Annotated in this window: 359 protein-coding genes, 12 tRNA genes, 1 other RNA gene, 6 pseudogenes and 1 riboswitch; of the genes and pseudogenes, 134 read left to right on the top strand and 244 right to left on the bottom strand. The window is 45.3% G+C overall.

The genetic code is table 11. From position 1 onward, the window contains the following. From ICE93_RS07370 to ICE93_RS07350, 5 genes are all read right to left on the bottom strand, one after another. On the bottom strand, nt 1-468 hold a 468-nt coding region (locus tag ICE93_RS07370), incomplete at its 3' end, for a cation transporter (RefSeq protein ID WP_216186968.1). 288 nt (nt 469-756) lie between these two features. After that, nucleotides 757-1,266, bottom strand: coding sequence for a hypothetical protein (locus tag ICE93_RS07365; RefSeq protein ID WP_216186966.1), 510 nt, complete (start codon nt 1,264-1,266; stop codon nt 757-759). Nucleotides 1,267-1,268: 2 nt separating this feature from the next. Continuing rightward, nucleotides 1,269-2,633 (bottom strand): site-specific integrase, encoded by a 1,365-nt coding sequence (locus ICE93_RS07360; RefSeq protein ID WP_216186964.1) that lies wholly within the window; start codon nt 2,631-2,633, stop codon nt 1,269-1,271. Nucleotides 2,634-2,755: 122 nt separating this feature from the next. Continuing rightward, nucleotides 2,756-2,832, bottom strand: a tRNA-Arg gene (locus tag ICE93_RS07355). A 47-nt stretch (nt 2,833-2,879) separates the two neighbouring features. Continuing rightward, nucleotides 2,880-2,956, bottom strand: a tRNA-Pro gene (locus ICE93_RS07350). Nucleotides 2,957-3,016: 60 nt separating this feature from the next. Between ICE93_RS07350 and ICE93_RS07345 the strand changes: the two genes are divergently transcribed. Further along, nucleotides 3,017-3,385, top strand: coding sequence for a hypothetical protein (locus ICE93_RS07345; protein ID WP_216186962.1), 369 nt, complete (start codon nt 3,017-3,019; stop codon nt 3,383-3,385). 82 nt (nt 3,386-3,467) lie between these two features. After that, nucleotides 3,468-5,564 carry a TonB-dependent receptor gene (locus tag ICE93_RS07340; protein ID WP_216186960.1) on the top strand — a complete coding sequence of 699 codons (2,097 nt, stop codon included), beginning with the start codon at nt 3,468-3,470 and terminating at the stop codon, nt 5,562-5,564. 14 nt (nt 5,565-5,578) lie between these two features. On the opposite strand, the gene glmM is transcribed toward ICE93_RS07340, so the two are convergent. From glmM to ICE93_RS07320, 4 genes are all read right to left on the bottom strand, one after another. Further along, entirely contained in the window at nt 5,579-6,922 is a 1,344-nt protein-coding gene (gene glmM, locus ICE93_RS07335) for a phosphoglucosamine mutase (RefSeq protein ID WP_216186958.1), read from the bottom strand. Between the two features lie 17 nt (nt 6,923-6,939). Continuing rightward, a complete protein-coding gene (gene folP / locus ICE93_RS07330; RefSeq protein ID WP_370624604.1) occupies nt 6,940-7,818 on the bottom strand; it encodes a dihydropteroate synthase in 879 nt (292 codons plus the stop codon). A gap of 19 nt (nt 7,819-7,837) precedes the next feature. Further along, nucleotides 7,838-9,715 (bottom strand): ATP-dependent zinc metalloprotease FtsH, encoded by a 1,878-nt coding sequence (gene ftsH / locus ICE93_RS07325; RefSeq protein ID WP_216186956.1) that lies wholly within the window; start codon nt 9,713-9,715, stop codon nt 7,838-7,840. Nucleotides 9,716-9,851: 136 nt separating this feature from the next. Further along, nucleotides 9,852-10,526: an RlmE family RNA methyltransferase gene (locus ICE93_RS07320; protein ID WP_216186954.1), complete on the bottom strand. Its 675-nt coding sequence runs from the start codon at nt 10,524-10,526 to the stop codon at nt 9,852-9,854. 126 nt (nt 10,527-10,652) lie between these two features. On the opposite strand from ICE93_RS07320, the gene ICE93_RS07315 reads away from it, so the two are divergent. Further along, on the top strand, nt 10,653-11,279 hold the full coding sequence (locus tag ICE93_RS07315) for a YhbY family RNA-binding protein (RefSeq protein ID WP_216186952.1): 627 nt from the start codon (nt 10,653-10,655) through the stop codon (nt 11,277-11,279). 28 nt (nt 11,280-11,307) lie between these two features. Here ICE93_RS07315 and ICE93_RS07310 read toward each other — a convergent pair whose 3' ends face one another. The 7 genes from ICE93_RS07310 to gloB form a co-directional block, all read right to left on the bottom strand. Beyond that, nucleotides 11,308-11,781, bottom strand: a complete 474-nt coding sequence (locus ICE93_RS07310) for a DUF4149 domain-containing protein (protein WP_216186950.1) — start codon at nt 11,779-11,781, stop codon at nt 11,308-11,310. Next, on the bottom strand, nt 11,781-12,257 hold the full coding sequence (gene greA / locus ICE93_RS07305; protein WP_215349963.1) for a transcription elongation factor GreA: 477 nt from the start codon (nt 12,255-12,257) through the stop codon (nt 11,781-11,783). The genes ICE93_RS07310 and greA overlap by 1 nt, the downstream gene beginning before the upstream one ends. A gap of 56 nt (nt 12,258-12,313) precedes the next feature. Continuing rightward, nucleotides 12,314-15,577, bottom strand: a complete 3,264-nt coding sequence (carB, locus tag ICE93_RS07300; RefSeq protein ID WP_216186948.1) for a carbamoyl-phosphate synthase large subunit — start codon at nt 15,575-15,577, stop codon at nt 12,314-12,316. After that, on the bottom strand, nt 15,577-16,764 hold the full coding sequence (carA, locus tag ICE93_RS07295; RefSeq protein ID WP_216188308.1) for a glutamine-hydrolyzing carbamoyl-phosphate synthase small subunit: 1,188 nt from the start codon (nt 16,762-16,764) through the stop codon (nt 15,577-15,579). Before carA ends, carB begins: the two co-directional genes overlap by 1 nt. Nucleotides 16,765-17,009: 245 nt before the next feature. Continuing rightward, nucleotides 17,010-18,893: a propionate--CoA ligase gene (locus ICE93_RS07290; protein WP_216186946.1), complete on the bottom strand. Its 1,884-nt coding sequence runs from the start codon at nt 18,891-18,893 to the stop codon at nt 17,010-17,012. Nucleotides 18,894-18,926: 33 nt separating this feature from the next. Continuing rightward, nucleotides 18,927-20,372: a transglycosylase SLT domain-containing protein gene (locus ICE93_RS07285; protein WP_370624603.1), complete on the bottom strand. Its 1,446-nt coding sequence runs from the start codon at nt 20,370-20,372 to the stop codon at nt 18,927-18,929. After that, nucleotides 20,354-21,163, bottom strand: coding sequence for a hydroxyacylglutathione hydrolase (gene gloB / locus ICE93_RS07280; protein WP_216186944.1), 810 nt, complete (start codon nt 21,161-21,163; stop codon nt 20,354-20,356). The genes ICE93_RS07285 and gloB overlap by 19 nt, the downstream gene beginning before the upstream one ends. A gap of 36 nt (nt 21,164-21,199) precedes the next feature. On the opposite strand from gloB, the gene ICE93_RS07275 reads away from it, so the two are divergent. The 5 genes from ICE93_RS07275 (at nt 21,200) to dnaQ (ending at nt 27,680) form a co-directional block, all read left to right on the top strand. Beyond that, nucleotides 21,200-21,988: a class I SAM-dependent methyltransferase gene (locus ICE93_RS07275; RefSeq protein ID WP_255554535.1), complete on the top strand. Its 789-nt coding sequence runs from the start codon at nt 21,200-21,202 to the stop codon at nt 21,986-21,988. A gap of 9 nt (nt 21,989-21,997) precedes the next feature. Beyond that, the gene (rnhA, locus tag ICE93_RS07270; protein ID WP_216186940.1) at nt 21,998-22,450 is read left to right on the top strand and encodes a ribonuclease HI; all 453 of its coding nucleotides are present in this window, start codon (nt 21,998-22,000) and stop codon (nt 22,448-22,450) included. Between the two features lie 111 nt (nt 22,451-22,561). Further along, on the top strand, nt 22,562-23,875 hold the full coding sequence (locus ICE93_RS07265; RefSeq protein ID WP_216186938.1) for an efflux RND transporter periplasmic adaptor subunit: 1,314 nt from the start codon (nt 22,562-22,564) through the stop codon (nt 23,873-23,875). Continuing rightward, complete coding sequence (locus ICE93_RS07260; RefSeq protein WP_216186936.1) at nt 23,872-26,970, top strand: efflux RND transporter permease subunit; 3,099 nt, start codon at nt 23,872-23,874, stop codon at nt 26,968-26,970. Before ICE93_RS07265 ends, ICE93_RS07260 begins: the two co-directional genes overlap by 4 nt. After that, complete coding sequence (dnaQ, locus tag ICE93_RS07255) at nt 26,970-27,680, top strand: DNA polymerase III subunit epsilon (RefSeq protein ID WP_216186934.1); 711 nt, start codon at nt 26,970-26,972, stop codon at nt 27,678-27,680. The genes ICE93_RS07260 and dnaQ overlap by 1 nt, the downstream gene beginning before the upstream one ends. 8 nt (nt 27,681-27,688) lie before the next feature. Here the strand turns inward: dnaQ and ICE93_RS07250 are convergent, their stop codons facing one another. Beyond that, on the bottom strand, nt 27,689-28,780 hold the full coding sequence (locus ICE93_RS07250) for a tartrate dehydrogenase (protein WP_216861310.1): 1,092 nt from the start codon (nt 28,778-28,780) through the stop codon (nt 27,689-27,691). A gap of 51 nt (nt 28,781-28,831) precedes the next feature. Continuing rightward, nucleotides 28,832-29,494 (bottom strand): SprT family zinc-dependent metalloprotease, encoded by a 663-nt coding sequence (locus ICE93_RS07245; protein WP_216186933.1) that lies wholly within the window; start codon nt 29,492-29,494, stop codon nt 28,832-28,834. A gap of 78 nt (nt 29,495-29,572) precedes the next feature. Between ICE93_RS07245 and ICE93_RS07240 the strand changes: the two genes are divergently transcribed. Further along, on the top strand, nt 29,573-30,883 hold the full coding sequence (locus tag ICE93_RS07240) for an amidase (protein WP_216186931.1): 1,311 nt from the start codon (nt 29,573-29,575) through the stop codon (nt 30,881-30,883). An 8-nt stretch (nt 30,884-30,891) separates the two neighbouring features. Here the strand turns inward: ICE93_RS07240 and ICE93_RS07235 are convergent, their stop codons facing one another. Beyond that, entirely contained in the window at nt 30,892-31,866 is a 975-nt protein-coding gene (locus tag ICE93_RS07235) for a tripartite tricarboxylate transporter substrate binding protein (RefSeq protein ID WP_216186929.1), read from the bottom strand. A gap of 29 nt (nt 31,867-31,895) precedes the next feature. Further along, on the bottom strand, nt 31,896-33,017 hold the full coding sequence (locus ICE93_RS07230; protein ID WP_216186927.1) for an NADH:flavin oxidoreductase/NADH oxidase: 1,122 nt from the start codon (nt 33,015-33,017) through the stop codon (nt 31,896-31,898). 164 nt (nt 33,018-33,181) lie between these two features. On the opposite strand from ICE93_RS07230, the gene ICE93_RS07225 reads away from it, so the two are divergent. Beyond that, nucleotides 33,182-34,702 carry a CoA-acylating methylmalonate-semialdehyde dehydrogenase gene (locus tag ICE93_RS07225; RefSeq protein ID WP_216186925.1) on the top strand — a complete coding sequence of 507 codons (1,521 nt, stop codon included), beginning with the start codon at nt 33,182-33,184 and terminating at the stop codon, nt 34,700-34,702. Nucleotides 34,703-34,771: 69 nt separating this feature from the next. On the opposite strand, the gene ICE93_RS07220 is transcribed toward ICE93_RS07225, so the two are convergent. From ICE93_RS07220 to ICE93_RS07085, 28 genes are all read right to left on the bottom strand, one after another. Continuing rightward, nucleotides 34,772-35,257, bottom strand: a complete 486-nt coding sequence (locus tag ICE93_RS07220) for a DUF1178 family protein (RefSeq protein WP_216186923.1) — start codon at nt 35,255-35,257, stop codon at nt 34,772-34,774. Nucleotides 35,258-35,322: 65 nt separating this feature from the next. Then, complete coding sequence (locus ICE93_RS07215; protein ID WP_216186921.1) at nt 35,323-35,922, bottom strand: NUDIX domain-containing protein; 600 nt, start codon at nt 35,920-35,922, stop codon at nt 35,323-35,325. Between the two features lie 112 nt (nt 35,923-36,034). Then, the gene (gene nuoN / locus ICE93_RS07210) at nt 36,035-37,534 is read right to left on the bottom strand and encodes an NADH-quinone oxidoreductase subunit NuoN (RefSeq protein ID WP_216186919.1); all 1,500 of its coding nucleotides are present in this window, start codon (nt 37,532-37,534) and stop codon (nt 36,035-36,037) included. 10 nt (nt 37,535-37,544) lie between these two features. Beyond that, nucleotides 37,545-39,011 (bottom strand): NADH-quinone oxidoreductase subunit M, encoded by a 1,467-nt coding sequence (locus ICE93_RS07205; RefSeq protein WP_216186917.1) that lies wholly within the window; start codon nt 39,009-39,011, stop codon nt 37,545-37,547. A gap of 24 nt (nt 39,012-39,035) precedes the next feature. Continuing rightward, nucleotides 39,036-41,087 carry an NADH-quinone oxidoreductase subunit L gene (gene nuoL, locus ICE93_RS07200; RefSeq protein ID WP_216186915.1) on the bottom strand — a complete coding sequence of 684 codons (2,052 nt, stop codon included), beginning with the start codon at nt 41,085-41,087 and terminating at the stop codon, nt 39,036-39,038. Nucleotides 41,088-41,089: 2 nt separating this feature from the next. Continuing rightward, nucleotides 41,090-41,398 (bottom strand): NADH-quinone oxidoreductase subunit NuoK, encoded by a 309-nt coding sequence (nuoK, locus tag ICE93_RS07195; RefSeq protein WP_068323029.1) that lies wholly within the window; start codon nt 41,396-41,398, stop codon nt 41,090-41,092. Further along, a complete protein-coding gene (locus ICE93_RS07190; protein ID WP_216186913.1) occupies nt 41,395-42,042 on the bottom strand; it encodes an NADH-quinone oxidoreductase subunit J in 648 nt (215 codons plus the stop codon). Before ICE93_RS07190 ends, nuoK begins: the two co-directional genes overlap by 4 nt. Nucleotides 42,043-42,063: 21 nt before the next feature. Further along, nucleotides 42,064-42,555, bottom strand: coding sequence for an NADH-quinone oxidoreductase subunit NuoI (nuoI, locus tag ICE93_RS07185; RefSeq protein ID WP_215350009.1), 492 nt, complete (start codon nt 42,553-42,555; stop codon nt 42,064-42,066). 11 nt (nt 42,556-42,566) lie between these two features. Next, complete coding sequence (nuoH, locus tag ICE93_RS07180) at nt 42,567-43,640, bottom strand: NADH-quinone oxidoreductase subunit NuoH (RefSeq protein ID WP_216186911.1); 1,074 nt, start codon at nt 43,638-43,640, stop codon at nt 42,567-42,569. Between the two features lie 8 nt (nt 43,641-43,648). Further along, nucleotides 43,649-45,964, bottom strand: coding sequence for an NADH-quinone oxidoreductase subunit NuoG (gene nuoG, locus ICE93_RS07175; protein ID WP_216186909.1), 2,316 nt, complete (start codon nt 45,962-45,964; stop codon nt 43,649-43,651). A 32-nt stretch (nt 45,965-45,996) separates the two neighbouring features. Next, on the bottom strand, nt 45,997-47,295 hold the full coding sequence (gene nuoF, locus ICE93_RS07170) for an NADH-quinone oxidoreductase subunit NuoF (protein ID WP_216186907.1): 1,299 nt from the start codon (nt 47,293-47,295) through the stop codon (nt 45,997-45,999). After that, nucleotides 47,292-47,798, bottom strand: a complete 507-nt coding sequence (gene nuoE / locus ICE93_RS07165) for an NADH-quinone oxidoreductase subunit NuoE (RefSeq protein WP_216186905.1) — start codon at nt 47,796-47,798, stop codon at nt 47,292-47,294. The genes nuoF and nuoE overlap by 4 nt, the downstream gene beginning before the upstream one ends. 22 nt (nt 47,799-47,820) lie before the next feature. Next, nucleotides 47,821-49,074: an NADH-quinone oxidoreductase subunit D gene (locus ICE93_RS07160; protein WP_216186903.1), complete on the bottom strand. Its 1,254-nt coding sequence runs from the start codon at nt 49,072-49,074 to the stop codon at nt 47,821-47,823. 3 nt (nt 49,075-49,077) lie between these two features. Further along, nucleotides 49,078-49,677, bottom strand: coding sequence for an NADH-quinone oxidoreductase subunit C (locus ICE93_RS07155; RefSeq protein WP_216186901.1), 600 nt, complete (start codon nt 49,675-49,677; stop codon nt 49,078-49,080). A gap of 3 nt (nt 49,678-49,680) precedes the next feature. Continuing rightward, a complete protein-coding gene (locus ICE93_RS07150; RefSeq protein ID WP_011902891.1) occupies nt 49,681-50,163 on the bottom strand; it encodes an NADH-quinone oxidoreductase subunit B family protein in 483 nt (160 codons plus the stop codon). A 5-nt stretch (nt 50,164-50,168) separates the two neighbouring features. Beyond that, nucleotides 50,169-50,528, bottom strand: a complete 360-nt coding sequence (locus ICE93_RS07145) for an NADH-quinone oxidoreductase subunit A (protein WP_012357790.1) — start codon at nt 50,526-50,528, stop codon at nt 50,169-50,171. Between the two features lie 108 nt (nt 50,529-50,636). Further along, nucleotides 50,637-50,721 (bottom strand) — tRNA-Leu (locus ICE93_RS07140). 86 nt (nt 50,722-50,807) lie between these two features. Next, nucleotides 50,808-51,152, bottom strand: a complete 345-nt coding sequence (gene secG / locus ICE93_RS07135; RefSeq protein WP_216186899.1) for a preprotein translocase subunit SecG — start codon at nt 51,150-51,152, stop codon at nt 50,808-50,810. Between the two features lie 22 nt (nt 51,153-51,174). Further along, nucleotides 51,175-51,933, bottom strand: a complete 759-nt coding sequence (gene tpiA, locus ICE93_RS07130; RefSeq protein ID WP_216186897.1) for a triose-phosphate isomerase — start codon at nt 51,931-51,933, stop codon at nt 51,175-51,177. A gap of 16 nt (nt 51,934-51,949) precedes the next feature. Further along, nucleotides 51,950-52,948 (bottom strand): NAD(P)H-quinone oxidoreductase, encoded by a 999-nt coding sequence (locus tag ICE93_RS07125; RefSeq protein ID WP_216186895.1) that lies wholly within the window; start codon nt 52,946-52,948, stop codon nt 51,950-51,952. 24 nt (nt 52,949-52,972) lie between these two features. Next, a complete protein-coding gene (gene pnp / locus ICE93_RS07120) occupies nt 52,973-55,141 on the bottom strand; it encodes a polyribonucleotide nucleotidyltransferase (protein WP_216186893.1) in 2,169 nt (722 codons plus the stop codon). 267 nt (nt 55,142-55,408) lie between these two features. Continuing rightward, nucleotides 55,409-55,678: a 30S ribosomal protein S15 gene (rpsO, locus tag ICE93_RS07115; RefSeq protein WP_216186891.1), complete on the bottom strand. Its 270-nt coding sequence runs from the start codon at nt 55,676-55,678 to the stop codon at nt 55,409-55,411. A gap of 200 nt (nt 55,679-55,878) precedes the next feature. Continuing rightward, a complete protein-coding gene (locus ICE93_RS07110; RefSeq protein WP_216186889.1) occupies nt 55,879-57,426 on the bottom strand; it encodes a 2-isopropylmalate synthase in 1,548 nt (515 codons plus the stop codon). Between the two features lie 230 nt (nt 57,427-57,656). Next, nucleotides 57,657-58,520 (bottom strand): CDP-diacylglycerol--serine O-phosphatidyltransferase, encoded by an 864-nt coding sequence (pssA, locus tag ICE93_RS07105; protein WP_216186887.1) that lies wholly within the window; start codon nt 58,518-58,520, stop codon nt 57,657-57,659. A 28-nt stretch (nt 58,521-58,548) separates the two neighbouring features. Then, nucleotides 58,549-59,196: a phosphatidylserine decarboxylase gene (locus ICE93_RS07100; protein WP_216186885.1), complete on the bottom strand. Its 648-nt coding sequence runs from the start codon at nt 59,194-59,196 to the stop codon at nt 58,549-58,551. Nucleotides 59,197-59,230: 34 nt separating this feature from the next. After that, nucleotides 59,231-60,247 (bottom strand): ketol-acid reductoisomerase, encoded by a 1,017-nt coding sequence (gene ilvC / locus ICE93_RS07095; protein ID WP_068323077.1) that lies wholly within the window; start codon nt 60,245-60,247, stop codon nt 59,231-59,233. 50 nt (nt 60,248-60,297) lie between these two features. After that, complete coding sequence (ilvN, locus tag ICE93_RS07090; RefSeq protein ID WP_011902903.1) at nt 60,298-60,789, bottom strand: acetolactate synthase small subunit; 492 nt, start codon at nt 60,787-60,789, stop codon at nt 60,298-60,300. Continuing rightward, nucleotides 60,789-62,576 carry an acetolactate synthase 3 catalytic subunit gene (locus tag ICE93_RS07085; RefSeq protein ID WP_216186883.1) on the bottom strand — a complete coding sequence of 596 codons (1,788 nt, stop codon included), beginning with the start codon at nt 62,574-62,576 and terminating at the stop codon, nt 60,789-60,791. The genes ilvN and ICE93_RS07085 overlap by 1 nt, the downstream gene beginning before the upstream one ends. A gap of 193 nt (nt 62,577-62,769) precedes the next feature. Here ICE93_RS07085 and ICE93_RS07080 point away from each other — a divergent pair, with 193 nt between their 5' ends. Genes ICE93_RS07080 through ICE93_RS07065 form a run of 4 tightly spaced genes read left to right on the top strand, consistent with a single transcriptional unit; the run spans nt 62,770 to nt 64,978 of the window. Further along, nucleotides 62,770-63,339: an RNA polymerase sigma factor gene (locus tag ICE93_RS07080; protein WP_216186881.1), complete on the top strand. Its 570-nt coding sequence runs from the start codon at nt 62,770-62,772 to the stop codon at nt 63,337-63,339. Next, nucleotides 63,336-63,794, top strand: a complete 459-nt coding sequence (locus ICE93_RS07075) for a DUF3619 family protein (protein ID WP_216186879.1) — start codon at nt 63,336-63,338, stop codon at nt 63,792-63,794. The genes ICE93_RS07080 and ICE93_RS07075 overlap by 4 nt, the downstream gene beginning before the upstream one ends. 14 nt (nt 63,795-63,808) lie before the next feature. Then, a complete protein-coding gene (locus ICE93_RS07070) occupies nt 63,809-64,432 on the top strand; it encodes a DUF3106 domain-containing protein (RefSeq protein WP_216186877.1) in 624 nt (207 codons plus the stop codon). Nucleotides 64,433-64,441: 9 nt separating this feature from the next. Beyond that, entirely contained in the window at nt 64,442-64,978 is a 537-nt protein-coding gene (locus ICE93_RS07065) for an RDD family protein (RefSeq protein WP_216186875.1), read from the top strand. Between the two features lie 10 nt (nt 64,979-64,988). Here the strand turns inward: ICE93_RS07065 and ICE93_RS07060 are convergent, their stop codons facing one another. The 8 genes from ICE93_RS07060 to ICE93_RS07025 form a co-directional block, all read right to left on the bottom strand. Continuing rightward, complete coding sequence (locus ICE93_RS07060; RefSeq protein ID WP_216186873.1) at nt 64,989-67,475, bottom strand: ABC transporter permease; 2,487 nt, start codon at nt 67,473-67,475, stop codon at nt 64,989-64,991. Then, entirely contained in the window at nt 67,472-68,257 is a 786-nt protein-coding gene (locus ICE93_RS07055) for an SDR family oxidoreductase (protein WP_216186871.1), read from the bottom strand. The genes ICE93_RS07060 and ICE93_RS07055 overlap by 4 nt, the downstream gene beginning before the upstream one ends. A gap of 27 nt (nt 68,258-68,284) precedes the next feature. Beyond that, the gene (locus ICE93_RS07050) at nt 68,285-69,271 is read right to left on the bottom strand and encodes a tripartite tricarboxylate transporter substrate binding protein BugE (RefSeq protein ID WP_255554531.1); all 987 of its coding nucleotides are present in this window, start codon (nt 69,269-69,271) and stop codon (nt 68,285-68,287) included. 4 nt (nt 69,272-69,275) lie between these two features. Next, nucleotides 69,276-69,902, bottom strand: a complete 627-nt coding sequence (locus tag ICE93_RS07045) for a membrane integrity-associated transporter subunit PqiC (protein ID WP_216186868.1) — start codon at nt 69,900-69,902, stop codon at nt 69,276-69,278. Then, a complete protein-coding gene (locus ICE93_RS07040; RefSeq protein WP_216186866.1) occupies nt 69,899-70,819 on the bottom strand; it encodes an MlaD family protein in 921 nt (306 codons plus the stop codon). The genes ICE93_RS07045 and ICE93_RS07040 overlap by 4 nt, the downstream gene beginning before the upstream one ends. Further along, nucleotides 70,816-71,601: an ABC transporter ATP-binding protein gene (locus tag ICE93_RS07035; protein WP_216186865.1), complete on the bottom strand. Its 786-nt coding sequence runs from the start codon at nt 71,599-71,601 to the stop codon at nt 70,816-70,818. Before ICE93_RS07035 ends, ICE93_RS07040 begins: the two co-directional genes overlap by 4 nt. Further along, on the bottom strand, nt 71,601-72,773 hold the full coding sequence (locus tag ICE93_RS07030) for an ABC transporter permease (protein WP_216186863.1): 1,173 nt from the start codon (nt 72,771-72,773) through the stop codon (nt 71,601-71,603). Before ICE93_RS07030 ends, ICE93_RS07035 begins: the two co-directional genes overlap by 1 nt. Before the next feature lie 89 nt (nt 72,774-72,862). Beyond that, nucleotides 72,863-72,939: transfer RNA gene (locus ICE93_RS07025), tRNA-Arg, on the bottom strand. 18 nt (nt 72,940-72,957) lie between these two features. Here ICE93_RS07025 and greB point away from each other — a divergent pair. Next, entirely contained in the window at nt 72,958-73,458 is a 501-nt protein-coding gene (gene greB, locus ICE93_RS07020) for a transcription elongation factor GreB (protein ID WP_216186861.1), read from the top strand. A 2-nt stretch (nt 73,459-73,460) separates the two neighbouring features. On the opposite strand, the gene ICE93_RS07015 is transcribed toward greB, so the two are convergent. From ICE93_RS07015 to ICE93_RS07000, 4 genes are read right to left on the bottom strand one after another with little or no spacing between them, the layout of a single operon-like run. Beyond that, nucleotides 73,461-75,848 carry a RelA/SpoT family protein gene (locus ICE93_RS07015; RefSeq protein WP_216186858.1) on the bottom strand — a complete coding sequence of 796 codons (2,388 nt, stop codon included), beginning with the start codon at nt 75,846-75,848 and terminating at the stop codon, nt 73,461-73,463. 15 nt (nt 75,849-75,863) lie between these two features. Next, a complete protein-coding gene (gene rpoZ, locus ICE93_RS07010; RefSeq protein ID WP_011902918.1) occupies nt 75,864-76,067 on the bottom strand; it encodes a DNA-directed RNA polymerase subunit omega in 204 nt (67 codons plus the stop codon). Nucleotides 76,068-76,111: 44 nt separating this feature from the next. Further along, nucleotides 76,112-76,750: a guanylate kinase gene (gene gmk, locus ICE93_RS07005; protein WP_216186856.1), complete on the bottom strand. Its 639-nt coding sequence runs from the start codon at nt 76,748-76,750 to the stop codon at nt 76,112-76,114. 19 nt (nt 76,751-76,769) lie between these two features. Beyond that, nucleotides 76,770-77,699, bottom strand: coding sequence for a YicC/YloC family endoribonuclease (locus tag ICE93_RS07000; RefSeq protein WP_216186854.1), 930 nt, complete (start codon nt 77,697-77,699; stop codon nt 76,770-76,772). A 55-nt stretch (nt 77,700-77,754) separates the two neighbouring features. Here ICE93_RS07000 and rph point away from each other — a divergent pair, with 55 nt between their 5' ends. From rph to hemW, 3 genes are read left to right on the top strand one after another with little or no spacing between them, the layout of a single operon-like run. Beyond that, the gene (gene rph / locus ICE93_RS06995) at nt 77,755-78,495 is read left to right on the top strand and encodes a ribonuclease PH (RefSeq protein WP_216186852.1); all 741 of its coding nucleotides are present in this window, start codon (nt 77,755-77,757) and stop codon (nt 78,493-78,495) included. Between the two features lie 8 nt (nt 78,496-78,503). Further along, nucleotides 78,504-79,094 (top strand): RdgB/HAM1 family non-canonical purine NTP pyrophosphatase, encoded by a 591-nt coding sequence (gene rdgB, locus ICE93_RS06990; RefSeq protein WP_216186850.1) that lies wholly within the window; start codon nt 78,504-78,506, stop codon nt 79,092-79,094. Then, a complete protein-coding gene (gene hemW, locus ICE93_RS06985; protein WP_216186848.1) occupies nt 79,087-80,268 on the top strand; it encodes a radical SAM family heme chaperone HemW in 1,182 nt (393 codons plus the stop codon). Before rdgB ends, hemW begins: the two co-directional genes overlap by 8 nt. A gap of 17 nt (nt 80,269-80,285) precedes the next feature. On the opposite strand, the gene ICE93_RS06980 is transcribed toward hemW, so the two are convergent. Together ICE93_RS06980 and ICE93_RS06975 are read right to left on the bottom strand one after the other, a co-directional pair. Then, nucleotides 80,286-81,083: an enoyl-CoA hydratase/isomerase family protein gene (locus ICE93_RS06980; RefSeq protein WP_216186846.1), complete on the bottom strand. Its 798-nt coding sequence runs from the start codon at nt 81,081-81,083 to the stop codon at nt 80,286-80,288. 5 nt (nt 81,084-81,088) lie between these two features. Next, the gene (locus ICE93_RS06975) at nt 81,089-82,078 is read right to left on the bottom strand and encodes a tripartite tricarboxylate transporter substrate binding protein (RefSeq protein WP_216186844.1); all 990 of its coding nucleotides are present in this window, start codon (nt 82,076-82,078) and stop codon (nt 81,089-81,091) included. A gap of 76 nt (nt 82,079-82,154) precedes the next feature. On the opposite strand from ICE93_RS06975, the gene ICE93_RS06970 reads away from it, so the two are divergent. Next, on the top strand, nt 82,155-83,405 hold the full coding sequence (locus tag ICE93_RS06970; RefSeq protein WP_216186842.1) for a CaiB/BaiF CoA-transferase family protein: 1,251 nt from the start codon (nt 82,155-82,157) through the stop codon (nt 83,403-83,405). Between the two features lie 82 nt (nt 83,406-83,487). Here the strand turns inward: ICE93_RS06970 and ICE93_RS06965 are convergent, their stop codons facing one another. Beyond that, on the bottom strand, nt 83,488-85,587 hold the full coding sequence (locus tag ICE93_RS06965) for an alkyl/aryl-sulfatase (RefSeq protein ID WP_216186840.1): 2,100 nt from the start codon (nt 85,585-85,587) through the stop codon (nt 83,488-83,490). Nucleotides 85,588-85,691: 104 nt separating this feature from the next. Then, complete coding sequence (locus tag ICE93_RS06960) at nt 85,692-87,137, bottom strand: sensor histidine kinase (RefSeq protein WP_216186838.1); 1,446 nt, start codon at nt 87,135-87,137, stop codon at nt 85,692-85,694. A gap of 148 nt (nt 87,138-87,285) precedes the next feature. On the opposite strand from ICE93_RS06960, the gene ICE93_RS06955 reads away from it, so the two are divergent. Then, entirely contained in the window at nt 87,286-88,194 is a 909-nt protein-coding gene (locus tag ICE93_RS06955) for an autotransporter domain-containing protein (RefSeq protein ID WP_216186836.1), read from the top strand. Nucleotides 88,195-88,295: 101 nt separating this feature from the next. Next, the gene (locus ICE93_RS06950) at nt 88,296-88,874 is read left to right on the top strand and encodes a hypothetical protein (RefSeq protein ID WP_216186834.1); all 579 of its coding nucleotides are present in this window, start codon (nt 88,296-88,298) and stop codon (nt 88,872-88,874) included. Between the two features lie 82 nt (nt 88,875-88,956). Here ICE93_RS06950 and ICE93_RS06945 read toward each other — a convergent pair. Then, nucleotides 88,957-89,046, bottom strand: a tRNA-Ser gene (locus ICE93_RS06945). A 44-nt stretch (nt 89,047-89,090) separates the two neighbouring features. Next, nucleotides 89,091-90,227 (bottom strand): NAD(P)/FAD-dependent oxidoreductase, encoded by a 1,137-nt coding sequence (locus ICE93_RS06940; RefSeq protein WP_216186832.1) that lies wholly within the window; start codon nt 90,225-90,227, stop codon nt 89,091-89,093. A gap of 113 nt (nt 90,228-90,340) precedes the next feature. On the opposite strand from ICE93_RS06940, the gene pgi reads away from it, so the two are divergent. The 4 genes from pgi to nadC are packed head-to-tail and all read left to right on the top strand — an operon-like array spanning nt 90,341 to nt 95,342. Then, nucleotides 90,341-91,831, top strand: coding sequence for a glucose-6-phosphate isomerase (pgi, locus tag ICE93_RS06935; RefSeq protein WP_216186830.1), 1,491 nt, complete (start codon nt 90,341-90,343; stop codon nt 91,829-91,831). 43 nt (nt 91,832-91,874) lie between these two features. Continuing rightward, nucleotides 91,875-93,260, top strand: coding sequence for a phosphomannomutase/phosphoglucomutase (locus ICE93_RS06930; protein ID WP_216186828.1), 1,386 nt, complete (start codon nt 91,875-91,877; stop codon nt 93,258-93,260). A gap of 39 nt (nt 93,261-93,299) precedes the next feature. Continuing rightward, entirely contained in the window at nt 93,300-94,427 is a 1,128-nt protein-coding gene (gene nadA / locus ICE93_RS06925) for a quinolinate synthase NadA (RefSeq protein WP_216186826.1), read from the top strand. A 57-nt stretch (nt 94,428-94,484) separates the two neighbouring features. Next, the gene (nadC, locus tag ICE93_RS06920) at nt 94,485-95,342 is read left to right on the top strand and encodes a carboxylating nicotinate-nucleotide diphosphorylase (protein ID WP_216186824.1); all 858 of its coding nucleotides are present in this window, start codon (nt 94,485-94,487) and stop codon (nt 95,340-95,342) included. On the opposite strand, the gene ICE93_RS06915 is transcribed toward nadC, so the two are convergent. The 11 genes from ICE93_RS06915 to acs all read right to left on the bottom strand — a co-directional run bounded on the left by ICE93_RS06915 (nt 95,339) and on the right by acs (nt 109,249). After that, nucleotides 95,339-96,718: a TAXI family TRAP transporter solute-binding subunit gene (locus ICE93_RS06915; protein WP_216186822.1), complete on the bottom strand. Its 1,380-nt coding sequence runs from the start codon at nt 96,716-96,718 to the stop codon at nt 95,339-95,341. The two genes, nadC and ICE93_RS06915, sit on opposite strands and share 4 nt — an antisense overlap. A 62-nt stretch (nt 96,719-96,780) precedes the next feature. Beyond that, nucleotides 96,781-98,439: an L-aspartate oxidase gene (gene nadB / locus ICE93_RS06910; protein ID WP_216186820.1), complete on the bottom strand. Its 1,659-nt coding sequence runs from the start codon at nt 98,437-98,439 to the stop codon at nt 96,781-96,783. Between the two features lie 40 nt (nt 98,440-98,479). Beyond that, nucleotides 98,480-98,758, bottom strand: a complete 279-nt coding sequence (locus ICE93_RS06905) for a type II toxin-antitoxin system RelE/ParE family toxin (RefSeq protein ID WP_216186818.1) — start codon at nt 98,756-98,758, stop codon at nt 98,480-98,482. After that, nucleotides 98,758-98,979 (bottom strand): ParD-like family protein, encoded by a 222-nt coding sequence (locus ICE93_RS06900; RefSeq protein WP_255554526.1) that lies wholly within the window; start codon nt 98,977-98,979, stop codon nt 98,758-98,760. Before ICE93_RS06900 ends, ICE93_RS06905 begins: the two co-directional genes overlap by 1 nt. 116 nt (nt 98,980-99,095) lie before the next feature. Next, nucleotides 99,096-101,990 carry a formate dehydrogenase subunit alpha gene (gene fdhF, locus ICE93_RS06895; RefSeq protein WP_216186814.1) on the bottom strand — a complete coding sequence of 965 codons (2,895 nt, stop codon included), beginning with the start codon at nt 101,988-101,990 and terminating at the stop codon, nt 99,096-99,098. A gap of 39 nt (nt 101,991-102,029) precedes the next feature. After that, nucleotides 102,030-103,832 carry an NADH-ubiquinone oxidoreductase-F iron-sulfur binding region domain-containing protein gene (locus ICE93_RS06890; protein WP_216186812.1) on the bottom strand — a complete coding sequence of 601 codons (1,803 nt, stop codon included), beginning with the start codon at nt 103,830-103,832 and terminating at the stop codon, nt 102,030-102,032. Between the two features lie 194 nt (nt 103,833-104,026). Further along, on the bottom strand, nt 104,027-104,251 hold the full coding sequence (locus ICE93_RS06885; protein WP_216186810.1) for a hypothetical protein: 225 nt from the start codon (nt 104,249-104,251) through the stop codon (nt 104,027-104,029). Between the two features lie 10 nt (nt 104,252-104,261). Continuing rightward, a complete protein-coding gene (locus tag ICE93_RS06880) occupies nt 104,262-106,682 on the bottom strand; it encodes a DUF748 domain-containing protein (protein ID WP_216186808.1) in 2,421 nt (806 codons plus the stop codon). A gap of 38 nt (nt 106,683-106,720) precedes the next feature. Beyond that, the gene (locus ICE93_RS06875) at nt 106,721-107,026 is read right to left on the bottom strand and encodes a YciI family protein (protein ID WP_216186806.1); all 306 of its coding nucleotides are present in this window, start codon (nt 107,024-107,026) and stop codon (nt 106,721-106,723) included. 99 nt (nt 107,027-107,125) lie between these two features. Beyond that, a tRNA-Ser gene (locus ICE93_RS06870) sits at nt 107,126-107,216 on the bottom strand. Between the two features lie 59 nt (nt 107,217-107,275). Further along, complete coding sequence (gene acs, locus ICE93_RS06865; RefSeq protein ID WP_216186804.1) at nt 107,276-109,249, bottom strand: acetate--CoA ligase; 1,974 nt, start codon at nt 109,247-109,249, stop codon at nt 107,276-107,278. Nucleotides 109,250-109,435: 186 nt separating this feature from the next. On the opposite strand from acs, the gene ICE93_RS06860 reads away from it, so the two are divergent. The 5 genes from ICE93_RS06860 to ICE93_RS06840 are packed head-to-tail and all read left to right on the top strand — an operon-like array spanning nt 109,436 to nt 113,606. Continuing rightward, complete coding sequence (locus ICE93_RS06860) at nt 109,436-110,959, top strand: fumarate hydratase (protein ID WP_216186801.1); 1,524 nt, start codon at nt 109,436-109,438, stop codon at nt 110,957-110,959. 40 nt (nt 110,960-110,999) lie between these two features. Then, nucleotides 111,000-111,806 (top strand): glutamate racemase, encoded by an 807-nt coding sequence (murI, locus tag ICE93_RS06855; RefSeq protein WP_216186799.1) that lies wholly within the window; start codon nt 111,000-111,002, stop codon nt 111,804-111,806. Beyond that, nucleotides 111,803-112,492, top strand: coding sequence for an energy transducer TonB (locus ICE93_RS06850; protein WP_216186797.1), 690 nt, complete (start codon nt 111,803-111,805; stop codon nt 112,490-112,492). Before murI ends, ICE93_RS06850 begins: the two co-directional genes overlap by 4 nt. Nucleotides 112,493-112,497: 5 nt before the next feature. Beyond that, nucleotides 112,498-113,190 (top strand): MotA/TolQ/ExbB proton channel family protein, encoded by a 693-nt coding sequence (locus tag ICE93_RS06845; RefSeq protein WP_216186795.1) that lies wholly within the window; start codon nt 112,498-112,500, stop codon nt 113,188-113,190. A 2-nt stretch (nt 113,191-113,192) separates the two neighbouring features. Further along, nucleotides 113,193-113,606, top strand: coding sequence for a biopolymer transporter ExbD (locus tag ICE93_RS06840; protein ID WP_216186794.1), 414 nt, complete (start codon nt 113,193-113,195; stop codon nt 113,604-113,606). A gap of 15 nt (nt 113,607-113,621) precedes the next feature. Here the strand turns inward: ICE93_RS06840 and ICE93_RS06835 are convergent, their stop codons facing one another. Then, nucleotides 113,622-114,056: a hypothetical protein gene (locus ICE93_RS06835; protein WP_255554524.1), complete on the bottom strand. Its 435-nt coding sequence runs from the start codon at nt 114,054-114,056 to the stop codon at nt 113,622-113,624. A gap of 53 nt (nt 114,057-114,109) precedes the next feature. Continuing rightward, nucleotides 114,110-114,198, bottom strand: a tRNA-Leu gene (locus ICE93_RS06830). Nucleotides 114,199-114,335: 137 nt separating this feature from the next. On the opposite strand from ICE93_RS06830, the gene ICE93_RS06825 reads away from it, so the two are divergent. From ICE93_RS06825 to purU, 4 genes are all read left to right on the top strand, one after another. Further along, entirely contained in the window at nt 114,336-116,795 is a 2,460-nt protein-coding gene (locus ICE93_RS06825) for a penicillin acylase family protein (RefSeq protein WP_216186792.1), read from the top strand. An 87-nt stretch (nt 116,796-116,882) separates the two neighbouring features. Beyond that, complete coding sequence (locus tag ICE93_RS06820; protein WP_216186790.1) at nt 116,883-117,287, top strand: surface-adhesin E family protein; 405 nt, start codon at nt 116,883-116,885, stop codon at nt 117,285-117,287. Next, nucleotides 117,232-117,648 carry a hypothetical protein gene (locus tag ICE93_RS06815; protein ID WP_216186788.1) on the top strand — a complete coding sequence of 139 codons (417 nt, stop codon included), beginning with the start codon at nt 117,232-117,234 and terminating at the stop codon, nt 117,646-117,648. The genes ICE93_RS06820 and ICE93_RS06815 overlap by 56 nt, the downstream gene beginning before the upstream one ends. Nucleotides 117,649-117,720: 72 nt before the next feature. Continuing rightward, nucleotides 117,721-118,575 carry a formyltetrahydrofolate deformylase gene (gene purU / locus ICE93_RS06810; protein ID WP_216186786.1) on the top strand — a complete coding sequence of 285 codons (855 nt, stop codon included), beginning with the start codon at nt 117,721-117,723 and terminating at the stop codon, nt 118,573-118,575. A 16-nt stretch (nt 118,576-118,591) separates the two neighbouring features. Here purU and soxA read toward each other — a convergent pair whose 3' ends face one another. Genes soxA through ICE93_RS06780 form a run of 6 tightly spaced genes read right to left on the bottom strand, consistent with a single transcriptional unit; the run spans nt 118,592 to nt 123,317 of the window. Next, nucleotides 118,592-119,362 (bottom strand): sulfur oxidation c-type cytochrome SoxA, encoded by a 771-nt coding sequence (gene soxA / locus ICE93_RS06805; RefSeq protein WP_370624596.1) that lies wholly within the window; start codon nt 119,360-119,362, stop codon nt 118,592-118,594. Then, a complete protein-coding gene (locus ICE93_RS06800; protein WP_216186774.1) occupies nt 119,359-119,688 on the bottom strand; it encodes a thiosulfate oxidation carrier complex protein SoxZ in 330 nt (109 codons plus the stop codon). The genes soxA and ICE93_RS06800 overlap by 4 nt, the downstream gene beginning before the upstream one ends. Further along, nucleotides 119,685-120,161 (bottom strand): SoxY-related AACIE arm protein, encoded by a 477-nt coding sequence (locus ICE93_RS06795; RefSeq protein WP_216186772.1) that lies wholly within the window; start codon nt 120,159-120,161, stop codon nt 119,685-119,687. Before ICE93_RS06795 ends, ICE93_RS06800 begins: the two co-directional genes overlap by 4 nt. Nucleotides 120,162-120,179: 18 nt before the next feature. Next, entirely contained in the window at nt 120,180-120,614 is a 435-nt protein-coding gene (gene soxX / locus ICE93_RS06790) for a sulfur oxidation c-type cytochrome SoxX (RefSeq protein ID WP_216186771.1), read from the bottom strand. Nucleotides 120,615-120,639: 25 nt separating this feature from the next. Continuing rightward, on the bottom strand, nt 120,640-122,856 hold the full coding sequence (locus ICE93_RS06785; protein ID WP_216186769.1) for a molybdopterin cofactor-binding domain-containing protein: 2,217 nt from the start codon (nt 122,854-122,856) through the stop codon (nt 120,640-120,642). A gap of 11 nt (nt 122,857-122,867) precedes the next feature. After that, a complete protein-coding gene (locus ICE93_RS06780; protein ID WP_216186767.1) occupies nt 122,868-123,317 on the bottom strand; it encodes a (2Fe-2S)-binding protein in 450 nt (149 codons plus the stop codon). A gap of 130 nt (nt 123,318-123,447) precedes the next feature. Here ICE93_RS06780 and ICE93_RS06775 point away from each other — a divergent pair, with 130 nt between their 5' ends. Both ICE93_RS06775 and ICE93_RS06770 read left to right on the top strand, forming a co-directional pair. After that, nucleotides 123,448-123,795 carry a CidA/LrgA family protein gene (locus tag ICE93_RS06775; protein ID WP_216186765.1) on the top strand — a complete coding sequence of 116 codons (348 nt, stop codon included), beginning with the start codon at nt 123,448-123,450 and terminating at the stop codon, nt 123,793-123,795. Then, on the top strand, nt 123,788-124,516 hold the full coding sequence (locus ICE93_RS06770; RefSeq protein WP_216186763.1) for an LrgB family protein: 729 nt from the start codon (nt 123,788-123,790) through the stop codon (nt 124,514-124,516). The genes ICE93_RS06775 and ICE93_RS06770 overlap by 8 nt, the downstream gene beginning before the upstream one ends. A gap of 34 nt (nt 124,517-124,550) precedes the next feature. Here the strand turns inward: ICE93_RS06770 and ICE93_RS06765 are convergent, their stop codons facing one another. Then, the gene (locus ICE93_RS06765; RefSeq protein ID WP_216186761.1) at nt 124,551-125,891 is read right to left on the bottom strand and encodes an aspartate aminotransferase family protein; all 1,341 of its coding nucleotides are present in this window, start codon (nt 125,889-125,891) and stop codon (nt 124,551-124,553) included. A 96-nt stretch (nt 125,892-125,987) separates the two neighbouring features. Between ICE93_RS06765 and ICE93_RS06760 the strand changes: the two genes are divergently transcribed. Genes ICE93_RS06760 through ICE93_RS06745 form a run of 4 tightly spaced genes read left to right on the top strand, consistent with a single transcriptional unit; the run spans nt 125,988 to nt 130,449 of the window. After that, entirely contained in the window at nt 125,988-126,389 is a 402-nt protein-coding gene (locus tag ICE93_RS06760) for a nuclear transport factor 2 family protein (RefSeq protein WP_216186760.1), read from the top strand. 26 nt (nt 126,390-126,415) lie between these two features. Continuing rightward, nucleotides 126,416-127,801, top strand: coding sequence for an FAD-binding oxidoreductase (locus tag ICE93_RS06755; RefSeq protein WP_216186758.1), 1,386 nt, complete (start codon nt 126,416-126,418; stop codon nt 127,799-127,801). A gap of 43 nt (nt 127,802-127,844) precedes the next feature. After that, nucleotides 127,845-128,825: a tripartite tricarboxylate transporter substrate binding protein gene (locus ICE93_RS06750; RefSeq protein ID WP_216186755.1), complete on the top strand. Its 981-nt coding sequence runs from the start codon at nt 127,845-127,847 to the stop codon at nt 128,823-128,825. A 34-nt stretch (nt 128,826-128,859) separates the two neighbouring features. Further along, nucleotides 128,860-130,449 (top strand): gamma-glutamyltransferase family protein, encoded by a 1,590-nt coding sequence (locus ICE93_RS06745; RefSeq protein WP_216186753.1) that lies wholly within the window; start codon nt 128,860-128,862, stop codon nt 130,447-130,449. Between the two features lie 4 nt (nt 130,450-130,453). Here the strand turns inward: ICE93_RS06745 and ICE93_RS11465 are convergent, their stop codons facing one another. From ICE93_RS11465 to ICE93_RS06715, 6 genes are all read right to left on the bottom strand, one after another. Next, nucleotides 130,454-131,785: an ATP-dependent RecD-like DNA helicase gene (locus ICE93_RS11465; RefSeq protein WP_216186751.1), complete on the bottom strand. Its 1,332-nt coding sequence runs from the start codon at nt 131,783-131,785 to the stop codon at nt 130,454-130,456. Nucleotides 131,786-131,788: 3 nt separating this feature from the next. Next, nucleotides 131,789-132,574, bottom strand: coding sequence for an SUMF1/EgtB/PvdO family nonheme iron enzyme (locus tag ICE93_RS06735; RefSeq protein WP_216186749.1), 786 nt, complete (start codon nt 132,572-132,574; stop codon nt 131,789-131,791). Between the two features lie 52 nt (nt 132,575-132,626). Continuing rightward, nucleotides 132,627-132,702: transfer RNA gene (locus ICE93_RS06730), tRNA-His, on the bottom strand. Between the two features lie 66 nt (nt 132,703-132,768). After that, entirely contained in the window at nt 132,769-133,851 is a 1,083-nt protein-coding gene (gene dusA, locus ICE93_RS06725) for a tRNA dihydrouridine(20/20a) synthase DusA (RefSeq protein ID WP_216186748.1), read from the bottom strand. Nucleotides 133,852-133,946: 95 nt separating this feature from the next. Beyond that, nucleotides 133,947-134,201, bottom strand: coding sequence for a hypothetical protein (locus ICE93_RS06720; protein ID WP_216186746.1), 255 nt, complete (start codon nt 134,199-134,201; stop codon nt 133,947-133,949). A gap of 24 nt (nt 134,202-134,225) precedes the next feature. Continuing rightward, nucleotides 134,226-134,609, bottom strand: coding sequence for a translational machinery protein (locus ICE93_RS06715; protein WP_216186744.1), 384 nt, complete (start codon nt 134,607-134,609; stop codon nt 134,226-134,228). A 141-nt stretch (nt 134,610-134,750) separates the two neighbouring features. On the opposite strand from ICE93_RS06715, the gene ICE93_RS06710 reads away from it, so the two are divergent. After that, nucleotides 134,751-136,391 (top strand): FMN-binding glutamate synthase family protein, encoded by a 1,641-nt coding sequence (locus ICE93_RS06710; protein ID WP_216186742.1) that lies wholly within the window; start codon nt 134,751-134,753, stop codon nt 136,389-136,391. Here ICE93_RS06710 and ICE93_RS06705 read toward each other — a convergent pair. The 14 genes from ICE93_RS06705 to scpB (ICE93_RS06640) form a co-directional block, all read right to left on the bottom strand. Next, nucleotides 136,380-137,276, bottom strand: a complete 897-nt coding sequence (locus ICE93_RS06705) for a pseudouridine synthase (protein WP_216186740.1) — start codon at nt 137,274-137,276, stop codon at nt 136,380-136,382. The genes ICE93_RS06710 and ICE93_RS06705 overlap by 12 nt on opposite strands. Before the next feature lie 123 nt (nt 137,277-137,399). Then, the gene (locus ICE93_RS06700; RefSeq protein WP_216186738.1) at nt 137,400-138,386 is read right to left on the bottom strand and encodes a tripartite tricarboxylate transporter substrate-binding protein; all 987 of its coding nucleotides are present in this window, start codon (nt 138,384-138,386) and stop codon (nt 137,400-137,402) included. A gap of 96 nt (nt 138,387-138,482) precedes the next feature. Further along, nucleotides 138,483-139,535: an ACR3 family arsenite efflux transporter gene (gene arsB / locus ICE93_RS06695; RefSeq protein ID WP_216186736.1), complete on the bottom strand. Its 1,053-nt coding sequence runs from the start codon at nt 139,533-139,535 to the stop codon at nt 138,483-138,485. A gap of 12 nt (nt 139,536-139,547) precedes the next feature. Then, a complete protein-coding gene (locus ICE93_RS06690; RefSeq protein WP_370624624.1) occupies nt 139,548-140,033 on the bottom strand; it encodes an arsenate reductase ArsC in 486 nt (161 codons plus the stop codon). After that, complete coding sequence (locus ICE93_RS06685) at nt 140,024-140,353, bottom strand: helix-turn-helix transcriptional regulator (protein WP_216186733.1); 330 nt, start codon at nt 140,351-140,353, stop codon at nt 140,024-140,026. Before ICE93_RS06685 ends, ICE93_RS06690 begins: the two co-directional genes overlap by 10 nt. Nucleotides 140,354-140,445: 92 nt before the next feature. Beyond that, nucleotides 140,446-142,797: a Tex family protein gene (locus ICE93_RS06680; protein WP_216186731.1), complete on the bottom strand. Its 2,352-nt coding sequence runs from the start codon at nt 142,795-142,797 to the stop codon at nt 140,446-140,448. A 113-nt stretch (nt 142,798-142,910) separates the two neighbouring features. Next, nucleotides 142,911-144,728, bottom strand: a complete 1,818-nt coding sequence (typA, locus tag ICE93_RS06675) for a translational GTPase TypA (protein WP_216186728.1) — start codon at nt 144,726-144,728, stop codon at nt 142,911-142,913. 52 nt (nt 144,729-144,780) lie between these two features. Continuing rightward, entirely contained in the window at nt 144,781-145,692 is a 912-nt protein-coding gene (truB, locus tag ICE93_RS06670) for a tRNA pseudouridine(55) synthase TruB (protein WP_216186726.1), read from the bottom strand. A gap of 3 nt (nt 145,693-145,695) precedes the next feature. Further along, nucleotides 145,696-146,064 (bottom strand): 30S ribosome-binding factor RbfA, encoded by a 369-nt coding sequence (gene rbfA, locus ICE93_RS06665; RefSeq protein WP_215346622.1) that lies wholly within the window; start codon nt 146,062-146,064, stop codon nt 145,696-145,698. Nucleotides 146,065-146,069: 5 nt separating this feature from the next. Then, nucleotides 146,070-148,814 carry a translation initiation factor IF-2 gene (gene infB, locus ICE93_RS06660; protein ID WP_216186724.1) on the bottom strand — a complete coding sequence of 915 codons (2,745 nt, stop codon included), beginning with the start codon at nt 148,812-148,814 and terminating at the stop codon, nt 146,070-146,072. Nucleotides 148,815-148,827: 13 nt separating this feature from the next. Next, nucleotides 148,828-150,309, bottom strand: a complete 1,482-nt coding sequence (nusA, locus tag ICE93_RS06655; RefSeq protein WP_216186722.1) for a transcription termination factor NusA — start codon at nt 150,307-150,309, stop codon at nt 148,828-148,830. Next, nucleotides 150,306-150,797, bottom strand: a complete 492-nt coding sequence (gene rimP, locus ICE93_RS06650) for a ribosome maturation factor RimP (protein WP_216186720.1) — start codon at nt 150,795-150,797, stop codon at nt 150,306-150,308. Before rimP ends, nusA begins: the two co-directional genes overlap by 4 nt. A gap of 173 nt (nt 150,798-150,970) precedes the next feature. Then, nucleotides 150,971-152,731 (bottom strand): pseudouridine synthase, encoded by a 1,761-nt coding sequence (locus tag ICE93_RS06645; RefSeq protein ID WP_216186718.1) that lies wholly within the window; start codon nt 152,729-152,731, stop codon nt 150,971-150,973. Between the two features lie 6 nt (nt 152,732-152,737). After that, nucleotides 152,738-153,478, bottom strand: a complete 741-nt coding sequence (gene scpB, locus ICE93_RS06640; RefSeq protein ID WP_216186716.1) for an SMC-Scp complex subunit ScpB — start codon at nt 153,476-153,478, stop codon at nt 152,738-152,740. 163 nt (nt 153,479-153,641) lie between these two features. Between scpB (ICE93_RS06640) and ICE93_RS06635 the strand changes: the two genes are divergently transcribed. Further along, nucleotides 153,642-154,565: a patatin-like phospholipase family protein gene (locus ICE93_RS06635; RefSeq protein WP_216186714.1), complete on the top strand. Its 924-nt coding sequence runs from the start codon at nt 153,642-153,644 to the stop codon at nt 154,563-154,565. A 29-nt stretch (nt 154,566-154,594) separates the two neighbouring features. Here the strand turns inward: ICE93_RS06635 and ICE93_RS06630 are convergent, their stop codons facing one another. From ICE93_RS06630 to ICE93_RS06610, 5 genes are all read right to left on the bottom strand, one after another. After that, a complete protein-coding gene (locus ICE93_RS06630; protein ID WP_216186712.1) occupies nt 154,595-155,242 on the bottom strand; it encodes a C40 family peptidase in 648 nt (215 codons plus the stop codon). Nucleotides 155,243-155,389: 147 nt separating this feature from the next. After that, complete coding sequence (locus tag ICE93_RS06625; RefSeq protein WP_216186710.1) at nt 155,390-157,027, bottom strand: ABC transporter ATP-binding protein; 1,638 nt, start codon at nt 157,025-157,027, stop codon at nt 155,390-155,392. Further along, nucleotides 157,024-158,049: an ABC transporter permease gene (locus ICE93_RS06620; RefSeq protein ID WP_216186708.1), complete on the bottom strand. Its 1,026-nt coding sequence runs from the start codon at nt 158,047-158,049 to the stop codon at nt 157,024-157,026. Before ICE93_RS06620 ends, ICE93_RS06625 begins: the two co-directional genes overlap by 4 nt. After that, a complete protein-coding gene (locus ICE93_RS06615; RefSeq protein WP_216188301.1) occupies nt 158,046-159,110 on the bottom strand; it encodes a microcin C ABC transporter permease YejB in 1,065 nt (354 codons plus the stop codon). The genes ICE93_RS06620 and ICE93_RS06615 overlap by 4 nt, the downstream gene beginning before the upstream one ends. Before the next feature lie 11 nt (nt 159,111-159,121). Continuing rightward, nucleotides 159,122-160,990: an extracellular solute-binding protein gene (locus ICE93_RS06610; RefSeq protein WP_216186706.1), complete on the bottom strand. Its 1,869-nt coding sequence runs from the start codon at nt 160,988-160,990 to the stop codon at nt 159,122-159,124. Nucleotides 160,991-161,040: 50 nt separating this feature from the next. Here ICE93_RS06610 and fabI point away from each other — a divergent pair, with 50 nt between their 5' ends. From fabI to ICE93_RS06580, 6 genes are read left to right on the top strand one after another with little or no spacing between them, the layout of a single operon-like run. Continuing rightward, a complete protein-coding gene (fabI, locus tag ICE93_RS06605) occupies nt 161,041-161,826 on the top strand; it encodes an enoyl-ACP reductase FabI (RefSeq protein WP_216186704.1) in 786 nt (261 codons plus the stop codon). Continuing rightward, nucleotides 161,823-163,151, top strand: coding sequence for a chromate efflux transporter (chrA, locus tag ICE93_RS06600; protein ID WP_216186702.1), 1,329 nt, complete (start codon nt 161,823-161,825; stop codon nt 163,149-163,151). Before fabI ends, chrA begins: the two co-directional genes overlap by 4 nt. Nucleotides 163,152-163,173: 22 nt before the next feature. Continuing rightward, nucleotides 163,174-164,058: a MaoC family dehydratase N-terminal domain-containing protein gene (locus ICE93_RS06595; RefSeq protein ID WP_216186700.1), complete on the top strand. Its 885-nt coding sequence runs from the start codon at nt 163,174-163,176 to the stop codon at nt 164,056-164,058. A gap of 17 nt (nt 164,059-164,075) precedes the next feature. Then, nucleotides 164,076-165,452 (top strand): MmgE/PrpD family protein, encoded by a 1,377-nt coding sequence (locus ICE93_RS06590; protein WP_216186698.1) that lies wholly within the window; start codon nt 164,076-164,078, stop codon nt 165,450-165,452. 14 nt (nt 165,453-165,466) lie between these two features. After that, the gene (locus ICE93_RS06585) at nt 165,467-166,312 is read left to right on the top strand and encodes a CoA ester lyase (RefSeq protein ID WP_216186696.1); all 846 of its coding nucleotides are present in this window, start codon (nt 165,467-165,469) and stop codon (nt 166,310-166,312) included. A gap of 57 nt (nt 166,313-166,369) precedes the next feature. Further along, nucleotides 166,370-167,371 carry a tripartite tricarboxylate transporter substrate-binding protein gene (locus ICE93_RS06580; protein ID WP_216186694.1) on the top strand — a complete coding sequence of 334 codons (1,002 nt, stop codon included), beginning with the start codon at nt 166,370-166,372 and terminating at the stop codon, nt 167,369-167,371. 93 nt (nt 167,372-167,464) lie between these two features. Here ICE93_RS06580 and ICE93_RS06575 read toward each other — a convergent pair whose 3' ends face one another. Genes ICE93_RS06575 through ICE93_RS06565 form a run of 3 tightly spaced genes read right to left on the bottom strand, consistent with a single transcriptional unit; the run spans nt 167,465 to nt 171,047 of the window. Then, nucleotides 167,465-168,085 carry a hypothetical protein gene (locus ICE93_RS06575; protein ID WP_216186693.1) on the bottom strand — a complete coding sequence of 207 codons (621 nt, stop codon included), beginning with the start codon at nt 168,083-168,085 and terminating at the stop codon, nt 167,465-167,467. Then, nucleotides 168,085-169,329: an exo-alpha-sialidase gene (locus ICE93_RS06570; protein WP_216186691.1), complete on the bottom strand. Its 1,245-nt coding sequence runs from the start codon at nt 169,327-169,329 to the stop codon at nt 168,085-168,087. The genes ICE93_RS06575 and ICE93_RS06570 overlap by 1 nt, the downstream gene beginning before the upstream one ends. Continuing rightward, a complete protein-coding gene (locus ICE93_RS06565) occupies nt 169,326-171,047 on the bottom strand; it encodes a glycosyltransferase family 39 protein (protein ID WP_216186688.1) in 1,722 nt (573 codons plus the stop codon). Before ICE93_RS06565 ends, ICE93_RS06570 begins: the two co-directional genes overlap by 4 nt. Nucleotides 171,048-171,228: 181 nt before the next feature. On the opposite strand from ICE93_RS06565, the gene ICE93_RS06560 reads away from it, so the two are divergent. Both ICE93_RS06560 and ICE93_RS06555 read left to right on the top strand, forming a co-directional pair. Continuing rightward, complete coding sequence (locus ICE93_RS06560) at nt 171,229-171,561, top strand: c-type cytochrome (protein WP_216186686.1); 333 nt, start codon at nt 171,229-171,231, stop codon at nt 171,559-171,561. Between the two features lie 14 nt (nt 171,562-171,575). Further along, nucleotides 171,576-172,850, top strand: a complete 1,275-nt coding sequence (locus ICE93_RS06555; protein ID WP_216186684.1) for an NAD(P)/FAD-dependent oxidoreductase — start codon at nt 171,576-171,578, stop codon at nt 172,848-172,850. 67 nt (nt 172,851-172,917) lie between these two features. Here the strand turns inward: ICE93_RS06555 and ICE93_RS06550 are convergent, their stop codons facing one another. Together ICE93_RS06550 and ICE93_RS06545 are read right to left on the bottom strand one after the other, a co-directional pair. Then, entirely contained in the window at nt 172,918-174,255 is a 1,338-nt protein-coding gene (locus tag ICE93_RS06550) for a DUF3422 domain-containing protein (RefSeq protein ID WP_216186682.1), read from the bottom strand. Nucleotides 174,256-174,319: 64 nt separating this feature from the next. Beyond that, a complete protein-coding gene (locus tag ICE93_RS06545) occupies nt 174,320-175,735 on the bottom strand; it encodes a TAXI family TRAP transporter solute-binding subunit (RefSeq protein WP_216186680.1) in 1,416 nt (471 codons plus the stop codon). Nucleotides 175,736-175,821: 86 nt separating this feature from the next. Here ICE93_RS06545 and ICE93_RS06540 point away from each other — a divergent pair, with 86 nt between their 5' ends. The 4 genes from ICE93_RS06540 (at nt 175,822) to ICE93_RS06525 (ending at nt 179,472) form a co-directional block, all read left to right on the top strand. After that, a complete protein-coding gene (locus ICE93_RS06540; RefSeq protein ID WP_216188300.1) occupies nt 175,822-176,523 on the top strand; it encodes a pirin family protein in 702 nt (233 codons plus the stop codon). Nucleotides 176,524-176,577: 54 nt separating this feature from the next. Further along, nucleotides 176,578-178,125, top strand: coding sequence for a UxaA family hydrolase (locus ICE93_RS06535; protein ID WP_216186678.1), 1,548 nt, complete (start codon nt 176,578-176,580; stop codon nt 178,123-178,125). A gap of 61 nt (nt 178,126-178,186) precedes the next feature. Next, on the top strand, nt 178,187-179,164 hold the full coding sequence (locus tag ICE93_RS06530) for a DnaJ C-terminal domain-containing protein (protein ID WP_216186676.1): 978 nt from the start codon (nt 178,187-178,189) through the stop codon (nt 179,162-179,164). Nucleotides 179,165-179,169: 5 nt separating this feature from the next. Further along, nucleotides 179,170-179,472 (top strand): chaperone modulator CbpM, encoded by a 303-nt coding sequence (locus ICE93_RS06525; RefSeq protein ID WP_216186674.1) that lies wholly within the window; start codon nt 179,170-179,172, stop codon nt 179,470-179,472. A gap of 21 nt (nt 179,473-179,493) precedes the next feature. Here ICE93_RS06525 and ICE93_RS06520 read toward each other — a convergent pair whose 3' ends face one another. Further along, nucleotides 179,494-181,410, bottom strand: a complete 1,917-nt coding sequence (locus ICE93_RS06520) for an ATP-binding cassette domain-containing protein (protein WP_216186672.1) — start codon at nt 181,408-181,410, stop codon at nt 179,494-179,496. 67 nt (nt 181,411-181,477) lie between these two features. Here ICE93_RS06520 and ICE93_RS06515 point away from each other — a divergent pair, with 67 nt between their 5' ends. Then, a complete protein-coding gene (locus tag ICE93_RS06515; RefSeq protein WP_216186670.1) occupies nt 181,478-182,074 on the top strand; it encodes an AAA family ATPase in 597 nt (198 codons plus the stop codon). A 63-nt stretch (nt 182,075-182,137) separates the two neighbouring features. On the opposite strand, the gene ICE93_RS06510 is transcribed toward ICE93_RS06515, so the two are convergent. From ICE93_RS06510 to ICE93_RS06500, 3 genes are all read right to left on the bottom strand, one after another. Further along, complete coding sequence (locus ICE93_RS06510; RefSeq protein ID WP_216186668.1) at nt 182,138-182,776, bottom strand: OmpW family protein; 639 nt, start codon at nt 182,774-182,776, stop codon at nt 182,138-182,140. Nucleotides 182,777-182,944: 168 nt separating this feature from the next. Next, nucleotides 182,945-184,360 (bottom strand): oxygen-independent coproporphyrinogen III oxidase, encoded by a 1,416-nt coding sequence (gene hemN / locus ICE93_RS06505; RefSeq protein WP_216186666.1) that lies wholly within the window; start codon nt 184,358-184,360, stop codon nt 182,945-182,947. Nucleotides 184,361-184,377: 17 nt separating this feature from the next. Then, nucleotides 184,378-185,991: an NAD(P)/FAD-dependent oxidoreductase gene (locus ICE93_RS06500; RefSeq protein WP_216186664.1), complete on the bottom strand. Its 1,614-nt coding sequence runs from the start codon at nt 185,989-185,991 to the stop codon at nt 184,378-184,380. 121 nt (nt 185,992-186,112) lie between these two features. On the opposite strand from ICE93_RS06500, the gene ICE93_RS06495 reads away from it, so the two are divergent. After that, nucleotides 186,113-186,658, top strand: coding sequence for a YaeQ family protein (locus tag ICE93_RS06495; protein WP_216186662.1), 546 nt, complete (start codon nt 186,113-186,115; stop codon nt 186,656-186,658). A 9-nt stretch (nt 186,659-186,667) separates the two neighbouring features. Then, entirely contained in the window at nt 186,668-187,084 is a 417-nt protein-coding gene (locus tag ICE93_RS06490; protein WP_216186660.1) for a putative toxin-antitoxin system toxin component, PIN family, read from the top strand. Here the strand turns inward: ICE93_RS06490 and ICE93_RS06485 are convergent. Then, complete coding sequence (locus ICE93_RS06485) at nt 187,079-188,077, bottom strand: LLM class flavin-dependent oxidoreductase (RefSeq protein WP_216186657.1); 999 nt, start codon at nt 188,075-188,077, stop codon at nt 187,079-187,081. The genes ICE93_RS06490 and ICE93_RS06485 overlap by 6 nt on opposite strands. 33 nt (nt 188,078-188,110) lie before the next feature. Here ICE93_RS06485 and ICE93_RS06480 point away from each other — a divergent pair, with 33 nt between their 5' ends. The 3 genes from ICE93_RS06480 to ICE93_RS06470 are packed head-to-tail and all read left to right on the top strand — an operon-like array spanning nt 188,111 to nt 188,955. Continuing rightward, entirely contained in the window at nt 188,111-188,332 is a 222-nt protein-coding gene (locus ICE93_RS06480) for a hypothetical protein (protein WP_216186655.1), read from the top strand. A 15-nt stretch (nt 188,333-188,347) separates the two neighbouring features. After that, nucleotides 188,348-188,548 carry a SlyX family protein gene (locus tag ICE93_RS06475; RefSeq protein WP_068323479.1) on the top strand — a complete coding sequence of 67 codons (201 nt, stop codon included), beginning with the start codon at nt 188,348-188,350 and terminating at the stop codon, nt 188,546-188,548. Between the two features lie 59 nt (nt 188,549-188,607). Continuing rightward, complete coding sequence (locus ICE93_RS06470; protein ID WP_216186653.1) at nt 188,608-188,955, top strand: phage holin family protein; 348 nt, start codon at nt 188,608-188,610, stop codon at nt 188,953-188,955. A gap of 27 nt (nt 188,956-188,982) precedes the next feature. On the opposite strand, the gene ICE93_RS06465 is transcribed toward ICE93_RS06470, so the two are convergent. Beyond that, a complete protein-coding gene (locus tag ICE93_RS06465; protein WP_216186651.1) occupies nt 188,983-190,794 on the bottom strand; it encodes an AsmA family protein in 1,812 nt (603 codons plus the stop codon). A gap of 66 nt (nt 190,795-190,860) precedes the next feature. Between ICE93_RS06465 and ICE93_RS06460 the strand changes: the two genes are divergently transcribed. Beyond that, the gene (locus tag ICE93_RS06460; RefSeq protein ID WP_216186649.1) at nt 190,861-191,205 is read left to right on the top strand and encodes a zinc ribbon domain-containing protein YjdM; all 345 of its coding nucleotides are present in this window, start codon (nt 190,861-190,863) and stop codon (nt 191,203-191,205) included. Between the two features lie 37 nt (nt 191,206-191,242). Here the strand turns inward: ICE93_RS06460 and ICE93_RS06455 are convergent, their stop codons facing one another. Then, nucleotides 191,243-191,458 (bottom strand): YdcH family protein, encoded by a 216-nt coding sequence (locus ICE93_RS06455; RefSeq protein WP_216186647.1) that lies wholly within the window; start codon nt 191,456-191,458, stop codon nt 191,243-191,245. 217 nt (nt 191,459-191,675) lie between these two features. On the opposite strand from ICE93_RS06455, the gene ICE93_RS06450 reads away from it, so the two are divergent. Beyond that, nucleotides 191,676-192,509 carry a hypothetical protein gene (locus tag ICE93_RS06450; RefSeq protein WP_216186645.1) on the top strand — a complete coding sequence of 278 codons (834 nt, stop codon included), beginning with the start codon at nt 191,676-191,678 and terminating at the stop codon, nt 192,507-192,509. A 306-nt stretch (nt 192,510-192,815) separates the two neighbouring features. Here ICE93_RS06450 and phoR read toward each other — a convergent pair whose 3' ends face one another. From phoR to ICE93_RS06405, 9 genes and pseudogenes are all read right to left on the bottom strand, one after another. Continuing rightward, nucleotides 192,816-194,120: a phosphate regulon sensor histidine kinase PhoR gene (phoR, locus tag ICE93_RS06445; protein WP_216186643.1), complete on the bottom strand. Its 1,305-nt coding sequence runs from the start codon at nt 194,118-194,120 to the stop codon at nt 192,816-192,818. 20 nt (nt 194,121-194,140) lie between these two features. Then, the gene (gene phoB / locus ICE93_RS06440) at nt 194,141-194,860 is read right to left on the bottom strand and encodes a phosphate regulon transcriptional regulator PhoB (RefSeq protein WP_216186641.1); all 720 of its coding nucleotides are present in this window, start codon (nt 194,858-194,860) and stop codon (nt 194,141-194,143) included. A 15-nt stretch (nt 194,861-194,875) separates the two neighbouring features. After that, complete coding sequence (gene phoU / locus ICE93_RS06435) at nt 194,876-195,580, bottom strand: phosphate signaling complex protein PhoU (protein WP_216186639.1); 705 nt, start codon at nt 195,578-195,580, stop codon at nt 194,876-194,878. Nucleotides 195,581-195,591: 11 nt separating this feature from the next. Continuing rightward, on the bottom strand, nt 195,592-196,344 hold the full coding sequence (gene pstB / locus ICE93_RS06430; protein ID WP_216186637.1) for a phosphate ABC transporter ATP-binding protein PstB: 753 nt from the start codon (nt 196,342-196,344) through the stop codon (nt 195,592-195,594). A gap of 2 nt (nt 196,345-196,346) precedes the next feature. Next, nucleotides 196,347-197,195, bottom strand: coding sequence for a phosphate ABC transporter permease PstA (pstA, locus tag ICE93_RS06425; RefSeq protein WP_216186635.1), 849 nt, complete (start codon nt 197,193-197,195; stop codon nt 196,347-196,349). Beyond that, complete coding sequence (gene pstC, locus ICE93_RS06420; protein WP_216186634.1) at nt 197,192-198,184, bottom strand: phosphate ABC transporter permease subunit PstC; 993 nt, start codon at nt 198,182-198,184, stop codon at nt 197,192-197,194. Before pstC ends, pstA begins: the two co-directional genes overlap by 4 nt. Before the next feature lie 6 nt (nt 198,185-198,190). Beyond that, nucleotides 198,191-199,228, bottom strand: coding sequence for a phosphate ABC transporter substrate-binding protein PstS (gene pstS / locus ICE93_RS06415; protein WP_216186632.1), 1,038 nt, complete (start codon nt 199,226-199,228; stop codon nt 198,191-198,193). A 385-nt stretch (nt 199,229-199,613) separates the two neighbouring features. After that, on the bottom strand, nt 199,614-199,832 hold the full coding sequence (locus ICE93_RS06410) for a DUF2892 domain-containing protein (RefSeq protein ID WP_216186630.1): 219 nt from the start codon (nt 199,830-199,832) through the stop codon (nt 199,614-199,616). Between the two features lie 34 nt (nt 199,833-199,866). Further along, nucleotides 199,867-200,145, bottom strand: a pseudogene (locus ICE93_RS06405) (metalloregulator ArsR/SmtB family transcription factor). 102 nt (nt 200,146-200,247) lie between these two features. On the opposite strand from ICE93_RS06405, the gene ICE93_RS06400 reads away from it, so the two are divergent. The 4 genes from ICE93_RS06400 to ICE93_RS06385 are packed head-to-tail and all read left to right on the top strand — an operon-like array spanning nt 200,248 to nt 205,807. Then, nucleotides 200,248-203,466: an efflux RND transporter permease subunit gene (locus ICE93_RS06400; RefSeq protein ID WP_216186628.1), complete on the top strand. Its 3,219-nt coding sequence runs from the start codon at nt 200,248-200,250 to the stop codon at nt 203,464-203,466. Between the two features lie 19 nt (nt 203,467-203,485). After that, nucleotides 203,486-203,695, top strand: a complete 210-nt coding sequence (locus tag ICE93_RS06395) for a DUF2892 domain-containing protein (protein WP_216186602.1) — start codon at nt 203,486-203,488, stop codon at nt 203,693-203,695. Between the two features lie 15 nt (nt 203,696-203,710). Next, nucleotides 203,711-205,093 carry a TolC family protein gene (locus ICE93_RS06390; RefSeq protein ID WP_216186600.1) on the top strand — a complete coding sequence of 461 codons (1,383 nt, stop codon included), beginning with the start codon at nt 203,711-203,713 and terminating at the stop codon, nt 205,091-205,093. A gap of 39 nt (nt 205,094-205,132) precedes the next feature. After that, on the top strand, nt 205,133-205,807 hold the full coding sequence (locus tag ICE93_RS06385) for a bifunctional 2-polyprenyl-6-hydroxyphenol methylase/3-demethylubiquinol 3-O-methyltransferase UbiG (RefSeq protein ID WP_216186626.1): 675 nt from the start codon (nt 205,133-205,135) through the stop codon (nt 205,805-205,807). A 43-nt stretch (nt 205,808-205,850) separates the two neighbouring features. On the opposite strand, the gene ICE93_RS06380 is transcribed toward ICE93_RS06385, so the two are convergent. The 4 genes from ICE93_RS06380 to ICE93_RS06365 form a co-directional block, all read right to left on the bottom strand. Then, nucleotides 205,851-206,570 (bottom strand): Crp/Fnr family transcriptional regulator, encoded by a 720-nt coding sequence (locus tag ICE93_RS06380; RefSeq protein WP_245640573.1) that lies wholly within the window; start codon nt 206,568-206,570, stop codon nt 205,851-205,853. A gap of 103 nt (nt 206,571-206,673) precedes the next feature. Beyond that, nucleotides 206,674-207,690 carry a cytochrome d ubiquinol oxidase subunit II gene (locus tag ICE93_RS06375; RefSeq protein WP_062306434.1) on the bottom strand — a complete coding sequence of 339 codons (1,017 nt, stop codon included), beginning with the start codon at nt 207,688-207,690 and terminating at the stop codon, nt 206,674-206,676. Between the two features lie 3 nt (nt 207,691-207,693). Next, a complete protein-coding gene (locus tag ICE93_RS06370; protein WP_062306437.1) occupies nt 207,694-209,058 on the bottom strand; it encodes a cytochrome ubiquinol oxidase subunit I in 1,365 nt (454 codons plus the stop codon). Between the two features lie 114 nt (nt 209,059-209,172). Then, the gene (locus tag ICE93_RS06365; protein WP_216186624.1) at nt 209,173-209,817 is read right to left on the bottom strand and encodes a peroxiredoxin; all 645 of its coding nucleotides are present in this window, start codon (nt 209,815-209,817) and stop codon (nt 209,173-209,175) included. Nucleotides 209,818-209,933: 116 nt separating this feature from the next. Between ICE93_RS06365 and ICE93_RS06360 the strand changes: the two genes are divergently transcribed. Together ICE93_RS06360 and ICE93_RS06355 are read left to right on the top strand one after the other, a co-directional pair. After that, nucleotides 209,934-210,425 carry a hypothetical protein gene (locus ICE93_RS06360; RefSeq protein ID WP_216186622.1) on the top strand — a complete coding sequence of 164 codons (492 nt, stop codon included), beginning with the start codon at nt 209,934-209,936 and terminating at the stop codon, nt 210,423-210,425. A 483-nt stretch (nt 210,426-210,908) separates the two neighbouring features. Beyond that, a complete protein-coding gene (locus ICE93_RS06355) occupies nt 210,909-211,385 on the top strand; it encodes a Dps family protein (protein ID WP_216186620.1) in 477 nt (158 codons plus the stop codon). Between the two features lie 891 nt (nt 211,386-212,276). On the opposite strand, the gene ICE93_RS06350 is transcribed toward ICE93_RS06355, so the two are convergent. The 6 genes from ICE93_RS06350 to ICE93_RS06325 all read right to left on the bottom strand — a co-directional run bounded on the left by ICE93_RS06350 (nt 212,277) and on the right by ICE93_RS06325 (nt 217,075). Beyond that, nucleotides 212,277-212,969, bottom strand: coding sequence for an ABC transporter ATP-binding protein (locus ICE93_RS06350; RefSeq protein ID WP_216186617.1), 693 nt, complete (start codon nt 212,967-212,969; stop codon nt 212,277-212,279). Between the two features lies 1 nt (nt 212,970). Then, nucleotides 212,971-214,161: an ABC transporter permease gene (locus tag ICE93_RS06345; protein ID WP_216186614.1), complete on the bottom strand. Its 1,191-nt coding sequence runs from the start codon at nt 214,159-214,161 to the stop codon at nt 212,971-212,973. After that, complete coding sequence (locus ICE93_RS06340) at nt 214,158-215,315, bottom strand: efflux RND transporter periplasmic adaptor subunit (RefSeq protein ID WP_255533227.1); 1,158 nt, start codon at nt 215,313-215,315, stop codon at nt 214,158-214,160. Before ICE93_RS06340 ends, ICE93_RS06345 begins: the two co-directional genes overlap by 4 nt. A gap of 260 nt (nt 215,316-215,575) precedes the next feature. After that, nucleotides 215,576-216,190 carry a class I SAM-dependent methyltransferase gene (locus tag ICE93_RS06335; RefSeq protein WP_216186612.1) on the bottom strand — a complete coding sequence of 205 codons (615 nt, stop codon included), beginning with the start codon at nt 216,188-216,190 and terminating at the stop codon, nt 215,576-215,578. Nucleotides 216,191-216,193: 3 nt separating this feature from the next. Beyond that, the gene (locus ICE93_RS06330; protein ID WP_062309688.1) at nt 216,194-216,649 is read right to left on the bottom strand and encodes a rhodanese-like domain-containing protein; all 456 of its coding nucleotides are present in this window, start codon (nt 216,647-216,649) and stop codon (nt 216,194-216,196) included. Next, complete coding sequence (locus ICE93_RS06325; RefSeq protein WP_062309686.1) at nt 216,650-217,075, bottom strand: hypothetical protein; 426 nt, start codon at nt 217,073-217,075, stop codon at nt 216,650-216,652. It abuts the gene before it with no gap. Nucleotides 217,076-217,109: 34 nt separating this feature from the next. Between ICE93_RS06325 and ICE93_RS06320 the strand changes: the two genes are divergently transcribed. The 3 genes from ICE93_RS06320 to ICE93_RS06310 all read left to right on the top strand — a co-directional run bounded on the left by ICE93_RS06320 (nt 217,110) and on the right by ICE93_RS06310 (nt 219,044). After that, nucleotides 217,110-217,790 (top strand): metalloregulator ArsR/SmtB family transcription factor, encoded by a 681-nt coding sequence (locus ICE93_RS06320; RefSeq protein ID WP_082784110.1) that lies wholly within the window; start codon nt 217,110-217,112, stop codon nt 217,788-217,790. Between the two features lie 3 nt (nt 217,791-217,793). After that, on the top strand, nt 217,794-218,603 hold the full coding sequence (locus ICE93_RS06315) for an energy transducer TonB (protein ID WP_216186610.1): 810 nt from the start codon (nt 217,794-217,796) through the stop codon (nt 218,601-218,603). Nucleotides 218,604-218,693: 90 nt separating this feature from the next. After that, a complete protein-coding gene (locus tag ICE93_RS06310; RefSeq protein WP_062309684.1) occupies nt 218,694-219,044 on the top strand; it encodes a DUF3147 family protein in 351 nt (116 codons plus the stop codon). 418 nt (nt 219,045-219,462) lie between these two features. Here the strand turns inward: ICE93_RS06310 and ICE93_RS06305 are convergent, their stop codons facing one another. The 3 genes from ICE93_RS06305 to ICE93_RS06295 all read right to left on the bottom strand — a co-directional run bounded on the left by ICE93_RS06305 (nt 219,463) and on the right by ICE93_RS06295 (nt 220,484). Then, a complete protein-coding gene (locus ICE93_RS06305; protein WP_255533228.1) occupies nt 219,463-219,585 on the bottom strand; it encodes a DUF3149 domain-containing protein in 123 nt (40 codons plus the stop codon). A gap of 119 nt (nt 219,586-219,704) precedes the next feature. Then, the gene (locus tag ICE93_RS06300; RefSeq protein WP_062306413.1) at nt 219,705-220,085 is read right to left on the bottom strand and encodes a rhodanese-like domain-containing protein; all 381 of its coding nucleotides are present in this window, start codon (nt 220,083-220,085) and stop codon (nt 219,705-219,707) included. 63 nt (nt 220,086-220,148) lie between these two features. After that, nucleotides 220,149-220,484 carry a hypothetical protein gene (locus ICE93_RS06295; RefSeq protein ID WP_062306415.1) on the bottom strand — a complete coding sequence of 112 codons (336 nt, stop codon included), beginning with the start codon at nt 220,482-220,484 and terminating at the stop codon, nt 220,149-220,151. 151 nt (nt 220,485-220,635) lie between these two features. On the opposite strand from ICE93_RS06295, the gene ICE93_RS06290 reads away from it, so the two are divergent. Next, entirely contained in the window at nt 220,636-220,947 is a 312-nt protein-coding gene (locus ICE93_RS06290; RefSeq protein WP_062306418.1) for a hypothetical protein, read from the top strand. Nucleotides 220,948-220,970: 23 nt separating this feature from the next. Beyond that, on the top strand, nt 220,971-221,390 hold the full coding sequence (trxC, locus tag ICE93_RS06285; RefSeq protein ID WP_216186608.1) for a thioredoxin TrxC: 420 nt from the start codon (nt 220,971-220,973) through the stop codon (nt 221,388-221,390). A gap of 25 nt (nt 221,391-221,415) precedes the next feature. Here the strand turns inward: trxC and ICE93_RS06280 are convergent, their stop codons facing one another. Beyond that, nucleotides 221,416-221,724: a metalloregulator ArsR/SmtB family transcription factor gene (locus tag ICE93_RS06280; RefSeq protein ID WP_216186606.1), complete on the bottom strand. Its 309-nt coding sequence runs from the start codon at nt 221,722-221,724 to the stop codon at nt 221,416-221,418. Nucleotides 221,725-221,824: 100 nt separating this feature from the next. On the opposite strand from ICE93_RS06280, the gene ICE93_RS06275 reads away from it, so the two are divergent. The 4 genes from ICE93_RS06275 to ICE93_RS06260 are packed head-to-tail and all read left to right on the top strand — an operon-like array spanning nt 221,825 to nt 227,384. Next, complete coding sequence (locus ICE93_RS06275; RefSeq protein WP_216186604.1) at nt 221,825-225,043, top strand: efflux RND transporter permease subunit; 3,219 nt, start codon at nt 221,825-221,827, stop codon at nt 225,041-225,043. A 19-nt stretch (nt 225,044-225,062) separates the two neighbouring features. Continuing rightward, entirely contained in the window at nt 225,063-225,272 is a 210-nt protein-coding gene (locus ICE93_RS06270; protein ID WP_216186602.1) for a DUF2892 domain-containing protein, read from the top strand. A 15-nt stretch (nt 225,273-225,287) separates the two neighbouring features. Then, nucleotides 225,288-226,670 carry a TolC family protein gene (locus tag ICE93_RS06265; protein ID WP_216186600.1) on the top strand — a complete coding sequence of 461 codons (1,383 nt, stop codon included), beginning with the start codon at nt 225,288-225,290 and terminating at the stop codon, nt 226,668-226,670. A gap of 39 nt (nt 226,671-226,709) precedes the next feature. Next, nucleotides 226,710-227,384, top strand: coding sequence for a bifunctional 2-polyprenyl-6-hydroxyphenol methylase/3-demethylubiquinol 3-O-methyltransferase UbiG (locus tag ICE93_RS06260; RefSeq protein ID WP_216186597.1), 675 nt, complete (start codon nt 226,710-226,712; stop codon nt 227,382-227,384). A 101-nt stretch (nt 227,385-227,485) separates the two neighbouring features. Here ICE93_RS06260 and ICE93_RS06255 read toward each other — a convergent pair. Then, a tRNA-Ser gene (locus tag ICE93_RS06255) sits at nt 227,486-227,575 on the bottom strand. A 133-nt stretch (nt 227,576-227,708) separates the two neighbouring features. On the opposite strand from ICE93_RS06255, the gene ICE93_RS06250 reads away from it, so the two are divergent. Further along, nucleotides 227,709-227,954 (top strand): AbrB/MazE/SpoVT family DNA-binding domain-containing protein, encoded by a 246-nt coding sequence (locus ICE93_RS06250; protein ID WP_216186595.1) that lies wholly within the window; start codon nt 227,709-227,711, stop codon nt 227,952-227,954. Beyond that, nucleotides 227,954-228,376, top strand: a complete 423-nt coding sequence (locus tag ICE93_RS06245) for a type II toxin-antitoxin system VapC family toxin (RefSeq protein WP_216186593.1) — start codon at nt 227,954-227,956, stop codon at nt 228,374-228,376. Before ICE93_RS06250 ends, ICE93_RS06245 begins: the two co-directional genes overlap by 1 nt. Nucleotides 228,377-228,451: 75 nt before the next feature. On the opposite strand, the gene ICE93_RS06240 is transcribed toward ICE93_RS06245, so the two are convergent. The 4 genes from ICE93_RS06240 to ICE93_RS06225 are packed head-to-tail and all read right to left on the bottom strand — an operon-like array spanning nt 228,452 to nt 233,234. Continuing rightward, nucleotides 228,452-228,856: a hypothetical protein gene (locus ICE93_RS06240; RefSeq protein WP_216186591.1), complete on the bottom strand. Its 405-nt coding sequence runs from the start codon at nt 228,854-228,856 to the stop codon at nt 228,452-228,454. Nucleotides 228,857-228,867: 11 nt separating this feature from the next. After that, a complete protein-coding gene (gene serS / locus ICE93_RS06235; RefSeq protein ID WP_216186589.1) occupies nt 228,868-230,178 on the bottom strand; it encodes a serine--tRNA ligase in 1,311 nt (436 codons plus the stop codon). A gap of 52 nt (nt 230,179-230,230) precedes the next feature. Then, nucleotides 230,231-230,911: an outer membrane lipoprotein carrier protein LolA gene (locus ICE93_RS06230; protein ID WP_216186587.1), complete on the bottom strand. Its 681-nt coding sequence runs from the start codon at nt 230,909-230,911 to the stop codon at nt 230,231-230,233. Between the two features lie 10 nt (nt 230,912-230,921). After that, the gene (locus ICE93_RS06225; protein ID WP_216186585.1) at nt 230,922-233,234 is read right to left on the bottom strand and encodes a DNA translocase FtsK; all 2,313 of its coding nucleotides are present in this window, start codon (nt 233,232-233,234) and stop codon (nt 230,922-230,924) included. Nucleotides 233,235-233,273: 39 nt separating this feature from the next. On the opposite strand from ICE93_RS06225, the gene trxB reads away from it, so the two are divergent. Further along, nucleotides 233,274-234,230 carry a thioredoxin-disulfide reductase gene (gene trxB / locus ICE93_RS06220; RefSeq protein WP_216186583.1) on the top strand — a complete coding sequence of 319 codons (957 nt, stop codon included), beginning with the start codon at nt 233,274-233,276 and terminating at the stop codon, nt 234,228-234,230. A gap of 76 nt (nt 234,231-234,306) precedes the next feature. Here trxB and ICE93_RS06215 read toward each other — a convergent pair whose 3' ends face one another. After that, nucleotides 234,307-236,367 (bottom strand): sodium-translocating pyrophosphatase, encoded by a 2,061-nt coding sequence (locus ICE93_RS06215; protein ID WP_216186581.1) that lies wholly within the window; start codon nt 236,365-236,367, stop codon nt 234,307-234,309. Between the two features lie 183 nt (nt 236,368-236,550). Between ICE93_RS06215 and ppa the strand changes: the two genes are divergently transcribed. From ppa to glnK, 3 genes are all read left to right on the top strand, one after another. Further along, entirely contained in the window at nt 236,551-237,087 is a 537-nt protein-coding gene (ppa, locus tag ICE93_RS06210) for an inorganic diphosphatase (protein ID WP_216186578.1), read from the top strand. A 34-nt stretch (nt 237,088-237,121) separates the two neighbouring features. Further along, nucleotides 237,122-238,741 (top strand): NAD+ synthase, encoded by a 1,620-nt coding sequence (locus tag ICE93_RS06205; RefSeq protein WP_216186576.1) that lies wholly within the window; start codon nt 237,122-237,124, stop codon nt 238,739-238,741. Nucleotides 238,742-238,813: 72 nt separating this feature from the next. Continuing rightward, nucleotides 238,814-239,152: a P-II family nitrogen regulator gene (gene glnK / locus ICE93_RS06200; RefSeq protein WP_215359446.1), complete on the top strand. Its 339-nt coding sequence runs from the start codon at nt 238,814-238,816 to the stop codon at nt 239,150-239,152. Between the two features lie 59 nt (nt 239,153-239,211). On the opposite strand, the gene ICE93_RS06195 is transcribed toward glnK, so the two are convergent. Beyond that, complete coding sequence (locus ICE93_RS06195) at nt 239,212-240,261, bottom strand: RodZ family helix-turn-helix domain-containing protein (RefSeq protein WP_216186574.1); 1,050 nt, start codon at nt 240,259-240,261, stop codon at nt 239,212-239,214. 78 nt (nt 240,262-240,339) lie between these two features. Then, a complete protein-coding gene (locus ICE93_RS06190; protein WP_216186573.1) occupies nt 240,340-240,969 on the bottom strand; it encodes a response regulator transcription factor in 630 nt (209 codons plus the stop codon). Between the two features lie 221 nt (nt 240,970-241,190). Here ICE93_RS06190 and ilvD point away from each other — a divergent pair, with 221 nt between their 5' ends. After that, nucleotides 241,191-242,882 (top strand): dihydroxy-acid dehydratase, encoded by a 1,692-nt coding sequence (gene ilvD / locus ICE93_RS06185; protein ID WP_216186571.1) that lies wholly within the window; start codon nt 241,191-241,193, stop codon nt 242,880-242,882. Nucleotides 242,883-242,961: 79 nt separating this feature from the next. Here the strand turns inward: ilvD and ICE93_RS06180 are convergent, their stop codons facing one another. The 15 genes from ICE93_RS06180 to ICE93_RS06110 form a co-directional block, all read right to left on the bottom strand. Beyond that, a complete protein-coding gene (locus ICE93_RS06180) occupies nt 242,962-243,447 on the bottom strand; it encodes a copper chaperone PCu(A)C (RefSeq protein WP_216186569.1) in 486 nt (161 codons plus the stop codon). Between the two features lie 97 nt (nt 243,448-243,544). Continuing rightward, nucleotides 243,545-243,859 carry a hypothetical protein gene (locus tag ICE93_RS06175; protein ID WP_216186567.1) on the bottom strand — a complete coding sequence of 105 codons (315 nt, stop codon included), beginning with the start codon at nt 243,857-243,859 and terminating at the stop codon, nt 243,545-243,547. Continuing rightward, a complete protein-coding gene (locus ICE93_RS06170; RefSeq protein WP_216186565.1) occupies nt 243,856-244,443 on the bottom strand; it encodes a hypothetical protein in 588 nt (195 codons plus the stop codon). Before ICE93_RS06170 ends, ICE93_RS06175 begins: the two co-directional genes overlap by 4 nt. 80 nt (nt 244,444-244,523) lie before the next feature. Next, complete coding sequence (locus ICE93_RS06165) at nt 244,524-244,901, bottom strand: DUF2946 family protein (RefSeq protein ID WP_216186563.1); 378 nt, start codon at nt 244,899-244,901, stop codon at nt 244,524-244,526. A gap of 23 nt (nt 244,902-244,924) precedes the next feature. Beyond that, entirely contained in the window at nt 244,925-245,341 is a 417-nt protein-coding gene (locus ICE93_RS06160; RefSeq protein WP_216186561.1) for a DsrE family protein, read from the bottom strand. 139 nt (nt 245,342-245,480) lie between these two features. Beyond that, nucleotides 245,481-245,759 (bottom strand): hypothetical protein, encoded by a 279-nt coding sequence (locus ICE93_RS06155; protein ID WP_216186559.1) that lies wholly within the window; start codon nt 245,757-245,759, stop codon nt 245,481-245,483. A 150-nt stretch (nt 245,760-245,909) separates the two neighbouring features. Further along, entirely contained in the window at nt 245,910-246,170 is a 261-nt protein-coding gene (locus ICE93_RS06150; protein ID WP_216186557.1) for a 2Fe-2S iron-sulfur cluster-binding protein, read from the bottom strand. 117 nt (nt 246,171-246,287) lie between these two features. Beyond that, nucleotides 246,288-247,019: a PepSY domain-containing protein gene (locus ICE93_RS06145; protein ID WP_216186556.1), complete on the bottom strand. Its 732-nt coding sequence runs from the start codon at nt 247,017-247,019 to the stop codon at nt 246,288-246,290. Then, nucleotides 247,019-249,076 carry a TonB-dependent receptor plug domain-containing protein gene (locus ICE93_RS06140; protein ID WP_216186554.1) on the bottom strand — a complete coding sequence of 686 codons (2,058 nt, stop codon included), beginning with the start codon at nt 249,074-249,076 and terminating at the stop codon, nt 247,019-247,021. Before ICE93_RS06140 ends, ICE93_RS06145 begins: the two co-directional genes overlap by 1 nt. An 80-nt stretch (nt 249,077-249,156) precedes the next feature. Next, nucleotides 249,157-249,528, bottom strand: a complete 372-nt coding sequence (locus ICE93_RS06135) for a DUF2946 family protein (protein ID WP_216186552.1) — start codon at nt 249,526-249,528, stop codon at nt 249,157-249,159. A gap of 115 nt (nt 249,529-249,643) precedes the next feature. Continuing rightward, complete coding sequence (locus tag ICE93_RS06130) at nt 249,644-251,140, bottom strand: tripartite tricarboxylate transporter permease (protein ID WP_216186549.1); 1,497 nt, start codon at nt 251,138-251,140, stop codon at nt 249,644-249,646. Nucleotides 251,141-251,181: 41 nt separating this feature from the next. Next, entirely contained in the window at nt 251,182-251,709 is a 528-nt protein-coding gene (locus ICE93_RS06125) for a tripartite tricarboxylate transporter TctB family protein (protein ID WP_216186547.1), read from the bottom strand. Between the two features lie 84 nt (nt 251,710-251,793). Continuing rightward, nucleotides 251,794-252,792 (bottom strand): tripartite tricarboxylate transporter substrate binding protein, encoded by a 999-nt coding sequence (locus ICE93_RS06120; protein WP_216188298.1) that lies wholly within the window; start codon nt 252,790-252,792, stop codon nt 251,794-251,796. Between the two features lie 305 nt (nt 252,793-253,097). After that, on the bottom strand, nt 253,098-253,577 hold the full coding sequence (locus tag ICE93_RS06115; RefSeq protein ID WP_216186546.1) for a DUF1854 domain-containing protein: 480 nt from the start codon (nt 253,575-253,577) through the stop codon (nt 253,098-253,100). Continuing rightward, complete coding sequence (locus ICE93_RS06110) at nt 253,574-255,919, bottom strand: ABC transporter ATP-binding protein (protein WP_216186544.1); 2,346 nt, start codon at nt 255,917-255,919, stop codon at nt 253,574-253,576. Before ICE93_RS06110 ends, ICE93_RS06115 begins: the two co-directional genes overlap by 4 nt. A 204-nt stretch (nt 255,920-256,123) precedes the next feature. Here ICE93_RS06110 and cphA (ICE93_RS06105) point away from each other — a divergent pair. Further along, nucleotides 256,124-258,304 (top strand): annotated as a pseudogene (gene cphA / locus ICE93_RS06105) (cyanophycin synthetase); the annotation flags it as partial. Between the two features lie 12 nt (nt 258,305-258,316). Further along, on the top strand, nt 258,317-260,887 hold the full coding sequence (gene cphA / locus ICE93_RS06100) for a cyanophycin synthetase (RefSeq protein WP_216186539.1): 2,571 nt from the start codon (nt 258,317-258,319) through the stop codon (nt 260,885-260,887). 88 nt (nt 260,888-260,975) lie between these two features. On the opposite strand, the gene ICE93_RS06095 is transcribed toward cphA (ICE93_RS06100), so the two are convergent. Further along, entirely contained in the window at nt 260,976-261,974 is a 999-nt protein-coding gene (locus ICE93_RS06095; RefSeq protein ID WP_216861309.1) for a class 1 fructose-bisphosphatase, read from the bottom strand. A 117-nt stretch (nt 261,975-262,091) separates the two neighbouring features. Here ICE93_RS06095 and ICE93_RS06090 point away from each other — a divergent pair, with 117 nt between their 5' ends. Then, a complete protein-coding gene (locus tag ICE93_RS06090; RefSeq protein WP_216186537.1) occupies nt 262,092-262,268 on the top strand; it encodes a type II toxin-antitoxin system VapB family antitoxin in 177 nt (58 codons plus the stop codon). Here ICE93_RS06090 and pepN read toward each other — a convergent pair. The 5 genes from pepN to ICE93_RS06065 all read right to left on the bottom strand — a co-directional run bounded on the left by pepN (nt 262,265) and on the right by ICE93_RS06065 (nt 269,098). After that, nucleotides 262,265-264,880 (bottom strand): aminopeptidase N, encoded by a 2,616-nt coding sequence (pepN, locus tag ICE93_RS06085; protein WP_216186536.1) that lies wholly within the window; start codon nt 264,878-264,880, stop codon nt 262,265-262,267. The two genes, ICE93_RS06090 and pepN, sit on opposite strands and share 4 nt — an antisense overlap. A 45-nt stretch (nt 264,881-264,925) precedes the next feature. Beyond that, nucleotides 264,926-265,501 (bottom strand): TMEM165/GDT1 family protein, encoded by a 576-nt coding sequence (locus tag ICE93_RS06080; protein WP_216186534.1) that lies wholly within the window; start codon nt 265,499-265,501, stop codon nt 264,926-264,928. An 89-nt stretch (nt 265,502-265,590) separates the two neighbouring features. Next, nucleotides 265,591-266,709 (bottom strand): alanine dehydrogenase, encoded by a 1,119-nt coding sequence (gene ald / locus ICE93_RS06075; protein WP_216186532.1) that lies wholly within the window; start codon nt 266,707-266,709, stop codon nt 265,591-265,593. A gap of 12 nt (nt 266,710-266,721) precedes the next feature. After that, the gene (locus tag ICE93_RS06070; RefSeq protein WP_216186530.1) at nt 266,722-268,104 is read right to left on the bottom strand and encodes an amino acid permease; all 1,383 of its coding nucleotides are present in this window, start codon (nt 268,102-268,104) and stop codon (nt 266,722-266,724) included. Between the two features lie 244 nt (nt 268,105-268,348). Then, nucleotides 268,349-269,098: a ThiF family adenylyltransferase gene (locus ICE93_RS06065; protein WP_216186528.1), complete on the bottom strand. Its 750-nt coding sequence runs from the start codon at nt 269,096-269,098 to the stop codon at nt 268,349-268,351. 22 nt (nt 269,099-269,120) lie between these two features. On the opposite strand from ICE93_RS06065, the gene pdxH reads away from it, so the two are divergent. Beyond that, nucleotides 269,121-269,756 (top strand): pyridoxamine 5'-phosphate oxidase, encoded by a 636-nt coding sequence (pdxH, locus tag ICE93_RS06060; protein ID WP_216186526.1) that lies wholly within the window; start codon nt 269,121-269,123, stop codon nt 269,754-269,756. A 12-nt stretch (nt 269,757-269,768) separates the two neighbouring features. Here the strand turns inward: pdxH and msrA are convergent, their stop codons facing one another. After that, nucleotides 269,769-270,341 (bottom strand): peptide-methionine (S)-S-oxide reductase MsrA, encoded by a 573-nt coding sequence (gene msrA / locus ICE93_RS06055; RefSeq protein ID WP_216186524.1) that lies wholly within the window; start codon nt 270,339-270,341, stop codon nt 269,769-269,771. A gap of 49 nt (nt 270,342-270,390) precedes the next feature. On the opposite strand from msrA, the gene ICE93_RS06050 reads away from it, so the two are divergent. Then, nucleotides 270,391-271,788, top strand: a complete 1,398-nt coding sequence (locus ICE93_RS06050) for a coniferyl aldehyde dehydrogenase (protein WP_216186522.1) — start codon at nt 270,391-270,393, stop codon at nt 271,786-271,788. A 4-nt stretch (nt 271,789-271,792) separates the two neighbouring features. Here the strand turns inward: ICE93_RS06050 and leuE are convergent, their stop codons facing one another. Then, nucleotides 271,793-272,470 carry a leucine efflux protein LeuE gene (gene leuE / locus ICE93_RS06045; protein ID WP_216186520.1) on the bottom strand — a complete coding sequence of 226 codons (678 nt, stop codon included), beginning with the start codon at nt 272,468-272,470 and terminating at the stop codon, nt 271,793-271,795. 254 nt (nt 272,471-272,724) lie between these two features. Between leuE and ICE93_RS06040 the strand changes: the two genes are divergently transcribed. Further along, nucleotides 272,725-274,197 carry a DEAD/DEAH box helicase gene (locus ICE93_RS06040; RefSeq protein ID WP_216186518.1) on the top strand — a complete coding sequence of 491 codons (1,473 nt, stop codon included), beginning with the start codon at nt 272,725-272,727 and terminating at the stop codon, nt 274,195-274,197. A 2-nt stretch (nt 274,198-274,199) separates the two neighbouring features. After that, on the top strand, nt 274,200-274,772 hold the full coding sequence (locus ICE93_RS06035; RefSeq protein ID WP_216186516.1) for a chorismate lyase: 573 nt from the start codon (nt 274,200-274,202) through the stop codon (nt 274,770-274,772). Nucleotides 274,773-274,788: 16 nt separating this feature from the next. Here ICE93_RS06035 and ICE93_RS06030 read toward each other — a convergent pair whose 3' ends face one another. Together ICE93_RS06030 and hemC are read right to left on the bottom strand one after the other, a co-directional pair. Next, nucleotides 274,789-275,613: a uroporphyrinogen-III synthase gene (locus ICE93_RS06030; RefSeq protein ID WP_216186514.1), complete on the bottom strand. Its 825-nt coding sequence runs from the start codon at nt 275,611-275,613 to the stop codon at nt 274,789-274,791. Between the two features lie 14 nt (nt 275,614-275,627). Next, the gene (gene hemC / locus ICE93_RS06025) at nt 275,628-276,593 is read right to left on the bottom strand and encodes a hydroxymethylbilane synthase (RefSeq protein WP_216186513.1); all 966 of its coding nucleotides are present in this window, start codon (nt 276,591-276,593) and stop codon (nt 275,628-275,630) included. Between the two features lie 43 nt (nt 276,594-276,636). Here hemC and argH point away from each other — a divergent pair, with 43 nt between their 5' ends. The 3 genes from argH to ICE93_RS06010 are packed head-to-tail and all read left to right on the top strand — an operon-like array spanning nt 276,637 to nt 280,138. After that, nucleotides 276,637-278,055, top strand: coding sequence for an argininosuccinate lyase (gene argH, locus ICE93_RS06020; protein WP_216186510.1), 1,419 nt, complete (start codon nt 276,637-276,639; stop codon nt 278,053-278,055). 5 nt (nt 278,056-278,060) lie between these two features. Continuing rightward, nucleotides 278,061-278,612, top strand: coding sequence for a TRAP transporter small permease subunit (locus ICE93_RS06015; protein WP_216186508.1), 552 nt, complete (start codon nt 278,061-278,063; stop codon nt 278,610-278,612). After that, nucleotides 278,609-280,138, top strand: coding sequence for a TRAP transporter large permease subunit (locus ICE93_RS06010; protein ID WP_216186506.1), 1,530 nt, complete (start codon nt 278,609-278,611; stop codon nt 280,136-280,138). The genes ICE93_RS06015 and ICE93_RS06010 overlap by 4 nt, the downstream gene beginning before the upstream one ends. Before the next feature lie 12 nt (nt 280,139-280,150). On the opposite strand, the pseudogene ICE93_RS06005 reads toward ICE93_RS06010, so the two are convergent. From ICE93_RS06005 to ICE93_RS05980, 6 genes and pseudogenes are all read right to left on the bottom strand, one after another. Continuing rightward, a pseudogene (locus tag ICE93_RS06005) lies at nt 280,151-280,412 on the bottom strand (Txe/YoeB family addiction module toxin). Next, complete coding sequence (locus tag ICE93_RS06000; protein WP_216186504.1) at nt 280,402-280,659, bottom strand: type II toxin-antitoxin system Phd/YefM family antitoxin; 258 nt, start codon at nt 280,657-280,659, stop codon at nt 280,402-280,404. Before ICE93_RS06000 ends, ICE93_RS06005 begins: the two are co-directional and overlap by 11 nt. A gap of 108 nt (nt 280,660-280,767) precedes the next feature. Continuing rightward, complete coding sequence (locus tag ICE93_RS05995; protein WP_216186502.1) at nt 280,768-283,035, bottom strand: arginine/lysine/ornithine decarboxylase; 2,268 nt, start codon at nt 283,033-283,035, stop codon at nt 280,768-280,770. Then, complete coding sequence (locus ICE93_RS11495) at nt 283,032-283,949, bottom strand: ion channel (protein WP_216186500.1); 918 nt, start codon at nt 283,947-283,949, stop codon at nt 283,032-283,034. Before ICE93_RS11495 ends, ICE93_RS05995 begins: the two co-directional genes overlap by 4 nt. Nucleotides 283,950-283,961: 12 nt before the next feature. After that, nucleotides 283,962-284,528, bottom strand: a complete 567-nt coding sequence (dcd, locus tag ICE93_RS05985) for a dCTP deaminase (protein WP_216186498.1) — start codon at nt 284,526-284,528, stop codon at nt 283,962-283,964. Nucleotides 284,529-284,568: 40 nt separating this feature from the next. After that, complete coding sequence (locus tag ICE93_RS05980) at nt 284,569-285,411, bottom strand: formate dehydrogenase accessory sulfurtransferase FdhD (RefSeq protein ID WP_216186496.1); 843 nt, start codon at nt 285,409-285,411, stop codon at nt 284,569-284,571. A gap of 161 nt (nt 285,412-285,572) precedes the next feature. On the opposite strand from ICE93_RS05980, the gene metG reads away from it, so the two are divergent. The 4 genes from metG to panC all read left to right on the top strand — a co-directional run bounded on the left by metG (nt 285,573) and on the right by panC (nt 289,251). After that, nucleotides 285,573-287,243 carry a methionine--tRNA ligase gene (metG, locus tag ICE93_RS05975; RefSeq protein ID WP_216186493.1) on the top strand — a complete coding sequence of 557 codons (1,671 nt, stop codon included), beginning with the start codon at nt 285,573-285,575 and terminating at the stop codon, nt 287,241-287,243. A gap of 103 nt (nt 287,244-287,346) precedes the next feature. Next, complete coding sequence (locus ICE93_RS05970) at nt 287,347-287,535, top strand: DUF3460 family protein (RefSeq protein WP_216186491.1); 189 nt, start codon at nt 287,347-287,349, stop codon at nt 287,533-287,535. Further along, a complete protein-coding gene (locus ICE93_RS05965) occupies nt 287,528-288,403 on the top strand; it encodes a ScpA family protein (protein ID WP_216186489.1) in 876 nt (291 codons plus the stop codon). Before ICE93_RS05970 ends, ICE93_RS05965 begins: the two co-directional genes overlap by 8 nt. Beyond that, nucleotides 288,400-289,251, top strand: a complete 852-nt coding sequence (panC, locus tag ICE93_RS05960; protein WP_216186487.1) for a pantoate--beta-alanine ligase — start codon at nt 288,400-288,402, stop codon at nt 289,249-289,251. The genes ICE93_RS05965 and panC overlap by 4 nt, the downstream gene beginning before the upstream one ends. Nucleotides 289,252-289,263: 12 nt before the next feature. Here panC and ICE93_RS05955 read toward each other — a convergent pair whose 3' ends face one another. From ICE93_RS05955 to ICE93_RS05930, 6 genes are all read right to left on the bottom strand, one after another. Continuing rightward, nucleotides 289,264-290,196 carry a methionyl-tRNA formyltransferase gene (locus tag ICE93_RS05955; RefSeq protein WP_216186485.1) on the bottom strand — a complete coding sequence of 311 codons (933 nt, stop codon included), beginning with the start codon at nt 290,194-290,196 and terminating at the stop codon, nt 289,264-289,266. Nucleotide 290,197: 1 nt separating this feature from the next. Next, nucleotides 290,198-291,445 (bottom strand): formyl-CoA transferase, encoded by a 1,248-nt coding sequence (gene frc / locus ICE93_RS05950; protein ID WP_068323848.1) that lies wholly within the window; start codon nt 291,443-291,445, stop codon nt 290,198-290,200. Nucleotides 291,446-291,585: 140 nt separating this feature from the next. Beyond that, entirely contained in the window at nt 291,586-292,014 is a 429-nt protein-coding gene (locus tag ICE93_RS05945) for a PAS domain S-box protein (RefSeq protein WP_216186483.1), read from the bottom strand. Between the two features lie 71 nt (nt 292,015-292,085). Then, nucleotides 292,086-293,336, bottom strand: coding sequence for a formyl-CoA transferase (gene frc, locus ICE93_RS05940; protein ID WP_216186481.1), 1,251 nt, complete (start codon nt 293,334-293,336; stop codon nt 292,086-292,088). Between the two features lie 49 nt (nt 293,337-293,385). Further along, entirely contained in the window at nt 293,386-295,095 is a 1,710-nt protein-coding gene (oxc, locus tag ICE93_RS05935; protein ID WP_216186479.1) for an oxalyl-CoA decarboxylase, read from the bottom strand. Between the two features lie 202 nt (nt 295,096-295,297). Continuing rightward, nucleotides 295,298-295,915 carry a Crp/Fnr family transcriptional regulator gene (locus tag ICE93_RS05930; protein ID WP_216186477.1) on the bottom strand — a complete coding sequence of 206 codons (618 nt, stop codon included), beginning with the start codon at nt 295,913-295,915 and terminating at the stop codon, nt 295,298-295,300. Nucleotides 295,916-295,997: 82 nt separating this feature from the next. After that, nucleotides 295,998-296,213, top strand: a riboswitch (cobalamin riboswitch). 131 nt (nt 296,214-296,344) lie between these two features. Between ICE93_RS05930 and ICE93_RS05925 the strand changes: the two genes are divergently transcribed. From ICE93_RS05925 to ICE93_RS05905, 5 genes and pseudogenes are all read left to right on the top strand, one after another. Further along, a complete protein-coding gene (locus tag ICE93_RS05925) occupies nt 296,345-298,477 on the top strand; it encodes a TonB-dependent receptor (RefSeq protein WP_216186475.1) in 2,133 nt (710 codons plus the stop codon). Between the two features lie 102 nt (nt 298,478-298,579). After that, a complete protein-coding gene (locus tag ICE93_RS05920) occupies nt 298,580-298,867 on the top strand; it encodes a hypothetical protein (protein ID WP_216186473.1) in 288 nt (95 codons plus the stop codon). Continuing rightward, nucleotides 298,842-299,063: pseudogene (locus ICE93_RS11490) on the top strand (cell division protein ZapA); the annotation flags it as partial. The gene ICE93_RS05920 and the pseudogene ICE93_RS11490, both read left to right, overlap by 26 nt. Nucleotides 299,064-299,162: 99 nt before the next feature. Continuing rightward, nucleotides 299,163-299,381, top strand: a non-coding RNA gene (gene ssrS, locus ICE93_RS05910) — 6S RNA. Next, nucleotides 299,382-300,200: a sulfite exporter TauE/SafE family protein gene (locus ICE93_RS05905; RefSeq protein ID WP_216186471.1), complete on the top strand. Its 819-nt coding sequence runs from the start codon at nt 299,382-299,384 to the stop codon at nt 300,198-300,200. Here ICE93_RS05905 and ICE93_RS05900 read toward each other — a convergent pair whose 3' ends face one another. The 7 genes from ICE93_RS05900 to ICE93_RS05870 form a co-directional block, all read right to left on the bottom strand. Next, entirely contained in the window at nt 300,201-301,724 is a 1,524-nt protein-coding gene (locus ICE93_RS05900; RefSeq protein ID WP_216186469.1) for a malonyl-CoA synthase, read from the bottom strand. 40 nt (nt 301,725-301,764) lie between these two features. Continuing rightward, entirely contained in the window at nt 301,765-302,688 is a 924-nt protein-coding gene (locus ICE93_RS05895) for a tripartite tricarboxylate transporter substrate binding protein (RefSeq protein ID WP_255554698.1), read from the bottom strand. 221 nt (nt 302,689-302,909) lie between these two features. Then, nucleotides 302,910-304,214, bottom strand: a complete 1,305-nt coding sequence (locus ICE93_RS05890; protein ID WP_216186465.1) for a malonyl-CoA decarboxylase — start codon at nt 304,212-304,214, stop codon at nt 302,910-302,912. Between the two features lie 134 nt (nt 304,215-304,348). Beyond that, the gene (locus ICE93_RS05885) at nt 304,349-305,257 is read right to left on the bottom strand and encodes a LysR substrate-binding domain-containing protein (protein ID WP_216186463.1); all 909 of its coding nucleotides are present in this window, start codon (nt 305,255-305,257) and stop codon (nt 304,349-304,351) included. A 15-nt stretch (nt 305,258-305,272) separates the two neighbouring features. Then, nucleotides 305,273-306,061, bottom strand: a complete 789-nt coding sequence (gene lgt, locus ICE93_RS05880) for a prolipoprotein diacylglyceryl transferase (protein ID WP_216186461.1) — start codon at nt 306,059-306,061, stop codon at nt 305,273-305,275. Nucleotides 306,062-306,066: 5 nt separating this feature from the next. Continuing rightward, a complete protein-coding gene (locus ICE93_RS05875; protein WP_216186459.1) occupies nt 306,067-306,531 on the bottom strand; it encodes a DNA polymerase III subunit chi in 465 nt (154 codons plus the stop codon). A 30-nt stretch (nt 306,532-306,561) separates the two neighbouring features. After that, a complete protein-coding gene (locus ICE93_RS05870) occupies nt 306,562-308,166 on the bottom strand; it encodes a leucyl aminopeptidase (RefSeq protein ID WP_370624623.1) in 1,605 nt (534 codons plus the stop codon). 163 nt (nt 308,167-308,329) lie between these two features. Between ICE93_RS05870 and lptF the strand changes: the two genes are divergently transcribed. The 3 genes from lptF to ICE93_RS05855 all read left to right on the top strand — a co-directional run bounded on the left by lptF (nt 308,330) and on the right by ICE93_RS05855 (nt 311,600). Beyond that, nucleotides 308,330-309,445: an LPS export ABC transporter permease LptF gene (gene lptF, locus ICE93_RS05865; protein WP_216186455.1), complete on the top strand. Its 1,116-nt coding sequence runs from the start codon at nt 308,330-308,332 to the stop codon at nt 309,443-309,445. Further along, nucleotides 309,442-310,596 carry an LPS export ABC transporter permease LptG gene (lptG, locus tag ICE93_RS05860; RefSeq protein ID WP_216186453.1) on the top strand — a complete coding sequence of 385 codons (1,155 nt, stop codon included), beginning with the start codon at nt 309,442-309,444 and terminating at the stop codon, nt 310,594-310,596. The genes lptF and lptG overlap by 4 nt, the downstream gene beginning before the upstream one ends. 62 nt (nt 310,597-310,658) lie before the next feature. After that, complete coding sequence (locus tag ICE93_RS05855) at nt 310,659-311,600, top strand: CysB family HTH-type transcriptional regulator (RefSeq protein ID WP_216186451.1); 942 nt, start codon at nt 310,659-310,661, stop codon at nt 311,598-311,600. Between the two features lie 63 nt (nt 311,601-311,663). Here the strand turns inward: ICE93_RS05855 and ICE93_RS05850 are convergent. Further along, nucleotides 311,664-311,748 (bottom strand) — tRNA-Leu (locus ICE93_RS05850). Nucleotides 311,749-311,900: 152 nt separating this feature from the next. Here ICE93_RS05850 and ICE93_RS05845 point away from each other — a divergent pair. From ICE93_RS05845 to rng, 8 genes and pseudogenes are all read left to right on the top strand, one after another. After that, nucleotides 311,901-312,620, top strand: coding sequence for a YebC/PmpR family DNA-binding transcriptional regulator (locus ICE93_RS05845; RefSeq protein ID WP_215346852.1), 720 nt, complete (start codon nt 311,901-311,903; stop codon nt 312,618-312,620). Nucleotides 312,621-312,673: 53 nt separating this feature from the next. Next, nucleotides 312,674-313,951 carry a phosphoribosylamine--glycine ligase gene (purD, locus tag ICE93_RS05840; protein ID WP_216186450.1) on the top strand — a complete coding sequence of 426 codons (1,278 nt, stop codon included), beginning with the start codon at nt 312,674-312,676 and terminating at the stop codon, nt 313,949-313,951. A gap of 44 nt (nt 313,952-313,995) precedes the next feature. Next, nucleotides 313,996-314,907, top strand: a complete 912-nt coding sequence (gene hemF, locus ICE93_RS05835; protein WP_216188294.1) for an oxygen-dependent coproporphyrinogen oxidase — start codon at nt 313,996-313,998, stop codon at nt 314,905-314,907. A 10-nt stretch (nt 314,908-314,917) separates the two neighbouring features. Continuing rightward, nucleotides 314,918-315,607, top strand: a complete 690-nt coding sequence (locus tag ICE93_RS05830; RefSeq protein WP_216186448.1) for a nicotinate-nucleotide adenylyltransferase — start codon at nt 314,918-314,920, stop codon at nt 315,605-315,607. A gap of 45 nt (nt 315,608-315,652) precedes the next feature. Continuing rightward, nucleotides 315,653-316,039 (top strand): annotated as a pseudogene (gene rsfS, locus ICE93_RS05825) (ribosome silencing factor); the annotation flags it as partial. 23 nt (nt 316,040-316,062) lie between these two features. Beyond that, nucleotides 316,063-316,506: a 23S rRNA (pseudouridine(1915)-N(3))-methyltransferase RlmH gene (gene rlmH / locus ICE93_RS05820; protein WP_068323912.1), complete on the top strand. Its 444-nt coding sequence runs from the start codon at nt 316,063-316,065 to the stop codon at nt 316,504-316,506. Next, entirely contained in the window at nt 316,499-317,134 is a 636-nt protein-coding gene (locus tag ICE93_RS05815; RefSeq protein ID WP_370624595.1) for a nucleoside triphosphate pyrophosphatase, read from the top strand. The genes rlmH and ICE93_RS05815 overlap by 8 nt, the downstream gene beginning before the upstream one ends. Further along, nucleotides 317,131-318,594 carry a ribonuclease G gene (gene rng / locus ICE93_RS05810; protein WP_216186444.1) on the top strand — a complete coding sequence of 488 codons (1,464 nt, stop codon included), beginning with the start codon at nt 317,131-317,133 and terminating at the stop codon, nt 318,592-318,594. Before ICE93_RS05815 ends, rng begins: the two co-directional genes overlap by 4 nt. Before the next feature lie 13 nt (nt 318,595-318,607). Here rng and msbA read toward each other — a convergent pair whose 3' ends face one another. After that, the gene (gene msbA / locus ICE93_RS05805; protein WP_216186442.1) at nt 318,608-320,371 is read right to left on the bottom strand and encodes a lipid A export permease/ATP-binding protein MsbA; all 1,764 of its coding nucleotides are present in this window, start codon (nt 320,369-320,371) and stop codon (nt 318,608-318,610) included. A 10-nt stretch (nt 320,372-320,381) separates the two neighbouring features. On the opposite strand from msbA, the gene ICE93_RS05800 reads away from it, so the two are divergent. Genes ICE93_RS05800 through ICE93_RS05790 form a run of 3 tightly spaced genes read left to right on the top strand, consistent with a single transcriptional unit; the run spans nt 320,382 to nt 323,091 of the window. Continuing rightward, nucleotides 320,382-321,143 carry a glycosyltransferase family 2 protein gene (locus ICE93_RS05800; RefSeq protein ID WP_216186440.1) on the top strand — a complete coding sequence of 254 codons (762 nt, stop codon included), beginning with the start codon at nt 320,382-320,384 and terminating at the stop codon, nt 321,141-321,143. After that, nucleotides 321,140-321,919 carry a glycosyltransferase family 2 protein gene (locus ICE93_RS05795; protein ID WP_216186438.1) on the top strand — a complete coding sequence of 260 codons (780 nt, stop codon included), beginning with the start codon at nt 321,140-321,142 and terminating at the stop codon, nt 321,917-321,919. The genes ICE93_RS05800 and ICE93_RS05795 overlap by 4 nt, the downstream gene beginning before the upstream one ends. Before the next feature lie 14 nt (nt 321,920-321,933). Further along, nucleotides 321,934-323,091, top strand: coding sequence for a glycosyltransferase family 9 protein (locus ICE93_RS05790; RefSeq protein WP_216186436.1), 1,158 nt, complete (start codon nt 321,934-321,936; stop codon nt 323,089-323,091). Nucleotides 323,092-323,124: 33 nt separating this feature from the next. On the opposite strand, the gene dnaE is transcribed toward ICE93_RS05790, so the two are convergent. After that, the gene (gene dnaE / locus ICE93_RS05785) at nt 323,125-326,742 is read right to left on the bottom strand and encodes a DNA polymerase III subunit alpha (RefSeq protein ID WP_216186434.1); all 3,618 of its coding nucleotides are present in this window, start codon (nt 326,740-326,742) and stop codon (nt 323,125-323,127) included. 3 nt (nt 326,743-326,745) lie between these two features. On the opposite strand from dnaE, the gene gluQRS reads away from it, so the two are divergent. Continuing rightward, entirely contained in the window at nt 326,746-327,705 is a 960-nt protein-coding gene (gluQRS, locus tag ICE93_RS05780; protein WP_216186432.1) for a tRNA glutamyl-Q(34) synthetase GluQRS, read from the top strand. Nucleotides 327,706-327,752: 47 nt separating this feature from the next. Here gluQRS and ICE93_RS05775 read toward each other — a convergent pair whose 3' ends face one another. The 3 genes from ICE93_RS05775 to ICE93_RS05765 all read right to left on the bottom strand — a co-directional run bounded on the left by ICE93_RS05775 (nt 327,753) and on the right by ICE93_RS05765 (nt 330,932). Further along, nucleotides 327,753-329,177: a DEAD/DEAH box helicase gene (locus tag ICE93_RS05775; protein WP_216186430.1), complete on the bottom strand. Its 1,425-nt coding sequence runs from the start codon at nt 329,175-329,177 to the stop codon at nt 327,753-327,755. Nucleotides 329,178-329,183: 6 nt separating this feature from the next. Continuing rightward, a complete protein-coding gene (locus tag ICE93_RS05770) occupies nt 329,184-329,588 on the bottom strand; it encodes a heme-binding protein (protein ID WP_215382829.1) in 405 nt (134 codons plus the stop codon). Nucleotides 329,589-329,747: 159 nt separating this feature from the next. Further along, nucleotides 329,748-330,932, bottom strand: a complete 1,185-nt coding sequence (locus tag ICE93_RS05765; RefSeq protein WP_216186428.1) for an alanine--glyoxylate aminotransferase family protein — start codon at nt 330,930-330,932, stop codon at nt 329,748-329,750. A gap of 205 nt (nt 330,933-331,137) precedes the next feature. On the opposite strand from ICE93_RS05765, the gene ICE93_RS05760 reads away from it, so the two are divergent. Then, nucleotides 331,138-331,833, top strand: a complete 696-nt coding sequence (locus tag ICE93_RS05760; RefSeq protein ID WP_216186426.1) for a GntR family transcriptional regulator — start codon at nt 331,138-331,140, stop codon at nt 331,831-331,833. A 44-nt stretch (nt 331,834-331,877) separates the two neighbouring features. After that, entirely contained in the window at nt 331,878-334,925 is a 3,048-nt protein-coding gene (locus tag ICE93_RS05755; RefSeq protein WP_255554695.1) for an FAD-binding and (Fe-S)-binding domain-containing protein, read from the top strand. A 35-nt stretch (nt 334,926-334,960) separates the two neighbouring features. On the opposite strand, the gene ICE93_RS05750 is transcribed toward ICE93_RS05755, so the two are convergent. From ICE93_RS05750 to queG, 3 genes are read right to left on the bottom strand one after another with little or no spacing between them, the layout of a single operon-like run. Beyond that, complete coding sequence (locus ICE93_RS05750; RefSeq protein WP_216861307.1) at nt 334,961-335,332, bottom strand: AzlD domain-containing protein; 372 nt, start codon at nt 335,330-335,332, stop codon at nt 334,961-334,963. Beyond that, on the bottom strand, nt 335,329-336,114 hold the full coding sequence (locus ICE93_RS05745) for an AzlC family ABC transporter permease (protein WP_216186422.1): 786 nt from the start codon (nt 336,112-336,114) through the stop codon (nt 335,329-335,331). The genes ICE93_RS05750 and ICE93_RS05745 overlap by 4 nt, the downstream gene beginning before the upstream one ends. 26 nt (nt 336,115-336,140) lie before the next feature. Next, complete coding sequence (gene queG / locus ICE93_RS05740) at nt 336,141-337,238, bottom strand: tRNA epoxyqueuosine(34) reductase QueG (RefSeq protein WP_216186420.1); 1,098 nt, start codon at nt 337,236-337,238, stop codon at nt 336,141-336,143. Between the two features lie 44 nt (nt 337,239-337,282). On the opposite strand from queG, the gene tsaE reads away from it, so the two are divergent. The 3 genes from tsaE to ICE93_RS05725 all read left to right on the top strand — a co-directional run bounded on the left by tsaE (nt 337,283) and on the right by ICE93_RS05725 (nt 339,365). After that, complete coding sequence (gene tsaE / locus ICE93_RS05735; RefSeq protein ID WP_216186418.1) at nt 337,283-337,819, top strand: tRNA (adenosine(37)-N6)-threonylcarbamoyltransferase complex ATPase subunit type 1 TsaE; 537 nt, start codon at nt 337,283-337,285, stop codon at nt 337,817-337,819. Nucleotides 337,820-337,855: 36 nt separating this feature from the next. Next, the gene (locus ICE93_RS05730) at nt 337,856-339,202 is read left to right on the top strand and encodes an N-acetylmuramoyl-L-alanine amidase (protein ID WP_216186416.1); all 1,347 of its coding nucleotides are present in this window, start codon (nt 337,856-337,858) and stop codon (nt 339,200-339,202) included. Between the two features lie 87 nt (nt 339,203-339,289). Continuing rightward, nucleotides 339,290-339,365: transfer RNA gene (locus tag ICE93_RS05725), tRNA-Lys, on the top strand. Between the two features lie 255 nt (nt 339,366-339,620). Here ICE93_RS05725 and ICE93_RS05720 read toward each other — a convergent pair. Genes ICE93_RS05720 through ICE93_RS05690 form a run of 7 tightly spaced genes read right to left on the bottom strand, consistent with a single transcriptional unit; the run spans nt 339,621 to nt 343,727 of the window. After that, nucleotides 339,621-340,037, bottom strand: coding sequence for a BLUF domain-containing protein (locus ICE93_RS05720; RefSeq protein ID WP_216186414.1), 417 nt, complete (start codon nt 340,035-340,037; stop codon nt 339,621-339,623). Between the two features lie 13 nt (nt 340,038-340,050). Further along, nucleotides 340,051-340,842 (bottom strand): methylmalonyl-CoA decarboxylase, encoded by a 792-nt coding sequence (gene scpB, locus ICE93_RS05715; protein ID WP_216186412.1) that lies wholly within the window; start codon nt 340,840-340,842, stop codon nt 340,051-340,053. Between the two features lie 12 nt (nt 340,843-340,854). Further along, nucleotides 340,855-341,070, bottom strand: a complete 216-nt coding sequence (locus ICE93_RS05710; RefSeq protein WP_216186410.1) for a hypothetical protein — start codon at nt 341,068-341,070, stop codon at nt 340,855-340,857. A 14-nt stretch (nt 341,071-341,084) separates the two neighbouring features. After that, nucleotides 341,085-342,302: a polyhydroxyalkanoate depolymerase gene (locus tag ICE93_RS05705; RefSeq protein ID WP_216186408.1), complete on the bottom strand. Its 1,218-nt coding sequence runs from the start codon at nt 342,300-342,302 to the stop codon at nt 341,085-341,087. Then, entirely contained in the window at nt 342,302-342,637 is a 336-nt protein-coding gene (locus ICE93_RS05700; protein WP_216186407.1) for a hypothetical protein, read from the bottom strand. Before ICE93_RS05700 ends, ICE93_RS05705 begins: the two co-directional genes overlap by 1 nt. Further along, nucleotides 342,628-343,065 carry a cupin domain-containing protein gene (locus ICE93_RS05695; protein WP_216186405.1) on the bottom strand — a complete coding sequence of 146 codons (438 nt, stop codon included), beginning with the start codon at nt 343,063-343,065 and terminating at the stop codon, nt 342,628-342,630. Before ICE93_RS05695 ends, ICE93_RS05700 begins: the two co-directional genes overlap by 10 nt. A gap of 2 nt (nt 343,066-343,067) precedes the next feature. After that, nucleotides 343,068-343,727 carry a glutathione S-transferase family protein gene (locus ICE93_RS05690; RefSeq protein WP_216186403.1) on the bottom strand — a complete coding sequence of 220 codons (660 nt, stop codon included), beginning with the start codon at nt 343,725-343,727 and terminating at the stop codon, nt 343,068-343,070. A 175-nt stretch (nt 343,728-343,902) separates the two neighbouring features. On the opposite strand from ICE93_RS05690, the gene ICE93_RS05685 reads away from it, so the two are divergent. Genes ICE93_RS05685 through ICE93_RS05675 form a run of 3 tightly spaced genes read left to right on the top strand, consistent with a single transcriptional unit; the run spans nt 343,903 to nt 350,864 of the window. Next, nucleotides 343,903-347,310 carry a DUF2126 domain-containing protein gene (locus ICE93_RS05685; RefSeq protein WP_216186401.1) on the top strand — a complete coding sequence of 1,136 codons (3,408 nt, stop codon included), beginning with the start codon at nt 343,903-343,905 and terminating at the stop codon, nt 347,308-347,310. Nucleotides 347,311-347,345: 35 nt separating this feature from the next. Continuing rightward, nucleotides 347,346-349,931 (top strand): circularly permuted type 2 ATP-grasp protein, encoded by a 2,586-nt coding sequence (locus ICE93_RS05680; protein WP_216861306.1) that lies wholly within the window; start codon nt 347,346-347,348, stop codon nt 349,929-349,931. A 12-nt stretch (nt 349,932-349,943) separates the two neighbouring features. After that, nucleotides 349,944-350,864, top strand: a complete 921-nt coding sequence (locus tag ICE93_RS05675; RefSeq protein ID WP_216186397.1) for a transglutaminase family protein — start codon at nt 349,944-349,946, stop codon at nt 350,862-350,864. Here the strand turns inward: ICE93_RS05675 and ICE93_RS05670 are convergent. The 4 genes from ICE93_RS05670 to ICE93_RS05655 all read right to left on the bottom strand — a co-directional run bounded on the left by ICE93_RS05670 (nt 350,851) and on the right by ICE93_RS05655 (nt 355,994). Further along, nucleotides 350,851-351,189 carry a P-II family nitrogen regulator gene (locus tag ICE93_RS05670; RefSeq protein ID WP_216186395.1) on the bottom strand — a complete coding sequence of 113 codons (339 nt, stop codon included), beginning with the start codon at nt 351,187-351,189 and terminating at the stop codon, nt 350,851-350,853. The two genes, ICE93_RS05675 and ICE93_RS05670, sit on opposite strands and share 14 nt — an antisense overlap. 759 nt (nt 351,190-351,948) lie before the next feature. Then, a complete protein-coding gene (locus tag ICE93_RS05665) occupies nt 351,949-352,665 on the bottom strand; it encodes an alpha/beta hydrolase (protein WP_216186393.1) in 717 nt (238 codons plus the stop codon). A 1-nt stretch (nt 352,666) separates the two neighbouring features. Further along, a complete protein-coding gene (locus tag ICE93_RS05660) occupies nt 352,667-354,307 on the bottom strand; it encodes an ATP-binding protein (RefSeq protein WP_216188288.1) in 1,641 nt (546 codons plus the stop codon). Between the two features lie 508 nt (nt 354,308-354,815). Further along, nucleotides 354,816-355,994 (bottom strand): ion transporter, encoded by a 1,179-nt coding sequence (locus ICE93_RS05655; protein ID WP_216186391.1) that lies wholly within the window; start codon nt 355,992-355,994, stop codon nt 354,816-354,818. A 542-nt stretch (nt 355,995-356,536) separates the two neighbouring features. Between ICE93_RS05655 and ICE93_RS05650 the strand changes: the two genes are divergently transcribed. Further along, nucleotides 356,537-357,493, top strand: coding sequence for an alpha/beta hydrolase (locus ICE93_RS05650; RefSeq protein WP_216186389.1), 957 nt, complete (start codon nt 356,537-356,539; stop codon nt 357,491-357,493). Between the two features lie 69 nt (nt 357,494-357,562). Here ICE93_RS05650 and ICE93_RS05645 read toward each other — a convergent pair whose 3' ends face one another. Then, complete coding sequence (locus ICE93_RS05645; RefSeq protein ID WP_216186387.1) at nt 357,563-359,449, bottom strand: carbon-nitrogen hydrolase family protein; 1,887 nt, start codon at nt 359,447-359,449, stop codon at nt 357,563-357,565. Nucleotides 359,450-359,612: 163 nt separating this feature from the next. Beyond that, complete coding sequence (locus ICE93_RS05640; protein ID WP_216186385.1) at nt 359,613-361,265, bottom strand: carboxylesterase/lipase family protein; 1,653 nt, start codon at nt 361,263-361,265, stop codon at nt 359,613-359,615. A gap of 113 nt (nt 361,266-361,378) precedes the next feature. Here ICE93_RS05640 and ICE93_RS05635 point away from each other — a divergent pair, with 113 nt between their 5' ends. Beyond that, nucleotides 361,379-362,338 carry an alpha/beta hydrolase gene (locus ICE93_RS05635; RefSeq protein ID WP_216186383.1) on the top strand — a complete coding sequence of 320 codons (960 nt, stop codon included), beginning with the start codon at nt 361,379-361,381 and terminating at the stop codon, nt 362,336-362,338. A 103-nt stretch (nt 362,339-362,441) separates the two neighbouring features. On the opposite strand, the gene ICE93_RS05630 is transcribed toward ICE93_RS05635, so the two are convergent. From ICE93_RS05630 to htpG, 4 genes are all read right to left on the bottom strand, one after another. Beyond that, the gene (locus ICE93_RS05630; RefSeq protein WP_216186381.1) at nt 362,442-363,245 is read right to left on the bottom strand and encodes a hypothetical protein; all 804 of its coding nucleotides are present in this window, start codon (nt 363,243-363,245) and stop codon (nt 362,442-362,444) included. A gap of 84 nt (nt 363,246-363,329) precedes the next feature. Then, nucleotides 363,330-364,970, bottom strand: a complete 1,641-nt coding sequence (locus tag ICE93_RS05625) for a carboxylesterase/lipase family protein (protein ID WP_216186379.1) — start codon at nt 364,968-364,970, stop codon at nt 363,330-363,332. A gap of 162 nt (nt 364,971-365,132) precedes the next feature. Then, nucleotides 365,133-365,207: transfer RNA gene (locus ICE93_RS05620), tRNA-Gly, on the bottom strand. 22 nt (nt 365,208-365,229) lie between these two features. Then, entirely contained in the window at nt 365,230-367,131 is a 1,902-nt protein-coding gene (gene htpG / locus ICE93_RS05615; RefSeq protein WP_216186377.1) for a molecular chaperone HtpG, read from the bottom strand. Nucleotides 367,132-367,581: 450 nt separating this feature from the next. On the opposite strand from htpG, the gene ICE93_RS05610 reads away from it, so the two are divergent. After that, the gene (locus ICE93_RS05610) at nt 367,582-368,046 is read left to right on the top strand and encodes an Hsp20 family protein (protein ID WP_216186375.1); all 465 of its coding nucleotides are present in this window, start codon (nt 367,582-367,584) and stop codon (nt 368,044-368,046) included. 130 nt (nt 368,047-368,176) lie between these two features. Here ICE93_RS05610 and ICE93_RS05605 read toward each other — a convergent pair whose 3' ends face one another. The 12 genes from ICE93_RS05605 to ICE93_RS05550 form a co-directional block, all read right to left on the bottom strand. Beyond that, the gene (locus ICE93_RS05605; protein WP_216186373.1) at nt 368,177-368,581 is read right to left on the bottom strand and encodes a hypothetical protein; all 405 of its coding nucleotides are present in this window, start codon (nt 368,579-368,581) and stop codon (nt 368,177-368,179) included. Between the two features lie 97 nt (nt 368,582-368,678). Then, on the bottom strand, nt 368,679-369,056 hold the full coding sequence (locus ICE93_RS05600; protein ID WP_216186371.1) for a carboxymuconolactone decarboxylase family protein: 378 nt from the start codon (nt 369,054-369,056) through the stop codon (nt 368,679-368,681). A 170-nt stretch (nt 369,057-369,226) separates the two neighbouring features. Then, complete coding sequence (locus tag ICE93_RS05595) at nt 369,227-369,847, bottom strand: DUF6803 family protein (RefSeq protein ID WP_216186369.1); 621 nt, start codon at nt 369,845-369,847, stop codon at nt 369,227-369,229. Nucleotides 369,848-369,915: 68 nt separating this feature from the next. Next, complete coding sequence (locus tag ICE93_RS05590) at nt 369,916-370,269, bottom strand: hypothetical protein (RefSeq protein WP_216186367.1); 354 nt, start codon at nt 370,267-370,269, stop codon at nt 369,916-369,918. A gap of 107 nt (nt 370,270-370,376) precedes the next feature. Then, a complete protein-coding gene (locus ICE93_RS05585; protein WP_216186365.1) occupies nt 370,377-371,015 on the bottom strand; it encodes a cytochrome b/b6 domain-containing protein in 639 nt (212 codons plus the stop codon). Beyond that, nucleotides 371,012-371,470 (bottom strand): diheme cytochrome c, encoded by a 459-nt coding sequence (locus ICE93_RS05580; protein WP_255554512.1) that lies wholly within the window; start codon nt 371,468-371,470, stop codon nt 371,012-371,014. The genes ICE93_RS05585 and ICE93_RS05580 overlap by 4 nt, the downstream gene beginning before the upstream one ends. 19 nt (nt 371,471-371,489) lie before the next feature. After that, nucleotides 371,490-371,888 (bottom strand): DUF1924 domain-containing protein, encoded by a 399-nt coding sequence (locus ICE93_RS05575; RefSeq protein ID WP_216186363.1) that lies wholly within the window; start codon nt 371,886-371,888, stop codon nt 371,490-371,492. A 131-nt stretch (nt 371,889-372,019) separates the two neighbouring features. After that, complete coding sequence (locus ICE93_RS05570) at nt 372,020-372,889, bottom strand: NAD(P)-dependent oxidoreductase (protein ID WP_255554510.1); 870 nt, start codon at nt 372,887-372,889, stop codon at nt 372,020-372,022. Between the two features lie 76 nt (nt 372,890-372,965). Continuing rightward, complete coding sequence (locus tag ICE93_RS05565) at nt 372,966-373,166, bottom strand: hypothetical protein (RefSeq protein ID WP_216186359.1); 201 nt, start codon at nt 373,164-373,166, stop codon at nt 372,966-372,968. Nucleotides 373,167-373,197: 31 nt separating this feature from the next. Further along, nucleotides 373,198-373,590, bottom strand: a complete 393-nt coding sequence (locus ICE93_RS05560) for a VOC family protein (RefSeq protein ID WP_216186357.1) — start codon at nt 373,588-373,590, stop codon at nt 373,198-373,200. 14 nt (nt 373,591-373,604) lie between these two features. Beyond that, complete coding sequence (locus ICE93_RS05555; protein ID WP_216186356.1) at nt 373,605-374,540, bottom strand: hydroxymethylglutaryl-CoA lyase; 936 nt, start codon at nt 374,538-374,540, stop codon at nt 373,605-373,607. Between the two features lie 79 nt (nt 374,541-374,619). Further along, complete coding sequence (locus tag ICE93_RS05550) at nt 374,620-375,813, bottom strand: CaiB/BaiF CoA-transferase family protein (protein WP_216186354.1); 1,194 nt, start codon at nt 375,811-375,813, stop codon at nt 374,620-374,622. A 111-nt stretch (nt 375,814-375,924) separates the two neighbouring features. On the opposite strand from ICE93_RS05550, the gene ICE93_RS05545 reads away from it, so the two are divergent. Continuing rightward, the gene (locus ICE93_RS05545) at nt 375,925-376,830 is read left to right on the top strand and encodes a LysR family transcriptional regulator (RefSeq protein ID WP_216186352.1); all 906 of its coding nucleotides are present in this window, start codon (nt 375,925-375,927) and stop codon (nt 376,828-376,830) included. A 37-nt stretch (nt 376,831-376,867) separates the two neighbouring features. Here ICE93_RS05545 and ICE93_RS05540 read toward each other — a convergent pair whose 3' ends face one another. After that, entirely contained in the window at nt 376,868-377,656 is a 789-nt protein-coding gene (locus ICE93_RS05540) for a hypothetical protein (protein ID WP_216186350.1), read from the bottom strand. A 411-nt stretch (nt 377,657-378,067) separates the two neighbouring features. Between ICE93_RS05540 and ICE93_RS05535 the strand changes: the two genes are divergently transcribed. Next, nucleotides 378,068-378,493, top strand: a complete 426-nt coding sequence (locus ICE93_RS05535; protein WP_216186348.1) for a universal stress protein — start codon at nt 378,068-378,070, stop codon at nt 378,491-378,493. Between the two features lie 48 nt (nt 378,494-378,541). Beyond that, a complete protein-coding gene (locus ICE93_RS05530) occupies nt 378,542-379,075 on the top strand; it encodes an isochorismatase family protein (RefSeq protein ID WP_255554509.1) in 534 nt (177 codons plus the stop codon). Here the strand turns inward: ICE93_RS05530 and ICE93_RS05525 are convergent, their stop codons facing one another. The 7 genes and pseudogenes from ICE93_RS05525 to ICE93_RS11400 all read right to left on the bottom strand — a co-directional run. Next, the gene (locus ICE93_RS05525) at nt 379,076-379,399 is read right to left on the bottom strand and encodes a P-II family nitrogen regulator (protein WP_216186344.1); all 324 of its coding nucleotides are present in this window, start codon (nt 379,397-379,399) and stop codon (nt 379,076-379,078) included. After that, on the bottom strand, nt 379,396-382,491 hold the full coding sequence (locus ICE93_RS05520; RefSeq protein ID WP_216186342.1) for an efflux RND transporter permease subunit: 3,096 nt from the start codon (nt 382,489-382,491) through the stop codon (nt 379,396-379,398). The genes ICE93_RS05525 and ICE93_RS05520 overlap by 4 nt, the downstream gene beginning before the upstream one ends. A gap of 14 nt (nt 382,492-382,505) precedes the next feature. Next, the gene (locus tag ICE93_RS05515; protein ID WP_216186340.1) at nt 382,506-383,852 is read right to left on the bottom strand and encodes an efflux RND transporter periplasmic adaptor subunit; all 1,347 of its coding nucleotides are present in this window, start codon (nt 383,850-383,852) and stop codon (nt 382,506-382,508) included. Then, a complete protein-coding gene (locus ICE93_RS05510; RefSeq protein WP_216186338.1) occupies nt 383,849-385,114 on the bottom strand; it encodes a TolC family protein in 1,266 nt (421 codons plus the stop codon). Before ICE93_RS05510 ends, ICE93_RS05515 begins: the two co-directional genes overlap by 4 nt. A gap of 295 nt (nt 385,115-385,409) precedes the next feature. Beyond that, nucleotides 385,410-385,742: a hypothetical protein gene (locus ICE93_RS05505; RefSeq protein ID WP_216186336.1), complete on the bottom strand. Its 333-nt coding sequence runs from the start codon at nt 385,740-385,742 to the stop codon at nt 385,410-385,412. Between the two features lie 158 nt (nt 385,743-385,900). Continuing rightward, complete coding sequence (locus ICE93_RS11405; RefSeq protein WP_255554692.1) at nt 385,901-386,410, bottom strand: universal stress protein; 510 nt, start codon at nt 386,408-386,410, stop codon at nt 385,901-385,903. 78 nt (nt 386,411-386,488) lie between these two features. Continuing rightward, nucleotides 386,489-387,157, bottom strand: a pseudogene (locus tag ICE93_RS11400) (TerC family protein); the annotation flags it as partial. A 134-nt stretch (nt 387,158-387,291) separates the two neighbouring features. On the opposite strand from ICE93_RS11400, the gene ICE93_RS05495 reads away from it, so the two are divergent. Continuing rightward, a complete protein-coding gene (locus tag ICE93_RS05495) occupies nt 387,292-388,170 on the top strand; it encodes a LysR family transcriptional regulator (RefSeq protein ID WP_216186332.1) in 879 nt (292 codons plus the stop codon). Nucleotides 388,171-388,192: 22 nt separating this feature from the next. Then, on the top strand, nt 388,193-388,547 hold a 355-nt coding region (locus tag ICE93_RS11395; protein ID WP_255554508.1), incomplete at its 3' end, for a sodium-dependent bicarbonate transport family permease.

The following is a 388,547-nucleotide window of genomic DNA, read 5'->3' as shown; positions in this document are numbered from 1 at the left end:
GGCCTTCAATTTATTAGAAGCTGCTTTTCCAACTGCATATAGAGCTACCCCATAAACTGCTGCATCAGCGAACATATCCAAGGCGTCAGCAATTAATCCAGCGGATTGTGCCAACCAACCAGCAATGATTTCCACAAAAAACATGGCTCCATTAAGCGCTAACAACCAAATTAAGACTTGACGCTCTCTAGCTGTTTCTTCTTTATCTTGAGCTTGAGTGGGCACTGAATTGACGGACCTACTACTGTGAATGCTGGCGCCAAAATTTAATGGCTCTAATTTAGCCAATACTTCGCTGGGATCCTCAGTGTGATAAATCACCAGTTTTCGATTGGGAATGTCAAAGCTCATTGAATAGGTGCTTAATGAGCTCAATGCCATACGAATCATTTGCTCTTCAGAGGGGCAGTCCATTGCCGGCACTAAAAAGGTGGTTTCAGTAACTGTAAAGATCTGGTCAGAACTCATATTTTAATAATCCAGCGTAAATAATAAAAACCAGCCCGAAGAGTGGCTTTTATTTTTGAGAGGCCACCAAGACTAGAACCTGGGACCAAAGTATTCCGGTTTGTATAACTTCGATTACCTCTTAGGCTATGCCTTCAACACATAAATCCGACTCATAGATTCGAACTTTGCACCGAAACACAATCGCACACTCAATCGCACAGTGACTTTTTGGCCCTACAAACTATTGATTTATATGGTGTTTTGAAGAGGCACGACTTCTTTTAATCCGTTGGTCGCGAGAGTTTCCTAGCGCATTCCCGACAGCACAAGCTCATGCATCACCCTATCTAAGGCCACATCTTCAGTAACGCCTTTACATTTTTTGGTATTTGTATAAATTTCTGCTGTTACTCCAGCAGTTTCTACCTTGATGTTTACCTCACGACCGCTTACTGCAATGGTGTATTCAACCGTATAGCGAGGCACTAATTCACCTTCGATGAGAACTGACTTCACTTTTGTTTGGATCTTCTTGCTCTTAATGTCCCAATAGCCAGCCTGTAAGTCACTTTTACATTTAGCAATTAATGATTTAACAGTCTCAATTGCCACCTTAGTATCAACCCTTTTAAATGCAGCCATCTCAGAACTTAAATCTTCACCACTCTTTAGTCTTGCCAGAACTTGCTCAAAGAACTTGAGATCTGCCATGCGATCAGCTGCTTTAGCTACTGCAGCTTCTGCCTTTTTATCAAAGAAGGCTGTTACGGGCAGCATAGTCGCGAGAGATGGTTTAACTATTTTTGTTTTAGCCATGTTTAACTTTTACGCTTTGATTTAAGCAAAGCTTGCTCTAACTCTTTTGCGGCATCAGGGTTTTGCTCTTGCAGCGGGATGTAGATGCCAGTAGTTAAGCCAATTAAGCCCATCATATTGGCTTTGGCTGGGTTCATGTATTTTTGGATCTCAGCACCTTGATCAGCAGCTTTACCGCCAGCTAAACGCTCAGCAATCATTAAGACCTCAATATGACTATAGTGTCGACGCAGCATCTCGGCGCTCGTCCCCATCTGCACTTCTAGGTCTTCGTAGGTGTAGCCTTCCATCAGGCGCTGGGTTGCATAGTAGTGACGCAAGCTATACAGACTTCGCTCTTGACTGTCTTTGCCATTGGTAAGCATGCCAGCCTCTCGAATGCCATCACCAAAAGCATTCACAAAACTATAGGGACGCTCACCGCTATGCATCCTGAAAACATAATCTTTTTTCTTGCTGGCAATCAGCTCATCTAAGGTCAACTTATCATAGGCGGGTTGCAATTGACGCAGCTTTTCTAGAATAGGCCAAAGCTCATGACGAGCAATGATCTTTCGAGCTCCTGTTTTACCTTGTGGCAAATGAATATGAATGAGGCGTGAATCATCTTTTTCAATAAATTCAATATGGCGCCACTGCAGCTCTTTAGTCTCTGTTCCAGGACGCACACCAGTGCTTGCCACAAACGCCACGAATAAGCACAACAGTTCACGTAGTTCACGAGTAGCCTGCGTTCTGCCTTGTGTAGTCCATTTTTGTAAGAACTGCTGCAGGGCAATGAGCTCATCGTGTGTAAAAAAGCCCCTAGCCTCACCCGCCTCACCAGTGTTCTTAAATTTGGGCCTTAGGAACTCAGTCATATATCCAGCCTCAATGGCATGATCAAAGATCACATTCATGGCTAGGTTATGGGTGTTTTGGGTGCTTTGCTTTAAACGACGACCAACATGTTGGTATCGCCAGATATCAAACTCGCTGATCACGGCAGGCGTAATGCAGTCAATGTTGTAATTGCCAAAGAATGGGATGAGATATTGATCAATGGCACGGTAATAGTCAGCATAGATCTTTTTGCCAGTACCATGCTTGATCTGCTCCTTGAGATTGGCACTAACGACCTCTGCAACAGCCTTGAACTTCTTACTAACTACCGGAAAGCCCCGACGCTCTGCCGCTCTCGTATCAGCTGCAAAGTCCTCTGCAATAGTTTTAGCTTCATTGAGATTGCTAGTGCCCGTACTCTTGCGTATCCAGCGTTTTAAGCTTTTAGCCTTGTAATGCACTTGCCAGTTAGCCGTACCCTCTCTACGCACTACGTAGAGCTCCTTATCGCGTAAAACGACGGTGGTTTGGGCTTTTTGCGGCATTGTTTACCAGTTATTTTGCTGTACCTTGATTGTATAGCCTATAAATGAAACTGTGTAAAAACTGTGTAAAGCAATAAACCCGCTTGCCCGACACAGTAGATGCTTGAATTTATTGGGATTTGTGGCCTGCCCAGCAGGAGTCGAACCTGCGACCTACGGCTTAGAAGGCCGTTGCTCTATCCAGCTGAGCTATGGGCAGATACATGCTGGGTTTATAACTACTATCTAGAACTAAATAGAGAAAAGTGGTCGGAGTACAAGGATTCGAACCTTGGACCCCCTGCTCCCAAAGCAGGTGCGCTACCAGGCTGCGCTACACTCCGACGGAATCCACATTCTACACCGAGAGCACTATTGCAGGCAAATCCTGTAATATTCGTGCCATGGTTGCCTATTTTTCAAGCAAATTTAAGAAGCAAATTCAAGTTGCTCTGAGCATATCTTTGCTTGCATTTTGCTTGTTGGGCACCCGATGGATAGGCCTGTCTCATAGCATTTCACATGCTAATTTCCAAAGCCAAACAGAAGTCAGCTCGATTACGGTTGATGCCACGCCATCACAAAATCACAATTCAGACATATGTCATTTATTTGATGCACTTACTTTGGCTGGATTTGTTGTAGCTGAGATTGTCACAGCGGCAATACATGTCAATCAACCTAATCAATCCGGTGAAGTCAATAATTCCCACATAGCTCAAGCCTTTATTGAGCATTACCAATCAAGAGCGCCACCAACCCTTCTTTCATAAATCTTTACAGAGGCTAGATTCAATATCTAGTCATTGATTTATTAGCTTCCATTACATGGTTGCAAGAATTTAAGGGCTTCAAATGAAGTGTAAAAAATTATTAAAGCCACGCATTATTTGCGTGTTGGTTGGTAGCATTTTCAGTTCTTATGCATTTGCACAAAGTCAAACTCCCAGTCTCGAGATTACTGCTACTGGTAGTCAAGAAGCTACACAAAGCATTTTGACGCCAACAAAGGTTCTCCAGGGTGATGAGTTAGCCAATAAATTAGGAAGCACTTTGGGCGCAACATTGGCTAATGAACTTGGGGTGTCAGCAACTGGTTATGGTGCAGGATCATCCCGTCCCGTGATTCGAGGCCTAGAAGGTTCGCGCGTGCAGATATTACAAAATGGCCTCTCAGTAGGCGATGTATCCAATATTTCTCAAGATCATGCTGTTGGCAACAACATGCAAAATACCCATCAAGTTGAAATACTTCGTGGCGCCGCCGCCCTCCTTTATGGATCAGGCTCCAGTGGTGGATTAGTGAATGTGGTAAATGATCGCATTTTGACTAACTTACCTGATCGCGCAACTGGTGCCATCAATACAAGTTATGAAACAGTAAATAATGGCAGAGCTGGTTCTCTCGAGCTTGATGGTGCCTTTGGATCGGTTGCGGTACATGTGGATACAGCAATTAATAATGCCAATAATTACTCGATTCCTGGTAGCTCTACACAATCACAGGGTGAGCCCGTTGGTGGCTGGACCGTGCCACCAGAGGGAAATGGCGGCAATAATTACACTGGAAAATTACCTAATAGCTTTAGTAACCAAAATAATTTAGGCGTCGGTGTTTCATATATTGGTAAGTCTGGTTACACCGGAGTTTCTGTCGAGCGGCTAAACAATAATTATGGAATTCCAACGCCTGAAGGCGGGTCAATCAACCAATCACAAAATCGTTACGATCTGCAGCACCAAACTCGTGACCCATTTAGTGGATTCTCATCATTTAAATTTAGTGCTGCAAATACCAATTACAACCATACAGAATTTAACAATGCTGGCGAAGCAGCCGCCCTATGGAAGAATTTAGCAAATGAAGCGCGCTTAGAGCTAACTCATAACCCCCTACTCGGCTGGAAAGGTACATTTGGCGCTCAAGTAACCGCAGCATCCTTAAATGCTACTGAAGTAGGCAGCGGCAGCTATGCAATTTTTCCGCCAACAAAAACAAATTCCAATGCCCTATTTTGGATTGAGGAAGGTAAATGGAACAGTCTTCAAGGTAGCCTTGGTCTGAGATACAACAATGTGGCTCAAAACCCCAACACGGCCACTGTCCTTGAAGCTCAGGATACAACTGCAGGCACTCTTACGCCTGGAATTACTTTGCAAAACCGTAATTTCAATTTGATGTCTTATTCGGCTGGTGGGCTATGGAATTTTATGCAAGGCCATGGCTTGGGTGTGGCATATACAGTTTCTCAACGCGCTCCAAGTGCCCAAGAGCTTTACTCTTATGGTGCCCATGAATCTACAGCAACATTTGACATTGGTAACCCTAATTTAAGCAAGGAAGTCTCACACAACCTAGAGTTCAACTTTCAAAAGAGCTTGGGAATTCTTCGTAGCAAAGCTAGCATCTATGCCAATCGTTTTAACAACTATATTTATGGCTACTACACCGGAAATGCAATCAATAACGGTGGCCAGGAAGGCGACGGTTTTAGCGTTGTGATGGCTCAGCAAGCTGCTGCAACTATTAAAGGTATTGAAGGTGAAATTACCTATAACTGGCGAGAGCCAGGCCTTGGAGGCAGGATCTTTGGTGATGTATCTCAAGGTACGTTTGATGCTGGAGGCAACCTTCCATTGCAACCTGCTCCTCGTCTAGGTGCTGAAATTGCTCATCAAAGAGATGGCTGGCTAACGAATGCTAGTTACATCTATAGCTATCAACAAAATCGCTTAGCAAGTTGGGAACAAGGGCCAGCCCCAAGTTACAACCTACTAAATGCTGGCATTTCCTACACCGAAAGAATTCAGCAGGTGAACTGGACCATCTATCTCAATATGAAAAATTTGCTTAATGAGCAAATTCGCTATGCAACAACGCCTATGGCCGTCAGACTCTATGCACCCCAACCAGGAAGAAGTTTCATGGTTGGACTAAGGGGTACATTCTAAGTAGATATATCTGGCTAAGCAGTAGGTACTAAATCGGCAATGCTCTTGGCGGCGCTCATGGCAACAGCGCCGTCCCTAGTTTCTACCATTACACGCAATAATGGTTCGGTACCAGAGGCGCGAATTAATACTCTTCCGATATCTTTGAGATTACTTTCAACCATCGAAATTTGTTTTTTTAGCGTCTCATCCAACTTCCAGTCGTAGCCAGGCTTAAACCTCACATTTAAGAGTACCTGTGGAAATATGGCGACCTCTTCCAATAGCTGCGCAAGGCTCTTCTTGGATTGGCTCATCACAGTTAATACCTGCAGCGCTGCGATAGTGCCATCACCAGTAGAATGACGATCTAAACAAAGCAAATGACCAGAGCCTTCACCACCGACATGCCAGCCATTCTTTTTAAGAAGCTCTAAAACATAGCGATCGCCTACATTGGCACGCTCAAATCCAATGCCTAGCTCCTTGATGGCATTTTCAATAGCTAAATTGGTCATTAATGTACCAACAACACCGCCAACCTTGTCGCCACGATTAACACGATCTTTTGCCAATACATAAAGCAACTCATCACCATTAAATAATCTGCCGGATGCGTCAACCATTTGCAAGCGGTCAGCATCACCATCCAAGGCTATGCCAATATCTGCCTTTACTTCCTGAACTTTTGCAACCAAAGCCGCAGGTGCAGTAGCGCCGCATCCATCATTAATATTTCTACCATTGGGATGAACGCCTATAGAAATTACCTCAGCGCCCAATTCATGGAAAACATGTGGAGCAGTATGATATGCAGCACCGTTGGCGCAATCGACTACGATCTTCAATCCCTTTAGATTTAGATGGCCAGGAACTGTTGATTTACAAAACTCAATATATCTACCTGCTGCATCATCCAAGCGAAAAGCTTTACCCAAATCTTTAGAGCTTACGCAGCCGATAGGGTTTTCTAGCTCTTTTTCAATATCGAACTCAAAATCATCTGAAAATTTATCCCCTTCTGCAGAGAAAAATTTAATACCGTTGTCTTGATAAGGATTGTGAGAGGCAGAGATTACCAATCCAGCAGATAAGCGTAAGGCTCTCGTGAGATAAGCAACTCCAGGGGTTGGTATAGGGCCGCAAAGCATGACATCCACGCCGGCAGCAGCAAAACCCGCCTCTAGTGCAGCCTCTAACAAGTAGCCTGAAACCCGAGTATCTTTACCAATCAGAATCTTACATCGCTCACCTGGCTTTGTGTTCCGTGTTAACACCTTGCCGGCCGCATAACCCAAGCGCGTCATAAATTCTGGAACGATAGGAAATTGTCCTACCTCCCCTCGGATTCCATCGGTGCCAAAGTATTGTTTTTTCATGCTTTTAATTATAAAACTTAGACTGACATATCAAGTTGAATAGCCTCCCATAGCTTTAGAGCATCAACTGTCTCGGCTACGTCGTGAACACGCACAATGCTGGCGCCGCGATCTGCCGCCATTATGGCTGCAGCAATGCTTGGGGCCACACGTTCATTTGTGTCCTTACCGGTTATTTTGCCGATCATGGATTTGCGGGATATGCCAGCCAATACAGGGAGCTCTAATGATAAAAATTCAGCAAAATTAGTCAACATATTAAGGTTGTGCTCCAGGCTCTTACCAAAACCAAAACCTGGATCAATTGCAATGCGATCGCTTGCAATGCCAGAAGAAATCAAGAGATCAGCCCGACCCCTTAGAAACTGTTTTACCTCTGTAATCACATTGATGTATTCGGGATTAAATTGCATCGTCAAAGGATCGCGTTGCATATGCATCAATACAATGCCGCAATGTTGACTTTCTAATACAGCATCTACGGCTCCAGTTTGTCTTAGCGCCCAAATATCATTGACGCAATCCACACCAGCATGCAGTGCTTGTCGCATTGTTTCTGACTTGTAGGTATCAATTGAAAGTGGAACTCCACAGTCTTTGAGCGCTTCAATTACAGGCAGTACTCTATCCAGCTCTTCTTGTAGCTCAACGGGTATGGCACCGGGTCTGGTAGATTCTCCGCCTATATCAATAAGATCAACACCATCTGCAAGCATGCGCTCAGCTTGTGCAATTGCATCTTTAGGCGATCTAAATTTACCGCCATCTGAAAATGAATCTGGCGTGGCATTCAGAATACCCATGACTATTGGGCGATTACGTTTAGCAAAATCAAAAAGAAAACGCCCACAACGCCATGTTGTGGGCTTAGTTTGATTACTTAGATTTAGCAACAAAGACTAAAGCAAATCCTATTTATGCTGTTGCCGGCGCACTACCGGTAGCAGGTCCAGGCGTGCCAGCGGAATTACCAAACTGGGTTGCTGGCGGAGGCTTAGGCGAGCGTGGTGGGCGACCTTCCATAATGTCATTGATCTGCTCTGCATCAAGTGTTTCCCACTCAAGCAATGCAGCAACCATAGCCTCAACCTTGTCACGATTTTGTTCCAAGATCGATCTAGCCAAAGCATATTGACTATCAATCAGCGTACGAATTTCCGCATCCACTTTTTGTTGCGTCAATTCAGAGACGGTTTTGGTGCTGTTGCGACCAAAAATACTTTCAGATTCAGTGTCAACATAAACCATCGTACCTAAGCTATCGCTCATACCGTAACGAGTAACCATATCGCGAGCCATCTTGGTAGCACGTTCAAAGTCGTTTGAAGCTCCTGTACTCATGGAGTGCAAGAAAACTTCTTCAGCAGCACGTCCACCAAACAGAATGGCCAACTCTTCCAACATGCGATCTTTGTAAAGGTTCACACGATCAAATTCAGGCAGCTGCCAAGTAACGCCCAATGCCATGCCACGAGGCATGATGGTGACCTTGTGTACGGGATCGGCTTTAGGCAATACTTTGGCTACTACAGCATGGCCAGACTCGTGATATGCCGTATTGCGACGCTCTTCTTCACGCATGACAGCAGATTTACGCTCAGGACCCATATAGATCTTATCTTTAGCATCCTCAAAGTCTTTCATATCGACCGAACGCTTATTGCGGCGTGCAGCAAACAATGCAGCTTCATTGACTAAGTTTGCTAAGTCAGCACCAGAGAAACCAGGTGTTCCGCGCGCTAAAACAGCAGCATTGACATCTGGATCGATAGGAACCTTGCGCATATGCACTTGCAAGATCTGCTCGCGCCCACGAATGTCAGGTAAGCCAACATGAACTTGGCGATCAAAACGACCAGGACGGAGTAGTGCTTTATCCAATACATCAGAGCGGTTAGTTGCAGCAACAACGATCACTCCGCTGTTGCTCTCAAAACCATCCATCTCAACCAGCATTTGATTCAATGTCTGTTCACGCTCATCATTGCCGCCACCCATACCAGCGCCGCGATGACGACCTACTGCATCAATCTCATCAATAAAGATGATGCAAGGAGAATTCTTCTTGGCATTTTCAAACATGTCGCGCACACGTGATGCTCCAACACCAACAAACATTTCAACGAAATCAGATCCAGAAATCGAAAAGAACGGAACTTTTGCTTCGCCAGCAATGGCACGCGCCAAAAGGGTCTTACCGGTACCTGGAGGGCCAACAAGCAACACACCATGAGGAATGCGACCACCTAGTTTTTGGAACTTCTGTGGATCTTTTAAGAAGTCCACCAACTCAAAGACTTCCTCTTTAGCTTCGTCACAACCAGCAACATCTGCAAAAGTTACTGTATTGCTGTTCTCATCAATCAAGCGCGCTTTTGATTTACCAAAGGAGAATGCGCCACCTTTTCCGCCACCCTGCATTTGGCGCATCATGAAAAACCAGAAACCAATAATTAAGAGGGTTGGTCCAAGATAGTACAAGGCAGAAACCAACATATTTGGCTCATCATCTGCTTTACCAGTCACTTGAACTCCATACTTCATGAGATCACCTACCATCCAGATGTCGCCTGGAGAGATGATGGAATATTTAGCGCCGTCAGAAGGGGTCACTTGTAATGTGCGGCCTTGCACATCAACGCGCTTTACTTTTCCTGCTTTGGCGTCATCCATGAATTGGGAATACGTAACTTGATTCTGGTCCTTAGGCTTATCAAACTGCTTGAAAACAGTAAAAAGCACTAAGCCCACAATGAGCCACACACCGATTTTTTGAAACATATTGCTGTTCAAAATGAGTCCTTTTCTGGGTTGATCCAGTAGTTAAAGCAAATCGCTTTCTAAGTATTTGATTCTACTACCACCCTTTTTCAAGAGCTAATAGCATATTTATTTAATAAACCCCCTACAAATTCGGGGTTTTTGGCGGTTATTTGGGTGGTTTAAGGTTTCTTCCCAGGAGAAATATCTCTGAAGATCGGGCTCTTGATGCCTTAGGCTTGCGGGAGGCTACGGTTTTAAAGACCTTTTTAAAGGATTCAACAATCTGGCTATAGCCACTACCGTTAAAGCACTTGATTAACAAGGCGCCCTCAGGCTTGAGATGTGCCACAGCAAAATCCAAGGCAATTTCAGCCAAAAAGGCCATTCTGGCGGCATCAGCAACACCAACACCAGATAAATTGGGCGCCATATCCGAAAGGACTAAATCCACTTTTCCCTCGGCATCCCTGGGTAATAAGGCCTCAAGTGCAGCAAGCCCCTCGTCCTCGCGAAAGTCGCCCTGAATAAAGTTCACATCCGCAATGTCTTCCATGGGCAAAATATCAATCGCAATAATTTGACCATCCGGTTTGCCAGACTCAATTTTCGGATTGCTTTTGCCAAGCTCAGTTAGGCGATTGCGGGCGTACTGAGACCAGCTCCCAGGGGCGCTACCTAGGTCGACAATGGTCATGCCTGCTTTGATGAGATGATCTTGCTCGTCAATTTCGCTGAGCTTGTATACCGCTCTAGCGCGATAGCCCTCTTTTTGAGCCATCTTTACATAGGGATCAGTTAAATGATCCTGCAACCAACTTTTATTAAATTTATTCTTTGCCACAACTTATCCACTTTCGCCCTCTATTTTCCTAGTTTCTTCCGGCTAAAGCAAAAAGAATCTAAAAAAATAGCGCTAAATTAGGCCCATTCGACTGATTTTGCTGGTGAATGCTCTATCATCAAGCTCATGACTGCATTGATCCTTACCCCCGCACAACGTAAATCCCTCAAAGCTGACGCACACGATTTAAGTCCTGTGGTGATGGTAGGCGGCGATGGTTTGACTCCCGCTGTAATCAAAGAGGCAAAATTAGCCATCAATCACCATGGTTTGATTAAGGTTCGTGTTTTTGGTGATGACCGTGAGGTGCGTGCTGCAATATATGAAGAGCTTTGCGATAAATTGGATGCCGCCCCAGTTCAGCATATCGGCAAATTATTGGTTCTATGGAAACCAAAAGACGCTATTGATGAAGCATTCAGTAGTTTAGGCCGATCCAGCAAACAGACTAAGAAAACTTTGCAAACTCCCCGCACTAAACGTCAGCCAAACCGTACTGCGACCAAAGCTGGTGTGCGTACTAGCACCTCCGAAAGATCGGATCGCCGTTCTGCATCTAACAAATCACCATTTGAACGCGCTGCCGCTGTAAAGTCTGCCACTCCTAAGAAAAGAGTCTTGCGCTCCGAAGCCGCAGAATCCAAAATTGGCTGGTCTTCACCAGGCTATAGAAAAGCCGCTGTAGCACCAGCGCCAATTAAGAAACGTAAAGTCCGCATGAGCAGTACAAAGAAAAAATCTTTGGGCTCGTAAGACTTCTTTTGATTGATTGAAAACGCCGCTAGTCGGCGTTTTTTGTTGTGCGCCATATTAAGGCGATGCCTAGCAAGGCTTGGAGCATATAGATGGCGCTAGAGACGCCATGCAAGCGACCAAAAAGAACGGCGTGAGTAGATTCGCGTACAGACAAGCCCAAATACAAAGCTTGGTCACGCAAAGAATTCATCCAAGGGATGATAATAAAAGCCGCGCCAATTGCGCATGCCAGCATCCCCAACAATAACCAACGATCTAATCGAAATTGGGACTTACCTAAGCGTACAAAGTAATTGGCTAGAGACATTAGAACAATACTTGTAAGGACACTTATGTATGCGATTGACTTGAATAAGGTTGCCGCAACCAATCCAGCGACCTGACGATCTCCTAAACTTGAAAAGAGTGTCGGCACAACCAGAAATCCAATGGTTAATAAGCTGCCAACCCAGAGACCCGAAAGCAGGTTAAAAATTCTCTGGGCAATTGATGGAAACATTAAACGTAGCGAACAGCCAATATTTCAACTTCGCGGTTACCGCCCGGAGCTTGAACTGCAACTACGTCGCCCTCTTCCTTGCTAATTAATGCGCGGGCAATGGGTGAACTAATCGAAATCTTATTTAAAGCAATGTCTGCTTCATCGTCACCGACAATTTGATAGGTCAACTTAGTGCCATCTTCAAGATCTTCGAGATCAACGGTTGCTCCAAAAACCACACGGCCAGTAACGTCAAGAGAGGCAGGATCAATAATTTGGGCTGCAGATAACTTGCCCTCTAATTCTTGGATGCGTCCTTCGATAAAACCCTGCTTTTCTTTGGCAGCATCATATTCCGCATTCTCAGAGAGATCGCCTTGAGCTCGAGCCTCAGAAATAGCAATGATGACTGCAGGACGCTCTACATGCTTTAAGCGGTGCAGCTCTTCCTTAAGAAGTTCTGCGCCGCGTTTAGTGATTGGAATTGTGCTCATGCTGCTTACCTAACTTAAAATCTTGCGCGAAATTACGCCTAAAAGTTGATTTTAGATTAAATAAGCGTCTGATGTAAGTTTTGCAATGAATAGACCTCGAGTGACTCCAGCCTGCCATTTTGAGATGCCAATAAACCATCCATTACTGCACGTGCCGCACTAATTGTTGTGTAGTAGGTCACGCCATTGGCCTGAGCGCTAGTTCGAATGGATCTAGAGTCAGCAATCGCGGTACGGGTTTCATCCACAGTGGTAAATACCAAGGAAATTTCACCATTCTTGATGAAATCAACAATGTGAGGACGTCCATCCTTGACCTTATTGACTACCCTTACAGGCAAACCAGCCGCTTCTATTGCTGCAGCAGTACCCTTAGTGGCAACCATTGGAAAACCAAGCTGATGCAATAACTTGGCAACTTCGATCGCCTTCGGTTTATCACTATCCTTAACAGTCAAAAGAACCGTTCCGCTCTTAGGAAGTTTAATTCCGGCACCCAATTGCGACTTGAACAAAGCCTCACCAAAGGTTTTGCCGACACCCATCACTTCACCAGTTGAACGCATTTCTGGCCCAAGGATTGGATCGATTCCAGGGAACTTATTAAATGGAAATACCGCTTCTTTTACAGAAAAGTATGGGGGCTTCACTTCAGCGGTAATGCCTTGTTGAGCAAATGTTTGGCCAACCATACAACGAGCAGCAATCTTAGCTAGTTGCAAACCAGTGGCTTTGGAAACAAAAGGAACTGTGCGGGAGGCGCGAGGATTTACCTCAAGAACATAAATAACATCATTGCCATCGACATTCTGTATGGCAAATTGAACGTTCATTAGACCAACAACATTCAATCCCTTGGCCATAGCTGCAGTCTGACGCTTAATTTCTTCCACCGTTTTATCGGATAGAGAGTAAGGCGGCAAGGAACAGGCTGAGTCACCAGAGTGAACGCCGGCTTGTTCAATATGCTCCATAACGCCACCTATAAATACTTTTTCGCCATCACTAATACAGTCAACATCACACTCAATCGCATCATTTAAGAAGCGATCTAGCAAAACAGGAGAATCATGTGAGACTTTGACAGCTTCACGCATGTAGCGCTCTAGATCACGACCATCATGAACGATCTCCATGGCTCGACCACCCAAAACATAGGAAGGGCGAACAACTAATGGATAGCCAATTTCTTCGGCTAACTTGAGAGCCTCTTCTTCGGTGCGCGCAGTGCGATTTGGTGGTTGACGCAAACCCAAATCTTGCAATAATTTTTGGAAGCGTTCACGATCTTCTGCAGCATCAATCATGTCAGGCGATGTTCCGATAATCGGAACGCCATTTCGCTCTAGATCCAATGCAAGCTTCAAAGGAGTTTGTCCACCATACTGCACAATCACGCCTTTTGGCTTTTCCTTGGCTACGATCTCCAAAACATCTTCAAGAGTTAATGGTTCAAAGTACAAACGATCAGACGTATCGTAATCAGTTGAAACTGTTTCAGGATTGCAGTTGACCATAATGGTTTCATAACCATCATCGCGCATTGCTAAGGCCGCGTGAACACAGCAATAATCAAACTCAATGCCTTGTCCGATTCTGTTAGGTCCACCGCCCAAAACCATAATTTTGTCTTTATTGGTTGGGCTGGACTCGCACTCACCGTGCTCCGCTTCATATGTTGAATATAAATACGCGGTATTTGTTGAGAACTCAGCAGCGCAGGTATCCACACGTTTATAGACTGGAACCACCTTTAAACGGTGACGTGCGGCTCGAACAGAGGCAGCATCAATACTAAGCAACTTTGCTAAACGTCGATCAGAGAAACCCTTCTGTTTCACAAAACGTAACTCTGGTGCAGTAAGACTATCAATTTTACGTTGCTTTAACTCAGCTTCAATCGTAATGAGCTCTTCAATTTGCTCTAGGAACCATGGGTCAACTTTGGTTTCGGCATAAATCTCATCCAGACCCATACCCATACGGAATGCATCAGCCAAATACCAAATACGGTCCGGGCCTGGCTCATTTATTTCATTAATAATGTCATCGAGATCCGTAGAAACTTCATCAAGACCATCAACACCAACTTCTAAACCGCGCAGCGCCTTTTGAAAAGACTCCTGGAAAGTGCGGCCAATAGCCATCACTTCGCCAACAGATTTCATTTGGGTGGTTAATCGTGAGTCAGCTTGAGGGAACTTCTCAAACGCAAAGCGTGGAATCTTTGTTACTACATAGTCAATTGATGGCTCGAAAGATGCTGGTGTAGCTCCACCAGTAATGTCATTCTTAAGCTCATCTAACGTATATCCAACCGCTAATTTGGCAGCTATCTTTGCAATTGGGAAGCCAGTTGCCTTGGAGGCCAATGCAGATGAACGCGAAACCCTTGGATTCATTTCGATGACGATCATGCGACCATCAACTGGGTTGATCGAAAATTGAACGTTTGATCCGCCAGTGTCCACGCCGATTTCTCGCAAAACTGCAATCGATGCGTTACGCATGATTTGATATTCTTTATCAGTCAAAGTCTGCGCAGGAGCAACAGTAATGGAATCTCCAGTGTGTACTCCCATCGGATCTAAGTTTTCAATCGAACAGACAATGATGCAGTTGTCATTGCGATCACGAACCACTTCCATTTCAAACTCTTTCCAACCAAGCAAAGATTCTTCAATTAGAAGTTCGCGGGTTGGAGATAAATCGAGACCGCGTTTGCAAATCTCTTCAAATTCTTCGCGGTTATAAGCAATACCGCCGCCAGATCCACCCATGGTGAATGATGGGCGAATAACAACCGGGAATCCAGAGCTGCCAGTTTCCTGTTGAATCCGCTGTTGCACTTCGTGTGCCTCATCCATCGAGTGCGCAATACCTGACTTCGCAGAGCCTAGACCAATCTTAGTCATAGCCTCTTTAAACTTCTGGCGATCTTCTGCTTTGTCAATCGCCTCAGGAGAAGCGCCAATAAGCTCGCATCCGTATTTCTCCAAAACACCGTGACGATGCAGATCTAATGCGCAGTTTAGCGCTGTTTGACCACCCATCGTTGGCAATATCGCATCTGGTTTTTCGGTGGCAATAATGCGCTCCACAACTTCCCAGGTAATTGGCTCAATGTAAGTTACATCAGCCATCTCAGGATCGGTCATGATGGTTGCGGGATTGCTGTTTACCAGTATGACTTTGTAACCTTCGTCACGAAGCGCTTTACATGCTTGCGCGCCAGAATAGTCAAATTCACAAGCCTGACCAATCACAATCGGTCCTGCACCAATAATCAAAATGCTCTTAATGTCGCTACGCTTAGGCATTATTTGCCCTCCTTCTTGCTGGCAGCATTCATGAGCTCCACAAAACGATCAAATAAATAGGCAATGTCATGAGGTCCAGGCGAAGCCTCAGGATGTCCCTGGAAACACAGGGCCGGCTTATCTTTCCAAGCCAAACCTTGCAAGGAACCATCGAACAAAGAAACATGGGTTACGCGAATATTGTCTGGCAATGTATTGGCATCGACAGCAAAACCATGATTCTGGGAAGTAATAGCTACACGACCAGTGTCTAAATCTTTAACGGGGTGGTTTGCGCCATGGTGACCAAACTTCATCTTCAAAGTTTTTGCACCAGCAGCAAGACCCATAATTTGATGGCCTAAGCAAATGCCAAAAGTTGGAACACCTTTTTCGATGATTTCTTTTGCAGCAGCGATAGCATAATCACACGGACCAGGATCTCCAGGGCCATTCGAAAAGAATACGCCGTCAGGGTTCATTGCTAACACTTCGGCTGCACTGGTTTGCGCAGGTACAACCGTCAATTGGCAGCCACGCTCAGAAAGCATGCGGAGAATATTGCGCTTTACACCAAAGTCATAAGCAACAACCTTCTTAATTGGTTTGCCTGTATCTAAGTTTCTGTATGCAGGCTTGCCATTGGGACCATGCAAATCCCATTCAGCTTCACGCCACTCATAAGACTTATTAGTTGTAACTACTTTAGCAAGGTCCAATCCCGACATGCCTGGGAAAGCCTTAGCCAGCTCAAGAGCTTTCTTGCCTAAAGTCTCATAATCATCGCTCACCTTGCCCGCAACAATTGCACCTGATTGGGCACCCTTATCGCGCAAAATTCTGGTGAGCTTGCGTGTATCGATTCCAGCAATCCCTAAAACACCGGCTTTAGTAAGGTAGCTATCCAAAGAGTCTTCTGAGCGGAAGTTCGATACGCGTTTTGGTAGATCTTTAATAACTAATCCCGCTGAATGTATTTGATCGGATTCGGCATCCTGAGCATTTACACCGACGTTACCAATGTGCGGATAGGTCAGCGTGACAATTTGACGCGAGTAGCTAGGATCAGTAATGATCTCTTGATAACCAGTCAATGCTGTATTGAAGACAACTTCGCCGGTAGTTTCGCCGGGGGCGCCAATACTAAATCCGGGAAATAAAGTGCCGTCAGCTAAAGCCAACACGGCCGGGGGAAAAGAAGGAAGCAAGGGTGACAAACCATCTCCAGTCCCTGCTCCATCCGACGCTCAAAACCCTCAAAAAGACCAACCCGAGGATGTTTTTGCGGGAGGTGAGTGTCTTTAAGCGCTAGGGTATTTAATTAGTTTCGAACCTTGCAATGATACCATTTCTGCTCGTAAACCCTTGAATATCCAGTCAAATGGGACTTCCAAAAGAAAAAGCCCCTCCAGCTTGATGGCTGGCGGAGCTTTTTAGCGAAATTTAAGAATTTTTAAGCCTTCGCGCTTTGCTCAATAATGGCCTTAATTTGAGCTAAAACTGTTTGATCATCCATGGTGCTGATATCACCAGGATCACGACCCTCTGCAACAGCCTGGAGAGCGCGACGCACAATCTTGCCTGAACGCGTTTTTGGTAGCGCCGTGACAATATACACACGACCTGGACGCGCAATAGCGCCAAGCGTTGTGTCTACAGTTTTCATGCATTCCGCTTCTAAGGTGGCGGTATTTGAGGCGTCCTTAGGAATCACGAATGCAATAGCAGCCTGACCCTTAAGCTTGTCTTCAATGCCTACTACAGCTACCTCTGAAATATTCGGATGACTAGAAATGCTCTCTTCAATTTCGCGGGTACCTAAACGATGCCCTGCAACGTTAATCACGTCATCTGTTCGACCAAGAATAAAGAAGTAACCATCCTTGTCTTTAATACCCCAGTCAAAGGTGGAATAAATCAACTTGCCTGGGATGGTTTCCCAGTAGGTGCTGATAAATCGCTTGTCATCACCCCAAACAGTTTGCATGCAGCCTGGAGGCAACGGTCCCTCGATAGCGATAACCCCTTTTTGATCTGGTCCCAACTCTTCAGATGTAGCGTCATCAAGTAACTTCATGTTGTAACCAAAAGATGGCACGCCTGGTGAGCCAAATTTATGCGGCATCACTTCAACGCCACGTTGGATTGCCAGCATTGGCCAACCAGTTTCTGTTTGCCAGTAGTTATCCACAATCGGCTTATTGATAGCGCCATGAATCCAACTTGCAGTTGGCTCATCCAATGGCTCGCCTGCCAAGAACAAGGCACGCAATTTAGAAAGGTCATGCTTGGTCAAGAATGCCGGATCTTGTTTCTTTAAAACACGAACTGCGGTTGGCGCAGAGAACATAACAGAAACTTTGTATTTATCAACCAGCTCCCACCAGATGCCAGCATCTGGACGTAAAGGTGTGCCTTCATACATGATTGTGGCCATACCAGAGAGTAATGGCGCATAAATGATGTAGCTATGACCTACCACCCAGCCAATATCTGATGTACAGAACATGGTCTCGCCTGGATTGCCAGTGAATATGTGCTTCATCGATGCAGCGAGGGCAACAGCATAACCACCGGTATCACGTTGTACGCCTTTTGGTTTACCTGTCGTACCGGATGTGTACAAAATATATGATGGATGGGTAGCATCAACCCACTCAACCTGAACCACATCATTGAGATGCTTCTGACGTTCAGTTACATAATCCAAATCACGTCCAGCAACAGTTGTGAACTCGGTTAAGCCGCGGTTCACAATCAATACTTTTTCTGGCTTGTATTCCGCCAAAGTAATTGCCTCATCCAACAAAGGCTTGTATGGAACAGCCTTGCCACCACGCGCACCAGCTTCTGCTGTAACGATGAGTTTTGGCTTTGCATCATCAATACGAGAAGCAAGACTGTGTGATGCGAAGCCACCAAATACAACAGAGTGAATTGCACCAATACGAGCGCAAGCCAACATTGCAAAACAAGCTTCAGCAATCATCGGCATATAAATTAAAACACGATCGCCCTTTTGAATGCCGTTTGCTTTGTATATTGCAGCCATACGATTAACTTCTTCGTACAACTCTTTAAATGTGTAAGTTTTTTCTTGATTGGTTTCTGTTGAAACGGCAACTAAAGCGATTTGATCTGGGCGATCTTTGAGATGGCGATCTACTGCGTTGTAGCAAAGATTTGTAAGTCCACCCTCAAACCATTTTGCAAATGGCGGGTTGTTGTAGTTCAGAACCTTATCGAATGGTTTTTCCCAGTAAATTAACTGCGCTTGCTCCCCCCAAAATCCGTCTGGGTCTTTAATTGAGCGTTCGTGGTGTGCTTTATAGGACATGGTCAACCTGATTTCTTTAAAAAGTTACTGTAATTACTGGCTTTTACTCGCCCCCTTGCTACCGTTATTGCTGCTGGAGGCGACTGAACTACCATTTTTCGCAGATTTTGCAAGTCCTGTCGATGCGGATTTATGCTGAGATGCAGAATTTTTTCCTGAAGAATTACCCTTAGAAGCGGTTTTTCCTGTTGTTTTGCTTGTTGTAGCTGGGGCGCACTTTGCCGTCTTGCCACCCTTCCCAGTATTTGCTGGTTTTGGGCACTTAGGTACAGGCTTCTCCAAGTTCAAGCTGGCGTTTTCTGCCATGGCACTTGATACATCACCAGGACGGCGATTGGTTTTAGGAATCAATACAGTAGATCCTGAGCGAATTCGCATGCCGCGCGGGATTCCATTCACTTCCCTTAGCGTATCCACATCTACACCTAAAGTTTTTGCCGCTTGATCTACGCTTTCAGTTTTAGAAACCTGTACAGCCGTCCACGAAGAAAGGGGTTTATCGTATTGCTTTAAATTAGCCTGAAAGATTTCGGCATGAGCAAACGGCAAGAGGATTTGCTGATTCGCATTACTTAGGATCACTGGCTTATTAAATGAGGGATTTAGACTATGAAATTCATCTGAAGGGATTTCAGCCAACTTAATTACAAGCGCTACGTCAATATCACTCCCAACATCCACCGCAACAAAGTATGGGTGGTTTTCAAGTTCAGGCAAAACAATGCCATACGCTTGTGGATCCAAGACAATTTGACGATACGCCATTAACTTAGGAACGTAATTTCGGGTCTCACGAGGCAAGGTGAGACTCTCATAATCAGTCGGCAACCCAGCTGCAGCATTACGCTTCTGAGCTTTAGCAATATTCCCTGCGCCCCAGTTATATGCTGCCAATGCAAGCTCCCAGCTGCCAAATTGATTATTCAAACGTTGCAAGTAATCCAATGCTGCATCGGTTGATTGGACAACGTCTCTTCGTTCATCCCTAAATACGTTTTGCGTTAAGCGAAAATCTTTACCGGTGGCTGGCATAAATTGCCATAAGCCAACTGCTTTTGCGCTTGACTTAGCATGGGTAACAAATGCGCTCTCAACAAATGGGAGTAGCGCAATCTCAGTTGGCATATTTCTAGCATTGACTTCTTGAACGATGTAAAACAAATAGCGCGAAGACCGTGCCATTGAACGATTAACGTAATCAGGTCTAGCAGCAAGCCAGCGAACTTGCTCAATTTCTAATGGTGTATTCATCGGCTCCATTTGGAAGCCATCACGGATGCGTATCCATAAGTTATCTGAGGGAGCGTATATTTTGCTGACCGATTGGTTTGCTAGGTTTACGCGTGTAGCTTTAGACGATTTTGGATTGGCCTTTGTTGGGGTATCGGATGACCAATCACCGGTGCCAGCACAGCCACTTAAAAAAGCAACAATTAATACTGCTGTATAGAGCATGCGCATCAGAATCGATCTTTCCACGCGCGGATGGCAGCCAAGACGTGTGCAGGTCTTGGCAAATCCGTCTGACCTGAAACCTCTTTTGCTATTGCAATGACTTCAGGTTGATCGCATCGCATAAAGGGATTGACTTGCAACTCTTGACCGATCGTAGTGGGAAGTGTTGGCAACCCCTGTTCCCGCAAAGATTTCGCCTGCTCTGCCCATGCCACTAAATTGTGGTTATTGGGTTCAACAGTCAATGCGAAGCGAATATTGGATAACGTATATTCGTGCGTACAGAAAACCAAAGTATTTTTTGGAAGCGCAGCGAACTTAGCTAAAGATTCTGTCATTTGCGTTGGCGTACCTTCAAACAATCTACCGCAACCAGAGGCAAATAGAGTGTCCCCACAGAACAACATAGGCTCCACAACGTTCGCCTGCATATTCGCAAAATAGGCAATATGGCTGAGGGTGTGGCCAGGAACTTCAAATACTTTTAAGCTAATTCGTGGTGTAGCAATTTCAATTTTGTCGTCTTGCATTGCTGCAACTGTTCGACCAGGAATGTTGTCTCCCGCTGGTCCGTAGACAGGAATATTGGCACCTAACTTTTCCAATAAGGACAGGATTCCTCCCGTATGGTCCGCATGGTGATGCGTGATCAAGATTCCCTTGAGAGTCAATTTGTTTGCCTTCAGATAATCAAGGGTGGGCTTAGCATCTCCCGGATCAACGACTAATGCATTGATGCCATCGTGAATACACCATATATAGTTATCATCAAAGGCCGGAATGGGCCAGACCCGCAATAAAGTATTCTTATCCATGTACTCATGATACCAACCCCTCCCATCCCCTCTCAGATGCCCGCACCCCCTTGGAGCTCTTGGGAAAAGTGGCTCCAATCCCCGCCAGGGCGCTACGTGCTTAATTGGGAGCAGCATTGCTATGATCAAATCGTTGCTGATGTCTTTGGCTTTCATGCTGTCCAAATTGGCTTGCCACAAATCAACACACTTAGCGAGAATCGGATGCCCCTTCAGGCGCTCCTAATTCATTCAAACGATAACCGCATCCATGCAGGCCGCTTTAAGTGGCATTTAATTGAAGCTAACTCTACTGAACTCCCTTTTGCTAGCGAGAGTCTTGATTTAATAGTTCTGCCTCATGTTTTGGAGTTTGCATCTGACCCGCATCAGATACTTCGAGAAGTCGATCGAGTGCTACGACCCGAGGGACGCCTAATCATCTCCGGCTTCAATCCAGCTAGCCTGTGGGGTGCTCGACAATATCTCAGTAGATTAATTGGCACACCTTATCTTCCAAGAGATGGACAATTCATCAGCCTCATTCGCATTAAAGATTGGCTTGAGCTTCTCAACTTCTCTCTCGATCGCGGCCACTTTGGGTGCTACAAATTTCCCCTACAAGGCGAGGCTGTTATGGGCCAGATGAATTTTCTTGAAAAAATGGGGAATCGTTGGTGGCCAATATTTGGTGCAGTTTTCCTGGTTTCAGCAATCAAGCGCCAACAAGGAATGCGCCTGATAGGCCCAGCATCTCTAGCCCGAATTCCGGCAATTAAGCAACTAAGCCCCGCTGCAGAGCGAAGTAATCTGCAAAAAGACCTCAAGAGCAACAATACCCAGTAAATTATTGCAATGCCGCATACCAAACCCCCTCATATCGTGATTTATACAGATGGAGCCTGCAAAGGGAACCCCGGACCTGGTGGCTGGGGCGCCGTTTTGCGATCAGGTGGTCACGAAAAACATATCCATGGGGGTGAAAAACTCACTACTAATAACCGTATGGAGATTTGTGCGGTCATTTTTGCCCTTAAAGCATTAAAGCAACACAGTACAGTCGAACTATGGACTGATTCTCAATATGTCCAAAAGGGAGTTACTGAATGGCTGGAGGGATGGAAAAGACGCGGTTGGAAAACAGCCAGCAAGGATCCTGTTAAAAACGCGGATCTTTGGCAAGAGTTAGACACCCTGCTCCCACGCCATGACATCTCCTGGCACTGGGTAAGAGGTCACAACGGCCACCCTGGGAATGAGCTGGCAGACCAATTAGCCAATAAAGGAGTTGAAGAATTTCTACCCTAGGCCAATGCCGTTCGGCAAGCACCTTTTAGGGCGTCTTATGAGAGAATGAAGCTGCTTTAAAGCCCCCAGAAACAGCGTATAAACCCTAAAAAACCAAGAAAAACGAAGTCTGTGTCAAAAATCGAATCCTCTATTGATAAGTTGTTAGGCAAGCTCGTGCAACTAAAGGATGCGGGCAAGTCACGTTTATGTGCGCTTTGGAATAAATATTTTCCTCAGTTTGATAAGCTTAAAGGCATAAATTACACATCTATCAAGGCGTTCATCAAACGTTTCAAGTGGCGCATTTTGATTGTTTTGATACTGCTGTATGCGGGTTCAAAAACATATGATTATTTTTTCCCAACAGGCAAGAAGGCTGGTGGCCCACAAACAATCACTAGTATTGTGGTTGAGAAAAAGGATATACCACTGATCATCGAGGCAACCGGCACGATTGTCTCCAATAGCATTGTTGATATTCGCCCAATGGTCACCAACACCGTTACTAAAATTCACATCAAGGATGGACAAGATGTAACAGAAGGTCAACTTCTCTTCAGTCTAGATGACCGAAACGACAAGGCTAATTACGAAAAACTAAAGGCCTTAGCGGATGATGCCCAAAAGCAATATTTGCGCGCAAAGGAGTTGGTGGCGAAGAACTTTATTTCCAAGGCAGGATTAGAGACGTCTTTTGCAAATGCAAAGTCAGCACAAGCAGCGGCCCGTTCAGCAGAGGTGCAGCTCTCATTTGACTCAATACGCTCCCCTATTAGCGGTCGCGCCGGCATTATTAATGTGTTTCCAGGCTCCTTTGTGCAGGCTAGCAATGCGGTAATTAGCTCAACCAATGCCTCCGCAACTACAACTACTGGGTCAATGGTTACTATTACCCAGCTGAATCCCATCAATGTTCAATTTGTAATTCCAGAAAAGGATATTCCTGTTATTTTGGAAAACAAAAAGGCTGATGAGCCCTTGAAAGTTAAAGTAACTGTTGGCAATTCTGGCAAAACTGCCTATGAAGGCCAGGTTTTGGTTATCGATAATCAAGTAGATCCAGCGATTGCCGCAGTTAGAGTTAAGGCACAGATTCCAAATGAAAAAATGGAGCTCTTGCCCGGACAATTTGCTCGCATCTCACTAAATGCCAGCACATTAAAAGACGCAATTGCGGTTCCAACGCAAGCTATTGTGATTAGCCCAACAGGACGCCTTATCTACGTGGTTGATAAGGATGACAAAGTGACTGCCAAGCCAGTAAAAGTCACTTATGAATACCAAGGCACCTCAGTTGTTACGGGTATTCAAGCTGGTGACCGTATTGTTGTTGAGGGCAAGCAAAATTTACGTACAGGCAGCAAAGTGCGCGAGGCTAAAGCTGGCAAAGTTCCAGCTCCTGATGCTCCCGCAAACAATAATTCTGCTGCAGAGCAAAAATGACGCTTTCTGAGCTATGTATTAGACGCCCCGTCATGACGGTGTTGCTATCTATTGCAACCGTCATTGCTGGAAGCGTGGCGTATTTCAAAATTCCAGTAGCTGCTCTACCAAGCTTCAATACCCCAATTATTTCAGTCACTGCCAGTCTTCCAGGGGCAGCGCCAGAAAACATGGCATCCGCAGTTGCCTTACCGCTAGAGAAGGAATTCTCAACAATCGATGGCATCAAGGTCATTAGCTCAACCAATTCACTCGGATCAACCAGCATCACCCTTGAATTCAATAATGATCGTGATATTGATAAGGCGGCTGTAGATGTTCAAGCAGCTCTCTTGCGCGCTCAAAGGCGCCTACCTATTGAAATGACGGTACCGCCTTCTTACCGGAAAATTAATCCTGCAGATACACCTGTATTAATCGTCCGTATGAGCTCGCCATCTATTAGTCTCTCGGAAATGAATGCCTATGCCGAGAATCTCATGGCACCGAATTTATCGACGATTTCAGGCGTTTCTCAGGTTTCTGTTTATGGCGCCAAGCGATATGCAGTTCGCGTTAGCGTGAAACCAGATGCCCTAGGTAACCGCAATATAACAATGGATGAAGTGGCTGCTGCCATCAATAAAGCCAACACTAATAGCCCTGTTGGTACCCTAGACGGCCCACGACAACTCATTACCATCTATGCAAATCCTCAATTAGTTAAGGCGGAAGAGTTTGGCAATCTCATCATTGCGCAGCGCAATGGATATCCAATTTATCTTAAGGATGTGGCAGATGTACAAGAAAGCTACGAAGACGTAAAAACTTTTGCATCAGCAAAAGGTGAAAGATCTATTGCAATTGGTATTAATAGGCAACCAAATGCTAATACGGTTGAAGTGGTTGATTCTATTAAACGTTTGTTGCCATCGCTTAAAGCGCAGATGCCTGATTCTATTCAGCTGACACTAATCAACGATCGCTCACTCTCAATCATTGAGTCTATCCATGACGTTAATATAACCCTGCTTTTCACTATTGCATTGGTGATTCTGGTCATATTCCTGTTCCTCAAACATGTTTCAGCAACTGTTATCCCATCAATTAGCCTTCCTATTTCCTTAATTGGTGCATTTTTTGTCTTCTATTTCTTGGGCTACAGCCTAGATAACATCTCTTTATTGGGTATTACGCTAGCTGTTGGATTAGTGGTTGACGATGCCATTGTTGTCCTAGAGAACATCATGCGTTACGTTGAACAAGGCATGGATCCTCTTAAGGCTGCGCTTAAGGGAAGTAAGGAGGTGGGTTTTACTATCGTTTCTATTTCCCTGTCTTTGGTAGCAGTCTTCATTCCGCTCTTCTTTATGGCGGGTCCAATTGGCCTCCTGTTCAGAGAATTTGCAGTGGTCGTTACGCTAGCGATTTTGGTTTCTGCCGTTGTTTCATTAACAATAGTGCCAATGCTTTGCAGCCGCTACTTGCCAAAGCCTGACCACAAACCAAAAGAATATGAAATTACCAAGAAATTTGATCGTCTTTTTGATTGGACACTAAAGGCATACGTTCACTTTTTAGACTTAGCCCTAGTGAATCGCAAAAAGGTATTGTGGGGTGCGATTGCTAGCTGCGTCATTACAGTCGCCCTCTTTATCTATAGCCCTAAAGGCTTCTTCCCCGAAGAAGATATCGGTCAATTGCGAGTTACGGTTGAAGCCTCAGAGGACACTTCTTTTAAAACGATGATTGCCCTGCAAGATCAAGCAGCCAAAATTGTTGATAGCGACCCTAACGTTGCTACATCTATTTCTATTTTGGGTGGCGGACAAAGCTCAGGACGCAATACCGGTCGGTTCTTCATCATTTTGAAGCCCAAAGATGAGCGTCAAAAAATGAGCAAGGTAATGGAAGGTCTTCGAACCAAGTTCAGAGAAATTCCCGGCATCCAGGTTTACATGAGCCCAGTGCAGAATCTACAACTAGGCGGAAGAAGTAGTAAAAGCCGTTACCAATTCACATTACAAAGCGTTGGCTTTGAGGGTGTAAATGAATGGGCTGACAAGTTGTTGCAAAAGATGCGGTCTGATCCGATCTTTAGAGATGTGACTAGCGATTCACAACTGAAGGGTCTTAACGTCAAAATCGAAATTGACCGTGAAAAAGCAGCGAGCGCTGGTGTATCCATAGCCGATATACGGACTGCCCTCTACTCTTCATTTGGCGAGCGCCAGGTGTCCACCATTTACACGCCAGTTAATACCTACTATGTCATTCTTGAAACAGCAGAGGATGATAGGCAGTTTGAAACAGACTTGAATAAAGTTTATGTACGAGGCAGAGCTACTGACAAGCTCATACCGCTGTCTAGCTTGGCTAGCTTTGTAAGAACGGTTGGTCCAACTGCCGTAAATCATCAAGGTCAAATTCCTGCTGTAACGATTTCATTTAACTTGGCACCAGATGTCTTTTTGGGAGACGCAACTAAAGCAATTGATCGATTTGTAAAAGAAGTTGATCTGCCACCTTCTATCATTACCAGCTATGGCGGCGATGCGGCTGTCTTTAAAGATAACCAATCTGGCCAAGTAATCTTATTACTAGCAGCCTTAGGTGTAATTTATATCCTACTTGGCGTTTTGTATGAGAGCTATATACACCCGCTCACCATTTTGGCTGGACTACCCTCCGCTGCTATTGGCGCCATCTTAGCCCTGCGTATTTTTGGTTTTGAGCTAACCATTGTTGCCTCAATTGGAATCTTGCTACTTATTGGTATTGTTAAGAAGAATGCGATCTTGATGATCGACTTTGCCTTGGATGCGCAACGCAATCAAGGCATGAGTCCAGAGAAAGCGATTAGAGAGGCTTGTATCTTGCGCTTTAGACCCATCATGATGACCACAATTGCCGCTTTGATGGGTGCACTGCCAATTGCCCTCGGCCTTGGTGCTGGTGCAGAGTTACGCCAACCTTTAGGCATCAGTGTTGCCGGAGGCTTGATATTTTCTCAATTTGTAACACTCATCATTACTCCGGTAATTTATCTTTATCTGGATAAATATGCAGGTAATGGTCCGATGGATATTCCACCTGCAGTTCTAGAGGGGACCTAATGCGTCAAGTTATTCTCGATACCGAAACCACAGGCTTAAACCCTGCTACAGGCGACCGCATTATTGAAATCGGTTGTGTTGAAATGGTTGGTCGTCGCTTAACAGATCGAACTTTTCATTACTACATCAATCCAGAGCGTGATATTGATGCTGGCGCCTTTGCGGTACACGGCCTCTCAAGAGAGTTTTTATCTGACAAACCAATTTTTGCAAATATTGTTGAGCAGCTTATTGAGTTTGTAGATGGCGCTGAAATTGTTATTCATAACGCAGCTTTCGACTTGGGTTTTTTAGATAATGAGTTCGCCCTCTTAAAACGCCCTCCGTTCCGTAACCTAGCTTCAAAAGTTACCGATACTTTGCTCGATGCACGCCAAATGTTCCCAGGCAAACGCAACTCCTTGGATGCTTTATGTGAGCGCTTCTCTATTAGCAACAAGCATCGCACCTTGCACGGCGCTTTACTGGACGCCCAACTTTTGGCCGAAGTCTATGTGGCAATGACAAGGGGTCAAGAGGATCTGTCTATTGATCTCATTGATTACACCGTAGGTGCAGATTCCTCTGGTCATACCAAAGCCCTGCCCGCCAACTTAAAAATACTTTCAGCATCAGAAGATGATCTACTCAGCCATGAAAAAATTCTTGCTGAAATTGCTAAAGCAAGTAAAAAGGACTCCGTTTGGAGTCCTTTAAGCACCTCAAGTTAAGCATCTGTTTAGATTGCTGCTGCAATCGCCTTGCCCAAATCATCAGTCTTTGCTGTTCCACCAAGATCAGGCGTCAAAGGTGCATTTCCAGGGCCAGAAGCTAATACTTTTTCGATCGCTGTAAATATAGCTTTGCCAGCCTCTGGATAGCCAAGGTGATCAAGCATCATTGCCCCGCTCCAAATTTGACCAATCGGGTTGGCAATCATCTTGCCAAAGATGTCGGGCGCAGACCCATGCACTGGCTCGAATAATGATGGGAACTTGCCTTCTGGATTAATACTTCCTGATGGTGCTACGGCAATTGTGCCGGTACAAGCAGGACCCAAGTCGGATAGGATGTCGCCAAATAAATTGCTTGCGACAACTACATCAAAACGATCTGGATTCATTACAAAGTGTGCAGCCAAAATATCGATGTGATATTTGTCTGTCCTAACATCCGCAAACTTCTTCGACATTGCTTCTACGCGCTCATCCCAGTAAGGCATCGTAATGGCAATTCCATTTGACTTGGTGGCTGAAGTGAGATGCTTCTTAGGACGACTTTGTGCCAGATCAAATGCGTATTGCAAAATACGATCTACACCTTGTCTTGTGAACACAGATTCCTGAATAACAATCTCACGATCAGTATCGGGGAACATTTTTCCACCAACACTGGAGTATTCGCCTTCAGTATTCTCACGCACGACAAAGAAATCGATATCACCAGGCTTTCGATTGGCTAATGGGCATGGAACACCTGGCAACAAGCGTACTGGACGTAAATTGACGTATTGATCAAAGCCACGACGGAATTGAATCAAGCTACCCCACAACGAAACGTGGTCAGGAAGAACGTCAGGCATTCCTACTGCGCCAAAAAAGATTGCGTCGTACTTCATTAAGGTATCGAACCAATCATCCGGCATCATTTTGCCGTGCTTGAGATAGTAATCACAGCTTGCAAAGTCAAAATGATCAAACTGCATTCCAAGATTAAATTTGCGATTGGCAGCCTCAAGTGCACGGACTCCCTCAGGCATAACTTCTTTACCAATGCCATCGCCTGGAATAACAGCAATCTTTGGATTTTTAAAAATTTTCTTTGCGTTCATAGGTAACTTGTCTCTTTATATTTTTTTGGTGAATATGAATTTTACAAATTTCTAGCTAATGGCACGGCGGATCTCATCCGGCGCCTTTTTACTACCTTTTTCTACAGAATCGGTATCGTAATCGGTGGTGTTTTCTATCGTCTCTGGAGCTGCTTCTAGCATGCGAATATTGTCTTTAGGGCAAATTGGTGCGCCATAACTAGCCCATTTTTTAAGCAAGGTAACCTCATAGCCGCATTGACTGCATTTAGCTTTGCTCCGACTAGCATTACTTGGCCTAGGAGGCGGAAAAACAATGGCCTGATGTGGATATGGCCCCAGCTCCTGGCTAATCATCATCAGCTTTACCGTTAACTCTTCTGTGGCATGTGCCATCCGGGCTGGACCTTCTAGACCAACCGTCTGAGCAATGCCCTTGAAATCCTCGCCATGACCACTAAAACAGTCATCTACGGCATGGCAAAGCTCATGCACCAAGGTATCTAAAAGCTGTACCGGCTCATCTAATTTAGGGGAGATAAATATCTCATTAACACCACCGCCAGATCGCTCACGAGGCCAACACTGACCGAGTGTTGTTCTGGGGCTGCTGGAGGCTGGAAAGCCACAGGAAACTCTTACAGGAGGGATTGCATAACCCGCTTTTGAAAATACCGGCTCCAAATGCCTTACAGCATCCTCAAGCCATGCTTCGCGAACTGTATGTTGCTTCATCTAACTGATCTTCTATCGAATTTCTGGGACAAAAAAGCTTAAATTGCGATCATACGCCACCATAAGTAGAATGAACCAATGAAAGATCTAGAAAGCCTGAGTGCCTCCCAAGCTATCAAAGCCCTCTCTAAAAGGGAGATAAAGGCCACGGATTTACTACTCTCCTGTCTTGACCGCATAGGGCAACGGGAGAGTCTTGTAAAAGCTTGGACTAGCCTTGGCAAGGAAAATGCCTTATCGCACGCCAAAGAGCTGGATAAAGGGGCATTTAAAGGTATTTTGCATGGACTTCCTATAGGCGTAAAAGACCTTTTTGACACCTATGACTTGCCAACCTCTTACGGCTCTCCCATCTACGCCAATCACTATCCAGTAGCCGATGCCGTTTCAATTGCATTGATGCGACAGGCCGGCTGCATCATTCTGGGTAAAACTGTTACTACAGAGTTGGCATCATTTAAAAGCGGTCCAACAACAAATCCACATAATTCAAGGCATACACCCGGCGGATCCTCAAGCGGCTCGGCGGCAGCGGTTGCCGACTTTATGGTGCCTCTAGCAACAGGCAGCCAAACAGCTGGCTCTATGATTCGCCCAGCATCCTATTGTGGCGTAGTGGGTTTTAAACCCAGCTTGGGTAAAGTTAGTATTGCGGGCGTTAAGAGCCTTTCGCCCTCATTAGACACTTTAGGATGTTTTGGTAGAGCGGTAGAGGATGTAGGGTTAGGTGTGGCAGCCATGAGTGGAGATCATCGTCTTGCAAAGATTGAGACTCTAAATAACAAGCCCCGCATTGCCATTTGCAAAACTTCAAACTGGTCACTTGCCAACAAGGAAACTGCAACAGCTATGGCTGTAGCACGTCATGCGGCGGAACATATTGCTAAATCAACTGTTACGGATTTAAAACTGCCCAAATCATTTGATGACATTACACAAGTACAAACTCGCATCATGCTCTCTGAAATGTCGCGCAGCTTTCTATTTGAGCGAACCCACTATCCAAAGAAATTAAGCTTGATATTAAGTAAGCAACTCACTGACGGTGCTGCAATCAGCTATGAGCAATATACAAAAGACTTAATTTTTGCCTGCAATGCAAAATCATCTATCAACGCCCTATTCATTGATGAGGTTGATCTATTGATAGCACCTAGCGCTACGGGTGAAGCACCCGATATAAAAGATGGGACAGGTGACCCCGTCTTTTGTCGAGAGTGGACTCTCTTGGGGCTGCCTTGTATCAATATCAATGTAACCAGTGGTCCGAGCGGATTACCTGTTGGCGTCCAGCTGATAGCTGGGCCAGGCAAAGATCATTTCCTTTTAAGCGCAGCAAGGGCCTTTGCACTTGCCTTGCCTGACCCCACCTTAAGAGATCAGGCATAGAGTAAATATCAGTCGAGCGTTATGTTTGCTGCTTTAATAGCTTTACTCCAAAAAGGGATTTCTTTCTTCACTAAAGCATCCGTTTGCGCTGGATTGAGATAACGTAGCTCTACTCCAGCCGAATCAGAACGCTCTTTTACCTCGGGTAATGCCAAACTCTGTTTTACTGAGTTTGTCAGTTTTGAGATAACGGGAGCTGGTGTACCTGCAGGTGCATACAAGGCAACCCAAGACTCTAACTGAAATGAAGGCAGACCTGCTTCTGCAGTGGTTGGTACATTAGGCATGCCAGGATGACGATTTTTTCCAGTTACAGCCAAGCCTTTTAATTTTCCGCTTTGTACATGCTGCATCAAAGAAGGTGGTGTACTAATGAATACTTGAACTTGTCCTGCCAATACGTCTTGAATGGCAGGTCCCGATCCCTTGTAAGGTACATGCACCATGTCTACACCAGTTGTTTGCTTAAAGATCTCTGTACCAATATGAGAAACCGAGCCATTGCCTTGCGATGCATAATTTAATTTACCTGGATTTGCCTTTGCGTATGCAATGAACTCTTTCAGGCTATTGACTGGCACCGATGGATGCACAGCAATCACATTCGTTGAGACAGTTAACAAAGCTACAGGTGAAAAGTCTTTAATTGGATCCCAAGCTAGCTTGTCAAATAATGCAGGGTTACCTACATGATATCCAGAGTAAGAAATTAATAAAGTGTATCCATCGGGCTTTGAATTAGCGACATATTGATATGCAATATTTCCGCTGGCACCTGGCTTGTTATCCACAACCACTGTTTGACCAATAACTCTTGTCAATGGCTCACTCAATAAACGAGCTGAGGTATCAACCAAACCACCGGGTGGATTCGGAACAACCAAAGTAATCGGTCTATCCGGAAATGATTGAGCAGATGCCAATCCTACAAAACCGAAACTTAATACCGCAAATACGCTACTTATAAATCTACTTTTATTCATCACTGTCTCCAGATTTTTATTATTGAAGCTTATCTTTGCCCAATTTTTACACTACCAAATACTGCTTGTGCTTCACGCGGCAAGCAGCGCCAATAACGCTCATTTGCTGTAACCGTTCCGTCCAAAGCCGCAGCCGCCTCCCAAGCCCAACGTGGTTTATATAAAAACGCTCTTGCTAGTGCAATTAAATCTGCATCACCCTCCTGCAAAATATCTTCAGCTTGCTGAGGCTCTGTAATTAAACCAACAGTCATAGTTGGCAAACCAGATTGATCTTTGACAATCTTTGCAAACGGCACCTGATAGTTTGGACCAATCGCAATTTTCTGTTTTGGAGAAATACCGCCTGAAGAGATATGCACAAAATCACAACCCAATGGTTTAAGTTGTTTAGCAAAATCCGCTGTTTCTTCGGGGGTCCACCCTCCTTCAATCCAATCGCTAGCAGAAATTCGGATGCCAAGAACACCTTGATAAGCCGCTCTTACGGCTGCAAATAGCTCCAGTGGAAACCGAATTCGATTTTCAAATGATCCACCGTATTCATCAGTGCGTTGATTGGCAATCGGCGATAAAAATTGATGCAGGAGATAACCATGCGCCCCATGAAGTTCAATGCCTTCAATGCCAATACGATCTGCGCGCTTAGCTGCTGCAACAAAATCCGCAATCAACTGCTTTAACTCGGCCTTACTTAATTCGTGAGGGGGGCGCTCTCCATCTAACTGCGGAATGGCTGAAGGCGCTAGCGTTTCCCAGCCACCTTGATCCATTGCAAGCAGTTGTCCACCATTCCAAGGTGTAGCACTAGAGGCTTTGCGACCTGCATGGGCTAACTGGATAAAAACGGGTACAGCGGGGGCCAAGGAGCGAGCACGGGTTAATTTATCTTTAAGCGCCGCTTCTGTGCGGTCATCCCACAGACCTAAGCAAGCTGGAGTTATGCGAGCCTCTGGGCTAACACCCGTGGCTTCAATAATGAAAAGTGCTGCGCCGCTATTGAGCAAATTACCCCAATGCATTAGGTGCCAGTCTGTTGCCTCCCCATTGCTGGCTGAATATTGGCACATTGGGGCCACTACTATCCGGTTAGCCAGCTCGAGGGGTCCACGTGGCGAATTGAGGCTGTAGCTAGAGAATAAAAGACTCATTGAATACCTTAAAAAGCCCAAATAAGGGTCAAAAATACGAAAATTGCCGTAAAGCGATAGAATACTCAAAAAGTAGAATAAACGAGACAGTCAAGTCGTGCAGGCTAGCTATAGCTGAGCGGCTTTTTATCCAAAAACCCTATAAACACTCACTACAAGAGACTATGAACGCACCACAAGCCTTTGAATCAAAAGAAGATATTGGCCACTATGTTGGCGGAAATGTTGTTAACCCTAAAGATGGCCGTTTTGCTGATGTCTACAACCCTACTAAGGGATCTGTTGCCCGCCGTGTTGCCCTTGCTAGCCGTAAGGAAGTCGATGCTGCCGTAGCAATTGCGCAAAAAGCTTTTGAGAGCTGGAGTCAAACTAGCCCCCTACGCCGTTCCCGTATCTTGTTTAAGTACTTAGAACTCTTAAACGCTAATCGCGATGAATTGGCTGCGATCATTACAGCAGAGCATGGCAAAGTATTTACTGATGCGCAAGGGGAAGTTACTCGTGGAATTGAAATTGTGGAATTTGCTACTGGCATTCCAGAATTGCTCAAAGGTGACTACACAGAACAAGTTTCTACAGACATTGATAACTGGGTAATGCGTCAACCATTGGGCGTAGTTGCTGGTATCACGCCATTTAACTTCCCTGTCATGGTGCCAATGTGGATGTTCCCAATGGCAATCGCTTGTGGCAATACATTCATTCTGAAGCCTAGCCCTACTGACCCAACTGCATCTTTGTTTATGGCTAAGCTCCTCAAGGAGGCAGGTCTACCTGATGGTGTATTTAACGTCGTTCAGGGCGATAAAGAAGCGGTTGATGCCTTGATTGAAAATCCAGTTGTTAAGGCTGTAAGTTTTGTAGGCTCTACCCCAATTGCGAACTACATTTATGAGCGCTGCGCTCACTTTGGCAAACGTTCACAAGCTTTGGGCGGCGCTAAGAATCACATGGTCATCATGCCTGATGCTGATATTGATAAAGCAATTGACGCATTGGTTGGTGCTGCATACGGCTCAGCTGGCGAACGCTGTATGGCGATTTCAGTGGCAGTCTTGGTTGGTGATGTTGCTGAAAAGATCATGCCAAAATTGATCGAGCGCACAAAGACGCTGAAGGTGAAGAACGGCATGGAGCTTGATGCCGAAATGGGCCCAATTGTTTCTAAAGCAGCCCTTGAGCGTATCACTGGCTATATCGAGAGTGGCGTAGCTTCTGGCGCAAAATTATTAGTTGATGGTCGCGGCCTCAAAGTACCTGGTAATGAAAATGGCTTCTTTATCGGCGGCACATTATTTGACAATGTCACCCCCGATATGAAGATCTACTTAGAAGAAATCTTTGGACCAGTATTGTCTTGCCTACGCGTTGCGAACTTTACTGATGCATTAAACCTTGTGAATTCATGCGAGTTCGGCAATGGCGTTGCTTGCTTCACTAGTGATGGCAATATTGCTCGCGAGTTTGCGCGTCGTGTACAGGTTGGTATGGTTGGTATTAACGTGCCTATTCCTGTGCCAATGGCGTGGCATGGTTTTGGTGGCTGGAAAAAGTCCATCTTCGGTGATATGCATGCATATGGCAAAGAAGGTGTCCGTTTTTATACCAAGCAGAAGAGCGTGATGCAGCGCTGGCCTGAAAGCATAGCTAAGGGCGCAGAGTTTGTGATGCCTACCTCTAAGTAATCCTTGGGTTTAAATAGCAAAAAGCGATCTTCGGATCGCTTTTTTATTTGCTGAGTTGTTATTAGAGGATTACTGAAGAGTATTTTTTAATGCTGGAATAATTGGCATTGATAGCACATCAATACCCTCTTCCCTTAAGGCTTCAGCCTCATCCAAAGTTGTCTGACCGCGAATACTTCTCTCCGGGGATTCTTTGTAGTGAATCTTTCTGGCTTCAGCAGCAAAAGAGTCGCCGACATCTTCAGAACGGCCCATAAGCTCTCTCATACCCTTCAAGAAGGCCGCTTGAACTTGCGCCTCTAGCTGGGAATGATCGCTGCCAGTAAGCGCAACCACACCTCCACTCAGATTTTCAGATTCAGTCTTAGGCATTGCTAACTCTGCAGAAGATGATTTACCAATATGCGGCGCTGATGGCATGCGGGTAATTTCTGTGCTATCACAAACCGGACAGGCAAGCATTCCTTTATCTTGTTGGGCAAGATAATCTTCTTCTGAAGCAAACCACCCCTCAAAACGGTGATCTAAGGGGCAAGCTAAGTTATAGACTTTCATAAAACGTATATAGGGGCAAAAACGATAAATTCAATACCCCTATTTTAATCGGGTTTAGAAACGCCCTATTCGATCGGGGTTGGTTTAACCAGACCCCTGCGATAACGGTCTAGCCAATAGGCTGAAATCGTGGTTTTAACGTCCGTAATCTCGCCATTCTCGACCCACCCGATTAGCTGGTCTAGGGGTGCGGCAAAGACGTCCAAGAACTCCTCATCATCAAGATGACTCTTACCAGGAACCAAGTCTTCAGCCAAGTAAATATCAATAAGTTCAGTTGAGTAAGAAATTACCGGATGAATGCGGCGAATGTAACTCCACTTCTTGGCCGTATAGCCCGTCTCTTCCTCGAGCTCTCTTTTAGCGCATAGAAGATGGTCTTCACCAATTTCTAACTTACCCGCCGGAATCTCTATACAAGCTTTTGCGATTGGGTAACGATATTGGCGTTCCAGAAGTACCCTGCCATCATCAAGAATTGCAACAACCGCTACAGCCCCGGGATGCGTTAAATACTCGCGCACAGCTTCTTCGCCATTCGGCAAAGCAATTTTGTCGCGCTTCATCTTCAGAAAAATACCGCCATAAATATCTTCACCAGAAATGCGCTCTTCGCGTAAATGAGAATCGCCTGCTGGTAGATCGTTAAATGATTTTTCAGTCATTTACTTATCCTTTTGAAAATCGATGACCTCATCATACAAAACAGCCATGACACTTGAATGTCATAAACAATAAAGGCTCCCTAAGGAGCCTTTAATTACATTGGGCTTTGCATTAGGAGCCCAATAAAGTGCGACGCATAGCATCTAAGCATAAACCCATTAATCCAGCAGGAATGATGCCGATCGCCAATACCAAAATACTATTTAAACCCAAGATGCCTTTTGCAAAACCAGAACCACTAACGGTGATCTCATGCTCAGGCTCATCAAAGTACATTACCTTGACAACTCGGAGGTAGTAAAAAGCGCCGATCAAGGAAGCAATCACAGCGATTACAGCCAAGAAAGTATGCTCTGCATCAACCAGGGCCTCAAGAACACCTAACTTAGCAGCAAAGCCCACCGTTGGCGGGATGCCAGCCAATGAGAACATCATCACAAGACCAATAAAGGCAAACCATGGGTGCTTCTTATTGAGGCCTTTCAAGCCATCCAAGGTTTCGCAGTCATAACCCTTACGTGACAGAACCATCAATAAACCAAAGGTGCCTAGGGTAGTTAAAACATAGGTAATGGCGTAGAACATTGCTGCGCTGAAAGCATGGTCATCAAATACAGACAACATACCTAAAAGAACAAAGCCCATTTGCGCAATGGCTGAGTAAGCCAGCATACGCTTTACGTTGGTTTGAGCGATCGCAGTAACGTTACCTACAACTAAAGATAAGACTGCCAGCAATACCAACATCGGTTGCCAGTCGCCTAGCAATGGCAATAATGTATTTACCAACAAACGGAACAACAATGCAAAAGCAGCAAGTTTTGGAGCTGCTGCGATCATCAATGTAACAGCCGTTGGTGCGCCCTGATAAACATCAGGCACCCACATATGAAATGGCACTACGCCTAATTTGAATGCCAAGCCGGCTACAATAAAGACTAAGCCAAATGCCATAACCAGGTGGTTAACTCTAGGGTCGGCTACAACCTTAAAAATTTCGATCAGATCCAATGATCCGGTTACGCCATACAACATGGACATACCGTAAAGCAAGAATCCAGAAGCCAATGCACCTAAGATAAAGTACTTAATACCAGCCTCAACACTCTTTTCGCTGTTGTGACGCATTGCCACCAGGGCGTATGTAGGCAAAGCCATTAACTCAAGACCGAGATACAAGGTCAACAGATTTGCGCCAGAAATCAATACAAATTGACCAAGCAAAGCAAGCAAAGCCAATACGATGAAGTCCGGGCGGAATAAAGCACGATCCATCAAATACTGCTTGGAATAAATCAAGCTTACCAATACAGCTATGCAAGAGCACGCTTTGAGCAAGTTTGAAAAAGGATCCGACTGGAACAGGCCATTCATTGCAACTAGAGGTGGATCAGCCATGCGACCTACAAAAGCAAAAACTAAGCAAACCAACAAAATGATTGTGAAGAAATAAACAAAGCCGACTCCACGAGGGGTATGGAATACATCTTGCTCAACACCGGGAGTTGTTATCACTCTTTCGGGAACGTAAACACTCGCAACTAGTAGTAAACAGGTTGCAATCAGTAAAACAAGTTCCGGCAGGATGGCGTATAGGTCGAATGCTTGCATTTGTGCTTACTCAGAGTTTGCTAACAGCAACATGCTGTAGGAGATTAATCACAGCTGGATGAATGATGTCAGTGAATGGCTTTGGATAAACACCCATACCAATCACACAGATCGACAGAACAGCCATCAAGAAATATTCACGGCAGTTTAAGTCTTTCAACTCTTCTACATGAGCGTTATTGATCGCGCCAAAAAATACGCGCTTAACCATCCATAATGAATAAGCAGCACCCAAGATCAAAGCTGTTGCTGCCAAGATACCAATGACAAAATCATAATCAACGGCAGCCAGAATCACCATGAACTCGCCTACGAAACCAGAAGTTGCAGGCAAGCCGCAGTTAGCCATTGCCATCAATACCGCAAACACAGTAAATGCAGGCATACGATGTACAACGCCACCGTAATCAGCGATCTGACGTGTATGCATACGGTCGTAAAGCACGCCAATAGAAAGGAACATTGCGCCTGCTACAAAACCGTGAGAAATCATTTGCACAATACCGCCCTCAATACCCAAAGGACTAAAGAGGAAGAAACCTAGGGTTACAAAACCCATATGCGCCACAGATGAATAAGCAACCAGCTTCTTCATATCCTTCTGGACCAGGGCAACTGCACCCACATAGATCACAGCAACCAAAGATAGGAAGATTACAAATGGTCCCAAATACTGACTTGCATCTGGAGCGATAGGCAATGAAAAGCGCAGGAAGCCGTAAGCACCAAGCTTCAACATAATCGCAGCCAAAACTACGGAACCACCTGTTGGCGCCTCAACGTGAACGTCTGGCAACCAAGTATGCAATGGCCACATTGGAACTTTTACAGCAAACGCCATAAAGAACGCAGCAAACAATAGGATCTGCTCAACGATATCTAAACGGGTATTTTGCCAAGCCAAGATATCAAAGGTATTGGTTACGTTGTACAGATAAAGCATGGCAATCAAGGTAAGCAAAGACCCGAGCAAGGTGTACAAGAAGAACTTGAATGCTGCGTAAATACGATTATGGCCACCCCACACACCAATAATGATGTACATCGGGATCAACGTTGCCTCAAAGAAGACATAAAACAATAAGGCGTCTAGGGCACAAAATACACCAATCATTAATCCTGATAGGATCATGAAAGAGGCCATATATTGAGACACTTTCGTTTCAATCACTTCCCATGCAGCTATCACCACAATGATATTGATGAAAGCAGTGAGAACTATGAACCAAACGGAGATACCGTCGATCCCCAAGTAATAGCTAATGTCGTAGCGCGGAATCCAGCTAAGTTTTTCAACAAACTGCATGCCAGGATTTGCAATATCAAATTGCAATATCAAAGGTAATGTTGCAATGAAGCCGAGTACGGCACCGATAAGAGCTAACCAGCGAACGCCGGCAGTTGGCTTCTCAGACCCATAAAACAAAATAATGAGTCCAAAGACAATCGGGGTCCAGATGGCGTAAGAAAGAATCATAGTGGCTACTTAAGTAACAAAGGCCTAGCGAACAAAAGGCAGATAAGCGTACAAAACCCAAGCTAACAATACCGCTAGGCCCGCAATCATTGCGAATGCATAGTGATAAAGATAACCGGATTGCAAATGGCGAATAACTCCAGCAAAGCGCCCTACTGAATGCGCACTGCCGTTAACAAAGAATCCATCGATAACCTTTTGGTCGCCGCGATGCCATAGGAAGCCACCAATCCAAATGAGGCCCTTAGCAAATACAGCTTGGTTGATTTCATCGAGATAGTATTTGTTATCAAACAATTTCTTAACAGGTGCAAATGTTTCAGCAACTTTGCCAGGCAATTTTGGTGCCCACAAATAACCAATGGCTGCAGTCAACACACCCAGCACAACCAGGAGTAACACTGGCGATGTGAAAGCATGTATTGCCATAGCAACTGGACCATGGAATTCATCTTCCAATTCTTTCATCACTGGATGGCGTGCCAAATCAATAAATATTGAATCGCCAAAGTATGTTCCAAACAACAATGGAGAGATGGTGTAGAAGCCAATGATCACAGATGGAATTGCCAAGAGAATTAGTGGCAAGGTCACAACAAACGGTGACTCATGTGGTTTTTGACCAGGCGCTAATCCATGATGTGCATGATCATCGCCCTGCTCTGCATGATGATGATGGTCATGTGCATCATCATGGCCCCAGCGCGCTTTACCGTGGAATACAAAGAAATATAAACGGAAGGAATACAAGGCTGTTACAAATACACTCGCCATAACTGCAAAGTAAGCAAATCCAGAACCAGGAATATGACTTGCAGCGACCGCTTCAATAATCGAGTCTTTTGAATAGAAGCCGGAGAAGAATGGTGTACCTACAAGTGCCAAGTTACCCAGCAACATCATGAGACAAGTAATCGGCATATATTTCCAGAGACCACCCATCTTACGCATATCTTGCTCATGATGCATACCTAGAATCACGCTACCAGCAGCAAGGAACAATAAGGCCTTAAAGAAAGCATGAGTCATCAAGTGGAAGATGGCAACTGGGTAAGCAGAAACACCCAAAGCAACAGTCATGTATCCAAGCTGAGACAAAGTGGAATAAGCAACCACCCGCTTGATATCGTTTTGGACTATGCCAAGAAAGCCCATAAAGAGCGCAGTGATAGAGCCAATCACCAAGATAAAGCTCAAAGCAGCATCAGACAACTCGAATAATGGTGACATGCGTGACACCATAAAGATGCCAGCGGTAACCATTGTTGCAGCATGAATCAATGCAGAAATGGGGGTTGGACCTTCCATTGAATCGGGCAACCAAACATGCAATGGAAATTGAGCTGATTTACCCATGGCGCCAATAAACAAGCAAATACAAGCAACCGTCATTAAATTCCAGTTGGTACCAGGCAATGTTTGCGCTGCTAAAGCAGAATTCTGAGCAAAGATCACGTCGTACTGCATCGAGCCAGTGCTTGCTAACAAAATACCGATACCAAGAATGAAGCCAAAATCACCAACGCGGTTAACCAAGAATGCCTTCATATTGGCAAACACCGCAGATTGGCGCTCAAAGTAGAAGCCAATCAGCAAGTATGAAACCACACCAACCGCTTCCCATCCAAAAAAGAGCTGTAATAGGTTATTACTCATTACCAACATCAACATGGCGAAGGTAAATAAAGAAATATAGGAGAAGAAACGGTTGTAGCCCTCTTCACCATGCATATAACCTATGGTGTAGATGTGAACCATCAGCGACACAAAGGTCACTACGCACATCATTGTTGCTGTAAGGGGGTCAATTAAGAAGCCAATATCGAGATTGAGTTCACCCAATTGCATCCAGCGGTACACAGTTCCATTGAAATAAAAACCATCCATCACTTGCACTAAAACATTGCAGGACAAAACAAATGCAATTGTTACGCCCAGAATAGTTACAAACTGACTGGCGCCATGCCCAATTCGATTGCCGCCTAATTTAGTACCAAAGAATCCAGCAATGATGGAGCCAACCAATGGCGCCAAAGGAATTGCGCAGAGTACGGGAATATTTAAGGTCAATTGCATGACTAGCCTTTAAGGTGGTCAAGATCTTCGGCATTAATGGTGTCAACCTTACGGAAGAGCACAACCAAAATTGCCAAGCCGATAGCCGCTTCAGCAGCTGCCACTGTCAAAATAAAGAATACGAATACTTGACCTGCCATATCTCCCAAGTAGTGAGAGAAGGCAACGAAGTTCATGTTGACCGCAAGAAGCATTAATTCGATTGCCATCAGCAATACGATCACATTCTTGCGATTTAAGAAAATGCCAATAACGCTAGTTGCAAAGAGAATTGCACTAAGCACTAAATAGTGAGCGAGAGTAATACTCATTTCTTCTCTCCTCTTGAATCTTGCTTAGCAGCCATGTCTGAGCCCATTTTTACAATACGCATACGATCCGTAGCAACCACATTGACTTGTTCGTGAATATTTTGTGACTTAGAGTCCTTACGATTGCGCAAGGTCAAAGCAACGGCAGCAATTATTGCCACCAATAAGATCACACCAGCCACCTCAAACGCGTAAACGTAATCAACAAAGATCAGCATACCCAAAGCTTGAGTATTGTTTGCCATCATTTCTTCTGGCATCGGCTGCACTGGCGCATTAGTTCCAATAAAGCTACGAATGATCACTATAGAGAGTTCAAGAACAATCACAGCGCCCATCAAGAAAGCAACTGGCAGGAATTTTTTGAAATCTCGACGCAAATGTTCTAGATCCAAATCGAGCATCATGACTACGAAAAGGAATAAAACCATCACCGCACCAACATAAACCAAGATCAAGGCCAGACTCAAAAACTCGGCTTTAAGCAACATCCAAAGGCCAGAGGCGCAGAAAAAAGCCAAGACCAAGAATAAAGCTGCATGGACTGGATTTCGAGCTGTGATCACACGCAATGCAGAGATAACGAGTAATCCTGCAAAACCGTAGAAGAAAACAGCAAACAAAGTAGATGGATCGAATGTCATATTCAGTTCAGCTCAATTCGATTAACGGTAAGGTGCATCAGCTGCACGGTTAGCGGCGATATCTTTTTCATATTTATCGCCAACAGCCAAAAGCATGTCCTTAGTGAAATACAGGTCACCACGCTTATCGCCAAAATATTCAAAAATATTGGTTTCAACAATTGCGTCCACGGGACAAGCTTCTTCACAGAATCCGCAGAAAATACACTTTGTTAAATCAATGTCATAACGACTGGTACGGCGAGTACCATCATCACGCTCAGCGGTCTCGATAGTAATTGCATATGCTGGACAAACTGCCTCACAGAGTTTGCAACCAATGCATCGCTCCTCGCCATTTTCATAACGACGAAGTGCATGTAAACCGCGGAAGCGATTAGACAATGGAGTCTTCTCGTCTGGATACTGAACAGTGATTTTTGGCTTAAAAAGATAGCGGCCAGTAATAGACATGCCAGTTAGGATGTCCTTAAGCATCAAGCTATCGAGGAATTGGGAAATTTTCTTAAACATGATTAGTCAACTTATTTCCAAATATTCCATGGGGACACAACCCATGCGCCGATAACAACCACCCAGAATACGGAGATGGGAATAAAAATCTTCCAACCCAAACGCATAATTTGGTCATAGCGATAGCGTGGCAATGTGGCACGCAACCAGATCACGCAAGACAGGAGGAAGAATGTCTTGCCAAAAAGCCAGAAGAAACCTGGAATATCGCGCAAGATTGGCAAATCAACGATCGGCAACCAGCCACCCAAGAACATGATTGATGCAACAGCAGCAATCAAAATCATATTGGCGTATTCCGCCAAGAAGAACATCGCAAAAGACATGCCTGAATACTCAACCATGTGTCCCGCAACGATCTCAGACTCGCCCTCAACGACGTCAAATGGGTGACGGTTGGTTTCGGCAACGCCGGAAATAAAGTAAATCAAGAACATTGGCAACAATGGGAGCCAATTCCAAGATAGAAAATTCAGACCCATATCCGCAAACACACCCTGCTCTTGAGATGACACGATGGCGCTTAAGTTTAGAGAACCAGATGTCAGCAACACTGTTACCAAAGCAAAGCCCATCGCAATTTCATATGAAATCATTTGGGCTGATGCGCGCATTGCACCGAGGAAAGGATATTTCGAATTGGATGACCAGCCGGCCAAAATCACTCCATAAACACCGATCGATGAGATAGCCATGATGTAAAGCAAACCAGCATTAACATCAGCCAAAACCATCTTTGCTTGAAATGGGATGACAGCCCATGCTGCAAACGCAGGCATGATCACCATAATTGGCGCAATGAAATACAGCACTTTGCTTGCCTGAGCAGGAGCAATAATCTCCTTCATCAAAAGCTTCAACGCATCTGCAATTGGCTGCAATAAACCTAACGGACCAACACGGTTTGGTCCAAGACGAATATGCATCCAACCAATAAGCTTTCTTTCCCAAAGGGTTAAGTAAGCTACGCAACCAAACATTGGCAATACGATAACGACGATTCGCACCAAAGCCCAAACCAATGGCCAGAAAGAACCAAATATGGCTTCACCATGAGTGGTAACGATGTTCAAGAAATCATCCATCTCTGACCTTATGCCTTACTAACAGTTACAGGGCCAAACATAGAACCCAATTTCGCACTAGCCATAGTGCCAGCAGAAATTCTGACGGCGCCTGGCGCTAGATTTACTTCTAATGTTGCTGGCATATCTACTGACAGGCTGCCCTGAGTTACCCGTACAGCGTCGCCCTCTTTCAAGCACAATTCAGAGAATGTATTTTGATTTAAGCCAACTTGATTTCCGCGTTTCGCATCCCGTGTAAGTTGTAGAGCAGACGAACGACGAACAATTTGATCGCCAGAATAAATATTGACATCAGCCAAGCGCTCAAGGCCATTCAATGGGGCTGTATTTCTATTGGAAATAGAAGTTGCCGAAGCCTTATTGTCCAAGCGTGTGCAATAGTTCTCCGGTAAAGCCTCTCCCAAGACTTCTTCAGGAAGATTAAACAAGAAACCATTAAGACCTAAAAGACCGCCCAGTACACGAATTACTTTCCATGCCGGACGTGAATCACTTAAGGGCTTCACAGAAGGCTGAATGGTTTGGGCTCTACCCTCTAGGTTTACAAATGTAGAAACTGTTTCTGTGAATGTGGAAATTGGCAGAATGACATCGGCTACCTCAAGCAAATCTGCACTCTTATAAGCGCTCAATGCGATCACAGTGTTTGCCTTAGCTAAAGCAGCACGCGCTGCCGCAGGATTTGGAAGGTCCGCATCAGGTTCGATATTCATCAAGATTACTGCACGGCGCTCGCCAGACAGAACTGATTCAACACCAGCGCCGTTAGCGTTAACCAATGAAGCACCCACAGAGTTTCCGCCAACTGGCAAGAAGCCTAAAGTTGCACCAGTTTGCTCAGCAATAAATTGGGCCAGTACATGTATATCAGATGCATATTGATGTGCAATAGCGGCGGAACCAAGCAATACAGCTGCTGATTCACCAGAAACTAGACTATCTGCAATTTTTTGGGCTGCAGATGAGACGGTTAAGTTAGCTGTGCCAGCTGGTACGCTAACTGATTTAACCTTAGCAACAGCATGGGCCACTTCGCTTAATGCATTAAGCCATGCACTTGGGGTAGCGGTTATGCCGGTACTTGGAATTAACCAGTCATCACCACCAGCATCAATACGCGATACTTGTAATCCACGTTTGCTTGCACCACGAATACGGGCAGCTAATAATGGCTGATCCTTACGCAAGAAGCTACCAACCACCAATACGCGATCCAATTCATTGATCTTAGCAATCGGCATACCGAGCCAGGGCGCGCTTGCAGAAGCAGCAACATCAGATTGACGTAAACGAGTTTCCACTTGCGTCGAACCTAAACCGCGAACCATCTTTTGCAATAGATGCAATTCCTCAGCGCTAGAAATTGGGTGAGCTAAAGCACCAATTGCTTCAGATCCACTCTCCGTCGCGATAGTCTTCAATGAATGCGCTACATAATCAAGCGCTGATTGCCAATCTGTTTCAAGCCACTGTCCACCCTGCTTCACCATTGGTGTTGTAGCACGATCAGCACTATTTAAACCTTCATAAGAGAAGCGATCGCGATCGCTAATCCAGCATTCATTAATTGCTTCATTCTCCAAAGCAACAACGCGCATCACTTTATTGGCTTTAGTTTGAACTGTAGTGTTTGCACCTAAACTGTCATGAGGACTTACAGAACGCTTGCGACCCAATTCCCAAGTACGCGCAGCATAGCGGAATGGCTTACTGGTCAAGGCGCCTACTGGGCATAAGTCGATCATGTTTCCAGAAAGCTCTGAATCCACTGTCTGACCAACGAAAGTAGTAATTTCTGAATGCTCTCCACGGTTGACCATACCTAATTCCATCACGCCAGCAACCTCTTGACCGAAGCGAACGCAACGTGTGCAGTGAATGCAACGAGTCATCTCCTGCATGGATATCAAAGGTCCAACATTTTTATGGAACACAACGCGCTTCTCTTCATCGTAGCGAGAATTGGATTTACCATAACCTACCGCCAAATCTTGCAACTGGCACTCACCACCTTGGTCGCAAATTGGGCAATCCAATGGGTGGTTAATGAGCAAGAATTCCATCACAGAACGCTGTGCCTCTACCGCCTTAGCTGAGTGCGTAAATACCTTCATGCCTTGGGTAACTGGTGTTGCACAAGCGGGCAAAGGTTTTGGAGCTTTTTCAACTTCAACTAAGCACATACGGCAGTTAGCAGCGATTGATAGTTTCTTGTGATAGCAGAAGTGAGGAACGTAGGTGCCGAGCTTGTTCGCGGCGTGCATCACCATCGAACCTTGCGGAACTTCTACTGCCTTACCATCTAATTCGATTTCTACCATGCTCACTTTTAGATATCCCGTGCTCTAAATCTTTATAAAGGTTTCGCAGAATCTAAGCAGCGCTTATGTTCTACGTGATACGCAAATTCATCCATGTAATGTTTCAACATGCCACGTACTGGCATTGCTGCTGCATCACCTAAAGCGCAAATCGTACGACCCTGAATATTGGCTGCTACGTCATTAAGTAAATCCAAATCCTCTGGACGTCCTTCTCCATGTTCAATACGGTGAACAATGCGCCATAACCAACCAGTACCTTCACGACAAGGAGTGCACTGACCACATGATTCTTCGTGATAAAAATAAGACAAGCGCTCTAATGCGCGAACCATGCAACGTGTTTCATTCATCACAATCACGGCACCTGAACCCAGCATCGACCCAGCTTTAGCAATGCTGTCGTAATCCATTGTGAGCTCCATCATTTGAGCACCAGGCACAACAGGCGAAGATGAACCGCCAGGGATAACAGCTTTTAATGCCTTGCCATCACGCATCCCACCAGCAAGTTTCAATAACTCCGCAAATGGAGTGCCTAAAGGAATCTCATAGTTGCCGGGGTGAACCACATCACCAGAGACAGAGAAGATTTTTGTTCCGCCGTTATTTGGCTTACCAAGATCTAAGTAGGCCTGACCACCAATTGCCAAGATGAATGGCACGGCAGCGAATGTTTCGGTGTTGTTAATCGTTGTTGGTTTTCCATAAAGACCAAAACTTGCCGGGAAAGGGGGCTTAAAGCGTGGTTGGCCCTTCTTACCTTCCAAGGATTCTAACAATGCAGTTTCTTCACCGCAGATGTATGCACCCCAACCTGGAGAAGCGTGTAACTGGAATGAAAAGTCACTGCCTAAAATTTTGTCGCCCAAGTAACCTGCAGCGCGCGCTTCTTCTAAAGCCTCTTCAAAACGCGAATACACTTCCCAGATTTCGCCATGGATATAGTTGTAGCCAGTTGAAATTCCCATGGTGTACGCACCAATAATCATGCCTTCAATCAAAGCATGTGGGTTGTAGCGCATGATGTCACGGTCTTTAAAAGTACCCGGTTCACCTTCGTCACTATTACAAACTAAATACTTTTGACCGGGAAATTGACGGGGCATGAAGCTCCACTTCAAACCCGTTGGGAAGCCTGCACCACCACGTCCACGTAGTGATGAAGCTTTCAATTCAGCAATGATAGCATCAGGCGCAATTTTATCGTTTATTAAGCGACGTAATTGCTGATAGCCACCACGACTTTCGTAGTCTTTTAAACGCCAGTTGTCACCATTTAATCCGGCAAGGATCAAAGGCTTGATATGACGATCGTGCAAGCTGGTCATGCTACTTTCCCTTCTGCACGCAATTCATTTAACAATGCATCAATCTTCTCTTTGCTCATGAAGCTGCACATACGTTTGTCATTCACGAGCATTACAGGGGAATCTCCGCATGCTCCCATGCATTCCCCCTCTTTGAGGGTAAATGTACCGCATGGGGTAGTTTCGTTGTAACCAATACCAAGTGTTTCTTTGAGGTATGTGGCAGCGGTTTCACCATGTGTTAACTGACATGGCAAGTTTGTGCAAATTACCAATTTGTACTTACCAATTTTTTTGGTGTTGTACATGTTGTAGAAAGTCGCGACTTCATCAACAGCAATGCTTGGCATTTCTAGAATCTGAGCAATAGTCTCGATGACTTCAGGAGAAACCCAACCCACTTCTGTTTGAGCGGCAATTAAGCAAGCCATTACTGCAGATTGTTTTTGCTCTGGCGGGTACTTGGCGATATTGCGATGAATATCAGCCATTGTTTTATCGGATAGTTGAAGAGTTGTAGTCATTAAATAATCCTTGGCACGCTAATTAGCGGTCAATCTCCCCGAACACGATATCTTGAGTACCGATGATAGTTACCGCATCAGCCAACATATGGCCACGTGACATCTCATCCATTGCAGATAAATGCACGAAACCTGGTGCACGTATTTTCATGCGATATGGTTTGTTGGCACCATCAGAAATCAAATAAATACCAAACTCGCCTTTTGGGTGCTCAACAGCAGAGTAAGCCTCGCCATCCGGAACGTGGATACCTTCAGTAAAGAGTTTGAAATGGTGAATCAATTCTTCCATATTGGTTTTCATATCCACGCGCTTCGGTGGAGAAACCTTATGGTTATCGCTCATTACAGGACCCGGATTTGCTTTTAACCAAGCCACACACTGTTTAATGATGCGATTGGATTGACGCATTTCTTCCATGCGCACTAAATAACGATCATAAGAGTCGCCATTGACACCCACTGGAATATCAAAGTCGAGACGGTCATACACTTCATATGGCTGCTTCTTGCGCAAATCCCACTCGATTCCAGAACCACGCAACATTGGTCCAGTAAAGCCAAGTTGTAATGCCCTCTCAGGAGAAACAATACCGATATTGACCAAGCGCTGCTTCCAAATACGGTTATCCGTTAAAAGATTGCAATACTCATCAACATTGGCGTCAAAGCCATTTGTGAACTGCTCAATGAAATCCAATAAGGTACCGCTGCGGTTTTCATTCAGACGCTTTACTGCAGATGCGCTGCGAATCTTAGATTTATTGTACTGAGCCATTTGGTCTGGCAAATCACGATATACGCCGCCTGGACGATAGTAAGCGGCGTGCATACGGGCACCAGATACCGCTTCATACATATCAAAGATATCCTCACGATCACGGAAGGCATAAAGAAACACCGCCATAGCACCAACGTCAAGACCATGACAACCAATCCACAGCAGGTGATTCAACAAGCGAGTTAGCTCGTCGTACATTACGCGAATGTACTGAGCACGCAAAGGAACATCAACTTGCAACAATTTTTCAATGGCCATGACATAGGCATGTTCATTGGACATCATCGAAACATAATCCAAGCGATCCATGTATGGAACGTTTTGAATCCATGTACGAGTTTCAGCTAATTTTTCTGTAGCGCGGTGCAACAAACCAATATGAGGATCAGCGCGTTGGATAACCTCACCGTCGAGCTCTAGCACCAAGCGCAATACGCCGTGCGCAGCTGGATGCTGAGGGCCAAAATTGAGGGTGTAGTTCTTAATTTGTGCCATGACTTAAACCGGACCTCCATACTGCTCTTCACGAACAATGCGTGGAGTAATTTCGCGAGCCTCAATCGTGACCGGCTGATATACAACGCGCTTCAACTCTGGGTCATAACGCATTTCTACATTACCGCTGATTGGGAAATCTTTTCTAAATGGATGACCAATAAAGCCATAGTCAGTCAAGATACGACGCAAGTCATCATGGCCATCAAACAAAATACCGTAGAGGTCAAACGCTTCACGCTCAAACCAGTTAGCGGAATTCCATACTGGAGTAATTGAGGCAACCAAAGGATAGCTATCGTCAGGTGCAAATACACGCACACGCAAGCGCCAGTTGTGCTCTAAAGACAATAGGTGACTTACAACGCCAAAGCGCTGACCGCCCCATGCACCCTCACGAAACTCTTGGTAATCTACGCCACACAAATCAATCAATTGCTCAAAAGCAAGAGATGGGTCATCGCGTAACAACATAGCAGACTCAAAATAGGCATCTGCATTCACAACAACAGTGACTTCACCCAGAGCAATTTCAACTGATTGAATGCGTTTGCCTAAAACTTTTTCCAAATTTGCAGCTAATTGATTTAAACGATCTGACATGTTTTAAGCCTTCCGCGCAATCGTGCTGGTGCGAGCGATCTTCGATTGCAACTGAATAATTCCGTAGATCAATGCTTCTGCAGTTGGAGGACAACCAGGAACATAAATATCCACTGGCACGATTCGGTCACAGCCGCGAACAACTGAATACGAGTTATGGTAATAACCACCACCATTCGCACAAGAGCCCATCGAGATTACCCAACGTGGTTCAGGCATTTGGTCATAAACCTTGCGCAAAGCTGGAGCCATCTTGTTGCATAGAGTGCCCGCCACAATCATCAAGTCAGATTGACGTGGAGATGGGCGGAATACAACGCCAAAACGGTCTAAGTCATAACGGGATGCGCCAGCATGCATCATTTCTACCGCACAACAGGCCAAACCAAAAGTCATAGGCCATAAAGAACCATTACGCGTCCAGTTAATCAACTGGTCAGCTGTGGTGGTAACGAAACCTTCTTTGAGAACGCCTTCTAATGCCATATCTATCACTCCCAGTCGAGAGCGCCCTTTTTCCAGATATATACAAATCCCACAATGAATTCCAATAAGAAAATCACCATAGAGGCGTAGCCAAGCCATCCGATGTCACGTAGAGCTACACCCCATGGGAATAGGAAGGCGGTTTCTAAGTCAAACAGGATGAAGAGAATGGCGATTAAGTAGTAACGCACGTCGAACTTCATACGCGCATCTTCGAAAGCTTCAAAACCACACTCATATGGAGAGAGTTTTTCAGCGTCAGGCTTCGAAGGAGCCAAAATTTTTCCGAGGAACATTGGGACTAATCCCACCCCAATGCCTACGAGGATAAAAAGCAGAACAGGAAAGTAATTAGCGAGATTCAAAATAGCCCTGATTCGTTTGTCTGGTAAATCCTAAAAGCAGCAAATTATTAATTATTCCACTACATAAAGTATTCATTTAGAGCAAAAACCCTTATCAATACTCGTTTTTGGTGCCGACGGCGAGACTCGAACTCGCACAGCCTAAGCCACTACCCCCTCAAGATAGCGTGTCTACCAATTTCACCACGTCGGCATCTTGCAAAACCTATCAATTCTACTGCATTGCACCACTGTACTACCCCATTTTTGGGGCATTTAAATAAGTAAAAACCTACTTTTTTACTTAGGAACTGCTGGTTTAGTTGGGTCTTGAACTGGAGCAACAGGAGCTGTTGGAGCCGTTGCAGGGGCTACCGTTCCAGAAAGCACACCAGGGCTCACTTCTTTCTTGTTTCCAATCCAGGTAATGCCCAGAGTGCTGATAAAGAAAACAGCAGCAAAAATGGCTGTCGTATGAGAAAGGAAGTTGGCTGAGCCACTAGCGCCAAAGAGGCTGCCAGAAGATCCGGAACCAAAGGCTGCGCCCATATCAGCGCCTTTACCCTGCTGCAACAGAACCAAGAGAATCACAGCCAAGGCTGAAATTACCTGCAATACGATCAATAAAGTCTTAAACCATTCCACAGCATATCTCCAAATAAAAAATCTATGCCTGGCAGATGGCTAGAAAGTCATGAGGGTTCAGTGATGCACCCCCAACCAATCCACCATCAATATCCGGCATGGCAAACAATTCAACGGCATTGTCAGGCTTGACACTGCCGCCATACAAAATTCCAACATGAGACGCTACATCTTCATTAAATTCGGCTAATTGCAAACGAATAGCTCGGTGCATATCTTGTGCCACCTGAGCGCTTGCAACCTTGCCGGTGCCAATAGCCCAAACAGGCTCATAGGCAATCAGACAGTCAGCTAGACGATCCTGCAGTACGCTGACCTGTTTAGCAACTTGAGAGCAAACAATCTCTTCTGCTCTACCAGAGTTTCTTTCGTCCGCAGTCTCACCAACGCAAATGACTGGCGTCATACCGTTATCCAAAACCTGAAGGGCTTTAGCTGCCACAACCTCATCAATCTCATGATGCATTTGACGACGCTCCGAGTGACCGACAATGACGTAAGTACATCCCACCTCTTTGAGCATTGATGCCGCAACCTCACCGGTGTAAGCACCAGAGCTATAAGCTGAAGCGTCTTGCGCGCCTAAGTTTAAAAAGGCCATTGAATGCACTTTGATTAACTCAGCACACTGCGGCAAATAGGGGAATGGTGGGCATACAACGTATCTACGACCCGACGGCATACCGCTCTCCATGCCACGAGCAACGGTCTTGATCCAGTCTTGATTACTTGCAAGACTGCCGTTCATTTTCCAATTACCGATAACGATGAGTGGTCGCATATGGGTGCTGAATTATCTAAACAGTTAAAACGATTTTGCCAACATGTTCAGATGACTCCATTAATGCATGGGCGTCAGCCGCCTGATCAAGCGTGAATGTTTTATAGATAACTGGTTTAAGTTTGCCCGCATTAAGCAAAGGCCAAACATTTTCAAATAACTGTTTGGTAATTTGCTTCTTAAAAGAAACTGGGCGTGGACGTAATGTTGAACCAGTAATAGTCAAGCGTCGGCGCAAAATCTGATTGGTGCTGACTTCCGCTTTAGAGCCACCCTGGATGGCAATGATCACAATGCGGCCATCATCAGCCAAGCAATCGATTTCCTTTTGGACATAAACGCCGGTAACCATATCCAAAATAACATTCACACCTTTGCCATCTGTAGCTTTTTTGACTTCCTCAACAAAATCTTGTGTCTTGTAATTGATAGCAAGGTCAGCACCTAAAGCCACGCAAGCAGCACACTTCTCGTCCGTACCAGCAGTAACAAATACTTTATGACCCAATGCTTTTGCAATCAAGATTGCGGTAACTCCAATACCGCTAGAGCCACCTTGAACCAATAAAGTCTCGCCTTGAACCAACTCACCACGCATGAAGACATTGCTCCAAACGGTGTAGAAGGTTTCTGGCAAAGCAGCAGCTTCTTGATCGCTAAAGCCCTTAGGGTATGGCAAACACTGAGCAACAGGTGCAGTACATAGTTCCGCGTAACCACCGCCTTGAACTAATGCGCAAACCTTATCGCCTAGCTTTAATCCAAACACATTATCAGGATGGGATAAATCACCGCCAACAATCTCACCAGCAACCTCAAGACCAGGAATATCAGATGCGCCCGCAGGGACTGGATAATGTCCTTTGCGCTGTAAAACGTCAGGGCGATTAATTCCAGCAGCTAAAACTTTGATCAAAATTTCGCCAGTTCCAGCAGTAGGAGCGGCTGGATCTGGACGGCTGGATGGCACCAGCATCTCTGGTGCGCCAAATTCTTTGATTTCAACTACGCGCATGAATACTCCTGCTTGCTAAAGTAATTAAGCGGATTCACCAGTCGCTGGAGCAGCCTCTGCAGACACTTCAGTAGCGCCAGCTAAAGGAGCAATCGTGCCGCCCTCATCAGCCATCGCAGCTTTTAGGGACAAACGTAAACGACCACGCTCATCAGCCGCTAACAATTTCACGCGCACTACTTGGCCTTCTGCTAAATAGTCTTTAACTTCTTTCACGCGCTCATTTGAAATCTCAGAGATGTGCAAAAGACCATCCTTACCAGGAAGAATATTTACCAAAGCACCGAATTCGAGCAACTTCACTACTGGACCTTCGTAGATCTTTCCTACTTCGGCTTCAGCAGTAATACCTTCAATACGTGCTTTAGCTTCTGCCATGCCTTCAGCAGATGTAGAAGCAATCGTTACAGTGCCATCATCTTTGATATCGATGCTGCAACCAGTTTCCTTAGTCAACGCCTGAATAGTAGCGCCGCCCTTACCGATTACTTCGCGGATCTTGTCTGGATGAATCTTGAAAGAAACCATGCGTGGAGCATGTGCTGACAATTCCGTACGAACTGAACCCATCGCTTCTTGCATTTTGCTCAAGATGTGCAAGCGACCCTCTTTAGCTTGCGCCAAAGCTACTTGCATAATTTCTTTGGTGATACCTTGTACTTTGATATCCATCTGCAATGCAGTAATACCATTCGCTGTACCAGCAACTTTGAAGTCCATATCGCCTAGGTGATCTTCATCACCCAAGATGTCTGTCAACACAGCAAAACGATTACCGTCAAGGATCAAGCCCATTGCAACACCAGCAACGTGTGCTTTAACCGGAACACCGGCGTCCATCATTGCCAAACAGCCACCACAAACAGAAGCCATTGAAGAAGAGCCATTGGACTCAGTAATTTCTGAGACCACACGAATGCTGTATGCAAAATCTTCTGCACTTGGCAATACTGGAATCAAAGCACGCTTAGCTAAACGACCATGACCAATTTCACGACGCTTAGGGCTTCCTACGCGACCTGTTTCGCCAGTAGCAAACGGCGGCATGTTGTAGTGGAACATGAAGCGATCGCGGTATTCGCCTTCAAGCGCATCAATAATTTGCTCATCACGTGCAGTACCGAGTGTTGCAACAACCAATGCTTGAGTTTCACCACGAGTAAACAAAGCAGATCCATGTGTACGTGGCAATACGCCGTTGCGAATTTCGATCGGGCGTACTGTGCGTGTATCGCGACCATCAATACGTGGCTCACCATTCAAAATCTGGCTACGAACAATCTTCGCTTCAATTTCAAACATGATGTCGCTAACAGCAACAGCATCAACTTCGCCTTCTTCTGACAACTTAGCCATTACCTCTTTAGAAATTTCTTTGAGCTTGTCGGAACGAGCGCCTTTTTGACGAATCTGATAAGCCTCACGCAATGGCGCTTCAGCCAATGCAGTTACCTTGGCGATAAATGGCTCATCTTTAGGAGCTGCAGTCCAATCCCACTCAGGCTTACCAGCTTCACGAACTAAATCATTAATAGCATTAATTGCCGTTTGCATTTGCTCATGACCATATACAACTGCGCCCAACATCACTTCTTCGGATAATTGATTTGCTTCTGATTCAACCATTAATACAGCAGCTTGCGTACCGGCAACAATCAAATCAAGTTCGCTAGTAGCTTGCTCAGTACGCGTTGGATTCAAGAGGTACTGACCGTTTGCATAGCCAACACGTGCAGCACCTACTGGGCCAGCAAATGGGATACCTGAAACAGCTAAGGCAGCAGATGCAGCAATCAGAGCAGGAATATCAGCAGGTACATCAGGGTTGATGGACAACACGTGCACCACAACCTGAACTTCGTTCAAGAAACCCTCTGGGAACAAAGGACGCAATGGGCGATCAATCAAACGGGAGATCAATGTCTCACCTTCAGATGGACGACCTTCGCGACGAAAGAAGCCGCCAGGGATCTTTCCAGCTGCGTATGTCTTTTCTAAATAATCAACAGTCAACGGGAAAAATGATTGGCCCGGCTTTGCAGACTTAGAGGCTACAACTGTACCCATTACTACCGTGTCATCTACGTTAACAATAACGGCACCACCGGATTGACGAGCGATCTCGCCTGTTTCCATGGTTACTTGATGATTACCCCATTGAAAACTTTTAACTGCTTTTTTAAACATTGTCATTCTGATCTTCTCCAAATTGTTCACGCAAAACTCACACGAGCAATGCGCTTGTCGTGGGATAAAGCAGTGCCACGACAACACTGGAGCGATTTAGGATCACAAGGGATGCCATTCCAGGGAGACTCTGCATAAAACCCAGAAACTCATTGGAATGACACAATCCCCTACACAAATGATCTAAAGCGCCCAAAAAAACATGCCATCTGCTTAAGACTGATTCTGTAAAGAAACAACCCTAAGAAAGATGGCATTGCATACCGATAAGAATTACTTGCGGAGACCTAATTTCTCAATCAATGCGCGATAGCGATCCAAATCTTTGCCTTTGAGGTAATCCAAAAGGCGACGGCGACGTGAAACCATCTTCAACAAGCCACGACGGCTGTGATGATCTTTAGCGTTAGCCTTGAAATGGGGGGTTAGTTCATTGATGCGGGCTGTGAGCAATGAAACTTGAACTTCAGGGCTGCCCGTATCGTTTGCGCTGCGCGCGTTTTCTTTGACGATATCCGCCGTTTTAATATCAGCAACTGCCATTTTTAATACTCCTAACTTGCGAACACCAGAGCTTTCACCCATTAAGTGTCGTGCGTGATTAACAAAATAATACAAAAAAGCTTTATAAATCAAAGCCCTCTAATTGTAGCAGATCAATAAGCGCAACAGACTAAGGAACAAAAAACCGCCAGAGAGGTGGTTCAATGAAAATACATATATAAAACAATGACTTATGTATTTTAAGGTGTCATCTGGGCATTGAGCTTGACCTGACTTGGATCGTGCAACTTATTCAAGGCAGATAAATATGCTTTCGCAGAAGCGGCAATAATGTCAGGGTCAGTACCAACACCATTCACAATGCGTCCGCCTTTTGCCAACCGCACAGTAACTTCACCCTGGGACTGCGTGCCGGAAGTAATCGCATTGACCGAATAAAGCAACTGCTCTGCCCCGCTTTTAGCAATACCTTCTATAGCATTCAAGCTAGCATCCACTGGACCATTCCCTTCTGCTTCAGAGCTAATCTCTTTGTCACCCATGCGAAAAGTCACGCGTGACTTAGGGCGCTCACCAGTTTCTGAATGCTGACTTAATGAGATGAATTTGTAATGTTCACCCTCTTCTGCCGCCGCTGAATCAGACATGATGGCAATAATATCTTCATCAAAAATCTCAGACTTTTGATCTGCCAAGGCCTTAAAACGACTAAACGCTTCGTTCAAATCGGCTTCAGCATCGACAGTAATGCCCAACTCTTGCAAGCGTTGTTTAAAAGCATTGCGACCTGATAACTTTCCCAAAATAATCTTGTTTGCTGACCAACCCACATCTTCTGCGCGCATGATTTCATAGGTGTCACGGTTCTTCAAAATACCATCCTGATGGATGCCCGATGTGTGCGCAAAGGCATTAGCGCCAACAACTGCTTTGTTAGGCTGAACCACAAAGCCAGTGATCTGAGAAACCAACTTTGAAGCCGGCACAATTTGTGTAGCATCAATACCGCAAACCATATCAAAATAATCTTTACGAGTACGCAATGACATCACAATTTCTTCTAATGCAGTATTGCCCGCACGTTCGCCCAAGCCATTGATCGTGCATTCGATTTGACGAGCTCCACCGATCTTTACGCCAGCTAAAGAGTTTGCAACAGCCATACCTAAGTCATTATGGCAATGTACTGACCATACTGCTTTATCTGAATTGGGTACTCGTGTACGCAAGGTCTTAATAAACTCACCATACAACTCAGGCGTTGCATAACCAACCGTATCTGGAATATTAATAGTGGATGCGCCTTCATTAATTACGGCCTCAACGACTCTGCATAAAAAGTCCATTTCAGAGCGATAACCATCTTCAGCTGAGAACTCAATATCAGCAGTCAAGTTACGCGCAAAACGAATAGAACGCTTAGCCTGCTCCAAAACCTCTTCAGGAGACATACGCAACTTGACAGCCATATGTAATGGACTTGTGGCTAAGAATGCATGAATGCGTTTTGCATTAGCAGCTTGTAAGGCATCAGCAGCACGAGTAATGTCCTTGTCATTAGCTCTGGCTAATGAACAAACAATGGAATCTTTAACGGCAGCAGCAACTGCTGAAATTGCCTGAAAGTCACCTTCAGAGCTAGCAGCAAAACCGGCCTCAATCACATCAACCCTAAGACGTTCTAGTTGACGGGCAATCCGTACTTTTTCGTCTTTAGTCATTGATGCGCCAGGTGACTGCTCACCATCACGCAAGGTGGTATCAAAAATGATTACTTTGTCGCTCATTACAGCTCTCCGGTTTTAAATACTTCTGAACTTATTAAGTTAACGCAATCTTACAAAACAAAAACCCCAGCAATTTGCTGGGGCTGGTATGTGGTGGCTAATGAATTTCTTTTATCTCATTAACTCAGGCCTCACCCGCCCCAAGCATTAGGCTTAGTGCTAGCAGAAGAAGACTAGATAAAAGTGAGAAATTTATAGTCATGGAATTACTATACCCCAAAATTCTGGAATTAGCTAAAACGCTTTCCACTGAGTCGTTCCCAGGCCCAAATGACGTAGCCGGATATGGAATAGACCACAAACAAGCCAAATAGAGTCAAAGGAGGATTCGATGAGATCAAAACAAAAGTGAGGATCATCAGAACCATGACGCCAAAAGGCACACGATAGCGGACATCTAAAGCCTTGCCACTATAAAAACGGGCATTAGAAACCATGGTGAGGCCCGCATAAACAGCGATAAAGAAGGTAACCCATGGAATGGCCGTGTCACGCACCGGAATCTTATTGTCATCAGCCAACCAAATAAAACCAGCCATTAAGGCGCCGGCTGCTGGACTGGGTAGGCCTTGGAAAAACTTCTTATCCACTACGCCCGTGTTTACATTAAAGCGCGCTAAACGCAAAGCAGCGCCAGCGCAGTAAGTAAATGCAGCCAACCAACCCCATTTACCCAAATCTTTTAGAGCCCATTCATAAGCAACCAATGCAGGCGCAACACCAAAGGAGACCATATCAGCCAGCGAATCGTACTGTTCGCCAAAAGCGCTCTGAGTATTAGTCATGCGCGCTACACGACCATCCATTCCATCGAGGACTAAGGATGCAAAGATCGCAATCGCAGCCATTTCAAATTGATGATTCATCGCATTAACAATAGCGAAGAAACCACAAAACAAAGCAGCGGTAGTAAATGCATTTGGCAGGAGATATATACCCTTGCTTCGCAAGCGAGGCTTTTGAGGATGCAACTCCTCTATTTCGTAATCAATTCCATCACCCAACTCCTCCGCCCACTGCTGATCAGAATTGGCAGCATGTCTATGAGAGAGACGGCTCCGGTCTATGCGACCACGACGGCGAAATGTTGTCAAAAAATATCCTAGTGAATAATATTTAGAATCAATCTAAGCCAGGTAAACGGGCCAAAGCTGTATTTGTTGCAAATACTTTATCACCAACGCTCACTAGTGGCTCAGCAGTAAGCGGTAAGTACACATCCACACGGGAACCAAAGCGAATAAACCCATAACGCTCACCTGCCTTGAGACGGTCACCAACATGAATATAGCAAAGAATGCGGCGGGCAATCAAACCAGCAACCTGAACCAAAGTAACGATTTGACCATTGGCGTCAATCACAACCGCATTGCGCTCATTTTCTGTAGATGCCTTATCTAAATCTGCATTTACGAACTTACCAGGGAAATACTGAACTTCTTTCACCAAACCATTAACAGCGCTACGGTTAGAGTGAACATTAAATACATTCATGAAGACACTAATTTTGAGCGCTTCACGACCAGCATAAGCATCATTGGTTTTTTCAACAACCACAATACGGCCATCAGCTGGCGACAAAACCAAATCACGACCCATTGCAGGAATGCGCTGCGGATCGCGGAAGAACTGCAGAACAAAGATAAAGATGATCCAAAGCGGCCACGACCAGGCAATACCACCGAGATAGTGGACAAGTAAAGTCACCGCCCCCACTAACGCTAAATACGGCCAACCTTCTTTCGCAATAATGGGGTGTGGATACATCATCTTTATTCTGAGCCTTTTAATTAACTTCTATTGATTAGTTTTTGGTCTGATCAACCAACTTGTTCTTCGCAATCCAAGGCATCATAGCGCGTAATTTAGCGCCCACTACTTCGATGTCATGCTCTGCATTCAAGCGACGACGAGAAATCAAAGTAGGTGCACCTGCTTTGTTTTCCAGGATGAAGCTCTTTGCGTATTCGCCAGTTTGAATATCTTTCAAGCACTGACGCATTGCATTCTTAGTGTCTTCAGTAACAACACGCGGACCAGTCACATACTCACCATACTCAGCATTGTTAGAGATTGAGTAGTTCATGTTGGCAATGCCACCTTCGTAGATCAAGTCAACGATTAACTTGAGTTCATGCAAGCACTCAAAGTAAGCCATTTCAGGAGCATAACCAGCCTCAACCAAAGTTTCAAAACCAGCTTTGATCAACTCAACCGCACCACCACAAAGAACAGCCTGCTCACCGAACAAGTCAGTTTCTGTTTCTTCACGGAAGTTTGTTTCGATAATGCCTGCACGGCCACCACCATTTGCAGTCGCATAAGACAACGCAACATCACGTGCAGAACCAGATTTATCTTGATAAACGGCGATCAAATGAGGTACACCGCCACCTTGTGCGTAAGTACCACGTACTGTGTGGCCGGGAGCCTTAGGAGCGATCATGATCACATCTAAGTCAGCGCGTGGCTGAACTTGACCGTAGTGAACGTTAAAACCGTGAGCGAAAGCCAAGGCTGCGCCCTGCTTGATATTGCCGTGAACTTCTTTGTTGTAAACATCAGCGATTTGCTCATCAGGCAACAACATCATGACGACATCCGCATCCTTAACCGCTTCGCCAACTTCTTTAACTGTCAAGCCAGCATTCGCTGCTTTGCTCCAGGAAGCGCCATCTTTACGCAAACCAACAGTAACGTTAACGCCAGAATCTTTAAGGTTCAATGCGTGTGCGTGACCTTGTGAACCATAACCAATAATGGTGACTTTCTTGCCCTTAATAAGGGACAAATCAGCGTCTTTATCGTAAAAAACTTTCATGCTCTTTCCTTGTATTGAAAATGTAATTGATGCAGTAATTAGTTAAAAAATTAAACCTTGAGGATGCGCTCTCCACGACCAATTCCAGAACCGCCCGAGCGAACAGTCTCCAAAATCGATGCGCGATCGATCGAATCAATAAAGGCATCTAGCTTGGCACCATCGCCAGTTAACTCAATGGTGTAACTCTTGTCTGTCACATCAATGATGCGACCGCGAAAGATATCGGTAGTGCGTTTAAGCTCTTCACGCTCTTTTCCAACAGCACGAACCTTGATCATCATAAGCTCGCGCTCAATATGAGGGCCTTCACTCAAATCAAATACCTTAACAACTTCAACCAAACGGTTTAAGTGTTTAGTAATTTGTTCAATGACATCATCGGAGCCAAAAGTCACGATTGTCATGCGCGATAAAGAAGGATCTTCAGTAGGCGCAACACTTAAGGTATCAATGTTGTAACCACGAGCAGAAAAAAGACCTACTACGCGTGACAAAGCGCCCGGCTCGTTCTCAATGAGTACAGAAATAATATGGCGCATTAGAGATCCTCACTACCCAAAAGCATTTCAGTAATACCCTTGCCAGCTTGAACCATAGGCCAAACGTTTTCTTCTGGATCAGTCTGGAAATCCATGAATACGGTGCGATCTTTTAAGCGAATCGCCTCTTTAAGAGCGCCCTCAACATCGGATTTCTTTTCAATACGCATACCAACGTGACCATAGGCTTCGGCTAACTTCACAAAGTCAGGCAAAGAGTCCATGTATGAGCTGGAATAACGTTTGTTATAGGTGAGCTCTTGCCACTGGCGAACCATACCCAAGTAACGGTTATTGAGGGACACGATCTTCACCGGAGTGTCGTACTGTTTGCAAGTAGACAGTTCTTGAATACACATCTGAATAGAGCCTTCACCAGTAATGGTGAACACATCTTTTTCTGGGAATGCTTTTTTGATGCCCATGGCGTAGGGCAAGCCAACGCCCATGGTGCCAAGACCGCCAGAGTTAATCCAACGACGTGGCTTATCAAACTTATAGAACTGGGCCGCCCACATTTGATGCTGACCAACGTCAGAGCAAATAAATGCGTCGCCACCAGTAAGCTCCCACAGCTTTTGCACAACATACTGCGGCTTTACGATTTGAGAAGCTTCGTCATATTTCAAGCAATCTTTTTTGCGCCACTCATTAATCTGATCCCACCATGCGGCAACTTTATCGCCATTCTTACGTGGACCAGCTGCCTTAATTTGAGCGGTCATCTCAACCAGCACTTCTTTAAGGTTGCCAACGATGGGCACATCTACTTTCACGCGCTTAGAAATCACGGAAGGATCGATGTCAATGTGAATAATTTTGCGTGGATGACTTGCAAAGTGTGCAGTGTTACCGATCACGCGATCATCAAAACGTGCACCAATAGCAATCAACACGTCGCTGTGCTGCATAGCCATATTGGCTTCGTAAGTTCCATGCATACCCAGCATGCCCACAAACTGTGGACTTGTTCCAGGAAATCCGCCCAAGCCCATCAAGGTATTGGTGACTGGATAACCCAAAAGCTCCGCGAACTCTTTTAACTCAGGAGCAGCATCTGACAAAATCACACCGCCGCCGGTGTAGATATATGGACGCTCCGCTTCTTGTAATAGAGCTACTGCTTTGCGAATTTGTCCACTATGGCCCTTAATTACAGGGTTGTAAGAACGCATCTCCAATACATCTGGATAAACGAACGGACCTTTAGCTGCTGAGACATCCTTAGGAATATCGATCAACACAGGACCTGGACGACCAGTTTGCGCGATATGAAAGGCTTTCTTCAATACCAAAGGAAGATCCCTAACATCTTTCACGAGGAAGTTGTGCTTCACAACTGGGCGTGTAATACCAACAGTGTCAGCCTCTTGGAAAGCATCTTCACCGATAGCATAAGTAGGAACGTTACCGCTGATGATCACCATAGGGATCGAATCAGTGTAAGCAGTCGCAATACCAGTCACCGCATTGGTCACACCTGGACCTGAGGTAACTAGCGCTACGCCAACCTTGCCGGTTGCACGAGCATAGCCATCGGCAGCATGAACAGCAGCCTGCTCATGGCGAACAAGAATGTGCTCAAACTTGTCTTGCTTAAAAATTTCGTCATAAATGAAGAGAACAGAACCGCCTGGGTAACCCCAAACGTATTCGACACCCTCTTTGTGCAATGCATGAACGAGCATCTCTGCACCAATCATTTCTGGAGGCGCTGCATCATTGTTTGTATCTGTTGAGTCTTTGTTAGCTTTGCTAGCTAAAAATTCGGCGCTGCTTGTATTCATTTTCTTTCGTCCTTTGCAATTTTCGGCAAAAAATTGATTGGTCTGTTCTATCTCCTGCTTATGGCCTGAGTTCGAACGGCGCTGCTACCGGAAAAAACCACTTCTTGAATGAGATTCTAGGTAGTAAGCCCTATATTCTATAGCAATCCCCTAAAATGGCTGAATTCTTACCGATTCAGGTCTAATCCATTGCATGGCATCAGCCCAAGAACTATCTGACTTTCTCAGCAGTATTGAGCAGCGCGCCTTTAAGCAGGCGGTATATGCCGTGCGTGACGACGACGCAGCATTGGATATTGTTCAAGATGCCATGATCAAGCTTGCTGAAAAATATGGTGATAGACCAGCAGCAGAGCTACCTTTGGTTTTCACTAGAATTTTGCAAAATCGCATTCATGACTGGTTTAGAAGGCAAAAAGTTAGAAATACTTGGGTAACCCTTTTTTCCAATATGGGCAAAAAGGCTGATGAAAGCGACGATTTTGACGCTTTAGAGTCCCTTTCCGCCCCAGATGACAGTGAAATTCATCAAGATGGGGCTCAAAAGCTTGAAAAAAGTCAGCTTTTACAGGCTTTGGAGTCAGAAATATCTAAATTGCCTGTACGTCAACGAGAAGCCTTCCTGATGCGTTATTGGGATGAGCTAAGTATTACTGAGACGGCACTGGCAATGAGTTGTAGCGAAGGAAGCGTCAAAACCCACTGTTCTAGAGCCACCCAAACATTAGCTAAAGCATTGAAATTAAAAGGAATTACCCTGTGAAACACTTAGATGACCAACTAACCCAGACCCAAGCAGACCAATTTGGTCAGGCTAGCGCTGCCCTACTCCGTCAAGGTGCTCACACCATTCCCCAGAACATTAAAGATCGCTTGTATGCAGCTCGCATGAAGGCTCTATCCGTTAAAAAACCTGAAAAAGTACGTATTCAAAAACAAGTTTTAGCAGGCTCTGTTCGCAACTGGACATCTGGTTCAAGCGGCACTTGGGATACCTTGGGCTGGATTGCTCCACTAGTGGTCTTAGTATTTGGCTTGATAGGTATCGCACAGTGGCAAGATGATTCACGTATTAATGACATTGCCGAAGTGGATGCGGCACTGTTGTCTGATGACGTGCCACCCGATGCTTATGCTGACAGCGGATTTCTGGCCTTTCTTAAAAACGGCCCTCTTTCTGAGTCAGATAACCCATCAGACTCGATTCAAAGCAAATAATTCCGACTCATTTGATGTCATTCAAAACTAGAACGCAAAAATCTTGTGGACTAGCGCTTTGCGCTTTTCTGTGCGTACTCATCGCTAGTCCAGCAATCGCACAGTTACAGCCCAACAATTCAAATGGGAAAGCAACAACAATTTCCGAGAAAATACCTGATGGGACATGGGAAAGCTTAAAACCAGCTCAACAAAAAATCCTTGCGCCCCTTGAGAGCGATTGGGACTACATGCTTCCTGAGAGTCGCAAAAGATGGATGTATGTAGCAAATATTTATCCCAAAATGAGTGCGCAAGAGCAAGAGCGACTTCAATCTCGCATGACTAGCTGGTCCAACCTTTCTCAAAAAGAGCGTCGCCTTGCTCGAGAAAATTATCTTGCTAGCCTGAAGTTTCCAACTGAGAAAAAAGCGGAAGCATGGACAGCTTACCAAAAACTCAGTGATGAGCAAAAAAAGAAGTTTGCTGAATCAGCAACAAAGAAAAAACCGACCGCTACTAGCTCACCAACACTGCAGCTGCATCCCATTTCTCCAAAAGTTACCCTGCCTGCTGCGGCGGCTGCTCCAGCCATATCACCCCCCTCTCCTACAGAAGACCTACCGCAAGAATCCGAGAGTAGTCAATCCAGCAATTAATTGACTATCATGACGCCCGCTGAACTGAACGCATTACCTTCTCCCCAATTTTGGCGTCGTGTTTCATGCTGCCTCTATGAACAACTTGTATTACTGGGGGTAATAGCATTTACGTTTTTGGTTCCAAATCTTGGCCTAGGAATTCTTTTCGGCATTTCATTGCCGAGTTGGCTTACTTTTTTGTACCTATATGCTGTATTGGGAATTTACTTTGTCTGGTACTGGACCAAATCCGGTCAGACGCTAGCCATGCAGACATGGCGAATAAGAATTATCGGCAAAGATGGCTACACCTTAACTAAACGACAGGCCTTTTGGCGCTATGTTTATGGATCTCTATGGCTTATTCCATGCGTCTTATTGCAATGGGCTTTTCATTTAGAGAAATGGCAAATCATTGAAATGCTTTTTGCAGTGGCGTTATTTATTTGGCCACTAAGCACTTACCTAGACCGTCAAAGTCATTTGCATCGGCAAAGCCTGCCAGATCGTTTTGCTGGTACGCGCTTAGTTGAGCTTCCTAAAAACCTCGTGACCCTGACCTGATCACCCTGCTTCAAGCCTCACGAAGACATTCAATTGCCGTAGCCTTCTGAATCCTCTTTTGGAAGCGATATCCCGAAGCCAGACAAGCAACTACGCCAAAGGTAATACCCATGAATAGGGCTTCAACAAACGCATTAAATTGAATTTCCATTACGTAACGACCCAAAGCCCAGGCAGCAATCCCAGAAGCAAGACCAGCCAATGCTCCCGACACCAGACCAATCATTGTTAACTCAATATTGGCAATATTCGCCAGCGTATTACGAGAGGCGCCCAATGCTTTTAAAAGAGCTGCGTTTTTATAACGCTCGTCCTGCGTGGCGGCAATAGCAGACATTAAGACCAAAATAGCGGCAATGATAGTAAATGCCAGCAGTAAACCCAAGACTGATGAAAGCTTATTTAATACATCTTGAATTTGTTGCAAAGAAGCTGATACATCCACAATCGTTAGATTGGGATAAGTTTGACTCAACTGAAAATCCAAAGATTCCTGTTTCGGTGACTGATAATAAGAAGTAATCCATGACTGAGGCAGTGACTGCAACTGAGCGGCAGGCATAATCACAAAAAAGTTCACTCGCATTGAACCCCAGTCTAATTTGCGCAATGAGGTGATGGGAGCGGTAATTTCTTCTCCCGCAACCTCAAAAGTTAGTTGGTCTCCCATTTTTAGCTTCAGGGTTTTGGCAATGCCAGTTTCCATTGAGATCTGCGGCGCGTCACCCTCTATCCACTTACCCGCCAACAGTTGATTGCCTAATGGTATTTGTTCTGTATACGATAAATTAAATTCACGATCAACAAGACGTCGGGCATTTTCTTCAGCATAATCATTTGGCGTTACATCTTTGCCGTTAATTTCGATTAATCGACCTCTAATCATTGGGTAAAACTGTGGAGCAGATACGCCTGCATTTTGCAAAGACTGCGTGAGCCCCTGCTTTTGATCCTCTTGTACATTGATCATGAAGCGATTAGGCGCATCGCTAGGTATATTGCCTTGCCAGGCGCTCAAAAAGTCCGCGCGTAATAAAAGAACTAATAGTAAAGCCATAAGCGCTATTCCTAAGGCTGTAATCTGGACTATAGCAAGACTAGTTCTTCGACCTTGCGAGAGAATCACAAAACTAAGAGCAAATCGCCTGGTTGGCACTGCACAAACGAGCCTTAAAAATCCCCAAGAGACAAAAGCAAAGATAGCTATTGCAGCAGCAAAACTGAGGCTAGTCCATAAAGCTAATTTCCAATCGCGTGCAGCGATCATGATTAACGAAAGTGCGGTCACTAGGCCGAAAGCAACAGTCCAAAATTTTGAGACATCCACACCATCAAATTCTTTGCGGATCAAACGAATAGGAGAAACCTTCACCAACCTGAAAATGGCTGGGCCAGCAAATCCAAACAACAAGCTCCAGGCAACCAAAACACTCCAAAGTACTGGCCATATGGATACCTGAGGCAGATCTGACATCACCAGATTATCCAATAGAAGCGTTAAGACATTTTGCCCAAGATAGCCCAAAAGAGAGCCCAGAAAGGCAGCAATAAGACCAAGTGTTAAAAGCGTTTGACCCTGCCGGATAAGGATTGCGTTTGATTTAGCCCCTAAGCACTTTAGGACAGCACAAGCATCTGCCTGCTTGCGAGTGTAACGATGCGCAGATAAAGCAATTGCTACAGCAGCCACCATGGCCGTCAATAGTGCGATCAAGGACAGGAATCGATCTGCGCGCTCAAGCGTTTTGCGCATCATAGGCTGAGCATTCTCAAGAGTTTCAATCCGAACACCCTTGAGACTCTCTTTTTCAATATATTGATTTGCCCAAGCACCATAAGCAGAAATTTGCTCACCTGAGCCTGCAAGTAACAAACGATAAGTTACTCGACTACCTAGCCCAATCAAACCTGTTGAACTTAAATCATCCAAGGACATCATGACGCGCGGGGCGAAGTTCATAAAACCTGCGCCGCGATCAAGCTCTCGCTCAAGAACTCCAGCAATCACAAAGGTCTTATCACCTAGCCGCATAGAGTTACCCACTTTGGCAGACAAGCTCGCCAACATAGCTGGATCAACCCAAACAGAACCCTGCTCAGGTCCATTATTTAGCGCTACATCTTGTGCGTTTGTCTTGACGCGTAATGAACCACGTAAAGGGTATTGAGAACTTGTCGCCTTAAGTGATGCCAGCTTACTATTAGACCCAACGGTAGCCATACTCGGGAATACTACCGTTTGAGCAATTTTTAATTCTTTGCTTTGCGCTTCCCTTAAAAATATGCTTGGTAATGGCTGATCAGAAACAATCAAAAGGTCGGATGCCAAGAGCTGCCTGGCATCAAATGCAAATGCCCTTTGCATTCGGTCAGCCAAGAAACTCACGCTGGAAAGCGCTGTCACAGAAAGTGTTAGCGCAATAAAAAGCCAAGCTAATTCAGTAGAGCGAAAATCGCGCTTCAGACCACTCAAGAAGCGAGAGATCAATTGGCTCAAATTGCCTGAATTTGACCGCCATCAACGCGCATGACAGTGCCGGTAATGAACGAAGCATTTTGACTGGCCAAGAATGCAGCTGTATCGCCATATTCTTTTGGATCTCCATAACGCCCCATCGGAATTTGACCCAGACTCAGCTTGACCACATCCTCATAGCTTTTGCCTTCACGATTTGCGCGGGCTTCATCAAGTTGACGTAAGCGATCAGTTGCAACCCTGCCCGGCATGATGATATTGACTGTAATGCCATCAGCCGCAACCTCTGCCGCCAAGGTTTTAGACCAAGCAAGCAGTGCTGCGCGCAAGGTATTGGAGATGGCTAAGTTTTTAATGGGGGCAATAGCGCCTGATGTCGTACTGGTAATAATGCGGCCCCATTTACGCTGGCGCATGCCTGGCAAAACACAATCTGTAATAGCGATAAGAGATAGCACCATATCGTTAAAACTTTTCTGCCAAAGTGCTGGGTCTTGACCAGCGGCAGGTGTTGGAGGCGGACCACCCGTGTTATTAATCAGGATATCGATTGGACCCAGTTCTTTTTCAACTTTTGAGATTAAGCCATCAATTACTGATGAGTCAGATAAATCCCAATTCAGCGCTAGGGCCTTTCCTCCAACAGCCTCAATTAACCTGACGGACTCCTGTAAGCCATCTGGATTACGACCAGTAACGGCAACCTTAACGCCCTCGCGAGCTAGAGATACTGCCATGGCTTGCCCTAAACCACGACTAGAAGCCATTACTAAGGCAACCTTACCCCGAATTCCTAAATCCATTTTGTCTCCAAAAACTAATTATTATTTTTAATCTAACTGCAATTTTTGTTTAGCAACCACTTCTTTATAAACGGTGTATTCCGCTTTAATTTCCTTTGCGAAGGCTTCAGAGCCATTCACGTTAATGATGGATCCCGTGTCTTCAATACGCTTTTTCACTGCTGGATCAGCTACTACTTTTTGTAGTGCTGCATTGTATTTTTCCACCACTTCTTTTGGAATGCCAGCCGGGCCTAACAAGCCATAGTAAGCCATGCGATTGACTGGCGCCAAGCCAACTTCAGCAAAAGTTGGAACATTAGGCAGTTGAGCCAATCGCTTAGGCGCAGCAACAACAATCGGGACTAGCTTGCCATCTTTAATAAACGGTAATGATGAAGGTAAATTATCAAAAATCATCGAGACTTGTCCGCCTACCGTGTCAGCCAATGCTGGGCCTGCACCGCGATAAGGAATATGCACGATAAATACACCAGTCAAACTTTTAAATAATTCAGTTTGTAGATGACCAATGCCGCCAGTTCCAGAGCTTGAGTAGGAATACTTACCAGGATTTGCCTTAAGTACTGCCATAAAGGTTTTAAAGTCTTTAGCCGGAAAGGATGGGTTCACCGCAATAATGTTTGGAGTTGCCGCAATATTGCTAATAGCTGTGAAATCAGTAATTGGATCGTAACCAATCTTCGGGTTGATAGCCGGGTTAGCAGCTGTCGTAGATACAGTAGCCATACCGATGGTGTATCCATCTTTAGGTGCGCGCATAACCTCTAATGCACCAATAGAACCGCCACCGCCTGCCTTGTTTTCCACAATGACTGGCTGACCCAATTGACGTCCTAGGGCATCGCCTACTGCACGAGCGATGATATCGGTGCTACCCCCTGGCGCAAATGGCACCACCAAGCGAATTGGCTTCACGGGAAAATTTTGTGCCTGAGCAACAGCAACAGAACACAATCCTACAAGAGCGGACGCGCTAAATAATTTAATCAGATTTAATTTAGTGAATTTCATATGTTTACTGGCCTAAAGGTTTGGGCAAATTAACTGCATATTTAGAAAGCTGAACCTCATACTCCCGAAAGATTTCAGCCAAGGCTTGCTGCTGACCTAAAACAAGTGCCTCTGGAGTATTGTCTTTAAGAGCTACTCGCTTGGCATAACGATTTGCACCAATTAAGGGATTGCCCTTGCCTGCATTGGTTACAGTCAAGAAAAATTCAACACTTACAACTGCTTCAGGCGTAACGCGGTAATCACCGTAAAACTCATTTACGGTTAACTGCAAAGTGTAAAAGGGGAAAAAGCTATTGCTCTGACCAACTGTCGCAGTGAAGATATTTGCTTGGTTAAACCACTTGCGCTCTGCATTCGAAATCATCTCTGATGGAATGACTGTATAGACGTTATAGAAATCTTTTTCATATCGCTGATCGCCTAAGCGATAAACCAAAGACTTTGCATCAAATGGAGGGGCCACAGAAACTGCCCCAATCTTTAGCCAAAGATCAGAGCGCGATTTGAGTGGCGCAGCAGTTCTCTCGGGTGCAACCATCCAACTCGTAGGAGCTACAGGTGCCCGGGTTGGAAGTGAGCAAGAGGCCAGGCCTAGGATTGTAGTAAAAAAGAGAATTCGCTTAATCATTTTTGTGCTCCAGAACCACTTAGCGGTGGGGTAATTTTAGGTGGTGGCTCAGCCCAAATTAAGCTTGATGGCGATTGACTTGCAATACGACTAAATTCATTAAGATTTTCACTGGCCTGCTTTAGGTTCTCAATCGTGGTACTTGTATCCCCCTGAATGCTGGTAACGGTTTGACGCAATGCAACCATTGTTCCAACAAGCTCACGCATCAGAATACTAAGCTCGTCTTTATCCGTTACCTTAGCAATACGGGCCATGATTACATTAAGCTGTTTAACGGATTCAATAACGCCCTCATTACCTTTACCGTCACCAGCCATCATGATATTTAAATTGGTAATCAAAGCATCGATTTTTTTCTGCGTGCCGTCAATATTCATTTCATTGAGTGCACCAATCAGCTTTTGAATACCTGAGATGATTTCATCTGCCTGATTTGGTAGAGAAGGAATTACGGGGTATTCCGATTTCCACTCATAAGGAAGCTGATGAGAGTCGTTAGCATTGGAAATAAAATCAAACTCAACATAGTTAACACCAGTAATGCCCATAGATTTGACACGGGCCCGAAGATTATTTTTTACAAACTCACTGATTTGGCTCTCGTCAACCTTATCGCCAAAGATTTGCATTCTGACAACAACATACTGGCGACGATCGTGAAAAGGCACATGTCTCTCATATATATCCCCTGAGAGGCTAATCATTGATACTTGACCAATCTTGACGCCTCTAAAGCGTACTGATGCGCCTGCATCTAGACCGGTAACAGATTGCTTTATGTAAGTCTCTACATAAAATGATTTTTTAAAGATCTGACCTGAGCCAAATATCAAAATAACCGCCAATAGCACACCTATTGCGGCTAGGACAAAAATGCCTAGGCGAAAATAATTAGGATTTGAGTTATTACTCATGCTGCGTCCTTACTCATAATGCGATTAAAGAATTGATGCACTCTAGGATCCTTACTGGTATCTCTTAGCACTTTCGGATCCCCCTCAGCGATAATGCCTTTGGCATCCTTATCCAACATGATGACTTTGTCAGCAATGGCGTAGATACTGGCTAATTCATGTGAAACGATTACAAAAGTAATGCCCAAGTTTTTTGATAAATCCTGGATAGTGCTGTCGAGATCTGCTGAGGTAATTGGATCAAGACCTGCAGATGGTTCATCCAAAAACAAAATTTTGGGGTCCAGAGCCATTGCTCTTGCAATAGCTGCACGTTTTTGCATGCCACCACTAATTTCACTAGGCATGTAAGACTCATATGGCAAGAGGCCGACCAAATCAAGCTTACAACGCGCCAACAGATCCATTTGTGTCTGCGTCAGCTGGGTATATTCCTGCATAAACAAAGTGACGTTATCCAAAAGATTCATGGAGCCAAATAACGCACCCTGCTGATACATCACGCCAAAGCTGGTCATGATCTTTTGACGCTCAGCACCCGTTGCAGTAGTAATATTTTGTCCTTCGATGAGGACGTCGCCAGCTAAAGGTTGATACAAGCCAAACAAGTTTTTCAGAAGGCTGGATTTTCCACAACCAGACCCACCAAGAATCACAAATATTTCACCATTATTCACAGTGAAATTCAAGTTCTGCATCAGCACTTTAGATCCATAACCAACCGTGAGGTTCTGGACATCAATTGCGTAAGGTGATTTATTTGGAGTAATTGGCGCGTTCATCAGAAACCTGTTTTGTAGGAGATGAAGGCAAAAATACCGTCAACGATAACGATCATGACAATGCTGCTAACTACAGCACGCGTAGCGGAGATACCAACAGCTGCTGCGCCAGTGCCAGTTTGCATGCCTCGTAAACAACCCATTGCTGACACAACTACACCGAAAAGGGTTGCTTTCAATAGCCCCGAAAGAATATCTTCTATATCGACGGCAGATAACATCCCGTTGTAAAAATTCACAAACGGAATACCGTAAATCAACATCGTCAACATCGAAGAAAAAATACTGACGATATCTGCGAACAAAGTCAAGATTGGAGCAACGAGGATGCCTGCTAAAACACGCGGCACTACTAGAAAACGTATGGGACTTAATCCGCCTGATACCAAAGCATCGACTTCGCTATTGACTGTCATCGTGCCAATCTCAGCAGCAAAAGCCGCCGAGGAGCGACCAGCCAACAAAATAGCGGTAATCAACGGACCCATTTCCCGCACAATCCCCAGGGCGGCCAAGGGACCAACAAAAGAGACTGCGCCAAACTGCTGCATACCGATAGCAGCCTGGAATGACAAAATCACACCAATCAAAAAGGCAACTAAACCAACGATTGGGAGAGCTGCGATACCCGCCTCAACAGCTGCATTAATAAAGTCGCCCCAACGGACCTGTTTTGGATTTCTGACTGACCAAACTAAGTCGGAAAAAAGATGGCCGGTGAAATCAATGAGCCCAACTGAATCGTCAATTAAATTTTGAACCGCCATACCAAGATTAACCACAAAACTTCTTTTGGGCTTTACAACTGGTACTGGAAATAAATTACTAATTGGATCAAACTCTTTCAGCAGAGGTTGATATCGAGGGTTTAAGCCTGACAACTCAAATTTAGCTCCAGCAGTCGTTTGCGCCTCTTCCAGAGCAATTAAAAAAGCAATGCCTGCACCGTCCAAGGAGGCGACTGTCGCAGAATCAACGCTGAGAGTTTTTGCTTTGCTATCGCCCTGCTTTAGCCAGATATCCTGAGAATCACGCACTTGAGTCCAGACTCCACCCAAAGAATACGCGTTAATAGTTCCGCTAAGCGACACCTTGGCAGAATTGGCGTCCACCTGTGACCAAATAGCAACTGGGGTCTCAGAAACGGCAGAAATGGTGTCAGAAATGCTCATAACCCAACTATAAGGTATACAAGTTTAAGTTATATAAAACGCTGAAAAATGAAAAGGGCCTAGTTTTGCAACTAGGCCCTCATATAAGTTGGTGCGGCTGGCAGGAATTGAACCCACGACCCCTTGGTTCGTAGCCAAGTACTCTATCCAGCTGAGCTACAGCCGCAACAGCCATAATTATGCCATGGAAGAGAAGAACTACATCACCCCCGCTGGTCACGAACGCATCAAGACAGAGCTCCTGCAGCTCTTAAACCTTGATAGACCGGAGGTTGTCAAGGTTGTGCACTGGGCCGCCAGCAATGGCGATCGGTCCGAAAATGGGGACTATATCTACGGAAAAAAACGTCTCAGGGAGATTGATAGGCGGATTCGGTTTCTCAATAAACGCCTAGAATTTGCTGTAGTTGTAGACAATTTGACCCGAAAATCCGGTGAAAATGACGCCGACCAGGTCTTCTTTGGGGCAACCGTCACCTATACCGCCCTTGAAGGCGCCCAAGCAGGCAAAAAGACCGTCATTACGATTGTTGGGGTAGATGAGGTTGATTTAGATAAAGGCCATGTGAGCTGGGTGTCACCGATCGCAAAAGCGCTCATTAAGTCGCGGATTGGTGATTGCGTTTTTATTCAAACGCCAACGGGACCTGCTGAAATTGAAATCCTAGGCGTTCAGTATCTTTAAAACTAAACAGCGCGGGTGCGAGTAACTCTCATGACGTCAGGATTAGCGCGCAAGCTACGCATCACTTTAGAAAGATGTAGACGGTCATAAACTTGGATCGTAAAGCGAATTGTCACAGAATCTTCCTTGAAGCGATCTTCCATAGATACATTCATGATGTTTGAATCTGCAGCAGTCACACTGCTAGCAACTCTTGCCAATACACCCTTACCTTGGCGAGTATCAATTGCCAAATCAAGCTCAAATTCGCGATTGAGCTCTTTGCCCCACTCCACTTCAACCCATTTATCACTATCTTTGGAGAGCATGCGCAAGGCGACAGGACAATCATTGGTATGCACTTGAAGACCTTCGCCTTTACCAAGGTAGCCAATGATATTGTCGCCTGGAATCGGATGACAACAGCTTTGGAAGTGAATGGAATTCCCCTCACGACCATCCACCAGAATCGCCTGGCGTTGATGATGGTTAATTTCTTGATATGGCGCAACCCAGTCAGAAGCACCCAAGCGCATCTGCTCTGATCCGCCCTCATCATCAATCAAAATTTTCAGACGAATTGCCAACTCTTGCGGGGATCGTCTACCGAGAGCAACGTTGACGCAAGCTTCTTCTCTAGTTTTATCGCCTGTCCAATGCGTTAGCTTTTCCCAAATCTCTGGGCTCAACAAAGCTGCATCTACGCCCTGTTGACGCAATGCATTTGCTAAAAGGCGTTCACCAAGCTGAAGCGACTCAGAATAATGCTTGGTCTTTAATGAATGACGAATCGATGCACGGGCTTTGCCAGTGCGAACAAAAGCCAGCCAACCTGGATTGGGCTGTGAACTTGCAGAAGTAATGACTTCAACAATGTCACTGTTTTTTAACTCACTACGTAATGGCAATTGCAGGCCGTTGATCTTGACAGCCACGCAAGTATTGCCAAGATCGCTATGGATGGAATATGCGAAATCAAGCGCGGTAGCACCTCTTGGGAGCGCCCTAATCTGTCCAGTTGGCGTAAATACATAAACCGCATCTGGGAACAAGTCTATTTTCACGTGTTCTAAAAATTCTTGCGAGTCGCCACTACTATCTTGAATATCAATTAAAGACTGCAACCATTGATGAGCACGATTTTGTACCTCGCTCATGTCCGGCGAACCATCTTTATAGGCCCAATGCGCCGCTACGCCAGCCTCGGCAACCGCATGCATATCGGTCGTGCGAATCTGAAACTCTACCGGTACACCTGATGGACCCAATAAGGTAGTGTGCAAAGACTGATAGCCATTTAATTTTGGAATGGCAATGTAATCCTTAAACTTACCTGGCATTGGCTTATACAAGGAATGCAAAATACCGAGAGCGCGATAGCATTCATCAATGGAATGGACCGTTACGCGAAAAGCATAGACATCCAAAACCTGTGAAAAGCTTAAATGCTTAGAACGCATCTTGTTATAGATGCTAAAGAGTGTCTTTTCGCGACCACGAAGATCTACTTCTAAATTGGCTTTTGCGAAAGCCATACGAGAAGTCTGTAGAATCTTCTCAACCATTTCCTTTCGGTTGCCACGCGCCCGCTTAACGGCACCTTCAATCACCCTAAAACGCATGGGCATTGAATAACGGAAGCTCAAATCCTGTAAATCACGGTAGATAACGTTCAAACCAAGGCGATGCGCAATAGGTGCGTAAATTTCGATTGTTTCAGCCGCTACACGGCGACGCTTCTCCATCGGTACCGCATCAAGAGTACGCATATTGTGCGTACGATCTGCTAGCTTGACCAAGATGACACGAACATCACGCGCCATAGCCATGAACATTTTGCGAAAGCTTTCAGCCTGAGCCTCAGCATGACTCTGAAACTCTAATTTATCTAGCTTGGTTAAACCTTCAACCAACTCAGCCACTTTGTTGCCAAACCTTTCAACTAAGTCGGCTTTCGTACAACCCGTATCCTCAATCACATCATGCATTAATGCAGCCATGATAGATGGAGCATCCAAGCGCCAGGTGGCACAGAGCTCTGCTACAGCAACTGGATGGGTAATGTACGGTTCACCGCTATGGCGATACTGACCTAAATGCGCAGCATCAGAAAACTGAAATGCTTTCTTGATTTGTGCGATCTCTTCAGGCTTTAGATAAGAGAGTTTTGATAGCAACCCCTCAATCGAAACTACTTGATGCTTTAGGGGAAGATTAGGCGCAGAGGTAGGCCCAAACAAATGACGACTCGATTGCGCCAACAAACTCGCAATGATCGATTTCTTACCGCTTTGGGATGGGTTGGAATCTATATCCAACAATTGCGCTTGAGCTGAGTCATGCGAAGCGTCTTTGGGCAAGCCGCTTCCTACTTTTTCCGATGTTTTAACTATTCCTAAAGGGAGCTCCACACCGGAACTCCTTAATTACAAAGGTACTTTGGTCAACATGTCACGGTCGGTTACACCAGCAGCTACTTCGCGCAATGCAACTACAGTAGCTTTATCTCTGGACTCAACTCGTGGGGAATGACCTTGTACCAATTGGCGCGCACGATAAGTGGCAGCCAAAACCAATTCAAATCGGTTTGGAATCGTTTTAAGGCAATCTTCTACAGTAATACGGGCCATGCTGAACTCACTTAATTTAGCTTCAATACCTATAGGATAACTGATTAGACCCCGAGACGCTTCAAAAGCGCTGGATTTCTGGCCATACTGGGCCCAGAGCGCAGGCGGCTGGAAGCCAAAATATGCTTTAAATCCATCAAAGCCTGATCAAAGGAATCATTCACAACGATGTAATCCGCCTCATGGGCGTGCGTGAGCTCGATATGGGCAGCCGCTAAACGGCGCTCAATGGTTGCCTCATCATCCTGACCGCGCTTGCGCAAGCGTTCTTCCAGGGCCTCAATTGATGGTGGAAAAATGAAGATCCACTGCACAGAAGGAATTAACTTGCGAATCTGCTGTGCACCCTGCCAATCAATCTCCAGCATGACATCACTGCCTGCTTGCATTTGAGACTCAATCCAAGGTTTTGATGTGCCGTAAAAATGGCCATGCACTTCAGCCCACTCTAAAAAGTGACCCTGATCGCGCTCTTGCAAAAAATCTTCTTTAGCTAAAAAACGATAGTCTTTGCCATCTATTTCACCAGGTCTCGGTGCGCGTGTAGTTGTGGATAAAGATAATTTCAATCCCTGATCATCTTTTAATAAAGCATTGACCAACGAAGATTTACCCGCACCAGATGGCGCCACAATCATCAACATACTGCCTTGATAGCATGGGGTCGAAGTAGAGTTAGTCATGAATTCATTACGCAAGGGGTTACTCAAGATTTTGAACCTGCTCACGCATTTGCTCAATAAATAATTTAAGCTCTAGCGCAGCTTGTGTACATTCTTCTGAAACAGACTTGGAGCTCAAGGTATTGGCTTCGCGATTAAGCTCTTGCATCAAAAAATCCAAGCGCTTACCTACTGGACCTTTGCCTGCAAGCGCTGTATCTACAGCCTGCAAATGGGTTTTTAAACGCGCAAACTCTTCGGCAACATCAATACGAACAGCGTACAGCACAACCTCTTGCCGGATGCGCTCCATGAGCTCAGCACCAGCTTTAGCCTGTTCTTGTGCCGCCAGAGCTTCTGATAATCGCTCAGTTAACTTCTCTTGATATTGCGCTACATATTCAGGAACCTTAGGTTCAATCACCTTAACAATGTCACGCATTTTGTTGGTAATACTAGTGAGAACGCCGACTAGGGCTTTGCCTTCAGCGCTACGACTTTCCATGAGAGCCGCCAGAGCTGCTCGTCCAGCTTCAACAGCAGCAGTAATCCAACTATCTTCTTCGCCACGAGGCTCAGAGACAACGCCAGGCCAACGCAATATTTCAGCAATAGTCAGCTCTTGCGCCTTAGGAAAGGCATCTTGAGCTTTTTCTTGTAAGGCATATAAAGCATCTAGGCGATCTTTATTGATGGCGCCAAGAGCATGGGGATTGGATTTGGCTGAATTGGCTGCCCCCGCATTCACACGCCATGCAGCCCGAAACTCTACCTTGCCACGAGAGAGGCTTTGGGTAGCCATTTCTCGTAAAGCAGGTTCAGCCCCACGGCACTCGTCCGGAAGACGAAATCCAAGATCCAGAAAGCGGCTATTTACAGCCCGACATTCCACCTGCAGATCAGCAACTACGCCAGCTCCCAGGGAGACTTGGCGAGAAGCGCTGCCATAACCAGTCATGCTCGATATCATATGGACATTGTAGATTCATTATTGATCCAGACCAAAACAACAGGACCCCATTTCCATGAGCCCTACCAATCCAGCCAATATTGCGCGTCCGAGCGGCCGTCAGCCAAAAGACTTGCGCCCAGTAACCATTTCTAGAGCCTTTACAAAACATGCCGAAGGTTCGGTATTGATTGCCTTTGGGGACACCAAGGTTCTTTGCACTGCCAGCATTCTAGAAAAGGTACCGCCTCACAAAAAGGGATCGAGTGAAGGCTGGGTTACTGCTGAATACGGCATGCTCCCCCGCTCCACCCATACCCGTAGCGATCGAGAGGCTGCCCGCGGCAAACAATCGGGTCGCACCCAAGAAATTCAGCGCCTCATTGGTCGCGCAATGCGTAGCGTTTTTGATTTGAAAGTTTTAGGCGAAAGAACCATTCATCTGGATTGCGATGTATTGCAAGCCGACGGTGGTACGCGTACAGCCTCTATTACAGGAGCATACGTCGCCGCTAGAGACGCAGTTAACCAACTTCTAAAAAGTGGCGTTCTCACCAAGGATCCGATTATTGATAGCGTAGCTGCAATCTCGGTGGGTATTTATGAAGGCATTCCAGTGCTTGACTTGGATTATCTAGAAGACTCTTCTTGCGATACCGATATGAATGTCGTCATGACAGGCAAAGGTGGAATGATTGAAGTGCAAGGTACCGCTGAAGGCGCTGCTTTTTCCAGAGGTGAACTCAATGAACTCTTGGATCTTTCTGAGCAAGGCATTCGTGAGCTTACCCAAATGCAAATCGACGCATTTAATTAAAGATCACGATGCAAAAACTCGTTCTCGCCTCCAATAACGCCGGAAAGGTAAAGGAATTTCAGGCGCTTTTAGCTCCTTTGAATTTTCAGGTTATTCCCCAGGGTGAATTAGGCATTCCTTCTGCAGAAGAGCCTCACTGCACTTTTGTAGAAAACGCATTAGCCAAAGCAAGGCACGCTAGCGCTGTATCTGGTCTGCCTGCCTTGGCTGATGACTCTGGCATTTGCGCCCATGCTTTAAATGGCAAGCCCGGCGTTTTATCTGCCCGCTTTGCAGGCGAACAAGCCGATGATACGGCGAATAATCAAAAACTCATTCAAGAATTAAAAGATCACTCTGATCGAGGTGCGCATTATGTTTGTACGTTGGTATTCATGAATAGCGTAGATGATCCTGAGCCTTTGATTGTTCAGACTCGCTGGTATGGGCAAGTTATTGATAAGGCATCTGGCAGCAATGGTTTTGGATATGACCCTCACTTCTTTTTGGCGGATCTAAACTGCACTGCTGCCGAGCTAGATCCCGCCCAAAAGAATTTAATAAGTCATCGCGGTCAAGCTCTACGGGAGCTGATTACAAAACTCAAAGCTCGTGCTTAATTCCAATTCAAATAAAGTAAGTCTGAGTGCATTGCCACCATTGGCTCTGTATATTCACTTTCCTTGGTGCGAGAAGAAATGCCCTTATTGCGACTTCAATTCGCATCAAATTAAAGGTGGTAAGTCTGGATTTGATGAAGCGCGGTATACCAACGCACTAATTGCCGACTTAGAAACAGAATTGCCCAATACTTGGGGAAGACAAGTCCATAGTATTTTTATTGGTGGCGGCACACCGAGCCTACTCTCTGCAGAGGGCATGGATCAATTACTCTGTGCAATACGTGCCAGGGTGAATCTAGAGCCAGATGCTGAGATCACAATGGAGGCTAATCCTGGATCAGTCGAGGCAAAAAAATTTGCTGGTTTTGCTAAGGCTGGTATTAACCGTGTTTCTCTGGGCATTCAGAGCTTTCAGGATGAGCAACTTAAAGCTTTGGGTCGCATTCATAATGGAGAGGAAGCTCGGCAAGCAATACAGATCGCCTTAAAACACTTCAAATCCGTAAATCTAGATTTAATGTACGGACTACCCAAGCAAACACTTGAAGCAGCAAAAGCGGATATAGAAACTGCCCTGTCATTCAAGACGCCCCACCTGTCTTTCTATAACCTTACCTTAGAACCTAATACCTACTTTGCTAGCTTTCCACCCAACCTTCCTAGCGAAGATGAAATTGATGCAATCTATGAGCAGAATTTAGCTCTACTAACCAAAGCAGACTATCAACGCTACGAAGTCTCTGCATATGCCCAGAAGAATCAAGAGTGCAAACACAATCTGAACTACTGGCGCTTTGGTGATTACATCGGCATTGGCGCCGGAGCACATGGCAAAGTTTCCTACCCAGATCGAATTACACGGCAAGTGCGAGAGCGCCAGCCTGAGGCCTACATGACTGCAATGGAAACCAAAGGTAATGCGCTTATTGAAAACCGTGAGATAGCAGCTAAAGATCTTCCCTTTGAATTTATGCTCAACACCCTAAGATTGACTGATGGCGTAGATACAAGCACCTTTAGTGAACGTACCGGCCTGCCTTTGAATGTGATTAGCAAAGTCTTAGATGAGGCAAGCAAAAAGGGATTGTTAGATGAAAATCCTAGTAGACTAAAGGCCACTGAAATGGGAATGCGCTACCTTAATAATCTACAAGAGATGTTTTTGGATTAAATCTATAGCTTAGGTTGCTACTTTCCGATCCAGGTTGGTGGCTCACCCTGTAAAAAAGCAGCAACCCCATTCTTAAAGTCAGCACTTCCGTATGTTTCGCTAATGAGATCGTTGCAATCCGGTAGATTGTTTTTAATAAGCCTTGCAAGAACGAGCTTGCTCGATTTTTGAGTAATAGGCGCTAATTTACTGAGGCGCTCAGCTAAATTTTCAGCCTCTTGACTCAATTGATCTTGGTTATGAATAGCAAATACAAATCCATGTTTTACCAACTCTTCCGCAGAAATCATCTCAGCCAATAACAATATCCGCTTCACAATGTTGATATCTAGATGAGCCACGAGCCAAGCAATATTGCCTGCTGATAAACAGTTACCAAGCGTTTTAGCTATGGGTACGCCAAATTTAGCTCCAGGTGAAGAAAGGCGAAAATCACAGCAGCTTGCAATAGCTAACCCACCACCTACCGCCATACCATCAACCACAGCAATAGTTGGAATTGGTAAGGTTGCCAATGGAGCAAGATAGTCATCGATGCCTTCTTCGTAACGCACGCCATTATCACCGCTCTTAAAGCTTGCAAACTGCGCGATATCACTGCCAGAGACAAAGGACTTGCCTCCAGCACCACGAAAGATAGCTACCCGAATCTTTGGATTATTGGCAAGATCTTCACAAATAGACTTTAGAGATTGATACATGCTGACAGTCATCGCATTGCGGGCCGCCACATGATCAAAGGTAATGTGGGCAATGCTATCGCGTACCTCTAATAAGACTTGCGCAACATTCCCCCCTTTACCAGACTCACTCATGCAATTTATTCAGCTTTGATGTTTAAGCTCTTAACGAGACGCTGATATTTAGCAAGCTCACCAGCCAGGAACAAACTAAAGGCTGCAGGAGTAGCAGGGCCTTCTGGCTGCAATCCTTGAGCATCCAATGTCTTCTTGATTTCTGGATCATTCATGGCAGCTTTAACAGCTTGATCGATCTTATTGACTACTGCCGGATCCATTGCTTTTGGCCCCATCACGGAGTACCAGTTAGTTACATCAAAGCCAACAATACCTACCTCCGCAAATGTTGGCACATTTGGCAAGAGTGATAAACGTTTTGGGGTTGAAATTGCCAATGCTTTTAAATTGCCCTGACGAATCTGCTGCAAGTTCGGTGGCAAGGTATCAAAGTTCATAGTGATTTGACCACCAAGCAAGTCAACAATCGCTTGACCACTGCCTTTGTAAGGAACATGGTTCATCTGAATGCCAGCAATCTTGGAGAACAAGGCTCCAGCCAAATGCTGTGTACTACCAATACCAGAGGATCCATAAGTCATCTGACCTGGATTTGATTTAGCCAAAGAAATTAACTGAGCCACTGAATTAACAGGCAGCGAAGACTTCACAACCAATACGTTTGGCACATAACCTAAATAGGTAATCGGGGTGAAATCCGTTGCTGGGTTATATGGCACATTTGTTAATACAAATGGAGAAATCGCATTAGAATTGGAATGCCCCATTAACAAGGTGTAGCCGTCAGGGTTAGACTTTGCAACTAAGTCAGCGCCAATCGTGCCGGCAGCTCCAGATTTATTTTCAATAATGACACTTTGACCTAAGATTTCACTCATCTTCGGTGCAATTGCACGCGCAACAATGTCAGTACCGCCACCAGGTGCGAAACCAACAATAAGTCGTATTGGTTTTGATGGATAGGCCTGCTGACCTATCGCAAAAAATGAACTTGTGGCCAGCGTGATTGCGAGCAAGCTACGCATAGCCCATTTAGGCGTTTTAACCAACATAAAGTCTCCAAAATTGTTTTAATTGTGTTTGTTAATATTGCAGGGTAATTCTAAACATATAAAAACAATTGAGACAATGACGAAAACACCTATAAATAGCGCATTAGATGACGCGCATCACGGATCCACCAAGTCATTACCCCTATCAGGGGTGCGTGTTCTTGACGTGAGTCAAGTTATGGCAGGTCCCTACTGCTGCATGCTCTTGGCCGACCTCGGTGCTGATGTCATCAAAATCGAGCCTCCCGGTACTGGAGACCAAACTCGCGGAGCAATGGGATTCAAGATGAAAGGTTCAGACAGCATGGGCTTTCTGAATATGAATCGCAATAAACGCAGTCTCACTCTCAATCTCAAAACCAAAGCAGGTAAGAAAGTCTTCTTTGAGTTGGTCAAAACGGCCGACATCCTAGTTGAAAATTACCGCCCAGGTGTCATGAAAAAATTGGGCATTGACTACGCATCATTGGAAGCGATTAATCCAGGCTTGGTCTATGCCAGCATCTCGGGTTTTGGTCAAACGGGTCCATGGGCTGATCGCCCTGGCTTTGATTTAATGGCGCAAGCGATGTCCGGGGTAATGAGTGTTACAGGCTATCCTGATGGACCACCTGTCAAAGCTGGCGTACCAGTGGCCGATATTGGCTGCGCACTATTCGCTGTATATGGAATTTTATCAGCCTATATTGGAAAAACTAAAACAGGTGAAGGTCAGTTTATTGATGCCTCACTGTTCGATTCCGCATTGGCATTCTCTATTTGGGATACCGCGCAATATTGGGGTACCGGTGTTGAGCCCTACAAGTTAGGCACCGCAAACCACATGAGTGCGCCCTATCAAGCCATGAAAGCTTCCGATGGCTACTTTGTGATGGGTGCCACCAATCAAAAACTCTGGAAACTGCTCTGCGACAAGATCGAGCGACCAGAGTTATTTGAAGACGCTCGCTTTAAAACAAATCCCCTTCGCTTAGCCAATCGTTTAGAGCTCGCCACCGAATTAGAAAAATCGTTTGTCAAGAAAAGTAGTGATGAATGGGTTGGCGCACTTCTGGCAGCAGGAATACCGGCTGGTCCAATCAACACGTACCCAGAAGCATTTGATAGTGAGCATGGACGTCATCGCAAGATGCGCATGGAAATTGATCACCCGATTGAAGGCAAAGTTCCCAATATTGGCTTTGCCGTCAAGATGAACGGAACTCCACAACAGGTTTATCGCCACCCCCCTTTATTGGGTGAACACACCAGCGAGCTGCTAGCAGAATTGGGTATTGCTGGAGAAGAACTGAAGTCATTGGAGGATGGCGGCGCATTCTCAGTTTAAAAATTCACTCTCCTTTGACTGAAATAGATAAAAGAAATGGGCTCCTAGGAGCCCATTGTTTATTACCTACCCGTAGATTAGCTTAAGCGCCATCAGAATTAGCAATTAGGGGAGCCTCAAACAGATCCCTGCTAGGCTTGGCTGGTGGTGCTTTAGCCTTGGTGCCAGGCACTAATTCAAAGTCCGGCGTAAAGGTAGTCATGGTGCTGCGCAATTGATCGAAGACTTTACGGTCTCCTTCAAACTTTGCCCTACCTTCGGCTTGAAGTTTTTCAAAGGTAGTTTGACCACCCATGACTTTTTCTAAGTCGCTACGATTCACACTGATAGTGAGGTTTGGATTTTTATCTTGATAACCCTTGATATTGGTCAGCGCAGAATTGCTCATCTCCACAACAAACTTTTCACCATTATCTGGAGTACTCAGATTGATAGTGAACTTCATACCAGCAGCTTTTTTACTATCCATGCTGATTGCCAATGCATTGAGCCAGAGCTCTGTGGTCATTGCTCTGATCATGTCAGGGCCATTAGTCTTCGGTGATGCGCCAGAAGGCATGCCATGACGTAACTCGTATGCAGCACCCAGGAAACTATTGCGCACGCTAGGACTTTCTTTTTGATAGCCGATTTGCTCAAAAATGTCTGCTAGCAAATCCTTAGCGGCAGTATTGTTAGGCTCTGCATAAACCAACTTATTCACAATCTCCATCGCCTCGCGATATTTACCCTGCTGATAGAGTTGCTTACCCTTGGCCATGATCTTGCTAGAACCTCCCATCATCTCCACATACAGTGGCGCAGAATCTTTTGGTGACAAGGGAATCAAGGTGGCAGGATTGGCATCCCAGTAGCCCAAATAGCGATTGATCACAGCGCGACTATTGTGCTCTTCTGAACCGTGGTAACTATGCGCTGCCCATTGCTTCTTCAAACTCTCGGGCTGTTTATACACGTTATGCACTTCATTGATGGTCACACCATTGTTAGCCAAATGAAGCACTTCGTTGTTAAGGTGCGCATAGCTATCGCGCTGAGTACGCATCACCTCTTGAACGCGCTCATTACCCCAGCGCGGCCAAGAATGCGAAGCAAACATTACTTGCGCCTCATTGCCATAACGATATAAGGCATTGTTAATATTCTTAGACCATGCCAAAGCATCGCGCACTAGAGCACCGCGTAAGGTATAGATGTTATGAATGGTACCGGTAATATTTTCTGCAGCCCAGAATGCTTTGAACTGCGGGAAATAGGTATTCATCTCGGCAGGCGCCTCTGTTCCCGGTGTATTTTGGAATTCCATTTCAACACCGTCTATCGTCATTTTTTCAAATGGCTCGTTAATTAGAATAGTTGGCTCAATTAAACCCAAGTTGCCAGCCGCAGTATTTTTACCAATCGATTGATCAACGTGGCCGAATGGGCTACGCGGCAATAAGACGCCATACTGGAAATACAAGCGGCGTGTCATGGCATTACCTGCATAGACATTTTCAGCTACGGCATGGTCCATAAAGCCTGCTGGGGCAATGATTTTTACCTTGCCGCTTTTTACATCGGCCTCTTCGACTACACCACGAACACCACCAAAGTGATCGGCATGCGAGTGAGAGTAGACCACAGCAACGACTGGGCGCTTGCCTAGTTTTTCATTAACCAACTCCATAGCTGCTCTAGCGGTCTCTTTTGAGGTCAATGGGTCAAAGACAATCCAACCAGAATTCGTTTTCACGAAACTAATATTCGATAAGTCAAAGCCGCGAACTTGATAAATTTTACCCGGCACTACCTCATACAAACCATAGCCCATATTGAGAATGGCTTGACGTTGCAAGGATGGATGCACGCTATCAAAATCTTTACCTTGTAATAGGAACTCATAGCTACCCATGTCCCAAGCGACGTTGCCAGCATCAGCCATAATCGTTTTGTAGGCTGGCGCAGCAATGAAGCCTCTTTTAGACTCCTCAAAATCACGCTTATCTTCAAACGGCAGTGTTTTGCGCAAACCATTTTGGAGCTCCACAGTGTAGCTAGATGGCATCTTGCCTTTGGAGTCAAAGTGTTTGCCTTGCATTGCACCAGAATCAGCAACAACACCACCGCCACCAGCGGCCAAGGCCAAACCAGAATTCATTAATGAAGCGACTAGCGTAATTTGAGAAAGTTTGATTTTCATAACCTAATCCAAATGGGAAATATCAATTAAATGCCTATATCTCGAATGATATGGCTTGCTTTGTCTAGGGCAATTAGCTTTAGAGCTAATTTATTTAGCGAGAGTTAAGCCAGTTCAATTGCGTCGGGGAGTGTCACTATAAATTTTGCGCCACCACTATCATTTGGCACGAACTCAATACTGCCCCCATGGCGTGTGATGATATGTTTACAAAGCCAAAGCCCCAGACCCATTCCAGACGTCTTGGTGCTCGAGAGAAGCTCAAACAACTGGTTTTGTAAGGACTCCGGAATGCCATCACCGTTATCTGCAACGGTCAATAAAACACCGCCCTCCACATGCCGTGCTTCTATCATCAATTTCTTGAAGGGCTGTGAGGAAGTTATCAAGGCCTGAATCGCGTTATTCACCAAATTCAATAGCACTTGTTGAATCTCACCTCGATTCGCTTGAACCAGCAAATGAGGTTCAACACTGAGCACTATCTGAATCGATTTTGCAGTGATCTCTGGCTTAGTAATGTTAAGCACCACCTCAATTAACTCAGCAAGATCAATTTTGGAAGAGCCCACCTTATCATCTGAAAATATTGAGCGTAATGAACGAATAATCCCCGCAGCCCGCTGATTGTCTGAAAGCAAAGTGGCAAAAATTTCTTTTTCAAGCTCAGGATTTAACTGCCCCTCTGAAAGTTTCTTTTGTAAAAATTGAATATTGAGACTTGAGGCACCCAAGGGTTGATTTAACTCATGGGCAATAGCGGCAGACAAAGCGCCTGTACTAGCGGTCTTATTGGCTTTAAGTAATGATGCTATAAGGGTTTCCCGTTCCCTCAGAAGCACTTTAATCTCCTGATTTTCTTGGTTGGACTTAAAGCTTGAGAAAGCAATTTGCTCGGCCCAATAACTGCCAATTGCTATGTAGGAAAGCGTATTCATAACGAGTTGAGCAATCGTAAAGAGAATCAGTATCTGCGGGATCTGCTCAACTTGCTTAATGCTCAAGGCGCCAATCAATAAGATAGTTAAACGACCGATTGCAAAAAATAATTCTGCACTACTTGCATACTGAAGATAGATTAATTGACTTGATGGCGATGATTTACGCTTTAACCTAATCTCAAGAATTTGCCATACATAAAAGAAGCCTGCCAAAACGCACATAAATGCAGTACGGGTTTCGAACGTTGAAGTATTTCTGAGGTACTCAAATATAAATAAGAATAAAACAGCTGAAATACCCAAAATAATTTTGGTCGCCTTACTTACATCACGATTTAACGATTGGCAAAATAACGCTTGCGAAACTGCGGCAATGTAAAACAGCGTATTTCCAATGGTGAAATTAAATTCTGGGCGAGAAATATCATCAATAGTGATAATGCCTCCACCAAAAATAGCAAGCGCCAATGAGCTCGTTGCCAAGGAGGTTAGCCAGTAAATATTTGGTCGTACTGTATTCTGGGAGCGATAGTAGTGATAAATACCAAGCAATAAGCCCGTTTGGATAATCGCTAATATAAAGAAATAGAGTGCAAGCAAAAGCTTCATAGACTCAATGGTACATCCTAAAAATGAAGCGGTATTCGCCCTAGAGCTAGCTTCTAGGTAACTTAAAATGTATATCTTCTGGATTCAATTGATACCTCTTGGCATGAGCCTGCGGCGTACCACACTTTTTTTAGTTGCTCTTTGCCTGATGATTGGATTTATCAGGGGTGTTTGCGCACAGACAGCTTTATATAACGCAGCAAACAATTATCTTAAAAAGCGTGCTGATGCCTTTATGACAATTACTGGCTATTCTCTTACCCCTGATGTGACAACCGGGTCATTATCAATACGCAATAAAGATGGCGATAACTCGGATTTACAAATGATTTCCTTAGGTGGTGGCGATCGCATTAGCGCGAACTTTCCGCTTTATCTTGAAGGTACTATCGCTGTTAACCGCTACAATCCAAACTTTACTGATGGCATCGGCAATTCTTCCGTTACCGTTCCAGTGCACTGGAATAGCGTCACCGGCACGGGAGGGGTTGGCTGGGACTTCCCCATTACCAATGAATTACGCTTTAGACCAATTGCGAACGTCATGCTTGGGCATTTAGAAAGCGATCTCTCAATCGCCTCACGTGTGATTGAAAATCGCAAAGGTGTTGATCTGCAATTTTTGAACGGCGGTCGCATGAACTCTTACGGTTTAGGCGGCTCCGTTATGCTCGACTATGAGAACTACAAACCAGATCAAGAGATTGATGTGGAGTTACGCTACACCAATATTCCGGTGCAAACCTTTGATACCTCCACGGCAGTACAAGGTTCTGCTGATTCTCAAAGTCTGGCGCTTTGGGCTAGAAGTCGCATTCCTACTTCGATCACGCTACTGGATAGGCCACTTCGTGCAGTCTTTGAGTTGGCTCATACAGAGTTCTTGGGCGACTTACGAGGAGCCCTAGGGTTTAACTCCCTCTCCTCAGTCGGAACAGGCATTGAACTAGATCGTAGCGCCTCTGACCCCATCTTTAGCCGCATCAGGGTTGTATTTAGGTACCAATTTGGTCAAAACGTGCATGGCACATCAATTGGACTTGCTGCTAGCTTCTAATGGAGCAATATAATTGCCATAAATACTAAATCGCTAGTGTTTACCTATTACCACATCATCCCATGGTGATGCACTCTAAATTCCTTAAGGATCAAACTAATATGAAAAAAATTATCATCGCTGTTGTTATCGCAGCTATTGCGGTTGGCGCCTACTTCATGCTCACCAAACCAAAAGCTCCTGTAGCTGGTGTAGCCGCTCAAGAAGCCGCACTGATCTATGACGGAGAAGTAACGAAGATTGATGCCGCAACTCGCACTGTTACCCTCAAAAATCAAGACGGCGAAACCTCTATCGTTGCTGGTCCTGATGTGAAGAACTTTGCAGAAATCAAGGTAGGCGACCGTTTTGATGTTGTTTACGAAATGGCTATTGCTGTTGAGTTAGTTAAGGTTAAAAATCCAGGTGCAGTTGGTGAGCAAGTAAGCACCAGCACCGTAACCGCTCCTCAAGGTGATAAGCCAGGCATGATCACAACCAATACTGTGACTGCAACTGCTAACGTTGAAGCTATTGATACGGCTAAGAACATTGTTTCTTTAAAAGGCCCTGATGGAAACCTCTTCAAGGTCAAAGTTAAAAATGCTGATCTATTGAAAGATATCGCTGTAAACGATCAAGTTAAAGTGGTTTACACAGAAGCAATTGCTGCAGTTGTAAGCGCTCCAGCTAAGAAGTAATCGTAAGATGTAGCAATTCTTTTCTAACGTCTGAAAAGATAAAAGCCCAGTAATTAATTGCTGGGCTTTTTTGCATTTGATCTGGCGGAAGAGGTGAGATTCGAACTCACGGAGGACTTTCATCCTCGCCAGTTTTCAAGACTGGTGCATTCAACCGCTCTGCCACTCTTCCTTTAGTTCGACTTACTGTGAATCACGGTTGATTCAAGTCCTAGATTATAGAGAACTTTTGATTTGACACTCTAAATACTTGGCAATTGCTAGGCTGGAGGTAAGCCCCGGGGACTCGAAGCCATATAGATTAAAGAGTCCCTCTATACCATGGTCCCTGGGTGTATTGAAACAAAAGTCGCCTGCAGGCGCATTGGGCGGGACAATTTTTGCCCTAACGCCTGAGTAATCTGGCTGTAAAGCATTATCTTTCAGACCTGGCCAGTACTTTCTGACGGCTTCGTAGAAGCCGTCACCCCGCTTAGGATTGACTGTGTAATCGATTTGATTTTCTTCATCGATTTCTAGCCATTCAACATCAGGCCCAAATTTAGCTTGACCACCCATGTCCAGAGTGAGGTGCACGCCTAAGCCGCCGGGTTCAGGAATCGGATAAATCAAATGCTTAAATGGTGATTTCCCAGAGAGAGAAAAGTAATTACCTTTTGCGAAATACGCTTTTGGGATTTGCTCCTTAGCGAGCCCTTCAATCTTTTTTGCAATCGCTGGTGCACTCATGCCGGTGCAATTAATCAGAAGCTTCGTTTGAATCTTCATGACATCTGCGCCACCGATTTCTAACTCGAATCCATCTTGAGCGTTTGCTCCTAGCGGCTTTGCACTGATCAGCGGGGATTGATAAGCGACCATACCACCAGCATCCTCAAAACCACCAAGCAAGGACAGCATGAAGCCATGGCTATCAACGATACCGGTTGAAGCTGAAAGTACAGCAGCAGAACAATTGAGCTCGGGCTCCATAGATTTTGCTTGCTCACCAGTGATCATTTTGATTTCTGGAACGTTGTTTTGTTGTGCTTTATAGAGGATGGCCTGCAGGTCATCTAATTGAGATTCATCGCTAGCTACAATCAGTTTGCCGTAAGGTTGAGTGGCTACGTGATGCGTACGGCAGTACTCGTACAGCATACGATTACCTTCTACACATAACTTCGCCTTAAGTGAATCCTTGGGGTAATAAATGCCAGCATGGATTACCTCACTATTACGAGCGCTACTAATCGTGCCAAATGCGCTTTCGCGCTCAAGCAAAATAGTTTCTCGGCCTTGTAAAGCCATCTCTCTAGCAACCGCTAAGCCAATGACCCCAGCCCCAATAACGACACAGTCAACCCGGTCCATTTAGCCGACTCTGCGTCTAGATTTGCTTATATTCATGCTGAAATCGTAACATTTTCAGTGGTTTAAGGTAGTTTTTGGGAGTTTTGGAGGTCAGTTATTGATAAAATTCATAGATGTCTTTAAAACCCGCTGCACAGAACTCGCAACCCCTCCATCAAACTAACGGCATCTTTTTAGACAGCGCCTATCAAGGCATTGGTGAGGCTGGATGGAATTCCCTCTTTCAGCAGGCAAGAAAAGCCCATCTGGAGCAATTTATTACCGATCTTTTTGCCGGCAAGGCGGTCAATAACTCAGAAAATCGCCCCGCTCTTCACTCCGCTCTTCGCAATTTAGATAAATCACCCGTTTTGGTAGATGGCAAAGATGTCATGCCGGATGTTGCACAAGTCTGGCAACGAATCGAGGCTTTATGCAATAAATGGATTGGCGTTACCGACGTTATCCATATCGGTATTGGTGGGTCTGATTTTGGTCCACGCCTAGCGATCGAGGCTTTGGCTCATGTTCCCGACATAGAGAGTCGTGGCATGCGCATGCATTTCTTGGCCAATATCGACACAGCAGAATTAAACCGCATTTTGCAACGCGCTTTACCGCACAGCACCAAAGTCATTATTGTCTCGAAGTCATTTACAACACTTGAGACAACTATGAATGCCAAGGCAGTTGTGAAATGGCTAAAGAACAATGGTCTTACCGACAGCCAAATAGGCAAATCCCTTTTTGCTGTTACAGCCAATGTGCCCGCAGCTAAAGAGTTTGGGGTTGATCAAGACCATATCTACCCATTCTGGAATTGGGTTGGCGGGCGATACTCTGTTTGGTCTGCAGTAGGCCTACCCATTGCATTGCAATACGGCTTTGATACCTTTAAAGAATTTCTGTCAGGCGCACAAGCCATTGACCAGCACTTCAAAACTGCACCTCTTGAAGAAAATCTGCCCGTCATCATGGCGCTCAGCTTGCTATTCCAGCAAGAAAAACACCACATTAAATCCTATGCCGTTATTCCATATGCGGATGCTTTAGATTGGTTCCCAAAGTGGTTGCAACAACTGGATATGGAAAGTAATGGGAAGAGCGTCGATCGTGACGGCAAGCCAGTGAAATTTTCTTGCCCAGTTGTTTTCGGAAGCTCCGGTAGTAATGCGCAGCACTCCTACTTTCAGCTATTACATCAAGGTACAGAAATCATTCCAATTGATTTCATCGCAGTGCGCGAGCCTATGAGTAATTTGCCTGAGGCACAAGCGCATCACCGCATCCTACTCTCTAATTGTCTAGCTCAAGCACAAGCCTTAGCCAACGGCAAGAAGACCGACAACCCAAACAATACCTATCCTGGTAAGCGCCCCAGTAATTTATTGATTCTGCCTAAGCTCAATGCTTTTTACTTGGGCGCCCTTTTGGCGCTTTATGAGAATCGCACCACAGCGCTTGGCGCTTTATGGAATATTAATAGCTTTGATCAACCGGGCGTTGAGCTTGGCAAAGTTCTAGCAAAGCCAATTGAGGCGGCTCTGAAAAATGATGGCACCGTTCAAGCCAATACTGGCATTGATGAAGTAACGGCCGCCCGTATTAACTTATTTAATCAATAGTTTTATTAGCTCTAGCTCTAGTCTAGACACCGAAAGAAAGCTTATGCAACTCTCACCTTCTATATTCAAAGCTTACGACATCCGCGGCATTATTGATGAAACTTTAGATCCATCGATTGCCAAATTGATTGGCCAAGCTTTTGGTACTGAAATGTGTGAGCTTGGTGAAACTGAGATTGTGATTGGCCGCGACGGTCGTTTATCAGGCCCTAGCCTAATTAAAGCCTTGACTGAAGGATTGCTGTCTACTGGTATTAATGTGATCGATTTGGGCATGGTCGCTACACCGATGGTGTACTTTGGAACCAATCAAACACTGAACGGCAAGAAACCAAAGTCCGGCATCATGATTACCGGCAGCCACAACCCCCCTAACTACAATGGTTTCAAGATGGTTCTGGGTGGTGCAGCTATTTATGGCGATCAAATTCAGGCGCTACGTAAACGCATTGAAGAAAAGAAATTTGCTACCGGCCAAGGCAGCAGAACCGAGTTTGATATTTTCCCAATGTACCTAGATCGCATTATTGGTGATGTGAAATTAGCCCGCCCTATCAAGATTGCTGTCGACTGCGGCAATGGTGTTGGCGGTGCATTTGCCGGAAAACTCTTTAGGGCTTTGGGTTGTGAAGTACAAGAACTCTTTTGTGAAGTAGATGGTCATTTTCCAAATCACCATCCAGATCCTGCACACATTGAGAACCTCCAAGATCTCATCAAGAACTTACAGACTACCGATAATGAACTCGGACTTGCTTTTGATGGCGATGCCGATCGCTTAGGTGTGGTCACTAAGGATGGTCAGGTAATCTTTCCAGACCGCCAAATGATGCTCTTTGCTAAAGATGTTCTGTCACGCAATCCAGGTGGTCAAATTATTTATGACGTTAAATGCACTCGTAATCTCGCAACCTATGTGAAGCAATATGGCGGAGAGCCGCTGATGTGGAAAACAGGTCACTCCTTGGTTAAAGCCAAACTCAAAGAGACAGGCGCTCCACTCGCCGGCGAAATGTCAGGGCATATTTTCTTTAAGGATCGTTGGTTTGGTTTTGATGACGGCCTGTATACAGGCGCACGTCTTCTAGAAATTCTGTCAAAAGAAAAAAATTCTAATCAGACGCTCAATGATTTACCAAATGCAATCTGCACCCCTGAATTGCAAATTGCTTGCGCTGAAGGCGAGCCCTTTGCTTTGCTAGAAACTATCAAAGCCCATGCCAAGTTCCCTACTTCTGAGTCCATTAATGCAATTGATGGTGTGCGCGTGGAATATGCTGATGGTTTTGGCCTGGCTAGACCATCTAACACGACCCCAGTGGTAGTGATGCGCTTTGAAGCAGACAGTGAAGAAGCTATTGCCCGCATTCAGGCAGAATTTAAGGCGGTCCTACTGGCTGCCAAGCCTGATGCCAAGCTGCCGTTCTAGCATTTCAGCCAAGATTACTAGGGTTAAGTAAGATTTCGTATGAATTCAACTGTTAGGACCTCGATTGCCTTTGACTACCCCCAGCAAGATTCCGCTGGAGTTACCTGTACAGCCCAAGCTTGGGCAAAGACCCCACCCCAACTGCATGGTACTGAAAAAGCTACCGTCATTGCCCTGATCAAGAAACTGCTAGTTGAGAAAGATGCAGCATTAGTTGCCCACTATTACGTGGATGCAGATATTCAAGACTTAGCAATGGAGACCGGGGGCTATGTTGCCGACTCTTTAGAGATGGCGCGCTTTGGTAAAAATCACCCTGCTAAAAATTTGATTGTTGCCGGCGTGCGCTTCATGGGCGAATCAGCAAAGATCCTTAGTCCAGAAAAACGTGTCTTCATGCCTGACCTCGATGCCACTTGTTCATTAGATCTAGGTTGTGATGCTAGAGACTTTGCAACTTTTAGAGCTGCACATCCAGATCGCACTGTCGTTGTGTATGCCAACACTAGCGCAGCAGTAAAAGCACAAGCCGATTGGATGGTTACAAGTTCATGCGCCCTTGCTATTGTTCATCAACTCAAAGTTGATGGTAAAAAAATCTTGTGGGCACCGGATCGTCATCTTGGTCGCTATATCCAAGAACAAACTGGCGCAGATATGTTGTTATGGAATGGTGCTTGCATTGTTCATGATGAATTTAAGGCAGCGGAACTAGAGATGTTGATGGCTGCACATCCTAATGCAATGGTTTTGGTACACCCCGAATCTCCACAAGCAGTGGTAGACCTAGCAGATGTTGTGGGCTCTACCTCTGCCATGATTAATGCCGTAGTAGAGGGTTCTGCAAATGAATACATTGTGGCAACTGACAATGGTATCTTGCATCGCATGCGTCAATTAGCTCCAAATAAAAAACTTATTGAAGCTCCTACCGCAGGCAATAGCGCCACTTGTAAGAGTTGTGCACACTGCCCTTGGATGGCCATGAATGGCCTACAAGGCATTTTGAATTGTTTAGAAAACGCATCTGGGGAAATCTTGATTGATGAGGAAATTCGAGTTCAGGCATTAGGTTGTATCGAGCGAATGCTCGACTTCACCAAGAGCCATCCTGACCTCTTAGCCAAAGCACAACATGGATTTGTGAAAAATATCGGCGCTGCGTGATTTAGTTACTGATTTCTCTTTCTTTTTTTATTTTCTTTTTAGATAGATATTGTTTTCATGTTTGAATACAACGAAACGCTAGAGCAAGCCCGCCAACGTAATATTGCCGATGCACTCATGGAAGATATTGGCACGGGCGATTGGACTGCAAAGTTAGTGCCTAACAAGCTAGTAAAGGCTCAGCTCATTGTTCGTCAGGAAGCGGTGCTTTGTGGCGTAGATTGGTTTGAAGGGACTCTCAAGAAACTTGATCCCAATACTAAGGTTACTTGGCATTACCTAGAGGGTGATCTCATGAAACCCGACACCAAGGTTTGCGATATCGAGGCTGACTCACAAGCCCTGCTCTCTGCTGAGCGCACCTGTATTAATTTCTTGCAAACGCTCTCTTGGACAGCAAGCATCACCCGCCAGCATGTTGATGCAATTGAAGGTGCCAGCCCTAACCCTAAAGGCTGTGCCGTTCTAGATACTCGCAAGACAATTCCGGGGCTACGCCAGGCACAAAAATATGCAGTACTCGTTGGTGGTGGCAAGAATCAACGCCTAGCACTTTGGCATGGCATTTTGATTAAAGAAAATCATATTGCTGCAGCTGGTAGCGTCACTGCAGCCCTAAAAAATGCACAAGCTCTAAATGCGGGTGTAGATATTCAGATTGAAGTAGAAAACTTTGCGGAACTGGAAGAAGCCTTGACTGCCGGCGCCAAGAGCATCTTGATTGATAACTTTAATACCGATCAAATGAAGCAAGCTGTTGCAATCACTGCTGGACGCGCCTTGCTGGAAGCCTCGGGTGGCATCAATCTAGACCAAATACGCGCTATTGCAAGCACTGGCGTTGACCGCATATCACTCGGAAAATTAACCAAAGATATTAATGCGGTTGATTTTTCGATGAGGATCCTAGGTTAGCTTTCCCTACCCTTATAAATCACCTGCTTTTCCAAGGCATTGCGGATAAATTCAATGTTGTTTCGTAGGCTATAGCAGTCGGCAGTGGCTAGCTTGGCCGCTTTTGAGGCAAGAACCCTTCGCTCCATCTCATTGAGCACTTCAATGTATTCACCACGACGATTGGGTTCGAAGGCTTGAATCGTATTCTGCTCAAACTTATCCAGCTCTTTATAAATTGAATTAATCTGCTTTTTCGCCAGATTGATTCTATAGCTAGGGATTGATTTAATAATGGGATATGAAAAGGCAGCAAAAGGTAGCAAGAGGAAAAACATCCGCTCTAAAAACTCTGCCAACCAAAATGGCAAATACTTCATCAAGGTTGGCGTACCCTTTTCATAGAAAAACTTTGCTTCGTTACTCAGTGGCGCCTCGGTATTCATATAGACAGGGAACTGACCTGCTTTTGAGAAATAGGACTTAGCTCCATTGATTTCTTTGGCAGCTTCCAAAAAGAGAATTTGAATCGCAGGATGTAGGCGATCATCAATTAAGAGATTTGTTGTTGTGGAAATTAGCTGAATGGGGTGATCTGGAATATTGTTTCCCAAGTCAAATCCACCCATAGGGACCGTCAACTCCTCAAAATAAGGCATTAAACGAGTATAGGCATCTGCCCGAATAAATGTCACCAAACGAATATTTGGGTTTTTGATCAGCCTTTGTACATTAGGCGAATCATAGCCGTCCACCAAAAATATGGCATCAATATCCCCTCGCTCAATGGCATTCACAGCATCAGAATTATTCATACTCAATAAATTGGGAGCCGCTGGGTTGAGATGATTTTGCTTCAAGATACTCAGCGCTTGAGTATGGGTGCCACTTCCAACGGCTCCAATATTTATTCTGAGCTTAGCTATATCTCGATCAGAAACATGAATACCTTCATTGAAAGTATTCCTACGGTAAAAAATCCACACGGGCTCATAGTCAATACTACCCAGAGATTGCACGCCAGATAAGTTGTCTACGGCAATCATTCCACCTTGTACAAAAGCCGCTTGAATTGGGTCTTTGCGATCTATTAAATGCTGTAGATTTTCTTTAGAGCCGTGAGTCTCTACTAGTTTGAGCTCAATACCCTTTTTCTCAAAATAGGCTTTATATTTTTCACCCAAGATCTTATAGGATCCACCGGTACCTGTGGCCATTGACACTTTATCGGGTGGGGCGGGTTTAGCAAACCAGATGAGAATAGTTAGAGCGAGAAGTAATAAAAAGATCAATGGCCATACTTCTTTAATTAAGCCAAAGACATTCTTAATCTCATCTACAGCAGTTTGATAAACAGCCGAGATATGTTCGTAGACTTCCTCTTTAAAGCTGACCATGAAATTCCTTGTGATATTGAGTTAGCTTATCACCAAAAATGGAGTTCTATAGCTTTAAGAGACTACGAGGCTGAATCGCTCTCAGCGCCTTCCACCTGAGGGGTAAGAATGGTTGGGTAAGAAACAGCCCAAGTGCCTGGATAATCGCGACTGTAATGTAATCCCCGACTCTCGCGGCGCATTAGAGCCGAGCGGACGATCAACTCAGCGCACTCCAATAGGTTTCTGAGCTCAATTAAATCGCGCGTTACTTTGAAGTTGGCGTAATACTCTTGCACCTCGTAGCGCAGTAGTTTAATACGATGTAGAGCTCGCTCAAGACGGCGATTAGTTCTGACAATACCGACATAGTTCCACATGAGAGAACGGAGCTCATCCCAGTTATGAGCAATGACTACCTGCTCATCAGCATCTTCCACCTGACTCTCATCCCAGAGGGGTAAATTGGGCATTGCTGGGGCTTTTAATTGTGAAATATCTTCTGCAGCCGCCTTACCAATGACAACGCACTCTAATAAGGAGTTGCTAGCTAAGCGATTGGCTCCATGCAAGCCAGTATAAGTTGCTTCACCGACTGCATAAAGTCCTGGCAAGTCTGTACGACCTTTGAGATCAGTCACCACGCCACCGCAGGTGTAATGCGCAGCAGGAACTACTGGAATGGGCTCTTTAGTAATATCCAAACCAAGACTCATACAACGAGCATAAATCATTGGGAAATGCTCTTTAATAAATGCCTCACCTAAATGAGTAGCATCAAGATGTACATAATCCAAGCCGTGTTTTTTCATTTCGAAGTCGATGGCTCTAGCAACAATATCGCGTGGCGCCAACTCATGACGGTCATCGTGCTCAGGCATGAAGCGTGCGCCATCAGGCAGCTTCAATAAACCGCCCTCGCCGCGCATTGCTTCGGTAATCAAAAATGTGCGATCGCTAGGGTGATACAAACAGGTCGGATGAAATTGAATAAATTCCATATTGCCTACCCGGCAACCAGCGCGCCAAGCCATGGCAATACCATCGCCGGTAGCAGTATCAGGGTTACTGGTGTAGCGGTAAACCTTACCTACACCTCCTGTAGCCAGCACTACTGACTTGGCTTCAATCGTTTCCACGCGGTTGTTTTTAATATCGAGCGCATACACACCATAACAACGGTTCGGCTTAGTGCGCTGCGTCCTAGCGTCAAGCTGGCGATTGGTGATGAGATCAAGAGCAATCCAATGTTCTAAGATCTGAATATTTTTATGTGCTCTTGCTTTATCCAACAGCACCTCATGAATTGCTTTACCGGTGGCATCAGCAGCATGCGCAATTCGGCGATGACTATGTCCACCTTCGCGAGTTAAATGCAAACCCATTGGGCCAGCCTCATCGGTGGTGAACGGAACACCCTGCTCTACCAACCAACGAATAGCCTCAGCACTCTCTTCAGCAATGTACCGGGCAGTAGATTCAACAACTAAACCCGCGCCTGCGTCTAAGGTATCGGCTACATGTGAATCAATACTGTCATGCTCTTTATCGACAACACCAACAATACCGCCTTGCGCCCAAGCTGTCGCAGCCTCACCTAAACCGCGTTTGGCCATCAAAATCACTGGCTGGGATTCAGCCATATGTAATCCGACCGTTAGACCCGCTAAACCCGCTCCAATAATAAGCACGGGTAGCTCTGCCTTGTTGTTGGTTTGTGAGGAGGGTTTTGAACTGGCCATTGAGGTCTTATTCTAAAGGTCCCTAGAGATATCCGCTCATTTATCGCTTAATGTCACGATAGAAGTTTTCGTGAGACCCTATAGACCCCAGATAAATTAGTCTTAGCCCGTCATCCATCGAGTACCCAAGTAAATAAAGCTGATTACCGCTTCTAAACTTAAATACCCATAATTCAGAAAAATCACCGCTCTTTTTTTCTCCAATAGTTGGCTTTTTAGCCACCAGGATTACAGCGTCATCGACATCCTTGGCAGTTTTGTCATTTAATTTTTTGTATTGCCTTAAGAATCGGCGTGTTTGATAAACGTCATACGCCATCAAAGCTTCCTAGTGCGAGGGATGAATGGGGTGGATTGCTCTCTAGGCTCAGCCAATGATGCGAGCGACTCCGTAATGAATGCTACGGGCAAATCTGGGTTATCTATTGCCGCCCGACCTACTTTTGCCCAAAACTCGATCTGCCCGGCAATCGTTCGATGCTCCACCTTGGCTTCAACCTTGGCTAATTCATATAGATCATCATCAATTCTTACCGGCATACCCATTTGGACCCCCTTTACTGTATTTTACTACAAAAGTAGTAATGTGGAATATAGGGTTTAAATACAAACAAGGCTCCATATAGGAGCCTTGTTGTGTTTTTCTTGAGTGATCTTTAAACGTTGGACATAACCTTGGATCCACCTGGGGCATTCGTGCCGTATCCCATGATCTTGGCTGCTTGACCACCTTTGGCCAGCCTCACAGCGCAATACTTAAACTCTGGAATCTTGCCAAATGGATCTAGAGCAGGATTTGTAATGAGGTTAGCAGCAGCCTCATAGTATGCAAATGGAATAAAGATCACACCTCTTGGCGTACCGTCATCCCTTCTCACGTGGATACCCACTTCACCACGACGAGACTGAACAGTAATCACATCACCCGCAGATACACCTAACTGAGTCATATCCTCACCATTCATAGACACAGTTGCCATAGGCTCAATAGCATCAAGCACAGTAGCGCGACGAGTCATACTACCGGTATGCCAATGCTCTAACTGTCGGCCTGTAATCAATACAAATGGGTATTGAGCATCGGGACGTTCATTCGCTGGAATGATGTCGGCAGGTACAAGTTTTACCTTACCATCGGCCGTGGCGAATTGATCATCAAACACAATAGGGCGACCTGGATCTTCAGCGGATAAACATGGATAGGTAACGCTTGATTCTTTCTCCAGGCGCTCCCAAGTAATACCCTTAATAGCACCATGCATGGCTTGACGCATCTCATCATAAACCTCAGCAACACCAGCGTCAGGACCTTGGTAATTCCAATTGAGACCCATACGCTTAGCGATCTCTTGAATAATCCACAGATCAGGCTTGGCATCACCAGGAGGGTTAATTGCTTTCTTGCCCATTTGCACCATACGGTCTGTATTGCTTGCCGTGCCGACCTTCTCAGGCCAAGCACTTGCAGGCAATACGACATCAGCCAGCAAAGCGGTTTCTGTCATGAAGATATCTTGAACTACGAGAAGATCCAAGGAAGCCAAAGCATGACGGGCATGATTTAAATCAGGATCGCTCATCGCTGGGTTCTCACCTTCGACATACATGCCACGAATCTTGTCTGGATCAGAATCAGGCGCAGTGATCTTATGCATGATCTCTACCACGGTATATCCGGGCTTTTTATCTAACGGCGTATCCCAGAATTTCTCAAACCAAGCATGTGCCTCTGGATTATCGACGCGCTGATAGTTGGGGAACATCATTGGAATCAAACCAGCATCACTAGCGCCCTGAACGTTGTTCTGTCCACGTAATGGATGCAAACCAGATCCTGGCTTACCAATTTGGCCTGTGATACTCACTAAGGCAATTAAGCAGCGAGCATTATCAGTACCGTGAACGTGTTGGCTAACACCCATACCCCACAAAATCATTGCTGATTTGGTAGTTGCAAACTCTCTAGCCACTTCACGCAGTGTTTCTGCTGGAATACCGCAGATTGGCGCCATCGCTTCTGGGCTGTAGCCTTTGATGTTCTCTTTTAAGGCTGCAAAATTATTGGCACGATTTTCAACAAAGTTTTTATCAACCAAGTCTTCTTCAATAATCGTATAGATCATTGCATTAAGCATAGCCACATCGGTATCAGGCTTGAACTGCATTGTGCGCCAAGCATGTTTGCTAATCTCGGTCATACGCGGATCACACAGAACAATTTTGGCGCCGCGTTTAGCAGCATTCTTAAACCAGGTAGCAGCAACGGGGTGATTAGCGGTTGGATTTGATCCAATCAACATGATTAAGCTTGAGTGCTCAACATCATTTACCTGATTACTTACTGCGCCAGAGCCTACACCTTCTAATAAAGCAGCAACAGATGAAGCATGGCAAAGACGCGTGCAATGGTCTACATTATTGCTTCCAAAACCTGTACGTACCAGTTTTTGAAATAGATAAGCTTCTTCATTACTGCCTTTTGCAGAGCCAAAGCCAGCCAATACTTTGTTACCGTATTGATCTTTCAGTCTCTTTAAGCCGCCGCCAGCAACTTCCAAAGCCTCTTCCCAGGTTGCTTCACGGAAGATGTCAGACCAGTCTTGCCTGCCTTCAAGCATGGACTCATCCTTTGGAACGCCTGCTTTTCTAATTAATGGCTTAGTAAGGCGTTGTGGATTATGGATATAGTCCATACCAAAACGACCCTTAACGCATAAACGATTGTGGTTTGCTGGGCCATCACGACCTTCTACGCTAACAATCTTTTCGTCTTTGACGTTGTAGGTAATTTGGCAACCAACACCGCAGAATGGACAAACAGAATCTACCTTGCGATCTACCGTTTGCGAACCAATTAAACCTTTAGGCATCAATGCGCCAGTTGGGCAAGCTTGCACGCACTCGCCACAAGCTACGCAGGTGCTCTCGCCCATTGGATCATTCAGATCAAATACGATCTCGCTATGAGCACCACGCATCGCGTAGCCGATCACATCGTTGACCTGCTCTTCACGGCATGCACGTACACAACGATTACATTGAATGCACGCATCTAAATTGACTGCCATCGCCGGATGAGAAACATCACTGCTCACTTTTTCACGGCGGATAGCTCTGAGCTCTGGGCGCACAGTGACATTCATGCGCGCAGCCCAAGTACTGAGCTCGCCATGCTGATTCTTCTGCTCTTCTTCTTTGGTGTCACCTACCCACTTAAAGCCTTCATCAGGCATATCAGAGAGCAGCATCTCCAAGACAAGCTTTTGACTCTTTAGTGCACGTTCGCTATTGGCTTTCACTTCCATGCCAGGTGTTGCACTTCTACAGCAGCTTGGTGCCAATGTACGTTCACCATTAATTTCGACTACGCAAGCACGGCAATTGCCATCTGGACGGTAGCCATCTTTAAAGCACAAGTGTGGAATATCAATGCCGTGACGTTTAGCAGCTTTGAGAATCGTTTCACCTTCATAGGAAACGATGGTCTTGCCGTCTAGCTTAAACTCAACGGTTTGCAATTGAAGTTCTTTAGGATTTGTTGGAGCGTTCATGTTTGTCTCTTTATTCCCTGATTTTTATATTTACTTTTATTAAGCTACTTCTTCCGGGAAATATTTATGAATACAACGAATGGGGTTTGGTGCCGCTTGACCTAGACCACAAATAGAAGCATCCACCATCACCGTGGCTAAGTCTTCTAAAGTTTCTTGATCCCAAGACTTGGCTTGCATCAGTTGAGCTGCTTTGCCCGTGCCTACACGACAAGGAGTGCATTGACCGCAACTCTCATGCTCAAAGAAACGCATGACGTTCAAAGCCATATCGCGCGCCTTATCTTTGTCGCTGAATACCATCACCGCAGCAGAACCAATAAAGCAGCCATAAGGTTGCAAGGTATCAAAGTCGAGCGGAATGTCGTTCATAGTCGCTGGCAAGATGCCCCCCGATGCCCCACCAGGCAAATAGCCGTAAAACTTGTGGCCATCTTGCATGCCACCGCAGTACTCATCAATTAGTTCTTGAATGGTGATACCGGCAGGAGCTAACTTCACACCAGGTTTCTTCACACGACCACTCACGCTGAAGCTACGCAAGCCTTTACGATCATGACGACCGAATGAGCTAAACCACTCTGGTCCGCGCTGGACAATATCGCGCACCCAGTACAAGGTTTCAAAGTTGTGCTCGAGGGTTGGTCTGCCAAACAAACCTACTTGTGCAATGTATGGAGGGCGCATGCGAGGCTCACCACGCTTGCCTTCGATACTTTCAATCATGGCGGACTCTTCACCACAGATATAAGCACCTGCTCCACGACGCAATTCAATCGTAGGTAACTTAAATGGTGGATTAGCTTTTAACTTTGCCAACTCGGCTTCTAGCAACTCTCGGCAGCCATGATATTCATCGCGCAAGTAGATATAGCAAGCATCAATACCAACCACATTGGCGGCAATCAATAGACCCTCTAAGAAACGATGTGGATCGCGCTCCAAGTAGGTGCGATCTTTGAATGTTCCTGGCTCACCTTCGTCAATGTTCACAGCCATTAATTTAGGGGCAACTTGATCCTTCACAATGCGCCACTTGCGACCCGCTGGAAATCCTGCACCACCCAAACCGCGCAAGCCAGAACTTTCCATGGCCTTGATGATGCTCTCAGCGTCTTTCTTACCTTCGTGGATTTCTTGTGCTAAAGCGTAACCACCTTGTGCGCGATAAGACTCGTAACCAACGTAATCAGGACAAACTGTTTGCAGCTCTCCTTGGGGTGATACGCCCTGCTCTGCTAAAGCAGCAGGCTCAAACACAGCATCATCTTTAGCCATCGGATGTGCTGTCAGATTATTTTTGACAGCAGCAGAAACCTTGTCGGCTGTTGCAAATAGCACTGGATATTGGTGAACCACGGCTACAGGCGCCTGCTCGCAACGCCCTACACATGGGGCTGCCACGACTTTAATACTAGGATTGCCAAGGATAGCTGGCAATTTAGACAAGAGATTTTGTGCTCCCGCCAATTCACAAGCAATACCATCGCAAACACGAATCAGAATATCTGCTACTGGATCATTGCCACGTACGACTTCAAAGTGGTGATAGAAAGTAGCAACTTCATATACCTCTGCCATTGGCAAATTCATTTCTTTTGCTAAGGCAACTAAATGTCGATCATGCAAAGCGCGGTATTCATCGTTAAGCTTATGAAGATTCTCAATGAGCAAGTCACGACGATGCGGTGCAATTCCAATAAGTTTGCGCACCTCTGCAATAGAAGCATCATCAGCTTGACGCCCCTTCAACTTACTCTTACGACGAATGGTTTCCCTCAAATCATCTGCCGTTGCCACAGCAACCGCTTTGACTTCTCCAGAAGGCTTTGGATGATTCATATTTTGTAGTCTCTAATTTTTATATTTATTGCTTTGCACGAATGCAAAGTTTTTCCCATCTTGCCCACTAAAAAGTCCTGCCAAGCCAAATACTTAGAAGGCTAGAAATGCGCAAAACAACGCTTTATTTTGGGTTATTTATACCCCCAAGTCCTTGACGGCGCTCAAGGACTTGAATCTAGGGTTTACCCTAATTAAATCAGGGATGGAGAAGGCTTGTCGCCAGGAGGAAGTGAATAATCCAACTTGCGCTCGTAAAGCCTTGCTTTGTAGCAATCTTGGTAGCCTTTGCTGCCAATTTGCCAACCAATTGAGGTGCAGTCTTCTTGAGCGGCTGATTCAATGGAGCCGCAGCCGGTAAGACCCAAAAAGGCAAATAGCGTGAAGATGGAAAAAATGCGCATATTTATTGAATTCATGACCTCAAGTCTACTTGATTCTGATCTCAACATCGAGCGGAATTCCCTCTTTTCCTGCCTCTACCGTCTTGACATCACCAAGCTGAATGCGATCCTTGAGGCTGGGGTCGGATTTGATCATAAATCCGTAAGCAGCTTTAGCCCGCGCCTTAGCCAACTCCTTGAGTTCGCTGTCTGTAATTTCTATGCCAGCAATCAGCTCATTGTGCAATTGCTCGTTACGCCGCTCACCGTCTGGAAGCGTCAAAAGACGCTGCCCTAACTTAATTCTCCCAATATATTCAGCGTAGGCAGACTTGAGTCCTGACTGCACTCTAGGGTCAGACAAGCTTGGCACGGGAATGGGTTCGCCTGGAATTAGTTTGAAGCCTGCATCTTTCAAGATGACTGAATCAGCTTTTGCCCTAGCCAGCTCTTTTCGATCTTGGACCGGGTCATAAGTGCCAACAATCTCTAAACTCGAATTCGGACGCTTGATAAGGTACTCGCCAAATTTTTCTAAGCGATCTTGGTCAACCACTAAAAAAACTGCCTCACCAGGAACCGCGTTAATACCCTCTTCACCGCCAACACCAATTAATGCTGCCAAAGCTCTAAAGGGTGCAGTAGCTATGTTAGTTAGAACATTGCTAATCGCCTGCCATACTAGACCACTAGCACTAAATTCTGGAGAGTCGACATTGCCAGCAATCTTGACGGTGACATCGATGGTGTCGTCAGAGTCTTCAAGCAAGGCAATTGCCAAACCTAATGGTAATTTTTTTCCGGCAAAGTCTGGCACCTCATCACCAAGCACCACCTTCTTGATGATGATCTGATTGCTACCATTAAGGTCACCTTCTTTAGCTTTGTAATTTAAATTAAGGTTGAGCCGCCCGCTCGCAATTTGATAACCAGCAAATGTCATGACTGCAGGATTAAATGCGCTCAGAGGTAAATTACGGAAAGTCATCAAGATGTCATGATTACGGCGTGGGTCATCGAACGATGCCTGGCCTTTAGCCCTCATACTTCCTGAACCTGCAACAACCCCATCCATAGCCACCGTGGCAAAACGCCCCGGTGTATTACTAACCCCTAAGAGAGTGGCATTGAATTTTTTCACATCCACCTTGAAATGCGGACGCATCGCCAAGTCCGAAAATAACACTTCGCCATTCTTGAGGTTAGTAGAACGTATGTCGAGACTAAATGCAGTTGATTCCTTTGATTTAGGGGCGTCAGTAGCTTCAGTTTTCTGCTCACTTGCAGGCTTGGTAAATAATCTTCTGAAATTAGAAAACCCTTCCTCATTGATTTCAAATTGAAGTGCTGGTGAATCAACAATCAACTCATCAATTGAAAGACTATTGCTGGTCGCTTGTTTCGATTTCAGGCTTTTATATTCCAGCTGACGAATATCTGCCATCTTCCAAAGAATCAAAGGATGTTTTTGATCTTTTTCCAGAATCGTTAAATCCGAAATATGAATATCGCCAGCGACCACATCGGCATCTGGTCCAAATTTGAGAGCGAGTGTTGAATTCATTGCACCGCTTTTACCTATTAATTCTTTATTCGCAGGCAAGAGCGCAATCAGTGGAGCGGTTGCTAAATTCACAAGCTCCAACTGACCATCTACCGACTTTGATTCAGTATTAAAGTCCCAACGAGAGCGAATAGCGCCATCATCCAACTTCACATTCAGCTGCACACCCAACTTACCAGGCTGAGGATTATCCAGCCCTCCCGCAATAGCAACGCGCTGATAACTAATAGTTTTGTTAACGCCGGGCACCAAAACCTGTAAGACGCCAAGATTAAAGTCGTATTGGCCGCGAACACCTGCCACCACGCCCTGCTTATCGTAGTTGGCCACATTAAGTAACCTCATCGTAAAAGGACTTAGCTCTTCCTTTAAATTAGTAGAGTCGTCTAACAAGCTTAATGAGGCCGAACTCACTTGCAGTTCATCGACAGATATTTTGAGCGCTTTATTGGATTCAGTAGGATCAGTAGATGGTATTGATTTCTCAAGCACGGCAATCAGCTCCTGCCAATTCCACATTGCTGAACGGGCGTCCTTATGTAACGTCCTCTCCACCAACACTTTTGGCTCGGCCAATAAGATCTCATCAAAGCCCAACTCACCTAGGACTAATTTTGTCCATTTGATAGAGATAACGAGCTTTTTAAAATCCAGTAATTTTGCACCGCCTGACTTTGCTAACTTAAAACCATCAAGCTCTAATTTCAGTCTAAGCGGCGAAATACTGAGATCTTGATAAGCAATCTCATAACCAATCTTAGTACCAAATTCAGAGGCGGACCTTTTGATCAACCCCGGAACCAAGAGGTGAGCCCCCGCCCAAAAGATGATGATACAGGAGAGCATCAAGACGCCAAACCAAATCAGCCATTTTTTGAGACGAGGTAATTGAGTCAGAACCATTTAAAGCAATACAAAATAATTTAAAAAGTTACGTTAAATTATTGTGCTGGCGGAAAGCCAGCCTTCTGTGTCCACATATTGTTAAAAATATTAATGATCGGCTTCTCGTATACGCCCGCTTTTGTATAAGGCTCATCCTTTAGCCATGCATCAACATCAGCCCGACTCGGAAAGTCGATTGCAATCAAACTACCTATAGTGGTTTTCCCATCTTCTGATGTGAGGGGTCCAGCAAAAGCCATGCGGTCAGCCATTTTGGCTAAATAAGCGCGATGCTCAGGACGAACTTGAACGCGTAAGTCAGCAGTACCAGGACGATCCATTAATAACATTGTAAAAATCATATTTTCTCCATTGCTTATCTCTATTTTTAATGCCTAACTAACTAGATACTAAGGGAAGTTTCAAAAGAAAAACCACCCGAAGGTGGTTTCTTGACTACTTGGCGGAAGAGGCGGGATTCGAACCCGCGGTAGGCTATTAACCTACGCACGCTTTCCAGGCGTGTGACTTAAACCGCTCATCCACCCTTCCGTACAGCCGGTTATTATACGATTGTCGAAAGGGTAGCCTCTAAAAGCCTCAGGTACTGTTTATAGAGACTCTTTAAGTTGCTCAAGGATATGTGGATTTTCAAGGGTTGAAGTGTCTTGAGTAACCTCTTCACCTTTAGCAATCACGCGTAATAAGCGGCGCATGATCTTTCCAGATCGGGTCTTAGGCAAGTTATCTCCAAAACGAACGTCCTTAGGCTTGGCAATTGGGCCAATCTCCTTACCAACCCAATTACGCAATTCAGTTGCAACCTTCTTGGCTTCCTCGCCGGTTGGGCGACCGCCTTTAAGAACTACGAATACGCAAATCGCTTCACCAGTCAACTCATCTGGACGACCAACTACCGCAGCTTCTGCAACCAATGGGTTGGCAACCAAGCAAGACTCGATTTCCATTGTTCCCATGCGGTGACCAGAAACGTTTAGCACGTCATCGATACGGCCAGTGATAGTGAAGTAGCTGGTATCTTTGTTACGGATTGCGCCGTCACCCGCTAAATACAAGGTGCCGCCCAACTCTTCTGGGAAATAAGACTTCACGAAACGATCAGGATCATTCCAAATCGTACGAATCATAGAAGGCCATGGACGCTTGACTACCAAGATACCGCCCTGACCATTTGGAACATCAACACCAGCTTCGTCCACGATCGCCGCCTGAATACCTGGTAATGGCAATGTGCATGAACCTGGAATCATTGGGGTTGCACCTGGCAATGGAGAAATCATGTGACCACCAGTTTCTGTTTGCCAGAAAGTGTCGGCGATTGGGCAACGTGATCCGCCCACATTCTCGTAGTACCACATCCAAGCTTCTGGATTGATTGGCTCGCCTACAGAACCCAAGAGACGCAAAGATGACAAATCGTAGCTCTTTGGATGCACTGCTTGATCATTGCTTGAAGCCTTGATCAATGAACGAATTGCAGTAGGTGCTGTATAGAAAATAGATGCTTTGTGTTTTTGGATCATGTCCCAGAAACGACCGGCATTTGGATATGTAGGAACACCTTCAAACACAATCTCAGTAGCGCCAACTGCGAGTGGACCATAAGTAATATAGGAATGGCCAGTTACCCAACCAATGTCGGCAGTACACCAGAACACATCGTTTGGCTTAATGTCAAAAGTCCACTTCATTGTGAGAATAGCCCACAAGAGGTAGCCGCCAGTAGAGTGCTGAACACCCTTTGGCTTGCCGGTTGAACCGGATGTATACAGAATGAACAATGGGTGCTCAGCGCTTACCCACTCTGGCTCGCAAGTAGTTGCTTCGTTAGCAACGATTTCTTGCATCCAAACATCACGACCCGCTTGCATCGCAACGTCAGTGCCAGTGCGCTTGCTCACGATGACATGCTTAACCTTAGGACACTCGCCTGTAGAAAGTGCTTCGTCACAGATTGCTTTGAGTGGCAATGCTTTGCCACCACGGAACTGGCCATCAGCAGTAATCACTGCTACTGCACCAACGTCCATAATGCGATCACGCAATGCTTGTGCAGAGAAACCACCAAATACTACAGAGTGAATTGCGCCAATACGAGCGCACGCTTGCATAGCAACAATACCTTCAATGGTCATTGCCATGTAAATAATGACGCTATCGCCAGACTTCACACCCATCTTACGTAGTGCATTTGCCATTTTGCAAACACGCTCAAGCATCTCTTTGTAAGTTACTTTAGTAACAGTGCCATCATCGGCTTCAAAAATAATAGCTGTCTTGTCACCAAGACCAGCTTCAACTTGACGATCTAGACAGTTGTATGACGCATTAGTTGTGCCATCTTCAAACCACTTATAGAAAGGCGCTTTAGATTCATCCAAAACCTTGGTAAATGGCTTTTTCCAGTAAATATTTTCTTTAGCAAGACGACCCCAAAAACCGTCGTAATCTGAGTTCGCTTCATCACAAAGCTTTTTATAGGCTTCCATGCCTGGAATGGCCGCACCCTTCACAAAGTCTGCAGGTGGGTTAAAAACGCGGTTTTCTTGCTTTAATGGTTCCATGCTTCACAGCCCTCTATCAAATAATCAATCATCTAAAATCAACTACAAATGCGAAATAAGTCGCAAAATGACAGGTTTACACCCTCAAGACCTTAGAAGATAAGTGAAAACACTGGGGATTTGCTCTATGGCAAACCCTTAAAATAGGGCAAACCTTACTAATAATGTGGAAATAAGCATAAAACCATGACAAATATCAAACAAAACGACCTCATTCAGAGCGTTGCAGATGCATTCCAGTTCATCTCTTACTACCATCCTAAGGACTTCATTTCCGCTCTGGGTAAGGCCTATGAGCTAGAACAGGGTCATGGTGCTAAAGATGCGATTGCTCAAATTTTGACCAATAGCCGTATGTGCGCTGAAGGTCGCCGTCCATTATGTCAAGACACGGGTATTGCGGTGGTTTTCCTCAAAATTGGTATGAATGTGCAATGGCCAGATGCGACTATGAGCGTTACTGAGATGGTGAACGAAGGTGTGCGTCGCGCCTACCTCAACCCAGATAACACCTTGCGTGCTTCAGTTTTGGCTGACCCAGCTGGTAAACGTAAAAATACTGGTGATAACACCCCTGCGGTTGTTCATTATGAAATTGTTCCGGGCGACGATGTTGAAGTGATTTGCGCCGCTAAAGGTGGTGGCTCAGAAAACAAAGCTAAGATGGTGATGCTCAACCCTTCTGACTCCATCGTAGATTGGGTTCTAAAAACCGTTCCCACTATGGGCGCTGGCTGGTGCCCTCCCGGCATTTTAGGTATTGGTATTGGCGGCACACCAGAAAAGGCCATGCTCATGGCCAAAGAGTCTTTGATGGAACCGATTGATATTCAGGATCTGATTACTCGCGGTGCTAAAACACGCGCTGAAGAGTTGCGTTTAGAGCTATATGAAAAAGTAAATAAGCTTGGTATTGGCGCACAAGGCCTTGGTGGTTTGGCTACCGTTCTCGATATCAAGATCATGGAATACCCAACCCATGCTGCTTCATTACCAGTGGCAATGATTCCAAACTGCGCAGCCACTCGTCACGTGCATTTCCACTTGCACGGAGATGGTCCAGCAAAACTGGAAGCCCCTTCCCTATCTGATTGGCCTGATGTCACTTGGACACCGGACGTTCAAAAATCTAAGCGAATTAATATGGATACCCTTACCGCCGAGGAGGTGGCGAGCTGGAAACCGGGCGAGACTCTATTGCTAAACGGCAAAATTTTGACTGGTCGTGATGCTGCTCATAAGCGCATCCAAGACATGCTTGCCAAAGGCGAAGAATTGCCGGTGAGCTTTAAGAATCGTGCAATTTATTATGTCGGACCGGTTGATCCAGTTCGCGATGAAGCAGTTGGCCCAGCAGGACCAACTACTGCCACTCGCATGGACAAGTTCACAGAGATGATGCTTGCTAAGACAGGCTTAATTACCATGATCGGTAAAGCAGAGCGCGGACCTGAAGCGATCGAAGCAATTAAAAAACATAAATCTGCTTACTTAATGGCTGTTGGTGGCGCCGCTTACTTAGTATCTAAAGCCATCCAGACTTCGAAAGTTGTTGGCTTTGCTGACTTGGGCATGGAAGCCATTTATGAGTTTGATGTTAAAGATATGCCCGTAACTGTTGCTGTGAATTCTGAAGGAATTTCCATGCATCATGAAGGGCCAAAAGACTGGCAAGCAAGGATTGCCGGCATTCCCGTAAAAGTTGCTTAATTACTTATTCGGGTATCACTAAAAAAGTATTGGCAACTCATTGGCACTAATCGGTGTATTTGATTCTGGCGTTGGAGGCTTATCCATTTTGGATGAGGCTCTGCGCCAGCTTCCACAGAATGATTACATCTATCTTGCCGACTCTGCTAATGCGCCATATGGTGAAAAATCTAGCGATTGGATAGCACAACGGAGTCTTGCGCTCTGCCGTTATTTAGCAAACCAAGGTTGCGATGCCATTGTGATTGCCTGCAACACTGCGACAGCAGAGGCGATTAAAAAAATACGGGAACAGCTATCTATTCCTATTATTGGCGTTGAGCCCGGCATTAAACCAGCAGCGATGCAATCGCAAAACCATGTTGTGGGAGTCTTGGCGACAGAAGCTACACTTAAAAGCGATAAATTCAATGCCTTATTAGCAACATTACCAAGTGACTGCCAGTTCATTAAGCAAGCAGGTGCTGGTTTAGTGCCTTTAATTGAATCAGGCAAAGCGGATGGTCAAGAAACCTTAGAATTGTTGGCCAAACATCTAGAACCTATTCAAGATGCCGGTGCGGATACTATCGTACTTGGTTGCACCCACTACCCCTTCCTCAGAAAAGCCATCCGTAAGTTACTTGGTGAATCCATCACATTAATTGATACCAGTGATGCCGTTGTGAGACAGCTTAAGAGACAGCTAGATGTTCTTAAATTCAGAGGCGCCAGTCCTGAGTTTGGATCATTGCTTTTGCTAAGTAGCAAAAATGAAAATCTGCTTTTATCAATGGCTCAAGACTTAATGTCCGCAGACCTTGCATCACATTCGGTAGAGGCGCAGATCCTAGGTGAAATTCGATGAGCGATTTACTAAAAAAAATAGACGCTCGTCTACCCTTTAATAAAAGCGAGCGGATCATCATTGGCGTTGTGTTGTTATTGCATGCCTTGCCTGCGTTAGAGTTTTTACACCTCAGCAAGCGCCCTCCCCCAATGGACGACACGCGGGTCATGGCCAACTTAGTAAGTCCAGAGGCTAGCAAGGCTCAACAGTCGCCCGCCGCTACTCCGCCCAAGCCAAAAGAAGAGAAGAAGGTTGTAAAGGAAAAGTCTGAAGAAAAGCTGACTGAAAAACCGAGTCCTACTCAGGCGCAACAGCCTCCACAACAACAAAACCAATCTCAAAGCAAATCAGAGGCGCAAACACAGAATGCAGCAGTAGCCCCTGGAACTGGTGGGGGTGCTAGCGGCACACCAATTCAGACCGACATTGGTAAACTAGTAGTGGTCTATCAACCAGATGCGGATGCCTACTACCCCTCCTTCTCAAAGCGTTCAGGTGAACAAGGTGCAGTGGTAGTGCGTTTGATTATTGATGAAACAGGTAGCGTGGAAGATGTAGCATTACTGCAATCAAGCACTTTCCCCAGACTGGATCGTGCCGCCACGGAAATTGGCAAACGTTATCGCTTTAAACCTTTTTTAGTAAATGGCTCACCCCAAAGAATTTCAACTAATCTCTTAATTAAATTTAATCTCAAGAATTAATCAATATGAATACACCATTTGGCATAGCAAATCTCTGGCTTGAAGGCGATGCAGTTACCAGATTCGTGGCAATCACCCTACTTATCTGCTCTATTGTGACCTGGGTAATCTTGCTTACTCGACTTTGGGATCTACGCAATCTGCGTAAATTAAAACCTGAACTTGAGAATTTTTGGCGTGCCACTTCGTTTAATCAAGGTTTGCAAGCTTTTAGCAACCATGCAACCAATCCCTATTATCAAATTGCCAAACAAGCAACCAAGGCTTCGGTCCATCACCAAAATCAATCCTCCAATCACCGTGAATTACTCCAAACACTAAACTATTCTGAGTGGATGGCTAGAAGTGTTAAGAACAGCATTGATACGATTGCTGCTGGGCTACAAAAAGGATTGACCTTCCTAGGCTCGACTGGTGCGATCGCCCCCTTCATTGGTCTTTTTGGAACTGTTTGGGGCATCTACCACGCATTGATCGCCATCAGCAGTTCTGGTAGCGCACAAATTGATCAAGTTGCCGGCCCCATTGGTGAGGCCCTCATCATGACAGCTTTTGGTTTAGCAGTAGCTATTCCTGCAGTTCTGGGGTTTAACGCTATTAATCGCGCCAATAAATTATTTGTTGCAGACCTTAATCGCTTTGGCAATGATCTCTTGGCCTATTTTGTTACTGGCGCCCGAGTTAACTCGGGAGAATAGTCATGTCTTTTCATATTCAAGACGACCAAAACGACGACAGCATCATGTCGGAGATCAATATGACGCCGATGGTGGACGTCATGTTGGTGCTCTTAATTATTTTCATTATTACTTTGCCAGTAATTCAGCAAGCAGTGAAAGTGGAACTACCAAAGGCCAATAGTGTTCGCAATGAAGTTAAGCCAGAATCAGTTCAGCTTTCGATTGATGCCAATGGTCAAATCTTTTGGAACAGCACACCAATCGATCTAAAAACTTTTGATGGTTATGCTGAGAAAGCCGCCCAAAAAGAGCCGCAACCAGAAATTAATCTTCGTGCAGATAAATCAGTGAAGTATGAATATGTTGCTCAAGTACTGGCAGCATCGCGTCGCGCAGGTTTAACTAAACTAGGTTTTGTGACTGAGCCAAATTAAGTCTTGACTGACTGCTTACTTAATCTTGTAAGGCGCTTTAGATAGCAAGCAAGTTTCTTCACTGGTGTGAACACCATTACCTATGGTTGCACCCAAGATGCCGCCCTGTATTTTTTCTACCTTCTTAAACTTGCCAGTGACGGGATCAAGCGTAATGTTGGTAATAACGCTACCTGCAGGATAAGCAACCCCCATCACCTCCTCTGGCGGAAACTTTGCTTCAATTGAAATCAATATATTCGGACGCGCAAGAGTGACACTCTTCACCACCTGAGATCCGAAGGCATCAGACTGATCTAAATCGCGATCATCTAAAAAAACTTTTGCCTTCTGCGAGCCCGAAGCAAGCATGAGCTTCATTGCATATTCTTCGGTATAACCTTTTTCAGAACGCTTGCACTGAAACTCCATGACATCAACCCCCCACGCAAGAGCAGATGAAATGGTCAAGCAGGAGCAAATGAGAAGTTTGGGTAAATTCATAAAAGAGGTATGAGTGTCTTTGGTGCCCGAGGCCGGAATCGAACCGGCACGACTTTTTTGAGTCGGCAGATTTTAAATCTGCTGTGTCTACCGATTTCACCACTCGGGCTCGCACAAACAATAAAGCCGTGCTAAATAAATCAAGACAAGCGAAATTTTAGCATGCAAGCCTGTTGCCGGCCCCCAGAGCCCCCTTTTTTGGTGTCTCACCAAGGTTGGACTTGATAAAGCAATTAAAATACCTACATGAATTTACTGGGGAAATCATCTAGACCAAATACGTTTTTGCGGGTCCTTTTTTGGCTTATCGGACTCAGCCTTGTGGCTGGTTTAACAGTAACTGCGACCTATTTATATTCCGCTCAATCGAATATTTCCGGCAAGCGAATAATTAAAAGCCTGGGTGACTCGATAGCAATCACATTTGATGAAGTCGATATTCCCCATATCAAAGCAAAAAATCAGGCAGATGCTTACTTTGCCTTGGGCTATCTTCATGCTAGCGAGCGTTCATGGCAAATGGAAATGAATCGCCGCATTGCCAGCGGACGACTCTCAGAAATTCTAGGCAATGACACTGTAAAAATTGATCGCTTTGTACGCACTCTTGGAATAAAACGCGCAGCAGAGCGTCAATTTGATCACTACCCTGTATCTGCTAAGAGGCTATTGCAAGCCTACGCAGACGGCGTGAATGCAGGTAATGCGCAACTAGGGTGGGCACTACCGATTGAGTATTTCTTGACCGGATCAAAGCCTGGTCACTGGTCTCCAACGGATAGTGTTGCCTGGATGTTGATGATGGCTTACGACCTTGGCGGCAACTGGCATAAAGAAATACAAAGACTAGAGCTTTCTCAGTATCTCAGCACCAAACAAGTATGGGAAGTTACTCCACCAAATGAGCCTGGTGAGCCCGTCAGCAATATGGATTTTTCCAAGTTATATCGAGATCTGAAAGTTTTTCACCCTAATCCCGGCCCACTAGAAACTAAACCTCAAAACTTGCCCGCAACAGAGCTAAGTCAATGGAATCGACTGGGCGGGAAAGATGGTATTGGCTCAAACAACTGGGCACTGAGTGGAAAGTTGAGTGCAACTGGCAAGCCTTTATTGGCCAATGACCCACATCTTGGGCTATCCGCACCAGCCATTTGGTATTTCGCACATCTTGAGGCGCCTGGAATTAATGTGATTGGCGGAACCTTACCCGGAATTCCGGGGGTTGTTTTAGGGAGAACAGATAAGTACGCGTGGAGCTTTACTAATACTGGTCCAGATGTTCAAGATATTTACATCGAACAAATTGACACCAAGAATCCCGGTATGTATCGAGGTCCAGACGGTCCGCTGCCTTTTAAAGTTCACCAAGAAATTATTGACATTAAAGGTGCACCCTCTTTTACTTTTTTAGTAAAGGAAACTCGACATGGACCTGTGATTTCGGATTCATACCGTCAAGATAAACGCGTTATTGATACCGATCGCTTTGCATTAGCACTTCGATGGACAGCGCTAGATATTGAAAATCAATCTGTTGTTGGCCTGTTGGAAATGAATCGCTCTGCTGACCTTGATCAATTCAAGCTAGCGCTACGAAAAAATTACGCACCTATGCAAAATGTGGTGATGGCGGATACGGAAGGCAATATTGCCTATCAAGCTGCTGGTATTGCTCCAAAACGACTCCTGCATCATGGCTTATATGGCGTTGCTCCTGCGCTAGGTTGGGAGAAGGAATATGACTGGAATGGTTACGTTCCTTTTGAACAACTTCCCGCCAGCAATAATCCCGAACAAGGCTGGATTGCTACAGCCAATCAAAAGATCATGGCAGCGAATGATCCCAATCCTTTGACGGGTGACTGGGAATTACCAACGCGCTATCACCGCATTGTTGATCTCATCAAAGCAAAAAATATTCACTCATTTGATGACATGAAAACGATGCAAGGCGATACTCTATCTCTTGCCGCCACACCACTTCTAGATCTTTTTAAATCTAGTAAGTCATCTCATCCTTTAAGTGCTAAAGCAATGGAGATTGCAAGAAATTTTGATGGTGATATGAAAGTAGGTAGTGCGGGCGCTCTTATTTTCAATGCTTGGGCCGACCAACTCACTCGCAATCTATTCTCGCGCTTAAGTTATTTATTCACAGAAAATTATGGTTCACGAAATTATCGCGCGCCCCTACTTAATCAAGTACAAAATCCCAATAGCCCATGGTGTGACAATCCTAAAACGGAGGGTGTGGAGTCTTGCCAGGAATCGGCAAACCTTGCTCTTGATAAGGCGCTGGAATATCTCAGCAAAGAGTATGGCAATGATCCTCAGTCCTGGGCTTGGGGAAATGCACATATAGCCATCTCCGAGCATCGCCCATTTAGCAAAATCCCCCTGCTGGGGGACTTCTTTAATATCAAAACCCCATTCCCCGGTGATAGCTTTTCGATCAACGTGGGGCGCCTGGAGTTATTGCAGTCTAAAAATCCGTATGAAACTCTACAGGCCCCAAGCTTGCGAACTGTCTTCGATTTTTCAGATCTAGAAAAGTCTGTCTTCGTCTATCAAACAGGCCAATCAGGATGGGTACAAAGCAAGCTATACCGCAATATGAACTCTTTGTGGGCCAATAATGAATACCTACCATTGCAAATGAAGCCTGAAAAGTCGAGTCGCCAGCTAGAATTGAGCAATAAGTAAGGATTTGGATAAACCAAAAATGTCACCAACACGTCTGTTGGCGGGTAAAATAAAGAAATTATTACCAGTAATTTACAAGGGTTTTTCATGAAAATAATATTTTCTATGTGTGTTTTGGGCGTGACCTTGCCCTGCTCCGGTAATGCACTTGCTGAATGGCAAGAGATTGGGAAAACCGATGCTTTTACTCTTTACGCCGATACAGCCACCCTTCAGAAGCAAGGCGATAAAGCACAAATAATTTCATTACTAGACTTCAAAAAGCCTGGACAGAATCCAAAAACCAAGGAAAGTGCAAATTCTATTATTGGCCTAAATGAATTCGATTGCAGCGCAATAATATATCGCCCAATTGAATTCAAAGTGTTTTCTGAAAACATGGGTAAAGGTAAAGTCGTAGAAGAGCAAAAAACTCCAGACAGTCAATTTGAAACCATTGAGAACGGCTCTTGGCCAGCTGGCGTCTACAACGTTGCGTGTCGTAGCAAGTAAATATCATCACAGAGGGTGGAATACCGCCCTCGGATTTGGCTTCATTGTTACTTTGGTGTTATTGACTGCTTGCGCAGCGCCGCTAGCAGCACTCAGTAGCAGTGGCACTGCCGCAGCTAGCTCTGCAGGCACTGCTGCGATTGCTAATCCCAGCACTGCAGCTAGTCTAGCCTCTACCGCAGCAACGGGAAAATCTCCTTTGGAGCATGCCGCTTCTGCGGCAACCAAAAAAGAATGTAGCTTCTTTAATGTGATCGACTCCAAACCTATCTGCATTGAGGTTGTATTACCCACTGTCACAGATAAAAGCGAGCCTTTATTGGGTCCAGCAGACTTAAGCAAAGACACCGCCAAGCAATAGCACTTTACTCACCCCTTTAAAGACATAACAGACTAAAATTAGCACTTATTAGCACTCAACTGACGATTTAATATGGCCACGGAAAACTACTACCTCACCCTTACCTGTCCAAATAAGCCTGGAATTGTTGCCGCAGTTGCTACTTATATTTTTGAACTAGGTGGTGATATTGAGGAAGCCCAACAGTTTGATGACAAGGCCTCAAAGCGATTCTTTATGCGGGTGAGCTTTAGCTGCCCAGCAAATGCAGACACATTAAGAGCTGGCTTTTTAGAAATTGCAAAACGCTTTGATCTTACCTGGGAATTACGTGCAGTAAAAGATCTGAAGCGCGTCTTAATCATGGCTTCCAAATTGGATCATTGCTTGGTTGATTTGCTTTACCGCTGGCGTATTGGTGAGTTACCAATGATTGTTTGCGGCATTGTTTCCAATCACCCACGTGATGTTTACGCCAGTATTGATTTTTCTGACATCCCCTTTTATCACTTACCAGTAACTCCAGAGACCAAGCCAGCACAGGAAGCCAAGCTTTTAGAAATTATTGCAGAAAATAAGGTGGATATGGTGATCTTGGCGCGTTACATGCAGATCTTGTCCGATGATTTATCTACTAAGCTTTCTGGGCGTTGCATCAACGTTCACCACTCATTCTTGCCTAGTTTTAAAGGCGCAAAGCCTTACCACCAGGCTCATGCTCGCGGCATCAAGCTCATTGGCGCTACCGCCCATTTTGTCACCAGCGATTTGGATGAAGGTCCGATTATCGAGCAAGACGTTACTCGCGTTACGCATGGTGATACGCCAGACGATTTAGTGCGTAAAGGGCGTGATTTAGAACGCACTGTTCTCTCTAGAGCTTTACGTTACTACCTGCATGATCGCGTTCTCATTAATGGTGCGACTTCTGTAGTCTTCTCGGACTAATTCAACAACGGTTTTTTTAAGGCCTTACCCCTGGAGATTCCAGAGGTAAGCCTCTTGCTCGCCACATCAGAAATAACTCTAATTGCGCCATCTCTGGCGAACCATATTCAAACTGCTGAGCCCTAACTCCGCTCATACAATTACGAAGTCGACGTTGTACAGAGCCCAAGGTTTGCCATTCCAAACGGTAAATAGGGTAAGCATTAGGATGCCCCTGCGGAATGAGGCTTCCACCTAGCTTTAAACCTGCCCTATCCTCATGGCATTGGGCACAAGATAGATTGAGTTGCCCCATCCTCTCATTAAATGTCTGGCGGCCTTTCTTCAAAAAGGATGTATTTGCCGGGGTCTCGCTGATAGAAATGGGCATACCTTTAGATTGAAAAGCGACAAAGGCTGTCAGCGCCAGAAGATCTTTACTCTCATAAGCCAATGAGGATACTCCCTGCGCTCCAACGCGACATTGATTAATTTGCCCTTCTAGAGTCTGCAATTTACCTTTAATTACTTTAGGAAATTGGGGCGCAACACCACGCATCGATCTCTTTGCATCACCATGACAAGAGCTGCAAGACTTATTCTGAGAGCCAATTTTTTGTTGCCATAAATTTTCTCCATCACCCACCCAAAACATCGCAGGATTTAATGATGGGTCATCCTGCATTGCTTTGTTATCGGCAGACATCAACTCATAGCTAGATTGATGTTTTGCAGAGGCGCCGTATGTAAGGGGGCTACCCAGAGTGAGAAAAATACCGCCAAGAAATAGAGAAAGGATTAAGTTCACGAAACAGTAATGCAAGACTGATTTACCGCTTCATAGCCACCATCTCCAACCCACTTAAATTCAAGAGTTCCAGATTCAACCGCAACTGTTGTGAAGATGATTAAAGGATTGGCGCCAATACCAGAATAGAAATCTGCCTTGAATACCTCTACATTGTTATAGGTGCAAGTAAAGGTACGAATAATGTCGCGAGGGATCTGCTTACCGCCTTCGGTATAACGAAAACCTGACTCCATATCATGCTGTGCAATCGCTCGAATCTCAATAATGGAATCTTTCTTTGCCGTTGATGGCATGGTTATAGATGTGCGGGAAGTTTTACTCATACCATCTCCGTACAGGCCGAGAGAGTTACCAAGGTTTCTGCTGATCCCCGCCAAAAACTACCATTACTCATCTGTGCAATTGCCCAGACTCTTTGACTGTCAGCTAAACGAACGCGAGTAGTTACATTTGCGATGCCTGAACGTGGTGTTAAGTAAACGGTAAAGATATTTGGTGAAGGATTGGCTTCAGCAACTACATGTATCGTCTTGACATAATCGTTAACAGTCATCGGACTATCCACGCTCACTTTTAAAACAACTAGATTTCCGTTTTCCACCAATGGAGGGATCGTCAAAGTAACCTTGCCATCTTTAACTGGAGCTCCGCCTGTGATTTTTTTAATGACCTCATCTGCATCTTCTTTTTTTGCAAAGGCTTTCATGGGGGTTAAGCAAGTAGCCAAGGCTAATAGACCGAGTCCTTGCACTTGTTTTAACCAGTGTCGCCGCGGATAGTGAATGATCTTCTTCATTTTATTTGTAATGTCTCGTTAATTATTCAGCGTCACTAAAAAGGCAATAACATCCTCTATCTCTTGTCCGCTTAATAGGGTTTGACCAGCAAACTTAGGGGCAACCCGATTAAGATGACTTGTTTGGTAATAAGACGGCATGATGGTTTGTGGATTGAAATGTGCTGCATTCACAATGCGCGCCCTAAGTTGAGATGCATTCAATCTCACCACGCTTGCTTTGAGCTCTGGAGCTAAGTTACCTTGAAAGCGCTCTTCTGGAAAAGGGCCGCTATGACACAGTAAACACAAGCCAGTTTGACGACTTGCCACAATAGCTCGACCACGTAACGGATCACCAGGGTCAGCAGAAAGGGATTCGATAATCGAATCCCCTTTGATGGCTTGAGCGTGTGCAAACTGAAGATTGAGGATCACTAGCAAAGATACTGCTAGTGCAATCCTCATTCTCATGGACACAATTTCAATAAGTCAGCTCTTAAACCAGCTTAATACCGCTGTTTTTCAGAGGAACCGTGCGCAGACGTTTGCCAGTTGCACGATAAAAGGCATTCAGAACCGCTGGTGCAGCTACCGCAATCGTTGGCTCACCTACTCCACCCCAGTCTTTACCGCCACCTTGAATGATGATGGTTTCAACTTTAGGCATTTGTGCGAGACGAATCGAACCGAAGGTGTCAAAGTTCTTTTGTACAACTGCACCCTTTTCAATTGTGATCTCTTCTTCAAATAATGCAGACAAGCCATACACAAATGAACCAGATACCTGACGTGCCACTTGGGCAGGGTTCACTACATAACCTGGGTCAGTAGCAGCAACAATGCGATGAATCTTTACTTCATTGCCATTGGTCACTGAAAGCTCACATGCGGCAGCTACATAACTGCCGAATGAACGCATTTGAGCAACGCCGCGGAATACGCCTGGTTTAGCAGGAGTGTTCCAACCAATGCCATCAGCTACAGCGTTCAGCACTGCTACAGCACGAGGATACTTTTCCATATGCTTGCGGCGGAACTCAACAGCGTCAACACCAGTTGCTTCGGCCATCTCATCCATAAAGGTTTCGATGAAGATCGCATTTTGGTTCACGTTCACGCCACGCCAGAATCCTGGCGGCACGGTTGTATTGCGCATTGCATAGTCAATATTGAGATTGGGGAAGCTGTAAGTAATGCCATGCTCGCCAGTTGGATCGACACCTTGAAATGCTAAAGGATCCTTGCCTTTGTTTGCAGCCACAACAGCCGGACGTACAGCAGCCAAGATGGACTGGCCAGATAAACGCATATTTACTGCTGTCACATTCTTCTTGTCATCGATTGCAGCAGACATTTTGCACATCATTACCGGATGATAACGACCTTGCGTCATATCTTCTTCGCGAGTCCAAATTAACTTGATAGGCGTACCTGGCAATTGCTTAGCAATATTTACCGCTTGCGTTGTGTAATCTTGGAAAGCGCCACGACGTCCAAATCCGCCACCCAAGTTTACTTTATAGACATTACATTTATCAGCGGGCAATCCAGATGCAGCAATTACCGCAGCCAATGAAGCCTCACCATCCTGTGTTGGCACCCAAGCTTCACATGAATCTGGAGTCCACTTGGCGGTAGCGGTTTGCGGCTCCAGAGTTGCATGATTTAAAAATGGGTAAAAGTAAGTAGCCTCTAATGTCTTAGATGCACTTGACATGGCGGCCTTTACATCACCATTCGAGTTATGTGCAAATGCATCATTCGCAGTAAGGCCTTCTTCCAACATCTTCTTGATGCCAGCACTAGAGAGCTCCCCATTTGAACCGTTATCCCAAACAATATTGACTTGGTCTAAAGCGGTTTTTGCTTGCCAGAAAGTATCAGCAACAACTGCTACCGCGGTGTCTCCAACCTGCACAACCTTCTTAACACCCTTCATGCTTTGGGCTTTAGTTGCATCGTAACTCTTTACTTTGCCACCAAATACAGGGGATTCCTTAATATTAGCGACTAACATGCCAGGCATCTTCAAATCGATTGCATAAACTTGTTTACCGGTAACCTTGTCAGATACACCGTCAATGCGATTTACAGACTTACCAATGAGCTTCCACTCTTTTGGATCTTTCAACGGCACATCTTTTGGCACCTCTAACTGTGATGCTGCAACAGATACTTTGCCGAAAGTTGTTTTCTTACCAGAAGGTGTGTGTGTAATGATGCTGTCTTTAGCCACACACTCTGCGGCTGGAACATTCCACTGATTGGCAGCAGCCTGAATCAACATCATGCGTGCTGCAGCACCACCTTTGCGAACATATTGCTCAGAAGTGCGGATACCCCGGCTACCCCCTGTTGAGTAACTTCCCCAGACTTTGTTACGCTTTAAATTCTCGCCAGGAGATGGGTAATCATAAGAAACTTTTTTCCAATCGCACTGCAACTCTTCGGCAACCATCTGTGCCAAACCAGTAATAGTGCCTTGACCCATTTCAGAGCGAACAATACGCACAACAACATCATCGTTTGGCTTCACCACAACCCACACACCAATCTCTGGGGTGGCTAGTGGAGTCATTGCGGTAGTGCCAGTACCCATCGCAGCATGGGCAGTAGACATAAAGGAGAGATCAAAGCCAATGGCTAGTCCAGTGGCAATTGCACTAGAGCCGATAACAAAGTGGCGACGGGAAGCATTTGTATTTATAGTCATGTATTTTCCCCTTAAGCCTTGCTTACAGCATGAATAGCTGCACGTACTTCTTGGAAAGTGCCGCAACGGCAGATATTAGTAATGGCCGCATCGATTTGCGCATCTGTAGGCTTCGGCGTATTGCGCAACAAAGCTGTAGTTGCCATCACCATGCCAGATTGACAGTAACCGCATTGAGGCACCTGGTTATCAACCCAAGCTTTTTGCACTTTAGATAATTGACCATTCTTTTCAAGACTTTCAATAGTCTCAATTTTTTTACCTTCTACAGCAGCAACAGGGATAGAGCAACTACGGACAGCCTGGCCATCGAACAGAACTGTACAAGCGCCACATGCGCCAATCCCGCAACCATATTTAGTGCCAGTTAATCCAATTTGTTCACGGATTACCCAAAGCAATGGGGTGTCTGGATCTACATCCAGCTTGTACTTTTTGCCATTCACATTTAGTTCGGCCATGCGTGCTCTCCTATCAAGTCTTTTATCGTTCTTAGGGCATTAAAAATACCCTTGCTTTTTGTATGTTCATCTTAACCAAGAATTAATTTATTGCTTTGCAACATAAATTATTGGGCAGTAAGATCAGGATATGATCTCTGGCCTTGTACAAATCCTACTCTTTCAAAGCCTTGGTGAGCTTGTCTCAAAGTTTCTACTGCCGACGCTACCCGGACCAGTCATTGGGCTAGTACTTCTAGTTCTTTGGCTAGTTTTACGGAAAGGAATCAATTCCGACCTGGCAATGGTTGCCGACGGCTTTAGTCAATACCTTGGCCTACTTTTTGTTCCGGCGGCTGTTGGCGTGGTGCTATTTCTGCCTCAACTGAAAGCCAATGCTCTAGCCATTATTAGCGCCCTAGTTGGCAGCATCATCCTCACCATTGCCTCTAGCGCTTTCATTGCGCGCCTCCTGAGCAAGAAGGAATCTCATGAGTGAAAAGCACTCCATAGTAGAGATTTGGGTCTACTTATCTGGTAGCCCACTGTTTGCTTTATTTATCACCCTGGCCGCCTATCAAATTGGACTAGCCATTTATAAGACAACCCATCAAAACCCTCTGGCCAATCCAGTGGCCATTGCTATTCTGATTGTGGCGAGCACGATTCAGTTTATTGAAATGCCCTACTCAACCTATTTTGAGGGCGCGCAATTTATTCACTTCTTATTAGGCTCTGCGACTGTTTCTTTGGCAATACCTATTTATCGAGGCCTAAGCAGCCTCAAAGGAAGGTCCATTCCTTTAATTGCCTCGCTTTGTACTGGTGGCTTGGTGTCAATTATTAGCGCAGTAGGCATTGCCACCCTACTCGGAGCAGATGCTAGTGTTACTGGCGCCATGTACCCCAAGTCAGTTACAGCACCTATTGCCATGGGTATAGCTGAGCGCATCAGCGTCTCACCCACCCTCACCGCTATCTTTGCAGTGAGCACTGGAATCCTAGGTGCAATCTTGGCACCATTTGTTCTCAATGCATTAGGCATGAAAGCTTGGTGGCAAAGAGGCTTCGCCATTGGAATTGGGGCGCACGGCATTGGAACCTCCCGCGCCTTTAGCATTCATCCGGAAGCAGGAACCTATGCCAGTCTAGCCATGGGAATGAACGGCGTAGTGAGCGCTGTTGCTATCCCTGTTATTTATCACTTATTTAACAAGTGATAATTTGCTTGCTTGATTTCTTTGCTTGAGCTGATTACTTAACCTGCATAGCTACATCAATCGCTTCGCCTAGAACGCTGCAGAGAAATTGCACCTCTTCTGTGGTCGATATAAAGGGAGGGCCTACTGCAATCGCATCGCCGGCTACACGAACTAGCGCACCCTTTTCGATGCAAGCCTCTAGGACTTTCATAGAGCGGAGACCTGGCTTGCCCGGGACAGGGTCGAGCTCAACGGCACCCGACAAACCAAAATTACGGATATCCAATATACCGGGCTTGCCTTTTAGTGCATGCAACCCATCCTCAAGCACAGGCTCAAGCGCTCGCGCACGATTGACTAAATCATCAGATTCGAAAATATCCAGTACGGCATGACCAGCTGCCGCAGGTATTGGATGACCTGAGTAGGTATAGCCGTGGAAGAATTCAATCGACTGCTCTTGACCACCATGAGAGATGATGCTCTCGCAAATATCGCTACGTACTATCACACCGCCCATTGGAATGACGCCATTCGTAATACCCTTGGCAAAGGTAATCATGTCAGGCGTTACACCAAATCGATCGGCACCGAAGTTCGCGCCTAAACGACCAAAACCGGTAATCACTTCATCAAAAATTAATAGGATGCCGTGCTTGGTACAGATCTCACGAATCTTTTGCAGGTAACCATCTGGCGGAACGATAACACCTGTCGAGCCCTGCACGGGCTCCATAATGACTGCGGCAATCGTATTGGCATCATGCAGAGTGACAATTTTTTCAAGCTCTTCAGCCAAATGAGCGCCCCACTTCGGCTGCCCTTTTGAGAAAGCCATTTGCGAGAGATTGAGCGTATGCGGCAAGTGATCTACGCCTGGCATCATCATGCTAGCAAACATTTTGCGATTCGCAACCATGCCACCCACGGATATACCGGCAATGCCAACACCGTGATAAGCGCGATCCCTTCCTATTAAACGCGTGCGAGAAGCATTACCCATGACACGGTGATAACCAATGGCAATTTTTAATGCTGTATCAACCGCCTCTGAGCCAGAATTAGTGAAAAAGACTTTGTCCAATCCCGCAGGCGCCATTTTTGCAATACGGGTCGCCAAGTTAAATGCCGTTTCACTAGCCATTTGAAACGCTGGGCAATAGTCCATGGTTTCAAATTGCTTTTTAATGGCCGCACCAATACGCGGATCAGCATGCCCTAATGGGGAGCACCAAAGCCCTGATAAGCCATCAAACAGCTTACGACCATGATCGTCATAGTAGTAAGCTCCTTTTGCGGACTGCATGATCTTCGGATGATGCTGAAAATAGCGGTTTGGAGTGAACGGCAGCCAATAGGCTGACATATCAACTGACTTTACAGAACTGTCCATGGTTGTCTCATAGATGTATTTATTAGATTTATTCGATACTATAGCAATCAAACCAAATTTCATTGATCGCCCTCATGAATTCAAGCAATAATCCCTATGTCAAATACTAAAGACCCAATTACAGTTGCCACCTTAGCCGCCTTCAGCGCCGCCTGGAACCGTCACGATATTGATTCCCTAATGAGTTTCATGAGCGATGATTGCGTCTTTCAGACTGCAGCAGGGCCTGAATCGTATGGGGCACGCCATGAGGGATTTCAAGCAGTAAGGGCAGCGTTTGAAAGTGCCTGGATCAACTTTCCAGATGCTCAATGGATCCATGATCGACATTTTGTTCATGAGAACTTTGGAGTTTCGGAATGGACATTTACTGGAACAGCAGCCGATGGATCGCGTGTAGAAGCGGACGGGGTAGATATTTTCACTTTCAAAGATGGTAAGATTCAACTGAAGAATGTCTTTCGCAAGAATCGACCGAATTTGCCGGCAACAAAATAATTGGGAATGCCCTAGACTCAATCCCAATGAAATACGACCCACTTTATGACCCCCTCACCTCCCAGAATCCTGGGACAGGTCAAGACTATGCGCCAAGTTACTGGGTGGCAAGCGCTGGAACAGCTCCATCAAATGATGGGCCAGTAACCCAAGACTTTGATACCGATGTTGTTGTAATTGGTTCAGGATCAACCGGGGTTTCAACGGCACTTTATTTGGCGCAGGAGCATGGCATCAAAGCAGTCATTCTGGAAGCCAACCAAACCGCTTGGGGTTGCTCCAGTAGAAGTGGCGGTCAAGGACAAAATGCCAGTGGTCGACTATCCCGCTCTCAGTGGATTGAGCGCTGGGGTTTAGATACTGCCAAAAAACTTGATCGAGAGATTTACACCGGCTTTGAAAACTTCAAAGACTTAGTCAGTCAAATAGATTGTGATGCAACTGATGGCGGTCACCTCTACGTCGCACATCGTCCAGAAAAAATGATCTACCTTCAAAATGAAGCGAAAGTTCGAAAAGACGTATTTGGCTACGATCCACTCCTCATGAGCGCGCAAGAACTCAGAGAACATTATTGCGACGATCATGATGCCGCTGGAGCACTTTTAGAGCGTGAAGGCGTTGGTATTCATCCACTTAAATTTACATTTGGATTGCTCCGCAAAGCACAAAGTTTAGGAGTGAAAATCCACACCAGTAGCCCAGTCGAATCTTGGGAAACGATTAATGGGGTTCATCACATACGTACGCCGGGCGGAAATGTTCGCACCAAGCGTATTGCGATCTGCACCGGCGGCTATGGCGTACAGGGCTTAAAGCCCATCAAAAATCGCATCCTTCCCATTCTGTCAAATTCAGTGGTGACTAGACCGCTAACCGATGCAGAGATAGCAGCATGTAATTTTCGTTCGCACACTTTCTTAACTGATACACGCACACTGCGTTTTTATTACCGCCTACTGAAAGACAATCGACTACAGCTAGGTAGCCGTAGTTCTATTAGCGGTGCCGATGCAAATGCACCAGAACATCTCAAGCTATTAATAGACGCTATCGCTAGAAAGTTTCCGCCGTTAGCAGGCATTCAGATTAATTACTCCTGGTGGGGGTGGGTAGATGTTAGTCATGACATGATGCCTCGCATCACTCAACCCGATCCAAAGCAAATGGTCTGGCACGCCCTCGGCTATGGTGGTAATGGCGTCTCCTTCTCTACTTGGGCTGGCAAACGCTTGGCCGAACTGATTGCTGGAAGCAAAGTTAATTCTGAAGTGTTTAAGTTACCGATTTATAACTCCCCTCTCGAATTTCCTAACCTCTTTGGACAAGTGCGCTCAGAGGCACTTGCTCCATTTAGAAGATTGGGGCAAAGTTTTCTCTATAAGTGGTATTGGCTCAAAGATGAAAAATAACCCTCTCATTCAAAAATTCAACTCACACTCTATAAAGGCACCCATGAATCTTGTTCATCGCATCGTCTTCGGTATCACTGCTGCCCTTGGCCTAGTTAATGCAAGCATTGCAGCACCTGATACTGATTGGCCTAAAAAACCAATTCAAATGATTCTCTCCTTCCCTGCGGGGGGCTCAACTGATGTGTTTGCGCGTAGCATCGCTGCACCATTAGGAGACGCCTTGGGACAGGCAGTGGTAATTGAAAATAAACCAGGCGGCGGCGGGATGATTGGTATGACAGCTGCAGCCAAAGCTAACCCAGATGGCTACACAATTCACTTCAGCGCTCTAACAAATCAGGCAATTGCCCAAGCCCTTTTCACTAACCCACCTTTCTCCCTGCAAAAGGATTTTATCTCCGTTGCACTAGTGGGATCAGTACCTCACGTCTTAGAGGTAAACCCAAGCGTTCCCGCCAAGAATATGACCGAACTGATTGCGTTCATTAAATCCAAGAATGGTAACTTTAATTACGCATCACAAGGCAATGGCACCCTATCTCATCTAGAGTCCCAGTTATTTATGCAACGTATCGGCGCTACCGGAGTACATATTCCCTATAAAGGTAGTAGCTTTGCATTGCCTGACTTAATTGCTGGCAATACTTTGATGATGTTTGATAGCATCACTGCATCTCTGCCGCATATTCAAAGCGGCAAACTCAGACCAATTGCGATTGCCTCTTCCGAGCGCTCCCCTTTGATGCCAAACGTGCCTACATTTGAGCAAGATGGCATGAAAAAATTTGATGTGGAGAATTTATTTGCTATCTACGCACCTAAGGGCACCTCTCCTGTAATAGTTGAACGCCTGGAAAGAGAAATTCGCAAAATTCTGACAAATCCAGACTTTAAAGCTAAATTAGCCAATCAAGGTATCCATCCTCAGTTTGCTAATTCTGAAAAGTTGACCGAGATCACCGTTGCCGAACATGAGAAGTGGGCAAAGATTGTGAAGGCCTCCAATATTAAAATTGATTGATTCGTAACCGCATTGCATAACTAAAAGACTTACTATGTTGATTTCCCCTCCCTTTGGTGGTGGCCGCGCTCCGGTGCTAGCCAGAAATACGGTTGCCAGCTCCCAACCACTTGCAACCCAAGCTGGCATTGAAGCCTTGCAAAATGGTGGTAACGCAGTGGATGCCGCTCTAGCAACAGCCATCACACTGACTGTTGTTGAACCCACTATGAATGGCATAGGCGGGGATGGTTTTGCAATCCTCTGGGACGGTAAAAAAATTCATGGTTTAAATGCTTCGGGTCGTGCACCTGCCGCTTGGAAACCAGAGTACTTCGCTGGAAAATCAGCTATGGATTTAATTGGCTGGAATACGGTTACCGTTCCAGGCATGGTTGCCGGGTGGGTTGACCTGTCGCGTAAGTTTGGAAAATTACCGTTTGCTCAGTTATTTAAACGCGCAATTGATTATGCTGAAAATGGTTTTCCAGTTTCTCCAGTCATTGCACGCCAATGGCGTGAAGCAATACCGATCCTAAAGAACCAGCCTGGCTTTTCTGAGTCATTTTTGATTGATGGTAAGGCCCCACAGGCAGCTCAAATCTGGAAATATCCTGCACAAGCCAAAACACTTAAAGAAATTGCTACCACTGAAGGCGAGTCTTTCTATAAAGGCCCACTCGCTCAGAGTATGGTCGACTTTGCTCAAGCAACTGGTGGCTGCCTCACCATGCAAGACTTTGCTGATAACCAATCGGAATGGGTTGAACCCCTCGCATTTGATTACGGTGAATACACTCTTCATGAAATTCCACCTAACGGCTCAGGCATTGCAGCGCAAATTGCTTTGGGTATTTTGCAAGCAGCAAATGTGAAGCAATACCCTGCTAATTCTCCTCAGCGCATTCATTTACAAATTGAAGCGATGCGTATGGCTTTTGCTGATGTGTATGCCTACGTTTCTGATGCTCGCTCAATGCAAATGCCAGTGACTAGCTTACTAGATAGGAATTACTTGGCAAGTCGCGCCGCCATGATTGATCACGGTAAAGCTTCTAGCTATAGAGCTGGTGACCCTCATTCAGGTGGAACGGTATATCTGTGTGCCGCCGATGAATCCGGCATGATGATTTCTTATATCCAGTCGAACTTCAAAGGCTTTGGATCTGGCGTAGTTGCACCAGGCGGGATTGCTTTCCATAATCGCGGCATGAGCTTCAGATTAGAAAACGATCATCCCAATCAAGTGGCACCAGGTAAGCGTCCGTTCCATACTATTCTGCCGGCATTCCTAACGAAGGATGGCAAGCCTACTATGGCGTTTGGAGTAATGGGTGGCAATATGCAACCTCAAGGTCATATTCAGTTTGTTATGCGCTTTGTTGATGAATATCTCAATCCTCAAGCCTGCTCTGACTCACCACGTTGGCGCATTGATGATTTAGGCAAGCTTACCGTTGAAGCATCAATGCCAGCAAGTGTTGTGGATGGTTTGAAAGCACTGGGCCATGAAGTGGCTGTGCAACCTGCTAACAGCCTAGATTTTGGTAGCGCGCAAGCAATCGCCAAGTTAAGCGAAGATGCAGATTCAGCCTATATTGCTGGTAGCGATCACCGAAGAGATGGATTGGCTGCTGGTTTTTAGGTTGCTATTTAGAAGTTGGCAAGCAGTTCATATAGAAACGCTTGATCTCTTGATCGCAACTCACATCCCTAGGCTCAATTGGTCTTTGTAGTGAAATACCTTCGATCGTTTTGCAACGACTCAAGGCCACATAGACCTGCCCCGAGGCAAAGGCTCCCGATGAGAGATCCACTTTTACTTTGTCGAGTGTTTTGCCTTGGCTCTTATGGATGGTGACCGCCCAAGCTAGCATTAATGGAATCTGTACATAAGTACCAATGATGCTGGGAGAAATCTTTCCTGACATCATGTCATGATCGTAGCGATAGGATTCCCACTGATGACCAGTTACCTCAACAGTATTGGAGTATGGGCCGTTTTGCACCATAACCTTGACCTTATCTGGCAACATCTCACGCACCACTCCAATCGTGCCATTGACCCAACGCTTTGGAAACCCAGGGTCCGTTGCTGTAAACATCACCTTAGCGCCAACTTTCAGCACTAAATTATTAGGCGATGGCAAATTACGCTCATCGACATTAAATTTTCCAGTCGACTTACCGGCATATACCTTGCCCTCGGTGGTGATGGCTCTGAGCCCTGCCCCGTTGATTTGATCTGCACGTGCATTCGTCGTAGTGAGAGTAATTGTCTGCTCATCAACTTGCTCTTCTTTGCGATAGCACTGCGAATTAAGAATATCAATTGCCTCGTCAACATCTTGGTTAATCCGAATACGATTGAGCAGGCCAGCAAAGAACTCATCCTTTTGTCGGAAGATCTTAGAAAGCTCAACCATCGTGACATCTTTGCGATGTAATGCCATGGCGCAGAAGAAATAAGGCCCCTCGTATCCACGATCAGCCAGCACTTGCATATCGCTACTCGAGACTACCGGCGGCAGTTGAAACAAATCACCAACAAACATCACCTGAATGCCACCAAAAGGCTGGCCTTTTTGTGGACCGTTCTCGCGTAGAAATAGATCCATCGCATCTACTACGTCGGCACGCACCATCGAAATCTCATCAATGATGAGTAGACGAATATCCTTATAGAGTCGCTTATCACGCAGTGGCTTGATATCTTCCTCAGGGAAGATGAGTCGTGGGGGCAATCTGAAAAAGGAATGAATCGTCACCCCTTTTACTTGCAATGCAGCCACCCCTGTGGGAGCAACCACCACCACATTACCCGGAATAGCCTCACGCAGATAACCAATTAACGTAGTTTTGCCAGTGCCCGCCTTGCCACTAACAAAGATATAAGGATCGTGCCGCTCAATTGCCTCAATCACTGCCTCGTAATCGGGTGTGATTTCAATATCGGTAGATTGAGGGATTGAGGTAGACATCCTCTATTGTTTCACGGCATCAGCCACACACCGAAATCCAATGTAAACCACAGCAATATCACCCGGTTTTGATTCGACATCAGACTCTTGCTGTCTTTCCGGGCCGTACCACCATGATGCACCACGAGTAATGAAGCCGCCATTGCGCTCTGTAGCTGTCCACTCCCAAACATTGCCACCCATGTCATACATACCATTAACTCCAGGCTTAGTAGTGTTGGTGGTCACATGACCTGTACCCCGATTCAAAGCCCTTACAGGAGCTAAGCCCTTGTAGTCACCGCAGCCACTTAAGCAATGTGACACAGAAGGATTGCCACCCCCTGGAAATGGATAGCGTTGGCCTTTGGTATAGCCCGCTGGCGGATTGCTTCTTTGCTCCAAAAAAGCAGCATTAGTCCATTCAGCGTCAGTAGGCAAACGTTTGCCGTAATAACGGCAAATAGACTCCGCCTCTTTTTGATTGAGGTGAACTGCTGGCTCAGCGTCTTTTGCAGGAACACCGTAAGGCGTCTTCCAAGACCATCCTGGTTTTTGCACAAACCCCGCTTCATAGGAAAGGCCGCCACCCTTCTTTTCTGCTGCACTGATAAAGCTAGTGGAGGCAGCATAAGTTTTGACGTCAGCAATCGTCATCTCGGTTTGATCCCAAACGAGATTACCAATTTGCACCGATGGAATAGATGATTTTGGAGCGCCCTGACTTGGAGATGACCTCAGCATGAAATACACAGCGATTGCTGTGAGCAGCAGGCCAAAGAGGATGGTAGAGAAATCAAACTTTTTCATGTGAAAGACTGTAATAGAAAAAGCTCCACTTGGGAGCTCTCGAGATATATAGTGGGGCGAACGACGGGGCTCGAACCCGCGACAACCAGAATCACAATCTGGGACTCTACCAACTGAGCTACGTCCGCCACTGAAGACCTAAATTATAGCTTTTTGCTCAAAAAGCTGTCAAAAACTCTCTATTGCAGCCCTATTTAAGCACTTTCGAACTCAAAAGCTGCCCAATCTCCCAGGCACAGGCTTGCATCAATAAAAAAGTCCGTAATTGCCGGTTTACTCTGAACTTTAGCCAAAGCGTGGTGATCTGAGAGTCGTTGGCGCCAATATCGAGAGCCTGCCCTGCCATGAGCAAGGCCCAAAATATGTCTGGTGAAGGCGCCTATATAGAAAAGCCTTCCTTTAGCATGGCATTCGTCAAACCATGCGTGAACCTGCTTAACCAATGCGATTTGTATGCGATGCCACTCGCTCTCGCTAAAAAGATATCCGGCGGCATCTCCATTAGTATTGATCATGTCATCCCAACCCAATAGCAAAGCAGGAAAGTGATAAGCCGCTCTTCCCACCATAAAGCCATCAAAATCATCCCAATGACCGGCAATTAGCTCGTTGGTTTCTAGGCCGCCATTTAGTAAGACTTTTAAATTAGGAAATTGTTTTTGCGCATCTAAGCGAAGTTGTGCGGCTACTTCGTAACGCAATGGTGGCTTACTTCGATTTTCTTTGGGGGATAAGCCTTTGAGCACGGCATTACGCGCATGAATGGTGACTTGACTAGCACCAGCATCAGCAACAGCGAGAATGAAGTTAAGTGCAAATTGGTAGTCTTCTTTCGATTTCGATGCATCCATCGAATCTAAACCCAAGCGATGCTTTACAGAAATCGGAACATCAACTGCATTTCTCATTGCCTTGACACAGTCAGCTACCAAATTTGGTTCTGACATTAAGCATGCGCCAAAGGCACCGCGCTGAACACGCTCAGATGGACATCCGCAATTCAAGTCAATCTCATCATAACCCCACTGCTGAGCGAGCTCTGCTGATTTAGCCAAATCAGTTGGCTCAGAACCACCAAGCTGAAGCACTACCGGATGTTGATCTTGCGAATAATCTAAATGGCGTGGTACGTCTCCATGCAACAACGCTCCAGTAGTAACCATCTCAGTGTAGAGTACAGCTTGCTTTGTAAGCGTGCGATGAAAAGAACGGCAATGGCGATCAGTCCACTCCATCATGGGGGCGACAGCTAAACGTTTCTCCGGGGATTGATCCATAAACTTCTATATAAGTGCAATTGCGTTCCATTTTAAATGCATCAGGGCAACCGAAGTCGCCCTTGTTCATTCTGAGCACAGAAACTATTTTTTAATTATTTCAGCTTGGCTAACTTTGCTTCTAGCTCAACTGCGAGATCTAAAGCCCCCATATAACCAGACTTGAGATGGTTTGGTAGATCAGGATCGCCAACCATTGCACCCAGGGTTTCAACCAGACTAAAAATGATTCCTTTAGCAGCGCTAGCCGCAATCGTATTGTTAACTACAGCCTCATCAATATGATTAACTGCATCTAGAAAATAATCGTGTCCCGGCAGACCATCTGGCCCCAAAGCTTCTTTAGTCATTTGTATTTCCCTATATATCTAGATTTACAGCATTTGATCTGCTTTATAGAAAAACTTACGTGCATAAGCAAGAATTTCTTTATCTGTAGGATGGTCGACAGTTTCTACACCAACGATATTTTCAGCAATCTTAGCGTCATGTTTATGGGCATGTTTAATTAATTCTAATTTTGCAGAGCCTGGCCCCAGAATCAAAATTTCCTTGGATTCATTTACGGCATTAATTACTGAATGCAAATACTTGGAATCTAGGGCAAGTTTGCCGCTACCCACTTCACCACCCTTATGGTGCAAATGAGCATGAGTAGTTTTGCTGCGAATAACCTCAGCCTCACTAGCCTGCTGACTCAAAAACATAACATGAGCTTCTTTATGGTCAATCCAAATAACTGCATGATTTAATGACATATTCTTCCTATTATTAATAATTACTAATCTTTGAGAATACTCCTGCCAAGACTCATACATACTTTATGCACTTGATATAAATCAAATAAATAGAATTAGTATTAAATTTGTATACTGAAGTCATTCACATTTAGGTTAAATATGGCCATCTCACCCAATAAATACATGCCTATTAGATACATTCCATTTGTACTGTGTGTTTTGGCAGTCATAGCTAGTTTTGCAGCTCTAGAACTCCATCGGCAGGCATACCAATTCATGCTGATATTTGGCTTTCTCAGCTTAGTTGGCATTTATGATCTCCTACAAACTAAAGTAGCTATCCTTCGCAACTATCCTGTAATCGGACATTTGCGTTTCATGCTCGAATTTATTCGGCCAGAAATTCGTCAGTACTTTATTGAGGGTGACAATGATGAAACCCCTTTCTCCAAGGAGCAGCGTACCTTGGTATATTCACGTGCCAAGGCCGTACCCGATGAGATTCCGTTTGGCACCACCTTAGATGTGATGGCTCCGGGATATCAATGGATCAATCAATCGCTAGCCCCCACCCGCTTGCTGAGCCACAACTTTCGAGTGGAGATTGGCGGGAAGGACTGTAAACAAAAATATTCGGCCAGTATTTTTAATATCTCCGCCATGAGCTTTGGGTCTCTCAGCGCCAATGCCGTAATGGCCCTGAATCTAGGCGCTAAAAAAGGTGGGTTTGCCCATGACACTGGCGAAGGATCCATCTCTAAATACCATCGCATCCATGGCGGTGATCTCATTTGGGAAATTGGTTCCGGCTACTTCGGCTGTCGTCATCCCGATGGTAGATTTAATGCAGAAAAATACACCAAGAATGCTGTAGACCCACAGGTCAAAATGATTGAGCTGAAGTTAAGCCAGGGCGCAAAACCTGGTCATGGCGGCATTCTGCCTGGCTCAAAGGTGACGGCCGAAATTGCTGCTGCTCGCGGCGTAAAAGAAGGTGAAGCCTGCATCTCCCCTGCTTCTCATAGCGCATTTTCCACCCCGCTAGAGCTAATGTATTTCATCAAAAAACTGCGCGATCTTTCAGGCGGCAAACCAGTTGGATTTAAATTCTGCGTGGGTCATCCATGGGAATGGTTTGGCATTGTTAAAGCCATGTTAGAAACCGGCATCTACCCCGACTTCATTGTAGTGGACGGATCTGAAGGCGGTACGGGTGCATCTCCGGTTGAATTTACCAATCACGTTGGCACACCACTACAAGAAGGATTACGTCTCGTTCACAATACCCTGGTTGGCGTGAATCTTCGCGATCAAATTAAGATTGGCTGTGCTGGAAAAATAATTAGCGCATTTGATATGGCAGTTGCCTTTGCCTTAGGCGCAGACTGGTGCAATAGTGCCCGTGGGTTTATGTTCTCTATTGGATGTATTCAGGCACAAGTATGCAATACCGGAAACTGCCCTACCGGAGTGACCACTCAAAATCCATTGCGCCAAAAGGCTCTAGTGGTTCCAAACAAAGCTGAGCGAGTATTTAATTTCCATAATGAAACTCTGAAAACACTAAAAGCTTTAGTTGAAGCTGCGGGATTGCATCACCCTGGTGAGATTGATGCGCCACACATCATTCGACGCATTAATAAACATGAAGTGAGACTTTTATCCTTCCTCTTGCCAGAAATGCCGGCAGGACTTCTACTTACTGCAGGCCACATTGATCCAAGCCTGAATTTACCGAGAGTTTTTGATCTGTATTGGCACCGCTCTCAAGCGCAAAGCTTTTCCGCTCTAAAAAACTAACTCCCGAGAGCTTCTAAAGGACCTTAAAGCACGAGTTATTGGGTCCATAAACTCCACTTCCTTAGCCAGTAACTGCAATGGCTTAGAGAAGTCTAGGTCATATTCTTGATAAGGCGTCAGAACTGGATAGATCTGATCGTTTTTAATAGGAATTTGAAGGGTATTCAGATGGCATCGAAGCTGATGCTTTTTACCGCTACCCGGGGTTAATCGATACTTAGCCCAGGATTGTTTTTTATCGATCAATTCAATCAATGTGTCAGAGTTAGGCTCTCCTTCTATCTCATGCATTTGCAAGAAGTGTTCGGATTCTTCAAGACGACTTTGATAATTCATTGGGAGCTTTTGTTCGAGATCATTCGAGTAAGGCGCAATAGCTTCATATATCTTCTTCACCGCCCTATCTCTAAAGAGATTTTGGTACTGAGAGCGCTCATGTGGATTAACCGAAAAGATGACTAGGCCAGCAGTATCTCGATCAATGCGGTGTATTGGGCTTAGCGTATGTATGCCAGTGGTTTTCTTGAGGCGATTGAGCAAAGTTTGATGTAAATAAAGACCGCTCGGCGTTACTGGTAAAAAGTGGGGTTTATCAGCTACAAGAATATGCTCATCTTGATACAGAATATGCTCTTCATATGGAATGTCTGGCTCACGATCCAACCTCCGGAAGTAGATTAAATGGGAATTTGGGAGGTAGGCATCATTAGCGGCCAGAGCATGGCCCTCTTGATCAAGAATAAGACCATCCTTGAAGCGGGAAATCCACTCATCCTCTGCAATATGAGGAAAATGCTTTACAAAAAAGTTGAGTAAATTTGCATGAGATTGATCAGCAGGTAGATATACCTGCGATGCCGATACTCCCTCTGAATTAACTCTCATAAAGCTCCGCTAACAAATACTGCTGTCGCCCAGTTTAAATTAATCGAGTCAAGGGCTCTACATTCAAGCATCGCGCAAAAGAAAAACCGCCCGAAGGCGGCTTTACTGCGATGCTGTGATTGCTTAGTCTGCGTAAATACCTGCAGCTTTAATAATCGGTGACCACAAATCAATCTGTGCCTTCAAATGCTTTTTCAGGCCTTCTGGGCTAGCATTTGCTTGCGATGGAATCTCCACACCCAACTCAGCCATATGCTTTTTATACTGAGGATCTTGAATTGCGCCTTGCAATGCCTTGGATAATTTATCCATCTCTGCTTTAGGCGTACCTTTAGGCGCATAAACACCATGCCACACTTTAATTTCAAAGTTCTTCAAGCCCTGCTCGTTGAGTGTCGGAATCTTATCAAAGGCTTTGAGGCGCTGCATGGTTGTTGTGCCGTAAGGCTTGATAGAGCCTGTTGTTAGCTGACCGGAGATATTAGTTGTTTGATCACACATCAACTGAACTTGACCGCCAATTAAATCTGTTAAGGCAGGAGCTGTTCCTTTATAAGGAACGGTAGTCAAATCCAACTGAATGCGGCTCATAAAGAGTAAGCCACATAAATGGCTAGCAGAACCTACGCCCGCATTAGCGTAAGCAATCTTACTAGTATTAGCTTTCATGTAAGGAAGTAATTCTTGGAAGTTCTTTGGAGGCAAATCCTTATTGCCAACCAAGACCATTGGTACGTCAGCAACTTGACCAACATACTCATAATCATTCATAGGATCAAAACCTAAGTTCTTGTAAAGCGCCGGAGCAGTAGACATGCCAATATGATGAATCAACAAGGTGTAACCATCATTCTTGGAGTTAATTACTTTCTTAGCTCCGATTGTGCCACCAGCACCAGGACTGTTATCCACAATCACTTGGCCCTTGAGTTGCTTGCCCATAGCAAGAGCTAATTCGCGCGCAACTTTATCGGTTGGACCACCAGCTGCAAAAGGCACAACCAAAGTAATCGGACGATCGCCAGGGAAATCCGCAGCCTTAGCAACAGAAATGCTGACACCTAATGCACACAGCAAAATTGCTGCAATGCGGAAAATTGATTGGGACATTTTCACAGTAAACCTAGCCTTTCGTGATTTAACAAATAATCTAACAGTTTAGAGAATTTGTAACTTCAGCGGTGAAAATTCTGAGTAAAAAATCAGTTAACTACTTAAGGTACTGAAATAACGACCTTTTATCCACAGGGCGACGGCAACCAAGCCAATCATGATGGGCACCTCGACCAGCGGACCAATTACCGCTGCAAATGCTGCCCCGGAATTAATACCAAAAACAGCTATTGCAACTGCAATGGCGAGCTCGAAATTGTTACTAGAAGCAGTGAAAGATAAAGTACAGCAGCGTTTGTAATCTAAACCCATCTTGGTAGTTATGACAAAGGTAATCGCAAACATCACACCAAAATAAACGAGCAATGGAATGGCAATTGTTAAGACATCTCCAGGTAATTGCAGTATTAGCTTACCCTTCAAGCTAAACATTACGACAATGGTAAATAACAAGGCAACTAATGTGATCTTTCCGATCCTGGGCACAAAGTTCTCGTGATACCACTCTTTAGAAACAATCTTGAGCGCCACATACCTAGTAAGCAAGCCGGAAATACAAGGAATGCCTAGATAGATAAAGACGGTTTTAGCAATTTCTGCAATCGTAATACTGACGTTGGAGCCAGCCAATCCGAAGAATGGTGGCAATACAGTTAAAAAGAAATAGGCGTAAAAGCTAAAGAACAAGACCTGGAAAATGGCATTAAATGCTACCAAGCCGGCTGCATATTCTGTGGAGCCTTTGGCGATATCATTCCAGACAATCACCATGGCGATACACGGTGCAATACCAATCAATATCAGCCCAGCCATGTACTCTGGTTGGTCAGGCACAAATATGATCGCCAGCATAAACATAAATGCAGGTGCAATGATCCAATTCATCAAGAAGGCTATTGCAAAAATGCTTTTGTCCCTAAAGACATCTGGCAGATCTTCATAACGAACTTTTGCGAAAGGTGGATACATCATCAAAATCAAGCCAATCGCAATGGGGTAATTAGTGCTGCCTACCTGGAATGAATTGATGAAGCCCTCTACCCCTGGGAAAAAGTATCCCAAGCCAATACCAAGTACCATAGCAGCAAAAATCCAAACCGTTAAGTAGCGATCCAGAAATGATAGTTTTTTAGTTAATGAAGTCATGGGGCCATTTAGTTAAATCTGAGCGTGAATGTTCTTGAGGCTCATGGAATCTAATTTATCCAATGGCATCTCAGCCAAGATGTCGATGCGCTTTTTGAGACCATTCATTAGCTCATTAAAAGCAGCCCTCTTTTCAATATCGGTGCCCTGGACTTGTGATGGATCAGGAAAACCCCAGTGCGCCGTTACAGGATTACCTGGCCAGAAAGGACAAACCTCTCCAGCAGCGTTATCACAGACGGTAACGATGAAATCCATCTTAGGAGCATTTGGTTCGCCAAAAACGTCCCAGCTTTTGGATTTGAGTAAGGCTCGATCCATGCCAAGCTCTACAGCGATATCTGCTGCAATAGGATTAACGCCGGCTCCAGGCGTAGAGCCTGCTGAGAAACCTCTCAACTTGCCGCTTGGATGTGTAGAGGCTAATGCCTCCCCCAAAATTGAGCGCGCTGAATTATGAGTGCAAAGAAAAAGAATGTTGTATTGCTTCATACTGATTTAGACCTTTTGATAGCTTTGACAGTGCTGCAGTCTTGCCCACCACAGCAGTTTTCCAATAAGAATTCACTGAGATTTTTCACAAGCTTGGCATTTGGACGATAGATTAAGTTACGACCCTGTCTCTCAACTAACAGGAGATCTGCATGCGCCAACTCCTTGAGGTGAAAGCTCAAAGTAGCGTTTGGAATACCCAACTTCTCAATAATTTGGCTTGGCGTAAGACCAACATCGCCACGTTGCACAATTAAGCGAAAAACATTGAGTCTTGACTCTTGGCCTAAAGCTAGAAAGGCTTGAACAGCATCTGTATTTTTCATATTTCCAATTATATAGAAACATATGACAGAAATATTACAGACCTCTAGAGCCTGTAATTACTTTGATGCTCGGCTTGGGATTGATTTACCCTTTATTTTTTGAGCTTACTAAAAGCCGCTGCCATCGCATTATTGATAGGCAGCGCCTGCCTTCTATCCTCTTGCGGCTTTTTAGGCTCTGCTGTGCGTGGGCGATTTGGGACTCTTTGTTCAGGCTTAGCTCCCACTTTAGGCGCCTCATCACTCAAACGCATTGTTAAGGCGATTCGCTTTCGCTTTTCATCTACCTCAAGCACTTTAACCTTGACGACCTGACCTGCTTTCACAACGCTATGCGGATCTTTTACAAAGGTATTGGAGAGCGCTGAAATATGTACCAAGCCATCTTGATGTACGCCAATGTCTACGAAGGCACCAAAGGCCGCCACGTTAGTAACAACGCCCTCTAGAATCATGTCAGCATTCAGATCGCTGATTTTTTCTACTCCATCCTTAAAAGTCGCCGTAGTAAATTCTGGGCGGGGGTCACGACCTGGCTTTTCTAACTCCCTCATAATGTCAGTAACCGTTGGCACACCAAACTGTCCATCAGCATACTTTTCTGGTGAGAGTGATTTAAGAAGAGCGGAATCACCAATCACTTCTTTTACACCCTTCTTAATATCTTTCAGAATTTTTTCAACCAATGGATAGGATTCTGGATGAACTGCAGAGGCATCTAATGGATTATTGCCATTCATGATGCGCAAGAATCCTGCAGCTTGTTCGTAAGTCTTCTCTCCAAGGCGCGGAACACTCTTGAGGTCTGCTCTCGACTTGAATGCTCCTTTGCTATCACGATAGGCCACGATGCCTTCCGCTACGGCAGTGCTTAACCCTGAAACCCTTGCTAGCAATGGCGCAGAGGCTGTGTTCACATCAACACCGACCGCATTCACACAGTCCTCTACAACCGCAACCAAAGATTTGGCCAATTGGGTTTGCATCACATCATGCTGGTACTGACCTACGCCAATTGATTTAGGGTCGATTTTCACTAATTCAGCTAATGGATCTTGAAGTCTTCTAGCGATAGATACAGCGCCACGCAATGAAACATCCATACCAGGCAATTCTTTAGAGGCATACTCGGAGGCAGAATAAACAGAGGCACCTGCTTCAGAGACAACAATCTTAGTCAGCTTTAACTCAGGCTTTGCCTTAATGAGCTCTTGAGCCAACTTATCCGTCTCACGAGATGCTGTGCCATTACCAATAGAAATTAGTGTCGCACTGTGTTTCTCAGCCAATTTAGCCAAGGTATGCAATGAACCTGCCCAATCATTCTTAGGCTGGTGCGGATAAATCACATCGGTATCAACCACTTTGCCTGTGGCATCAACGACCGCCACCTTCACACCAGTTCGCATGCCAGGATCTAAGCCAATGGTTACTCTAGGACCAGCTGGAGCGGCTAAGAGCAAGTCTTTGAGGTTACGAGCAAAGACATTGATTGCCTCAGTTTCTGATCGCTCACGCAGTGCAGTCATGAGCTCTGACTCTAAATGTAAAGAAAATTTGATTCGCCAAGTCCAGCGCACGGTATCCGCCAACCATGCATCGGCTGGGCGGCCATCATTTTTAATCATGAAGTGATTAGCGATACGAGTCTCGCAAGGATTGTGCGGTGAATCCCATTTTGGTTTTTCTTCTTCAGAATCTAAACGCAAGCTCACCATTAGCACCTGCTCACGGCGACCTCTAAATAAGGCTAAAGCGCGATGCGAAGGAATGGCTTTAATAGGTTCAGAGTAATCAAAGTAGTCTGCAAATTTTTCACCCTCTTGTTCTTTACCAGCAATCACTTTGGACTCTACTACTCCATGGTCTTGCAAATACTCTCTAAGTGACTGAACTAGCGTGGCGTCTTCAGCAAAACGCTCCATCAATATCTGACGAGCGCCCTCGAGAGCCGCCTTGGTGTCAGGCACTCCAGGGTTACTAGTGCCATCTACGTCAAACGCTTCTTTAATGTATTTGGCAGCCTCTGTTTCAGGGTCCAAATTTGGATTAGTGAGCAAATCATTCGCCAGTGGCTCTAAGCCAGCTTCTAAGGCAATCTGAGCCTTAGTCCTGCGCTTAGGCTTATATGGAAGGTATAGATCCTCTAGGCGAGTTTTATCCTCCGCCAACATGATGGCTTTGAGTAACTCTGGCGTCATCTTCTTCTGCTCTTCAATGGAGGTAACGATTGTTTTGCGACGTTCTTCTAATTCACGAAGATAACTAAGGCGTTCTTCCAATAAACGTAATTGCGCGTCATCCAATCCACCGGTGGCTTCTTTACGGTAACGAGCAATAAATGGAACGGTGGCACCCTCATCCATCAGGGCTATAGCAGCAGCTACTTGAGTAGGCTTAGCGGAGAGTTCATTTGCAAGGCGTTGTTCAATCGATGGCAGCATGTATGTCTATTTATTAAACGGATATTTAAATATTTTTATTATTTTTTGTATTCTGATTTCAATGAAGAACAAAAGCCACCAGCAGGTGACTTTTGTTGTGAAACTAAGCTAGCTTATTCGCGTGAGGCTTTTTTACGCTCATGCTCCTTGAGGTAGCGCTTACGAATGCGAATACTCTTCGGCGTTACTTCAACCAACTCATCATCATCAATAAATTCAACCGCATATTCTAGGTTCATGGCGATTGGGGTAACCAAGCGAACCGCTTCGTCAGTACCAGATGCACGAACGTTAGTTAATTGCTTGCCCTTAATAGGATTCACAACTAAGTCGTTATCACGACTATGAATACCGATCACCATGCCTTCGTACAAAGGATCGCCAGGGCTTACGAACATACGACCGCGGTCTTGTAGCTTCCACAATGCGTAGGCAACTGCTTCACCATCATCTTGGCTAATCAATACGCCATTATGACGCTCACCCAAGATGCCGTCTTTAGCTGGTGCATATGAATCAAATGTATGACTCATCAAGCCATTACCACGAGTCATGGTCATGAAATCGCCTTGGAAGCCGATCAGACCACGCGCAGGAATACGGTACTCGAGACGTGTACGACCTTTTCCGTCACTCACCATGTCGAGCAATTCGCCTTTACGCTTACCCAAGTCTTCCATTACGGCGCCTTGAGTCGTATCTTCAACGTCAACCGTTAAGTTCTCATACGGCTCCATCTTCACGCCATCTTCCTCATGGAAAACAACTCGTGGACGAGAAACCGCCAATTCGTAACCTTCACGACGCATTGTTTCTACCAAAATAGTGAGATGCAATTCACCGCGACCTGACACTTCAAATACGGTGTCATCATCGGTATCTCTAACGCGCAAAGCCATATTTGACTTCAATTCGCGATCAAGGCGCTCTCGAATCTGACGGCTAGTAACGAACTTACCTTCACGACCAGCTAGTGGGCTAGTGTTCACCATGAAGTTCATGGTCAATGTTGGCTCATCAATCTTGAGCATTGGCAATGCTTCTGGTGTATCTGGCGAGCAAATGGTTGTCCCAATCGCTAAATCTTCAATACCGTTAACCAGAACGATGTCGCCCGCTTGTGCCTCATCAACCAACTCACGCTCCAAACCACGGAACTTCAATACTTGGTTAATACGGCCTTTACGTTGAATGCCGTCTGGACCATCCATAAACACTACGTCCATACCAGGCTTCACTGTTCCACGATTTACGCGACCTACACCGATCTTACCAACGTATGTGCTGTACTCAATCGAGGTAATTTGCAACTGCAATGGGCCTTCTGGATTGTCATCACGAACTGGAACGTGCTTGAGTACTGTGTCAAACAATGGGCGCATATCGCCTTCGCGTACATCGTCAGTCATGCCAGCGTAGCCATTTAAACCTGAAGCGTAAACAACCGGGAAATCCAACTGCTCTTCTGTGGCGCCCAATTTGTCAAACAACTCAAATGTTGCATTGATTACGTAATCAGTACGGGCGCCTGGGCGGTCAACTTTGTTAATGACAACGATTGGCTTCAAACCTAAAGCCAAGGCTTTCTTGGTTACGAAACGCGTTTGCGGCATTGGGCCTTCAACCGCATCCACCAAGAGCAATACACCATCAACCATGGAGAGTACGCGCTCTACTTCACCTCCGAAGTCCGCGTGTCCTGGGGTATCAACGATATTGATATGTGTACCGTCATACTCAACCGCACAGTTCTTGGACAAAATAGTAATGCCACGCTCTTTTTCCAAGTCGTTTGAATCCATGACGCGTTCGGTCATTTTTTCATTAGAGCGAAAAGTGCCTGATTGGCGCAAGAGTTGGTCAACCAAAGTAGTTTTACCGTGGTCAACGTGGGCGATGATGGCGATGTTACGAAGTGCGCGTTTAGTCATGTGAAGCTTCTAAAGTTAAAGATAAGTAAAAAGGGTTATAAATAATGATTGCTTAATGTACCTGCGAAATTAAACGCTTCGGATGCAAAACTCCAGAACGCCAATCGGCAGTACCAATAAAGTTATGGGGAGCAGCAGTTGCGCGATAGATGCGCACTAATGCCTCGATAGAAGGTAAATTGAGCGGAACGCGTTGCCCCATCTCAAGGCGCTTAGCCTGTTGCTCATCTACTGTGAGGTGTGGCAAGGTTTGCAAGAGTGCATCTACTGGCAATATATAGTCAGCGGTATTTTGTAGACCGCTTTGGATTGATTCAATCGTAAAAGACTGTTCGAGAGTAAGGTGCCCTACTTCAGTACGACGCAAACCCTGCAAATGAGCACCGCAACCCAGAGCATTGCCAATATCTTCAGCCAGAACACGAACATAAGTGCCCTTGCTACAACTCACTTCTAGAGTAGCCTCTGGCCAGTTGATATTAACCCAGCGAATGGAGTGAATAATGATGTCACGCGGTGCACGCTCTAATTCCACACCAGCACGAGCATATTCATAAAGAGGTTTACCATCGCGTTTCAAAGCCGAGTACATTGGTGGCACTTGAGAAATAGCGCCTGTAAATTTAGGCAGCAGCGCTTCTAAGCAGGCCTTCATTTCAGCGTCACTTGCGAATGTTGGTAATGGTAACTCTTCAACAATTTGACCTTCTGCATCGCCTGTATCGGTGCGTGAACCAAATTTCACTTGCGCAATATAAGTTTTATCTGCCTCGAGCAAGTCTTGAGAGTACTTGGTAGCTTCACCCAAGCAAATAGGCAACAAACCAGTTGCCAATGGATCTAAAGTACCAGTATGTCCAGCCTTATCAGCGTTAAAAGCACGTTTGACTGCAGTAACTGCGCCCTGCGAACTCATTCCAGCAGGCTTATCTAGCAGTACTACGCCGTCGATTCTGATAGCCATAAATTACTTTGTCTCGTCTTTATGATCGCTCTCGACTGCCTGATCGATCAAACGAGACATCTCTATGCCATGCTCAACTGAGCTGTCATAGTGAAAATGCAATGTAGGCACTGTATGGATGTGCAAACGCTTAAACAGTAATGAATGCAAATAGCCGGCTTTTTCCTGAAGCGCTTTTAAAGCATGCTCAGGCTCAGCGCCTAAAACAGTAAAGAATACTTTGGCATGCGCTAAGTCAGGCGTGAGCTCAATACTTTGCAAAGTAATCAAACCTAAACTTGGACTGCGCAATTCACGAGGAATGAGTTCGGCCAGGTCTCGCTGAATTTGATCAGCAAGACGCTGGTTGCGATGCGGGCTAGTCTTATGCATATTGCTTAGAGTGAACGTGCAACTTCAGTTACTTCAAACACCTCAAGCTGATCGCCCTCTTTAATGTCGTTGTAGCCTTTTAATGACAAGCCACACTCAACACCAGCACGAACTTCTTTTGCGTCATCCTTGAAGCGCTTGAGGGAATCAAGCTCACCAGTCCAAACAACAACGTTATCGCGCAATAGACGAACACTTGAAGTGCGCTTAACGATACCGTCAACGACCAAGCAACCAGCAATTGCGCCAACTTTAGACACCAAGAAGACTTGACGAATCTCAACGAGACCGGTGATTTCTTCTTTCTTATCTGGAGTCAACATACCGCTCAAGGCTAATTTCACTTCGTCTACCGCATCATAAATAATGTTGTGATAACGTATATCCACACCATTGTTCTCAGCTAGCTTACGAGCAGCTGCATCGGCACGGGAGTTAAAACCAATAATGACGGCCTTAGAAGCAACCGCTAAATTCACGTCAGTTTCAGAAATACCACCTACTGCAGCGTGAACGATTTGCACCTTCACTTCTGGAGTGGAAAGCTTCATAAGAGACTGAGATAAAGCTTCTTGTGAGCCTTGTACGTCTGCTTTGATGATGAGTGGTAACAATTTCGCTTCAATCGCGCCTTCACCCATGTTTTCCATCATGGTTTCGAGTTTGACTGCTTGCTGTTTAGCCAACTTCACATCACGGAACTTGCCTTGACGGAAGAGTGCAATTTCACGAGCCTTACGCTCATCAGGCACCACTTGCACTGCCTCGCCTGCAGCAGGAACTTCTGATAAACCTTGAATTTCCACCGGAATAGATGGACCAGCTTCGTTGCATGGCTTGCCATTCTCATCCATCATGGCGCGCACGCGACCAAATGTAGAACCAGCTAGCAACATATCGCCACGCTTGAGCGTTCCAGATTGAACCAAGATGGTTGCAACAGGTCCCTTACCTTTATCCAAACGGGCTTCAATAACCAAGCCTTGGGCCGGCGCTTCTTTTGGTGCTTTCAACTCCAGGATTTCAGCTTGTAAAAGAACATTCTCTAGCAAAGCATCGATACCTTCACCAGTTTTTGCGGACACCGGAATAAATGGCACATCGCCACCGTATTCTTCAGGAACCACTTGCTCGGCAACCAATTCTGTTTTAACGCGCTCAGAATTGGCTTCTGGTTTATCAATCTTATTGATCGCTACTACCAAAGGCACACCACCTGCAATTGCGTGATGAATTGCTTCTTTAGTTTGCGGCATCACGCCGTCATCAGCAGCAACCACCAAAATCACGATATCAGTTGCTTTAGCACCTCGAGCACGCATTGCCGTAAAGGCTTCGTGACCCGGAGTATCCAAGAATGTAATCATGCCGCGCGGGGTTTCTACGTGGTAGGCACCAATATGCTGAGTGATACCACCGGCTTCACCGGTAGCCACTTTTGCTGCACGAATCTTATCGAGCAAAGATGTTTTACCGTGGTCAACGTGACCCATCACTGTTACAACTGGGGGACGTGGTAATAACTCCGCATCATGACCGTCGGTACCGAGATCTAAATCTGGATCATCCAGTTTCGCAGCAAAGGCTTTGTGACCCATTTCTTCAACAATGATCATTGCAGTATCTTGATCAAGTACTTGGTTGATGGTGACCATTTGGCCCATACCCATCAATAACTTAATCACTTCTGCACTCTTCACTGCCATTGCATGGGCTAACTCAGCAACAGTAATCGTTTCTGGAACATGAACATCACGCACAACCGGCTCAGTAGGTACTTGGAAGTTTGTGTCGACGTTTGCTTCAGCGATTTGACGCTGTTTCTTACGACCGCCGCCAGAACGCCAACCACCAACACCACCAGATGAATCACCACGAGTTTTTAAGCCGCCAGGTTTCTTGGCGCCCTCCTCTTGCCAAGTGGAAGATGTCTCGGAAGATTTAATGGTTTTGCCGCCAACTTTAGCTGCGGACTTCTTCTTGTCTTCAGCGCCCTCAGCTTTGGCGGGCTTGTGTAAAGTACCTTTTTTCGCTTCTTCGGCAGCAACTTCACTTGGCGCCTTTAGAACACGAGCAGGAGCACTCATCATATCGCGAATCGCCAAAGCCTCAGCTTCAGCCGCAGCACGACGCACACGAATGTCTGCTAATTCTTTTTCTTTTGTTGCGGCTAACTCTTTTGCAGCTTTATCAGCAGTCGCCTTTTTCTCTGCAGCAGCAGCCGGAGCATCATCTACAGGAGCAACTTCCTTCACAACAGGAGCGGCAACTTCTTTTTGGCGCGCCTCTTCAGCCGCTTTCATTTCTGCTTCTTGACGAGCTAGTAACTCAGCTTGGCGAGTTGCCTCGGCTGCACGCTTCTCTAACTCTTCTTCAGAAATAACTGGTTTAGCTGGCGCAGCTTTAGCCGCCGCTTTTGCTGGAGCTTCTACTGGCTCAGGAGCCTTATCACCCGCCTTAACGAGCACACGCTTTTTGCGCACTTCCACTTGTACGGTACGAGTACGTCCAGCAGAGTCTGCCTGACGAATCTCTGAGCTCTCGCGCTTGATTAAAGTAATCTTTTTACGCGCGCCTGTGTCAGCGCTACCGTGCGCTTTTTGTAAGTGCTCGAGCAGGACCGTTTTGTCCTTTTCGGTAATGCTATCGTCCTCAGAAGCTTTTTCGATGCCAGCCGCCTTCAGCTGCTCCAAGAGGTCTGGCGCGGTACGTTTTAATTCTTTAGCGAGTACTTTTACTGTTGTTGCCATGCACTACTTCCTCTCATGAAGTAAACCAATGTTCGCGCGCTTTCATGATGAGCGTTTTCGCAGTTTCTTCGTCAATTTGTGTCGCCTCAACCAGCTCATCAACAGCCAGTTCAGCAAGGTCGTCACGGGTATGTACTTGATTTTCAGCAAGCTTCGCAATCAACTCTGTGGTCATTCCCTCAAGGGAACGCAAGTCTTGTGAAACTTCGCCAATACGCTCTTCTTTTGCTAACTCCATTGTTAACAAGGAATCACGAGCGCGAGTACGCAACTCATTCACAGTGTCTTCGTCGAATGAATCGATTTCTAACATTTCAGACAGAGGTACGTAAGCCACTTCTTCTAATGTGCTGAAACCTTCTTCAATCAAGATATCAGCCACTTCTTGGTCTACATCTAACTTGTCCATAAACAACTGGCGTACAGAAGAGGCTTCTTTTTCAGTTTTCTCAGCAGACTCTTCTGGAGTCATGATATTGATCTGCCAGCCAGTCAAATCGCTCGCCAAACGAACGTTTTGTCCGCTTCGGCCAATCGCAATTGCCAAGTTCTCTTCATCAACCACTACGTCCATTGCGTGACGCTCTTCATCAACCACGATAGAAGACACTTGGGCTGGAGCCAAAGCACCAATCACAAACTGTGCCGGGTCTTCAGACCACAACACGATATCCACAGCTTCGCCAGCTACTTCGTTACGCACTGCAGTAACGCGTGTGCCACGAACGCCAACGCAAGTACCGATTGGGTCGATACGCTTGTCATAAGTAATGACGGCAATCTTTGCGCGTATACCAGGATCGCGGGCAGCGCCTTTGATCTCTAATAAGCCTTGCTCCATCTCTGGAACTTCGTTCTCAAACAACTTGATCAAGAAATCTGGGCAAGTACGTGAGAGTTCAATTTGTGGGCCACGTGCTTCACGATCCACTTTAAGAATGTAAGCGCGTACACGATCGCCTGAACGCAAGTTCTCTTTAGGAATCATTTGATCACGACGCAGCAATGCCTCAACACGACCAGATTCAATAATGAGGCCATTCTTATCGGCACGCTTCACAGTACCGGTCATGACTTTTTCGCCACGCTCAAGGTAGTCGTTCAAAATTTGCTCGCGCTCAGCATCACGAATGCGCTGCAAGATCACTTGCTTAGCAGCTTGTGCGCCGATACGACCAAAAGCTAAAGATTCGATCTGCTCTTCGATGTAGTCACCCACCTCGATATCAGATAGCTGCTCTTGAGCTTCAAATTGCAAAATCTCTTTATCTGGCTCCTGCAAACCGGCTTCGTTCGGCACTACCAGCCAACGACGGAAGGTCTCGTACTCACCAGTATCACGATCAATCGAAACGCGGATATCCACGTCTTCTGTGGCGTAGCGCTTCTTAGTTGCAGAGGCCAATGCCATCTCCAACGCTTCGAATACGATCGCTTGATCAACGTTCTTTTCACGCGCTAACGCGTCTGCCAACATGAGAACTTCTCGGCTCATGACTTTCTTCCTTTGAAATCAATAACAGGGACCAACCGAGTCTTATCGACCTCGGCTAAAGAGAACTCCAATTGAGAAGGCTGACCATCAGCACCCTCAAATACCAAACCAAACTTTGCATCCGGTGAATTCAATTCACCACTCAGCAAACCTTGCAACTCACCACGAAAATTCTTACGATTGCCAACAGCAACGCGCAATTTCAAATCCGCTTGCATTCCAGCAAAGCGCGCATGATCAGCGGCAGTTTTTACTGGACGATCCAATCCTGGAGATGAAATCTCTAAGCGCTCATACGGAATATTTTCAACTGGCAAGGTGTAGCTCAACTGATGACTAACCTTCTCGCAATCCAATACCGTAATCATGCGCTCGTAATCAGGGTTTTCAATTGTGACGCGCAGCAAACCTCCAGCTTCACGCTCAATATCAACTAGCGTGTAACCTAAGTTTTCCAGCTCTGCAGAAATAACCTGCTGATCCTTCACGACACTCCTTCATACCAAAATGGCAAAAAAAAATGGGCTTCAAAGCCCATATTCTCGAAATTCAGAACAGGCCGACTTACGTTGATCGCAACATCAGTCGGTAACAACTAAAAACAGCAGAATCTTGCTGTAAGACCAAAATTATAGCCTATTTGAGAGAAAACCGATACAAATCAGAAGCTTTCGCCTGGATTTCGCGGTTTTCTTGACCCTTTATTGAAAGGTTTGCGCCCCTTTGGCACACCTCTTTTGGGTCCATTTCCAGCGTTCTGAGGGGTTCCAGTCACAAATGCGGACTGATCATGGTGCACTTTTTTAGCCTTATTGCGGCTTTGACCGCTTCTTCCTTGCCCGCCTTGACCTGGTCTACCACCATGGGTGCGTCCTCGGAACGGGCCGCGCCCATCACCAGCACCACCTCCGTTACCTGCTTTACCGCCCCTACCCTGATGCGTTAGCCCGCTATGGCCACTTGCTAATGTCAAAGCATCACGGGAACCCCAATAAGAAACTGAGGTTTGCATTGGATCAGGCTGAAAATCATCTCCAGCTGGACGTCGATCGCGGCTATTTGGATTGGTGTTGCGACCCTTGTCTTGTGGCTGGGGCATTTTGAGACCAGCAGATTTCATCAAGTTATAAATGCCACCCGTCTCAATTTCTTCCCATTTGCCACGTCTTAATCGTGGAGGCAATAAGAAAATACCATAACGAGTTCTGATCAAGCGAGATACCGTATGGCCAACTGCTTCAAACATACGGCGCACTTCGCGATTACGTCCTTCGTTTAATGCAACGTGGTACCAGCGGTTTGCGCCCTCACCACCACCCATTGCTAGGCGTAAGAATTTTGCTTGACCATCGTCCAATGTAATACCACTCTTTAATAGCGCTGTGTTTTCTTGGCTCAAGTCACCCAAAATGCGAACAGCGTATTCACGCTCAACACCATAACGCGGATGCATCAAACGATTCGCTAATTCACCAGAAGTAGTAAATAGCAATAAACCTTCAGTATTGAAGTCCAAGCGGCCGACTGCAATCCAGCGACCTTGACGCGGTTTTGGCAAACGGTCAAATACCGTTGGACGACCTTCAGGATCGGATTGACTGACAATCTCGCCTGCAGGCTTGTGATACATGATCACGCGCGGCGGCTTAGTCTGAATCTTACGATGCACCGGCTTACCGTTAATGCGCACTTGATCCGTTGGTCCAATACGTTGACCAATATGTGCCGGTAATCCGTTTACAGAAACCCGTCCTTGAATAATCAAGTCTTCCATATCGCGACGTGATCCCATGCCAACGTCGGCCAATACTTTATGCAACTTAACAGTATCTTCATCATCAGCGTCGTCATCTAAACCATCAAGGTCTGACCACACTTCATCACGCAAACTCAAAGGCAAGTCATCTACGTTTGCAAATTGCAAACTACTAACTTCATCTTCAGTTGGCGCATCTGGATCTTCGTCCTCACGTGAACGTTGTGCGCGTTGTGCGCGACGTTCTGCTCCAGTTTGATGAGATATCTCACTCTCATTTATACCGTCAGGATTTTTAACTTCTTCAACTTCTGGAGCATCTAAAGCTGCATCAAACTCACCAGACACTACCGAAGCGAATAATGCTTCACTTTCAGCTGGATTGGGGGCTAATTTGGCAGATTGACTGCCATGATTGTTGCCGCCTTCACGTGGACCATTGCTTTCGCCACCTTCACGGCGTGGCCGGTCCTTATTAAAGGGGCGCTTCTTATTAAATGGGTGCTTTCCAGAACCTTGTCGGCGGGGGCGACGATCTCCACGTTCCGCGCGCTCTCCCCCCTCAGTCTTCTGACCATCAGCATTTGATGGTGCAGAGTCTGTATGAGATGGGGTTGCCGATGGGTTTACTACCGGGGATGAATCGTTTTCGTTAGAGTTTGTCATTAATTATTATTTTGTTTCGTCTGGTTTGCCTTCAGACTCAGGGGTATCTTCTTCTGTTACCTCGATAACCGCTTCTTCGACTGTGATTTCAGCCACTTCTAAAGCCTCTACTTCAATGGCTTGTTCTTCGCCATCAATGATGACTGTTTCTACGGTTGCAGACGGATCAAATTCCATTACTGCTTGACCTAATTGTTCTGCAGCCGCCATCGGTGCCGCGTCTTCCAAAATAGGCAGACTTTGTAAATTGGTAAGACTGAGATCATCTAAAAATTGCTTAGTCGTTGCGTATAAACCAGGACGGCCAACTGTTTCCTTATGGCCAATGACCTCAACCCAACCACGATCTTCTAACTGCTTCATCACATTACTGCTAACTGCTACACCACGAATCTCTTCAATCTCACCACGAGTCACTGGCTGGCGATAAGCGATGATGGCCAAGGTCTCCATTACTGCACGTGAATACTTAGGCGGCTTCTCAGGTGTGAGGCGATCTAGGTACTCACGCATCGACAGACGGCTCTGAAAACGCCAACCTGTTGCGATATGCACCAATTCCATACCCTTGTCGTCCCAAGCACGTTGCAGCTCGACCAATGCCTCATCGATATCCGCCGTAGTGATGTCTTCAACAAACAAGCGAGACAAATCAGCAACAGTGAGTGGCTCCTGCGCGCATAGGAGGGCTGTTTCAATTACGCGCTTATTGTGATCATCCATAAAAGTCGGGCTACCAGGAATCATCCTGACTAGGCTTTAAAAATGTATTTAGTAATTGGTTTTGGTGTTCTTTAGCGACTACGGACAATCCATCTCATCAGTTCTTATTGGCATATGTCCGCGCTGAAACGAAGTCCTTTTCGTTCACCTTGCGCCCATTATAAGGTAGGCTCAATACAATAGCCACATGCATAAGAAATACACCAAACCCTTTTTTCTGGCATCTGATGCCCCAGTCTATATAGGGCGTCGTAAGCTCCTGAGCCTTGGGATTGGCGTGGGCACCATTCTTGGGGGTGCAGGCTTGAGCTCCTGCAGTCTGATGAGCAGCAAAAAACCGGTTGTTGGCTTGGTTTTGGGGGCTGGGGCAGCCCGAGGCTTCGCTCATGTAGGCGTTATTAAGGCCTTAGAAGCTCAAGGCATTAGACCTGACATTGTTGTTGGCAGCAGTGCTGGAAGCGTGATTGCCGCTTTATTAGCCTCAGGCGCCACCGGCAACGAACTCAACCGTTTGGCCCTCAACCTAGATGAGGCCACTATTGCCGACTGGGGACTCCCTTTTGCCGGCCGATTTGGAGGTCTTATTAAAGGAGATGCTCTCCAAAATATGGTGAACCGTGAGGTGCAAAACAAATCCATTGAACAAATGCGCATACCCCTAGGCATTGTTGCTACTGAGCTGCAGTCAGGCAAAGGTATTTTATTTAGAACAGGTAATACCGGTTTGGCAGTGCGCGCCTCTTGCAGTGTACCCGGCGTTTTTCAGCCTGCAGTTATTAGTGGCAAAGAATATCTAGATGGTGGCTTAGTGGCGCCGGTGCCCGTCAGCTACGCAAGACAAATGGGTGCAACTTTAGTGATTGCAGTCAATATTTCTTCCGAACCGGTCCATCAAGACGCCAGTGGAACTCTTGGTGTCTTGCAACAAACCATTTCCATTATGCAACGAAGCATCAATCAGTACGAATTAAAAAGTGCTGACATTGTGATTCAGCCACAATTAAAACAAATGGGTGGCGGGGATTTCAAATCCAGAAACGCAGCTATTCTTGCTGGCGAGGCAGCAGCACAAGAACAAATGACGCTCATTAAGGAAAAGCTGAAAGGCTAATAGGTATAAGGCTTAGTAGCCTTATTGTCTTAAAGATTGCGTGACTTACGCTTAAGATTTTTTACTTCGTTGAGAAGTTCTTGACGCTCTGAATCATTGAGATTGTCGCTACCATCTAAACGGCGCGCGCCATCAAAACGCTTATCCCAGTAGAGACTGCCGAGATCATCGACTCTGACATTCGTACCCTTAGAAGGCGAATGAATAAATTTGTTATCGCCCACGTAAATACCAACATGAGAAAAAGTTAAACGCATGGTGTTGAAGAATACGAGATCGCCTGGTTGCAACTCTTCACGAGTAATGGGTTTGCCAACACGACTCATCTGAGTAGATTTACGTGGCAATAAAAATCCAAGCTTGTCTTTAAAGACATAGCCAACAAAACTACTGCCGTCTAATCCAGACTGCGGCAACTCTGTATCCCAGCGATAACGCACGCCAATCACTTCCATGGCGCGGTTGATTAACTCTTCTGATTTACCTGTAACGGTATCTGCCAATCGATCAGAAACGCGGGCGATATAAGAGCGCCCTGCTTGGAACATGCTTTCTTTAGGCACAGCCGCATCTGTACTTGCCTCGGCCACAGGGTCGGCCGCAAAAGTGGAGACGCAAATGAATGCGCCCAGACCAAAGCTCAGAAGTTTTGAAAGCATTGTTTTTTTCAATGACATCGAATCAGTTTAACAAAGAACCCTTAATTTACCAAGTCTTCAATTTAGACCCAAGCCCTTGTTTATAAAGACAAATTTTCACTAAAGAGGGGCAAATGCACCAAATTAGCTCATTTAGCAGGAATTTACCCCCTTCTCCAGACCTTACTAAGTTAGCTCTGCAGCTGCAAAAAGCTCTTTCGTATAGGTCTGCCGGGGGTGCTTAATGAGGGTTTCGGTATCGCCGAACTCAACCACTTTGCCGCCTTTGAGAACCATTACCTCATGTGACATTGCTCTAATCACTGCCAAATCGTGACTAATCATGAGATAGGCTAAGTTGTACTTTTTCTGTAGCTCGGTCAATAAGGCAAGCACCTGCTTCTGAATAGAAACATCCAATGCAGAGGTTGGCTCGTCTAGAACCAAAATTTGCGGACGCAGAATAAGTGCTCGTGCAATTGCAATGCGTTGGCGCTGACCACCAGAAAACTCATGGGGATAACGTAATAACGCCGAACGATCCAGGCCAACCTCTTTGAGCATGTCGACCACACGGGTTTCTCGATCTGCTGTCGACAGCTTTGGAAAGTGCACATCCAAACCTTCGGAAACGATTTGCAATACATTCATGCGTGGTGATAGAGAGCCAAAGGGATCCTGAAAGATCACTTGCAGACTCGAGCGCAGCGCTCTTCTCTCCACAGGTTTGAGTTTCTGCCAATTATTACCAAGCACATCAACATCACCCGTTACTTCTGCTGCAGTGTCGCCCAATAGTCCCAAGACGGCCATGCCTAAGGTTGTCTTGCCAGAACCAGACTCACCAATCACGCCAATGGTTTGACCTTGTTTCAGCGAGAAGCTAACTTTTTTCAGAACTTTATGTGGCGGCGCTTTTTTAAACCAAGATACTGACTCAGAGCTTGGGTAGGCTACTGATAGCTCTTCCGTTTTTAGTAGTACTGGTGCCAATGGCATCAGTGGCGCTAGGTCACGTACAGGCTCACTATTTACTAAAGCGCGAGTGTATGGATCTTTGGGGTGATCAAACACTTGCTTGGTAGAACCAGACTCCATCAGATTACCTTGGTTCAAGACGGCAACACGCTGCGCAAAGTGTTTCACCAAATTGAGGTCATGGGTAATCAATAAAATTCCCATGCCACCATCATCTTTAGACTCCTCTTGCAACTCTTTGAGTAAATCTAAGATCTGCAAACGCAAACTCACATCCAATGCAGTTGTAGGTTCATCTGCAATCAGAAGGCGCGGCTTGCATGCCAAAGCCATGGCAATCATGGCGCGCTGTCTCTGACCGCCAGAGAGTTGATGTGGATAAGAATGAAAACGACGCTCAGGCTCAGGAATGCCGGTCTTGCGCAGCAAATCAACTGCAGCTTCTATCGCATCTGTTTTAGAGATCAAAGGTTGATAGATCTGCACTGCTTCGATAATTTGATTGCCCACAGTAAACAATGGATTCAAAGCCGTCATCGGCTCCTGAAACACCATCGCAATCTCACGACCACGAATCTCTCGAATGTCTTGAATAGACATGGAAAGTAAATCTACTTCACCCTTCCCGTCTTTTCTATTCCATAGAATCTTTCCAGAAACTTTCGCACCCTCTGGCTCAAGTCTCAGTGGCGCTAATGCAGTCAGAGTCTTACCAGAACCCGACTCGCCAACGAGAGCAACCCGCTCACCTATGCCGATTTCCAAATCAAGATGATTCACGGCAAACTTTTCGCGGCGACCTGCCCCAAATGAAATACAAAGATCTTCATAGCGCAACAAGCTCATGAGCGACTCCCACTCATCAAGCCAGCTTTACGAGAATCAAATGCGTTGCGCAATGCCTCGCCCATAAAGGTCAACAGCAGCAATGTTGTCACCAAGACCGCAAAAGTAGATAAAGAGATCCACCATGCATCGAGATTACTCTTGCCTTGAGATAATAATTCGCCCAAGCTTGGCGTCCCTGGCGGCACTCCCAAGCCCAAGAAATCCAAGCTCGTTAAAGAAAGAATGGCTGCACTCATGCGGAACGGTAAAAAGGTAATCACTGGAGTCAAACTATTAGGCAATATATGGCGCCACATGATTTGCACATTTGTTAAACCCAAGGCTCTAGCTGCGCGCACATACTCCAAGGCACGGTTACGGAAGAATTCTGCACGAACGTAATCCGATAAACCCATCCAACCAAAGGCTGCCAGCAAAATGATGAGCAAGGAAACGCTAGGGTTAAAGATCGAAGCAAAAATAATGAGCAAGTACAACTCTGGCATAGCCGACCAAATTTCAATCAATCGCTGAGAAATCAAATCAAACTTGCCACCAAAGAATCCCATCAAGGATCCAGTAATAATGCCAACAGTAACGCCAACAATAGTGAGCGCCAACCCAAAAAGAATGGATAAGCGAAAGCCGTAGATGAGGCGTGCTAAAACATCGCGCCCACGATCATCGGTCCCTAACCAGTTCTCCCAAGATGGTGGTGCTGGATTAGGCACCTTAGAGAAGTAATTGAGCGTCTCATAGCTGTAGTGAATCGGCGGGTAAATTGCCCAATTACCGTTACTCGTGATGTTATGACGAATATCTGGATCTAAGAAATCAGTCGGGGTGGCGAAGTCTCCGCCAAAAACCGTTTCTGGCTGGCTCTTCACGATCGGGAAATAGAAATGGCCTTCATAGCGAACCACTAAAGGCTTGTCATTGGCAATGAACTCGGCACACATCGATAAACCAAAAAGTACCATGAATATCCATAGGCTAGCGTAGCCCATGCGACTATTCTTAAAGCGTTGCCAACGATTCATGAACTACCTCCCGCACCAAACTGAATGCGTGGGTCGATGTATACATAGCAAAGATCAGAAATCAGCTTCGTAAATAAACCAATTAAGGTGAATAGGTAGAGAGTGCCAAATACGACTGGATAGTCGCGGCGCATCACTGACTCATACGAAAGCAAGCCAAGTCCATCCAAAGAGAACAAAGTCTCTATCAACAAGGAGCCCGTAAAGAATGCGCCAATAAACGCTGCAGGGAAACCTGTGACCAGTGGCAAAAGAGCATTGCGGAAGACATGCTTCCAAAGAACTTGCTTTTCAGTAAGCCCTTTTGCGCGCGCAGTCAGAACGTATTGCTTACGTATCTCTTCTAGAAATGAGTTCTTAGTCAACATGGTCACCACTGCAAAGCTTCCTAGAACGGATGCTGTAATTGGTAACACCAAATGCCACAAGTAATCCATCACCTTGCCAATGAGACTGAGATCGCTCCAGTTATCAGAGGTTAGACCTCTTAGCGGGAAGATCTGTAAAAAACTTCCCCCGCCAAATACCACCAGCAATAAGACACCCAACACAAATCCAGGAATCGCATAACCCACAAGAATCATGCTACTAGTAATGGCATCGAAACGTGAGCCATCACGTACCGCCTTCGCAATACCCAAAGGAATCGAGACTAAATAGGTAATAAAGAAAGTCCATAAACCGATGCTGATCGACACCGGCAATTTTGAGACAACTAAACGCCATACGCTTTCGTGCTGGTAATAACTTTGACCTAAATCGAATCGAGCAAAGCGACCCAACATCATGAAATAACGCTCAAGGGGTGGCTTATCAAAACCATACAAGGCTTTCACCTCTTCCAGGCGTTGTGCATCAACACCTTGACGACCGCGATACGTTGCACCAGAGCCCGATGACTCTGAGCCGCCAGTCGCTGCACTACCTTTACCTTTTAACTCCAATACCATTTGCTCTACTGGACCACCTGGAACAAATTGCACTACGGCAAAGGTGAGAGTTAATACACCCAAGATCGTTGGGATCATCAAGAGCAGGCGCTTAAAGATATAGGCGCGCATTTGACCTTGCATTATTTAGACTCCTCTTTCCACCAGTTTTGCATAATCCACAGCTCAGCTGAATAGTACAAAGGCGGTTCTGGATAGCGCATCTCATGACGGAAGGCAACACGATGGGTTGGGTTGTACCACTGAGGAACTACGTAATAACTATTCCACAAGACACGATCAAGTGCTCTAGTAGCAGTTCTTAACTGTTCACGATTTTGCGCCTTGGTAATCTCATCAATCAAGGCGTCTACTACAGGTGATTGCACTCCAATCACGTTATCGGAACCCTTTTCTTTGGCAGCTTGACTACCAAAGCGGTCCCAGAGCTCATTGCCTGGGTTTTGAGAATCCTGGAATCGTACGGTGGTCATATCAAAGTCATATTCGTTCATACGCTTTTGATGCAGAGCAAAGTCGCTTGTACGAATATCGACCTGCACTCCTAACTTCTCTAGGTTGCGAACGTACGCAGAAATCACCCGCAAGAAGAAGCCACCGTCTTCCACAATCTCAAAACGAAATGGCTCACCCTTTTCGTTGCGCAATGCGCCATCGCGATACTGCCATCCCGCATGCATGAGAAGCTCGCGCGCTTTTTTTAAGTTCTGACGCAAACTTCCTGGCGGCTTGGTTGATGGCGCCGCAGGCATTGGCTCAAAAACAGCATCTGGAACCCACTGCGGATATTTTGCTTTCAGAGGTTTAAGTAATTTCAACTCACCTTCAGTTGGTTTGCGAGGACCATCAAAGTTGGCACTTAAGTCGCTATTCGTAAAGTAGCTATTGATGCGACTATACTGATCAAAAAATATCTGCCGATTGAGCCATTCAAAATCTAACGCATAACCTAATGCTTGACGTACACGCACATCCTTAAAAATTGGGCGGCGCACATTCATTGCAAAACCTTGCATCCCAGCACCGTTGTGATTAAGGAATGCTTTTTTCAGCAAAATACCTTTATCAAACTTTGAGCCAACATAGCCTTTGGCCCAAATCTTGGCGCGATACTCAACAAGAGCATCAAACTCCCCCGCCTTAAAGGCTTCCAGCCTGACAGCATCATCACTGTAGAGCTTGTATAGCACTCGATCAAAGTTATAAAAACCAACGCGCACGTTGAGTGGCTTACTGAGTTGGTCAGCCCAATAGTTGGGATTCTTTTTATAGACAATCGACTTGCCAGCTTTAAAAGACTCTATCAAATAAGGGCCACTTGCAAGCGGTGCCTCAAAGGCAAGCTTTTCAAATGGGATCATCGATCCATCGGGTTGCTTACCCCAGTTACGCGAGAACACTGGAAAGGTACCCGCCAAGATTGGTAACTCTGCATTGTCATTTTTAAAATCAAAGCGGATGGAGCGATCAGATAAAACTACCGCTTCTTTAATATCAGCAAAAGTTGTCTTATAGCGTGGATGAGCTTTACCACTCATTAAAGTATCAAAGCTGTATTTAACGTCAGCCGCCAATACAGGACTGCCATCAGAAAACTTCGCTTCCGAACGAATATGAAACGTTACTGACCTGTGATCTTTGGCTACCTGAATATCGTCAGCCAATAATCCATAAATACTAGATACCTCGTCAGCACTCCCCTCAGCCAAAGATTCAAACATCAAATCAATGCCTGGTGCAGTAATGCCGCGTAAAGTAAATGGGTTGAATTTATCGAAGCTGGTTCTTTGCCCTGGATTGGGCAATACCAAGGTTCCGCCCCGAGGGGCGTTTGGGTTCACATAATCAAAATGGGCAAATCCATCGGGATACTTGGGTTTACCGTATTGCGCAATACCCTGTCCAGCAATAGCCGCATTGACTCCTAGCCCTACTAGCAGCGCTAGGAGCAGAAAACGGGCAATTTGGCGAATGAGTTTTAAGGTGGGCATATATGCAACAATTGTAGATAGCTAATCATATTTGAAGCAAAGGACACAACATGGGCTTTCTCTCCGGCAAAAAAATCCTCATTACCGGCCTCCTCTCTAACCGCTCAATTGCCTATGGCATTGCCAAGGCCTGCCATCGCGAAGGCGCTGAGCTAGCCTTTACCTACGTGGGCGAACGCTTTAAGGACCGCATTGTTGATTTTGCAAATGAATTCAATACTGACCTGATTTTTGACTGTGATGTGGGCAGCGATGAGCAAATTAGCGCCCTTTTTAAGGATTTAGCTAAATCCTGGCCTCAGTTTGACGGTTTTGTTCATGCTATTGGCTTTGCACCTCGAGAAGCCATTGCTGGTGATTTTTTAGAAGGCCTCTCTCGTGAAGGCTTCAAGATTGCCCATGACATTTCAGCGTATAGCTTCCCTGCAATGGCGAAAGAAGCTTTACCCATGTTGCGCGATAAGTCTTCTTTACTTACCCTGACTTATTTGGGCTCGATGAAGAATGTTCCTAACTACAACACCATGGGTTTAGCTAAAGCCTCTCTAGAAGCTTCCGTGCGCTACCTTGCCGGCTCAGTTGGTCCTAAAGGTATTCGTGCTAACGGTATTTCTGCTGGCCCAATTAAAACCTTGGCAGCGTCAGGCATCAAAGGCTTTGGCAAGATTTTGGAAGCAGTTGAACAAACTGCACCACTTCGTCGCAATGTCACCATTGACGATGTAGGCAACACTGCAGCATTCTTATTGTCTGATTTAGCAAACGGCATTACTGCTGAAATCATTTATGTTGATAACGGCTTTAGCCAAGTAGTTGGCGGAATGGACGAAGTTTGAGTGTTCCACTACGTGAGGCCTTGAAGTTTTGGACCAAACTTGGCTTCATTAGTTTTGGTGGGCCAGCAGGACAAATCGCCGTCCTTCACCAAGAGTTAGTTGAAAAGCGTCGCTGGATTTCTGAGCGGCGCTTTTTACATGCGCTGAACTATTGCATGCTCCTTCCTGGGCCCGAGGCTCAACAACTAGTGACTTACATAGGCTGGCTAATGCACCGTAGCTGGGGCGGCATTCTTGCGGGAACACTCTTTGTGCTGCCTTCTTTATTCATATTGATTGGCCTATCCTGGGTTTACCTCACCTTTGGGCAAGTTCCTTGGATTGCAGCAATCTTCTTTGGCATCAAGCCTGCTGTTACTGCAATCGTCTTGCACGCTGCAGTACGTATTGGTAAACGCACTATTCACAACCAGGCTCTGCAGTGGATTGCTCTAGGTTCTTTTTTATCAATCTTTATTCTGAATCTTGCTTTTCCAATCATCGTAGCGATTGCTGCTGCTATTGGCTATTGGGGTGGCAAAAAATATCCAGAATATTTTCAACAAAAAAATACCCATGGCAGTAAAGTATCCGGCAGCCATGGCAGTGCGCTTATTGATGATCACACTCCTGCTCCAGAGCATGCGCAATTTGATTATCATAAAACGATTCGCCACTCTTTGATTGCTCTCAGCTTTTGGCTGCTACCTATAGGTACTTTAGTCTTACTCTTCGGCTGGAAGACCTTATATCCACAGATTGCCTGGTTCTTTACTAAAGCCGCCTTTCTGACTTTTGGTGGAGCATATGCAGTCCTTCCTTACGTATATCAAGGAGCTGTTGATCACTTCCATTGGCTTAGCGCCAACCAAATGATTGATGGCTTAGCACTTGGTGAAACCACGCCAGGTCCACTCATCATGGTGGTTGCGTTTGTTGGCTACCTTGCTGGGCACATTCAACACTTAATAGGCGCTAGCAATCCTTTTTGGTTTGGTGTACTGGGCGCTTGTATTGCCACTTGGTTTACCTTCCTACCTTCCTTCTTTTTTATCCTGGTTGGTGGACCACTCATTGAATCAACTCACGGCAAACTTGGCTTTACCGCTCCTCTGACCGCTATCACTGCAGCTGTTGTTGGCGTCATCGCCAATCTAGGCCTCTTTTTTGCATATCACGTCTTTTTACCTAGGGGCTTTAGTGGCTCGATTTCCTGGATCTCGATCTTAATCTGCGTCTTGGCTGGATTAGCCTTATTTAAATTTCAAAAGGGTGTTCTCACGGTATTGGGTGGGTCTGCCTTAGCTGGATTACTATTTCACTACATCTCCATCTTGATGGGGTGAGTTTTTCTCCAAGATTGGCATAATGCAACTTATGCGAATCGAACCTCAAACCATCACCCATCTTCAAGAATGGCTCGGTAAAACAGAGTCATTTCAAGACACAGTTACATCAGCGCCAGTGCGCGCCCTCTCGGCCACCTTGGATCGTGAAGATCCCGCCCCAAGTAAAGGTACTTTTTTACCGGAGTTATGGCACTGGCTGTATTTCCTACCTCACGCCCGCGAATCTGAAATAGGCCCTGATGGTCATCCTAAACGCGGTGGCTTTTTACCTCCAGTTCCACTACCACGTCGCATGTGGGCAGGCAGTCGTATTGAATGGCTAAAGCCGCTGGCAGTTGGCGATGAAATTGAGCGAGTTTCTACAATTGAGTCAGTAACTCACAAAGCAGGTCGCACCGGTGATTTGATTTTCGTTTTGGTTAACCATAAGATCTCCAATCAAAATGGTTTAGCAATCATTGAAGAACATGACATCGTTTATCGCGATGCTCCCGGACCAGACGACAAGCCTATAGCACCCACCCCTGCGCCAACAGATGCCAAATGGAGCAAAACCATTACGCCTGATGATGTATTGCTGTTTCGCTACTCAGCACTAACATTTAACGGCCATCGCATTCACTACGATCGTAAATACGTTACCGAGGTAGAAGGCTATCCTGGCTTGATTGTGCATGGACCTTTGATTGCGACTTTATTAGTTGATCTTGTGCGTCAAAGTATTCCTGGTTGCAAGCTCAAGAGTTTTGAGTTCCGCGCCATTCGCCCTACTTTTGATATCAACACTTTTAAAGTGAACGCCAAACCTGATTTGGAAAAAGATCCGAGCGGAAAAACGATTTCGATTTGGGCGCAAGATCACGAAGGTTGGCTAACGATGCAAGCCACCGCCGTACTAGCTTAATCAAACACTATTTATTTATGACCATCCAACACCTCTCCCGTGAACTCGCCAGCTTTGCGGCCAACCTCAAGGCTACAGACATTCCTGACGATGTGATGAACCGTGCTGAAGATTTAATGGTGGATTGGTTTGGTTCTGCCATTGCCGGGAAAGGCTCACGACCAGTCGAGCTCATCACCCAATTTGCGCAGAACATGAGCGGTTTTAATACGGCACACGCTGGGCCATCTGAGATTCTGGTTTCTCGCAAAACCTCCAGCCCTTTTTTAGCGGCAATGGCAAATGCAGCAGCATCCCATGTTGCAGAACAAGATGATGTACACAATGGCTCAGTCTTTCATCCAGCGACAGTAGTATTTCCGCCGGCACTTGCTTGCGCACAAGCCCTTGGTGCTTCTGGTGAAGAAATATTGGTTGCTGCAGTTGCAGGCTATGAAGTAGGCATCCGCGTTGGCGAATTTCTGGGTCGCTCTCATTACAAAGTGTTTCACACTACCGGCACCGCTGGCACTCTTGCGGCGGCTGCAGCAGTTGGAAGACTTCTGAAACTCTCTCCCGAGAAAATGCTCAACGCCTTTGGTTCTGCGGGCACACAATCAGCTGGTCTTTGGGAGTTTTTACGCGATGCCGCCGACTCCAAGCAACTTCATACAGCGCATGCCGCATCTACGGGCTTAATGTCTGCATATATCGCACAAGCTGGATTTACAGGTGCGCAGCATATTCTGGAGGGTAAGCAAGGTCTTGCCGCTGGCATGTCAAGCGATAGCGATCCAAGTAAGCTAGTGGATCGCTTAGGTAGCCGCTGGGCTTTAGCAGAAACTAGCTTTAAGTATTACGCTTCATGCCGCCATACTCACCCTGCTGCAGATGCCTTATTGCAAGTGATGTTGGCCAATAAGCTATCCCCTAACGACATCGTTAAGGTAGAGACTTTGGTGCATCAAGGCGCTATTGATGTTTTGGGGCCGGTAACAGATCCAGCTACCGTGCATCAATCTAAGTTTTCTATGGGTACAGTATTGGCTTTAGTTACCCATTATCAATTTGCTGGTTTGCAGGAATTTGACACGCACTTTCATGATAATGAGATCTGCGCGTTCCGTGAGCGCGTTACGATGACTCTGGACCCTGAAGTAGATGGCGCTTATCCACAACGCTGGATCGGCAAAGTTAAAGTGCACTTAAAGAATGGGCAAGTTTTGGATGGTCGCGTTGATGAGCCTAAGGGCGATCCTGGCAACACCCTATCTCGCGCAGAAATTACCGACAAAGCGATGCGTCTAGCCGCCTTCAGCGGTGGCGCCAACCCAGCCGAGATGAATAAAGCAATTGATCTCTTGTGGAATATCCGCAAACAAGCCAAGATAGGCTTTCTACTTCCTTCGAATTAAACATACCTCTACTCATGAACCCACTTGATACGCCGTTAGGATTTAGTACTAACTTTTTATTTGTACCCGGCACTCGTCCTGAGCGTTTTGTAAAAGCCCTTGATAGCGGAGCTAGCGGTGTCGTATTAGATCTTGAGGATGCTGTTGCCGAGGAAGATAAAGCCAGTGCACGCGATGCAATCCGCGCCGCTTGGCCAAACTTTAGTGATGAGCAAAAGAAACGCTTGGTGATTCGCACGAACTCACCAGGTAGTAAGTTTTATGCAGCCGATCTCATTCTTGCGCAAGAGCTGCAAGTGGCTTGCCTACTCATTCCAAAGAGTGAATCTCTTGATCAAATTAATGGCGCTGCTTTAATACTGCCTAATACGGCAATCATTCCGATGATTGAGACTGCAGTCGGCCTAGATAAGTTGAAAGAAATTGCCAACTCCAATCAGGTCATTCGCCTTGCTTTAGGCAACCTAGATTTACAGGCTGACCTTGGCATGGTTTGCGACCGTCAAGAAACTGAGTTACAAACAGCTCGCTATCAAATTGTTTTAGCTTCTCGCCTAGCGCAGATTGCTCCTCCTATTGATGGGGTCACACCCTCCACTGATGATGTTGAGCGCATCGCTGAGGATGCAGAACGCGCAAAACGTATGGGTTTTGGTGGCAAGCTGTGCATTCATCCTAAGCAGGTCGGCATCGTCATTGCAGCATTTACACCCACTGAAGAAGAGCTGGCATGGGCTCAGCGGGTGATAGATGCAGATAAAGCATCTAAGGGCGGTGCCGTGAAGCTTGATGGCCGCATGATTGATAGGCCTGTAGTGTTATTAGCCCAAAGAACCCTGGCAATTACTGGTAAACACTAGGGTTATTAGCTACAAAAAAGTTTTAAAACTGGCAAAATTGATAAATATAACAACAACATGGAGATCAAATTGAAAGTGAAGAAATTTTTATTTTCAGGAATTGCAGCAGCATTAACCGCTGGCGCATTTCTAAGCACTAGCGCTCTGGCGCAAAAAGACTGGCCCACTAAATCAATCAGCCTGATTGTTCCTTTTGCAGCCGGTGGTCCAACTGACTCTGTAGCACGTCTGATTGCAGTGCCCATGGGTCAAGCGCTTGGCCAAACAGTTGTTGTTGAGAACGTACCAGGCGCTGGTGGCACAATCGCTTCCACCAAAGTAGCGCGTGCAGCTCCAGACGGATACACCATCTACTTGCATCATATGGGTATGGCAACAGCCAATGCCCTGTATGACAAGCTCCCATACGATCCAATGACCAACTTCGAATACATTGGTCAAGTTGCTGACGTGCCTATGGTTCTTTTAGGTAAAAAAGATTTACCAGCAAACAACTTTAAAGAGCTTGAGGCTTACATCAGAGCCAACGGTTCTAAAGTTACGATGGCCAATGCGGGTCCAGGCGCTGTTTCACAGTTATGCGGATTGTTGTTTCAAAGCCGCATGGGTGTGAAGTTAACCAACATTCCTTACAAAGGAACTGGCCCTGCGCTTACCGACTTACTGGGCGGTCAAGTAGACCTTCTTTGCGACCAAACAACTCAAACCATTCCTTACATTAAAGATGGTCGTGTCAAAGCCTACGGTACAACTACCTTAAAGCGTTTGCCTGCCATTCCTAATGTTCCGACTTTGGATGAACAAGGCCTCAAAGGCTTTGAAGTTAAAGTTTGGCATGGTATGTACACACCAAAAGGTGTTCCTAAGCCGATCTTGGATAAGTTGAATGCTGCCTTGAAAAAAGCGCTCAATACTCCTGATGTGCAAAAGCGTCTGGCAGATGCCAATATCGATATTGTCTCTCCAGAGAAGATGACCCCTAACGGTCTCAAGACACATCTTGATGCAGAAATCAATAAATGGGGTCCTATTATTCGTAAAGCGAATATTCCAGACTAAGCATTAATCGCATGAAATAAAAAAGCCAGCATTGCGCTGGCTTTTTTATTTCCTACTAAATACCCGGTTGGGCTAGTAAGTCACCAACCAATCTTAGCCCGGTCTAAATAAGTATCCAGAGCGGGCCTTATCACGACGCCTTCTATAAAGCATTCCAAAAAAGCTAACCAAAGCCCAAATCGCCAAAAAAGGATCGAGCAAGTAATCCCAAAGATTACTAGATTCATGCCACTGAGCCGCCCACGCAAGAATGGCAATGGCAATAATCCAAATGCCTTTCGTCCAATTGGCTAATGCGCAAATAACTGCGAATACTATAACTGCTATTAAAAATGGAAAGGATCCATACCCCCATGCGTAGGGGTCCATCATTCCCAATCCTAGAGCAAATGGATAAAAACAGAACGCCACAATGGCAACGGCAGACCTAAAAGTCATAGGTATCGGCTTACTTGAAGGTAACAATGAGCTCCAGAGCAAGAGAGTTAAGACAATACTGAGGTCACCAGTTACACCGCGTATATAAGCTACTAATGGCAATTCCATGCCTAAGCCTAACGGCCAGAACAATACATTTCCAATTAAGAGAACCAAGAAAATCTTTACCGTGAATGAGAAAGGATTTGGGGAGAATTTTTGCAGAGCCCAAATACAAATAACCGACGTCGTGATAGATAGCTCTATCAAAGGCAAGATTTGCATTAATGAATTCATTATTGGGCCTCCGAATGCTGTACTTCAACTTCTTGTGTCTGCATCTTACTTAAAGCATGTTTTAGCCAAGCACCCGAAAAATAACGATGATGAATTTTTTTACGGTCCCAGGTATAGACCAAATGGGCATCATCACCATCAACAGTAATTAAGTAGGGATATGAAAACTCTTTACGTTGCGCATCATGCAAAGATTCATCATCCTCCAATACCTCAACGACTTGCCACTGCCCTGACTTAGGGTTGCTCATCATTAAAACCAATCGATAGCGACCGTACTCAATATTATTTAAAACCAAGACGTGAGCTCCGTTCTTCAGTGTTACACCCGCCACTGCGGAATTGGGATTGGGAATCGCTAAGTCCCCAGACTGTTGCCAGCTTTGCCCTGCATTTTGTGTGACGCTAACCGGGATTTGCTTTGGTAACCCTGCACTGCGTGTTTGTCGAAAATAAGCGCTAGCATCTTGAGCGTCGTTCACAAACACCAGCGGCTGAATTGCACTGCGGCCAGAGCTCATGCGACGCTTATCGATCACGCGTCCGGCATCCACCCTCAAAAACTCGCCAAAGCGCCCTATCCACTCATGATAGGCAGGCAAGCCCAACAAGCCATCGGCGTACAAGACGCCAGGGGATTTCACGAGAGTACTTAAGTTCAATAACGGCGAGCTAATCAGGCGTTGCGGATTACTCCACGTCAACCCCTCATCATCTGAAATAATTGCAGAAATTGAGCTTCCTGCCCAACCGCCAATAGAAACAGTCACAAAAAATAATTGCAATCTTCCATCTGGCAACCTACTGGGCACGGGGTTGCCTAATTTGGCAATGTAACGCGATAAACCCTTCTCGGCGCTAATACGATCCATAACAACAGTAGGCGCACTCCATTTGGCAGAATGAGAGTCGTATACCGAGCTATAGATTGAGACATCCGCAGCACCCTCACGACTGCCTGCAAACCAGAATGCCCGAACTGCGCCATTTTTTAAAGCGATTAATGAAGCGGCGTGAACCGATGGCGCTCCGGTGTCGGGCAACCAATTCGCTTGTGATGTTGGGAAAGCAATCTTAGATGAAGTCTTGGTCTTGGTTGTAGTAGTTACATACTCATCTGTCGCTTCCTCTGCTTGAGGAAAAGCTGATACTACAAATGGTACCCAAACAGGACGACTATCGATATGAAGAAAGCCCAGGACAGCAGCAAGTAATAAAAAACAGAGTGCAGCAATGCGGCTCATCTACAAACATCCTTCAGGTTTGATAAATCCGGCATCGCAGCTGGAGTAGCAATTAAATACTCATTTACAAATAAATGTTTGGCAATTTGTCCTGCCAACATCTCCGCAATCTCTTCGTTAGAGTGGCGCGCCCGCATCTCCATTCTTTGCCCAACAATCTGACAAGAGTCACATAAGGCTGGCGCAACACCAAGGGGCGAGTGTACCGCTACCAGAGGATAGCTAGCAGTTAATCCATTGATATTGGCGGCGTCCTTGGCTAAATAGCCGTGCAACTTTGCGCCCGGCAATAGCAAACGATACTCCTCATCTTTCGCGCGATAGTCACAAGGAATCCAAACGTCCTTACCTTGTGTCTGGGCAATAGTCTCAGTAGAGTAGCGCCCTAAACGACCCTCCAAGGGCGCAAGACTACTCGTCAAGGCGCAATAAACCAAAAAGCAAGCCGCTAGTGCGAGCATCTTAGTTTGGCTACGCCTAAACAAACCAATCAATACTGCTAAGAAACTCACCGCCATCAATATCCAGTGGCAATAGGAATAAGTCCAGGTACTAGCATCGCCCATGAATTGAGAAAACTGCAGATTGCCGCCAATCCATATTAATAGTGATATCACCAGCAACTGCAATAGCAAGGCAAGTCGGAACCCCCACAAAGGCAACTTATCCCAATACAAAGCAATCAGTGCAGCGAATGCCGGCATCACTGGGAGTAAGTAGCGCCCCGAGCGCTGACTAGGCAAACTAAACACAATGAAGAATGCTGCAATCAATAGCAATAACAACACTTCTTCTAGAGTCAGAAAACGACGTGTACGCCAGCATTGCATCAAAGTGGATATCAGCACAAAACTAAATAAGCCCGCATTTGCAATTGTGGTCAGTAACAGCAACCAAATACTATCGCCGCCGCGCAGCAAATCCATCAGGTAGCTCGATTGGCGAGCAGCAAACTTGCCAGCATTCTCACCCAGGACAAATTCCTTCCAAACCGCCTCAGGATATGGGTCCATGGCAAACCATAAGGCAAATACGCCCAAGGCAAGGACAGCAATGAGGAATAACTTATAAAGATCCCGTATTAATACTTGCGGAATACTCCACTGCCGCCAGCGCCAGTAGTAAAGACCCAAGGCAAAAGAAGCGGGCACGATATAAGCAAAGGATTTTGCAAATAGCGCAAAACCAAAACATATTCCCGCAACGAGTGGGAAAAAGAATTTAGATTCGAATGCGCTCTTACCCCAATATAAGATTGCAAAAAATGGCAGTGATATCCAGAAGACCTCAGGAGGGTCAGCTAAGAATGGGCGGCCATACCGATACGTCGCAAAAAAGGATAGCCAGACTAACGAAGCCAATAATCCAGTCTGCGTTTTTCCACTAAACCGACGTACCGCCAAAAATAAGAAAAAAGCAGTTAAGCCGGTATATAAAACGCTAGGCCAGCGCAAATTAACCAAAGTCCAATCAGACGCCCAGTTGGTACTAGCTATACCCTGCCAAAAGATGAGCGGGGGCTTGGTATTTTTGATGCCATCCATTTCAGACTGTAAAGGCAACCACTGCCCCGCATCTGCCGTCATGCGCACAATATGCATATAAGGATACTCGTCACCGTTTTTGGGCGCAAAACGACTATCTAAACCGTAAAGATAGGTAAATACACCTAAAAGTAGGATTAAAACGGCAGAACGGTAAGAAAATGGGGCACGCATTGGCATAGTTTATAGGGCTTGTAAAAAAGCTCCATAAAACTGCTAATGCATGTTTTTTTGAATGAGCTTATGAAAAATGATTCTGATGTACATATCAATACTCAAGAGTTTCTTGATTAAGATATCAACAAACGAATTTGCAATTTATTACCAAGAAATAATCCGAACGGAGAACTAACACATGCGAGCAAGGTATTTAAAACCCGCAATCCTAGTATCTATTTATATTGGCATAAGCCACTGGAGCAGCACTGCCCTCGCGCAAAATGCTGATGCCAGCAATCTATATAAACGTGGCCTCGCAGCCACCTGTGCTAATTGTCACGGAACTGATGGCAAAGGGGTGGTGGACGGCGGCATGCCTTTAATTAATACCCTCACTAGCGAACAAATGCTAGCCCAACTAAAGGCATTTAAATCTGGCGCACGTGAAGGCACCATTATGCCGCAGCTAGCCAAAGGCTACTCTGACGAGCAACTTGAAACCATCGCCAATCAACTTGGCAAGAAATAATAAGGAAGCCCATCATGGATCGTAGACACTTTATTGGCCAAGGTGCCGCAGCAATTGGCTTACTAGCTGGCTTCTCTGGTCAAGCGCAAGCTAACTTACAAAAAGCAGAAATTGTGGTGATTGGTGGCGGATATGGCGGTGCTACTGCCGCAAAATATCTGCGCTTGTTTTCCAACAACACAGCCAGGGTTACTTTGATCGAGCCCAATACCTCTTTCATCTCTTGCCCAATGTCCAATCTAGTGATTGGTGGTTCACGCACTCTAGCGGAAATCACTTCACCATATGACACACTCAGCAAACGTCATGGCATTAAGATTATTCAAGATAGCGTCAGCAGCATTGACCCCGACAAGAAAACCGTAACGCTAGCATCTGGCAAGACCTTGCGCTACGACAAAGCCGTTGTTTCTCCAGGTGTATCACTGAACTTCAAGAGCATTGAAGGTCTAGCACAAGCTAACAAAGATGGCGTTACTCTGCAAGCCTGGAAGGCTGGGCCAGAAACCGTTGCACTACATAAGCAAATAGCTGCGATGCGTGAAGGCGGTACTTTTGTGATCAGTATTCCAGAAGCCCCATATCGCTGCCCTCCAGGACCATACGAGCGCGCCTGCCAAGTTGCCAACTATCTGAAGCAAAATAATCCTCGCGGCAAGGTGCTAATCCTGGATGCAAACCAAGATGTCACCTCTAAGGGAGGCTTGTTCAAGAAAGTTTGGGCTGAGCAGTATGCTGGAATTATCGAGTACCGACCAAAGAGCAATGTGGTGGGCGTAGATGCTAAAACCAAAACCCTCAAACTCGAAGTTGAGGATGATGTGAAGGCGGATGTTCTCAATGTCTTACCGCAAATGGCTGCTGGTGAAATTGCTATCAAAACTGGTTTAGCAAACTCTAATGGTCGCTGGGTAAATGTGAACTTCCTCAATTTTGAATCGACTGCACGTAAAGATATTCACGTACTAGGTGATGCCATTCAAATTGCGCCATTAATGCCCAAGTCTGGGCACATGGCCAATCAACATGCGAAAGTGGCTGCAGCAGCGATTGTTGCAGAACTCAGTGGTTGGGAAGTGAATCCAGCGCCAGTATTAACTAATACTTGCTATAGCTTTGTTAATTCCAAAGAAGTTGTTCATGTGGCCAGCGTTCACCAATACAACGCGGCAGAAAAGACTTTTAAAACGGTTCCTGGATCTGGCGGTCTATCGCCTGCTCCATCCACCCTTGAGGGAGTCTACGCATGGGGCTGGGCTCATAATATCTGGGCTGATAGCTTGGGTTAATACCTTTAATGCATTCGCTGCTAATAAAAAAGAGACCTTCGGGCCTCTTTTTTATTTCATGTGTCAATTAAGCCTTTTGCTTGCGCCGTCTGCGCCGACTAATCACCAAGAAAGTAATAGCGATAATTGGGGCGGCTATGGCAGCAATAATCTCAGGATGTATGGCGAGGCCAGCCTCTTTACCACCCTTGACGATATACGCCAATAAACCAACTGCGTAATACGTTAGCACCAACACCGACAAACTTTCCACCGTTTCTTGAAGTCTAAGTTGCAGTCTTGCGCGCTGATCCATGCTGGCTAGTAATTTTTGCGTTTGCTGCTCATTTACAAATTCAATTCGGGTTCTCAGGGTTTGGGTTGTTCTAGATATACGGTCAGATAATTCACGTAAACGTCTTTGAGTCCAAATACAGGTTCCCATGGCAGGCTGAAAACGTCGATCCATAAACTCAGATAAAGTTTGTACCCCAGGAATGGATGTCTCATTTAACTCAAGCAGATTTTTGGAAAGCAGTTGGCTGTAAGCTTCAGCAGCGGTAAAGCGCAGACCATATCCCGAGATCCATTGCTCAATACGCGAGGCGAGTCGTGAGAGTTCTTCAAGAAATATGCCGTCTTTCTCGGTATTTACGCCCGACTCTGCTTGTAATTTGGAAATTTTTTCAGATACCGCAGCTAACTCCGACTCCGCCTCTCTTAAAGGCAGCGAAAGGCTTTTGGCCACCGGAAACGAGACCATAGCAACCATGCGGTAAGTTTCGGCCTCTGCTAAACCTCTAGCTATTCGGCCCAGTTGTCTGGATCCCAATACATCATGCGGAATATAGAAAGAAATAAAGCCATCTTCATCAAGCTGCAAGTCGGTCCACAGCTGTGCTTTTTTACCTGAGAGAATAAAACTGCCAAGTACAGTGTTGCCACTAAATATTTCAGAAACTTCTAAAGCCTCAGCAAATAAAGGGCGATGCTCAAACACTAAATCTAAGGCAGAAATTCTTTGCCCGCCAGCCTCGGAAATAGTCGGGCATCCCAAGTTTGTAAATAGCAAATCAAGATCACGCTCAATCTCTAATCTCGACTTGAGCAAAGGTTCCTTGACCTTAGTCTTATTGTGGACAATAACTGCAATAGTTGCGAATTCACCATGCAACTCCCATTTCACTAAAACTCTTTCCGGTTCTGGCGCCAAATGTAGCGTCATAAATGAGTGATCATCTCGCTTGGGGACGCAACCTAAAGCATGGCTTAGCTTTTGTACCCAAGCAATCTGCTGCTGACGTGTCGCAGGATCCAATAAGAAGGATTGGGATATTACCCTCTCATTCGGCCACAATGGAATAGGAGGTCGAGCATGAACCTCTTCATGTAACAGCGCTCTTGAGGGGTGATCGTATGGTCTCATAGATTTTGTAATTTTTATTTATTTAGATCATATACCTAAGCCATATTGAAACCCATCGATACATCTAAATAGGTTCCTTATTAATGTCTAAATCCTCATAACCGTAGGGATGCTCACCCCTGTTCAAGCAATTGCGCACATAGTCAATGCTTGTTCGTAAGGCGTAGTAATCGCTAGACATCCGTTTGGATATCTTGATTCTGAGCGCCTGATACTCGAGCAAATTAAGCCTTTTTAAATACTCTTCACGCTGCTCATCATCAAAGCCATCCAATAATTCTTGCTCCAGATCTTTAAGAGAACCATATAAACGAGTAATCTTGTTTTGCATTCGCTTAGCACGATATCCCGGAAGCGCCTGCAAAAGTGGGTAAGCCAAAACACAAAAAGGCAGCAAGACAAAAACAAGGCGATTAAGCAGCTCAGCAATCCAAAAAGGGAAATAGGCGGCCAGCAATGGGTAATTATTTTTTTCAAAATGTACCGCAACAGGGCTTTCAGGCAACATGGAATCTTTGAATGATGGAAACTCTCCACGTTTAGCAAAGAAAGATTCTTGTCCATTAATTTCTCTTGCCGCTTCTAAAAACAGAAATTGAATTGCTGGATGCATGCGATCATCAATCAGGAGATTTGTCGTAGTGGCAAGCAGCTTTGTATCAGACGGGGGAAAGTTGCGCGCCAAATCAAAAGATCCCTGAGGCACATCCAAAATATGAAGATAGGGCAGAATTTTGTTATAGGCCTCAGCACGCTTAAATGCAACAACATGCAAAGCCGGATCATTCAAAAGAGTCTGAACATTGGGCGCATCATAAGCATCCACGATAAAAGCGCCGTCAATTTTCTCTGCTTGCAGAGCCTTTACAGCATCACTGCCAGAGAGGTATACAAACTGCGGAAGATGCTCAAAACCTGAGATCTTCAGAATCTTTTGGGCTTGTGCATGGGTTCCACTTCCCTTGATACCTATAGATATAGTCTTAGAGGAGAAATATTTAAAGTGTCCTTTACGTTCCTCTAGGTCACTATTCTTCACCTCTGGTCCACGATAAAAAAACCAGATTGGATCGTAAGCGATTGCACCTAGCGATTGAATTCCTTTGACCTCCTTGGTATGAGCAACGCCTGCCTGCACGAAGGCGGCTTGAACAGGGTCATTACGATCGGCTAAGCGATCAATATTTTCCTGGGCGCCAAAAGTTGGCACCAACTCAAGAGTTACTCCTTTTTTGGCAAAAAAATCCGCATACTTTTTACCAAGGGCCTCATAAGAGCCGCCTGAAGCTCCAGTAGCCATGAGCACATGCCTCGGAGGTGGAGGATCGGCATACAGCCATACACCCATCAAGATCGCAAGCAAAATAATCAGCAGGGGCCAGGTCTCTTGTAAAAATTGGGTAAAGTCGCCCCACTTCTCCTGAGCGCTCTCAGAAAGACCTAAGAATGTCTCTTGAATGTCTTGTTTGAAACTTCCCATGCGCTACCGATCTGCAAAATTTACTAAAGCTAATGATAATGATCTTATTCAGATTTTTTCAATTTGCTTTTGGACGCCCTAAAACCATGATGAATCTCAGAAAATCCCAAGATCGTGGCTATGCCGACCATGGCTGGCTAAAAAGCTGTCATTCCTTTTCATTTGCCGGCTACCACGACCCGCAATTTATGGGCTGGGGAAACTTGCGCGTAATTAATGAGGATCGCATTGCAGCCGGAATGGGCTTTGGCAAGCATGGGCATCGCAATATGGAAATTATTAGCTATGTTCTCTCTGGTGAGTTAGCGCATCAAGACAGTATGGGAAATATCGAATCCATCCCCCCGGGTGATGTACAGCGCATGAGCGCGGGTAGTGGCGTGACTCATAGCGAGTTCAATCACGCCAAAGACCAAACCACCCATTTCCTACAAATCTGGATAGAGCCTAATGTTGCTGAGATTGAGCCTAGCTACGAACAAAAAACCATTCCGGTAATTGAGAAAGATGGGAAGCTACGCATCATCGCCTCCCCATCCGGAAATGATGGCGCCGTAAAAATTCATGCAGATGCGAAGGTTTATGCCGGACTTTTCAATGGCCCTCAATCAGCAATGCTAAATCTAGCCCCCAAGAGAAAGGCTTATGCCCATCTCATTCGCGGAACACTCACCATTAACGGTCAACAGTTAGTCGGCGGCGATGCCCTGTTTATTGAAGACGAGCCCTCGCTCGTGATCAGCGATGGTGTTGATGCAGAAGTGTTGATATTTGACTTGAGTCATTAAATATTTGGCCTGCAAGATATACGATTACCTCAATACCTAAAAAGCCATAAGATTATGATTGAAACCTCTGGAAAAAAACTTGCTGGCCCAATTATTCGCTTACACCCCAATGACAATATTGTGGTTGCACGAGTAGATATTGGGATTGGCACTGAAGTTCCAAGCGAGGATTTCACGAGCCGCAGTCAAGTGCCCGCAGGTTACAAAATCGCATCTAAGAAAATATTAAAAGGCGAACCCATCCTCAAATACAACGTTACCGTAGGGTTTGCCAATACCGATATTGAAGCTGGCACAATGGTCCATAGCCACAATACTGAGTTTCGTGAGTTTGATCGTGACTATGCATATGCAAGCGAATACAAGCCCACATCCTTATTGCCAGAATCTGAACGTGCTACCTTCCAAGGCTATGTCAGATCAAATGGCAAAGTAGGAACGCGCAACTTTATTGGCATCCTTTCTACCGTAAATTGCTCTGCAACAGTTGTGAATAAGATTGCAGATTGGTTTACGCCGGAGCGACTCAAAGATTTTCCTAATGTAGATGGCGTGGTGGCATTCAGTCACGACATTGGCTGTGGTATGGAGATGAGTGGTGAACCCATGGAGTTACTACGCCGCACGATGGCCGGCTATGCGCGGCACCCTAACCTGGCTGCCGCGCTCATTGTAGGTCTTGGCTGTGAGCGCAATCAGCTCAAGGGCCTGATGGAGCAAGAAGACCTCACGGCGAATGCTAACTTGCATACCTTCATCATGCAAGAAACAGGCGGCACACGTAAAACAATCGAAGCCGGTATTGAAGCAGTCAAAGCATTGCTACCTGAAGCAAATAAGGCTAAGCGTGAAACCGTTTCAGCAAGCCATTTATGTGTTGGCCTGCAATGTGGCGGATCGGATGGCTTCTCTTCCATTACGGCTAATCCAGCCTTAGGTGCAGCCATTGATATTTTGTCGCGTCACGGCGGAACCGGTATTCTTTCAGAGACGCCCGAGATTTACGGTGTAGAGCACACCCTCACCCGTCGTGCAGCAAGTAAAGCAGTTGGCGAAAAACTCATTCGACGTATTCGCTGGTGGAAAGACGAATACTCCGTTGGTAGGGATGTACAAATTAATGGACAAGTAAGTCCTGGCAATCAAATCGGTGGGCTAGCCAACATCTTCGAAAAGTCACTAGGCTCCTCCATGAAAGGCGGTACGGGCCCACTGATGGAAGTCTATAAGTATGCTGAGCCAGTCACAGCCAAAGGTTTCGTATTTATGGACACCCCCGGATTTGATCCAGTATCCGCCACTGGGCAAATAGCTGGAGGTGCTAATCTAATTGCCTTCACTACGGGTCGAGGCTCTATGTTCGGCTCTAAGCCAGCTCCCTGCATCAAATTAGCCACCAATACCCCTATGTATCAACGCCTTACTGAAGATATGGACATTAATTGCGGGGAAATTTTGGACGGTACTGTAACCGTCCAAGAAATGGGGCAACGTATATTTGACCTATTTCTCAGGACCGCCTCTGGCGAAGCCTCTAAGAGTGAGCTACTCGGTTTAGGCGACTATGAATTTGTCCCCTGGCAAATTGGGGTAATGAGCTAAGAGAACTGTAGAATTAATCCTATTAGCTCAACCCAGATAGAAACGACACTGAAACAGGCTTATGAAATTTAAGGATTACTACGAAACTCTCGGCGTTGCTCGCAGCGCCACTGAGGCTGAAATCAAATCAGCCTATCGCAAATTAGCGCGCAAATACCATCCGGACGTCAACAAAGAAGCTGGTGCTGAAGAACAGTTCAAGCAAATCGGTGAAGCGTATGCTGTTTTAAAAGACACTGAAAAGCGTGCAGCCTATGATCGCTTTGGCGAAAACTGGAAGAACGGCCAAGACTTCACACCTCCCCCCAATTGGAATGAAGGTTTTGAATTTTCTGATGCTGGCTTTGGTGGTGGTCATCCAGGTTATGGCGGGGGCTTTGAGGGTGATCAAAGCGAATTCTTTGAATCTCTTTTTGGCAGAGGCAAACATCGTCAAGGCGGTCGCGGCAGCGGCCGTCAGGGAATGAACTTCAAAGGACAGGATCACCACGCTAAAATCCTGATCGATCTTGCAGACGCCTATAATGGGGCCAAACGCACTATTGCCTTGCATATGCCCACACAAGATGCGAGTGGCCATGTCAGCACACAAGAGCGCAAGCTAGACGTCAGCATTCCTAAAGGTATTAAAGCCGGACAAAATCTGCGCCTTTCTGGGCAAGGCGGTCCCGGCATGGGCGAAGGCCCTGCTGGTGATCTCTATTTAGAAATCGACTTTCATCCAAACCCCATCTATCGTGTAGAGGGTAAGGATGTCTTTATTGATATTCCTTTGGCGCCATGGGAAGCAGCATTAGGTACGACAGTCAATGTGCCCACTCCAGCAGGCAGCACTCTAGAATTAAAGATCCCAGCAGGAACAGTGGCAGGTCGCAAAATGCGCCTCAAAGGTAAAGGTATTCCCAGCTCAGAACCAGGCGATTTATATGTAGTACCTACGATAGCGCTGCCGCCAGCACAAACTGATGCTCAAAAAGAAGCCTATCAAAACTTTGAGAAGGCTTTTGATTTCAACCCTAGATCTCACTTGAAGGGATGATGGATATGACACAAACAAATATCACTTGGATTGAAGGCGAAGTTGTTGAGAACGAAGTTCATATGACGATTGTTGAGCTTTCGCATGCCTCACGCACACCAGAAGATCTCATCATGACTTGGGTTTCTGAGGGCGTACTAAGCCCAGCAGGATCTTCGCCTGAAGATTGGCGCTTTAGTGGTGACTCATTAAGAAGAGCCAAAACTGCAGCTCACCTCACGCACGATCTTGAGCTGAATGTGCCTGGGGTTGCACTAGCACTCGATCTGCTTGATGAAATTGCCCAGCTGCGCACGCGTTTAAAGTAATGCAATTAAGCTCGTAACAACTTAGGATTCAGAGCGACTTAAGAGTAGCTCCCAACGCTGTAACTTTTGATCTAAATCGGCAGTAATTTCACTCAGACGCGCCTGCATGCTCGCTGCTAGCTCAGGCTCATTCTTATACAAATCCGAATTGCTCATCGCAATTCCAATATCTGCTTGCTCAGTTTCTAGTGCTTCGATCTGCAATGGCAAGGCTTCTAACTCTTGGCGCTCTTTACCATTGAGCTTTTGAACACCACTTTTGGTGGTTGGCTTAGCTTCTGGCTTTAATTCAGCCTTTACCTCTGACTTTTCTACTGATTTAGAGGTAGCGTTAGCAGCGCGGATCTTGTCTGAACGCGCCTTTTGAATCTTCCAGTCTTCATAGCCGCCTTCATATTCACGCCAGAAGCCGCCACCCTCATTTGCAATGATGCTTGTTACTACATTATCCAAGAAGTAACGATCGTGGCTGACCAGAAAAACGGTACCTTTGTAATCTTGCAAGAGCTGCTCAAGCAAATCCAGAGTATCGATATCTAAGTCGTTGGTCGGCTCATCCAATACCAGCACGTTAGCTGGTCTTGCAAAAAGTCTAGCGAGTAGCAAACGGTTACGCTCACCACCAGACAAGGTGCTTACCGGTGAATTGGTTCTCTCGGGTGCGAATAAGAAATCACTCAGATAACTCTTAACGTGTTTTTTGTTGCCATTGATTTCTATCCACTCACTACCTGGGCTAATGTAATCTTCCAATGAAGCATTGAGATCCAGCCCTTCACGCATTTGATCAAAGTAGGCAACCTCAATTCGGGTGCCCATCGTTGCAGTACCTGAGTCTGGTGCAATGGCACCCAAAATCAACTTGAGCAAGGTTGTCTTACCAGCGCCATTAGGACCTAATAGACCAACCTTATCGCCACGCAAAATCGTAGCTGTAAAATCCTTCACAATCGGACGGTCATAAGACTTGCTGACGTTTTGCAGATCCGCCACAATCTTGCCGCTACGGTCTCCCGAAGAAACTGCTAACTTCACCTGCCCCATAGCATCTCTGCGTTCAGCACGGCTAGCACGTAACTTTTCTAAGCGAGCGATACGAGCCACACTGCGCGTCCGACGTGCCTCAACCCCTTTGCGAATCCAAACCTCTTCTTGGGCCAACAATTTATCTGCCCGAGCATTAGCTAAAGACTCTGCATTAAGCTCCTGCTCTTTTAATACTTCATATTGCGTAAAGTTGCCGGGATAGCTGCGCAAAATACCGCGATCAAGCTCAACAATTTGTGTGCAAACGTTATCCAAAAAGGCGCGATCATGAGTAATCAAAATAACTGAGCCTTGATATTCCTTAAGCAACTCTTCTAACCAAGCGATAGAATCTAAATCCAAATGGTTGGTTGGTTCATCTAGCAAGAGTACGTCAGGCACCTCTACCAAAGCACGTGCCAAAGCTACCCGCTTTTTGGTCCCACCAGAAAGTGTATTGATTTTTAGATCTGCTTCTAGATGTAGGCGATCTAAGGTTTCGTGAACACGCTGTTCCCAGTTCCACCCACTTAAAGCTTCCAATTGGGATTGCACTTCATCTAGGCGGAGATGGGAAGCATCATCCCACTCACCGATGCTAAGCGCCTCATATTCTTCGCGCAAAGCTTTCGCTTGCGCCACACCCTTAGATACCGCATCAAAAACGGTTTCCTCAGCCTCAAAAATTGGCTCCTGAGGAACGTAAGCAATGCGTAGCCCCTGTTGGTACTGCAGAAGGCCGTCATCCATTTTTTCGATGCCAGCCAAGATCTTCAATAAAGAAGATTTGCCGGTGCCATTACGGCCAATTAAGCCAACACGCTCACCGGATTCCAGTGAAAAAGCAGTATTTGCGAGGAGGTCAACGTGGCCAAAAGCCAGTTTTGCATCAGTAAGTACGATTAAAGCCATGGCGACATTATCGTCACTTCCCCAAAAGACGAGATATTTTGCTAAATTTCTGCGAGACTATCTCTATATGGTCTGCAAATTAACCCCTTCTGCGCCCCGCCTCATCCTATTCGCTGGTCATGCAGGCACAGGCAAGTCTACTTTAGCAAAACAAGCATTGCCTTTGATTATTGAGAAAACCGGGGAGGATTTTTTCTTTCTCGACAAAGACACTGTCTATGGTGCTTTTAGTGCTCATGTGATGGAACTTACCACACAAAACCCAAATGATCGGGATAGTCCCTTCTATCTTGAAAATCTCCGCGATTGGGAATATCAGGGGCTCATTGATATCGCAAAGGAAAATTTACTTCTTGGTGTAAATGTCATTCTGGTAGGGCCATTCTCGAGAGAGATTCAGAGCGGCCTAATGTTTGATGCACAAGCCCTAGGCGTGCCTCCGCAAACCACCATACAGATTGCTTGGATTGATTTAGATGTGTCTGAAGCCAAAAAACGTATGAGGAAACGTGCAGACCCTCGAGATGAGTGGAAGCTAGCCCACTGGGATCAATACGTAATCCGCAGAACTGAGCCACCTACGCACGCCTTATTGCATCGATTCGATAACTCTGCTTTCAATGAAGTATCTTTTGAGAAACTCATCGATGATCTAGTGAGATAAAAGAAAAAAGGCAAAAAATAGGGCTCCTAAGGAGCCCTATCTCAAGACCTAAGAACTGAATTCTTAGAACTTGTAAGTCACACCTACAGCAGGCATCCATGGATTCAATGTCAACTTACCAAGATTTGTTCCGCCTTGAACTGTAGTTACATTTGTGCTCATTGTTGCGTATTTAACGTCCAAGTTTAAACCCCAGTTTTTATCAAACATGTAGTCCATGCCAACTTGACCAACTACACCAACGCTGGAATTATCAACTTGCACAGCATTTCCTAAAGCTGGGAAATTTTGGCGATTACCAAAGATGGTGTAGTTAACACCAAGACCAACGTAGGGCTTGAAAGCACCTAAATCAGTAAAGTGGTATTGAGCCAATAAAGATGGCGGCAACGCAGTGACCTTACCAATATTCTGTTGGCCAGCACCTAGATTACCGTAAATATTTACCTGTTGCGGCCAAGTTAAAACCAACTCAGCAGCGATATTTTTAGTAAAGAAATATGAAACGTCAAATTCTGGGATCCAACGATTTTGAGCCTTTACATCCAAATCTTGAACAGTAGATGACTGTCCATTCTGAAATAGAACGTCCACAGCACGTACGCGCACCATCCAAGGATTCTCTTGTGCTTGAGCTTGGGCCGCGATTGGGGCTAAAGATGTTACTGCAGCCATTGCTGCTACGAGTGACTTAATACGCATGATGGTTTCCCTTTTTGTTATCAATTTCGATGAAACTATTTTCGAATTGATACCAATGTGAGAATTTGATGCAAATCAAATGAAAAGAGCTTGTGAATTTTTGAATTGCTAAAAAGCAACACTGTTTTAGTGCTTATTTGATCTAGATCAAATAGCTAGTGAATTGCCCTATAAAACTTTGGAGTAAGTTCCCTTTGCCTGAGATTCTCTAAGGTGCCGGTCAAAAGTCATGGCGACTCGTCTAGCTAATAGCCGCCCTTTTGTGGGAACCATGATCGTTTCGCCTTCCCAATTCAGAAGGCCGGCCTCACCTAGATGTTTTAGTTCTTCAATCTCAGCCTTAAAGTAAGCTTGAAAATCAATCTGGTGTGATTTAGCAAAGGACTTTGTATCCAACGCAAATTGACACATAAGTTCGCCAATTAACTCACGACGCAACAAGTCATCTTGATCAAGTCTTAAACCGCGCAGTACTGGAAGATGCCCATGATCTAGAACCTTGTAGTATTCATCTAAGGTTCGTACATTTTGCGAATAGCAATCATCTACCTTGCCAATAGAAGAGATACCAAAAGCCAATAGATCGCACTCTGCCTGTGTAGAGTAGCCCTGAAAATTCCGATGAAGCTTGCCCTCTATTTGAGCGATCGCAAGTTCATCATCAGGCTTAGCAAAATGATCCATCCCAATAAAGACGTAGCCAGCCTCACCCAGACGCTCAATAGTGTTGGATAGAATATCCAACTTATCAGCTGCTGGAGGTAAGTCAGCTTCAGCTATTCGACGCTGAGGTTTAAATATATGCGGCAGATGCGCATAGTTATAGACTGATAAGCGATCGGGATTCATGGCCAATACTGCATCTACGGTTTCTTTAAAGGTTGCTGGTGTTTGCTTAGGAAGGCCGTAGATTAAATCCACACTGCGCGATTTAAATCCATACTTTCTGGACCAATCGATGACAGCTTGAGTTTCTTCGGTTGTTTGTATTCGGTGCACCGCTTCTTGTACTGCTAAGTTGAAATCCTGCACACCCAAACTAATGCGGTTAAAGCCTAACTCAGCCAAAAGTGCAATGTCTTTTTCAGTAACACGCCTAGGATCAATCTCTATAGAATATTCGCCGCCAGGCAATAACTCAAAATGCTCTCGGGTGTGCTGCATCAACTCAATCATCTCTTCATGTGAGAGAAACGTAGGTGTTCCGCCACCCCAATGTAATTGCGTGATTGGGATCTTTCTGTGGGCGCACATGGCTTTAGTAACCATAACCATTTCTTTAGCGAGGTACTTAATGTACTTAGCACTGCGCCCATGATCTTTGGTAATAATTTTGTTACAACCACAGTAGTAACAGATATTGGGGCAGAACGGCAGATGGAAATAAAGAGAAAGTGGATCATTCGCTTTTGCCACCCGCTCTAGTGCGCCTAAATAATCGGCCTCGGAGAATTTATTATGAAAGCGATCAGCGCTGGGATAAGACGTATAGCGAGGTCCATTGATATCAAATTTTTTCAACAGCTCAGGATGAAATAAAACTTCTTTCTCTTGGGCTGAAGATGAATTTGTTACAGAGGTCATGGAGGGCTTATATGGAGTTACTTTGACAAATAGTCTAGTGCTACTGCTTCCGCTACTTTAATCCCATCGACACCTGCAGACAAGATTCCCCCCGCATAACCTGCGCCCTCGCCTGCTGGGTACAGTCCCTTGATGTTGAGGCTTTGATAGTTGGCGCCGCGTGTAATTCGCAAAGGAGAGGAAGTGCGCGTCTCGACTCCAGTCAATACAGCATCCTTCATTGAGAAGCCTTTGATTTGTTTCTCAAATGCCGGTATCGCCTCTCGAATAGCCTCAATAGCATAAGCAGGCAAACTATCAGCAAGATCCGTTAGATGAACACCAGGCTTGTAGGATGGCAAAACACTGCCGAAGTCAGTAGAAGCTTTGCCCTCTAAAAAATCACCGATCAACTGACCGGGGGCCTCATACGTACCACCACCCAATTCAAAGGCCTTAGACTCGATTGCCCTCTGAAACTCAATACCTGCCAGTGGACCACCTGGATAATCATCCGGAGTAATGCCTACTACGATGCCGGCATTGGCATTGCGTTCATTGCGCGAGTATTGGCTCATGCCATTGGTGACGACCCTATTTGGCTCTGATGTTGCAGCAACAACTGTTCCGCCTGGGCACATACAGAAGCTGTAGACCGAGCGGCCATTTTTAGCGTGATGAACCAACTTATAGTCCGCGGCACCAATCAGCTCATTACCCGCATGAGGACCGAGGCGCGCCCTATCAATCATTGACTGCGGATGCTCAATGCGAAAGCCTACTGAGAATGGCTTGGCTTCCATATAGACACCAGCATGATGCAATGCCTCAAAAGTATCGCGCGCGCTATGTCCTAAAGCCAAAATCACGTGGCTCGCTGGCAAATCAGGTTGCCCCTCAATCTTGACCCCGGTGATTTGCTCATTCTGAATGTCAAAGCCAATCACCTTTTGAGTAAATCGTATCTCGCCGCCTAGCTCAATAATTTCTTGGCGCATCTTCTCCACTACGCCAACTAGGCGGAAGGTGCCGATGTGAGGCTTGGCTACATAAGTAATTTCTTCAGGGGCTCCGGCCTTCACAAACTCATGAATGACTTTGCGTCCATAAAACTTAGGATCCTTAATCTGGCTATACAACTTGCCATCCGAAAATGTACCAGCTCCGCCCTCGCCAAACTGAACATTCGATTCTGGATTCAGTGTATTTTTGCGCCATAGGCCCCAAGTATCTTGAGTGCGTTCGCGCACTTTTTTACCGCGCTCCAAAACAATTGGCTTAAAGCCCATTTGTGCCAGCACTAGGGCAGCAAAAATTCCGCAGGGGCCAAAACCGATTACTACTGGGCGCAGCACTTTTCCCGATTCGATGGATTCAGGCGCTTTGGCCACAAAGTGGTAACTCATATCTGGAGATGGTCTAATATGAATATCACCTGCAAATTTTTTCAGCAGCACATCTTCTTTCTTAACGGATAAATCTACGGTGTAGATGAAAGATAAGGCAAGGTTTTTACGGGCATCGTAACTTCGCTTAAAAACCTCAAAACCTATTAAGTCCTTAGCACTCAAATCCAATCGTTTCAGAATCGCCTGCTCCACAGCTTCTGGAGCATGGTCAATAGGAAGACGCAATTCAGTAATACGGATCATGGAGTTTTACGATACACAGTGATTTAAGGCCTTTTTAGACCCCGAAGAAGCCATAGACCAAATAATACTGGTTATGGACTCAGTCAGGCCAGGAGATCGCACATAAAGGCGATAATGCGATATGGCTCTACGCGCAACTATCCACAAAGCCGACCTCCATGTCGCAGATTCAGACCGTCACTATTACGGCAGTCACTCCTTAACCATTGCTAAGCACCCCTCAGAAACTGAGCAGCGGATGATGATCCGGATCATCGCTTTTGCACTACAGGCGCACGAAGATCTGGTCTTCACAAAAGGCCTGAGTGACACCGATGAGCCCGATCTTTGGATCAAAGATCTCACTGACGCCATTAAGCTTTGGATTGAAATTGGTCAGCCCGATGAACGTCGCATTCTGAAAGCATGTGGTCGGGCAGATCAAGTGCTTGTCTATTGCTATGGCGGTCAAACGAGCAAAATCTGGTGGGATGGAATTGCTAATAAATTGACTCGCGCTCGCAACTTGCAAGTGATTTCTATTCCAGCTGAACAGGCTGAAGATTTAAATAAATTGGTTGAGCGCAGTATGGTCATCCATGTCAACATTCAAGATGGCGAAGCATACATTTCATCTGACCAGGGTCAAGTGACCATTACCCCAGAGATTTGGCGCAACAATCAATAGATCTCAGAAATGACGATAGTAGTTTTTGATACCAATGTCTTGTTAGATCTATTTGTCTTTAATGACTTTAGGGCGCTGCACTTAAAGCAAGCGCTCGTCGAAGGCAAGATAGAGTCTCCAGCAACCCCAGCAACCTTAGAAGAATTTGCAGACGTCATTTCGCGTCCATTATTTTCATTAGACCAAGCGCAGCAAGAGCAGATCTTTCATCGATGGCACACGTTAGCTCGATTAATAGAAGACAACGATCTACTGAAGTCACCTTGGTTATGCCAAGATCCCGATGATCAGGTTTTTTTAGATCTTGCCTTTACCGTAAAGCCCTGCACCCTAATTAGCAAAGACAATGAAGTGCTTCGATTTGCAAATAAAGCGGTTTTAGAGCAGATCCTGATTACCGCAGACTACACAGCAATCAATCTATAGGCTTTGCGCCGCCTGAGCGGCGATCTCAAATGACTTCAGACGAGCCTGATGATCAAATATTTGCCCCGTGCAAATGATTTCATCTGCACCAGTGGCCTCTAACCAATGACGCATACCCTTCTTCACAGTTTCTAGCGATCCTACAACCGAGACTTGTAAGGCTTGATCCGCGGCAGCTCTCTCGTGTGGCTCACAAAATTCATGCATGTTTGCAATTGGGGGTGGCAACTGACCTCTGGTATTCCTGCGCATTCTCACGACATTTTGTTGCAATGTAGTAAATAGATAGCGAGCCTCATCATCGGTATCAGCTGCCACTACATTCATTACAAAAGCGCTATAAGGTTTAGCTAGTTGCCCTGATGGCCTAAAAAGCTCATGATAAATCTGCATTGCCTCCAGTAGCTGATCAGGCGCAAAGTGAGAAGCAAAGGCATAAGGTAAGCCGAAGTGTGCAGCCAATTGGGCCCCATACAAACTGGATCCCAAAATCCAAATCGGCACGTTAGTATTCATACCAGGGATCGCTTTCACTGATTGACCTTCTTGCAGCGGGCCAAAGTAATGCTGAAGCTCTCTCACATCTTGCGGAAAGCGATCATCACTACCTAATAAATCTCGTCGTAATGCCCTGGCAGTCATTTGATCGGTTCCAGGCGCTCTGCCCAAACCAAGCTCTATACGCCCTGGATATAAAGACTCTAGCGTGCCAAATTGCTCTGCAATCACTAGCGGGGCATGATTAGGTAGCATCACCCCACCAGAGCCCACACGAATATGTTTTGTGCCACCAGCGATATAGCCAACCAGCACCGCGGTAGCTGAACTCGCATTGCCAGTCATGTTGTGGTGCTCCGCAACCCAGTAACGGGTATAACCCCATTTTTCCGCATGTTGTGCTACATCCAGCGAGTTTCGCAGCGCATCAGCGGCAGTAAAGCCCTGAGGAATCGGAGATATATCTAGAATGGAGTATGGGATGGAATTTGCCATCGCTAAATCATACCGAGAAAGTGCGTTATTGACATGAGCAAACCAAAAATGGCTGATCCAGATGACGGCCTATTTAAACCAGGCAGCAAACTCAGACACATTAAGACCGGCGGCCTTTATAGGGTTGTCTTCCTTGCCAATGTAGAAGCCAACCTCGAACCTGCCTATGTTTATGAATCAATGCAATCTCATGATTTCTGGATTAGACCCAAGAAAGAAATGGAAGATGGGCGCTTTGAACTCATCTCCGAATAAGAAAGTCACTTACCTATGTCTGAAGAACGAATCACTAATTTAGAAATCAAGCTGAGCTTTACCGAAGATCTCATCGAGAAACTCAATGAGACAGTTTATAAACAACAGCAGCAAATTGAATTTCTATATCGCGAACTCAAAGCGATTAAAGAACAGGCTAGCAGCGGTGGTGGCGGAGGCGGCAGCTTGAAGGATGAAATTCCTCCGCACTATTAATCAACTGCTAATATAGTCACTAGAGACAAACCTATACAAAATCGACAAAGGAATCCTCCGTGAGTAACTTAACGCTATTTTTAGTCCAGTGGGGCTTAACTTCTTTATCGCTTTGGGTTGCTAGTTACATTTTTAGCGGCTTACGCTTTGCAGATGGTGGTTCTTTAATTATTGCCGCCCTACTTTTGGGTTTTGCCAACGCAATTGTTAAGCCATTATTGATTCTTTTTACACTGCCGCTGACAGTAGTCACAATGGGTCTCTTCCTGCTGGTGATTAATGCCTTAGTATTGATGCTTGTCTCAGCTGTAGTAAGTGGCTTTACGATTTCCAGCTTCTGGACTGCGTTCTTTGCCAGTATCTTTATTTCTTTATTCAGCCTCTTTGTTAGTGGCTTGGTTTTCTAAGGAATAATTTTTCGAGATTTATTTCTCTTATTTGCTCACTGAATAGATATCCGACCATGAATGCAGTGCTGCTTTACAAGGCTGCGACTTGGTCGCTAAAGATTTGGCGTTCTCGGCAGCAATGCTGATGCCGCCAGTCAAAAAGCCTAGTCCAATCGAGACGGCGCTATTAACCACCCCTTCTTTATTGACTCCAGCCTTTGGGTTTTGCAGGGTGCCTTCAATTTTTACCAAGCCTCCAATATCCAAACCAGTTGTAAGGCCCGACTTTTCCCTTGGATTAATGCTGATATTCAGGGCTTCATTGGCGAGATTGATTGATCCTGATAAGGTAATGTCCAAACGATCTGTTTCTGCGGCTACAGAATCCTGAATATTAATCACGCCATTATTGACCGGTAAATAGGCAACAGCACACTCCAATATAGTTTGGTTGGATTTTTTTTGCATTGGATTAATTGCATCCAATACCGTAACAATAAAGTCTCCGCCTTTATTAATAAACTGCGAGTCTAATTTTCCCTGCCCAACTGAAACCTGAATAGCCCCATTAGCACGACTGGCTAATTGATGGGGACTCACTCCGCTCCCTTGTAGGTTCCAGACTATGCGAGTGGCACCCCCAGAAACTCTAGCGCTCGAATCGGCACTTGCGACTATCTGCTCCAGACTGAAGTCTTTAGCAAGTCCTTTAATGGATACTTTGGGAGCAGACCCATCAAAACCGGCAACAGAAACTTGTGCCTGTGCACTTCCCTTGCCAACATTGAAACTTAAATCATTTGCATCAATATTATTTTTCTTAAATTGCAGTGTTGTTTTGAAGTTTGTAAACGGAGCTTGATCTGGAACACCCAGCTCAGCAATGTTGATGCTGATTACTCCTTCTGCCAAAGGCAGTAAATCGAAAGGCAATTTCTCGTCTGAGAAGAAATAATGACCTTGAGGTTTATGTAGGGTTGCAGGAGAAGGACCTCCAGTCTTGCCAGCAATAACGGCAGATCCAGCCAATGGTGCCAAATCAAAGGATTTAGAATTCAACTGAATATTAAATGTCGACAAAACCTGGGGCTTCTTGTCAATATTACCTTTAATAGCAAGTGATTTTCCATTTAAGGTGAGATCCAAATCCAGATCCATGCTTACCGGAGACTGATTCCAAGCAAAGTAAGCATTGCGCAAAGATCCGGTTGTACCTTTTAGATTGAGGCTATATTTTTCATACTGAAGATCTAGCAAGATCGACGATCTTCCTTCTCTACCACCCAAAGATAACTTAGGAAGATGAATGACTTTTTTAACCTGATTAGCGTCTTGATAGCGAATGATGGCATCAACAACGTCCATTGCCTTAATAGAAACAAATGTGCTGTCTGTAGAATCGTTGCTTGCTGTATTGGCTGGGGTTTGGGTTGCCGATCTATTGCCAGTCAAGACTGGCGGGGTCAAATTCCAATTGCCCTCTCCACTCTTGTTCGTTTGTAGGTTAGCCTCGAGTCCTGTCATACCTATTCTACTAATTTCAACGCTACCCTTAAGCAGTGGGAATAACCTAATATCCAACTCAATTTGCTTCAGTGTCAGCATATTCGGATTGCTTGCCCAAGAGGCGTTACTCAAAGAAACCTGTTCAGCCTTCACGCTAATGGATGGGAAAAGATTGAGGCTAACTGGACCATTAATTTGAAGCTGACGACCCGTAGCCTCCTTGACCGTTGAACTCAAAAGTTTGGTTAACTGCGTGGGATTGATGAAAGAAGCTGCATACCAAGCGCCCAAGCCAGCTGTAGCAAGACATGCTATGAAAGCAATTAAAGAAATCTTTAGGACTTTATTCACCTGATCATTCTAAAGCGATACCAGGCAACGACACGGCGCTAACTGCCCCTGGACTAAAATATACCTATGACTACAGATAATTTGCCCAAGTGCCCTGCCTGCCAGGAAGATATGACCTATCCAGATGGTGAGAATTTCGTTTGCGCTCAATGTGGTCACGAATGGCCCATGGCAGCAGCTGCAGAAGAAATAGAGGCAGGATTGATCGTCAAAGACGCCAACGGCAATCTTTTGGCGGATGGCGATACCGTGACCCTCATTAAAGATTTAAAGGTTAAGGGCTCATCTATAACCCTCAAGGTTGGCACCAAAATCAAAGGCATTCGCTTGGTCTCTGGTGACCACGAGGTTGATTGCAAGACAGAGGCTGGCAATATGCTGCTCAAAGCCTGCTTCTTGAAAAAAGCCTAGATCCAGTTTCAATCTAGGCTTTTCCAACTGAAATGACTTAAGCGCTCGCTTTTTTGAGGACCGCGTAAATCTGATCCTTTAGCAAAAGCTTTTCCTTCTTCAATGTCTCAATCTCTTCTTGTGTACTCGGCTCTGTATGAGCCTCCATTCTTTGGATCTTCTGGTCCAAATTATTGTGTTTGTCAAATAAATGCAGGAAGTGACGATCTGACGTTTTCAACTTAGTAATGAGTTCACGATATTCAGGAAACATAGATCCTCTTAATATTAGAGTTATAGAAAGCTACCTGAGTTTAGTTTAGCAATCCTGCATTCCAAGAACAATGCCCAAAGCGATATTTTTGTTTTGCCCCCTCCCCTTGTAATCTGCCGGAAAAACCCCATATAGGAAAGGCAAATTCCCTATGGAAATTGCAGTAATATCAGTTAGTGCACTAAGCACAATAACTACCAAAGAAGGGTAATAGACCATGGCTACAAAGAAGTCTCCAGCAAAAAAGAAAGTAGCTACCAAGGTGGTAATAAAAGCCCCTGCAAAAAGAGCCGTCAAGAAAGTTGCCACTAAAAAAGTAGCAACCAAAAAGACAGTGAAAAAGGTAGTGAAAAAACCAGCAGCAAAGAAAGTCGCTGCAAAGAAACCTGCGGCCAAAAAGCCAGCAGCAAAAAAAGTTGCCAAGAAAGTAGTAAAACAAGCTCCATCTAAAGCACCTAAGGTAGATCAATACGGTCTAGAGCAAGATGATGAGTTTTACGGCTTGTATTTTGCGAAGTCTACGAATAAGGGTCTGGTTGAAGTGAAACCCTGCACCTTCTCATTGATGTACTGGTGGAAAGGCTTGCTTGGCTACCCTGACATGATTGAGATCTCTAAAGGCAGTAATACTGCGATGCTGCAATTTGAATCTACTTTCGGCGGCGGCGACTCTGGCGAGACTGAATTAACTGAAAAAGACGTATTGGATATCGATCACATCATTGAAGTAGATGAAGAAGAAATGATGATCTCCCTCTACTCTTATGTACCTATTCCAGTTCCCGAGAAATTGGTTGGTGCTGTAAGTCTAGCTATTCTGAATATCAACCCAGAAACTCGCTATGGCAGCCTAGAGCTCTGCTCTACTGAGAACGAAGAAGGCGAAACAGAGCATTTCTTGCGCTATCGTGCAGCAACCTATTTGCGTGGCATTAAGTCTGGCAAAGTGGAGGCTATCGAAAGCATGGTAACCAATGGATCGGAGTTCTTTGGTCTTGCTTTAGATGCTATGTGCGTGAATAAATCGATTAAGAAGTGGCTTCTTAGCTAACTGAACAACGGCTAATGGCGGACTAACTATCCGCCACTATCTGCAAAGGTAGATGTAAGTTATGGGAAAACGGTCATTGACCGTTTTTCTGCTTTCTAGAATTGTCACAGTTCTTTTGCCCTGCTTTTTGCACTCCACAAGAGCCGCTTCCTGAGCCTCAGTCTCTTTAGCACTCTTGGGCGCATGCACTCCAATCGTTCCATCCGATTGTTGATAGACGCCAAACTCACTTTGCGGGGTTGAGCAGGCTCCCAACAGGAGGGTAAGAAGAGTAACTATGTAATGACGCTTCATTTTGGCTGGACTCTAAGGTGCTTTAGCAATGCGATCAGAAGGAAAACGTATTTTAAACGCGCTACCCTCACCTGGTTCGCTTTCAATTACGAGTTGGGCTTGATGGCGCGTAGCGACATGCTTAACAATTGCTAAACCTAAACCAGTACCACCAGTCTCTCTAGATCGACTACGATCCACTCGATAAAAACGCTCAGTTAAGCGAGGTAAATGCTCAGGCGCAATCCCGGGGCCAGAGTCATGAACAACAAACTCTGCACCGCCATCTTCCGAATCTCGCCATATCACTTGGATTTTTCCATCTTCAGGCGTATATCTCACGGCATTGGATACCAAGTTACTAAATGCAGAAAACAACTCACGCTCATCACCCAATAAGGCATTCTGAAGATTATTCTCAATTGAAATCACATGCTTATTTCCCGAAAGGGCATCCGCCTCATTCTTTAGTAATGCCAAGATAGTTTCCATGGATATAGCAGATTGAATTGCGGGATGAGCATTGGCCTCGAGATTTGCCAAAGTTAATAGGTCTTCAACAAGACTTTTCATTCGCTTGCCCTGCACCATCATCAAATCAAGGTACTCTTCTTTTTTGGCAGGCTCTAGATCTATGGTTTGCACAGTCTCCAGGAAACCCATCATTACCGTCAAAGGAGTCCGCATTTCATGGGAGACGTTGGCCACAAAGTCCCTGCGCATGGCTTCAGCCTTCCGCAGATCGGTTACATCCTGCGCCAAGAGAAGGCGCCTATTTTCTGAAAACGGGAAGACTTGAACCATTAAGCTCAAATTGGCACTTGGCCCCATTTGCTCGATTAACAATGGCTCATCAAAAAGGCGATCATTTAAATAGCGAATGAATTCTGGGCGGCGAATGAGGTAGTTAACACGCTGTTGCGCATCTCTTTTAAATAAGATGCCAAAAAATCGCTCGGCAATGGCATTACACCATTCAATTTGATCTTGATCGTCGAGCATGATGATCCCGTTTGGGGATGCCTGAAAAGCATCAATAAATCTTTCATGCTGAGCCTCAATCGCACGAACCTGCCCTTTCATAGTGCGCACAAGCCTTTCCAATCTAGAAAGGACCTCACCCCAAAGACCGCTAGCAGATGGCATAGCCTCTACGCGATCTAGTAGGATAAATTTTTCAAGCCGCTTTAAATTGAAATACGAATAGATCAGGGGAATACTTAATAGCCCGAATCCAACAGCAAATGAAGGCACAAGCCCCCATTGACCATAAACCATCCAAGATCCAGCGGATGCTAAAGCCAGAAGCACTAGAAAGCGACTAATAATCGAGAACATAAGCTATCTTAGACGATGAACTACTCAGACTCTTGCCGCCATGCTTTTGATAAGCGATAGCCACTGCCGCGGACGGTTTCAATCATCTCGTCACAATGCTGAGTTGCCAAAGCGTCACGCAAGCGTTTGATATGAACATCAACCGTTCTTTCTTCTATGTATGACTCGTTACCCCAAACGTGATCAAGCAGATTTTCCCTGGAATGCACGCGTTCAGGATTATTCATTAAGTAAGATAGAAGACGAAACTCGGTAGGTCCTAGCAAGACTTCCGCAGATTTGCTGCCGCCATTAGAAAAAAACACTCTGTGAGAAGCCTGATCAAGGGAGAGAGGTCCAATAGAAATAGGTTTCTCATTTGCAGCTGGTTCGTAGCGCCTCAATAAGGCCTTGACTCTTGCAATCAACTCTTTCGGAGAAAAAGGCTTCGTAACATAATCGTCAGCACCAGCATCTAATCCTGCGACCTTGTCAATCTCCTCGCCCTTGGCAGTCAGCATCAGAATTGGAATAGCGCTGGTTCTTAGATCAGCACGCAATTCCTTAGCAAATTGCACCCCCGATTTACCAGGCAACATCCAATCCAAAATAATGAGGTCAGGAAGTGAATTTGCCATCAACAAGACAGCCTCATCAGCCTGCAAAGCCCTTTGCGACTCATATCCAACATGCGCTACGTTGACAGCTATGAGCTCGGCAATAGAGGGCTCATCTTCAATGATCAGTATTCGCTGCCCCATGCAAACGCCTCTATCTTATTTGGTGGCTTGTCTTACTAACTCTTCGTGTGGCACATGCCGCACATCAGATCCCTTGGCAATATAAATCACAAACTCTGCGATATTTTTTGCGTGGTCTCCAATGCGCTCAATTGCCTTTGCGATTGAAAGCATATCCAAGCCAGTAGTAATCGTCTTAGGATCTTCCATCATATAAGAAATGAGTTTTCTCACGAATGCACGGAACTCTTCATCAATTTGGCGGTCTTCCTGCACAACCTCGACGGCAGCAATCGTATCCAGACGTGCAAATGCATCCAAGCTACGGCGCAATAAAGAAATGGCCATTTGTCCTGAGAGCTTAATTTCAGCAGCGTTAATTTCTGTTTGAATATTGTTCTCAATTAAACGCTTTGTTCTCTTGGCCACCCTTTCGGCCTCGTCGCCGGCACGCTCTAAATTAGTAATTGCCTTTGAAATTGCCATTACTAAACGCAAGTCCCTAGCAGTGGGCTGCCTCCTCGCGATAAATTCAGTACAAGTAAGGTCAATCTGCACTTCAAAATCGTTGACTAGCTTCTCGGTTTGAATCACTTGGTTACAAAGATCTAGATTCATCTCCGAAAATGCCCTCATAGCATTAGAGATTTGTAGCTCAACTAAGCCACCCATTTCGAGTAGCTTGCTGCATAGACCATTCAGGTCGGTATCAAACTGTGATGATAAGTGTTTATCAGGCATGATTATTCCTTTTAGCCAAAACGGCCGGTAATGTAATCCTCAGTTTCTTTGCGCTTGGGTTTAATAAAGATCTCATCGGTTTTTCCAAATTCAATCAGACTTCCCAAGTACATAAATGCCGTGTAATCAGAGACACGTGCAGCCTGCTGCATATTGTGAGTAACAATCACAATGGTGTAATCATTTTTGAGCTCATTAATAAGTTCTTCAATTTTCGCAGTAGAGATTGGATCAAGCGCCGAGGTAGGTTCATCTAATAACAATACAGAAGGCTTTACTGCCACGCCTCTAGCAATACATAAGCGCTGCTGCTGTCCACCTGAAAGAGACAATCCGCTCTGATTGAGTTTGTCTTTAACTTCACCCCATAGGGCGGCCTTATTCAAGGCCCACTCAACCCGGTCATCCATCTCAGCACGAGAAAGTTTTTCGTATAAACGGACACCAAACGCAATATTCTCGTAAATAGACATTGGAAATGGTGTCGGCTTCTGAAAAACCATACCAATTCGGGATCTCAGCAAATTGAGGTCTCGATTAGAGTTAAGGATATTTTCTCCGTAGAAATTAATTTCACCTTCCGCACGTTGACCGGGATACAGGTCATACATACGGTTCAAAGAACGCAACACGGTGGACTTCCCGCAACCGGATGGCCCAATAAATGCCGTGACTTTCTTCTCTTCAATATCTAGATTGATATTCTTCAGGCCTTGGTAACTGCCATAGAAGAAGTTTAGTTTGCGAATCTCAATTGCATTCATGATTAACCTTGCACCTTGTCACGAAACACGACTCTAGCCACAATATTTAGACCTAGAACCGCAAAAGTAATTAATAGAGCTCCACCCCATGCCAGATTGACCCAGTTGTCATAAGGGCTCATAGCGAATTGGAAAATCACCACCGGCAAATTTGCCATTGGCGCATTCATATTGGTCGAGAAGAATTGGTTATTCAGAGCAGTAAATAGTAATGGGGCCGTTTCACCACTCACCCTGGCTAATGAAAGCAGGATTCCAGTCATAACACCGCTCTGCGCCGCTCGCAAAGTAATCATGAGAGCCACTTTCCATTTGGGGGCACCCAAAGCATAGGCAGCTTCGCGTAAACTTCCAGGAACTAAACGCAGCATATTCTCCGTAGTTCTCACAATCACTGGAACTGCAATCAGTGACAACGCAATCGTACCCGCCCAACCAGAAAAGTGCTTCACTTGAGCGACTAGCAAGGCATAGACAAATAAACCAATCACAATGGATGGCGCTGACAACATGATGTCAGTCACAAAGCGGGTAATGGATGCAGCCTTACTTTTATTACCATACTCCGATAAATAGATGCCTGCCATTACTCCCACTGGTGAGCTAATTAAGGTACAACAGCCAACCAACATCAAGCTGCCAACAATCGCATTCGCTAAACCGCCACCATCAGAGCCAGGTGCAGGAGTGCTCTCAATGAACATCGACAAATGAATTGAAGAAAAACCTTTAAAAAGTAATACGCCTAAGATCCAGAGCAAGAAAATCATACCTAGGCTCATTGCCCCTACGGAGAGCGCCAAGCCAATCGCATTGACACGCTTACGTCTTGCAAAGATCGCATCGTTCATGACTTAAGCCCTTCTCTTCTTTCCATGCGCAATAGCATCCACTTGGCAGCTGCTAAAACGATGAAGGTAATCATGAACAAGGCTAAAGCCAAAGCAAAAAGAGATGAAAAATGTGGGCCTACTTCAGCTTCACCGAACTCATTGGCAAGCGTTGAAGCTATTGAGTTACCCGGAGAAAATAAGGAAGAGGAAAGTCTATGGGCATTACCGATCACAAAGGTCACTGCCATTGTTTCGCCGAGCGCCCTACCCAACCCGAGCATTACACCGCCAATTACACCGGCGCGGGTATACGGCAATACGATATTCCGCACTACTTCCCATGTAGTGCATCCAATGCCATATGCAGATTCTTTAAGCACAGGAGGAACAATCTCAAAAACGTCACGCATTACCGAGGCGATAAATGGCAAAATCATCATTGCCAAAATCAATCCGGCACAAAGTATGCCAATGCCATTAAATGCACCACGAAATAATATTCCAAACCCAGGAATCTGCCCTAGCGTTGCAGCAAGTGCAGGTTGAATATATTCAGCAAAAAGCGGCGCAAAGATAAACAAACCAAACATGCCGTAAATGATTGAAGGTACGGCAGCTAACAGCTCAATAGCCGTTCCAAGCGGACGACGTAAATAACCCGGGCAAAGCTCAGTCAAGAAGACGGCAATTCCAAAACTTAAGGGGACTGCAATCAACAATGCTATGAGCGATGTCACCAAGGTCCCGTAGATGGCAATCAAGCCACCAAACTGGCCGTTTACAACATCCCACTCTTCAGAAATAAAAAATCCTGGTCCGAACTCTTCTAGAGCGGGCCAGGCATTAATTAATAATGAAGCGATGATCCCGAGCAATACCACTAAAACTGATAATGCAAAGAACTGGGTAGTCCGATGAAAGAGTATGTCCTGAAAACGTTGCTTCCTGGCGACTTTGAGCGCCTTAGGAGAAACTGTATTCGCAGAGATTGTTGATTCATCGGACATACTGAATTACTTCGCCTTAATCTTGGCCCAAACATTCTTGCGAATGTAGTCGGTAGTGGAGTCCGGCATTGGAACATAGTCAAGATCTTCGGCCATCTTCTTGCCATCTTTGAATGCAAAGTCAAAGAACTTTAATACTTCAGCTGCGTTTGCCTTGTTTTCAGGATCCTTGTACATCAAGATAAAAGACGCACCAGTAATAGGCCATGATTTAGCTCCCGAAGCATTGGTAATAAAAGTTCCCATACCTGGAATCTTAGCCCAATCTGTACCTGCAGCTGCAGCCGCGAAAGTAAGGTCATCTGGAGCTACAAATTGACCATCTTTATTCTTCAGGGAGATAAAGGTCATCTTGTTTTTCTTGGCATACGCATACTCTACATAACCAACTGAATTTTTCACGCGGGATACGTTTGCCGCTACACCCTCGTTGCCCTTGCCGCCCACTGTAGAAACTGCTGGCCACTTCACTGAAGCACCAGAACCCACAGCGTCTTTAAATATTGAGCTTGTTTTAGCCAAATAGTCAGTAAAGATCGCTGTTGTGCCTGAACCATCAGCACGAACTACTACGGTAATTGGACCACTAGGAATCTTGACACCTGGGTTCATGATGGCGATACGCTTATCACCCCAATCAGAAATAACACCTTGGAAAATGTCAGCCAATGTTGGTCCATCTAACTTAATTTCACCTGGCTTCACGCCCTCCACGTTAATCACCGGAACTACACCGCCAATGATTGCCGGAAACTGAACTAAGCCATCTTTTTCTAGATCGTCAAACTTCACTGGATTATCAGTCGCACCGAAATCAACTGTTTTAGCTTTGATTTGTTTAATACCACCGGAAGACCCAATTGATTGGTAATTTAAGTTAGAGCCGGTTTTAGCTTTATAAGCTTCTGCCCACTTTGCATATACAGGGTAAGGAAACGTGGCGCCGGCTCCAGTCATGTCGGCAGCAAATACGCCACTACTTGAAGCTACAACTGCAATCGAAATGGCGCCATTCAGTAACGCTGTTTTCAAAAGAGATTTCATGTATTCACCTTAAAAGTCATCGCAAAAATACGATAATCAGACGATACGTGAGGAATATGACACTTTTATGACAAGGGAAAATGGTTGAATTGGCATGCCTGGAGGGGTTAATTAATCGGATTTAACCCATTTAAAGCTGGTATGGCGGAGAGGGAGCCTCAATTGCAAAATTATGGCGGACGTCATCTCCACTAGCGGACTTTTAATCCGTTCGTCGCGAGTTCGAATCTCGCCCGACCCACCAGTTATACAAAAGCCTCTAGAGAAATCTAGAGGCTTTTTCTTTTGCGTAACCAAGCACACAAAAAACCACCCGAAGGTGGCTTGCTAGGATTCAGTGCAAGAGCAAAAAACTCATCATTACGAATGAGGATAAATTTAAACTTTACTTGCAGCAACGACCGCTTTTACAAGAAGAGCCCGTACCGCAAGTATTGATTTTTAAAATTGGATAGGCAGGACAGAATCTAAATAAACCAGTTGCGAGCGGAACAACGCCAATCCACCCCCATACACCTACAACCCCTGCGGTAGCTAAACCTATCAAGACCATGCCAGCTACTATAAGCAATACGCGATCTACACCACCAACATTGCACTTCATATTCACACCCCTTTAGTTACTTACCGCAATAATTTCAATACAAAACATCCATCACTTCCAGTGCCACATGATTAGATAGGGAGTAATAAATTTGCTTACCCTCCCTTCTTGTTTCAACTAATTCCTCATTTCTCAAAACGGTTAATTACTGAGATAAGGTTGGCTGGTGAATATCCAAACACTCTTCAAGCTCACTAACGCACATCTCGCTTTGACTAATTTGGCATAAAAGCAACATCCGATCCCTATTTGATAACACCTTCAACAATCGACAGGCCTCATCTGCCGATGACGGCAATATCTTGAAATCCATATTTATACCCCCAGGTGCGCAAATCTTTTTGCTAACACATACAGTTTATTATATATTATTATATATCATAATTTTATAAATTGATTAACTAGGTAAAGAGCAATGCATAAAAAATTAGGCCTTTCAGGCGGGATAGCATCTTTCTTCCAAGAGGCGCAAATTACTCCCTTGCTCGCAATCCTAGCTTTGCTCTTAGGGTTGTTTGCAATCATCGTCACTCCACGTGAGGAAGAGCCTCAAATAAACGTAACAATGGCGAATGTCATTATTCCCTTTCCAGGCGCGACCGCTAAAAACGTAGAGGAAATGGTCTCGATTCCCGCTGAGCAAGTGCTCTCGCAGATTGCCGGCATTGAACATGTCATGTCGACGTCTCAAACAGGTCTTTCAGTAATCACTGTTCAATTCAAGGTTGGTGTCCCGAGAACAGAAGCCCTGGTAAGGCTGCACGATACCGTAGCAGCCAATTCAGATTGGTTGCCAAAAGATCTCGGGGTCATGCCCGCCATCATTAAGCCCAAGGGAATTGACGACGTTCCAATACTGTCACTGACGCTATTTTCAAAAAATCCTTCAATCACATCGTATGAGTTGGAAAAAATAGCCAATCAAATTGAAATTGATTTGAAACGAGTAAAAGGGACACGAGAAGTCGCCACCATTGGAGGCCCAAAACGGGCAATCCGAATTGAGGTTAGCCCCGAGCAAATGGCACTCAAGGGTGTCACTATTCCAGAACTCAGAATGGCGCTAGAAACTGCCAATCTAGGCATGCCAGTCGGTGATCTTCTTACAGAACAAGGAGCCGTTGCCATTGAAACCGGCCCTTTTCTAAGAAACTTAAAAGATGTGGAGAGCATTGCCTTAGGGGTTCGCCAAGGGAACCCCGTTTACGTCAAGGATGTGGCTGCAGTCGTTGAGGGGCCGATACAAAATCGACGCTTAGTTTGGCATACGGACGTGACTGATAAAGACTCTGAAGATCATCCAGCAGTCACGATTTCAGTTACCAAGAAACCTGGTGAGAATGCCGTCGATGTTTCCAATCAAGTACTCAGCCAATTGCAATCCTTAAGATCCACCCTAATACCCAAAGATATCGAGATAGCAGTCTCGCGGAATTATGGTGAAACTGCTAATGAAAAAGCTAGCAAACTCATCCAGAAACTCATTTTTGCGACATTGTCAGTAGTGGCTCTAATTTTCTTTGCATTAGGTCGTAGAGAGGCGATGATTGTTGGATCGGCGGTTGTACTTACCTTAGCCGCCACACTATTCGCCTCCTGGGCTTGGGGATTTACTATCAACAGAGTCTCCCTATTTGCCTTGATATTTTCAATTGGAATCTTGGTGGATGATGCCATTGTGGTGGTTGAAAACATTCATCGACATCAACTACTATTCCCTAATAAAAGCTTAAAAGAAATCATTCCTGGCGCAGTAGATGAAGTTGGCGGGCCCACCATTTTGGCAACACTTACCGTGATTGCTGCACTCCTACCCATGGCATTTATTACCGGTCTGATGGGTCCCTACATGAGCCCCATCCCTATTAACTCCAGCATGGGCATGCTGCTCTCACTTGCCATTGCCTTCATGGTGACACCTTGGATGGCAAGAATATGGCTTGCTCAACATTCAGATAGTCAAAAGACACACTTTAATCTCGCTCTGTGGATCAGCCCAAAGTTTAAGAAAATATTTGACCCCCTACTCAGCGATCAATCTGGAAAAAGAAATAGAAAGCTACTCGCAGGTGGGGTGATCGGAGCAATCTTGATTTCACTCTCACTACCAATGACAGGCTTAGTAGTATTAAAGATGCTGCCATTTGATAACAAATCAGAATTTCAAGTGATCTTGGATATGCCACCAAGCACTAGGGTCGAAAAGACCTCAGAGGTTTTGAGGGAAATGGGGGGAGCCTTATCTAAATCTCCTGAAGTAAGTAGCTACCAGATTTATGCAGGCACTTCCGCCCCGATAAACTTTAATGGCTTGGTACGCCAGTACTACTTTAGACAAAATCCAGCATTAGGCGATATTCAAGTTAACCTCGTAGATAAGCACCATCGCTCAGATCAAAGCCATCTTATTGCAAGTCGCATTCGCCCAGCATTGCAAGAGATTGCAAAAAAATATAACGCCAATGTCAAGGTGGTAGAGGTACCTCCAGGCCCCCCAGTCCTTTCACCAATCGTTGCTGAGATCTACGGCCCTACCCCAGAGGGCAGGCTGAGTGTAAGTAAATCAGTGAGATCCGCTCTTGAGAGAACCGATGGCATTGTCGATATTGATGACAGTAGCATCGCAAAATCGCCAAAGCAGTTCCTGTTAGTTGATCGTCGCAAGGCAAGCTTAATGGGCGTTTCTCAACAAGCGATTGTGACAACCTTAAGGGCTGGACTTGCTGGAGAAAACGTTGCTTATTTACATGATGAATCAAAATATCCTGCGCCCACTGAAATCAGGCTCCCAGAAAATAAACAGGACTCATTAAAAGAGTTGCTGAAATTGACTGTCAGAAACTCACAGCGGGAGGCAGTGCCTCTTAGCCAATTAGTATCTATCGTAGACGCAGACCGAGAGCAAATCATCTATCGCAAGGATCTTTTGCCGGTAAGCTATGTTATCGGAGATACCGCCGGAAAAGTGGATAGCCCTTTATATGGCTTATTTAAGGCCAGATCGCTAACCAAGAAAATTAAAGATCCAAACGGCAAAGAAGTGGAAGAATTCTTTACCGCTGCTCCAAGTGACCCATACCAAAGCTATGCCATCAAGTGGGATGGTGAATGGCAAGTTACTTATGAGACTTTCCGCGATATGGGTGCTGCTTATGCTGTTGGCTTAATACTCATTTATCTACTGGTTGTAGCGCACTTTGGCTCCTACCTCACGCCACTCGTGATCATGGCGCCGATTCCCCTCACGATTATTGGGGTAATGCCTGGGCATGCTCTACTTGGCGCGCAATTTACAGCAACCTCTATGATTGGCATGATTGCACTAGCTGGCATTATTGTGCGTAACTCAATACTGCTAGTTGACTTTATTAACCTCCAGGTTCGCGCAGGAATATCTTTTAAGGATGCTGTGGTGAATGCTGCCATCACGAGAGCCCAACCTATTGCACTTACAGGGTTAGCGGCAATGCTAGGGGCATTCTTTATATTGGATGATCCTATTTTCAACGGCCTTGCAATCTCATTAATCTTTGGGATTCTGGTATCAACTGCACTCACCTTAGTGGTAATTCCCTTGCTGTATTACTCGGCTTATGCTCATCGAGCAGACAAAATTCTCAAATCTACTGATTAATTAATCTAAGGAATTCATCATGACCTCTTGGAAAATTGTTGACATCATTGCAGGCACTTTCATTTTGATCTCAATAGCGCTTGGCGCCCCTGGAAGTCCAGGGTTCGCAAATGAATGGTTTTTAGCCTTTACCGCTTTTGTTGGCGCCAATATTTTGCAAAGTGGTTTAACCGGCTGGTGCCTCATGGAAACAATTGTTCGTAAGTTGGGCGCTAAAGCTGGCGCATAAATTCAAAGGTTACCAATGAAACTTCTTGATATAAAACCTTTTGCAGCAGCTGCGATGGCGTTGCTAGCCATTTCATCCAATCCAACAATGGCAACAAGCTTAATGGAGGTATGGCATGAAGCACAAAATAGGGACCCGGATTTCATTGCCAGTCGGTATGAGCAGATGGCTGGAGAGAAAAGGCGTGATCAGGGAACTTCCTTATGGCTTCCAAGCGTCAACTTAACCGCCCTCACCGGCAGCATGAGCTATAACACCTCAACTACTGGTGCGCAATTCTATGCGCCAGGTATGGGGACTTTTAATGGGGCTAATTTCAATACCTCAGTTAATAATGGTTTCGTTAACCGATATACCGTCGGCGCTACCCAATCAATTTATAACCGCGAACGCCTTGCCCAAAGCCGACATCTCAATCTCTCGGCTGATGCATCCAATCTTGGGGCTCAGATAGCTAACCAAAATCTAATTTTGTTGGTTGCTGAACGCTATTTCGATGTCCTTAGTGCCGAAGAGGCCGTTAGATTGGTCAAAAAACAAGAAGCAGCAATTGCCAATACTCGCCAACAAATTGAGAAGCGCTTTAGGCTTGGCGATGCCAGTCAAACAGATATGCAAGAAGCAAACGAGCGATTGGACACCATAAAAGTACGCGCCTTAGATGCAAGCAATAATCTCTCCGTCAAAAAACTCGCCTTACAGGATTTATATGGAGGCGCAGTCAATATTGACACATCAAGAATCAACTTAAATGTTGCACAACTATCACTTCCAAGCCTCGAAACACATGTAGGAAAGTTAAAGTCCCAAAACCTCCAACTGCAAATGCTTTCAACGCAAGAAAAAGCAGCAAAAGAAGAGGCTGAAAAGTACAGTACAGCAGCCTCACCTAAGCTCGATGCGGTTGCACAGTCCTCTAAAGATAGTTTAAGTGGATCTGGTAATTTTGGTCCCGCCAGCAATACAGCAACTAATAATTATCTTGTTGGATTACAGCTTTCAATCCCTCTATATACTGGCGGCTACCGCACAGCCAAGCAAGAGGAGTCATTGCTCTTAGTTGAAAAAACTAAAGCCGAGTACAACAAGTCTGAGCAGAATTTAGAGAGAACTTTAAGATCGGTTTGGTATTCGCTCTATGGCGCAAAGGATAAGTTAACGGCACTATCAAATGCCCAAAAGACTGGAGAAGCAAGGTTAAGCTCTACACGGATCGGGTATTCGAATGGTTCTCGCACCACGATGGAACTTTTGGGAGCTGAAAGTGACCTCATCGCAAATGACTATGCACTTTATATGGAAAAAGTGAACTACCTACTGAATCGGTTACGCATAGCTGCACTTACCGGTGAAATCTCAGAGCAGGATCTTTCAATGGTGAATGCCTACCTTAATTGATTCAACAAATGCAATCTTAGAAGAACGAGAAAAAATCAGATGAAACATTTAGAAGCCAAAAAAATGTGGGATGACCGCTTTAATAGCGAAGGTTTCCTATTTGGAACTGAAGCAAACGAATTTTTACAAGAGATGGCTCCAAAGTACCTCAAAGAGAATGCACGAATTTTGTGTGTTGCAGATGGCGAAGGCAGAAACTCTACTTGGCTAGCCCAGCAGAATCACCAAGTTGATGCGTTTGATTATTCTGATATTGCAATTGAGAAAGCAAAAAAGTTTGCTAGCAGTAAAAATGTAGAGGTCAATTACGTTGTATCTGATTGCGAGTCAATCAATTGGGAGGCGGGCGATTACGATGCAATCATTGCGATATTCATTCAATTCTCAAACCCCAAAGAACGCTCACGATTATTTAAAGATATGCTACTAGCATTAAAGCCGGGCGGCGTCTTAATCCTGCAGGGTTACACGCCCAAGCAATTGGAATATAAAACCGGTGGGCCAAGTCAGATTGAAAATTTGTACACAGAGCGAGTTATAAAGAGTTTGCTTAAGAATACAAAAATTGAAGTCTTAAAAAGCTATGAAGCAGAATTAAGCGAGGGAAAAGCGCATTCTGGAAAATCAGCGCTAATTGGGGTGGTGGCAATTAAGAAGCCAGTATCGATATGGCAGTTCGCCCTATCAGCAATTATGATGCCGATGTTTTCATAATCAGCGGTGAATTATTTTCTAGCTATTAATTACTATCAGCGAATTACATTCCTCGTTTTGCAAAATCCTTGAGCGCATTCATATTGGGAATTTGGACTGAAAGCCTTGTAACATCTGAAATCAACCCCTGCTCTGACATAGATGCTAAGGCTCTACTAATTGTTTCAAATTTGACATCCATCATCAAACCCAGATCCTCACGTCTAAAAAGAGGTGCGACTGTGTGGGAGCTCGTTTCCCTTGCCAGTTGAATAAAAAATCTGGCTAGGCGAATTTCAATGCGCCCAGTATTAATCTCTGAAAACCATGCTTCAGATTCCGAGAGCGCCTCACCCCATTTCTTCACTATCTGACGATGCAATCTTGGAGATTCCTCCCCCAGACTTGAAATAACATTTTTAGGAATCTTACACGCACGAATATTAGTAAGCGCAGTAGCAGCGTGCTTGTAATGATCACCCAATAGTGCCTCCATCCCAAATAAATCTCCCGGCTTTACAAGCCGTACAATCCTGCTGGTGCCATCAGGATTGAGATGGAGTAACTTTAAATAACCTTGACGCAAGGTATAAACATGCTGAGCAGATTCACCCTGGGAATAAATCAAAGAATTTGCTTCATACTTTAAATCGTCTATTGGAGAATGAATTTTAGAGAAATCCTCCTCATTTAACTCTGCGAACAAAGCAGAGCTCCGGATAGAGCATGACTCACAGTCGCTCTGACCCTGCCAAGCAATCTTTATATCTACAGGCTTCATCATCGCGATATTCTCAAGTTAACTCTATAGACATTATTTTATGCGTACATTTGTATATACGTTTATACGCATATACATGCTGAATAATAAATGGGGTAAAACGTTACTAATAATAAGTGAGTACGCTAGCTTTACCCTTAAAGATTCTGTATGAAAAAAGGGTATAACCAAGAATGGTAGGCAGAACTACGATTGCACCCCAAAAAATAAACCATAGGGATTCAGTAGCTGCAGCCGCTTGCCACAACGTCATTTTCCCAATAATGACATATGGAAAAATACTATAAGCAATACCAAAAAATGCCAGCCAAAAAATGGCAACAACACAGGCAAAAGGTAACCACTCCCTCTTGCTGGAGCCTTTTTCTAATGCACAAATAAAATGATTGGCGAGAAAAAATAAAATAGCGGTCGCAATGGGAATTGGGGAAAGCCAAAGAATTTGTGGCCAAGAAAACCATTTATGCATAATTTCAGGACTGAAGTATGGAGTAGCAGCAGAGACTAATGCGACCCCAAATCCAGTGAGCCATAAACTTGTTTTAGCCCATCGAAATGATTGTTGCTGAAGGGTTCCTTCAGTTTTTAAAATTAACCAGGCAGATCCCAAGAGAATATAACCTGCTGGTAAACATATTCCAACAAGGAGTGAAAAGACCCAGCCCAGAATTCCTGAATCAAAACCCACAATCAGCCGGCCGATCATGATGCCCTGAGAGACCGAGGCGATCAAACTGCCGACGTAAAACAATAAGTTCCAAAGTGGCTTTTGCTCAATATTGACCTTGACCCTAAAGTCAAATGAGACGCCTCGCAAAATTAATCCAATCAACATTGCCGCTACAGGCAAGTAAAGCTCTGTCAGTATTACCCCGTGAGCCAGAGGAAATGCAACTAGCAATAAGCCGACACCCAAAACAATCCAGGTTTCATTAGCATCCCAGAATGGACCAATCGATGCAATCATCATGTCCTTATCATGATCCGATGCCCGATTAAGGAGCATTCCGATTCCCAAGTCGTAACCATCCAGAACTACATATGACAGCATGGCAATACCCATCGCGACAAAGAAAAATAGTGGCAACCAGACTGATGCTTGGGTGAAGTCAATTGGCGTCATAACTTAAGTCCTAAAGGGGCTCCACGAGGATTCGGATTTTTTCTCAATTTGAGCATTGGGATTTTCTTTATCATCAGCCTGACGAGCCAGATAGAAAACCACCCAAATGTATGCGCTCAACAAACCTACATAAAGAGTTAAATAAGCAAAAAGTGTAGAAAAGACCATGCTTGTTGGCAAAGTTGTTGCGGCTTGAGCAGTTGTAAGCACGCCAGTAACTAAGTAGGGTTGACGTCCAATTTCGGTCACATACCAACCAGCTAAGACTGCAACCCAGCCAGAAAAGGTCATCAACACCAAACCTTTAGCTATCAACCTTGGTAGATGTCGATTTTGACGTAACTGCCACCGCCCTAACCATGAAAATAAGAGCATTAAGATACCCATGCCAACCATGATCCGAAAAGCAAAAAATACAGGGGCGACAGGAGGAATCTTCTCTCCAAATTCATTCAAACCCTTAACCTCACCATCCCAGCTATGAGTTAAGTACAGCGATGCCAACTTAGGAATACTGATCTCATAATCATTGGTGCGAGTTTGTTGATTCGGTATTCCAAAGATCACTGCAGGTACACCAGTACCGCCATTCCAAATCCCCTCCATGGCAGCTAACTTTGCAGGCTGATGATGAAGGGTATTGAGGCCGTGCAAATCTCCAAGCATGATTTGAATAGGCGTTAAAACCATGGCAACAGTGAGAGCCAACTTCATTACCAGTAAGTTTGCTGGTGAGCGACTATTCCGCAGATATCGATATGCAGAAATTCCAGCCAAGAAAAATGATACCGTCAGAAAGGAGGCCAGAAGCATGTGAGCAAGCCGATAAGGCATCGATGGATTAAAGATAATAGCCATCCAATCAACGGCATGTGCCCTACCGTCAATCATGGTAAATCCCTGCGGGGTTTGCATCCATGAATTTAAAGCAATGATCCAGAAGGCAGAAAGACTGGTTCCAAAAGCCACGAGAAAGGTGGCCAATGTATGGACTCGTTGCGAAACACGCTTTGCGCCAAAGAGCATGACTCCTAGAAAAGTTGCCTCAAGAAAAAATGCCGTTAAAACTTCATAAGCTAGTAATGGGCCAGCAATATTGCCGACTGTTTCCATATAGCCGGGCCAGTTTGTCCCAAACTGAAAACTCATCGTGATGCCACTTACGACACCTAAAGCAAAAGTTAAAGCGAAGATTTTTATCCAGAACTGATATGCCTCTTGCCAGCAATCTAATCCAGTTCGGTTATGTTGAATCTTGAAGTAAAAAAGAAACCAACCTAATGCAATCGAAATTGTCGGGAAAAGAATATGGAAGGAAATATTCGCACCAAATTGAATGCGACTATAAAGCAACGAATCGAGCACGATATCTCCAAATTAAAGTGATGCAAATATTGTGTCACTAAATTGACTATGGCGCTGGAAGGACATATTCCAAATCCTTTCGTATTAGCAAGGATTTGGAATGGTTAAGATACCAGGTTAATTTAACTTTTTAGTGCTGTAATACCAATCCACCGTGTTGTAACCTTCACTAGCGCGCTTATCAGCTGCCTCAGAAGTTTTTGGTGGTGGCACGATAACATCGCATCCTGGAGTCCATCCTTCTGGGGTCGCTACTGAATTCTTATCGCTTGTTTGCATTGCCTGCAATAAGCGAACAAATTCATCAATAGAGCGGCCATTACTCATTGGGTAATAAACCATGGCACGTAAGATGCCTTTAGGATCGATAAAGAAGGTAGCGCGCACTGCTTGAGTATCGGCCGCACCTGGATGGACCATACCGTAGGCAGAAGCCACTTCCATCTTGATATCTTCAATAATAGGGAAAGTAATTTTTTGACCAAATTTCTCTTCAATGTTTCTTACCCATGCTAAATGGGAGAAGAGACTGTCGATTGACAAGCCCAATAACTCACAATTCATGGATTTGAAGGTCTCTGCTGCTTTAGCAAAACCAATAAATTCAGTTGTACATACTGGCGTGAAATCTGCTGGGTGCGAGAAAAGAATAAGCCACTTACCTTCATAATCAGAAAGCTTCTTATCTCCAAAAGTGGTTTTTGCACTAAATTCTGGAGCTCGCTCGTTTAATCTTGGGAACTGCACTGTCATTTCACTCATGATGATTTCCTTTATCTAATTAGTGTCACAACTTCATAGTACACTACTTTATATATTTTTATATGACATTTATTCAGTAAGGTTATTTAGGGCTCAAATTGCAAAAAAAGGAATATATGAACCGCATTCAGAGAAACTTCATTGGCTTAGCACTGACATTAACCGTAATATGCTCAGCTACATGGGCGCAAGTACCATTGCTTAAGGCAGGCGACCCTACCCCCAAGATAACTATCAATGATCAGCATGACAAACCATGGTCAATTCCTGCTGATACAAAACTTGTACTTTTTAGCGGCAGTCGAAATGCCAACACTATCGTACAAAGCCTCCTGACTCAAAAAGGGGCTGATTATTTAAGCTCGAAGAAAACAGTATATTTTTCAGATCTCAGCAAAATGCCGGGATTTATCACGAGAACTTTTGCGCTTCCTTCTATGAGAGATCTACCCTACTCCGTAGGAATAGTTCTGAACGCAGATGAAAGTCAATCTTGGCCAAGAGAGGATGATGCCGTAACGGCAGCCTTTCTTAATCAAGGGAGAGTTACCAAGATTGAGTTTGTTAAAAATACCGAATCACTTCAGAAAATCCTTGAGAGTCAATAAAGCGGTATAGCTGATTTAGCGAGCCTTTGGAGAGCTCGGTGGCCAAATCAAAGCCGCCGAAAGGCAGCAGTTTGAGTTCTTGACGGCCCGGGGTGGAATCGACCGGGGCTGAGGATCTAGCCCACTCATCGATTTATTCGATTACCTTGCCCAGTTAAATTCGTTGGACTGATATCCATATAAGGAACAAGATAACCACATCGCAATCAATAACTGATGGAGTTAAAAATGAAAATCCAAAATAGATTAGCAGTTATCGCCGAGGGCTTGTATTTTATTAATCATGGCTATGAGAAAGATTTAGCAACCATCCTAAAGCCCCAAATATATCCTCAGTAAAAGAAAGGGCTGTGGTGCTTGTAACTGGGTTGGGAGAAGTTGACCGCTGCCTACAGCACCGCCCTATCTTTTGCTTGCTTAGTAGCGCATGATGAGCAGATAAGTAACTTCACATTGAAATTTTTATAAAAACAAGGGCATAAAATGAGCACAAAAATAGATATTGGTATTAGTGAAAAAGATCGAAAAGCCATCGCAAAAGGATTATCTGAGCTTTTAGCTGACAGCTACTCTTTGTATTTGATGACCCACAACTTCCATTGGAATGTAAAGGGTCCGATGTTTAACACGCTTCACACTATGTTCATGGCTCAATATACAGAGCAGTGGGCGGCACTAGATTTAATAGCAGAACGCATAAGGGCACTTGGGGAGCCAGCACCTGGAACTTATAGAGAGTTCGCAAAACTGACCTCAATCAAAGAAGTTGAAGGGGTGCCAAAGGCAATGGATATGGTGAAGCATCTTGTTAAGGCTCAAGAAGCAACAGCGAAAACTGCTCGTAAACTTTTTCCCTTAGTTGAAAAAGCAAACGATCAACCTTCCGCAGATCTTCTGACTCAACGACAAGATATCCATGAGAAAACTGCTTGGATGCTAAGAAGCCTATTGGAGGAGTAAATCCAACGATGTCGTTTAAAGCGACATCGACTGATACAGGGATGCGTAATCCTCCGCTCTTACGGCTGCTATTGGCCGATAGCAGACCCGCAAGCGTTACTTTAAGTAACGCTCAAAAGACAAAACCCCCACCATTTCTGATGAGGGTTTGCTTTTCTGGTGGGCCCACCAGGACTTGAACCTGGGACCAAAGGATTCCGGTTTGTGTAGCTTTCACTACTCCCTGGACTATGCCTTCATCATATGCTCGCGCACTTAGATGGGTGCCGTCTAGTCTCTACACGTTCAAAGTATTTCTACTAAGCTTCGCTCGGCGTTAGCTTGTGCAGCTTTTGGCTACCTTTAGCTTTCTCCGAATTTGACACCATCCCATATACAGTTTCCACGTATATGGCACAACTTACGCCATGAGTCCTCTGCTCTAACCAACTGAGCTATAGGCCCTAAAACTACACTTTTTAACCCGATAAAACTGGGCTAAAACTACTGCTTTACAACTTGCCTCGGTGTGTAAGCGGTGTGTAAGCAAACCTATCTACCCTTACCACGCTAAGACCCTTATGTTTATTAGGTTCTTAGCAAAATACAACGAGGTTATCTCTCTTATGAGAGCAGATATCCAAAGAAAACCACTAGGATTTCAAGAGCTTACGCCGCACGATTATCGGTGTGTAAGCGTTTGTGTGACTAATTTAACGAGATCGCAAGAAACGCTGGTTCACTCTTTGGTTTTCAAAACCAAAGGATTTTGGAGCAACCATCTAACACTTCGTTGCTCCAAAGGGTTCTTTTATTAGCATTGCGAGCGTTACTTTAAGTAACGCTCGTTTGGAAAACTGGGGATAACGACCTAAGGTGAATTTTCTTGCCTCGGAAATTAATCATGAATTCCTATCTAGATTCCTCAATAGTTTGCCCATCTCTAATAGCGTAAATTCGCTTAAATAGAGGGATAATTTTTTCATCATGGGTAACCACAATAATTGCAGTCTGATATTGGCTGGCCATTTGATTTAAGATCCCCATCACTCCTAAGGCTCTTTCGCTATCTAAAGGAGCTGTCGGTTCGTCGGCTAAAATCACTGGGGGTCTATTTGCCAAAGCCCTTGCAATGGAAACTCGTTGTTGCTCACCCCCAGATAATTCTGATGGGTTAGCATTCGCCCGATGCGCAACATCTAAAGCTTCTAGTAACTCCTTAGCCCTCGCTCTAGCAATATTGTTTGGCACCCCCGCAAGCATAGGTAAAAGCGCCACGTTATCCGTCACGTTCAGAAAGGGAATTAAGTAAGGCGCTTGAAAAATAAAGCCAATTTTGTCTCTTCTCAGAGCCCTTAAGTCCTTAATCTTCCAACCATTCTCGTAGATCACTTCACCACCCAAAGTCATGCGACCTGCTGTGGGCTCAATGACTGCTCCTAGACATTTCAGTAGCGTACTTTTTCCAGACCCAGATGGGCCTATAAGCCCAACCACTTCACCAGGAGCAATTTGCATGTTGACATTTTTTAGGGCATCTACAGCAGCATCACCATGTCCGTAAGTTTTTCGAAGTCCCTCTAATTGAATACTGTATGTACTCATATCAGCCCCCTATCGCTTGGGCAGGATCTACTAGCAATGCAGTCCTGATCGCCAAGGTACTAGCTAAAGCGCATATGACCATCACTAAAATGAATCCGATGACTGCATCTATCGGCTCCAATAAAACATATTTTGGAAACAGCGGCGCCCAAAAAGTAGCTGAAGTTTTTCCCACAATAAACCCGATTAAACCCAATCCAAGGGCTTGTTGCAAGATCATGCTAGCAATAGTGCTATTTTGAGTGCCAATCAATTTCAACACGGCAATCTCCCTAATCTTTCCTAGGGTCATGGTGTAGATAATGAAAGCCACAATGGCAGCGCTTACTACCGCCAAGATCACTAGAAACATACCAATTTGTTTCGCAGAATTTGCAATCAACTTGGCAACAAGGATTTCTTCCATCTGCGCTCTTGTATACACCTCAAGATGTTTCCAGCGACGGATTGGTTTAGCCACCTCCTCCGGAGTTCTTCCTTCTTGGATTTGAACAAGGATGGCATTCACACTGTGATTGGTAGATTGCGATGCCGTAATAGCATCCAATAACCCAGGAATGGGGCGATTCAAACTGGGATTGGCTACGTTTCTGGCGCGATCATTCAGAATCGCATCGTTGTCCTTTAGAAATTGCGCCTCTTGTGCATCTTTAATTGGAATGAATACCATTGGATCACCGCCCGATGAAACCATGCGTCGAGTTAAACCCACTACCCGATACTGATGGCGCTTAATTTGAATGAGGTCGTTTAGCTCAAACCCCGTTTTGATATCCGCTAAAGCTTCATAGTGTGATTGGACTATGTGTCGACCAGAAATCAAATAGGCCGGCTCACCAAGCTGCCCACTTTCTACCCCAACCACCATGGCTCTAGTGTCACTCTGCCCTTTACGAACCTGCATTGTGAGATAGGTGATGTTAGCTGCGCGTGCAACGCCTGGCATTCCCAGCACGCCTCTTACATAGTCATCTCGAATGCTGGATGCTTCAGCATAAGGGCCTTGGGTATCTTTTTGTACCACCCAAAGATCTGCACCGCTATTGTTTAGTAGGGCCATGGCATCATCCACCATGCCTCGATATACCCCTGCCATTGTTAGAGTGACACCGATTAGCAGTCCGAGGCCCAATCCCGTTAGAGCAAACTTACCCCAAGAATGCGCAATGTCACGACCCGCTAGGCTAATCACGGCGTTTTCTTCAATAAAGAATCAACCACCTTAATACGCTGCCCTTCTTTAATTTCAGCATCGCTATAGAGAACAACTTCATCACCACTCTTAAGTCCACTCAGAATAACCACTTGACCATTTAAGCCGTTTTGTCCAATTTGTACCCGAGCAAAATGGGGCTTGCCATCCTTGAGCACCCATACCCCAGTTTCATCACCCCTCTTTTTAATGCTTGCATTGGGCAAGCTAAGGCCATATTCACTAGAGGCTAATTGCAATGTCACTTCTGCCATCTCCCCAATTGAAACAGTCTTGGGCATATCTATCATTTCAATTTGGGCAATGCGTTCTTCCGCGACACTATCACTGAGCATCTCAACGCGAACTACCTTGCCCGAGATTGGGTGATGTGGATTAGAGCGCAATATCACATTTGCATCTAAGCCAACGGCTAATCCCATTGACTTACCTTGGTCAAAACGCGTCTTAATCCATAGGCTCGTTGGGTCGATTAATTTTAAAACCGCCTGACCAGCAATAACGGTTGAGCCTGGCTCGGCATCTCTAGATGTAATGATCCCATCTACTGGAGCCCTTAATTTAATATTAAGCTCTTGTTGTTTAAGCCCAGCCAAATCAGCAGTTGTTTTTTGAACAATCGCTTTTGCTGAATTGAGTTCCTGTGACTTGCCTTCAACAACAATTGGGCTAATAAAATTTTTCTTTCCCAACTCCACATATCGCTTGTACGTTTCAGAAGCCAGCAGTAAGCGTGCCTTTGCATCAGTCACTTGTGCCTCAGCAGCAATCATTCTCTGATTCAGATCAATAGAATCCATCTCGGCAAGTAGTTGACCCTCTTTAACCAAATTGCCTACATCTACATATACGTTTGAAACGCGTCCAGCAACTACTGGTCCCATCAAATATGACCGCCTCGCTTCAATTGTTCCCACTCCAAATAGTGTGGGTGCAAGCGATTGGTCGCTGACTTTAATGGTCGTCACTTTTGTGGACGCTAAAGGCCCAGAATTTAGAACAACAAATCCAAATACGACTAATAAAAATGTAAGCGTGAGACCCATCAGTAATTGACGGCGGGTAATGTTCAATTCACGCATTCGGAGTAGAAGCGAACTTAAGAGTTCTTTTAATTTAATGGTGCTATTCATTTTTTTGAGCCATTAATGTACTTGAATAAAAGATGCCTATCTTTTAATCATGCTCCCTTTAGTTGTTTAAGGGGTGATTTAATTACCTATTACGATGGAAATCAACGCAATCGTTATTAATCCCTAATATTAATCTTTTTGCACTATTTAAAGCTATCATACACTATATATTATTATATAATGTATGATAGCTTTAACACCAAACTTGTTACGTCGAACGATCCCTACTTGGGTAAAAAAATATCTAAGCTAAGTAAAGCCTATTCCATCCTACAAAAGCAATATAAGAACTGCTGGGTGGTCCCCATAGGGGTTTGATGGAGCTCTGTTGAGCTGTCAATCAGCTTGAATGTCTGACCAAACTGACTGTGAAGATTTTCTGAGTCATAGCGAACGATGTCTAAACCACTGCACTTCTCAGGGCCCTCGGGTCCAAAGGTCGACATAATCACATAGCCACCATGCTTTACTGAGCGCATCACTTGTTCTACATATCTTGCTCGTTGTGCTTCTTCAGTTAAAAAATGAAAGACGGCTCTGTCGTGCCAAACGTCAAAATAGCCTTGCGGTAATGTTGCTTGTGTAATATCAGCGCAGTACCAGTGAACCTGAACAGCCCGCTTACCAATACGATCCCTAGCTACATCAATTGCTTTTTGAGAAATATCTAAAACGCTGATGTCCTCATAACCCTCAGACAAAAGGTCGTCAACTAGCGTAGATTCGCCACCACCAATATCAATAATGACGGCATCTTTACTGTGTGCTGCTTGATGAATAAGACTGAGGGATGTATCAAGGTGTGGCGCATACCAACTCAGCGCATCCGGTGCCTTGTCGCCGTAGACCTTCTCCCAATGTTCTTTTTTGTTCATTTGCTAGTGCTTAGGCTGTTTGTTAACAGCCTTCTTGTAAGCATCCATGCCACCTTTAGTTTTCCACTCTTCATAGCCACCCTGAAGAATGCGCAAATTCTCATAGCCAGCAACACGCAAAGCAAAGCCTGCCTGCGCTGAGAGACTGCCGGTATTACAGTAGATTAAGACAGGCTTGTTCTTAGGAATCTTATCCTTTTGTGCCAAGACTTGGCGCCACTCAATGTTGACTGCTCCAGGAATATGGCTCTTATCAAACTGAGCCTTATCTCTAGCATCAATCACCATCATCTTCTTATATTCTTCTGCGGGTATCTGCTCAGGAAATATCGTAGCACCGCCATAGTCCACAAACTCAAGATAACCCGCCATCTCATCAACAGCAATAGCTTTGTTATCAGCAAATGTAGGGCTTGCTATGAATGATGTGAGCGCAAGCGCAATGAATAGTTTTCTCATTTATTTCCCAGTCTTAATAGTTGATTTGAACTTATCGAATTCAGGTCTCACGCTATCGTTAAATAACTTACCTTGCTTCTTCTGCTTGGTGGTTCCCTCTAACTCCAGAATGTCCGCAATGATTTGATAGCTCACCATGCCATTGTGAGCGCCACCACTTGCCGCTATGTTTTGTCCGTTGTACCAAACTGAAGGAGCTGGCGTTAATGGCGGAACGGCTGTTTGGGGCAGAACCAAAATTGGTAGTCGATACGCATTAGCAATTTCTGCGGCAATTTGAACATTGGTGTTACATCTGGTCCCAGGAGGATCTTGATTAATGAATACCAAGGCTTTTTGCCCGTTAATCTCTAGCGGGACAGGGCTGTTAGCAAGAACGCTTAATGAGAACAAAGAGATAATGACCCCCACGAGCTTTTTAAGCATTTACACCCTCACTTATATTCAATAAAATCATTGAATGATTATGCCTAGACAAAAATCTACTTTCAAGCAAAAACTGTTCGAGCAATTTGCCAAACTCGGGAAAGCCCTTGGCTCAGAAGTGCGCTTAGAGCTGATTGAACTGATTATTCAGTGCCCTACAGCTGTTGAAGACCTAGCTAAAAAGGTTAAGCTGCCAATTGCCAATGTATCGCAACATCTACAAGTACTTAAACAAGTAGGCATTGTGAATACGATCAGACAAGGTAAATCCATTGTTTATGAGATAGCGGACTCAGATGTCATTGATTTGTTCTTAAAGCTACAAGGTGTTGGACAGCGCCACATTGAAGAAGTCGATAGCCTCGTCAATAAGTACCTCACCTCGCGAGATAGCTTAGAAGGCATGCCAGTTAATCAAGTACTTAAATTAGCCAAGCGTGGAGAAATCACGCTTTTAGATGTGCGGCCTAGTGAAGAGTACGCTCACTCCCATCTTGAAGGGGCACTCAATATCACCCTTGAGGAATTAGAAGAGAGATTGGGGGATTTTCCAAAATCTAAAACGATTGTCGCTTACTGTAGGGGCACGTACTGCGTACTATCTTATGAAGCTGTAAAGCGCCTCAGAGAAAAAGGATTTAAGGCAGTACGAGCAGAAGATGGCATACCCAATTGGCTCAATATGAATTTGAAGCTAGCTAAACAAGACGAGTAGTGATTGTTCCGTCTTAATCGCCTTATTCAAACGCCACAGTCTGCTTTTAAGTCGGCGCTTGTACTTTCTTTAGCTTTACATGTCTGCTTTCTACTTTTATGGGCTCCATCAACAGTAAAGCCGCTAAAAACAGTTAAAGAAGATGTCGTTGTTATCAAACTGAACGAGCCGCAAGAAAAGCAAGAGCCCGTCAACATCCAGAAGAATCAGACGCTCACAAAGAAGGCCCCAGCAACACAAGCAGCTCCAAATGCCCCAACAGCAGAGGAATGGGCTTTTGCCTCAACCTACACATTAAAAAATAGTAAAGGCTACAGACACACCTGGGGCAAGCAAGTGCGTAGCATGATGGGAACAGCTGTTGAAGGTGCCGATCAAGGGCAGGTGAGATTCAGAATCGAGATTGCTCCAAATGGAAGCATCACTAAAGTTGAAACACTCTGGAAGACATCTGATAAGGCTGAAGCCCTTGCTCGTAAAGCAATTTATTCAATGCCACCGCCACCGCCCACGCCAACTGGCAAACCACTCATCTTTGAAAAGACAATTTCATTTACGCCATTTGCTACTGATGACACACCCATTTACAGTGATGACTGTTTACCTGATCCACCATCATTTAACAATCCATTCGCATGGGATGGCAAATCACCGCAAGGGATAAAACAAAATAAGCCTGCCGAAAAGCTCGGTCCTGAAGCATTAGCAGAGTGCCTCAAACAATTACCTCAGGATTCTATTGAAGGTGTGGCCGCTCATAATCAGCGACAGCTAGATCAATGGGGGTCAAGCAATCTAAATCAAAGAAAGTAGTTCACGTACATACGTCTATGCGCATATATTTGTAATGTCGTTTTAAACGATATTCCTATAATGGGGCAAGCAAAAACACTTAAGGCGTCTATGGCTTGGATTATTACTAAGTATCTCCTAACAGCAGGGATGGTTGTATTCATTTCTGAAGTTGCAAAGCGAAGCGATCGACTGGGTGGCTTTATTGCGGCATTGCCCTTGATGACGCTTTTAACTCTGGTGTGGTTGTATGTTGAAAACCAGCCCGAGGAAAAGATAGCCAATCATGCCTATTACACCTTTTGGTATGTAATTCCAACATTGCCAATGTTTCTATTGTTTCCACTGCTACTTCCAAAGTTAGGATTTTGGCTAACGATGGGGGCTTGCGTAGTGGCAACTATCATCTGCTTTGGCCTATTTGCCTTGATGATGAAGGGCTTTGGAATTAATCTGCTATAGGCAATGGCATTTATTGGCCGATATGAGACTTTGGGCCAGTTTCTAGCGTTAGGCAGCTGCCGACCCATAAGAGACGGTCGCAGATAATAAAATCAGCCGAAGATGGTTTAAGCGCTTCTTAGTGGCCCGTCATGACTTGAACCTGGGACCAAAGGGTTATGAGAGCAGAAATCCAAAGAAAAACACTGGGATTTTGTGTGGTTACGCCTCCAAAATATCGGTGCGTGTATTTGTGTGACTAATTTGATAAGAGGAGAAGAAACTCAAGTTCACCCATTGGATTTCAAAAAAAGTGCTTTGGAGCAATGATCTCAATACCTCGCTACTCCAGAGCACTTTTAAAGAATGCGCCAGGCGTTACTTAAAGTAATGCTTCTTTGAAGTCTGGCAAAAACCCAGACCGATGTTGGTAAATAATCTATCCGCCCTCAGCACTTTTTTTAACAAATAGTCTGATAAAGAAAATAGCCATCCCAATCATAAATAAAATTACAGCCAAACTTAACTGACCAGCAAAAGATCCAAATAGTTCTATCCACATTTTCATTTTGACCTACCTCCTACTTTATGACTATAGAACTTTCAAATAAAGATCAATTTGACTGATATCAAAAAAATTGCCTATATCAACATGAGAGTGATAAATATTTTATGATGGTATTACTCGAATTTAATGGCTTCTGGCTTTGCAATAGGTTCGCCTGCTGCTGCCCAAGCATCGAATCCACCTGATATAGACTGCACATGAAGATAGCCCATTTCATGAAGGGCCTTAGATGCAAGTGCTGCCCTACCGCTATTCTTGCAGTACAACACAATTTTCATGTCTCGAGCGCTAAAACTCGGATCATTGCTTAACTTAAACTCCAGTAGCCCTCTAGATATATGGATTGCACCTGGGATATGGCCACTTGCATACTCATCTGTCTCACGGACGTCTAGCAATACATCTGCATCCTGAATAGCCTGCGTTGCATCAGCTAATTCAACTTCCTTTATTTCAGACTTTGCTGCTGCAACCAAATCATGTGCCGTCTTCATCTCAATCCTTATTAAATGGTGTAATTATCATTATATGATAATATATAATGATAAGCAAGAAGGTTAGACCTGAGGAAGTTCAACATCTTCCATTGGATAAGCATCAGCAACATATGCTGGTCCCTTCATCACCTTCACCAAAAATGCCCCAATGGCTATAGTAAGGATTGTGAGCCAATACACCACTAGGGTACCAATCACCAAAATATCAATTAACTTGATAGTCGATCCTGTAACCTGAATATAGTCATATGCAACTAGGGCCCTGGTCACAATAGATGGAAGGAGAATGATTAAACTTCCGATGCCCAATATTGCAGGCACGCCATGAAGAATCTTTCGCTCAACCCCAGGAGGGCATGTTACAAAGCCAGGAAGAATATTTAAGAGAGTATTCATAGGCTCTTACTCTAAGCTCAATTCATTCACGCCACTTTGTTTTAAATCAAACATATTTCACCGCCACCCATTAAGAGCGCCAACCCCACTAAGAGGAGAATTTGATCAAATACCCTATAAATTCATTCCCTGCCCGCTACAATAAAAAAATATGAATACAATTTCAGGACCAGTACAAGAAAATGATTATGAGAAAACAATTCATGAGCTTAATCGTGAAATTGTCAGACTTGCCTTTGCCTTGAATTTGGATTTATCCAATCATGCGTACTTGCATGAGTTCTTAACGGCCGATATTGATCGCACGCACGATCATTTTCATAAACGCGAAACATTGAAAGGTCTGATTGTCTTAAGAGGACAAATCTGCATGCAGGTCGGAGACGCTGGTATGGAGCCCCTACCTGGACCAATTCACGAATCAATTTATAAACTACTGCAAGTACATCAATCTATTGGGTGATTCAATAATTAAAAGGTGAAATCATGCTGATCAAGTGCCCTAGCTGTCATAAATTTAATCGCTTACCACTAGATAGAATTAATCAAAAGCCCATTTGCGGGATTTGTAAATCGAGCCTACTCTTAGGGCCTATCGACGCCGACCAAGCGAGCATTAAGGAAATCTTGAGCCAAAGCAAGATGCCTGTCCTTGTTGATTTTTGGGCTCCTTGGTGCGGTCCCTGCAAAATGTTTGCCCCCACCTTTCTATCTAGCGCTAAAAAGCATGGTGAAAGTATTCTTCACATCAAACTCGATACCGAAGCAAATCCAGCAATCGGTCAGGAATTTTCAATTAGATCAATTCCAACTTTGGCAGGTTTTAAAAATGGTGCCGAAATGGAGAGGGTGAGTGGAGCACTTTCTGCCCAACAGTTAGATCAGTTTATTTTGCGAATACTTTAAAAAATGCATTAAATCAATAATTTAACTAGTGATTGCAGTAGGTCTTGTAGAGAATACCCATTACATCAAGCGCTACCTCACTAGATAGTGAATAATAAATCTGCTTGCCTTCCCTCCTAGTTTGAACCAAACCCTCATTGCGTAATACAGTTAATTGCTGAGAAAGCGTGGGTTGATGTATTCCTAAGGCACTCTCGAGATCTCCAACACACTTTTCACTTTGACTTATCTGGCACAACAATAGCAATCTATCGCTATTTCCTAGCGTTTTAAGTAGCCTACAAGCCTCATTTGCAGACTCCTGCATTCTTTCCAGATCCATATTCACAGCCATATCAGGCCCCCAAGATTTTTTAGAACAAATTCGCACATCTCATTCATTTTACTTTATTATATAATATAATTAAGTAAATTAAATAACCGAATGCAGAGTCATGGATAAAAAACTAGGGATTTCAGGCCGAATAGCAGCATTCTTTCAAGGGGCACAAATTACCCCCCTGCTAGCGATTCTTGCTTTGCTTTTAGGTTTATTTGCCATCATCGTGACTCCGCGTGAAGAGGAGCCTCAAATTAATGTGACGATGGCTAATGTCATCATCCCCTTTCCTGGTGCAAGCGCTAAAAACGTAGAGGAAATGGTTTCAATACCGGCAGAACAAGTACTTTCGCAGATTGCTGGGATCGAACATGTGATGTCAATGTCTCAAACTGGGCTTTCAGTCATCACCGTTCAATTTAAAGTTGGGGTACCAAGGACGGAAGCATTGGTACGGCTGCATGACACCGTAGCAGCAAATTCAGACTGGCTACCGAAAGGGCTTGGAGTCATGCCTGCCATCATTAAGCCAAAAGGCATAGATGATGTTCCAATGCTTACCCTCACTTTATTTTCTAAAAATTCATCAATTAGCTCTTATGAGTTGGAAAAAATAGCCAACCGAATTGAAATAGACTTGAAGCGAATAAAGGGCACTCGGGAAGTTACCACTATTGGTGGACCTAAACGCGCGATCCGAATTGAAGTCAGTCCCGAGAGGATGGCTCTTAAAGGCGTGACTATTCCCGAGCTTAGAATGGCGCTGGAAACAGCCAACCTAGGAATGCCGGTAGGAGACTTACTCACTGAGCAAGGATCAATTGCGGTTGAGACTGGCCCATTTCTGAAAAACCTAGAGGACGTGGAAGATATTGCCTTGGGGGTTCGTCAAGGCAATCCTATCTATATCAAAGATGTAGCCACAGTTATTGATGGACCAATCCAAAATCAAAGACTAGTTTGGCACGCAGAAGCCTCAGAAAATGGTACTGCAGATCATCCAGCCGTCACTATTTCAGTTACCAAGAAACCCGGCGAGAATGCCGTTGACGTGTCAAACCAAGTTTTAAATCAGTTGCAATTTCTAAGATCCACCTTAATACCAAAAGATATTGAAATTGCAGTCTCCCGTAACTATGGCGAAACTGCCAATGAAAAGGCTACGAAGTTAATCCAAAAACTCATTTTTGCGACATTGTCAGTAGTAGCTCTAATTTTCTTTGCATTAGGCCGTAGAGAGGCAATGATTGTTGGCTCAGCGGTTGTTCTTACCTTGGCTACAACATTATTCGCCTCATGGGCCTGGGGATTTACCATCAATAGAGTCTCCCTTTTTGCCTTGATATTTTCAATTGGAATTTTGGTGGACGATGCCATTGTGGTAGTTGAAAACATTCATCGACATCAACTGCTATTCCCCAATAAAAGCTTAAAAGAAATTATTCCTAGCGCAGTAGATGAAGTTGGCGGGCCTACTATTTTAGCAACGCTTACTGTGATTGCCGCACTATTACCCATGGCATTTATTAGTGGGCTGATGGGTCCGTATATGAGCCCCATTCCAATTAATTCAAGTATGGGCATGCTGCTATCACTAGCAATTGCCTTCATGGTTACACCTTGGATGGCGAGAATTTGGCTTGCTCCACATTCGTCCAGTCAAAAGGCACACTTCAATCTAGCCCAGTGGATCAGCCCGAAGTTTAAGAAAATATTTGATCCCCTGCTAAGTGATCAATTTGGAAAAAGAAATAGAAAATTGTTGGCAGGCGGGGTGATTGTAGCAATCTTGATTTCACTCTCACTGCCAATGATTGGCTTAGTGGTATTAAAGATGTTGCCATTTGATAACAAGTCAGAATTTCAAGTGATCTTGGATATGCCACCAAGCACTAGGGTCGAAAAGACCTCAGAGGTTTTGAGGGAAATGGGGGGAGCCTTATCTAAATCTCCTGAAGTAAGTAGCTACCAGATTTATGCAGGCACTTCCGCCCCGATAAACTTTAATGGCTTGGTACGCCAGTACTACTTTAGACAAAATCCAGCATTAGGCGATATTCAAGTTAACCTCGTAGATAAGCACCATCGCTCAGATCAAAGCCATCTTATTGCAAGTCGCATTCGCCCAGCATTGCAAGAGATTGCAAAAAAATATAACGCCAATGTCAAGGTGGTAGAAGTGCCTCCAGGCCCCCCAGTCCTTTCACCTATCGTTGCCGAGATCTATGGCCCCACCCCAGAGGGCAGACTGAATGTTAGTAAATCAGTAAGATCCGCTCTTGAGAGAACCGATGGCATTGTCGACATTGATGACAGCAGCATTGCAAAATCACCAAAGCAATTCTTGTTAGTTGATCGTCATAAGGCAAGTCTGATGGGCATTTCTCAACAAGCAATCGTGACAACTTTGAAGGCTGGGCTTTCCGGAGAAAATATTGCTTACGTTCATGACAAATCCAAATACCCCGCGCCTACTGAAATTAGACTCCCAGAAAATAAACAGGACTCATTAAAAGAGTTGCTGAAATTGACTGTCAGAAACTCACAGCGGGAGGCGGTGCCTCTAGGCCAGCTAGTTTCTATCGCAGACGCAGACCGAGAGCAAACCATCTATCGCAAGGATCTTCTGCCAGTAAGTTATGTTATTGCAGATACCGCCGGAAAAGTGGATAGCCCTTTGTACGGCTTATTTAAGGCTAGATCGCTGACCAGGGAAATTAAAGATTCAAATGGCAAGCAAGTGGAAGAATTCTTTACTGCCGCTCCTAGCAATCCTTACCAGAGCTATGCTATTAAGTGGGATGGTGAATGGCAAGTTACTTATGAGACCTTCCGTGATATGGGCGCTGCTTATGCAGTTGGCTTAATACTCATTTATCTACTAGTTGTAGCGCACTTTGGCTCCTATCTCACACCACTCGTCATCATGGCGCCGATTCCCCTCACGATTATTGGGGTAATGCCTGGGCATGCTCTGCTCGGCGCGCAATTTACAGCAACCTCCATGATTGGCATGATTGCACTGGCTGGCATCATTGTGCGTAACTCAATACTGCTAGTTGACTTTATTAACCTCCAGGTTCGCCAAGGAATTGCTTTTAAGGATGCCGTGGTGGATGCTGCCATCACGCGAGCCCAACCTATTGCACTTACAGGGTTAGCGGCAATGCTAGGGGCATTCTTTATATTGGATGATCCTATTTTCAACGGCCTTGCAATCTCATTAATCTTTGGGATTCTGGTATCAACTGCACTCACCTTAGTGGTAATTCCCTTGCTGTATTACTCGGCTTATGCTCATCGAGCAGACAAAATTCTCAAATCTACTGATTAATTAATCTAAGGAATTCATCATGACCTCTTGGAAAATTGTTGACATCATTGCAGGCACTTTCATTTTGATCTCAATAGCGCTTGGCGCCCCTGGAAGTCCAGGGTTCGCAAATGAATGGTTTTTAGCCTTTACCGCTTTTGTTGGCGCCAATATTTTGCAAAGTGGTTTAACCGGCTGGTGCCTCATGGAAACAATTGTTCGTAAGTTGGGCGCTAAAGCTGGCGCATAAATTCAAAGGTTACCAATGAAACTTCTTGATATAAAACCTTTTGCAGCAGCTGCGATGGCGTTGCTAGCCATTTCATCCAATCCAACAATGGCAACAAGCTTAATGGAGGTATGGCATGAAGCACAAAATAGGGACCCGGATTTCATTGCCAGTCGGTATGAGCAGATGGCTGGAGAGAAAAGGCGTGATCAGGGAACTTCCTTATGGCTTCCAAGCGTCAACTTAACCGCCCTCACCGGCAGCATGAGCTATAACACCTCAACTACTGGTGCGCAATTCTATGCGCCAGGTATGGGGACTTTTAATGGGGCTAATTTCAATACCTCAGTTAATAATGGTTTCGTTAACCGATATACCGTCGGCGCTACCCAATCAATTTATAACCGCGAACGCCTTGCCCAAAGCCGACATCTCAATCTCTCGGCTGATGCATCCAATCTTGGGGCTCAGATAGCTAACCAAAATCTAATTTTGTTGGTTGCTGAACGCTATTTCGATGTCCTTAGTGCCGAAGAGGCCGTTAGATTGGTCAAAAAACAAGAAGCAGCAATTGCCAATACTCGCCAACAAATTGAGAAGCGCTTTAGGCTTGGCGATGCCAGTCAAACAGATATGCAAGAAGCAAACGAGCGATTGGACACCATAAAAGTACGCGCCTTAGATGCAAGCAATAATCTCTCCGTCAAAAAACTCGCCTTACAGGATTTATATGGAGGCGCAGTCAATATTGACACATCAAGAATCAACTTAAATGTTGCACAACTATCACTTCCAAGCCTCGAAACACATGTAGGAAAGTTAAAGTCCCAAAACCTCCAACTGCAAATGCTTTCAACGCAAGAAAAAGCAGCAAAAGAAGAGGCTGAAAAGTACAGTACAGCAGCCTCACCTAAGCTCGATGCGGTTGCACAGTCCTCTAAAGATAGTTTAAGTGGATCTGGTAATTTTGGTCCCGCCAGCAATACAGCAACTAATAATTATCTTGTTGGATTACAGCTTTCAATCCCTCTATATACTGGCGGCTACCGCACAGCCAAGCAAGAGGAGTCATTGCTCTTAGTTGAAAAAACTAAAGCCGAGTACAACAAGTCTGAGCAGAATTTAGAGAGAACTTTAAGATCGGTTTGGTATTCGCTCTATGGCGCAAAGGATAAGTTAACGGCACTATCAAATGCCCAAAAGACTGGAGAAGCAAGGTTAAGCTCTACACGGATCGGGTATTCGAATGGTTCTCGCACCACGATGGAACTTTTGGGAGCTGAAAGTGACCTCATCGCAAATGACTATGCACTTTATATGGAAAAAGTGAACTACCTACTGAATCGGTTACGCATAGCTGCACTTACCGGTGAAATCTCAGAGCAGGATCTTTCAATGGTGAATGCCTACCTTAATTGATTCAACAAATGCAATCTTAGAAGAACGAGAAAAAATCAGATGAAACATTTAGAAGCCAAAAAAATGTGGGATGACCGCTTTAATAGCGAAGGTTTCCTATTTGGAACTGAAGCAAACGAATTTTTACAAGAGATGGCTCCAAAGTACCTCAAAGAGAATGCACGAATTTTGTGTGTTGCAGATGGCGAAGGCAGAAACTCTACTTGGCTAGCCCAGCAGAATCACCAAGTTGATGCGTTTGATTATTCTGATATTGCAATTGAGAAAGCAAAAAAGTTTGCTAGCAGCAAAAATGTATCGGTCAATTACGTCGTATCAGATTGTGAATCTATCAATTGGGAGGCAGGCGATTACGATGCAGTCATTGCGATATTCATTCAATTCTCGAATCCCAAAGAACGCTCCAGATTATTTAAAGATATGTTGTTAGCATTAAAACCAGGCGGCGTCTTAATTCTTCAAGGTTACACACCAAAGCAATTGGAATATAAAACCGGCGGACCAAGTCAGATTGAAAATTTGTACACAGAACAAGTTATAAAGAATTTACTTAAGAATACAAAAATTGAAGTACTAAAAGTCTATGAAGCAGAATTAAGTGAAGGCAAAGCACATTCTGGAATGTCGGCTTTAGTGGGAGCGGTAGCAATAAAAAAACCCGTATCAATATGGCAATTCATCATAGCGGCAATTATGATGCCAATGTTTTCATAATCCGTTGAACGCGGGTTTGAATCTCGCCACGGATATATTTGGTAACGATTTTGGTAACTAGGATGTTGCATCTTTGCAAACCCTTGAAATACTTATTGACTTGGCGGAGAGGGAGGGATTCGAACCCTCGGTAGGTTTGACCCTACGCCTGATTTCGAGTCAGGTACATTCGACCACTCTGCCACCTCTCCGAACCGGTAAATCATTATATCCAGCGATACATGCAGCCATATGGTCGATAGGGACTTAAGCATGAGCTAGGCAAACTGGATAGGTGCGATTAATATAGATATACATTTAAGTATATCTATATGGGACTAGATCATGAATATCCAAATTTCTAAATGGGGCAATAGCTTGGCACTTCGCATCCCCGCTACATTTATCAAAGAAATCGGGCTTAAAGAGGGGGATAAGGTTGAAGCAACTCTCTCAAAGGATGGCTCATTAATTATTCGACCCCAGAAACTAGAACGTAAAGAGATCGCCGCTCAACTAAGAGCATTCAGGGCTACGTTGAAGATGGGCACATCAGTAATGGATGAGGTTCGCTCAAAGGCGCGCTATTGATGATCTACATTGATACAAGTATTTTTGTGGCGTTATGTACAACTGAACAGAAAAGCGATGCTGTTGATAGATGGCATGATAGTAGCTCTGCAAAAATGATTTCATCCACCTGGACATTTACTGAATTTTCCAGCGCACTTAGTCTTAAAGTCAGAACCAATCAAATAACAGAAAAGCAGAGTCGCGAGGCTTGGAAAAAATTTGACATTCTTTGCCAAAATGATATCGAGCTAATGCCCATTGAGAGCAAAACATATTACTCTGCAGGGATCCTAGTAATTGACAGCAAGTCAAACCTCAGGGCTGGTGATGCACTCCATCTCGCAGCAGCAAAATCTTTTAAAGCGAAATCAATTGTCACTCTTGATAAAGTACTCGAAAAGAATGCTTCTCGTTTGAAAATAAAAACTATCGTTATTTAAGACTTCTGTCATCGCGTCACCAAGTTATCTATAACTTGGGGTAAAGCCACTAATAATTCAGGCCAGAGGAGCGCCTTACTGACACACACCCGTCATTAAGAGTACGCCAGAGAAAAATCCAAAAGGATACTTACCATCTTTTGCAAATCCTTCGATACTGAGATAGTCAACAAAGGCGCTATCTTTACCTGCAGAATTTTTCGTCCAAATCACTTTATAAGGATTGCCCTTGCCGCCAGCTGCGATTAGCTTAGGCTTTCCCAGAGAATCCATCACATCACCAATAACCTCACCGGTTTTCTTAACTACCGCAAATTCTTGACCAATTCGGGGACTATCTTTAACGATATCTAACTCTCCATTACTTTTTATATAGGCATCACTCAAAACCTCGCATCGATAGGTTTTGTCACCAGCCAAAGCAGCCGGCGAGATCAATGCTGAGCAAATGAGAGTCATGAGTAATGAGAACTTTTTCATTTACTGAAACATTACATTGGTTTGAGTACTTCTAAGCCACCCAAATAAGGCTGCAGTGCTTTGGGAATAGCAATGCTGCCATCGACTTGTTGTTTGTTTTCCAGCAAGGCAACCAATGCCCTACCTACAGCTAAGCCCGAGCCGTTTAAAGTGTGGACCAATTCTGGCTTACCTTGACCAGCTTTAAATCTAGCCTGCATACGTCTGGCTTGGAAATCACCCATGCTGGAGCATGAGCTAATTTCTCTATAAGCATTTTGTGAAGGCACCCAAACTTCCAAGTCATAAGTCTTGGTGCTACCAAAGCCCATATCGCCCGTGCAGAGCAATACTTTTCTGTATGGCAATTCAAGTAATTCCAAAATACGCTCAGCATGGCCAGTGAGATCTTCCAAGGCCTGCATTGAATCCTCTGGCTTAGTAATTTGCACTAACTCTACTTTGTCAAACTGATGTTGACGAATCATGCCGCGCACATCACGACCATAGCTACCGGCTTCCGAGCGAAAGCACGGTGTGTGAGCTACAAACTTCATAGGCAAGTTATCAGCATTCACGATTTCATCGCGAATGAGATTGGTTACAGGCACTTCGGCAGTTGGGATGAGATAGAAGTTTTCTGTTTTAGCTTCGCCATTGCCGTCTTCACCACCCATTTGACGCGGGACTTTGAACAGATCCTCTTCAAACTTTGGTAATTGACCCGTGCCACGCATAGAAGCAGCGTTCACCATATAGGGTGCGTACACCTCCTGGTAATCATGCTTTGTAGTATGTGTATCGATCATGAACTGTGCCAAGGCACGGTGCAATCTAGCAATAGGCCCTTTAAGTACTACAAAGCGTGAACCACTGATCTTAGCTGCCACTTCAAAGTCAAGCCCTAAAGGACCACCAAGATCTACGTGATCTTTAATCTCAAAATCAAAAATCGGTTGCTCACCCCATCGCTTTACTTCTTTGTTTTCGGTTTCGTCTTTACCAGCAGGAACAGATTCATCGGGAAGATTTGGGATACCCATTAAGAAATCAGCAATCTCTGCCTGGAGCGAGCCCAACCTAACCGCACCAGACTCCATATCGGTATTGACTTGTGCAACTTCAGTCATTTCAGTAGAGGCATCCTCGCCCTTACCTTTTTTCATACCAATCGCTTTAGACAATTGATTGCGTTTGGCTTGCAATTCTTCGGTACGGGTTTGCAACGATTTACGTTCGGACTCTAATGCGTTGAATTTCTCAACATCCAACTGGAACTTGCGAGTTGCTAAGCGTGCAGCAACTGCGGCGATATCTTTACGGAGTAATTGCGGATCAATCATATGTTGCTCTGGTTTGGTTTGTTCTGTTTTAGTACTTAGTGAATATGTAGCTCTAGTTTAAGCGCAAGACTTCCGCTCCTGCAGGCGGAGTAAAGGTAAAGCGATTGGCAGGCAAATTAACATTAAGCTGGATCTTATCCAGAGTAACCAGAACGACGCTTCCTAGGCCATCTGTTAATTCAAGCACTTTTGGTAGGCCGTTAGCCATGCCAATAGAGATTTTTGTATACGGAAGATCATTTTTGTTCTTCGCATTAGGATCTTTTTTAGGACTTAGGTAGACCCACTTCATTCCCAAGCGCTCTTCACCTTCAACTAAGTCAAAGTGCTGGTCCAATGAAGTTTCGCCAAACAGAATGGCTGCCGGTGTAGAAGCCAAGGCTTGTCCTGCCGGACGAAAAGTTGCTTGATTTAAATCTTTATCCCACAAAATTAATTGTTTGCCATCAGCAATCAACTTCTGTTCATAAGGCTTTTGTGTTTCCCAAATAAATCGGCCTGGGCGCTGAAATACAAAATGTCCTTGCGTTTGACGCAGCACTTTCAGGCCCTTGTCTTGTGGCTCATTGGCCTTTGGTGCGCGCAACTGCTGCTGCACAAAATCACCTTCAGCAGTTTTAGAGTTACGCACAAATTGACGTAATTGCTCAGCACCACTCTCAGCTTGGGAGTGGGCCGCATTAGAAAATAGAATTGCTACTCCAAGGAGCGCTGCAGATATCAATCTTTGCAAAATGACTGCCTTATTCAGATGGGCGATGCAAAATCTCGCGATTGCCACCGTTACCCATCTTCGATACGAGGCCTGCTTTCTCCATATCCTCAAGGAGACGTGCGGCACGGTTGTAACCGATACGCAGATGACGTTGCACTAATGAGATCGATGGACGCTTGTTCTCAAGAACAATGGCAACGGCTTGATCGTAGAGTGGGTCAGCTTCACCACCGCTCTCGCCAGTCAATGCATCGACATTGGATTCATCCGCGCCTTCGAGGACGCCATCAATATAGTTAGCTTCACCCTTCTCTTTGAGCCACTCAACCACACGATGCACTTCATCATCAGATACAAAGGCGCCGTGCACGCGCACAGGTAAGCCGGTACCTGGAGCCATGTAGAGCATATCACCCATACCGAGCAATGCTTCCGCGCCCTGCTGATCCAAAATCGTGCGGCTATCAATCTTCGAGCTCACCTGGAATGAGATGCGCGTTGGTACGTTGGCTTTAATCAAGCCAGTAATCACATCGACGCTTGGACGTTGTGTTGCCAAAACCAAATGGATGCCAGCAGCACGCGCCTTTTGTGCAATACGTGCAATCAACTCTTCAATCTTCTTGCCGGAGACCATCATCAAGTCAGCCAACTCGTCGATGACGATGACGATCACTGGTGCTTTATAGATTGGCTCAGGATCATCCGGGGTCAGACTAAATGGATTGGTGAGCTTCTCACCTTTTTCTTCTGCTTCAGCAATCTTTTTATTAAAGCCAGCTAAGTTACGCACACCAAACTTACTCATCAGTTTATAGCGGCGCTCCATCTCATTTACGGCCCAGTTCAGGGCGTTATAAGCCTGCTTCATATCCGTTACTACTGGGCAAAGCAAATGTGGGATCTTGTCGTAGATTGCCATTTCTAGCATCTTTGGATCGATCATGATCAACCGCACTTCATCAGGCTTAGCCTTAAAGAGTAATGACAAGATCATGGCGTTGATACCAACAGACTTACCAGCACCTGTAGTACCCGCAACCAAGCAGTGCGGCATCTTCGCTAAGTCAGCCACCATTGGACTACCAGAAATATCTTTACCTAAAGCTAGAGTCAGCAATGAGTGGTTGTCGTTGTATACCTGTGATGTCAGAATCTCTGACAGATAAACAGATTGACGTGTTGGGTTTGGTAATTCCAAAGCCATGCATGTCTTACCAGGAATCGTCTCTACTACACGCATGCTGACTACGCCTAATGAGCGAGCCAAGTCACGTGAAAGATTCACAATTTGACTACCCTTCACACCAACCGCTGGATCAATCTCGTAGCGCGTTACCACTGGACCTGGATATGCGGCGATGACGGTTACTTGAACATTAAATTCAGCTAACTTGCGCTCGATCAAACGAGATGTAAATTCCAACACTTCAGCAGAAATCGTTTCTTTTGCTTCGGGCACTGGATCAAGCAATGCGAGTGGTGGCAACTCAGAGTCCGGAATATCCACAAACAAAGGTTGCTGTTTCTCACGCTCAACCCGAGCACTCTTTGGAATCTCTACAGGCGCACGCACAATTTGCACTGGCGCAGCAACTTCAACTCGGCCGCGGAATTCTTCTACAAACTCTTCGCGCTCTTCAGCAGCAGCTTCACCCAGCTTGCGATCTTCTTCGCTATCGCGACGTTGTCGAATACGGTGGAAAGATACTTCCAAGAAACGTCCTACTTTTTCTGCGACATCCAACCAGGAAAAATGCATAAACAGAGAGAGACCAGCACATAGACCGAATAACAAAACAAGGGTGGCGCCAGTAAATCCAAGGGACATTTGCAATGGGTCGCCAATCAGCTCTCCCAAAATGCCGCCAGGGGGTCTAGGGAGCTCCCAGGACAGCGAATGCATACGAATAGACTCAAGGCCCATGCTGCACGCTAAAGTCAGGCCAAAGCCCATCCAGCGCATTAATAAGGAGTCTGGCTTTGCCTCTGGATCTGGTGGGAGTGGAATGCTCCAAAGCTCACGCCAGCCATTAAGGACGCGGCGACCAAACAAGGCTACCCACCAAAAGGCAGAAACACCAAATACATACAGCATTAAATCTGCTAAATAAGCCCCAAAACGACCCCCCAGGTTCTTGGGAGCCTCAAAACTGGCATGGGACCAAGCTGGATCAGCCTTGGAATAGGTCAGCAATATGGCAAATAAGCCCAGGCAAAGGCCTAGGGAGATGAACCAGCGGACCTCTAATAGGAGGCGGGGCATCCTGCCCTGCCCGCCGTTCTCTGGGGGCTCGGGGCTCAATGGAGCCTTGGACTTCGGATATGTGGTTCTTGCCATGTTCTACCGATTGTAATCAAGCAAATCTATAATTTGAATATGACTACAAATACCCCAAAACACTCCAAAGTTCTCATCCTCGGATCTGGCCCTGCTGGTTACACAGCTGCTGTCTACGCTGCCCGAGCCAATTTGAACCCCACCCTCATTACTGGGCTAGCGCAAGGCGGTCAATTAATGACCACGACCGATGTTGAAAACTGGCCTGCGGATGCGGATGGCGTTCAAGGCCCTGAGCTCATGGATCGCTTTTTAAAGCATGCTGAACGTTTCAATACTGAAATCATTTTTGATCACATCCATACTGCAGCATTAAAAGAGAAGCCGATTCGTTTGGTTGGCGATTCTGGAACTTACACCTGTGATGCCTTAATTATTTGTACCGGTGCTTCTGCTCAATACATCGGCTTACCAAGTGAAGAAGCATTTATGGGTCGCGGTGTTTCTGGTTGCGCTACTTGCGATGGTTTCTTTTACCGCAATCAAGATGTTTGCGTAGTGGGTGGTGGCAACACTGCTGTTGAAGAAGCGCTCTACCTCACAGGTATTGCGAATAAAGTAACCGTGATTCACCGTCGCGATAAATTCCGTGCCGAGCCAATCTTGAACGATCGCCTAATGGCGAAAGTGGCCGAAGGCAAAGTAGAGCTCAAATTGAACGCTACTCTCGATGAAGTGCTTGGCGATGAAAAAGGCGTTACTGGTGTCCGCATTAAGAAACAAGACGGCAGCACCGAAGATATCGCTGTGACTGGCGCCTTTATTGCGATTGGCCACAAGCCAAACACCGAACTCTTTGTTGGTCAGCTCGATATGAACAATGGTTACCTCAAGACCCGCTCAGGACTGGAAGGCAACGCCACTGCCACCAATATCGCTGGTGTGTTTGCTGCAGGCGATGTGCAAGATCACATCTACCGTCAAGCGATTACTAGCGCTGGTACAGGTTGTATGGCTGCATTAGATGCGCAGCGTTACCTAGAAACCTTGGAATAATATTTTCAGCTACGTAAGCTTTGAATGAAAAACGCCTAGCAATGCTAGGCGTTTTTGTTTGTTGCACCTTGAGTACTTAACGTGAGATCACTGGCAGTAATGGCACGATAAGCAATGCCACGATGTTGATGATCTTAATCAGTGGGTTTACTGCAGGACCTGCAGTATCTTTGTAAGGGTCGCCTACAGTATCGCCAGTTACTGCAGCTTTATGCGCTTCAGAACCTTTGCCACCAAAGTTACCCTCTTCGATGTATTTCTTTGCATTGTCCCAAGCACCACCACCAGTACACATCGAGATCGCCACAAACAAGCCAGTCACGATCGTACCCATGAGTAAGCCACCCAATGCAGCAGGTCCTAGCAAGAGACCAACTACGATTGGCGCAACCACTGGCAAGAGTGAAGGAATGATCATCTCTTTAATCGCTGCTGAGGTAAGCATATCCACTGCTTTGCCGTATTCTGGCTTAGCTGTACCCTCCATGATTCCAGGAATGTCGCGGAACTGACGACGCACTTCTTCAACCACCGCACCAGCGCAACGACCAACTGCTTCCATGGCCATGGCGCCAAACAAGTAAGGAATCATGCCGCCGATAAAGAGACCAATGATCACCATATGGTTCGAAAGGTCGAATGACACTTGTTGACCAATACCCTCTAAAGCATGGGTGTAGTCAGCAAACAGCACGAGTGATGCCAAACCAGCAGATCCAATCGCATAACCTTTGGTAACTGCTTTAGTAGTGTTACCAACCGCATCTAATGGGTCGGTAATATCGCGTACCGATTGTGGCAAACCTGCCATCTCTGCAATACCGCCAGCGTTATCAGTGATTGGACCGTAAGCATCAAGTGCAACCACAATACCGGCCATCGATAACATAGCGGTTGCTGCAATTGCAATGCCGTACAAGCCAGCCAGCCAATATGCTGCGAAAATTGCAGCACATACAAACAGTACTGGATAAGCAGTCGACTTCATCGAAATACCAAGGCCAGCAATAATGTTTGTACCGTGACCCTTAGTAGAAGCTTCAGCAATATGCTGTACTGGCTTGAACTGCGTGCCGGTGTAGTACTCAGTAATCCATACCAAGCCTGCTGTTAGTAAGAGACCTACTACTGTTGAGCCAAACAAACGCCATTGACTACCAGGAATGCCCAAAGCGTCGTCCGGCATGACGTAGTTGGTGACGAAGTAGAAAGCGATCAATGACAAACCACCGGCAATGATGAGACCTTTATATAAAGCGGGCATCACATTCTTCATGCCAGGCGTAGCTTTTACAAACGAGCAACCGATGATGGAGGCAATGATTGAAACGCCACCGAGTACTAATGGATAAATGATCGCTGCTACTGGTGCCCCAGTCACCATGAGCGAACCCAACACCATGGTTGCAATCAAAGTCACTGCATACGTTTCAAATAAATCAGCGGCCATACCGGCACAGTCGCCAACGTTATCGCCAACGTTGTCAGCAATCACCGCAGGATTGCGTGGATCATCTTCAGGAATACCCGCTTCCACTTTTCCTACCAAGTCAGCACCAACGTCTGCGCCCTTAGTAAAGATGCCACCACCTAAACGGGCGAAAATTGAAATCAGCGAAGAGCCAAATGCCAAACCAATTAGTGGGTGCAATACAGAAGAGAGGTCTTGTCCTGCGCCAATAGAGACAAGGAACATGAAGAACAAGCCAACACCCAAGAGGCCGAGGCCCACTACCAACATGCCGGTAATGGCACCACCTTTAAACGCCACATTGAGTGCTTCATTCATTCCCTTAGTAGCTGCTTCTGCAGTACGAACGTTTGCACGCACTGAGACATTCATACCAATAAAACCGCAAGCACCGGAAAGCACGGCGCCGATAACAAAACCAATGGCAGTCGCAAAATCGAGGAAGAGCGCCATCAAAATGGTCAGGATTACCCCAACTACGGCGATCGTCTTATATTGGCGTGCCAAATAGGCTGCCGCACCCTGCTGAATCGCCTCCGCAATTTCTTGCATCTTGGCATTGCCCGTACTTTGCTTCAAAATCCAGCCGCGCATCACAAAACCGTAAACCACGGCCAGGACACCGCACGCCAAGGCAAAATACAAGCCTAAAGTGACATTACTCATGCTTGAACTCCCTAAAGTTAATCATTTGTTAATCTTTATTGATTTGCATAACCTGCACTTAGGTAGACCCGGTTCCCGAAAGCTTTAAACTATGGTCTTTAAGTAGTACCAGTATGTAACAGAATCACCCCTGCGCCCCCTCTATAGGATCAGGGTATTTACTAATCACTATTCGGAGTATTTATGAGTCTCGACAACGTCAAGCCAGGTAAAAAGATCCCTGAGAGCTTCAACGTCATTATTGAAATCCCAATGAATGCGGATCCAATCAAGTATGAAGTAGATAAAGAGAGTGGCGCTATTTTCGTTGACCGTTTTATGGGTACTGCAATGCACTATCCATGTAACTATGGCTACATCAATAAAACAATTGCTGGTGATGGCGACCCTGTTGACGTTCTCGTGATTACTCCATTTCCATTGATCCCAGGTGTGGTTGTTAGCTGCCGCGCAATTGGTGTTTTACAAATGGAAGATGAAGGCGGTCAAGACGCAAAGCTGTTAGCTGTTCCAGAAGACAAAATTTTGCCTATCTACACTCACTGGCAAAAACCAGAGGACATCAATCCTTTGCGCTTAAACCAAATTCAACACTTCTTCGAGCACTATAAAGATCTTGAAAAAGGCAAATGGGTAAAAGTGAAGGGTTGGGGTGGCGTTGCAGAAGCTCACCAGGAAATCCTGGAAGGTATCGAGCGCTACAACAAAGAGAACAAGTAATTTTTTAAATTATTAAAAGGCTTTGTGAATCGGAGTGAGTGCACAAAAAATTGCTTTAGCCCAGATCAACCCATTACTGGGTGATTTGGCTGGCAACGCGCAACTGATTCACAAGTCCGCTCTAGAGGCCTATTCCCAAGGCGCCAAACTCGTAGTAACCCCTGAGCTCTCGCTCACTGGCTATCCCCCAGAAGACCTATTGCTCCGCCCAGCTTTTATTGCAGCAGCGCAAGAGCAACTTGAACTCTTAATGAAAGAGCTCGCTCAGTATTCTGATCTGACTGTTATCGTCGGACACCCTAAAAAGACAGCAGCAGGCTTGCAAAACTACGCTTCCGTTTTACAAAACGGCAAAGTCATTGCAGCCTATGCAAAACAGGAATTGCCTAACCATGAAGTCTTCGACGAAGTACGTTACTTCGTTCCCGGTAATCAAGCTTGTGTATTTGAATGCGAAGGCATTTGTTACGGATTAATTCTGTGTGAAGATGCCTGGCATGCTGGCCCCGCTAAACAAGCACATGCCGCTGGCGCACAAGTGCTGCTTGTGCCAAACGCATCACCCTATCACTTGAAAAAAGAAGCACTACGCATTGATGTACTGCGTGACCATATTGCTCAAACCAAAATGCCGCTGGTCTATGTCAATGCCGTTGGTGGCCAAGATGAATTGGTTTTTGATGGCGGATCATTTGCGTTAAATAGCAAAGGTGAGGTTGTAATGGCCATGCCTCAGTTTGAAACGGGTTTAGGCATTGTTACAGCCTCCTCATCCGGCGAACTGGAAAAAGGCTCAATTACCCCACCCCAGTCTGTTGAAGCGCAGGCCTATCAAGCATTGGTCTTAGGTGTACGTGACTATGTCACCAAAAATCGCTTCCCTGGCGTGATCATTGGGCTATCTGGCGGCGTGGACTCAGCATTGGTTCTTGCAATTGCTGTAGACGCTCTAGGCGCTGACAAGGTACGTGCAGTCATGATGGCTTCCCGCTATACGGCAGACATCTCCTGGATCGATGCACGGGAGATGGCACAGAACCTAGGTGTGCAATATGATGAGATTCCGATCAGCGGACCAGTTGATGCTTTAGAGGCTTCTCTAGCCGAACAATTTAAAGGCTTAAAGGTCGATGCCACTGAAGAGAACATTCAGGCACGTGTACGCGGCACCCTACTCATGGCTCTATCCAATAAAACCGGTCGCCTGGTTTTAACTACCGGTAACAAAAGTGAAATGGCTGTTGGCTACTGCACTCTCTACGGAGATATGGCCGGCGGCTTTGCAGTGATTAAAGATATTGCCAAGACTTTGGTGTATCGCTTGTGCGCTTATCGCAATAGCATTAAGCCGATCATTCCAGAACGTATTTTGACTCGCGCCCCTTCAGCAGAATTGCGCCCCGACCAAAAAGATCAAGACAGCCTGCCTTCATATGAAGTGTTAGACGGTATTGTTGAGCGCTACATGGAGCAAAACCAATCGATCGCCCAGATTATTGCCGCAGGCTTTGATGCGGAGAGCGTAGAAAAAGTTACTCGCCTCATTAAGCTCAATGAATATAAGCGCCGTCAGGCGCCCCCAGGGGTTCGTGTCACAACCCGTGCTTTTGGGCGGGATTGGCGCTATCCAATCACATCACAATTTAGAGCCTAGACGTCCAGAAAATAGGCATTTTTTGGCAAGCCATTGAAGTTCTAGGTATGATTACTGCATTAGGGGGAATAAATGAAATTAATTACATCCATCATTAAGCCGTTCAAGCTCGACGAAGTCCGTGAATCTTTGGCTGAAGTAGGCGTTACAGGCCTGACAGTAACTGAGGTTAAGGGTTTTGGCCGTCAGAAAGGTCATACTGAACTCTATCGTGGCGCTGAATATGTAGTCGACTTTCTGCCGAAGGTAAAAGTAGAAGCTGTAGTTGCTGATGACCGCGTAGACGCTGCTATCGAAGCCATTACTAAAGCCGCTCGTACTGGCAAAATTGGTGACGGCAAGATTTTCGTTACTGCAGTTGAACAAGTAATTCGCATTCGTACCGGTGAAACCGATAACGCAGCAGTTTAACGATCGCTTTAATGCTTTACTCAAAACAGCGGCTTAATTAGCCGCTGTTTTTATTTGGATTAACGTAATTGAGAATCTGTGGAAGTTGCTGGAACGACAGACTGAACAATCTCAGCTGGCTCCAAAATAATGGTCTTGCTGCTCGTATTGCCAGTGCGCACCTTTGCACCTTGGTAATACAAATCTATTTGATTCAAGCCGCCCGTTAAGACCTTGAATGGTGGCTTGCCATAGACGCTAGCCCCAACTCCAGGCTCAAGCATTTTGTTTTGAGTTTTACCGGCAGCATCTACCACACAAACCGTTTGCGCTGTCTTGGATTGCAAATACACCATGTCACCCGCCTTTTTAGGTGCGTCTGGTTTGTAATTGAGAGCCGAAGCATCGGCAAGTGGGCACTCAGCTGTAACGACTGCAGCAACAGACTGAGTAGACGGAGCAGGAGCAGGAACAGCAGCTGCAGGTTGGGCGGCTGGCGCTTGCTCAGCAGGCACGCTTGCTGGCGGCGTCTCTGGTGCAACTTCTTGAACAAGAACCACCTCTTCTTTGACTGACTCAGGGAAGAAGAGCGGACGTAAGTTGACCAAGGAAAAAATTACGGCTGCAGCAATTGCTAACAACAGAATGATTTTCTTTTTTGGATCTACGGATGCTTTTGACTTCACGCTGTAATCAACAACGCTTGGCGTTATTTTTTTCGCATCATTCTTTTCGGTTTTAGACTCTGCAGCTTTGGCTAGCGGAGTGGCATCTTTCTCTTCTATAGATTCTTTTGACTTTTCAGGCTTTGCATTTTTTTCTACTGCAGAGGCTTTTGTCTCCTCCTGCAATTTTTCTTCCACTTCAACTGGTTTAATGGGTTGCGCTACTCCAGAAAAATCAAATGCTTCTTCTGGGGTGAGTTTTAATAAACCAGCAACTTTTTTTGCTGCCGTGAATTTAATTTGAGCACCATAAAAACTACTACTCTCACCATTCTCAATCTGCTCAATTTGACGAGCAGATAGGCAAGCCATTCCAGATAAATCCTTCGTGCTTAGACCAAGGCTTTCTCTAGCCTTAGTAAAAGCTTCTTTACGAATCTCTGGAAGTTTTTCTGATTTATTCACTACGCGGCAACTACCTTATATGGAAGTAACAAGATTGATACTAATACCAAAATGGTGCAAGGGTAATTAGCTGCCAAGCTAATTATTTAAAGGGTGGTTTTCAAGATTGGACTCGAGATATTTCTTCACTAAAACCTGAACTGAATCGGCATGCATTTTATCCATCACTCTTGCCTTGTGAACCTTAATCGTGGCATCGGTTGTTCCTAGTTTTACCGCAATATCCTTGTTTAAAAGGCCCTTTACAAGCCATCCACACACTTCACGCTCTCTCGGGGTCAGGCTTTCATAATCCTTTTTAGCCTCAACATCTAAAGAAACGCGCTTAAGCTGGCGACTGTCAAAGTCAATTGCTTCTGCAACCGCTTTTAAAAGCTCTTCAAGGTTAAATGGCTTAAATAAGAAATCGACCGCCCCCTTCTTGAGTCCCTGAACAATTTGATGGGGGTGGCTTTGGCCGCTAACAAAGATGATAGGGGTCTTGCGTCCGAACTTGAGAAGCCTGTCCTGCAAATCTAAGCCTGTCATATCAGGCATCTGCATATCTAGCAGAATGACTGCTGGGGATACAGGCACAGACTTCTCTAGAAACTGGGTTGCAGAGGCATAGTCTTCAACTAAGTAGCCAAGTTCCCGCAGCATTCTGGAGAGAGAAATGCGCATGGATTCATCATCATCAATTAAGTATATGTGGCCGACTTTAGTCATTGAATTCAAAGGAAAAAGTAATAGTTGAGCTAATGTACTGCAGTGCTTTTCAGTAAGCTATTAGCTATCAAGCTAATATTTAGGCCTAAATCAATGATTTCATTGACATATTTATACTGCATTGCAACAATTTGGGAACGTGCCACCCCCGGCAGGACCCTCAAATCGATCTCACGGCACAATAGAGCCTTTCGACACAAACCTTTTCTGGAGTAATAAGCATGAAACGCCTTAATGAACGCTCGCGCATGGTCACCGAAGGGGTTGCTCGCGCACCTAATCGTTCGATGTATTACGCAATGGGTTACGAAGAAAAGGATTTCGTAAAGCCTATGGTTGGCGTTGCGAATGGGCATTCCACCATTACTCCTTGCAATAGTGGCTTGCAAAAATTAGCTGATGCTGCGGTTGAAGCTCTCGAAGCAGCAGGTGCAAAAGCACAATTGTTTGGTACGCCAACAGTTTCTGATGGTATCGGTATGGGTACTGAGGGTATGAAATACTCCCTCGTCTCACGCGAAGTCATTGCCGACAGTATTGAAGTTTGTGTCAATGGCCTTTGGCAAGACGGTGTAGTTGTGATTGGTGGTTGCGATAAAAATATGCCAGGTGGCATGATGGCTTTAGCTCGCACCAACGTTCCTGGTATTTATGTTTATGGCGGCACTATTAAGCCAGGCCATTACAAAGGCAAAGAGCTCAATATTGTTTCTGCATTTGAAGCAGTTGGCGAATTTACCTCTGGCCGACTCAGTGAGGAAGATTTAAAAGGCGTTGAGCAGCACGCTTGTCCGGGCAGCGGCTCCTGTGGTGGCATGTATACAGCGAACACCATGAGTTCTTCATTTGAAGCACTGGGCATGAGCCTTCCCTACTCTTCTACGATGGCTAACGTTGATGCTGAAAAGGTTGCCAGCGCAGCTGAATCAGCGCGTGTTTTAGTTGAAGCAGTCAAAAATAACCTGCGTCCACGCGACATCATCACTAAAAAGTCTATTGAGAACGCTGTAAGTGTCATCATGGCTGTTGGTGGCTCTACCAATGCGGTATTGCATTTCTTGGCCATTACTAGCGCTGCTGAAATCGACTGGACCATTGATGACTTCGAACGCATTCGTAAGCGCGTTCCAGTAATCGTGGATATGAAACCATCTGGCACTTACTTAGCTACTGATTTGCATCAAGCCGGTGGTATTCCACAAGTGATGAAGATTTTGCTCGATGGAGGATTGCTTCACGGCGATTGCATGACAATCACTGGTAAAACCATTGCTGAAACATTGAAAGATGTGCCATCAGTCCCTCGCGCTGATCAGAAAGTCATTCGCACCTTAGATAATCCTTTGTATAAACAAGGTCACTTGGCAATTCTCAAAGGAAATATCTCTCCCGAGGGTTGCGTTGCTAAGATTACCGGATTGAAGAACCCGTCCATCACTGGTCCAGCACGCGTCTTTGATTCCGAAGATGATGCTATGGCAGCCATCATGGCGCAGAAGATCAAAGATGGTGACGTGGTTGTCATTCGTTACGAAGGCCCTAAAGGCGGTCCCGGTATGCGTGAAATGCTCGCCCCCACATCTGCCCTCGTTGGCCAAGGTTTAGGCGAGTCTGTAGGTCTTATTACCGATGGCCGTTTCTCTGGTGGCACATGGGGCATGGTAGTTGGCCACGTAGCTCCTGAAGCTTATGTGGGCGGCACGATTGCCCTCATCAATGAAGGTGACTCAGTAACAATCGATGCTCACAAATTGCTGATTCAACTTAATGTAGATGAAGCCGAGATTGCAAAGCGTCGCGCAGCCTGGAAACAGCCTAAGCCACGTTATACCCGCGGCTTATTGGCTAAATATGCAAGTTTGGCGAGCAGCGCTAGCAAAGGTGCGGTGACGGACTTGGATTTAAAAATCTAAGTTGCTACACCAAAGAAAAAGCCCCTAAGTAAAACTAGGGGCTTTTTTATTACCTCAGCATTGCTGCTGAATCTAAATCTTAGTGCTTCATAGCTCCGCCATGACCTGCGCCTGCACCCATCGCATTTACAGGCATCTTCACTTCAACTTCACCTGCTTTAGCGAATTTGAGTTTGACTGGAACAGTTTCACCAGCGGTTAATGGCGCCTTGATGTTCATGAACATGAGATGCAAGCCACCTGGCTTTAATTCCACAGCACCGCCAGCAGGCACAGCGATATCTTTAACCTGACGCATTTTCATAACATTGCCATCCATCGCCATTTCGTGCAATTGCACTTCACCAGCAACTGGTGAGCTTGCGGATACCAATTGATCAGCAGCACCTTTGTTTTCAATCTTCATAAAGCCACCTGCAACTTGCTGTCCAGGAACAGTAGCACGCGTATAAGCATTTTCAATTTGTACGCTACCAACTTTAGCGTTTTGTGCATTTGCAAAGCCACCAAAACCAAAGCCGATTGCTGAGATCAACAATGCTTTTAATAAAGTATTACTTTTCATTCTTACTCCCCTTAGTTAAATACAAATTCTGATTCTTATTGAGCCAAATATCTACTAAATTACATTGTCCTACTTTAAATCGATCTTAGAAAAATCACTATTTCGATGGTTTATCAGAGTCTATTAAAGGATATGCATCAGCCACATAAGCAGGCCCCTTAGATAGCATCACAATAAATGCTGCAATAGCCAAGGTCAGCACCAAGGCTAAGAAGAAGATTTCCGTACTAATTACCAAAATATCAATAATTCTTTGCGCCTTAGTAGACAGCAATAGCCTTGAGAGCAAGCTTGGCAGAGCTAAGGCCAAACTTCCAAATACGATAAATTGAGGAAGCTCGTGCAAGACCTTGCGCTCAAGATCCGGCTCGTAGACTTGATAACCGGGTAACTTTCTAAACCATTTACTCATGCTGCCAGCCTGTCGTAATAGCTATGCGAGTTACCACGTTGAAAAATGCCTTTCTTACTAGCTAACTCACTCTTTAAGACTTCCAAGCGTTCCTCAATCATGGCATAAACCGGTCTGAGGGATTTGGCTTGCTCTGATAACAAGCTGCTCAGCTCCCTTTTAGAGAAAGCACTCATGCCAGCAGTACCCATCAAAGCAAAGATACCTGTACCTAATTGACGTTTATATTTCTCAATATCATTTATCTTCTTATAAAGGACAGCCAATTCTTTTAAGTGTGCCCTACCCAGCTTTTGGGGGACATATCCTAGATAGTGATCATTAAAGCCCTGGATAAAGGCATTATCAGTAGGCAAATCCTTTGGGAGCTTGACCACAAATGCTCTCCTAGATGATTGATTGATCCAGATATACCGAATCAACTCTACACAAGAGTAGCGATCAATAGGCTTGCGTGATGGAAAGCGATTATCACAGTAATGCCCCTCTATCCGCTCCGCCGGCAGTAGCACCTCTTGGGAAAGCTTGGTAATAATTTGTTTTGCTGTAGCCCCATTCTCTGGGCGTTCAATAATGGCGTACATTAAAACCTCCAATTTCAACCTCAAATCAAAGGCAAGTTTTCTTGCCCAACAACATGGCAAAGCCATGCATACAAAGTGAGTTAAGAGTCAGTAGGAGGCGCTCTCGAGGGTAGCGTAACCCAAGCAGATAGAATCTGCGGGGGTTGATAAGTAGATAGCGATTGAGTGGCGTAGCTTTGAGGAGCCACAAACTCAAACGCACTAATGTCAGGCAACAAATAAATCGGCTGAACCACGCAGTATGGGCAGTGACCAGCCATGACAGCAGATGGAGACGAATCTTCATCCACGATGACCTGAGTCATCTTAGTGCCGCTGGTAGTGCAAATCTCAACGACAAATCCTTGACCATTGCTGGCCAAAGATAAAGCCTGTGAAACAGCAGGCGCAAGCGCACCCAGCAAGATAGCCAGAGCGGCTATCCAGTGGATGAGTTTGCGGTGCTTAATTAAATACATTTTCAGAAATCAAACATTTCTAATTACCAACTCATTGTCTTAGTGCCGTCTTTGAATAAAGCGTCACCTGTAACCTTAGGGCTTCCGAGCTTCACGCCAGCAATCAAATCAGATTCTGAATAACCAGCTTGTTTTAAGCACATTGGACACATAATCACGAGACCGCCTTTAGCAATTATTTCGGATAATTCTTTTTGCTGGTCAGCAAACTTTTCTGAGCCAGCCTTCACACCTAAAATTACTGCTTTGTCATTCAAGAAAATGCTCAATGGATGACCATTTGCAGAATGATGCTTGCCAAAATTAATAGCCATCGTTGAACGATGCGTTTCATCAGTTGATAAATTAATAAATAAAGGATCGTTCGCACCAGCAAAAGCTGAGAGTGACAAAGCGGCTAATAAAGCGATTAACACTGATTTCAAAGTCTTGATGAACATATCCTACTCCCTGTTAAATTTAACGAATAATTTTCTCGGTAATACTCATCACCTATTTGACTTACATCAAATACTCAACTCCCAATACCGACTGAATCATCAATTCTTTTGAAATACAATCCAAATATACAAATAGAGCTTACTGGCTGAGGGCTTTATCTGGCTGCCAGCTGTAGCCACGAGCCTTCATACAGGCCGAGTAAAGCTCTTGATTGGTTTGCACCCCCGAATAACCGTTATATCCACTCCACCCAGGACCCCAACCATACCCCCAGCCAAAACCACCTTGACTGTATCCATAGGGTTGCTGAGACTCCTGAAGACAGGCGTAGTTGTCTTGATTAAATTGGAGTGGCGCAACATCACTTTTAACCCAAGTACCTGGCTGATTTGCACAAGCATAAAGAATTAAAGACAATAAAAATAATAAGAATTTAAATATTCGTATTAGCATAAGTATTTAATTTCTGATTAAGAATCAATCTAATCTAATTCACAATTTTTAAGAGTAGATAAGGAGTTTTATTGTTACAAAATTATGACTTTGATCCAAATAAAAATAGATATATTAAGCTACTGACTCACAAACCAGGGATGTTTTGGCCCTACAACTACAGGGCAAGATATGGGTTGTATCCGTCAATTGGTAAATGGGATTTCTTACCCATTCAATATCACCCTTTAATAGCTTTACACGACAACCACCGCACTCACCCTCCTTACAATCCGCATCAGGCAAATGAGCCCAAAGCGTATTTAGAAGCACGCCCTCCTCAATTGGGAGATTTTCGCCATTAATAGACAAAGAGAGTGGTTCAATGATTTTCATACGAGTTGTTTGGCGGACTCTTGCACTAATAATCAAGGTAAATATGCCATAAGCAAATAAACCCAAGGCTAGGCACCCAACAATTGAGCTTAGTATGATTAAACAGATCATTTTCACTTACCCATTCCGCTTAAGGGTCTTAATCCACATCCATAAGCCCGTTAACACGAGGATTGCCAGTACCCAACCCAAGATATTGCTCCATATCATCTCTCCAACCCCTTTGCCCCAAAAGTAAGCGCCTGAATGCAATTCACGCATCCACTGGTGAAGTGCAATCTTAGGATTTTCAAGCGCAGGAAGATCGCGATTTGCTTTCATCACTGGCATGTAAGGCTCCCAATGCATTCCATCAAAGGTTGCCATGGGCTTGCCGTCCGCCATCTCTCCTCTACCACCAGCAATTGCAAGCACCCTACCATCGGGTAAGGACGAAAGCTGCCTTACTCTGCCACGAATTAATGGTTTCCACTCCCCATTGGAAGTGGGTGACCATACTGCCATTCTTGTTGCCACTAGTGGCAATGGTTTATTTGGCAAAGCCGCAAGAAACATGATTTCTTGACCTGAAAAATGAGTAACTTCTTCGGCATTTCCATTGCTTACCTTATGCAGTCCTTGGGCGTTTCCTATCCATGCTATCTCATTACTAATCTCTAGATAAGCCATTACAGGGAGGCGCTCAGGAACTTTTTCAGCGCCAGACCAACTTAACGGAACCTTGATATTAGTAACACTTCTCATGGATATAAAGATGCCACTAAGCGCCATCAACAGGAATGGCAAAGCAAGAATAGTCCCAACCCAGAAGTGGGCACGGCGCATTGTCCAAGGATTTTTGTTTTTCATTATTGAAATCTCGCTATTACTTCAACACCAAATACCCGACCCCAGTCCTGAATGCCGGTTGTGGTTTGGTATTTAATATTTGACAAATTTTTTCCATACAAAGTGGTGGTAAGGGCAACTGAATCTACCAGCATGTCGTAACTGATTCCCGCATCAAAATTTGTGAAATTTCCAATTTTGACTGTTGGAACTGTTGAGGTAGCAGTAATTCCATAGTATTGAGCAACATACTTAACGCTACCAGTTATAGTGAACTTATCAATGCCATGAGCAAACGTAAAATCCCCAATATTTCTTGGAGTAATCAGACTTGTATATGCTCCACTAAGCGTAGTGAAATTTGTCCAACTTGCGCGGTAATTACTTCTCTCAGCAAACACGCCTTGGGTTGAATATTCAATACCGCTTCGATTGGTATCACTTTGGTTATAACATGCCGCATATATTCCGGTTGTTTGACCAATCACAGAAGATTCGGGCAACGAGCAATTTCTTACTGGTGTACCTGATAATCTATTATAGCCACCCAATATTTTTTCATTTGTAACCTGCCTAGAGAAATAATTGACTGCAGGATTTAATAGGGGTGATACTTTTTGCTCAACACCAAATTCAATTTTGGTTTGTTGATCATTTCCAAGTGTCACTCCAGGCATCGGTGTCACATTTTGAGGGGATTGATTTGCGCCGCCGTATCTTGCGTTCACTTTCGTCTCAGGCATTACTCGATACTGAGCGCCTAGAGTGTAGAACTTTGCAGGATTCAATGTCCTATTTGAATACTGCAGCGATGCATTTCTTTGACCCGCTTGACCACCAAAGTATGAGTCAAGACCATGCTGTACCTTAACTTGATCTTGTCGATAACTAACGTCAAAATTTAAATCCTTATCCAAAAAGGACTTTTCTAACTGCGTAAATAAACCTGTGGTACTTTCCTCGCGTTGAACTCCTTCGTAATAATTCATCCCAGTTGGGTTATTCCAATGCAAATAATCAGCCCCCAAGGTAACCCTATAAGTATCTTTAGCAAAAACATGCTTTAAATTCATAAAATTATTTTCATTGTTATTGCTATATGATGCCGCCGGAGCAGCCAATGTCTTTGGTGTGTTAAGGTTTTGATAACTCGTATTTCCTGAGATGCTTGCCAAGGTTGTATTAGTTTCATCCCAGGATTTTGTTGCATTCAGGATAAATAAATCATTATCTGAAGGATTTACATTCCAATTGCCAGGTGCTGTTGTGGAGGAAAAACTCTTGTTATAGTTTTGAATTTGCGAAGTGCCGCGGGCTACATACCCCATCACATCAATATTAAGCCCGTAAGCTTGCATACCTCCTTTAATAAGCCCTCCACCGGTTTGACTTCCAGCGTTATATGTCAGAGAGTTATAAACCGTTTCATTTGGGCCATCGGTGCTATTTTTAAAGACCAAGCCAGCAACATAAGCCTTTAAATCCTGATCGGTCATCACTTTTCCACCCCAAAGATCAGCTTGATAAGTGTTATATGTCCCGGCCGAACCCCTTAACTGAACCTCATCTTTTCTAGGCTTTCTAGTTTCAACCACAACAAATCCATCAACTGGTGCACCACTTGCAGTGGCTGAACCCACCATAGGACCTAAGGTCAATGAACTAGATCCCCGTACGATTTTAATTTCTTGAATTGAAAATACTGGGAGGGCGGCCAAAATTCTAGATGCCATATCCGGCTGCAAATAGGCCCCATCAACAATCCAGCGAAAATTTGAGTCGCCACGAATCATCAATCCACCAAATCCACCTTTTCTACTGCCGAGAGTACTTACAACACCAGATGCAGTGTTCATTACCTCAAAAATATTAGTGGCATGCAGCTCTTCAATTTGTTCCCTTGTAATCACCTCTACATGGGATTCGCTACTTGGTGCAGTTCTAAAAGGATTTTTCGGGCTATTAGAGTCCAAATTATCATGCCAACCCGATACAAGAACGGGTGGCATAGAAGGCTCTGCAGAATAAACCTCGGGAATAAGCAATGAGATACCCATTGCAACTACTAATTTTTTCAACTTCATTTTTAACTCAACACAAATACACAGCAACTTATAGCTGCCAATTACATAGCTAGACGCTATGCCCTAAAAAAGATTTAGGCTTGTGTGGGAGGTGCTGCTGAAGGAGGAGTTACCCAAACAGCGAGTGGCTTGGGTGATTGATAGAAAAGTGCTGGCAGCAAAGCCAATGTTTGCGGTGCTTGGAATGTAAGGTTCGTATTGAATGCTGGGGTGATGCTGTTTTGAGCAACACAATAAGGACATGGCTGAGCTTGTTCCGCCACCTCTTGCTCATCGCCTTGCACTTGAATCTGAATCTTACTGCCATCAACCGAACAAATCTCCATCGCAAAACCTTGGCCGTGTTTAGCAAGCGATACTGCTTGAGAAACGGCGGGCGCAAGCGCACTCATTGCAATGGCTGCAGCTGCAATCCAGTGAATGAGGCGGTTTTTATGGAAATACATTATGGTGGGATTTTATCGGAATTTTGTATTTCTTTTGCGCTTCTCTTGTTTTTGGCATGAAAAAAGGGGCTGATGCCCCTTTTCCCTTTGAAATCGCTATTTCTAGCGGGTTTCTTTATGCTACTGCCTTTTTCTTGCCAATCAACTTGCCAATCAATGGCCAGAAGAGGAGAACCAATGCAAGAGTAGTAATAAAGCCTACCAAGTAGTTGGAGAAGAAAATATCCAAGCTTCCTTGAGACAACAACATAGATTGGCGGAAAGAATCTTCAGCACGGTCACCCAGCACCAAGGCCAAGACCATTGGCGCCATTGGGTAATCTAATTTCTTAAAGAGATAACCCAAAATACCGAAGCCCAACATCAACCACACGTCAAACATCGCGTTGTGAACGGTGTATGCACCCACTGCACAAATCACAATAATGACTGGCGCAATGATTGAGAACGGAATCCTCAAGATGGAGGCAAACAATGGCACGCAAGTGAGAACCACAAACAAGCCAGCCAAGTTACCTAAGTACATACTAGCGATCAAGCCCCAAACAAAGTCTGGCTTCTCTACGAAAAGCAAAGGACCAGGTTGCAAACCCCAGATCAACAAGCCACCGAGCAATACCGCTGCTGTTGGTGAGCCTGGAATACCGAGGGACAACATTGGGAGAAGCGCTGCAGTACCAGCAGCGTGGGCTGCAGTTTCTGGAGCTACGATACCCTCCATCTTACCGGTACCGAACTTGTCGCCCTCTTTAGAAACACGCTTAGCAACGCCGTAAGCCATGAAAGATGCAGGTGTTGCACCACCTGGAGTAATACCCATCCAGCAACCAATTAAGCAGCTGCGTAATGAGGTGGCCCAGTACTTAGGCAATTGTTTCCAAGTTTCCCAAACCACTTTGCCGCGAATCTTCGCTGCCGCACCTTGGAACGCCAAGCCCTCTTCCATAGACAGGAGAATCTCACCGATACCGAACAAACCGATCACAGCGATCAAGAAGTCAAAGCCGCGCATCAATTCTGGGTTGCCGAATGTCAAGCGCAATTGGCCAGTAACGGTATCCATACCAACAGTAGCCAATGCGAAGCCCAACATCATTGCTGAGATGGTCTTGAATGGTGATCCCTTGTTCATACCCACAAAACTACAGAAGGTAAGCAGGTAGACCGAGAAGAACTCTGGTGGACCAAATTGGAGTGCAAACTTCGCAACCAATGGCGCCAAGAAGGTAATCATCACGATCGCAAAGAAAGCGCCCACAAATGAAGATGTGAAGGCTGCGGTCAATGCTTCACCAGCTTTACCATTACGGGCCATTGGATAACCATCAAAGGTTGTCGCAACGGACCACGGCTCACCAGGAATATTAAAAAGCACCGATGTAATCGCTCCGCCAAACAACGCACCCCAGTAAATACAGGAGAGCATGATGATTGCGGAAGTTGGTGGCATTGTAAATGTCAACGGCAGCAAAATCGCAATACCGTTTGCACCACCCAAACCTGGTAACACGCCGATGATCACGCCAAGCGTTACACCTACCAACATTAACAGCAAGTTAAAGGGTGTCATTGCAACGGCAAAGCCGTTGAATAGAGCGCTAATTTCTTCCAACTTGAACTCCTTTTTTAATCTTTTTTAATAGTTATTATTTTTTAACGTACACCCAAGAACTCAAGTGGGTTAAACCAAGATCCGTGTGGCAATGGAACTTGGAACCAGTACTCGAACATAAGGTAGAGGGCGGCGCTCACACCTACAGCCACAGCAACAGCCTTCCAAATTGGATATTTCCCTAACCACACCATAAATATTGCAATGTATAGAGCAGCGGAAACATAAATGCCAATCAATTGCACGCCCAACACAAAGACGATTGCTGGCAAAAGTACGGCCATCACTTGCTTTAAAGGCTCGCTATCAACAAAAGATTCTGTTTTCTTTTTCTTGTTAACAATGGCAGCTTGATAAAGTGTGACTGTGCTTGAAAGGAGAATAATCAAACTGATGTAGAACGGGAAATATCCTGCCTCAGGGCCATCAGAACCCCAGCTAGCACCCAGCTTTAGGCTGCCAATCATTACTGTCAAGCCAATAGCGAGGAACCCGATAGAAGTAATAATATCCATCGCCCTCACACTAATTGCTGACTCTTGATTTGAATTATTTGTATGTTCAGACATTTTTATATTTTTTGTAAAGTTGGTTAACGCATTTACTCAAAAAATGGGACCCCCTACTGGAGGCCCCACCTTGAAGTTGCAAAATTACTTAGCTAAGAATCCAGCATCACCCATCAACTGCTTGTGCAAAGCTTCGTTCAAAGTGAGCCAGTTTCGGAACTCTTTACCAGTCATGAATGTCTGATTGAATGCACCATCAGCCATGAACTTTTTCCATTCAGCTGTCTCACGAACCTTCTTAAACAAATCGATATAGAAGTCCACTTGCTCTTGGGTTACACCTGGTGCCATGAAGATGCCGCGCAACATAACGTAGTCAGTTGGAACGCCCGCTTCTTTACAGGTAGGTACGTCATACCAAGATTGGGTTGGAGTGATTTTTTCTTTGTATGGCATACGTGTGTCATCAAATACACACAATGCACGCAACTTACCAGCGCGCCACTGAGCAACCGCTTCAATTGGATTGTTCACAGAAGAATCAATGTGGTTACCGACCAACTGAACCGCAACGTCGCCGCCTCCCTTGAATGGGATGTAAGTGAACTTAGCACCAGTTGCTTTCTCAATCGCTACTGTAATGATCTGGTCTTCAGACTTAGAGCCTGTACCACCCATTTTGAATTTACCTGGACCAGCTGCTTTAGCTGCGTCGATATACTCCTTAGCAGTCTTGTAAGGCTTTTCAGCGTTGTCCCACAAAACGAATTGGTCTAGTGCCAACATCGCTACTGGAGTGATGTCTTGCCAGTTAAATGGAACACCAGTTGCCAAAGGGGTAGTAAACAAGTTGGAGAGCGTAATCACGATCTTATTTGGATCGCCCTTCGCTTCTTTCATTGCCAAGAAACCTTCTGCACCAGCACCTGCACCCTTGTTCACAGGGATAACAGCCTGCTTCATCAAATTATTTTTAGTGATGATGCCTTGGATCATGCGCGCCATTTGATCAGCGCCGCCACCAGGACCAGCAGGAATAATGAACTCAACAGGCTTGGTAGGCTCCCACGCTGCAAATGCAGGTGAAACACCAGCTACACCAAGGGCGAGTGCGGTTGAAATCAAAGCCCCTTTTAACTTCATCTTCATAAAGTAAGTCTCCGTTGTGGTTAACCAATTTAAATTCGGCTTATTTGTTGTGTGAATGATTTTTAAACAAGATGTGCCAGTAAAACTTGACTGCCATCAATAATTTCGCAATCGAATCACACGAGCTTCTGAAATCTAGTAGAAACCCTGATAAATCAAGCCAAAGACCGCAGATAGTGTACTTATATCTGAGACAAAAAACCGCATTTAATGCACGAAAAATGCACTTTTTTTAAAATGCCATAAATGCTAATTTTTATTAAGGGTTTTCCCTTAAATTGAATGATGGTCAACCTTGTTTAACGGAAGCGATCGAGAAGTTTTTTACTCACTTTATCCAACTGTGTGGAGTCTTTGATTAAGAACTGCAAACCATTCGAGTCGGCGATTAGCAATGTATTGCCAGCAATCCTACGAATATCTTCTTCGCCTTTGAGGCGTATACGTGTTGGGCCACGATCGGTTTCAATGTCCCAAATACTTGGAGTAGCGAAGGTAGAGACTTTGGTGATTTTTTCAATGACCGGCATGAACTCTCGCTCGGCCAACTCTTCTTCAATCAATCCAAGTTCTGCTTCAGAAATCGCAGCCATGTTTGGAAACCAGCAAAGCTCTTTACCAGATTGATTCATGATGGCAATGCCAGCGCCAGGTGCGGTTATTGGAAAAGCTCTGACAGGATGCACGCCTACATGACGCTCGCCTTTGTTATCAATAAAGACTAGTCGACCTAAGGCATCACGCTCGAGTTGATGAGTGGATTGATTGATTTGCGTCATACCCCACCCCCAATTTTCTTGGCAACTTCTTCTAGTTTTTCTTCTTGCTGCTCGGCCTGTTCTTCTTCCAAGCTCTCTCCAATAGCGCCGCCCTCAACCAACTCTGCTGCATGGCGCAACTGGGCTTGATACAAAGTGTAATAAGCACCTTGCGCTTCCATTAGCTGCTCGTGTGAGCCAATTTCAACAATCTCACCTTTGTCTAAAACAACTAAGCGGTCTGCTTTTCTCAAGGTGGAGAGACGGTGCGCAATCGCAATCGTCGTGCGACCTTTAACTAAGTTATCTAAAGCACGCTGAATTTCTTTTTCAGTTGTCGTGTCTACAGATGATGTCGCCTCATCCAAAATCAAAATGCTTGGATTAATTAACAAGGCACGCGCAATGGAGATACGCTGACGTTCACCGCCCGACAAAGACTGACCGCGCTCACCAACCAGTGAGTCATAACCTAAAGGCAATCGCAGAATAAATTCATGGGCATGGGCTGCACGCGCTGCATCGATGATTTCTTCACGAGTGGCATCAGGTTTGCCGTAAGCAATATTCTCAGCAATCGTGCCAAAAAATAAAAATGGTTCTTGTAGCACAAGGCCAATGCGCTTGCGATAGTCGGCAATAGCGATGCTGCGAATATCGCGCCCATCCAATGAAATAGAGCCAGAGCTCACATCATAGAAGCGACAAATCAAGTTTACTAAAGTGCTTTTCCCTGATCCGCTATGCCCTACTAAGCCGATCATTTCACCAGGAGCAATATCTAAATCAATCCCTTTGGTAACAGCGCGATTACCGTAGCGGAAACCTACGCCACGCATAGAGATGCGGCCTTTGACCTCACCCAAGGGGGCTGGGTTAATGGGCTCAGGAACACTGGAGACGTGATCGAGAATATCAAAAATACGCTTAGCACCCGCAGCTGCTTTTTGGGTATGCGAAACAATGCGGCTCATTGAATCGAGGCGAATATAAAAACGTCCGATGTATGCCAAGAATGCAATCAAGACACCAACAGTGACTTTCTGATGCGCTACTTGCCAGATACCAAAACCCCATACCACCAACAAACCCGTTTCTGTCAGCAGTGTCACTGTAGGAGAAAACAAGCCCCAGACACGATTCACACGGTCATTAATTTGCAGATTATGTTTATTGGAATCTACAAAGCGTTTGAGTTCGCGATCTTCTTGTGCAAACGCTTTGACAACACGAATACCCGGAATCGTGTCAGCAAGAATATTGGTTACTTCAGACCAGATGCGATCAATCTTTTCAAAACCAAAACGTAGACGATCACGCACTACGTGAATCATCCAGACGATGAATGGCAAAGGCGCCAAGGTAACCAAGGCTAGCAAAGGATCGATAGATACCAAGATCGCAGCTGTCATGGTGATCATCAACACATCAGTTGCAAAATCGAGTGCGTATAAAGACAAGAAAACGCAGATGCGATCAGTCTCTGCGCCGATACGTGCAATCAAGTCGCCTGTACGTTTTCCACCGAAATATTCTAATGAGAGTTTGAGCAAATGCTCAAAAGTAGTGTTTCGCAAGTCAGCGCCGATACGCTCACTCACTAAAGCAAGTAAATAGGTTTTCCACCAACCCAAGCCCCATGCAACGATCGCAGCACCAAACAAAGCCAAGAGATACATGCTGGCCAAATGGAAATCAATCGGGTTACCCTTCTCATATGGGATCAACACGTGATCCATTAGCGGCATCGTGAGATACGGCGGAATTAATGTTGCGCCAGTGGATAACAGAGTCAATACAAAACCGAGTAGTAATTGTTTTTTGTATGGACGGGCAAAACGCCAAAGCTTAAATAATGTCCAAGTGGATGGCGGAACATCATCTTCAGGATCGCAAGTTGGGCAACTTTCAGAGTTTGCCGGCTTAGGACTTAAGCAAGCTGGGCATACCTGTTTATCGTACTCACCAACCTCACCACTACTAATTTCTTCACCACGATTGAGTTGCTTAAAGCTCGATTGCAATCGAAGCACCTGGGGATTTACAGCTAAGGTGAAATTCCAAGACTTGAGTAACTTATCGGCAGTTTCTAGCCTTAAATTCCCTACTCCTGCATGATCGCCATGGACTAAATGGGTGCCTTGACCCAACTGCCAAGACTCAAATACCTTGCCATCTGTCCAAAATAGGCCCTCTTGACTGAGTAAAAGCAGGCTTTTTTCAAAGCGCAAATCCGCATCCAGATCGAGCTCAACCCAAGCCAGCAGGTCTTCAGGACTCTTTACTGGGGTATTTTGATTCGCTAAAACAATTTCCCAAGCGCTTGGCAGCGCGGGTGCAAAAGGTAAGATTTGTGGCTTCATTGACCTTAAAAGTATAGTGGAGCTGAATTATTTAGATTTATTACTCCTGTCAACTTTAGGGGGTCAAAAGCCGTTAAATTGTCTATATAGGCCTTTTTATGTATTTTTGCTATTTTTGTGAGTTTTTCAATAACTACTAGAAACAGAGAGACTGTCTGACGCGTCAAAGCCAAAACCCAGGCGACGGCCATCGCAACACAGCATATGCCCCAATTACTAGATAAATCCATCGAGATTCTGAGCGTTAAGCATCTCCGTGGCCCCAATATGTGGACCTACCACCCTGTTATCGAGGTTTGGGTCGATATTGGCGATTTAGAGGATTACCCCTCTAACCTCATTCCTGGCTTTTACGATCGTCTTGTGAAAGCAATGCCAAGCTTGGTTGAACATCGTTGCAGCTATGGCGAAACTGGCGGGTTCTTAAAGCGCGTCGAGGAAGGCACTTGGCCTGCTCACATCATGGAGCACCTGACGCTTGAGCTACAAAATTTAGCCGGCATTCCTGGTGGGTTTGGCAAAGCACGTGACGGTGATCGTCGTGGTGTTTACAAAGTCATGGTTAGCGCCATCAACGAAGAGGTCACATTAACTGCCCTCAAATATGCACGTGATCTTTACTTAGCTTTGGCACAAGACAACAGTGATTGCGCTGCTCTAGTGCAAACCATCATCGAAAATTTACGTGACCTTGGTGACGATCTTTTACTTGGTCCAAGTACTGCTTGCATTGTTAATGCTGCTGAAGAGCGTGGCATTCCATCGATTCGTTTATCTGAAGGTAACTTAGTGCAGTTGGGATATGGCGCTAAGCAACGTCGCATCTGGACGGCTGAGACCGATCAAACAAGCGCTATTGCAGAAACGATTTCTCGCGACAAAGATTTAACCAAGAGCTTACTGCGTAGCGCAGGCGTACCAACACCTGAAGGGAGAACCGTCACCAGCCCTGATGATGCATGGGAAGCAGCGCAAGATATCGGCTTGCCAGTGGTAGTGAAACCGATCGATGGCAATCATGGTCGTGGCGTATTTATTAATCTCTACACCCAACAAGAAATTGAAGCTGCCTATGCAGTTGCGATTGATGAAGGTAGCGAGGTATTGGTTGAGCGTCACATTGTTGGTGATGAACATCGCTTGCTCGTAGTTGGCAATAAAGTCGTTGCTGCTGCAAAAGGTGAAACGGTTTGGGTCACCGGTGATGGCAAACACACCGTTAATGAACTCATTCAAATTCAGATTAACTCTGATCCACGTCGTGGCACTGCTGAAGAACACCCTCTTAATCCAGTTCGTATTGACTCTGCAGTAGAGCTTGAACTAGCGCGCCAGAAATTAACTGGTGACAGCATTCCTGCTGTTGATCAAAAAGTATTGATTCAAAGTAACGGTAACGTTGCATTTGATGTCACTGATTTAATTCACCCAGATGTTGCTAGCCAAGTAGCTTTAGCTGCTCGTGTTGTGGGCTTAGAAATCGCTGGTGTTGATTTAGTTGCACAAGACATTAGCAAACCACTAGCGGATCAAAATGCCGCTATTGTTGAGGTCAATGCCGGCCCTGGTTTATTAATGCACCTAAAGCCAGCAAGCGGTAAACCCCAGCCTGTTGGCAAAGAGATTGCAAACCACCTCTTCCCTCCAGGTGCGGACTTCCGCATCCCAGTAGTTGGTGTTTGTGGTGAACGTGGCAAAACCCCTGTTGCTGAAATGATTGCGCACTTCTTGCGTCTAACCAACGTCTATGTTGGTCTTTCTTGCAGCAAGGGCCTGTTCTTTGGCAATCGCGCCATCCCGAATTCCAACGCATCCAATTGGGAGAATGCACGTCGCACCCTTCTCAATCGCGCTGTAGAAGCGGTAGTCATTGAGAACAATCATTTATCGATGCTAATTGAAGGCTTAGCCTACGATCGTTGCCAGGTCGGCGTAGTGTTGAATGTCGACCCCAAAGCCAACTTCCCGCAGTATGCAATCTACGATGAAGATCAAGTCTTTAGCATTGTTCGAACTCAAGTAGATGTTGTGCTACCCACAGGCGTAGCTGTTCTGAATGCCGACGATCCAATGTGCGTGCAAATGGCAGAACTTTGCGATGGCGAAGTAATATTCTTTAGCGAGAATCCTGAATCTGAAATCGTGAAGACACATCTTCTAAATGGTGGACGTGCAGTCACGGTTGGCAAACAACAAATTACTCTGAAGTCTGGCAAATTGGATCAGAAATCTATTCCGGTTCCACGCCACTCTGAGGCAAACAGCTCTACTCCTTGGAAGACTATGAATTTAGGCGCAGCGATTGCCGCCGCCTGGGCTTTAGATATTCCGTTTAATGTTATTGAAGCAGGTGCGGAAACTTTCGTGCCTGACGCCACCACTGCTACAGGGGCTTAATTGGAAATTACCCGTATTCGCATGTTGCGCGGCCCAAATTTATGGAGCCGTCATACCGCTTTAGAAGCTATTGTTTCCTGTGATGAATCAGAGCGCTCAATCGACTCGATTCCCCAGTTTGAAATCAAGATTCGTGAACGCTTTCCGCAACTTGGTAGCATGCGTCGCGGCGGCCACAATGAAGTACTTTCGCTTGCACATGCTTTAGAGCATGCAGCCCTAGGTCTGCAAGCGCAAGCAGGTTGTCCAGTCACCTTTAGTCGCACCGTTCAAACCATAGATACCGGTGTCTACCAAGTTGTTGTTGAATACACCGAAGAAGTCGTTGGTCGGATGGCTTTTGACTTTGGCTTTGCATTAATACAAGCAACACTCAACGATGCGCCTTTTGATCTGGCTGCAGCCCTCTCCGAACTAGAGGCACTGTATGAAGATGTCCGTTTAGGCCCCAGCACTGGATCCATCGTCGATGCAGCAGTACAACGCAATATCCCCTATCGCCGCATGACCGAAGGCAGCATGGTGCAATTTGGCTGGGGTAGTAAACAAAAGCGTATTCAAGCAGCAGAAACCAGTGACACTAGTGCCATTGCTGAAGCTATTGCGCAAGACAAGGAGCTCACCAAAAACCTACTTGCTGCTGCTGGCGTTTCAGTTCCAATCGGTGAAGTGGTAACTACAGCCGATGATGCTTGGCGCGCTGCTCAAAAAATTGGTGGTCCTATTGTGCTTAAGCCAAAGGACGGCAATCAAGGTAAAGGCGTTGTTGCCAATATTCAGACTGAAGAAGAGGTGCGCGCTGGGTTTATCGTGACTCAAGCCTTTGGTCGTGAAACCATTGTTGAGCGCTATCTGCCAGGCGCAGACTACCGCTTACTAGTAGTTGGCAATCGCCTTTCTGCTGCTGCACGCCGCGAACCTGCTCAGGTAGTTGGTGACGGCACCCACACCGTTGCTGAATTAGTTGAAATAGAAAACAAAAATCCATTGCGTGGTGATGGTCATGCTACTGCCCTCACCAAAATTCGCTTTGATGACATTGCCCTGGCACATTTAGCAAGTTCCGGCCTCACCCCACAACATATTCCCAAAACTGGTGAACGCGTTCTACTACGTAACAACGCTAACCTGAGTACCGGCGGCACTGCAACCGATGTTACCGATGACGTTCATCCTGATGTTGCAGCAAGTGCTGTTGCTGCCGCTCAGATGATCGGCCTTGATATTGCTGGTGTAGATATTCTTTGCGAATCCATCTACAAGCCACTCGAGCAACAAGGTGGCGGTATTGTTGAAGTCAATGCTGCACCTGGTTTGCGCATGCATCTGAAACCCTCCTACGGCAAAGGTCGTCCAGTCGGTGAAGACATTGTCAATATGATGTTCCCTCCAGGCGAAGATGGGCGCATACCTGTTGTAGCGGTTACCGGCACCAATGGCAAAACCACCACCGTTCGATTAATCTCCCACTTGATTTCTGAAACCGGTTTGCGTGTTGGCTTGACTGGCACAGATGGTGTTTATATCAACCATCGCTTAATCGATACAGGCGATTGCAGCGGCCCTAAGAGTGCACGCAATGTATTAATGCACCCTGACGTAGATGCAGCAGTTCTAGAAACCGCTCGAGGCGGCATGCTACGCGAGGGACTTGGCTTCGATCGTTGCGAAGTAGCAGTAGTAACCAATATTGGTGAAGGCGATCACCTAGGCCTCAATTACATTACTAGTGTTGAAGACTTGGCCATTCTGAAGCGTGTGATTGTGCAAAACGTAGCCCCCACTGGAGCGGCAGTTCTCAATGCGGCTGACCCAATGGTTGCAAAGATGGGGGATAAGTGCTCTGGTCGAGTTATTTTCTTTGCCCAAAACCAACACCACCCAGTTATTGCAGCACATCGCGCCAAAAACAAAAAAGTTATTTACTTTGACGGCACCTACATCGTTGCATCCAAAGGTGCACGTGTGATGTTCCGCTTCCCTGTCAGCGAGATTCCATTAACTCAAAATGGGGTACTTGGATTCCAGGTGGAAAATGCGATGGCCGCAATCGGCGCAGCTTGGGCTCTAGGCCTAGATGCAGAAAAGATTGCACGTGGCTTACATAGCTTTGAAAGCAATGCTAATTCAGTACCGGGTCGCTTCAATCAATTCCAGCACAATGGTGCAACTGTCATTGCTGACTATGGTCACAACCCAGATGCGATGCGCGCCTTAACCAGCGCCATTGAAGCAATGAAGCCAAATAAGAGTCATGTAGTGATTAGTGGTGCAGGCGATCGTCGTGATGAAGATATTCGCGATCTCACCCGCATCTTAGGCAATGCGTTTGACAACGTCATCCTCTATCAAGATGCCTGCCAGCGTGGTCGCGAAGACGGTGAAGTATTAAAACTGCTTCAAGAGGGCCTAGTTGGCGCTACCAAAGCAAGGCAAATTAAAGAGATTCATGGTGAATTTAAAGCTATTGATACCGCCCTAGATGATCTATCTGCTGGTGATATCTGCCTTATCCTCATTGATCAAGTAGAAGAGTCGCTCGCCTACCTTAAAGAAAAGGTAAAGCCTTAGGAAAGAATATAGGCACATGCTCTAAAGTTTTTTCAGAGTAAAAAACCCAATCAACTGATTGGGTTTTTTATTTTGGAGATATAACTGCTTATGAGTGGTAGTGCTGAATACGATCAATCTCTTCTTTAGAGCCCAGCATCACAGAAACACGCTCATGCAAATCGGTTGGCTGTAAATCCATAATGAGATCTGTGCCATTGGTAGAGGCGCCACCCGCTTGCTCCACCAAGAAACTCATGGGGTTGGCTTCGTACATTAAGCGTAACTTGCCAGGCTTATGAGGCTCACGCTGATCCCATGGGTACATAAATACACCGCCACGGGACAGAACGCGATGTACATCTGCCACCATAGAGGCGATCCAGCGCATATTGAAGTCCTTATCACGAGCGCCACTAACGCCAGCAAGACATTCTTCAACATAACGTCGTACTGGATCAGCCCAGTGACGCATATTGGACATATTGATTGCAAATTCTTTGGTGGAATGAGAAATAGTTACCGAATCTTTGATCAATAAAAACTCGCCAGTGACTTTATTGAGCGTAAACATCACCACACCATCACCTAAGGTCAGCGCCATCGTGGTTTGAGGACCATATACAACATAACCAGCAGCAACTTGATGACGGCCTGACAATAAGAAATCAGAAGTCTCTAAAGGTGCATTAGGGTCTTGCTTCTTTAGAACAGAAAAAATTGTCCCAATAGAAACGTTCACATCAATATTGGATGATCCATCAAGTGGATCAAACAGGAGCAAGTAATCCCCTGTTCCTTGAACGGGAACTGGCAACTCCATCTCTTCGGATGCCAAGCCAGCAAGAGACTTGCAACCCTTGACTCCATCAATTAGCAAATCATTTGCAATGATGTCGAGCTTTTGTTGAACCTCGCCTTGTACATTCCCAGTGCCTGCTGAGCCGAGTAACCCAATCAACGCACCTTGAGCCACTTCATGACTCAGTGTTGAACAGGTATTGACTACTGCAGTCAGCAATTCCTGCAATCCAGCAGGAATTGCCGCACCCGCAGGTTTTGCGGATGCTAAGTATTGCTTGAAATTAATATGGGTACTTGGGGACAAAGGTATTTCTCCAAAGCTCTATTGAAAATTAGGGTCTATTTTGCCTTGTTCCTGGATGCAATCATAATTTAAGGCGTAAGAACACGAAATTACACACCTTAAGACGGGGATTTAATTATGATAATTAATGTAGATGATGAGTTAATTCGTGAGGCGATGAAGCATTTCAACCCACAATTAAGCCCAAGCAAGCTTATTCATGAGGCAATTACGACACTTATTCGATTACAAGCCGCTAAAAAACTGTCAGCACTTGGTGGGATAGCCCCCGAAATGAAGGATATCCCACGTTAAACTGAATTTCCCAACGCCTTCCCAATTACCTCCCTCACATCCGGAGAGAGGGTCTGGCACGCTGAAACCCGCTCCAGAGCGGCTTTCATGCGATCTTGATAGGGTTGAGCAAACAAGCGCCAGCGATCCAGGGATCTCGCAAGACGAGCGGCAACCTGAGGATTAATAGGATCAAGCGCCAGGACGCTATCAGCCCAAAACTCGTAGCCACTACCATCAGCCTGATGAAAGCTTGCTGGGTTATTGGCGCAGAAGGCGTGAATGACGCTACGTACTCGGTTAGGGTTATTTAACTTAAATGCAGGATGCTCGCGCAGCTTCTTCACCTCCACCAGAGTGGAGTCAAGACCATCAACTGGTGGACGGCTTGATTGCAAGCCAAACCACTTATCAATCACTAAAGCATCATTGGCAAATCGATTGTAGAAATCAATTAAACAATCTTTGGCTGGTTTAGCGCCATGTACTACCAGCGCAGATAATGCAGCATAGCGATCAGTCATATTGTCAGCAATCTGATATTGATTGGCTGCCATTGGCGCCCACACTCCCGGCGCCGCTTCAAGCAACATGCTTAAAGACAAGTTCTTGAGTGCGCGCTTTCCAGAATCCACTCCGTCTGACTTAAATGGTCCGGGTGTTTGCATTTGCTGATACAAGGCAGCCCACTCTAGCTGAAGTTGCTTTGCAATTTCCCTGCGGAAGGCGCGGCGTGCAGTAAATATCGTCTGCGGATCAACGCTCGTACATTGCTCATACAAATAAGACTCGGCAGGTAGCGTCAGAGCCAAATCTTTAAAGGCGGGATCCAAGATAGGATCAAGGAGAATATTGCGATAGGCCTCGATTAATTGAGCATCTGGCAAACGATTATTCAAAATCATTTGCATTGCCAATTTTTGACCAGCCTCCCAGCGATTAAACGCATCGTCATCGCTGGAGAATTGCGTTAAGAGATCCGCTTCAGACTGCTCAAAATCCAAGTTAATTGGTGCCGAGAAATTACGATTAATCGACAGCACTGGACACTCTACAATATTGTTAAAGGTCCATACCTGACTCTCTTGCGTGAGCTCTAGCAGTTGCTCTTTTTGATTGTTTGCTTTGGTTATTAAGCGCATCTTCAGCGGAATATGAAAAGGCTTTTTCTCTGGCTGTCCTGGGCTAGGCGCACAACTTTGCGTCAGCGTGAGTTGGTACTGTTTTTTGGCGGAGTCGTAATGCTCTTGAACTTGAACTCTCGGGGTGCCTGCTTGGCTATACCAATTCTTAAACTGAGTCAGGTCTTTACCATTTGCATCAGCCATCGCCATCAAAAAATCATCGCAGGTCACCGCTTGCCCATCATGACGCTTGAAATAGAGATCCATACCCTTACGGAAACCATCCTTACCAAGCAAGGTTTGGTACATTCGGACCACCTCAGAGCCTTTCTCATATACGGTAACGGTATAGAAATTATTAATCTCTTGGTACTCATCAGGACGAATCGGATGCGCCATCGGACCCGCATCTTCCGGGAACTGGAGCTGACGCAGCAAGCGAACGTCTTCAATTCGCTTGACTGCCCTACCAGACTCGCTACCCATTTGGTCAGCAGAAAACTCTTGATCTCTAAATACCGTTAAGCCTTCTTTCAGTGATAACTGAAACCAATCCTGACAAGTGACGCGATTACCGGTCCAGTTATGAAAGTACTCATGCGCAACAACGCTTTCAATATTGGCAAAGTCAGCATCAGTCGCTGTTTCTGGTTGAGCGAGAACAAACTTGGTATTGAAAATATTTAATCCCTTGTTCTCCATTGCGCCCATATTGAAATCACTAACAGCCACAATCATGAAGCGCTCTAAATCCAGTTCTAGGCCAAAGCGTTTTTCATCCCAATGGATGGAAGCGATTAAAGAGTCCATGGCATGACGGGTCTTATTCAGATCATGCGGCTCAACCCAGATCTGCAATAGCTTCTTAGCCCCACTGCTGGTCGTAATGGTCTCTTCAATGCACTCCAACTTACCTGCCACCAAGGCAAACAAGTACGATGGCTTAGGAAACGGATCTTCCCAGGTCGCGCTGTGCCAACCATTAGGAAGTTTTTCTGTATGAATCAAGTTACCGTTAGATAACAAGATTGGGCACTCTGATTCACGAGCGCGTAGCGTTACTTTGAAGCGCGCCATGACGTCTGGACGATCCAGGAAATAGGTAATCTTTCTAAAACCCTCTGCCTCACACTGAGTAAAGAAATTGCCATTAGAAACATACAAGCCCATCAGAGTTGTGTTTTTCTCTGGCACACAAACGCAAATAATTTCAACGATAAATTTATCTTTACCTTCATTTGGTAAAGAATGAATCGTGAGTGTTTCAGGAGTTAATTCAAAATGGCGATGGGCTTCGCCATTAATCCGCAAACTAACGAATTCGAGCTCATGTCCGACCAATGTCAAGGGGGCTCCTGGTTCAAAGCTTTTGCCTGGCAGAACTTCAATGCGACTTTTAACAATGGTTCTAACTGGGTCGAGAGCGATATCAAGCTCAACCTGATCGAAGGTGTAGACAGGAGGGCGGTATTCGAGCCGACGAAAGCTCTGCGGGAGATCAGTTTTCATGCGCCTATTTTAAGTCTAGGCTGGCAAACTGGTGATCCCTCTGAATCAAGCCCAAATCAAGGTAGCAATGCCAATGGCAATAAAGGTAATGGCCGCTATGGCATGCACCCACTTGATTGGCATCCGCTTGGTAAACTTTTGACCAATCCAGACTGCAGGAGCATTGGCCAACATCATCCCCAATGTGGTGCCAATGGTGACTGAGACTACATCCTCATAACGAGCACCTAGGGCAATAGTGGCTATTTGCGTCTTATCACCCATCTCGGCCAAAAAGAACAGGCTAGTCGTCAGGAAAAATACTTGTAGGGCTTTATCAGCGACCTTAGATCCAGCGGCATCATCAATATGATCCGGCACCAGCAACCACAAACCAATACCCAAGAAACTCAATCCTAAAATCCAGCGCATGACATCGGGCGACAGCAGAGTCGTCAACCAATGGCCCAGCAGTGCGGCGCATGCGTGGTTAGCAATGGTGGCAACAAAAATACCAGCAATGATTGCCATAGCTTGCCTTGGGTAGCGAGCTGCTAGCATCAAAGAAAGCAGTTGGGTTTTATCACCCATCTCCGCTAAAGCAACCACCCCAGCGGAGAGAGTTAATGCTGAAAAATCCATGTAAGTTGGTCCAATCAGTTTCGCAATATTCCGCGTATTAGGGATAGTTTAAATCCCCCACGCTTTGGACCACCTGTTTTTAGATACGCCTATGCCGCCAATAACCCCTCAGCTGATACACAGTCCAGCCCTTGAGCTTGGGCAACTGGCTCTGAAGTTAAGACTCCCTTATGAACGCTAAGGCCATTACGCAAATGATGGTCAATGGAAAGCGCCTTCATCACACCACGATTGGCTAAAGCCTCTACAAATGGATAAGTTGCATTGGTGAGTGCAAAGGTAGATGTTCTAGCAACTGCGCCCGGCATATTGGCAACACAGTAATGAAGCACGCCATCGACTACAAATGTTGGATCCGCATGGGTTGTAGGTTTAGAGGTTTCAAAACAACCACCTTGATCAATGGCTACATCCACCACCACCGAACCTGGCTTCATCCTTTTTATCATGTCATGCGTCACCAACTTTGGTGCTGCAGCACCAGGAAGCAAGACTGCTCCGATTACAACATCTGCCTCACAGACCTCCTGCTCAATCAGCAAACTATCAGAGTAAAAAGTTCTCACTCGATTGCCATAGAACATATCGATCTGACGCAAGCGATCAATATCGCGATCAAAGATGCACACATCTGCACCCATACCAACTGCCATTTGCAAAGCATTACGCCCCACTACGCCTGCACCCAGAATCACAATCTTTGCTGGTGAGACGCCAGGAACACCAGCCATCAGCACCCCTAGACCGCCATTGGTTTTTTCAAGATGGGATGCGGCCGCTTGAATCGACATACGCCCCGCCACCTCGCTCATAGGCGCTAATAAAGGTAAGGCGCCATTCATTGCGGTGACAGTCTCATAGGCAATACAAGTTGCGCCGGATTGCAGCAAGGCTTTTGTTTGCTTTGGATCTGGAGCCAAATGCAAATATGTAAATAAAATTTGATCCTCCCGCAACATGGCGCACTCCTGCGCCTGAGGCTCTTTGACTTTCACAATCATCTCTGCCTTGTGAAACACTTCAGCGGCACTATTGATTAAGCTAGCACCAGCAAGTCGATAAGCCTCATCACTTAAGCCAATTTGCGCCCCAGCACCTCGCTGAATAAGAACGGAATGTCCCTGCTTACATAGCCCGCTAACATTACCGGGTGTTAGACCAACCCGAAACTCATTATTTTTTACTTCCTGAGGTACACCAATAATCATTACTATCTCCTTTTATTTAAAGTCACGCTTACTTGCAGTTTTGCGATGTAAGCCCACGACATAAAACATCATGAGATACACGCCCATTAAGCACGGCCCCACTATTAAGGCAATCCGCGCATCCTCGTGAAAGCCCATTAACACCACTACCAAAGCAATGAATGCCAAAGCGAACCACGAGGTATACGGCCACCAAGGAGCGCGATAAGCCAATTGAGCCACTTGGGATTTAGATAGAGAGCGACGGAATTGAATCTGCGTAATCAGAATGGCAACCCAAACCATCAAGCCAATGAACGTGACTGCCGCCATCATGTATTGAAAAGCTTTATCAGGCATGAAATAATTCAGTACCACGCCCGTCATGCAAACTCCAACCGTAGACATCACAGCACGATGCGGAACGCCATACTTTGAGAGCTTTGAAAAAGATTTAGGCGCATAACCATTAGACGATAGGGAATACAACAAACGCCCACCGCTAAAGATGCCCGCATTACATGACGAAAGTGCAGCGGTAATAACAACAAAGTTAATTAGTCCTGCAGCCTCACGTAAGCCTAATCTTTCAAACATCACAACGAATGGACTTCCTTGCTGACCAACTTGATTCCAAGGGAAGATTGCCAAAATCACAAGGATGGCGCCCATATAAAAAATCAGAATGCGCCATGCCAGGGAATCAATAGCCATCGGAATCGTTTTTTGTGGATCCTCAGCTTCGCCTGCAGACAAGCCAATCATCTCGATACCAACGTATGCAAATAAAACCATTTGTAAGGACAGCAACATTCCATTAGTCCCATTTGGGAAGAAGCCGCCGTGTTGCCATAGATTGCTTAAGCCAATCGGTTGCCAATCATTTGTAAATCCGAACAAAATGACAGAGCCGCCAAGCGCAATCATGGCGACAATCGCTACCACCTTGATCAAGGCAAACCAAAACTCAAACTCTCCAAACACTTTTACGGCAATAAGATTGATTAAGCCCATCATCACGATTGAGGAAAGCGCCCAAATCCACTGCGGCGTCTCTGGAAACCATATCCCCATATAAATACCTACAGCAGTGACTTCGGCAATGCCGACCACAATCCAATAGGTCCAATAACCCCAGCCCACCATATAACCCGCCAATGGACCGACATAGCTATTGGCATAAGCCGCAAAGGAACCCGCTACAGGCTCATGCACTGCCATTTCACCAAGGGTACGCAAAACAATGAAGGCAACCAAGCCTGCAAGCAGGTAGCCCAAAAGAATAGACGGGCCAGCAATTTGTATGGCGCTAGCCGATCCAAGAAATAAGCCGACGCCGATCGTTGAGCCTAAGGCCATCAAACGAATATGACGTACTTTGAGGTGGCGCTTTAGGCCGGTGTGTTCAGTCTGCAAGAGAGACCTCCTTTCGATTTGTCATTGGCGATTTACCAACGGAGCAAAGTCTAGGGAGGACTGCTGATGAGCACTAGAGGTGAAAAATTACTAAAGTGACGAATTGACTAAATCTGAGTAGAGATAAATAAAAATGTCTTTTAAATCAATGCAGGGTTTGCAATAAATTATTGGTGACTGCAAAAGAATCAGTAAATTCCTACAGGGAATCCCCTTAAGGATTTCAGGCGCTTTTTACAAAAAACTACTGAGCAGCAATCAGATTGAGTATTTCCGCAGCCGCAGCCAAGCCACAGGCAGCAGTAACCATCACCGTAGAACCATAGCCTGAGCAGGCTAAGCCACCGCTAGAAGCACCAGCACGCGGTTCGTGAGAGTAGATGGCACGGATGCCAATTTTTTTCTTAAGATTTCTGGAGAATCCATGATCTTGTCTTAGCCCTTGGCGAACCTTAGCTAGCAAAGCATCTTGTTCGGTGCGCGAGAGATCTTCACAACGCACGGATGTGGGATCAGATTTTCCGCCAGCAGCACCACACATTACTATTGCACGCTGATTTTTAACAGCCCAAACAGATAAAGCAATTTTAGTTTGTACTGAATCAGTGGCATCTAACACCAACGCATTTTCTGGAACGAGTCGATCAAGATTTTCTGGTTCTAAAAACGCATCACAAGAAGTGAGTTTGATTTCTGGATTAATCTGCAGAATGCGTTGGGTCATCGCCTCAACCTTAGCTTTACCGTACTGCCCTTCCAAAGCATGCAATTGCCTATTTGTATTGCTCTCGGCAATGTGATCAAAATCAATCAAGACTAAATGTCCTATGCCAGTGCGCGCCAAAGCCTCGGCAGCCCAAGAGCCAACTCCTCCTAGACCTGCCACCACTACAGTTGCATTCAGAAAACGTTCACGTAGCTCTGGTCCGTAGAGTCTGGAGACTCCGCCAAAACGTCGATTTTCTAAGCTGCCTTCTGCCTTGTCTTCTGCCATAGCTTCTCTTTATACTGAATAAATGGACTCCATTGCTCAACTCCGCAAAAATTACACCTTTGGCCAGCTATCAGAGACCGAAGTTCCTCAGGACCCCCTACAGCTTTTTCAACTCTGGTTTGAACAAGCAGTGAAGGCAGAGTGCCCGGAACCCAATTCCATGACCTTAGCAACAGCAGATCTAGCGGGAAATCCATCAGCCCGTATTGTCTTACTAAAAGGCGCCGATCAAAACGGCTTTACCTTTTTTACCAACTACGAAAGCCAAAAAGGCCGTGATTTAGCCATTCGCCCGCAGGCAGCCCTACTCTTTCATTGGCATGAGTTAGAGCGCCAGGTGCGGATTCAGGGTGTTGTTGAGAAAGTAACTGCTGCTGAAAGTGATGAATACTTCCACTCCCGTCCACCCGCTTCCAGAATTGGTGCCTGGGCATCCCCACAAAGCACTGCCATACCCAACCGAGAATTCTTAGAAGAAGCTGAGAAACGCTTTAAGGCGGAATTTGGTGACAAACCCCCTCGTCCAGAGCATTGGGGTGGTTACCGTCTACGCCCTACTGAAATTGAATTCTGGCAAGGTCGCCCTTCGAGACTGCATGACCGCATGCATTACAAGCTTGATGGACATCAGTGGCATGTGAATCGCCTAGCGCCCTAAGCTTTTATAGATTTAGGAATACCGGGGCGCAATAAGCGATTTAAATTTCGCTCTAAATTTAGCCAACTTGGGCGCAACCACCGCCATGCAATACCCTTGATAGGGGTGCTGCTGAAAATAATTTTGGTGATAGGCCTCTGCCGGATAAATAGTTGGCGCAGTTTCAATCTGCGTGACTACAGGATTGGAGTAGATTTTCGATTCCTCTAACTCCCCCACTACTTCATGTGCAATCTTGGTTTGCTCGTCACTATGCGTAAAGATGACAGAACGATATTGGGTGCCATGATCATTTCCTTGATAGTTCAAAGTGGTTGGATCATGAATCACAAAGAAGATTTCCAGTAAATCCCGAAATGAAACCACTTGCGGGTCAAAGAAAATATCCACGATCTCTGCATGGCCAGATACGCCAGTGCAGACAGCCTCATAAGTCGGATTAGGTATCACTCCACCGGCATAACCAGAAACAACGGATTTCACACCGGCAATTTGCTGATAAACCGCCTCAAGACACCAAAAACAGCCTCCGCCAAGGGTTGCGCGCTCTAAAAGGGGTTCGTTTTTATTGATATTTGTTTCCATGGCTTTATCCTAATACCTTATTCAAATGTCTGCTAACCAATAATCCCCTATGAATCGCTTCACTATCCAACTCGACGAAATTAAAGCAGCCTTTGCTGCCGAACCAAATCCTACGATTGAAGTCAGGTTAGATCGCATTGTTCGCATTGAAAAAATGATTGCAGCTAATGAAGAGAAAATTTGCAAAGCGCTTGAGGCAGACTTTGGAGTACGCCATTCCGTAGAGACAAGGCTTGCTGAATGCCAGATGATTTATCAGGCATGTAAATATACTCGCAAGCACCTTAAAGAATGGATGAAGCCAGAGCAAAGAGAGGTGCCTTTTCATATGGGCGATTCATATGCCTATGTTGAAAGTCAACCGCTGGGCGTGGTTGGCATTTTGAGCCCGTGGAACTATCCCGTTCAATTAGCCCTCATTCCAGCGATCGCTGCTTTTGCTGCTGGTAATCGCGTTTGGCTAAAACCATCCGAACGCAGCTCACGCACCTCCGGATTTGTTGCGAGCTTAATTCAAGAATATTTCCACCCAACAGAATTTTGTGTCACCACTGGCGGACCGGATGTAGCTGAGCAATTTGCAGCGCTGCCTTTCGATCACCTCTTCTTTACCGGCTCCGGTACGATCGGCAAAAAGGTTATGCGCGCTGCTGCCGAGAACCTCACGCCAGTCACTCTAGAACTAGGTGGGACGACCCCCGTCATTATTGATAAAAGTGCCAAACTCAAAGATGCGGCCGCCTCTATCACCTATGGAAAGTTGCTAAATGGTGGGCAAACCTGCATTGCCCCAGACTATGTGTTGCTTGAACCAAGTCTTCAAGAAGCATTTATTCAGGAGTTGCAAGCTGCAGCACAAACTCAATTTAGCAATCCTGCAGAATTAACTGGACCGATTGACGAAAGACAACTGCAGTACTGGCAACACTTAGTGAGTGATGCGCTAGATCGTGGAGCAAAAGCAATCCCCCTTTTAGATAACCCAGGCGCCGGCACGCGTCCATTTGAACCAATTGCATTGATCAACGTTTCGCCAGAAGCGCGCATTCTGCACGAAGAAATCTTTGGACCTATTCTACCGATCGTGACTATTGCCGACACCTCTGCAGCGATTGCTTATGTAAATAACAAACCAAATCCCCTTGCCCTGTATTGGTTTGGTAAAGATAAAAAGAATATGAAGCGTGTTTTGAGTGAGACTCGCTCTGGCGGCGTTACTGTCAATGACACACTGCTTCACATCACTATTGAGGATCTGCCTTTTGGCGGAGTTGGTGCTAGCGGCATGGGCAGCTATCACGGCAAAGCAGGCTTTGACACCTTTAGCCACCAGAAGTCGATTCTTGAGGTGCGCGGCTTCTTTGGCTTAAATCTTTTCAAAGGCACAAAATCAGCGCGACCTCCTTACGGAAAAATGACCGAGTGGTTATTGCGCTATTTGAGGTAATACCTCAGACAAGTAGCAGCCTGATTGCAAACCCAATAAATAAGATGCCGGCTAGCATCCAGAGTGCTGCGGCAAAACGGGGGCGCAATTGAAAGAATCTTAAAGAGGCTTGGCCCACGCCGATGAGGCATGCCAAATAAGCCATGCTCATTACCTGCAGAACAATTGCCAGATAAAAGAAGGTATGCAATGGGCGCACAAAATCCGGTCGAATAAATTGCGAGAAGAAGGCAATAAAGAAAAAGATTGCTTTGGGGTTTGTGAGTGATAGCGTCAGTGCAGCCAATGCTGGATGTAAACGCATCAAGCGCATTTGAACTTCAAGCCGTTTTGCTTCCATGCCTGATGACCAACGTTGCTGACCATTTCGAAATAAGCCGTAACCCATCCATGCCAAGTAGGCAGCACCGAGAGTGCGTACAAGACTAAAAGTGATAGGTGAAGCAATCAAGATAGATGCGGCCCCTAAAACAACGGCCATCATCAATAACGAGTCACCAAAAAAGATGCCGATTGCACCCCATGCTCCAGCACGCCAACCCTTTTGAATGGCAATCGTTAAGACATAAAGCGAATTTGGACCAGGCAACAAAATAATGAATAACGTCCCAAGCAAATAACTTGAGAAATCCATAATTCCAGCATTACTGGGTGATAAGAGATCAAGGGAAAGCCACTCCATCACTCAATCATATAATTAATTCGGGAAAACCCTTGTAATCAAACCCTCAAACTGTCATAATGAGAGGCTTTTTTAAGCAATTTGATTCATCGCCCCCCAGCTCTATTTCAGCGTACCGTTTAGAAGTCATAGACACAGAAGTTACAAAAACGCGCTGCCGCTTGTCTGATGGTCGATGCCTTTGACCATCGCATCCTATAAAAAACCATGGGTGCAACATACGGAGACATCCCTTAAAGGGGGTGTGTAATAGCATGACTTTTTCTAAAGAAACAAAACACGGGTCACATGACTCAAAGAGCTCTGGAAATGAATTTCAGAATTTTGCCCTTGCGGCATCACTCCTCAAAAACGTTGCTGAACTGGGTTTTACCAAAGCCACGCCTGTACAAGCTCAGGTTATTCCTGCGGCTTTAGCTGGTGGTGACTTATTGGTCAGCAGCCAAACCGGTAGCGGTAAAACTGCAGCTTTCTTATTGCCGATGATTCATCAGCTAATCGAAGGTAACCCGAACAACTCACCTGTACCAGGTCGCGCACAACCAAAAGTGTTAGTGCTCTGCCCTACTCGTGAATTGGCTCAACAGGTTGCCGCCGATGCAGTGAACTTAGTTCGCGGCATGAAAGGTATTCGCATCGCAACTGTGATGGGTGGCATGCCTTACGGCAAGCAAATCCAAGCATTAAAAGGTGCATTGTTAGTTGTAGCAACCCCAGGTCGTTTGCTCGATTTGTGCGACAGCAAGGCAATTCGCTTAGACGACGTAAAACAACTCGTTATCGACGAAGCCGATCGCATGCTCGACATGGGATTTGCTGATGATCTCGAGGCTATTGATAAGCGTTGCGCAGGCCGTAACCAAACTTTGATGTTCTCTGCAACTTTTGCGCCGAAGATTATGTCTTTAGCAAACGAGTTGACTACAGATGCCAAGCGTATTGAACTTGCTCACGCAGGTGAAAAGCACGCCAACATTGAACAGAAGTTGCATTGGGCTGACAGCATGTCACACAAGCATAAGTTGCTTGAGCACATTTTGGCTGATGCCGATTTGGATCAAGCGGTTGTATTTGCAAGCACTCAAGTTGAGAGCGAAAAAATTGCTGATACCTTGCGTGCTAATGGCTATGAAGCTACCGCCCTTCACGGTGCAATGCCTCAAGCTGTACGTATGCGTCGCCTTGAGTCTTTGCGTAAAGGTCACACCAAGATTTTGGTTGCGACTGACGTAGCGGCTCGCGGTATTGATGTGCCACGTATTAGTCACGTGATTAACTTTGGCTTGCCAATGAAACCAGAAGACTATACGCATCGCATCGGTCGTACCGGTCGTGCAGGTCGTAATGGTGTTGCCATCACTCTGGTTGAACATCGTGATCGCGCCAAGATCCGCAATATCGAGCGCTTTACACAGCAAGACATCGTTGCTTCAGTCATCGCGGGTCTTGAGCCACAAGCCAAGCCAAGCTTTGGTGGCGGCGGTCGTCCTGGTGGCGGTCGCTCAGGCGGTGGCTTTGGTGGCGGTCGCTCAGGCGGTGGCGGTGGTCGTTATGGCTCAGGCGCTCGTTCAGAGTCTCGCTTTGGCGGTGGTCGTTCAGGCGATTCACGTCCTGCGCGTTCTGCTGACTCACGTCCAGCACGCTCTGGTGATTCACGCCCTGCAGGTGGTCCGCGTTTTGCGAAACCAAAGGCTGGCGGTCAACGTCGTAACTTTAGCGGTAGCTAAAAATGATCCACCGTAATCGTCTCCGTTCTGCATGGAATCGAGTCGGTTCCGGTGAAATCCATCGGGCGCCACGCGAGTGGCAACCTTGGCTAAGCGATACCAGGTCTCTCACCCAAAAAATTGAGAAAGCAATTGGGCAAAAACTAGAGGTGCAGGTTTTGCGTGACTGCCGTCAAACACTTAATAGCGACGAAAGTCGCTATTTTCATTTCAAGATTAGGCGCTGTAGAGTTCGTGAAGTACTTCTTTGCGCCAATGGAACCCCTTTAGTAATGGCACACAGCGTCATCCCCACCTTCAGCTCCAGCGGCAGTAATCATGCGGTCCTGCGCCTAGGTACAAAGCCTCTAGGGGCTGTCTTGTTTGCCAAAACACGTATGCACTCGAAGGCAAAGCCCCCGCGAGATATTGCTCGTTTAGATAAAAGCAGTGAATTATGGAAAAAATGCTCTAAACATTTTTCTGATTTGAATTCCCCGTTGTGGGCACGACGCACTCTCTATCGTCTAAAGGGTCATCCCATTTTGGTAAATGAAATTTTCTTGCCTGCCCTATTGGATGCTGTGAAGTTTTAGTTCTTCGCTTTTGCTTTTAGATTGTTAACCAAGCTAAAGTAGATTTAATCAAAGCTTCATCACCTGGCTCACTGGTAAAGACTTCACCAAACCCAATTAACTCAGCCGCATCAGCAATATTGTGATGCGGGCATAGCGCACTTGCACTATTTAGGTTTTGAATAAATTGATCTTTCATGACCTCACCAAGATAACGCACTGCCTCAGAAGAAGTGAGTAGCCAAAGAGATTTACTCAAATCCATTTCTCGCACGAGATCCCAAGCAGGGTTATCCAGATCTAAAGGCACACGACTGTAGGTAGAAATCGCTTCTACAGTAGAGCCCGCCTTTGTTAATGTGTCAGCCAACCAATCACGGCCACCTTCACCCTTAAAGATCACGACTTTTTTATTCTGCCAATTCCATTGAAGGGTTCCAAGCTCCCGCCATAAACCCTCAGAGTCCCAATTTTCATTATTTTTAGGAATGATGATGGGGGTAGGAGTTTCTTCTAAACCAATGCCATGGTTTTTTAGAGCTAAATGACTACTGCCACCCATCACACCAATCGGAATGATCTTTTTAGAAAAGTCTTGCCAGTCACGTTCCAATAAACGCATCACGCTTTCAATGGCATTCGGGCTCACAAAAATAGCTAAGTCGGCATCACTCAGTACAGTCGCAATGTGGTCCGCCAAATATTCATCAGACTTCGGAACAATAGTGAGCAAAGGTAACGATAGTATCTCTGGCAGACTACGTTTTCCTACGCCACTCGCTTCGATTGCACGAGTAAGGACCTCAATCAGCTGGCGCGTTTGGCCGCTAGGTCTGGTAACGACGATCGTTTTAGTGCTCATCGCTACTAATGCGCTTATTTAGAAATCTTTGGAATTAAATCTGCAGCGCCCTGGGACAGCAGATCTTTTGCCACCGCTAGACCCAAAGCTTCCGCATCCTCAACCGACTCTACTTGTGCACTGCCATTAGCAAGGCAAATAGCTTTGCCATCGGTGCTTGCAACAAATGAGCGAATCTTCATTTGATTTTGATCCCACACAGCATGTGCAGCTAGCGGCACCTCACATGAACCACCCAGCTGACGGGATACCATGCGCTCAGCAGACACAGCGAACAGGGTTGGTAAATCATTTAATGGAGCAAGCCATTGCTTGATATTGGGATGCCTGCTTAATGTCTCAATACCCAAAGCGCCCTGACCTGCAGCAGGCGTGTAAGGATCGTATGGCAAAAATGCACGGATGCGTGACTCCAAACCTAACCGTTTTAAACCAGCAGCGGCCAAAATAATGGCTTGATACTCGCCTTTATCTAATTTACCCATACGCGTATCTAAATTACCGCGTAATGGTTGTATCTCGAGGTATGGAAATTTGGCACGCAAAACAGATTCGCGTCGCAAGCTAGATGTACCAACAATCGCTCCAGCAGGAAGATCCTCCAGGCCAGCGTAATCATTCGATACAAAAGCGTCCCTTGCATCTTCTCTTGCCATCACACAGGAAAGGTCAAAGCCCTCTGGCATCACCATAGGGACATCCTTCAAGGAGTGCACCGCCAAATCTGCACGGCCATCCTCCAGAGCGGTTTCTAGCTCTTTTACAAAAAGACCCTTACCACCCACTTTAGAGAGGGCTCTATCCAAAATCTGGTCACCACGGGTAGTCATCCCCAAAATCTGGACATCGCAGTCCGGATATAGCTTTTTAAGACAATCTCGGACGTGCTCAGCCTGCCACATGGCTAGGCGACTTTCACGGGAGGCAATTACGAGGCGCCTTGGGGCTGCCGCAGGGGTGGAATTCAGGGTTTGGGACATAACATTTAAAATAATCAAAGACCTACACCAATATACTGTGTTTATGAGCTCATCAAATAATTCCTTAGACAACAAAGCCCAAGCTTGGTCGGCCCGTTTTGCCGAACCCGTTGACGAACTAGTACAGCGTTATACAGCCTCTATCGGCTTTGATCAACGCTTTGCGATGGTAGATATCGCTGGATCCTTGGCCCATGCTGAGATGTTGGCCACCCAAAAAATCATTAGCGCCCAAGATTTAGCCGATATTCAAAAGGGAATGGCACAGATTAAGAGCGAGATTGAGTCAGGCCAATTTAAATGGCAACTTGCTCTTGAGGATGTTCACCTCAATATTGAGGCTCGTCTGACTGCCTTAGTTGGTGATGCTGGCAAGCGTTTGCACACTGGCCGTTCACGCAATGACCAAGTGGCAACCGATCTACGTCTTTGGTTGCGTGGCAGCGTAGATGACATTGCTATCACCCTGAAATCTTTACGTGTGGCATTGTTGGATTTGGCCGAGAAGCATGCTTCAACCATCATGCCTGGTCACACCCACTTACAAGTAGCGCAACCAATTACATTTGGCCACCACTTGATGGCCTACTATGAAATGTTTAGTCGTGATGCAAGTCGCTTAGCCGACTTGCGCGCTCGCTTTAATCGCTTGCCTTTGGGTGCAGCAGCATTAGCAGGAACCACTTACCCAATCGATCGTGAGCAAGTTGCCAAGGCGCTTGGGTTTGATGGCATCTGCAATAACTCCTTGGATGCAGTATCTGATCGTGACTTTGCAATTGAGTTCTGCGCCTTTGCATCCATCTTGATGATGCACGTATCACGCCTCTCTGAAGAGCTCATACTTTGGTTGAGCCCACGCTTTGGCTTTATTGATCTACCTGACCGCTTTTGTACTGGTAGCTCAATCATGCCGCAGAAGAAGAATCCTGACGTCCCTGAATTAGCTCGGGGCAAGACTGGTCGTGTTTATGGTGATTTGATTTCTTTGCTGACCTTGATGAAAGGTCAACCGCTCGCCTACAACAAAGACAATCAAGAAGATAAAGAGCCTTTATTTGATGCTGTCGATACCGTACAAGATACCTTGCGTATTTTTGCTGACATGGTTCCGCACATTGAAGTCAAAGCTGAAGTAATGAAGAAGGCTGCTGAAGAAGGATTTGCAACAGCAACAGACTTGGCTGACTACTTGGTTAAAAAAGGCTTGGCCTTCCGTGATGCACATGAAGCTGTAGCGCATGCTGTTAAGGCTTGCGTTGGCAGAAATTGCATGCTGACTGACCTAAGCCTCTCAGAACTTCGTTTTGCTTGTGGCCTTGATAACCGCCCTGAGTTAATAAGTGATGATGTTTTTGCATTGCTTACAGTCGATGGCTCAGTTCAATCACGCCAACATGCTGGTGGCACCGCCCCAGCTCAAGTTCTTGCAGCCATCAAACGGGGTCGTGCTGACCTCTAAATTGCATGGGGTTTTGGTCCAAACTCTCTGCAGGCATTGATCGTGTAAACCAGCTTCTGGGCAAGGCAGCCAGCATTATGATTTTGCTGTCATGCGTAGTATCAGCGGCCAATGCACTTCTACGCTATGGATTGGATATCAGTAACAACTGGCCCCTTGAGCTGCAGTGGTACCTCTTTGCTGCCGCAGTCATGCTTGGTGCCTCTTATACGCTGAGACGCAACGAGCATGTCCGGGTTGATTTAATTTATTCCCAACTCTCTGATCGCGGCCGTTTATGGGTCGACCTATTTGGTTTAACTTTCTTTTTGATGCCGGCCTGCATTTTGTTTACATGGCTCTCATGGACCACTCTTTTTTATCCATCCTGGTTGGTGATGGAGCACTCCCTGAACTCTGGTGGATTGGCGCGCTACCCTATTAAGTTTGTGGTGCCATTTGGATTTTTCATGCTGAGCCTACAAGGCTTCTCAGAAATCATCAAACGTATCGGCGCACTCAAAGGTGAAATTTCCCTACCCGCCGAAGACCTTCGTTACGAAAAGCCGATGCAATGATTCCATTGGAGTGGATGCCGCCCTTAATGTTTGGTGGGCTGATCGTCTTTATGTTGATCGGCTTTCCAGTCGCTTTCTCACTGATGGCAGCAGGATTATTTTTCTCCCTCATTGCAATTAGCGAGGGTTTTTTTGGGATGGCATTTTTGCAGGCTATTCCACAACGCATCTTTGGTAGCGTACTCGCCAATGATCTATTGCTAGCTATTCCTTTCTTCACTTTTATGGGCGCCATTCTGGAGCGCTGTGGTCTTGCAGAAGAAATGCTTGACTCAATGGGACAGCTATTTGGACGCGTGCGTGGAGGTGTGGGCTACTCAGTCATCATTGTTGGCTTTATTTTGGGTGCAATTACTGGCACTGTAGCCGCCCAGGTAATCGCTATGGCAATGATCTCATTACCAGTGATGATGCGTTACGGCTACAACATGCGCTACGCTACGGGCGTTTTGGCAGCTTCTGGAACCATTACCCAGCTAGTGCCTCCATCTTTAGTATTGATCGTATTGGCTGATCAACTTAAAACACAAAGCGGCAGCGCTGATGTTGGCAGCATGTATTTAGGTGCGTGGGGGCCCTCACTTCTACAGATCGCTCTCTTTGCGCTTTACACATTCTTCTTGAGCCGCATTCGTCCGGACTACCTACCGCCTGTTCCCGAGAGTGATCTCACACTAAAGGGTATGGCGCTTTGGAAAAAATGTCTTATGGGAATCATCCCATCTGCAGTGCTAATTTTTTTAGTACTAGGGACCATCATGACTGGTATAGCCACCCCAACTGAGTCGGGAGCGATGGGTGCAATGGGTGCGCTGATACTAGCGTGGATTCGAAGGGCCAACATTCCGAATTTAAAGGGATTGGTTCAGGAGGCATATCAAAACACGATGCGCATTACTGCCATGGTGGTCTTTATATTAATTGGATCGACTTGTTTCTCTGTCGTGTTTCAAGGGGTGGATGGCGGCTTCTGGGTTGAAGAGCTTTTTTCTAATTTACCCGGTGGCTGGGTTGGCTTTCTAGTTGTAGTGAATTTATTTGTTTTCTTCTTAGCCTTTTTCCTAGACTTCTTTGAAATCGCATTCATCGTCGTACCAATGCTGGCACCAGTAGCAGTCAAATTATTAGCTCCGGTACTTTTAGCGTCCATGAATGGCAATCCACAAGCTGCGGCTAGCGCTGCACTGGTTTGGTTTGGGGTCATGCTGTGCGTCAATATGCAAACCTCTTTTATGCATCCGCCATTTGGCTTTGCGCTTTTCTACCTCAGGGGCGTAGCACCTAAAGAAGTCAAGAGCAGCGATATTTACTGGGGTGCACTACCTTGGGTAGGGTTGCAATTGCTAATGGTTGTTGTAGTTATAACCTTCCCAGCCTTGGTGACAACTTTCTTGGATAAGCCCGCTGCAGTCATAGAGAGTCAGGATTTCAACTTCACGAGCGAAGAAAACACACTTGATAACTCAACCCCTAAAGTAGATGAAGATGCTCCGGTAACTTTTCAGCTGGATAAGCCTATCAAATAAGCAGCAACACAACTATTCATAGTGGTAGCGGCAAGCAATAACCACAAGCTGGTCTTTTTCATTTGCATACACTAATCGATTAACATCATCGATTCTTCTGGACCAAAATCCTGACAGACTTTCTCGAAGTTCTTCGGGCTTTCCGATTCCTTCTTGAGGATTTCTTAATGCATCCTTGATTAAGGAATTAATGCGCTTTAAGGTTTTTTTATTGTCCCTGCCAATACACATAGTCGGACCATGCTGCATTTGTCCACACCAACCTACTGAGCATCCACCAAGGCCTTTGCTTTAGTTTGCCCCTTGCGATATTGCGCCAAAGATTTCTCCAGGTGTTTAACGTTAGCAGGAGATTTTAATAAATGGAGTGTTTCCATCATACTGTTATAGGTATTCAAGGACATGACTACAGCATCTTCTGCATCTCTGCGCGAGATGATGGCAACATCACAATCATCTACCACCTGATCAATGACTTGCTTAAATTGACTTCTAGCATCAGAAAAATTGATACCCCTCATAAGACTCCATACTTGTACAATATATAGGACAAGTGTAGACAGTATCCCCGTCCTATACAAGCAAAAAACCCCTCTTTTGCGGGGTTTAAGATGTAAAGCATCTTTGAATCAAAGGGTTATGTCGCGCTCTTGTCTCACGCAATCAACGTAGTACTCACTTTTTCCATCAGCACTCGTTTTGACTAGACCGTGGATATCCGTTTCAAATCCCGGGAACTGCTCGTTGAAGTCTCTAGCAAAGTAGAGATAGTCCACGATGCGCTTATTAAAACGCTCGCCAGGGATTAGCAATGGAATGCCTGGAGGATATGGCGTTACCAGCATTGCTGTTACACGTCCTTCGAGCTGGTCTAGAGGCACACGATCAACCTGCTTGTGCGCCATCTTTGCCCATGCCTCTGAAGGCATCATCGCAGGTACCATGTCTGAGGTATACATCTCTGTAGTCATACGGGCTACATCACGACCCTTATAGAACTCATGAATCTGCTGACAAATATCTTTTAAGCCAACGCGCTCATAGCGTGGGTGCTTAGCCACGAACTCAGGCAATACCTTCCACAAAGGCGCATTTTTATCAAAGTGGTCTTTGAATTGCTGCAACTCAGTGACAAGGGTATTCCAACGACCTTTAGTAATACCGATCGTGAACATGATGAAGAATGAATACAGACCACACTTCTCCACGATCACACCGTGTTCAGCAAGGTACTTGGTAACAATGCTGGCTGGGATACCCATAGAGCCAAAGTTACCCTCAATATCAAGCCCAGGCGTTACTACTGTTGCCTTAATAGGATCAAGCATGTTGAAGTCTTTAGCCAACTTACCAAAGTCATGCCAAGCGGCGGATGGCTCCAAAATCCAATCTGAACGCTCGCCAATACCTTCATCTGCTAAATGGTCTGGACCCCAAACCTTAAACCACCAGTCAGCCCCAAACTTATCATCGACTTCACGCATGGCGCGACGGAAGTCCATTGCTTCGGCAATCGACTCTTCCACCAGGGTTGTACCGCCAGGTGACTCCATCATGGCAGCAGATACATCGCAAGACGCAATAATCGCGTACTGAGGACTAGTCGAGGTGTGCATCAAATAAGCTTCATTGAAGCAATCCCGATCAAGCTTCGCATCTTCTGCATCCTGCACCAATACCTGGGATGCCTGCGATAAACCGGCCAATAACTTATGAGTTGACTGGGTGGCAAACATCAAACTCTTCTTGGTGCGCTTACGGTCTGAGCCAATGGCGTGCATATCCTTGTAGAAAGGATGGAAGGCTGCATGCGGCAGCCAAGCTTCATCAAAATGCAATGAGTCGACTTTGCCATCGAGCATTTCTTTAATCATCTCAACGTTGTAGACAATACCATCGTAAGTGCTTTGTGTGAGCGTCATGACACGAGGCACAACGTTTTTATCCTTGATGAACGGATTAGCATCAATCTTCTTCTTGATATTTTTCCATTCAAACTCTTCTTTTGGAATCGGACCAATGATGCCCAGGTGATTACGGGTAGGCATTAAGAAGATAGGAATCGCGCCCATCATGGTGATGGAATGAATGACTGATTTATGGCAATTGCGGTCAACCAATACAACATCGCCAGGAGCAACGGTGGAGTGCCAAACAATTTTGTTTGATGTTGACGTGCCATTGGTGACGAAGAACAAATGGTCAGCATTAAAGATACGGGCAGCATTGCGCTCACTCTGCAACACCGGGCCAGTGTGGTCCAACAGTTGACCCAACTCCTCCACGGCATTACAAACATCAGCACGGAGCATATTTTCACCAAAGAACTGGTGAAACATGCGCCCTACTGGGCTCTTTAAGAAAGCAACGCCGCCAGAGTGTCCAGGACAATGCCAAGAATACGAACCTTCAGAGGCATAGTTCGTTAACGCGCGGAAGAATGGTGGCGCTAGAGAATCTAAATACACCTTTGCTTCGCGAATAATGTGACGCGCAACAAACTCCGGCGTGTCTTCATTCATGTGAATGAAGCCATGCAACTCACGCAAGATATCGTTAGGCATATGACGTGAAGTACGAGTCTCGCCATACAAAAAGATTGGAATATCTTCATTACGCTTACGCACTTCGGTAATAAAAGCACGTAGGTTATTCAGAGCAGGAAGATCATGGTCTTCAGAATCGGAATCAAACTCTTCATCATCAATCGAAACAATGAAAGTAGATGCACGAGAAGCCTGTTGAGCAAACGAAGTTAGATCACCATAGCTGGTTAAGCCAATAACCTCCATACCCTCATTCTCAATCGCCTCAGCGAGGTCACGAATTCCTGAGCCCGAAATATTTTCGGAGCGAAAGTCCTCATCGATAATGATGATTGGGAAACGAAATTTCATAAATACTCCCCTGCTAACTTGTCCGATGTATTCGGAACCCACTTATCAAAATTGGTTAGATCAATTACTCGATCGCCGTCTGGTAATGCTGCGACTATATCGATGAATGTCGCATTTTGCTGCACATCTTTAGGTAAGTAAACATGACGAGCGTAGACCTGATTAGCTAAGCTCTCGTGATAACCCGTAAAGGTAATGAGCAAATGCCATTGACGCTCAATCGCTTCTTTACCCAAGTAGTCCTTTAAGGCGCTTGTCTCATCCAAACTATGCATTGCAGTCCAGGTTAATGAGAACACTGGGCTCTCAGAGCGGTGTAACTGCAATTCGACTGAGCGGCGATAGCGTTCACCTTCACTTGTCATACTCTCCGCAATGAGCCAGAGGCGCAACTGTGCTTCAACAATATGTGAACTGCGATCATTTGCCACGCGAAACTTAAATGTTTGTACACCATCATGACTTCCAACGACAGCTACTTTAGAGAAACGGACACCAGCAGTAGGCCTAGTGAAGCGCGCAAAAGCCAAGCCGGTGGTTAATGCGGAATACACAATCCCAAAAAAAGCCTCAAAAGTCACAATTGCATTTGGCCAGCTACCTATCGGCGTCATACGACCATAACCAATCGTTGCCATAGTTTGCACGCTAAAGAAAAAGGCATCTAATAAGTATCCTGATCTTGCATTAGTAATTGCACCATCGCCACAGGCTAAATAAGCAAATGCAAATAGGAGATTGGTACCCAAGTAAACAAAGACCACCAGCAGCAAGAAACTACGCCAGCTAGTACCTAATAGCCAGTGATAAAAATTATTCTCTGGACGCGCAATTTCAGTACGTGAGAGTGTTGCGCGATATTCATCTAGGTTAATTCGCGCAGGACGGCGATTAAACGGAAAGAATTTACGCACTGCCGTAATGGCTTAGGTCTTAGGCAGGGTAACGCCCCGCTGACCTTGATACTTACCGCCGCGATCTTTATAGGAGGTGCCACACACTTCATCACTCTCAAAGAAGAGGACTTGGGCACAACCCTCACCCGCATAAATCTTGGCAGGCAATGGAGTGGTATTTGAAAACTCTAAAGTAACGTAACCTTCCCACTCAGGCTCGAATGGTGTGACGTTCACAATGATGCCGCAACGCGCATATGTGCTCTTACCAACGCAAACGGTTAAAACGCTACGTGGAATCTTGAAATACTCAACCGTTCTTGCTAGCGCAAATGAATTCGGAGGAATGATGCAGACGTCACCTTTGAAATCAACAAAGGATTGCTCATCAAAATTCTTTGGGTCAACGATGGTGCTATTGATATTGGTAAAGATTTTGAATTCGTCTGCACAACGAATGTCATAGCCATAGCTTGATGTGCCATAACTTACGATTTTGTTGCCTGAGGCGTCTTGGCGAACTTGCCCAGGCTCAAATGGGCTGATCATGCCTTGCTCGCCCATGCGGCGGATCCAGTGGTCAGATTTAATAGTCATGGGCGAATTGTAAAACCTTCGCCCTTACCTGCCCATGAAATTATTGGGGTTTTTGGCTAAAAACGATCCTCTCCGGGGCGTTATAGATCTCGAAGTGTTTGCCAGAGCAGCGGGACAGGATGGTGAGGTTGGTTTTGCGAGCCAGCTCCAGCCCCATTAAGGTGACTCCTGAGCGGGTTAGAAGGAAAGGAATGCCCATCTGGGCGCCTTTAATGACCATCTCCGAGGTTAGGCGGCCAGTAGTAAAGAAGATGAGATCTTTGCCCGGTTTATTGGCTAGCCACATCAAGCCAGAAATCGAATCAACCGCGTTATGGCGACCAACATCCTCAATGAAATGCAATAGGCGCACGCCCTCATTACCGTCGCGCTCAAAAACTGCGCAAGCATGGACCGAGCCAGACTTTTTATAGATGGTGTCATGGATGCGAATGGAATCAATCAAGGCAACAATTGCCTCTTGGGACAAAGTCGGACCCTGGGGAAGCTGAATCTCGTCCATCTCCTCGATCAGGCCACCAAACATCGTCCCTTGACCACAGCCGGTAGTTACAACCCGCTTACTAGTTAAGGCATCAATATCCACCGTGCTTCGGCGGGTTTTTACAGCGGCTGAATCGGTCTCCCAATCCACCTGAATACTTTCAATGTCATCAGGAGACTCAACCAGGCGCTGATTACGTAAATAGCCAAGAACTAGAGCTTCTGGAGCGCTACCTAGAGTCATTAGCGTCACAACTTCACGCTTGTCCAAATAGATAGTTAGAGGGCGCTCACCAGGAATATGGGTCTTTTTAAGACGTCCCATTTCATCTATAACCTCAACCTCGTGCACTACAGGCACGGAGGCACAGGACATCTGAATATTGGGTTTTGCTGCCATAAATACTCTCTCGGGGTCGGGCTTATAGGAAGTTTATCGGGGTTTATGAAGACTTCACGGTGCTTTACTTTAACCGCAGACTAAAATCACTGCACCAGCCCTCATAATTGAGGTCTGCATCCCAGTTAACCTTTTAACCCTCTTATTTAAGCCCGCATTACATGAGCAGTTCCCAACGCCGCCTCCTTATTACCTCCGCCCTACCGTATGCCAATGGTCAGATCCATATCGGCCATCTTGTGGAGTACGTGCAAACCGATATTTGGGTTCGCTTCCAAAGAATGTGTGGCCATGAAGTGCATTATGTTGGCGCCGATGACACTCACGGCACCCCCATCATGTTGCGGGCTGAAAAAGAAGGTCTTACCCCAAAAGAACTTATCGCTAATGTTTGGAAAGAACATAAGCGTGACTTTGACAACTTTCTGATTTCATTTGATAACTACTACACCACAGATAGTCCCGAGAATGAAAAACTCGCACAGAGTATTTACATAAAGCTGCGTGATGCAGGATTGATTGAAAAACGTGCGATTGAGCAAGCTTATGATCCCGTTAAAGAAATGTTTTTGCCGGATCGCTTTATTAAAGGTGAGTGCCCTAAGTGTGGCGCCAAAGATCAATATGGCGACAACTGCGAAAAGTGTGGTGCAACCTACTCGCCTACCGACCTGAAGAATCCATTCTCAGTCGTTAGCGGCGCAACACCAATTAAAAAGATTTCAGATCACTACTTCTTTAAGTTGTCTGATCCACGTTGCGAAGATTTTTTGCGCGACTGGACTCAAGTAAAAATTCCTTTGCAGCCAGAGGCTCGCAATAAGATGAAAGAATGGGTTGGTCAACCCGGCGAAAGCAAGTTGGGCGACTGGGATATCTCCCGCGATGCCCCGTATTTCGGGTTTGAGATCCCCGATGCGCCTGGTAAGTACTTCTATGTTTGGCTTGATGCCCCAATTGGCTACTACGCCAGTTTCCTTAATTACTGCCAAGCTAAAGGCCTCAATTTTGATGAATGGGTTAAGCCAGACACGACAACTGAGCAATACCATTTCATTGGTAAAGATATTTTGTATTTCCACACTTTATTTTGGCCGGCTACTTTGCAATTTGCAGGTTACCGCACACCAACCAATGTATTTGCACACGGCTTCTTAACAGTTGATGGCGAGAAGATGAGTAAGTCACGCGGCACATTGATCTCTGCAAATAGCGTGATTGAGTGCGGCTTTAATCCAGAGTGGTTCCGCTATTACTTCGCAACCAAACTCAATGACAGCATGGAAGATTTGGATTTAAATCTTCAAGATTTTGTTGCGCGCGTTAATAGTGACTTATTAGGTAAGTACATCAACATTGCAAGCCGTAGCGCTGGCTTCTTGGTGAAGCGTTTTGGTGGCATTGTTTCTGACGAAGCAATGAGCAATCCACTACTAAAAGAAATTGCTTCATCTAGCGAAAAAATTGCTGAACTCTATGAGGGGCGTGAGTACGCCAAAGCACTGCGAGCCATCATGGAAATGGCGGACAAAGTGAACGGTTTTGTCGATGAGAACAAGCCATGGGAAATCGCCAAAAATCTAGAACGTGAAGCTGAGTTACAAAGGGTTTGCAGCATTACCCTTGAAGCATTCCGTATGCTCAGCCTGTATCTCAAGCCAGTTATTCCTCAGGTAGCTGCTGGCGTAGAAGAATTTCTCTCCTTACCACCTCTATCCTGGGCGGACATTAATACCCCCCTTTCCAGCAAGAACCCTATCAAGCCATATAAGCACCTAATGACAAGGGTTGAAGCCCCTCAAATTGAGGCTTTGCTGGCTGCAAACTTGTAAAAAGCCCCCTAAAAAGCACCTATAATGACGGTTGTAGTCCCTAGATAACTTTTCGAATTAATTTCATAAGTTATTGAATTTATTGAGTATTTTAGGAAATGTCATGGCAAGATATCAATCTGAATTCACCCAGTTCTTAAATGAACTCAAATCCGAGCGCCCAAACCTCGAAGCTGAACAGCAAGCTGGTCGCGCCCTATTGTGGGATAAAGAGCCACTGAGCGTTGAAGATCAACGTCGCGCCAAAGCTGCGAAATTGAAGCAACGCGCTTACGTGTATTCGAATGACTAATTCTGGCAATGAGCCAAGCGCTCAGCCAATATCAGACTTACTAGACAGCACTCCATCGGTAACCGATGGTATGTCGGAAGCGTTCGCCAAACTTTATGGCGAGCCGCTCTTCAAGCTTCCCACTGATCTTTATATTCCACCAGATGCTCTAGAAGTTTTTCTAGAGGCTTTTGAAGGTCCTTTAGATCTGTTGCTTTACCTAATCCGTAAACAGAACTTCAACGTTCTAGATATTCCGATGGCGCAGGTTACTCAACAGTATCTGAGTTATATCGACCAAATTCGCCATCACAATCTTGAACTAGCTGCCGAGTATTTACTCATGGCTGCTATGTTGATTGAAATTAAGTCCCGCATGCTTCTGCCGATGAAGAAAGCGGACAGCGAAGAAGAAGTAGAAGATCCACGCGCTGAATTGGTGCGTCGCTTACTCGAGTACGAGCGCATGAAACTTGCAGCACAAGAACTCGATCAAATTCCTCAACAAGGTCGCGATTTCCAGGTGGCTCATGGCTATGTGGATACCACCATTGCGATTTCTTGGCCTGATGTCAATGTAGAAGACTTACAAGCAGCTTGGCGTGATGTTCTCCACCGCGCCAAACTCACGCAACACCACACCATTACTCGTGAAGAGTTGTCAGTACGTGACTTTATGACACGTATCTTGCGCCGTTTACAAGGCACCAAATTCGTAGAGTTTGGTGAATTATTTGAAGATGCTATTAAGTCTGGTAAAGGCATTCCAGTGGTGATCGTAAACTTCATCGCTATGCTTGAGCTCTCACGCGAAGCATTAGTAGAAATCACCCAAGCAGAGCCATATGCGCCGATTTATGTGCGTCTTGCCTATACTCCTGTTGCATGAAAATCATTAGCGACATTCAGGAGTTGCGTGACCATCTGCGCGGTCAAAACCGCGCATCATTTGTACCGACAATGGGCAACCTCCATGAAGGCCATCTCTCCCTGATGCGCTTAGCAAGGCAACATGGTGATCCTGTGGTGGCCAGCATCTTTGTGAACCGTTTACAGTTTGGCCCTAACGAAGATTTTGATAGCTACCCTCGCACGATGCAGGCAGATATCGATAAGTTGGAAAAAGAAGGTGTGTACATCTTGTTTGCACCTACCGAGCGCGATCTTTATCCGCAGCCACAAGAGTACCGAGTTGATCCACCGCAGCAGTTAGGAGACATCCTTGAGGGCGAGTTCCGCCCAGGCTTCTTTAAAGGTGTTTGCACTGTTGTTCTTAAGCTCTTCTCTTGCGTCCAACCTAAGGTTGCCGTGTTTGGCAAAAAAGACTATCAACAGTTGATGATTATTCGTCAGATGGCTAAGCAGTTTGCTTTGCCGGTTGACATCATCCCAGGCGAAACGATTCGCGCCGAAGATGGTCTTGCCCTCTCCTCTCGTAATGGTTATCTCTCCGTGGAAGAGCGGGCCGAAGCTCCTGAGCTACAAAAAGCATTGAAAGAAGTTCGTGAGCGCGTCCTGCAATTAAAGAATCGCAATACCCAATCCATCTCTGAGATTGAGAAAGAGGCGGTTGCCTCTCTAGCAAAACGTGGCTGGCAACCTGATTACATTGCCATTCGTCAGCAAAGTGATTTGGCGCCGGCCTCAAATGAGCAATTACAAGCAGGTGAGCCACTTGTCATCCTGACAGCGGCTAAGCTTGGCAAAACACGTCTGATTGATAACTTAGAAATTTAACCCCTGGGGTTTTTACAGGGCAAAGAACTGTCCTACCTCTAAACTCAACTCTTTCGCTAGCTCAGCACCGCTTAGTTTACCTGCGGCACCTTTGGCTTTCAGAACTTCGATCTGCCCACCATGGCAGGTGACAAAGAAAGAATCTAGCGTGATCTGCGTTACCTCGCCCGGCTTACCTTTGACGGCACCGAATGTAGCAGCTACATGCTTATGACAGTCGTAGATCTGAACCTTTTGCTCGCCGAACTTAGTCCATGCACCGGGCGCTGGATTGCAAGCACGAATCAGGTTATAGATTTGACTGATGTGTGTAGCCCAATGAATCTGCGCAGCGTTAGCATCAAACCAACCCTCATAGTTAGCTTGTGATTCATCTTGAATGATTTCTTGATGCTTGCCGGCGACCACAAGGTCAGCAGCTTCTAGCAGAGCTTTAACCCCAATTGGGAAAAGATGATCAAAGTAGATCTTGCCTAAGGTGTCATTCGGCCCAATGACAACTTCTTTTTGCAAAATCACCTCGCCCTCATCCAAGCCATCAGATGGACGGAAAATTGTTAAACCTGTTTTCTCTTCACCTAATGCGATTGCCCAATTAATAGCGCTGGGGCCGCGATATTTAGGAAGGAGCGATGGATGATATTGAATAGTACCGTGCTTCGGGATCTTGCAGAGCTCTTGCGGTACAAATTGAATGACGTATGCCATGACGCAGATGTCGGCATTACTATCAATCATAGCCTGAGCAGCCTCAGGACCCTTTAGAGAGGCGAACTGCAAGGGGTTTAAACCCCTTGCGAGTGCAGCTTCTTTTAATACTTCCGGTTTGCTTGATTTGGGATTATCCGGTGGACAGAAAACGGCAACCACTTCATCGCCGCGATTCAAAAAAGCTTCTAATGCCGCTTTACCAAAATCCGCACTCCCAATCAAGGCAACCCGCATCTTAGATCACCTTATCGTGACGGAGTGAAATCAAATCGTCAGTGGTGTAACCCAACTCATGAAGAATCTCATCGGTGTGCTCACCAAGCAATGGTGAACGTGTCACTTCAGTTGGGCTATCAGACATCTTGATCGGATTACCAACAGTAAGGTACTTGCCACGAATTGGATGATCCACTTCAACCACAGTACCAGTCGCACGCAATGCTGGCTCTTCAGCGATTTCTTTCATAGAAAGAATTGGGCCGCATGGAATGTCGTACTGATTGAGGATATCCATGACTTCAAACTTAGTCATGGTCATGGTCCACTTTTCGATCTCGCCGAAAATTTCCATGAGATGTGGCAAGCGTGCCATTGGTGATGCAAAACGTACATCCGTAATCCAATCTTCGCGACCGATTACTTTGCAAATTGCTTCCCAAACTGGAGCTTGAACGATTACATACATGTAGGCGTTTGGATCAGTTTCCCAACCCTTACATTTAACAATCCAGCCTGGCTGACCACCTCCAGAGGCATTGCCTGCACGGGGTACAGAGTCGCCGAACTCACCGTTCGGGAACTGTGGGTACTCTTGCATGAGACCTACGCGCTCTAAACGTTGTTGATCACGCAACTTCACCCGGCACAAGTTCAATACCGCATCCTGCATTGCTGCCAATACCTTCTGACCACGGCCAGAGTGGGTACGTTGATAGAGTGCAGTAACAATACCGAGCGCTAAATGCAAGCCTGTTCCACTATCACCGATTTGTGCACCAGTTACCATCGGAGGGCCATCATCAAAACCAGTAGTTGATGCTGAGCCGCCAGCACATTGCGCTACGTTCTCATACACTTTGCAATCTTCGTATGGACCAGGGCCAAAGCCTTTTACAGAGGCCATGATCATCATTGGATTGAGTTCTTGAATACGCTCCCAAGAAAATCCCATGCGATCCAAAGCACCTGGTGCAAAATTTTCCACTAAAACGTCACACTCTTTAATGAGGCGCTCAAGAATTTCTTTGCCCTTTTGAGTTTTGGTGTTCACGGTGATGGAACGCTTGTTGTGGTTCAACATCGTGAAGTACAAACTGTCTGCATCGGGGATATCGCGCAACTGACCACGTGTTGCATCCCCTTCGCCAGATTTTTCTACTTTGATTACGTCCGCACCAAACCAAGCCAGTAACTGAGTACAGGTTGGGCCTGATTGAACGTGCGTAAAGTCGAGGATTTTGACCCCTTCTAGTGCTTTTGCCATGATTTAAGTCCTAATAAGAATGAAAATTTTGAATTGGGGCAATTTTACCAGCGTGAAATAGGGAAAATTGTGGCGTGCCCAATATTTGGGCACAGACGCCTTTTAAGCCTTTATTGGCCACTCCATAAGGCTATGTGAAGCTAAGTCTGAGGGTTTTCAAGGTCAAAAAGACGCTTTTTGAGAGCCCTTTCTTGAGCAAAGCGCTCGGTTTCATCCCGAATGATTGCCACTACCCCATTGGCCTTACCAGAGGCATCAAAGAGCATTCCCACAGTGAAGGCAATCGAGAGCGTACTGCCATCCTTGTGTTTGGCGGGCACCTTCAAAAGAGATGTTCCATACCGAGTGGTGCCGGTCTCCATAGAGTGGCTATAACCCTCATTGTGTTTTTGACGTTGGCGCTCCGGAACAATGAGATCCAAAGTATTGCCTAAAGCTTCTTTCTCCAAGTATCCGAAGATACGAGTGGCGGCAGGATTCCAAAGCACAATCTTTTCATGGGCATCAGCAACAATGATCGCATCGCCTACGCACTCCACCAATTTATGTAAATCGACACTTGTATTCATAAATCCAGTCTACAGAATAAAAAAGGCGCCCACAGGGAGCGCCTTCAAATTAATACCAATGTTTATTGTTATTAAACAGCTTTTGCTGCGTGCAACTTAGCAATTTCATCCTTGCCATAGCCAAGGTCAGCCAATACTTCGTCAGTGTGCTCACCCAATACTGGAGATGGCTTGACTTCGATTTCCAAATCAGAGAACTTGATTGGGCTACCGATAGTCAAATACTTGCCGCGTACTTTGTGGTCAACTTCAACGATAGAGCCACTCTTACGCAAGTCTGGTGATTCAGCCAATTCTTTCATTGAGAGAACTGGAGCACATGGAATATCGAACTTGCGGAGGATGTCCACAGCCTCGTACTTAGTCTTATCTTTGAGCCAGTCTTCAATGGTTGCGAAGATATCAAAAATCTTGTCTTGACGAGCTTCAGCAGTCATATACGCTGGATCAGTTGCCCACTCTGGTTTGCCCAAAGCTTTAGTAATTGGTTCCCATGCATGGCCTTGAATAGTGAAGTAGATGTACGCATTTGGATCTGTTTCCCAACCCTTACACTTCAACACCCATCCTGGCTGACCGCCACCACCGGCGTTACCGCCACGTGGAACTACGTCAGTGAATGAACCGTGTGGGTACTGCGGGTACTCTTCCAAGTAACCAACTTTGTCCAAACGTTGTTGATCGCGCAATTTCACGCGGCACAAGTTCAGTACAGCGTCTTGCATTGAGCAAGAAACTTTTTGGCCTTTGCCAGTCTTTTGACGTTGCATCAAGGCGGTCAAAATACCGATTGCCAAGTGCATACCAGTATTAGAGTCACCTAAAGCCGCAGCAGAAACAGTTGGAGGACCATCCCAGAAACCAGTTGTAGAAGCAGCACCGCCAGCACACTGAGCAACGTTCTCATACACTTTTAAGTCTTCATATGAGTGGCCATCGCTAAAGCCTTTTACAGAAGCCAAAATCATTTTTGGGTTCAATTCTTGAATACGCTTCCATGAGAAACCCATACGATCCAAAGCGCCTGGACCAAAGTTCTCAACCATTACGTCAGAAACTTTAATCATCTTCTCTAAAACTTCCTTACCTTCTGGCGTCTTGGTATCTAAAGTCAAAGAACGCTTATTACCGTTGAGCATAGTGAAGTACAAAGCATCTGCACCTGGTACGTCGCGCAACTGGCTACGAGTTACGTCGCCAGCACCTGGACGTTCTACCTTAATAACGTCAGCGCCATAAAAGCCAAGCAACTGAGTACATGCAGGACCTGCCTGTACGTGTGTGAAGTCAATAATGCGAATGCCGTCTAATGGTTTAGTCATGTTTGTTTCTCCTTAAGTCTTTCTTGTTTGCTTCTAAATTTATCTTGGGTTACTTCTTAGCAGCTGCAGTGGATGGGTTTAAGTTTGTTAAACGTCCACTCTCAGTACCTGCAGTTTCATCAATAACAGCATTGATGAGAGCTGGTTTACCGGCAGCAATAGCTTCTGTTAACGCTGCTTCTAACTCTGCTGGTGTAGTTACGTAATAACCAACACCACCAAATGCTTCAATCATCTTGTCGTAACGGGCATCTTTAACAAACACGGTAGGCGCAACATCAGCACCGCCTGTTGGATTAACGTCAGTACCACGGTAAACGCCGTTGTTATTGAAAACAACCGTTGTGATTGGCAAGTTGTAACGGCAAATGGTTTCTAATTCCATGCCGCTGAAACCGAACGCGCTATCACCCTCTACGGCCACTGTTGGCAAACCACTAGTTACAGCAGCACCAATCGCATAGCCCATACCGATACCCATAATGCCCCAAGTACCAGAGTCAAAACGCTTACGTGGCTTGTACATATCAACGATTGCACGGCAATAGTCGAGCGTATTTGCACCTTCGTTTACCAAGTTCACATCTGGGTTCTTCTTGATCACATCACGAATCACACGCAATGCACCGTGGAAATTCATTGGGTTAGCTTCTTTAGCCAATGTCTCCGCCATCTTGGCTGTGTTCTTATCTTTCTTCTCAGTGATAGCTGCAATCCACTCAGCGCTTGGCTTAGGAACAGAAGAGATACCCTTCAAGAGCTCGCCAACGCATGAGCCAATATCACCAATTAATGGAGCAGCAATTTGTACGTTGCTATCCACTTCGTTTGCTTGAATATCGATTTGGATAAATTTCTTAGGCTCTTTACCCCAAGTCTTACCTTTACCGTGTGCAAGCAACCAATTCAAACGCGCACCAACCAACAACACCGCATCAGCTTCAGCCAATACAAATGAGCGTGCTGCGGAAGCAGACTGCGGATGGTTGTCAGGCAACAAACCTTTGGCCATTGACATAGGCAAATAAGGAATGCCAGATTTCTCAACCAAATCACGGATCTCTTTATCAGCTTGAGCATAAGCAGCACCTTTGCCCAACAGAATCAATGGACGCTTGGCACCCTTCAATACGTCTAATGCACGAGCAACCGCATCGGCCGCTGGGATCTGACGTGGAACTGGATCAATTACCTTGAAGATGGATTTCTTAGCTTCGTCGGCAGGCATAGTTTGCGCGAGCAGCTGAGCTGGCAAATCCAAATACACACCACCTGGACGACCAGAAACCGCAGCACGGATTGCACGTGCAAAACCGATACCGATATCTTCGATATGGTTAATACGATAAGCAGCTTTGCAATATGGCTTAGCCGCATTGAGCTGATCCATTTCTTCGTAGTCACCTTGTTGCAAGTCAACGATTTCACGCTCGCTTGAACCAGAGATCAAAATCATTGGGAAGCAGTTCACAGTTGCATTAGCAAGTGCTGTTAAACCGTTCAAGAAACCAGGAGCAGATACTGTCATACAAATACCTGGCTTTTGTGTCATATAACCAGCAATCGCTGCAGCATTACCTGCATGCTGCTCATGACGGAAGCCGATAAAACGCAAACCTTCAGCCTGCGCTAAACGACACAAGTCGGTAATTGGAATACCAACTAGGCCGAAAATCGTATCAAGGTCGTTTGCCTTTAAGGCGTCAATAACGAGATGGAAACCATCTGTTAACTGTGTGTTTTGATTATCTGTTGTCATAGAAATTTTTCAAGAATCGCAAATCGCTCGATAAGAGCTATTGCAATCTAGCTTTCGCTAATGTCTCCAATTTAGTTATTAATCGCACTGCGGGATTTTTGACCCCGCTTAGGCTGAGATGAATATTAGGCTTGGGGAGTGGGTTCATCATTGACTTCGGTCAATTTCCCCCTAAATCCTGTAACCACAGGTGGGTATCCGTTTAAACAAAAAGCTCTTTATGCTTTGTTTTCAGGCGACTCAAGGTCTCCGGGGAGAGATTAAGGTAAGCCGCAAGCTCCTTTTTAGGGAGAAGCTCAAACAAATCCTCGTATTTGCGCAGGAAACGCTCCACCCGGCCTGGGGCATCGAGCATATGCAAGGTAATAGTGTGGGCCATGATTTCACTCATCAGGCGCATGACTTCAAACTCAAAACTCTCTTTAAGAATCTTATGCTGGTCCAGGAACTCTGCCCACTTCTTTAGAGGCATCCGAGCCACGCGGGCCTTGGTTACAGAGGCAATGCTGTAGGGGGCAGCCGTCTTCAGGCGCCATGCAGCATAGCTGGTTTCAATATCTTTTTCGATAGCAAAACGCAGAATCATTTCTTTTGCGTCCGCACTAGAAACAATACGCTTCAGGATGCCGTCAAGAACAAAGTACTGCTCCATCTGGTGGTCACCTTGGTGCAGCAGTATTTCAGATTTTTTAAGGTCGGAAATTTCGAGATGACGCTCTAACTCGGCCATTGCAGCTGGATCCAAGCTTTTTAAGACCGAGTTTTGACTCAACTGTAGGCGAATCAGGTTTTTTTCGGGGTGCTTATCTAATACGGTCATCAATACTTGCTCCTAGACCTCATATTGTAGGCTTTTTTGCCTTTTAGAGCGGGTGTTTTGGTCTTAGACCGCACCAATTCAGCTAGAATGGCGGGGTCGTGGTGCTTTGTTGCAATGCAATAAAGTTAAACGGGAAACACTAAACGTGTGCTGCCCCCGCAACGGTAGGTAAATGCGTCTTTTATTCATTTAAAAGGCGTCAGGAATCTGACAAAGCCACTGTGCGCGTCAATCGCATGGGAAGGCCAGATTCTGATATTTACTAGCCCGGATACCGGCCAAGACAGGTGGAATTTTGCGGACGGGGATCTTCGCGCGCCAATTAAGCGCAACCCGCGCCTCATTGACGCCTGAACTCCTGCACGTGAAATTCTGTTCGACCCAGCTAACGGGGAAGTTAGCTAGGCAATCGATAACAGAAAGTCTTTTATGAAATCGAAGTTAAAGCAGAAAAAAATCGCCGTAGTTTGTGGCACTCTCCTCTCCCTCAGCTTCACCCAGGCAGCATTTGCACAAAATAATCCATCCACACTAATAGTGACTGGTACGCGATTTGAGGAAAACTTGAATCAAGTCCCGGCGAATGTCAAAGTGATCACGCGTGATGAAATTGAGAACTCGACTTCCAACACGATTCCTCAGGTCTTATCTCAAATTGGCGGCTTAAGAGTAAGCGGCTTAAATTCAAGCGCCTTAAATCTGGATGCATCCGTAGACATGGGTGGATTTGGGCCAACTGGCAACAGCACAACCGCAATCTTGGTTGATGGCATCCGCGTCAATCCCATTGATTCGGGCAGCATCGACTGGGAATCTATTCCAATCGACTCCATTGAGCGAATTGAAATTCTTCAGGGTGGCGCAAGCGTTCAATATGGCAATGGCGCCGTTGGCGGCGTGATCAACATCATTACGAATGGCGGTAAGAAAAGCATTAACCAAGCCTCTGCGACATATGGCACTTGGGGAACCTCTATTAACAATGCCATCTTCAGAAATACAGTCGATAAAACGACTTTACAAGTTAGCGCTAACACATCCAATACCAATGGCTGGCGCCCCAATACAGCGGCAAACGCTTACTCAATCGATGCAAAAATTTTGCAAGATTTAGGCAACAGAGATCGCTTTTTTGTTGATGCCTATTACGGCTACACCAATTCACAACTTGCTAGCCCTGTAGTTGGATTGGTTGGCTCAGGAAACCCACTATCTGTTAGACCACAGAATGCAGGCAACAACATAACAACTAATAATTCTGGCTTTCGCCAGGGGCTAACAAAAACATTAAGTGAGAATTACGTAGTAGAAATTGATACCTCTTATAACAATAAGTCCTCTTTTTTCTATGTGCCCCAAGCGGATTACTTTGCTAGCCCTGAATTTGGCTCAGCCGGGAGTCCGATGAATAATAAATTACAGGGCTGGCAACTTGCTTTATCGCCACGACTGAAAGCAGACTTTGGCGTTATTGGCACTTCGATTTTTGGTTATGATTTCTCGAAAGCGAATCAAGCTGGAAGTAATAGCTACACGCCACAATCTCAAAGCATCATTCTTGCAAATCAATTTGATGCCACCAGCAATCCCTTTGGAACTTATTACGGTAATCTAACAAGCGACTCGCAAAATGCCACGCAAATTAATAATTCGGTTTACGTAATGCAAAGAGTCCCTCTAGGAAATATTTTGGAGGCAAGCGGAGGATTCCGTCGACAAGTCCAGCAAGCATCAACAACTAGCTCCAACATTAGCGCATCAAATGGGACCGTCTATGGTAATCAGCAATATGCTGCCAATGCGGGAGATTTAGCGCTGAATGCCAACTACCTGCCGGGACAACGCGTGTATGTAAAGTGGAATCAGTCTTTTAGATTTCCTAATATTGATGAATACTGGGGTCTGCTATACAACCCAACAACCCAAACCACATCAACTGTCTTTAGCGGGATTTTGCAACCGCAAACAACACAGACATATGAGGTTGGTGGCAACTGGGATATCTTGAACTCCAAAGTAACATCGTCAATATTTAAGTCGATGACACAAAATGAAATTAGCTATAACCCCGCGACAGGTTATAACTACAACTCAATTTATCAAGTTAATCGTGGTGGAATGTTATTGGATGTTGCATCTAACATTTCACCCTCTCTTAATATTGGCTTCGGAGGAAAGTACCAAAAGTCGTACTATGCTGATGGGCCATTTTCCGGAAATGCTATTCCAGTTGTTCCAGACACACTTCTCAATGCTAGAGCGAACTACCTCGTTGCAACAAATTGGACCATTGGTGGGGTGGTTAATTACGTCAGCAGCCAGCATTACGACACAGGCCCCAGTTACTACAGCGCGACACCAGTGATGCCCTCTTATGTCATTGGAGATATCTTCACATCATATAAATACCAGGGTATTGAGGCTCGCCTTACCGTCAAAAACGTTGGCAATGCACAATATGCCACGTACGGAACTGCGCCAAGCAACGTCTCTAGTCGCTACTCGTACTACCCTAGCGAACCAAGGTCGGTTTTTGTAACCCTGAAATACAACTTCAATTAAACATCCCAGCAATGATTCGCCTACTTTAAGCCCCATTTTTGCATTGCGGGACTTAAAGTAGCGCCCTCACCCATCGGTTGAAGCTGAGGCTACAATACCAATATGAGTGAATTAAGCCCAATTCCCCCAAGCAACGATGCTAGCGACCTAAATTCGCTCAGCATCATTATTACTCGGATATCTGAAAAAATTTCATTGATTGAAGATGCAGTAAAAAACTTGAATCAAAATCGAGCACAACTGGAAGGCAAGATTGATGATGCTCAAAAACGCGTTCAACGCATTTTGAGTCGCTTACCAGATCAAAGTGATAGTCGCCAACTAAATCTGCTTGGCGAAGTTGCAACACCAAATAATCCAGAGGATGATAATGAGCCAACAACGCATTGAAGTAAGTCTTGCCGGCCAAAAAATCACCTTAGCAACGAGCGCTGAGCACGAACCCCTATTAAGAGCGGCATGCGTCCTGGTTGACGAACAAATTCAGCTTGCTATTGGTGGTGGCAACCGCAGCATTGAACGCGCTAGCATGATGGCGGCACTCAAAATTGCTGGCGATCTCATTACATTACAAAAGAATCAAACGCAACAAAGCACCTCCCCCAATGCAAGCTCCGATGAAGTCACTCGCCTGCAAGGTGAAATTCGCGCTCTAGAAGATCAAGTTGATGCTTTGATGCAAACCCTTTCCCTGCCTGGTTCGCCAAGGCCAATAGTTCCTTGAACCGATGCGCAAGCATCCGGAACGATCTTTACCTTGTGGGCGTGAGCGTTTCGAAAGTTCACAGTGCCAACTTAGACTTGGTCACTCCCTGAGCCTCTTAATGCACCCGAAGCAGAGTAGCCGTTCCACCTTGAACCTTAGGGTTCAGGATGACGGCCTAGCGGCTAAGGCGGGGAATTCATGTTACTAAGTGATATTGCCATGTTGATGCTGTGCGGGAGCATCTCTGGATTTTTAGCAGGCCTACTAGGCATTGGTGGCGGCATGATTCTGGTGCCATTCATGATCTTGGTTTTTAACCACCAAGGATTTAATCAAGAAGTCATTGTGCACATGGCCATCGCTACCGGCATGGCCACCATCTTGTTTACCACCACCTCTGCGATTTGGGCGCATCACAAACATGGCTCCATCGATTGGAAGTTAGTCGCGTCGCTGAGTCCTGGTTTGATCGTTGGCAGTTTGGTTGGTGGCAGCGAGATTTTTGAAGCCTTAAATACTTCTTGGCTCTCACTTTTCTTCGCCATTTTTATTGTCTATACATCAATTCAGATGCTGCTCAATAAAAAACCGAAGCCTGGGAGAGATCTGCCAAGCCCTGTAGGCTTGTTTGGCTTTGGCTCATTTGCAGGGGCCTTATCAAGTTTGGTGGGTGCCGGCGGCGCCTTCATCACCGTGCCTTTTATGCTCTGGTGCAATGTCAAACCGCATGTTGCTATGGCGAGTTCCTCTGGCCTGGGCTTTCCGATTGCAGCGGCAGCGACTATAGGCTATATGTACGGTAGTTGGGGTCACCCTAACCTACCATCCGGCTCCCTAGGATTTGTTTACTTACCGGCGGTAGTCTGTATTGCGGTGGTGAGTATATTCACAGCGCCGCTTGGCGCCAAAATGGCGCGCAAACTAGATGTTGCCCAACTCAAACGCATTTTTGGCGTGATGCTGCTGATGCTTGCGGCCTTCATGTTTAATGAAAGCCGCAAGGCATTTGGCTATTAATTAGCTTGTGTATTGCTGACGCAAAATATTCTTTTGTACCTTACCCATAGCATTACGAGGCAAATCAGAAACGATTTCAACACGCTTTGGAATTTTGAAGTTCGCAATTTGTGTTTTCAAAGTAGCGACCATCTCTTCAGCATTTAATTTAGCTCCGGCCTTAGGCACAACTACTGCCATCACTGCCTCACCAAAATCTGGATGCGGAATACCAATCACAGCACTTTCATCAACACCAGGCATGTCATCGATAAAGCTTTCAATTTCTTTGGGATAAACGTTATAGCCACCAGAAATAATTAAATCCTTGCTACGGCCAACAATGCATAAGTATTCCTTCGGCGCTTTGCCGCCGTTGGCATCCCCACCCCAGCGACCAACGTCACCCGTCTTGAACCAACCATCTTTGGTAAATTCTTCGGCGGTCTTCTCTGGCATACGCCAGTAGCCTTTAAATATGTTTGGACCTTTAACCTGAATGCCACCAATTTCATCGACCCTACACGGTTTGTTGTCTTCATTCACTACACGCACCTTTACACCAGGCAAAGGCAGACCTACCGAGCCGCCTACGCGCTTGCCTTTATAAGGGTTGGAGACCAACATCACGGTCTCACTCATACCATAGCGCTCCAAAATTGGCTGGCCAATGACTTCCTTGAATGTATTAAATGTTTCTGTAAGCAATGGAGCGGAACCAGAAACAAATAGACGCATATTGCGCGCCACTTTCTTATTGAAACCTTTATCAGCCAATAAGCGCACATAGAAGGTTGGAACACCCATCATCACTGTCGACTTTGGCATATGTTTAATGAGTTGCGCGGTATCTAAACGCGGCAACCAAATCATCTTGCTACCATTAATCAACGCCCCATGAGCCGCTACAAACAAACCATGAACGTGGAAGATTGGTAAAGCATGTAATAAAACATCGCCTTTTTCCCACCCCCAAAACTTTTGCAGTACTTGCGCGTTGCTACCCAGATTCTTATGCGTCAGCATTGCGCCCTTACTACGACCGGTAGTGCCAGAGGTATACAGAATAGCCGCAAGATCGTCATCCTTTGCCGGAACCGTTTTGAATTTATCGCTCAACCCAGCTGCACGCTCTAATAAAGTGCCAGTGCGGTTTTCATCTAAGGTAAAGACATGCTTAGTGCCAGCTTTTGCTGCAACCTTAGATACCCAAGATAGATTCTTACTGCTGCAGACAACTACTGCCGGCTCAGCATTCTCTAAAAAATATTGAATTTCAGCAGACTGATAAGCGGTATTGAGCGGCAAATATACATACCCCGCACGAATCGTTGCTAAATAAAGAAAAAGAGCCTCAGGTGATTTTTCAACCTGCACTGCCACCCTAGAGCCTTTTGGCAACTTCAAGCTGGTAAGTAAATTTGCCAGCTTTGCCGTTGCAGATTCTAGGTCACCCCAGGAGTAATACAAACCATCATGCGTCTCAAGAGCACATGCATTTTTATCTTTTGGAAAACCTTTTTCCAATAGTGAATATAAATTCATTCGAACCTCAAACCCCAGGGGTAATTTTTAATAAAAATTCTTAATCTAATTTAGCGCCAGAAGCCTTCGCTACAGCAGCCCAACGCTTAACATCAGCGCTCACAAATTTTCCAAATGCTTCGCCAGAAAGAGTAGGTGTTTCAGAGCCGTTATTAGTCCAGATGGTTTTGATCTCTGGTGTATTTAAAGCTTTCTGTGTTTCAGCAATCATCTTATCGACGATAGGTTGTGGCGTGCCTTTTGGTGCAAACAAGCCATACCACGTAGATACTTCGTATCCCACTAAGCCTGCTTCAGCCGCTGTCGGTACATTCGGAAATCCGGGAGCACGCTTTTGTGATGCAACCGCTAGAGCCACAATCGAACCATTTTTAATTTGAGCCGCTGACGAACCTAAGCCATCAAACTCGATATCTACTTGACCTGCAATCAAGTCTTGCATAGCTGGGCCAGCACCACGATATGGAATGTGGGTAATAAAGGTTTTAGTCAACATCTTGAATTGCTCGCCAGCCAAATGATGCGTGGAGCCATTACCAGCACTAGCGTAGTTGAACTTGCCTGGGTTTTTCTTCAAGAGAGCAATGAATTCTTTCAAGTCCTTCACCTGAACATTCTTTGGATTTACGACAATTACTTGAGGTGGACTTGCAATCATTGCAACCGGCACAAAACTCTTCTCAACGTCGTAATCCAGATTCGGATACATGGATGGCGCAATTGCATGGTGCGCGGCACCAACAAAGAAGGTGTATCCATCTGGTGCAGCCTTAGCAGCAATAGAAGCGCCTAGAGTGCCACCGGCACCACCACGGTTATCAATAACAATTTGCTTACCTAACTGCTTGGTGAGCTGTGTTGCTAAAGGCCTAGCAAAAGCATCTGTGCCACCGCCTGCAGGGAAAGGCACAACGAAAGTAATCGGTTTATTTGGCCATTCCTGCGCCATAGCCACTAAAGGCATAGCGCACGCTAAAAAAGCCGCTTTCTTAATGATTGTCGAAAGTTTTAATTGTTTAAACATCCTAGTCTCCTCCACTTGCCAATATTTTGGCTATGTAAATTATCAATACCGCCTCATCCGACACCATACTACTTTCTGGATCTTTATGCCCAGTTCTCTTTTTAGCTCTTGGGCGAATCTCTTTGGATTCTGCCTCCGAGCATCTCCCCCTCAATTCTTTATCACGGCGCCATCAAGCGTCCTACCGACCTTGAATACACAATCTCACCGTTAGCAAATTTCTCGTGGTTTTCTTCCACGTTACCCAAGTCATAAAGATAGTTAACCATCAAGCCTGCTGACTGACGCAAACCTTTGCGTGACAAGTCTCCTGCCCAATTGACCAAATGCAACTTGGCGCCGTTACCTAAATGGAATTTAGCAACTGGATTGCCATTGCGACCAGTAGAACCTAGACCTAAATAGATGGAGGCCAAGCAAAGTAAAGACTCTTGCTCTTTTGGTGATGCCAAATCGGGATGCCATCCAGCGCTAAGTTTTTCTGCCCATGACTGCGCATCTAACTTGAGATTTGCCAAGGCCTGATCTCGAGCAGCCCGTAAGTTGGGCTTCAATCTCTCTGCAGGAACATCCTCACCTAAGTTAGCCCCGGCCGATACCCAATCCATAAATCCAGGAATTGGAGACAAGGTGACAAAGGTTTTGAGTCCTGGGAATTCAGCATGCAACTGCTCGGCAACACGCTTAATTAAGAAATTACCCATCGATACGCCGCGCAGACCTGGTTCACAATTGCTAATTGAATAGAACACTGCCACTTTGTATTGCGATGGCTGGTCTACTGTCTCAGCCTTCTTGTCAACTAAAGGCGTAATCACCGTTGGAATCTCAGGCAACAACGCCACTTCCACAAAGATCAAAGGTTCGCTAGGCAGCTGCGGGTGGAAGAAGGCAAAGCAGCGGCGATCAGGCTGAAGGCGACGACGTAAATCATCCCAGCCATCAATAGCATGGACCGCTTCGTGATGAATCAACTTCTCCAAAACCTCTGCAGGTGATTTCCAGTCAACGCGATGCATCTTTAAAAATCCTGGATTAAACCAAGATGACAAAAGATGGCGCATATCAAAATCGACTGCCGCTAATTCCGGCTTCTTATCTAAGATTTGCAAAAGATCTCGCCGCATTTGCACTACAGCAGCTGTGCCATGGCCAGCACGATTTAAGCGGCGGAATAATTCTTGTCTGGGAGATTCGGAAACTTTTTGTAACTGTATGTAGTTGCGCGCTGTAGATTCGGCTGCAAAGTTTTGCGCGGCTTTCAATACAGCATCTACCTGAGGGTTTAATTTCTCAAATAAATAAGTAAAGAATGCAATGTGTTGATCTTTTGTCAGCTTGCGATAGTTGTTTACAACATCGTCAGCCATGCTAACTGCATTGGATTCGCCTCGCTCGGAAATCAAGCGCTTAATGGCGTTGTTTGCCTTTGACAGGTTACGGGCTTTTGCTAGCTTTTCGAGCATGTAATCTTTTCAAAAAAGAAAAACGACAAAATGAAGATCGTTCCAATTTATTACTCAGAACATGCAAAATCAATTAAGTTAAAAGAATAAATATTAACTTAAAGTTAAGTATTTTCGTAAAATCTAAGGGTAAATCAGGGGTTTTTGCGATGCAACATGCGGGCTTCAGCCGCTAAAGCCAAAATATTGGGGTTGGATTCATTAGCCTGAAGATACATTAGGCCTATATGTTGGATAACCTGGTATTTGGGCAGTAGGGGTGTAAATTCAATGGCATCGCCCATGAGTGCCCTCACCCTACCCGGCAATAAGGAATGTCCAAGATCCCCGGAGACCATATTCATGAGGGAGAAGATGTCGCCCACCTTCATCACCACATTAGGATTAAAGCCTGCGAGCTGGAAAGCCTCGTAAAACCCTGAAGTCGTAGCAAAGCCGTCCTGAAGGGTAAGAAATTTCTCATGCTGATATTCGGATAGGTCAATATCGGTTGCGTCAGGCTTACTACTTTTAGAGGAGGCTAGAAATAACTGATCCTCAAAGAGGGAAACCACCTGGACGCCCTCGGGCAAGCCTTTTGTTGGAACAGCAATGACAATCGCATCAATACTGCCCTCGGTCAATCGTTTCATCAACTCTTCATTGGACCCAAGAAACAAATCAATATCTAAATCGGGTCTGCGGATTTTGGTGCCCATAATCATGCGAGGAATGATGTTTGCAGTCAGGGAGTACATTGAACCTAGACGAACTTGCCCACTCTCAACCCCTGCTTTAGCTTTCGTCTTTTTAAGGATACGGTCTACATCTGATAACAAATCATTACTTGCCTCGGCCAAATAGATCGCTGCGGGCAAAGCTTTTAATTGACGTCCCTCTTTAACAAATAAAGGGCATCCAATCCCTGTCTCAAGAGAATGCAGCGCCTTGTGAATGCTGACTGAGCTTAAGTGCAACTCTTCTGCAGTACGTGAGAGGCTTCCCGTCCGCACAAACGAACAAAGAATTTCTAACTTTCGCAGCGTCAGTTCTTCGTTCAACATAGAGAGTGATGGGTTTTAAGCACTTTTAGATTTGAATGCGGTCATCAGATAGACGCCAAATATCATCATAGGTACACATAGCCATTGCCCCATAGACAAACCAAGGCCAAGAAGGCCAAGGAAGGCATCAGGTTCACGCGCGTATTCAGCCAGGAAACGGCAAACACCATAACCCAACAAGAAGAATCCAGATACCTGACCCACACGCCTGGGTTTGCCTGCATAAATCCAGAGCGCAATACCGAGTAATGCACCCTCACCGAGCAGTTGATAAATTTGTGAGGGATGACGCGGCACAGAGTCTACCAATGGGAACACCATCGCCCAAGGCAAATCAGTAGGTCTACCCCAGAGCTCTCCGTTAATAAAGTTACCAAGTCGACCAAAAGCCAAGCCAAATGGGACAAGGGGAGCTACTAAATCACTAACAACAAAGAAAGTGGTCTGCCGTTTTTTAGCAAACCAATAAAGGGCGACCAACACTCCCAACAAGCCCCCGTGGAAAGACATACCACCTTCCCAGATTTTGAAAACACTCAAAGGATTGGCCAAGTAAAAGCCTGGCATATAAAACAAGGTATAACCTAGGCGCCCACCAAGCACAACACCGAGAACGCCTGCAAAAAGTAGATCCTCAAGATCTTTATAGGTCCAACCCAAAGCTTGATAACGAGGTGCCTTAATACGCAAACGACCTAAGAGCAAAAACTGCACGAAGGCCATCAAATACATCAAGCCATACCAGTGAATAGCAAAGCTTCCAATACGAATTGCTGCGGGGTCAAACTGAGGATGAATCAACATGAATATTAACTTTTGGATTGGTCAAAGTTATGCAACTCGTGACCTAGATCCCGGTAGGCTTTATAGCGTTCGCGCCCAGCTAAACGCTCGGCCTCATTGACAGTAACTACCTCAACGATTCTGGGGAAACGAGCTACAAGAGCGGGCACATCCGCAGGCATACGCATACCCAGATGAATCATCACATCTGCATGGGGTACGTTGCTTAAAGCGGAAGAAGCAAAGTCGTCTGTCAAAACAATGGGTGTTTCTGCTGCGGCCTCATCTTCGATGAAGCAGTGCGGTAGAAAATCAGCGCCACTAAACGACCACAAAAGATCATTTAACTTTTGCAAGTCGGCCCTCTCACCCACCATCACAATATTACGAACAGGCTCGCCTTCAGGTGTAGCACTCCAGATCTTGCGTGTTAAACGACAGACGTATTCCAGCTTGTCGTTTACATTACTATGAAAATCGATTCGTGCCATTCAGTATCTATCCAAAGATCCGCAAACTACTTACTTGCGCTCAAGTAAGAAATTCACTAGCAAAGGAACTGGGCGACCAGTTGAACCTTTGGCGGCACCACTTTTCCAAGCGGTACCTGCAATATCCAAGTGAGCCCATTTGTATTTCTCGGTAAAGCGTGACAAGAAACATGCTGCCGTCACGCTTCCTGCTGGACGCCCACCAATATTGGCGACATCCGCAAAATTCGATTTGAGTTGCTCATGATAAGCAGCATCTAAAGGCAAACGCCATACAGTATCCAAGGAAGCATGGCCTGCTTTTGTGAGTTCAGTCACCAAACCTTCGTCTGAAGAAAATAAACCACTATGCACGTGTCCCAAGGCAATGACACACGCGCCAGTTAAGGTTGCGATATCAATCACCGCCGCTGGTTTAAAGCGCTCAACATAAGTTAATGCATCACACAAAATGAGACGGCCTTCTGCATCGGTATTAAGAATCTCGATCGTCTGTCCAGACATGCTTTTCACAATATCGCCTGGTCGTGTAGCTTGACCTGATGGCATATTTTCACAAGTCGGAATGACGCCAATGACATTCTTCTTTAATTTCATTAAGGAAACTGAGTACATGGTACCGATCACTGATGCGGCACCACACATGTCGTACTTCATCTCATCCATTGCTTCGCCTGGCTTGAGTGAGATACCGCCAGTATCAAAAGTAATTCCCTTACCAACCAAGACAATCGGAGCATCGCCCGCTTTACCGCCTTGGTGACGCATCACAATAAATTGCGGTGGAGTATCGGAGCCTTTGGCAACCGACAGGAAAGAACCCATACCTAAGGCTTCAATCTGCTTTCGTCCGAGCACTTCGACTTTCAAGCCAGTCTTCTTGCTCAAGCCTTGCGCAGTCTTGCCCAAATATGTTGGCGTACAAACATTGGGTGGAAGGTTGCCCAAATCTTTTGCTAAGTTCATACCCTCAACCATAGCCACACCCTGCTCTACTGCAGCTTTTAATTCTTTTGCACAATCATCATTACCAGCGAACACCAATTGTTTAAATGTATCTACTTTATCTTTGGCTTTAAATTTCATAGCAGGCTGACGAACACCAAAGCGATAAGCTTGATCACCAGCATATTGCACAGTCAGGCGCACTTCTTCTGCGATGAAATCTGCTTTATGTGCAAGCGCAAAGCTCGGAGTAAACCAAAGCGCATTCTCAATAGAGCCGCCGCTCAGCACCTTCAAAGCTGCACGGACCACCTTGGAATAAGTAGTCAAACTACGTTCACCAGCAAGATGAACATCACCCAAAGCAACAAGCAATACGCGTTTTGCTTTAATACCACTGGCAGTCCACGATTTTTCTGCTCGCAACATGCAAACGGAAGCCTGTTTAGGATCCAAATCCCCAACAACATTAGCGTGATTGACCGAACCTCCAAGCAAGAGATCCAACTCGGGCAAAAAGCCCGCTTTGGCCTTCGCGCCTTTAGCCCCAGAGAAACTATCAAAATCTGCTTTTGAGTAGGCCAAAACCAAACAGTCAGTGTTGTGACCCAATAGGGATTTGAGACTGGATTTCTGAAGTTTTGAGCTCTGCAGGTCGGCTTGAGGGAAAATTTTGGTATTAAATTGGATTGTCATAATCTATTACGGTATTTTGGTCGATTCAAAAGAGGTGAAATTGCTAATCCGAGACGTTTATCCATTATCCTCCGACATGAGGATAGACCCCTTATTAATAGCAATTTAAGACATTTATAGCCCCAAATAACCCCACGAATCCAGACCCTTATTTTTCATGATTTTTAAACAGGCCCTCCGCCGCGAACTCAGTTTTACGACTGGTGGGGTGTTTTTGGTCTTAGTCACCATCATGGTGACCACTCTGGTTATCCGAATCTTGGGCTACGCCGCTAATGGCGCAGTCAATCCTGAGGATGCAGTTGTATTAATTGCCTTGGCCACTTTGGGTTATCTCGCCGTTCTCTTAACTGTTTCATTATTTGTGGCGACCCTCATTGTTTTAGTCCGCTGGTATAAAGATTCCGAAATGATCGTTTGGTTTGCAAGCGGCTTGAGCATCACCAATCTCATTCGCCCGATTTTGCAATTTGCTACACCACTCATCATTGTGATTGCCCTGCTTGCACTTTTTGTTTGGCCATGGGCAAATCGGGAATCCACCCTAATTAGTCAGCGCTTTCAACAACGAGATGATGTATCCATGGTGAGTGCCGGGCAATTTAAGGAATCCGCAAAAGCAGAGCGCGTCTTTTTTATTGAAGAGCTCGATGTAGACAAGAGTGAAGTAAAAAATATCTTCGTGGCGGACTCAAAAAATGGTCGCTTGAGCATTGCAGTGTCGTCTACTGGCTACATCCAAAATTCGGAGGGTGGGGAAAAGTCTATCGTGCTCCACAACGGGCGGCGCTATGAGGGGCAACCCACACAGCCCGATTTTAGAATTCTTGAATTTAACGAGTACAGCACCAAAATTCGCAGCAAAGATGCATTAGCACCTGCACCTCGCGATCGAGAGAAGACCATTACCGAGCTTCTCAACGACCCTAACCCAGCCTCAGTTAATCCTAATCGCGCTGAACTACTCTGGCGTATTGGTTTGCCATTAATGGCCTTGGGTTTGGTGCTAATCGCTATACCACTTGCTTATGTAAACCCGCGTCTTGGTAACTACACAGCAATGTTCTATGCGGTATTGATTTACCTGATATACAGCAACCTGCTAAACCTGACACAAAATTTTGTTTCGCAAGGTAAGGTCAGTGTTTTTGTTGCCATCTGGCCTATACATTTACTTGCTTTATTGATTGCAACAGTCTTAATTCGCAATCGTATCAACCCTTCACTCAAGTGGTGGCTCCGTCAGCTGCCCGCCTCAATTGTTAAAAAATGAAGCTGCTCTTCCCCTTCATCTATGAGCGCTATTTAGCTAAGCAGATCTATGCTGCTTTTGGCTTCATTCTCTTTGCATTGGTAGCACTGTTTTTGTTCTTCGATATTTTGAGCGAGCTAGGTTCGGTACAAGGGGCTTACACACCCCCTTTAGCGCTACTTCATGTTCTCCTCAAGGCGCCAAGCCGTATTTCTGAAATCATTCCGATTGCAGGATTGATTGGCAGTATTTATGTATTTGCGATGCTAGCGAGTCAGTCCGAATTCACCATCTTGCGTATCGCTGGCTTAGATGTGAGACGCGGACTCATTACGCTCACCAAAATCTCTCTTCCATTGATTGCGCTGACACTCATCATGAGTGAATGGGTTGGGCCTTATACAGAAGCAAAGTCCGATCAGATTCGCATGAAAGCCATGGGTTCAGCGTACTCATCTCAATTTAGAACTGGTGTCTGGGTAAAAGATCGCTTACGTGACGAAGATGGTAGTGGCCCGGTTCGCCCTGGGGTTCGCTACGTCAACGTTGGTAAGGTCGATAAGGATAATGAGATTCGCAATATTCGTATGTATGAGTTTGATGACACCTATCACCTGCTCTCCATTCGCAGTGCCGTGTCAGGGCAGTTTGATGAGACAGGTGTATGGGTATTAAACGATGTGACTGAAACACGTTTCAAAGAAACCAAGCAATCAGACCCGCTCAATCCTGTTTTTTCTGCGCAGACTTTTACACATCCAATCGTTACCCTGGAGTCCGAAGTCACGCCACAAATTTTGAGCGTGCTTTTAATCAGCCCAGAAAAAATGTCCATCGTGAGTTTGGGTCGCTTCATATCCCATCTGCGTGATAACAAACAAGATGCGCACCGACATTCGATTGCCTTCTGGAAAAAAGTAATTTACCCATTCACTATTTTTGTGATGCTCACATTGGCACTTCCCTTTGCCTACCTCAAGGTACGAGCTGGTAGCGTTGGTATTAAGGTATTTGGCGGCATCATGCTGGGTATGAGCTTTCAGCTTTTTAACTCTCTGTTCTCAAACGTAGGGCTTTTGGGATCTTGGCCAGCACTGATCACCGCGCTTACACCGCCCTTGCTTTACTTCCTATTGGCGCTCGCTGGTCTGCGCTGGGTTTCTAAGGCTTAATACCTGAAATTCATTTAGAATGAGATTCCTATATCTTTGTTGATATATAGACTGGAATCCTAATGAATCTACATCAATTCCGTTTTGTACGGGAAGCCGTTAGACAAAACTTCAACTTAACGACCGCTGCCAAAGCACTTTTTACCTCCCAACCAGGGGTATCCAAGGCCATTATCGAGCTAGAAGATGAGTTGGGTGTTGAGATCTTCCGCCGTCACGGCAAACGTATTCGCTCCCTTACAGAACCCGGCAAGAGAATTTTGAGTTCGATTGAACGCATCCTCGATGAAGTGGAAACACTCAAACGAGTAGGCAAAGATTTTGCTAGCCAAGATCAAGGCAGCTTTGTAATTGCCACTACCCACACTCAAGCACGTTATGCCCTACCTAAAGTGCTTACTGAATTTACTAAACGCTTTCCAAAGGTTAAGGTCAGTATTCAGCAAGGCAGTCCAGGTCAAATTGCAGAATTACTCACACATGATCGCGCAGATATCGCAATTGCAACTGAAGGTATTGCTAATACTCCGGGGGTGCTGGCACTACCAGGCTATCAATGGCATCATGTATTGATGGTACCGCTCAGCCATCCACTTCTAAATCAAGCCACACTAACACTTGAAGAGATTGCCAAGTACCCCATCATTACCTATGACAAAGCATTCGCGGGTCGTAGCAAGATTGATGCAGCCTTTGCACAAAGAAACATCACACCAGACATTATTTTGGAAGCGATTGATGCGGACGTTATTAAAACCTATGTTGAGACCGGCATGGGTATCGGGATTGTTGCAGGCCATGCGTATGACCCTGATCGAGATCGCAATCTGAAGGTGATTCCTGCGGGACACTTATTTGGTAACAACGTGACCCATTTGGGGGTTAAGCAAGGCGCTTACTTGCGCTCATTTGTATACACCTTTATAGAACTCTTCTCACCCACGCTCACCAAGAAGATTGTTGAGCAGGCAATGTCGAACGAGACTGAGACGTATGAGATTTAACTAAATGTAATTTAGCGATTGATTCTAATTTGGGGAATCCTCAAAAACAGACCTGTTTTTGAGTGGTGCCTCGGGGCGGACTCGAACCGCCACGCCTTGCGGCACCGGATTTTGAGTCCGGCACGTCTACCAATTCCATCACCGAGGCAGGTGTTTGCAGTGGAAATTCTGCTTACTTTTCTACTTTGTTACTGCTAAGACATGAGAGTGTAACAAAAAATGGCTAGATACCTCCTACCTTAGGTCTAGAACCCCTTAAAATGAGGTCTTCTAGCCAAATTATTAAAAGGACTTACCCGTATGGCCGGCCATTCGAAATGGGCCAATATTCAGCACCGCAAAGGTCGTCAGGACGAAAAACGCGGCAAGATTTGGACCAAACTCATTAAAGAAATTACCGTAGCTGCCAAATTAGGCGGTGGCGACGTTGCTACTAACCCACGTTTGCGTTTGGCGATTGATAAGGCTAAAGACTCCAATATGCCTAATGACAACGTGCAAAGAGCAATTCAGCGCGGCACTGGATCGCTTGAGGGCGTGAACTACGAAGAGATTCGTTATGAGGGTTATGGCATGAATGGCGCTGCCATCATCGTTGATTGCTTAACTGATAACCGCACTCGTACCGTTGCAGAGGTGCGCCATGCCTTTAATAAAAACGGTGGCAATATGGGCACCGAAGGTTCGGTTGCTTTCTTATTTAAACACTGCGGTCAAATGTTATTTGCTCCAGGAACGAGCGAAGATCAACTTATGGAAGTTGCATTAGATGCCGGCGCAGAAGATGTCATCACTCATGACGATGGATCTTTAGAAGTCTTATGCCCTGTTCCAGATTTCTCAAAGGTACAAGATGCCATCAGTAAAGCAGGCCTAAAGCCTGAACTAGCAACAGTTGCTATGCGCCCTGAGACTGAGATTGCCCTTGAAGGGGAGCTAGCAGAAAGCATGCAGAAATTGCTGGACGCACTTGAGAACTTAGATGATGTTCAAGAGGTCTTTACGAACGCAGCGCTTTGATTTTTGAAATTCACTTCTTTTAATTACCTCATTTAAATAATAGTTAGCTTGTTATGAAAATTCTACTTATCGGATCTGGCGGACGCGAACACGCGCTGGCTTGGAAACTAGCTCAATCCCCTCAAGTACAAACTGTCTATGTTGCTCCGGGCAATGGCGGCACGGCCACCGCTAAACAGACTTCTGCAGGCATTGAGAATCTGCCGATGACTGGGTTACAAGAACTTGCTGATTTTGCTAAGCGCGAAAAAATTCACCTAACAGTTGTGGGTCCTGAGGCCCCACTTGCCGCCGGCATCGTAGATGTATTTCGTAATAATGGCTTGCGCATTTTTGGTCCAACCCAATTAGCTGCGCAATTGGAGTCTTCTAAAGATTTCTCCAAAGCCTTTATGAAACGTCACGGCATTCCTACTGCGGATTACCAAACATTTTCTAATGCCTTAGAGGCGCACGCCTATATCGACTCCAAAGGCGCACCGATTGTGATTAAGGCTGATGGCCTTGCTGCAGGCAAAGGTGTAGTTGTTGCTATGAGCCTTGAAGAAGCGCATGCCGCGGTGGACATGATGTTGGCTGATAACAAATTAGGCAATGCTGGTGCTCGTGTAGTAATTGAAGAATTTCTCACTGGTGAAGAAGCTAGCTTCATTGTTTTGGTTGACGGTAAAAACGTTTTAGCTTTGGCAACAAGCCAGGATCACAAACGCTTACTCGATGCTGATCAGGGCCCTAATACTGGCGGCATGGGTGCTTACTCCCCCGCTCCGGTAGTTACTCCAGAAATCCATGCACGTGCATTGCGCGAAGTGATCATGCCAACCGTAAATGGCATGAAAGCAGATGGCATTCCCTACACCGGCTTCTTGTATGCAGGTTTGATGATTGCACCGGATGGCAAGATTAAGACACTTGAATTTAATTGCCGTATGGGTGATCCAGAAACTCAACCAATCATGGCGCGCCTGCGTAGCGATCTCGTGAATGCTTTAGATCATGCTGTTGACGGCACACTCAATGAGGTCGAGCTGGAATGGGATCGCCGCACTGCCCTGGGCGTAGTGCTTGCCGCTCATAACTACCCCGACACCCCTCGTGCTGGCGATGTGATTACCGGCATCCCCGCTGATACCGAAGATCAAATTACTTTCCATGCTGGCACAAAACTGCAAGATGGCAAGGTAGTAACTTCTGGTGGACGCGTCATGTGCGTTGTTGGACTTGCTGATACTGTCCGTGGTGCCCAACAGAAAGCATACGAAGCAATCAATCACATTAAGTTCGATGGCATGCAATATCGCAAAGATATTGGCTATCGAGCCATTAAGTAAACCAATATCGAGTTAGAGCACCTTTGTCAGATCAACATACCCAAATCAATATTGCAGCCTTAAAAGATTACTTTTTAGGATTGCAAGAGCGCATTACCACCGCGATGAGTGCTTTGGATGGCAAGGTCTTTATTGCCGATGAATGGCATAAGCCCGAAGACAGCAAACTCAAAGGGTATGGTCGCACTTGTATTTTGGATGGCGGCAATATTCTAGAAAAAGGTGGTGTAGGCTTCTCACACGTTCGCGGCGATCAAATGCCGCCCTCAGCATCGCATCACCGCCCAGAAGTGGCTGGACGCAGCTTTGAAGCAATGGGCGTCTCTTTGGTGTTTCACCCAAATAACCCCAAAGTACCAACCACGCATATGAATGTGCGCTGCTTTATTGCGCAAGCCACAGGAAAAGAACCGGTTTGGTGGTTTGGTGGTGGCTTTGATCTCACACCCTATTACGGGGTTGATGAAGACTGCAAACACTTTCATCAAACCGCTAAAGACGCACTAGATCCTTTTGGTGAAGAGCTCTATCCTCGCTTTAAGAAGTGGTGCGATGAGTACTTCTATCTAAAGCATCGTGAAGAGCCGCGCGGTATTGGTGGAGTTTTCTTTGATGACTTTAATGAGCTTGGTTTTGAAAAGAGCTTTGCGATGACGCGTGCGGTAGGAGATGCATTTATTAATGCTTATCTGCCGATTGTGCAGCGTCGCTATCAAGATAGCTTTACCGCCGAAGAAAAGGCATTCCAAGAATATCGTCGTGGCCGCTATGTGGAATACAACCTCATCTTTGACCGAGGCACTATTTTTGGTCTGCACTCTGGTGGCCGCACCGAATCTATTTTGATGTCAATGCCGCCGGTGGTTCAGTGGTGGTACAACTGGCAGCCTCAGCCTGGCACACCAGAAGCTAAGTTGTATGACTACTACCTAAAGCCACGCGATTGGCTAGCGTGAGCATCCAGCATTGAGCGCTATTAAAAAAATTGGCATTCTGGGAGGTACATTTGATCCTCCTCATGTTGGCCACCTCAAACTAGCTACGCATTTTGCTAAGCTATTGCGCTTGGATGCACTCCTACTGATACCCAGTGGTGAGCCGTGGCAAAAAGGCAAATGCATCACCTCAGCAGAAATGCGTTTTAGATTAACTGAGGCTGCTGGCATTGATTTAGCTAGAGCGTTTTTGTATTTAAAGATATCCACTCAAGTAGGCATTGATCGCATAGAAATAGATCGTGCCGGTCCAAGCTATGCCATTGATACCGTGAAAGCACTGCGTGAGCGATTTGGCGCGGATGCTAGCCTGACTTGGTTGATGGGAGCGGATTCTTTGGTTGCGCTACCTAGCTGGAACTCCTGGGAAAAACTCAGCCAATTTGTGAATTTTGCCGTAGCCACCAGACCTCACCATGACTTAAAGGAGCAACTCAGCCCTAAGGTGAGTCAATTGCTACAAGAACATCAAACAAAAGATGCTGCCGCTCTTGAAAATTGCGCTGCAGGCCTCATATACATCGATGAAAGCCTCAATATCGACTTATCCTCTACCGAGTTAAGAGATCGCCTTAAATCCAGCTCTAGAAGCGCCATAGCGTCTGAGCAAATTCCAACCCATACCCTAGAAATCATTACAAATCTGGGCTTGTATCAGTAATCAAGCTAAGATCACCCTAAATACAAAAATTATTGCCGAAAGAATATGGACTTACGTAAATTACAACGCGTCATAATTGATGCTCTAGAGGATGTGAAGGCCCAAGATATTCGCGTCTACGACACAACCAAATTAAGTGAACTATTTGACCGGGTCATTATTGCCACCGGCTCAAGCAATCGCCAAACCCGCTCTTTAGCAATGTCCGTTAAAGAAGAGGTGAACGCTAAAGGTGGCGAAGTCATCTCTATTGAAGGTTTGGAAACTGGTGAATGGGTATTAGTAGATTGCGGCGATATTGTTGTGCATATTTTGCAACCGATGCTGCGTTCTTACTATCAGCTAGAAGGCATGTGGGGTGCTAAGCCTGTACGCGTGAAATTGGCTGGCAGCAAAGGTCTTGCTAAAGCTAGCGAATCAGAAGACGACGAATAAGTTTGTCGTTAAAAGCATCGATGCGCCTCACCATTGTTTCAGTTGGTCATAAGATGCCTGATTGGGTTGCAACCGCAACTCATGACTACATTAAAAGAATGCCTGCAGACTGCAGCATTGAAATTAAAGAAATCAAACCTGACCTGACGCCTGCTAAAGAGGCCGTCAAAATTGCTGCCGCCATTCCGAAGGGCTCAAGAGTGATTGCTTTAGATGAGCGCGGCAAAGACCAAACCACTCAAAACTTAGCCACTCAATTGGCCAGTTGGCGCCAAGAGGGTTTTGATATCACCTTCCTTATAGGTGGTGCAGATGGTTTGGATCCGAGCCTGAAAACCACCGCTCAGGCGATGTGGCGCCTTTCCAGCCTGACCCTTCCTCATGCTATGGCTAGAGTACTGCTGGTAGAGCAGCTTTATCGAGCTTGGACCATACTGCAAGGTCACCCCTACCATCGTGAGTAATCTTGTGAGCCCATTTATTTATCTCGCCTCGCAGAGTCTGCGTCGCCAAGAACTTTTAGAACAAATTGGCGTTCGCTTCGAAATGCTTTTACCAAGCGCCGATGAGGATAGTGAAGGCATTGAAACACCTCTTCCCCAAGAAAAAGCTCGCGCTTATGTTGAAAGAGTTACCCTAGCAAAAAGTGCAGCAGCACTCTCTCGTTGGCAAAAAAGTAATTTACCTTGGGCTCCGATTCTCTGTGCAGATACCACCGTTAGCCTACCCAATAGTCCTGATGGTGAAATTTTAGGCAAGCCATGCGATGCGGCAGATGCTGCAAGAATTCTGAACATGCTCAGCGGCAAAGCACATGAGGTATTAACTGCAGTTGCCATTACCCCAACTCCAACAGAGGCACCTAAGGTTTTGGTACAGGTATCACACGTGCAATTTGCCAATCTATCCCCAGAACAGATAAATGCTTACATCGCCAGTGGCGAACCCTTTGGCAAGGCCGGGGCCTATGGCATTCAGGGTCTAGGGGGTGCTTTTATTCCCTCTATCCAAGGAAGTTATAGCGGTATCATGGGCTTACCCATCTATGAAACTCAACAATTACTAGAAATTGCCTGCCTGAATCGCGTATGAACGAAGAAATACTGATCAATATCACCCCGCAAGAAACGCGCGTTGCTTTAATTCAGCAAGGGGCTGTTCAGGAGCTACAAATTGAACGCACTCGCCAACGGGGCATTGTGGGTAATATTTATTTAGCCAAAGTGGTTCGCGTGCTACCTGGCATGCAATCAGCATTTATTGAGATTGGCTTAGAGCGCACTGCTTTTATGCACGTTGCTGATATCACCCAAAATAATCCTCAAGCGCAAATTGAAAAGTTATTGTTTGAAGGTCAAACACTTTTAGTGCAAGTACTAAAAGATCCTCTAGGCACAAAAGGTGCGCGCCTTACAACTCAATTAAGTATTGCAGGACGTAATTTAGTTTACCTTCCGCCCGCAGGCAGCGATACTGCCACCGAGAAATACATTGGCGTTTCTCAACGAATTGATCAACCCGAGGAACGCGAGGCCATTAAGGCACGCTTGGCTAGTTTGATGGCTGCCGATGAAAAAGGTGGGATTATTGTCCGAACCAGCGCTCAGGATGCATCAGATACTGAACTGCAGCATGACATGCTTTATTTGCGCACCACCTGGGAAAACATCCATGCGGCCATGAAACACAATCCTGCGCCCACCCTTCTCTATCAAGACTTAAGCCTGGCCGAACGAGTATTAAGGGATGTGGCCGGAGAAGAAACTACGCAGATTCGCGTGGATTCAGCTGAGAATTTCGAGAAACTTAAATTATTTACTAATTCTTACATGCCCAATCTATTGGGCAAGTTGACATTACATCGTGGCGAGCGCGCCCTCTTTGATTTATTTGACGTCGATGCCGAGATTAATAAGGCACTGGGTCGCAGAGTTGATCTCAAATCGGGCGGCTATCTGATGATTGATCAAACAGAATCTATGACTACGATTGATGTGAATACTGGCAGTTATGTCGGCGCACGCAATCTTGATGACACAGTCTTTAAAACGAATTTAGAGGCTGCCCAAGCCATTGCAAGGCAGCTACGCTTACGTAATCTAGGTGGAATCATCATTATTGATTTCATCGATATGATTGGTAAAGATCATCAAGAATCAGTGCTGCATGAACTTAAGCGCAATCTTGAGCGCGATCATGCGCGCACCTCAGTAAGCGACTTCTCTGCTTTAGGTTTAGTAGAGATGACTCGCAAACGCACTCGTGAATCCTTGGCCCATATTACCTGTGAGCCTTGCGCTACATGCCTTGGCAAGGGTGAGGTTAAAACTGCACAAACGATTTGCTATGAGATTTTGCGTGAGATTGTTCGGGAGCACCGCCAATTTAATCCAAGAGAATTTAGGATTGTGGCTGCGCCTGATGTCATTGACCTCTTCTTGGAAGAAGAGAATCAATTTCTGGCACAACTCGGTGACTTTATTGGTAAACCCATTACCCTCCAAGCAGAAGGTAGCTTCCGCCAAGAACAATACGATATTGTTCTTAGTTAAATTCGCTTATTAGTTAGGCGTTTGAAAATTGGATACGATGCAAGTTGGCATAGAGCCCATCTTGCTTAATTAGTTCTTCGTGTGAACCATTTTCAATCACTTTGCCGTGCTCCAAAACCACAATACGATCGGCATGCTCAATGGTAGATAAGCGATGAGCGATGACCAAGGTAGTTCTGCCAGCCATTAAGCGCTCGAGCGCATCCTGGACCTGGCGCTCAGATTCAGAATCCAAAGCGGAAGTTGCCTCATCCAAGATCAAAATCGGTGCATCTTTATAGATCGCACGCGCAATTGCTAAACGCTGGCGCTGCCCGCCAGATAAGCGATTGCCGTTATCACCTATTAGCGAATCAATTCCTTCTGGCAACTCTTTAATAAGAGCACTTAAATTGGCAGCCTCCAATGCCTCCATGACGCGGCCGCGATCAATTCCTTCTTGACCAGTAGCTCCGTATGCCACATTCGCTGCAATGGTGTCATTGAAGAGAATGACATCCTGACTCACAAAAGCAATTTGGCGACGCACATCGGCCAACACAATATCCTCTAAGGGAATTTCATCTAAGAAAACATGACCACTGGTAGGTTTATAGAATCGAGGCAACAAATTGACGAGAGTAGATTTACCACCACCAGATGGCCCGACAAAAGCAACAACTTCGCCTGGCTTAATGGTGAGATTAATATTACTGAGGGCATCCTTACGATCACCCTCCTGCTCATATGCAAATCCAACATTCTCAAATCGAATGCCGCCCTTAGCTATATCAAGCGGCTTCATGCTTTGCTTGCGCTCTTCACCCTCTTCAAAAGGTTGATCCATTAATCCAAAAATCATTTCTGCTGCAGTGAGGCCGCGTTGGAGTGGTTGATTAATGTCGGCCAAGTGCTTTAATGGGGAAATCACCAGCATCATGGCGGTAATAAAAGCCGCAAAACCTCCAACAGTAGTGCCTTCAGTGGCTGACTGCATTAAAGCAATTACGAGAACCACCGATAGAGCCATAGACGCTATCAATTGAGTAATAGGCTGATTTAAACCACCCGCAACTGCAGATTTCAGAGCAAACTGACGAGCTCGCTCAGCCTTTTGCTTAAAACAATTCATCTCATACTCTTCAGCGCCATGCACCTTAACAATTTTGTAACCAGCAGCAGCTTCTTCAACAATATAAGCAAGATCGCTGGTAAGCGTTTGTTGTTCACGATTAAGTGATCTGAGTCGACGATTGATTTTGCTCATGATGAATGCAATCACCGGGAAAATAATCAAGACAACTAAAGTCAATTGCCAATTGAGATAAATCAAGTAGCCAATCAAACCAACAACTGTCAATGAATCTCTCACCAAGCTGATGAGCATTCCACCCATCACGGAAAGAACATTATTTACCTCAAAAACTACACCATTGATTAAGTTCGATGCAGAGTTTTTTTGAAAAAAAGTAGTGCTAGCATGTAGGAGAGTTTGAAACATTTGTTCGCGCAACTTTAAAAGTACGGAATTAATGACTCTAGTTAACAAATAGTTCGACAGAAACTGCGCCAAGCTCCGAACCAAAGCCAAGCCCACCAAGAAAACTGGCACCTGCCAAAGCTTGCTATTAAGCTGACCAGTAAAGCCACGGTCCAATAAGGGCTTCATTAAGGCTGGAATTGAGGTTTCAGCACCAGCTACGACAGCCATAGCCAAAAGGGACCCAATAATCAGGCCATAATGGGGCTTAAGGTAAGCAATTAAGCGATTTAACGCAATACGGTCTTGAGCATTCATATAATGAATTATGCCCACCTTATCAGTCATACTCATCACCCGCAATGAAGAGGCCAATTTGGACGATTGTCTGGCCTCCCTGGAGGGTATTTCCCAGCAGATCGTGGTTGTTGATACCAATAGCTCGGATCGCACCCTAGAAATCGCCAAAAACCATGGTGCGACCATATCCCAGCCATCCGACTGGCCTGGTTTTGGCCCTCAAAAGAACCGTGCTTTAGACCTTGCAACCGGTGAATGGGTCTTATCCATAGATGCAGATGAGCGCCTAACTACAGCTCTCAAATCTGAGATCCTTACGGCAATTCACCATAGCGCCCATGTGAACTGTTTTGCCATCCCTAGATTATCCTGGTACTGCGGTCGTTTTATCCGCCACTCTGGCTGGAGCCCTGACTATGTAGATCGTCTTTTTAAACGTGGCACCGCCCGCTTCTCAGATGATATAGTCCATGAGCGCCTCATACCCAATGGTCAGGTAGCTAAACTAGAAAACCCATTGCTCCATTACAGCTTTATGAACTACTCTCAAGTTCTGCAAAAGCTCGATCGCTATTCCACCGCATCCGCAGAGCAAGCATTTGCCAAAGGAAAGACAAGTAGCCCTCTCAAGGCCGTTCTTCATGGTGTATGGGCCTTTATCCGCACATACATTATTCGCGCCGGATTCTTAGATGGGGCGCAAGGATTTGCTCTAGCAGTATCTAATGGTCAAGGCACTTACTATCGCTACATCAAGCTTTGGCACCTCAACCAGGAAGCCAATAAATGATTTCGATTTTGCTGGCCACTTACAACTGGCCACAAGCACTCAAGCTTTGCCTAGAATCACTAGCCACTCAAACAGACAAGAACTTTGAGATCATCATTGCCGATGATGGCTCTACCGAGAGTACAAAAAAGGTGATTGATTCTTTCATGGACTCATATCCCATCGCTATCAAGCATCTCTGGCAAGAAGATCATGGCTTTCGGAAAACAAAAATTCTGAATCAAGCCATTAATGCTGCCTATGGTGATTACCTCGTTTTTTTAGATGGCGATTGCATTGTGCAGCCAGACTTTGTAGCAAGACATCGTGAATTGGCGCAAAAAGGATGTATGGTGACCGGTAGTCGAGTCCTTCTGGATAAGGGCCTCACCCAAGAATTACTCTCCTGGCCTCAATGGAGTTTTCAGAAATTCTCCTCAGGCTTGCTAGGTATGCGTCTTAGCGGGGGCATTAATAAATACTTGCCCCTCAAGATCAAGCTTGGCGACGGCTCCTGGCGTGATTACAAAAAGTTTGTTTGGCGTCGCATCAAAGGTTGCAATATGGCTTGCTGGAAAGCAGATGCAAAAGCTATTAATGGCTTTGATGAAACCATAACAGGCTGGGGTCACGAAGATGCTGACTTTGTATTTCGATTGCAGCATCACGGAATCACCCGCAAATCGGGCTCTTGGTCTACTGAAGTCCTACATCTGTTTCATAAAATTAATGATCAAAGTAATGCTGCAGAGAATGCGCGACATGTGCGCGAGAAGATTTTGGCTAAGGCGCTGTAAGTATTCGCAACAATATGACCACTTACTCAAAACCCAAGCCTAAAAAAGTCTTATTCATTGCCACTCGGCAAATCGGCGACGTGCTGGTAACAACACCCCTTATTACCAAAGCCAGGGAGCTTTGGCCTGATGCAGAATTTCATTTTCTAGGCTATCGCGGCAAGCTAGACATGTTGTACGGCAATCCAGACATTTCTGAATTTATTGAAACCTCAGATCGACCAGGTTTTGGTGAATACCTCTCATTATTTAATCGCCTATTTCAGCGTTATGACTTAGCGGTAGTCACCCAACCTAGCGACCGTGCCTACCTATATGGCTTAGTAGCCGCTTTCAGAAGAGTGGGTGTCCTAAGTGGCCATCCTCAAGGCAAAGATTCTGAAGATCAAAACAAGCATAGCAAGAGCGAGAAGCAAAATGCCTGGAAGAAGTTCATCTGCATGCACACCGTGGATGTTGATTACTTTAATCAACACGTCATTACAGAAAAGCTCCGCCTTCTAGAAACCTTCTTTAAAAATCCAGCGGATTTATTCTCTAGGCCGATCTCGGTGACACCTCCTGTGGGCGAACCTTTGACACCTGTCATCGCCGGTGAACTCAAACAGCCTTATGTCGTCATTCACCCAGGACCTCTTACTGCTTATAAACGTTGGCCACTCGCATACTGGCAAGAACTCATTACCTGGCTGGTTAATCAAGGTTTTCAGGTTGTATTAAGCGCTTCACCGGCAAAGCAAGATGTACAACTCAATCACGACATCATGTCTTTATTGTCCGAAGAAATTAAGGGCAAAGTAATCAACGCTGCGGGCAAGTTATCCATTCCGCAGGCGGGCACGCTCATTCGGAGCGCTGCTTTATATATTGGTGTTGATACGTCCATCACACATTTAGCAGCAGCCTGCAATACCCCAACTATCACCCTCTTTGGCGCTACCCCGCCAACCAACTTTGGCCCTTGGCCCAATGGCTTTATTGGTAAACAACCTTATCAATTGCGCGCCCGTACACAAACCGTAGGCAATGTCATCATCTTGCAAGGCCCTGGTGAATGCGTACCATGTCGTAAAGCCGGATGTCTTGATAAAGCCGATAGCTATAGCGAGTGTTTGGATCTTCTAGAACCTAAACAAGTGATTGAAGCGATTCAAAAGGTATTTCCGAGCTAGGGCAATAAAAAATTGCTGTGGTAAGACAATTATTTAGTGGTACTGAACTTGTACGGGATCTTTTTGCTTGGATGCCAAGATTTGGTTCAAGCTATGTAAGCAAGCATCATCTGGGTAGATGCGTAGCTCTTCTGGGAATTGCATTAAGCAGGCGCCGCCGCTAGTTGTGACTGCAGCAGTTAACATCAAACCCTTCATGCCATCATTTGAGCCTGGAGCAGCTGGAGCGGATGCGCCCAGCTTTGGATCTCTGACACGATTGGCCATCAAGTAAGGATTGATTTGACTCCGCAGCATCTTGATATCAATAGCGTTATCAATACATACGTGAATATTACGAGCAAAACGCATACGCGCACCAGTGATATCCATCACCGCCTCAGAAACAATCCGCATTCCGCCTGAAAACTTATCCGGAGTCACGTTGACTTTAGCAACCAAGAGTTCATCTTCCTTGAGCCATGAGCGATTAGGCTCATACACCTCGCTATATAAAGTGACTTCGAGGGCTGCAGTGCCATCATCAATTGTCGCAATCATCATGCGACCGCGCTGGCCAGTCAACATACGCGCTGAAGTGATAATGCCAGCGATCAACTGGTCTTTGCCTTCGGTAACTTTTGATAAAGGTTGACGAATAAAGTGAGAAGTCTCCTCACGGTAGGCATCAAACATATGACCCGTTAAACAGAGTCCTAAAGCATTCTTCTCTTCTTGCAGACGTTTCTTTTCAGACCAAACAGGCTCACGAACCAACTCAGGTAGATGGCGATTTTCTTCACCAGCGACTTCGAACAAACTCACTTGATGGATAGAAGCCTCTGCCTGTTCAGCGGCTTCAATTGCTCTGGCCAAAGAAGCAAGCAAGGTTGAGCGAATGTCGTACAAATTACCACCCGCAGGTACAGAGTCACGATACAAGCTATCAAATGCACCAGCACGCATTAAGGCTTCAATCGCACGGCGATTCACCTGTCTGCGATCTACGCGAGCACAAAAATCAAACAGATCCTTAAATGGTCCGCCAGTTTCACGCGCTTTAACAATGGATTCAATTGCTGCCTCACCAGTACCACGCACTGCACCCAGGCCATAACGGACATGACTGATTGGGGAGTCTGGGGCTGCATCAGGCGCACGCAATGGTGTGAACTCATACACACCCGTATTGATGTCTGGCGAGAACACCCGAATGTTGTTAACCAAACAATCGTCATATAGAATCTTCACCTTATCGGTATCATCCATTGCGAGCGATAAGTTGGCAGCCATAAATTCTGCGGGGTAATACGCTTTGAGCCAGGCTGTTTGATATGCCAAGAGTGCGTAAGCGGCAGCGTGGGATTTATTAAATCCATAGCCCGCAAAGCGCTCCATCAAGTCATAGATTTCATTAGCCTTACCCTCGGAGATGCCGCCTGCTTTTGCACCATCACTAAAGATCTTGCGATGCTGGGCCATCTCTTCTGGCTTTTTCTTACCCATCGCACGACGCAACATATCAGCACCACCTAATGAGTAGCCACCAATCATCTGCGCCATCTGCATCACCTGCTCTTGATAGACCATGATGCCGTAGGTCTCACGTAGAACTGGCTCAATACGTGGATCGGGATACTCCACTTTTTGGCGACCGTGTTTACGCTCAATAAAGTCTGGAATCAAATCCATAGGGCCTGGGCGATACAAAGCCACCAACGCAATAATGTCTTCAAAGCGGTCGGGCTTTGCCTCACGAAGCATGCCTTGCATGCCGCGGCTTTCTAGCTGGAATACCGCTACCGTATTAGCACGCTTGAGTACATCAAATGCTTTTTCGTCATCAAGTGGTATCTCACCGATATTCCAATCTCTGCGATCAGCATGCAATGCTTTAATCCAGCGCTCTGCTGCAGCCAAGATGGTAAGCGTTGTTAAGCCCAAAAAGTCGAACTTCACTAAGCCAATTGCTTCGACGTCATCTTTATCAAATTGACTAATAACGGAGCTACTGTCTTGATCTTTACTTTCTTGGGTGTAGAGAGGGCAAAAGTCCGTGAGGCGTCCTGGGGCGATCAACACACCACCCGCATGCATACCGACGTTACGGGTCATACCCTCCAATTGCTGGGCCAAAGATAGCAATTGACGCACTTCGTCTTCATTCTTTTCGCGCTCGGCTAATTGCTTCTCTTCCTTCTTGGCCATTTCAATCGTCATGTACTGGCCCGGCTTATTCGGCACTAGCTTGGCGATACCGTCAACGAAGTTATAGCCCTGCTCCAGCACGCGTCCTACGTCACGAATTGCCGCTCTGGCAGCCATGGTTCCAAAGGTAGCAATCTGGCTCACAGCGTCTTTGCCGTATTTATCCTTTACGTACTGAATCACACGGTCACGACCATGCTGGCAGAAGTCGATATCGAAGTCGGGCATGGATACCCGCTCTGGATTGAGAAAGCGCTCAAAGAGCAAGTTGTAACGTAGTGGATCCAAGTCAGTAATGCCGAGTGAATACGCCACTAAAGAGCCTGCGCCAGATCCACGGCCAGGACCTACTGGTACGCCATTGTTCTTAGCCCAGTTAATGAAGTCCGCCACGATTAAGAAGTAGCCCGGGAAACCCATCTGGGCAATCGTTTTAACTTCAAACACGAGACGCTCTTGGTAGCGCGGCATTTCTTTTTCGCGTTCTTCCACATCCGGGAAGTTACGTTCCATGTGGCGCTTTAGACCGATCTCGGATTGCTGCAATAAATATTCTTCTAAAGTAATTCCGGGCGGTATTGGAAAATCTGGCAAACGTGGCTGCCCTAAGACCAATGAAAGATTGCAACGCTTAGCAATTTCAACAGAGTTTGCGATGGCTGCCGGCAAATCTGCGAAACGTTTTTCCATCTCTTCTTGGGTTAAGAAGTATTGCTCTTCATTAAACTTTTTGGCGCGACGCGGATTGCCAAGCAACTCACCTTCAGCAATACAAACACGGGCTTCATGCGCCGTAAAGTCACTTTTCTGCATGAACTGCACTGGGTGAGTTGCCACTACCGGCAAATCGAGCTCACTCGCTAAATGGCAAGCGAGTTGCAGTTGCTTCTCATCTTGTGGATTGCCGCCGCGTTGAACCTCAATGTAAAAAGAATTTGGGAACAGCTTTTCATAACGTCTAGCAACAATCTTCGCTTGGTCTTCCTGACCAGCTAGCAATGCTGACCCTACTTCACCCATGCGTGCGCCAGAGAGCGCAATCAATCCATAAGATAAGGTCCGCTTGGCTTTTTTATCTTCTGCTTTAGCAGCAGACTCACTAAACCAAGCAGAATCCACTTCAGCACGACCGCGTGATTGATTTTCTAAGGATGCTCTACTAAGTAACTCGCATAAGTTAAGATAACCGGAATGGTTTTGAACCAGGAGCAATAAGCGATGAGGCTGATCAGGATCTTGAGGATTGCTGATCCAAACATCAGCACCAGCAATTGGCTTTATGCCGCTCGAGCGTGCAGCGGTGTAAAAACGCACCAAACCAAATAAATTACTTAAATCCGTGATGGCCAAGGCACCCATCTCGTCTTTGACGGCTGCAGCGACCGCATCATCAATACGAACGACTCCATCCGTAATTGAAAACTCGGAATGGACGCGGAGATGTACAAAACGGGGTGAAGCCATGAGATGATTTTAGCTGTGTCGACACCCAAAAACCTTCCATCCCCAGCCGGCGGCTATCGCGGGCGATTTGCTCCATCCCCCACCGGCCCACTTCACGCCGGATCCCTTGTTGCCGGCCTCGGAAGCTGGTTAGATGCCCGTAAAAATGGAGGGAAATGGCTCCTCAGAATTGAGGATTTAGACACCCCCCGCTGCGTCCCCGAAGCAACCCAACAAATACAGTCTCAATTGCTTGCCTGCGGGCTTTCTTGGGACGAGGAGATCATTTACCAATCCCAGCGCCAAGAGGCTTACCAGAGGGCTTTAGAGCGCTTAAATAGCTTGAAATACCTATATACCTGCACATGCTCAAGGCAGACTATTGCCAACGCCCTAGCCAGCCTCGGAGTAGAGACACCCCGCAATCAAGAAATGGTCTATCCAGGCACCTGCCGCCCTGCCTCATTAATAAGCAATACCGCACATGCTTTAAATGATTCGGGAAAAGCCTGGCGGATCGCTCTACCCCCAAATAGCCATATTGAATTTGAGGATTTAGCACTAGGGTACCAAAACCAAGATCTCAACACTGAAGTGGGTGATTTTGTATTGCATAGAAGCGATGGAGTATTTACCTACCAGCTAGCTGTAGTAGTGGATGATGCAGAGCAAGGTATTACCCATATCGTGCGTGGCAAAGATTTATTAAGCAACACCGCAAGACAAATTTACCTGCAAAAAGTATTGGGATATCAGAGGCCAGAGTATTTACATCTACCTTTAGTGCTTGATGAGCATGGTGAAAAACTCAGCAAACAAACTTTAGCAACGCAAATCAATACACAAGATGACAAACATTCGCTAATGGAGCTGCGTAAAGCAGCAAAGCATTTGGGATTGAAGAACTTGCCTGATGGCGAGAATGTCACTATTGCAGAGTGGCTATTAGCAGCCACTCTTGCATGGAAAAACGAAAGAACATAGTCTTTCCTTCTTAATTTCCTAATTTTCTTTCTTACTTTTTTCTTGCTTTATTTCTTTTTAAAGCCACCAAGCAAAGCGCCAACAGCAGGCTTAGCGGGAGTAATGCCCACTTTTTTCTCTTCTGGCTTTGCATCTGTAGGAGTTTTAGGGGATGCAGCAGGAATGCTGGGCTCGTAAGGCTTGTAGAAGAAAGGATCGGACACTTTAGCCGGTCCACTGCCATAGCTACCGGATGATGGGCGAGCTTGTGAAGGCAATCCTTCAGGCAAGGGCTTCACATCCAATTTACGCTTCATCAACTTTTCAATATCGTCGAGTAAGCGCTTCTCACTGGCATCAACTAAGGCAATCGCATCACCTTTGCTACCAGCGCGACCAGTACGACCAATACGATGAATAAAGTCTTCTGCGTTGTAGGGTAGTTCGTGATTAATCACGCAAGGCATATCCGGAATATCTAAACCACGAGCTGCTACATCAGTTGCCACTAAAACTTCAATAGCGCCAGACTTAAAGGCATCCAAAGTTAAAGTACGCTCACCTTGACTCTTATCACCGTGAATCGCGCCTGCTTTAATACCATCGCGCTCAAGAGCGCGAGATAACTTTGCACAGCCCAAACGACTATTGGTAAAGATAATGCATTGACGTGATAAGCCTGCACGCGTGCGTGCTTCAAGCACCTTCACAATCGCACGTTGCTTATCTGCAGAGGAAACCATGTGCACCACCTGTTTAACTGTATCAGCGGCAGCATTTTGACGAGCCACCTCAACAGTCACTGGAGTACGTAAATAGCTTTGTGCCAGCTTTTTGATTTCTGGTGAGAAAGTCGCTGAGAACAATAAAGTCTGTCTTTGCGCTGGAATCAAATCAATAATGCGCTGTAAGTCTGGCAAGAAACCCATATCAAGCATGCGGTCGGCTTCGTCCAACACCAAGATTTCCACTTGGGAGAGATTGGCCACTTTTGAGCCAATGTGATCAAGTAAGCGTCCAGGAGTGGCAATCAGTATCTCTACGCCATTACGCAAAATACCTACTTGCTCTTTCATATCTACACCGCCGTAGACTACGGCAGCGCGCAAATCAGTATGCTTTGAATAGCTCGTAGCGTTTTCTGCCACTTGCACAGCCAGCTCGCGAGTTGGCGTGAGAACCAATGCACGAATTGGATGACGCGCTGGTGATGCGCTATTGCTAGCGTGACGCAAAATCTTTTGAATGATCGGCAATACAAAAGCAGCCGTCTTACCAGTTCCAGTTTGCGCAGCGCCCATGAGGTCGCTTCCCGCTAAGACATGTGGAATTGATTGCGCTTGAATCGGAGTCGGAGTGTTGTAGCCCTGCTCCAGAACCGCTTTTTGAATTTTCGGATCTAAACCAAAGTCAGCAAAAGTGATTGTTGCTGTAGGGGTAGCAGCTTCGCTAACCCGTGTAGAAGAATTTATTTCAGTAGCAGTATTTGTCAAGGTAACTTACAGGATGGCAGCAATGCCGGCCTTAGCGGTTTCAGCATCCTCTGTCGATTTAACGCCGGAAACGCCGACTGCGCCGATGGTAAACCCATTTACCTCGATATTGACGCCACCCTCCAACATGCCCGAAATATGCGGAGCAGATAAGAAAGAGGTGCGGCCGTTATTAATAATTTCTTCGTAGACACGGCTCTCACGTTTACCCATAGCAGCAGTACGTGCTTTTTCTTGAGCAATGTAAGCTGACACAGGAGCGCAACCATCGCGACGAATTAAACCCAACATATGACCGCCATCATCACAAACGGCAATAGTTACCGCCCAGTTGTTTGCGGCAGCGTGTTTATTTGCTGCATCCAAAATCTTTTGGACATCAGCTTGGGTTAAATATGGTTTAGTAGCCAACATAGTTAATCTTTCTTTGTCTCGAATATGTTTTATATGATGAAAGTGCTATCTATACAGAGCACCTGAATTATAAGGGGTGTAGCCTGACCCCAGTCTAGGAGCCTTACCACACCCTATATGCACTGAAACTGCGCCCAACTAATTGATTATTTGTGGTTATTTGAGAAATTCTTGGGCAGCAACGACACCGCTGGCCTTGGGTTTAAAGCCCATAGAGCCCAAACTCATCTCAACACCACATAAAGCAGCCATCAAACTCAATTCATTGCAATCGCCTAAATGGCCGATACGGAATGCCTTGCCTTTGATTTTGCCCAAACCGGTACCCAATGAGAGATTGAATTTCTCCAAAGCATGCTTACGCAATACATCCGCATCCATACCTTCAGGTGTTGCAATACAAGTGAGTACTGGTGAATAGCAATCCTTGTCTTGACACTGAATTTCTAAGCCCCAAGCTTTTACTGCTTCACGACAAGCAGCAGCTAAACGTTGGTGACGCGCAAAGATCGTATCCAAGCCTTCGGCCATCATCATGTCCATCGCTTCATGCAAGCCATACATCAAATTGGTGCTTGGAGTTGTCGGCCAGTAACCGGTTTTATTGGATTCGAGAATTTCATCCCAAGCCCAATATGCTTTAGGCATTTTGTTGTTTTTACTAGCCTCAATGGCACGTGGTGACAACGCATTAAAGCCAATACCAGGTGGCAACATCAAGCCTTTTTGTGAACCAGAAACGGTAACGTCAGCACCCCATTTGTCATGCTCATAATCTGCTGAGCCCAAGCCAGATACGCTATCAACGAGCAATAAGGCTGGGTGCTTTAGTGAGTCAATCGCTTTACGAACTGCGGCAATGTTTGATGTCACACCAGTAGAAGTTTCGTTATGCACTACACAAACTGCTTTGATTTCATGGCCAGTGTCTTTACGTAAACGCTCTTCGATTACTGATGCATCTACACCCCAACGCCAAGTATCTTGTCCCGCTTTACCAACCACTTCCACATCCAAACCAAGGCGCTTAGCAAGCGCGCGCCATAGGTTAGCAAACTGACCAGTTTCGTAAAATAATACTTTGTCACCAGGACTCAGTACGTTAAACAAAGCACCTTCCCAAGAACCCGTTCCTGAGGCAGAATAAATAATCACAGGCTGTTCAGTCTTGAAAATCTTTTTGATGTTTTCTAAAACCTTCAGACCGAAGGCGCCAAACTCAGGACCACGGTGGTCGATGGTTTGATAGCTAATGGCACGCAGTACGCGTGGAGGAACGGGACTAGGGCCAGGAATATGTAAAAAGTGGCGTCCTGATGCGTGGTTATCAAGTTTCAACATGCTTTGTCTCACTTATGGGTGTGTTTATGGGTTTTATTTCTGGCACTAGTGTATGACAATTTTTGCAAATTTTCCATTTTGCATACAAATTATTAAAATAATTCTTTAATAAACCGTATAAATTGACATTTAAAGCCTATATTTATGCTTTATGATGGCTTATTGTTATTTTTGTATACAAATTTAGGGTTTAGGGGATTACAGCATGGCAGCCATAGAACAGCCCAATTCTCAGAATTTGCATGAGGCCACCTTTCAAAAACTCAGATCGCTCTTGGTGGAGGGGAAAATCGCGCCCGGCAGCAAACTTAACGAGCGGGAACTGGCCGAGAGTCTTAATGTTTCCCGAACCCCCATTCGTGAAGCGATTCGGCGCTTAGCTGCAGATGGTTTAGTTGAACTCATTACGAATCGTGGCGCGATCGCAGTCCAGCTTAGCCTCGAGGATGTTATTCATACTTTTGACGTGATTGCCGATCTTGAGGGATTTTCTGGTGAACTCGCTGCCAATAATATTAGCAACACCGCCCTCTCTGAATTAGAAGCACTCCAATACGAAATGATGGCGTCTTATGCACGTCGAGATTTATCAAGTTATTACAAACTCAATCTACACATTCATCACCTCATTAATCAAGCGGCAAATAATCCAGTGCTCTCAAGACTTTTCACACAAGTCAACGCTCGCATTGAAGCCCTGCGCTTTCGCTCTAATCAAGATGGCGTGAAATGGGAAAAGGCGGTTGAAGAACACCAAGAGATGCTCGCTGCCCTTAAAGCTAGAGATGCTGCCCGCATGCGCAAGATTATGATCCAGCACGTACAAAATAAACGTGATGTTGTAGTGCAGTTACTGAAATCGGAAGCAGCAATCAAAGATGTGGAGACAAGCAAGTTATGAACAAGCCTCTTGACCTTCTTGACCTTCTTGACCTTAAAGAACTCATGGTAGATCAAGCCGAACTCGCCAAGCGCTTGCGCCAGGAGACTTCCGGTGAAGTAATGACCGATAGTGCGAGTCGCGGACGTTACGCAACGGATGCCTCCATCTATCAAGCAATGCCAGTGGCTGTCTTTGTGCCAAAGACTGCACAAGATATTGCGAGCGCCATTCAGATTGCAGGTGAACTAGGTGTGCCTGTACTACCTCGTGGTGGCGGCACCAGCCAATGCGGCCAAACTACTGGTGCAGCACTAGTAATTGATAACACCAAATATTTCAGAAACGTTTTAGATCTCAATCTTGATAAAGGATATGTTGAAGTTGAACCAGGTATCGTACTGGATCATCTCAACGGTTCACTCAAACAACATGGCCTCTGGTATCCAGTGGATGTTTCCACCGCTGGCCAAGCAACCATTGGTGGTATGGCAGGCAATAACTCTTGCGGCAGTCGCTCAATTGCTTACGGCAATATGGTGCATAACGTTTTAGGTATTGATGCCTGGTTAGCGGATGGCCAAGTAGCGCAGTTTGGGAACTATGCCAATAGCTCTGGTGCCGCAAAACAACTAGGTGATTTTGTAAAAGGTTTAGCCCACACCCTCACACCTGAAATTGAGGCTCACTTTCCAAAAGTATTAAGACGGGTTGCGGGCTATAACCTCGATATCTTCAATCCCCAAAGCGAATTGCCTTACACCCAAGATGGCAGCGTTAATTTAGCCCATTTGTTGGTGGGCAGCGAAGGTACTCTCGCTTATTTCAAATCACTCAAACTGAAGCTAGCACCGTTACCGCAACATAAAGTGCTCGGCATTGTGAACTTTGCAAGCTTCTATAAAGCCATGGATAGCGCCCAGCATATTGTGAAGCTTGGTCCTACTGCAGTAGAACTGGTGGATCGCACCATGATTGATTTGGCACGCAGCAATCCCAGCTTTAAGAAAACGATTGAAACTGCTCTGATAGATCACACAGCCCAAACACCTGAAGCAATTCTATTGGTGGAGTTTTCTGGCGAAGCGCATGCGCCACTACTAGAAAAACTCAAAGCTTTACAAGAACTGATGAGCGATTTGGGATTGCCAGGCTCGGTAGTAGCAATGCCTGATGCCAGCCTACAAAAGAATCTGTGGGAAGTGCGTAAAGCAGGACTGAACATCATGATGAGCCTTAAGGGTGATGGTAAGCCGGTGAGCTTTATTGAAGATTGTGCTGTGCCTCTGGAGAGTTTGGCTGATTACACTCAGGCATTGACTGATGTATTTGCTAAATATGGCTCACGTGGCACTTGGTATGCGCATGCATCCGTAGGCACGTTGCATGTGCGCCCTATTTTGGATATGCGTAGAGATGGCGCCCAAAAGATGCGCGCGGTTGCCGAAGAAGCCTCTGCCTTGGTACGCAAATATAAAGGCGCCTATAGCGGTGAACATGGTGATGGCCTCTGTCGTGGCGAATGGATCTCTTGGCAGTTTGGCCAAAAGATCACCGAAGCCCTTGCAGAAATTAAACATGCATTCGATCCAAAGGGCTTATTTAATCCAGGCAAGATTGTTAATCCACCCAAGATGGATGACTCCATCAACTTTAGATTTCCACCGAGCTATAAAGTCATTCCACTGCAACCCGCACTCGATTGGTCTGCCTGGAACGTACAGAACGATCCTGTCACAGAAGAAACTACGGCGCCTGGCACTGGTGGAGACCCAGCACTGGGCTTAGCCAAAGCAGTGGAGATGTGCAATAACAATGGTCACTGCCGTAAGTTTGACGCGGAAGTCATGTGCCCAAGCTATCGCGTCACCCGTGATGAAAAGCATCTCACTCGCGGTAGAGCGAATACCCTGCGCCTTGCACTTTCAAATCAACTCGATATCAAAGATGAATCTTCGCCCCTAGGTAGCGATGCCATTAAGGAAGTGATGGAGCTTTGCGTGAGCTGCAAGGCTTGCCGCCGTGAATGCCCTACCGGCGTTGATATGGCGAAGATGAAAATTGAGTTCTTATCCGCTTACAAAAAGCGTGTAGGCCACTCGCTCAGAGATCTAGCGATTGCCTATCTTCCTAAATACGCTGGTACGATTAGCAATACCCCATTTTTGCCAAGTCTTCTCAATCTACGCAATCACATTACAGTGATTGCTAAGATTCAAGAGTGGGTCATGGGCATCTCTGCGCAAAGAAGTTTGCCGGTTTGGAAGGGTAAAACTTTCTGGAATCAGAAAGCAAAAGGCTCTTATCAATACACTCCAGAACAATTAGCAAACAATGGTGATGGTAAGGGTGTAGTACTTCTTGCGGATACTTTTAACGCCTACTTTGAAGATGAGAACCTTCAGGCAGCATTAAAGGTTCTCAAGGCTGCCGGCTATCGCGTACATATTCCCCACAAGAGTCAGCAAAAACAGAATCAAAGCCAAATCGATAAAACAAATAGTTGTTCCAAAGAGTTTTGCTGTGGCAGAACCTATTTAGCCGCAGGTATGGTTGATAAAGCTAAAGAGAATCTTGGTGAGTTAGTTGACCATCTTGCACCTTATGCGGATAAGCACATTCCGATCATTGGCTTGGAGCCTTCTTGCTTGTTTACCTTGAAAGATGAAGCGCTCGTAATGGGCTTTGGTGAGCGTGCTGTGCGGGTTTCTAAACAAGCGCAACTGTTGGAAGAATTCTTAGCAAGCGAAGCTAAAGCTGGAAAACTCAAGATCCAACTGAAAGCAGCCGATAAACCAGTACTCTTTCATGGTCACTGCCACCAGAAATCTTTTGCTGCCGTTACTCCTGCAATGGAATTACTCAAACTCATTCCGAATGCAGAACCCAAGCTCATTGAATCTTCTTGTTGCGGTATGGCGGGAAGCTTTGGTTACGAAGCCGAACATATTGAAGTGTCCAAACTAATGGCAGAAGCTAGTCTGTTGCCTAGTATTCGGAAGTCACCAGATAGCTGGGTGGTGGCTGACGGTACCAGTTGTCGTCATCAAATTGCTGATGGCACTCAAAGAGAAGCTGTACATATCGCCAGAATTTTGGGGGCGCATCTATAAAAGCAAAAAAGGTGGTGCTGGCGTTATTTGGTTAGCTAACGAATAACGCCGTAACCTACCATCAACAAGGTTCCAGTCAATAAGGCGGGAACTAATCGCTTGGTGGGTTTAGAAATCATCACGCCAATTGCCAAGGCACAAATCAGAAGACGAATCCACAATGGCACTGTTGCCATTAGGCCTAGCGGCATCACAATCAAACGGACTGTGAGTGCAGCAACCATCGCATACGTCACAGCAGCTAACCAGCGGAAGATCTCACTATCTTGATTAATACTCTGCGACAGAAATACGCCAATGGCGCGGCAAAAATAGGTGCCGAGGCAGGCGCCTACTAAAGCGATCCAAAGACCCCATCCGGTCAATGCATCGCCTAGGTGGCTTAAGGTGTCGATCGCCCCACTCATCCAATCACCCCGGCTTTTTTGCGCAAGAACTTGCGATCGATAAAGTAAGCCATGGTGCCCGCAACTAAGCCAGCGGTTAACAAACTGGTATCGCGATCAATGATAAAAAAAATCGGGCCAAAGATAGCTCCTAGTAAAAGGGCAATGCGATTGATCCAAGGCTTTACTTCAGTAAAGGTGAGCAAGAAGAATAGAGGGTTAATAAATACCAAACCTAAAGTAACTGGCTTGGGCACCATACCTGCTAAGTAATAACCCAAAATTGTTCCAGGCACGGAAATCAACCAGCACAGCAAGCCAAGACCTACGAAGTAACTCAGGCGGTGCTTAATCTCAATCGCATGAAACTCCCGCATCGAGATAGCCCATGCTGTCATCGCTAATAAATGGACAGAGGCATAGAGACTGCGATTGCGATCTTTTTGATGAAATTGTGGAAAGAGTGTCACCGTCATCGTGATAAAGCGGGTGGAGGTTAAGGTAACAGCCAGAGCAATAGCAAAAACAGAAGACCCCGTAATCGCCATCTCGAGCAAGACCACCTGTCCCGGCAACGCGAACATAAAAAATGAAGTGGAGGTGGTAAACCAAACATCAAAGCCATTGGTTTTGCCCATCGCACCAAAGCCCACCATGCCTGCAAAAAGCACCATTGCAGGCGCACCAGCCGCATCCCGAATGCCGGACCAAAAAGCATCACTTGGATTTTTAAAGCGCTGAACCGCAGCCTCTTCTAGCGCGGTTTCACTAGGATCAATGCATGGCTGGTCGTTGGATGACATGGAATAATTGTAAAGCTTGTGGGTATTTATGCTGACTGAGCATTTTGACCTAAGGCCCACTCAATATGTTCGGCCACTAAAGGATCGGCACTTGGAAGCGCTGCGATTAATGCTTCAGTAATTGCACTCTTCTCCACCTCGCTCGCCAAAGCATTACCCATCGCCACTGCCAAATTACGACGCCAGCGGTTATAACCAATTCGACGAATAGCACTACCCTCATGACGCTGCTCAAACTCAGCTTCAGTCCAGGACCATAGCTGTAAGAGTCTGGTCTGCCCTAAGCCGTGACGTCCTGCAAAATCAGGCAGCTCTGTACGTTTGGCAAATTTATTCCAAGGGCAAATGAGTTGGCAGTCATCACATCCATACACTCGATTGCCCATAGCTTGTCGAAACTCAACCGGAATAGCGTCGGGATTTTCAATGGTTAAGTAAGAGATGCAGCGACGTGCGTCTAATTGATAAGGCGCAGTAATAGCTTGCGTAGGACACACATCGATGCAGGATGTACAGGTACCGCAGCGCTCTTCAACTTCCTCATCAATTGGTAGCGGCACATCTACTAAGATCTCACCCAAGAAGAATGTGGAGCCAGATTCTCGATTAAGTAAGAGCGTATGTTTGCCACGCCAACCTAAGCCTGCTTTGCGGGCTAACTCCACTTCCATCAATGGCGCTGAGTCGGTAAATACGCGAAAACCCAGTTTTCCGATGCGCTCTTCGATGAGTTTGGCAAATTCTTGCAAGCGATTGCGTAGCACCTTGTGATAATCACGCCCTCTCGCATACATGGATACCACTGCTTGCGAAGGATCCTCTAGTCGTTGCCACTCTGCATCAAAATCCGTTTCAGGCGGGAGATAGTTCATTGAGACACAAATCACACGCATCGTGCCAGGAACTAAAAGCTCAGGATTGGAGCGCAGTTCCGCATGGCGCTGCATGTATTCCATTTGCCCATGCCGACCCTGCTCAAGCCACTCTTTGAGGCGCTCAGTCGCGGGACCTAAATGGGTATCAGTAATACGCAAACCATCAAACCCCAGTGCCATAGCTTGGGCATCAAGCCAATCACGCAGATCGGCCCCGTCTAAGGATTGAGAGTTGGTAGGTAAAGACATATGGAATACAGAATGTAGCGCAATAATTGAATAAACTAGGGGGAATGACTCAAACAAAGGCAATCCAGTCCCCGCTCACTGCAATTGATCTCTATTGTAGGCAGGAAGCCGACACCGCATCTTTTGCGAAGCAGCTGGCCGCCAGTTTTGAGCACTTTCTAACTAAGCAGCCAAGCTCGCATCTCAATATCTCTCTTGAGGGCGACCTCGGCGCTGGTAAAACGACTCTTGCCAGATACCTCATTCAGACCATGGGTCATGAAGGCAAAGTAAAGAGCCCAACCTATACCTTGTGCGAGCCTTATCCACTGCAACTCAAAGATCAAGTAATCACCATTCACCATTTTGATTTGTATCGCATGCGTGATCCCCTGGAATGGCAAGAGGCAGGATTTGCTGAGCACTTTGATGTTCCTGGCATTTGCCTTATTGAATGGCCAGAAAAAGCTGAAGGCACATTGCCAGGACTTGATATTCAGATTCAGTTAGCTGCAGGCGCAGATGAAAACGAACGTACTATCAAGATCAATGCCTTAACTCCATCTGGAGTATGTGCATTGCCAAAACTTCCTTTGAAGTAGTGTGCGAATAATCTACCGGCAATTAATGAGTACGTAATGAGTCCAAAAAAGACCAATCTCTCGAAAAGGCAGACTCTCAAGACTTCGGTGAAGTTTTTGAGTTTTGCTTTGTTGCTCACTGAGGTTGATATTGCCTGGGGCGCCAAGATTTTAGGTGTACGCGTTTGGCCTTCCGAGGACTACACCCGAGTTACCCTGGAGTCCGATACACCACTTCCCATTACGCAGCAGATACTGACCAACCCCGATCGTTTAGTGGTGGATGTGCAGGGACTAGAACTCAACCCCACACTCAAAGATTTAGTCGCCAAAGTAAAACCAAACGATCCTTACATTTCGCAAGTTCGTGTCGGGCAGTTTCAGCCGGGCATTGTGCGTTTGGTATTTGACTTGAAGGAACCCATTAAGCCGCAACTCTTTACGCTTGATCCGGTTGCTGAATATAACTACCGTATGGTGTTTGACTTGTACCCTACTACACCACCAGATCCATTAATGGCTTTAGTGAGAAGTAGCGCTAAAAAAGAGACTGCGCTCGAGAAGTCGAATGAAGAGATTGATCTCATTGCACAGTTCGCCACCAAGAAAGAAAAAGAGCTTGCCAAAGCTCCAGCAGCGCCTGTAGCTCAAGCCATTCCTGAAACTAAAGAATTGCCAGCACCCGCTAAATATAAGCGCTTGATCACGATTGCTATTGATCCTGGCCATGGTGGCGAAGATCCTGGCGCGATTGGTGCGGCAGGCTCCAAAGAAAAGCATGTCGTTCTAGCTATTGCCAAGCGCCTCAAAGACAAGATTGAGGGTGAGGCGTATATGCGCCCTTTCTTAACCAGAGATGGCGATTACTTTGTGCCACTACATGTAAGGGTCCAAAAAGCACGCCGTGTAGAAGCTGATTTATTTGTATCCATTCATGCGGATGCCTTTATTGAAAGAAATGCTAGAGGAGCCTCTGTATTTGCACTTTCTCAAATGGGCGCCAGTAGTACAACAGCACGCTGGATGGCCAATAAAGAAAATGCTTCCGATTTGATTGGCGGCATCAACATCAAGACACAAGATAGACAGGTTGCCAACTTACTATTGGATATGTCAACAACTGCGCAGATTAAAGATTCTCTACAGGTGGGTAACTCGGTTCTAAAACAAATTGGTGGATTTGCGGCGCTACACAAACCAAAAGTAGAGCAAGCCAGTTTTGCAGTTTTAAAGGCCCCAGATATCCCCTCAATCCTCGTAGAGACGGCTTTTATTAGCAATCCTCAGGAAGAGGCTCGATTAAACGATGACGGCTATCAGGATAAGATTGCAGAGGCAATTTTGAGGGGAATTAAGGACTATTTCTCGAAAAATCCACCTGTTGCCAGACGAGTCAACTCATAAACCACTTGTAGCTACAAGGGCTGAGAGGCAAAGACCGCAAACCCAGGGAAAGCCAACAAACTTCTTGCTATAATCGATGGCTTAACTGGGTCGGTAGCTCAGTCGGTAGAGCAGCGGACTTTTAATCCGTTGGTCGCGAGTTCGAATCTCGCCCGACCCACCATATAGAATAGGGCTTTGCGGGCGATGCCCCACAAACCTAAGACACACGTCAATTATCAATCCGTTGGTCCTTGCTATAAACCCATATAGATACTGGGTTTGCTATTAAAAATTCAATCGCATACTTTGAGATTTTGAGCTGAAAAAAGTTCGTTTCTGCGAGGACCCACCAGTTATATAAAGCGTTTTGGGAAATCTAGGAGCTTTCGTATGATTTCATAGCTCAACGGCTCTAGAGATATATCGATATTCATCTTTACGATTTGTCTAATGCCGCAACCGAACGCATTAAAGTCAAGAGCTTGGTATCGTTGTCCGATAAACCATTAAGACACCCCCTTAACCCCGGGATATATTTAGCGATTCGATCGGCTCCAAAAAATCGCATACCCCAATTAGGGAATGCTCGCTCATCAATTGCTCGAAAATCTAATTCACGAATAATTACATGACGATTATCATTCTGTATTTTCTTCCATAAATGAGAAATATCTTCTCTACTGCCCTCTAATATTTGCGCAAAATATCGATTTTCATAAAATAAGACGCCGGTTATTTGATTTGCAGTATTGCTATTAAATGCTTTATCAAACAACTGAATCAATTGAAGTTTAGAAAAGGGGTCCTTAGCTCTACTAATGTAACTAAATTCAATTAAAGATTGTTTTTCCACCTGCACGAAATTTCTACTTAATTGCTTGACCAAAAACGGGATCACGCCTTTCAAGAAATGCCGTGATACCTTCACGATAGTCGCTACCCATATAAACGTTCTTACGCAATGATTGCAAATGCTCAAAGACGGAAGGATTCATTACGGCTGCATCTGATAACATTTGCGCCTGAGCTTTGAGGACTGAGTTAGCCTGAGGTGATCGCGAGGCAATAGTCCTCGCCATTTGATATGTCTTCGCTTCTAACTCACCTGATACATAAAGATGATTAAGAATTCCGATCTGCAATGCTCGATCTGCACCTATCGGATCTGCCGTTAAAAACATTTCCTTGACTATATTAAGCGGCATTCTTGACATGAAATGCAAAATTCCACTGGCCGTATAAGGAAGGCCAAGTTTTGCAGGTGTAATTGCAAAAGTCGAATCATGATCACCTATTGCAATATCACAGCTCATAATCAGATCTGTAGATGCCCCCCAAACAGAACCATCTACCATAGCGATAACCGGGGCCCTAAAAGCCCTAATGGATTTAAGAAGCACCATCACGGGATCGTCCGCCGGAAGTGGGTCACGCTCAGATCTTGGTAACTCCATTACATCATGTCCTGCAGACCATACTTTGTTCTTCTTATCTGATCGCAGCACTAAAACACGTACGTCCTCTTTACCAAAAAGATCAAGCGCATGATGCATCTCTTCAATTAAGCACTCACTTAAGGCATTCCTTTTGCTATAGTGATTAAATCGAATTGTCGCAATCAAGTCCGCCTGCTCGGTTTTGATGTACTGATAGTTCATTTATGAAACCTTTTACGCCGCAATCAAAAGATCGCCTAATTCCATTTTTTCCCACCAAATAAACGGCAACAAATAAACGGGTTCGCCTGCATCCTGCAAAATCTCTAGCGAACCATCATTGATTTTGTTGGCAATATATTTTCCAGGAAGCAGCGATAGAGATCCTCTATCAGTCCCATCATTGCGCCGCATTCTCGCGACAATACCGTTAGTAATGTAAACAACCATATTTCCTCCCGTTTTTATTGCGCTGATTGAATGTGATTACGAACAACTGGATATATCTGCCCATCCCAGCGCTTACCATTGAAAACGCCATAGTGACCAACACCAGCTTGTAGATGATGCGATTTCATATAGCCAGGTAGGCCACTGCAAAGATCTTGTGCAGCTAGAGTTTGGCCAATTCCACAGATGTCATCACGTTCACCCTCTACTGTGAGCAAAAAGGTCTTTTTAATACACTTAGGATTTACTATTCGACCCTGGAAAATGAGTTTCCCATTAGGAAGATCGCGATCCATGAATACTTTTTTGAGGGTTTGCAAATAAAAATCTGCTGACAAATCCATAATTGCAAAGTACTCTTCATAAAATTCATGAATTGCATCCGCTTTTTCTGCCTCTCCGCTAACGCGGTATTCATAGAGTTTTCTGAATGACTCTGCATGACGATCAGGATTCATGCTCATAAAAGCCATTAATTGCAAAAATCCAGGGTAGACTCTGCGCCCTGCACCATTAAATTGCCGTGGAATGGTCCCAATTAATTTATCCTCAAACCAAGAGAGAGGCTTACTAGTTGCCAATTCATTTACTTTAGTTGGGCTCTGACCTACATCAATGGGGCCGGCCATAAGCGTTAAGCTTGCTGGCACATACGCACTCTTATCTTCTGAGAGAATTGCCGTTGCTGCCAAACAAGCAACAGTTGGCTGACATACAGCCATCAGATGCGTTTGTGGGCCAATAAATTTTAAAAATGTAATGATGTGCTCAACATATGAATCAAAATCAAAATTTCCGAAACTAAGAGGTACATCTCTAATATTGAGCCAATCAGTCACGTAAACCTCATGATCTCTTAGGAGCGTTTTAATGGTGCCAGCTAAGAGCGTGGCAAAGTGTCCAGACATTGGTGCCACAAGCAGGATCTTTGGCTGTCCTTCTATTCCAGCCTTAGTAAAACGTACCAAGTTACAAAAATGAGTAGAGTAGACCAATTCTTCATCTACGGCCTGCTCTATTCCAAATGAATTTATTACCGAATAAATCTTAAAATCAGGTCTGGTGTGTGTGAAACCTAGTAATGCTATTTGTTCGTAATGCGCAGCAAGGCGTTGCATTGGATTGAGCGTGAAATTGCCAAACCAATTATTAGAAACCCGCTCCGACGCTTTTGCAAAAATCCGAACCGGATCATGCAAGTTTGTAAAAGCTTGATAGGCTTTGTACATCATCAATGAATACCTTGCTCTAAATGACGTAAAGCGCGTTCTGTAGCTTTTAAAGTAGGATCAAACACCCTACTCAAAGAAACATCATTGGCAATAATCGCCGCCGTCTGTGCGGCACTAGCTGATATGAGCGATAGATTAACAAAACCAGCAACATTAAAAGTTTTAATCAAATCTTTAGGCTCTCCATCGGCTTCCGAGAACTCTCCCGATTCAATCTTCTTATAGAGCTCGCGATAATATTCACGCATTCCATTGATCTCATCAGCTAAAGCCTTAATGCGCTGAAATAAGACTGCAAAATCAGGCCCAAGAGAATTTTGACTAATTACTTCCACGGGGTGACTCCTGGAACTTTTGCTGGTCCGTCTGATACAGGAACGGTACCAAAATCTGCTGGCCCCACAATTTCTAAGTACTCCATATCTGGTGAGTAATCAAAAAGGTAGTGGGTAATTCCTGGCATTTGATGCACTACATCACCCGCCTCCACTAGAGTCACTTTGTCTTCATACATGAACTTGGCCCAACCCTTGTTCATGATGACAATCTGAAATTCAGCCACATGGTAATGCCAGCCTGTACCATCTACTGGCGGCTTATTTGCTTTTACTAAATGAGCAATTACCTTGCCTTTGGTTGCTTTTGCAACACCCAAATCACGGTAGAGAAAAAAATCTCTTAAACCGCCTGGCAAAAACTGAGTGTCACAAGGTTTTACATGTGAAAAATCTGTATCACTTTTAAACTTTACGGGTGCATTCATGATCAAAACTCCACTTCAAGCTCTTCGATATCATCGGGTTCTTCAAGGGCGCCCATCACCCATTCCTTCATTTCTGGCATTGCCATAATGCGATCGCAATAACGTTTACTGGCATCATCAATTTCAACGTTATAAGTCAGGAATCTTGTAACGACTGGCGCAAACATTGCGTCAGCTAAGGTTGGCTTATCACCAAAGAGATATAGGCCACCATATGTAGAGAGGCAATCTTGCCAAATTACTAAAATACGATTGATGTCAATTTGTGCCTTTGACCAAACTTTGAATGACTCAAATTTTCCTTTGATATTCATCGGCAAGGATGCACGCATTGCTGAAAATCCAGAATGCATCTCTCCACAAATAGATCGACAATGCGCTCTTGCTTTAGGATCCTTAGGAAGAAGCTGAGCTTTTGGCATTAGCTCATTAAGATACTCTCCTATGGCCATGGTGTCCCATACCCTACATCTATCATGATCTAAACGCGGGACCAATATGGATGGAGAGAGAAGTAGCAACTCTGCTCGATTATCTACATCATCAGGGTGCACTGCGACTTCCTGAAAAGGCAAACCAGATAATTTGAGCATTAACCAGCCACGCAAAGACCATGAAGAATAGTTTTTGCTGCTAATCGTTAGAGTGGTTTGCTTAGGCATATTTACCTTCTTTAAAGAATGCAACTACAACTTAACCTCTCTAGATTTGCGAGATTCAAATCTATGCCCTGTTTTTGACCAGTTTTTTCCCTTTTTTGGGCATACCACTCGATGCCGCACTATTGAAGTGCGATCCCAAAATGCACTCTTCTAGTGAACTTATAGACTTTTAATCATGTCTATCCACGCCGCCCTTCATCACGTTACAGAATATGACTATGACCGCTTAGTTGAACTTGGTCCGCAAATTGTTCGACTCCGGCCCGCACCACATTGCCGAAGTCATATTCTTTCTTATTCACTCAAGGTTGAGCCTGAGGGTCACTTTATTAACTGGCAACAGGATCCTTATGCAAACTACCAAGCACGTTTGGTATTTCCTGAAAAAACAAAAAAATTCAAAGTTACAGTTGATCTAGTAACCGAAATGGCGGTATACAACCCTTTTGACTTCTTCTTAGAGCCAGATGCTGAAAATTATCCATTTACTTATAACTCAGAGCTTAAAAAAGAATTAAGCCCTTATCTTGGGAAAATACGAAACGCAACCCTAAATAGGTATTTCAAAGCAATTGATCGCAACGAAATGAGGACGATTGATTTTTTAGTAAAGCTCAATCAGAAGGTTCAACAAGATATTCAATACCTCATTCGCATGGAACCTGGTGTTCAAACTCCGGATGAGACATTAGATTTACGCAGTGGTTCGTGTCGTGATTCCGCATGGCTGATGGTCAATTTGTTGCGTCTAAGTGGTTTAGCTGCGCGCTTTGTATCGGGCTACCTTATTCAGTTAAAGCCTGATGTAAAGGCCCTAGACGGCCCAAGCGGAACAGAAGTAGATTTCACTGATCTTCATGCATGGTGCGAAGTTTATTTGCCGGGTGCTGGATGGATTGGCTTAGACCCGACATCAGGCTTATTTGCTGGTGAAGGTCACATTCCTGTTGCATGCACTCCAGAGCCTTCGGGAGCAGCACCTATAGAAGGTGGTGTGGATAAATGCGAAGTTGAATTTAAACATTCTATGGATGTGACACGAATCTATGAGTCTCCACGCGTTACCAAACCTTATACAGAAGATCAGTGGCAGGCTATCGTTGAATTAGGGCACAAAGTTGATCAAAAACTGGTAGCTAGTGATGTGCGCTTAACCATGGGTGGAGAGCCTACTTTCGTTTCTGTGAATGGTCGTGATGAACGTGAATGGAACGTTGATGCATTGGGTCCAACAAAACGTGGTTATGCAACTGATTTAGTAGAGCGCTTGCGCAAAGAATATGGCGATGGCGGATTCTTACATTTTGGTCAAGGCAAATGGTATCCAGGAGAGCAGTTACCACGCTGGGCGCTCTCTATTTATTGGAGGGCTGATGGTCACCCCATATGGAAGAATCCCAAGCTCTTTGCAGATGAGCGCCATCCCATCACATATACCAACAATGATGCAAAGAAATTTATCTACACACTTTCCAATAAATTAGGCTTAGCTGATAAATTCATTGAGCCCGCTTTTGAAGATATCTTTTATTACTTGTGGAGAGAATCCAAGCTTCCTGTAAATGTTGACCCATTTCAATCAAATTTAGATGATGAGATGGAGCGCACGCGTTTAAAGCGTGTATTTACACAAAAGCTCGATTCTGAGATTGGCTATGTATTGCCTATTGAGGCAAATCAGGGTCAAAACTACTTTGATACTAGCTGGAGTACAGGCCCTTGGTTCTATCGCGAGGATCGACTATATCTCCTACCTGGCGACTCCCCGATGGGCTATCGTCTACCGCTTGACTCCTTACCTTGGACCAGTAAAGCCGATTACCCATACATGATCGAGCAAGATCCCTTTGCTCCTAGGACAGCATTACCAAAAAATGCACAAGTCATTCAGCAACAGCCGAGCTTAAGTAAAAATACATCCGATTCAGCTTTGGGAATTGGTAAAACTATCTGGAGCCAAGCAAAAGCTACTCGCTACCCACAACAACAAGAGTCTGCTGCCTGGATTACTCGCACTGCTTTATGTGTTGAGACTCGCGATCCAATGCGGGCTAATGGTCCAGATGCAGAAAATAAGCATGGGGGTAAAAATGGCGCACTTTACGTTTTTATGCCGCCCCTCGCACGCTTAGAGGATTACCTTAATTTATTAGAGGCGGTTGAAGCGACCGCACAAGAATTAAATTTCCAAATCGTCATCGAGGGCTACCCGCCTCCGCGAGATCCAAGACTCAAGCTGTTGCAAGTTACACCTGATCCCGGTGTGATTGAAGTCAATATTCACCCAGCCCATAACTGGGATGAACTAGTTCAACATACCGAGTTTTTATATCAAGCCGCCTTTAAGTCCCGCCTGTCAGCGGAAAAATTTATGACAGATGGACGCCATACTGGGACAGGCGGTGGCAATCACTTTGTAATGGGTGGAGCAACCCCAGTTGATAGTCCTTTCTTACGTAGGCCAGAGCTTTTAGCTAGTCTGATTTTGTATTGGCACAACCACCCTAGCTTAAGCTACCTCTTCAGCGGCATGTTCATCGGCCCCACCAGCCAAGCGCCACGTGTAGATGAAGCTCGTAACGATCAACTTTATGAACTAGAAATTGCACTCAAAGAGATTCACGAGAATCGTAAGAAATATGGCACTAGCATGCCACCTTGGTTGGTTGATCGCACCTTACGTAATATTTTGATTGATGTCACAGGCAATACACATCGTAGTGAATTTTGCATTGATAAGATGTATTCCCCAGATAGCCAAACAGGGCGTTTAGGTTTACTAGAACTTCGCGCATTTGAGATGCCACCGCATGCACAAATGAGTATTATTCAACAACTACTTATTCGGGCGCTAATCTCGAGATTTTGGAATGAACCCTACTTAGCTCCCGCAACCCGCTGGGGAACAGAGTTACATGATCGCTGTCTATTGCCAACTTTTATCAAAATGGACTTTGATGATGTGATCGAGGAGATGCAGCAATATGGGTATGACTTCAAATCAGAATGGTTTGCTCCACATCTGGAATTCCGCTTCCCTTTAATTGGCCAAGTGCAAACTATGGGAACCGAGATTACCTTGCGTAATGGACTTGAACCCTGGCACGTGATGGGAGAGGAAAGTGTAGCTGGAGGCACTGCACGTTACGTTGACTCCTCTATTGAGCGCGTCGAGGTGCGCATAACCGGTCTTAATCAAAGTCGATACACCATTACTTGCAACGGTAAACCATTGCCACTTCAGCCAACTGGAATTGCAGGAGAATATGTCGCAGGCGTTCGATATAAAGCATGGAATCCACCCTCAAGTCTGCATCCCAGCATTGGAGTGCACGCCCCCCTGGTATTCGATATGGTTGATACATGGATGAAACGTTCTGTTGGTGGCTGCCAATACCATGTAGCCCACCCAGGCGGACGCAACTACGACACCTTTCCAGTCAATGCCTATGAAGCAGAAAGCCGACGACTTGCTCGTTTCTTCCGTATGGGGCACACGCCGGGCAAGATCGAGGGGATCCAAGCAAATATTGAACAGACAGCAAGCAAAGAATTTCCATTTACGCTAGATATGCGTCGATGAGACAATAGGCTGTGGACTCTTCTCAGATAAATTCATTGAAATTTTCGGCAGACCCCTCCTTGGTGGAGGACATTGCCCGCCAAGCACCTAAAGCAAGAGAGGGGCACTACGATGAATTAAGGGGGCACTCAAATGCTCTGCTGCCCCATTGGCAATTATTTTTTCAAGAGCTTGGGCCATCAGGCCTTTCTGATTTAGATCAGCGCACCCTAGAACTGAATCGACAAGTTCGTGATAACGGCATTACCTATAACGTATACGCCGATGAATTTGGTCCACAACGCCCTTGGTCTGTCGACCTTTTTCCACTGATCATTACCCCCAAATCTTGGCAAGAAATTCAATCGGGAATTTTACAAAGGGCCAAGCTACTAGAAAGCATTATTAAAGATGTATATGGTCCACAGAATTTACTGAAAGAAAACTTAGTTCCACCAGCATTAGTTTATGGACATCCGGGCTATTTGCGCTCTATGTACGGCGCAAATTTTGATAGCCGTAAGCATTTACATATTATCGCTTTTGATTTAGCTAGAACACCAGAAGGAAAATGGTCAGTACTCTCTCAGCGAACTCAAGCACCATCAGGCCTGGGATATTTGCTAGAAAACCGCAATCTCATCGCAAGGCAATTTCCCAAGGCCTATGAGCGAATGAATATTGCTCCTTTAGCTAGTACTTACAGGGATTTAATTGATGCATTAAAGCAAGAGAGTCCTGCTGGTACTAACGCACACATTGCATTGCTTACGCCTGGTCCGTATAACGAAACTTACTTTGAACATGCCTATCTTGCCCGCTATCTTGGCTTAACACTAGTAGAGGGCGGAGATCTCACCGTTCGTGATCAACGCCTGTACCTTAAAACGGTTCGTGGCTTAGCGCCGGTTGATATATTACTCAAGCGAGTAGATGATGAATTTTTGGACCCACTTGAGTTACGCACTGACTCTACACTGGGTGTTCCTGGTTTATTACAGGTTATTCGCGCAGGCAACGTCGTTATGGCAAATGCGCCCGGCTCGGCGTTTTTAGAATCCCCCGCTCTTTTGGGTTTTCTACCCGGCATCAGCGAACGCTTGCTAGGGGAAAAAATTCAGCTACCCGCAATGGACACATGGTGGTGCGGCGAAAGAGCTGCTCTAGATTCTGCTATTCCAAACTTACGAAATAGCGCCATTAAGCCAACCTACCCCAATGGTGATGGCCATCAGACTTATGAGTCCACATTAGGTCTTGATTTATCGCAAGCACACCTAGATGAATGGGTTGGCAAAATTACTCGTCAACCTGATGAACACACTGTTCAGACTTACATACCTCTCGCAAAAATGCCAACTTGGCTTAATGCCCTGAATGTGAATGATCCATCGTTGATAGAACCACGCTCATACATGCTGCGAGTATTTGCTCTTAGTGATGAATCTGGGGGGTGGCAAGTTCTTCCGGGCGGATTGGCCCGAATTGCAAGCGATGATTCTGGTATCGCTTCTATGCAAAGGGGTGGCAGTAGTGCTGACGTATGGGTCCAGGGCAACACTACCGAACCATTGCTGGAAACACACCCACATCAAGAGGCAAATAAAGATCACATTTTGCGAAAGCGGATTGTGACAAGCCGCGCCGCTGAAAATCTCTATTGGTTTGGTCGATATACGGAGAGAAGTGAAAATATTCTTCGTTTAGCCAAACTATATTTAGAAAATATTAATAGCGAATACACGCCATCGCACTCTTTATGGGTATGGCTGGAGCATCTCTGTAATCAATATGGCCTGGTACCAGAAGGAGTGCCAAGTAATTTCAGTCAAGGAGATACTCGTCACCGCGTATTTGAAAGAACACTGATCAACTCGCTAAGTATGACGGAAAATGTCACTAGCGTAGGATTCAATCTCAATGCGATGAAACGTACTGCCTCCACTGTTAGAGAAAGACTTTCAATCGAACAGTGGAGCACAATAAATCATTGCATTGAAGAGTTTCAACAGGATTGCCATAAAGCGATTTTCAACAATGACTTTTCTTCTACGCTAGCGATTGATGCTTTAAAGCGAGCAAGCATCTCACTTGCAGCCATAACAGGAGCTCAAACCGACCGCATGACGCGCGACGATGGTTGGCAACTCCTCTCGATCGGTCGTCATATAGAGCGTTTGTCATTTCTAACAACAGTTTTAGACTCCGCCATCCGAATGGGATTGCTATACAACCCCAACACCGATAGCTCCGGCTATACAGCCTTACTGAATCTATTCGACAGTACAATCACTTTTCAAGCACAGCACCAACAAAGTCGCGAAATTGCGCCGCTTGTAAGTCTACTAGTTCTGGATGATGAAAATCCCCGTTCATTGGCATGGGTTACCAAGGCACTGCGAGCTAGACTATCAAAACTAGCCGGAACACAGCGGAATAATCCAGATGAATTAACTCGTAGCGTTTCTAATCCCCAAGAATACGACCTGTATAACCTATCCTGTACTGATGCATTTGGTAATTTTATGAACTTAACAAACTGTTTAAGTGCTGTATCTCAGTCTGCTTGGCATGTATCCGATGAAATCAGCGCGCGTTACTTTAATTTAATTCATAAAAGCGATTACAGTGTTCAGTTATAAATATTTTTGATTATGTTGCTAGAGATAATCCACGATACTCAGTATTTCTATGATCCTCATGTAGAAATTGCGCAGCATTTCGCTCATCTCAAGCCTGCATCTACTACCACTCAACAGGTAGTCAATACAAAAATTGAAGTTCAACCCATCCCCGCATGGTCCCAAGAAAATGTAGATAATTTTGGCAATATTTGCACTTTCTTTTCACTTCAAAATAGACACACCGAGCTCTGCATCACTACGAATTCAGTTGTTGAAACTAGTGGCTGCACAGAAGGGCCAAAGCCATCAGATACCCCTTCATGGGAACTAGTGCGAGAGTATTTTCGATATCACTCCAGCTCTAAATGGGATGCCGCATCTGAGTTTTTATTTCCTTCTCCTTTTATTGCCCCTCACACTGACTTTATAAACTTTGCGAGGGCAAACTTTACGAATGGGAGGCCACTCCTTGAAGCGGCGATTGATTTGACACAACGCATCTATGGAGAATTTCAATATGCAGCCAAAAGCACACACATTGGAACGCCCGCTTTAGAGGCTTTAAATAAACGTCAAGGAGTATGTCAAGATTTTTCCCATATCTTAATAGCCACATTAAGAAGTATTGGGATACCGGCCAAATATATCAGTGGGTATATTTTGACAAATCCCCCGCCTGGCCAAGCTCGCTTGATTGGTGGAGATGCCTCTCACGCCTGGGCATCTATATATATTCCAAGCGTTGATACAAACGGACAGCTATCTACTGGTTTGTGGTGTGATCTTGACCCGACAAATAATCGCTGGGGCTACCAAACACCAGGAGAGGATTATGTCCACCTAGCACAAGGCCGAGATTACACCGATGTCTCTCCAATTAGAGGTGTGATACATGGTGGAGCAGACCATACTTTAAACGTGGCAGTTACCGTCAAGCCTATAGAGCAGTAGGGCCAGACTCTCCTGTTCGAACTCTTATAACCTCATTAAGTGGGGTAACAAAAATCTTACCGTCACCAATCTTTCCTGTGTATGCAGCTTTCGAAATCACTCGTATAGCGTCATCCAACAATTCATCACTGACAGCCACTTCAATCTTTAGCTTTAACAAAAAGTCGATAACGTATTCAGCACCTCGGTAAAGCTCGGTATGCCCTTTTTGGCGACCAAATCCATGTACATCATATGAAGTCATACCTTGAATACCAAGAGGCGCAAGAGCCTCATGAACTTCATCCAACTTAAATGGCTTAATAATTGCGGTGATTAATTTCATAATTAGCTACCAAGAGTTATTGCTGCATTGCAGAAATTACCTACTATTTAATCAAAGAACTTTTTACATAGCAATGAAAAGTTAGCTGCACTAAGTAAGTGCGTTTAAGATCCCAAACTTTTTTGAGGCTAAATTGTCCGGCTAGAAGCACCTTGGTCTAAAGTGGATAAATTGAGATCCAACTTGGTGCATCTGAGTGATGAAAGAGTGCAAATGAAAATGCGACATGCGCTTTTGAAAAATATGATGGCACATGCGTATCGTATTAACAAAAGGGCTAATTCTGAATGCCCAATCCACTGCAAGAGACAATCTTGCTGAAACGCTATTTCCGGCCGGAGAGTATCAAGCCAACTTAACGCCCGAGGGGAAAATTGAAATACTTAGCTCAGGAAAATGTAAGGCTAAATTTTCATTTTCCCAATTCAGAGAAAAACTCAGCCTCGGTGAATTCGTTCTATTGGAGAGTTAGGGAGCCTCGAACCAATAAATATAAAGCAAAATCTAGGGCTATTAACTAATTAATCTCAAAGTTCCCTACCGTTACTTAAGTAACGCTCAAAAGCTCGAAATCCGACCCACAGATTCGAACTTTGCACCAAAAAGCAATCGCACAGTCAATCGCACACCAGTTTTTACCGCCAGCTAAGTTAATAGAAATATAGGTAAACGAAGACCCACGACTTCTTTTAATCCATTTGTAACGAGCTCGAATCTCAACTAATTCCGCGAGAATTTCTGTGTACTAAGTGTGGCTTGTTAGGGCTGCGCCGTCGGCTCCAGGAAGAAATCAATTGCCAATGCAACCACTGCCGGCTCGATGTGGTGGGGACCCCTGAATTCCACTGAGGTTACGTCATATCCTGCGACCTTAAGTTTGGTTACGTGAGGACGCGCACTAGTTTCAATTGGCAGCTGCTCGTCTTCCAACCCGTGAGCAATGAAAATACGAGGCGCACCATTTTGCTGAAGGACTGACATAAAGCCTGCGGAAAACACAATCACATGACTAACGATGTCACCATTGGTAACGCCTACTGACAAGGCATAACTTCCTCCGTCTGAAAACCCAGCAAATCCTAAGTGGGATGGATTGATCAAAAAGCGTGATGCCACTTCGTGCAGCGCTTTGTCCAGCCGCTCTAGGTCTGGGCCGTTACCACCTACGACTATGTCCCAAGTTGGAAACAGAGACTGAGGGAGCAAAAGTAAAAAGCCATGCTGATGCGCATGATCGATCACAAATGGCAGCACCTTATCGGCGCTTCCTCCAGCCCCATGAAACATCACGAGCAGAGGAACTGGAACTCCAGGCTGTAGGCCCTCCGGCACGATCAATACAGCATCACGCTCGCTAGCAATGCCGAGGTTGTGACGACCAGCGGGCAAGGCTTGCTTATCAGGTACAGCGCCGGGTCGAAAACTGAGCCGACCCAGTAGCGAATCCCCTAGGAAAGATGCATCGAACGTCTCCATCTTAGACGGGATTACCGATGCTGCGAAATGCTGCGCATTGAGCAAAAGCTTCCTCGCTGAGCAACAAATTCTTACCCTTGCAAAACTTGAGCGTCAGCTTGAGTAACTCCTTGATATCGCGACCGCTGGCAGCTGCGTAGGTTGTTATCAAGCGCTCAACTAGGTCGTCGGGCAGTTCGGTGTTGAACTGTTGCGCTAGCGATTTCCATAGTTGCTTCGCCTGCACTTGCGTCGGCGTCTCGAACTGGATGATGGCGATGCAGCGCGACAAGACGGCGTCATCAATGTCGGCTACGCGGTTGGTGGTCATGAACAGCAAACCGTTGAAGTACTCGAGGGTACGCAAAAACTCAGCCACGATAGCGTTGTGCTGTAGATCGTTGTCACGGCGACGAATGTAAACGTCGGCCTCGTCAAGCAACAGCACCGAATCCCAGCGCGCCGCGCGCCGGAGGATTTTAGAAAGGTTGGCCTCCACTGAACTTGCCGTTACGCCGAGTTGACCAGAATGTACGCGATATAGTGGTTTCTCGACAACCTCAGCATAAACCTCTGCTGTCAGCGTCTTGCCTAAGCCAGGCGCACCTTTGCACAGTATGGTTGTACCGCCCGACTTACCCTCGACAATATCCTCCATTAGGAAGTTACGATCAGCGGTCAAGATATCAATCAGGTCCCGATGAGCATGAGGCAGAACCAGCTTGTCACGCAATTCTGGCTTGTAACGATATGCTTCAACATTTTGCACATGCGCCCACACGTTGTGGTGGTAATCCAAGTGAAATAGGTGTAAATAACAATGTTGAGGAATCCGCTCAAAACCTTCGCTAATACCGCTTCCACGCCAGAAGGCTGCATCGGCGGTGGTATCAAAGTGACGCTCCAACAACTCTTCGTCATTGACGCAGCGGGCCGTTGTGCCTGCCTGCAGCCGTATACATTCAAGTTGTGGACGAGGCCCCTCGCTGGACATCCAGACTGAGCCAGAAACAGTAAACTGCGCACCAAACTTCGGCTGTATCTGCATGAAACGCTTTAGGTGTGTCTCGTATTCATTTTTGAATTCCGCACATTCCTTAAAATAACCATGACCCGTCATCAATTCGGGAATCGTGCGATCCAGAATATCTTCGGCATAAAAGGTGATGCTGTAAGTCATGCCCGTGCGCCTTAACCTGGGATCGGCAACCGGCCCCCGTTCTGCAGACTGCAAGGTATTAGCAAGAAGGCCGATGATGACGTAAGCTGCACCATCAACAGGCTGGACATAACGCATAGAATGGACTAGCCAAGGCAGCAACACACCGTCCTTGCCGAGCTTATAGAGCCAGCCATCGATCATGTCACGCGAAAGCCAGGCGATCAGACCAGGGATGAGATGCTCCAAGCTGGGGATCCCTCGAGCAGCCGGCGCAGCGTGGATATTATCCAGCGCCAACATTTGGAACATCAGCTCACGCTCGTTGGCCGTGCGGCACAGACTGTAGAGTGTGTTCAGTGAACTGGCGTCGAAAAGGTGGCTAGGCACCACACGTTTACCTTGGGAAAGGCCGTGGTCGCTCAGCCGCTTAGCGAGCGGTGAACCCTCACTAATCATTCCAAGTAGCGCATTGGCCAGGGGTTCTGGTATTTCGAATTCCATGTGTTTTTCACCCATCTACTCTTTTAATAAATGATAGAAAACTAGGTCTGAAACATGCTTGACTGCAGTCAATGCGGGACAAAATAGGGCCTATTTTTAGCATGGCATGTACCCGAGGTGACTTACGGCAGCAACTACAGAAAAAACCCACCCGGGTTGTGACCTTTTCTCCAATTAATTGACTTGAACCCAGAGCCAAAGAATTATGAGTCCAATGTTCCAACCAACTGGACTAGTAAACAATTAAGCATCCGTTTGACTCGGCACTAAACCAGTATATCTTTGTGTTAAGTTGAGTGTGTCGGCGTTAAAACTGCTCTTTTAATCCGCTGGTCGCGAGTTCGAATCTCAGCCACCCTACCAGTTATATGGCCATTTTCGGGCGACTTTTCTTATGGGTTATTTGGAATGTGCTTGCTGTACGGACTCAACAAACGATCTGTGTAACCACTTTGACAAAAAATTGCTCTCGAGTGATCGCTCTCAACCGAATAGTGAACCCAGCGCTCTAATTCAATTTTTTATTTAATACGAGCCATATTTCACGCTCCAACTCAGTTGCATGCTCGATTTCCTGAACCATCATATTCAAACATTCTGCATGCTTGCTTAACGAAAACACTTTCAGATGACTAACTTGCCGTCGATACATTTCAAAAATAATTTCTGGAGCCACCCCCTCTGGCAAGGTGCCGCCATTACTCATTAACTCACTCTTCACTTTATCGGTTATTCGATTAACATCTTCTTTGGATAAATGCAATCTTTCTGCCTCTGCCTCCAAAGCAAGATGATCACTTGAAGATAACTTACCTTTAGAAATAGCCTCCCTAAATTCATTTTCAAACGCTTCGCGATCAATCCGCAATTGGTCAGTAAAAGCCGATGCCATTAAACCGGCTGGAATGGCAAAAATACCAATACCAATTAAACTTATAACAACTGTCATTGCCTTGCCTATTGGTGTAATTGGAGTTAAGTCACCATACCCTACGCTAGCAAGTGTAATAACAGCCCAATACATCGCATCAGGAATAGATTCAAACTTATCAGGTTGCGCGGTATGCTCAAACTCAAAGCCCAGGCTTGCCGTGAGAATGACCAACAAAACCATCATAAATGCCGCTGCAAACAATACACGGCGCTCACGGTAGATGGCCTTGTACATGGTATTGAGAGTTCCGGTATAGCGCGTCAACTTCAATAGTCGAGACAACCTGAAGACACGCAAAAATCGCAAATCGTATGTTTCATGAAATGCGAGACCAATAAAAAATGGTGCTATCGCAACAAGATCAATTAATGCGCCAATCGAGAGCATGTATCTTAGTCTTCCTAAGATGGGATCTTGATATTCAGGCATCTCACAGCATGAGTAGACCCTCCCTAAATACTCAAGCGTAAATATAATTACTGTAAAAATTTCGATTGAATAAAACGTTTTTTGAAGGGGGGCATGAATCCATGAGACCGTCTCCAGGATGACAGAAATCACAGAAACCAATACCGAAATAATAATAAGATGATCGACAATGCGATGAAGATGCCCAGATGTTGGGGTTGGATTTAAAAGCGAGAAAACTTTTTGGCGAAACGTTCTCCCTTTGTTTTTCAAAATAAACGCATGGATAGCTCCAAAAATGTACTCTGGAAAATTTATTTTTTTTAATGTATTTTTTTTAATCAATTTTAATTCTCCTAAAGCAAATCTCCATCATTTCCAAGGCTCCGACAAAAAGACGGCTCTTTCTCAGACTTCTCACTGTAAGAACATCACAATTTTCTTGATAATTTAAAAGCACTAATTCCAAAAACAGGACAAACTACGATCTATTCCGGCAGCGTAGTCATGATATTTCCACTTATTACAAAGCAACTTATCCACGGATACAAAAATCACGAAAAATAATATTAAGACTACAGCTAACCATTTAATTGAATCCTTCATTGATCACAACCTTACTTAATAGGCGTTAAAAAAATAAATTCGCAATGTAGCAAACATGAATATGCCCAATATTAAGATTTGCAATAGGCGTAGAGAAGTATTAATACTTAATTATTTACTTAAAACAGGGTATAAGACAATCAGAAATTGCAAACCTCTTTGGTCGCGATTTCGAATCTCGCCCGACCCTCCATTTATACAAAAGCCTCTAGCGAAATCCAGGTGCTTTTTCTTTGGAAATTGCTTATAGTATTGCTACTCAGTCGATGAAGAGGCTATCAATGACAACCCCTGACAATTTACGTAGAAAATTCTTAATAGCTGGCTCAGCGCTTGCTGCGATGCCTACATTTGGATTAATGGCTCAAGAAAGGAAAGTCTTTATGGACTGGACTTATGGCCAACTAAATGATCAGCTAGATCAAGGGCCCTACTTACCTCCTGCTCCTGAATTAAACAAAATTTTGGATACCTTGTCTGAGAACGGGGCAAAGGTTAGAGCCAAATATCCACCAAAGACAATTTCATACGGGTCATCCGCCAATGAAAAGTTAGATGTATTTGCACCCGCTAATGCTAAGGATCTGCCAGTCATGATTTTCATCCATGGAGGCGAGTGGAGTATGGGCACGAAAGAACTCTACTCATCCCTAGCTATCCCATTCATACAATCAAACGCAATCTGCGTTGTCATTGGGTTTGACAATATTCCACCAAACACAATGGCTGGTTTAGTTGGGCAAGTTCGCAGTGCTGTTACCTGGGTCTTTAAGAATGCAAAGCAAATTGGAGCGGACCCGAACAATATTTATGTATCCGGACATTCCTCCGGAGGGCATTTGGCTAGTATGATGCTTGTTACCGAATGGAAAAAACAGGGGCTTCCTGCCAATCTAATCAAAGGCGGAGTAATCTTAAGCGGATGGACAAACCTCTATCCCGACTCACTCTCAGTACGACAAAAGTACTTAAAGCTGACGGCCAAGGACATCAAGGAATATACCCCTGTTGATTATGCGCAGAACATCACTTGTCCTGTAATTGTTGCTTGTGGGGGGTCAGAAAGTCCTTATATGCAACTGCAATCTCAAATCTGGGCAAAGAAAATTAAGTCTCATGGTCGTCTTGCTGGCGCATACAAAGTTGCTAATTACAACCACTACCAAATGCCGTCTCTATTCACGAATAAAGATAATGAAATCATTAAGGCCACATTAGCCATGATGGATCTTGTATAGCCACTTAAATTTGCGAGCAGATAAAAAGCCACCCAATGGGTGGCTTTTTTATTTTCAGAGGTAATGTCCCTACTGTCCTTTGCATACTAATTTAGATGTGGAGTTTGCTTGCCACTCTTTAAAGCAATCACCTTGCATGTTGAGTGTTAAAGGCATAGCCAAGTCATAGCGCCTACCCACCACCATATCATGCTGGTTAATCCACAAGGTATTGTTTGCGTGGGTTGTGAATAGTGACTGATAAGCAATCTCCTTGTGCGGAGCAATACTAGGTGGGAAGTACCCCACCTCTGGAACCAAAGAATAAACAGCACTTCGCAAATATTCCTTATTCGAGTCTTGCTGGTAGTTTGCCACCAATGTATACGCCTGAGAATACTTCGCAATGTCATACCAGAAGTTCATACCACGATTACTTGCATCCGGAACCAATCCCTTGGGGATGTTCACCTCACTACCGTACTGTTTGCCATCATAAGCAGTAGGTATCAGAATTAAATCAGCGCGGTTTAAGCCATAAACATCAGCCAGCTCAGGAATTCGGACCTCATCATTCAGCATAATTGCTACTTTACCCAGAATCTCCGTATTAAATACCGGTAGGCTATTACCTGCGCTAGCCCATGTTTTTTCTTCATCATTGAGGTGGGACTTACGATAAATGCCAGTCTGCTTGCCATTGAAATCAAACAAAATTGCTGTCTCGTAATATTTTCCGCCGTCTACTTCTGGCATGGATAATAAGAGATAGGTTTTATATTTTTTTGCCAGGTCAGATGCTAATGTGTAACTCTTACCATTCAATTGCTCTGCGTATTGCCCAATATTATTTTTGCTTAACTTCACATTTCCTAAAAAGGAGTTGAAGGGCAATACAGCAAGATTAAAAACACTTTGATTTTGACTAATGAGCGAATCTACTTTTTTAGCGTTTGCTTCCACATTGCCATTACTTGGCTCGTATTGAACCAAAAGAGCAGAGACTTGATTTTGTGTATTGTTTGCAGCGCTATCCACGGGTGCTTTATATAGGTTATAAGCACCATATAACTCTGGACGACGATGCTTTAACCAATAGGTCTTTTGCTCACTCTTTTTTGCTGGATCAATCGTTGCGTAAATTGTTTCGGCTGGCAATGGTTTAGTCCATGTAGAGACCTTTGAATGAGCAAGCTGTTTGCCGTTGTTATCCCAAATAGTAGAACCCCCAGTAAGCTGATCAGTAAGACCAAGCTTCGGAAATTCAACTATCCCCGTTTGATTACTGGCAACTACGTTCATCCCCGTCCAACCAGCTAAAACTGCAATATTTGAAATAGTCGAATGATTGCTATTACTCATCTTTTCATATTTTGGCAGGGTGTCTGAGCCAATAGGTGTCGCAAGAATGTCCGCACCACGTATACTCGGCAGCAATAAAGACTGCAGACGACTGTCGTCAAAACAAATGAGAAGGGCAATTTTTCCAATATCAGTATTAAATACAGGAAATCCTAAGTTGCCTGGCGCCGCTACTTCATAATCTCCAGCAGGAATTTGGTTCTTACGATACTTACCAACAAGGCCTTTTGGACCAATTAATGCTGCAGCATTATGAATGACACCAGTATCTTTATCTAACTCATACATTGCAACTACAACATAGTTATTGTATTTACTAGTTACTTTTTGAATTGCAGCTGTTGCTCTACCCGGAATAGTGTCAAAATCATTTGGGCCACTCGGAATATAACCAAATCCAGTCACTGAAAATTCCGGGAAGACCAGAAGCTTGGCGCCATTGTTTGAAGCTGTTATTGCAGCCTTCACTATTCCTTGAATATTTCCATCAACATCTTTTGGGGTGGGATTAAATTCAACAGCAGCTACTTTTATCTCGGCCGCAGAAGCTAAAGAGAAAAATGTTGAAATTGACAACAGGCAAACAAGAAGAATATTTTTCAGGAATATAGACATATTTTTAGAATTTATTTTTAAGAATTTTAATTTTAATACCCAATAGCAAGCAAAATCGTATGAATTAATCATTATTAATACTCATAGCCTATTGCATAGCCTATTAATATGTTCGATTTTGAAATGTTGCTATTTTTTATCTGTTGGTAGCAAGTTTCTCAGATCAATGGTGAGTATATAGACCCTTCAAATGCTGCAGCTGATAGTCTACGCGCTCCTTCAGCATGCCTTTGATCAATTCGTCATTTGGAGAAAAACTTCTCATCACATCATCTTTCAGGTTATAGATAGGCCAATTTGCTTGTCCTTCTATATTCGGGTTTCCTGTCTTTGCGAATTGAGCCCAGCTTGCAGACATCCTTTCAGAAATTGCAATATCCTGCAGATCATACTTATCGGTAGTGGGATACATATAACCAGGCCAGATAGCCCCAGTCTTATTTTCTGCAATAGCCTTTTCAATATATGCGCAACGGTTTTCAGAGGATTCCATCTTTTTGGGCGCTTGGGCAGCTAATGCATTAGTACCAAATACAAAACTCAATTCAAATCCATGAGGAGCGCCGGGGTAGGCTGGGCGAATATTTCGAGTGAGGTAATCAAAGTAATAAGCGTAAGCTGGCGCTACACCATTCATGCGATCCGCTAAAAATTTAGTGCTTGCACGAAATAACATATCCCCCATGAGATCTGCTGATACGGCGCACTTCTCTGGAATATGGCTATATAGCTGATTAACAATTCTTGGATCCTCTCCAAAGCTCTTTGCGAGAGCCTCTAAAGGAGGTTGATTGAATGTAAAAAGACTTGCATCCCAAGAGTTGGTGCCAATCATGAATGGTACTCTCGCTTGCTGACCAGCAGCGAAGAGGGGAATGGGGTCACCCTTGATGATTTGACCATCGATCATAGAGCTGCCAAACTCTCCTGCTTTCAAATTGGCGGGACTTAGCACTAGCTGCTGAGTTGACAAACTTCTCATTTCCTTCAATGATTTCACGCCTAGTGTCGCCATATATTTAGCGGCAACTTCAGTCCCTGGAGGCAAACCCAAACGCCTTTGGTCTAAGCCACGGATAGGACTTTGCTGTGCACTCTCTGCAATTGCCCTATGAAATAAACCTCTAGCCGCATCGGACACCATTAACCAAGTTACACTTCTGGCACCTGCAGACTCACCAAAAATAGTCACATTGTTTGGATTGCCTCCAAAAGCGGCAATATTGCGCTTAACCCACTTAAGAACGGCAATTTGGTCCATCGTGCCGTAGTTGCCAACGGGCTCACCTTTTGCTTTAGCTTCTGCAATGAGTTCTTTACTGGCAAAGAACCCCAGGGAGCCTAAACGGTAATCAAATGTCACAACGATGACACCGTTCTTAACCAAGTTAATTGGCGTATAGAGAGGATCTCTGGCGCCATCCATCTGGAGAGCGCCGCCATGAATCCACACCATCACCGGCAGATCTTTAGCCGGCTTTTGCGGAGTAAATACATTGAGTTTTAAGCAATCTTCATTACCAGGCAGGCCAAGACCTTTGCTTTCATTTTTGAGATAGGGTTGCGGACAGGAATCACCAAATTTCGATGCATCACGAATACCAGCCCAAGAAGCAGCAGGTTGCGGAGGACGCCAACGAAGATCACCAACCGGCGGAGCTGCATAGGGAATATTTTTAAAAACGTTCATGCTGTATTCGGTACTGCCTTCCAATGAGCCCGATTCCACGGTAACCGTGGGTAATCCTGAGCTAGCAAAGCTATTAAAAGTAATAGCACTAACTAATAGCATGAGATATGCAAGGATTTTTTTCATATGCAGATGGGTAGTTTTCTGATGAGATGATGAATGATAAAAACTATAACCCAGTCTCACGCCCTATTAAGAAGTTATATATTATTGAAGCATATTTGAAGGAGAGACCACCCATGACAACCCCTAATAATTTACGTAGAAAATTCCTATTAACAGGCTCGGCACTTGCTGCGATGCCAACCTTTGGGCTGATGGCCCAAGAAGAAAAGGTTGTGTTTAGAGGTTGGACCGTCAGCCAGCTAAATGACCAGCTCAACCAAGGCCCTTATTTGCCCCCTCCACCTGAACTGAAGAAAATTGCCGAATCCTATACTACCAATAGCGAAAAAGTGAGGGCTCAGTATCCGCCAAAGACTTTATCTTATGGTCCTGGTGATGCAGAAAAACTAGATGTATTTGCTCCTGCATATGCATCAGGTCTACCAGTAATGATCTTCTTCCATGGTGGGTCTTGGGACTTTGATAACAAAAACAATTACTCAACACAAGCGGTACCCTTTCTTTTAAATAACGCAATCTATATATCGGTTGGCTTTGATAACATCCCACCAAACACCATGACAGGTTTAGTAGCTCAATGCCGTAAAGCTGTTGCGTGGGTTTATAAAAACGCAAAACAATTTGGCGGTGATCCAAATAAACTATACGTATCAGGCCATTCTTCTGGCGGACATCTGGCAAACATGATGTTAGTTACAGAGTGGGACAAGCAAGGATTGCCAGCGAACCTACTCAAAGGCGGCTCCATTCTTAGTGGATGGACAGATCTCTATCCAGTATCTCTCTCAATGAGACAGCAGTTCTTAAAGCTCACACCGCAAGAGGTAAAAGACTTTAGTCCAGTCAACTTCCCTCAAAATGTAAAGTGCCCGGTCATCATTACTTGCGGCGGCAATGAAAGTCTTTATATGCAAATGCAGTCGGGTGATTGGGCAACGAAGCTGCAATCCTATAGCCGCCTTGCGGGCGCTTATCGAATGCCAGGCTATATTCATTTCACAACCCCATCTCTTTTTAACGATACCAATAATCAAGTTATTAAAGCAACATTGGCGATGATGAATTTAATTTAATTTTCTGGTAGTTCTGAGTGACAAACCACTGGAGTCTTTGAAGTCCAGTGGTTTTTTGTTTATATGGGATTCATCCCATCTGCTTAAGATAAGAAACTAACGCCTAAAAATTAAAAGAAATCTTGACGTAAGAAGACCAGTCATATTGTTTATAAGTTTGAACAAGTTGCTTGCTTCCACCTATTGCAACAACCCAATTTTTTGAGAGTCGATGAGCGATCATTGCATCAATCGGCACAAACCAACCACCACCAGCTGAATTATAGATAATAGGATTTTCCTCCCAAAGCCTTAGCATCGTATTGGTGTCAAGTTGATAGCCAGCGGTAGGGAACAGTTGCAGGCTTCTTTGTAGTGGGGGCTGGTTTGGGTTAATGGTGAGGCTATTATTTTTTGTATCGAAACCATACATATAACGAATCAATGGCGAGAAGTCGGTTACACGCAGGATTGTGTCAACAGTTGGCTTAAAATTCCAACTTAGTTGTGGGCCTATCGCCCATTGACCATTATTTCCAAATGGCATTGTCACTCTCCCACCAACCAATGCACCAAGTGATCGCAAGAATGTTCGATCCTGACCCCATACTGTGATCATCGTGTTGCCAGCACTATATTGGCCATTGTTATTTGAAGGCAATACTGAGTTGTAGTTTGATACAACAGAGGTATCAAGACGGAAGCGACCAACCCAATCTCCTGCTTCCAAGGGATTGTAGTAACGCAATTTAAGAGTGTTTTGATAGTTATCATCGCCTTGGTAGTTGTGGTAACCCCAAAATTCAAGCACCTTGCCCTTTGTCAATTGCTGTGAGTCATTAGCAAAATCAGCAACTGGCACAAATAAATCCTCCGCTTGTGCAAAGGAGTGGCATATCGCCATCAATATGCATAGTAGATATCTCATATTTTTAATTGGTTTGCTATCTCAAAAAAATACCACCCCTTGGGATGGTATTTAATACAAATAAATCATTTGAATGCGATGAAATTACTTTAAATCGAATAATTTCTTCAAATTTGGCATCTGATAATCTACTCGCTCTTTAAGCATACCGGTAATAGTTTGACTATTTTCAGAGTAATGTCTCATGACATCATCTTTTAGGTTGTAGATAGGCCAGTTAGCTTGCCCTTCAACATTAGGATTGCCAGTCTTAGCGAATGTAGTCCAGCTAGCCGACATTTTTTCAGACATAGCTTTGTCCTGAGGATCGTTTTTATCGGTAATTGGGAACCAATACTTTGCCCAAATACTTTTCTTCATTTCTGCATTCGCCTTTTCAATGGTCGCACAACGATTTGCAGACGACTCCATTGCTTTAGGCGCTTGAGGCATCAACGGATAGCTACCAAAGACATACGTAACATCAAAGGTGTGAGGAGTGCCTGGATAAGCGGGGCGAATCTTTGGCGTAAGGTAGTCAAAGTAGTATGCATAGCCAGGCGCAATACCATTCATGCTGTTAGCCAAAAACTTTGTACTAGCCCTGAAGACAATATCTCCCAAGATATCGGATGACAAGATGCACTTATCTTTGAGATTGCCATAACGCCTCTCAAAATCTTTAGGTGCGATATTGAACATTTTTTGCACATCTGCCAATGGTGGCTGACCTGGCGCTAAAAGACTGGAATCCCAAGAGTTAGTGCCAATGATGAAAGGAACTTTTGCCTGCTTTCCAGCTGCAAACAAAGTGATGGGGTCGCCTGGAATTATTTGGCCATCAATAGATGCGCCGCCAAATCCTCCACTCTCAAATTGATCTGCAGTCAAAACCAACTTGTTAGCAGGCAAGGCTCTTAACTCTCTCAAAGAAGATACACCTAGCGTTTTCATATAGTTTGCAGAAATTTCCGTAAGCGGGGGCTTGCCATAACGAACCTCCGTGGTACCACGCAATGGACTTTGCTCTGCGCTTTGGGAGATTGCTTTATGAAACAAACCTCTCGCTGCTTCTGACGTCATCAACCAGTTCACGCTTCGACCACCAGCAGATTCTCCAAAAATAGTCACATTATTTGGATTGCCTCCAAAAGCTGCAATATTGCGTTTAACCCATTTGAGAACAGCAATTTGATCCATCGTGCCGTAGTTACCAACGGGCTCACCTTTTGTTTTAGCTTCTGCAACTAGCTCTTTATTAGCAAAAAAACCAAGTGCGCCAAGACGGTAATCAAAAGTCACCACAATAACATCGTTCTTGACCAAGCCAATTGGCTGAAATTGCGAATCTTTAGAACCATCTACCAATAAACCGCCACCATGAATCCAAACCATTACCGGCAGATCCTTGCCTGGCTTTTGTGGAGTAAACACATTGAGCTTCAAACAATCTTCATTGCCTGGCAATGCCAAATCAACACTTAAGTTTTTCAAATATGGCTGGGGGCAAGAATCGCCAAATTTAGAAGCATCACGGGTGCCAGTCCAAGATGCCGCTGGTTGCGGCGGTCTCCAGCGCAAATCGCCTACTGGTGGGGCGGCATACGGAATGCCTTTAAAGGCAATCATGCTGTATTCGGTTGTGCCTTGAAGATTGCCCGATTCAATTTTTGCTGTTGGTTTCTCTGTATTAGCAAAACCGCCTAAAGCGAATGTAGCGAGCAAAAGCGTGAGAAGTGTTTTCATATTCTTTTGGATAGAGATTGAAAAAGGTTGCGAATTATCAAAACTATACCCGATAAACAAGCCTATTCTGGCTGGTCACCATATCGAATAATGCAAGACCTACTAGTTAAATAATGATCTTCTGAAAATGGATTTTCTTACTCAATCCATGGGGCTAAATTCTGGAGCGGGTGAAGGGAGTCGAACCCTCGTCTCTAGCTTGGGAAGCTAGGGTAATAGCCGTTATACGACACCCGCACTAGAGACGATCTTTAGAAGATCAATTTAATAGCAGCTGATTCATCCGCCTCACAAAACTCGCCGGATCACTAAGCTGCCCACCCTCTGCTAAGAGTGCCTGATCAAATAAGAGATTGGTCCAGTCATCAAATTGCTTATCGTCACTCTTGAGTTTTAATAGCAAAGGATGTTCTGGATTAATCTCAAGAATTGGCTTCATGTCTGGAGCATTTTGACCAGCGGCTTTTAACATGCGCAATAAGTTACCTGAAAGCTCGTTCTCATCGGCAATCAAGCATGCAGGAGAATCTGTCAAACGGAATGTAACACGCACATCCTTTGCTTTATCCTCCAACACTTTTTTCATGCGTTCAACCAGGTCTTTGAATTGCCTCTCAGTTTCCTCGTGCTCTTTCTTTTCCTTTTCATCACTCAGGCTACCCAAATCCAAACCGCCTTTAGCAACCGATGCTAGTTGCTTGCCATCAAATTCGGAGATGAAAGAGAGCATCCACTCATCGACACGGTCTGAAAGCAGTAACACTTCAACACCTTTTTTGCGGAAGATCTCCAAATGTGGACTATTTTTTGCGGCATTGAAAGATTCACCAGTGACGTAGTAAATCTTATCCTGCCCTTCCTTCATGCGAGAGACATAGTCAGCTAACGATACCGCTTGGTCTGCTGAATCAATATGAGTGCTAGCAAAACGCAGAAGCTTGAGAATGCGCTCTTGATTAGCCTGATCCTCGCCCACACCCTCTTTTAGCACTTGACCAAACTGGGTCCAGAACGTGCGATATTTTTCTTTCTTAGTCTCATCATCGCTATTGGCCAATTCTTCTAGCATGCTAAGAACGCGCTTAGTAGAACTCTCACGAATGACTTTAATATCGCGCGACTCTTGCAAGATCTCACGGGAAACATTTAGAGGAAGGTCGGCTGAATCAATCACGCCAGTGACAAAACGCAGATACATAGGCATGAGCTTTTCAGCATCGTCCATGATGAATATCCGCTTTACATAGAGCTTGATGCCTCCGCGCTTATTGCGATCCCATAAATCAAATGGAGCACGAGATGGAACATAGAGTAGCTGAGTAAACTCACTTCTACCTTCTACGCGATTTAATGAATAGCATAGAGGATTCTCATAGTCATGAGAAAGATGTTTATAAAACTCGTTGTACTGCTCTTCGGTAATTTCAGACTTATTACGTACCCATAATGCAGATGATTGATTAATGCTCTCTAACTCATCTTTGATAACTTGTTCTTTTTTATCCGCATCCCACTCTTCTTTTCGCATCTGAATCGGCAAAGAGATATGATCTGAGTACTTGCAAATAATCGACTTGAGCTGATAACTATTAAGGAAATCATCCTCCCCTTCGCGCAGATGCAGGGTGATAGATGTTCCGCGCTGGGGGCGGTCGATCGATTCGATTGTGAACTCACCAGAGCCGTCAGACTCCCAACGAACACCATCGGAAGCAGGTAACCCCGCACGGCGAGTATCCACAGTAATTCGGTCGGCCACTATGAAGGCAGAATAAAAACCTACGCCAAATTGGCCAATTAATGCGGCATCTTTTTGCTGATCACCAGACAGCTTTGAGAAGAACTCTTTGGTACCAGAGCGCGCAATAGTGCCTAAATTATTGATTACCTCCTCTCGGCTCATGCCAATTCCGTTATCCGAAATGGTTACCGTTCTTGCGGCTTTATCAAATTCGACCTTTATTTTGAGCTCAGGATCATCACCGTACCAATCAGGATGAGCAATACCCTCAAAACGTAATTTATCAGCCGCATCTGAGGCATTGGAGATGAGCTCCCTTAGGAAGATTTCCTTATTGGAATACAAGGAGTGAATCATCAGCTGCAAAAGCTGCTTTACTTCCGCCTGAAATCCCAAAGTTTCTTTAGTAGCAACAGTCATTTATCGTTTCCCATAAATAAGATCATTTCCTTTATTTGGGGATAATTTTTGTCATTTCAAGACCCCAAAGCCCTTCTAATGGCCTATTCCAAGGAGCCCGGCTCCTCCAGCAAAATCTCTTTTCGACTTCTCTTTTGTAGGTATTCCAAGATCAAGCGCTTAAGCTCAGGCCTAGTGATGAGCTCCCGGTCGCTTTCCTGGAGTTCTAAATGGTTAGTTTCAAGCATTTCTTCTCCATACAGTCAGTTGGCTAATACATTCTTTAAAGATGGCGAAGGGGAATGCCCCCAGTTTCAATATGGAATTGATGCCATCAATTTTTTATTTATGGGCTAAAAAATTCAATTTCAAGCCCCTTGAAATTCAAAAAAACCACCCTTAAATATTCCTTAACTAGATGCCTTCGGGGTCTAGGAAATTGTGAACTTGCTTGAAATTAAGGAGAAAACGATGACTTATCCATTTGGTAGAAATGTTTTACTAAGCTCTGTTGGCTTTGATCGACTAATTGATGCAATTGAAGAGATGAATACTGGAGAAACCGTTAGCAAAGCACAAAGCTATCCTCCGTATAACATCATCAAAAAAAATGAACGCGACTACGTTATTGAAATTGCAGTAGCTGGATTTAAAAATGAGGAAATTGATATTACTGCTGAAGGCAATAAGCTGACTGTTGTTGGCAAGGTAAAAGCCGATCAGGCCGGCGAATATCTCCATAAAGGAATTGCCAATCGTGACTTCAGTCATGACTTTACCCTAGCAGAAACAGTAATTGTGCGTTCGGCAGATGTCGAGAATGGCCTTCTCATCATTAAGCTAGAGAATGTCATCCCCGAAGAGAAGCTACCACGCAAAATTCTTATTGGCGGCAATTCCAAGCTGGTTATTGAGGAAGTTAAAGAGGCTGCTTGATGCTCGCTTGAAGCATACTCGAGCAACGGTTTTTACAATGGGGCCCTAGTGTGGCCCCTTTTCTTTTAAACCCTCAATCAATTAAAAAACCACCCGAAGGTGGCTTTATTCATTCAGCATCGCAAGGAAATTACTTGATTAAGTCCAAAAACTGAACGTTATTGTTGATATTGCCAAAGGAGGCAGCATCATAAGCGTAGTTTCCATTGGTGGTAAATAAGAACATGTAGGTCTTCATAGCGCTATCACCACCTGAGCGTTCCTTAGCCTTAATATCGCAAACCACCATCCAACCAAATTTTGGGGTCTCAAAAGCTAACGCCCTTGCCCAAGCCTTGCGCGCAGGGGCGCATTCTTTTGTTGGCATATCGGGAGTGTTCAGGGCTGACTTAAGATAAGTATTTACCTCCTTATCAATATCAGCCTGCTTTGGAGCTGGTGGGAATTTAGCCTGCTGAATCTCCGTTTGCGTTACAGGAGCTGCACAAGCTACTAATGTGAGTGCTGCAAAAATGCTTAATAGTTTAGTTTTCATATGTTTTCTCGTTTATGGAATTTTCAATATTTTATACGCTGGGAGACCTAAAGCAATATTTTAAGTACCAGCTAAATATTGCTACATTGAAATAGCCTTAAATTCCCATCTCCTTGAAGACCTCTTTTGCGACACGGAAGCTATCAATAGCCGCAGGGACGCCGCAGTAAATGGCTACCTGCATAAATACTTCCCGAATTTCATCCTTAGTGATGCCATTGTTAATGGCGCCGCGTACATGCAATTTCAATTCATGCGGACGATTCAAAGCGGCAATCATTGCTAGATTTAGAAAGCTACGGGTTTTTCTCTCTAAGCCAGGTCGATTCCAGATTTCATTCCAGCAGTACTCCGTAACCAACTCTTGCATAGGCATATTGAAGTCATCTGCATTTCTTAATGAAGTCTCAACATATTCAGCCCCTAAAACTTCTTTACGTGTTTTTAGGCCTTTTTCAAATAGTTCGCGGTTCATGTGTTCTCCTATTTTTTATTAATGCATCAAAAAATACTATACCTTAGTCAAGATATCGCTTCTCGATGCACAAACCATAAAAAAGCCCTCTAAACTTTCATTAAGAGGGCTTTAGAGGGTCATTTGAGCAACTTGTGCAAGCCATTTATTCGCACAATAGGCGCAGACTTTTAATGCTGGTGACTTTGCTTTCTCATTGGCATGGCAGAAGATGGCGCACTTCCATTCATCATTTTTTGATGATCACCCATCATCTGCTGGTGCATTGCAGGGTCACAATGCTCGTAGTTATTTGACTCACCCATTTGATGGTTGCCAGCAGCTTTGTATCCAAGAATGCCTGGATCAGCCATACCGGCAATCATGGCGATGTGTCCAAACACCAAAAACAAAGCCACGCAAATCGCATGAACTTTGAGCCTACCCATTTGGTCAAGCGCTTTATTAACCAGTCCTAACTCCTGTAAGGCAATCCAAATCAATGGCAAGCCAGCAATGACGTAAGTAAATACCGCAATGACATCAATGATGGTTCGCCACTCGCCCGCTTTAGTAATCGGGATGATGGCATTGGCCACTATGTAGTAAATAATGCCAATAAAGTAGATACCTACTGCAATCCCAGCAAAACGATTTAGGTAATAAACAGCCCCATCAAACTTACGAGTGAAGAGCAGGTACAACTCCGTAATCGCTAAAGTCTCAGCCAAGATCACCGGGATGGCCATAAAGATAATTAAATTCCAAGGCTGGTTAACAGCCAATAACTCCATGTAGTGAGTCATGTTCATAGCATTTCTCCAAAATAAGTCCGCGACTTGAAATCACAATTTAAGCTAATGTGTACTACAAAAAGAGCTTAGGACTTTGGAGGTTTATAGATATAGTTAATCATCGGCTGAAGCGCCAATGAGGAATAATTTGGAGCTGGATTTACATTCAAATCCACAGAAACCAGTACAGCCAAGGGTGAAATAAAAGCCAAACCTAAGCAACACTGATAACTATCGCCGTGACAAGGCCGCTTGCTATTGCTATCGGATGTATTGCTGGCGACTTCATCACAATGGTGCGCTGAGCCATCAAATACAGAAAGCTGATGATGACCCTGGCTAACTGATGATTGAGAAACGGGTTGCCCAAGAGGCATCATTGCCGCATGAATCAAGCTGGCAAAGAGGCTTAGGCAAAGAGCGATACAGATCTTTCTCATTCTTTAATTCTATGCCCTTTTAGTAGTTTTGTCGCTCGAGGTGACATCACAATATCTGACAGATCAAGCTATTTGAGGGCTTTTTGCCCACAAAAATCTATTGCTGACTACTGGGTCAAACTAGGAACCGCTCCAGTAAGAATCATGTAAAAACAGTAGATTGATCCTAGGATAAGCAAGAGCCCAATTAAATACTGTGGAAACCGAATGGCTTGCTCAGGCAAACCGCGCTTTTTACCTGTCACCATTGCTCTAATGAGATTCTCTTTTTGAAGAACACTCATGATGATTGCTGCTGCAACGTGAATAACCACCACTGCTAGCGCTAGGCTGGCAATTGCTTCATGTGCCTCGCCCATTAAATCACCCAAAAACTCCTTCACGCTAAAGTAGCCTGTTAGCCCAATCAATAAAATCAATAGCATAAGGCCAACCATCACGATGCCGCCTACTGGGTTATGTCCAACAGCGCTGTGTGAATGGCTACTTAATAAGCCCTTTGCATGCTTCATCATTTCTGCTGGACCCTTGATGAATTGGGTAAAGCGTGCGTATCTTGTACCTACAACTCCCCAGATCAACCTAAAGAGTACTAATAAACAAGCTGAATAGCCAAATGCATAGTGAATCATCTGCAGCCGCTCACTCTCAGAAGTAAGCCATGCACCAGCAAAACAAATCACTAATAGCCAATGGAAAACACGTGTGGGAACATCCCACACCAGAATGGATTGTTTATCGCTCATTTGGCAGGTATCGAAATACTTTTTTCACTAAAGACACCTTCGGCTGCAGTGGTGTGGCAGGCTCCGCAGTTAGCAGGGCTTTTAACGCCCGCTCTTTTCCAAACATCTACTTTGATCTCATCATGCTCACGAATAAACCAAGGTGTTTTGGTAATACGATTATCTGGTGCCAATACATCATATTTTTTCTTGGTAGCGGCATTCTTTTGCAGCCAGGCAGAAATTTCTTTTTGATCTTTTGCATCAAGACTGGCGTCGGTGCCAAAGTGTTTATTTAGCCCGTTCATCACATTTTGCCAACTCTTCTCATTGAGCAATCCTGGTGGATAAGCCATGTGACAACTAGCACATTCAGATTCATAGGATTTAGGCGCATCTGCTGGCATAGGCATCTTCGCCGCCATTGTGGGAGTCATTACAAAAAAAGCGAAGATCAATGTAAAAAGTTTTTTCATGCCGGTCTCATTTAATCCATCACTTGATACTTATTAGCCATGCAAGAACATCTGCCTTTTCTTGCGCAGTGCAATCGCGCCCTAGGACATCGTTACAGTTCCTTTTAAACCACTTCTCCGCTTTCGCTTCGTCAGTAAAGCGTACTGGATTGGCATTTGGTGACAAAGGCTTAATGACTTTGCCGGTAACAATGTGCTTAGTATCGTGATTGGGTGGGTTTTCATGGCAAGAAGCGCAACTCCACTCTTTACCGTGCTTAGCATTAAAAAATTGCTCGCCTCTGGCTGAGGATGCTTTGCCAGACTGCGCTTCATAGGTCTTTAATAGATCCTGGGGAGTGACTGCCTGCGCCAAATCACCTAAACCCACACATAAAGCTACCGCTAAAACTCTAAATACTCTTAATTCTTTATTCATCCCTTAAGTATGCGCTCTTAGGATGACTATCCGAAATACATAACAAAATTACTCAGGTTTATTGGATGCAATAAAAAAGCCACCCGAGGGTGGCCTTTTCTAGCAATAAGAAACCTGCCGCTAAATCTGATTTACTTGATATAGCGCGTATAGATCACTTGCGTTCCATCACGCGAGCAGCCATTGGCAACTAACTCATCGTAAAGCTTTTTCGCTAAGGCTAGTGCTGGTAACTCAAGCTTCACTTTATCCGCCTCCTCTAATGCAATACCTAAATCTTTTAAGAAGTGTTCTACATAGAAACCTGGGGCATAGTCACCAACAATCATCTTTGCGCCTAGATTGATCAACTGAAAACCGGATGCAGCACCGCCACCAATAGACTCCATGACCGTTGCAGGATTGAGGCCTACTGATTTAGCGTAACCCAAGCCTTCACCTACACCCATGATGGTTCCCGCGATCACAATCTGATTACACATCTTGGTATGTTGGCCGGCTCCAGGGCCGCCCTGCAATACAACATTAGTACCCATGATTTTCAGAATCGGAAGCACCGCATCAAAGTCAGCTTGCTTACCACCCACCATGATGGAGAGTTTGGCATTACGTGCGCCAATATCACCACCAGATACAGGTGCATCCAAACTATGGCAACCACGCTTTTCTGCTTCATCCGCAATCTTCTTGGCCAAAGATGGGCTAGAAGTTGTCATATCAATGAGATAGGCATTCTTGGCGCGATCCAAAATATTGCCTGCACCGAAATAAACCTGCTCAACATCAGATGGATAACCAACCATCGTGATAATGACATCGGACTCAGCAGCAAGGTCGCCGATCGTGTCAAACCACTTAGCGCCTTTAGCAACTAAATCATCGGTCTTGGCTTTTGAGCGATTAAAAACATTCAAGGGATGGCCAGCAGCTAATATATGCCCCGCCATGCTTTGACCCATGATGCCAAGGCCAATAAAGCCTACTCTTAACTTATTACTCATTGATGTCATCCCTTTTGTAGTATTTTTTGCTAACTGCTATAGCTAGCAATTATATGGTTCTACTGGGAATCTGTGTTTATTCGTCCCAAGGGAATCGGGCACGGGATAACTCTTCCATGATTTCACGTTTACTGAGATTCTTCTTTCTGGAATCGCAAGAGCTTGCTGGAGTCTCATTCTCTTTTGTCTCATTCTCATTTTTAGGGGTTTCCGGCACAGAGCCCTCCCTTTGGAGATCTTCCTCATCTTTGGAATCCATTTCAGAATGATTAGTCATAACTCAGTGTGCAATATTGATTTATAGGCGATTAAATTAGCTCAGAAATTTCAATCAAGTTCTGATCTGGGTCTCGTACATATACCGAGTTAATCTTTTGTGTTGCGCCAGTACGGACCACTGGGCCTTCAATAATGGGCCACGCCTCTGCTTTGAGCTTTGCAATCACCTGCTCTAGGGAGCGATCAGCAATAAAACACAGATCGAGCGCCCCAGGTGTCGGAGTATCCGCCTTGGGCTCAAACTCTTTGCCCTTGATATGTAAGTTAATTTTTTGGTTGCCGAACTTAAATGCCTTGCGTTCTACCGGTGGAGTACCACCAATGAATGATTCCAGTTTCATACCCATAACGCGGGTGTAAAAATCTACGCACTCCGCTTCCTTAGCGGTAGTGAGTACTAGGTGATCTAAATGGTCAATCATGATCTATTTCCTAATTATTGAGCGCGACGCAATTCATCTACGTAGCTTGGCTCTGGATGTAATGTGTAGGTGATACCTGCCTTGGCCACCTGCCCTGGAACTTCATGCCCTACGATCTGAGGTAACTCTTTTGCTAGCTGTAACAACTTAGGAATATTCATGCCCGTGTCATACCCCATTGCATCGAGCATATGAATAGCATCCTCACTTGAGATGTTGCCACTTGCTCCAGGGGCATATGGACATCCGCCTAAGCCACCCAAGGAACCGTCAAAGCGAACAATCCCAGATTGCACTGCAGCCAGAACGTTAGCCAAGCCCATACCTCTCGTGTTGTGAAAGTGCAAAGTCAATTGCAAGCTCGGAAATTGCTTTTGCAATGCCTCACTCATCTTTTTTACTTGATCTGGATTGGCCATACCGGTTGTGTCGCAAATCGTAAGACCTCTCACACCCAAGTCGGCAAAGCGCTGTGCAAATTGCTCAACTACTACTTGAGGAACTTCACCCTCCATAGGACAACCAAAGCACGTTGAGAGCGAAACATTGATTGGTGTTCTGCCATTAACGAACTTGATAACTTGCGCTAATCCAGCAAAACTCTTTTCTCGCCCCATTCTAAGATTAGCCAAGTTATGCGTCTCGGATGTTGACATCACCAGATTGAATTCATCAGCCTTGGATTCAAATGCACGTTCGGCACCACGTAAATTAGGTACCAATACCGTGTACTCAACCCCTGGAACCCTTTTAATTCTGCCCATTACTTCTTCGGCATCTCTGAGCATTGGAATTGACTTTGGTGAAGTAAATGAGGTCACCTCAATTTTGGCAAAGCCACAGTCACTGAGCTCATCCACCAACCTTACCTTGTCGTCCGTTGGAATAAAGTTAGGTTCAATCTGAAAGCCATCTCTGGTTACAACGTCATTGAAATAAATTCTGGTCATTTTTTCTCTTTATTTTCCTCTTTTTTACTTTGTTTATTTTTCTCTTATTAGCTTTCTTATCTTTTCTTTTAATTTTCATTTACTTCGTAAATGCAATGCCGCGCTCTTTTAAAGAAGCCACTTGATCATCGGTTAAACCGATGCTCTTTAATATCTCATCAGTGTTCTGCCCGATATCTGGTGCAAGTGCCTTAATAGATCCCGGTGTTCGAGACAATTTTGGTATCACGCCAGGAACATCTACCTTGCTACCGTCCTTCATTTGAATAGTCTGAATATTTTCCCTAGCCTTGTAATGGGGGTCATTTGCGATATCAGCAACGGTATAAATACGTCCTGCTGGCACAGCAACCGAATCGAGCACTTCTAATACTTTAGTAGTGCTGAGTGTTTTTGCCCATTCACCAATTGCTTGATCCAACTCCACTACACGCTTTACACGTCCATCATTATTTTCTAGCTGCGGATCATTGCCTAAATCATCTCGGCCAATCACAGCCATCAGTCTTTTAAAAATACTATCCCCGTTACCCGCAACTAATACATAACCACCATCTGCGCATTGATACGCATTAGTTGGCGCTATGCCTGGCAAAGCACTTCCAGCCGCTTGGCGAACCTCACCGAATGCACTGTACTCAGGAAGCAAACTTTCCATACAATTAAATACCGCCTCATACAAAGCAATATCAATAATTTGACCTTTGCCACTGTTGTGTCGCTCCTGCAGTGCCAACAAAATACCAATCACACCATGTAATGAAGCCAAAGTGTCGCCAATACTGATACCCACACGAACAGGCACTCTTCCAGGCTCAGCAGTGAGGTGACGTAAGCCGCCCATAGCTTCTGCAACAACACCAAAGCCAGGCTTATCCCTGTATGGACCTGTCTGACCATAACCGCTAATCCGCAGAACAATCAGTTTAGGATTGAGTTCAAGTAATTTTTCTGGATCAAGACCCCAACTTTCTAATGTTCCTGGACGAAAGTTTTCAATTAATACATCCGCTTCTTTAAGTAGGGTTCTGACGATATCTTGAGCCTCTGCCTCTTTTAAATCCAAAGAGAGAGAACGTTTATTACGCGACTGTACTTGCCACCAAATTGAGGTGCCATCTTTTAATAGTCGCCATTTACGCAAAGCATCGCCAACTTTGGGTGGCTCGATCTTAATGACATCAGCCCCAAAATCAGCCAATGTTTTTGCTGCAAATGGCCCAGCAATAAGCTGCCCCATCTCGACGACCTTTAAGTTTGCTAATGGCTCCATACATTCCCCTGAATTGCTTTTACGCCAATTTACCTTTCTTCATTAAGGCTGAAAATTGCTATTTATGGGTACATCCTTCTCATTTTGCGAAGGTATGGGTAAAATTACCCCATGAAATCCCCTCTAAACCCCGCCAGAGTTGACTTTGTTACCCTCAAGCTATTCTGCGCGATCGTTCAATCCGGGAGCATCACGAAGGGTGCAAACGAGTGCAATTTAGCGTTATCTGCTGCCAGTAGACGGATTTCTGAATTTGAAGAAACCGTAGGTATGGCTCTGCTGGACCGCTCCGTAAAGGGCGTCACATTGACACACGCTGGCCATGCTGTCATGCAACATGCTCTGCGTTTGTTTCAAGGTTTTGAGCAATTGAGTAATGAGCTGGGCGAATATTCCAAAGGTGTCAAAGGTCACGTTCGACTTTGGGCTAATATGTCTGCTTTAACAGAGTTTCTGCCATCAGCTTTAGCAAGCTTTTTAAAAGACTATCCAGAAATACAAGTTGAGGTGGAAGAGCAACTCAGTGGCGACATTGTAAGAGCGCTAATGGATGGTATTGCAGATATTGGTGTTTTTGCGCAAGGCCCCATTACTACCGGATTAGAAACTCACATTATGGGCAAAGACCAACTGGTTATTGCCTGCAGTAAAGATCACCCTCTAAGCAAAAGAAAAAGTATTTCATTTGAAGAGTGTCTTGAATATGATTTCGTAGGACTTAATCGAGGCAGTTCTCTCCTTGAGCTCACCTCACGTAGTGCTGAGAAGCTCGGCAAGCAAATGAGTTTACGTATTCAGGTACGCAGCTATGATGCGATGTGCCAAATGATTGCCGTCAATTTAGGCATAGGCGTATTGCCTATTCAGGCTTGTGCCGCTCAAATTAAGGCCATGGGGCTGAAGGCAATAGAACTTAAAGATGATTGGGCCAAGAGAAACCTGCTAGTCGCAACTAAGGCGGGCCTTAGCCATGCCCCTGCCACCAGCCTTTTAAGCCAACACCTGTTAAATCAATAAGTCCATCAATGGATTGGATGTGCGCCATCCAAATACATTACTTCACTGCATCCCTTAGCAATAAAAAGTCTTTATTAATCTCTTCGTAAGGCATCAAAAGATTAGGAAACTCCAGAGAAAGAATTACATAGAGCGTCACCCCAATCACGGTGGTATAGAAAGCGGCTAATAACCAGTCATTCTCTTTTTTTACTGCCATGGTGTACCCAATCAAGAAGGCGGTGACGCATAACAAACCAAATAAAAATCTCATTAATAAGGTAGGTGGATGAGATTTAATACCAATATTGCCTGCTGAAATAGCCACACTCAAATCTTTAACCTGCGGCATCAGTATGCCCGATATGAGGGGCTGATTCTTGGCGGGAGCGTTGGCAGCAGCCGTTATTACCTGCTCTTGAATCTTTCTAACTGCGGCCAGTATATTTTCTAACTGAACATCAACATCGGCCATGGATTTGATATTAGCAAATGCATTTAACCGAGTGTCTAATAATTTATCTAGAGACTTCTTAACTTCAAGCTGATCACTTGGCGCAAGATACTTTAAAGAACCGTAAACCTTATATAGAGCTTGGGCTTGATTGCGCATCGAGTCTATCTGACCAGAATATCGAGACGCCGATCCTGAAAAAGTGAATCCCAAAACTAATGCGGTTAGACCAAAGATAGCTGTCACCAAGGGATCACGCACAATCACGCTCTCATCCTTATGTGCTTTTAAACGATAGTACCCAAATAACCATCCAAATGCAGTAAAGAGCAATACTGCAAAAGCGAACAATAAGGGAGAAAATGCTACAGCATGCAAATTGGAACTAAACATAGCCGATTATTACTTCTTTTTTAAATTAAGTTATTCGTATACTAAACTTATACCAGCCCAGAGGCTTCACGCATCTTTTGAATAGGCATACGATAAGCATATGACATTAATCCTTCTTTTCCTATCGCCCGCCTTGTTTGCGTTATTTTGGATAATTCGATTCCAAATATGCTCAGCTCGCCGTCGACGACTCGTGGATACCTATGGAGTGGATCCAAAAAAACTGAGAAAAATGGGCTGCAAAGAAGTAACTAAGCTCATAAAAAGTATCCAGAAAATGGAAGAAAACAAGGACACTTACGGCCTCGAGTCCATCATCAGGCCATACAGACCATAAAACAATGATTGTTTACAAACTACATTTAACTTAAACTTAAGAAATATAAATTTAAATATAAAGGGGTCGACGAGATGAAAGTATTGTTACCAATCGATGGTTCAAAATCTTCTTTAAATGCAGTTAAATACGTTGCAAAACTTGCAAAAAATTCACGCAGTACTGTAACAGTGACATTAATTAGCGTACATGATGATATTGGCCTTGGCCATGTCAAACAATTTGTTGCCAAAAGTGTTGTAGACGACTATTTACGCGAAGTTAGCGAAAAAGAATTAAAACCTGCTCAGAAAGTATTGGATGCAGCCGGAGTTAAACACAATATGGTCATTAAGCGTGGTGCTATCTCTCAAGAGATTATTGCTGCTGCGAATAAAGACAAGGTTGACATGATTGTGATGGGCGTTAAAGGCCGCAGTGGTTTGCTAGATGTATTAATTGGCTCTGTTGCTCAGCGTGTTGCTAGTTCAGCAAAACAACCTGTTTTACTGATCAAATAGTTTCATACCCCTCTTAGTTGGTCGCCACATGGCGACCGACGTATTCCATTGAAAATCCAAGCAAATCGGTCCACCCTAATTTTGATCGACCTGCAAAGTCGATTAATGCCCTCGATTTATGAAAGCGATAAAGTAGCGCAACAGTGCATCAAAATTTCCAAGATTGCACAACTACTGCAAGTACCCATACTTGGGACTGAGCAAAGCCCTCAAAGCATCGGGCACAACCTTAAAGAAATCGCTGCTTTTTGCGATAAAACCGTTACAAAAGAGCATTTTGATGCTTGTCAAGATGGTCTTATTGATGCCCTGTGTAAGAATCGGGAGCATCTGATCCTAGGTGGCTGCGAAACTCATGTCTGCGTCATGCAAACTGCATTAGAGTTATTACGCCAGAACTTTAAAGTCTCTATTTTGGTCGATGCAGTTGGATCTCGTAGAGTATTAGACAGAGATATTGCACTTCACAGACTAGGCTCAGCTGGAGTACATCTCATCACCACTGAAATGCTGGCATTCGAATGGCTTGAGTCTGCCAAGAATGGCGTATTCAAAGAGGTTTTGGAAGTGATTAAATCCTAACTACGAGCTTGATTTAGCAATAAAGAATGCTTTAGGCACTTCGGTGCACCACACTACTCCGTCTCCTACCTGTCCTGTCTGGCATACTGTGACGATGCGATCCATGAGTAACTCAGCAACCTCATCATTGCAAATAATTTCCACCCTTACTTTTGCCGAGTAGTCTGTTAATTCGTCTTTGATATTCGACTTATTTGTTTTTGAAGGTGCGCTACATCCTTCCACCTTGGCTACGGTCATCCCTGGGAAACCAGGTGTTTCCATCAGAGCCGCTCGGAGGGCGGGTAATTTATTGGGGCGAATGACCGCTTTAACTTCCATCATGCTTCCACCTCTTTGTCTTCAAACCATCTATATAAAACGGGCAATACTAATAAAGTCAACGCTGTTGAGGTGATTAATCCTGCAATCACCACAGCCGCTAATGGGCGAGTAACTTCTGAGCCAGGACCACCTGAGAACAGCATTGGCACCAACGCCAACATCGCTACTGATGCAGTCATCATGACCGGTCTAAATCGGTGACCACAACCATGAAGCAAAGCATCTTCCATGCTGTAACCATCTTCTCTTAACTGCTTAATGAAGGAGATCAGAACCACGCCATTAAGCACAGCGATACCCCATAAGTTAATAAATCCTACTGCTGCTGGTACCGAGAGGTATTCACCAGTGATGAATAAACCAAAGACGCCACCAATCGATGCAAATGGTAGAACCAAAATAATGAGTCCAGCCAAACGAATTGACTTAAACAACATAAACAATAAAAAGAAAATAGCTAAGACCGTTAAAGGAATGATGATCATCAGGCGCGCCATCGCCCTTTGCATATTTTCAAATTGACCACCCCATTGCAATGTATAGCCTTGTGGTAATTCCACATTCTTGGCAATCAGCTCTTGGGCTTCTTTTACAAAGCCACCTAAGTCGCGCCCTTCCACATTCACACCCACTACTAAACGACGTTTACCGGACTCACGGGAGATTTGGGCCGGCCCTTCTATCAAGGAAATTTCAGCTAAGTCGCGCATGAGCACTTGAGCGCCATCTGGAGAATGCAAAATAATGTTTTCAATGGCATCAATATTATCTCTATAAGGGCTGGGGTAGCGCAGCACTAATGGGAAGCGACGCTCTCCTTCATAGATGGTGCTGGCCTGCTTACCGCCGATAGCCGTTTCAATAACTTCATTCACATCGGAAACGTTGATACCGTAGCGTGCAATCGCATTGCGATCAATCTTGATGTTGAGATAGTTCTGACCAGAAGCCTGCTCAATACGTAAGTCGTTACTGCCCTTCATCTTTGTCAGAATCTGACCAATTTGTGAACCGAGTTTTTGCAAGACAGGCAATTCGTCACCAAATATTTTGACCGCTACTTGTGAACGCACACCAGACACCATCTCGTCTACCCTAGCTGCAATTGGTTGGGAGATTGCCAACTCAATTCCAGGTAAGGTTTTGAGCTTCTCACGAATTTGTTGAGCGATTTCTTCCTGACTTAAATCTCTATCACCCAAAGGCTTGAGTGTCACAATTGGGTCAGACTCATTCGGCTGACCTGGGTCTGCCGGTGACTCACCCTTACCCAATCGAGAGACCGCCATCTCAACACCAGGAATAGTCATGATGCGTTTAATCGCCTCGAACTCTAACTTAATAGACTCATCCAAAGAGATATTTGGCGCACGAACAATCACAGGGGTAATCGAACCCTCTTGCATCACCGGAATAAAGGCTTTACCCAGCATGACAAACCCAACCAAGCTAATACCCAGAGCAATGATGGCGCGCTTAACTACCAATTTAGGGTTGGCTAAACACCAATGCAACCAGCGCTCGTATGGAACGCGCATTTTTTTAACAATCTTGGTGTCATCCTCGCCACCGCCCTTTAAGATATAAGAGCACAAGACTGGCGATAAAGTAAATGACAGAATCAAAGAGATAGTTAATGCGATCGCAATCGTAATCGCCATCGGAGCAAACATCTTGCCTTCCATGCCCTCGAGTGAGAGCAGCGGCATAAAGACCAAAATGATGATGCCAACACCAAAGAGCACCGGTTTACCCACTTCGGATGCTGCCTCTAAGATAATCCTGTTTTTGGATTCGCCACCTTTAAGACGCTCGCCCAATTTTGCAAAAGTGTTCTCCACTACTACGACGGAACCATCCACCATAATGCCGATCGCAATGGCTAGACCACCCAAAGACATCAGGTTCGCTGAAATGCCATAACGATTCATGACCAAAAAGGTGAGTAACGGAGTCAGTAACAGTGTGGCAACCACAATCAAAGATGAACGCACATCCCCCAAGAAGAGGAATAGCAAAATAATTACCAGAATCACACCTTCAACCAGCACTTTTGCCACGTTGAACATAGCGGCATTCACCAAATCGGTACGATCGTAGAAAGGCACGATCTGCAAGCCATCGGGTAATAACTTACCTTCGTTAATTTCTTCAACTTTGAGCTTGATGCGATTGACTACTTCTCGCGCATTACCACCACGGATCATCTGAATAATGCCGGCAACACTTTCTGTATACCCATTCTTAATAGCGGCACCCTGACGAATTTCACTACCAATAGTCACCTCAGCCACGTTTCTCACGTATACCGGAATACCCTTTACTTCTTTTAGGATAATTTTGCCAATATCTTCAGGCTTAGTAATTAAGCCTAAACCTCGAATGAGATAACGCTCTGCATAAGTGGGCAACTGACCGCCACCGGAGTTAGCATTGTTTCTGGCAAGCGCTTGATAGACTTCATGCAAGCTGATTTGATAATGACGCAAGCGTTCAGGATTCACCAAGACTTGATATTCCCTAGCGTAGCCACCTTGTGTATTGATCTCTGCTACACCAGGGATAGAGCGCAACATTGGACGCACAATCCAATCCTGGACTGCACGACGATCAGAAAGCTCGTCTACTGAAAGCTCGCGATGTCGGTCTGATGGATGATCTATTGTGTACTGGTATACCTCACCCAAACCTGTAGATGGCGGCGCCAATACAGGAGTGATGCCAACCGGCATTCTTGAAGCAACCTCAATTAATCGCTCTGTGACTAATTGACGAGCAAAGTAAATATCCGTTTTTTCAGTAAAGACTAAGGTAATAACGGAGATGCCATTTCGATTTAAAGAGCGCATCTCTGTCAAACCTGGCAGACCCGTCATCGCCAATTCAATAGGGATAGTTACAAAACGTTCAACCTCTTCTGGCGATTTTCCTGGGGCTTCTGCAGCAACCTGGACTTGCACGTTGGTGACATCCGGAAAGGCGTCCACAGAGAGTCTTTTGGTAGCCAATAATCCTGCAACAAGCAATACTATGGCAATAATCACCACCAATAAGCGTTGCTGTAACGAGAGGCGAACGATTCTTTCAATCATTTAACTTCTACCCGTTATCCGCCACTCAACTGACGCTTACGCTCTGTATTTAAGTGATAAGCACCTTCAATCGCAATCTCTTGACCTTCTTTGAGACCCGATATCACAGGGCGGTATCCTTTACCCTCTGGGCCGAGCTTGACGGCCACCATGCGATAAGTGTCATCATCTAATCTGACGAAAACGTGATCATGATTATCTTCTCGGACAATTGCACCCAAAGGCACCACCAACTTATCAACCGGCTGACTTTCAATCAACATGGTTGCCAACATACCAGGCTTAATTGAGCCATTATTATTAGGCAGATCCATACGAACGACTACTGTACGAGTCTGGGGATTCACGATCGAATCTACGTGAGCAATGACGCCGTCAATTTCTTGATTTCTAAGTGCTGGAATGATGACCGAAGCTTTTTGCCCTTTTTGCATCAGATAGGAGTTACTCTCTGGCACCTCAGAAACAGCCCACAGAGTACTGAGATCGGCCACTGTAAATAATGCATCGGACGGCTGTACAACCTGACCACGATTAATCTTGCGCTCGACAATCTCACCGGGAATTGTGGCAATCACATTATTAATAGATTCAATCACACCAGATTTGGCAAGCTTATCAATATTTGCTTGATCCATCCCCTGAACTTTTAATTGATCATTAGCAGCACGAAACTCTGCCTTAGCACTGCTTGCCTCAGCTTCGCGTCTTTGCAGCTCTGCAAGAGCAATCACATCTTCTTTGTAAAGAATTTTTGCGCGATTAGCGGCTTGATCAGCCAATTGGCTTGCGCTCTTGGCTTTTAAGTAAGCTAGTTGCGATTGAGTTAACTCAGTAGAAGTAATTTTCGCCAGAATATCACCTTGCTTTACTTGCTGACCCGGCACAGCCAGAATCTCAGACACGCGTCCTGTGACATTTGCGCCAATCCGCGCCAAAAAGCGTTCGTTGAAATCAATTCGACCAGAAGCGCGTAATTCTTCTACAAAAGGAGATACCTGGGCTTTACCATCCTTAATCATCTTATGCAAATCTTGATTAACGATAACCATATTAGGATCTTGCACAGACTTGACTGCAGGGCTTCTATCAAATACGTTGAAGTAATTCAGAATTATGATGAATACGCAGAACCAAGGCAGATAGAACATGCCTTTTTTAAACCAATGTGGCGATTTGTCATAGCGGCCGGTAACAGCAGGCACATGCTCTCCAAGCCATTGATGGGCTTGATCGTACAACTGGTTTTGGGTCTGCAAAATTTGGCCAAACAATTCCTTCTTATGAAATTTAATCTTTCGCACCAAAAAGGTTTTCCAGACTTTTACCTTTTTCAGCATTGCAGCTAACTCTTGGTTCATTGCACTCCACTTTCTATCTTTGCAAGCCACTCTGGGCTCGCTCTTAATCTCTGAATCTCGGTGACCACAGAAGCCAAATCAAAACGCGCCTTAATCAAATCATTACGCGCCGCCCTAAAGGTTCGTTGTGCGTCTAAATATTCGAGCATGCCGCGCTCACCATAGCGATAAGACACCTCAGCAATACGCTGCGCACTGGCTGCCAACTGCACTACTTCCTGGCTTAACACTTTCACTTGATAGCTCGTCATTTGGTAAAGCTTATAAGCCGTTTCCATTTGCTGATCTAAAGTTTGGCTTTGGGCATTCAATTGGTTTTTAGCTTTAGAGGCATTGGCTTCTGCCTCCGCTATTTGGCCGCCCTTGAAGTCCCAAATCGGAATGCTCACCTGTAAACCATAGAGGCGATCAGTGAAGTTAGGGTCGTTATATTGAGATGCCTTAAATGCCAAACGAGGCAAGCGTGAATTCTTTTCAAAACTCAACTTAGATTCTGTTGCCTCAACCTCTGCCTTTGCCTTTTGTAACTCTGGGCTTTGGTTTTGAACTTCATTTAGCAATTGAGTTAATGAAGGCAAGACCTCGGACTTTGGCTGCTCTGCCACAACCGTAAAATCTGTTGGCACTTGATGACCAACGACTTGACGTAGCTGACTACGGGCCTGCTCCACGCGTAACTTACTAGACTCTGCGGCGATTTGTGCATTCAGAAACTCTGTTTGAACTCGAATAAGTTCGAAGCGCGCCGTTTCACCAACGTCATACCGAATTTGCATACGATCACGAATCTGTTTTGTCAGACTCAGATCTTCATCAGCCGCTTTTTGCTCCGCCTCTCGGCGCATAAGTTCATAAAAACGCTGCTGCACTCTAGAGATTGTCTCAACTTCAAATGCAACACGCGTTGCTTCTGCTGCCCGTAGATTCGCCTCAGCAGCATTTACTCTAGGGAAACGGGTGTAAGGCATGTCCAATGGCTGAGTGACCGCCCATGATGAAACATTACCCACCGTCAATGGCCCGGTAACAGATCGTTGTTGACCTGTATTCACTTCAAACTCTGGATTCGGGATGGCTTTTGCAGTGGAAAGCTGCCCTTTAATTGCTTTGGCTTGGTCACGAGCAGCTAAAACTTGGGGGCTTGACTCTAAAGAGATGGAGATCAAGTCATTAATGGTGAATGACTTTTTTGATTGTGCGCTGACATTTGCCACCATTAAGGTGCTAGCAAAAGTAATGACCAAACATCGGTACCGCGTCATACGCCCAACTTGCAAAGTATCTAAATGCAAATTATCCAACCACCCATGCGGAAGAGCAAGAAAACGTCCCCGTTTTGGGGCGTAAGCAGGCAAAACAATGCCAGAACGAAGGTTTTTGAGGTAAAAAGTCAATATTTGGCCATTTAGAAAATAGTAAATGGTCTTGCCTTAAAAATTACCCATATACCGGGCTTGAAGGCCGTAATGACGATATGTGAGACCCATTGCTGGGCTGGCTACTCCCCGTTTATTCATCTTATTAGATCACATTTAGACTACAAAGCGATGAGCCTCATCAAGCGTACGCTCGACCAGATAAGCGACCATACTTTTGAGCCTTATGAAATGCCTTTTGCATATGCTTGTAGACCTTCTTCAAACCCATATCTAATGCAGTTCTCCGATCTCTTGCAGTAAAACTGACCTCGATCTGGCGATTATCAAAAGTATGCAATTCAATAATGCAATTTTGATTGCAGCCTGTTTTTGTCTGGGCTACAGAGGAATACTTCACTTTAATTTTTCGCACCAACCAAAAGAGCCTCTTCAGAGAGAACTTCACACGGTTCTCAGTGAACGTTTTAAATTCTGGCTCGATTTGTTCTTTTGTTTCCAAGATGACATTCATGATTTATCTCCTTTTTTGAACATCTATGGCTCAATTTAAAGCGCTATTTATTCTTAATAAAGCAGATATTAATTGATAATATTTCTGTTATTTACTGAATATTTAGTCAAAAAAATACCCTCGGGTAGAGGGTATAAAGAGAACCGCAGGTTGTAAAACTAATCAATAACCGCTGCCATTAAGGCAGTTGCTGCACCTGCACCCAGCGCAGGGATTCCCCAACGCTCAAGCGTAGATAAGGACTTGCCAGTTACCACCTCAACTGGAATATCACTGATTTCCAGTAATTTGGCCGTAGTGGAGTTTTCAAATAAACGGCTAAGGGTATTCTTCTTCGCAGTTCCAATCACAATACGATTGCAACCTAAGCGCTGCGCCTCATCTCGCAAAGCTTCTCCCTTGTCGCCAGTTACATAAGTGAAGGAGAAATTCGCGCCTACCTTTTCCAAAAATTCGGATGCTGACTTTGCAGCGGTTTGAGCACGTTCTGCCTGCCACTCATTAATAGTCTGCTTACTTAAAAACTTTCTGATGTGGGTGTACAGCGTGGGTTGTACATTGCAGATATGGAAGTGTGTCTGACTATCTTTACCGTACATATTGACTGCATGTTTCAAGGCCATTAAAGCGTTATTAGAATCATCAACTGGAATTAGAACTTTGTTCATCACCTTTTCTCCTACGTTGTAAGACTGCTTATCGGATACCTCTGGATTAACTACAGCTGGCGCAATTGTCTCCTCCAACGCCAACCTACTCTTCATGAAACCACCAAACAGAACACCAAATATCACAAGGACTTGGACTGCATACCCAAATGCAGGGTTTTGGAATAACTGCATTTCCTTAACCATAGGCTCAGAGATCATCATCTTGGCCGCAGTCCATGCCAATACACCTGCACCCATATAAGTAATGGATGGATAGCGCTCAACCAACTTCAGAATTTGTGTTGAACCCCAAATCACGATTGGAATGCTGATGAGCAAACCAAGCACGACCAATACATAGCTTCCATGAGATGCGCCTGCTACTGCCAAGACATTATCTAAACCCATGACTGCATCAGCAATCACAATGGTCTTCATTGCACCCCAAAAACTAGTGGAAGCATTGTCATGACCGCCATCCTCATCTTTGGCTGGAGTTAAAAGTTTGTATGCAATCCACACTAAGAGCAGACCGCCGATTAGCATCAGGCCGGGGATCTTTAACAAATACACTACTACCAGCGTCATTGCGCTTCTCACTGCAATTGCGCCTAAAGCTCCCCATACAATGGCCTTCTTTTGCAAGTGGGCTGGCAAATTTCTGGCAGCCATCGCAATCACAATAGCGTTATCGCCTGCCAAAACCAAATCAATCACCACAATCGCTAGTAGTGCCGAAAAAAACTCAGGGCTAAATAGTTCCAATTGAATACCTCTATCTGTTTAGATTAAATAAGCAGTACATGAAATTCCATGACTAACCATGGGGTTAATGTAGGTGTATTTGTATTTAGCTAAAAGCAGATATATATTGATAGTAATTTCGGAAAAAACTGAATATGGCCAATACCTACAATTATCGTCACCTTTATTACTTTTGGGTGGTTGCCAAAGAAGGCAGTATGTCCAAAGCCGCTGAACGCCTGGATATGGCCATTCAAACGATTAGCGCCCAAGTGCATGAATTAGAGAAGTCTTTGGGGTACATGCTCTTTAAACCCGCGGGGAGAGGAATCGCCCTCACTGAATCCGGATTTGCTGCACTAGAAATTGCCGACCAAATCTTCTCCATTGGAGAAAGACTGCCTGAGGCAGTAAGAGATGCAGCCAAGTCCCCTAAAACCAAAATTACCGTTGGCGTTTCTGATGGTCTGCCGAAATTTGTTACTAGACAAATGCTGGAGCCCATTCTGAAACACAAAGATGTTCAACTCATTGCACATGAAGGCGAGTTTGATGATTTGTTAGCAGATCTCGCCTTGCATCGATTAGATATCGTATTGGCGGATCGCCCGGCACCGAGCAATAAAAATCTGAATGTCTATAGCGAAGAGCTCACAAAAACGGTGATCGCCTGGTATGCACCAAAGCAACTTTCTAAAAAGGTAAAAGGGAAATTTCCGGAATGCCTAAGAGATCTGCCGGTACTGCTGCCTACAGCACATTCCACAGTACGCCCGCTGATTGATCAGTGGCTAAAAAAGCACGACATTGTTCCGAATATTGTTGGTGAATTTGAAGATAGCGCCCTACTCAAGACCTTTGCTGCCAGTGGGCTCGGCGTCTTTCCCGCCGGTAAATTGATCGAAAAAGACCTTAAAGATACCTATGGCATTGAATTACTTGGTAGCTGCGATGACATATATGAATACTTTTATGCGATTCGTTCTGAGAAAAAAATTCAGCATCCACTTGTGCAGGCCATTATTAAGCAATAGTGAATTACTTATCTTCTGAACTATGACTAATTTTCTAGACCCCGCCATACTGTTCTTTATCTTTGGGGTTTTTGCCGGCTCCGTAAAATCCAATCTAGAAATTCCTCCACAGATTTCTCGGTTTCTATCGCTCTATTTATTAATGGCGCTAGGACTCAAGGGTGGCTTTGCTCTCCATAAGTCGGGATTTACTAGCGAGATTGCCTTCTCACTAGGGTTGGCAGTATTTCTTGCCGTCATTATTCCCATAATTGGCTACCTGATATTAAGAAGAAAGCTGAGCGCCTTTGATGCAGCTGCAATTGCAGCTACTTACGGCTCCGTTAGTGCAGTTACCTTTATTACTGCCACACAATATCTAGATCAATTCGGCATTG

It is taken from the genome of Polynucleobacter sp. MWH-HuK1, assembly GCF_018881815.1.
Lineage (GTDB): Bacteria > Pseudomonadota > Gammaproteobacteria > Burkholderiales > Burkholderiaceae > Polynucleobacter.
This window is presented reverse-complemented; position numbering and strand designations above follow the sequence as displayed.

Bases quoted from the DNA above. Each gene is read 5' to 3' on its own strand.
- ICE93_RS07365 (WP_216186966.1), bottom strand. From the start codon at position 1,266: ATGGCTAAAACAAAAATAGTTAAACCATCTCTCGCGACTATGCTGCCC.
- ICE93_RS07360 (WP_216186964.1), bottom strand. From the start codon at position 2,633: ATGCCGCAAAAAGCCCAAACCACCGTCGTTTTACGCGATAAGGAGCTC.
- ICE93_RS07345 (WP_216186962.1), top strand. From the start codon at position 3,017: ATGGTTGCCTATTTTTCAAGCAAATTTAAGAAGCAAATTCAAGTTGCT.
- ICE93_RS07340 (WP_216186960.1), top strand. From the start codon at position 3,468: ATGAAGTGTAAAAAATTATTAAAGCCACGCATTATTTGCGTGTTGGTT.
- glmM (WP_216186958.1), bottom strand. From the start codon at position 6,922: ATGAAAAAACAATACTTTGGCACCGATGGAATCCGAGGGGAGGTAGGA.
- ICE93_RS07315 (WP_216186952.1), top strand. From the start codon at position 10,653: ATGACTGCATTGATCCTTACCCCCGCACAACGTAAATCCCTCAAAGCT.
- ICE93_RS07310 (WP_216186950.1), bottom strand. From the start codon at position 11,781: ATGTTTCCATCAATTGCCCAGAGAATTTTTAACCTGCTTTCGGGTCTC.
- greA (WP_215349963.1), bottom strand. From the start codon at position 12,257: ATGAGCACAATTCCAATCACTAAACGCGGCGCAGAACTTCTTAAGGAA.
- carB (WP_216186948.1), bottom strand. From the start codon at position 15,577: ATGCCTAAGCGTAGCGACATTAAGAGCATTTTGATTATTGGTGCAGGA.
- ICE93_RS07290 (WP_216186946.1), bottom strand. From the start codon at position 18,893: ATGTCCTATAAAGCACACCACGAACGCTCAATTAAAGACCCAGACGGA.
- gloB (WP_216186944.1), bottom strand. From the start codon at position 21,163: ATGGATAAGAATACTTTATTGCGGGTCTGGCCCATTCCGGCCTTTGAT.
- ICE93_RS07275 (WP_255554535.1), top strand. From the start codon at position 21,200: ATGCCCGCACCCCCTTGGAGCTCTTGGGAAAAGTGGCTCCAATCCCCG.
- rnhA (WP_216186940.1), top strand. From the start codon at position 21,998: ATGCCGCATACCAAACCCCCTCATATCGTGATTTATACAGATGGAGCC.
- ICE93_RS07260 (WP_216186936.1), top strand. From the start codon at position 23,872: ATGACGCTTTCTGAGCTATGTATTAGACGCCCCGTCATGACGGTGTTG.
- dnaQ (WP_216186934.1), top strand. From the start codon at position 26,970: ATGCGTCAAGTTATTCTCGATACCGAAACCACAGGCTTAAACCCTGCT.
- ICE93_RS07250 (WP_216861310.1), bottom strand. From the start codon at position 28,780: ATGAACGCAAAGAAAATTTTTAAAAATCCAAAGATTGCTGTTATTCCA.
- ICE93_RS07245 (WP_216186933.1), bottom strand. From the start codon at position 29,494: ATGAAGCAACATACAGTTCGCGAAGCATGGCTTGAGGATGCTGTAAGG.
- ICE93_RS07240 (WP_216186931.1), top strand. From the start codon at position 29,573: ATGAAAGATCTAGAAAGCCTGAGTGCCTCCCAAGCTATCAAAGCCCTC.
- ICE93_RS07235 (WP_216186929.1), bottom strand. From the start codon at position 31,866: ATGAATAAAAGTAGATTTATAAGTAGCGTATTTGCGGTATTAAGTTTC.
- ICE93_RS07230 (WP_216186927.1), bottom strand. From the start codon at position 33,017: ATGAGTCTTTTATTCTCTAGCTACAGCCTCAATTCGCCACGTGGACCC.
- ICE93_RS07225 (WP_216186925.1), top strand. From the start codon at position 33,182: ATGAACGCACCACAAGCCTTTGAATCAAAAGAAGATATTGGCCACTAT.
- ICE93_RS07220 (WP_216186923.1), bottom strand. From the start codon at position 35,257: ATGAAAGTCTATAACTTAGCTTGCCCCTTAGATCACCGTTTTGAGGGG.
- ICE93_RS07215 (WP_216186921.1), bottom strand. From the start codon at position 35,922: ATGACTGAAAAATCATTTAACGATCTACCAGCAGGCGATTCTCATTTA.
- nuoN (WP_216186919.1), bottom strand. From the start codon at position 37,534: ATGCAAGCATTCGACCTATACGCCATCCTGCCGGAACTTGTTTTACTG.
- ICE93_RS07205 (WP_216186917.1), bottom strand. From the start codon at position 39,011: ATGATTCTTTCTTACGCCATCTGGACCCCGATTGTCTTTGGACTCATT.
- nuoL (WP_216186915.1), bottom strand. From the start codon at position 41,087: ATGCAATTGACCTTAAATATTCCCGTACTCTGCGCAATTCCTTTGGCG.
- nuoK (WP_068323029.1), bottom strand. From the start codon at position 41,398: ATGAGTATTACTCTCGCTCACTATTTAGTGCTTAGTGCAATTCTCTTT.
- ICE93_RS07190 (WP_216186913.1), bottom strand. From the start codon at position 42,042: ATGACATTCGATCCATCTACTTTGTTTGCTGTTTTCTTCTACGGTTTT.
- nuoI (WP_215350009.1), bottom strand. From the start codon at position 42,555: ATGTTTAAGAAAATTTCCCAATTCCTCGATAGCTTGATGCTTAAGGAC.
- nuoH (WP_216186911.1), bottom strand. From the start codon at position 43,640: ATGGATGATTTCTTGAACATCGTTACCACTCATGGTGAAGCCATATTT.
- nuoG (WP_216186909.1), bottom strand. From the start codon at position 45,964: ATGGTAGAAATCGAATTAGATGGTAAGGCAGTAGAAGTTCCGCAAGGT.
- nuoF (WP_216186907.1), bottom strand. From the start codon at position 47,295: ATGACCAGCTTGCACGATCGTCATATCAAGCCTTTGATCCTTGCCGGA.
- nuoE (WP_216186905.1), bottom strand. From the start codon at position 47,798: ATGACTACAACTCTTCAACTATCCGATAAAACAATGGCTGATATTCAT.
- ICE93_RS07160 (WP_216186903.1), bottom strand. From the start codon at position 49,074: ATGGCACAAATTAAGAACTACACCCTCAATTTTGGCCCTCAGCATCCA.
- ICE93_RS07155 (WP_216186901.1), bottom strand. From the start codon at position 49,677: ATGTCAGATCGTTTAAATCAATTAGCTGCAAATTTGGAAAAAGTTTTA.
- ICE93_RS07150 (WP_011902891.1), bottom strand. From the start codon at position 50,163: ATGGCATTAGAAGGCGTTCTCAAAGAAGGTTTCGTTACCACCACAGCT.
- tpiA (WP_216186897.1), bottom strand. From the start codon at position 51,933: ATGCGACCACTCATCGTTATCGGTAATTGGAAAATGAACGGCAGTCTT.
- ICE93_RS07125 (WP_216186895.1), bottom strand. From the start codon at position 52,948: ATGCGCGTAGTTGAAATCAAAGAATTTGGCGCACCAGAGATGCTGGTG.
- pnp (WP_216186893.1), bottom strand. From the start codon at position 55,141: ATGACAATGTTTAAAAAAGCAGTTAAAAGTTTTCAATGGGGTAATCAT.
- rpsO (WP_216186891.1), bottom strand. From the start codon at position 55,678: ATGGCAGTTGCTGATATTAAAACGGCGGATATCGTCAAAGAAAACGCG.
- ICE93_RS07110 (WP_216186889.1), bottom strand. From the start codon at position 57,426: ATGAGCGACAAAGTAATCATTTTTGATACCACCTTGCGTGATGGTGAG.
- ICE93_RS07100 (WP_216186885.1), bottom strand. From the start codon at position 59,196: ATGATGTATCCACACCCCATTATTGCGAAAGAAGGTTGGCCGTATTTA.
- ilvC (WP_068323077.1), bottom strand. From the start codon at position 60,247: ATGAAAGTTTTTTACGATAAAGACGCTGATTTGTCCCTTATTAAGGGC.
- ilvN (WP_011902903.1), bottom strand. From the start codon at position 60,789: ATGCGCCATATTATTTCTGTACTCATTGAGAACGAGCCGGGCGCTTTG.
- ICE93_RS07085 (WP_216186883.1), bottom strand. From the start codon at position 62,576: ATGAATACAAGCAGCGCCGAATTTTTAGCTAGCAAAGCTAACAAAGAC.
- ICE93_RS07080 (WP_216186881.1), top strand. From the start codon at position 62,770: ATGGCATCAGCCCAAGAACTATCTGACTTTCTCAGCAGTATTGAGCAG.
- ICE93_RS07070 (WP_216186877.1), top strand. From the start codon at position 63,809: ATGTCATTCAAAACTAGAACGCAAAAATCTTGTGGACTAGCGCTTTGC.
- ICE93_RS07065 (WP_216186875.1), top strand. From the start codon at position 64,442: ATGACGCCCGCTGAACTGAACGCATTACCTTCTCCCCAATTTTGGCGT.
- ICE93_RS07055 (WP_216186871.1), bottom strand. From the start codon at position 68,257: ATGGATTTAGGAATTCGGGGTAAGGTTGCCTTAGTAATGGCTTCTAGT.
- ICE93_RS07050 (WP_255554531.1), bottom strand. From the start codon at position 69,271: ATGAAATTCACTAAATTAAATCTGATTAAATTATTTAGCGCGTCCGCT.
- ICE93_RS07045 (WP_216186868.1), bottom strand. From the start codon at position 69,902: ATGATTAAGCGAATTCTCTTTTTTACTACAATCCTAGGCCTGGCCTCT.
- ICE93_RS07040 (WP_216186866.1), bottom strand. From the start codon at position 70,819: ATGAGTAATAACTCAAATCCTAATTATTTTCGCCTAGGCATTTTTGTC.
- ICE93_RS07035 (WP_216186865.1), bottom strand. From the start codon at position 71,601: ATGAACGCGCCAATTACTCCAAATAAATCACCTTACGCAATTGATGTC.
- ICE93_RS07030 (WP_216186863.1), bottom strand. From the start codon at position 72,773: ATGAGCATTTCTGACACCATTTCTGCCGTTTCTGAGACCCCAGTTGCT.
- greB (WP_216186861.1), top strand. From the start codon at position 72,958: ATGGAAGAGAAGAACTACATCACCCCCGCTGGTCACGAACGCATCAAG.
- rpoZ (WP_011902918.1), bottom strand. From the start codon at position 76,067: ATGGCCCGTATTACTGTAGAAGATTGCCTTAAAACGATTCCAAACCGA.
- gmk (WP_216186856.1), bottom strand. From the start codon at position 76,750: ATGACTAACTCTACTTCGACCCCATGCTATCAAGGCAGTATGTTGATG.
- ICE93_RS07000 (WP_216186854.1), bottom strand. From the start codon at position 77,699: ATGATATCGAGCATGACTGGTTATGGCAGCGCTTCTCGCCAAGTCTCC.
- rph (WP_216186852.1), top strand. From the start codon at position 77,755: ATGAGCCCTACCAATCCAGCCAATATTGCGCGTCCGAGCGGCCGTCAG.
- rdgB (WP_216186850.1), top strand. From the start codon at position 78,504: ATGCAAAAACTCGTTCTCGCCTCCAATAACGCCGGAAAGGTAAAGGAA.
- ICE93_RS06980 (WP_216186846.1), bottom strand. From the start codon at position 81,083: ATGAGTGAGTCTGGTAAAGGGGGGAATGTTGCGCAAGTCTTATTAGAG.
- ICE93_RS06975 (WP_216186844.1), bottom strand. From the start codon at position 82,078: ATGTTGGTTAAAACGCCTAAATGGGCTATGCGTAGCTTGCTCGCAATC.
- ICE93_RS06970 (WP_216186842.1), top strand. From the start codon at position 82,155: ATGACGAAAACACCTATAAATAGCGCATTAGATGACGCGCATCACGGA.
- ICE93_RS06965 (WP_216186840.1), bottom strand. From the start codon at position 85,587: ATGAAAATCAAACTTTCTCAAATTACGCTAGTCGCTTCATTAATGAAT.
- ICE93_RS06960 (WP_216186838.1), bottom strand. From the start codon at position 87,137: ATGAAGCTTTTGCTTGCACTCTATTTCTTTATATTAGCGATTATCCAA.
- ICE93_RS06955 (WP_216186836.1), top strand. From the start codon at position 87,286: ATGATTGGATTTATCAGGGGTGTTTGCGCACAGACAGCTTTATATAAC.
- ICE93_RS06950 (WP_216186834.1), top strand. From the start codon at position 88,296: ATGAAAAAAATTATCATCGCTGTTGTTATCGCAGCTATTGCGGTTGGC.
- ICE93_RS06940 (WP_216186832.1), bottom strand. From the start codon at position 90,227: ATGGACCGGGTTGACTGTGTCGTTATTGGGGCTGGGGTCATTGGCTTA.
- pgi (WP_216186830.1), top strand. From the start codon at position 90,341: ATGTCTTTAAAACCCGCTGCACAGAACTCGCAACCCCTCCATCAAACT.
- ICE93_RS06930 (WP_216186828.1), top strand. From the start codon at position 91,875: ATGCAACTCTCACCTTCTATATTCAAAGCTTACGACATCCGCGGCATT.
- nadA (WP_216186826.1), top strand. From the start codon at position 93,300: ATGAATTCAACTGTTAGGACCTCGATTGCCTTTGACTACCCCCAGCAA.
- nadC (WP_216186824.1), top strand. From the start codon at position 94,485: ATGTTTGAATACAACGAAACGCTAGAGCAAGCCCGCCAACGTAATATT.
- ICE93_RS06915 (WP_216186822.1), bottom strand. From the start codon at position 96,718: ATGGTCAGCTTTAAAGAGGAAGTCTACGAACATATCTCGGCTGTTTAT.
- nadB (WP_216186820.1), bottom strand. From the start codon at position 98,439: ATGGCCAGTTCAAAACCCTCCTCACAAACCAACAACAAGGCAGAGCTA.
- ICE93_RS06905 (WP_216186818.1), bottom strand. From the start codon at position 98,758: ATGGCGTATGACGTTTATCAAACACGCCGATTCTTAAGGCAATACAAA.
- ICE93_RS06900 (WP_255554526.1), bottom strand. From the start codon at position 98,979: ATGCCGGTAAGAATTGATGATGATCTATATGAATTAGCCAAGGTTGAA.
- fdhF (WP_216186814.1), bottom strand. From the start codon at position 101,990: ATGAACGCTCCAACAAATCCTAAAGAACTTCAATTGCAAACCGTTGAG.
- ICE93_RS06890 (WP_216186812.1), bottom strand. From the start codon at position 103,832: ATGAATCATCCAAAGCCTTCTGGAGAAGTCAAAGCGGTTGCTGTGGCA.
- ICE93_RS06885 (WP_216186810.1), bottom strand. From the start codon at position 104,251: ATGAATTCAATAAATATGCGCATTTTTTCCATCTTCACGCTATTTGCC.
- ICE93_RS06880 (WP_216186808.1), bottom strand. From the start codon at position 106,682: ATGGTTCTGACTCAATTACCTCGTCTCAAAAAATGGCTGATTTGGTTT.
- ICE93_RS06875 (WP_216186806.1), bottom strand. From the start codon at position 107,026: ATGATTTTTACAATGTTATTAATGGATCGTCCTGGTACTGCTGACTTA.
- acs (WP_216186804.1), bottom strand. From the start codon at position 109,249: ATGGAACCATTAAAGCAAGAAAACCGCGTTTTTAACCCACCTGCAGAC.
- ICE93_RS06860 (WP_216186801.1), top strand. From the start codon at position 109,436: ATGACAAATATCAAACAAAACGACCTCATTCAGAGCGTTGCAGATGCA.
- ICE93_RS06850 (WP_216186797.1), top strand. From the start codon at position 111,803: ATGAGCGATTTACTAAAAAAAATAGACGCTCGTCTACCCTTTAATAAA.
- ICE93_RS06845 (WP_216186795.1), top strand. From the start codon at position 112,498: ATGAATACACCATTTGGCATAGCAAATCTCTGGCTTGAAGGCGATGCA.
- ICE93_RS06840 (WP_216186794.1), top strand. From the start codon at position 113,193: ATGTCTTTTCATATTCAAGACGACCAAAACGACGACAGCATCATGTCG.
- ICE93_RS06825 (WP_216186792.1), top strand. From the start codon at position 114,336: ATGAATTTACTGGGGAAATCATCTAGACCAAATACGTTTTTGCGGGTC.
- ICE93_RS06820 (WP_216186790.1), top strand. From the start codon at position 116,883: ATGAAAATAATATTTTCTATGTGTGTTTTGGGCGTGACCTTGCCCTGC.
- purU (WP_216186786.1), top strand. From the start codon at position 117,721: ATGGCCACGGAAAACTACTACCTCACCCTTACCTGTCCAAATAAGCCT.
- ICE93_RS06800 (WP_216186774.1), bottom strand. From the start codon at position 119,688: ATGAGTAAAACTTCCCGCACATCTATAACCATGCCATCAACGGCAAAG.
- ICE93_RS06795 (WP_216186772.1), bottom strand. From the start codon at position 120,161: ATGAAGAAGATCATTCACTATCCGCGGCGACACTGGTTAAAACAAGTG.
- soxX (WP_216186771.1), bottom strand. From the start codon at position 120,614: ATGAGAATGAGGATTGCACTAGCAGTATCTTTGCTAGTGATCCTCAAT.
- ICE93_RS06785 (WP_216186769.1), bottom strand. From the start codon at position 122,856: ATGACTATAAATACAAATGCTTCCCGTCGCCACTTTGTTATCGGCTCT.
- ICE93_RS06780 (WP_216186767.1), bottom strand. From the start codon at position 123,317: ATGGCCGAACTAAATGTGAATGGCAAAAAGTACAAGCTGGATGTAGAT.
- ICE93_RS06775 (WP_216186765.1), top strand. From the start codon at position 123,448: ATGATCTCTGGCCTTGTACAAATCCTACTCTTTCAAAGCCTTGGTGAG.
- ICE93_RS06770 (WP_216186763.1), top strand. From the start codon at position 123,788: ATGAGTGAAAAGCACTCCATAGTAGAGATTTGGGTCTACTTATCTGGT.
- ICE93_RS06765 (WP_216186761.1), bottom strand. From the start codon at position 125,891: ATGGACAGTTCTGTAAAGTCAGTTGATATGTCAGCCTATTGGCTGCCG.
- ICE93_RS06760 (WP_216186760.1), top strand. From the start codon at position 125,988: ATGTCAAATACTAAAGACCCAATTACAGTTGCCACCTTAGCCGCCTTC.
- ICE93_RS06755 (WP_216186758.1), top strand. From the start codon at position 126,416: ATGAAATACGACCCACTTTATGACCCCCTCACCTCCCAGAATCCTGGG.
- ICE93_RS06750 (WP_216186755.1), top strand. From the start codon at position 127,845: ATGAATCTTGTTCATCGCATCGTCTTCGGTATCACTGCTGCCCTTGGC.
- ICE93_RS06745 (WP_216186753.1), top strand. From the start codon at position 128,860: ATGTTGATTTCCCCTCCCTTTGGTGGTGGCCGCGCTCCGGTGCTAGCC.
- ICE93_RS11465 (WP_216186751.1), bottom strand. From the start codon at position 131,785: ATGTCTACCTCAATCCCTCAATCTACCGATATTGAAATCACACCCGAT.
- ICE93_RS06735 (WP_216186749.1), bottom strand. From the start codon at position 132,574: ATGAAAAAGTTTGATTTCTCTACCATCCTCTTTGGCCTGCTGCTCACA.
- dusA (WP_216186748.1), bottom strand. From the start codon at position 133,851: ATGGATCAATCCCCGGAGAAACGTTTAGCTGTCGCCCCCATGATGGAG.
- ICE93_RS06720 (WP_216186746.1), bottom strand. From the start codon at position 134,201: ATGACTAAAGAAGCTTTGGGGCCAGATGGTCTGCCGGGACACGATTAT.
- ICE93_RS06715 (WP_216186744.1), bottom strand. From the start codon at position 134,609: ATGTCATTAAATCATGCAGTTATTTGGATTGACCATAAAGAAGCTCAT.
- ICE93_RS06710 (WP_216186742.1), top strand. From the start codon at position 134,751: ATGGCCATCTCACCCAATAAATACATGCCTATTAGATACATTCCATTT.
- ICE93_RS06705 (WP_216186740.1), bottom strand. From the start codon at position 137,276: ATGAGAGTTAATTCAGAGGGAGTATCGGCATCGCAGGTATATCTACCT.
- ICE93_RS06700 (WP_216186738.1), bottom strand. From the start codon at position 138,386: ATGTCCCAATCAATTTTCCGCATTGCAGCAATTTTGCTGTGTGCATTA.
- arsB (WP_216186736.1), bottom strand. From the start codon at position 139,535: ATGACTTCATTAACTAAAAAACTATCATTTCTGGATCGCTACTTAACG.
- ICE93_RS06685 (WP_216186733.1), bottom strand. From the start codon at position 140,353: ATGAAAAATACAGATGCTGTTCAAGCCTTTCTAGCTTTAGGCCAAGAG.
- ICE93_RS06680 (WP_216186731.1), bottom strand. From the start codon at position 142,797: ATGCTGCCATCGATTGAACAACGCCTTGCAAATGAACTCTCCGCTAAG.
- typA (WP_216186728.1), bottom strand. From the start codon at position 144,728: ATGACTAAACGCGCACTTCGTAACATCGCCATCATCGCCCACGTTGAC.
- truB (WP_216186726.1), bottom strand. From the start codon at position 145,692: ATGGCTATCAGAATCGACGGCGTAGTACTGCTAGATAAGCCTGCTGGA.
- rbfA (WP_215346622.1), bottom strand. From the start codon at position 146,064: ATGCATAAGACTAGCCCGCATCGCAACCAGCGTCTTGCTGATCAAATT.
- infB (WP_216186724.1), bottom strand. From the start codon at position 148,814: ATGGCAACAACAGTAAAAGTACTCGCTAAAGAATTAAAACGTACCGCG.
- nusA (WP_216186722.1), bottom strand. From the start codon at position 150,309: ATGAGCCGAGAAGTTCTCATGTTGGCAGACGCGTTAGCGCGTGAAAAG.
- ICE93_RS06645 (WP_216186718.1), bottom strand. From the start codon at position 152,731: ATGACAAACTCTAACGAAAACGATTCATCCCCGGTAGTAAACCCATCG.
- scpB (WP_216186716.1), bottom strand. From the start codon at position 153,478: ATGATTCCTGGTAGCCCGACTTTTATGGATGATCACAATAAGCGCGTA.
- ICE93_RS06635 (WP_216186714.1), top strand. From the start codon at position 153,642: ATGCATAAGAAATACACCAAACCCTTTTTTCTGGCATCTGATGCCCCA.
- ICE93_RS06630 (WP_216186712.1), bottom strand. From the start codon at position 155,242: ATGTCATTGAAAAAAACAATGCTTTCAAAACTTCTGAGCTTTGGTCTG.
- ICE93_RS06625 (WP_216186710.1), bottom strand. From the start codon at position 157,027: ATGAGCTTGTTGCGCTATGAAGATCTTTGTATTTCATTTGGGGCAGGT.
- ICE93_RS06620 (WP_216186708.1), bottom strand. From the start codon at position 158,049: ATGAATCGTTGGCAACGCTTTAAGAATAGTCGCATGGGCTACGCTAGC.
- ICE93_RS06615 (WP_216188301.1), bottom strand. From the start codon at position 159,110: ATGCGCGCCTATATCTTTAAGCGCCTGCTCTTGATGATCCCAACGATC.
- ICE93_RS06610 (WP_216186706.1), bottom strand. From the start codon at position 160,990: ATGCCCACCTTAAAACTCATTCGCCAAATTGCCCGTTTTCTGCTCCTA.
- fabI (WP_216186704.1), top strand. From the start codon at position 161,041: ATGGGCTTTCTCTCCGGCAAAAAAATCCTCATTACCGGCCTCCTCTCT.
- ICE93_RS06595 (WP_216186700.1), top strand. From the start codon at position 163,174: ATGCAACTTATGCGAATCGAACCTCAAACCATCACCCATCTTCAAGAA.
- ICE93_RS06590 (WP_216186698.1), top strand. From the start codon at position 164,076: ATGACCATCCAACACCTCTCCCGTGAACTCGCCAGCTTTGCGGCCAAC.
- ICE93_RS06585 (WP_216186696.1), top strand. From the start codon at position 165,467: ATGAACCCACTTGATACGCCGTTAGGATTTAGTACTAACTTTTTATTT.
- ICE93_RS06580 (WP_216186694.1), top strand. From the start codon at position 166,370: ATGGAGATCAAATTGAAAGTGAAGAAATTTTTATTTTCAGGAATTGCA.
- ICE93_RS06575 (WP_216186693.1), bottom strand. From the start codon at position 168,085: ATGAATTCATTAATGCAAATCTTGCCTTTGATAGAGCTATCTATCACG.
- ICE93_RS06570 (WP_216186691.1), bottom strand. From the start codon at position 169,329: ATGAGCCGCATTGCTGCACTCTGTTTTTTATTACTTGCTGCTGTCCTG.
- ICE93_RS06565 (WP_216186688.1), bottom strand. From the start codon at position 171,047: ATGCGTGCCCCATTTTCTTACCGTTCTGCCGTTTTAATCCTACTTTTA.
- ICE93_RS06560 (WP_216186686.1), top strand. From the start codon at position 171,229: ATGCGAGCAAGGTATTTAAAACCCGCAATCCTAGTATCTATTTATATT.
- ICE93_RS06555 (WP_216186684.1), top strand. From the start codon at position 171,576: ATGGATCGTAGACACTTTATTGGCCAAGGTGCCGCAGCAATTGGCTTA.
- ICE93_RS06550 (WP_216186682.1), bottom strand. From the start codon at position 174,255: ATGAGACCATACGATCACCCCTCAAGAGCGCTGTTACATGAAGAGGTT.
- ICE93_RS06545 (WP_216186680.1), bottom strand. From the start codon at position 175,735: ATGGGAAGTTTCAAACAAGACATTCAAGAGACATTCTTAGGTCTTTCT.
- ICE93_RS06540 (WP_216188300.1), top strand. From the start codon at position 175,822: ATGATGAATCTCAGAAAATCCCAAGATCGTGGCTATGCCGACCATGGC.
- ICE93_RS06535 (WP_216186678.1), top strand. From the start codon at position 176,578: ATGATTGAAACCTCTGGAAAAAAACTTGCTGGCCCAATTATTCGCTTA.
- ICE93_RS06530 (WP_216186676.1), top strand. From the start codon at position 178,187: ATGAAATTTAAGGATTACTACGAAACTCTCGGCGTTGCTCGCAGCGCC.
- ICE93_RS06525 (WP_216186674.1), top strand. From the start codon at position 179,170: ATGACACAAACAAATATCACTTGGATTGAAGGCGAAGTTGTTGAGAAC.
- ICE93_RS06520 (WP_216186672.1), bottom strand. From the start codon at position 181,410: ATGGCTTTAATCGTACTTACTGATGCAAAACTGGCTTTTGGCCACGTT.
- ICE93_RS06515 (WP_216186670.1), top strand. From the start codon at position 181,478: ATGGTCTGCAAATTAACCCCTTCTGCGCCCCGCCTCATCCTATTCGCT.
- ICE93_RS06510 (WP_216186668.1), bottom strand. From the start codon at position 182,776: ATGCGTATTAAGTCACTCGTAGCAGCAATGGCTGCAGTAACATCTTTA.
- hemN (WP_216186666.1), bottom strand. From the start codon at position 184,360: ATGACCTCTGTAACAAATTCATCTTCAGCCCAAGAGAAAGAAGTTTTA.
- ICE93_RS06500 (WP_216186664.1), bottom strand. From the start codon at position 185,991: ATGATCCGTATTACTGAATTGCGTCTTCCTATTGACCATGCTCCAGAA.
- ICE93_RS06495 (WP_216186662.1), top strand. From the start codon at position 186,113: ATGGCTCTACGCGCAACTATCCACAAAGCCGACCTCCATGTCGCAGAT.
- ICE93_RS06490 (WP_216186660.1), top strand. From the start codon at position 186,668: ATGACGATAGTAGTTTTTGATACCAATGTCTTGTTAGATCTATTTGTC.
- ICE93_RS06485 (WP_216186657.1), bottom strand. From the start codon at position 188,077: ATGGCAAATTCCATCCCATACTCCATTCTAGATATATCTCCGATTCCT.
- ICE93_RS06480 (WP_216186655.1), top strand. From the start codon at position 188,111: ATGAGCAAACCAAAAATGGCTGATCCAGATGACGGCCTATTTAAACCA.
- ICE93_RS06475 (WP_068323479.1), top strand. From the start codon at position 188,348: ATGTCTGAAGAACGAATCACTAATTTAGAAATCAAGCTGAGCTTTACC.
- ICE93_RS06460 (WP_216186649.1), top strand. From the start codon at position 190,861: ATGACTACAGATAATTTGCCCAAGTGCCCTGCCTGCCAGGAAGATATG.
- ICE93_RS06455 (WP_216186647.1), bottom strand. From the start codon at position 191,458: ATGTTTCCTGAATATCGTGAACTCATTACTAAGTTGAAAACGTCAGAT.
- ICE93_RS06450 (WP_216186645.1), top strand. From the start codon at position 191,676: ATGGCTACAAAGAAGTCTCCAGCAAAAAAGAAAGTAGCTACCAAGGTG.
- phoR (WP_216186643.1), bottom strand. From the start codon at position 194,120: ATGTTCTCGATTATTAGTCGCTTTCTAGTGCTTCTGGCTTTAGCATCC.
- phoB (WP_216186641.1), bottom strand. From the start codon at position 194,860: ATGGGGCAGCGAATACTGATCATTGAAGATGAGCCCTCTATTGCCGAG.
- phoU (WP_216186639.1), bottom strand. From the start codon at position 195,580: ATGCCTGATAAACACTTATCATCACAGTTTGATACCGACCTGAATGGT.
- pstB (WP_216186637.1), bottom strand. From the start codon at position 196,344: ATGAATGCAATTGAGATTCGCAAACTAAACTTCTTCTATGGCAGTTAC.
- pstA (WP_216186635.1), bottom strand. From the start codon at position 197,195: ATGAACGATGCGATCTTTGCAAGACGTAAGCGTGTCAATGCGATTGGC.
- pstC (WP_216186634.1), bottom strand. From the start codon at position 198,184: ATGTCCGATGAATCAACAATCTCTGCGAATACAGTTTCTCCTAAGGCG.
- pstS (WP_216186632.1), bottom strand. From the start codon at position 199,228: ATGAAATCTCTTTTGAAAACAGCGTTACTGAATGGCGCCATTTCGATT.
- ICE93_RS06410 (WP_216186630.1), bottom strand. From the start codon at position 199,832: ATGAAGTGCAATGTTGGTGGTGTAGATCGCGTATTGCTTATAGTAGCT.
- ICE93_RS06400 (WP_216186628.1), top strand. From the start codon at position 200,248: ATGCATAAAAAATTAGGCCTTTCAGGCGGGATAGCATCTTTCTTCCAA.
- ICE93_RS06395 (WP_216186602.1), top strand. From the start codon at position 203,486: ATGACCTCTTGGAAAATTGTTGACATCATTGCAGGCACTTTCATTTTG.
- ICE93_RS06390 (WP_216186600.1), top strand. From the start codon at position 203,711: ATGAAACTTCTTGATATAAAACCTTTTGCAGCAGCTGCGATGGCGTTG.
- ICE93_RS06385 (WP_216186626.1), top strand. From the start codon at position 205,133: ATGAAACATTTAGAAGCCAAAAAAATGTGGGATGACCGCTTTAATAGC.
- ICE93_RS06380 (WP_245640573.1), bottom strand. From the start codon at position 206,570: ATGATGAAGCCTGTAGATATAAAGATTGCTTGGCAGGGTCAGAGCGAC.
- ICE93_RS06375 (WP_062306434.1), bottom strand. From the start codon at position 207,690: ATGACGCCAATTGACTTCACCCAAGCATCAGTCTGGTTGCCACTATTT.
- ICE93_RS06365 (WP_216186624.1), bottom strand. From the start codon at position 209,817: ATGAGTGAAATGACAGTGCAGTTCCCAAGATTAAACGAGCGAGCTCCA.
- ICE93_RS06360 (WP_216186622.1), top strand. From the start codon at position 209,934: ATGAACCGCATTCAGAGAAACTTCATTGGCTTAGCACTGACATTAACC.
- ICE93_RS06355 (WP_216186620.1), top strand. From the start codon at position 210,909: ATGAGCACAAAAATAGATATTGGTATTAGTGAAAAAGATCGAAAAGCC.
- ICE93_RS06350 (WP_216186617.1), bottom strand. From the start codon at position 212,969: ATGAGTACATACAGTATTCAATTAGAGGGACTTCGAAAAACTTACGGA.
- ICE93_RS06340 (WP_255533227.1), bottom strand. From the start codon at position 215,315: ATGAATAGCACCATTAAATTAAAAGAACTCTTAAGTTCGCTTCTACTC.
- ICE93_RS06335 (WP_216186612.1), bottom strand. From the start codon at position 216,190: ATGAACAAAAAAGAACATTGGGAGAAGGTCTACGGCGACAAGGCACCG.
- ICE93_RS06330 (WP_062309688.1), bottom strand. From the start codon at position 216,649: ATGAGAAAACTATTCATTGCGCTTGCGCTCACATCATTCATAGCAAGC.
- ICE93_RS06325 (WP_062309686.1), bottom strand. From the start codon at position 217,075: ATGCTTAAAAAGCTCGTGGGGGTCATTATCTCTTTGTTCTCATTAAGC.
- ICE93_RS06320 (WP_082784110.1), top strand. From the start codon at position 217,110: ATGATTATGCCTAGACAAAAATCTACTTTCAAGCAAAAACTGTTCGAG.
- ICE93_RS06310 (WP_062309684.1), top strand. From the start codon at position 218,694: ATGGCTTGGATTATTACTAAGTATCTCCTAACAGCAGGGATGGTTGTA.
- ICE93_RS06305 (WP_255533228.1), bottom strand. From the start codon at position 219,585: ATGTGGATAGAACTATTTGGATCTTTTGCTGGTCAGTTAAGTTTGGCT.
- ICE93_RS06300 (WP_062306413.1), bottom strand. From the start codon at position 220,085: ATGAAGACGGCACATGATTTGGTTGCAGCAGCAAAGTCTGAAATAAAG.
- ICE93_RS06295 (WP_062306415.1), bottom strand. From the start codon at position 220,484: ATGAATACTCTCTTAAATATTCTTCCTGGCTTTGTAACATGCCCTCCT.
- ICE93_RS06290 (WP_062306418.1), top strand. From the start codon at position 220,636: ATGAATACAATTTCAGGACCAGTACAAGAAAATGATTATGAGAAAACA.
- trxC (WP_216186608.1), top strand. From the start codon at position 220,971: ATGCTGATCAAGTGCCCTAGCTGTCATAAATTTAATCGCTTACCACTA.
- ICE93_RS06280 (WP_216186606.1), bottom strand. From the start codon at position 221,724: ATGGCTGTGAATATGGATCTGGAAAGAATGCAGGAGTCTGCAAATGAG.
- ICE93_RS06275 (WP_216186604.1), top strand. From the start codon at position 221,825: ATGGATAAAAAACTAGGGATTTCAGGCCGAATAGCAGCATTCTTTCAA.
- ICE93_RS06270 (WP_216186602.1), top strand. From the start codon at position 225,063: ATGACCTCTTGGAAAATTGTTGACATCATTGCAGGCACTTTCATTTTG.
- ICE93_RS06265 (WP_216186600.1), top strand. From the start codon at position 225,288: ATGAAACTTCTTGATATAAAACCTTTTGCAGCAGCTGCGATGGCGTTG.
- ICE93_RS06260 (WP_216186597.1), top strand. From the start codon at position 226,710: ATGAAACATTTAGAAGCCAAAAAAATGTGGGATGACCGCTTTAATAGC.
- ICE93_RS06250 (WP_216186595.1), top strand. From the start codon at position 227,709: ATGAATATCCAAATTTCTAAATGGGGCAATAGCTTGGCACTTCGCATC.
- ICE93_RS06245 (WP_216186593.1), top strand. From the start codon at position 227,954: ATGATCTACATTGATACAAGTATTTTTGTGGCGTTATGTACAACTGAA.
- ICE93_RS06240 (WP_216186591.1), bottom strand. From the start codon at position 228,856: ATGAAAAAGTTCTCATTACTCATGACTCTCATTTGCTCAGCATTGATC.
- serS (WP_216186589.1), bottom strand. From the start codon at position 230,178: ATGATTGATCCGCAATTACTCCGTAAAGATATCGCCGCAGTTGCTGCA.
- ICE93_RS06225 (WP_216186585.1), bottom strand. From the start codon at position 233,234: ATGGCAAGAACCACATATCCGAAGTCCAAGGCTCCATTGAGCCCCGAG.
- trxB (WP_216186583.1), top strand. From the start codon at position 233,274: ATGACTACAAATACCCCAAAACACTCCAAAGTTCTCATCCTCGGATCT.
- ICE93_RS06215 (WP_216186581.1), bottom strand. From the start codon at position 236,367: ATGAGTAATGTCACTTTAGGCTTGTATTTTGCCTTGGCGTGCGGTGTC.
- ppa (WP_216186578.1), top strand. From the start codon at position 236,551: ATGAGTCTCGACAACGTCAAGCCAGGTAAAAAGATCCCTGAGAGCTTC.
- glnK (WP_215359446.1), top strand. From the start codon at position 238,814: ATGAAATTAATTACATCCATCATTAAGCCGTTCAAGCTCGACGAAGTC.
- ICE93_RS06190 (WP_216186573.1), bottom strand. From the start codon at position 240,969: ATGACTAAAGTCGGCCACATATACTTAATTGATGATGATGAATCCATG.
- ilvD (WP_216186571.1), top strand. From the start codon at position 241,191: ATGAAACGCCTTAATGAACGCTCGCGCATGGTCACCGAAGGGGTTGCT.
- ICE93_RS06180 (WP_216186569.1), bottom strand. From the start codon at position 243,447: ATGAAAAGTAATACTTTATTAAAAGCATTGTTGATCTCAGCAATCGGC.
- ICE93_RS06175 (WP_216186567.1), bottom strand. From the start codon at position 243,859: ATGAGTAAATGGTTTAGAAAGTTACCCGGTTATCAAGTCTACGAGCCG.
- ICE93_RS06170 (WP_216186565.1), bottom strand. From the start codon at position 244,443: ATGTACGCCATTATTGAACGCCCAGAGAATGGGGCTACAGCAAAACAA.
- ICE93_RS06165 (WP_216186563.1), bottom strand. From the start codon at position 244,901: ATGTATTTAATTAAGCACCGCAAACTCATCCACTGGATAGCCGCTCTG.
- ICE93_RS06160 (WP_216186561.1), bottom strand. From the start codon at position 245,341: ATGTTCATCAAGACTTTGAAATCAGTGTTAATCGCTTTATTAGCCGCT.
- ICE93_RS06150 (WP_216186557.1), bottom strand. From the start codon at position 246,170: ATGAAAATCATTGAACCACTCTCTTTGTCTATTAATGGCGAAAATCTC.
- ICE93_RS06145 (WP_216186556.1), bottom strand. From the start codon at position 247,019: ATGAAAAACAAAAATCCTTGGACAATGCGCCGTGCCCACTTCTGGGTT.
- ICE93_RS06135 (WP_216186552.1), bottom strand. From the start codon at position 249,528: ATGTATTTCCATAAAAACCGCCTCATTCACTGGATTGCAGCTGCAGCC.
- ICE93_RS06125 (WP_216186547.1), bottom strand. From the start codon at position 251,709: ATGTCTGAACATACAAATAATTCAAATCAAGAGTCAGCAATTAGTGTG.
- ICE93_RS06120 (WP_216188298.1), bottom strand. From the start codon at position 252,792: ATGAAGTTAAAAGGGGCTTTGATTTCAACCGCACTCGCCCTTGGTGTA.
- ICE93_RS06115 (WP_216186546.1), bottom strand. From the start codon at position 253,577: ATGACGCAAATCAATCAATCCACTCATCAACTCGAGCGTGATGCCTTA.
- ICE93_RS06110 (WP_216186544.1), bottom strand. From the start codon at position 255,919: ATGAAGCCACAAATCTTACCTTTTGCACCCGCGCTGCCAAGCGCTTGG.
- ICE93_RS06090 (WP_216186537.1), top strand. From the start codon at position 262,092: ATGATAATTAATGTAGATGATGAGTTAATTCGTGAGGCGATGAAGCAT.
- pepN (WP_216186536.1), bottom strand. From the start codon at position 264,880: ATGAAAACTGATCTCCCGCAGAGCTTTCGTCGGCTCGAATACCGCCCT.
- ICE93_RS06080 (WP_216186534.1), bottom strand. From the start codon at position 265,501: ATGGATTTTTCAGCATTAACTCTCTCCGCTGGGGTGGTTGCTTTAGCG.
- ald (WP_216186532.1), bottom strand. From the start codon at position 266,709: ATGATTATTGGTGTACCTCAGGAAGTAAAAAATAATGAGTTTCGGGTT.
- ICE93_RS06065 (WP_216186528.1), bottom strand. From the start codon at position 269,098: ATGGCAGAAGACAAGGCAGAAGGCAGCTTAGAAAATCGACGTTTTGGC.
- pdxH (WP_216186526.1), top strand. From the start codon at position 269,121: ATGGACTCCATTGCTCAACTCCGCAAAAATTACACCTTTGGCCAGCTA.
- msrA (WP_216186524.1), bottom strand. From the start codon at position 270,341: ATGGAAACAAATATCAATAAAAACGAACCCCTTTTAGAGCGCGCAACC.
- ICE93_RS06050 (WP_216186522.1), top strand. From the start codon at position 270,391: ATGAATCGCTTCACTATCCAACTCGACGAAATTAAAGCAGCCTTTGCT.
- leuE (WP_216186520.1), bottom strand. From the start codon at position 272,470: ATGGAGTGGCTTTCCCTTGATCTCTTATCACCCAGTAATGCTGGAATT.
- ICE93_RS06040 (WP_216186518.1), top strand. From the start codon at position 272,725: ATGACTTTTTCTAAAGAAACAAAACACGGGTCACATGACTCAAAGAGC.
- ICE93_RS06035 (WP_216186516.1), top strand. From the start codon at position 274,200: ATGATCCACCGTAATCGTCTCCGTTCTGCATGGAATCGAGTCGGTTCC.
- ICE93_RS06030 (WP_216186514.1), bottom strand. From the start codon at position 275,613: ATGAGCACTAAAACGATCGTCGTTACCAGACCTAGCGGCCAAACGCGC.
- hemC (WP_216186513.1), bottom strand. From the start codon at position 276,593: ATGTCCCAAACCCTGAATTCCACCCCTGCGGCAGCCCCAAGGCGCCTC.
- argH (WP_216186510.1), top strand. From the start codon at position 276,637: ATGAGCTCATCAAATAATTCCTTAGACAACAAAGCCCAAGCTTGGTCG.
- ICE93_RS06015 (WP_216186508.1), top strand. From the start codon at position 278,061: ATGGGGTTTTGGTCCAAACTCTCTGCAGGCATTGATCGTGTAAACCAG.
- ICE93_RS06010 (WP_216186506.1), top strand. From the start codon at position 278,609: ATGATTCCATTGGAGTGGATGCCGCCCTTAATGTTTGGTGGGCTGATC.
- ICE93_RS06000 (WP_216186504.1), bottom strand. From the start codon at position 280,659: ATGAGGGGTATCAATTTTTCTGATGCTAGAAGTCAATTTAAGCAAGTC.
- ICE93_RS05995 (WP_216186502.1), bottom strand. From the start codon at position 283,035: ATGAAATTTCGTTTCCCAATCATCATTATCGATGAGGACTTTCGCTCC.
- dcd (WP_216186498.1), bottom strand. From the start codon at position 284,528: ATGACTATTAAATCTGACCACTGGATCCGCCGCATGGGCGAGCAAGGC.
- ICE93_RS05980 (WP_216186496.1), bottom strand. From the start codon at position 285,411: ATGGCAGCAAAACCCAATATTCAGATGTCCTGTGCCTCCGTGCCTGTA.
- metG (WP_216186493.1), top strand. From the start codon at position 285,573: ATGAGCAGTTCCCAACGCCGCCTCCTTATTACCTCCGCCCTACCGTAT.
- ICE93_RS05970 (WP_216186491.1), top strand. From the start codon at position 287,347: ATGGCAAGATATCAATCTGAATTCACCCAGTTCTTAAATGAACTCAAA.
- ICE93_RS05965 (WP_216186489.1), top strand. From the start codon at position 287,528: ATGACTAATTCTGGCAATGAGCCAAGCGCTCAGCCAATATCAGACTTA.
- panC (WP_216186487.1), top strand. From the start codon at position 288,400: ATGAAAATCATTAGCGACATTCAGGAGTTGCGTGACCATCTGCGCGGT.
- ICE93_RS05955 (WP_216186485.1), bottom strand. From the start codon at position 290,196: ATGCGGGTTGCCTTGATTGGGAGTGCGGATTTTGGTAAAGCGGCATTA.
- frc (WP_068323848.1), bottom strand. From the start codon at position 291,445: ATGGCAAAAGCACTAGAAGGGGTCAAAATCCTCGACTTTACGCACGTT.
- ICE93_RS05945 (WP_216186483.1), bottom strand. From the start codon at position 292,014: ATGAATACAAGTGTCGATTTACATAAATTGGTGGAGTGCGTAGGCGAT.
- frc (WP_216186481.1), bottom strand. From the start codon at position 293,336: ATGACTAAACCATTAGACGGCATTCGCATTATTGACTTCACACACGTA.
- oxc (WP_216186479.1), bottom strand. From the start codon at position 295,095: ATGACAACAGATAATCAAAACACACAGTTAACAGATGGTTTCCATCTC.
- ICE93_RS05930 (WP_216186477.1), bottom strand. From the start codon at position 295,915: ATGACCGTATTAGATAAGCACCCCGAAAAAAACCTGATTCGCCTACAG.
- ICE93_RS05925 (WP_216186475.1), top strand. From the start codon at position 296,345: ATGAAATCGAAGTTAAAGCAGAAAAAAATCGCCGTAGTTTGTGGCACT.
- ICE93_RS05920 (WP_216186473.1), top strand. From the start codon at position 298,580: ATGAGTGAATTAAGCCCAATTCCCCCAAGCAACGATGCTAGCGACCTA.
- ICE93_RS05905 (WP_216186471.1), top strand. From the start codon at position 299,382: ATGTTACTAAGTGATATTGCCATGTTGATGCTGTGCGGGAGCATCTCT.
- ICE93_RS05900 (WP_216186469.1), bottom strand. From the start codon at position 301,724: ATGAATTTATATTCACTATTGGAAAAAGGTTTTCCAAAAGATAAAAAT.
- ICE93_RS05895 (WP_255554698.1), bottom strand. From the start codon at position 302,688: ATGCCTTTAGTGGCTATGGCGCAGGAATGGCCAAATAAACCGATTACT.
- ICE93_RS05890 (WP_216186465.1), bottom strand. From the start codon at position 304,214: ATGCTCGAAAAGCTAGCAAAAGCCCGTAACCTGTCAAAGGCAAACAAC.
- ICE93_RS05885 (WP_216186463.1), bottom strand. From the start codon at position 305,257: ATGTTGAACGAAGAACTGACGCTGCGAAAGTTAGAAATTCTTTGTTCG.
- lgt (WP_216186461.1), bottom strand. From the start codon at position 306,061: ATGTTGATTCATCCTCAGTTTGACCCCGCAGCAATTCGTATTGGAAGC.
- ICE93_RS05875 (WP_216186459.1), bottom strand. From the start codon at position 306,531: ATGGCACGAATCGATTTTCATAGTAATGTAAACGACAAGCTGGAATAC.
- lptF (WP_216186455.1), top strand. From the start codon at position 308,330: ATGATTTTTAAACAGGCCCTCCGCCGCGAACTCAGTTTTACGACTGGT.
- lptG (WP_216186453.1), top strand. From the start codon at position 309,442: ATGAAGCTGCTCTTCCCCTTCATCTATGAGCGCTATTTAGCTAAGCAG.
- ICE93_RS05855 (WP_216186451.1), top strand. From the start codon at position 310,659: ATGAATCTACATCAATTCCGTTTTGTACGGGAAGCCGTTAGACAAAAC.
- ICE93_RS05845 (WP_215346852.1), top strand. From the start codon at position 311,901: ATGGCCGGCCATTCGAAATGGGCCAATATTCAGCACCGCAAAGGTCGT.
- purD (WP_216186450.1), top strand. From the start codon at position 312,674: ATGAAAATTCTACTTATCGGATCTGGCGGACGCGAACACGCGCTGGCT.
- rlmH (WP_068323912.1), top strand. From the start codon at position 316,063: ATGCGCCTCACCATTGTTTCAGTTGGTCATAAGATGCCTGATTGGGTT.
- rng (WP_216186444.1), top strand. From the start codon at position 317,131: ATGAACGAAGAAATACTGATCAATATCACCCCGCAAGAAACGCGCGTT.
- msbA (WP_216186442.1), bottom strand. From the start codon at position 320,371: ATGAATGCTCAAGACCGTATTGCGTTAAATCGCTTAATTGCTTACCTT.
- ICE93_RS05800 (WP_216186440.1), top strand. From the start codon at position 320,382: ATGCCCACCTTATCAGTCATACTCATCACCCGCAATGAAGAGGCCAAT.
- ICE93_RS05795 (WP_216186438.1), top strand. From the start codon at position 321,140: ATGATTTCGATTTTGCTGGCCACTTACAACTGGCCACAAGCACTCAAG.
- ICE93_RS05790 (WP_216186436.1), top strand. From the start codon at position 321,934: ATGACCACTTACTCAAAACCCAAGCCTAAAAAAGTCTTATTCATTGCC.
- dnaE (WP_216186434.1), bottom strand. From the start codon at position 326,742: ATGGCTTCACCCCGTTTTGTACATCTCCGCGTCCATTCCGAGTTTTCA.
- gluQRS (WP_216186432.1), top strand. From the start codon at position 326,746: ATGATTTTAGCTGTGTCGACACCCAAAAACCTTCCATCCCCAGCCGGC.
- ICE93_RS05765 (WP_216186428.1), bottom strand. From the start codon at position 330,932: ATGTTGAAACTTGATAACCACGCATCAGGACGCCACTTTTTACATATT.
- ICE93_RS05760 (WP_216186426.1), top strand. From the start codon at position 331,138: ATGGCAGCCATAGAACAGCCCAATTCTCAGAATTTGCATGAGGCCACC.
- ICE93_RS05755 (WP_255554695.1), top strand. From the start codon at position 331,878: ATGGTAGATCAAGCCGAACTCGCCAAGCGCTTGCGCCAGGAGACTTCC.
- ICE93_RS05750 (WP_216861307.1), bottom strand. From the start codon at position 335,332: ATGAGTGGGGCGATCGACACCTTAAGCCACCTAGGCGATGCATTGACC.
- ICE93_RS05745 (WP_216186422.1), bottom strand. From the start codon at position 336,114: ATGTCATCCAACGACCAGCCATGCATTGATCCTAGTGAAACCGCGCTA.
- queG (WP_216186420.1), bottom strand. From the start codon at position 337,238: ATGTCTTTACCTACCAACTCTCAATCCTTAGACGGGGCCGATCTGCGT.
- tsaE (WP_216186418.1), top strand. From the start codon at position 337,283: ATGACTCAAACAAAGGCAATCCAGTCCCCGCTCACTGCAATTGATCTC.
- ICE93_RS05730 (WP_216186416.1), top strand. From the start codon at position 337,856: ATGAGTCCAAAAAAGACCAATCTCTCGAAAAGGCAGACTCTCAAGACT.
- scpB (WP_216186412.1), bottom strand. From the start codon at position 340,842: ATGAACTATCAGTACATCAAAACCGAGCAGGCGGACTTGATTGCGACA.
- ICE93_RS05710 (WP_216186410.1), bottom strand. From the start codon at position 341,070: ATGGTTGTTTACATTACTAACGGTATTGTCGCGAGAATGCGGCGCAAT.
- ICE93_RS05705 (WP_216186408.1), bottom strand. From the start codon at position 342,302: ATGATGTACAAAGCCTATCAAGCTTTTACAAACTTGCATGATCCGGTT.
- ICE93_RS05695 (WP_216186405.1), bottom strand. From the start codon at position 343,065: ATGAATGCACCCGTAAAGTTTAAAAGTGATACAGATTTTTCACATGTA.
- ICE93_RS05690 (WP_216186403.1), bottom strand. From the start codon at position 343,727: ATGCCTAAGCAAACCACTCTAACGATTAGCAGCAAAAACTATTCTTCA.
- ICE93_RS05685 (WP_216186401.1), top strand. From the start codon at position 343,903: ATGTCTATCCACGCCGCCCTTCATCACGTTACAGAATATGACTATGAC.
- ICE93_RS05675 (WP_216186397.1), top strand. From the start codon at position 349,944: ATGTTGCTAGAGATAATCCACGATACTCAGTATTTCTATGATCCTCAT.
- ICE93_RS05670 (WP_216186395.1), bottom strand. From the start codon at position 351,189: ATGAAATTAATCACCGCAATTATTAAGCCATTTAAGTTGGATGAAGTT.
- ICE93_RS05665 (WP_216186393.1), bottom strand. From the start codon at position 352,665: ATGGAGACGTTCGATGCATCTTTCCTAGGGGATTCGCTACTGGGTCGG.
- ICE93_RS05660 (WP_216188288.1), bottom strand. From the start codon at position 354,307: ATGGAATTCGAAATACCAGAACCCCTGGCCAATGCGCTACTTGGAATG.
- ICE93_RS05650 (WP_216186389.1), top strand. From the start codon at position 356,537: ATGACAACCCCTGACAATTTACGTAGAAAATTCTTAATAGCTGGCTCA.
- ICE93_RS05645 (WP_216186387.1), bottom strand. From the start codon at position 359,449: ATGTCTATATTCCTGAAAAATATTCTTCTTGTTTGCCTGTTGTCAATT.
- ICE93_RS05640 (WP_216186385.1), bottom strand. From the start codon at position 361,265: ATGAAAAAAATCCTTGCATATCTCATGCTATTAGTTAGTGCTATTACT.
- ICE93_RS05635 (WP_216186383.1), top strand. From the start codon at position 361,379: ATGACAACCCCTAATAATTTACGTAGAAAATTCCTATTAACAGGCTCG.
- ICE93_RS05630 (WP_216186381.1), bottom strand. From the start codon at position 363,245: ATGAGATATCTACTATGCATATTGATGGCGATATGCCACTCCTTTGCA.
- ICE93_RS05625 (WP_216186379.1), bottom strand. From the start codon at position 364,970: ATGAAAACACTTCTCACGCTTTTGCTCGCTACATTCGCTTTAGGCGGT.
- htpG (WP_216186377.1), bottom strand. From the start codon at position 367,131: ATGACTGTTGCTACTAAAGAAACTTTGGGATTTCAGGCGGAAGTAAAG.
- ICE93_RS05610 (WP_216186375.1), top strand. From the start codon at position 367,582: ATGACTTATCCATTTGGTAGAAATGTTTTACTAAGCTCTGTTGGCTTT.
- ICE93_RS05605 (WP_216186373.1), bottom strand. From the start codon at position 368,581: ATGAAAACTAAACTATTAAGCATTTTTGCAGCACTCACATTAGTAGCT.
- ICE93_RS05600 (WP_216186371.1), bottom strand. From the start codon at position 369,056: ATGAACCGCGAACTATTTGAAAAAGGCCTAAAAACACGTAAAGAAGTT.
- ICE93_RS05595 (WP_216186369.1), bottom strand. From the start codon at position 369,847: ATGAACATGACTCACTACATGGAGTTATTGGCTGTTAACCAGCCTTGG.
- ICE93_RS05590 (WP_216186367.1), bottom strand. From the start codon at position 370,269: ATGAGAAAGATCTGTATCGCTCTTTGCCTAAGCCTCTTTGCCAGCTTG.
- ICE93_RS05585 (WP_216186365.1), bottom strand. From the start codon at position 371,015: ATGAGCGATAAACAATCCATTCTGGTGTGGGATGTTCCCACACGTGTT.
- ICE93_RS05580 (WP_255554512.1), bottom strand. From the start codon at position 371,470: ATGAAAAAACTTTTTACATTGATCTTCGCTTTTTTTGTAATGACTCCC.
- ICE93_RS05575 (WP_216186363.1), bottom strand. From the start codon at position 371,888: ATGAATAAAGAATTAAGAGTATTTAGAGTTTTAGCGGTAGCTTTATGT.
- ICE93_RS05570 (WP_255554510.1), bottom strand. From the start codon at position 372,889: ATGAGTAATAAGTTAAGAGTAGGCTTTATTGGCCTTGGCATCATGGGT.
- ICE93_RS05565 (WP_216186359.1), bottom strand. From the start codon at position 373,166: ATGACTAATCATTCTGAAATGGATTCCAAAGATGAGGAAGATCTCCAA.
- ICE93_RS05560 (WP_216186357.1), bottom strand. From the start codon at position 373,590: ATGATTGACCATTTAGATCACCTAGTACTCACTACCGCTAAGGAAGCG.
- ICE93_RS05555 (WP_216186356.1), bottom strand. From the start codon at position 374,540: ATGACCAGAATTTATTTCAATGACGTTGTAACCAGAGATGGCTTTCAG.
- ICE93_RS05550 (WP_216186354.1), bottom strand. From the start codon at position 375,813: ATGGAGCCATTAGCAAACTTAAAGGTCGTCGAGATGGGGCAGCTTATT.
- ICE93_RS05545 (WP_216186352.1), top strand. From the start codon at position 375,925: ATGAAATCCCCTCTAAACCCCGCCAGAGTTGACTTTGTTACCCTCAAG.
- ICE93_RS05540 (WP_216186350.1), bottom strand. From the start codon at position 377,656: ATGTTTAGTTCCAATTTGCATGCTGTAGCATTTTCTCCCTTATTGTTC.
- ICE93_RS05535 (WP_216186348.1), top strand. From the start codon at position 378,068: ATGAAAGTATTGTTACCAATCGATGGTTCAAAATCTTCTTTAAATGCA.
- ICE93_RS05525 (WP_216186344.1), bottom strand. From the start codon at position 379,399: ATGATGGAAGTTAAAGCGGTCATTCGCCCCAATAAATTACCCGCCCTC.
- ICE93_RS05520 (WP_216186342.1), bottom strand. From the start codon at position 382,491: ATGATTGAAAGAATCGTTCGCCTCTCGTTACAGCAACGCTTATTGGTG.
- ICE93_RS05515 (WP_216186340.1), bottom strand. From the start codon at position 383,852: ATGAACCAAGAGTTAGCTGCAATGCTGAAAAAGGTAAAAGTCTGGAAA.
- ICE93_RS05510 (WP_216186338.1), bottom strand. From the start codon at position 385,114: ATGACGCGGTACCGATGTTTGGTCATTACTTTTGCTAGCACCTTAATG.
- ICE93_RS05505 (WP_216186336.1), bottom strand. From the start codon at position 385,742: ATGAATGTCATCTTGGAAACAAAAGAACAAATCGAGCCAGAATTTAAA.
- ICE93_RS11405 (WP_255554692.1), bottom strand. From the start codon at position 386,410: ATGAACAAAGTTCTAATTCCAGTTGATGATTCTAATAACGCTTTAATG.
- ICE93_RS05495 (WP_216186332.1), top strand. From the start codon at position 387,292: ATGGCCAATACCTACAATTATCGTCACCTTTATTACTTTTGGGTGGTT.